Below are 461373 nucleotides of genomic sequence, written 5' to 3'. Positions count from 1 at the left end.
CGCGGTGCCCGGTCTGGTCGCGCGTGACGCCCGAACCGTGGTCCGGGCCCCCAACCTCGACTGGCACGACCTCGACCTGGGGCCGCTGCTGCCCACCGGTCTGCCGCTGACCGTGGACAACGAGGCCAACTTCGGCTCGCTCGCGGAACTCTGGCTCGGCGAGAACACCCCCCGGGATTTCCTGCATGTCTCGGCGGAGATCGGCATCGGCGGCGCGGTGGTCGTGGACGGACGGCTGCTGCGCGGCACGCGTGGGTTCGCGGGAGAGCTGGGACATGTGCCGGTGCGCCCGGAGGGTCCGAGGTGCGCGTGCGGCGGGCGTGGCTGTCTGGAGCAGTACGCCGGTGAGGAGGCGGTGCTGCGGGCGGCGGGGCTGACACCGGGCGAGGACCATGTCGAACTGCTGGCCGAGCGTGCCGCGCAGGGCGACAGGGACGTACGCCGTGCCCTGCGGGGCGCCGGGACCGCGCTCGGTATCGCCTTGACCGGTGCGGTCAATCTGCTGGACCCGGAGACGGTCGTCCTGGGCGGGGCTCTGGTGGCCCTGGCGCCCTGGCTGCTGCCGTCTCTGGAACGGGAGCTGGCACGGCGGACGGCGGGGCCGCCCTGCGCGGTGGCGGTCTCCCGACTGGGCTCCGAGGGACCGCTGCTGGGTGCCGCGCACTCGGTGGTGCGGGCGGTGCTCGACGATCCGGCGACGGTGTCGGTGGCGGGGCAGGCATAGCCGCCGGGGTGGCCGGGGACCGACGGGCCGGGGGTGGCCGGGGACCGGCGGGGAGTGGCCGACGGCGGGGCGTACCGGTGGTGACGGCCGGGAGGACATAACCTGCGGTCCCCCGGCAGTTGTCGGTCCTTCCGGCAGCCGCCGGATCTCGCGTCCGAGCCGCCTGCCCTCGAACGGGTGACGGAGTTGTCCACAATCCCGCGCCTGTCCACCGAAGTCACCGCGCCGTCCTCGCCCAAACTCCCGGCGCCGTACGGTGATTCGCACGACGCGCAGCCGTGGTCCGGTGACCGGGCGCGCGTCGGGCGGCCGCGAAACGGCGGCCGTGCCAGGACATTGAGCACACGAGGAACACGATCGGCACACATCGGCGAACCCGAGCGCGGAGGGCACTCTGGCCATGGAACGAACCTCATCGCAAGAAGCGGGACACCTCACGGGCAGGCGGCGGTTGCTGAAGGGCGCGGCTCTCGCCGTGATTCCCTATGCCCTGCTGCCCTCGGCACCGGCCCGTGCGCGCCCGCGCACCGTGGAGCACCACTGGGCCGACTGGCTGCCGGCGGACCCGTCCAACTACACGGCCTCCCGACGACCGGCGAGCCACCCGCTCGATCGCGTCGTCATCCATGTGACGCAGGCGACCTACACGACCACGCTGGGCATCTTCCGGAACCCACGCAAGGAGGTGTCCGCGCACTATGTGGTCCGGTCGGCGGACGGACATGTCGCGCAGTGCGTCCATGAGCACGACATCGCCTGGCACGCGGGCAACTGGGACTACAACACACGCAGCATCGGCATCGAGCACGAAGGATGGGTGGAGCGGCCCGGGTACTTCACGGACGCCCTCTACGAGGAGTCGGCCAGGCTCACGGCGGGGATCTGCACCAGATACGGCATCCCGAGGGACCGGGAACACATCATCGGACACTACGAGGTCCCCGGCACCGACCACACCGATCCGGGACCGAAGTGGGACTGGAACCGCTATATGCGGCTGGTCAGCCGCGCTTGACCGAGGGCGAGGACCCGAGCCGGCGGAGCGACGCCGATGTCCCGGTCGGCAGGGCGACGGTCCTGACGGTTGTCGTAAGCCACCCCGGGAGTGACGATGGGCCCTAGGTTTGCTGTCCCGGGAGGCCGAAGTGACCGATCCGTGGGTGGCCCTGGAACCGGGGGCCGATCCCGTCGAGCGGGTGCGGCAGCTGCGTCGTGCCCATGAGGTGTTCACCGCGGTGGGCACGGTGGAGCGGCCGGTGCGTCCGGTGGTCGCCGACTCCTGGCGGCGTTCGGCACGGGCGGGTGTCGGTCCGGACGGTACGGCGCGGGTGGAGCTGACGGACGGCGATCTCGGCTCCTATCGGGCGGAGCATCCGCTGGCCCGGGTGATGCCGCTGGTCCGCGAGCTGCTGGGGCCGTTCGCCGCGGACGGCAAGCATCTGCTGGCGGTGTGTGACGCGCAGGGCAGGCTGCTGTGGGTCGAGGGACATCTGGCGACTCGGCGGCGGGCGGACCGGATGAACTTCGTGCCGGGGGCGCGCTGGGCGGAGTCGGCGATCGGCACCAACGCGCCGGGCACGGCCGTCGCCGTCGACCGGCCTGTGCAGGTGTTCGCGGCCGAGCACTTCGCCCTGCGGGTCCAGCGGTGGACGTGCGCGGCGGCACCGGTGCACGATCCGCGCACCGGGCGGGTGCTCGGAGCACTGGACATCACCGGCGGTGATGAACTCGCGCACCCGCACAGTCTGGGGTTCGTCCAGGCCGTGGCACGTGCCGCCGAGTCCCATCTGGCGCTTCTGTCACCGGCGGGGGCCGCGGCGGACACCCTGGAGCTGACCGCGCTGGGCCGCGACGAGGCCTGCCTCCTGGCCCGTGGCCGGAAGATCAGGCTCAGCCGCCGGCACAGCGAGATCCTGGTGCTGTTGGCCCGGCACCCGGAGGGACTGACCGGCGACGAACTGCTGTGCGCACTGTACGAGGACGAGTCGGTCACGCCGGTGACGCTGCGGGCCGAACTGGCACGGCTGCGTCGGATCCTCGGCCCGGGGCTGCTGGCCTCGCGTCCCTACCGGCTCACGGCCGGCGTCGAGTCGGACATCGCGGTCGTGGAGCGACGGCTGGCATCGGGAGCGGTCGCGGAAGCAGCGACCGCATACCGGGGTCCGTTGCTGCCGGGGTCGCAGGCGCCGGCGGTAGCCCGGCTGCGCCGCAGGCTCGACGACGGGCTGCGGGCGGCGCTCATCGCCCGCCGCGACCCCGACCTGCTCGCCCGGTGGGCCTGCGCACCATGGGGCGAGGACGACCTCGACATCTGGCGGGCGCTGGCGACGGTGACGCCGACGGCGGCCGTACGGGCACGTCTGGAGGAACTGGAGACGGAGCTGGCGGCACCGGCGGGCTGGGCACGTCCGGCCGTGTGCTGACGAACGGCACGGCAGAGGCGCCCCCGCACGGCCCTCGGTGAGCTCCCGGCCGCCTCCGGGGCTGCGCCACCCGTTCGGCACGGCCGCGACGCAACGTAGGCGCAACGTCCCGCTTTCTAGCATCGCGTCGAGAGCTGCCCAACGGCGGGCGGCGCTTTCCCGGGAGGCAGACCCGTATGACCCGTTACGCAGCGCCCGGTACCTCGGGCTCGATCGTCTCCTACCAGTCGCGCTACGACCACTTCATCGGCGGTGAGTATGTCCCGCCGGCCCGTGGCCAGTACTTTGAGAATCCGACTCCGGTGAACGGGCAACCGTTCACGGAGATCGCCCGGGGAACCGCCGAGGACGTGGAACGGGCGCTGGACGCGGCGCACGCCGCCGCTCCCGCCTGGGGCCGTACGTCGGCGACCGAGCGCTCCGACATCCTCCGGAAGATCGCCGACCGGATGGAGGCAAATCTGGAGCAGCTGGCGGTGGCCGAGAGCTGGGAGAACGGCAAGCCGGTCCGGGAGACGCTGGCCGCGGACATCCCGCTCGCCATCGACCACTTCCGCTACTTCGCGGGCGCGATCCGTGCGCAGGAGGGCTCGCTGGGCGAGGTCGACGACGACACGGTCGCATACCACTTCCATGAGCCTCTCGGTGTGGTCGCGCAGATCATCCCGTGGAACTTCCCCATCCTGATGGCCACCTGGAAGCTGGCTCCGGCCCTCGCCGCGGGCAACGCGGTCGTTCTCAAGCCTGCCGAGCAGACCCCGGCGTCCATCCACTACTGGCTGAGCCTGGTCGCCGATCTGCTGCCGCCGGGTGTGCTGAACATCGTCAACGGTTTCGGAGTGGAAGCGGGCAAACCGCTCGCCTCCAGCCCGCGTGTCGCGAAGGTGGCGTTCACCGGAGAGACCACGACGGGGCGGCTGATCATGCAGTACGCCTCCGAGAACATCACCCCTGTGACGCTCGAACTCGGCGGCAAGTCCCCGAACATCTTCTTCGACGACGTCTGGTCGGCGAACGACGACTTCCGCGACAAGGCGCTGGAAGGCTTCACCATGTTCGCGCTCAACCAGGGCGAGGTGTGCACATGTCCGTCGCGCGCGCTGGTCCAGCGGGGGCAGTACGCCGAGTTCATGGAGTCGGCGGTCGCCCGGACGGAGAAGATCAGGACCGGGCACCCGCTGGACACCGACACGATGATCGGCGCCCAGGCCTCGAACGACCAGCTGGAGAAGATCCTCTCGTATCTCGACATCGGCCGGCAGGAGGGCGCGAAGATCCTCACGGGCGGTGAACGCATCGAGCACGACGGCGAGTTGAAGGGCGGGTACTACGTCCAGCCGACCATCTTCGAGGGCGACAACCGGATGCGGATCTTCCAGGAGGAGATCTTCGGCCCCGTGGTGTCGGTGACGTCGTTCAACGACTTCGACGACGCCATCAAGATCGCCAACGACACACTGTACGGCCTCGGCGCCGGCGTGTGGACACGGGACATCAACATCGCGTACCGCGCGGGCCGAGCCATCCAGGCGGGCCGCGTCTGGACCAACTGCTACCACGCCTACCCGGCACACGCGGCGTTCGGCGGCTACAAGGGCTCGGGCATCGGCCGCGAGACCCACAAGATGATGCTGGAGCACTACCAGCAGACCAAGAACGTTCTTGTTTCATACAGTCCGAAGAAACTTGGGCTCTTCTAGAAGCCTCAAGTCGGTTGCCTGGACACTCCGTTCCACCAGTTCCCACGCCTTGCAGTCGTTGCGGTTGCCGGGCAGTGGCTGGCCGACGGCGACGACGCGCCGGCTGTCGGCGTCGATGACGACCTGGTGGTTGGTGGGGTACCGGTAGCTCTTCGACTGCTCGGCCACCGTGTGATCGCGGGTGGGTACCAGGGTGCCGTCCACGATCAGCACGGTGTCCTTCGCGAACCGCTTGCGCTGCTGGAGCGCGAGTGCGGGCCCGAGGTTGGTCGATGATCCGGTCGGCCGCGGACTTCGACACCCCGAACAGTGGGGCGAGTTGGCGCAGGGTGAGGTTGGTTCGCCAGTACGCGGCGACCAGCAGGGCCCGGTCCTCCAGCGGCAGGCTCCAAGGTCGGCCCTTGCGGACCGGATCGGCGCCCTCGCGTCGCAGTGCGGTGATCAGTTTGCCGAACTGCCGTGGGCTCAGTCCGGTGAACGGCGCTATCCCGGACGACTCCGACGCCGTGATCACACCAGACACCCCAAGATCATCCCATCCCTGACGAGCAGTTAACGGGACAGCCTTTAGCAGTGGTATCCGTCCGGGCACTCGGCGAGCAGCACTCCGAAGAACAAGAAGAGAATCGGCACACTGGACACCGCAGCCATGATCAGGAATCGCCCGCATGCCTCTCGCCGGTCTCCAACCTGAGCCACTGTAAATCCCGCTGCTGGTGCGAGCACGGCAGTGACCAGTGCCATCAGGCCGAACACCCAGCCGGTCTCTCGTCGCACGTCCGGCAACCCCATCGCATGCGCGATTGCCGGGACGAACAGGAGAAGGGGCGCAGACGCGCACCACCACGACAGTGCTCTGATGATCCGATCCGCTCGTGCAGGCGCCAGGCCGGTCGACCTCGTTCCCCCGCGACGGCTTTCCGGCGCGATCCCAGAAGATGGCATGTCCGCATCGTAGGCGGCTGAGGGGACATGCGGCCGTCTCAGGCCTTGACCTTCCCGTGAACGAGGCTATCCAGGTCGGCTCCGAAGCCGTGATCACGCCAGACGCCCCCAAGGTCAATATATCTGTAACCAGCAGTTACGGGACAGCTCTTAGCGGGAGCGCTACGCGAACGACTCGGTGATCCGCGGTCCCTGTGAGTGGTATCGGCGGCGACAAATAGATCGAAGGGGGACCGAGACCCGGCCCAGCGGCTACCCTCGTTCTCCAGCGACCGGTGCACCTACCTCACAGACCGTGTGACGAAGAAGATGTGCTGGCAGCTCGCCGTCGTTGAGGCGGAACAGGCAGCCCTTACCCAGGAGTTGGCCGCCTGCCCGAACGCGCCCATAAAGGTCACATTGAAAGCTGTTGCACGCTTGAGGACCTCCACGCCCTCCCGCAGCCGGGCCAGTTCCTCGCACTCGGCGTTGTCGAACTCGGCCTGCTTCACCCAGTCCCGCACCGCGGTCTCGGTCAGATCGAAGCCCTTGGCAACCTGACCGATGGAGCGGTCACCGCGCTGGCACAGCTCGACGATCTCTTCCTTGAACTCCGGCGTGAACGAGCGGCGAGGACGTGCGGTCAACTATGGCTCGCGCTAACGCTTACCCATGGCAGACGTTCTTACCACGTGACCTTCTGCAGTCCCTCCTGTGCATTTCCAGACCGCGGTCTCATAGAAATAACCCACATGCAGACCGCGGCCGTGATCACTACAGATGGGCCAGGCCACACGATAGTGGCTCATCATGAATTCTTGCACTCCTTCCGCCACCGCACCCAGGACCTCTGCCCAATCGGGCGTCGAAACCTCTGCGGACTTGATGCGAACCACGCCGACCGGCCCCAAATCCGGGTCGCGCAAGTAGTCGATGTAGCAGAATCCTTCCCCGGTGGCCGCTTTCCCTGTCTCCTCCTCCGCCGACCTGACGACCACCTCGAACGCCGATCGTGCCATGGAAAAGGTTCGCGCGGTCCAAGATTCACAGAACTCTCTTTGCGGAATTTCTCCGAGTTCGCCGTACAGTTCGGACATCCACGTCAACACCCCTTCCGGTAGCTGTTCCCCGTGACGCCAGACCGCTCGCAGCATCCGGTCCTGCCAGTCCGCAAAATTCGACATCGTCGCCGCCTCACGATTGCAATGAAAGCCGGGGGAGAACTGGCGGTCCAATCCTCCCCCGGTGGTGATCAGCCCGAAGGCCCTCAGGTGAAAAGGCCGTAGACGTTCAGCATCGGGCTCTTCACGCAGATACCTTGGACGGTGCATTTTCCGCTGAATTCGACGTTACCCCTCCAGTCGAACCAGAAGGTCATCCCCATGGCCCTGTACTTCCCTCGATCCGACTCCGGTCCGCCTGACCGATCGGGTCGGCGGGGTAGATGTAGGCGCTGGTATTGCCGCCGTAGACCGGGGCGGTCTGGAGGAAGCGGCCGGTTGTCGGATCGTAGACGCGGACACCCACGAGGGTGTACCCGCCCAGGCCGTCGGTGGCTCGCTGGTAGGCGCCCAGGGAGCCGTACTTCGCTGCGGCGGCGGTGGCGTCCAGCGGGTTGCCGTACTCGTCGTAGCGCTGAACCGCGGCAACGGCGGTCTCCAGGTCCAGATGGACGGAGATGTCACCGTGCAGGTTGGGCAGTTGCAGGACCGCGTCTCCGGTGGCACTGGTGGTGATAGCCAGGCCGCCGGAGAGGTCGGACACATGGCGGCTGACCGTGGAAGCGGAGCCCGCGGTGGTGACCGTCCACGACGGAGTGTCACAGCCACAGCTGTAGTGGTTCACCGTGGTGCTCGTGGTCAACCAGGAGGTGCCGCTGTCGCTGGTGGCCGAGGAGGCCAGGCGGCCGGCCCGCTGCGCCTGTCGTCATTCGTTCGTTTGACGACAGGCGCAGCGAGGTAAGGTCAGTTGCCTGACGGCTGGCCGTAGAGCTGCCCGAGGTCGCCGCCCAGGACGGATTTGACGAAGCGGCTGGGGTCGTCGACCAGCACCTCGATGACTCCTGCCTGTACGCCGTCGAGTGCGGCGCGTGCGACATCTGCCGGGTCAATCTTGGGTGCGTCGCGTCCCGCCATCATGTCGGTGTCCGCGGCCCCCAGGTGTACGCCTTGGACGAGGGTCTTTTGGCCGGCGAGTTCGACACGTACGCCGTTGGTCATGTTCCACTCCGCGGCCTTCGCGACCGAGTACGAGCCTGACCCTTCGGCGGTGGCCACCCACGACAACACGGAGAGGATATTGACGATCGCGCCCCCGCCGTTGGAGGCCAGGGCCGGGGCAAAGGCGCGGATGACCCTCAGGGTGCCGAAAACGTGCGTCTCCAGGTCCTGCCGGATCATTCCCAGGTCGTCTGTCAGGAGGTTCGCGCCGGTGCTGATGCCGGCGTTGTTGACCAGCAGTGTGACGTCCTTTGCCACCGCGGCCGCCTTGGAGATCGATTCCTCGTCCAGCAGGTCCAGGTGCAGCGGTGTGATCCGTGGGTCCAGGCTGCCGATCGATTCCGGACGGCGAGCGGTCGCGTAGACCTTCTCGGCTCCGCGCTCCAGCAGATGCTCGACGAAGCGCCGACCGATCCCTCGATTGGCTCCGGTAACGAGTGCGGTGGAACCGGCGATGTCCATGGTCATTCCCTTCCTCGGGCGGGAGTATGGTCCGATCCCGCTCCGGTGTTCGACTACGCTAAAACTTGACGTCAATGTGAAGTGCAAGTCGACGAGTGGCGACAGGACGAGCAGAAGGAGTCGTGATGCGTATCGGAGAACTGGCCGACCGGGCCGGGGTCAGCACACGAGCCCTGCGCTACTACGAGGAGCAGCTCCTGCTCAGCCCCCAGCGCACGTCCGGCGGCCAGCGCTTTTACCCCGAGGTAGCCGTCGACCGGGTGAAACTCATCCAGGAGCTCTATAGCGCCGGCCTCGGAAGCCGCCTGATCGCCGCACTCCTACCCGCCATCGACGCCCGCTCGGTGGGCCCCGAGCTACTGGACAGCCTGCTGCAAGAGCGTGCCCGCATCGAGACGAAGACCGCCCAACTACAGGCCGCGAGCGAAAGACTTGATGTACTGATCGCACTCGCTCTGCACCCTGACACCGCATCGTGCCCGCCCTCGCTCGACCCGGACCGGATCGGGACGCGGCAGGACAGGACGCCTGCCAAGGGTGTCGGCGCATAGCGCGAATCTGATCGTCGTCCGCCGTGACCCGGCCCGGCATGCAGCACTTCATCAAGCCGCGTGCGCTCTGGGAGCTGACCGTGGCCGCCGCAAGACGGCTGATGAGGCCGGTGGCGCGCACGCTGATCACCGCCCTGGTCGGCCACTGGCCTTCAGTCCAGCCCGCTCCCGTCGCCCCCGTCCAGCTCGGGCGCGTCCGGATCGCGCAACGGGCGCGGGGCGAGCCGGCCTCCATTCCGTCGCGGTACGCCTGGTGGATGGTGCCGCGCTTGCCGCCTCGCCGAACAGACCGTCGATGTGCACGTACTCGCTCTGCTTAGAGGTCGCGCAGACAGGTGCTGTGGGGGCCTCGGCGGCCCCGCACGGCTGCGCGTGGACACCGTCCGTTTCGGCCGGATCGACACCCCACTCCTGCACTCGCGGCCAGGGCTGGACTCCGACGACGCCATCACCGCCGCGGGTCGACCTCTCATTTCGGCCGCTTCGGCGCCGCCGAGGAAGCCGCCGCCTCGGCCCTTTACAACGGAGCGTCCGTCTGGTGGCATGCCGGGGTCGAGAAGGCGGCGAATGCAGCGTCCAGCAGTTTGCCGAGGTCCTCTTGGCCGTCGCTCGCACTCCATTGCCCGAGGACGATCCACAAGATTTCGAGCGCCGCCGCTACGCGAACGTTGGCGATGACCGATGCCCCGTCGGTCGAGGAGGTTGTCTTCTGCAGTCGGGCGACGATCTCTGGTCGCCATTCAGCCTGCTTCTCGCGCGGTTGGGAAGGTAGGTAGCCGAGCGGGCACAGGTCCCGTTGATCATGGAGTTGCTGACGCTCCGTGACCACCGAGGGGACCCGTGCCTGCACTTCCGTCACGCCTGACCGAGCCGCTCTGGGACCAATTCGCGGTCCTGCTGCCCCAGCGGCCGGAATACCACCCGGACCATCCACTTGGCTGCCACCGCCGACGCATCAGCGACCGGGTTATCTTCGACAAGATGCTGCAACTGCTGCGCTTCGGCTGTTCTTACGAGGCGATCGCCGACACAGCCTGCTCGGCCACCACGATCCGCAGCCGCCGCGACGAATGGATACGACTGGGCGTCTTCGCCCGACTCAAGCAGACCGCGCTCGACGCCTACGACCCGATCGTCGGTCTCGTCCTCGACCAGATCGCCATAGACAGCCCCATCACCAAAGCTCCAGGAGGCGGTGAGGTGGCCGGGCGTTCCCCGGTCGACCGCGGCAAACACGGCCTGAAACGGGCGCCAGCGGGTCCACCAAAACAATCAGGCCCGCACCACAACTGCGGGCGATCACTGGTCATCCAGGAGACCCCCGTGCGGGACCTACCTCCGGGCTGACACGCCCACCGCCTCAATCAGTACCAAGATCCGGACCATACGCGGGCCAACACTCCACACGCCGCAGATCCCGCCTCCGTTTTCCCTGGTCACCGCGCCATGCAAGATGTACCACCAGCAGACCAAGAAGCTACTGGTGTCGTACTCGCCGAAGAAGCTCGGCTTCTTCCAGGCGCAGAAAAGGGCGCCTGACCAGGGCAGACACCCGGCAGGCGCCCTTCCACGGTGTTGGCGCCGACATTCCCCGGCCGCAGACGCAGCAGACTCCGCACATGCTGGTGCGCCCGCACCTTCGCGATCGTCGCCAGGGACGCCTCGTCGGCGTAGCAGCACCGCTCTGGCATGCCCGACCAGTCTCTTCCCGTCAGCCACCGCGGACAGCCGATGGTCCCAGCCTGCACTCTCGACCACCAGAAGGGTGCCTTGCCCTCTGTAGCGGACACGACCTGGACACTCGCATCCTCGCAGCTCAACGACACCTTTCTGCTATCGGGGCGTCAGATAACTGATTCCGCTGCCGCCGTGTCAGCTGCGGTTTCATCGCTCGATGCGGAAGTGAGCCATGGAGTGTTACGGTACTGAGTACCACTTGGAACTTGATACCAAGGAGTCTGTCATGGACAGCCGGACCATCGTGTTGACCGGCGTGACCCGCGGCTTCGGCCGCGAGTCCGTCGAGTTGCTGATCCGGGAACGGCCGCAGGACCACTACGTCCTGCTGGCTCGCCGCGGCGGCGAACAGCTCGCGGCGGAGCTCGCCCAGGCCACCGGCGCTTCCGGGGTCACGGGCGTGGACTGTGACCTCGCTTCGCTCGCCGAGATCAGGCGGGCGGTGGAGGAGATTCTGCGGGGGCTCGACACCGGGTACCTGCCGCCGCTCGGTGGCTATCTCGGCAACGCCGGCCTGACGGTCACGACGACCGAGAAACGCACCATGGACGGGTACGAGATGACCTTCGGGGTCAATGTGCTGTCCCACTACCTGCTCGTCAGGGAGCTGTTGCCCCGGTTCACCGGTCCGGGCTGGATCGTGCTCACCTCGAGCGACTGCCACTTCGGGCAGTTCCGCCATACGCTCGGCGCCACGCCGCCGCCGCGCTGGGAGACGCCGGAACGACTGGCCACGCCTCGTGCCGGTGGAGCGCGGGAGGCCGGGCGGGCGTACGCGACCAGCAAACTCGGCGTCATCTACCTGACCCACGCGCTGGCCCGCCGCCTGCCCGACAGCGTCGGCGTCTACTCCTACAACCCGGCGCTCGTCGCGGGCACCGATTTCTTCCGCCACGCCCCGGGGCCCGTGCGGGGCGTGCTCAACGGGTTCTTCCAGGTTCAGCGATTCCTCGGCCGGGGCATGACGCCGCAGCAGGCGGGCGCGCGGCTCGCTGAGACGATCCTGACCGGGCTGACCGCCCGGACCGGGTCCTACCTCGATCGCGGTCGCCATGTGCCGTCGTCGCCGGAGTCGCACGACGAGGCCCGCGAGGAGGAGCTGTGGCGCGAGGCCGCCCGCCTCGTCGACGCCGACCGCCGGACGGGACGGGCGGATATCCTGGCCGAATGAGCACGAACAAGGTTCCGGTGGAGTCATTGCGGGACCGCAAACGCCGCCAGACCCGGGAACGGATCATCGAGACGGCCTTCGCGCTCTTCATGGAGCGGGGGTTCGATGTCGTCACCGTGGACGAGATCGCCCAGCGGGCCGAGATCGGCCGCACCACCTTCTTCCGCTACTTCGGCGACAAGCAGGAAGTCGTCTTCTCCACCGAGGACGACTTCCTGCGCGCGCTCACCGCGGCCATGCGCGATGCGCCCGCCGAGCCTCTCCAGGATCTCGCGCAGGCACTGGCCACATCTCGACGGCTGCTGCTCGTGATCTGCACCGAGGCCGCTCGCAACCCCGGCCACTACGCGGTCTACCACCGCTTGGTCAAGCAGCACCCCGAGCTCGAAGACCGCCACACCCGCAAGACCCGGCACTACGCCGACCTCCTCGAGAACCACCTGATCGACCACGGCACCCCGCCGGCCACCGCCGTCCTCGCCGCCCAGTTGACCGTCGCCTGCTACCAGGCGGCGTGGCGCCTCGGCAGCCACGACGCGACGGCGGTGCTCCGCGAGGCGAATGACGCCTTCGACCTCCTGCTGGGCACCACCGGCGCATAACCGGCGGACCGGCCTTCGCTCAGCCGGGACATGCGCCACCTCGCGGCGGGCTCGGCCACCAATCCAGCACTGGGGCGGATACGGTTCCCGATCAGTCGGCAACGACGTGCCTCCATCCCATGTGGCGGGCGTCGAACGATCTCTCACAGAGCCCTGCTAGGGCGTGGATGCGACAGGGGAGGGCACCGGGTCCGGGACGGTGGAGGTAGGAGTGACGGTGGGGCTGGAATGTCGTGCGGGCGGCGTCGGGCGGGGGCGGTCCGGAGTGTTGGAGGACAGCAGGAGGACGACGGCGGCCACGGCCGCCGCGGTGGCGGCTGCGGCAACGTACAGCACCCGCCGCATCTTGCGTGTGCCCCAGGTGCTTCCGACAGGCGGGCGGGCCGGTGACAGGTCGTGGGCGCTGATGAGCTGCCCGCGCGCTTCAAGCGCAGCGCGCAGTCGTTCCTCGATCGGTGCCCGAGTACTCATCTGTCCACCTCCAAGAGTTGTTCCAGCGTGGCGAGCGCGCGGCTCGCTGTCGACTTGACGGTGCCACGGGACACGCCGAGGGTCTCGGCGATCTGCGCCTCGGTCATCAGGTCGGACCAGTAACGCAGGACCAGTACCTCGCGCTGGCGCGCGGTGAGTTGCGCCAGCGCGTCGAAGACCTGCCGGTGCTCCTCGGCGAGCAGCAGCAGTTCGTCGACCGGCGCCCCGGGGCCCTGGTACGGCGGGGTGTACGCGCGCGCGGTGCGCCGCCGACGCAGCACCGAGCGGGCGGCGTTGACGACCGCGGTGTGGAGGTAGGCGTGTGCGTCCTGGAGGTCGTCCAGCCGTTCGCCGTGCCGACGGCAGACGGCGGCGAAGGCGTCCTGGACGACGTCTTCGGCGGTGTGCAGGTCGTCCACCAGAAAGGCCGCCAGCCGGACCATGTCGAGCCGCCGGGTCCGGTACAGATCGGCGAGTGTGGGGGAGTCTTCCTCGCTGTCCCGGTCGGCCACCGAACCCAGATGCCGGAATCGTCGGCCGGGGTGCGGCGCGCCCGACGCCGGGGTGGAGGAGGTGGTCCGGGCGCGGCGCAGTAGCCGGGCCCACCAGGGCAGGTGAAGGGTGAGCTGCATCGTCCTCGTTCACATCAGGAGTACGGCGGGGCCGGCTCCTGTCCGGCCCCGCCACGCCTATGGTCGGCGGCTCAGCGGCTGGTGTTACCCGGGTATGGCTTGCCGTTCGCGTCACCCGGGACCGGAATCGGCTCGGCGTCGGCAGAGGTCCCCTTGCCCGGGGTGGAGGGCACGGGCTTCGGGTCGGCCGTGGCCGACGTGCCCGACTTGGCCGGGTGTGCGTGGCCGGCGGTGGCCGCCTGAGCGGCGATGCCGCCGCCCACCACCAGGGCGAGACCGGCAGTCGATCCCAGCACCCAGGTGCGAAGGGAACGGTTCGACTTCTTGGCTCGGATGTGTCGCATAGGAAACGACCCCAGAGAGTTCGTGGACAACACTGACAGGTCAGGCAGCACCGGAACTGAAAATCCCGTCCCGGAAACCGCCTTTCACCCCACCAGACGTGCGGCCCCACCCGAGGTTGTCGAGATCCGCAAGAAATCCGCAGCCTTCGCCGGGCCAGCCGGCCGTCTCCTTGTCATGGGCGATGCGGCCCCGCTCGGCAAGGGTGGGAGAGGCCTCACGTGCTCGCCCCCAAGTGCTGCCGGTGGATGACTTCAGCTGGGCGCATGGCTGCGTGATGCATCCAGCCGATCTCGATCCCCTCAGGCTCGTCGTGGCGTCGCCGGGGTCGATCGACGCGGCGATCCGTCTTGCCATCGAGCGCGTGGGCACGGGCGAGAGGCTCCCGGATCACCGGTTCTTTGCCTGCCGCACGGCCGGTCGCCGTCTGGGGCCTCCCACGGACGGCTTGCCGGGTCAGCGGCGGGGCTGACCCGTCTTGGGTGGCGCCGCTTGCGGCAGTACGGGGCGTCGACACCGATCGCGCACCACGGCTCGCCACGAACGCCCGACTCAGGAAGTGCCGTCGACCTCGGCGGCGTTGTCGTCCCCGGCCACTTCGTCCCGTGTCATACGGAGGAAGCGCCGGATGACTTCGACCGACATGTCGAGTCCCTCGGACGCGGACTGCTCGTCGCCGAAGACCTGCACTGCCTCAGTGACCGCCGCGGCCAGTTCGACCTCTGCCTTGCGGACCTTGGCCTCGGCCTTGTCCACGGTGTCGACCACCGCCAACTGACGGCGCTGCCTCTCCTGAAGTCTCTGCTTACGGGAAGGAGTTTTGTCAAGGTTCTGCACAGTCATGACCAAGATCATAATCAGTCGGGTGCACGTCCATGAAATCGGCAACTCGCCCGCATCATCGGGGCGTTCACGGCGTGCGGCGAGCACCGAGGGTGCCGGCGGCGTTCCGGAAGAGGCGCCTGTCGTGAGTTGGCGGCCGGGGAGAGTGGGCTACACCCTGCGGGGCGACGGGTCACCGCAGGCCGCTCGACGACCAGGCAGCAGGGCGCGCTGATAACGGCGCCGGAAGAACCGCTGCGCGACCAGCAGCACCGGGAAAACCAGGCGCCACGGCCCGTGCGGGGCGGCACGGGTCAGGGAGCGGATCGTCAGCGTGACCGTGCCGTCGGGAGATCGGTGGACGACGAAGGCCTCCTCGCCGCTCACGGGATGGCCGGGCAGGGTGGCGTAGGCAAGGCCGCAGCGGTCCGGGGTGTCGACGACGGCGACGACCCGGACGGGCTCCCGCACCACAAACGGACCGAACGCCGCGGTGATGCAGTACTCGGCCCCCTCGACGACCCGGTCCCCGGCACCGTCGCGGCCCGTCACTGTGAAGCCACTGCGCCGCTTGACGCCCCAGCGCAGCACCGCGTCCGCCGCGGCGCGCCAGTCGGTGTCCCCGCGCCCGATGACGACGGTACGGGCGTAGGGGCGCGGACCTGTGATCCCCACCGGCCAGAGTTCTTCGGCGGGCCGGGTCGCGCCGGCCGGCCCGCAAGTGAGTTCGCCCGACGACGGGCCGCGTCTCGTACGGCTGGTGGGCATGGCGTTCCTGTTCGGAAGGCTGGATCGGGCCATGAGCCTAACGTGAACGGCGCCCCGGCCCCTCCTTGACGAACCGGGCCGGCTTTGCCCTCTTGGGGATCATGTGGCTTCTCGCGCCGGCTCGGTCACGTCGGGCTCGATGACGGCTGCGGCGATGATGGAGAACCCAGCAGAGTCCTGCTCCTGAAACGACTCGTCCGACCACGCCGACGGGTCGAGGGATGGGCGGTATCACGGGGCTGGATCCTCCTGCAGCGGATGGTTCCTCGCCCTTCGTCGGCGGCGATCGTAGTCCATGGCATGGCGGCCTGGACCGCAACTTCGCCAGCCTGCAGCGGCTCGGGCCGGTTCTTCCAGATCGGAAGTCGAGCCCGAGAGCAGTTGAACGCCTTGACGCAGGCCATTGATGGTGAACCGACGGTTCTCCGAGCCGATGAAACTCCAGCAAGGTTCCCGGTCAGCATCTGGGCTGGTGACGCCCGCTCCGAAGGAAGCCGCGCACTCCCGGTTGCGAGTGCGCGGCTTCACTCATGACCCGGCGGAACCCGGCCGGCGCTCCCTCATCAGCAGGGGCGCAGCGACCACACCGGAGCCCAGTCGGCGGAGCCGCTGACAGGGGCAGGTCCGGTCCTCCAGATCTCCTTGCCGCTCTGGCCGTAGAACTTGGCCACGGTGCCCTTGGTCTGGTTGTTGTTCCACGGCCCCGTTCCGTACCAGTTCTCCACGGTCCACAGGCCGCAGGTGTAGAAGTTGAACACGGTGCCCCGCACTTCCATGCACAGATACTGGTACGGGCAGGCCAGCTGCGCGCTCGTCGCGGACTTGGCGATGAAGCCGCCGAAGTCCAGCACGCCCGGCGCCACCTGCTTGCCCTTGGCAGCGACGTCGGCCCCCATCACACCGGCCACGGTGCCCCGCACCTCGGCCAGGGTCTGCCCTCCGGTGGCGGCGGTCGCCGTGGTCGCGGCGGTCGCACTGGCGGTGAACCCCAGCGTCGCCGCGAGCACCAGCATCACCGTGCCGAACACCACCGCTATCCGGTTTCTCCCCGTCATCCCGCTTCATCCTCCATTGATCATCCCCGACCGGATTGCCGGGGTTGCGTGTATGTCAGAGCGCCTTGATCCTGCCGTGTCGGGACACAAGCCAGGTAGTGGCATGTCCATGAATTTTTGGGACAGAGCCGATAACCTGATGCATATGACGCCAGCTCAGGGGGAAAGTCAGCGTCCGAGTCGCCGCCTCGCCGATCCCGTGCTCGGCCGGGACCCCACCTTTCATCAGCTGCGGCTGTTCCTGCTGCTCGTGGAGGAGCAGCACTTCGGCCGTGCTGCCGCACGGGCGTTCCTGTCCCAACCGGCTTTCAGCAAGCAGATCCGGGCTCTGGAAGATCGCCTGGGCGTCTGCCTCGCCGAGCGCGGGAAGGGGCCGTTCCGGCTCACCGCCGCCGGAGACGCCTTGATCCCCGCAGCCGAGTCGGCACTGGAGACCCATGCCCGCATGCAGGCCCTGGCCGGGGTGCCGGACGATGCCGCCCCGAGGGAAACCCCGCAGGACACGGTGTCGCCCGTGCCCCGGCAACTGCCTTCCGCGCCCGGTGACTTCACCGGGCGCGAGCGCGAGCTGGCCGTGCTCGCCGGCACACTGCGGGTCGACGGTGCCGGCACCGACCGCCCGACTCCGGTGGTGGTGGTCACCGGGCCGGGCGGTGTGGGCAAGACCAGCGTGGCCGTGCGGGCGGCGCTCGACGCGCGCGACGCGTTCCCTGACGGCCAGCTCTATGTCGAGATCGGTCCAGGCGACCGGGAGGCGGACATAGGCGCACGCCTGCTGCGCGCCCTGGGCGTCGGCGGCGGCGCCGTCCCGGAACCGACCGAGCGGGCAGCCCTGTACCGCAGCCTGACCGCGGACCGGCGGCTGCTTGTGGTGTTCGACAACGTCACCTCGGAAGACCAAGTGGCCCGCCTGGTGCCGACCGGTACCGGTTCGGCGGTGCTGCTGACCAGCCGTCATCAGCTCACCGGCCTGCCCGCCGCGCGACGGCTGACGCTGGGCGCGCTGCCACCGAAGGACGCGCGCCGCCTGCTGGCCCAGATCGTCGGCGCCGAGCGGCTGGCGCGCGAGTCGGGCACGGCCGACGAGCTGGTGCGGCTGTGCGGCGGCCTGCCGCTCGCACTGCGGATCGCCGCGGCCCGGCTCGCCGGCAACCCGCACTGGACGGTGGGCAGGTGGGTGTCACGGCTGGCCGACGAACACCGCCGCCTGGACGAGCTACGGCACCAGGATCTGGCGGTGCGGGCCAGCGTCAACCTCAGCTACCAGGTGCTCGGCCCACGCGCCCGCCGATTACTGATGCGGATCGGCCTGCTGGACGTGCCGGACTTCGCCAGCTGGACGGCGACGGTCCTGCTGAAATGCGACATCGACACCGCCGAGGATGTGCTGGACGAGTTGCTCGCCGCGCACATGCTGGAGGTCGCCGGCCCGGGGTACGGTGCGGCGGACGGTCCCTTCCCGCGCTGCCGGTGCCACGACCTGGTGCGCCTGTTCGCCCGGGAACAGGCAGAGCGAGAGCTGCCGCCGGGCGAGGACGAGGCTGTGCTGGACCGGGCACTGGGAGCGTGGCTGTACCTGGCGGAGCGAACCGACGCGGCACTGCCGCACGGCTACTTCAGCCGGCCCGGCGGCGGTGCCGTACGGCATGTGCTCGCCGACGACCTGACCCGGTCACTGTTGCGCGATCCGCTGGCCTGGTTCGACGCCGAGCGCGCCGCACTGGCCGCGCTGATCGCCCAGGCCGCCGCGACGGGCCGACCCACCGCAGCATGGGAGCTGGCCGCGTCCCTGGTCGCGTTCTACGAGTTCCGCGCGCATTACCCGGACTGGGGCGACACTCACCGGCGCGTACTCGACGTGGTACGCGCGGCCGGTGACCGGCTCGGCACAGCCGTGATCCTGCGCGGCCTGGGCGAGCTGTACACCGGCCAGGACCGCATCGCGGAGTCGATCACATGTTTCCGACAGGCACGCGCCCTCTTCGCAGAGCTCGGCGAGGAGCACGGGGTCGCGGTGTGCGACAACGGCCTCGGCCACATGTACCGGGTCAGCGGGCGCCACCAGGACGCGTTGGACGCGTTCGGCTCCGCGGCGCGCGCGTCGGCACATGACGGGAGCGTCCGCACCCAGGCGTACGCCCTGCACTGTTCCGGCGTGACCCATCTGGAGCAGGGACGGCCCACCGAGGCCCAGGACTGCTTCCGGACGGCGCTGGTCCTGGCATCGGCGTCCGGCTACCGCCGGGGTGAGGCACAGTCCGAACGCGGCCTGGGGCTGCTGTGCACGACCATCGGCGACCTCGACCAGGCGCAGCGGCACCTGAGCCGGGCGCTGGAGATCGCGCAGGAACTCGGCGAGCCCTGCGGCGAGGCGAACGCGCTGCAGCTGCTCGCCGATGTCCTGGTACGCCGGCGAGAGCCGGCACAGGCCCGACCGCTGCTGCACCAATGCCTGCGGATCTACGACCAGATCGGCGAACCGTTCGGACAGGCGCTCACGCTGCACACACTCGGCGAACTGCAGCAGAGCGAGGGAAGGCCGGCGCAGGCGGTGGACACACTTCTGAAGGCCGCCCGGATCTGGACCGAACTCGGCACACCGCTCAGGCACGGACGTACCCTGCGCGTACTCGGCGACATACACGCAGCCGTCGGCGATCTCACCGAAGCTCGTGTCGCATGGGAGCGGGCGCTGGAACTGCTCACCCCCTTGGCCACACCGGAGGTCGGGCAGCTGCGTGAAAGACTGGCCGGCCACCCGCTCGCCGGCTGAGCTTCGCCCTCGACATCGCCACCGTCTGCCTGCCATGGGCGTAGTCGTATGCTGGGGCCCGTGACACCGAAAGCCGATCAGGGGCCGACGCTGCGGGCGGACGCGGCCCGCAACCGTGCTCGGGTGTTGCAGGTCGCCCGCGAGCAGTTGGCCGCCGGTGACGACTCGCTCCAGTTGAACGCCATCGCCCGGCTGGCCGGTGTAGGTGTGGGTACCGTGTACCGGCATTTCCCCAACCAGCATGCGCTGCGGGAGGCGCTGTCGGCCGAGCGGTTCAGAGAACTGGTCGGCGAGGCACAGGCTGCGGCGGACGCCGAAGACGCCCTCGCGGGGCTGCACCACCTGCTGCGGTTCACCCTCGCGGGCGCGTTGGAGGACACCGGGTTTGCCGCCGTTCTCGAGTCCGCCGCCGATGCCGAGGCGCACACCTCGGAGCTGAAGGCCGAACTCGACGAGGCCGTCGCCCACCTGCTCGACCGGGCCCGCGTGGCGGGCGCCATCCGGCGTGACGTCGAGGCCGACGACGTGCGTCGCCTGCTCTGCGGCATCGAGCACGCCGTGCGGGCCGGTGACAGCGATCCCGCACGCACCGAGGTCTACCTCGATGTCCTCATGGAGGGCCTGCGTCCCCCGCGCTGACGGCAGCTCGGCAATCGACACCAGGGGATTGCCCAACACACAAAGCGGATAGTCATCCGCTTGTGTTAGCGTGCCCCCACCGAAACGGATATCTATCCGATTAACGCCGGCGGGGCAGTGGAGGGCGGACACGATGGAGCAGCGGGCAGTTGTCACGGCAGGGACTGGAGGCATCGGCCTGGAGACCGCGTCGGGTCCTGCGGAGCGCGGGTTCGCCGTCACCGTGGTCGGCCGCGATGCCGAGCGGGGTGCCCGCGCGGTCGAGCGGATCGCCGCGGTCGCCACCGGAGGCGGGCCACGGTTCATTGCCGTCGACCTCGCATCGCTGGGTGAGGTCCGGTCGCTCGCCGCCCGGCTGGCGGCCGAGGGGCCGCTGAAGGTCCTGGTCAACAACATCGGCGCGATGTTCACGCAACGGCGGCAGACCGTCGACGGGATCGAGGCGTCGTTCGCGGTCAACCATCTCTCGCCATATCTGCTGACCGAGTTGCTGCTCGACCGGCTCCGAGCCGGCGCTCCGAGCCGGATCGTGAACGTCAGCTCCGGTGCGATCCGCGTCGCCAAACGCACCTTCGACGCGGTCGAGCCGCCGGGCGGCTACTACGGCTTCCACTGGTACGGCCGGGCCAAGCTCGCCAACCTCGCCTACACCCTGGACCTGGCCGAGCGGCTGCGCGGCAGCGGCGTCACCGTCTTCGCCGCCGACCCCGGCGGTGCCGCGACCGATATGACCAACGGCACCATGACCTCACCCGGGATCGTCTCCCCGCCCTTGCGGCTGCTGTGGCCCCTGGTCCGCCGCACCTTCGAACGCTCCACCGCCGGCCCCGCGTCCGAGGCCGCCGAGCCATCCGTCGTCGCGGCCACCGATCCCGCACTCGACGGGCGGACCGGTCTGCTCATCGGCCCCCAGGCCCGCCCCGTTCCCCCGTTCCGCGGAAGCACCGACGCCCGGACCGTCACCGCCGTGCTCAAGCTCAGCCGACAGCTGGCACCCCTTCCGGACGGCCGTTGATGAAAGCCAACTGGCCGCTGACAGCCTGCTACAGAGATCCGGGAGACCTGCCGGAACTACCGCCGGTACCCGCTCCGCTGACATACACGCCGTAACCGGGTGACGCGCCACGGAGTCAGTGCCATCGCGCCCCCGCCCACGAGCAGGCTGCCGATGGCGATCCCCCAGCATGGCATCGAGTGTCCGGGCTGGTCCGTCCAGTCCCACCACCGGAACCGCCCCAGGCCGTCGACCTGCCAGTACGTCAGGGGGAACAGGGTGGCCAGCGGAAGGATCCAGGAGAATCTCCATCCCCATACCCGCCCGGACGCCAGGGCGAGCCCGACCCAGATCAGCAGGCCTCTCAGGAGCAGCAGAACGGTGTCCATGGGGCTGACGACTGCCTCTGCCACGACGAGCAGCACCGCCGCCACCGAGACGGTCCCGACGAGGAAGCAGATCTCGGCTCGCCTGAAGCCCCTCGCCGCCGTCTCCTCCAGGGAATCCATGGCGCTGCCGAGGCCGCCCACGGCGATCACCGCCAGAGCGAGAGGGATCTCGTGCCTCAGAGGGGTCGCGGAGGTTCCGCCGCCGCTGAAGGGAAAGTCGAGCCGGGCGGACCCGAACATCACATCGCACGCGATCACCACGGCCCAGCCCACGGCGATGCCACAGAAGCGATGAGCCCGCAGAAAGCGGATCCAGGAATCGCGGAGATCAAGCACAGCGCGTACCTTCGATCACCTTGATCCGCTTCTTCGCCCAGTCCTCCTGCACCTGCTGGGGCTGCTTGATCAGCCGTGCGATGGCTCTCTGGTCGACACCGGGCGGCCCTCCGTGAATGCCGGACGGCTGCCCGGCGCCGGAGATCCGGGCCGCGAGCCATGAGTCAAGCTCGAAGTACGCCATCATGCGCCGGTCTTCGGCGCTGCTGTTCACCGCCGAGCAGAACGGTGGAGTGGACGCCCGGGAGATTGTGATGGACATGCTGTCGGCCACCTCCCACATGGACCCTTCGAAGATCGAGAAGTCGGTGTCCTGCGCACTGTCGCCCTTCAGCCCTTCCTCGTAGAACGCCGAGGGGGAGGTGATGAAGGGAGGAAGTCCGGACACTCGCCTTGCCATCGCCTCGAGCCGCGGAATGTACATGCGTTCCTCGGGCCATACGCAGAGCTTCGGCTCGGTGCGCGTGCACATCGGAGCACTCGGATCGGCTCGCGCCGTCTGCACGGGTCCTGCCGTGATCACCCCTGCCAGGCATGCGACGGCCAGCGCCGAACTGCCGACGGCCGGCAGCCTGGCGATCACCTTGCCGCGTGCGCCGGTGTATCCGGGCAGCCCTCGTGGGGTGAGAGCGGCGACGGCCACCGCGGAGAGCGCCAGACCCCATCGAAGGGCGAGGTTCCCCGGAGTCACCTCCACGGCAGGGGCACCGGAGAGTACGAACAAGCCGGCCTTCATCGGGCCGCCGTTCATCGTCACTACCACGAAGCAGGCCAGACCGGAGACGACCGGGGTGGCGAAACCAGAGGGGTACCAGCGCCCGGCGATGTGGCCGACGGCGATGCACAGCACGATGAGCGCGGCACCCAGCAGCAGATAACTGGGCCACGGGAATCCGGGTCCGGCGTCGCGGTGACTGACTGCCGCGGCGACCACGGCGCCCACGGCGTAGGCGCCGCCACCATACACGGCGACTGCCGCGATCTGAGTCACCTCGATCTGCCATCTGGGCCGGGTTCCCGCAGTGTGCTGGTCCTCGAAGCCGAGTCGATGGATCCGGCCGGCAGCCCAGGCGGCGTAGGCCGCCAGGAAGGGGCCGAGATAGAAGGCGGGTATCTGGGCCGCCGCGCCGGCCTGTGGCCAGACGCCGATCCACCATTGGGCCCGTCCGAAAAGGACCGCCACGTCCAGGGAGACGAGGACGGGGAACCACCATCGCAGCGGAGAGCGCCGCAACTCCATCATGAGAATACGCATCAGGAGAGCACCCCCTGTCCCGACAGGGCCGCCATGTATCCGCGCTCCAACGGGCTGTCGCCCGCCACTCCCGACCGGGAGTTGCCCGCAAGGGCCTCGGGGGTACCGCGGAAGAGGAACCTTCCGGACTGCATGACGACGACCTGGTCGCAGACAGCCGCCACATCCTCGACGAGGTGGGTGCTCAGCACGATCGCCGAGCCCGTCAGTGATCTGATCAACTCGCGGAACTGCAAGCGTTGTTCCGGGTCCAGACCGACGGTCGGCTCGTCCAGGAGCAGCAGTCTCGGCGAGCCGACGATTGCCGCGGCAATGCCTGCGCGCCGCAGCATGCCACCGGAGAGGGACTTCATCCTGGCCTGCGCCCGTCCGTCGAGAAGGACCGAAGCGATCGCTTTCCCAGTCGCGCCGTGGGCCTCACCGTCAGGGACCCCGCGCAGCCAGGCGCTGTATCTGACGAAGTCGTAGACCGAGAAGGACGGGTAGTAGCCGAATTCCTGAGGAAGGTAGCCGATCATGGGGCGAGCCGCCCTCGCCGACCGCTCGGAGTGCACCCTTCTGCCGCAGATCTCCAGGGTCCCCTCCTGGGGAGGTGCAACCGTGGCAAGCGTCCGCAGAAGCGTGGTCTTTCCCGCACCGTTGGGGCCCAGAAGTCCATGGACCCCCACGCCGAGATCCCAGTCGAGTCCAGTGATCACCTGGTGCCGGCCATAGCCCTGAGTGATTCCCGATAACGATGCAACCGGTTCCACATTGTTCCTTTCACATGCGTGACCGGGTGCCGCCCGAGGGCGGCACCCGGTCACATCGCCTCTGTCCAGCGAGGCGCCTCAAGATGTGTACATGGCGAAACACCTTTCAAGATCGTACGTGCCCTCGGCTCCGCCCCGGGGCCGTACCGAACCGGTCAGGCGCCGGGCAGGACGCCGGTGCGGGCGACCTCCGAGTACCAGCGGGCGCTGGCCTTGGGGATACGCGTGCCGGTCGGGTAGTCCACATAGACGGCTCCGAAGCGCTTGCCGTAGCCGTGCGCCCACTCGAAGTTGTCCAGGAGCGACCACAGGAAGTAGCCGCGGACATCCGCGCCGTCCACAACGGCCTGATGGACGGCGGCCAGGTGGCCGCGCAGATAGGCGATCCGGTCGGGGTCGTTGACCTGGCCGGCAGGGTCCGCGTAGTCGTCGAACGCCGCACCGTTCTCGGTGATGACCAGCGGCAGTTCCGGGAAGTCGGATGCCAGCCGGCGCAGCACGTCGTACAGGCCCGTGGGGTCGACGGCCCAGCCCATGGCGGTGGTGTCGCCGGGCGGCTGGTGGAAGGCGACCCGGCCGGCCCCCGGCCAGGGGCTGTGGTCGCTTCTGCCGTGTCCGTCCGAGGCGTGGGTACCGCTGTCGTCGGCCTCCGAGACGACGGTGGGGGTGTAGTAGTTGACGCCGAGGAGGTCGAGCGGCTGGTGGATCTGCTGGAGGTCGCCCTCGCGTACGAAGGACCAGTCCGTCAGTCCCGCGGTGTCCTTGAGCAGGTCCTCGGGGTAACTGCCCTGCAGCATCGGGCCGGTGAAGACCCGGTTGGCGAGCGCGTCGATCCGGCGGACCGCATCGGCGTCGGCGGCACTGCCGGTGAGCGGGCGGACCTGGTGGATGTTGAGCGTGACCGCGCACTCGGAGGCGGCGGGGATGCGGTCGCGCAGTGCCTGGACAGCCAGACCGTGGCCCAGGTTGAGGTGATGGGCGGCGCGCAGGGCGGCGACCGGGTCGGTGCGGCCGGGGGCGTGGACGCCGGAGCCGTAGCCGAGGAAGGCGCTGCACCAGGGCTCGTTGAGGGTGGTCCAGGTCTTCACCCGGTCGCCCAGGGCGTCCGCGGCGAGGGCCGCGTACTCGGCGAACCGCTCGGCCGTGGCGCGCTCGGGCCAGCCCCCGGCGTCCTCCAGCTCCTGCGGCAGGTCCCAGTGGTAGAGCGTGGCGACGGGCTTGATGCCCTTGTCCAGCAGCTCGTCGACGAGGCGCCGGTAGAAGTCCAGGCCCTTCTGGACGGCGGGGCCGCGGCCGGTGGGCTGGATCCGGGGCCAGGCCAGGGAGAAACGGTAGGCGCCGAGGCCGAGGTCGGCCATCAGGGCGACGTCCTCACGCCAGCGGTGGTAGTGGTCGGTGGCGATGTCGCCGGTGTCGCCGTTGCGGACCCGGCCCGGGGTACGGGCATAGGTGTCCCAGATGGACGGGGTGCGGCCGTCCTCGGAGGCCGCGCCCTCGATCTGGTAGGAGGCGGTCGCGGAACCCCAGAGGAAGCCCTCCGGGAAGGTGCGTGCGCTGTCGGGGGTGGCCCCGTTCTCCTGTGCTGCGATGGCCACGTGAGTCCTTTCGAGTGGGGGTGGTTCGTGCGAGAGCGCGTCCGGGCGGGTGTGGAGGGGCCCGATGCCCTCGCGCCGGGTCGATGCGCCCGCGGCCGAGCCCGGCGCGGAGGCGGCGAGCGGCTCAGCCCTTGACGGCGCCCGCCATGATGCCGCCGACGATCTGGCGGCCGAAGACGATGAACATCGCCAGCAACGGCAGAGTGCCGAGCAAGGCACCCGCCATGATCAGTGACTGGTCACGGACATAACCGGCGCTGAGCTGGGTGAGCGCGACGGGAACCGTCGGGTTGCTCATGTCGAGCACCACGAACGGCCAGAAGAAGTCGTTCCACGCCTGCACAAACGTGATCATGAACAGGACGGCCATCGCGGGGCGCGCGATGGGCAGGACGATGCTCCAGAAGATCCGCAGCGAGTGTGCTCCGTCCACGCGTCCGGCCTCGACGAGCTCGTCCGGCAGTGCCTCCGAGAGGTACTGGCGCATGAAGAACACTCCGACCGCGCTCACCAGAGTGGGGAAGATGACGGCGGGCAGCTGCTGCGACCAGCCGAGCTCGGACATCATCATGAACAGCGGTACGACGCCCAGTTGAGGCGGCACCAGCATGGTGCCGATCACCAGCATCAGCAGGGCGTTGCGTCCCTTGAACCGCAGCTTGGCGAAGGCGAAGCCCGCCAGCGTCGCGAACAGCACCGTGGACAGGGCGATCACTCCGGCCACGATCAGACTGTTGATCATGGCTTTGCCCATCGCCGCCTCGTCCCAGGCGCGGGCGAGGTTGCTGAACAGGTTCGGGCCGGGCAGGAACGGCGGTGGTGTCTGGCTGACCCGGGTGTTGTCGGTGGAGGCCGCCACCATCGTCCAGTACAGCGGGAAGATGGACAGGATCGCCATGACGGCGAGCAGGACATAGGCGAGCGGGCCCGCGTGATGCTGGCGACCGGCGCCCTGGCGCAGCAGCCGGCGGCCACCGCGTCGGGTCTTCCCGATGGGGGTCCGGACCGGGGTGTCTGTCCGGACCGCGAGGCTTTCAGTGGTCATGACGGCTCCTGGTCAGGACGTACGGGAGCGCAGACGCGCGATCATGCGCTGCACCACGAAGACGAGCACGAGCAGCAGGAACATCGCCCAGGCGATCGCCGCCGCGCGCCCCATCTGGTAGTTGTTCCAGCCCTCCTCGTACAGCAGCAGGCCCAGCGTCTGGTACTGGTTGTCCGCACCGCCGGTGACCCCGTTCGGTCCCTGGCCGAAGATCAGCGGTTCACCGAAGAGCTGGGTCGCGCCGATCGTGGAGAGCACGATGGTGAAGACGATGGTGGAGCGGATCCCGGGAACGGTGACATGGGTGAACTGCTTCCACCGCGAGGCGCCGTCGATGGAGGCCGCCTCGTACCGCTCGGCGGGGATGGCCTGCATGCCGGCCAGGTAGAGCAGCGCGTTGTAGCCGGTCCAGCGCCAGATGACGATGGTGGAGATCGCGAGCTGGGCGGGCCACTTGTTGGCCTCCCAGTCCACCGGGCCCAGACCGACCAGGCCGAGCCCCCAGTTGATCATGCCGAAGTCGCGTTCGAAGAGCATGGTGAACACGAGAGCCGCGGCGCCGACCGAGGTGGCGTAGGGGACCAGCGACGCCACCCGGAAGAAGAGCGAATTGCGCATCTTGTAGTTGAGCAGATGCGCCAGACCGAGCGCCATCAGCAGCTGCGGCACCGTGGAGATGATGCCGATGGTGATGGTGTTCTGCAGCGCGTTCCAGAACCTGGAGTCGTTCCAGAGGGCGATGTAGTTGTCGAGGCCCAGCCAAGTCATCGAGTCGAGAGTGGCCAGTTCGACCCGGTGCAGGGAGATCCACGACGTGTAGACGAGGGGATAGAAACTGAACGCGGCGAAGATGACGAAGAACGGCGCGACGAACGTGTACGGCGCGCCCTTGACGTCCAACCGGTGCAGCAGCGCGCTGCGCCGGCTTCGGCCGGTGCCCTGGCCGCCCGACTTCGGGGACGGGCTCGGACGCTCCTCGCCGGCCAGGGCCTTGGGGGTGGAGGTGGCCACCGGACTTCCTTCCTGAGGGCGGGTGTGTCAGCCGGCCCGGGCCCGCCCGCAGGCGTGCGGGCCCGGGCGGCCGGAGGCTCGGCAGGTCAGCCGACGGCCTTCCCGATGCGCTCCACGGTGGTGTTCCACGCCTTGTCACGCGCGGTGCCCTGCTCGACCAGCACCAGTCCCCGGGTGAAGGTGTCCTTGATCGCGCCGTCCTTGCGGCCGAGGATCTGCTTGTCCGGGATCTCCTTCGCGGCGGCGCCGAAGATCTGGCCGATCGGTGCGTCGCTGAAGTATTCCGAGGTAACGTTCTTAACGTCCTCCCGGTCCAACGCCTCCTTCGAGGAAGGCAGGTTGCCCAGCTTCTTGAAGATGGTGGCCTGCTGCTCCGGCGCGGTCAGCCATGCGACGAGGTCCTGGGCCTCCTTCTTCACCGGGCTGGCGTTCACCACACCGAGGAAGGAGCCACCCCAGTTGGCTCCCTTGGGGGCCTGTGCCACATCCCATTTGCCCTTGTTCTGCTCGCCGGCCTTCTCACTGATGTGGCTGAGCATCCACGCGGGGCACACCGCGGTGGCGAAGGTGCCGTTGGCCAGGCCCGGGTCCCAACCCGGCTGGAACTGACGGAGCTTGGCGCTCAGTCCGGCATCGGCGGCATCGGCGGAGAGGTTCCAGGCTTCCTTGACGGCCGGGTTCTTGTCATAGATCAGCTTGCCCTGCTCGTCGTAGTACTGCTCGGAGTAGCCGTAGACCATGGCGTTGAACAGGCCGCTGACCGAGTCCATGTACGCCACCCGGCCGCCCTGGAAATTCTTCTTGAAGGTACGGCCGACGTCGACGTACTTCTTCCAGTCACCGGCCCACAGCTGGGAGACCTTGTCGCGGTCGGTGGGCAGACCGGCCTTCTCGAAGTAGTCCTTGCGGTAGCAGACGGCCATCGCGCCGCTGTCGGTGCCGAGACCCAGGACCTTGCCGTCCTCGGTGGTGATCTGGGACTGCTTCCAGGGCAGGAAGTGGTCGGTGCCCCCCGCCTTGGAGAAGTCCGCGAACTTGTCGGCCCGGGTCTCGGCGATCTCCCTGGCCCGGCCGATCTCGATGCCCTGGATGTCCTTCAGGCCGTCCCCGGCGGCCAGATGCGTCTGCAGCGCGGTGTAGTACGTCTGCTCGTCACCGGCTATCTCGGCCTTGATCGTGACGTCGGGGTGCTCCTTCTCGTACTGCTCCAGAAGGCCCGACTCCTTGAAGCCCATCACCCCGTACATGCCCATGGTGATGACGACCTTGCCGTCCTTCTTGCTGCCACCCGTGGTCGAGTCGTTACTGCTGCAGCCGACGACCAGTAACAGCGCGGCGGCGGCCGCGGCTGCCGCGACCGTCTTCGCGCGCATCGAACCGAGACTGCTCATGGATCTCCTCCTAGCGGCGACGCCGACACATCGGATTGATGCGTTCCGCGATGACCACAGCGGCTCTGGCGAATGATGGGAACGTTCCCAATGCGGGGTGGGAACGTTCCCACCGCCGCCTCGAAGACTCGCGCCGACTCACCCGTATGTCAATGACTTGAACGCAACCGGCGACCGGCCGAGGGGCCCGGTGCATGATCGTCCGGGCTCGTGGGGGTGCTCCACCAGGGCGGTGTCTGCAAGAATTGCCGCTGGTCACCCTGCGGCTCGCGTCGCCGCGGCTGCCGAGAAGGGAAGCACATGGCTGGCAACCGCCGTCCTACGATCAAAACGGTCGCCGCCCGTGCCGGTGTCGGGCGGACCACGGTGTCGCGGGTCGTCAACGGCTCGGATCTGGTGAGTGCGGACGCACGGTCCAGGGTCCTTGCGGCGATCAAGGAGCTCAACTACGTCCCCGACTCGGTCGCCCGCGGCCTGGTGACCAGCCGTACCAACTCGGTGGCCCTGGTGATCCCGGAATCCGAGAGCCGGCTCGGTTCGGAGCCGTTCTTCGCCGCGCTGATCCGAGGGGTCAGCGCGGCGCTCGCCGAGAGCCGGACCCAGCTGCAGCTGATGCTGGTCCGCGACCAGGCCGAACGGGACCAGCTGACCGAGTCGGTGGCGACACGCCGCGTCGACGGCGTCCTTCTGGTCTCCGTCCATGCCGACGACCAACTGCCGGGCATGCTCGAGGACATGGGCCTGCCCACCGTGCTGGCCGGACGCCGCGGTGCGGACGAGCGGTTGAGCTATGTGGGGTCCGACAATGCCGGCGGAGCCGCCGAGGCGGTCCGGCACCTGCTGGGCCGCGGGAGGACGAAGATCGCCACCATCACCGGGCCGCTGGACATGGACGTCGGCCGCAGCCGACTCGCCGGCTGGCGCACCGCCCACCAGGAGGCGGGGGTGCCCGCAAGTGAACTCCTCGTCGAAGTGGGCGACTTCACCTTGGAAGGTGGCGTCCGTGCGATGCGTTCGCTTCTCGAACGCATCCCGGACCTGGACGCCGTCTTCGCCGCCTCCGACCTCATGGCCGTCGGCGCCCTGGCCGAACTGCGCCGCAGCCGACGGCAGGTACCCGGTGACATCGCCGTCGTCGGCTTCGAGGACTCCATCCTCGCCCGTCACACCGACCCGCCCCTGACGACGGTGCGCCAGCCGGTGGAGGAGGTGGGCCGCACGATGGCCCGGATACTCACGGACATCACTCTGCACGGCGCAGACCGGCAGCAGGTGACCCTGCCGACGGAGCTGGTGGTGCGCGAGTCGTCCTGACGGGCGCGGCAGAAGGCCTGGGCACGCCGCTCACCGCGGGAGCGGTGCACCGGCCGTGGCCGCTGCGCGGAAGTCGGGTGTCGGGTGTCGGGTGTCGGGCGTCGGGCGTCGGGCGTCGGGCGTCGGGCGTCGGGCGTCGGGCGTCGGGCGTCGGGCGTCGGGCGTCGGGCGTCGGGCGTCGGGCGTCGGGCGTCGGCGAACTGTAACGATGCGCCCCGTTTCCCGAGTGGAGGCCGTGGTCGCCTGCGCGGCGATGCGCCCGCCACCACCCGTCATGGCCCGTCACGGCCCTTCGTCGACGGCTGTGCCAGGGCGGCCGCTTCGCGGGGAACTGCCTGTCACCACGGCCATACGGACGAGTGTCGCCGCGGGTCGGCCGCGGTCACCGGCAATGCCCGGTCGTCGCCTCCGCGCAGGCGTAGAGGCGGAGAAGTGTCCGGCCCTTGTCGCGACTGCAAGCTCTTGCAGAAAGTCGCAGAAATCTCTGTCAGAGTGGTTGACGCGTACACCTCCCCGGCGGGAGGCTCCTCCGCGAATCCCCTGTGTACGGGGCCCATTTGCCGTCGGTGGCCGGGATCGTTCATGGCCGCCGCCTGCCCGGATCACCCCCCATGTCCGTACACCCGAAGGAGCCGCACATGAGATCCCGCGTCGTCAGCGGAGCCCTCGCCGCGCTGGTCGCCGCGGCGGGGCTGGTCGGCGTTCCTCAGGGCCGGGCGAGCGCTGCGCCGCCCGGCACCAAGGACGTCACCGCCACGCTGTTCCAGTGGAACTGGAAGTCGGTCGCCACCGCCTGCACCGACCAACTGGGTCCGGCCGGCTACGGCTATGTCGAAGTCTCCCCCGCCACCGAGAACATCCAGGGCGGGCAGTGGTGGACCTCCTACCAGCCGGTCAGCTACAAACTGCAGAACCGGCTGGGGAGCGAGTCCGACTTCAAGGACATGATCAGCACCTGCCACCGTGCCGGTGTGAAGGTCGTCGCCGACGCGGTCATCAACCACATGTCCGCCGGATCGGGCACCGGCACGGCCGGCACCAGCTACACCAAGTACAACTACCCCGGCTACTACCAGAACCAGGACTTCCACTCCTGCCGTCAGGACATCACCAACTACCAGGACCGCACCAACGTCCAGAACTGTGAACTCGTCGGCCTGGCCGACCTGGACACCGGCAGCGACTACGTCCGTTCCACCATCGCCGGGTATCTGAACCATCTGATCTCACTCGGCGTGGACGGGTTCCGCGTCGACGCCGCCAAGCACATGGCGGCCGCGGACCTGGCGGGCATCAAGTCCAAGCTGAGCAACCCGGGCGTCTACTGGGCCCAGGAGGTCATCTACGGCGCCGGCGAGGCCGTACAGCCGAGCGAGTACCAGGGCACCGGCGACGTGGACGCGTTCCAGGGCGCCTATGACCTGAAGCGGATCTTCACCTCGGAGAAGCTGTCCTACCTCAGCCAGTGGGGCGAGTCGTGGGGCGCGGGCTATCTGCCCGGTGCCAAGGCCCGCACCTTCGTGGACAACTGGGACACCGAACGCAACGGCTCCACCCTCAACTACAAGAACGGCAACACCTATACCCTGGCCAACGTCTACATGCTGGCCTGGCCCTACGGCTCGCCCAATGTCTACTCCGGCTACGAGTTCTCCGACAACGACGCGGGCCCGCCCGCCGGCGGTCAGGTCAACGCCTGCTACAGCAACGGCTGGAAGTGCCAGCACGCCTGGCCGCAGATCGCGGGAATGGTCGGCTTCCGCAATGCCGTCGCCGGCACGGGCGTGACCAACTGGTGGTCCAACGGCAACAACGCCATCGCCTTCGGCCGCGGCAGCAAGGGCTATGTCGTCATCAACCACGAAGGCGGCTCGATCAGCCAGACGTTCCAGACCTCGCTGCCGGCGGGCACCTACTGCGACGTCCAGCACGGCGGCGCCGCCTACACCGTCGGCTCGGACGGCAGGGTCTCCGCCACCGTGGGCGCGGGTGACGCCCTCGCCCTCTACACCGGCGCCCCCTGCGGCGGCGGCACTACCACCCCGGCCGCCGCGACCTCCTTCGCCGTGAACGCCACGACCGTCCCGGGACAGAACATCCACCTCGTCGGGGACGTGTCCGCGCTCGGTGGCTGGGACACCTCCAAGGCGCTGCTGATGAGCTCGGCGAGTTATCCCGTCTGGAAGCTCGACGTGAGCCTGCTGGCCGGAACACCGTTCCAGTACAAGTACATCCGCAAGGACGCCGGCGGGAACGTCACCTGGGAGTCCGGTGCCAACCGCACCGCGACCGTGCCCTCGTCGGGGAAGCTCGCCCTCGACGACACCTGGCGCAGCTGATCTCGTCCCGCGCGGCCCCTGGCGGGTCGCCTCCGAGTCCATGACCATCTGGTCCAGCGACTCGGAGGCGGCCCGCCGAAGCGGTGGTACGGCCCAGGGCGCGACGGCACATGCGCCGAAACCGCCTCCGTTCTCCGTCGAGGTTTGGACGGTGTCTTTGGGGCTACCCGTGGCGAAGCCCGGAAATCAGGCAGTACGCCCATGGAACGAAGGACACTGCGATGAGTACAGCGGAGCAGGAACGGGCCCAGGCGGCGAAGCTGCCGGCCGATGACGTGGTCGGGCTCCTCCTTCAGCAGCACGCGCGCATCAGGGATCTGTTCGACGACGTCAAGAGCGCTGAGGGCCGGCACAAACAGCAGGCCTTCGATGAACTGCGCGCGGTCCTCGCGGTGCATGAGACCGCGGAGGAGATGATCGTACGGCCGGTCGCCGGTGCCACCGCCGGGCGTGCGGAAGCCGATGCGCGGAACCACGAGGAGGCGGAGGCCGGCAAGGTTCTCGCCCGGCTGGAGAAGATGGACGTCAGCAGTCCCGAGTTCGACGACCTCCTGGCCCGGTTCGAGAAAGCCGTGAGCGACCATGCCGACAACGAGGAGCGCGAGGAGTTCCCCGCGGTGCATGAGGGCCGCACCGAGGAGCAGCTGATCCGTATGGGGAAGCAACTGCTGGCAGCGGAGAAGATCGCGCCCACCCATCCGCATCCCACCACGGCGGGCTCGCCGATGGCGCAGTGGGCCGTCGGCCCCCTGGCGTCCCTGATCGACCGGACGAAGGACGCGATCCGATCGGCCGGGGCACAGGGCTGAGGCAGCAGAGGCGAGAACGCCTGCCGACAGCGAAGGAGTGCAGTCCCGTGACCTCCGGAACCCCGAATCCCCGGCCAGGGGAGCACGACGAGAAGGACAGGCAGCTCGACCGCTTCCGTGCCGCACCCGAGTCCGACGCCCTCACCACGGATCAGGGCGTCCGGGTCGACGACACGGACAACGCGCTGCGTGCCGGTGAGCGCGGTCCGACCCTGCTGGAGGACTTCCACAACAGGGAGAAGATCACCCACTTCGACCATGAGCGCATACCGGAACGTGTGGTGCACGCCCGGGGCTCGGGAGCGTACGGCTACTTCGAGCCGTACGAGTCGCTGGCCGAGTACACCTGTGCCGACTTTCTCCAGGAACCGGGGCGCCGCACACCGGTGTTCGTACGCTTCTCCACCGTCCAGGGGCCGCGGGGCTCGGCGGACACCGTGCGGGACGTGCGTGGCTTCGCCACCAAGTTCTACACGCGCCAGGGCAACTACGACCTCGTCGGCAACAACTTCCCGGTGTTCTTCATCCAGGACGCCATCAAGTTCCCCGACTTCGTGCACGCGGTGAAGATGGAACCGGACAGCGAGATGCCCACGGGTGCCTCGGCGCACAACACCTTCTGGGACTTCTGCTCACTGCAACCGGAGTCCACCCACATGCTGATGTGGCTGATGTCCGACCGGGCCATTCCCCGCAGCTTCCGGATGATGCAGGGCTTCGGTGTGCACACCTTCCGCTTCGTCGACGCCGAGGGGCGCGGGACGTTCGTCAAGTTCCACTGGAAGCCTCGGCTCGGCGTCAACTCCCTGGTGTGGGACGAGGCGCAGATCGCCGCCGGCCGGGACCCGGACTTCAACCGCCGGGACCTGTGGGAGGCCATCGAGTCGGGCGACTTCCCGGAGTACGAGCTGGGTGTGCAGTTGGTGGCCGAGAAGGACGAGGACGCCTTCGACTTCGATCTCCTGGACGCCACCAAGATCATCCCCGAGGAACAGGTTCCGGTACGGCCCATAGGCCGTATGGTCCTGGACCGCAACCCGCAGAACTTCTTCGCGGAGACCGAACAGGTCGCCTTCCACACGGCCAACGTCGTCCCCGGGATCGACTTCACCAACGACCCGCTGCTCCAGGGCCGTAACTTCTCGTACCTGGACACCCAGTTGATCCGGCTCGGTGGACCCAACTTCGCTCAGCTGCCGGTCAACCGGCCCATAGCCGACGTCAACACCAACCACCGTGACGGCTACGGCCAGCAGGTCATCCAGTCCGGGGACAGCTACTTCCCCAACTCGCTGAGCGGCGGCTGCCCCGCGCATGCCGGCGCTGCTGACACCACCGGTGTCTTCCGGCACTACCAGGAACGGGTCGCGGGCGAGAAGGTCCGGGTGCGCAGCGAGAGCTTCAAGGACCACTACAGCCAGGCGACGCTGTTCTGGAACAGCATGTCGGACTGGGAGAAGGCGCATGTCGTCGAGGCGTTCCGCTTCGAACTCGGCAAGGTCGGCTCGACCGAGGTGCGCGAACGCATGGTGGGCAATCTGGCCCACGTCCACGGAGATCTGTCCGCCGCGGTGGCCGCGGGCCTCGGGCTGCCCGCGCCGCAACCGGCCTCCGGCATCCGTACCCACGCGTCGCCGGCGCTGAGCCAGGAGAACCTCGGCGGCCACGGCATCCGTACCCGCAAGGTCGCCGTTCTGGCGGCGGACGGCACCGACGTCGAGGATGTCGAGACGGTGCGCGGCAGGCTCACCGAGGAAGGCGCCCTGGTCGAGGTGCTCGCGGCGGATGAGGGCAGCGTGCACGGTGCCGACAGCGAGGTGCTGAAGGTGGACCGCGCCCTGCCGACCATGGCATCCGTGCTGTACGACGCCCTGTTGGTACCCGGCGGCAAGCAGGCCGTGCAGACCCTGATGGACGACCCGGCCGCGGTGCGCTTCGTGGAGGAGAGCTACCGTCACGGCAAGCCGATCGCCGTCGAGGGCGACGGCGCTCAGATGCTGGCCGCCGCCAGGCTGCCGGCCGAGGTGCTGAACGGCGGTTCCGCCGCGGAACAGGGCGTGATCATCGGTGACGGCGCCGAAGGCATCGCCGACACCTTCGTGGGCGCGATGGAACACCACCGCTTCATGCACCGCCCCGGACTGCTGAACCCGGGCGCGATCGACTGAGCGCCGGGCGTGTGCCGGACTCCCCTCACCCGGACGGACCGTACGGCACTGTCCGGGTGAGGGGATGTGACGCGCAGCCCCGGGGCGACCGGACGGCGGGCGCGGGGTGTCAGCTCTTGCGGAGGTCGGGGGCGGGGACGCCGATCAGTAGGTGGCGCAGGGCGTCCCAGGCGGTGCGCAGGGCTCGGGTGACCGAGGGCGAGTCGCTGCCCATGATCCGCACCCAGGCGCCGCAGTCGTCGGGAAGGACGCTCACTCCGAAGGCCGGCCCGGTGGTCAGCAGGGCTTGGTGCAGGGTGTCGGCGACCTCCGTCGCGGGGGCGAGCGGGGTGACCGCGTAGAGCGTGGCCATCAGGTCGTGGCCGGAGAAGACCGCCGGGCCGGTCACCGAGCCGGGCTCGTGCGGATCCAGGCGTACGGTGTCCACCACCAGCATTTCCCCGTCGGGGCGTTCGATCTCCAGGTCGCTGAAGAGCAGGCGGTAGGCGTGGCGTTCGCCGCGGGCCAGCCGGCCGGCCGCGATCGTCTCGCCCAGCAGCACGGTGGCGGTGGGGTCGACGGTCACCCGGGTGTGCTGGTAGAAGCGCGCGTCCCGGTAGGGGATCAGCGGGTCGGGCAGGTACTCGACGTAACTACCGGGTCCGGCGGTGAGGTTGACGACCTGGGTGGCGTGGTCGAACTCCACGCGGTGCAGCTTGGTGGCGGCCTGTGTGGTCAGGTGCACCGCGGTGCCGGGGCCGCAGTCGATGTCCATGCGGTTGCGGTCGGCCTGGACGATGCCGCCGCCGGTGGACATCAGATAGGTCACCGGCATGTCGGGCCGCAGCGGGTCCACATACAGCGGACGCATGATCTGGAGCGGTGACTTCTGGTAGCGGTCGACGAGTTCGGTGCGGTCGCCGACCCGCGCATAGCGCAGTTCGAGCAGACCGACCTTGCCGGGGCGCCCGGCGGCCAGAGTGTCCGGGGTGCCGGTGAGGCCGAGCATCCGGTCCGGTACCCGCCGGGGTTCATAGTGTGCGGGGTCCAGTCGCGCGGGCGCCTCGGTCATGCGGAAGCCGCTTCCGGGAGGTCCTGCTGTGCGGCCTCGTGGGCCAGGAGGAAGTCGGCGATCGTGTCCAGGCCCTCTCCGGTCAGGGAGTTGGTCAGCACCACCGGTCGCCCCTCCCGGACGCGTCGGGCGTCCGACTCCATCACGGACAGGTCGCACCGCACATACCGGGCGATGTCGATCTTGTTGATGACCAGGAGCTCGCACTCGGTGATGCCCGGGCCCCGCTTGCGCGGCATCTTGTCGCCCTCGGCCGTGTCCAGCACGAACAGGAAGAGGTCGACGAGCGCCGGGCTGAAGGTGAGCGTCAGGTTGTCGCCGCCGCTCTCGAAGAGCAGCGTGTCCACCTCGGGGAAGCGCTCCAGCATCTCGTCCGCCGCGGCCTGGTTCATCGTCGGGTCGTCCCGAACCGCGGTGTGCGGGCAGGCTCCGGTCTCGACGCCGACGATCCGGTCCGCGGCAAGGACTCCGTCCAGGGTGCGCCGGACATGGGCGGCGTCCTCGGAGGTGTAGATGTCATTGGTGATCACGGCGGGGGTCCGGCCGCGCCCGATCAGCACCGGGACGAGCGCCTCGATCAGCGCGGTCTTGCCGGAGCCGACCGGCCCGGCGATGCCGACGCGCAGCACGCCGTCCTTGGGGCGCTGCACGAACTCGTCGTGGTCGTGGTGGTGGGAGCCTCGGACCTGTGTGGGGTCGTGCATGGTGATCCTTTGTCCGGAGTGGGGGTGTTTTCGCGTTGCGGGGAGGCCGCTAGCTCGCGAACAGCCGGGCTTCGGCGCGCTCGTGGCGGCCGGCCATGACGTCCGCGACGGGCACGCATCCGCCGAGGTCGGCCAGCTCCCGGTGCAGGGCCGCCGATACGGTCTCCTCGATCACCGGGGCGGCGGCGTGCAGCACGACCTGGGCCCGGCGGTGGTCGGTGAGCCGCAGCCGCAGAGCGGCCCCCACGAAGCTGGCCGCGAAGGCGAACAGCTCGCAGGTGACCGCCTGCCGTGCGGTCAGCCCGTTGGCCGCGTGGACGACGCCCGCGACGACCGGCTGACAGCCGCGCACCGCGCCGTCCCGGTACAGGGCCCGGTACCGCTCGATCTCCGCTGCGCCGTAGACCTCGCCGGCCAGGTCCAGCAGCTGGCGTCCGGTGCGGACGGCGGCCTGCCGGGCCTCGCGGCCCAGCTTGGTGGCGTACAGGCGCCGCTCCACGGCCACCACCTGGTCCCAGTCGTCCGCGCTCACCGCGCGGTGAGCGAGGGCCAGGGCGGTCGCGTCGGCCGGTCCCGCGCTGTGGCGGAGCAGGTCGTGGAGGAGTGCGGGCAGGCTGCGCGGGGTGACCTCACGGGCCTGCTGGAAACCCTCCAGACCGTGGGAGAGGGTGTAGTAGCCGCTGGGGAAGGCCGAGTCGGTGAGCTGGAGCCCGGTCAGCAGCGCCGGGATCGGCATCGGGTCGTTCACGCCGGGGTTCCGTTCCTGCCGGGTGGCCGTCCGTGGCGGTCCGGCCGTCGGTGGCCGCCGGGCGCGCGGGGCGCCCGACGGGCCGTCAAAAGGGCTGGTCAGACGATGTAGAAGAGCTGGTTGAGCGGGAGGCGCTCGGCCGGCTCGATGGTGGCGGGCTCACCGTCGACGGTGACCTTGTAGGTCTCCGGGTCCACCTCGATGCGCGGCAGCGCGTCGTTACGGACCATGTGCTCCTTGCCCACCGTGCGGCAGCGCCGCACCGGCTCGATCCGGCGCTGGAGACCGAGCTCCTGCGGGACGCCCGCGGCGATGGACGCCTGGGACATGAAGGTGACCGAGGTGCGCTGCCTGGCGCGGCCGAGGGCACCGAACGCCGGGCGGTAGTAGACCGGCTGCGGGGTCGGCAGGGAGGCGTTGGGGTCACCCATCAGGGACCAGTTCACCATGCCGCCCTTGATGATCATCTTGGGCTTGGCGGCGAAGGAATTGATCGGCCAGAGCACGATGTCGGCGAGTTTTCCGGGCTCCAGCGAGCCGATCACATCGGAGGCACCCACCGCGATCGCCGGGTTGATGGTGAGCTTGGCCAGATAGCGCAGCACCCGCGCGTTGTCGTTGCGGGAGGTGTCCTCGGCGAGCGAGCCGCGCAGCTCCTTGCAGTGGTGCGCGGTCTGGAAGGCGCGGGCGAAGGACTCGCCGACCCGGCCCATGGCCTGGGAGTCGGAGGAGAAGATGCTGATCACGCCGAGGTCATGCAGGACCGTTTCTGCCGCGATGGTCTCGGCGCGCACCCGGCTGTCGGCGAAGGAGACGTCCTCGGGGATGTTGCGGGAGAGGTGGTGGCAGACCATCACCATGTCCAGCAGCTCGTCCACCGAGTTGATGGTGTACGGCAGCGTGGGGTTGGTGGAGGCCGGCAGCACATTGGGCTCGCCGGAGATCCGCATGATGTCGGGGGCGTGACCGCCGCCGGCGCCCTCGGTGTGGAAGGTGTGGATGGTCCGGCCGTCGATCGCGGACAGGGTGTCCTCGAAGAAGCCGCCCTCGTTGAGGGTGTCGGTGTGGATGGCGAGCTGGATGTCGTGCTCGTCGGCGACCCGCAGCGCGTTGTCGATGGAGGCGGGGGTGGCGCCCCAGTCCTCGTGCACCTTGAGACCGGCCACACCCGCGTCGACCTGCTCGCGCAGCGCCTCGGGCAGGCTGCCGTTGCCCTTGCCGAGGAGACCCACGTTGACCGGCAGGTCCTCGACGGCCTCCAGCATCCGGTGGATGTTCCACGGGCCGGGGGTGCAGGTGGTGCCGTTGCTGCCGTCGGTCGGGCCGGTGCCGCCGCCGAAGAAGCTGGTGATGCCGTTGGACAGCCCTTCCTGGGCCTGCTGCGGCGAGATGAAGTGGATGTGGGTGTCGATGCCGCCGGCGGTGGCGATCAGATGCTCGCCGGAGATCACCTCGGTGCCGGGGCCGATCACGAGCTTGGGGTCCACGCCGTTCTGCAGGCGCGGGTTGCCGGCCTTGCCGATGCCGACGATCAGGCCGTCGCGTACACCGATGTCGCCCTTGACGACACCGACCACCGGGTCCAGGACCACCACATTGGTGATCACCAGGTCCAGGGCGCCCTCGCGGTTGAGCGCGGCGGGGTCCTGGGCCATGCCGTCGCGGATGGCCTTGCCGCCGCCGTAGACGGCCTCGTCGCCGTAGGAGCCGGCGTTGTGGTCGTGCTCGACCTCGACGATCAGGTTGGTGTCGGCGAGGTGGAACCGGTCGCCCACGGTGGGACCGAACAGGTCCGTGTACTGCTTGCGCGGGATGATGGCCATCAGGCGTCGGCCCCCTCGTTCTCGGTGCCGTCGGTGGCGGCGAATCCCAGTTCTGCGGCGCGGCGCAGCGCGGCGCGCTTGGTGTCGCCGGAGTTCAGGCCCCCGTCGACGAGTCCGGCGAAGCCGACGAGTCGGCGGGTGCCGCCGAAGGCGCACAGCTCGACCTCGCGGGTGTCACCGGGCTCGAAGCGCACGGCCGTGCCCGAGGGGATGTCCAGATGCATTCCGTAGGCGGCCTCGCGGTCGAACCGCAGCGCGCGGTTCACCTCGAAGAAGTGATAATGGGAGCCGACCTGGACAGCCCGGTCACCGGTGTTCGCGACGGTGAGGCTCATCTTGGCCCGGTCGGCGTTGATCTCCACGGGGTCGTCCCCGTAGAGGTAGTGGGCTCCACCCGACATCGTTGTCTCCTCGGTGTTTCAGGCGGTGGTTCAGGCGCTGATCGGGTCGTGGCAGGTGACCAGCTTCGTCCCGTCGACGAACGCCGTCTCGACCTGGAGCACGGTGAGCATCTCGCGCACTCCGGGCATGACGTCGTCGGCGGAGACGACCTTGCGGCCCAGCTCCATGCACTCCGCCACGGTGTGGCCGTCGCGGGCGGCCTCCAGGACGGCTTCGGTGATCAGCGCGGCGGCTTCGCTGTAGTTGAGCTTGGTGCCCCGGGCCTTGCGGCGCCGGGCCAGGTCCGCCACCACATAGACATGGAGTTTGTCGATTTCCCGCGGTGCGAGGTTCATGGCGTCACTTCGCTTTCTCGAACGAGATGCCGGGCCGCTCCAGCGCTGGAGCGGCCGCCAGGAAGAGCCAGGTCGTCACGACGAACGGCCAGGTGAAGGGGGATCCGCCGGAGGGCTGGGCGAAGGCCTGCCAGGCGGCGGTGAAGGGGACCGAGGCCACCGCGGCGAGCGTGGCGTACCCGGCGGTCCACGGAGTGAGGGTCAGGAAGGTCGCGGCCAGCGCGATGGCGACGAGCACCGCGTTGTAGCCGTAGAGCCCCTCGGCGATCCGGTCGGCGGGCAGGCCCATGGCGCAGGCGGTCAGGATCGCGACGACACTGCCGCAGGCGGCGGCGAGGGCGGCGGTCCGGGAGGCGACGAGCAGCCCGACGAGCAGCAGCAGGCCCGCGTACCACGTGTCGAGGAAGAAGACCTGACCGATGTCGTTGCAGAACGCCCGACCCAGTTCCGCGGCCGACAGGGCGGTGAACCCGACGGTGGGGATCGGCGGGGCGGTCGCGGCCGGGGAGGTCGGCAGCGCACTCGCCAGCGCCCCGGCGACCAGGCAGAACGGGGCCGTCAGCGCGGGCAGCCCGAGGCGCCCCAGCAGACGGCCGGCCGCGGCACTCAGCACCGAACAGACGGCTCCGGCGATGACGGCGAGCACCGCGGTCCGCCACGAGGCGTCCAACCGGACGACGATGGCGATGCCGGTCAGGCAACCGCAGTAGCCCTCCAGCCCTTTGGTCAGACCGTCGCGGTCGGCGCCCAGTACGGCGGCCGCCGCGGTGGACGCTGCCGCGCCGAGCAGACCGTAGACGCCGATCTGCCAACTGCCCGCGAACAACGCGATGGTGAAAAGCAGCCCGGTCCATGGGCTCGCACTGAGTGCGACCTGTGCGACGCCCCGCAACTGTATCCGCCCGACTTCCGCCGGAGCCCAGCTTCCGGGCTGCACCACCTGCCCTGCCACAGGCATTCCTTCTCCCTGATAGAGGACACGTCGAATTCGCCAACACCCGTTGATCCAAGGGGTGTCGACACTTGATCACTTCCTTCGGAACACTACGCCCGACCCAGACAAGCACATTTTCGTAACGATCAGTGATCAATCAGCTTCGGAAAGGGATCAATGCTGGTGGCGAGGGCTCATAAGTCGGCCGGATTTATCGGGGGCTTGAGTTTAGTGGAGAAGTTTTGAAGAACCCCTGAGGTCGTTATGAAGAAAGGTTGACCAAGTAAATTGAAAAAGGCGCGAGGTTTATACTCCAGCCACCCCGACCCTGAGGCTCCGCCGAGGAGCAGCTGTCGATCGTCGATGCCTTGACAGCTCTGCCGTTCCGCGAACAGGAAGGCCAGTCGAAGACGCACCATGGATGGGGCAGGTCCGGGTATCACATCGCTGGCCTCCGGCAGAGCCGGAACTTCTAGTACTCCAGCTGCAGATTGCGATCTTCATGTCCGACTCGCGGCTTGTCTCCGGTAATGGCTGGCCCGAGCTCGGGCCTCGGGGCGACGTCACCAGGCGGACCAGGCGAGCCGGTGGGTCACGTCGCGCACGGGCCGCCTTTCCGGCCTGGAAGGTCTCCTCCACTCGCCATCTGGACCCCGCGACGCGGACCGGTGTGGCCAGGGTATCCGCGCGGAACTTCCTGGTGCCGGTGGTGACTTCGTGGGAGCAGGCGACGCCAGGCGCTGGACACCGACGGTGTGCGTGCCCTTTTTCACGTCCCCGGTCTCGTCGACCACCAGCACCGCATCCTCGTCGCGTAGACGCTCCAGCACGTACTCACGCACGTCATCGCGCACGCGGTCGGCATCCCACCTGGCCCGGCCGAGCAAGATCACGGAGTCCTGCTGGTGACTGGGGACCTGGCCCGATAAATACTGAGCCCAAGATTGCTGGACACCGGCAATGCGCAGGGGTCCGCCGCGTATGCATGCTGATGTCTGCGGCAGAAACGGGGAGGGTCTCAGTGGAAGCAACCACAACCCGCAGCGTGGCGCGTGCACGCATGGGATCGGGCCTGGCGGTGACGGTCCTTCTGTTGCCTTTCGGCGGCTACGGGCTGGCCAGGGCGGGGGTAGTCCCCGAAGGCGCACCGATCGTGCTCGGCCTGCTGTCCGGGATCATCAGCTTCGTCCTGCTCCCCGCGCTGTGCGAGGAGCGAGCTCCTTTCCGGCACTCATCGTCGCACCTGACTGCGCGCACCTTGACCGGCGAACGGTCTGTCGACCTCAACCGGATCACCACCGTCCGGCTGCTGACGACGTTCTCGTACGGCAGCGTGTACCGGACCCTGTTGGTGCGCGATGCCCACGGTGTGCGACTGGGTATCACGGCCGAGAGAAGTCGCAGGAAGCTGCGCCGAGCGATCGAGAAGGCGGACGTGAACGCCGCGCGAGGTGTTCCCAGGCCCCGCGTGAGCCGTGCCGCCCGGGCACATCTCGGCCTTGCCCCCGGGCAAGGACTCGTCGTCCACACGACTATCGCCTTTCTGCTTCTGACGGTGTCCGCGAGCCTGTACATGGTTGCTGCACTCCGACTCGGCGGGCAGTAGGCCTTCCCCCTAATGACTGCTGAGCCCCACAGCGACTACCAAGACGACCCAACTCGTGATCACGAGGGGAAGGCGGCTGCGATGGCGACGGACAACGGTGGCGGAGTGGGCGGGGCCCCGAGCCCGAACTCTCGGACAGTCTGAAGACCTTCGGCGCAGTCCTCAAGGCCCTGCGGGAAGAGGCCGGCCTGACGCAGGAGCAGTTCGCGCCGCTGGTGCGCTACTCGCCCGCATACATCGCCAAGGTCGAGCAGGGGAAGCGTTTCCCGTCGAAGGACCTGGTCAACCGGTCCGAGGAGGCCTTGGGCCCGGTCGCGGCGCGAGTTCTGGGGGCCGCGACAATGAGCCTGACGCGGAAGGTGGGGCTGGCTTCCTGGTTCCGCCAGTGGGCGGGGATCGAGGAGGAGGCGGTCTCGTTGTATGCGTACAAGTGCTCCGTCATTCCGGGCTTGTTCCAGCCCGACCTACTGAAGCAGATGCGAGGAGCGCTATGAACGCCAGCGGAGTTGCTTGGTTCAAGAGCAGTTACAGCGGCGGTGGGGGCGGCAACTGTGTAGAGGTCGCTGTGTGCCACGAGGCAGTTCATGTACGGGACTCGAAGGACGTCCGGAGAAAGCCGCTCACCCTCTCCCCCGACGCCTGGTCGGCCTTCACCGCGTCGGCGGCCGGCTCCTACCGGCGTCGTCCCTCATGAAGTCGGCTGATCAGGCGCATCGGTACCGGTGAGCCGGGCCATCTCCCCCTCCGAGAGGCTCAGGCGGCCCGCCGCCATGTTCTGTTCGAGGTGTTCCGGATCGCCGGTTCCCGGGATCGCCAGGACATGCGGCCCCTGGTGCAAGGTCCAGGCCAGTCGGACCTGCGCGACGGACGCATCGTGCGCGCGGGCGACGGCCTGCACCGCCTCGGTGTCCCGGGCCGCGGGACCAGACTCGCGCCCGGAGCCGGCGATCGCGAAGAACGGTACGAAGGCGAGGCCGAGTTCACCGCAGCGCCGCAGAAGGGCACGGTCCTCGCTCGACGCTCCGATCCCGTAAGGGTTCTGCACACAGACGACCGGGGCGATGGCCAGGGCCTCGGTCAGTTGCTCGGAGGTGACGTTGGAGACACCGAGGTGCCGGATCAGCCCGGCGTCGCGCAGTTCGGCCAGCGCGGCGAAGTGCTCGCCGATCGAGCCGTTCCGCCGGCTCGGTGGTACACGAAGGTTCACCACATCCAGGTGATCGCGGCCGAGTTGGCGCAGGTTCTCCTCGACCTGGCCGCGCAACTGCGCCGGAGTGGCCCACCACCATGCACCCGAGGCATCGCGGCCCGGCCAGACCTTGGTCGTGATGACCAGTTCGTCCGGGTACGGCGCCAGCGCCCGGTTGATCAGTTCATTGGCTGAGCGTGTCGCCGAGAAGTAGAACGCGGCGGTGTCGATGTGGTTCACGCCGAGTTCGACCGCCCGTCGGAGCACCCCGATCGACTGCTCACGATCACGTGGGGCGCCCTGGTCGAAGGGCGTGGTGCCGGTCAGGCGCATCGCACCGAACCCGATGCGGTTGACGGTTCGGTCACCGAGTCGCCAAGTGCCGGTGGCGGCTGGGGTGTTCGTCCATGGGTCCATGAAAGGGCTCTCCTTCGAGGGGGATCGGAGACCCGCGGCGCGCGGAACGCTCGGCGGGGCGGGCGCCGTCGCATCGGGTTCACCAGTGCCGGTCAGGCCGCCGGGGCATGAAAAAAGCCTTCCCGCCGGATCGGAATCCGCATCGAGAAGGCACTAGATCTGGGGAGATCGTATCAGTTCAGTGGATGCGACCGCCTGCGCGTCATGTAGCGCGGACCCGCACCGTGCCGGGTGACATGTTCTGCGGGATCGGCACCGGCGTGAAACCATGGTGGGTGAAGCTTGTTCGGCTCCGGGGTGGGGACTGGTCTGCCGCGCCGCCCCTGGCGCGAGGAAGGACATCGCCGTGGCCCACCTCGCCCGAAAGAACCTCGGACTGCTGGCTCTGCGGCTCGGCACCGGCAGTGTGTTCTTCGCGCACGGCGCCCAGAAGCTGTTCGGCTGGTTCGGAGGCGGGGGCCTGGAGAAGACGGCGAAGACGATGGAGGACCTGGGTTTCCGGCCGGGCAGACAGAGTGCGCTCGCGGCGGGGAGCTGTGAAGCGGGCGGTGGTCTGCTGCTCGCGCTCGGTATGGCCACCCCTGTAGCGGGTGCCGCGGCGACCGGTGCCATGTCCGGTGCGGTCGCGGTCCATCGCAAGGCCGGCTTCTTCGTCACCTCCGGTGGCTACGAGTACCCCGCCTACCTCGGCTTTGTCGCCGCGTGCCTGAGCCTGGCCGGCCCGGGCCGCTGGTCGCTGGACCACCTCACCGGTAACCGTCTCAACCGTCCCTGCCTGCTTCTGCTCTCCTTCGCTGCGAGCGCGGCGAGCGCGTATGTGGTCGTGGACCGCCGTGAGAGGGTGCTCGCCGCCAAGACGGAGCCCGCCGAGACGGGGGATTGAGGCCGGCAGGACGCCGAGCCCGGCCCCTGACGGTCGCTGCTGAGCGGTTGATTTCGGCAGCCTGAACGACAGCCCCGACGGATACTCGTCGGATGGATGGATCCAGAGCTTCCTGGGTGAACACCACGCACGATTGGGCCGGCACCGTGGACACGGCCCATCTCGCCCGAATCCGCCAGGACCCAGCACAGTTCGCGCCGGGCGGGCTGGAACACCTGGTACTTGAGGTCGTTGCTTATGCCGCTGACGAGGCAGCGAGCCGAGGCGGCGGACGATGCGTGGTCACGCTGCACGCCGACGGGTCCGTGTCGGTGAAGGATGACGGGCGAGGCACCGACACTCGGACGGACGAGCACGGCCGGGTGGTGAAGAAGCCGGTCATGGCCACGAAGGACCTTCGATACTTCGACCTCCCCGAGGCGGAACGGCTTCCCGACGGACATCCGCGTCGCGGTATGTCCGTCGTCGCAGCGCTGAGCGAGTGGCTGATTCATACCAACCGTCGTCTCAACGGATCCTGGACCCAGCGCTATGAACTCGGCGTCCCGGTGACCGATCTGGAGCATGTCGGGTCCGACGGAACCACGGGGACCTGCGTCCGTTTCCTGCCGAACCGGGCCCTGCCATCGCTGTGCTCGTCGACCACGCGCGACCTGGCACGGTGGTTCGAGCACTGGCCCGAACTGACGGTCCGCCTCAAGGATCAGCGCGACGACGTGGACCGGTCCGCTCCATGACCTGAGGCATCGCGACCGAATGATCGTGATCAGTGGTGGGGAAGAGGGCCGGAGGGAGCGGCAGCGGCGTCCGCGTGCCCACCGGGCGCCGCGTGCTCGCGGACGTATTGTCGTGGCGCGTGGCCAGGCCCCGTCTCTACGATGGCCCGATGACGTCGATCAAGCAGGTCCAAGTCACCTTCGACTGCGCAGAACCTGAGCGCGTGGCTCGTTTCTGGTGCGAGGTGCTGGGGTACGTCGTACCGCCGCCGCCGGAAGGGTTTGCTACGTGGGGCGATTTCGATCGCGCACTGCCGCCTGAGCGTCAGGGGGCGGCGTTCGCCTGCATTGATCCCACGGGTGTCGGCCCGCGACTGTTCTTCCAGCGCGTTCCCGAGGGCAAGGTCGTCAAGAATCGGGTCCATCTTGACGTGCGGGTCGGCACCGGGCTCGTGGGGGAAGAGCGCGTCGCCGCGCTCGAGGCCGAATGCGCACGGCTGGTCGCACTCGGCGCGACACGCCTGCGGCTACTGCGTGCCGATGGCTTCAACGAGTCGTGCCTCCTGATGCAGGACATCGAGGGCAACGAGTTCTGTCTCGACTGAGTGGCCGCGAATGTGGCACCTTCGCGAGTCGACGGGTGCCGTTCGCGTCAGTCTCTTGCTCTGCACACGCTCGTCCTCGTTCGTCACGTGACGGTCTTGAGGAGAGCCGAGTGGTCGTCTCGACAGGCATGTCAGTGGTCGGGGGCAGGATCGAGGCGTCACATCGTTCGTCGAGCAAGGGCGGGGGCGGCGTCATGCCCATCAGCAATCAACAGGTGACCGCGCACTCCTTTCTGCGGGGGCTGTACAAGGACGACTACTTTCCCGATCACGTGGTGGACCTGGGAAAGCTGATCCTGCTCCGGCTGTGCGAGCGCATCGAGGCGGAGCGTCCCGCCGGCCTGACCGCGCTCTACGCCCTGACCCGGGCCGCCACCGAGGAGTTCAACGCCCTGGAGGCCGATTTCGAGGCCGCCGGGAGCGAGATCGAAACCGTGGCCCGCGAAGAGATAGCCGGGGACTTCTGGTTCATCGCCCATGCCTATGGCTTCACGGACGCGGATGTGGAGGAGCTGATCGCCACGCGGGAGTGGTGAGGGCGGGGAGGGCCGGTCGGGGTGGGGGCCTCGGACAGGCCGTGTCCGTGGCGGCCAATTTCCGGCCCCTGACGGGTCGTTGCTACTCTCAGCGGTCGAACATCACAGTGTGTGCCGGAATGTGTACGCGGCTGACGGGGACAACGGGTGGGACAACAGTGACTGACGCGACCGGGGAACCGGCCGAGCAGGGGCGCCTGCGCGCCAAGGGGAAACGGAAGCTGTTGGCGGGTGGTGCGGCGCTGATACTGCTCGCCACGCTCGCCGGCACCTGGGCCACCGACACCTGGCCCTTCAGCGGCGACGAGCGCTACTGCTGGGGCGCCTGGCAGGCGAACAGCGGCCCCGACTTCCTCAGCGACAAGGACCTGAAGGAGGAGAACGGCAGACGCGCCGCGCAGGAGCAGGCTCCGACACCACAGCGTCCCACCGGCAGCTGCTCGGTCACCATCGACGCCACGAGGACGATCAGCGACGACGAGGTCACCCACCGCACCGAAGTCACGCTGGACTACGGCCCCGTTCCCAAGGACGCGGCGAAGCGGGCCAGTTGGGTCATCGAGCATCTCGGCGGCGACGCGCTGCCGCTGCCCGACGGACTGCCCGGCACCGTGCACGGCCTCGGCGGCACGATCGTGCTGCCGAAGCGCTGCGACACTGCCGACGGGCGGCCGACCGTCGTCACCCTCACGGCCGATTCGTCGAGCACCTGGACGCGGGGCACCATGTCCGCCCCGGCGGGCCTGGGCGGCACCAGATCGGTCGCGGCGCTGCTGGTGGCCGCCGCCAACCGCGGGATGGCAGCGGCCGGATGCGCGGCGGGACAGCCGTTCGAGCTCATCTCGCCGATGCTGCAACTGCCCGAAAGGACGGAAAGTCTCTACGGCGAGGCCTGCCGCATACCCGGCTTCACCTTCGACAAGGTGACCGGGAACAACCTGGAACACCAGGTCGGCGCGGTCGACCGGGACCTCCAGTCCTGCTCGGTGCGTATTCAGCGGGGCGGGCCGCTGTACGACGCCGTGATGGTGGCGCAGCCCCGCCTCGCGGCCCTGCTCGACGGAGCAACCGGCGACAAGGCACCCGCTCCGGGCTGGCGTGGCACCGGTGTGTTCACGGACGACTACGCCATCGTCCGCGCGGACTGTGTCGGCCGTCCGGCGACCTTCGTCATGGTCTCCATGCCGAGTTATGCGCAGAAGGCGTTCACCGACGCCGTCACCGAGCGCCTCGGCTGTGCGCCGCTGGCACCCCGGCACACCCAACCGTCATGAGCAGCAAGGAAGTCGGGGGAGAAAGCCCTATGTCCGCAGCAGACAGCGACCACTCCACCGGTGTTTCCGAGCCGACGCCCGTATCGGTTCCACGTGCCCGGTGGCACCCGGGGCGGCTGCTGCGCGGCCGGGTGCGGCCGGTCGTCGCGGCCGCCGTCGCCGGGGTGCTGCTCGGCGTCGCGGGGACGGCCTGGGGGACCGGGGCCGGGCCGTTCGGGGACGACCGCAAGTGCTGGGGCGCGCTCGACAACGGGGACCTGAAGGACTTCTTCTACGATCCGGACCGGGTCACCGCAGCCGAGACTCCCCTTCAGTACCGCAATGTGGGTGGCCACTCGGGCCTGTGCCGGCTGACCGGACACAACGTCGGGGCCACCGTGAACGTCCACCAGCTCGACGAGCACTACGACGGCCTCGGCCGTTGGGGCGAGGAGTATCTGTCGTCCCGGCTGGTCCCGATGGGCGGCGGGCTGCTCGGCATGGCCTCCGACACACGCGCCTGGCTGGCCGTCCCGGACGGCTGCTTCGGCAGGCCCGACGCGATCAAGGCTCCCACCGTGGTCGACATCGACGGCGGCTACACCGTGCAGAGCAGCGAGGTCGACAAGAAGGACCGGGCCGCGCTCACCCATATGGTGGTGAAGGTGATGAACCGGCTCCTGGACGAGTACGAGTGCGGCGGCACGATCCTGGACCCCGCGGACCACCTCCCGGCCGCGGACGAGGGAAGGAACGGGGACCGTCCCGGAGCCGTGTGCCGCATCAAGGGGCTGGCGTTTTCGGCACAGCACAAGGACGGCGAGCAGGCGAACGGCGGCAAGAAGGCCAAGGACAGCGGGAACGACGAGGACACCACCGCGGAGAGCGTACGGGTCACTCCGGACGGCGGTCCGGTGCGTACCTGTGAACGCGGCCATCTGAGCAGCACGAATCTGCGTGTGACGACGGTCTCGGACTCCCGGCTCACCGCACTCTTCGGTCTCTTCCTCTACCAGTACGACACAAGGCTGAAGAGCAGCCGGGGCAGGGGATCGCTCTCCGACCGGGAAGGCATCTTCCAGGCCCACTGCCAGACGGGGGACGTGACCTTCGTGGCCCACTCCTACCGGTCTTCCGGCGCCCAGGTCCGCGCGCTCTTCCCCCGCTATGTCGAGGCGGAGGCGGCCCGGATCGGCTGCGGCGCCTTCCGGGTCACGACCGACACGTCCGACGAGGAGTACTGAGCCGACGGCCTCGGCGTCATCGGCTGTCGCCCGCCCCTCAGCGCGACCCTCGCCCGGCCGGAGCCAACAACCCTTCCGGCCGGGCCCGAGCGGCAGTGGCCTCCCGCGCGGACGAAACCCGGCTGCGCGTGGCACCGACTCCCCCCTAGGCTTCCCGTTCACGGGGCTGACAGGTGCCCCGTCGGCAGCGGTCGGTCAGCGGATCGGAGATGCACAGGCACATGACTTCTCAACTGTTCGCGGTCTGTTTCGATGCGACCGAGCCCGTGCGTCTCGCGCAGTTCTGGTCCGGTCTCCTGGGTGGGGAGATCACCGACGACCCGCACCACGGCGTCGCGCTCCTGCCCAGCGACGACACCGGCTTCCGGATCCGTTTTCTTCCGACCCGGGAACAAAAAGCCGGCCAGAACCGGATGCACTTCGATCTGACGAGCGCCTCCCTGGAGGACCAGCAGCAGACAGTGGCCAAGGCACTGGGGCTCGGCGCACGGCACATCGACATCGGCCAGCGTCCGGAAGAAGGTCATGTGGTGCTCGCCGACCCCGAGGGCAATGAGTTCTGCGTCATCGAGCCGGGCAACGACTTCCTTGCCGACTGCGGCTTCATCGGAGCGCTGGCTTGCGACGGTTCACAGGAAGTCGGGTACTTCTGGAGCAAGGCGCTGGCATGGCCGTTGGTCTGGGATCAGGACCAGGAAACCGCGATCCGCTCGCCGCAGGGCGGCCCGAAGATCACATGGGGTGGTCCGCCGCTGATGCCGAGGACGGGCAGGGACCGACTGCGTTTCGACCTCGCCCCCGCCGTCCCCACTGATCGGCAGGCAGAGGTCGAGCGTCTGCTCTCCCTCGGGGCGACCCGCATCGGCACCGGCAGGGACGAGTCCGGCGAGGTGGCGATGGCCGACCCCGACGGCAACGAGTTCGCTGTGGTGACGCCCAGCCCTTCCGCCTGAACACCAGGGCCCGAAGCCGACGCGGGCCACGTGCCGCAGCCGTCATGCTTCCCCGGCCGAGAACCCGTCCTCTGATCACCGGGCTCGGTCCCGCCGGCCGGCCGACTACGAACTCGTACCGCTTCCCGTGAAGATGCGGTCCAGGTGGTGGCGCAGTACCGCGATGGCCGATGCCGGTTCCCGCTGGCCGACGATGATGCTGGTTCCCAGGCCCGCCGCCATGGCCAGAAGGCTGATCGCCTCGGTGCGGGCGTCGATGTCACGGTCGGCCAGGCCGGATTCCTGTGCTTGTCGCAGCAGGTGGGTCAGGGCGCTCTCGGCGGCGTCGGGGTTGTCGATGAAGGGCTGGGCGGCGAGCGCACCGTCGGTCACGGACAGGATCGCGTACGAGGTGTAGAGGAGATGGAAGGTGCGGCTCTCCTCGTCGGTCGGGAGTGAGGCCAGGAGCAACGCCTCGATGGTCGCGCGCGGGCCCGGGTCCTGAGCGACGGGGTGAAGGCGGGCGCTCACGCGTGCGGTGAAGAGGTCGGTCAGATGCTGCAGTCCGTAGAAGAGCAGCTTCTCCTTGGTCTGGAAGTAGTACTGCACCAGGCGCAGTGACACTCCGGCCTCGGCGGCGACGTCGCGCATGCCGACCGCGTGCAGTCCGCGCCGCCCGGCGACCCGGATGAGCGCCTCGGCGATCTGGGTGCGCCGTTCCTCGTGGTCCACGAGCTTTGGCATGGGTCGTCATCTCCGCCCATCGGTGGTCGGTTCCCGGTCCGGGTTTTTCTATGGTACCGCCGTACCATCATCATGGTACGGTCGTATCACAAAGAACCGAACTCTCCGGAGGCACGCCGTGTCCGCGCCCACGACCCGACCCAGCCCACGCCGCGACATCGGTCACTATGTGAACGACTCCTTGCGCGACCGGTACTTCGCCGCCTGCGACGCCCTCTACGCCAAGGGAGCACCCGCCCGCTTCGAGACGGACGTGGAGACGAGCTTCGGCACCACGCACGTCTACCGGTACGGCCCGACGGACCCCGCTGACGAGTCCCGTACGGCGATCGTCCTGATCCACGGGGCCGGGGGCTGCTCCGCCCAGTGGTACCCCAACACCCCCGGGCTCAGCGCCGAACGCCCCGTGTACGCGCTGGACACTCCCGGCGATCCCGGTCGCAGCGTCCATCGTGAGCCGATGTGGCAGCCGGAGCGTGCGGCCCAGTGGCTCGACGAGGCGCTCGACGCGCTCGGCCTCGACCGGGTTCATCTGGTCGGTTCCTCCTACGGCGGCTGGCTGGTGCTCAACCAGGCACACCACAGGCCCGGCAGGCTCGCCTCGGTCACCCTGCTCGACCCCGGCGGCCTGGAGAAGGTGGGCCTGCGCTTCTTCGCCTGGATCTTCGTCAGCCTCTTCGCGACCTTCGCCCCGGCGGCGCTGCGCCCACGTCTCGCCTCCTGGCTGGAACAGCCGGTCATCGTGGTTCCCGAGCTGCGCGCGTGGGTCAAGGCGAGCGTCCGGGCCTTCCGGATACGCCGTCCCTCTCCACTGCCGCTGACCGAGGACGAGTTGCGCACCATCACCGCCCCGCTCCACCTCGTCCTGGGCAAGCGAAGTCTGCTTGTGCACCCCAAGCGGCAACTGGAGCGCGTGCCGCGTCTGATTCCCGGAGCCCGCGCCGAGATCATCGCCGACACCGGCCACGTCCCCGCGATCGACCACCCCGACCTGCTCAACGCCCGGATGCTGAGCTTCATGAAGGACGTCGACATCGCGTGACGTCCGCCGGCCGGGAGCCATCACGTTTCGGCCAACCCCGCCTCACCCGGCACACGGGCGGGACAAGGGCCGGTGTAGCGCACACCTTTTAGGAACCCCTTGATCACGGGCTCCAGGAAGCGGCCGAAAGACGTGTGTTCGATAACCGGGCTGCGTCGTTGAGCCCTACGACGGAGGCACGACCGCCCGTCGGAGGGAAGCGACATTGACCACGACTCGACCGCGCCGCGACTCGGAGATGGGCTGGGGCGAGCCGTGAGCGACCAGGAAACAGCCCCTCGTGATGAGCCTTCTCCGGACCTCGCCGCGAGCCCGGAGGCGCGGCGGCACACCGAGCCGCTGGACGTCCATCTGATTCTGCGCAGGGACACCGGCGACGGGCCGGAGGTTCTGCTGTCACGACGAGCGGGCGCGGTCTACGCCGCCGGTCTGTGGCATCTGCCGTCCGGTCATCTGGACGGCCCGCACGAGGACGTGGTCGCCGCTCTGGTGCGCGAGGCCCTGGAGGAGACCGGGGTCGTCATCGACCCGGCCGATGTGCGGGCCGCCGTCACCGTGCACCATCGCAGCCCCGGTGGGCTGTCCAGGACCGGCTTCTTCTGCGAGGTACGGCGGTGGAAGGGCGATCCGCGGATCGCGGAGCCGGATGTGTGTGACGCGCTGGACTGGGTTCGTCCCGATGCCCTGCCCGACGGGATGGTGGCGTACTGCCGCGCCGGACTGGACGCCTACGCGGCCGGCGCCCGGCTCGCGGTGCACTTCCAGTTGCCCGGCGACGCGATCGCCTATGACCCCGGGGCCGACCGCCTCCGCATCGTGCCGGATATGGACGGCCCGGCGGCCGGCGGCCGGCCCTCCGCCCCCGGGTTCGGCGTCGTCCAAGACCATCGCGAGGTGGTGGAGCGCGGTCGGCGGGCTCCGGCCCGGCTGCGCGCCGAGCACCCCGTACGCCCGGGGCCCCGCGCCGACGCCGGGGCGCCCCCCTTCCCGAGGGCGTTCGGGTGCGCGGGCGGTCCGGCACCGCTGCGGACACCGCGCCCGGAGGAGACGGCCGCGGGCGAGCGGCCGGGCGGTCGCGGCTGGCTGCCGCCCGAGGAGTACGCCGAGACGGTGCTCAAGGCCACGGCCTTCGCCTGCGTGTACTTCACCGACGAGGACGACCGGCCGCTCCAGCTCCGCTCCGTCTACTCCCCCACCCACCCCTGGCAGCTGGTGGGCGGCACCATGGATCCCGGTGAGCGCCCCTGGGAGACGGCCGTCCGGGAATGCCGGGAGGAGACCGGTCTCACGCCGGCCGGGCCGCCACGGCTCCTGGCGACGGTGTACGGACTGCCCGGCGCCGAGTGGCCCTACAGCACGGTGGGCCTGGTCTTCGACGGCGGCCGGCTCACCATGGAGCAGCTCCGCGGCATCGCCCTGGACCCGGACGAGCACGACGAGGCCCGCGTCCTGCCCCTGAGAGAGTGGGAGCCGCTGATGCCGCCCCGGGACTTCGCGCGCCTGAGCGCCGTGGCGCGGGCCCGCCGCACGGGTGTGGCCGCGTACTTCGACACCTGGGACTGGGGTGACGACTGAGCAGTGTCGTGTCGCCGTCCCCGGAGATCCTGGCCGACCCAAGCGCCATCCGTCTGCGGGTCCGCCCCCCTGGCTGCCTCGGCGGCGTCCTCCCCCGGAACCCTGAGGAAGGCATCGCCGGTCGGTCCCGGCCCCGGCCCCGACCGGGGATGGGACCGGGACCGTCGAGCAGGGCACGGTCGACACCCCCGGTGACGGGCCGTCGGCGAGCCGCTCCGGGTGCTCCCTCAGGTTCGGCGAGGCCGGGCAGGTGCCGACGACATGGAGGGGGTCGGGGCGGTGCCACGGTCAGTCGGCATCGCTGGAGGGCCTTCGGGGAGAGGTGAGTGAGCGGGAAGCCTGGTCGCGGCGGTGGGCGGCGGCGAAGCCCACGGCGCCGACGAGCAGCAGCAGCGCGACGGTGCCGAGCGTGAACGACTCGAACGTCAGGCGGGACACACCCCACTGGTCCTGGAAGTCGTAGCTGAGGCCGAACAGATGCTCGAGAACTCCGGGGAAGAGCGCCGACCACGAGCCGACGGCGATCCAGGCGAGGACGACGCCCGCGCAGAGCAGGAAGCCGCCGGTGCCGCAGGGCACGCGATAGGGCCGTACGGCGTCGGGGCGGCGCAGTCGGAGCAGGACCAGCGACGGGATGATCACGAGGTACGACAGCAGCAGGGTGGTGACCGCGACGGTGAGCACCACCGAGAAGACGGCGGCGGCGTTCCCGTCCGCGAGTTGCATGGCGGCGAGCATGAACAGCGTGGCCACCGCTCCGGAGAGCAGATTGGTGCGCACCGGGGTGCCGAGACGGGGGTGGAAGGCGCCCAGCCCGCGGGAGAAGAAGCCTCCGTCCGCGGCCGCCATCGCCTGCATGCGGTCGCTGACGATCATCCAGGCGCTGCCCTGGGTGAGCAGGGCGAAGACGAACATCACGGCGGTGAGCGTCAGCAGGGGCCCGGCGGCCGCCCCGTAGACGTCGAAGACGAGCCGGGCTCCTTCCATGAACCCGCCGATGCCGGTCACCTGTCCGGCGGGGACGACAGCGAGGAGGGCGAGGACGGGCAGCAGATAGCAGCAGGCGGCGAGGGCGGCGGAGCGGCCGAGGGCGGCGGGCACGTCGCGCTGGGGGTCGTGCATCTCCTCGCCGGCGGCGTTGGGCGCCTCGAACCCGACATAGGCGAACAGCAGGATCGGGACGAGGGCGAGGAATCCGCCGGTCGTCGGTGCGAAGTGGGCGTCTCGCAGGCCCTGGAAGCCGTGCTGCATCCCGTACAGGACGGCGGTGCCGGTGAACAGGGCGAGGGCGAGGACCTTCACGCCGGCGCCCACCGTGGTGACCCACTTGCCGCGGCGCAGGGACACCACGGCGGTGAGGATGGCCGCCCATACGAACAACAGCTTGAAGGTGTAGTCCGCCACGGTGCCCGAGCCCAGGCGGAACACGAAGCGGTCCCAGGTCTCGGCGGCGATGAAGACGAGGGAGCCGCCGAGCCAGATGGGGTTGGTGACCCAGTAGAACAGGGTCGTGAGCGCGGCCGCGCGGCGGCCGAGGGCGAGCTTGACCCAGACATAGGGGCCGCCCTCCTGGGGGAACGCGGCGCCGGTCTCGGCGAACACCAGGGCGTAGGGGACGAGGAAGAGCAGGGCGAGGGCCGCCGTCCAGGTGGCGGCCTGGCCGCCGCCGGTGGCGATCTGTCCGACGGTGTCGAAGGAGATGACGGCGGCGACGCCCATCGCGGTGATGTCGAAGCGCCGGAGACTGCGCTGCAGGACGGTGGCGTCGTCCTGGGCGCGCTGATCCATCGGTGAGAGCTTGGAGGACACGGGCAGTTCCTGGGGAGGAGGGTGGACTGCGGAAAGGGGGCGTGCGGGGCGCCACGACGGTGTGGGGTCCGTGTCAGGTGCTGCTGGGCGGGGAGGCCCGGTGGTGGCCGGGCCTCCCGGGACCGGCCTCAGGCGGCGCGGATCTCACCCGAGGGCTCGGTGCGTTCCAGGACGCTGCGCAGGGCGCCCGCGGCCTCCTTGGCCTCGGCCTCGGTCATGATCAGCGGCGGGGAGAGCACCAGGCTGTGCGCGGAGTCGCGGACGATCACTCCGGTCTCACGGCGGATGACATCATGGGGCATCTGCTCCGGGAGCAACGGCAGGGGGGTGCGGGTGTCACGGTCCTGGACGAGTTCCACGGCGAGCATCATGCCGACCGAGCGGATCTCGCCGACGATCGGCAACTCGCCGAGCTGGGCCTCCAGTTCGCCGTGCAGAAAGGCGCCCATGGAGGTGGCACGGCCGAGCAGCCCCTCCTTGTCGATGATGTCGAGGTTGGCGGCGGCGACCGCGGTGGCCACCGGGTGGCCGTTGTAGGTGTAGCCCATGGGGAAGCCGTGCTCGCGCAGCAGCACCTCGGCGACATGGTCGCCGACCAGGAGGGCGCCGAGCGGGACATAGCCGGAGGTGATGCCCTTGGCGGTCACGATGATGTCCGGGGTGACACCGAAGTGCTGGGCGGCGAACCAGTCGCCGACACGGCCGTAGGCGGTGACCACCTCGTCGAAGATCAGCAGGATGCCGTGCCGGTCGAGGACCTCGCGCACCCGCGGCCAGTAGTCGGAGGGCGGTACGAGCATGCCGCCGACGCCCATGATCGGCTCGCCGATCATGGCGGCGATGCGGGAGGGGCCGATCTCCGCGATGCGCTCCTCCAGTTCGCGGACGAGGAAGTCGGTGACCTCCTCGGGGCTCAGCGGCCGGTCTCCGTAGAGCTCGGAGCGGTACGGCCACGGGGGCGTGAGGTGGGAGACGTGCGGCATCATCGGGGCGAAGCCCTCGTGGTACAGCGGGAAGCCGGTCGCCGAGCCGCCGCCGTAGCCGATGCCGTGGTAGGCCTTGCTGCGCGCCAGGATCCAGGTGCGGTCGGTGTCACCGCGGCGGTGGTGGTAGTAGCGGGCCATCTTGATGGCGGCCTCGTTGCCCTCGGAGCCGCCGGAGGTGAAGTAGACGTGGTTCAGCGGGTCGGGGGCCATCCGGGCCAGGCGCGTGGCGAGTTCGATGGCGCGCTCGTTGGAGAACTCCCAGAAGCTGGTGAAGTACTCCAGCTTTCGCATCTGCCGGTGGGCGACGTCGGCGAGTTCGGTGCGGCCGTGTCCGACCTGGGCGAGCCACAGTCCGCCGGTGGCGTCCAGATAGCTGCGGCCCTCGGTGTCGGTGAGGCGACAGCCGGAGCCCTCCGTCATGATGACCCGCTCGGTGGCGCTGCCCGGCAGATAGGGGTGGATGATGTGCGCTCGGTCCAGGCGGGTGAGGTCCGCGGCGTCGAGGTTCATGGGGGACGCGTCCTTTTCTTCGTGGCGGTGGAGGCAGTGGTCGGGAGGGCTGTGGTGGGTGCTGCGCGATGGGACCGTGGGGCGCCGGCCGGTCAGCCGTAGGCGATCCAGGTGGTCTTCAGGCCGGTGTACTTGTCGAAGGAGTGCAGGGAGAGGTCACGGCCGTGTCCTGACTGCTTGAATCCGCCGAAGGGCGTGACCGGGCTGAGCGCGTCGACGGTGTTGACGGACACGGTGCCCGCCCGCAGGGCGTCGGCGACCCGGTGGGCCCGGCCGAGGTCCCTGGTCCACACGGAGGCGGCCAGGCCGTAGGCGGAGTCGTCGGCCAGGCGGACGGCCTCGGCCTCGTCGTGGAAGGGCAGCACGGTCAGCACGGGGCCGAACAGTTCCTCCCGTACCAGCGGGGCGTCGGGCGCGAGTCCGGTGACCACGGTGGGGTCGAGGTAGGCGCCGTCCCGGTCGGGGCGCGTGCCGCCGCAGACCAGGGTGCCGCCCGAGGACCGTACGGCGTCGAGGACGCGCACCACCTGGGCCTCGTCGACGAGCGGGCCGAGGCGGGTCGCCGGGTCGAGCGGGTCGCCCGGCAGCCAGCCGCGGGCGTGGTCGGCGACCCTGGCGGTGAACTCCTCCAGGACGGAGGCCTCCACCAGCAGCCGGGTGTTGGCGGAGCACACCTGCCCGGCGTTGTAGGCGAAGCCCCAGGCGGCGCGTTCCGCGGCGGCCTCCAGGTCGGCGTCGGCGAAGACCAGGTTGGGGCTCTTGCCGCCCGCCTCGGGCCAGACCTGTTTCATGTTGGACTCGGCCGCGTAGGCGAGGAACCGCTTGGCCACGGCGGTGGAGCCGGTGAAAACCAGGGTGTCCACGTCCGGGTGGAGGCCGAGGGCGCGTCCTGTCGTCTCCCCCGGGCCGGGTACGACATTGAGCACGCCGTCGGGCAGCCCGGCCTCGACGGCCAGTTCGGCGAGCCGCAGCGCCGACAGCGGTGACTGCTCGGCCGGCTTCAGCACGACGCTGTTGCCCGCGGCGAGGGCCGGGGCCAGCTTCCAACTCGCCAGGTCCAGGGGGAAGTTCCAGGGCACCACCGCGCCCACGACACCGAGCGGGGCACGGCGGACGAGGGCCAGATTGCCGGGCGGTGCCGGGGCGACCTCGTCGTAGAGCTTGTCGACGGACTCGGCGTACCAGGCGAAGACTCCGGCCGCGCCGGGCACGTCGGTGCCGTGGGACTCGGCGATGGGTTTGCCCATGTCGAGGGTGTCGCACAGGGCGAGCTCCTCGCCGTTCTCCTCGATGAGGCGGGCCAGGGCGAGCAGGACCCGCTTGCGCTCCGCCGGTGGGGTGCGCGACCAGCGGCCGTCCTCGAAGGAGGTGCGGGCCGCGGCCACGGCACGGTCGACATCGGCGGCCGAGCCGGCCGCCACCTGGGCGGTGGTCTTGCCGGTGGCCGGGTTCACGGTGGGAAACCACCGGTCGTCGGCCGGATCGGTCCACGCACCGCCGATGAACAGGCGCGTGCGGGGCGTGAAGTCGGCGGCGCGCTGCCGCCAGTGCGGGTACGTCGTCATGCTCTGGCCTTCGATTGCGTCGTGGGACGAGGGCGAGGTGCGTCATGGGACATGGATGAACCGCTGGGCGTTCGGATGTCCTGCGGCCGGGGCCGTCTCGGGTGCCGTGCCCTGGGCGACGGGCGCCAAGGGGGCGGGGGCGGTACGGCAGCGAGCGCCCGCACCGAGTTCTTTGAGTCGAGATTCAAACAATAGGTGAACCGGTCGTCAATGCTCCTGCCGGAAACTTCTTGCCGGATCTGGACTGGGTGACAGAGAATTGGTGACCATGGGGAAAGTCGGCAGACCACGCAACCAGACCGCGCGCAGAGAGGCTCTGGTCTCCGCCGCGGGGCGGGCCATCGCGGAGCGCGGCCTCGAAGGCCTGCGCATCAAGGACATCGCGGATGCGGCGGGCGTCTCCCAGGGTTCGGTGCTGTACTACTACCCCGAGCTCGACGACCTCGTCCTGGAGGTGCACCGGGGAGCGGTCGAGAACTTCCTGGCCTCCCGGCAGCGGACCTACGACGAGGCGCTCCCGGGAACCCCCGTGGCACGCCTGCGCGCACTGCTGGAGAGCGGACTGCCCGACACCGCGGAGGACCCGGTCCACGGGCTTCTGTACGAGCTGCACCGGCGGGCCGGCCGCAGCCCGGGCCACGCCGAGCTGATGGCCTCGCTGTTCGCCCGTGAGGTCGCCCTCTACACGACGGCGCTGGAGGTCGGGGCCGCGACCGGCGTCTTCGCTCTCACGGCGAGCGCGCACGATCTGGCGCATGGCATCGTGGCGCTCGAGGACGGCTACGGCCTGCACATCATCAGCCGCAACGCCGCCCTGCGGCTGGACAGGGCCCGCAACCTGATGCTGGCCCATGCACGCGTGGTCACCGGCTGCGCGGAGCTGTGACCGGGAGGCGGCGGTGCGCCGGGGCGGCGGACGAGGTCATGGCCCACCGCGGCGCCTTCACCCCGGGAGCGAGCCCCGCTCGCCCCCGGCCGCGCGGCCGGGGGTGAGCCGGCGCAGCAGTTCCATCACGGCCCGGGTCCGGGCGGCCTGCGTGATGCCCTCCACATAGGCCAGTTTGACCTCCAACGGCGGGTGCCCGTCCCGCAGTTCCAGCTCCGCGACCTCTCCCCCGCCGTAGGTCTGGCTGGTCGCGGGGCGCTGGTTCAGCACCGAGTACCCCAGCCCCTGGGCCACCAGCGAGCGCACCGTCTCATAGCTCTGGGTCCGGTACCGCACGTCCGGTGCGGTACCGGTGGCGGCCACCATCGCCCGGAAGTAGTCACGGCTGTAGGGCAGATCGAGCAGCACCAGCGGCTCTCCCGCCAGCTCGGTCAGTTCCACGCTGCCCCGTCCGGCCAGGGGGTGATCGGCCGGGACGATGGCATAGGCGGGAGCGCGGGCGATGGTCTCACCTGACAGTTCGAGATCGGTGGACAGGCCGAGGTCGTAGGTGAGGGCGAAGTCGATGCGTCCCGCGCGCAGCGACTGCAGAAGCTGTTCCGCCTCCGCCTCCATGACGTCGATCTCGATGCCCGGATAGCGTCTGGTGCATTCGCTGAACAGGGCCGGCAGATAGTACGGGGCGAGGGTGACGAAGCAGCCGACCCTGACGGGACCGGACAGGGACCCGCCGCTCCCCCGGGCCTCTCCTTCGACCTCCAGCGCGCGGGCCAGCAGTTCACGGGCCTGTTGCTGGAGCCTCTCCCCGGCCGGGGTGAGCGTCAGGCCCTGGCCCCTGCGGCGGATGAACAGCTGTACCCGCAGGTCCCGCTCCAGCTTCTGGACCGCCGCCGACACCGCTGACTGCGCGATGTGCAGCTCCGCTGAGGCCGCCGTCATCGAGCCGGCCTCCGCGGCGACGAGAAAGTAGCGGAGCTGCATCAGGGTGAAACCCACTGGCGACGTCATACCGAACCCCTGCGACCGACTCTGGCTGTCCGCGCCCGACCCTATGCGGAGCCGGTCCGGGCCGACGGCACACCGGGGCGGCCGTCGGCCGGTCCTCGGCCGCAGCAGAGGGGAACCGGCCGGCTCAGGCACGGACAGCGCCGCGGCACGAGCGCAGACGGCGGCCACCGTCAGACACCGGCCGGGCACCGGTGTGCTCCCGGACGTCCGGTCAGGCGATCGGGGCCGGTCGGGATCGGTGTCCCGGCCGCGCCCCGGTCATACCGCTCCCCCGGCCGGGGCGCCGCGGTCCACGGCGGTCCAGGCCAGTGCGGTCGCACCGTCGAGCAGGGCCCGCTCGGCGTTGCCGCCGACGCAGTACGCCGCGAACTCGTGCTGATGGTTCGTGGCGGGCAGCGACCCGATGCCGATATAGGGGTGGATCGCCGGCACCACCTGCGAGACATTGCCCATGTCGGTGGAGGCGCGGTTCATCCGTGCCGCCTGGCCGGGCGGGGCGAACTCGCGCCCCAGGGCGAGGGCGTTCTGCCGGTAGTGCTCCAGAGCGGGCTCGTCGGTGCGGAACTCGGCGTACGGTTTGCTCTCCGGCTCGATCTCCAGTTCGCAGCCCGTCGCGAGGGCCCCCGCCTCGAAGGCCCGCACGACCCGTGGTTCCAGCTCGGCCAGTTCCGCGAGCGTCTCCGCCCGTACGTACCACCGTCCGGTGGAGCGCTCCGGGATGGCGTTCGGGGCGTCCCCGGCATGGGTCACCACACCGTGCACCCGGGCCGAGGCGGGCAGTTGCTGGCGGAGCAGCCCGATGGCGACCTGGGCCACGGTGAAGGCGTCGGCCGCGTTGATCCCCGCTTCGGGATAGGCGGCGGCGTGCGCGGACTTCCCGGTGTAGGAGACCTTGGAGTGGCTGACGGCGAACGGGCGGGCCTCGGCGACGTCCACCGGCGCGGGATGCACCATCATCGCGAGGTCGACTCCGGCGAAGGCCCCCCGGTCCAGCATCTCGATCTTGCCGCCGCCGCCCTCCTCGGCGGGGGTGCCGTAGACCTCCACGGTGAGACCGGCGTCGTCGGCGACGGCGGCCAGGGCGAGTGCGGCGCCGACCGAGCCGGCCGCGATCAGGTTGTGCCCGCACGCATGGCCGAGGCCGGGCAGGGCGTCGTACTCGGCGCAGAGCGCGATCCTGGTGGGGCCGGTGCCGAACCGGGCGTGGAAGGCCGTCTCCAGCCCCAGATAGGAGGAGGTGACGTCGAATCCTGCGCGGTCCAGCGGTTCCGGTACGGCGGCCGCGGCCCGGTGTTCCTCCCAGGCCGTCTCCGGGTCGGCGTGCAGCCGCTCGGACAGACGGACCAAGTCGTCGGCACACCGGTCGACTTCACGCCGGGCGGCCTCTTTCAGCGTCATCATCACAGGTCTCCCGGTACGCCGTAGGAGGGCGCGGAGGCCGGATCGAGGCCGCGTCGCACATAGTCGTCGCGCTGGGGCAGCCATACGGCGAGGAGTTCGCCGAGCCGGTCGACGGGGTCGTCGGCCCAGTCCACGCGCAGATCGGTCACCCGCCAGTCCACGTCCGCGACAACCGCGAGGCCCGCGGAGTGCACCGGCCCTTCCTCGCCGCCCGCCGCCAGCGCGGCCCGCAGGGCGGCGAGCAGCCGCTCCTCCAGCTCGCCGGTCGCCGTCGCATAGGCGTCCAGGAGGACCTGGGGAATGTGCTCGGCGGCCAGCATGTTGCCCGCCGCCACCGCGCCGTCCGTGGTGGCCGAGGCATGTCTGCCCAGGGTGCGGGAGCCGTTGTGCACGAACCCGGCTCCGGTGCGGCCCAGCACGGTCAGCTGCCGGTAGTCGATGGTGGGCGCGTGCCGAGCCGCACCGGTGACATCGGCCAGCGCGCGCTCGGCGTCGCCGTGTCGCGCCAGCCCGTCCAGGAGTTCGGTGCCGAGTCCGGGGTCGGTGATGTTCTGCGAGGCCGCCGCACCGATACCGGGGCGCAGATGCGCGACCCGGGCCGCGACCGCGGGGCTGGAGGAGCTCACCACGAGGCCGAACCGTCCGCCGTCGCGGACCACCAGGGAGAACGTCATGACCGCTCCTCGTCCGGGATCACCGCGATCGCGTCGATCTCGCACAGCCACTCGGGTCGGGCCAGGGCCGACACCACCAGGCCGGTGGAGATGGGGTGTACGCCCTTGGTCCAGCGGCCCACCGTGCGGTACACCGTCTCCCGGTAGCGGGGGTCGACCAGATAGATCGTCAGCTTGACCAGGTGCTCCATCCGGCTGCCCGCCTCTTCGAGCAGCATCTTGATGTTGGCCATGGCCTGCTCGGCCTGGGCTCCGGCGTCGCCGATGCCCACGGACTCACTGGTGTCGAGGTCCTGGCCGATCTGGCCGCGGACATAGACGGTGTCGCCGGCCACCACGGCCTGGCAGAGGTCGTTGTCGAGGTTCTGCTCGGGATAGGTGTCACGGGTGTTGAACGGCCGGATGCGGGTGTGCCCGCCGGCCACGATCGGGGCCTTCACCTGGTGGCCCTGGCTCGTGGAGGTCATCGTCTGCTCCTCAGTTCTTACCGGTCGCCGGCGCGGTACCGGGCCGGTCGGTGGTGCCGTGGGCGAGGTAGCGTCGCCGGGTCGCGATGTGGTCGGCGATGTATCGGGCGTCGTGCCAGACACCCCAGATGAAGCTTGATCCGCGGCGGGACAGCCAGGGCAGGCCCAGGAAGTAGACGCCGGGTTCGGAGGACACCCCTCGGCGCTGCTTCGGCCGGCCGTTCTCGTCGAAGGCGTCGGCCTCCAGCCAGCTGTAGTCGGTGGCGAAGCCGGTCGCCCAGACGATCGAGGTGATGCCGGCCTCGGCCAGGTCGAGCTCCAGGACGGGATCGGTCACGCACTCCGGGTCCGGTCCGAGGACATGGGCCTCCGGCTCCTCGGGGAGGTCGAGCCCGTTGCGCTCGACGTACTCGTCGGCCGCCCGGAGGAGCGCGAGGTAGCGGGCGTCGCCGAGTGCGATGTTCGCGGCGAGATCCGGCGCGAAGCGCAGTACGCCGTCCTGGTGGGAGGCGGTCATGCCGACCAGCTCGATGCCGGCGCCGGCCAGGGCGCGGAAGTCCACGGTGTGGCCGCCGCGGGCGCCGCTGACCGCGATGGTGACATGTTCGGCACCCTGCGGAGGCGTGTCCGCGTCCCAGAGCCCGAGCACACCGAGCCACCAGCAGAAGTCTCGTCCGCGGTACTCGCGGGGAGGGCGGTCGTGCGGGCCGACGGAGAGAAGGACCCGACGACCGGACCGGCGCAGCTCGTCGGCGATCTGGACCCCCGAGGAGCCGGCCCCGACCACGAGGACCGCGCCCTCGGGCAGTTGTTCCGGGTTGCGGTACCCGCTGGAGTGGATCTGCACGGGGACGGCGCCGTCCGGGACGACGGGCGGGATCACGGGCTGCTGGAACGGTCCGGTGGCGGCCACGACGAAGCGTGCGTCGATGGAGCCCTGCGACGTCCCGACCCGGAAGCCGGACCGACCCGTGTGCCTCCGCACCGAGGTCACCTCGACACCGCACCGGACCGGGGCGCCGATCTTCTCCGCGTACGCGACGAAGTAGTCCGCGACCTGCTCCTTCGAGGCGAAGGCGTCGGGGGCGACATCGGAGAACTCCAGCCCCGGGAACCGGTCGTGCCACGCGGGCCCGTTGGCGACCAGGGAATCCCACCGCTCCGAACGCCAGCGCTCGGCTATCCGGTGCCGCTCCAGGACGATGTGCGGCACACCGTGGGCTCCCAGGTGCTCACTCATCGCCACGCCGGCCTGGCCCGCCCCGACGACGACTACTTCGGTCTCTTCACTCGGCATGTCAGCCTCCCCTCAGGCGGTAGTCCGTCCCGGTGTCGCGTCGACTGTGCTACCGCAGAAGAAACCCTGGGCTGCGGCTGGAGTTCTGTCCAACAGATGTTTCCGCTGTAGGCGATCTGATTTTTAGATGCCGCCAGGAGAAGGGGTGCCGGTGGCGGCAGTCCTGGTGGGCGGGGCGCGCGTGCCGGGGCGGTCGTTTCCGTCGGATCGGGGTGCGTGACGCGGGGTGCGTGTGTCGCCGCATCCGGTGTGCACCGCCCGCCGGCGGCGACGCCCACAGCGGTAACGTCCTCTTAAGATGACGGTATGACAGCCCGTCGCGCCCTCGGCACCGGCCCGGACACTCCCGCGCACAGTATCCGCGCAGTCCAGGCTGACCTTCTCGACGAACTCCCCGGAGTCCGCCTCCCCGACATCGACGAGCTGCGGACCCGTGGGGTACTCGCGGCTCTCCCGGCGACGTCACCGGCTCCGCGGCGGACCCTCGGAGCCGGCGGCCGCGCCGACGAGGAACCGTCCCACCCCTCTGCCTGACAGCACGACCGGTCGGAGGCGAGCCATGAACCCGAATGATGATCGCCACTGGTTCGGGATCTTCTACTTCAACCGGGACGATCCACGTATCGCGGTGCCCAAACGCTACGGGTGGGGCCGGACCTTGAACTACGGCCGCCCGATGGCCTGGGTCTGCACCGTCGGGGCTCCCGCCGCCATGGGGCTGATAGCGCACCTGAGCAAACACTGACTCGTACGCCGACCGCATGGGCAGGGAGGGGGTGCCCCGCCGCGGCTGTTCATGGTCATGGACGGCGTTTGGCCGGTATCAGGCCTGCCCAGCAGGGGCCGGCGTCACACTGGCTCCGACTTGTTCGCCGTCGAGAGGCCCACTGTGACCGTTCCGCCGCCGATCCCGTCCGCGCCGTCCTCACCCGTGTCGGCTCCCGAGAGCGCCGTGGCGGTCGATTCGCTCAGCTACGCCTTACCTGACCGTGCTCTTCTGGACGACATCACCCTGCGTGTCTCCTACGGTGAGTCGGTCGCGGTGACGGGTGCCAGCGGCAGCGGGAAGAGCACGCTGCTGATGTGTCTGCTGGGGCTGACCACACCACACACGGGGACGGTCAGGATCGCGGGCCGCGACATCGTGCCGATGCGCGGCCGCGCCCTGGCGCGGCACCGCCGGGCACATGTGGGGATGGTCTTTCAGTTCGGCGAGCTGCTGGCCGAACTGACGCCGTCGGAGAACGTGGCCCTGGCCGGTCTGCTGGCGGGACTGCCGCGCCGGGAGGCCTACGCGCGGGCCGGCCGTCTGCTGGCGGAACTGGGTGTACCGGCCGACGGGTCCCCGACAGCTCACCTGTCGGGTGGTGAGCGCCAACGCACGGCGGTGGCACGGGCGTTGGTCAATGAGCCTGCCCTGCTGCTGGCGGACGAACCGACCGGGGCACTGGACTCGGTGAATCGGGAGGCGGTCGCCGACCTGCTGTTCTCATTGCCGAAGCAGCGGCGGTGCGCGCTGCTGGTCGTCACGCACGATGCGTCCGTGGCCGCTCGGGCGGACCGCACGCTCCTGCTGGAGGCCGGGCGGCTGGAGGCTCCGGTGAGCGCCTCGTGAAAGAGCGTTCGCTGAACCGGCAGTTGATGACGGTCGGCTGGCATGCGGGACGGTCGGTGCGGGGCGGCGCGCTCCGGTTCGTCGCACTGGTCTGTGCCGCGGCCGCCCTCACACTGGCCGTGACGGCACTGGTCCTCTCCGCGGCCGCATACGACGGCCGTGACCAGCGCAGTGCGGCACGCAACCCGGTCGTCCACGACAGCGATCCCGCGCGGCCTGCCGTCGCGCTCTGGCAGTCCTCCTTCGACGAGATCGAGCAGGAGCAGTACTCCGTCATCCACATTGCGCCACTGACACAGGGCGCGCCGCTGCCTCCCGGTCTGCGCACCTGGCCGAAGCCGGGGCAGTCGGTGCTCTCCCCCGCCCTTGCCGAGCGGGGCGCCTCCCACGGCATCCTGACGCGTTACGGCCGGGCCTCGGGCCGGATCGCCGAGCGGGGGCTGGCCGATCCCGGCGAACTCCTCGCCTATGTCCGTCCGGCGGACGACCGGTTCATCGATCGGGAAAAGGCCTTCACCATCAATGGTTACGGTGTGCCGGGCGCGATGTTCGGGAACAGTCAGAACGTCGAATCGCTGAAGGTTCTGACAACGACGGTGCTGGGCCTGCTGGTTCTGCCCGCGCTCGGACTGACGGTGGTGGCCGTCCGGATGGGGGCGGAGGCCCGCCGGCGCCGGACCGTGCTCCTCGACGCGCTCGGTGCCTCATGGACCGCGCGGACCCTGGTCAACTGCGGCGAGTCGCTGCTGCCGGCCTTCGTCGGAACGGCGCTGGGACTCGCTCCGGCCTTCTGGGCCTCGCACATCGAGGTGACCCTGCCGCTGACCGACTACACCGTGTCGAGCGCGGACGTGGCCCGGACCACCGCCACCTGGCTGCTCGGGGCGCTGGCCTCGTGCGTGGTGGTGGTCCTGACGGCTTCGGCCCTGCACCGTGTCCGGCGGGACGGCGGGACCCGACTGCGGGCCGCGGGCGGCCGGCTGCCCCGGTGGTGGCCGGCGGTCTTCCCCTTCGCGGTCCTCTTCACCGTCCGGGGACCCGAGCCGCTGTCCCACGGCAACACGTTCCTGTTTCTGCTGATCTACAGCGCCGGCGTCGCTCTGACACTGGCCACGCTGCCGTCCGTGATCGGGCTGCTGATCGCCCTGATCGGTCGGGCTCTCGGCTGGACCGGTCGCCGCACCGGGATGTCCGGCACCCTGGTGGCCGGACGATGGATGGCCCACCACCCCGGCATCACCGTGCGACTGGTGGCGGGACTGGTCATCGCCGTCGGCCTGGTCGGCCAGGTGCAGCTCCACAGCAGCCGTCTGAGTTCCGACTACGCGGCGGCCCGCGCCTCGGCCGACCGGCTCGGCGACACCGTCTACACGGTGACCCAGCCGGACCTCGGCGACCGCACCCGCGCGTTCCTGGCCGAGCTCCCGTCGGGCGTGCAGGCCTACTCGATGACCGGCCGCACCGACGCCCACAACCGCACCATCGTCTCCGTTCAGGCTCCCTGCACGGCACTCGAAGCGATCAAGCGCTCATGCGATCACCCCGCACCGTTCGGTGTCACGGACCCCGACGCGCGGCTGAGCGAACTCGCCCGCTGGTTCTCCGACGGAGCCGACATCTCACTGCGTGTGGGTCCCGTCACCGCCACACCGGCAACCGGTGACGACCGCTACCTCGTCCTGCTGGACGCCCATGGAAAATCGCTGCCCGCCGACCGGATCCGTCAGGCGGCCTTCACCCGTCTTTCGCCGACCCCGAACGTGGAAATCCCGGGAGGGAGCTGGCTCGGGGGTACCGTGGCCCGGGCCGGCCGCGGCGCCTGGGTCGCCCTGTTCGGCGTGGCCGGCATCACGGCGATGGCCCTTGCCCTGAGCCTCAACAGCCTCGCCGAGTTCCAGCGCTTCAGCCGCTCCGTCGCGCCTCTCGGCGTACTCACGGGCCGACGCCTCATCTTCCTGGCGACCGCCGCCTGGACCCTGCTGCTCCCCCTCCTCCTCGCTGCCGGTCTCGGCCTGCTGACCAACGCATGGCTGGCCACCCCACTCACCGACCCCGTCGTCGGGGCGTCCCCGTCCACCGCCGTCCTGGTCTCCCTGACCATCACTCTCGTCGTGGTCGCCTTCGCCGTCTGGCTCATCGGCTCCGTCTCGGCCGTCCGCACCACCGACCGCTGGAAACCCGAAACCGACTGACCGCAGAGCCGACCGGTTCGCCGCGTGGCACCGGGACAGTCGATCCGGTCGGCTCTGCGAACCTGGACGCCGGTGCGAGCGACCCGATGCCCCTGGCCGGCGGCGGTCAGAGGCCCACCGTCACCATGACGATCAGCACCACCAGGAGAAGGACGACATACGCGACGGAGTAGATGCGGTCCGGGACGCGGCCGGTGAGGCGCCTGGCCACGGCGATGGTCGGCAGCGATCCGACGAGCAGGGCGGCGCCCGCGGTGAGATCGACGTAACCGAGACTCCCGGTGGCTGCCTGCGCGGTGGGAGCGAGGGCGTAGACAAGGGTGCCGGCCACCGCGACGGGGACACTGAGGGGGTTGGCCATGGCGGTCGCCTCGGCCATGGGGAGGCCCCTGCGCCGCAGCAGGGGAACCGTCATGACGCTGCCGCCCACTCCCAGCCCGGCGGCCACCAGACCGATGCCCATGCCTCCGACGGCGGTCGTGCCCCGGCCCAGGGGCTTCGGGTGCGTCTGGTGGGCCACGGAGAGAAAGCCCCTGCGTACCAGGCAGTCGGTGATCGTCACCAGCAGATAGGCGGCGAACAGCAGCCGTAGCGTGGTGTCGCCGATCGCGGTGGTCACGAGGGCTCCCGCGGCGGCGCCGATCGCGATGAACGCGGCCAGCGGCCAGACGTACGCGCGCCGCAGCCGGCCCTGCCGCCAGTGGGCCAGCGCCGCAGCCGCGGCGTTCACCAGCATGACCGCCGCCGAGGTCGCCACCGCGACATGCATGGCGTCCACTCCCGGACGCCCGGTGACGGTGAGCACGCCGTAGACGACGGGGACCGTGATGAATCCACCGCCGAAGCCGAAGAGCACCGTGGTGACTCCGGTCAGGCAGCCGAAGAGCAGGAGAGTGGGGATCGAGGACGACACAGGCGCAACGCTAAGGAGCACCGGGCACGGCAGGCAAACGAGACCGGCCGTACGCCTGTGCGAAGCGGGCGGGGCGCATGCTTCCGCACACCGTCGGGGCATGCTCCCCCGATACGCAGCGCGGCCCTGAAGCCGCCCGAGAGCATCGCCGGAAGGAACCGTCCGTGACGGCAGGCCCCGCATTCGAAGAGAGCTGGACGGTCTACGGGCAACGCCAGCTGGACCACGGCTACCGACCTCCCGTGCCGGACCGCATCGACTGGGGGTTCTGGCCGGGCGTGGGCCCCGGGTCCGAGGTCCTCGGGGATGTCCGGGGCAAGCGGATCCTCGACATCGGATCCGGTCCCGGCCACCACGCCGTCCATCTGGCCCGGGCGCACGGTGCCCTGGTGGACGCCGTCGATCTGTCCCCCACCCAGCACCGGCGCGCGCTGGACGCTCATGGCACGGAGCCCGGAGTGCGCTTCCTGTGCGCCGACGTCGCCGAGCATCTGCGTCACGCGGAGCCGTACCAGGCCGCCTACGGCCTCCGCACCCTCGGCTGTGTCGATCCGCGCCATCTGCTGCCGGCGCTGCGGGACGGGCTGGTCGACGGCGCGCCCCTCGTCTTCTCCGCCCTCCACACCGACTCCGACGCACGGCCCCCGTCCAGCGAGGTGGTGCCCCACGAGGGGTTCGTCCGGCTGTGCGACGAGGAGCCCATCCCCACCCGGATATGGGCGCTCACCCCACAGCTGTGGGAGCACCTGCTCACCGAGCACGGGTTCCGGGTGGAGGAGATCGAGCTGCTCAGCGCACCGGACCACGACAACCCCGTGGTCGTCCAGCTCGTCCGGGCCCGGCGCCACCGCACCACCGGCCGGCCCCGCCCTCGGGTGACCAGTCGTCCACGAACCGCCCGGCCACCCGCACCGCACGCCGCGATCGGCGTCGGAGCCATCGTGTTCGGCGAGCGGGGCCTGCTCCTGGGACGGCACCGGCACGGCACCTGGGAGCTGCCCGGGGGCACCGTCGAACCCGGGGAGTCCCTCCATGACACCGTCGTACGCGAACTCGCCGAGGAGACCGGGCTCGTCGCACGCCCCGAGGACATCACTCTGCTGGGCACGCTCCTCGACCACGTCGACGACGTCGTGCGCGTCACCGTCGGTGCCGTCGTCACGGCATGGCAGGGCGAGCCCGCCGACCAGCCGGACGAAAGGGTGGGCGGCTGGCGGTGGTGGGCCCTGGACGAGCTGCCGCAGGGGCTGTTCGTGTGCAGCGCCCAGATCCTCACGTCCTGGCGTTCCGATCTGCCGCCCATCGATCATGCACCGGCGCACTTCACCCCGTACGCCGGAGGCTGAGCGCGGGTCCCGAACTCCTCGCGTGAGTACGGGCGTTGCCCGAAGGGGCAGTCGCGGCTGCCCCGTCCCGGCACGGTCGGGCCTGGACGGGTCCCGGCACCGCCCACAAGCCTGGAGGCGGAGGTCCGGCATTCCGCGGGGAGCGGCAGATGCGTGCATACGATCAGGGACAGGAACATGAGCACGATGCGCCCGGCAAGGCGGCCCGGGAGGCCCCCGATCAGGCGTCGGCAGAGCTTCCGCACCTGCTGAAGGCCGCCGCCACCGGGCGTTTGGAGGTGATCGGCCGCTCCGGGATGAGCACCCTTCAGCGGACGGTCGGCAATGCGGCCGTCGGCGCGGCACTCCAGCGGGAGGCCGAACCGGAGCCGGAGCACCGCGAGGAGCGTTCCAGCGTCCACGATGTGGTCTCGTCCGGCGGCGGTCAGCCCCTGGACACCGACACCCGCACGGACATGGAGGGCCGGCTCGGCGCCGACTTCTCCTCCGTGCGGGTGCACACCGGATCAGCGGCGCACGAGTCGGCGAAGGAGGTCGGCGCCCACGCCTACACGGTCGGCGACAACATCGTCTTCCAGCGGGAGAGTTACGATCCCTCCTCGCACCAGGGCCGCACCACGCTCGCCCATGAGCTCACCCATGTCATCCAGCAGCGCAACGGCCCGGTGGACGGCGCGGAGGCGCCGGGCGGGATCCGGGTGAGCGATCCCTCCGACCGCTTCGAGCAGGAGGCGACGGCCAACGCCGAGCGCGCGCTGGCCACTTCGGCACCGCCTCCGGCCCCGGCCCCGGCTGCCGACGCACCCTCCCCGCAGGCCGCCCCGCAGACCCCTGCCGCCGTCGGCGCCCCGGTGCAACGCCAGGCCGCCGACGAGGACGAGGAACCGGCGGATGTGCAGGGGTCGTTCGTCCAACGAGCCGTGGAGGACGGAGGCCAGGAGGAGAAGGAGGAGGATTCCGGGTCCGAGACCTGATCGGCCGACGGTCCCCGCGTCCGCGCCGTGGGTCAGCCGTCGGCCTTCGCGTTCGCCGAGATCTTCCCGCCGAGGAACAGCGACTCCGAACACTGGGACGGCGCCGGGGCCTTGACCGGCTTGCCCACCTGCCGGCAGCTCACGGCAAGGGTGATCCGGCCGCCCGAGGGCACCTCGATGGGGGTGACGAAGTGGTAGTCGGAGTCCCGGAAGTTCTCCAGCGCCAGGTTCAGCAGTTGCCCGTCGTCGGTGGCGACGACCAGGGTGCCCGCGTCACCCTGCGGGTTCTGCACCACGATGTCGGTGAGCTCGAAGGTCTTGCCCTTCGGCACCGTATAAGCGGTCCGCCGGGTGGCACCGCCGCCCACCGCGGCCTGCACCTGCACCCGGGCGCTCTTCGGTACCGCGGGCCCGCCGGGCTCACCTGGCTGGGCGGTCGCGCCGTCGCCGGGGGCCGAGGACGCATCGCCGCCCGGGGTCGCGGACGCACCTCCGGAGCCGGCCGCGCCCCCCTCACCGCCCCCGGACGCCCCCTGGCCCTTTCCGTTCCCGCCGCCGTTCGCGTCGGCGTCCCCCTGCCGTGCCGCGGACTCGACGACCTCCGGGGTGATCGCCTCACGGGCGGCCGATCGTACGGCGGGCCGCAGCACCGAGTACCAGAGCCCCACCAGCGCGGCCGCCACCAGCACCGCCACGACGAGAGCGCGCGGAAGCCAGCGGGGCAGGACGGCCTGCTGCTCGTAGGAACCGTCGAGGATCACCGGCTGGTGCGGCTCCTGCCCCTCCTCCACCCTGGGGGCCACCGTCACCTGGAAGGGATGGGTGATCGGCGTACCACGCCACAGCCGCTTGGCCGGCCGCACGGTCAGTGTGGCGAACTCGGCCTGGCCGGGCGGGATCTCCAGCTCCGCGGGGTCGAGGGCGAGCCGTGACCGCTCGGTCGCCCCTCGCGCGCTCAGCGTGATCGTGACGGGCGTATTGCCCCTGCTGTCCACGGCCAGTCTGTGCCGCCCGCGCCATGCACCGCTCGAACCGGGCGGCACCAGTTCCGCGGTGGTCTCGGTGAACTGCCCCACCGTCACGGCCCGTTCGAGAACGACCGGTTCGCCGCCGTCACTCGTCGGCATCACGCGCAGCCCGAGCGGGATCTCTCCGGGCGCCACCTGGGAGGTGCGGGGCGGGTGCAGCCTGACGGTGGCGCTGCCGGTCGCGCCCGGGTACAGCGACAGGCTCTCCGGTTCCACGGTGGCCCAGTCGGCGCACGGCCCGACCACCTCGAACCGGCACTCCTCAACAATGGTCCCCGAGTTGAGCACCTGCACCGGAAGATCCGCCCGGCCGCCGGGCTCGACGGTGACGGAGGACTCGTCCAGGCTCGCCGAAAGACTCATGGTGCGCACCGTATTGTCCGCCGCGGCAAACCAGGACCGGCCACACAGGAACACTTTCGGGCAATGAAGGTGCCCGCCGAGTCACGCCCAATTCCCCTGGGGAATTGGGGGGATTACTGTGGTTGGTTGGTAAAGCGAGACCCATGTGGGCGAAATGTAATGATGTCATGCCCATGATCTTCTCGATCTTCATATGTGCTTTTCCGCAGTCGCCCGAGGAGAGAGAGCGACGTGCTGCAGACGAACAGAGAACGCATCACAGTGGCGCTGCGCGCCCAGGACCCCGTTTCACGGGCCGGAGTGTCCAGTCAGCTGCGCGCCCGGCCCGAGGTCAAGGTCGTCGACTGGGGCGAGGGGGACACGCCGCAAGTGGTGGTGGTCGTCCTCGACGTCGTCGACGAGGACGCGTTACGCGTACTGCGTCAGGTCCAGCGCACCAGTACCGCGCGGGGAGTACTGGTCACCACCCACATCGACGAACAGCAACTGGTGAACGCCGCCGAATGCGGTTTCGTCGGCGTCCTGCGACGCTCCGAGGCGACCCCGGACCGCCTGGTGCAGGTGATCGGCTCCGTGGTCAAGGGGGAGGGCCGGGTGCCGCCCGACCTGCTCGGCAATCTGCTCGAACAGGTCGGGCGGCTCCAGGGGCAGGTGCTCGCACCGCACGGGCTCAACTTCACCGGCCTCTCGGCCCGCGAGATCGAGGTACTGCGCCTGGTGGCCGAGGGATACGACACCGCGGACATCGCGGTGAAGCTCTCGTACTCCGAGCGCACCATCAAGAACGTCCTGCACGCCGTCATGTCCCGGCTCAATCTGCGGAATCGCTCGCATGCGGTGGCCTATGCGCTGCGCCAGGGGTTGATCTGAGGACCCACGCAGGGTGCCCCTACCGTCCAGTGCCTCATGGGGCAGCCGGCCCTTCCCGAAGGGCTGGCTCGCCCCCCAGTGTGACGCGCACCGGTGACCGGCGATGGTGAGAGACCATGCGCGCCGATCGTGAGAGTCCCGCGTGCCGGTCCGGAGTGGGGTGTTCAGTGCGTTCTGTACGGGGGTTCCTGCGCTTCAGCCCGCCTGCCGGGGTGCGTCCTCGGACCGTCCACATCGGTGTGCTGACCGCCGCACTGCTTCTGGTGGTCGGCGTCGTCACGGGCACCGCCGGCGGAGTACCGCCCGCCGCCCCGGCGTCGGCGGTGACCCCCGCCGTGGTGGACGAGCCGCTCGCCCCGGGCGCCTCGCTCTCGGTGCACAAGCAGGTCCGTACCCCCGTGGTACCGCCCCGGCCGGATGTCGTCCTGCTGGTCGACGGGACGCGCAGCATGGAGCACGCCATCGACAACATCCAGACGTACCTGAGCGAGATCACCGACCAGGTGCGCAAGGAACAGCCCGACTCCCGCTTCGCCGTGGCGACCTACGGCGACCAGGAGGTCGACGAGGACGACGTCTTCACGGTGCTCCAGGGACTGACCTACGACCTGGGCGCTGTAGGCGAGGGCGCCGGCCACCTCAGCTTCGACCGAGGGCTGTCCAGCCCAGGCCCTGCGGAGGACTGGATCAACGCCCTGTGGGAGATCGGCAACGGAGCGGGCGGAGGGACCGTCTTCCGGGACGGCGCCAGCCCGGTCGTCGTACTCGTCGGAGACGCCTCCAGCCACGATCCCAGCAAGGGACACACCCTCACCGATGCCATCAACGCCCTGAAGAACGTGGGTGCCCGGGTCATCGGCGTGGATGTGGCGACCGAGCTCGGCGACGGTCTGAACGGCAACGGGGACAACGGCAACGGCCCCGACCAGAACAGGGAGGACACCCACGACCCGGATCAGGCGACCAAGGTCGTCCAGGCCACCGGCGGCCGGCTCTTCCAGAACATCGACGCGAACCAGGTCGCCGACACCATCGCCCATGGCCTGACCAATCTGCCCACCACCGTCACCCATCAGACGGTCAGCTGCGATCCCGCCCTCTCCGTCACCCTGAACCCGCCGAACCGGCAGGTGACGAGCGGAGAGACCGCCGCCTTCGACGAGACGATCACGGTGGCGAACGACGCGCCGCAGGGCATGACGCTGAGCTGCACCGTGCAGTTCCTGCTGGACGGCAGGACTCCGAGCGGAGAGCCACCGGTCGATGTGCCGCCGGCCCGGGTGTTCCGGGGGCCGGGGGCCGTTCCCGGTTCGGACACCGACGGGGCCGTCGAGGTACCGGGAGCCTCCGACGGCACCGGTGGATCAGCCGAGGGGACCAGCGACGGGACCCTCGGCGGGATGATCGGCGGGGTGATCAGCGGGGCCGACGGGGGCCGTCACGGAGGGCTCGTCGGCGGGGCGGTCGCCGGGGTGACGAACGGCGGTACGAGCAAAGGCACGTCCGCGGGCGGTACGGCGAGCGGCTCCTCAGGGGGGCACAGCGGGAACGGAGGCGCCACCACCGGGTCCGGCGGTAGTCATGGAGGGAATCAGACCGGGGGTCAAAACTCCGGAGACGGCCAGTCCGGGGGCCAGACCGGCGGAGACCAGAGCGGGAGCCAGACAGGCGGAGAGCAGAACGGCGGTCAGACCGGCGGAGACCAGAACGGCGGTCAGACCGGCGGAGACCAGGCAGGAGGCCAGAGCGGCGGCGGTACACAACCCGGCGGTCAGAACACCGGAGGCACTGAGAACGGGGGCCAGGACGGCGGCGGTAGCAGCGACGGCTCTGGCGCTGGCGGTAACGGTAGCGGTGGCAGCGACGGCGGCGAGCCCGTCCCCGAGGACTACCAGCAGCACATCGCCATCACCGTCACGGACGTGACCGCCCCCGTCGTCACCGTCGACAACCGCACCGTCGAGGCCACCGGCAAGAACGGAGCCGTGATCGACTTCACCGCCACCGCCCGGGACGCCGTCGACGGGCCGCTGCCGGTCACCTGCACCCCCGCCTCCGGCTCCCGCTTCCGCGTCGGCATCACCAAGGTCACCTGCACCGCCACCGACTCGTCGGGCAACACCGGTACCGGCACGGCCACTTTCACGGTCACCCCGGCTCCCGTACCGAACGAGGCGGACCTGGCCGTCACAGCGACCGTCTCCCCCGTCCCCAACTACACCGGCCTGACGACACGGTTGGGCTTCACCCTCACCAACGCAGGCCCCAGAACGGCCGAGAACGTCGTACTCACCACCGGTTGGCCCCGCGCCGAGGGCACTGGCAAGCGCACCCTGTCCGCCCTCTCCCGCTGCACCCGCGCGAAACCCTGCACCATCGCACCCGGCGGTCGCGTCTCCGTCACCCAGAGCGCGGTCTACAACACCCCCGTGAGCGGCGAGGTCCATGCCTCCGTCACCGGCTCCCCTCGCGATCCCCGGCGCGGCGACAACACCGCCACGGCCCGCATCCGCATCCTCCAGCCGAAGCTGACCGTCACCCCACAGGTGGCCAGGCCCGGCGATGTGGTGCTGGCGCGCGGCAAGGACTTCCCGCCCGGCCGCACCATCACTCTCAGCTGGAGCGTGGGCATCACTCCGGCACAGTCGGTCCTACGGGTCGGCCCGGACGGAACCTTCGAGTCACAACTGCTGGTGCTGCGCAAGGACCAGCTCGGTCCGCGTACGCTCCGCGCCCAGGCGCAGGGCCTGGACCGGCTGACCAAACCGGTGCTGATCGTGCAACGCAGCCTTCAGCCACCCGACTTCGCGGGCCGGAGGTGAGGACGAGCCGTGATCCACGAGGTCGACGAGGCACTGCGCACGATGTTCCGGACCGACGCCCTGACCGGCGGCCAGGTGGTGGTGGTCTTCGACGCCCCCACCCGCGACTGGGCCGCCAAGGTCAACGCTCCCACCGTCAATCTGTACTTGTACGACATCCGGGAGGACATGCGGCGCCGTGAGCGCGGTCTGCTCAACGAGTACGACGAGCAGGGCACCGTCGTCGCCCGGCGCCGTCCGCCTCGCTACTTCAAGCTGTCGTATCTCATCACCGCGTGGACCAGACGCCCCGAGGACGAGCATCGCCTGCTCTCCTCCCTCCTCTCCTGCCTGCTGCGCTACGAGGCCCTGCCCGCCGACCAACTCACCGGCACCCTGGGCGAGATCGGCGTCTCCGTCCCCATGACGGTCGCCCTGCCGCCCCCCGAGGACCGCTCCTTCGCCGATGTGTGGAGCGCCCTCGGCGGCGAACTCAAGCCCTCCCTCGACCTGGTGGTGAGCGTCCCGGTCACCGAGTCCCCGGTCTATCCGGCGAGCCCGCCGGTCGGCGAGGAGGGAGTACAGCTCGGCTTCGGAGAGATGCCCCCGGACCAGTCGTCCGCCGGCGCCCCCACCCAACGGATGCCGAACGGCACGCATCTGCCGGTGTACGGCACCCGCCGCGGCGGCATCGCCTCACGCGTGGCGGAAGAGCGCCCGGAATGAAACTCCCCTCAAACCCGGACCCGGGCCCGTACCGGAACCCGCACGCCCCCGACCCCGACCCCGACCCCAGCCTGCGCCACCTCCTCGACCGGGCGATCCTCGTCGAACAGCGCGTACGACGCGCGGTGCACGCCCGGCAGCTCACCGACCCGGCCCCCGACGACGCCTTCCGCGGGCTGTATCTCACCGATGAGACGATCCACCGCCTCCTGGAACACGGCCGCCACCTCACCGTCACCGCCCCCGACGACACGGACGCCGCCTTCCTGGCCGAAGCGGAGGCACGTGCCGACGCCGCGCAAGCCGCAGACCATCCCACCCGACTACGCACCCTCACCCACGACTTCAGTCTCTCCGCGCTGGACGTCGAGATCCTGCTGATCGCACTCGTCCCGGACCTGGACGACCGCTTCGAGCAGTTCTACGGTTATCTCAACGACGACGTCACCCGCCGCCGCCCCACCATCGGCCTCGCACTCGGCCTGTGCGGCCTGTCCGCGGCCGACGCGGCAGCCCGGTCACGCCTCTCCCCCCAGGCACCGCTCCGCTCCGGCAGCCTCCTCCTGACCGAGGACCAGGACCGTCCCTTCCTCGCCCGCACCCTCCGCGTCCCCGACCGCGTCACGGCCCATCTCCTCGGCGACGACACCCCCGATCCACGCGTCGTGGACCTGCTCGCCCCCTGGGGGGACATCCCCGGTGTCGGCGACCCGTCCGGACTCGCCCGTGCCCTGGCCGCCGGGGTCCCGCTCGCCTACCTCCGCGAGGAGCAGGGCGGCGCCGGCACAGCACTCGCCGCCTCCGCCCTGACCCGCGCGGGTCACGGAGTCCTCGGTGTCGATCTCGACCGCCTCTCCCGCGACCCGGACCCCACCGAGGCGGTACGCGTCCTGGCCCGCGAGGCCCGGCTGACCACCTCCGGCCTGGTGTGCGCCCCACTCGACGCACTCACCCGGGAGCCGGACAAGGCGGAGATCATCCGCCTGGTGACCGACGTCTCCTTCCCCACAGTCCCCACGGTCCTCGTCGGCCGGGTGCCCTGGGACGCGGCCTGGTCCTCCCGCCCACCCCTCCTCCTGCACGCCCCCCGAGTGGAACCGACAACCCGGGCCGCTCTCTGGGCGAACGCGTCCCCCTCCCCCGTCCCTCCCAATCTTGACCTCACTCATCTCCTCTCCCCCTTCCTCCTCACCCCGGACCAGATCGCCGGCGCCGCCCGAGGAGCCGCTCAGGCCGCGCTGCTGGACGGCGGCGCCCTGCACCCGGACCACATCCGCGCCGGCGCCCGCTCCCAGAACGCGGCGGGCCTCGACCGCCTGGCCCGTCGCACAGAACCGGCGGTGACCTGGTCCGACCTCGTCCTTCCCCCGGACACCCTCACCCAGCTCCGCGAACTCACCGCCCGCGCCCGCCACCGCGACCGGGTCCTCGGCGAATGGGGCATGCGTCCGGGCGGCGGCCGGGGCAGAGGCGTCACCGCCCTCTTCGCAGGCGACTCCGGAACCGGCAAAACCATGTCCGCCGAAGTGATCGCCGGGGACCTGGGCCTGGACCTCTACACGGTCGACCTGGCCACGGTCATCGACAAATACATAGGCGAAACGGAGAAGAACCTCGAACGGATCTTCTCCGAGGCGGCCGGTATCAACGGCGTACTGCTCTTCGACGAGGCCGACGCCGTCTTCGGCAAGCGCTCCGAGGTCAAGGACGCGCACGACCGTTACGCCAACGTGGAGAGCGCCTACCTCCTCCAGCGCATGGAGACCTTCGACGGCTTGGCCGTCCTCGCCACCAATCTCCGCGCCAACCTGGACGACGCCTTCACCCGACGCCTGGACCTGGTCGTCGACTTCCCCCTCCCCGACGCCCCGCACCGCCGGGCCCTCTGGGACCGCTGCCTGGGCCCCGTCCTCCCCCGCGCCACCGACCTGGATCTGGACTTCTGCGCAGCCTCCTTCGAACTGGCAGGCGGCAACATCCGCTCGGTAGCAGTAACCGCCGCCTACCTCGCCGCCGAGTCCGGCACCCCCGTGACCATGCCCGTCCTGATCCACGCAATCCAACGCGAGTACCAAAAACTCGGCCGCCTGACCCTGGCCTCGGAGTTCGGCCCGTACATGTCCCTCCTCACGGACGGCTGAAGACATCTGGCGCCGCCACAGAAGCAGTCGAGTTATCCACAGCCCCGGACAAACTGTCCTGGCCTCACGCCATAGTGCGGCATGACCACCAGCAGCGAAGTTCTCCGACGGGTCCATGCCACTGCCGCGCAGCAGGACTGGGTGGTGACGATCCCCCAGCTCACGTCAGCCGGCGCCGACCGCAATACGGTGCGACGCATGCTCAGGTCAGGCCAATGGGTTCCGCTGGCCCGAGGAAGCTACTGGGTCGTCCGCGACGACCGGGGACCGTCACTACGTACCCGGGTCCGAGGTACCCTCCTCACCTGCGGCCCACAAGTAGTGGCCGCAGGCCCCACAGCCGCCCGCCTGCTCGGCATCCAGGGCCTCCCCAAGGACGACGGCACCCTGCACCTGGCCGCGCCCCCGGGCCACGAGATCCGCAGCCGCCCAGGCATTCGCGTCCACCGAACCACCATCTCCCCCACCACCCGCATGACCCTGCGCGGCATCCCCTTGACCACCCCGGTCCGCACCTGCGCGGACCTCCTGCTCCACCTGCCGCGCATGGAAGCGGTGAGCGTGCTGGACTCCGCCCTCCACCAGGGCCTGCTAACAGACCTCGACCTACTCTCGATCCCACCCCTCTTGTCCGGCCGCCCGGGCGCGCCCCGTGCCCGAACCTGGCTCCCCCTGGCCAACCCCCAGTCCGAATCCCCCCTGGAAACCCGAGTACGCCTCATCTGCCTGGACGGCGGCCTCCCACCACCTGTCCTCCAGTGGCGCATCCAGGACCCGGCCCAAGGCTGCTCCTACCGCATCGACCTGGCCTGGCCCGCCCACCTGGTAGGCATCGAGGCAGACGGCAAAGCCCCTCACAGCACCCCCCAGGCCCTCTACCAGGACCGCTCCCGCCAAAACCGCCTCGCCACCCTCCTCCCCGCCCTGACCCTCCTCCGCTTCACCTGGCCCGACACCCACCACCCGCCGTCCATCCTGATCCCCCTCCGCCAGGCCCTCCGCATCCCATGACCCCACCGAGTGCGACACCGCACCCTCTCAAAACATCCTGAAACGACCCTAACGCCACAACAGGCGGGGCACGCATTGGAAATAGAGAGGTTCAGGCCTTTGTGGTCCGCACCCGGTTCCCGCACAGCAGTTCCAGGCCCTCAGGGCTCGAAGTGAGGATCACCGCGGGTTTCGGCATCAGCCCTCCTGCTCGGATAGAACCGCCCCGGATTCGGGCCACCCATGGGACTGATGCGGGCTGGACTGAAAGCGCGGCCGGATATTTATTCGCTCCGCTTGGACGTCTCGAAGTCCCCCCATTCCAGCAGGTGGTAGGCGTAGAGGCGCTTTTCGATCTCCACATGCTCGGGAGAGCCGATCGGGCAACTGAGAGCCACGTAGCCCAACTGGAAGACCTCACGGTCAACGCCGAGACGCACGGATTCCTCGATCAGATCGCCCTGACGGTCTTCGTTCTCCTCAGTCGTGGCGTCCTCGCGAAACAATGCGTGGATGACGACGTTACCAGACCGTACGGCCACAGTATCAACCGAAAGTTCGAAGCCACCAGACGAAGTTGTGGTGAAAATATCACCTAGCGCGATGTCCGAGGTGAAGAATGGAATACAGCACAACATGTAGCGATCATCATCCAGCCGCTTCGCCCACAGCTGCTCCCATTTTCCCGGCATCCCCGAGTCAGTCAAATCGTACATGACGAGCGAATCCGCCTGATCGCGCCAAGCCGGCTCCGGATGTCCGCAGATGTCGTCGATGTCAACCATTTCGATCCTCAGATGGAAGGCATGTTTACCTTTTCAATTTACCCGCACACGAGGGTCACCAAACCCAATGATGGGTAAATCATAATTTCCTCAATATTCCTTCGGCGGACCGTACGTCCTCACCCACCAGGCCTGCATACGCGTCGGCCACCAAACCGGCGGCCATTTTCCGACATAATCATGGGGCGGCGTTTCGGGGGCTGGGCGATCCCCTTTGGACGAGTTGCAGCGAGCGCAAGAAGGGCCCAAGTTGGATTCCTCGTTGTCCCCTCCATACTTGCGTGGCCAAATATGCTCCACGGCGGTTGCGCGCGGTTTCGCACAATAAAGGCAGGCCACCTCATGCCGTCCAGCGAATATCCTTTTCCGGGCCTCCTTGAGGACGGACTCATCCGTGCTTCCCCCGTGGGAGCCGGGTGGGATGCGCGGGCTCGTTCCGTCGTGGAATCGCCCGTCCGGCCTCTCATCTTCGTCGAGGGTCCAGTACCGAGGTGTTCCGTAATGCAGGACATACCAGACCTTCATCTGCGTTGGCCACCATGGTGCGGGCCACTTTCCCTCATAGCCGCGCGGCGGGGTCTTCGGTGCCTCCCGGTCGCCTTTCGAGGAGTTGCAGTGGACACAGACCGGAGCGAGATTGCTCTCCTCGTTGTCGCCACCCCGATTTCTGGGACGAATATGCTCGACCGCTTCGGCATCAAGCCGACGGCAGTAGTAACAGGCGACGGACTGCCGGGATCCGAAGAATCGCCTCCTGGCCTTCTCCACCAGCTCGTCGTCGGTGCTTCCACCTCCCGATCCGTGCACGGTCCGGGGCCAGTCATCGAATACTTTGTTCTTGCTTGCCAGGAGCCACACAGAGCGCGGCTTCTGGTCTTCGAGTTCGAAGCCACGAATCCACGTAAAACGCTTTTTAAGTTCCTCCAGAGCTTTCATCAAAGCCCTGTCTGTAGATCCTCTCCTCTCGTGGCCCTGCGTAATCGACTGGGCTTCTCGTATAGCCTCAGGAAGCTCCCGCTTCTTCTGTTCGGAGCGCTGTCCGGCTGGCCAATCTAATGAATTTTCCTTACCCTGGCCATCTTTCTTCGAATTCGGTTTTAGCTTCGCCCGGAGCGCCTTGCCTTTCTTCGCGACGAATTCGACGATCTTGTCGATGGCGCGGTTCACCGGTCGTGAGACCTTGTGAAAAACCTGTTTTATCTTGTTGGCCAGGCCGCCGATGCCCAGGAGGGAGGCCAGGAGGCCGATGAGGAGCGGGATGCTGGCGGCCAGGGCCGTCTCGATCAGTTTGGGGACTCCTGCTGAGCCCCCGTTGGCGATGGCCACCACCGCGTCCAGGACCGCGTTGACGAACTGCACTATCTGGGCGCCCTGGTTCACGATGAAGGTGACGATGTCGATGATTCCCTTGACCGCACGGACGAATGCGGAGGCGGGATTCAAAAGGGAGAGGATCCACGTGATGCCGGCGATGATGACGGTGGGGATGAGATAGGACTTCAGGTCTTCGAGGATGGTGGATTTCAGGTCGCCGACCTCGGACTGGATTTCCTTGGTCGCGCCGGCCGGGCCCTCTGTGGCCAGGGCCTTGGCCACGGGGACGGATTGTTCGACCGTGTTCATCGCCTGGTCGGGGACGCCCTTGCGGGTGATGCGGGCGCGGATGTTCGCCCAGGTCAGGCCCAGGAGGGAGGCGATCAGCTGGATGATGCCCTTGAGGTCGAAGCGGGAGGGGAGGTCCAGGCCGGCCTTCACCGCGGTGCCCAGCAGCCAGGAGACCAGGCCGGTTTGGAGGTGGGTGGCTATGTTGGACAGGAACTGCTGGAGGCCGGCGCCTACGGCGTGGACCAGGTTGCCGAGGAAGGCGATGGGGTCTTTGATGATCTTGGTGATGGCGGCCGCGGCCCTGGCCAGGATGCCGAGGAGGAGATTCTTCAGTTCGTTGATCGTCTTGATGACGCCGACGATCGCGTCCTTCGCCTTGTCGATCAGGCCCTTGTTGGCTTCCTGGAGCTTCTTTATCTCCTCATCGACCTTGTTCAGGGCCGCCGTGTACTTCTGGGCCAGGTCCTGCACCAGTTGTTCGGACTTCTCGTTGACCGTTTCTTCAAGGTCGTCGAATTTCCCGGCAAAGTCCTTCGCAGCGTCCTCGCCGAACTGGCGCAGATCGGCGGGAAGTTTGTCGACTTCGGCCTTCATTTCGGTGCGGCCCTTGGCGATGCGGGCCTTCGCCCGGCCGAGCTCGGCGCCGATGATGTCGGCGACCGAGGAGATGACCGTCTGCATCTTCGCGACGTAGAGTTTGCGGGCCTCCTGGTAGAGGTTGTTGGCCTCGTCCGGCAGGCCGGCGAACTTGTCCTTGACCCAGCGGGCCTTGCCCCTCCAGCCCGAGTACCGCTTGTCCTTGTATGCCCTCATCCGGCGCTCGTGGTCCGCGGTGAACGCGTCCCGCGCCGCCTTCTCTCCCGCCGTGAAAGCGGTGTCGACCTTCTTGTCCAGACCGGACAGGGTCTCCTCCACGTCCTTCTTCGTGGAGTCGTAGACCTTCTGCAGCTTGGCCGTGACCTCGGCCCGCCGCCTTTCGTCTCTTGACTTCGTCTCGCCCTTCCCGCCGTCGACCTGCTTGCCCGCCGACGCACGGGTCACGGTCAGCGCATTCATCGCCTGGGCGCCGGAGGCCGCTGCCCCCGCCTTCGCGGCGGAGAGCTGCTGGGCCTCGGCCGCCTTGCCCTTGGCGGGGGCTTTCGCGGAGTCCGCTTCCGCGGCCTTCTTCGCGGACAGCGCCTGGTCGAAATCCCGTTCGTTGCCCTTGGCGAGCTGGTCCTCGGTGACCTCCGCGTCCGCCATCGTCTGGTCGTTCTGCGCCGGACCTTCGGAGAAGTCGGTTACGGAAGCGGGCTGTTTCTCGGGGATCGCGTCCGCTGCGGACGGGGCTCCCGGGTTGGGTGGGGGCCGGTCCGGGGACATCGGGGTGACCTCTTTGTCCTTGGCCGCCGACGTGTCCGGCGGGGCCTTCGTCGCCGTGTCGATGTCCTTGGCCGAGGCCTCCTTGCCGTCGGAGACCTTCCCGTCGACCTCGTCCTTGATCTTGTCGGCCTTGCCGGACTTGGAGAACTTGTCGGCGTCGTCGAGGTTCTTCGGCGCCTGCGCCTCGATCGCCTTGTTCACGGCGTCGATGAAGGCTTGTTTGTTGAACTCGCCGGGCTTGGCCGCGTTCATCTTCTCCGCGTTGGCCGCCTTGCCCTGGGCCTCCTTGTCGTCGGGCGGGGCCTTCGCCGCGTCCTGGGCCGCGCGGGACTCGGTGGTCGCCGGCTGGTGGTGGGCCAGTTTCTGCTTCTTGGCGGCGATGTCGGCGTTGACCCTGCGCATGCCCGGTGCCTGCGACGGGGGCGGCTTCACCGGGGCCGTGTAGCGCTGTGCCACGAGACGCGAGACCGCCGCATTGCCGGCCGAGCCCTGGAGGCGTTGCAGGCTCCGGGGGGTCAGCCCCCGACCGGAGGGAGGAGGGGTGGGGGTTCGCTCCGGTGCGGGGGCTGATTCGGTGCGGTGCGCGACCGGGGCGGGGCGGTCCTTCGACGGCGCCCTCTCCGGTGCCGACTTCACCGCGTCACCCGGTCGGCGGGCCGGCGGCATACAGCCGGCGGTGGCTGAGGTGGTGGCGGCAGTGACGTCCGCGGCATGCCCTTCAGGGTGCCGACTCACCCCCCGCACAGCCGTGTCAGACCGGGTAGTGACCGGGGCAGAGCGGTGTGCCCGATGGGGAAGCGGTGTCGACTGCCCCTTCGGGCAGGGGGGTCTGTACTACGGGGCGGCCCCCTGGCCTTCTCCGGTGATCGACCGCCCGGGAACAATCGCTGTCGTTTCCCCGGTCAAGGAGAGTGGTATGCCGTCGTACCTGTCCCCGGGCGTCTACGTCGAAGAGGTGGAGTCCGGGTCACGGCCGATCGAGGGGGTCGGGACCTCGGTCGCCGCCTTCATCGGGTTCGCGCAGAAGGGCCCGTTCCACGAGCCGACGCTGATCACCAACTGGACGCAGTTCACCACCGTCTTCGGTGACTTCGTCGAGGGGACGTATCTGGCTTCCTCCGTCCACGGGTACTTCGCCAACGGCGGCGGGATCTGCTACGTCATCCGGATCGGCGGTGCGGAGGAGGACCGGGACGGGGCAGGCGCGGGAGCGGGAGCGGCGGAGGCGCCGGTCGCGGGGCCGACGGCTCAGCTCGGGCCGTATGTCGTCAAGGCCTTGCCCGGTGTCACCGGGGAGATCACCGTCGAGGTGGCCGACCCCGAGGGCGAGGAGCCGCCGCAGGACGTCTTCACCCTGATCGTCAAGCGGGACGGGGCCGTCGTGGAGACGTATCCGTCGGTGACCACCAAGCGCAGCAAGGACAATGTGGCCACCCAGGTCAGGGCCCGCTCCCGGCTCATCCGGCTGGAGGAGCCCGGCAAGGGGGCCGCCCCCTCCCGTCCCGAGACGCAGTCCGTGACGCTCACGGCGCCCGGAGGCGAACCGGGGTCGGGCGCGGGGGTCGTCGCGGTGCCCGAGGCGCTGTCGGCGGACTCGTACGTGGGCGACCCCGACCGTCGCACCGGCTTCGGCGGCCTGGAGGCCGTCGAGGAGGTCACGATGGTGGCCGCGCCGGATCTGATGAGTGCCTACCAGCGCGGGGCGTTGGACCTGGAGACCGTCATCTCGGTGCAGCGCGGGCTGATCACTCACTGCGAGGCCATGGGCGACCGGATCGCCATCCTTGATCCTCCGCCCGGCCTGAGTCCGCGTCAGATCAGGTCCTGGCGGGAGGAGACGACGGGGTTCGACTCCAAGTACGCCACGCTCTACTACCCGTGGATCAAGGTGTTCGACCCGGCCGTGGGCCGCGACGCCTTTGTGCCCCCGAGCGGGCATGTCGCGGGTGTCTGGGCGCGCAACGACGAGACCCGCGGGGTGCACAAGGCGCCGGCGAACGAGGTGCTGCGCGGCGCGGTCGGGTTGCAGACGCAGATAACCAAGGGTGAGCACGACCTCCTCAACCCCATCGGGCTCAACTGCATCCGCGCCTTCCCCGGCCGCGGCATCCGGGTGTGGGGCGCGCGCACGCTCGCCGACGACCCGTCCTGGCGCTACCTCAATGTGCGGCGGCTCTTCAACTATCTGGAGGAGTCGATCCTCGCGGGCACCCAGTGGGTGGTCTTCGAGCCGAACGACGATGCGCTGTGGGCCCGTGTCCGGCGCACCATCTCGGCCTTCCTGGTCAATGAGTGGCGCAAGGGCGCGCTCTTCGGGCTGACCCCGGACGAGGCCTTCTATGTGAAGTGCGATCGCGAGACCAACCCTCCGGAGTCCATCGACGCCGGCCAGGTCATCTGCGAGGTGGGCGTGGCCCCGGTCAAGCCGGCGGAGTTCGTGGTGTTCCGGCTCGCCCAGCTCTCGGCCGGGTCGGGCGGGATCGACGAGTGACGGTGGGCGCTCCACGGGCCCTCACGACGGACGGATTCTAGGAGGCTTGTATGCCGCTCCCCGAGCTCGACAGTTCCGTAGGACATTCCTTCGGACTTGAATTCGACAGCGTGCTCATCAAGCAGATCACCGAGGTCAGCGGTCTGAAGATGGAGCAGGACGTCATCGAGTTGAAGCAGAACACCGCCGACGGCAAGTATGCGATCAAGAAACTGCCGGGCCGTCCCAAGGCCGGTGAGGTCACCGTCACCCGCGGTCTGACGGAGGACAACAGCTTCGAGCGGTGGATCAAGGATTCCCGGTTCGGGAAGATGACCAACGCCCGCCGCAACGGTTCGATCATCGTGTACGACTACGAGGGCGTGCCGATCAAGCGCTACAAGCTGATCAACGCCTGGCCCAAGTCGCTGGAGATCAGCACGCTCAAGGCGGGTGACACCTCCGTGCTGACGGAGAAGCTGGCGATCACCTACGAGAGCGTGGAAGTCGACTGATGCGGCGTACGATCGCGGCGTCCCCGGGGGCGGCCGGCACGGAGGCGGACCACAGCGGGGCGGTGGACACGCTGCGCACCGAGTTCCCCTTCGAGCTGCCGCGCGGATACGTGGACGAGTCCGGGGCCGTGCACCGCGTCGGGGTCATGCGGTTGGCGACCGCCCGCGACGAACTGGTGCCGTTGCGGGACGACCGGGTCCGGGAGAACTCCGCCTATCTGTCGGTGGTGCTGATCTCGCGGGTGATCGTGCGCCTCGGCACGATCGAGGACGTCCATCCCGGCGTCGTCGAGGACCTGTTCGCCTCCGACCTCGCCTTCCTCCAGGACTTCTACCGCCGTATCAACGCCGAGGGGCACACCCGCGCCGCGGTCACCTGCCCCTCGTGCCAGGAGAACTTCGCGGTGGACCTGTCCGGCGGTGGTCGCCTGGGGGAATCATGACGTACGCGGCCGACCGGATCCATGAGGAAGTCGCGTACCTCGCCTACCACTTCCACTGGTCCCTCGACCAGATCCTCGACCTCGAACACCCGGACCGACTGCGCTACGTCGAGTACGTGGCCCGGCTGAACGAGCGGTGACAGCAATGGGATGGCTGTCCTGGCTGACCGGCGGGCGCCGCGACGACGACGGTACGCGGAGCCCTGCCGGGATCGCGCCGGTGACGCGTGGCCCGTCGGTGGGGCTTCCGGGGTGGCGGGAGGTGCCGCCGCTGCAACGCACGGTGCGGGCCCCCGCGTTGGTGACGGATCCGGCGGTGTTCCGAGGTTCCCTGGGCACCTGGCAGGACGCGTCGCTCTTCACTCCGCTCGGCCATCTGGTGAGTCCGGAGGCGCCGTCCGGGCTGGTCCACGGGGTCGTGGCACCGAGCGGGTCCGGCGGGGTGCCGACGGTGAGCCGTGAGGTGCGGCCGGGCGGGGCGAGTGCGGTGCGGGGGCTCGGCACACCGGGCCTCGGTGGTGCCCGGCTCCCGGTGGTTCCGTTGCAGCGGGCGGTGGACGTGGGTGGGTCCGGGGGTCCGTCCGCCACGTTCGACGGAGGCGGCACGGACGGCGGGAGCAGCATGAACACCGGAGGCGGCACAGGCGCCGGAAGCGCTACGGCCGCCGCGGAGCTGTCCGCGCCGCTGGTCTCCGCCCGGCCCCCGGAGCTGCCGTTGCGCCGGCTGGGCCATGCGACGGTCGAGGGGCCGTCGTCCGGTACGGGCCCTGAGGGGTCCCCGGCGCCTTCGCCGTCGGCGGCTTCGGCGTCGTCTTCCGTGCCGCTGCTCCAGCGGGCCGCGGAGCCGGGCTCCGTACGCCCGCACGGCTTCGGCCTCGGAGAGCCGCTGACGGCGTTGCCGCCCACGGCCCAGCGGAAGGCGGCCGCCAGTAGTCGTGGTCCGCTGCCGACGGACGAGCCCGAGTCCGGTCCGCCGGAGGCCCGACCGGACGCCCTGCCGGACGGTCCCCGGGTGGAAGGGGAGTTCAGGCCCCTGCTCGCCGACGACCCGCTCGGCACGCGTACGGCAGACACCGTCCCGGCACCGGAGCCGCAACCCCGGCCGTCGCCGGAGCCGGAGCGGGGATCGGTACCGGCCGTCACCGCCGTCGCCACGCCCGTACCGATCCAGCGCGCCGCCCTCGCCGGAACTCCGGTACCGGCCGCACCGATTCCGGCTCCGGGCCCGGTGGCGCCGCTGGTCGCGCAGCGGTCGGTGCCGCTCTTCTCCGGGGTGCTGCCGTCAGGGGGCGAGGGCGCGCCCGGTGCCCGCACGGAAGATGCAGAGCCGCATGTCGTACCGCTGCGCTGGTCGGCCGAGAGCGGCCCGGCGACGGCGGCGGACCCGGCCCCCGCGCCGGAGACGCCGTCCGGGCGTTCATCCGTACCGCCCGTCCAGCGGTCCCCGGCCGCGAAGGCCGCCCCCGCCGAGTCCCGGCCGGTGCCGGACGCCGGTGCGGTGGCCGTCGCCGCGGGGGTGGCGCAGCGCATGACCGACGGCTCGGTGGTGTTCGGTGCGCCGCCCGCCACGCCCGTACGCCCCGTGCCGTACGGCCCGCCGGCCCCGGTGCCGCGCCCCCCAGCCGTGCAGCGCATGCCGTCCGCCCCGGCGCTCGGGTACGTCCAGCGCGACACCTCCGCAGCCGAGCCGCCTCCCCCGGATCCGCCCGATCCGCCCATGGCTCCCGAGGTGCCGGCCCCGTCCGCCCAGCCACCGCCCGAGCCCCTCCCTGAGAACTCGGACACCGCATCGTCCGCCACCGGGGAGCAGGCCCGAGGCCCCTCCCTCGAGCGCGGCATGCCGAAGGTGGACGACGAGCTGGTCCGGGCCCTGTTCGCGCCGCTGAGCCGACTGCTCAAGGCGGAGCTGCGGCTGGACCGGGAACGGGCCGGGCGGCTGATCGACACCAGGCACTGACCCGGCGACCGAGCGCCACCGACGCAGCACCGACGGATCACCGACCAGGCACCGACGAGTGCGGAAGAGAAGGGGGACGGCATGTCCGTGACCGATGACCCGGCGGTCAGCGTCTGCTTCGTCGTCACCGTGGACGGCATCGAGCTGGGCTCGTTCAACACCTGTGAGGGTCTTGGCTGCGAGGTCGTGCTGGAGCAGCGCGAGGAGGGCGGGAACAACGGCCATCTGTGGCAGCTGCCCACCCGGCTGAAGTACCCGAACATCAAGCTGTCCAGGCCGCTGACCCGGGACACCGAGAAGGTGGCCAAGTGGTTCGCGAGCATGACCACCGGTATCAAGCGCAGGACGGCGCACATCGAGGCGCGGACCGGCGACGGTCACAAGGTGGCGCAGTGGGGGCTGCTCGAGGTGGTGCCGGTGCGCTGGACCGGGCCGTCGTTCAACCCGGAGTCCCCGAAGGTCGCGATGGAGACCATCGAGATCGCCCATCACGGCTATGTGATGGAGGGCTGAGCCATGGGGTCACCGGTGGCGTTCAGCGCGGCGGGCGCGGGGGCGAGTGCCGTCCAGGGGGGCGGTGGCGGGGCCCGGCCGAAGCTGGAGCACGCCTATCTGGAGCTGCGCACCCCGCCGCCGGGCGGCAGTCTGACGCCGGGCGCGCCTTGCGGGCGGATCGGCTTCCAGTTCAATCCCAAGGAGCTGTCGCTGACCAAGGCGGCGGCCTGGCAGCGGACTCCGGCGAAGGGGGCGAAGAGCGCGGGGCCGCCCGAGTACCAGGGTCCGCAGCCCAGCAAGCTGACGGTGGAGATGTTCTTCGACGCGAGTGACACCCAGGACACCAGTGTGGTGACCGCGGTAGAGAAGCTGTTCGCGTGCTGTGTGCCGACCAGTGAGACACGGCAGCAGCAACGGGCCTCGCCGCCGTGGGTGGTCTTCCACTGGGGCGGGCTCACCGGTTTCCCCGGGTATGTCAGCCAGGTGCAGGCGAAGTACACCCTGTTCACCACCTCGGGGGTGCCGATCCGGGCGGTGTGCCAGGTCACGATGGAGGAGATCACCGGGGAGACCCCGGGTCAGAACCCCACCTCGGGAGCGCTGCACGCACGGCGGGTGCACCGGGTGCGCGCCGGGGACACGCTGGCGCTGCTGGCCTGGCGCGAGTACGGAGACCCGGCGGCCTGGCGGACGATCGCGGAGGCGAACGGGATCGACGATCCGATGCGGCTGCCCGAGGGCCGTGAGCTGCTGCTTCCCGCACCGGACGAGCTGGGGCGGGGCGAGGGCGGCGGCGACGGACACGACGGGGGTCGGTGAGGCCGGTCATGGTCAATGAGAGCGTCGCCAAGGTCCTGGTGGTGGAGTTCGACGGCCGTCCGCTGCCGCCCGCGGTGGCGAACACTCTGGTCGAGGGGTATGTGGACGACAGCCGTACGCTGCCGGACCTGTTCGTGCTGCGCTTCCGGGACCCCGGTCGGGTGCTGCTGGGGCAGACGGGGGTGCGGATCGGGACCCCGGTGCGGCTGCTGGCCGGGGCCGGTGGCGGCCCCTCGCCGCGTCCGCTGATCACCGGGAGTGTGACGGCGCTGGAGGTGGAGATCGACGACACCGGCACCTTCACGGTGGTGCGGGGTCTGGACGAGTCGCACCGTCTCTTCCGCGGGCGTCGGGTGGCGAGCTACCAGAACATGACGCTCGCCGACATCTGTGTCCGGGTGGCGCGGCAGGCGGGGCTGAAGCCGGGGACGGTGGAGGTGGCGGGTCCGGTCCTCGAGCATGTGGCCCAGCCGAACGTCAGCGACTGGGAGTTCCTGCGGTCGCTGGCCGAGGAGGCGGGCGCGCAGATCCATGTGACGGACGGCCGGCTGCATGTCGTGAGGCCCACGGCGGCGGATGCCGCTCCGGAGACGTCCGCGCGTGCCGAGCGGGACCCTCTGGTCCTGGAGATGGGTGACAATCTGCTGCGCTGCCGGGCCGGGGTGTCCGCCGCCGAGCAGGTGTCGGCGGTCGAGGTGCGGGGCTGGGACGTACGGGCCAAGCAGCCGCTGGTCGGGCGTGCCGACGCGGGTACCGCGACGACGCTCCAGCTGGGGGTGACGGCGGCCGAGGTGGCACAGCCGTTCGGCGAAGCCGAGTTCGTGGTGTCGGACGCGCCGTACGACAACCAGGCCCGGGTGGACCAGGCGGCGAAGGCTCTCGCGGCGCGGATCGCGGGGTCGTTCGCCGAGCTGGAGGCGGTGATCCGGGGCAATCCTGAGGTGCGGGCGGGCGGTGCGGTCGCTCTGGCGGGGGTGGGCGCGCCCTTCGAGGGCCGGTACACGGTGACCTCCTCACGGCATGTGTTCGATCCGGTCCGCGGCTATGAGACCTGGGTGACGGTCTCCGGCGAGCAGGAGCGTTCGCTGTTCGGGCTGTCCGGCGGCGGGGCGGGGGCGGGCTCGCGGTGTCCGGGGCTGGCGAACGGCACGGTGACGGACACCAAGGACCCGGAGGGTCTTGGCCGGGTCAAGGTGCGCTTCCCGTGGCTGTCCGACGCCTATGCGAGCGACTGGGCGCGGACCGCGCAGGCGGGCGGGACCGGCGGCGGGGAGGCGTTCATCCCGGAGGTCGGCGACGAGGTGCTGGTCGGGTTCGAACAGGGGCATCTGGACCGTCCCTATGTGCTCGCCGGTCTCTACAACGGTCAGGACAGGCCTGGCCAGGGGAAGGGTCAGGGTCAGGGCGCGGCGGGGCAGCCCGGCAGTGGGGGCGGCCAGGGGGACGAGGCGGAGGCGGTGGACCCGACGAGCGGAGCCGTCAACAAGCGGGCGTTCGGCTCCCGCGGGGGCAACAAGCTGGAACTGCTGGACGCGGCGAACGGCCCGCAAGGCGTACGGCTGGTGACGGGCGACGGCAAGCTGAGCATCAGCCTCGACCGCAGGGGCACCACCGTCGTGGTGCACAGCGACGGCAGGGTGGAGATCGAGGCGAAGGAGCAGGTCTCGATCAGGGCGGGCAGCGGGGTGGCGCTGGACGCGGGCGGCGGCACGTTGGAGCTGACCGGCGACTCGGTGAAGCTCACGGCCCGCACCGGGGTCCGGGTGGACGGTGGCACCGGCGAGCTGAAGCTCACCACGGGCGGCTCGGTGGAGGTGCGGGGCAACCAGGTGGCGGTGGGCGGTGACACCCGCACCGAGCTCAAGGGCGGCAGCACGCTGACCGTCAACGCACCGATGGTGCGCATCAACTGAACGGCTCCCGGTGAACCGGCCAGCGGCACGGCAGTCGACGGCACGGCACAGCACAGCAGCGCGGCGCACAGGACAGCACGGCACCGGACGGACCAGGACCAGGCAGGGGGCACAGCACATGCCAGCAGCCGCACGCGTCGGCGATCCCACCGGGCATCCCGGGGTGATCGGCCCGCCCGGAGAGCCCACGGTGCTGATCGGCGGGCAGCCCGCGGCCACGGTGGGTACCGCGCACCAGTGCTCCTCGCCCGCCGCGCACGCCCCGTCCGCCCTTGCCCCGCCCGGCAGTTCGAGCGTGCTCATCGGGGGACGTCCTGCCGGCCGGGTCGGCGATACGGCGGGCTGCGGCTCACCGGTCCTGTCCGGGTGCCCGAGCGTGCAGATCGGAGGGTGAGGCATGGGACGGCAGTTCATCGGCGCGGGCTGGGCGTTCCCGCCGCGTACGGACGCCACCGGAAGCATCGCGCTGGTCCGGAACGAGCGTGAGATCGAGGAGTCGATCCGGCTGATCCTGGCCACCTCGCCCGGCGAGCGGCCGATGCGCCCGGAGTTCGGATGCGCCCTCGGCGACTATGTGTTCGCGCCCGCGGACGCCGGTACGGCCGGTCAGCTCGCCTACGAGGTGCGGCTCGCCCTGGAGCGGTGGGAGCCGCGCATCGAGGTGGCGGAGGTGGCCGTGCGGTTCGACGCGGCGGACGACGGGGTGCTCTACATCGACGTCGGATACGCGGTGCGCGGCACCAACGACCCGCGCAACCTGGTGTTCCCGTTCTATGTGATCCCGGACGGCGAGGGGTCCGCATGACGCTGCCCAGCCCCGATCTGGACGACCGGCGCTTCCAGCAACTGGTGGACGAGGCCAAGCGGCTGGTGCAGCAGCGCTGCCCCGAGTGGACCGACCACAATGTCTCCGATCCCGGTGTGACGCTGATCGAGGCGTTCGCCACCATGGTCGACCAGCTCGTCTACCGGCTGAACCGGGTACCCGACAAGAACTATCTGGCCTTTCTGAACCTCATCGGGGTGCGGTTGTATCCGCCGACGGCCGCGCGCACCGAGACCACGTTCTGGCTGTCCGCGCCGCAGCCGGACACGGTGCGCGTCGCGGCCGGGACGGAGGTGGCCACCGTGCGCACCGAGACCGAGGAGGCGGTGGTGTTCACCACCGGACGGGATCTGTCGGTCCTGCCGTGCACGTTGTCCCGCCTTGTCGCCTGGCCGGCCTCCGGGACCGCCGCCGACCGATCCCAGGAGCTGGCTCTCGGCCGCGATGTGCCGTGTTTCAGCCCGACGCCCACGCCCGGGGACTCTCTGTGCGTCGGGCTGTCCCGACCGGTGCCCGGCTGCGCGGTGGTGCTGCGTCTGGACTGCCGGGTGGACGGCGTCGGTGTCGATCCCCGCCGCCCGCCGCTGGTCTGGGAGGCCTGGGACGGCGCCGCCTGGGCGGAGTGCGAGGTCGAGAAGGACGACACCGGCGGGTTCAACAAGGCCGGCGAGATCATCCTGCATGTGCCCGCCACCCACACCGCCTCGGTGGTGACCGGGCACTCCGGCGGCTGGCTGCGCTGCCGTCTGGTGGAGGCCGCGGTGGACCAGCCCGCCTATGTCGCCTCCCCGACGGTCCGCCGGGCGAGCGCGTTCACCATCGGCGGCACGGTGGAGGCCGCGCACGCCGAGACCGTCGTGGAGGAGGTCCTGGGCCTGTCGGAGGGGGTGCCGGGGCAGGGCTTCCGGGTGGCCCGGCCGCCGGTGGTGGCGGGCGAGGAGGCCTTCGTGGTGGAGGTGGCCGAGGGACACGGCTGGGTGGAGTGGATCCGGGTGGACGACTTCGCGCACTCCACCGCGTACGACCGCCACTTCACCCTGGACCCCAACTCCGGGCAGGTGGACTTCGGTCCGGCCGTGCGGGAGCAGGACGGCACGCTGCGTCTGTACGGGGCGGTGCCGCCGAAGGGCGCCCCGGTGCGGGTGCGGTCCTACCGTACGGGCGGCGGACGGCGGGGCAATGTGGCGCGGGGTGCGCTGCGGGTGCTGCGCAGTTCGCTGCCGTTCGTGGCACGGGTGGAGAACCGTCGTCCGGCGCTGGGCGGGGTCGACGGCGAGACGGTGGAGAACGCGCGGGTGCGGGGACCGATGACGCTGCGCACCCTGCACCGGGCGGTGGTGCCGCGCGACTACGAGTTGCTGGCGCGCGAGGTGGCACCGGACGCCGCCCGGGTGGCATGCGTCCCGGCGGGGCCGGCCGGGACCGGGGAGCCGTCCGAACAGGCGGGCGGAGTACGGCTGTTGGTGGTACCGGCCGGTCGTGACGACGAGCAGGGGCGGATCCGCTTCCAGGAGCTGATCCCACCGCGGGACACCCTCGCGATGATCGCGGCCCATCTGGACGAACGGCGTCCGATCGGCACCCGGCTGGTCGTGGAACCGCCCTACTACCAGGGGGTCACCGTGGTGGCCTCGGTGGTGCCGGGCCGCGGGGCGGCGGCCGACGGACTGCGGGAGGCGGCGCTGGCCGCCCTGTACGGCTACTTCAATCCGCTGACCGGCGGCCCCGACGGCCGGGGCTGGCCGTTCGGGCGGCCCGTGCACTCCGGGGAGGTGTTCGCGGTGCTGCAACGGGTGTCCGGCGTCGACCTGGTCGAGGACGTACGGCTGTTCCCCGCGGACCCGGTCACCGGACGGCGCGGCGAGGCCGCCACCAGGATCGAACTCGACCGGCACGCCCTGGTGTTCAGCTACGAACACCAGGTGCGGGTGAGGGAGGCATGAGTGCGCGGAACGCTTCCGGGGCTGCCGACGCCGCACCCCCTGCTGCATCAGCTGCCCGCGGTCTATCTGGACCAGCCGTTCCTCGAGAGGTTCCTGGGCGCGCTGGACGAGGTGCTGGCGCCGGTGCTGCTCACCCTGGACAACCTGCCCGCGCACCTGGATCCGCGCACCGCTCCCGAGGACCTGCTGGAGTGGCTGGCGGGATGGGTGGCGGCGGAGGTGGACGGGGAGCGGTCGGCCGACCGGCGCCGCGCGGTGGTGGCCGGCGCGGTGGCCCGGCACCGTCGGCGGGGCACCCGGGCGGGTCTGGCCGCGGCGATCCGGGTGGAGACCGGCCTGGAACCCGAGATCAGTGAGAGCGGCGCCACCTCCTGGTCCGGTGAGCCGGGGTCGGCGCTGCCCGGTTCGGCGCGGCCCTGGGTGCGGGTGCGGGTCCGGGTGGCGGACGTGCGGGCCGTGGCACCGGCCCGGGCCCGGCTGGAGCGTCTGCTGGCCGCGGAGGTGCCCGCGCAGGTCGGGTACGCGGTGGAGGTCATGACGGCGGACGGGACGGAGGCGTGATGATCTGCCCCGACTGCGGCCACCGCAATGCGCCCGGTATCCGCTTCTGCGCGTCCTGCGGGGCGTTTCTGGCGTGGGAGGACGAGGAGCGTGGCGGGGATCCGCCTTCCACCGCTGTTCCGGACGCCCCACCGCCTGTTCCGGACGCCTTACCGCCTGTTCCGGACGCCCCACCACCGCCCGCCGCGCCACAGCCGCCTACGACCGTGCCCTCGTCCGGCACCACCCCAGCGGCAACGACCTCCTCCCCCGTCGCAAGGAACGGGGCGCCGCCGCCTTCGACGCCCCCCGAGGTCGCCCCGCGGCGGCCCGACGATCCGCCGCGGCGCCCGCCCGACCCCACGACCGGGCACGACGGGGGCACCCGGCCGGAGCCGCGGCCCGTGATACCGCCCCGGCCGGTCGCCCCACCGAGGATCCCCGCCCGCCCCTGCCCGAGCTGCCGTGCGGAGAATCCGGTCGACCGGCGGTTGTGCCTCCGCTGCGGGGCCCTGCTCGACCCCGAGCGGCCGGCCGGCCGGGTGGCCCGGCCGCCCTGGTGGCGCCGGATCCTGCCGGGCCGCGAGCGGCTCCCGCTGGCCGCCGGGAGCAGACCCGGGGCGCGGGCCTGGCGCCGGCCGCGGTTGGCGCTGCCGGTGTTCCTGGTCGTGCTGGCCCTCGTGGCATGGCTGGCCCGGGCACAGCTTTCCGAGCTGTTCACCTTCGCCGAGGACAGCGCCGGTGATCCCAAACCGCTGCACCCCACGCAGGCGCGCGCCTCCAGTCAGGCACGGTCCCACGGGGCGCAGGCGGCTTTCGACGGCTTCAACAACCGCTACTGGGCACCGGCCGCCCCGGGCTCCGGAACGGGGCAGTATCTGGAAGCCGGGTTCGAACACCCGGTGCGGTTGCGGAAGCTTCTGATCACTTCGGGGAGTTCGGCGAAACCGGACGAGTTCCTCCGTCAGGCGCGGCCCTCGGAGATCACCGTCACCCTGGTCTCCGCGCAGGGCGAGCGCACCACGAAGGACCTGCACCTCGACGACACACCCGGCCAGCAGAGCTTCGATGTCCAGGGCTCCGATGTGACACGGGTACGGCTGACGGTGCAGGCCGCCTACGGCGCCCGGCAGGACCGCCGGGTCGCCATCGCCGAGGTGGAGTTCTTCGGACGTCAGTGACGCGGGAGGACGGCTCGGCGCACCGCTCAGTGCACGGAGAGGCCGCCGTCGACGAAGATCGCCTGTCCGGTGACATAGACGGAGGCGCGGCTCGCCAGAAACACCGCCGCCCCCTCGAAGTCCTCGGCCAGTCCGTTGCGTCCGGTCAGCGTGCGGGCGGCGAGCGCCGCCATCCTCTCGGGGTCGGACGACAGACGCGCGTTGAGCGGTGTGGCGACGAACCCCGGCACGAGCGTGTTGCAGGTGACGCCGTACGGGGACCAGGCCTCGGCCTGGGAACGGGCCAGCGACTCCAACGCCCCCTTGGACACGCCGTAGGCGCCGCTCTGGACGAAGGCCCGGTGGGCCTGCTGGGAGGTGATGTGGATGATCCGTCCGAAGCCGCGTTCGGCCATGCCGGGCCCGAACCGCTGTCCCAGCAGATAGGGCGCCTCCAGGTTCACCGCCATCGTGGCGTCCCAGGTCGCCTCGTCCAACTCGCCCATCGGGGGCCGCAGATTGATCCCGGCGGAATTGACGAGGATGTCGGGCTCACCGAAGGCCCGGACGGCCTCCTCGGCCGCCGCGCGCACCCCGTCGCGCGTGCTCAGATCGGCGCTCACCCGGGCCACCCGGCAGCCGTCCGCCGTGAGCTCGTCCACGGTCGCGGCCAGCTCCGCCTCCCGGCGCGCCACGATCACCACGCTCGCCCCCGCCCGCGCGAGAGCCCCGGCGATGGCCCGGCCGATACCGGAACTTCCCCCGGTCACCACGGCCACCCGGTCGTCCAGCGAGAACAGCTCGGAGAGGTATGCCTGCGAAGTCATTCCCGTACCCTAGGGCCGCGCCCACGGCGATGGATTCCCGGGGTGACCTGGGCTCTTCCGGGCCGGTCCGGAAGCAGCGGCCGTGCGGCGGCCGCGAGGGCACGGCCCCCGAGGGCACCGGCTCGCGCCGTTGCGGCCTGGCGGGGACAATCCTTCCGGGTTGCCTGTTTCCCCGGGTCGAAACCAGGGCGAGAGGGACAACTCCGTGAGGACGGGCGGGTGCCTTCCGACCCGGATCACCCGGGTGGCGCAGCCGGGCGGGACGGGTGAGGCTGTCGGTAGAGCCGTGTTCTCCCGGCCCCGGGAGAACGTTCCGTCTTCTCGGACCTGGGAGGATCCCAATGTCCGCACGCATACGAACCCTTGGCGTCTCCCTCGCGATCTGCGGCACCGTACTGGCCGGCACCGCCGCGGGCCCTGGCGCCGACGTCGCACAGGCCGCCGGAAAGGCCGCTGTCGCCCAGCAGACCGACAGTTCGCTCACGGCTTCCGCGTCCTCTGTGACCACCGCCGAGCATCAAAGGTTCGCCAAGACCCGATTCGTGATCAACGCGGGGCTCGCGGCCGGGGCCACCTACGAGTGGATCATAAAACCGTGGAAGGCGGGCGCCTTCAAGAAGGGCGCGCACGGGCGGACGAGCTCCCTCATCAAGGCGGGCCTCGCGGGTGCCTTCGCCTACAACCGGCTCAGGGCGGCTCAGCACAATGCGCAGGGCGATCCCACGCTCTCCAGGGCCATGGCTCCGCTCAATTCGGGCATCAACGACCTCAAGCACCTGCCGTCCAAGCTCCGTTCGGGCGACACCTCGGCCGCGAGCTCCTTCGACAACGTCATCAATCAGGTGAAGGACGCGGGCCACAGCGCGGGGGCCCCGGTCAAGAACCGGGTCCCGTCGTGGGAGCAGCTCATATCGGGCGCGCACGGCGCGCACTGACCCGGACCGCCATCCTTCCGCGCATACCGTTCGGCCGGCCCGCTCGAGACGATGCCGTATCGGGCCGGCCCTGCGCGGCGGGTGCCGGACGCTCCTCCAGGGACAGCTGAACCCGGCAGCAGCGGCTGCCGGGTCCAGGGGGTGTCCCGGGGGCGGGTGACGACCCGGCCGGCGTCAGGGCCTCGGGGTCCTCGCCGGTCCGCGGCGGCGCGGAGACCGGCGAGTCGTCCCGGGGGCGCGTCCCACGGCCCCCGGGGACACCGGGTGGAGCGGACGGACCGTCAGCCGGCGGCCGCGGCCTTGTCGGCGGCCTGGTCGTCCGTCGCCGCTCCGGCCTTTGCGGAGGCGTCGTCGCGGGCCCCTGCCTCGAAGCCACGGAGCGGAACCTGACGGATCATCAAGGCGATCAGCAGACCCACGACGGCCACCACCGCGCCCCAGGTGAAGACGGCGCTGACGCCGTCGGTGACGGCCTGCTGGAACACCCGGCGGACCGCCTCGGGCAGGCTCTTGAGGATCTCCGGGGTCATCTGCGACACCGAGCCCGACCCGCCGGAGCCGGCCGCCATGCCGCCGTGCGAGGCGACGGAGTCGGTGAGGGTGGTGGCGTAGATGGAACCCAGCAGGGAGACGCCCAGGGAACCGCCCATGTTGCGCAGGAAGGTCGCGGCGCCGGTGGCGGCGCCCATGTCCTTCAGCGGGGCGTTGTTCTGCGCGATCAGCATGGTGGTCTGCATCAGACAGCCCATGCCGGCGCCGAGGACGACCATGTACAGCGAGGTGACGGTGCGTGAGGTGCCGATGTCCATGGTGGCGAACAGGGCGAGACCGGCGGCCATCAGGACGCTTCCGGCGATGGGCCAGAGGCGGTAGTTGCCGGTACGGCTGATCACGGCACCGCCGGCCAGCGAGAGCACCATGGAGGAGAGCATCATCGGCATCAGCAGCAGACCGCTGTTGGTGGCGGAGGAGCCCTGGACGAACTGCTGGAACTGCGGCAGGAAGGTCACCCCGCCGAAGAGGGCGAAGCCGACGATGAAGCTGAGCGCCCCGGCCAGGGAGAAGTCACGGTTGGCGAAGACCGACAGCGGCATGATCGGCTCGACGGCACGGCGTTCGACGAACACGAAGGCGACGAAGGCCACCACGGTCACCACGGCCAGACCGATGATCTCCGCCGAGGCCCAGTCGTACTCGTTGCCGCCCCAGCTGGTGATCAGGACCAGCGCGGTGATCCAGACGGTGAGCAGGGCCGCCCCGGTCCAGTCGATGCGCACCGGTCCGCCGCTGCCGCGGCCCAGCTTGGCCAGGGTGAACCAGCACACCAGCAGCGCGACGACACCCAGCGGCAGATTGACGTAGAAGGCCCAGCGCCAGCTGAGATGGTCGGTGATGAATCCACCGGCCAGCGGCCCGCCGATCATGGCGACCGGCATCACGGACATCATGACGCCCTGGTACTTGCCGCGTTCACGCGGCGGCACGATCTCGGCCAGCACCGACATGACGCCCACCATCAGACCGCCGGCGCCCAGGCCCTGGATCGCGCGGAAGCCGACCAGCTCGCCCATGTTCTGCGACATGCCGCACAGCGCCGAGCCGACCAGGAAGATCACGATGGAGGCCACAAAGGTGATCCGGCGGCCGAGCAGGTCACCGAGCTTGCCCCAGATGGGGGTGGCGGCGGTGGAGGCCAGGATGTAACCGGTGGTGACCCAGGCCAGATGGTTGAGTCCGCCCAGGTCACCCACGATCGTGGGCAGGGCGGGTGCCACGATCATGTTGTCGAGCATGGCCAGCAGCAGCGCGATGACCAGACCGCTCATCGTCACCATGATCTCGCGATGGGTGAACCGGGGCGGTGACTCCTGGTCGGGAATGGCTGCGGTCGACGCCATGGCACTGCCTTTCTGGGACTTTCTCGGAAAACGTGAGGTATGGCAGGTGGCGGGGCCCCGCACATGACACACCCGTCCCGCAGCGCCTGCGTGGACGGACGGTGCACGGGAGGCGGTCCTGCTCCGGGTGGGAGCCCGAGGAGGGGCCGAGAGGCTTCCGTGCGACGGGTGCGGCCGAGGAAACAACGCCACCTACCGGCCGTTCAGTAATTTACTTGCCGGACGGTAAGCTGGCAAGCGAGACCCCCCGACGACGACGCTTGTCGCGCACGGCAACAGAAGGAAGGCGGATGGTGATGGCGGGCGCAGGACACCGGCGAGGCAGTGACACCAAGGCCGAGATCCGGAAGGTGGCCCTGGAGCTGTTCGCCCAACAGGGCTACGAGGCCACCTCCCTGCGAGAGATCGCCGAGCGCCTGGGCATCACCAAGGCGGCGCTGTACTACCACTTCAACGGCAAGGAGGACATCGTCCGCTCGCTGTTCGCCGAGCATCTGGCGGCCCTGGACGACCTGGTCGACTGGGCCCGCGACCAGCCTCCCGGCCCGCAGCTGCGCACCCAGGCCATCGACCGGATGATCGACCTGGTCTCCCGGGAGGGCCTGCAGGCCGTGCGGTTCGCCGTCACCAACCAGCATGTGGTGCAGGACCTCCATCCCGGCAAGGAGAACGTCTTCGGGCGGCTGAATGCCCTGTTCGACGCCCTCACCGGCCCCGACGCCTCCGTGGAGGAGGCGCTGCGCATCCGTATGGCCCTGTTCAGCGTCAATCTCGCCTTCTTCGCGGCCCAGGGGCTGGACGCGACCGACGAGCAGGTCACCGCCGCCGCCCGGGACATCGCCCAGCTGCTGAATCCACCGGCCGCCACCCCCTCCGCACCCCCGGGGGGTGACCTCCCCTCGGCGGCGGACCACGCCGACGCGGACAGCGGGAGAGGATGAGGGCGGGCATCGTCATGAACGACGGCACCAAACGGCAGCGCCGCGGGGACACCCGCCGACGCGTCCAGGAAACGGCCCTCGCGCTGTTCTCCGAACAGGGATACGAGAGGACCTCGCTGCGGGAGATCGCCGAGGCGCTCGATGTGACGAAGGCGGCGCTGTACTACCACTTCCGGGCCAAGGAGGACATCCTCATCAGCCTCTTCGAGGACCTGAACCGGCCGATCGACGAACTGGTCGAGTGGGCGCGGCGTCAGCCACCCTCCCTGGAGACCAAACAGGAGTTCCTGCTCCGCTACAGCCGTGCCCTCACCGACGCCGCACCGCTCATCCGGTTCATGCAGGAGAACCAGGCCGCCGTGCGCGAACTGCGTATCGGCGGAATGTTCAAGGACCGGGTGACCGCCCTGATGGACGTCCTCCAGGAGCCCGGGGCCTCCCTGCCCGACCGGGTCCGCTGCGTCGCCGCCCTGATCACGATGCACCTCGGCCTGCTGACCCTCACGGAGGCCGAGGGGGACCCCGAGAGCAAACACCGTGCCGTGCTCACCGTCGCCAGCGAACTGATCGCCCAGGCACACCACGCCTCGGCCCCGCCGCGCCCCGGGAGACCGCACACCGACCCGCCCGGGACGACCGGGAAGCCGCCGAAGGAGCCGCTCACCAGCTGACGGGGAGGGTCAGGGGGGACTTGCTCGGGGAGGCGTCGTCCCAGGTGGGGTGGCGCCCCTCGGGGAGATGGAGATCCGGGAGGCGGTCGAAGAGCGTCTCCAGGCACACGGTCATCTGAGCCCGTGCCAGATGGGCGCCGATGCAGTTGTGTGCTCCTCGGCCGAAGGTGAGATGGGGGTTGTCCGCGCGGCAGAGATCGAGCCGCTCCGCCGCGACGAACACCCGTTCGTCGCGGTTGGCCGCGGCGAGTACGGGAAGCACGGCGTCGCCCGCGTGGACGCTGCGGCCGTGCAGCTCGAAGTCCTCGGCGGCCTGGAGGACCACCACTCCGTTCATCACCGGGACAAAGCGCAGCAGTTCCTCCACCGCGCCGGGCATCAGCTCGCGGTGGTCCCGCAGCCGGGCGTACTGGCCGGGCTCGGTCAGCAGGGTCAGCACGGCGTCGGCCAGGAACATGGTGCTCGTCCGATAGCCGGCGACCAGCATGGAGAGCCCGAAGTTCACCACGCTCTCCTCGTCCAGGGCGCCCCGCTCACGCGCCTCGACCAGCCGGGAAAGGACGTCGGCGGCGGGCTCCCGCCGCTTGCGGTCGAGCAGCGAGGTGATGTATTCGCGCAGCTGAGCGCCGGCCTCACGGCCCTCCTCCAGGGTGAGCAGCGCTCCGAGAGCGGCGTCCGCCTTGGGCAGGAAGAAGTGGCGGTCCTCGTAGGGGATGCCCACCAGGTCGCACATCACCAGCAGCGGAAAGTGCTCCAGGAATCCTCTGACCAGGTCGCCCGGCCGGCCGCCCGCGATGAACGCGTCGAGCAGCCGGTCGGCCGCCTCCCGGACGGCGGGGAGCCGGGACCGGACGGAGCGGACGCTGAACGGCTCGGCCAGGGCCCGGCGCAGGGCCGCGTGCCGGGGGCCGTTCAGTTCCATCATCGTGGTCAGCCCTGGTTCGCCCGGGGCGGCGGCCCGGTCGGGCCGGGGCGGCCAGTCGTCGATGGTGGGCCTGATCAGCCGGGGGTCGGCCACCAGGCCCCGGACGTCCTCGTACCGGGTGGCGTACCAGGCGGTGACGCCCATCGGCAGCCGGACCTCGGCCAGCGGGCACTCCCGGCGCAGCCGGGGGTAGTTCACCGGCGGCCCCATGGTGCCCGGCGGCGGGATGGGCAGGTCGATGGCGGGGATGCCGGCGTCGCCGGCGGATCGGGGCGGTGTGCTGCTCACGGTCGGTGCTCCCCTGGTCGGGTACGGGGTAACCGGATCGGGCCGGGTCACCAGCTGACCGGCAGGGACAGCGGTGACTTGGTCACGGATTCGTCGTCCCAGAGCGGTTCCTGCCCTTCGGCCGGGTGCAGTCGGGGGAAGCGGTCGAGCAGTGCCTCCAGTCCGACGGTCACTTCGGCGCGGGCCAGATGGGCGCCCAGGCAGTTGTGGGTCCCCCGGCCGAAGGCGAGGTGACCGTTCGCGGTCCGGCGCAGGTCGAGCCGGTCGGCGTCGGCGAAGACACGCTCGTCACGGTTGGCGGAGGCCGGCACGGGGATGACGGCGTCGCCCGTGCGGATGGTCTGCCCGTGCACGTCGAAGTCCTCGGTGGCCAGCAGGATCACCGTGCCGTTCATCACCGGCATGAAGCGCAGGCACTCCTCCACCGCGCCGGGCATCAGCTCCCGGTGGTCACGCAGTTGGGCCCACTGGTCCGGCCCGTGCAGCAGGGTGTGCACCGAGTCGGCCAGGCAGAAACTGCTGATGCCGAAGCCGACGGTGAGCATGGACAGCCCGAAGGCCATCACATCGTCCGGGGTCAGTGCCCCGTCGTCGCCGGCGCGGATCAGCCGGGTCAGGACGTCCTCGCCGGGCCGCTTCCGTTTACGGGCGATGAGTCCGGCCATGTAGTCGCCCAGCAGAAAGGTGAGCCGGTGTCCCTCCTCGGCGGTCACCATCCCGCCGAGGGCCGCGTCCAGCAGCGGCAGGAACCGGTCCCGGTCCTCGAAGGGGATGCCCACCAGGTCGCACATGACGACCAGCGGGAACGGCTCGGTGAAGCCGGCCACCAGATCGCCGGGGCTGCCGCGTTCCTGGAACGCCTCCAGCAGGTGCTCGGCGAGCCGGCGGATGCGCGGCAGATGGCTCCGTACGGACCGGGAGCTGAACGGCTGGGCCAGGGCCCGCCGCAGGGCCGCGTGCCGGGGTCCGTCCAGTTCCGCGATGGTGACCAGGCGCGGCCCGTCCTCGGCGTCGCCCTGCCCGGGGCGGGAGGGCCAGTCGCTGATGCTGGGTCTGATCAGCCGGGGGTCCGCGAACAGTTCCCGGACGTCCTCGTACCGGGTGGCGTACCAGGCGGTCGCGTCCATCGGCATCCTGACCCTGGCCATCGGGCAGCTCTGGCGCAGCTGTGCGCATTTCTCGGGCGGCCCCATGGTGCCCGGCTGCGGGAGCGGGAAGTCCAGGACCTCCGTCTCGGGGCCGGATGCCCGTGCGCCTGGGCGCTGTGGAGTCATGCTCGCTCCTCTTCCGAGTTGCGTCTTCCGAGGTTGCGTCCGGGGTCGCGCCCGTCACGGGCGCTCGATGTAGCCGGTGGTGTAGAAGTACTCCAGATAACGGTCCAGCAGGTCCGCGTCCACGGGCGGGCAGTGCAGGCCGGTGCCCGCCAGGTCGCTCTCGACGTGCTCGCGCCCCACGGTCGGGAAGGTGCCCTCGAAGTACATCTCCTTGACGGAGATGTCCGCCTGCTTGCAGCGGTCCACGCACAGGGAGACGAACGGGGCGGTGGGGCTGGTGGGGTTCTGCGCGACATGGCGGACGAGTTCGTCCACCCATTCCTCGTAGGGGAGGCGCTGGATGTGATGGCCGCCCGCGTCCATCCGGTCGAGCATGTCGCGCAGGCTCGCCGGGTGGGGGCTGGTCATGTGATAGGTCCGGCAGGTGGCGGGGTGCTCGGTGGCGATGTGCACCACCGCCTCGGTCAGGAAGTCCACCGGGACGAAGTCCAGCGGCAGCGGGATGTCGGGGGCCAGCCCGGTCTCGGCGATCGTCTTGAACAGCGAGCAGATCGCGGTGTCGGTGTTGCACGCGCCGGTGCGCCGGTCGCCGGTGATCTCGTACGGCCGGTAGACCGCCAGCGGAAGCCCCTGGCCCGCGGCGTCGCGCAGCACCTCCTCGGCCACCCATTTGCTCTCGGCGTAGCCCATGGTGAGCTGGTCGGCGTGGTCGAGCGGCAGGTCCTCGTCCACCTGCCGGACGCCGGCGGTGCCGAAGCCGGCCAGCACCGCGATGGTGGAGAAGAAGTGCACGGGCACGGCACGACCGGCCACCAGCCGGACGAGCTGTCGGGTGCCCTCCACGTTGGCGCGGCGCAGCGCCTCGTACGGGTAGAGGAAGTTGACCTGCGCCGCCGAGTGCAGCACCAGGTCGAGGCCCTCGGCGAGTTCCTCGGCGCGGCCCGGTTCCAGGCCGAGGCCGGGCTCGTTGAGGTCCCCGGGGAAGCAGTCGATGCGGTCGGCGGTCCCCGTGGTGTCCAGGCCGAAGCGGGCCAGGTTCCGCATCACCTTCTGCCGGGCGTGGCCGGTGTCGCGGCCGCGCACCGGGCAGTGCACCCGGGCGTCGGTGCGGTGCAGCAGCCGGTCCAGCAGGAAGGCCCCGACGAAGCCGGAGGCGCCGGTCAGCAGCACCTCACGGGGGTGCCGCCAGTCCGGCCGGGGACCGCGTGGCGGCGGCAGGGTGAAGCCGAGCCGCGCCTCGGCGCGGAAGTCCACGGTGCCGGTGTCGGGGGCCGCCCCGGCCCGCTGGTCCTGGACGGTGCCGAGGGCGATGACGGCGGCCGTGAAGTCCTCCAGGGTGGGTGAGCGCAGCAGGCTGTGGACCAGGGTGCGGCCGTGCCGGGCGTCGAGGCCGAAGGCGGTCAGGGTGCGGGTGACCACCTCGGCCGCCAGCAGGGAGTCGCCGCCGATGTCGAAGAAGCTGTCCCCGGGCGCCGGTTGCACTCCCAGGACGAGCTGCCAGATCCGGGCCGGGGTCTCCCGCGGGCCGAGCCCGGGGGGCTGCTCCGGCGCGGGGGCGAGGGTCGCCTTGGCGGCCGCGAGGCCGCGCAGCCGGCGGCGGTCGACCTTGCCTCCCGAGGTCACCGGGAACTGCCCGATCTCCACCAGCCGGGTGGGCACCGCGGGGGCGGGCAGCCAGGCGGCGAGTCCGCCGCGGATACGGTCCACCGGCAGGGTCTGTCCCGGGTGAGCGGGTGTCACATAGCCGATCAGGTTGTCGCCCTCCAGTTCGACGACGGCCTCACCGATGGCGTCGTCGGCGCGCAGCCGGGCCTCGATCTCGTCGGGTTCGATGCGGTGGCCGCGCAGTTTGATCTGCCGGTCGACCCGTGCCCGGTACTCCAGTACGCCGTCCGGGCGCCGGACCACCCGGTCGCCGGTGCGGTAGAGCCGGGTGCCGGATTCGAAGAGGTCGTCGACGAAGCGCTCGGCGGTCAGCTCGGGGTCGCCGAGGTATCCGAGGGCGAGCCCGTCCCCGCCGACCAGGAGTTCGCCCTCCTCACCGATCTCGGCGAGTGTGTCGTCCGCGCGCACCACATAGCAGGTGGAGTTCTCCAGCGGGCGGCCGATCGGTACCGCCGTCGCCTCGGACGACAGATCGTGCACCAGGTGCGCGGTGGAGACCACGCTGTTCTCGGTCGGGCCGTAGAAGTTGACCACGGTGGTGTCCGGGCAGGCGGACAGGATCGCCCTGGCCAGTTCGGGGTCCATCGCCTCGCCGCCGGCCGAGGCGAACCGCAGGGACCGCAGTGCCGACGGCCGGGTGCGCCCGATGTGGTGGAACACTCCGGTGGTCAGATAGGCGACGCTGACCCGTTCGGCCAGCAGCCGGGACTCCAGGGCGGCCGGTGACAGCAGCTCTTCCTGCTCGGCGATCACCACACAGGCACCGGCGAGCAGCGTGGACCAGATCTCGATGGTGGAGGCGTCCGAGGAGAGGCCGTAGGCGTGCAGGACCCGCTCGCCGGGCCGGGGCCGCTGCCACACCAGGTCGGAGCCGGCCAGCCGGACCACTCCGCAGTGCGGGATCGCCACCGGTTTGGGGCGGCCGGTCGAGCCGGAGGTGAACATCACATAGGCGCAGTCGGTGGGGAGCACCTCGGCCCGCGGGGCCTCGGCCGGCCCGGCGGATGGCGCCGATCTGCCCAGGTCGATACGGGTACGCACCCGCCGGATGCGGCAGATGCTGCCGGGCAGGGTCACCACGGTGTGCACCCCCGCGTCCTCGGCCATCGCCTGCAGCCGTCCGGGCGGTGAGGCGTCGTCGAGCGGGACGTACGCCGCGCCGGTCTTGAGGATGCCAAGAAAGGCGATCAGCGCTTCCAGGGAGCGGCTTCCGCACACACCGACGGCGTCGCCGTGCCGCACCCCTGAGTCGAGGAGCCGGGCGGCCAGCGCGTCGGAGCGGGCCTTGAGCTCGCCGTAGCTGATGCTGCGGCCGTGCTGCACGGAAGCGGTGGACCTCGGGCGGAGTTCCGCCTGGGCGTCGAACAGCTGATGCAGACAGCGATCACGCGGATACAGCACCGTGCCCGCGTTCCAGGGCGCCTCCGCCGGAAGCGTCATCGTGTCAGTGACCATCGGGGATTCCCGTCTTTGCTGCACATGCACGTGAACCACCTGTCGCCCGGAGGCTAGGTGTCGAACTCCGCGGCGAAGGCGGAGAAGTCGGCCGTCCGCCACCGCTGGGGCCGCATACGGATGAGGATGTCGTCGGCCAGTTGGCCGTGGTTGGCCGCCAGGTACGCGGACGCGGCGTCGGCGTCCAGATACCGGTGGGCCAGCGCCTCACGCTCGGCCGGGGGCAGCGGGTCCTCGACGCTCACCACCGGCCCCTCCACGCTCACATAGCGGTACGGGGCCGTCTCGTCCTGCACGCACAGGCTGAACCGCCCGGCCTCGCGGATGAGACGGGCCTTCAGCGTCTTCCGCCCGGTCTCGATCACCACCAGCCCGCCGGGCCGGTAGGAGTACCAGAGCGGAACCAGCAGCGGCCCACCGCCGTGGCGCGGATCGTCCAGTCCCAGGACCCCCACATGGAGGCCGGCGAGGAACTCCTCCCGGTCTTCGACCGACATCCTGAGATCCACGGGTAACCACCTCGATCGGACAGAGATTCACATACGGTGTCGGGTCCTGACGCGGGACGGTGGACCGATCGGATGCGGCCCACCCGGCCGGAGGGGCGGCTGTCACAGACACGCCCGGGGGCTCCAGTGCTCCTCGGGCGGTGCGGACGGCCGCGGACTCCGGCGACCGAGCCGACAGGGGAAGCCGGTTCGGGCCACGCCCTCTCTCAGGCTTCATCAGACCCCGACGGCTCGCATCCCGAACAACGGTGTGCCGACGGCGGTCTTCGGAGCCCCGTTTCGCTGCCCTCCCGCCGCCTTCACCGCCCTCGTCCCCGCTCTGACCTCGCACTCCGGCGAGGAGCGACCCGACGGCGGAGGTCCGGCGGGCCGAGGTCTCACCGCCCGGCCCCGGGTGCCGTCCCGTGTCTGAGGCGCCGTCTCTTATCTCAGGTTCAGGTTCAGCCCGTATCGGGGGTGCTGCGGACCTGGCGCGGCCGGCCAGGAGGGCGCGGGCCGACAACTCCACCGCTGCATAAGCAACGCTTCTAAGGAAGGTAAAGGCCATCGCTTGAACTTATGGACCGCCACTGGCCCTCGAGCGGCGGTCTCGGACATCAGTAACGCTCGGCCTTGGCCAGCTTGGGAGCGCTGTCGGGAGCGGAGGTGCTGGCGGCCAGCGCGGTGATCGTCTTGCCCGGCGCCACATCGGGGACGCTGACGAACCGGGTGTCGACCGATTTACCGGAGCTGTCGGTGAAATCGATCTGCACCGCGTAGGAAGCGGTCCGCCCGGTCCGGTTCTTGACGGTCACCAGCGCCATGCGCTTTCCGGGCGAGGTGGAGTTGGGGAGCCCCTTGACCGACACCTCGCCGACGGCGTTGCCCGCACCGGAGACGGACTTCAGACGGTCCTGCGCCGATGCCCGGCCCTTCTCGACCTCCGCCGAGACGGACGCGTCGAACTCCGACGCACGCGCCTTCAGGGACGAGGCGACGGCGACGGAGGAGGGATGGGAGGTGGCGAGCGACGCCGCGGCGGACTGGAGTGCCGACGCGTCGGCGAAGACCTTCGTCTGACCCGGGCTCGGCAACTCGGAAGCCAGGGCGGCGGCCGAGGCCGCCGCCCTGGAGGCATAGGCCGCGGCCGATGACGCGGCGGCCTGCGCCCGGCCGGGCCTCTCCGCGCTCGTACAGGCCACGGTGCCGGCCGCGATCGCGGCGGAGACGAGGACCACGGCGGCCGAGACCGACACGGATCTCACCACGGGGCTCTGCCCGGACGGCACCCTCGACGGGCGCACCTGCTCGGCCCCGCGCATGACGGAGCGTTCGTCGCTGCTGGCCACCGGCTCTCCCTGGTTTCGGCAAGCGGGTCAGGAACTCCCCTCAGCCTGTGCTCCCGCGCCCGAACCTGCGACCAGTGAGACGCTGAGCGAGGGAATCACCCCGCGCTCGGAGCGGCACAGGCATGTCCCGACGCCCGAGGACCGCGCCTCCGGACGGACCATGTCGCGATGGAGACCACGCCACCGGTTAGCATATTTGCATGGAAACGCAAGTTACGTCCTGGGGCGGAGAGAGAGCCGAGCGGTCGGTGGCGGTGCTCAAGGCGGTCGCCGACCCGTCGCGCTATCGGCTGCTGTGGGCGCTGAGCGAGCGGGAACTGCCGGTCAGCCGTCTGGCGGAGCTGATCGACGCGCATGTCGCGGCCACCTCCCAGCACTTGGCGAAGCTGCGCGCGGTGGGGCTGGTGGCCTCGCGGCGGGAGGGAACCCGGATCTACTACCGCGCCGCCGGGCCGCAGGTACGGGCGCTGCTGGAGAGTGCGGTACTGGCGGCGGACGAGGCGGCGGCCGGACCGGGCGGCGACGGGGAGCTGACGTCTCCGGCCGCGGTGGCGCAGGAGCGGCACGCCCCGGCGACCCCGGTACGGGCGCGTCGCCGCCCGGCGACCGAGCACTGAGCCCTTCCGTTCCCAGGGACGGAAGCAGAGCGGGGGCCCCGAGCGAACGGTCCGCCCGCTCGCTCCCGCCCGGCTCACCTCCGGAGCACGGCGGCGGTCGGACCGGGGTCGTTCTCGTCGAGGTGGTACTCCTCCGGCTCGGCGTCGTAGGAGTACAGCTCGGCGTAGCGGCCCCAGTCAGTGGCGGTCTCCAGCTGGCGGGTGACCTGCTCGGCGGTGAAGTGGTGGGAGAGCACATCGCGGAAGAAGCCGGCGCGCAGGGTGCCGTCGGGGTTCTGCCGCAAACTGCTGGTGATCAGCCTGACCAGGGGGGCGCGCAGCGCGGCCTCGGCGAAGATCTTCTTGGACTCCTGGACGTCCGCGCCCGCGAACGCGGTACCGGTCTGCGTCAGGAGCAGGTCGTCGCCGCTGAGCGTGGTGAAGCCGAGCAGGTCCAGGGCGTCCACCTGGGGCATGAGGTCGTCGATCTCCAGGCCGAGGTCGTCGGCGAGGTCGGCCAGATCGCAGCGCCCGCCGCGATGGAGCACCATCTCGGCCAGTCCGGAGAGCCCGTCCACGCTCGCGGGCGGCAGCGGGGCGCCCGCCGGGGTGCGCTGCTCCGGCTCCGCGGCCTCATGGCGGCCGACGATACGGCCCTCCTTCTGCCGTCCGGTCATGGTGCGGTAGACGCGGTCGATCAACGCCTCGAAGTCGGGTGAGTTGCGGTCGCGGGGGCGGGCGAGTCCGACCTCGAAGACCTCGCGGACGGTGCCGTGGGGGCGGGCGCCCAGGACGACGATCCGGTCGGCCATCAGCACGGCCTCTTCGATGTTGTGGGTGACCAGCACGATCGCACGGGTGGGGAACTGGCCCGACTCCCACAGTTCCATCAGCTCGCCGCGCAGGTTCTCGGCGGTGAGCACGTCGAGCGCGGAGAACGGCTCGTCCATCATCAGCACATCGGGCTCGACGACGAGGGCGCGGGCGAAGCCGACCCGCTGACGCATGCCGCCGGACAGCTCCTTGGGGTAGGCGGACTCGAAGCCGTCCAGGCCGATCAGGTCGATGGCCTGCCGGGCGGCGTCCGCGCGTTCGGGGGCGGGCACGCCCTTGGCCTCCAGGCCGAGTTCGACGTTCTGCTGCACGGTCAGCCAGGGCAGCAGGGCGAAGGTCTGGAACACCATCGCCGTGCCCGGGTTGGCGCCCCCCAGCGGGGTGCCCTTGTAGGTGACGGTGCCGGAGCTGGCGGGGATCAGTCCGGCCAGGCAGCGCAGCAGGGTGGACTTCCCCGAGCCCGACTTGCCCAGCAGGGCCACCACCTCACCGGCGCGGACGGTGAGGTCGATACCGGACAGGACCGGCAGTTCGCTGTCGGCACCGGCGTAGGACTTGGTGAGGCCGACGGTCTCCAGCAGCACCTGGCCGTCGGCGGGACGGCGGGGTCTGTCGGCGGCCAGGTAGTCCAGCGAGGCGCGGGCGGTCCGGTTGGCGCGCAGGGTGCGCAGCGAGTTCAGCATCAGGGGAGGCTCCAATGCGGTGCGTCCGGGGAGGTACGGGAAGGTCAGAGGGAGTAGCGGGTTTCGGCCAGGCGGTACAGGCGCCGCCAGACGAGACGGTTGAGCCCGACGACATACAGGCTCATCACCGCGACGCCGGCGATCAGCTGGGGATGGTCTCCGCTCTCGGTGGCCCTGGCGATATAGGCGCCCAGGCCGGTGGCGGTGAGGGTGGTGCCGCCGAAGACGACCACCTCGGAGACGATCGAGGCGTTCCAGGCTCCACCGGACGCGGTGATGCCGCCGGTGACGTAGGAGGGGAAGATCCCGGGGATGATCAGCCGTCTCCATCGCTGGAGTCCCCTGACGCCGAGGTCGTCCATGGCCTCGCGCAGATCGGTGGGGATGGCCATGGCGCCGGCGATGGTGTTGAAGAGGATGTACCACTGGGCGCCCAGTGCCATCAGCAGCGTGCCGCCGAGGTTGATGGACAGTCCGGTCCTCAGGAAGAACCACACCGCGAGCGGGAAGAGGAAGTTCGCCGGGAAGGACGCCAGCACCTGGACCACGGGCTGGGCGATGCGGGTCAGCCGGGGCGAGAAGCCGATCTTCACACCGATCGGCACCCAGATCACGGTCGCCACCGCCACCAGCAGCACCACGCGGGCGAAGGTGGCCAGGCCCAGCAGCAGCGGTTCGCCGAAGACACCCAGGCCGGTGCGGTCGTAGAGGTAGTGCCCGAGGTCGGTCAGACCCCACAGGATCAGCCCGCCCGCCCCCACGGCGAAGCACACGTCCCCGGCGCGCCGCCGCACCGGGTCGACGGCCAGCGGCCGGTCGTCGGTGCCGAACACCCGCCCGGCCCGGTTCAGCTGCCGTCCCAGCGGGCCCAGTGCCCGCCCCAGCAGCCGCGGCCAGTGCGAGCGGCGCAGGAAGTCCAGGACCACGGAGCGCTGGACCTCGTTCGCCTCGGACTGTTCGTTCTTGAACTTCTCCGCCCAGGCGGTCAGCGGGCGCCAGAACAGGAAGTTCACCCCGATGACCATCACCGCCATGGCGAGGATCGCCCAGCCGACCTTGCCCAGGTCTCCGTCGGCGATGGCGGCGCCGGCGTAGGAGCCGACGCCCGGCAGGGAGTACTGCTGGTTGTTGACGCTGATCGCCTCCGAGGCGACCAGGAAGAACCAGCCGCCGCCGAAGCTCATCATGCCGTTCCAGACCAGGCCGATCATCCCGGCGGGCAGCTCCACCTTCCAGAACCGCATCCACCGGGTGAAGCGGAACGAGCGTGACAGCTCGTCGAGTTCACGCGGCAGCGAGGTGAGAGAGGAGTAGAAACCGAAGGTCATGTTCCACGCCTGGGAGGTGAAGATAGCGAAGATCGACGCGCACTCCAGCCCCAGCATCGAGCCGGGGAACAGGGCGATGAACCCGGACACCGCCACGGTCAGAAAGCCCAGCACCGGCACCGACTGCAGGATGTCGAGGGCGGGGATCAGGATCCGCTCCAGCCGGCGGCTCTTGGCCGCGGCATAGGCGTAGCCGAAGGTGAAGGCGATCGACAGCGCCAGTGCGGCGAACATCCGCAGCAGGGAACGCGCCGCGTCGTAGGGCAGCTGCGACGGGTCCGTGTCGATGTGCACGTTCTGCCGGCTGTTGAAGGCGACCGTGGTGCCCTGGCCCACCCGGAGCACGACATAGAGCAGGACCAGGACCGCGGCGGCGACCGCCGCGTCCACCCAGGTGAGCTGCGACAGACGCCTGGGCGGCCCGGCCGCCACCGGGGTACGCGCCAACGCCTCGGCCGGCCTGGTGTCCGTACGGAACGACATCACGAAACCTCCACCCCCAGCCTGGGCAGGACGACACGGCCCGACCGCGACGGACACTCCGGCGGCGGAACAAAGTCACTCAGGCAGCATGGGAAAAACAGGTAAGGAAGGGATATGCGCACGGGCGGTCACCATCGCCTCACCGGGACCGGGGCCGTATCCGGCGCAAGAACGAGGGCCGATCGGCCCGGACGGGAAGAGTCAGCGCGTGCCCGGAAGGCAGCGTGGACTGGGAGGGTCTGCACCCATGGCTGCCTCCCCTTCGTGATGTGGCTCCGCCCCGGTCGTGCCGGGAGGCACGCGGGACCCGACTCCAAGAGTGTGCCCGTCATTGCGTCCATACGCAAATATCCAGGTCGCCGTGGTCCCATCACATCGCTCGCCGGCCGCCGACGGGCGGAGCCCGGCGTCCGCCCACCTGTCCCATCCTCGCGTCCGTATGCCGGACGGTTGCCCGACCTACCGCATCCGGCCCCGTACGCTGACCGGTGCAGCTGGTTCGCCCCGTCAGCCAGGCGGGAGCGTCGCAAGAGGGAACCCGGTGGGAATCCGGGACTGCCCCGCAGCGGTGAGCGGGAACGACCGCCGTCATACGCACTGGGCCCCGTGAGAAGGGCCTGGGAAGCGACGGCCACTAGGTGTCCTCTCGACGAGGACGCGCCCGCGAGTCCGAAGACCTGCCCGCTGACCGTGTGCGAACCACTCGTGCGCGGACATCCCGGTGACCTTCGAGGGCGGGTCGGCGTACGGACAGGACCGATGACCGTGTGCGTGTCGCACACGATCACGGTGTCCCGTTCGTCACCCCTTCGCGTTCTCGTCCCGTCCCCGGGATCTCAGGGATTCATCTCGCGAAGGAGATCTCCGTGACCATCAAGTCCGCAGACGCGGCAGCACGGGCCACCGTGTACGGCTACCCCCGGCAGGGCCCGGACCGGGAACTGAAGAAGGCGATCGAGGGCTACTGGAAGGGCCGCGTCACCGCCGACGCCCTGAAGGCCACCGCGGCCGGACTGCGCACCGACAACTGGCGGCAGCTCGCCGAGGCCGGCCTCCACGAGGTGCCGACCGGTGACTTCTCGTACTACGACCATGTCCTGGACACCACGGTCATGGTCGGCGCGATCCCCGAGCGCCACCGGGCCGCCGTCGAGGCGGACGCGCTGGACGGCTACTTCGCGATGGCGCGCGGCACCCAGGAGGTCGCGCCGCTGGAGATGACCAAGTGGTTCGACACCAACTACCACTATCTGGTCCCGGAGCTGGGCCCGGACACGGTGTTCACGGCGGACTCCGCCCGGCAGGTCGCAGAGCTGGCGGAGGCCCGCGCGCTGGGTCTTTCGGCCCGGCCGGTCCTCGTCGGCCCCGTCACCTATCTTCTGCTGGCCAAGCCCGCGCCCGGTGTGGCCGCCGACTTCGAGCCGCTCTCCCTTCTCGACCGGCTGCTGCCCGTGTACGCGGAGGTGCTGGCCGATCTGCGGGCGGCGGGCGCCGAGTGGGTACAGCTCGACGAGCCGGCCCTGGTGCAGGACCGCACCCCGGGCGAACTGGATGCCGCCGCGCGCGCCTACCAGGGCCTCGGCGCGCTCACCGAGCGGCCGAAGCTGCTGGTCGCCTCCTACTTCGACCGGCTGGGCGACGCCCTGCCGGTGCTCGCCAAGGCCCCGGTCGAGGGCCTCGCCCTGGACTTCACCGAGTCCGCCGCCGCCAACCTGGACGCGCTCGCCGCCGTCGGCGGGCTCCCCGGCAAGCGGCTGGTCGCCGGCATCGTCAACGGCCGCAACATCTGGGTCAACGACCTGGAGAAGTCCCTGTCCACGCTCGGCACCCTGCTGGGTCTGGCCGACCGGGTCGATGTGTCGGCCTCCTGCTCCTTGCTGCACGTCCCTCTCGACGCGAGCACCGAGCACGACATCGAGCCGCAGATCCGGCGCTGGCTCGCCTTCGCCCGGCAGAAGACCGACGAGATCGTCACCCTCGCCAAGGGCCTCTCCCACGGCACGGACGCCATCGCCGCCGAACTGTCGGCCAACCGGGCCGATCTGGCCTCCCGCGCCGACTCCCCCATCACCCACGACCCGGCCGTCCGGGCCCGCGCCGCGGCCGTCACCGACGCCGACGCGCGCCGCTCGCAGCCCTACGCCGAGCGCTCCGCCGCCCAGCGCGCCCACCTCGGCCTGCCGTTGCTGCCCACCACCACGATCGGCTCCTTCCCGCAGACCGGTGAGCTGCGCTCCGCCCGCGCCGACCTGCGCACCGGGCGCATCGGCACGCCCGAGTACGAGGAGCGCATCAAGGCCGAGATCCGGGAGGTCATCGCCTTCCAGGAGAAGACCGGGCTGGACGTGCTGGTGCACGGCGAGGCCGAGCGCAACGACATGGTCCAGTACTTCGCCGAGCAGCTCACCGGCTATCTCGCCACCCGGCACGGCTGGGTCCAGTCCTACGGCACCCGGTATGTGCGCCCGCCGGTCCTGGCCGGTGACATCTCACGGCCCGAGCCGATGACGGTGCGCTGGACGACCTACGCCCAGTCCCTGACGGACCGCCCGGTCAAGGGCATGCTCACCGGGCCGGTCACCATGCTCGCCTGGTCCTTCGTACGGGACGACCAGCCCCTGGCCGAGACCGCCCGCCAGGTGGCGCTCGCCCTGCGCGACGAGGTCGAGGACCTGGAGACGGCCGGGACCTCCGTGATCCAGGTCGACGAGCCCGCGCTGCGGGAGACCCTGCCGCTGCGCGCCGACGAGCGCGAGGCCTATCTCGCCTGGGCGACGGAGGCGTTCCGGCTCACCACCGGCGGGGTCCGTCCGGACACCCAGATCCACACCCATATGTGCTACGCCGAGTTCGGCGACATCGTGCGGGCCATCGACGACCTCGACGCCGATGTCATCAGCCTCGAGGCCGCCCGCTCGCATATGCAGGTCGCCCGCGAACTGGCCGCGCACGGCTACCCGCGCGAGGCCGGACCCGGTGTGTACGACATCCACTCCCCCCGGGTGCCCGGCAGCGAGGAGGCCGCCGAACTGCTGCGCACCGGTCTGGAGGCCATCCCCGCAGAGCGGCTGTGGGTCAACCCCGACTGCGGTCTGAAGACCCGCGGCTGGCCCGAGACCCGGGCCTCCCTGGAGAACCTGGTCGCCGCGGCCCGCACGGTCCGCGAGGAACTGTCCGCGTCCTGACCCGCACGGCCGTCGGGCGCCGGGGCGCATCATGCGCCCCGGCGCCCGACGCGTGACAAGGTACCGGGATCTCCCGGCGGACGGGACCGGAGCCTGCCGGCCAGGAGACCGGTGACCACCGAGGGACCGGTGCGGACCGAACCGGACAGGGCACCTGGACAACCGCCCGCGCGGGCGACGCCCCCGGCACCCGGCACCTCACAAGCGACCGGGATCTCCCGGGGACGACACACCGGCCCACCGGCCGGAAGACCGGTCACCGCCGGGAAACCGATACGGACCGAACGAGGCAGGGCACGCGGGCGACGGCCCGCGTGGGCGGCGCCCCGGTACCGGTACGGCCGAAAAGGGCGGGGCGCGCGTGGAGACGCGCGCCCCGCCCAAGGTTCGTACATGTCGGCCTCGGTACCCGGCCGCCCGGGGACCGGGACCGTCACGACCCTGTCGGCACCGGCCGCTGCGCCGGGCCGTCGTAGGAGGCCAGCGGGCGGATGAGGGCGTTGTGGGCGAGCTGTTCGGTGATGTGGGCGGTCCAGCCGGTGATGCGGCTCATCACGAAGATCGGTGTGAACGTCGGGGTGTCGAAGCCCATCAGGTGGTAGGCGAGCCCGGCCGGGTAGTCCAGGTTGGGGTGGATGCCCTTGCGGGCGAGCATCGCACGGCGCAGCGCCGCGTGCAGGGTGGCCAGCCGGGTCACCTCGGGGGAGGCGGCGCGGGCCACCAGGCGGTCGAGGGCCTGGCGGCGACGGCCCCGGTGTCGACGGCCGGGAACAGTCCGTCGAGATCGGCGCTGCCCAGCTCCGCGAGGTGCTCGGCGGACGCCAGGAAGCGGTCCTGCTCGGCCGGGGCGACGATCCCCTCGGTCAGGGTGCGGAACTTGCGGGCGTAGGCGGGGCGGTCGAAGGGACGGGCACCGGCCGGGTGGGCGTCGGCGACGGCGAGTTCGTCCTCGATCACCGTGCCGTCGTCCAGGGTGATCACCGCTCGGCCGCCGAAGGCACGGCGGTCGGCGTCGGGGTCGTGGTAGCGGCGGGTCCACTCCGGGTCCTCGACCGTGGTGATCTTCCGCCAGAGGTCGACGGTCTCGGGGCGCCGGGCGCGCTCGGGGGCGTAGGAGCGCTCATGGTGCCAGGTGCCGTCCTGGAGGGCGACGGCGAAGATGTACGGCACCGAGTGGTCGAGGGTCTCACGGCTGGCGGTGGGGTCGTACTTCTGCGGGTCGTTCGCGCCGGAGCCGATGACATGGTGGGTGTGATGGCTGGTGTGCAGGACGACGGAGCGCACCCGGTCGAGCGGGCCGGTCTTCTCCCGCATCCGGCGTGCCAGGTCGATGATCGCCTGGGCCTGGTACTCGGCGGAGTGCTCCTTGGTGTAGGTGTCGAGGATCGCGCGCCGGGGCTCGCCGGGCCCGGGCAGCAGCACGGTGTAGTCGGCCTCCGGGCCGTCGAGCATCCAGGCCAGGAAGCCGTCCTCGCCCTCGTAGACCGGGGACGGGGAGGTCTCGCCGCGCATCGCCCGGTCCACCGCCTCGATCGCGGCCTTGCCGGCGAAGGCGGGCGCGTAAGCCTTCCAGCTGGAGATCTCGCCCTTGCGGGACTGCCGGGTGGCGGTGGTGGTGTGCACCGCCTGCTGCACGGCCTGGTACACCGTCCCGGTCGGCAGCCGCAGCAGGGCGCCGAGGCCGCAGGCGGTGGCCGCGCTCAGGTGGGCCACATGGTCGATGCGGTGTTCGTGCAGGCAGATGCCCTTGACCAGGGCGACATGGATCTCGTAGGCGGCGACGATGCCGCGCAGCAGATCGGCGCCGGTGCGTCCGGTGTGCTGGGCGACGGCGAGCAGGGGCGGGATGTTGTCGCCGGGGTGGGAGTAGTCGGCCGCCAGATAGGTGTCGTGGAAGTCCAGTTCGCGCACGGCGGTGCCGTTGGCCCAGGCGGCCCACTCCGGGGAGACCCGGGTGCGGGTGCCGAAGACGGTGGCGCCGGGTCCGCCCGCCGGGTGGGCGGTGGCCTGGGCGCGGGCGACGGCGACCGGGCGGCGCAGCAGGGAGGCGACGGCGACCGAGGCGTTGTCGACGACCCGGTTGACGGCCATGGCGGCGCTGTCGACGTCCAGCTCCTCGGTGCCGGTGGCCACGGCCGCGAGTTTCCAGGCGAGCTGGTCCTCGCGGGGCAGCCGGTCGGCGCTGGGGTGGACTCGGACGCGGTGCTCGATCACGGGACTCCTCAGGATTTCGCACGATGCCGGACGGTGCCGACGGGGTACCGATGTGATCGAGACTGCCCCGTGGCCGCCCGTGGGGCCACCGCTCCCCGCTGCGGATTCCCTACAGCCCGGGGCTGCGAATCTGCGAATCCTGCGAAGACTGCGGATGATAATTTCGCAGATACGTCGCCGGTTCGGGTGTGCGGCCTCGGGCACGACCTGTGACCGCGTACGACCCGGGGCTGCGGGTACGGCGTGCGGCGGGACGGCACGAGGAGGTGCGCCATGGCCGGGAGAACGGCGGGCCGGAAGGTCTACGCCCATGCGAAGCTGCGTCGGCTGCGCCGCGAGCGCGGTATGAACCAGGTGGACATGGCCCGCGCGCTCGCCATCTCCACCAGCTACGCCAACCAGATCGAGCAGAGTCAACGTCCGCTGACCGCCCCGATCCTGCTGCGGATCGCCGAGGTCTTCGGCGTGGACGCGGAGTTCTTCTCGGAGGCCGAGGAGGACCGGCTCTCCGCCGATCTGCGGGCCGCGCTCGCCGACGAGGCCTGCGGGGTGCCGCTGCCGGCCACCGAGGAGATCGCCGAGGCGGCCCGCGACCACCCGGAAGTGGCGCGCGCCCTGGTCGCCCTGCACCGCCGCTACCGCGAGGCCGCGGAGCAGGCCGCCGCCCTCGCCTCGCCCGGCACGGGCCCCCTGCTGCCGCCCGGGGAACCGCACGACGAGGTGCGGGACTTCTTCTACGCCCATCACAACCACTTCGAGCCGCTGGACACCGAGGCCGAGCACGCCGTCGAGGCCTTGGAGCTGCGGCCGGGCCGGGCCGCCGACCCGCTCACCGCGCGGCTCGCCGGACGGCACGGGGTGCGGGTGGTCCAGGCCGCGCAGAGCCGCTCCGGTGACGCGCGCCGCTTCGACCCGGACACGGGGCTGCTGTTTCTGTCCCCGTGGCTCAGCGACGGCCAGCGCGCCTTCCAGCTCGCCACCCAGCTGGCCCTGCTGGAGCACGGTCCGCTGCTCGGGCAGCTCGCCGACAGCGCGACGGAGCTCACCTCCCCGGAGTCGGCGGCGCTGGCCCGGATCGGCCTGGCGAACTACTTCGCGGGCGCCCTGTTGATGCCGTACACCGCCTTCCACACCGCCGCCGAGGACGTGCGCTACGACATCGAGCTGCTGTCCGCCCGCTTCGGCGTCGGCTTCGAGACCGTCTGCCACCGGCTGAGCACCCTGCAACGGACCGGCCGGCGGGGCGTGCCCTTCTCGTTCCTCCGGGTCGACCGGGCCGGCAACATCTCCAAACGGCAGTCCGCGACCGACTTCCACTTCTCACGGCTGGGCGGCACCTGCCCGCTGTGGACGGTGTACGAGGCGTTCTCGGCGCCGGGCCGCATCCTCACCCAGGTGGCCGAGATGCCGGACGGCAAGCGGTACTTCTGGATCGCGCGGACCATCACCCGGGGTGGTTTCGGGCACCAGGCGCCGCGTGCCGAGTTCGCCCTGGCGCTCGGCTGCGAACTGCGCCACGCGCACCGGCTGGTCTACGCCCAGGGCATCGCGCTGGACGATCCCCGTGCGGCCACCCCGATCGGTCTGGGCTGCCGGATCTGCGAACGCCGCGACTGTGCCCAGCGAGCCCGTCCCCCGGCCGGCGGACGGCTCTCCATCGACCCCGACCGCCGTACCTATGTGCCGTATCCGGTGGAGACCCACGGCCCTTGACCGCGAAGGGGACGACGGCGGCACCGGCCGCCGTCCGGAGGAACGACCGCGACCGATGGAGGAACGACCGCGTGACCAGCCGTGTCACTCTCATCTCGCCCGCCACGAGCCCCTCGCTGCGGCGGGCCCGCTTCGACGACGGGGACTCGATCGACGCCGGCGGTGCGGCGCGGGCCCGTGCGGCGGCGGGCGCCCTGCGCGAGGCCGGCCGGGTGCTGGTCTCCCCTACCGTGCGCTGCCGGGAGACGGCGGGGGCCCTCGGCCTGGACGCCGTGGAGGCGCGGGAACTGACGGGTCTGGAGGTCGGCCGCTGGCGGGGCCGGACCCTGGACGAGGTCGCCGCCGCGGAACCGGAGGCGGTGGCCCGCTGGCTCGCCGACCCGGCCGCCGCCCCGCACGGCGGGGAGTCGGTGCAGGACATCTGTGGCCGGGTCGCGCGATGGCTGGACGCCTCGGCCCCGGCGCAGGGGCACACGCTCGCCGTGGTGGAACCGGAGGTCGTGCGGGCCGCGGTGGTCCATGTGCTGGGCGCGGGCACGCCGGCGTTCTGGCGCCTCGATGTGCCGCCGCTGACCGCGACCGAGCTGACCGGACGGGTCGGCCGCTGGAATCTGCGGCTCGGCCGCCCCCTGGACGCGCCGGGGACCGGTCGCTGACCCGGAGGCGCACGGGCCGTCGCGGGCGGGCCGGTGGGCGTGGCTCGCCGGCACCCGGGGCAACAGAAGAGGGCCCCGTGCGCTTCCGCGTCCGGGGCCCTCTCGTGTCTCGGGTCGCGTCAGCTCGATGCGGCGACCGCCCGGCCCGCGGCGGCTGTCGCCGGCCTGGGGTTCAGCAGCCGCTCGGCCGCCTCACCGAAGAGCAGGCCGAAGGCGCCCCACAGTGTGATCTGCGTGGCCAGGGCGGAGAGCCGGAACCGCCACAGCAGGGCGGCCGGGAAGTCCTTCGGCACCTCGTTGACGGTCGGCAGGAAGGCGTACGCCAGACCGATCACCACCAGGAAGCCGGCCGCCGCGGCGACGCTGGCGTACCAGGTGCCCAGCCGGGGTGCGAGCTGCTTGCCCACCAGGGTGGCGGCGATCGCGAGCAGCACGCTGAGCACCATCATCAGGAAGTACAGGGTGGTCCGCTTGCCGATGGTGTCGGGCTCGCCGACCGACGGCGGGTTGGCCGGGTACTTCAGGAACGGCACGACATAAACGGCCAGCAGCGCGCAGCCGGACAGCAGCAGCGCGGTCGCCCGCGCGGTGAAGCGGCCGACACGGCCGAGCGCGAAGCAGTAGGCGAGAGCGGCGATGCCGCCGAAGGCGACCCCGTAGACCAGCACACCGGTGGCCAGACCGGCGGTGGACTGCAGGGAGCGGGAGACGACCTCGACCTCGTGCTCATGGCCGTGTGCGTGGGCCTCCTCGAAACCGATGGCACTGTCGACGCTCGGTTCGCCCAGGAAGTAGGCGACGATCAGGGCGAGCACACCGGCGGCCAGGCCGGCGAGCATGCCCCGCACAAGGAGGTTTCTTACCGTTGCGGAGTTCATGGGCGCGGCGTCCTCCGGATCAGTGGCAGGGGAAGCCGAGCAGGTGGCGGGCGTCGTGCACCCATTCGTGCACGTCCGTGCCGCTGAACACGGAGGTGGCGCCCTGTTCGGCGCCGACGAAGTACAGCAGGACCAGCATCAGGATGCCGAAGAAGACGGCCCAGGGAGCTATCGCCTTCAGCGGCAGCGTGGCGGGAACGACGGGGGTGGTGGCTGTCGGCTGGGCGACGGTCTGCGCCATGGCAGGACCTCCTCTGGGAGTTCGCGTCCCATCTCGGTGGTGCACAGGACGACGGCCACGGGTCTGACTCACGAACCACCCCGCCGCACGGGGTGCTCGTACACAGTGGCGCGACCGTGCCGGACTTTCACCGGCTTCCGTCTCGCCGTCGTCGATTTCGAGGAGACGGTACCGCGTGTCGGGTGCATGGCCAAGACCGTCCTCGGCTGCCGTGATCTTCTTCTCGCACCAGGTGACCGGGGGGCGTCGTCGCCGGGCCGGGATGCCTCACTCGGAGTACCTCCGGCGTGGAATACGCGGGGCTGCCCGCCCGTTGGGGTCGGCTGTGATCGAGTGGATCCGGGGCACGGCAGGACGACGAGCACGGAGGGATCGGGACCGATGGGCGACGGCACGAGCACGGGCGGCGGGAACAGGCTGAAGGCGAGCGTGGGGCGGTACGGCATCTGGAGTCTGGGACTGCGCTCGGAGGACCCCGCCCGGCGCGGCGAACTGGCCGAGGCCGCCGCCGAACTGGAGGAACTCGGCTTCGGGGCGGTCTGGCTGGGCGGCAGCAGCGGCGTGGAGCACGCGGTTCCGCTCCTCGGGGCGACCTCACGTCTCGTCGTGGCGACCGGCATCCAGAGCATCTGGCAGTACGAGGCGGCCGAGACCGCGGCACGCTTCGACGCGCTGGAGACGTCGCATCCCGGGCGCTTTCTGCTCGGCCTGGGTGTGAGCCACGCCCGGCTGACGGACCGCTATCGCCGCCCGTACTCGGCCATGGTCGAGTACCTCGACGCGCTCGACGCCGCCGGGGTGCCCGCCGAAAGCCGTGTCCTGGCGGCGCTCGGCCCGAAGATGCTGGAGCTGTCCCGGGACCGGGCCGCCGGTGCGCACCCGTATCTGGTGACGCCAGAGCACACCACCCTGGCCCGGGGGATCCTGGGCGACGCCCCGCTGCTGGCTCCGGAGGCCAAGGTGGTCCTGGACACGGACCCGGAGCGGGCACGGGCGACGGCCCGTCAGGCCCTCGCCCTCTATCTGACGCTGCCGAACTACACCAACATGTTCCTCCGGTTCGGGTTCACCGAGGACGACCTCACGAACGGGGGCAGCGACCAGTTGATCGACGCGCTGTTCGCCTGGGGCGACGAGCAGCGGATCCGGGAGCGGATCGAGGCCTTCCATGCGGCGGGCGCGGACCATGTGGCGCTCCAGTTGGTCGACGACGGCCCCCGTGACGCGCTCCCCCGGGCCGCCTGGCGCCGTCTGGCGGAGCTGCTGCGCTGACGGGCGACCGGCGTTGTCAGTGCCCCGGCCTACGGTGGCAACCGACCGCCCAGGTTCCCTCACAAGAACGGGAGATCCCATGACGACCCTGCCCGACCGGCCGCACACCGCGCTGCTCGTCATCGACGTCCAGAACGGGGTGGTGGAGCACTGCCACGACCTCGACGGTGTGGTCACCAACATCAGCACCCTGATCGACCGGGCTCGCGCGCAGGACGTGCCCGTGGTGTGGGTGCAGCACTCCGACGCCGAGCTGGAACGGGGCAGCGAGTCCTGGCAGTTCGTGCCGAAGCTGGTCCGCCGTGCGGAGGAGCCGGTCGTCCACAAGCGCTACACGGACTCCTTCGAGGACACCGATCTGGGGTCGGTGCTCGCCGAGCGCGGGGTGGGCCGGCTCGTCGTCACGGGCGCCCAGACCGACGCCTGCATCCGCTCGACCCTCCATGGGGCTTTCGTACGCGGCTATGACGTCACTCTGGTCGGCGACGCGCACACCACGGAGGACCTCACCGCGTACGGTGCGCCCGCACCGGAGCAGGTGATCGCGCACACCAATCTCTACTGGGGGGAGCAGCGCGCACCGGGGCGCCGCGGGGGGACCGTCACCACGGCGGAGGTGTCCTTCGCGGCGCGCGACGGGGGCTGAGCGGCCGGGGGTACGGCGGACCGGTGATGACTACCCGGCCCCGGTGGATCCGTCGGCAGGGTGCTCGGGCAGCGTCTGCTCGGTCCAGATGCACTTGCCGTTGGGGATCTGGCGGGTGCCCCAGCGTTGGCTGAGCGCGGCGACGAGCTGGAGTCCTCGGCCGCCCTCGTCGGTCTCGCCGGCCCGGCGGATGCGCGGCGTGGTGAGACTGCCGTCCGAGACCTCACAGGTGAGGGTGCGGCTGCGGAGCAGTCGGATCTGCACCGGGCCCTTGGCGTGGCGGACCACATTGCCGACCAGTTCGCTGGCGATCAGTTCGGTGGTCGTCACCAGTTCGTCGAGGTGCCAGTCGGCGAGCCGGGCGCGGACGTGCTCCCGCGCCCGTCCCGCCGCGAGCGGGCCCTCGGGGAGGGTCCACACCGCCACGTCCTCCTGCGGCAGGGCGTGCAGCCGGGCGACGAGCAGCGCGGCGTCGTCGCTGATGTGTTCCTGATGGGGCAGCAGGGCGGAGACCAGGGAATCGCAGAGGGCTTCGAGGCGGTCCGTCTCGTCCTTGCCCCCGGCCGTCGTGGAGGCCGAGGGCGCGGCGGCCGGGTCCCGGGCGAGGAGTCCGGACAGCTCGGCGACGCCCCGGTCGATGTCGCGCTCGGCCGACTCCACCACACCGTCGGTGTACATGACCAGCAGACTGCCCTCGGGGAGCCTCATCTCGGTGGTCTCGAAGGGGGGCGCGGCCGCGCCGAGGGGCGGGTTGACGGCCGTGTCCAGCAGGTGCACCGAGCCGTCGGGGCGCACCACCACCGGCGGGGGATGTCCGGCGCAGGCCAGCGTGCACAGGCCGCTGACCGGGTCGTACAGGGCGTACAGACAGGTGGCGTAGAAGTCGTCGCCGAGGTCGCCGACCACGTCGTCGAGGTGGGTGAAGAGTTCGTCGGGCGCCAGTTCCAGTCCGGCCAGGGTGTGCACGGCGGTGCGCAGCCGTCCCATGGCGGCGGCCTCGGGGAGTCCATGACCCATGACGTCGCCGATGACCAGGGCCACCCGGTCGGCGGAGAGCGGGATGACGTCGTACCAGTCGCCGCCCAGCGTGCCGGCTCCCGCCGGGAGGTAGCGCGCGGCGGTGGCCACGGCTGGCAGGGACGGCAGGGCGCGCGGCAGCAGACCGCGTTGGAGCTGCTGGGCACGGCCGTGCTCGGCGTCGTAGAGCCGGGCGCTCGCCAGCGCCTGGGCGATCATCCCGCTGAGGGCGATGATCAGGGTTCGCTCCTCGCCGGTGAGCCGGCGGGGCTGGTCGAAGGAGACGACACAGGCGCCGACCGGCCGGCCGGAGACGAGGAGGGGAAGGAAGGCCCAGGCTTTCTTGCCTCCCTTGAGCGAGAAGTCGGCCGACAGGGGGTACTCCTTGCGGAAGTGCTCCGGGGAGGTGACGAACCTGGGGGTGCCGTCCCGCAGGGCGTCCAGCAGGGGATGGTCCTTCAGGACGTCCCGGCTGGCGAGCAGCTCGAAGAATCTGTCGGGGTAGCCGATCGCCCTGACCGCTCTGATCCGGTCTCCGTCCAGGGCGTGCAGCGCCAGGCCGCTGGCACCGAACAGGGGCAGCACCCGGTCGGCGGCCGCGGAGACCACGTCCTCGACGGTCAGGGCCTCGGCGAGCGCCTCCGTCAGCCGGCCGATCAGCAGGGCGCGCTCGGTCGCCCGCCGCTCCGCGACCTCGTACTCCTCCTGCTGCCGCCGCTCGTCGGTGACATCGGTGAAGTAGAAGGTCAGTACGTCGGGTACCGGGATCAGCCGCACATGGTACCGGCGTCCGTCGGAGGGCAGCTGCACCTCCAGGTCGACCGGGGTGCGGTCGGCCGCCGCGCGACGGCAGTTCTCCTCGAGACCGGGCAACCGGGCTGCCGGAAGGTCCCACAGCACGTGTCCCACGGTGTCCTCGGCGGTACCGAGCACCTGCTCGGCCCGTTCATTGACATACAGCACCCGCCAGTCCGGGCCGACGGCGAAGAAGCCGTCGGTCATATGGCGCAGGGCATGGCCCACCGATTCCAGGCCCGTATGGGACTCGCTGGTCTCCCACAGCCGCCCGACGACCCGGTCCGGTTCGCCGTCACCGCGGGGAAGCGGGCACATGCGCGACTCCACCCAGCGCACCGTGCCGTCCGGGCGGATCACCCGGTATTTGATGCCGCGCTCGGCCCTCTCCCGCAGCCCCTCGTCGATCTGGGCCACCACGCCCGGGAGGTCCTCGGGGTGGACCAGTGCCCGCCAGGTCTCGACCCGCTCGTCGAAGACCCCGGGGGCGAGGCCGACGATGTCCTCCATCGCCTCGTCGAAGACGACCTTGCCGGTGCGGAGGTCCCACCACCAGGCCCCCACCTTGACCGCGTCGCGGGCCTGCTGCACCGGGGAGCGGCTCGGCTGCGGCTCCCCTTCGGGCCCGGGACGGGAGTCCGGTGACCGTGCGGCGGCCCAGCGGGCGACGGCTTCCAGGAGGGCCCACTGTCCCGGGGTCGGCGGGCGCGGTCCCGCCGTGAGCACGGACAGCACCCCGGGCGCCTTCCCGGAGGCAGGGAACGGCACGGCCGCCACACCGGTGCGGTCGGGCAGGCCGCCCGGTCCCAGCGGAGGCACGGGGAGCCATACCGGAGCGCCGTCGCGCAGCGCCCGGACGGGCGGGGTATCCGCATCGAGGCGGATGTCCCGCCATGCGTCGAGGGCGTCCTGCGGCAGTCCGACGGTCTCCACCAGGCGCAGCCCCGGGACGGCCCCGCCCGCGGACCGGTGCACCATGCCGCCCAGCCCGCCGAGGCCTGCCACCGCCTGCTCCAGCGCGAGCCGCAGGGCCTCCGCCCCGCACAGGCCCTGGCCGGCACGGTCCAGGAGCCGTATCCGGTCCGCCACCCAGGGCTCCTCCATGGCTGCCTTCTCCACCGTGACGTCTCCGCCGCCCAGCCAGGCGCGCACATCGGACAAAAATGCCATGCCTCATCTATGGGGATCATTTTAATCTCATGGCGCTCATATGCCTCGCGCGTCCCACCCCCACGGCGGGCCAGCCAGGCCGCCGCCGCCCGGCACCGCCTCATCACGCGGGGCACGGCCCCGCTCCCCGTTTCTGACCTGAAATACTAGGCAGTATCATCTTTGGGGCAGCACCCTGGAACACGCGCACCGGACACCTACCTGACGGAAGAAGGACCTGGATGGCAGTCGCGGACGGCGTCGAAATCGACCATGCCAAGCGCCGCATTCTGGATGCCGCGGCCGAGGCGTTCATGGAGCAGGGTTTCGGTGTCGCCATCGATGACATCGCCGAAAGCGTCGGGGCCACCAAGGGCTTGATCTACTACCACTTCCGTTCGAAATTCGATATTTTCCTGGCCGCGTACGAGCACGGTATGCGCACCGTCCGGGAACAGGTGGAGCCGCTGGCCCGGGCCACCGGGAGCGGGCGGGAGAGACTCATCGCGATGTCCACGCAGCACGTCATGAATCTCATGACGAATCTCGCGTATCACCATGTCGTTCATCTCGGAGTACGCGAACAGTCCTCGACCGCGTTGAAGCCGCGTCAGCGAAAGGCGCTGGACACGCTCAATGTGCTGCGGGCCGAGTACGAGAACCTTTTCCTCCAGGTCGTCGAGGACGGTATCGCCGACGGCACCGTCCGTCCCGTGCGCGCGAAACTGGCCGCGCGGACTCTGCTGTGCAGCCTCAATGCCGTCGACATGTGGTTCCACCGGATCGAGGGACAGTCCCCGGAGGACCTGCGGCAGCTCGCCGACGAGGTCGTGGACATCGTGGTCGGAGGGCTGCTCCTCGATCCGGTGCGCTGAGACCACGGCGCCCGAGTACCGATCGCCCGCCCGGGGCACCGACGGGGACGTCCAGGTGGTCTGTCGTGGTGACGTGCCGGCTGAACCTGTGCTCCAGTCCGTCCATGAGCATCAGTGCGAGACGGGCACCATGGCGTCGGCCGCGTCCTCACTGCGGACGGCGTTCGCGAGCAGCGGGGTGAGGAGCACGCCGACGACCGAGCAGGCGATGACGACCCAGAGCCCTGCGCCGGGGTTCCCGGTCGCGTCCTCGGCCAGGCCGAAGGCATAGGGGCCGAGGAATCCGCCCAGGAGCCCGATGGTGTTGATGAACGCGAGTCCGGCGGCGGCGACCAGGCCCGACATCCTCGCCATGGCCACGGACCAGAACAGCGGCAGAGTCCCGCAGACGAAGATCATGGACACCGCTATCAGCAGGATCTGGACCGCCGGGGACGACGAGACCACGAAAACCGCCGCCGTCACCGCTGTTGCGGCCGCGAGGATCCCGATGAGCGCCACCTCACTGCGGAATCGCCGGTGCACGACCGGCACCAGGAGCACTCCGATGGTCGCGCCGATCCCGGAGCTGCCCGACACCAGGCCGATGAGGAACGAACCGTGGATGTTCAAGTCCTCCACGATGGAAGGCAGGTTGAAGACGATGCCGACGTTCGTGATCTGGTTGAGCAGATAGATCAGCGCGATGACGACGATGAAGGGGCGGGCGAAGGCCTTCTTCATATTGCCCTTGAGCCGGTTCTCGTGCCGGGAGCCGTCACCGGTGGCGCGGGCGGACAGGATGTCGGCTTCCTCGGACGTCAGCCACCTGGCGTCGTGGGGAGCCTCCGGCAAGGTGAACCAGACCAGAATGCCGACCAGCATGGTCACCAGGCCCTCGATCAGGAACATCCACTGCCAGCCGTGCAGCCCGAGAGCGCTGTCGAGCTCCATCAGCGCGCCGCCCATCGGGTTGCCGACGATCAGGGCGACGGTCGGGGCCAGATAGATGAATCCGACCACGGTGGCGCGGTCCTTCTGGGAGAACCACAGAGTGACCATGTACATCAGGGTCGGATAGAGGCCCGCCTCGGCCATGCCGAGGAAGAAGCGCAGCACATAGAACGACCATTCACCCTGGACGAACATCATGGCCGCCGAGAGTGCACCCCAGGTGAGGGCGATCCGTGCGATCCAGCGTCTTGCGCCGATTCTGTGCATGGCCAGGCTGCTCGGCACCTCGAGGAAGGCGTAGCTGACGAAGAAGATGCCGGCGCCCAGTCCGAAGGCGGTGACGCTGATACCCACGTCGGCCTGCAGATGAGTCTTGGCGAGCGCGACGTTGACGCGGTCGACATAGGCCATGAAATAGGCGGCGAGCATGACTGGCAGAAGCCTGATCAGGGCCTTGCGAGTGGCGCGCGCATGGAACGCATCCGCTGCCGAAGAGACCGAATCGATAGCCATCGAAGCCCTTCCATCGAGGTTGAGGTGCTCGTGACGTGCGTGGGGCGCGCTCGAGGTGGTGGCGATGTGTCACCTCGGTACGGCAACGGCATCCCTGCTGTTCCAAAGACGCTTGGTGCGAGGACGGGGCCCTGCGCTTGTCCCGCCTGAAGCTGTCGTCGCGTCAGACGGAGAGGCCGTGTCGGGCGAGCAGCTTCGGTACGGCGTGGACGGCGCCGATCCCCGTCGAGCCCACCTGTATCGCGCAGCCGAACACGACGTCCTCGACCTCATGCCCGTCGGCCCCCGCCCGCCCCGGCGAGCCGGTGATCGCATGGGCGGCCGGCTGCCGGCTGCCGGCTGCCGGCCCGAGGTGCCATGGAACGAGCCGCGGTATGCCTTGCCGACCGGCGTTCCAGCGGTGGAGACGATGACGGCCTCTCTCATGGCGCCGCTCCCGACTCGGTCCCGGCGATGGCCGCATACCGGTTCGTCTGGTCGAACGCGGACGCGGTGATCACGGGATCGCTCATGTCGCTGATCTCGGCCCACCGTTCGGCGACGGCTTCGGGCGAGCGGTCGCCCTCGGGGAGATACACCCCGGCGGACTCCGTCATCCGCGCAACGGCGAAGACTCCGGCGCCGGCGGCGAGAATGGTCTTGGTGGGGGCCTGTTCACTGACGAGGAACAAGGCGCCCGGTGCGATCGACTCCGGGGTGAGCAGATCGAGAATCCGGTCGTCGATCAAGCCCTCGGTCATCCGGGTGGCGGCGGTCGGGGCGAGCGCGTTGACATGAATGCCCTTTCGCTCGCCCTCGATCGCCAGCACGTTCATCAGGCCGACCAGTCCGGACTTCGCCGCGCCATAGTTGGACTGGCCGAAATTGCCGTAGATCCCCGAGGCGGACGTCGTCATCAGGACTCTGCCGTAGCGCCGTTCCACCATGTGCGGCCAGACCGCCTTGGTGCAGTGGACGGAGCCCATCAGATGCACGTCCACGACCTGACGGACGTGATCCAGCTGCATCTTCGCGAAAGACTTGTCGCGCAGGATTCCGGCATTGTTGATGAGGATGTCGACGCGGCCCCACCGTCTCAGGGTCTCGTCGATCATGTTCTCGACGGCTTCCGCATCGGTGACATCGCAGAGATGGGCGAACGCCTCACCACCGGCGGCCCGGATGCCGGCCGCGACCTCCGCCGCCGCGCTCCGCCCGGCGGACATCCCGCCCGGCTGCCCCATGTCGTTGACGACCACCTTGACCCCGCGCTCGGCGAGGGCCACGGCGTATGCCCGCCCCAGCCCGCCGCCCGCGCCGGTCACCACTGCGACCTGGCCTTCGAAGTCCATCCCGCTCCTTCATACTACGGAGTATCATGATGGCCAGGGCGTGAATGGGGTGTCAACGGTCATTTTCCAGATCGATCCCGGCCCGGCCTTCGACGGAGGTCGGTGGGGAGAGAGTGAGGCCGCGTCCCACCGGCCGTGCCGGGCCCCCGACGGTCCCGGCAAAGCATCAGGGGCGGCTCCGGATTTCTCCGGAACCGCCCCTGATCCGCGCCGCGTCGGCGCCCGGCCGTACGGACGGCGGGCCGCCCCCCCCCCAGGACCGTTTGTGACGATCCGTGGGTGCGACCCGCGTGTCCGTGCGCCGGCCGAAGCCTGGGTCAGCCCACCTGGGCCGCGCCCGCGTTCCGCACCTCGGACAGCGCCTTCTTGATGACGACCTTGGCGAAGTAGCCGGAACCGAACAGGATGCACTGGATGACGTACCAGAACTTCTCGGCACCGGTCATCTCGACCAGCCCGTACTCGCTCAGCGCCTTCTTCACCGGAACCTTCTGGAGATAGGCGGCACCGAAATAGATGCAGCCCAGGACGTACCAGAACTTCTCCCAGGAGGTGCTGGTGCCCTGACCGAGGTACTGCCGTTCTGCCATGGAACTCTCTGCCTTCCGAAGTACATATGGAGCCGGGGGAACGCGCCGATCCGGACCCTTGCAAGCAACCTCGGGGCAGCGGTCAGGCAAAGGCGCCGACGTCTGCGGGCATGCTCGAGCACGAAATGGTATGGCGTTGATGATGCGCACTTGTTCACGGTGCCGATCGTCACGACGACCGGTTTCCCCCCCGGACGCGCAAGCTGGAGTGTAGAGGCAACAGACATCGATCTTCCACTCCGCTGTGCGAAGTTAATGCAACTGTTCGGTCTCGGACCTGCATGAATCCAGGGAGCCGACATGGCGGAGCCCGGGAGTCGTATCCAGCTCCCGGGCCCCTGGGGATGCCACCCAATTGCGCACGCCGGCGGCGTTTAAGAGGACGGATCAGTCATCATGCCTTCGTGTTCTACCTTTGAACTACCGCACCAGGTGAGAGGTGCAGGCGAGAGTTGAACTCGCATCCGATGGCGTTCGTCCGGCCTCGGTCGATCCGGCGATCGGCGGCCATGCTGAGACTGGAGCGAGAGTCTGAGATTGACCGCGGCTGCCTCTGCCGTGTTGGGCTACCCCGGCCCGATGGTGGTGCCGTGCCGGGGGAAGGACTCGAACCTTCACTGTCACCGTGTCTTCAGGCTGAACTTCAGTGTCAGCTTGCGCTCATCGCGCGCACCGGTCCTCAGTCCGGTCCGCGCCTGTCGCGCACCCCCGCGCTCGCACGCGGGGGCGATCGTGGATGCTACCGGCCGGCGTCAGCCGAACAGGTAGCCGAACACCGCGTCGCCGATCCGCTGGTCGGTGACCTCGGCACCGTTGGCCTCCTCACGGGCGAACTTCACGGCCTGCTGGAGTTTCTCCACCCGCTCCACCAACTCGTTCACCCGCCGCGCCGGGAGTGCTCCGGAGAACTTCACGGTCGTCCAGTAGCCGATGGGCACGTCCTCGTAGTACACCTCGACCTGCGCCGGGTGTTTGTCGGTCGCCTCCGCCTTGACGTGGTTGCGGGGAACCTTCTTGGTGCGGATCGTGCGCACCGGGTCCGTCTTCCACCAGTCCGTGGAAGGGTCGTGGGACCAGGACTCGGCGGCGTCGAGGGTCGGCAGCTTCTTGACGAACGTGTGCAGGTCGGTGAGCTGCTTCTCCAGGAACAGCAGATAGCTGACCGGGACAGCGGCGAGGACCGTGCGGCCGTCGACCGTGATGTCCGCACGGGCCGTGCAGTTCGCCCAGTCCTTGGTGGCGGTCACATCGAACAGCCGGGTGAGCGACCCGGACATCTCCCGCAGCACGTCCTCGGCCTGCACCTGTACCCGGGTGGACTCGGGCGGCAACTGCTCGCCCTCCTCGTCCTTGGGCTGGTACGAACGCGAGATACCGGCCAGCAGCGCCGGCTTCTGCACCTTGTGGTGCGCCGCGGTGATGTCCTGGAGCGACTTGCTCTTGACACCCTTTTCGACAGCGATGATCTGGTTCAGCTTCGCCACTTCGGTCCCCCTTCGAACAGGCAGGAACGTACCTCACCGAGGTGAACACCCGCACTCGCTTTTCACCCCCGCCCCACAGTTCCGCCGAGGGACCCGTCAGGTTCATCCAGCCGCAGAGGAAGGCTGCGGCACGGTCAACGGGCCGCTGTGTCCTGTGCGGCCATGAGCTTGTCCACGGCCGCCGCGACCGCATCGGGGTCGGAGATCATCGTCAGATGCCGGGCGCCCGGGATGAGAGTCGGGGGTGGTGCGCCGATACGCCGCGCGGTCTGCTCCGGCGTCTGCCGGCTGAACACATCGTCCTGTGCCCCGAACACCACGGCCTTGGGCAGGTCCAGCGCGGCGAGCCGCGCCACCCGGCCGGCGGGCAGGCCCGGCACTCCTTCGCCCAGCATGCTCCACAGCGCGCCCTCCGCGCCGGGCACCTGGAGCGGGCGCCGCCATTGATCCACACCAGCGGCGTCCAGAGGCGGGCAGGCAGGCCCGCACTGCGCGTCGTACAGACTCCGGATCAGGCCGTCGCCACTGATTCCGAGTCGCAGCAGGCTGGTGCGGTAGGGGTCGAGCAGTACGTACTTCAGGCCCGACGGTGGACCGGCGCCCGTGTCGAGGGCGTCACCGTCGAGCAGCATCACACCCCCCGTGCGGCCGGGAGCGCGCAGCGCGGCCTCGGTGACCACGGCGGCTCCGCTGGAGTGCCCCACCAGCAGCGGACGTGCGCCGGGCCCTCCGAGGTCCATGGCGTCCAGGAAGCCCAGCAACTGGCGGGTGAAATGGTCGACGTCGTACGGGCCGCGGCGCTCGCTGTATCCGTCACCGGTCAGGTCGAGGGCGTACACCCGGTGATGGCGGGCGAGCAACGGGGCCAGCCGCGACCAGGTGTCGACGGTCTCGAAGGCGCCGTGCACCAGTACGACCGGAGAGCCCGTAGTGCCCCAGGTCTGGTAGCGCGTCCGGACGTCGCCGGCCTGGACGTAGCTGAGCCCCGGCGGGGGCGTGGCGCGTCCGGCGGTGAAGCCGTTGTAGGTGAACGAGGCCGCCGTGACGACCACCAAGGCGACGATGCAGCCCAGCGCGACGCGACGCAGCCACCGCCCCGCCCGTGAACGGCGCGGCCGAGCCGCACGATCGGCGAATGGCGATGGCGCAGTGGATGCCGACTGGGCATCCCCCGCTCCGCGGAGATCAGCTGTCACACGTCACAGGATCGCCCACGGCAGGACCGCTGTCCTCCTTCGCAGGGAGTCATGATGACTACTCCGCCGGGCGTAGGGGGACGCGCACCGCCCTCTGTTCGAGCCGAGAGTCACGGTCCGCGGCCGGGCCGTGCAGGGCCCGGCCCGGTGTCCGGTCAGGGGATGCGGGCCACAGCCGCGTAGATGCCGCTCTCCTCCGGAGCGGGCGGCTCCTGGCCGGCGCCGTACCACTCGGTGGCGGTGACCAGGCCGGGCGGCACCAGCTCCAGTCCGTCGAAGAAGCGGGCCACCTCCTCCCGGGTACGGAAGCCGAGGCGGATGCCGCCCTTCGCGTACTGGGCGATCACCTGCTCCGCCAGCTCGGGGAAGATGTCGATCGCGGCGTGCGAGAGGACCAGGTGGCTGCCTGACGGAAGGGCGTCGATCAGTCCCCGGACGATGCCATGGGCGTCCTGGTCGTCCGGGATGAAGTGCATCAGGGCGATCAGCGACAGGGCGATCGGCTGGTCGAAGTCCAGCACCTGCCGGGCGTGCCGCACGATCTCGTCGGGTTCGCGCACATCGGCCTGGATGTAGTCCGTGGCGCCCTCGGGGCAGCTGACCAGCAGCGCCTCCGCGTGCCGCAGCACGATCGGGTCGTTGTCGGCGTAGACGATCCGCGCGGTGGGCACGGCCCGCTGCACGATCTGGTGGAGGTTCGGCTCGGTCGGGATGCCGGTGCCGATGTCGAGGAACTGGTCGACGCCCTGAGCGGCGAGATAGGCCGCCGCCCGGTGCATGAACGCACGGTTCTGCCGTGCCGCGTCCCGCGCTTCGGGCGGTAGCGTCTCGCCGACCGCCTCGTCGACGGGGTAGTTGTCCTTGCCGCCCAGCAGCCAGTCATAGACCCGCGCGGGGTGGGCCCGGCTGGTGTCGATGTGAGAGAGCTGGGAATGGTCCGTCGTCATGGCAGACTCCGTCATCCGGGAGGTGAAGCTCCGCCGCCTTTCGATCATCGTACTCGGTCACGTTCCGGTCCAGATGCCGGACGGGACAACGGCGACGCAGGCCCGGCGCCCCGACCGCGCTCCGCCCGCGGGCCGGAACTCCCCATCCACCGAAGGCCCTTCGGGATCCGTCGCAGTCCGAGGACTCCGGTCTCCTCTCCTCTCGAGCCCAACTGGTGTGATCCGGCGGCTCACTTACTCACGTCGGGTTGAGTATGCGCGCTCATGTCCGGGACACCCTCGCGCGGCGAACATCGGTGCAGCGGCGCGGTCCAGTGGCGCCGATCCGATCCAGTACTGAGATCCAGTGCTGAGACAGTTACGGAGAATCCCATGTCCCGACGTATCGCTCTGTCCGTGGCCACCGGTGTTGTCGTCCTCGGTGGTGCCGGTGCCTTTGCCCTCGCCCACGCCGAGGAGCAGTCCCCGGCCCTGGCACACAGCAGTGCCCGCTACACCGCTCCCGGCAAGGACCGTGACGGCTCGCTGGACTTCGTCACCGATGTCACGGCGTCCTCCGGTGTCCAGAGCGTGAAGGTGCTGGCCTGGCCGCAGAAGTCGTCCCTCGCCGAGAAGGGGCTGACCGCGAAGGAGATGGCCGCCGCGGAGGCGGCCGTCTGCACGCCCTCCGGGCAGAACACCGTGCGCTGCTCCTACACCGTCGAGGTCACCGCGGCTGACGCCGAGGAGTCCCCGCGCGGTGCCTGGCACGTCGCCGTTCTGGCCACCGCCAAGGACGGCACCACCACCCTGGACACCGAGGCGGCCGGCTTCACCGTCCGATGAACCGCACACCCATATGACCGTGCCGGCCTGCCACGGCCGGCACGGTCTCACTTCGGCGAGCTCCGGCCGCAGGGGCGCCGGCACCGGCGGTGTGGGCGGTGAAGCAGGCGGGTCAGATCTCCAGGGTGGCCTCGATGCGCTTGAGCGAGTGGCGCGCGAGAGCCAGGTTGCCGCGGGACCGGTCGAGTGCGAGGTAGAGGAACAGGCTTCCCTGGCTGCTGGCCAGCGGGCGTATGAGGTGGTACTGCTCGCCGAGGGTGATCAGGATGTCCTCGATCGAGTCATTCATGCCGAGGGTGCTCAAGGTCCGCGTCTTGGCACGCACGACCTCCGTGTTTCCCGCGGCGGCGACTTCCAGGTCCAGTCCATGGCCACCGCCGAGCGTGCCCAGCGACATGCCGCTCTCGTAATCGACCACGGCGACGCCGATCGCGCCCTCGATCGCCATGGCTTCCTTGAGTGCGGTCTCGATGCTCATGTCCGTGCCCTTCGTGCTGAGTGACGCGGCGCTGAGGCCGTGTCAGAAAAAGTCCGCCAGACAACCTGTTCTGGAACGTCTGGCTTAAACTACTGTGTTTTCTGGCCGGATGTGAAGGGTTTGTGAAAGGGTGCTGGTGTCGTCAGTCGAAGACTCCTTGCGTCGCCTGCTCGAAGTGCCGGGAGTCACAGGCGCCGCCCTCGTCGACGCGGTGACCGGACTGAGCTACGGCCGGTCCGGCACAGGGGAGATGGACGCTGCCGAGTGCAGTCGACTTGTCGCGTTCGTCGGCGACCGGCTCCACCTGGCCGGAGCACAAGGGGAGCTGGAGAGCATGGTCATCACGGGTACCCGGCATCAGCTCGTCCTCAGGGCGCTGCCCCGGCGGGGCGACCCTCTGCTGCTGATGGCGGCGTTGGAACGCGACCAGGCCAATCTGGCCCTGGTGCTGCGCCAGTTGGACCTCTATGCGGAGGGGGCGGCGGGATGAACACCCGCACCGACGGTCCGCGCAATGTCCCCGCCCTGCTCAACACGCTGTACGACGAAGGCCGCACCGGCACGGTCGTCATCTCCGGCACACCCGGCGGCAGGATCCATCTGCGCGCCGGCCGGATCGTCGCCGTGGAGACCCCTGGCGCACCGAGTGTCGAGTCTCTGCTGCGTACGTCCGGTCGTATCGACGATGCCGCCTGGAGGTCCGCCTGCGCGGCCGACGGTGGGACTGAGGGCGGGGTCGGCGTCGAGCTTCAGGCGCGTGGCCTGCTGGCACCGGAGGAGTTCGAGATCGCCTGCACCGCGGCTGTGTTCGACGGTGCCTTCGCCCTCGCGCTCAGTCCTCCCGGGCACTGGGACGTGACGGAGGCGGTCTCGACGGCGGTCGTCGGACCGGCCTTCGAACCGCAGCTCCTCGCGGCCGAGACCTCGCGGCGGCTGCTGCTCCTGAGCCGGCTGTGGGGATCGCCCGCCGAGTTCGCCCGCACCCGGATCCGCCCGGTCGCGGACCGGCCCTCCTCCGTCCCGTCCCGCTATGCGGCGCTGCTGACAGCCGCCAACGGCCGCCGCACCCCGCGGGACATCGCGTTCGCGTTGGGGCGGGGGACCTACGCGGTCATGCTGGACCTGGCCCGGATGGCCGAACTGGAGCTGCTGCACCATGTGAAGCCCGCCACGGCCGGCCGTCCGAGCACCGCACCGCGCCGGCCCACGCTCCGGACCCACCACCTCCCGACTCCCACCGACCGCCCGCTGCCCCGGCGCAGTCCCGGAACACATCGCCCGCACCGAACGGACAGCGAGTGAGTCCCGACCCCGGGCTGAACACCACTCCGCTCGCCCCGCCCCCGCTCACCGTCCGTCGGCCGGGCGCCGGCACCGCGCTGCCGAGCCCGCCGGACGACCTCGCGGACCACCAACCCGATCTGCTCCTCCTGCGCCGGGTTCACGCGGGCCTCAAAGCCCTGTCCTGACCCGATCGCGCATGTGCAACAGCAGTTCACCGCCCACAGCCAGGAGCGCCGATGTCCACCGTCCACCAGCCCGAACCGCTCGTCGAGGTCCTGACCGCTCTGCGTGAGCAGGTGATGGGAGTGAACGAGACGGTCATCTCCACGGTCGACGGCCTGCTGGTCGCCTCCGACGCAGATGCCGTCCAGCCGGAATCCATCGCCGCCCTCTCCGCCGCCACGCACAGCCTCGGCCGGCGCATGGCGCAGGAGGCCGGGGGCGGGGAGCTGCGTGATGTGTCCACCCGGAGCGCCGGGCGGCACGTCGTCATCCAGGCCATCGGCGAACGCGCCCTGCTGACCGTCCTCGGCGACGACGGGCTCGACCTCGCCGGACTGCAACGCGAGATCCACTCCACCGTGGAGCAACTGGCGAAGATCCTGGAAGCCGACGCACCGGCCTGACCCCGCCGGCCGCATCGGCCGAGGGCCGGCAGTTCCCCTCCCGCGTTGCGCCTCGCCGAAGGGCCGCCTGACCCGTGCGACTCGACACCGGGGGCCGCGCCCGGGGCTTCACGGAAGCGACGACCCACCGGCGTGGGCGCACACGGGCTCCAGGCTGGGCCCAACGGGCTCAGACCGTGAACCGCACGGCTTCCAGCCAGAGGGAGTCGTCGAGCGTGCCGCCGAAGATGTAGTTGCCGGCAGCCTGCCCCAGAGGCTTGTCGCACGCCAGTCCGCCCCAGCCGTGGTCGTGGACGGCCGCGTTCTGGCAGACGGCGCCGTCGCCCACATTGATGACGAAGCCCAGCATGTACGGATAGTCCGGCTTGGTACTGCCGATGTAGTTGTCGACCCCGTCGGCCACGCCGTTCCAGGGGACCTTCCAGTGATCGTTGTGTACAAAGGCATTGGCAGCCGTGCCGCGTGTGCCGGACACCGCGATATTGAGGGACTTGATCTTCTGGCCCGCGCCTGCCGTGCCGGCCGCGGCGCCGTCGCACACGGGCTTCAGCCACCCGCGGCCCTCGATGTAGGCCCGGTAGCAGATATGCCGCCCCGGATCCTGCGCAGCAAGCCTCGCAACGGTGATCGCCGCGGTCTCGGGAGCGGCGGTCTTCACCGGCTCGGCAACCATGGGCGCTCCGCTGCCCGCGCTCTGTGTCTGCTGCACTTCGGGGGGTACGGGCGGCACGACGGGGGGCTGCTCGGTCTTCCTCTCCTTCTCCGGCTCGGCCTTCGGGGTGGGGGCGGGCGCGGAGGAGGTCGCGGCGGGGCTGGGGCTGCTCGGTGAGGGGGACGGGGTCTCGGACGGGCGGGATGTCTGGGGCACCGCGCGAGCGGCGGCCGTCTCCCGGTGGTCGTCGAAGTGCAGGGCACCGCTCTGGGCGAGCGACGCGGCCAGGGCGACGGTGGCGGTCACCGCGGCCGTCGACCCCAGGGCGGCCCAGACCCGACGGCCGGGAACCAGGCCGTGGGGTGCGCGGGCGGGCCGGCGGCGGAACGTGTCGGCGAAGCTCTGCCCGGGCGGCGGGAACTCCCGGGGCCGGGCCGACTTCCTGGGCTGCGGGTTCACGGCTGTGGAGGCTTCGTCAGGGAGGGTCACAGCAGGTCCTGTTCGTCTGGTTGCACAAGCTGAGCCGGGTCGGGGGTGGTCAGGCTCCGCGTCTCACGAAGCCCGACCTCTCTCCAAGTCCTGTGAGGTGCCGGCAGTACGGCCGTTGCCGAAGAGTAGCGGCGCTCGGGGCCGCCGCGATCGGCGGCCTGGGGGAACCTGCGCGCGAGGCGGTCGCGCGGCGGCACACGGGAGTTGGACGCGAACGAGACGGCCACGACAGACCTCCGTGCCGTGTGCGCGGGTTCAGCCGGTGGCAAGGTCGTCTCGGCCCCTGCTCCGCCGAATACGGATCTCGCGCAGCGACAGGACGATGGCGACGAGGTTGAGGGGCGAGGCAATGGCGTTGGCTATCTGGGGGATGTCGAATGCTCTGAGCGCACTCGCCCCGATGGAGATCAGGAAGAGGGACAGTGGCAGGTATCTGCGCCACCCGGGAAGGTCCCGCATCCGGGCAACGGTGAAGGTGCACCAGAGGGTGAGCAAGAAGACCGTGATGCCCACGGCGGCGATTGCGATCAGCATGAGAGGCACGTCTCTGTAGGAGGTAGGGACCGTTCCGTTCGAGCGTGAAGCCCGTGCGGCAGGGGACGGACGGTGCCCCGCGGAAGGTCTCTGCGGGGGCACCACCGTATGGGGTGGAGGTATCCCCTCCAGCAAGGTGGGACAACGACGCCCCGTCAGTTCTGCTGTGGCCGTGGCGTCCCGTCCCCGGCTGGTCCAGCCCTCGCCCATGTCCAGGCCCAGGCCCAGACCCAGGCCAACCCTGTCGCACGGATGCCGCAGGTCCGCAATGCCCGGAACTGGTTCCCACCTGATCGGCAATTCGCTGAACGTTGCATGAAGCGTGACCAGATGGTTTCAACAAGCGTGTCCCGACCCAACATAATCGACCTGGTGTTCGCGCTCACGCAGTGATTGACTGCAGCACCGAGCACGCCAGAAGGCGCTTGCTCGGACAACTGGGGTGGGAAAGTGGAGCGGCAGCAGTACGTGGAGCGGTGCTCGGAGCTCTTCGCGGTGGGTGGCTATGCCGGTGTGAGAGCAGCGGCAGAGGCGGGACTTGAGGAGTTCGGACCGGATCCGGTTCTCTTCCGCTGGCTCGGACAAGCACACGTTGCGGAGGATGAGGACGATCACGACCGTGAAGCTGAGGCCGCGTATCGCAAGGGCCTCGCACTGGCACCGGACGATCTCGGGCTTCTGGTGTCGTATTGGGAGCTGTGCCTTCGCTCGGACTCCTTCGAATATCCGGAGCGGGCGCGCCGTGCGGTGGTCCTGAAAGAAAAAATCGAAGAGCTGGCGCCGCCCGGGTCCGCTGAACGCGAGCGCGTCGACGATGCGACCGGCTGGGCGGGACGGGGTTACTGGGACGACCTGAACGCAGGCGCCGCTCGCGGGCAAGCTGAGCAGGAAGCCCTCGCGGAGCAGAGCGAGCTGGTCACCGACGCGCTGCGGCGAGCCGCTCGTGGCGAGCCCGGCGAAGACCCGGGGGAAGACCTCCGAGCTGCCGAACTGGCTGCGGCGGTCGAGCTGCTGCAGGGGGCCCGGAACGCACCACTGCGCCTGCTTCTCGCGCACCGGGGCGAAGCGTATGTGCTGACGTTCATCGCTTCGTTCGGTCTGAACAAGGCATTGGTGTGGAGCGGAGTGCTGGACTTCAGCCTGTGGGGCTGGTTGTTCTGGGTCCCCGTGCTCGTCGCCGAGGCCAAGCTCCGCCAGGCCAAGAGGCTGGCCCAGCAGCGAGTCATCGCGCGCATACAGGCACGCCACGACGAAATGGGCCTGCCTGACAGCCAACCCGAGAGCAAGCGCCTCTGAGTGCTTCAGCTGGCGACAGCCGCCAACTGATCACCACGTGATCACTCCACCTCTTCAGTTTCTCCCTGCTTGAACGTGATGCGACAGCGTTCAACCTGCTCCGCCACCTGTTCCATGAACCAGCGCATGATCTCGTAGGGGATGACATGCTCATCGGGGCTGTGGACGTGGACCGTCGGCTCCAGATTCGGGTCCTCATCGGGGACAAATGCCACCAAGAAGGCGACTCCGGGCAGGCGCCTCTCCGTGTTGGGGTTCTCACCCAATGCAGCTGACGCAGGCGCTGCCTCGCTCAGTTCAACGGCCCAGGCATCATCGGGCAAGGCGTAGTGGAACCGGATGGCGTAGTGACGACCTCCATGTTCTCGTAGGTCTATTGACATGGCGGCAGGCTGCCACAGCCGTGAGGGCCAAGTCGCGGGGATATCGGTTGGGACCCACAGCTCAACGGGGCACAGATTCCGACGTGTTGGAATTGGAGGCCGGAGCGGAGCCGTTGGGCCAGGTGCGGCGACCGAGTGAGAACCGCAAGCGACTCGCGGATCTCATTCGGGACTGCGGCCCGCACGGCTACGCGACCTGACACCTGACGCGCCGACTTCGCCGCCGACGTCATCCGCCGGGGCAGCCACGGCAGCAAGTGTGAGCCCTGAGACGCACACGCACGCTGAGCCTCCGCTCCCACGCCAGGAGCTGGTTCGACCGCTTCTTCTTCTGGATATGACCTCAGCAGTACTTGGAGCCAGGCGTTGAGACAGTTCCCATGCCCGGCTCCACCATCACAGCCGCCGGGGCGGCGCTCGACAGCCGAGCTCAGACTGCGTCATGGCCTGCTGCAGCGGCCCAGCGACGGATGTGCTGGTCGGGATGGGCCTGGGCGGATGCGAGCGTGGTTTCAAACAGTTTGCGCAGGTGTGGCGGGTATCCCGCGCGCGAGGTAGGCAGGCCCAGTAGGACACGGTGGCGCATCCGCAGGTCGGTGGACTCAGCGAACACCCGCATGGAGGCCTCCAGCCAGGCATCCTTGACGTCTTGCGCCTCGTCCAGAGCGGGATCACGTACCCCATCAGCGGGTCCGTACGCTGGGGACCGGTCTGCGCGCAAAGGCAGGTGGGCGCAGTACCAGGCCCGTACAGCCCCCGCCCGCTCAGAATCCGTGCCGATCCTTAGACAGTCGACCAGTGCTGCCATCACACGTCGGCGTCCGAATGCGTAGACCGCCGGCTTGACGAACCAGCGGCAGAAGCTGGGATCTGGGTCGTAAACGGCTGCCGCCATCAACGGGGCGAACAACTCCTCGGGCAGACTTGCACGTTCGAGCAGGGGCTTACGCACCGCCGCGGCGAGGTGACGCGCATGCCGGCCGTCCGGCTTCATGGCGACGTCTTCGACACCCAGCAGCCGGGCCACCTCCGTCGCGCACATCAGGAATGAACACGGTTCTATGCCGCTCTGTTCGTCTTCGGCCACGACAGCATTCTGGACCGGCCACATCTGCAGGCAAGACACCGTTGGCCGCTGCCCCTTCCACCGATCCGCTCGGCCACCTCACGACCATCCGCTGCGACCGGGCGGGCCTGCCGGTGGAGATCACGGACCCGCTCGGCGCTGTCACCCGCTACGAGCGCGACGCCTTCGGCCGCCCCGTGCGGCTGGTCGATCCGACGGAGCTCGTCACCCGCCTCGACTGGACGATCGAGGGGCACCTGGCCCGCCGTGTCTCACCGGACGGCACCAGCGAGTCCTGGACTTACGACGGCGAGGGCAACTGCACCAGTCACACCGACCCCATCGGCGGCACCACCCGCTTCGAGTAACGCACTTCGACCTCCTCACCGCCCGCAAGGACGCGGACGGCCAGGTCACCGACCAGGTCGCCGAAGCCACGGGCCCCGACGGAACACGCCTGACGATCTTGCGCGACCAGTACGGCCACGTCCGCTCCGACCCCGTCGATGGCCGCAAACGTACCTACGACTACGACGAGTTGGGCCGCCGCACCGGCCGCACCACACCCACCGGGGCGCACACGACATGGTCGCACGACGCGGCGGACCGCCCGGTGAACCTGGTCGTGTCGGGCCGTCCCATCGACATCACCTACGACGCAAGCGGCCGCGAACTCACGTGCGACATCGGTGACTTCCTCACCCTCCAGAACGCCTTCGACCCGATGGGCCAGCTGTCCGCACAAACAGCGACGACGGACGCGGGCGGACGCACGCTCCAGCGCCGTGCCTACACCTACCGCGCGGACGGCAACCTCACCGCCCTCGACGACCACCTCGACGGACCCCGCACCTTCGACCTCGACCCGACAGGCCGCGTCACCGCCGTCCGTGCCGCCGGCTGGACGGAGGCCTACGCCTACGACGTGGCCGGCAACCAGACGACGGCCGGCTGGCCCGCCTCCCACCCCGGCCACGAGGCCACCGGCAAGCGCAGCTACGCGGGCACCGGCATCACCCGGGCCGACGGCGTCCGTTACGAGCACGACGCGCTGGGCCGCGTCACGCTCCGCCAGAAAACCCGCCTCTCCCGCAAGCCGGACACCTGGCGCCAATAGTGGAACGCCGAGGACCACCTGACCCAGGTCACCACGCCCGACGGAACGGTGTGGCGCTACACGTACGACCCTAAGGGCCGACGCACGGCGAAACTCCGCATGGCGGCGGACGGCACGACCGTCGCCGAACGCACAACGTTCACCTGGGATGACACGACCCTGTGCGAGCAGACCGAGCACTCGGCAGACCTGCTCCATCCGGTCACCCTCACCTGGGACCACCGCGGCCTGCGCCCCATCGCGCAGACCGAACGCATCACCGCGGCCGAGGCCCCGCAGGAGGAGATCGACTCCCGCTTCTTCGCCATCGTCACCGACCTCGTCGGCACCCCACGCGAACTCGTCGACGAGCACGGCGACATCGCCTGGCGGGCCCGCAGCATCCTCTGGGGCACCACCGCCTGGATCACGGGCGCGACCACTTACACGCCGCTGCGCTTTCCCGGCCAGTTGCGATTGGCCTTACCCTCGCTGGCTGGGCACTCCAGGCAGCGATGGCGCAGATGTACAAGAAGTGCCTCAAGATCAACACTTGGGGATACTCTGGCGAGTACAAGGGCGGCTATTGCCTTTAAGGCCTGAAGGAGTCGATATGACGTCATTGTGGTGGTTAGCGGTCACGATGCTCGTCGTGCTGTTCGCCGGACGGGAGCTGTACGCCCTGCGCCGTGTTCCGCGGCGGTCGGTCCTGCGCGAGTTCACCTCCGACCGCGTCGCGTTGTACACGGCGGCCCTCTGGTGGGCCTGTTCCACCGTGGTGATCTGGACCGATGAGCATGACTGGATCGGAGCCCCGCTCTTCGGGATCCTCACCGCTTGCATGGTGGGAACCGCAGTGGCGCAGGCCCGACGCGTCCTGCACCGCCAGCGTGATGCTCGCGCCGTACGCTGACAACAAGGCATCATCTCCTCCCGGGGTGGCAGTTTGCAGAATCGTCTGGCAGGCTGCCACCCCAGCGCAGCAGCCGAGCGTACCGCGCCCCGTCTCCGCCGAGACAGGGCGCGGTCGCACCCGGAACACTTCGGAACCCGCGGAACGCCTGGCGTTTCCTACGGTTTGACCCTGATGTCATCCCAACCTGTCAGCGGTTCGTCGCGGCTCAGTACGGTTATGCCGGTGCCGAGGCAGACGACGAGTCGCCCTTGGGAAGGCACGGCGAGAGCGGTGCAGGTCCGAGAGCTGGGCGACCTACTCCACGAACTCGACGCGGGAGGGGACGAAACCCAGCGCGACGAGAAGGCGCAGAGAGAGCTGGCGCCCCGCACGCTGCTGTGAGTCGATCAGAACGGACGAGTCTCCCCTTCATGCACGTCAACCCGTCGTCAGGAGCAGCTCCGATCGGCACCTGACACAGCACATTGGGTGATTAGGTGAATTATGTTCCGCGTGTCGGCTAGGCCAGGGATGACATGACAGGCCCCGGCAGCAGCAAGCTGCTCGGCTGATGTGGTGCCGGAGGCGACACCGATCACGTGGGCGCCTCCTTCTCTCCCAGTGCGGACGTCTTCGAGAGAGTCGTCGATGATCACGGTCGTGTCCCGTGTGAAGATGTACCCGTGGCGTGTGCTGGCTCGCTGTTGTGCCACTCGCACGAGGCCAGGACGGTGGGCGTTGTCGGAGGCGTGTGCGGGCCCGAAAGGTTCCCATCGTCGAGGAGATCCGCCCCCTCGTCGCCCAGCGCATCCTGTCCGCCGGCCCCGACCCCGACGCCCGCCTGTTCACCGGCCCGCGCGGCGGGCGCATCTCCACCGCCGTCCTGCGTGACGCCACCCACTGGGACGACGTGGTCACCAGACTCGGCTACGAACATCTGCGCCGCCACGACCTCCGGCACACCGGACTGACCTGGTTCGCCGACGCAGGAGTCCAGGTCCACGTCCTGCGACGGATCGCCGGCCACGGCTCGCTGACCACCACCCAGCGCTACCTCCACCCGGACATCCACAAGATCACGGCCGCCGGCGCAGCGCTCTCCGCACACTTCAGCGCGCTGCGCGCACCACGCTCCCTGCCGAGCCCGATCGTCATGACCCGCTGACCCCGGTCAAGGACGCCGGTCCCCAACAGGTCCCCAAGAATGACCAAGGGCCGGTTTCGGATGTCTCCGAAACCGGCCCTGACCTGCGACTGTCTCCAGTCGGGACGACAGGATTTGAACCTGCGACCCCTTGACCCCCAGCAATGCGGTCGATCTTGGTTTGAAGACTTGTACCCCCGTAGCGCGCCCGAGAGCGCAGTCATTGCCGATTGACGCACGTCGGTACCCCTTCTGCTCCGGCCGGGGTCCGTTCAACGCACTCAAAGGCGGTACGGCTCCGTAGCCGACCGTCGCCCCGCACCCCCGCACCCCCGCACCCCCGCACCCCCGCACGGCAAGCATTAACTGCCGTTTCGCCCGGTCACAGACGGCAAGGACAGCGAGTCCGGGGAGGACCGGCTCGGTCAGGCGAGACGCCATCTCCGTGCAGCTGCCGGCGGTGGCCAGGGTCGGTGAAGGGAAAGACCACCGAGGTGGTGACCACCCGCAGGGGACTTTCGAACCGCTCGGCCGTCAGACGCTCGTGGAATCGGCTGGGTTGACCGGGCACAGCGTGTCTGTGGTCATCGTGTGCTCGCTGCTTTGCCAGGAAGGCCGGCGAGGTGAGGGCGAAGGACTCGGTGCGCCGCCGACAGCCGCATGCAGCGCGCGGGTGAACCGCGACGAGAGCCCGCCCCGCCGCCACCGGGCCAGGAGACCAGGGGCGCGTGGGCCACGGGCCCGAGCCGAACCCCGACCCCTGGGCGCGGGTCAGGCCATCCAGAAGAAGACGGCCGTCATACGCCTCTCCTCCAGGTCGCTGCCCCAGTAACCGGTCGCGGGTTGTTGTGCGGTGCCTGGACCATGTTGCCGCCGAGGACGCCGCCGGGCAGGTTCTGCCGGTAGAAGCTCGTGCCGCAGTCCTTGGGGATGTTCGGGCTGAGGTGGAGCACCGCGGCATAGCGGCACAGGGCACGCGAGTCGGTGTGCGGACACGGTGGCCCCTTGGTTCTGCCGACGACCTGGACACAGTTGTGGTTCAGGGTGCCGCCGCCGGGCGCGGTCTCCCGGCACACCAGCCGCTCGATCCGGGCGAGTTCACCCGGTTCGAGCCGTGGCACGGTCCGCAGCCCCGGCCGGCTCTCCTGCGTGTACGGATACCCCTTGGTCCAGTCGTCCTCGTCTCTGGCGAGACAACGGTCTCTCTTCCGTTGGTCAACGTTCTGTCAACTCAGCACATCTTTGAAATGCGGAATTGGGACACCCCACACGGGGGCCGGGCAGGGTCGCATCACATCTTCCGTTTCCCAGCGTGGAAATGTGCACCTGCCGCGCGTTCGCCGTGAAACCCTGACGCGGGCGGCACCGTCCGCCGGTTCGCCCGAGCCCGTCGAGGAGGGCTATGACCACCCTTGCCGACCCCGTCCCCGGTGGGCGTCCCGGGGACGTCGAGCGGGCCACCGCGCTCAGCGGCGAGCTGGCCGGGCGCGGCGTGCACGGCATCGTCCTGGCCTACGTCGACACCGCGGGGATCGGCCGGGTCAAGACGGTCCCGACGGCGAAGCTGCCCTCGGCGGCGGCCTGGGGGGTGGGCATGTCCCCGGTGTTCGACTCCTTCCTGGCGCACGACTCGATCGTCACCACCGACGTCCTCGGCTCCCCCGACGGCGATCTGCGGCTCTACCCCGATCTCGACCACCTGGTGGTCCTGTCCGGGCAGCCCGGCTGGGCCTGGGCGCCGGTCGACCGGATCACCCAGGAGGGCGAGCCCCACCCCGGCTGCAGCCGTACGTTCCTGCGCCGGATCACCGCCGACGCCGAGCAGCGCCACGGCCTCACCTTCAGGGCGGCCGTCGAGATCGAATGGGCCGTCGGCCGAGGGGACGCGCCCGGCGGCGAGTTCGAGCCCGCGGTGTCGGGGCCGGCGTACGGGGCCGTCCGACAGGTGGAGCTGAGCGACTGCGCCGCCGATCTGCTGGCGGCCCTCGCGGCGCAGGGCGTGGACGTGGACCAGTTCCATCCCGAGTACGCGGCCGGGCAGTTCGAGGTGTCCGTCGGCGCGCTGGATCCGGTGGCGGCGGCCGACCGCAGCGTGCTGGTGCGGCAGACCGTGCGGGCGGTGGCCGGGCGGCACGGTCTGAAGGTGTCTTTCGCTCCGGCCGTGCTCGCGCGGGGCGTGGGCAACGGCGGCCACGTCCACCTCTCGGCCTGGCGCGACGGGACCAACCTGCACTCCGGGGGCGACGGCCGCTACGGCATGACGGCCGAGGCCGAGTCCTTCACGGCCGGGCTCCTCGCCCGCATGCCCGCGCTGACGGCCGTGACCGCGCCGAGCCCGGCCAGCTATCTCCGGCTCAGACCCTCCCAGTGGGCCGGGGTGTTCGGCGCCTGGGGCCGGGAGACCCGGGAGGCCGCGCTGCGCGTGGTCACCGGGACCCGCGGGCAGCGTGGGCAGGCGGCCAACCTGGAGGTCAAACCGGTCGACCTCGCGGCCAACCCGTATCTGGCGCTGGGCTGCCTGATCGCCGCCGGGCTGGACGGGACGGCCTCCTCCGCGTCCCTGCCCGAGGAGATCACCGGGGACCCGGCCCGGTTCGGCGAGGCGGAGGCGGCGGCCCGGGGCGTACGGCGCCTGCCGGTCTCGCTGGCGGAGGCTGTCGCCGCGTTCCGCGGGGACGACGTGCTGCGCACCGCGCTCGGACCGGTCCTCGCCGACGCGGTCATCGCCGTGCGCCGGGGCGAGATCGCGGCCGTCGAGGGGCTGGACGACGAGCAGGTCGCGGTGGCGTACCGCTGGGTCTACTGATGGGCGCGCCGGCCGGGGCCGCGGCGGTCCACGAGGTGCTCGCGGCGCTGCCGCTCGTGGACTACCACTGCCGGGAACGGGGTGCTGCTCAAGCAGGCACTGGCCCACGTGGGCCTCACGTACTGACGGCCGCCGGGCAGGGTGCCTCCGGCATCACCGGCGGCGCCCTCCCTCTGTACGACCGGCTAGTCCGCGCTCGCGCGCGCCGCCGCCGGGGCCGGGCCACGGTCCTCGTCCAGCACGAGGTGGTCGGCCGGTCCCTCCGGGTCGAGGAGCCGGCCCAGCCGGCCCGGGACGTCGAAGCCGACCAGGACCACGACGATCACCGTCCCGACGAAGGTGAGGACGGCCAGCGCGTGGCCCAGGTCCATGCCGGAGGCGAGGCGGGCGCCGAGGACGGGGGCCACGGCGCCGCCCAGGGCGCCCACGTTGTAGGTGAAGCCCAGCGCGGCGGCCCGGGTGTGGGTCGGGAAGTGGCCACCGATGTAGCGGGGCAGCAGGCCGGAGATGCCGAAGCTGGTGGCCTGGAGCACGAACAGCAGCACGCCGAGCAGCGGCAGGCTGTCCCGGACCGCGAAGACCGGGAAGACGAAGACCAGTGAGGCCAGCAGCGTGAAGGCGTACGCCTTCCTGGTGCCGATCCAGTCGCCCACGAACCCGGCCAGCCAGCAGCCGGCCATCGTGCCGAAGCCCGCGTAGTAGAGCGCGTCGGTGACCTGTCCGGCGTCGTAGCCCAGGTCGGTCTTCAGATAGGTGGGCAGCAGCGCCTGGATGGGCCAGGAGTACAGGAACGCGAAGAAGATGGTGACGATCATCGACACGTACAGCAGCCAGCCGCGGCGGCCGCCGAGCTGTACCGCGAAGGCGATCAGACAGGCCGCGGCGAGCACCGACAGGACCGGTACGAGCCCGTCGCCCAGCGGGGTGAAGACCGCGAAGAGCGAGACGGTGGCCGCCACCGCGAGCATCACGTTGACGGTGGCCCTGGCCCGGGTGGTGAACAGCGGGCGGAAGGGGTTGGGCCGCTGCTCCCGCTCGGCGACCGCGGCCTTCCAGTCGGCGGCCTCGGGCAGCGCGCGGCGCATCCACAGCGCGACCAGGACAGGGATCAGCCCGAGGTAGAACATCCAGCGCCAGCCGAGCGCCGGCACGACCCACTTGTAGACCTGGGCGGCCAGCACCGTGCCCACGGAGTAGCCGGAGATCAGGAAGCCACTGGCCCGGTTGCGCATGCGCACCGGCCAGCTCTCCATGACGTAGGTGGCGCTGGCGGAGTATTCGCCTGCCATGCCCATGCCGATGGCGAGCCGGGCGACGAACAGGCTGGTGTAGTCCCAGGCGAATCCGCAGGCGAAGGTGCCCAGGGAGTACAGCAGGATGCTGACCACCATCGACAGCTTCCGCCCGAAGCGGTCGCCGAGGGCGCCGAGCAGGGCGCCGCCGAGCCAGCGTGTGATGAAGGCGGCGGAGACCAGGCTCGCCGCCTTGACGGTGTCGAGGTGGAAGTCGGCGCTGATCTCGGTGAGGACCAGGGTGATCAGGACGAAGTCGAAGCCGTCGAGGACGTAGCCGATCCAGGCGGCGAAGAACGACTTCCACTGGCTGCGGCCCACCTGGCGGAACCAGGGCGGCTCGGATGGCGCGGTGTGGTGCACGGTTGCTCCAGGATGCCGGACGGGCTCGTCGCCGAGCACCGTCGGAAGGTAAAAGGCGCCTCTATCGACGTGTGAGGTGCGTCGCGAAGCGGTGGGTGAGGGCGGTCGGGGCGGTGATGGCGGTGCCGACGACCACGCTGTGCGCGCCCCGGGCGAGCGCTTCGGCTGCCTCCTCGGGGGTGGTGATCCGGCCCTCGGCGACGACCGGGGTGGCGGTCGCGCGGGCGAGGGCGGCGACCAGCTCCAGGTCCGGGCCGGTCCGGCGCGGGGAGCCGGGCGCGTATCCCGAGAGGGTGGTGGAGACGAGGTCGGCGCCCTGCCGGGCGGCGAGCGCGCCTTCCTCCAGCGTGGCGACGTCCGCCATGACCAGGGCGCCCGCCGCGTGCACGGCGGTCACGAGGTCGGCGAAGGAACCGCCGTCCGGGCGCGGGCGGGCCGTGGCGTCCGCGGCGACCACGTGGGCGCCGGCCTCGGCGACGGCAAGGGCGTGGCGCACCGTCGGGGTGATGTAGACGCCGGTGTCGCCGTCCTTCCAGAGCCCGATCACGGGCAGGGCGACGGCGGCGGCGACGGCGGCCACCACCTCGGGGTCGTTGACGCGGACAGCCGCGGCGCCACCGGCCTCGGCGGAGCGCGCCAGCCGGACCAGGGTCGCGGTGTCGCGCATCGGGTCGCCCTCGGGAGCCTGGCAGGAGACGATCAGGCGGCCCGCGACGGCGGCTACGGGCGAGGGGGTCGTGGTCATCGGGGTCCTCCCAAAAAGTGCGGGGACGCGGTGCGGGTGAGCAGGGCCGCCCCCAGGACGGCCGCGTCGGGGCCCAGGCGCGGAGGGACCGGGCGCAAAGGGCGCAGCGGGGCCATCAGCTCGGCGCGGAAGGCGTCGGTCAGCGCCGACCAGTACAGCTCGCCGATCCGGGGTACGCCGCCGCCGATCACGACGCGGTGCGGGCCGAGCGCGTTGGCCAGTCCGCCGACGGCGCTTCCCGTGGCCCGCGCCCCGGTGGTGATCGCCTGCCGTGCGGTGGGATCGCCCGCGGCTGCGTGTTCCGCGACGGTCTGGAGGCGGTCGGCCGTCCGGCCGCTCAGCCTCTCGTACAGGGCGGTGATCGCGGGTCCCGAGGCGATCGCCTCCAGGTGGCCGTTGCCTCCGCAGGTGCAGGGCAGACCGGCGGCCTCGGGGCTGGGCACATGGCCGAGGTGGCCCGCGATGCCGGCGCTGCCGTGCAGCATCCGGCCGTCCACCGCGACGGCGCCGCCGACTCCGGTGCCCACGGCGACGTAGACGAGGGAGGCGCATGGGTCGCCGGCCGCGGCGAGTTCGGTGGCGGCCGTGGCGCGTACGTCGTTGTCGCAGACGACCGGCAGCCCCGTACGGCCGGACAGGCCCGCGGCCAGGACGGTGCCTGCCCATCCGGTGATGGAGTCGGTGGCGCTGGTGACGGTGCCGGTGCGCGGGTCCACGACACCGGCGGCGGCGACGCCGATCGCACGGGCGCCGTCGTCCACCGCGCGGGCCGCGGCGGCGAGCGCGTCGAGCACCGCCGGGGCTCCCGCCCGCGCCGGTGTCGGGCGGGTGTGCCGGCGCAGCACCGTACCGTCCGGGCCGACCAGGGCGGCGGCGATCTTGGTGCCGCCGAGGTCGAGTCCGATGACGGGAGCGGTGTCCGGGGCCGGGAACCGCGTCATCGGACCGGGGTGAGCCCGGCGGCGCGCAGCCGCGCGTCGACCTCGGCGACGGGTGCGGCGCCGAGCTGGATCTGCGGGAACGCGGTGTCGCCGCAGTCGATGACGCCCAGCAGGCGCAGCGCCGCCTTGAACGCGCCCAGCGCGGAGGAGCTGCGGCCCATCTCCGCCTCGGGGCCGGCGTCGACCATGGCGAACAGGCCTGCGAGCCGCTCCTGCTCCCGGGCGGCCTGCGGCCAGTCGCTGGCCCCGGCCGCCTCGTAGAGCCGGACGTAGCCGGCGGGGTCGACGTTGCCCAGGCCGGGGACGACGCCGTCCACGCCGGCCAGCAGGGCTGCGTCGACGGTGAGTTCGGAGCCGGTGAGGACGGAGAAGGCGGGTGCGGGGCCCTCGGCGCGGCCCTGGCGTCCGCCGAGGGCGACGAGCAGGCGGCGCAAGGAGCCCTCGTCGCCGCTGCTGTCCTTGAGCCCGGCCAGGGTCCCGTCGGCGGCCAGTTCGAGGATCAGGGCGGGCGACAGCTTGCTGTGCACGGAGACCGGCAGGTCGTAGGCGAACAGCGGCAGGTCCACCGTCTGCCGGACCCGGCGGAAGTGGTCGGCGATCTCCCGGGGGTGGGTGCGGGTGTAGAAGGGCGCAGTGACGACCAGGGCGTCCGCGCCGAGCCGGGCCGCCTCGCGGGCGTGGTCGAGTACGCGCGGGGTGGTGGTGTCGATGACGCCTGCGAGGACCGGTACCCGTCCGTCGACCGCGTTGACCACCGTCTCCAGGGCGGCGCCCCGCTGCTCGTCGGTGAGGTAGGCGACCTCGCTGGTCGAGCCGAGGGCGAAGAGCCCGTGGACGCCGCCGCCGAGCAGGTGCTCGGCCAGCCGGGCCAGGGAGGCCGTGTCGACCTCGCCGTGGGCGTCGAGCGGGGTGCACACGGGCGGGACGACCCCGCGCAGGGGTGCGGTCAGAGGCATGGGGGCTGCTCCATGGGCTGGGTGACGGAAGTGTTGATCGCGGCCGACCACGAAAGGGACATCGGATGTCTGACGTCCGAACCATAAGACGCGGCCGCCCGGGTCGGTCAAGAGTGGGATGACTCACACTCCCGGTTCCGACCCGGGCGGCAGGTCCGACGCGGGGAACGACGTCCTGACCCCGCCGGGTACGGGCGGGCGACTTTTGGTGACCCCGCGTCAGGCGGTGCGCCCGGTCTCCGCCTCCGCGCCCCGGCCCTCATACGCCTGCGCCTCCGCCAGCCGCCTGCGCACCGGCGCGTAGTGGCCGGAGAGGGCGTGCACCAAGCCCTCGACGTCCCCCTGCCGGGCCGCCCGCACGATCGCGCGGTGGTCGGCGATGGTCCCCGCCTCGGCCTCCTCGGAGATGCCCTCCAACTGGGGCGCGACCATGGCGTAGACGTCCCAGAAGGCCAGCGAGAGCTGGCTGACCAGCTCGTTCTCCAGCGACCTCATCAGCCGCTCGTGGAAGGCGCGGTCGCATTCCGCGAAGCCGCGGTCGTCGTGGGCGCCGCGCCGGTCCATCTCGTCGACGAGCACATCGAGGGCGTCGAGATCCTCGGGCCCGAGCGTCGCCATGATGCGCGCGGCCATGCCGCGTTCGATCAGCTCCCGCACCTCGACAAGCTCGGACAGGATCCGGAAGTCGTCCCTGGGACTGAGCAGACCGCGGAAGGCCAGCCCCTCCACCAGCGCGGACAGGCTCAGCCGGCCGACGTATGTGCCGTGACCGCGCCGCACCTCGACGATGTCCAGCACCGCCAGCGTCTTCACGGCCTCGCGGATGCTGGACCGGCTGGCACCGAGGGTGGCGCACAGCTCCGCCTCCGACGGCAGCGGGTCCCCCGGCTTGAGGTGATTGTCGAGGATGTAGCTCTTGATCGCCTCCGAGACCTCCTGACGCAGTGACGGCCTGACCGCCGCCCGGACCCCTTGCGGACGCGACGAATTCACCTCTTGACCCCTTCTGCTCGATGGAGCTATTTTCACAACCTACCAAGGTCCGACATCAGACGTCCGGTGGCCAGACCCCATGGGTCCTGCAGGACGCCCGTCGGCATGCATCGTCGCGGATTTCCAGGCTGTGCGAGCGCCCCCGGAACCGCCTCGACCCGGGGTGAGGCGCGGTCATACCTGAGTCGTGCCGCCGTCGACGATCAACTCGGTGCCCGTGGTACAGCTCGATGCGGAGGACGCCAGACACAACGCCGCCCTGGCGACCTCGGCCGGCTCACCGAGGCGCCCTGCCGGGATACCCGCGGCAAGCTGTTCCTTCAGGGTGGCGGGCACGCCGTCGCCGGGGCCGAGGTCGATCACGCCGAGGCTGAGCAGGTTGACGCGGATCCTGCACTCGGCCGGCTCGGCCGCCCAGGTGCGGGTGAAGGAACGCAGGGCCGCCTTGCTCGCCGCGCAGACGGTGGTGCCCAAGGTCCCCTTCGCAGCCCCCGCGAAGCCGCTGAGGACGACCGACGCGCCATCGGCCAGGAGCGACGGAAGCTACTGGACGGTGAGCAGGGTCCCGCGGGTGTTGACGGCGAAGGCGGTGTCGAAGTCCTCGCCGGAGATCTCCGTCAGGGGCATCGCGGCACTGCGGGTGCCGATCCATCATCCGTGCAGCTCGCGGCCTTGATCGCCGGTCTCTGGCCGTGCCTGACACTCGCCCAGAGTCCTCATCTGCACGTGGCACAGGCGGCATCATGACCTGCCGTGCTGCTGCGTCTGGCCTACCTCGCCCTGGTACTCCAGCAGCGTTTCGCCATCTGGCCTGGTGAGAGGCGTCGTCGGGAGTGTAGTTGGCCGGTGGCGTGTCGGGGCCGGTCTTGCCGGACCGCCCCTCCAACGAGTGGCATCGTCGCCGGTAATGGCAGTAGCGGCCGACGGCCTGACGCCTGCGCCGCCACTGCGACCAGCTCAGGGCGTGGATGCGGAAGCGGCGGGCGGGGCCGGTGTACGAGGCCAGTTGCCAGCAGCCGGCGGACTTCCGCCACGGTGAGTGGGAACCAGGATTGAACCTTTCTGCACCCCCCTTTTTCCGCCGCCTGCGCCGCTGTGACCGCGAGAAGGGCGTGCGCAAGCATGGCCAGAGTGACGTGGCTCGTCCAGCCGACGTAACGACGGACTTCGTACTGATCCAGGCCGCACTCGTTCTTCGCGGCCGGGAAGCACTCCTCGATCGCCCACCGGCGCCCGGCAACGCGCACGAGCCGATCGACATCGGCGTTCACCGGGGCATAACCGAGGTAGAAGGCGATCTCATCGGGCCTGCTGACACTGCGCCGGGCCAGCGCCCAGCGGTGACGGGTGGGCCGCTCGCCGTCGAAGTCCTCGATCGCCGGGAGCTGGACGACCGCCCAGTGATAGATACGCGGGCCCTTGGCGCCGTAGGACCTGGCCCGCTTGGTCAGGCTCCTACACCCGGACGCCGGCTACGTCACCGACGGCGGCGGCAGGGTCTCCGCGGCACGCAAGCTCCTCCACGGCGGCGAGCGCCTCGCCGAGGTCATGGTGCGTGTGGGGCGCCAGTGGCGCCCGGACCGCATCGACTTCGCCGAGGTCGGCGGCGAGCTCGCCCTGGTGTTCTACCGCGAAGGCCGGGTCTACTCCGTCGACACGGTCCAGATCACAGACGGCCTGATCACCGCGTACCGCAGGGTCATCAATCCCGAGAAACTCCTGCGCGTCTGAGCTGTCATACCCGGAGGGGCTATCTCGTCCCCCTGATGAGAAGGCAAAACGGGCGATGCCGGATTGCACGAGCAGGTGAAATCGATCATGTGGAACGGCATACATCAACCTGCTGCATCTTCCTGATGAAGAGCCGCTGTGAGCCCTGTGTGTGAACGGGCTGCGCGCTCGAGTCGCCCCTCCCAGTAAGGACCTGTATGCAAGCCATCACTGTTCGAGACCGTGACGCCGGTCTTGCCGGGATGTCCCTGACGGACCTGCCCTACCCCCATGCGGCTGAGAACGACGTCATCGTGCGGGTGCACGCCGCGGGCTTCACCTCTGGCGAGCTGGACTGGCCGGGCACGTGGACCGATCGCGCCGGCCGCGACCGTACACCAAGCGTGCCCGGGCACGAGTTGTCGGGTGTTGTCGTAGAGCTGGGATACGGCACCACCGGCCTGAGTGTCGGCCAGCGGGTGTTCGGCATGGCTGACTGGGCCCGCAACGGCTCGCTCGCCGAGTACGCCGCGGTGGAAGCCCGCAACCTCGCGCCGCTGCCGGCGGACATCGACCACACCTTGGCCGCCGCACTGCCGATCTCCGGGCTGACCGCCTGGCAGGGCCTGTTCGACCACGGCCGCCTTACCACCGGCCAGACCGTCCTGATCCACGGTGTCGCGGGCGGCGTCGGCTCGATCGCGGTACAGCTCGCCCGCGAGGCCGGCGCCCGCGTCATCGGCACCGGCCGGGCCTCCGACCGGGACAGGGCTCTCGCCCTGGGCGTCGACACCTTCCTGGACCTGCAGACCGAGAGGCTGGAGGACGCCGGCGAGGCCGACGTCGTGTTCGACGTGATCGGCGGCGGCATCCTCGACCGCTCGGCCACCCTGGTCCGGGCCGGTGGCACGCTCGTCACCATCGCCATGCCGCCCAAGGTCCAGCCCAAGGTCGGGCGGGCGGTCTTCTTCGTCGTCGAACCCGACCGCGCCCGGCTCACCGATCTCGCCGCGCGACTGAGGGACGGCCGGCTCAAGCCGGTCGTCGGTGCCGTGCGGCCGCTCGCCGAAGCACCCTCCGCGTTCGCCCCCGGCAAGCGCACCCCGGGCAAGACGATCATCCGCGTCACGGAAGACTGAACAGGAGACCGATCGTGATCGGAATGCGGATCACCGGTGGTCTGCATGCCGTCGCCACACTTTCTGTGTTCGATGTGCGTTGCTCAGTCTGAGGCGTCGCTCCAGGACGTCAGGACCCTCCCGGTGCTGCGCCGGATGTTCGCCCGGCTGGTCCGGCCTGCCCGTCTGAAGCGCGCCGAGGTCGAGCAGGAGGCCCTGGCCCACATCGCCACAGCACTGCGCACGGTGGACCCCGGCTCGGAGCGGCTGGACCGGAAGCTGTTCAGCGCGGCCGACCGGGGCCGTCCACCGGCTGGTGTACGCCGCACGCCGCCGCGCCACCCGGGAAACCGGCCAGGCAGCAGCGCACCTCAACGTCCTGTGCTCCACGCCGCGGGCGGACAGGGGCGCAGCAAGAAGGGCATCCGACGGAGCGGACGCCCCCTCGCAGTCGCAGCCTGAACGCGAGTGTGCCCTCGCGTCACCGTCGCCAGAACAGGTGGTGCGTCACGCCGCTCGGGCTGGGCACGATCTCCAGGTGGAACCGGTCGAGCAGCTCATCGGGTGACTCCCAGAGTCGCAGTCCGGACCCGAGCTTCACCGGCGAGACCGCCACATGCATGGTGTCGACGAGGTCAGCATCAAGGAACTGCCGGACGGTGGTGACCCCGCCGCCGAGCCGGACGTCCTTGCCCCGCGCCGCTTCCCGCGCCCGTTCGAGGACCGTGACCGGGTCGCCGTCGACGAAGTGGAACGTGGTGTCGGAGAGCCTGAACGACGGACGCTTGTGGTGGGTCATGACGAACACCGGAGTACGGAACGGGGGCGCCTCCCCCCACCAGCCGCGCCACTCATGGTCCTGCCAGGGCCCGCGCTGAGGCCCGAACTTGTTGCGGCCCATGATCTCGGCACCGATGTTGCGCGCGAAGTCTCGCGTGAAGTGGTCGTCGAGGCCCCGGCTCCCCCCGGGATCCGTGCGCATGGGCCAGCTCGCCGTGGCGCCGGCCCAGGCGAACAGCCTCTCCGGATGGTCGTAGCCGAACGGCCGCTCGAGACTCTGGTGCACACCGGCACCGATTCCGTCACTCGAGACATTGAAGTTCATGACTCTCAGCAGCTGATCCACGTGTTCCCTCGTCAGGTCCTGTCGCGTCATCGTGGGGCGAGGCGCCGCACATCATGACGTCGAACGGGACGTGGTCGGATCGACAACAGTCCACAACCTTTTCCGAAGCGCGTCAGGAAGCGGCCCCGTTGGCGGTGTGGCAATGGCGGACACGAACGGCATCGGGGTGGCCGCCTCACGACCATTCACAGGCATCGCAGCGCACGTCGCCGCCCATCCAACCGTTCCAACCACCAACCCGGCCTACCTTCCTGGTCAGAGCACCGGCGATCGTCGAGTCCACAGAGATGTCCCACTACACCCCGAGATCACTTCGCTCAGGCAGCAGAGCGGTAGCAAATGAGGGTGCAGGCGATCGCGGTGAAGGCCAGGAAGTGCTCCGCTTTGCGCTCGTAGCGGCGGTGCAGACGACGGCAGCCAGCGAGCCAGGACATGGTGCGTTCGATCGTCCAACGGTGCTGGCCGAGTCGTGTGGAGGACTCGATGCCTCTGCGGGCGATGCGGTGCCGGATACCGCGCATGCGGAGCCATCGGCGCAGGTGGTCGTAGTCGTACCCCTTGTCCGCGTGGAGCTTGGCGGGCCGTCGCCCGCGCGGGCCGCGGCGGGAGCGGATCGGCGGGATCCCGCGTACGAGGGGCTCGAGCGCCTGGCTGCACAGGTGCACCCTCTGCGGGCGGAAGATGCAGCCCGCTACTATCCGCAACACCGTCTACTACCGCTGCGAGTTCAAGGATCAGGAACAGGCCCTCTACCCCGACCTCACCCACAAGCGACCCAACGCGGACGGCAAGCACCGCTCCGTACAGCCCGCTATCGCCGCGTACGGCCACTCCCCCGCCGACAAGGGAACACACACGACGCCCGACACCCCAGCCGCAACCCCTCCGACCTGCACAGACCGCGACTTTCACGTTCAAGATCTTGATGCACCGGTCATCCAGACATGGAGCCCACGCGGTCAAGGGGACACCGAAATCGGACAAGGGGTCGCCCCTTCACACGACCCCCTTTGAAGAACTGGGAGCAAGCCGACCCCTTGACCAGTAAAAGTTGGGTGCACCAGGCCCGCCGCTCTGGGAGCACGGCCGTCTCGACCGGATCGGGCGACGGGCGGTCAACATCGATTGACGCCGATGTTGACAGCTGGGAGCGATGGGAGCACAGGGAGCGGATGAGGGCTCCCAGATCGCTCCCACTCACGCGTCAGGGGCCCTCCGAAGAGAGCCCCTGGCCTGCGGAAATTTCCGACATCGCTGTCGGGACGACAGGATTTGAACCTGTGACCCCTTGACCCCCAGGAGTAAGCGCCAGGAGTATTTTCTGGATATAACAGAATTAATGCGGGTGCAAGTTGTGTGTGGTAGCGGCCGTCGTGCCCTATCGCGCACGCCGTGTGGTCCCCAACTGGTCCCCACCAGGCCGACGCTCTTCCACAATCAGAAACGCCGCGGGAGGCGCGCCTCAGCCAACCCTTGGGTCAGAAACGTGTGCCACAGCGCAGGGTCACGGCGCCGCGAGCTGAAGCAAGAGCGCAGCGGACGATGGCGTCCCTTGTCGTACAACACCGTTGCTTTATGCGGTCTGGCACTTTGTCAAGTCCATGAACGAGAGGACGGGACCCCTGATAGATCTCTGTGGTGTCGAGCCCAGAGATCGTCGCACCGGAGGTCCCGTTGCCGCGGCATTCTGCCACCCCGCCACCCGTGGCGTTAGCTCACGATGTGTACATCCCCGGCCACCTGGGAGAGTTGACGCAGGTCATCGACCCGCAGCTGGTCGACGCGGTCCTCGATGAGACGGGCTCGCGCGAGCGGCGCGTGCGGTCGCTGCCTGCGCGGGGGGTGGTGTACTTCGTGCTCACCCTCGCCTTCTTCGAGCGCTCGTCCTACCCGGCGGTGTGGGACAAGCTGTGCGCGGGACTACGTGGGATCGCGGTGGCGCGGCCGTGCGCAGCCCGCCGCCGACTGGGCAGCGCCCCGCTGCGCCGCCTGTTCGAGATCCTCGTCGGTCCGGTGGCCACCCGGGCACAGGCCAGTTCCTTCCACCACGGCTTGCGGGTGGTCGTAGTGGACGGCACTACCCTGAGCATCCCCGACGAGGAGGCGGTGACCTGGCGCTTCCCCAAGCATGGCGGGAAATGCTCGAGTTCGGCTGCCCGCTCCTGCGTCTGGTGGCGCTGGTCGAGTGCGGCACCCGCGCCCTCCTCGGCGCGGCCTTCGGCCCGGACACGACCGGCGAGCTCGGCTACGCGCGCCGCCTGCTGGGACAGCTGGACGCCTCGATGGTGCGCTGGCCGACGCCTACTACGACGCGTTCGACTTCCTGGAGGCGGTGACAGGTACCGGCGCGTCTTTCCTGCTGCGCTCAACCCGCAAGCGCCGCCCGACGGTGCGCCGCCCGCTGCCGGACGGCTCCTATCTGACGACCATCTGCGCCGGTAAGTACCGGTCGGGACGGGCGCCGCCCCACAGGGCCCCGACGCCACTGGCGGGGGATTCCCCGGCGATGTCGCCGCCAACCCGACCGGCGGAGGCGGAGAAGGCAATGAAGGTTCGCCAACCGGTGGAACGGGCGTCTCGCCCGGTGGCGGCACAGTCAAGTCTGGCCTGGAGAAGACTGTCCAGCCCGCGCCGACGAGCGTGTCCGACGACAGCAGCGGCCAGGTGGGCGGCAGCCCGGGGCAGAGTGGATGGCAGTCCACCCCGCCGACCACGACCCCGCCGCCGCAGGGCCCACCGCCGTCCTCCGGTTCACAGAACGCCGCATCCAGTAGGGCGGCCACACCGCCGCCTCCGACCGGCCTCTGATCCCCTGCCCGTCTACCGGGGGCGGGGCACGCATAGACCCCGCCCCCTGGTTCCACCTGTGCCACCAGGACCCGTCCCTTGACTGATCTCTCCGTCGCCCCGGTCACGGTGAAGTTCCCGCACCGGTCCCGCCGCGGCATCCTCCTCGGCCTCTCCCTGCCCCAACTCGTCCTCGTCTCCTGCACGCTGGCGCTGCAACTCGGCACCGATCTCCTCGACGATGCCCCGCCCGCACTCGTGGCCGCGCTGACCGGCGGCGAGCACCGGCCCAGCCGAACCCTCGACCACCTGATCACCCCGGACGGCTCGCCGCCGGTCCGCATGTAGGTCACCGACACGACCGCCGACGAGCAGGACCTGCAGTGGGGCTCCGCGCCGCCGGATCTCGGGCCCGCACGGTGGCTCTACGGACGCCACAGCGGGTGCTGCTCGGCCGCCCATGCGCGGGTCACCAGGCCGGTACGCAGGCCGCGGCGGGCCTCCGGGTCGCCGAGGGCCATGCCGATGTGGCCGGCCAGGACGACGCCGATGGTCAGGGCGAGCCAATCGTGGACGAAGGTGGCGCTGGTGCGCCAGGCCACCGGGGTGAGGTGGGTGAACCACATCATCAGACCCGTGCCGAGCATGACCAGGCCGGCCCCGGCGATCCACGCGGAGTAGATCTTCTGGCCGGCGTTGAACTTCCCGGCCGGGCGGGAGGCGGGCCGGCGGTCGCGGCGCAGGGCGGCGTGCAGCCAGACCCGGTCGTGCCAGCCGAAGCGGTTGAGGAAGCGCAGGTCGGCGCGGAAGGCGCGGGAGGCCAGGCCCAGCAAAACCGGTACGGGCAGGGCGAGGCCCGCGCACTCGTGGACGCGGACGACCAGTTCACGCCGGCCGACCAGCTCGGCGAGCTGGGGGATGTACAGACAGGCCGCCGTGACCACGCACACGCCCATGAGCGCGGCCGTGGTCCGGTGCACCCACCGCTCGGCCCGGGTGAAGCGGTGGACACGGGTGCCGGGCGGGGCCGGGGTGTCAGCTCGTAGGGACATCGCTGCGTCCGTTCGAACGGCCGACCCAGGCGTCGACGTCGTAGCCGAGGTTCTCCCAGTAGCCGGGCTCGACGCGGTCGGTGACGGTGATGCCGGAGAGCCACTTGGCCGACTTGTAGAAGTACATGGGGGCCACGTACAGGCGGACCGGCCCGCCGTGCGCGTGGGCGAGGTCCTTGCCCTGCATGCGCAGCGCGACGAGCACGTCGGGGCGGCGGGCCTGGGCGAGGGTGAGGCTCTCGGTGTAGGTACCGTCGAAGCAGGTGAAGCGGACGGCCCGGGCGCCCGCCCGCACTCCGGCCGCGTCGAGCAGCCGGGAGAGCCGCACGCCCTCGAAGGGGGTGCCGGGCACCCGCCAGCCGGTGACGCACTGGACGTCGCGGACCAGTCGGGTCCGGGGCAGGGCCCTGAGGTCGTCCAGCGTGTAGGTGGCGGGGTGGTCGACGAGGCCGTCGACGGTGAGGCGGTAGTCCGTGGCGTCCTTGTGCGGGACCGAGGCTGCGACCGAGTAGTAGCGGAAGCCGCCGCCGTTCGGCAGCAGGCCGGTCAGACCGGTGGGGTCCTTGCCGGACACCGCGCCGAGCAGGCCCTCCATGCCGCGTTGGAGTGTGGGCGCGGTGGCCACGCCGAGGGCGCCGAGGCCGAGGGTGGCGAGGAAGACGCGGCGGCCGACGGGGCGGCCCTCCGCCTCGGGGCGACCCTCGTCCTGGGGGAGTTCGGGGTTCACGTCTTCATTCGAGCACCCGCGCCCCCGGCGGGCCAGGGATCGCGGGTGCTCGTCAGACTTCCGTCATTGTTTTTCCGTACCTGGGGTCTCCATACTCGGGGTCTCCGTACCCGGGCCTAACGAGTTCGTGCACGGTAGGCGGTGAGGCGTCGAGCTTCTGATCGTCGATCATGGTTGCGTGGTGGGGAACGCGACTCGTGCAGCGATCATCAGCGACCGAAGGATCACGGGCCTGTCGACCGAGGTGATCGCTGAACTGGTGGCTGAGGTAGGTCCGTTGTGGCATGAACGGCACCAGGCCAGGCTTGCGTCCAGGCCGCGGAAGCGGGCCGTGGGCACCGGTGCGAAGCACCGGCTGGTTTTCGTCGACCGGCTCCTGGCCACCCTCGTGCACCTCCGACACGCGACCACGCATGACGTGCTGGCCTGCTGGTTCGGCGTGGACCGCTCCACCATCACCCGCGCCATCGGCGAGGTGCGCCCCTTGCTCGCCGAGCGAGGCTGCACCGTCAGCCCCGGCGTGCGGCTGCGGACACTCGCCGAGGTCGTCGACCACCTCGGCGGCAAGACCGGCATCATCGACGGCACCGAGATCCGGGTCCGGCGCCCGGCCGTCGGACGCAAGGACCGGGACACGTTCATCTCCGGCAAGAGCAGGCAGAACGCCGTCAAGACCATGGTCGTCACTGACGCGGACGGCCGCGTGCTGTTCTGCAGCCCGACCCCCCGGAAGCTGTGCGGACATCACCCACGCCCGCCAGTTGGGGCTGGTCAAACTCCTGGCCGATGGTCCCACAGTGGAGGTCCTCGCCGATGCCGGCTACCAAGGGCTGGGTGCCCAGACTGGCGGGCGGGTGGTGACACCACCGCACCGCAAGTTCAAGAAGAACGCCCCCGACTGGTACGAGGAGATGTACGAACGGCAGCGCAAGGCACATTCCTCACGCCGTATCCGGGTCGAGCATGGCATCGCCCACCTGAAGAACTGGCGGGCCCTGGCCCGCCACCTCGGCCGCCGCGAGCACATCAGCCACACCGTCCAGGCCGTCGCCGTCCTGCTCTCCCACCAACAGACCGCGGACTTGATCCCGGCACGGCAGGCGTGAACACCGAGCCTCACCGAAGCCCTCGACGCCTCACCGCCTACCGTGCACGAACTCGTTAGACCGGGACAACGAAATCAGATGGAAGCGACTTTCCCAAGCCGTCATCGACTCCGCGGTCAGCATGACGCTCCGCGGCGTTTGAGCTGCTCACTCTCTCCCCACTCAGGGCGGCGCCCACCTGAAAGACCGGCAGCGACTTCAGGGCTTCCTGCCCCACCGAAGCGGGACAGGCCGTTCTCAGACCTCCCGGGGATCTTGCTGGTCGAGCGCAGCCAGCACGGAAGTCGGATCGTCGATCAGATCGAACAGGCCGCTGGTCCGTCGCGCCCAGCGCTCTGGATCCTCTCGTTCCGCGAACACCGCGGCCGACCTGAACTGGTTCCGGAGATTGACCGGCAGTCTGTCAGCCAGGGACGCACCGAGCTGTCGGCCCAGGACGGCGCGCGCTGATGGCGGCCGCATGCGAAGGGCCGGCTTGCCGGTCGCCGGGACGGCGGTGTCGCTCGCGCCTTCAAGAGCCGCGACGTCATCGCGCACCCAGCCGTCATCCCGGGTGTCGGGCAGCGGAACCGCGATCCGCTGAACGCTGGCGATCGCGTTCCTCCCCAGTGCGAGCGAGAGCCCTCCCGGATCCTCGTGGTAGTTCAGGTAGCGGGCGACGTCGACGCCTGGCGGGCAGACCTCGTCGAGCACGACGTCGCCGACGAAGTTTGCGGGGTCGACGAGCCACCCCTCCCGCACCACAACGGATGACTTCAGACGGACCCGATACAGATAGAACTGGCTGCGCTGGTCGGCCTGGTCACGGATCCGACGCAGCATGTTGTGGACAGCGGCCTCGTACGTGCCGATGTGGAGGGCCTTGCCCCGCTGGCGCGCGGCCCACGCGGCAACCCGCTGCTCTCCGCCGATCATCCTGCGCATCTCGGGAGTCAAGACGGCTGCCGGGTCGAAGTCCCGCGTCGGCCAGTCCGCCTGCGTGCTCGTGTGGTACCAGAAGAACCGCGCTACCCGGTCGTCGTCGAGCGCCGGGTCACCGGGGTCGACCGTCACCCGGGGCGAGTCCTCGTGCTCACACGTCAGGCAGCAGCCGGGGCAGGTTTCCTCCCCCTGCTCCCACCTATCGATCCAGCCCAGATTGACGCGCCACCGATGATCACAGCGCCCACAGAGCATCTGCCGCTCGCGCGAGAAGTCGATCCGTCGTTCCACGGCACCATTCTCCGGAAGCGTCCGACGGAGAACCAGCCTCAGCCGAGGCCTCGAAACCGCCGGAACTCCGCTTCCGCGGCATCTGCTTCGGCGCGGAGCAGATCGACGATCTGCCCTGCGAACCTGCCGGGATCCTCGGAACACAGCTCAGCAGCGCAGCGAACGCCGTGCCACTTGCCCGCGAAGGCCATCTCGGCGTTGAGCCGGGACTCGGACATGCAGCGAGAGAACTGCTCATGCTTCAACACTAGGGGCGGATGCGCCTGAAACGCCGAGCCCCCGGCCGATTCGGCGGGGCCTCGGCGCGCGACGAGGATTCGTTCTCTACAAGGCGTTCGCCGCCTTTACGCTCGTGTTGCTGACCGGCACGTCGATCTGGTCCCGAGCGACGACGACCCCGTCCTTCACTACGTAGCACTCGACGGCGTGCTCACCTCTGAAGTCCGAGTGCTCGATGCGGACGCCCCGCTTGCTCGAGTCGACGATCTGGCCGCGGATCGCGTCCCGCCGCTCGGCTTCCGGGCCACGATTGAGCACCTTCCACTTCAGCGTGTAGGGCTCCCCGACCGAGCAACTGGTGACCACGAACTTCAAGCTCTTGTCGGCCTTGAGCAGGATCCCGCCGCGACGCATCGCGCGAAGCCAGGTCGGACGCCATCCGGCCTGCGTGACCTCGCAGTCGATGGACACGGTCTCGGACACGTCGACCGGGAACTTATCCTCGATGAACTCCTCGGTGTCCCTGAACGACCGGGACGACTCGCTCGCGCTCTTCGCCAGCGGCACCGACGTGCCGAAGACCTCGCGCCACTTCTTGTTGGCGGACGTCTTGCCTTCGTCCGCGATCGCCTCGAGGCATCGGTTGTACGCCTTCTTGGCCTTCGGCTGGAACTGCGCCTTGACGTGGACCCGCTGACGGCTGCCCAGCGCCAGGTAGTACTCCTGCTCTGACTGATCCTTGAGGAATTCGAAGAAGTCGCGGGCCATGAGGTCGAACGAGCCTGTGCCCGCTGCGTCGTAGTCGTCGGTCTGGTCGAAGAAGTTGTAGACGAGGGTGTCGATGAGCAGGCCGCCTATGTTTACGCGATTCGCGTTCTTCCAGGCCCGTGCCATCCGGGCGAGGTGGCGCATGTTCGTCGAGGTGCGGTCGTTGCACTCCTTGGTCACGGCGATCTCCTCGCGCGGCTTGGTGACCTTCCAGGCCTCAGCCTTCGTGTCCGGGTAGTCGAAGCTGCCGTCGACGTTCTCGAATGCCGGCTGGACCTCGAACTTGAAGGCGTTGGACGTGAACCGCACTCGGACGACACACTGGTCGACGCGGATCTCAGTGTTCTTGTACCGCGCCTTGAGGTCGTCCCGAACCCTCTCGAGAATTTTCTCCGCGGGCCGGTGTCCCCCTCGTAGCTTGACCGGATCCCGGGCGGGAGGACGAAGATCATGTCGAGGTCGGACACTCCCTTGATCGCGGTGTGCCGGCCGAACGATCCGACCATCAGCGCGCCCCGCCACCATCATCTGTCCGGGACGCACTAGAAAGCCACAGGTCAGACCATGTACCCGCGCCACCGGCCTGCCATCTATGGCGCACCTTGACTGGGTCAAGGTGCGCCGCAACCCCTCTAAAGTGCACTGGTCCCCAAGCGGTCCCCAAGAATGACCAAGGGGCCGCTTCAGATCTCCTCTGAAACGGCCCCTGACCTGCGACTTCGTAAAGTCGGGACGACAGGATTTGAACCTGCGACCCCTTGACCCCCAGTCAAGTGCGCTACCAAGCTGCGCCACGTCCCGATGCGTTTTCCGCGGTGTCCCGCGTGATCACGCAGGTAGAACTTTACCTCACATCGGAGAGTGCCCCGGAGCGGGAGCGGGAGGCGCGACAATCGGGGTATGAGCGACGCAACGGGAGCCGGGGCGGGGCAGGGGCGTGACCGGGACGCGGAGGGGCGGGCCCGCAGTGGGCGGCCGCGGGACGGGTTGGGGCGGCCCCTGCCCTATGGGGTGCCGGGGGTGGCGCGGCAGCCGGAGGGGATCGTGCGTACCCCGGAGGACAGCGTCACCGAGGCGCAGGCGCTTCTGGACGCGGGGAAGCCGTTCCATGCGCATGAGGTCTTCGAGGACGCCTGGAAGTCGGGGCCCGGTGAGGAGCGCGCCCTGTGGCGTGGGCTCGCCCAGTTGGCGGTCGGGCTCACGCATGCCGCCCGGGGGAATGCGACCGGTGGCGCCCGGTTGTTGCGGCGCGGTGCCGGGGGCGTCGAGGAGTGGGCGGCCGAGGCGGGACGGGACCGGCCGTACGGCATGGCGCTGGCGGACGTGGTGGCCTGGGCACGGGAGTTGGCGGCGGAGGTGGAGCGGGAGGCGGCCGCGGTCGACGCCCGGGCCCGGGCTCCCCGGCTGCGCGGGGGCCGGGTCTGAGGCGGGCCGCGTCGGGGGGCGGACGCGTGTTGTCGGTGGGGTACGGCAGACTCGGGGCGTGCGAAGGATTCATGTGATCGGGATCGGGGCGGGTGACCCGGAGCAGCTGACCCTGCAGGCGGTCAGGGCGCTCAGGAGCACGGACGTGTTCTTCGTCCTCGACAAGGGCGAGGTGAAGTCCGATCTGGTCCGGCTGCGCCGGGAGCTCCTCGAGGCGCATCTGCCGGAGGGTTCGTACCGTCTGGTCGAGGCGCGCGACCCCGAGCGCGACCGTTCCGCGGGCGGCAGCGCCTACTCCCCCGCCGTCGGCGACTGGCGTTCGGCGCGTGCGGAGATCTATGAGCGGCTCATCGTGGAGGAACTGGGCGAGGACGAGTGCGGTGCGTTCCTGGTCTGGGGCGACCCCGCGCTCTACGACAGCACGCTCGGCATTCTGGACGAGGTGCTCGGCCGGGGCACGGTGGCCTTCTCGTACGACGTCGTGCCGGGCGTCAGCAGTATCTCGGCGCTGGTCGCCAGGCACCGCACGGGGCTCAACCGGGTCGCCCGGCCCGTGCAGATCACCACGGGGCGCCGGCTGGCGGAGGGCTTCCCGGAGGGCGTCGACGACGTGGTGGTGATGCTTGACGCCCAGCAGGCCTTTCTGCGGTACGCGGACCAGGACATCGACATCTACTGGGGTGCGTACATCGGCACACCGGACGAGATCCTGGTGTCCGGCCCCCTGGCCGAGACGGCCGGTCGCATCGAGCGGCTGCGTGCGGAGGCACGGGAGCGCAAGGGCTGGATCATGGACACCTATCTGCTGCGGAGGCATCCGCGGGACTGAGGCGCCGGGCCCGGGCGGCCGTCAGCGACGGCCGAGTCCCAGCCGGGCGAGAGCGGTGGGCACATCCGGGACCGCGGTCACTCCGTCCGGCAGGGGTGGACGGCGGACGAGCAGCACGGGGAGGCCGAGGTTCCGTGCGGCCGTGAGTTTGGCCGCGGTCGCCGCTCCCCCGCTGTCCTTCGTCACCAGGACGTCGATGCGGTGCCGGCGCAGCAGGGCGGTCTCGTCCTCGACCGTGAACGGCCCTCGGGCCAGCAGCACTTCGAGGTCCGGCGGCAGTGGGGGGACGGGCGGCTCCACCGACCGCACCAGGAAGTGACGGTCCGTCAGGTGGGCGAAGGCGGCCAGGCCCAGTCGGCCGGTGGTGAGGAAGACCCGCCGGCCCAGCGGGGGGAGCAGCGCCGCCGCGTCGGTGAGGGAGGCCGCCTCGTGCCGGCGCTCGCCGGGCAGCATGCTCCAGCCGGGCCTGCGCAGTACCAGCGAGGGGATCCCGGTGGCGGCCGCCGCCTGTGCCGCGTTCGCCGTGATGGCGGTGGCGAACGGGTGTGTGGCGTCGACCAGCTGGTCCACCCGGTGCTCGCGGAGCCAGGCGGCCAGCCCCTCCGCTCCGCCGAAGCCCCCGATCCTGATGTCCCCGTCGGGGGCGGCCGGGGTGGACACCCGCCCGGCCAGGGAGGTGGTCACCCGGACTCCGGGCCGGGCGGCGAGCGTGGCGGCGAGTTCGCGTGCCTCGGTGGTACCGCCGAGGATCAGGACGTGCGGGGGCATGAGGCCGAGGGTACGGGCAGGCGTCCGGCGCCGGCCGGTGCGGGGCTCCCGGTCGCGGGCTCAGCGCAGCAGCAGTTGGAGGGCGCCCACCACCGTCGCCACGATCACCAGCCGCTCGAACAGCCGCTGGTTGATGTGGTGCACCGCCCATTTGCCGAGGAACGCGCCGGGTACCACGAACAGCGCGAGGGCCGCGTCCAGCAGCAGTGAGCGGCCGTCGATGAGGCCGAGTCCCGCGCTGAAGGGCACCTTGGCGACATTGACGATCAGGAAGAAGAAGGCCGAGGTGCCGAGGAAGCCGAGTTTGCGGAAGCCGGCGGAGAGGAGATACATCGACATCACCGGGCCGCCCGCGTTGGCCACCATCGTGGTGAAGCCGCCGAGGACGCCGTAGGAGCGGGCCCTGGCCCGGGCGGCGGGGGTGGTCTCCGTCTCGGGTTCCCCGGCCCGGTCGGCACGTCGACGCCGCCACAGGGTGACCGCCGTCATCAGCAGCAGGATCGCGCCGATCGACGTCCGTACGATCCCGTCGTCGGCCCACACCAGGAACAGCGTGCCGAGGACGACTCCCGCGCCGACCGCGGGGAACAGCCGCCACAGGGTGGGCCAGTGGGCGTGCCGCCGGTAGGTGAGGACGGCGAGGACGTCACCGGTGATCAGGACGGGCAGCAGGATGCCGGTCGAGGCGCGGGCCGGCAGGACGGCGGCGAATATCGCGAGGCTGACCGTGTTGGCGCCGCTCACGGCGGTCTTGGAGAAGCCGACCAACAGCGCGGCGCAGGCCAGGGCGGCGAATCCCCACGGGGATATGTCCCAGAGCGTCATCGTGTTCATGTGGGGACCGATGCTATGTCACGCCTCCGATCGCGCTCGGGGTAGTCTTCCGGCGTACCGGACACGGGGTGCCCCCCCTCGGGGGCTGAGATCACACCCGTCGAACCTGAACCAGTTCGTACTGGCGGAGGGATGTCTTCCATGCCTTTGGCGCATGTTTCCGGCGGGCTGCCCGCCGACGACCGGCGAGCCGTCTTCGACGGTCGGATGCCGGCCGCTCCCGGCGACCTCAGGGTCGAGGGGCACGGCATCGAACCGGTCCCGGAGAGCAATCGCTACGGCGGCGCGGGCCGGCTCTTCACAGTGTGGTTCGCCCCGAACCTGACCATGACCGGTGTGTTCACCGGGACCATCGGCATCTCGCTGGGCCTGGATTTCACCACCGCGCTGGTCGCGGTCGTCCTGGGCACGGTGCTCGGCGCGGTGCCGACCGCCTACCTCGGCACCTGGGGGAGCCGGACCGGCGCCGGCCAGCTCCCGCTGGCCCGGCTGGCGTTCGGGCGCGCGGTGGTGCTGCCCGGCGTGCTGCAGTGGATGTCGTCGGTGGCCTGGGACGCGCTGATCGGGCTGTTCGGCGGTGACGCCCTGGCGCGGCTGTGCGGCTGGCCGTTCTGGCTGGGCGTTCTGGTCATGATGGTGGGGCAGGGTGCCCTCGGCGCCCTGGGCTACGAGGCGATCCACCGGCTCCAGACCGTCATGACCTTTGTGCTCGCGGCGGCCTTCGCGCTGATCGCGCTGCGGATGCCGGCCGGTTTCCACCTCGCCGCGACGGGCGGCGCGCAGGGTGCGGACCGGGCGGGTGCCTTCGTGCTGACCAGCACGATCGCGCTGAGCCTGACCCTGTCCTGGGCGCCGTACGCCAGCGACTTCAGCCGCTATCTGCCGCGCACCACCTCCCCCGTACGGATGTTCTGGTGCACGTTGCTGGGTCTGGTGGTGTCCTTCCTGGCCGTCCAGACTCTCGGCCTGTGGGGCGCCTCGGTGCTCACCGATCAGACGGCGGCCGGGGTGGAGACCCTGCTGGGCGGGGGCGCGCCGGGGGCGTTCGGGCTGCTGGCCGTCGCGCTGGCGGCGCTGTGCAGCAACGCGATGAACGACTACAGCGGCTCCCTGGCGTTGCAGACGGTCGGGGTGCGCATCGCGCGTCCGGTGGCGGCGGCGCTCGCCGCGGGGCTCGGTTTTCCGCTGGTGCTGTGGATGCACGCGGCCGACACCACGGCCCGCTTCCAGAACGTCCTGCTGTTCGTGGGCTACTGGATCCCCGGGTTCGTGGCGATCGTGGTCGTCGACTGGCGCGCCCGGCGCGGTGCCGTGACCGATCTGGCCGCCGCGACGGCACGGCCGAGGTCGCCGTGGCCCCCGCTGCTGGCCTTCGCGGGCGCCTTCGCCGCGGCGGTGCCGTTCATGGACACCGGGGTGTATGTGGGTCCGGTCGCCCGCGCGTTGCACGGCGCCGATGTCTCGTACTACGTGGCGTTCCTGGTGGCCCTGCTGCTGTACGCCCCGCTGCGGCTGCGCGAGGAAGGGGGCCGGGCATGACCACGCCACCGCGGGTCCTGACGATCGCCGGGTCCGACTCCGGCGGCGGAGCCGGGATCCAGGCCGATCTGAAGACCATGCTGGCGCTCGGGACGCACGGGATGAGCGTGCTCACCGCGGTGACGGCGCAGAACTCCCTCGGTGTCCAGGGCGCCTGGGAGCTGCCCGTGGACGCGGTGCGCGCCCAGTACCGCAGCGTGGTCGACGACATCGGCGTCCAGGCGGTCAAGACGGGCATGCTCGCGTCACCCGTGCTGGTCACCGCGGTGGCCGAGCTGCTGGCTGACGTGGGGGCCCCGGTGGTGGTGGATCCGGTGAGCGTCTCCAAGCACGGGGACCGGCTGCTCGCCGACGACGCGCTGGACGCCGTACGGACCCGGCTGCTGCCCCGTGCGACGGTGGCCACCCCCAATCTCGACGAGGTCGCGGAGCTGACCGGCCTCCGGGTGACCGACGAAGGGGGCATGCGGCGCGCGGCCGCCCGGCTGCTGTCGTACGGGCCCCGCTGGGTGCTCGTCAAGGGCGGGCATCTGCCCGGCGAGGCCGTGGATCTGCTGACCGACGGTCAGGAGGAGCACTGGCTGCGCGCCCCGCGCCACGACAACCGTCACACCCATGGCACCGGCTGCACCCTGGCCTCGGCCGTCGCGGTCGGGCTGGCGCGGGGCCTCGCGGTGCCGGAGGCGGCGCGGCGGGCCAAGGAGTACGTCACGGCGGCGATCGCGGCGGGGTTCCCGCTGGGCGCCGGAATCGGCCCGGTGGACCACGGATGGCGGTCGCGCACAGGCGGGTGAGGGGCGGGTCCGGACCGGCACCCGGGTCGAGGTGTCGCAGCGCTTGCGCCGGGACTGATGTGATGGAGGGGAACCATCGATTCCGTCCTGGAAGGACCGAGCCCTGAACACCGCGCTCGCCGAGGCCCTCTCCGTCGTCCTGCTCGTCGTCGTACTGGCCGGAGCGGTGGTACGGCCGTTCGGGCTGCCGGAGGCGGTCGTGGCGGTGCCGGCCGCCGGGATCGCGGTCGCGGCCGGCGCCATCTCACCGGGCCATGCGCGTGCCGAGGCGGCGCAGCTGGGGCCGGTGATCGGTTTTCTGGCGGCCGTCCTGGTGCTGGCTCACTTCTGCGCCGTGGAGGGGCTGTTCAAGGCGTGCGGGGCCTGGATGGCGCGGTGGGCCGCGGGGTCTCGCCGGCGGCCGGGGCGCGGAAGCCTTCCGGGGCGGCTGCTGGCCGCGGTGTTCCTCCTGGCGTCGGTGATCACCGCGGTGCTCAGCCTGGACGCCACGGTGGTGCTGCTGACGCCCGTGGTGTTCGCCACGGCGGCCCATATGGGCGCCCGCCCCAGGCCGCACCTCTATGCCTGCGCCCATCTGTCGAACACGGCTTCGCTGCTGCTGCCGGTCTCCAATCTCACCAATCTGCTGGCGTACGGCGCGGCCGGGCTGAGCTTCACCCGGTTCGCGGCGCTGATGGCGCTGCCGTGGCTGGTAGCCGTGGCCGCCGAGTATGTCGTCCTCCGGCGCTTCTTCCGCCACGACCTGGACGCCGGAGCGGCAGCCGGGGATCCCGGGGAGCCGCCGCGGCTGCCCCTGTTCGCCCTGGTGACGGTGGCGTGCACGCTCGCCGGGTTCGTGGTCGCCTCCTTCCTGGGCGTCGACCCGGCGTGGTCGGCGGCGGCCGGGGCGCTGACGCTGGCCGTCCGTGCGCTGGTGCGGCGCCGGACCACCCCGGTCACGGTGGTGCGCGCGGCGGCGCCGTCCTTCCTCGCCTTCGTGCTGGCGCTGGGCATCGTGGTGCGCGCGGTGGAGGACAACGGGCTCGCGGGCGCTCTCGGCCGTGCCGTCCCCGGCGGGACCGGGCTGCCCGCCCTGCTGGGGATCGCGGCGCTGGCGGCCCTGCTGGCCAATGTGATCAACAATCTCCCCGCGGTGCTGGTGCTGCTCCCGCTGACCGCGCCCTCGGGCCCCGGCGCGGTGCTCGCCGTGCTGCTCGGTGTGAACATCGGCCCCAACCTGACCTATGCGGGTTCCCTGGCCACCCTGCTGTGGCGGCGCGTCGTCCATCAGCACGACCACGGCGTCGATCTGAGGGAGTTCACCCGGCTCGGGCTGCTCACCGTGCCGGCCGCGCTGGGCTGCGCGGTGGTGGCTCTCTGGGTGTCCCTCCACGCCATCGGCGTCTGAGACCGGGGCCCGAACCGCACGACCGCCTCGGGAGCGGGGCCTTTCGCCCGGCGCTGAATCCGGACGAGCACTGAGCAACTCCGGCCCCGTCGTGCGTACGTGATCGGTACAGCGGCATCAGCCGCACCGAACGACAGCGACGTCCGCCGCGCCCGTGGAACGCGGGCGCGGCGGATCCGGACCCGAGGAGCACAGCATGCAGGCGACCGCGCAGATAGGCGTCACCGGGCTCGCGGTGATGGGCCGCAATCTGGCCCGCAACTTCGCCCGGCACGGCTACACCGTCGCCGTGCACAACCGCACCCCGGCCAGGACCGAGGCGCTGGTCGAGGAGTTCGGGCACGAGGGCGCCTTCGTGGCCGCCGGGACGGCCGAGGAGCTGGTGGCGGCCCTCGAGCGGCCCCGCCGCCTGATGATCATGGTGCAGGCGGGTGCCGCGACGGATGCCGTGATCGAGGAGTTCGCGCCGCTCCTGGAGTCCGGCGACATGATCATCGACGGCGGCAACGCGCACTTCACCGACACCCGGCGCCGTGAACGGTCGCTGCGCGAGCGGGGCATCCACTTCGTCGGGGTGGGCGTCTCCGGCGGCGAGGAGGGCGCACTGAACGGACCGAGCATCATGCCCGGGGGGTCACCGGAGTCGTATGCCGCGCTCGGTCCGATGTTCGAGAAGATCAGTGCCAAGGTCGACGGCGAGCCCTGCGCCACGCATATCGGCACGGACGGCGCCGGGCACTTCGTGAAGATGGTGCACAACGGCATCGAGTACGCCGACATGCAGCTGATCGGCGAGGCGTACGACCTGCTGCGCCAGGTGGCCGGCCTCTCCCCCGCGGCGATCGCCGAGATCTTCCGCGAGTGGAACAAGGGCCGCCTGGACTCGTATCTGATCGAGATCACGGCGGAGGTGCTGTCCCATGTGGACGCGGCGACCGGAAAGCCGTTCGTGGACGTGGTCGCCGACGCCGCCGGGCAGAAGGGCACCGGGCGCTGGACCGTGCAGACCGCGCTGGACCTGGGGTCCCCGGTGACCGCTGTCGCCCAGGCGACCTTCGCCCGCGCCGCCTCCGGGCAGTCCGCACTGCGCGCCGCCTACCGCGGGCTGCCCGGCGGGACCCGGTGGGACCTGACCCCGTACGAGGTCGAGCGCTTCACCGCCCAGGTGGAGCAGGCCCTGTACGCGTCCAAGGTGATCGCCTACGACCAGGGCTGGAAGATGATCCTGGACGCCGCCGAGGAGTTCGGCTGGGAGATCGACCTCGGCGCGGTCGCGAAGATCTGGCGTGGCGGCTGCATCGTCCGGGCCGCCTTCCTCGACCGTATCCGCGCCGCCTACGCCGCCGATCCGGGCCTGCTCAGCCTGGTCTCCGACGGGGGTTTCGCGGCGGAGATCGCGGACGCCCAGGTGCCCTGGCGGGAGGTGATCGCCACGGCGGCCCGCCGGGGCGTGCCGGTGCCCGCGTTCTCCGCGTCCCTGTCGTACTACGACTCCCTGCGCGCCGACCGGCTGCCGGCCGCGCTCACCCAGGGCCAGCGCGACTACTTCGGCGCCCACACCTACCGGCGCGTCGACCGCGAGGGCAGCTTCCACACGCTCTGGGGCACCGCCGACCGCGCGGAGACGGAGGCCTGAGCCGGACGGCAGCAGGGGGCTGAACCCTGCGGGCGGGGAGGCGGGCGGGGCCGGGGGGTGTGCGGCACCCCGGCCTCCCCGCCGGTTCTTTTCCGCGACGCGTATGTGGCGTGGCCCACTTCGGGCCGCCGATCACGCATGCAACCCGGCGACCTGGGCATGCGCCGGTGCCCGAGGGTGACACATGGGTGGCACCGGGGCGCGGAGGCGATACCGATCATGACGGACAGAACGGCACGACCGGCGCGGGCGACGATCCATGCCGGAGGCGAGTGGCAGGAGGCCGTCTCCGGCGCGACCCGCGAGATCCTCGACCCCGCGGACGCGTTGCCGTTCGCCGTGGTGGCGGAGGGCGACGAGCGGGACGCGGACTCGGCGGTGGCCGCCGCCCGCCGCGCCTTCGACACCGGGGACTGGCCCCGCACCCCCGTGGCGGAGCGAGCCGCCCTGCTGCGCCGGGTAGCCGATCTACTCGTCCGCGACCGGGAGACGCTCGGCCTGCTGGAGAGCCGCGACGCCGGCAAGACCCTCGAGGAGGGCCGCGTCGACATCGACTGTGTGGCCGACGCCTTCCGCTACTTCGCGGACCTCGTCGCCGCCGAAGCCCCCGGCCGGGTCGTGGACGCGGGCTCGCCCGACATCCGCAGCGTCGTCGTCCATGAGCCCGTCGGCGTCTGCGCGCTGATCACCCCCTGGAACTATCCCCTCCTCCAGGCCAGTTGGAAGATCGCCCCGGCGCTCGCCGCCGGAAACACCTTTGTGGTCAAGCCGAGCGAGATCACCCCGCTGACCACGGTCGCGCTCATCGAGCTGCTCATCGAGGCCGGGCTGCCCGCCGGGGTCGCCGGCATCGTGACCGGCCCCGGCCACACCGTCGGCGCCCGGCTCGCCGAGCACCCAGACGTCGACCTGGTGTCCTTCACCGGCGGCCTGGTCAGCGGCGTCAAGGTCGCCCAGGCCGCCGCGCCGGGCGTCAAGAAGGTCGCCCTCGAACTCGGCGGCAAGAACCCCAATGTGGTCTTCGCCGACGCCTGCGCCACCGACGAGGGCTTCGACACCGCCGTCGACCAGGCCCTCAACGCCGCTTTCATCCACAGCGGCCAGGTCTGCTCCGCGGGCGCCCGGCTCATCGTCGAGGAGTCCGTCAGCGAGCGCTTCGTCGGCGAACTCGCCCGCCGGGCAGGCCGGATACGTCTCGGCCGGGGCACCGAGCAGGGTGTGGAGTGCGGCCCGCTCGTCTCCGAGCAGCAGCGCGCCAAGGTCGAGTCGTACGTCGCCTCGGCCCTCGCGGAGGGTGCGGTCGTGCGCTCCGGCGGCCGCCGCCCCGAACCGTCGCCGCAGCGGCCCGGGAGCGGCTGGTTCTACGAGCCGACCGTCCTCGACCGGTGCCACCGCGAGATGAAGGTCGTCCGGGAGGAGGTCTTCGGACCGGTCCTCACCGTCGAGACCTTCCGCACCGAGGACGAGGCCGTGTTCCTCGCCAACGACACCGAGTACGGCCTCGCCGGCGCCGTCTGGACCGCCGACCCGGGCCGTGCCCGCCGGGTCGCGGGGCGGCTGCGCCACGGCACCGTCTGGATCAACGACTTCCACCCCTATCTGCCGCAGGCGGAGTGGGGCGGCTTCGGCAGGAGCGGCGTGGGCCGCGAACTGGGCCCCGCCGGGCTCGCCGAGTACCGCGAGACCAAACACGTCTACCAGAACCTGGCGCCCCGGCCGGTCCGCTGGTTCGCAGGCTGACCCCGTCTCCTCTCCCCCACCGACCTCCTGGAGCGACGCCCCATGTCCCACACCCCCCATGTCTACGACTACGTCGTCATCGGCGGCGGCACCGCGGGCTCCGTCATCGCCTCCCGCCTGACCGAGAACCCCGAGGTCACCGTCGCCGTCATCGAGGGCGGCCCCAGCGACGTCGGCCGCGAGGACGTCCTCACCCTGCGCCGCTGGATGGGCCTGCTCGGCGGCGAGCTGGACTACGACTACCCGACCACCGAACAGCCCCGCGGCAACTCGCACATCCGGCACAGCCGCGCCCGGGTCCTGGGCGGCTGCTCCTCCCACAACACCCTGATCGCCTTCAAGCCGCTGCCGTCCGACTGGGACGAGTGGGAGGCGGCCGGAGCGAAGGGCTGGGGCGCGGTGCCGATGGAGGCGTACTACGCCCGGCTGCTCAACCACATCGTCCCGGTCGACGAGAAGGACCGGAACGCCATCGCCCGCGACTTCGTCGACGCGGCCCAGGAGGCGCTGGGCGTGCCCCGCGTCGAGGGCTTCAACCGGAAGCCGTTCGCCGAGGGCGTCGGCTTCTTCGACCTCGCCTACCACCCGGAGGACAACAAGCGCTCGTCCGCGTCGGTGGCGTACCTCCACCCGGTGATGGACGAGCGCCCCAACCTCACGATCCTGCTGGAGACCTGGGCGTACCGGCTGGACCTCGACGGCACCCGGGTGCGGGGCGTGCGGGTGCGCGGCAAGGACGGCGAGGAGCTGCTGATACGGGCCCGCAGCGAGGTCGTCCTGTGCGCCGGCGCCGTGGACTCGCCCCGGCTGCTGCTGCATTCGGGCGTCGGCCCCCGGGAGGATCTGGAGGCGCTCGGCATCCCGGTCGCCCATGATCTGCCGGGCGTCGGCGAGAACCTGCTCGACCACCCGGAGTCGGTGATCGTCTGGGAGACCCACGGTCCGATCCCGGAGAACTCGGCGATGGACTCCGACGCGGGTCTGTTCGTGCGCCGCGACCCCGGGCACGCGGGCCCGGACCTGATGTTCCACTTCTACCAGATCCCGTTCACCGACAACCCGGAGCGCCTCGGCTACCGGCGCCCGGAGTTCGGCGTCTCGATGACCCCGAACATCCCCAAGCCGAAGTCCCGCGGCCGGCTGTATCTGACCAGTGCCGACCCGTCCGTCAAGCCTGCCCTGGACTTCCGCTACTTCACCGACGAGGACGACTACGACGGCCGCACCCTCGTCGACGGCATCCGCATCGCCCGCGAGATCGCCGGCACCGAACCGCTGGCCGGCTGGCTCAAGCGCGAGGTGTGCCCCGGCCCGGAGATCGTCGGCGACGCCGAGCTGAGCGAGTACGCCCGTAAGGTCGCCCACACCGTCTACCACCCGGCCGGCACCTGCCGCATGGGTGCCGTCGACGACGGACAGGCCGTCGTGGACCCGCAGTTGAGGATCCGCGGTCTGGACGGCATCCGGATCGCCGACGCCTCCGTCTTCCCGGCCATGCCCGCGGTGAACCCGATGATCGGGGTGCTGATGGTCGGCGAGAAGGCCGCCGACCTGATCGGAGGCGGCGCGCGATGAGTACCGCCACCACCCCCGTGTTCTCGGTCCAGGGCCTGTGGAAGGTCTTCGGGCCGAAGGCCGACCGGGTCCCGGGCGATGCCGGACTGGCCGCTCTGGAACCCGCCGAGCTGCGCTCCCGCACCGGCTGCACGGCCGCCGTCCGCGATGTCTCCTTCGACGTCCGCAGGAACGAGGTCTTCGTGGTGATGGGCCTGTCGGGCTCCGGCAAGTCGACCCTGGTGCGCTGTCTGACCCGGCTGATCGAGCCCACCGCGGGCACCATCGCCATCGACGGTGAGGACGTCCGCGCCATGGACCGCGCCCGGCTGCGCCAACTGCGCCGCCACCGCGCCGCGATGGTCTTCCAGCACTTCGGCCTGCTCCCGCACCGCACGGTCCTCGACAATGTGGCGTACGGCCTGGAGATCCAGGGCGTCGGCAGGGCCGAGCGCCGTGAGCGGGCCGCTTCGGTGGTCGCCAAGGTGGGCCTGGAAGGCTTGGAGAAGCGCAGGCCGAGCCAGCTCTCCGGCGGCCAGCGCCAGCGCGTCGGCCTCGCCCGCGCCCTGGCCGTCGACCCTCAAGTCCTGCTCTTCGACGAGCCGTTCAGCGCCCTCGACCCGCTGATCCGGCGCGATATGCAGGACGAGGTGATCCGCCTGCACCGCGAGGAGGGGCGCACGATGGTCTTCATCACCCACGATCTGAGCGAGGCGCTGAAGCTCGGTGACCGCATCGCGCTGATGCGGGACGGCCGGGTGGTCCAGCTCGGCACCCCGGAGCAGATCGTGGGCTCCCCGGCCGACGACTATGTCCGCGAGTTCGTCCGCGACGTACCGCGCGAGCAGGTCATGACGGTGCGCACGGCCATGAGGCCCGGCGGCTGCGGCGGCCCGCACCATCCGGGCGCGCTGGCCCCGGACGCCGTGGTCGCCGACGCGATCAGGACCGTGGCGCACCACGGCGGGCCCGCCTGCGTGGTGGAGGACGGCCGGTGCCTGGGTGTGGTCGACCATGAACGGCTGCTCGCCGTGGTCGCCGGGACGGAGCGGTTCAGGGAGGCCGCGTGATGGCCACGGTCACCGCCGCCGCCCCTCGGGGCGTCCTGCCCGGTCTCCTCCGCAACCGGGCCGCCCGCAAGATCGTCCTTGTCGTGATCGCCGCCGCTGTGCTCGTCCCGCTCGCCGAAGCGCGCTGGGCCGGCGGCAGTTGGCCGGGCGCCCTCACCGTCGACGTCTCCAAGCCGCTCGCCGGCGTCGGCGACTGGGTCATCGACAACCGGGACAGCCACCCCCTGTTCCTCTACTTCTTCGGCCACATCAGCAATGCGGTCGTCCTCTCCGTCCGTGCCGTCTACCTGACCCTCCTCGCCGGGGGCTGGGCCGGGGTCACCGCCCTCGGGGCCCTCGTCGCCTGGCGGGTCGCCGGTGTCCGTCTCGCCCTCGGCACGGCCGCCGCCTTCCTGGTCTGCGGTGTGCTCGGCATGTGGGTGCCGACCATGCAGACCCTGGCGCTGATGGTGGTCGCCGTCCTCGCGTCCGTGGTCGTCGGTGTGCTGCTCGGTCTCGCCGCCGGGCTCTCCGACCGTCTGGACCGTGCGCTGCGCCCGGTCCTGGACACCATGCAGGTGCTCCCGGCGTTCGCGTACCTGCTGCCCGTCGTCCTGGTGTTCGGCATCGGTGTCCCCGCTGCCGTCCTCGCGACCGTGGTGTACGCCGCCCCGCCGATGGCCCGCCTCACCGCGCTCGGGCTGCGCGGTGCCGACCCCGAGGTGCTGGAGGCCGTGGAGTCGCTGGGGGCGACCGGCCGCCAGCGTCTGCTGACCGCCCGTATCCCGCTGGCCCGCAAGGAACTTCTCCTCGGCCTCAACCAGACCATCATGATGGCCCTGTCGATGGCCGTGATCGCCTCGGTCATCGGGGCCGGTGGTCTCGGTGACCGTGTCTACCAGGCGCTGGCCTCCGTCGATGTCGGCGCGGCCCTCGCCGCCGGCATCCCGATCGTGCTGCTCGCCGTGGTCCTGGACCGGGTGACCGCGGCGGCGGGCGCGGGAGAGCAGCACGGGGGCGCGGTGCGGTGGGCGTACGCGGGAGCCGCCGGAGTCGCCGTCGCCCTGGCCGCCCGGCTGCTGGGCCGGCCCGACTGGCCCGCCTCCTGGACCCTGGACATGGCCGGGCCGGTCGACCGTGCCGTCGACTGGATGACCGCCCATCTCTACTCCGGCGTCCCGTACCTCGGCGGCACCGCCGACTGGGCGGGCCGCTTCACCACCTGGGTCCTGGACCCCCTCCGCGACGGGTTGCAGTGGCTGCCCTGGTGGTCGGTCCTGCTGATCGTGGCCACCCTGGCCTGGCTGATCGGCACCTGGCGCACCGCGCTGACCGCCGTGCTCGCGATGGCCGCGACCGGTGTCCTCGGTGTGTGGAAGCCGTCTCTCGACACGCTCTCCCAGGTCCTCGCCGCCGTCGCCGTCACCCTGGTCCTGGGCTTCGCGGCCGGTGTCGCTGCGGCCCGCAGCGACCGCTTCGCACGCGCCCTGCGCCCGGTGCTGGACGTCTTCCAGACGCTGCCGCAGTTCGTGTATCTGATCCCGGTCGTCGCTCTCTTCGGGGTCGGCCGCGCCCCCGCCGTCGCGGCGGCCGTCGTCTACGCGCTCCCGGCCGTCGTCCGTATCACCGCGCAGGGCCTGCGGCAGGTCGACCCGGCCGCGCTGGAGTCGGCCCGCTCGCTCGGCGCGACCGGCCGCCAGCAGCTGTGGCAGGTCCAACTCCCGCTCGCCCGACGGTCCTTGCTGCTCGCCGTCAACCAGGGTGTGGTACTGGTCCTCGCCGTCGTCATCATCGGCGGCCTGGTCGGCGGCGGCGCGCTCGGCTACGACGTCGTCTTCGGCCTCGCCCAGGGCGACCTGGCGACCGGTCTGGTGGCCGGAGCGGCGATCGTCTGCCTCGGCCTGGTCCTCGACCGGGTGACACAGCCGACGGAACGCCGCGCGACGAAGGGAGCGTGACATGAGGACGCCGAACCTCGGCCGCAGGACCGCGCTGACCGTCTCCTGGGCCGCCGCCCTGTCGCTGCTCACGGGCTGCGGTGCCGCCGACATGACCAGGCAGGCCTCGCCCTTCGCGAACGCCCGGGGCACCAGGACCGTGACCCTGTCCGTGCAGTCCTGGGTGGGCGCGCAGTCCAATGTGGCCGTCGCCCGGTACCTTCTGGAACACCGGCTCGGCTACCGCGTGGACACCGTCCAGGTCGACGAGGTGCCCGCCTGGGACGCGCTGAGCCAGGGCCGGGTCGACGCGATCCTGGAGGACTGGGGCCACCCGGACCAGGAGAAACGGTACGTCGACGACAAGAGGACCATCGTGCGCGGCGGCGGCCTCGGGGTGACCGGGCACATCGGCTGGTACGTCCCCGCCTATCTGGCCGAGCAGCACCCGGACATCACCGACTGGAGGAACCTCGACAGATACGCCTCCCTCTTCCGCACCCCGGAGAGCGGCGGCAAGGGCCAGCTGATGGACGGCTCCCCTTCCTATGTCACCAACGACAAGGCGCTGGTGGCCAACCTGAAGCTGAACTACCAGGTGGTCTTCGCCGGTTCGGAGGCCGCGCAGATCACCCAGATGAAGCAGTTCGCCAAGGAGAGGAAGCCCTTCCTGACGTACTGGTACACCCCGCAGTGGCTGTCCGGTGAGGTCCCGATGACAGAGGTGAAGCTGCCCCCGTACAGGGAGGGCTGCGACGCGGACGCGGCGAAGGTCGCCTGCGCCTATCCGCACACCCCGCTGCAGAAGTACCTCAACGCGGGCTTCGCCGAGAACGGCGGCGAGGCGGCCGCCTTCCTGAAGAGGTTCCGGTGGACCACCGAGGACCAGAACGAGGTGTCCCTGATGATCGCCGACCAGAAACTGACCCCGGCCGAGGCGGCGGAGAAGTGGGTGGCCGGCCATGAGTCCACCTGGAAGGCATGGCTGTCCTGAACCCCCGCCGACCCCGCCGTCAGGGTGCATGACCCGCCCGAAACCACTCGCCTCAAACCAAGAACCGTATACCAAATAGTCGCGTCTCCCATGGGACACTGGGGGCATGGCAGGGTCTGGAAAGTTCGAGCCGGAGTCGGAGCGGGTCACTCGGCAGCTCCGGGATGACATCCTCGACGGGGTGCGCAAGCCCGGAAGCAAGCTCGTCGAGCGCGAGCTGGCGGCGCAGATGGGGGTGAGCCGGGTGCCCGTGCGCGACGCCCTGCGGGTGCTCGTCGCCGAGGGGCTGGTCACGCCGAGGCCCCGGACCTGGGCGGTCGTCCGGGAGTTCACCCCCTCCGACATCGCTGATCTGGCCGAGGTCCGCGGGGCGCTGGAGGCGCTGACCTTCCGGCTCGCCGCTCAGCGGCGCCACCGGGCGGGTCTCGACCAGCTCCGCTCGACCCTGGAGGAAGAGCTGCAGGCCGCCCGCGCGGGAGACGCCGTCCGGGCCCGGCGTGCGGCGGCGGATTTTCATGAGACGGTGACGTCGATGGCCGCCAACGAGCTGCTGAGCGAGCTCGCGGGCACCTTTCGCAGCCGGATGCGGTGGCTGCTGGGACAGTACGACGACCTGATGGCCATCGCGCGGGAGCATGAGGCCCTTTACGGCGCCATCGCGGACCGCGATGTCGCACTCGTCGACGAACTGGTCTCCACACACCTGGAGAACAGCCGGCACGCGCTCGCCGCCCATCGCCGGTGACCCCCGGCGCGGAGGTGCCGCCCCGCGAGGGGCAGCGCACACCGTCGGACGGGGTCCAGGTCGACCATTTCGGTATACCATTTATGGATGGCTGCTGACCTGATTCTGACAAACGTCCGCCCCTGGGGCATGAAGGCGGCGGACATCGTCGTCTCCGGCGGGGAGATCCGCGATCTGCTGCCTGCCGGCGCCGCGGGTGAACCCGGCGAGCGGGTGGAGGGCGGCGGGCTGCTCGCCCTGCCCGGCTTCGTCAACGCACACGCCCATGTGGACAAGAGCTGGTGGGGCCGGCCCTGGGTGCCGTTCGGCGGCGAGCCGACCACGGTGGGACGGATCGCGCACGAACGAGCCGAGCGGGACGCGCTCGGCATTCCCGGCGTCGCCAACAGCCTCACGGTGCTGCGGGAGTTCCTGCGGCACGGCGTCACCGCGGTGCGCAGCCATGTCGACGTCGACCTCGGGGTCGGACTGCGGGGGATCGACGCCGTACGCGAGGCGGTGGACGCACTCGGCGGCGCGATCGAGGTGGAGATCGTGGCGTTCCCGCAGGACGGGGTGATCCGCCGGCCCGGTGTCCTGGACCTGCTGGACCGGGCGGCGGCGAACGGCGCGGCCGCCATCGGTGGGCTCGATCCGGCGGCGATCGACCGCGATCCGGTGCGACAGCTCGACGGGCTGTTCGACATCGCCGAGCGGCGCGGGGTCGGTATCGACATCCATCTGCACGACGGAGGCGAGCTGGGTGCCTTCCAGTTCGAGCTCATCGCCGACCGCACCCGCCGCGCGGGGCTGCGGGGGAAGGTCAACGTCTCCCACGGCTTCGCCCTCGGGGAGCTGCCGCCGGGTCGGCAGACCGACCTGCTCGACGAGCTGGCCGAGGCCGGTGTCTCCTGGACGACGGTCGCCCCGGCGCGCACCGCGCCACTGCCCTGGCGCGGGATGCGGGACCGGGGGATGCCGGTGGGCCTGGGCACCGACGGGATCCGCGACCTGTGGTCGCCGTTCGGCGACGGCGATCTGCTGCGCGTGGCCCTGGACTTCGCGCGCCTCCACGGCCTGCGGACCGACGAGGACCTCGGCTGGGCGGTGGAACTCGCCACCACCCGCGCGGCGGGCTTCGTGCACCGGGGCCTCCACGACCTCGTGGCGGGCGCACCCGCGGACATCGTGCTGATCGACGCCGAGAATGTGCAGGACGCACTGATGCGGGCCCCGCGGCGTGAACTCGTGATGTCCGGTGGGCGCGTGGTGGTCCAGGGCGGCGAGCTGCTGGTCTAGGCAGGCGGATCCACACGCATGGCCCTGAGAGGCGGGAGCCTCTCAGGGCCATGACGTGCGCGGATTCAGCGGTGCACGAGGGCCGACTGGTCGGCGACGACCACGCCGTCGTGCAGGACGGTGCGGTCGGTGCCGCGGTCCATCACCGCGCTGGCCGGCGTCTCGCCGTCGACCAGCAGCAGATCGGCACGGTCGCCGGCGGACAGCCCCGGCCGGTCGGCGACCCCGGCGAGCCGGGCGACGTCATGGCTCATGATCGAGGCGCCGCCGACGGTGGCGACCGCCAGCGACATCTCGATCAGCTCGTCACGGCGGAAGTTGTTGGTGAAGGCCAGCTGCCAGGTGCGGTCGAGCATGTCGCAGTTGCCGTAGGGGCTCCAGTAGTCGCGCTGCCCGTCCTCGCCCAGGCCCACCCGGACGCCCGCCTCGGTCAGCGCCACCAGCGAGAGCTGACCGCGGTCCGGTGGCGCCACGGTGGCCATCGCGACGTCCAGCTCGGCGAAGTCGTCGATGATGCGGCGACTCACCGATTCCGAGACCGAACCCAGCTCGTAGGCGTGGGACATCGTGACCTTGCCCTGCATGCCCAGCGCCCGGGTGCGCTCCAGCACCAGATCGGTGGAGAACACGCCGAGATGACCCGGCTCGTGCAGATGGATGTCCACCTCGACCTGGTACTTCTCGGCCAGTCCGAACACCACGTCCAGGTGCCCCTTGGGATCCCGGTCGAGGGAGCAGGGATCGATGCCGCCGATCACCTCTGCGCCCGCCTCGAGCGAGGCCTCCAGATACTCGACGGTGCCCTTCTCGCGCAGGATGCCGGCCTGCGGGAACGTCATGATCTGGACGTCGGCGAGACCGGCGAACTTCTCCTTCGCGGCCAGCACGGCGTCGAACTTCTCGAGCTTGCAGTCCACGTCCACCTGGGCGTACGAGCGCACCCGGGTGGTGCCGCGGGCGATCATCCGCTCCAGGGTGCCGGCCACCCGCTCCTCGAGGGGAACCTCCGCGGTGCGCCAGTTGCGCCGGTCGTTGAGCATCATCGTCCAGACTCCCGGGCCGCCGGTGTGCGGCCGGAAGGGCAGGCCGATCCGGGTCGAGTCCAGGTGCACATGCACATCGCTGAACGACGGCAGCAACAGCCGGCCACGTCCCTCGACCACCTCACCGGTCGGCTGCGCACCCGGATCGTGCGGGCGGATCGCGGCGATGCGGTCGCCGGACAGCTCGACGTCACTGCGCTCGCCACCCCATGGGCGGACGTCACGGATCAACACGGTGGTCACCTCTCTGTCGCATGGTTCTGTTGCGCGGTGCACGGCCGTTCACCGCACGCGTCACGGCTCACCGGGGCGTCGTGGCCGGGGCCCCGGCGGCGACGTCGGTGTGATGGCAGGCGATGTCGCCGCTCGGCGCACTGCCGGTGCACAGCTCCCGGCGCCGCGGGTCAAGGCGCGGATGCACCGGGCACCGGGACTGGAAGACACAGCCGCGCGGCGGGTCGGCCGGGCTGGGCAGATCGCCGGAGAGCCGGATCCGCCCGCTGCGGTCGGCCGCGGGGTCCGGTTGCGGCACGGCGGACAGCAGCGCCCGGGTGTAGGGGTGCCGTGGAGCGCCGAACACCTCCTCGGTGTCGCCCTGTTCCATGATCCGGCCCAGATACATCACCGCGATGCGGTCGGCGAAGTGCTTGACCACGGACAGGTCGTGGGCGATGAAGAGGTACGCCACCCCGGTGTCCCGCTGGATGTCCTCCAGCAGATTGATCACCTGGGCCTGCACCGAGACGTCCAGCGCGGACACCGGTTCGTCGCAGATGATCAGCTGCGGGTCCAGGGCGAGTGCGCGGGCGATGCCCACACGTTGCTTCTGGCCGCCGGAGAACTCGTGCGGGAAGCGGTTGTAGTGGTCGGGCCGCAACCCCACCCGGTCCATGAGGTCCCGCACCTTGGCCCTGACCCCGCCCGGCGGCGTGATCCTCTGGGCCAGCAGGGGCGCGGCGATCGCACTGCCCACGGACTGGCGGGGGTTGAGCGAGGACGACGGGTTCTGGAACACCATCTGCACCCGGCGCCGGTACTCCTGGAGTTCCGACCGGCGCAGTTCGGAGATCTCCCGGCCGTCGAGCCGGATGCTCCCGAAGGAGGGTTCGAGGAGCCGCATGAGCAGTCGGCCGGTGGTCGACTTGCCGCAGCCGGACTCTCCCACCAGTCCGAGGGTCTGCCCGGCGCCGACCGAGAAGGTGACCCCGTCGACGGCTTTGATCACGCCGCCGGCGGACCGGAAGGCGCCGGAGCGGATCGGGAAGTGCTTGGTGAGGTCGGTGACCTCCAGCAGCGGTGTCATCGGACCACCTCTCCGGCCGTTTCCAGGGTCTGAAGGTGGCACCGTGAGGGGTGTCCGACGGGGCCGGTGAGCGCCGGCCGGCGGGTGCCGCAGGCGTCGTCGGGCACCAGGTGCGTCTTCGGGCAGCGGTCCGCGAAGAGGCAGCCCTCGGGCAGTGCCAGCAGCGACGGCGGGAAGCCCGGGATCGGGCTGAGCCGCTCGGACCTTCCCGCCAGCGACGGCATCGAGGCGAGCAGCCCCTGGGTGTAGGGGTGCCGCGGATCGCTGAACAGGTCGGCGACGGTGGCCTGTTCCACACACACCCCGCCGTACATCACCACGACCTGGTGACAGACCTCCGCGACCACGCCGAGGTCGTGGGTCACCAGGATCACCGAGGACCCGGTCTCGGCCTGGAGCTCGCCCAGCAGATCGAGGATCTGGGCCTGCACGGTGACGTCGAGCGCGGTGGTGGGCTCGTCGGCGATCAGCAGCTCCGGTTCACAGACCAACGCCATGGCGATCATCGCGCGCTGCCGCATACCGCCGGAGAACTCGTGCGGGTAGGCCGAGTAGCGGCGCTTCGGGTCGGGGATCCCGACCCGGCCGAGCATGTCGACGGCGACGGTCGCCGCGGCCTTCTTGGACACGTTGTTGTGCACCCGGTAGGCCTCGGCGATCTGCGCCCCGACGGGATAGAAGGGGTGCATCGCCGACAGCGGGTCCTGGAAGATCATCGCGATCTTCTTGCCGCGGTAGGCGCGCATCTGCGGCTCGGTCAGCGGGTTGAGGTCCTTGCCGTCCAGGAGGATCTGCCCGGTGACGGTGGCGGAGGTGTCCTTGAGCAGCCCCATCAGGGCCTGGCTCGTGACGGTCTTGCCGGAGCCGGACTCACCGACGATGCCGACGGTCTCCCCGCGCGCCAGGGTCAGGTCCATCCCGTTGACCGCGTGCACCACGCCGTCGTCGGTCGGGAAGCTCACCCGCAGATCGCGGATGTCCAGCAGGGGCGCGGCTTCGGGCGTGGTCATCAGGCAACCCTCACTCGCGGGTCGATCACCGCGTAGGCGGCGTCGACCAGGACATTGGCGACGATGATGAAGAACGCGGCCATCATGGTGATGGCCATGGTGACCGGGAGATCACCGGACTGGGCGGCGTGCACCGCGGTGAATCCGACACCCGGCACCGAGAAAATCTGCTCGGTGAGCACGGCGCCGCCCAGCAGGGTGCCGATGTCGAGGCCGAGCATGGTGACGACCGGGGTGATGCCGGCCCGCGCACCGTGCTTGAACACGATGCTCGCCCGGGACAGACCCTTGGAGCGCGCGGTGCGCATGAAGTCCTCTCCGAGGGTCTCCAGCATGTTGCTGCGGGTGACGCGGATGTACTGGGCGCTGAACAGCACCGCCAGCGCCACCCAGGGCAGCAGGTAGTTCAGGAACCAGCCGCCCGGACCCGCATCGCCGAACGGGGAGGTGATCGCGTTGGTGGTGAACGGCAGCAGATGCAGCGTGCTGACGAAGAACAGGAGCAGCAACAGTCCGGTCACCGGAATGGGCAGGGACACCCCGACCGAGGCTGCGCCGACGACGAGCTTGTCGGTGAACCGGCCCTTGCGCAGCGCCGCCAGCAGGCCGAGACCGACGCCGACGACGCTCCACAGCACGATCGCGCCGCTGGCCACCGACAGGGTGTAGGGCAGGGCCCGCCCGATGATCGCGGTGACGTCCTCGTTGGTCTGGAACGACTTGCCCAGACAGGGCCAGGAGCACAGTGCCTGGCTGCCCGGCGCGCCGACGTGACGGCTGCCCACCAGGCCCGACATGTAGTCGACGTACTGGGTGAGGAACGGCTTGTCCATCCCGAGCGCGACCCGGGCCTCGGCGATGCGCTGCGGGGTGCATTCCTGGCCGCAGGCCGCCGCGGCCGGGTCGGCCGGGCCCAGTTGGAACAGGCTGAAGGTCACGAAGCTGATGACGATCAGCAGCACGATCATCGCGACGAGGCGCCGCGTCAGAAATCTGGTCATGGGCGCGACCCGCCGGCTCGGGATGGACTCACTGTTTCTCGCTCTTCCTGTGACAGGTGCTCAGTGCTGGACGCCGACGACGGACAGATCGATGCCGCCGAAGAAGTAACCCACCTGTGCGTTACGGACCTTGGAGCCGACCACGCTGTTGGTGTAGCTGCGGATCAGTGGCACCAGGGGGTAGGTCTGCATGGCCTGGTCGAACAGGGTCGCCCACTTCTTGCCGAGTTCCTCGCTGGTCCCGTTGGTGCCGCGCAGCTCGTACATCGCGCGGGAGATCTTCGGGTCGTAGTAGCGCGGGATGTTGGAGAAGCCGTAGGTCGTGCCGTCCACGCTGGGGCCCAGGTTGGGGTCGACGGTGGTGCGCACCGAGCCGCTGTCCGCGCCGCCGCACCAGCCGCTGCGGGCGATGTCCGGCATCTGGTCACCGGCCAGCACGGTGTAGTAGTTGGCGGTGGGGATCGGGCGCAGCTGGAGGTCGATGCCGAGCTGCTTGAAGTTCTGCTGCAGCACGGTGCCGACGTTCTTGTAGCGGGGGTTGGCGTCGGCGTAGCCGTACACCAGCTTCTTGGGAACCGACTTGCCCTTGAGGAGCTTCTTGGCCTCGTCCAGCTTCGGCTTGCCCGTCGGGTCGAGGTCGGTGTGCTGCTCGACATAGCCGCGCTGCGCCGAGTTGATGTACGACTGGGCCAGCTTGCCGAACCGTTCGCCGCCGTACTGCACCTGGACCGCGCTGCGGTCGACGGCCAGCGCGAGTGCCTTGCGGACCTGAGGATCCTTGATGGTCTCGGTGTTGAAGTCCAGTACGTCCGTACAGCCCAGCAGGCCGCCGGCGGTGCGCTTCTTGACGTCGGGCTTGTTGAGCTCGGCGGCGTCGGACGCCTGGAGGCCGCCGTTGCTGTCCAGGGTGACCGCCGTCGGGTCCGAATCGGCTATCAGCTGCTGGCTGATGGTCGCCTGGGCGGTGGACAGGGTGAAGGTGAAGGTGTCCGGCAGGGCGGTCCGGTTGGGGTCGGTGGCCGCGTTCCACTGGTTGTTGCGGACGAGCTTCATCGAGCGGCCGCGGTCGTACGACTGGATCTTGTACGGGCCGGACGAGACGGGGTGGTTGGTGTAGTCGAGCTTGGTGTCCTTGGCCTTGGGCACCGGCGCCGTGTTCGACCGGGAGACCAGGGCGGGGAACTCGGCGAAGGGCTGCTTGAGGTGGAAGACGACGGTGCGGTCGTCCGGGGTGTCGATCCCCTTGAAGTCGCCTCCGGTGTACGGGCCCTTGTAACTGTCGTCGGCCAGGGCGGTGTTCAGCTCCTGCGGTGCCTGGGTGTAGACGTCGCGGGCGTAGGTGCGCTCGACTCCGTACTTGATGTCCTTACTGGTGATCGGCGTGCCGTCCTCGAACTTCAGCCCGGCCTTCAGGGTGTAGGTCCAGGTGAGGCCGTCGGCGGAGGGCTTGCCCAGGTCGGTGGCGAGGTCCGGCACGATCGTCGGCGGCTTGCCGGCGGTCTCCTTGGCCATGGTCAGGGTGCGGTAGTACAGCTGCCCCACGTTGGCGGTCTGCACATAGTTGCTGTTGCCGGCGTCCAGCGTCTGGAAGTCCGAGGACATCAGGACGTTGATGTTGCCGCCCTTGCCGGTGTAGTTCTTCCCGATCACCACCGGCGCGTAGGCGTCGGCTCTGGGACCGGAGCCGGAATCGGGGGTGGGCTTGGCTCCGCCGCAGGCGGTCAGGGCCAGCCCGGCACTCACCGTCAGGGCGATCGCCGCCATGGTGCTTCGTTTCACTGCGTCTCCTTGAGGGTGGGAAAAGCGTGGCGCGTCAGGGGAGTTCAGGTTCGTGAGGACTTGGGATCCAGGGCGTCCCGGACCGCGTCGCCGAGCAGGTTGAACGCGAGCACGGTGATCACCAGTGCGCCGGCCGGGACGGCGAGGAACCACGGGTCGGACAGGTACCAGTTGCCTGCCTGGGCCGCGTTGAGCATCTGGCCCCAGGAGGGTGTGGGGTCCTTGACCCCGACCCCGAGGAAGGACAGGGCCGCCTCTGCGGTGATGTTGGTGGGGATCATCATGGTGGCGTAGACCAGCACGACTCCCATGACGTTCGGGATGATCTGCCGCAGGATGATGCTGCGGTGCGAGGCCCCGTACGCCTGGGCGGCCTCGACGAACTCCTGCTCCCGGATCGAGAGCACCTGGCCGCGCACGACGCGGGCCAGATAGGCCCAGCCGAAGAAGCCGAGGATGATCACCAGCGAGGCGATCGGCACCAGGCTCCCCGAATCGAGGGCGGTGCCGCGCAGCCGGGACTGCATGATCGGGGTCAGCGACAGCACCAGCAGCAGATGGGGGAAGGCCAGGAACAGGTCCATCACCCGGCTGATCACCATGTCGATCTTGCCGCCGAAGTATCCGGCGGCGGCGCCGAGCACGGTGCCCAGGACCACCGACACCACCGTGGACAGCAGTGCGATGGTCAGGGAGATCCTGGCGCCATAGGCCATCCGGGCGAAGATGTCGCGCCCGAGCCCCGGTTCGAGGCCGAGCCAGTGCTCGCCGGACGGGAAGCGGTAGTACGGCAGCGGCAGGCCCGGGGTGTAGAAGGTGTCCAGGAAGTCAGGCCCCGTCCGGGAGGTGAACGGGTCCGAGCCTTCGACGGCCGTCAGCACCGGGGCCAGGACGGCGAACAGCACCATCAGGGCCACCACGATCAGGGCGGCGACGGCGATACGGCTGCGCCGTATCCGGAGCCATGCCGTGCCCAGCAGCGACCGCGCGGTGGCGATCTCCGTGGCGGGCCCGCGCTCGGCTGTCGCGGTTGCGGATTCTGGTGGAGTCAGAGTGACCACCTGCCCGTCAGCGGGCTCCGGCGCGTCGGCGTGGCGCGGCGGACTCGGCGGCTCATACGGATCCGGCACGTCCGATCCTTTGGTGCTCGAGGGGCGGGGAGGTTGAGGTGGCCGAAACGGTATACCAAGAATCGCGATTTCTACCAGGGTTCGACGACAACCCGAAACATCGTCGTTGTATGGACCAACGGCCCTTGTGTGGCGCCATTACCTGCTTGTGCAAAAGTTTGCGCGCGCCATAGCCTGTCGCCACACATCCCGGGGACATATCAAGGCTCCGGGGTGAGCGCGACCGTTTCAGCCAGTTGGTGTACCAAATCTGGAAGGGCACGTCGATGAAGACCTTGGTCACTGCCTCCTGGGTGATCGCCCACGACGGACGTTCGCACGTGGAGGTCCCGGACGGCGCCGTGCTGATCGACGGCGACACCATCGTCGACGTGGGTGATCGCGCCGAACTCGACCGGCACCGGGCCGACACACGCATCGACCTCGGTGACGCGGTGGTCACCCCCGGTCTGATCGATCTGGACGCCCTCACCGACATCGACCACCTGGTCCTGGACTCCTGGGCGTCCCCGGAGCAGGCGTCCGGGTTCGTCTGGTCGGCCGAGTACTTCGCCGCGCCGCGGGCGGTGTTCGACGCCGCGCAACGGCGCACGGTACGCGAGTACGGGCTGGTCCAGCTCGCCCTGCACGGCATCACCAGTTACATGCCGATCGCCTCGGAGGTGCACAGCGACTGGGCGGAGACCTACGAGGACTTCGTGGCGATGGCCGAGGTGTCGTCGCGGCTGGGCCTGCGCGGTTTCCTCGGACCGTCGTTCCGCTCCGGGGTGAACGTGACCGGCGCCGACGGCGGGCGCACCGTGATGTTCGACGAGGAGGCCGGCCGGCGTGGTCTGGCCGAGGCGCTGCGCTTCCTGGACCACACCGCCCGGCTCGCCGATCCCCTGGTGACCGGGGTGCTGCTGCCCTGCCGGATCGAGACCCTGCTCCCCGATCTGCTCGGCGACGTCGCCCGGGCCGCGCACGAGCGCGGCGCACTGGTGCGCCTGCACGCTCTGCAAGGCATGGCGGAGCGGGAGTACATCCAGCGGTCCCACGGGTGCACCCCGCTGCAACTGATCGCCGATTCCGGGCTGTTGTCCGACCGCCTGATCGTTCCGCACGGGGTGGTGCTGGATGTGCACCCCGAGGTGCTCGGCAGGGACACCGGGGATCTCGCGGTGCTGGCCGACGCGGGCGTCTCGATCGTGCACTGCCCCCTGACGAACGCGCGATACGCCCACCACCTGCACACATTCGCCGGCCACCGGGCGCAAGGGGTGAACCTGTGCCTGGGCACCGACTCCTTCCCTCCGGACCTGATCCGGGGGATCGATGTGGGCACCCAGGTGGCCAAGCTCCAGGCCGGTGACCTGGGCCAGGGGCACCTCGCCGGCTACTTCGAGGCGCTGTGGACGGGTGGGGCGACCGCGCTGCACCGACCCGATCTCGGGCGGCTGGCCGCGGGCGCCGCCGCCGACCTGACGGCGTTCGCCCTGGACGACTTCCGTATGGGCGTCACCGAGGATCCGCTGCGCACCCTGGTACTCAACGGCACCGCCCGCGACGCGGTCCTGACGATGGTCGCGGGCCGGGTGGTCATGCGCGACGGCATGATCCCCGGTGTCGATCTCCCCGCACTGAGGCGAGCCGGCCAGCAACTGTTCGACATGATGCGGGCGGCCTACCCGGAGCGCGACCATCGTCGACGCACGGTGGAGGAGCTCTTTCCGCCGGTGTTTCCGCGCGGTTGACGCCTCCGCCGACCGGCCGCCCACGGCCTGATCCGGCAGCAGGACGCAAAACCGCCGCAGTGCCCTGTGGGGCACTGCGGCGGGAGCCACGGCGCGGGACAGCGCCCTCGGTGACTACTCCTTGCCGACCTGGGTCAGGCCCTGCAGATGACGCAGCGAGCTCTGCATGCCCTCGACACTCCCGTCGAGGAAGATCACGTTGCCGTCGCCCTCCTTCGCGGACTCACGGATCGTCTCCGTCCACATCGTGAAGGCCAGCAGGCCAGGGTCGACCCCGTGATCCGTCAGGGTCTGCGCGGACTCCGACAGGCCCTTCGCCAGCTCCATACGGAACTGCGCCAGGCCCTCTCCGCGCAGTCGTGCGGCCTCCGCCTCGTTCTGCGCGGCGATCCGGATCGCGGCACCGTTCGCCTCCGCCTCCTTCGTCCGCGTGATCAGCAGCGCCTGGCCCTCGAACTCGGCGGCCGACTGCGCGTTCTTCGCCGCCACCACACGGGACATCGACGCCATGACCTCGGCGTCGAAGGTGATGTCATTGACCGTCAGGTCGACCAGGGTGTAACCCCACGAGGCGAGCTGCTCATCCAGCGTGGACTTGGCGTGCGAGACGATCTCCGACCTCAGCCCCAGCACCTCGGCCTGCTTCTTCGTCGACACGAACTCCCGCACGCTCGCCTCGACGGCGCTGGTCATCGCCATATGGAACGAATTCTCGTTGATGAACTTGAAGGCCACGAGCTGCACGGTCTCCGGGGAGTGGTCGGACACCGTGAAGATGATCGTCGAGGTGAAGTGAACCGCGGCCTGGTCGCCCGTGATGGCGGAGAACTGCAGACGGGAGGTCTGGTTCTGAACAGGCACCCTGCTGTTGATGCGCTCGAAGATCGGAATGATGAGGTTCAGGCCGGGGTTCAGGACCCGGCGGTACTTCCCGAACAGGGTGACGACCGCGACATGCGCCTGGTCGACCGTGCGTATGGAACTGATGAGCAGGACGAGCACTACGACGCCGACGGCGACCAGCGCGACAAGAAGAGACACAGGAAAACCTTTGGATCGGGCGAATCTGACGAACGACACGGTGCCCGTTGCACGAGGGGCGGCAAGGAAGTGCGCACCTGACGGGCGACGGTGACCCCGGAGGCAGGCCGGCCCACGGCCTTCCGCTCACACGCCCCCCAGCGACCTGCACCAACGCTGTCATCTCTTACCAAGAAGGGACCGGTGCTGTCCAGCCGCGACCGGCGTCGTCGCGATGCGGGGGCCGACGGGAGCCGGCCCCCGCATCGCGTTCAGCAGCCGGAATCGGCGATGACGAAGTAGCCCGGGGAGGTCTCCTTCAGTGTGTGGGTGATGGCGACGTTGTACAGGCCCATGTTCTGGTCGGAGCCGTTGGCGTAGGTGTATCCGAGGCTCTGGTGGGCACGGCCCGCCGCGACCTGGTTGTAGTTGTTGGCGGTGTAGCACTTGGGCGCGGCGCCGGTCGTGGTCGCCGTGACCGGTGCGGAGGAGGCACCGACGGCTCCGGTGGAGTCGACCGCGGCGACGGTGTAGCTGTAGGAGGTGCCGGCGGACAGGCCGGTGTCGGTGTACGAGGTGCCCGTCACGGAGGCGGCCTTGGTGCCGTTGCGGTAGACGTGGTACGAGGCGGCACCGCTGACGGCGTTCCAGGACAGCGATGCTCCGGTGCCGGTGGTGCCGGTGACCGCGACCCCGGACGGCGCGGGCAGCGAGCCGCTGCCGGGGTCGCCGCCGGACCCGTCCAGACCCCAGAACTGCGCGGTGTGGTAGCTGGAGCAGATGGAGTTGAGGTAGTAGGCCCCGGTGGTGCCGCACTGGTCGGCGCCCGAACCGGGGTTCACGGCGAGGCCGTGGGCCATGCCGGAGACCGAGAAGAGGGCGACGGCGGGCTTGCCGGCGGAGTCGTCGTAGATGCTCTCGGTGGTTCCGCCGGTCAGGTTCCGGGTGCTGGAGACCGTCTGGCCGATGCCCCAGACGTCGGTCCACTGGTCACGCAGCTCGGTGGCGTTGACCGGGGCGACGGTGGTGTCGGAGGCTCCCTGCCAGATCGCGACCCGCGGCCATGGGCCGGTGTACCCCGGGTAGGAGTTGCGCACCTTGTCGCCCCACTGCTTCGGGGTGAGGTTCTGGCTGCTGTACTGACAGCCGGAGGCAGCGGCCTGTGTGGTGGCGCACTGTGCGGGCAGCCCGGAGTCGATGGCGCCGCCGGCGAACACGTCCGGGTAGTCGGCGAGCAGATCGGCGGCCATGCCGCCGCCTGCGGACAGTCCGGTCACGAAGATCCGGCCGCGGTCCGAGCCGTACCGCGCCGCGGCGCTGTCGACCATCTGCACGACCGAGGCCGCCTCGCCCTTGCCCCGGGTGTCCTTGGCGGGGTCGAACCAGCTGAAGCAGGACAGGATGTTGTTGGCCGAGTTGGTCTGCGGGTAGATCACGGCGAAGCCCCACTGGTCGGCGAACTTCTGCCAGCCGGAGTGCCCGTGGTAGTCGCTCGCCGACTGGCTGCAGCCGTGCAGTGCCACGACCAGCGGCGCGTTCGCGGGGAGGTTCGCGGGCGCGTACTCGTACATCGCGAGGTTGCCGGGGTTGGAGCCGAAGTTGGCGACCTGCTGGAGGGTGCCGGCGGCCGCGGCGGTCGGGGCGAGCGGGGTGACCGTGGTCAGGGCCGCGGCAAGGGCGCCGATCGTCGCGGCCAGAGCGGTGCGCCTGAACAGGCTGCGTATAGAGGAGTGCATGGAGGAACTCCAGGGGTGGTGGGGGGGGACAAGGGGGAACAGGAGTGCGGGCGCGACACGGTGCCCTGCGATCCATGTCGCGGGTCCGTATGCGTCCATGCGGGTCCGACCGGTGCGGCCTACAGGGGCACCGGGCGACTGATATGCCGGGCTAGCTCTCGGTCTCCGCCAGGCCTGCCGCGGCCAGCAGCTGCCGTGCCACGGCCCGGGCGCCGTCGTCGCCGACGACGATCGAGTAGTGGTTGGTACCGGGTACCAGCCGTGTGCGGACCAGCTCGGGGTCGAGGCCGGCGGAGGCGAGCCACTGCTCGTCGTACAGGCCCTGCGGCTCGTTCATCAGACCGCGTTCCGCCCACAGCAGCACGGCTGGACGGGGCAGGCGGTGGACGGCGCCCGACACCTCCTCGCCGAGCTGGTCGGTGCCGTCGGTGCGGACCGCCTCGATCCGGCAGGACGATCGCCACTCGGGCTCCTCCCCCACCAGGTCACGCTGGATGTAGGCGTCCACCCACGGCGACCAGTTGTGGGCGAAGGCCGGGTGCTGCTGCCAGAACGCGCGGTAGGCCCCCCGGTCGGGGAACGTCATCGACAGCCGCCGCATGGCCGGGCCGAGCACTGCGGTGAGAAGCTCGTCGGGGGCCAGATGGGTGGGGGCGGGGAAGGCCACACCACCGTCCACCAGCAGCAGGCCGGAAAGCAGGTCCGGGTGGCGCACCGCGGTCAGGGCCGCGGTGAAGGCGCCCATGGAGTGGCCGGTCAGCACCACCCGCCCGAGGTCCAACGCGCCGACCACCGCGGCCATGTCGTCGGCGTGCGCCGCGATGCCGTAGGGGCCGGGGAGCTTCCCGCTGCGGCCCCGGCCGCGCAGATCGGGCGCCACCAGCGTGACCCGGCCGGCCAGGTGGTGGGCGACCCGTGCCCAGGTCAGGCCGTTGGCGGTGATGCCGTGCAGCGCCAGCACCACGGGCGCGCCCGGATCGGCGCCCGGCCAGCGCAGTACGGCCAGCTCCCCGCCGGACACCGGCACCAGGAGCTCCTCGTGCTCGGGGGCGGCCGTGTCCTGACGGGCCGTCGTGGGGTTCCGCGGAGGGTGGCTCATGGCTGGGGGACCTCCTTGTGGTCGGTGGTGACGCGGGAGGCGCGGGCGGCGCGCAGCCGCGCGGGCAGCCGTACGACGCCGCCGGGCAGCAGGTATATCACCGCGACGAACAGCGCTCCGAGCAGGAACAGCGGCTGGGAGAGCGGCACCCGGACCACGGCCGGCAGACCGGCGACCGCGCCGGAGTCGGCCAGGTCGCCGAGCCGGTGGTCGGCCCAGGTGTAGAGGATGCCGCCGAGCAGCGGGCCCCAGCGGGTGCCGGAGCCGCCGAGCACCACCATCACCAGCAGGGACAGGGTGAAGTCGGAGGTGGTGGTCCCCGGGGTGGCGCCGCCCGTCAGCAGGAGGTAGACGATGCCGCCGAGCGCGGCCAGGCCGCCGGCCAGGACGAAGGCGGCCAGTTTGAAGCCGTACGGTCGCAGCCCCAGCACCTCCACGCGGCGTTCGTTCTCCTTGATGCCCTCCCAGACCCGGCCGAGGGGTGAGCGGACCGCCCACTGGACGGCGCACACCACCACGACGAGGTAGGCCAGGGCGAGCCAGTACAGGTTGGCGGTGTGCTCGATGCCGACCAGCGAGGCGGGCAGCTGGTCGGCGGGGGCTGCCCTGCCCTCCTCGCCGCCGGTGACGCCACCCGGGTCGCGCTGCACCAGGATCGACCCGGCCTGTGCGAAGGCGAGGGTGACCATGGAGAACCCGATGCCGCTCACCCGCAGGCTGACCGCGCCCAGCAGGGCGGACAGCACGACTCCGAAGAGCACGCCGAGCAGCGCGGAGACGGCGAACGGCAGGCCCGCCTCCAGCATGACGGTGTTGGTGACATAGGTGCCCGCGGCGAAGTAGAGCGCATGGCCGAAGGACAGCAGGCCGGTGCGGCCGAGCAGCAGGTCGTAGCCGGTGGCCAGGGCACCGAAGAGCAGGCAGAGCGCGAGCAGCTGGAGGTTGCCGGGGCTGCCGATCGGGCCGTCCAGCAGTCCCGGCAGGGGCAGCGCGCTGTAGGGGGCGGTGAAGAGCACCACCAGCAGCAGGGCCGGCCACCAGCGGGCGGCGCGGCGCAGTTGCCCGGCGCGGGCCGCGCGGGGGTGGTCCGCCGTGCGGGCCTGGCCGCGCGGCTGGGTGGCGGTGGTCATGCGAGCCTCCCGGTGAGCCCACGCGGCCGGACCAGCAGCAGGGCGGCGAGCAGGACGACGACGGCGAGGTCGCCGAGCCCGGCGGTGGTGTAGTAGTTGGCGAACTGCTGGACGAGGCCCACCGCGACCGAGGCCAGCGCGGCGCCGGTGAGGGAGCCCATGCCGCCCATCACGACGACCACGAAGGCGAAGATGAGCAGTGAGGTGCCCTGCGCGGGGTCGACCGAGCCGAAGTAGAGGCCGCCGATCGCACCGCCGAGGGCCGCTGCCGCCCCGCCGATGGCGAAGACCAGGGTGAAGGCCTTGCGCACATCGATGCCGAGCGCGGTGACCATGGCCCGGTCCTCGACGCCCGCGCGGACGACCAGACCGTGCCGGGTGCGGCCCAGGAACAGCTGGAGTGCGGCCAGTACCACCGCGGCGGCGGCGATCAGCACCAGGCGGTTGAGCGGCACCTCGGCGCCCAGCAGCCCGAAGGTGCCGGACAGCGCCTCGGGTCCGGGAAAGGGCCGGGCGTCGGCTCCCCAGATCGCGGAGAGCAGCGCCGGGACGGCCAGGCCCACTCCGACGGTGGCGAGGATCTGCTCGCGCGGGCGCGTGTAGAGGGGGCGGATGACCGCGAGTTCGAGCAGCACCGCGGCGGCCGTGCCCACCGCCGTGCCGAAGACGACCGCGAGGGCGAAGTGGGCGCCGCCGGATCCGGCGCCGGGCAGATGACCGGAGGCGGCCCACCAGGTGGCGTACGCGCCGATGGACATCAGGGCGCCGTGCGCGAAGTTGAGCACGTCCATCAGTCCGAAGATCAGGGAGAGACCGGAGGCGACCAGGAAGTACAGCGCGCCCAGGCCGAGACCGGTGAGGGTGAGCAGAACGACGGTGGACATCAGGCGTCTGCCTCCGCGGTCGGGGCGGCGGGGTGGGCCGCGGTGCGGGCGGGTGTGCCGGGGGACGTTCCGGCAGGTGTGCCGGCGGACGGGGTGCCGGTGTCCCCGTGGCGCGCCCGCCCGACGCCGAGCAGCCGACGGGCCGCGTCGGCGTCGGCGAGCAGTTCGGCGGCGGGGCCCCGGTGGGCGGTGCGGCCGTCGGCGAGTACGGCACAGTGCCGGGCGAGGCGGCGCACCACGGCGAGGTTCTGCTCCACCAGCAGGATGGGCACCGCCTGGGCGGCGCGCTCCAGCACCTGGGCGACCTCGCTGACGACCTTGGGTGCCAGGCCCTTGGTCGGCTCGTCGGCGATGATCAGCCGGTTGCCGTTGAGCAGGGTGCGCGCGATGGCGACCATCTGCTGCTGGCCGCCGGACAGGGTGCCTGCGGCCTGCCGGGCGCGCTGTCTGAGCTCCGGGAAGAGTTCGTGCACCAGGTCGTACGCCGGTTCGCCGGCGCCGGGCCGCTCGGCCAGCCGGAGGTTCTCGGCCACCGTGAGAGCGGCGAAGACGCCCCGGTCCTCGGGGGCGTAGCCGATACCGCGGCGGACCAGGGCGTGGGTGGCCAGGCGTACCGTCTCCTCGCCGCCCAGCAGCACACTGCCGGTGCGGGGGACGAGGCCGAGGATGCCGCGCACGGTGGTGGTCTTGCCGGCACCGTTGCGGCCCAGCAGGGCGGTGGTGCCGGAGGCGGCGACCTCCAGGTCGACGCCGTGCAGGATGTGCCGGCCGCCGATGACGACCTTCAGGTCGCGCACCGTCAGCAGGGGCGCGGGCGTGGTGCTCACAGTTCCTCCCCCAGGTAGGCCTGCTGAACGGTGGCGTCGACCATGACGGCCCCCGGGGTGTCCAGGGCCAGCAGCGTGCCGTGGTGCATCACGGCGAGCCGGTCGGCCAGGCCCAGGAGCACGTCCATGTGGTGCTCGACCATGAGCACGGTGCGTCCTTCTTCGCGGTGCAGCGAGCGGATGAGCTCGGTCAGTGCGGGGACCTCCTCGGCGCTCACGCCCGCCATCGGCTCGTCCAGCAGCATCAGCCGGGGCTCGCCGACGAGCAGCACCGCGAGCTCGAGCTTGCGTTTCTCGCCGTGCGAGAGGGAGTCGGCACAGGTGTCGGCGCGGTGCCCGAGCTCGGTGCGCTCCAGTACCCGGGCGACCTGCTCCGGGTAGCTGTCGGCGCGGCGCCAGACCCGGTACGAGCCGCCGCCGGCGGCCTGGGCGGCCAGCCGCACATGGTCGGCGACCGTCATACCCGGCCACAGGCTGGAGGTCTGGAAGGTGCGCCCGAGTCCGCGCCGGGCCCGTGCGTGGGCGGCCTCGGCGGTGACGTCGGCACCGTCCAGCTCGATCGTGCCCCGGGAGACCCGGGTGATCCCGCTGACCAGGTTGAACAGGGATGTCTTGCCCGCGCCGTTGGGGCCGATGAAGGCCAGGAACTCGCCTTCGTGGACGTCGAAGGAGACGGAGTCGACGATGGTCGCGCCGCCGACCGTCCAGCCGATGTCACGCAGCCGGAGGACGGGGGCCGGGGAGCTGCCGTGCTCCCCTGCGCCCGGATCCCCCACGGCGCTCGGTCGCGTCGTGTCGGAGGAGGTCATGTCGTCAGCCCGCCGCCTTCACCGCGGGTGCGACCGCGGCCATCGGGATGCTGTCGATCAGCTCGGGCTCCGCGGCGCTGCCGGTCCCCTTCAGCCTTGCCGTGAACATCGGCTGCAGCAGGGCGTGGTCCTCGGCCCGGATCTGCTCCTTGCCCTTGGGACCCTCGAAGCTCCAGCCCTCCAGCGCCTTGACCATGGCGTCGGTGTCGGTGGCGCTGCCGGCTTCGATGGCGTGCACGATCATCTGCGCGGCGGTGAAGCCGTCGGGGCTGAACAGGTCGGGGGTGCCGCCGGCCTTGCTGATGCCGTCGAGCATCGCCTTCTCCACCGGGTTGTCGCCGCCGGCGCCCGGGAAGTAGTGCGCGAGGAAGGAGACCTTGGAGCCCCCCTTGCCGAAGATCGGGTACGAGGCGGTGCCGGCCAGCCCGGTGACGACCTTGCCGGCGTCCAGCACACCCTGCTGGTCCAGGGCGGTCCACAGGGCGGGGGCGGTGGCGCCGGCCCATGCGACGAACACCAGGTCCGGCTCGGCGGCCCTGGTCTGGCGGGCGAAGGGGGTGAGGTCGGTGGCGCTCGGCGGGGCCAGCACGGAGTCGACCTTCGCGCCCTTGCCGCCCAGGACGGCCTTCACCGCGTCCACGTTGGCCTGCCCGAACGCGGAGTTCTGGGAGAGCACGATGACCTTCTTGCCCTTGGCGTCGCCGAGGAGCGCACCGGCGGTGAGGGTGTCCTGGTACGACTGGCGTCCGGAGCGGAAGGTGTAGCCGTTGACGCCGGTGACCGCGTCGGTGGCGGCGGGGCCGGAGACGTACAGCACCTTGTTCTGCTCGGCCAGCGGCGCCATCTGAAGTGCCACCCCGGAGTCCGTGGTGCCTGCGATGATCTTGTAACCCTTGCCGACGAGGGTCTTGGTCGCGGCGACGGCCTTCGCCGGGTCCCCCGCGTCGTCCTGCTCGGTGACCTCGATCGGGTGGCCACCGGCCTTGTTCGTCCCGTGCGTGGCGTAGGCCAGGCCCGCCTTGAAGCCCTCCTCGTACTGCTTTCCGTAGGCGGCGAGCAGTCCGCTGCGGGAGTAGACGAGGCCGACCTTCACGGGAGCGGATGCCTTGCTGCCGGAGCCGGAGGACGCCGTGCCGGCGGTGCCCGCCGCGGAGCAGGCCGTGACCAGGGCCCCGGCGGCGATCAGGGTGAGTACGCGGACGGTTCTGCTTCTGACGGTGTCCGTGACGCTGGGACGCATGATGACCGGCTCCTGACGCTGTGCCGCCCGCCCGCCACCGCTGGGCGCCGTCGTCTGCTGGGAACGGCGCCCCGTACGCGCGGTGGCGGAACCGCGGTGTTGGGTTGCCGGAACGATAGGAGCGCCACGCCACGTATGACATGTGGTCAACCACCGTTACTGGCGGACGAGTCATGGCAGCGGCACACATGGTCGAGGACGATCGGCGTCGGTCGTCCTTCACACGACATCCGGTCGCAGCACCAGGGGACGGACCGAGGCTGTTGCAGCGCTGTGACGATTCGGAGAGAGGGCTGTGCAGCTCCTCGGGCACCATGGGCCCCTTCTTCCGCGGCGGAGGTCCGTCCAGCCGCCGTGCCCCTGCTTCGACAAGGACACCGTGTTCACCGCGATCTTCCAGGACCGCTACGGCTATCTGGCCGTATGTTCGCTGACCGCCCTCGTGTTAGGCGGCGCGTCATGGCTGTACTCCCGTCGCCTCGGCAACCCCTACGGCGTGTGGTGGGGCGGGTTGGCCGCCACCCTCACGGGGGTGCTGGGGGTCACCTTCATGGGAGGCGGCCCGGCCCGAGGCGAGTGCGTCGTCAACCACGACCTGACCGAGCCCTTCCACACCACACAGGGCCTGTGGAATCTGGCCATGACGGTGCCCCTCGGACTCTTCGGGCTCCTTGCGGTGCGCCGCCTGCTGCCCGCGCTGGTCGGCGTGGTGACCCTGCCCCTGGCCATCGAGTTCACCCAGGCCACGGTGGACGGACTGGGGCGCACCTGCGACAGCGCGGACGTCGAGATGAACATCCTGGGCGGCCTCGTGGGACTCGCCGTCGCCGCGGTGGCGCTGGGCGCAGGAGGGAAACTCGAGGTACGGGCCGGTGCCAGGGCCTCACTGATCGCCTCCGCGGCCGTCCTGGCCCTGGGCGTCGGAGTGGTGCGCCCGATGCTGACCTTCACCGAGGCCTACGGCACCGAACTGGTGCCCGCCGACTCCCAGCAGCGTCACGCCGTCGAACAGGCGGTACGGGAGGCGTTCGGTGACCTCTACCAGCCGGACGGCGTCTACCGGCAGCCGTGCTGGGAGGTCCCGTGCACGCACATCATCTTCCAGCTGGTCGGCCGGGACAAGGGACAGCCGGAGGCGTTCGGCAGCGGCAGCCTGTCATGGCCGGACAGGAAGCAGCTGACCATGCAGCTGGAGGACGGTGACCGCCCCGGCGTGACGGGATATCCCGTGACGGGGTCCACCGCCGCGTCCACGGAGCAGGAGGCGTACCGGATCGCCCGGTCGTACATGCGTGAGCACTACCCCTGGGCCGAGGACGCGGACCGGCACCGGACCTCTCCGGTGGGCGAGAAGGCGGAACAGGGGTGGACGACCAGCTGGTTCTGGCTCCACGACGAGGTACAGATGCCCAGGACGCTGGATGTGCGGGTCGGCAGGTCCGGACATGTGTCACAGGTGGACGTGGCCCTCGGCCCGACACGTGTGACGGTCGCCGAGGCGAAGCTGACCGCCCCGCAGGCCGAGGACCGGGTGCGAAAGGTCCTCCTCGCGCGGTCCCGCGCCTTCGGGGACACGGAACTGGACCTGAGCGGGGTGAGAGCGATGTACCAGGTCGAGGCATCCACCCTGAAGGCGGTCGAGCGGGAGGGCACCTGGCGGTCCGAGTGGCTGGTGACGGTGTCGACGCGCCCGGAGGACACCCCCGGCCAGGACGAAACGGTGCCGTCGGAACCGTCCCTGTGGTGGGTGGACTCGGGGGACGGCCGACTTCATGAGGGCATCGCGCCGGTCGAGATCGACTGACGACGGAGGGCCGGGCCGCTTCCGCGGTCCGGCCCGGCCCCGTGCCTCGGCAATGATGTGCGGCATCAGCCGCGGGACTGCCTCCGGCCGTCGTCACGGCTTCCGGGCGACCCCGGCGTACAAGGGGATCTGCGCGCCTCGACCGTGCTGCTCCCCGGATTCGGGATGCCAGAGCGCGGCGAGTGCTATGCCGGGGTCGAGAAGTTCCAGTCCGTCGAAGAACCGGGAGAATTCATCGCGCGACCGGACCTGCGCCGAGGTGCCCCCCTTGCGGTAGACCTCGACGACCCGCTCCCACGCTTCGGGGTCGAAGTCACCCGTTGCATGGGAGAGCGCCAGGCAGCTTCCGGGGGCCAGCGGCCGGAGCAGCTCGGCCACGATGCGGTAGGGGTCGTCCTCGTCCGCCACCAGATGCAGAAGAGCCACCAGGGACAGCGCTATCGGCTGAGCGAAGTCGAGGGTGTCCTCGGCCGCTGCGAGGATCTTCTCCGGTTCCCTGGCATCGGCCTGGATGTAGGCGGTACGTCCCTCGGGGGTGCTGCGCAGCAGCGCCTCGGCGTGCCGGAGGACGATCGGGTCGTTGTCGGCGTAGACCACGCGGGCGGCCGGGGTGATCTTCTGGACGATCTGATGAAGGTTCGGCTCGGTCGGTATTCCGGTTCCGATGTCGAGGAACTGGCGAATTCCCCGCCGGGCCAGGACACGGGCCGCGCGGTGCATGAAGTCGCGGTTGACCCGTGCCATTTCCTTGACATCGGGGAAGAAGGATATGACCTGTTCGGCGGCCTTCCAGTCGACGGGGTAGTTGTCCTTGCCGTCGAGGAAGTAGTCGTACATGCGCGCCGACTGGGGCCTGCTGGTGTCGATGCCGTCCGCGCCTAACTCTGCGTCTGTCACTTCGTCCCTCCGCCGCCGTATCGGCGTGATCGTCGTGATGATGCGGTTGTGGCTGGAAACCGCCGCCGAAGGCCGCGTTCCCAGCGATCAGAAAGCCGGTCGGCTCCCGCGCCGGCATCGGTCAGCGTATCCACGGCCTCACCCGCCTAACCCGTGCCGACGACCGGAGGCCGTCAGTTGTCCGATCAGCTGTCCGCATTTCGCGGCCGTCTTCGCGGGGCTCACCCACGGGCCCCTTCCGGGGCGCTGAGCCGGCCCGTCCCGGAAGGCCCGCCATGGCGACGCCTCCCGGCGAGGCAAAGATCACAGCCGTGTTCTGGGCAACTCCCTAGTGTCCATGTCCTAACCTCCCAGCATGACGGTCCTGTCCGATGACGGCCTTGAACTGGCCGGTGAGTTCCCTGACGCTCCCCACGAGCAGTGGCAGCGCCTTGTGGCGGGTGTCCTGCGCAAGTCGGGCAAGGACGTCGAGGGCGCCGAAGCCGAGGAAGCCCTGTCCACCCGGCTGGAGGACGGGCTACGCACCCGGCCCCTCTACACCGCGCGCGACGCCGCTCCCGAGCCCGGCTTCCCCGGGTTCGCGCCGTTCGTCCGCGGCGGCCGGGCCGAGGGGAACACGGTCGGCGGCTGGGACGTCCGGCAGCGGCACACGGCGGCCGACGGCGGCGCGGTGCTCGCGGACCTGGAGAACGGCGTCACCTCCCTCTGGCTGACCCTCGGAGAGGGCGGCATCCCCGTGCCGGCGCTCGGCAGGGTCCTGGACGGCGTCTATCTCGACCTGGCGCCCGTCGTCCTGGACGCGGGAGCGGACGCCGAGCCCGCCGCACGGGCGCTGCTGCGGCTCTACGAGGAGCGCGGCGTCGCCAAGGACGCGGCGCGCGGCAACCTGGGCGCGGACCCGCTCGGCCACGAGGCCCGCACCGGGCAGCGGTCCGGCTTCGCGCCGGCGGCGGATCTGGCGCGGCTGTGCGCGGAGGAGTACCGCGGGCTGCGGGCCCTGACCGTGGACGCGCTGCCCTACCACGAGGCCGGTGGCTCGGCCGCCCAGGAGCTGGGCTGCTCGCTGGCCACCGCGGTGGCCTATCTGCGGGAACTGACGGATGCCGGGCTGAGCGTCGAGCAGGCGTGTGGGCAGCTGGAGTTCCGGTACGCGGCGACCGCCGACCAGTTCCTGACGATCGCCAAGCTGCGCGCTGCCCGCCGCCTGTGGGCGAAGGTGGCCGAGGTCTGCGGCGCCCCGCGCGCGGGGGCGCAGCTCCAGCACGTGGTGACCTCGTCGGTGATGCTGACGCGCCGCGACCCATGGGTGAACATGCTGCGCACCACGATCGCCACGCTGGCCGCCGGGGTGAGCGGGGCCGACTCGGTCACCGTGCTGCCCTTCGACGACGCACTCGGTATGCCGGACGCGTTCGCGCGGCGTATCGCCCGCAACACGTCGACGATCCTCGTCGAGGAGTCGCATCTGTCCCGGGTGATCGACCCGGCGGGCGGTTCCTGGTACGTGGAGCGGCTCACCGACGAACTCGCGCACGCGGGCTGGGAGTACTTCCGGTCCATCGAGCGGGCCGGCGGGCAGGCCGCCGCCCTGCGTTCGGGACACCTCGAGCAGGAGCTGGCCGCCACCTGGCAGGCGCGCACCGCCAGGCTGGCGAAGCGCCGCGAGCCCATCACCGGAGTCAGCGAGTTCCCGCACCTCGCGGAGAAGCCGGTCGTCCGCGAGCCTGCGCCCGAGCCTCCGGCGGGTGGTCTGCCGCGGGTGCGCCGCGACGAGGCGTACGAGGCGCTGCGGGCCCGTTCCGACGCCCACCTCGCCGCGACCGGCTCCCGGCCCCGGATCTTCCTCGCCGCGATCGGCCCGGCCGCCGCCCACACCGCACGGCTCACCTTCGCCTCGAACCTCTTCCAGGCCGGCGGCATCGAACCGGTCACCGACGGCACCTTCGCGGACAGCGGAGCCACCGAGGTCTGTCTGTGCTCCAGCGACGCCCTGTACGAGGAGCAGGCGTCGGCGGTGGCGGCGGAGCTGAGGTCGTCAGGTGCCTCGCATGTGTTCCTCGCCGGGCGCCCCGGGCAGTACCCCGGTGTCGACGCCTTTGTCTTCGCCGGCTGCGACGCCGTGGCCGTGCTGTCCTCCGCCCTCGACCGTATGGGAGTGTCGTGATGGGAATCCCGGACTTCTCCAGGATCGAGCTGGGGACCCCGGCCGGGGGCGGCGGCGAGGGCGAGTGGCATACGACGCTCAAGAGGGCGACCGGCGGGGACGACCTGCTCTGGCAGACCCCCGAGGGCATTCCGGTGAAGCCGCTCTACACCGGCCGTGACCTGGAGGGCCTGGACTTCCTGGACACCCGTCCGGGCATCGCGCCGTATCTGCGCGGCCCGTACCCGACGATGTACGTCAACCAGCCGTGGACGATCCGCCAGTACGCGGGCTTCTCCACGGCCGAGGAGTCCAACGCCTTCTACCGGCGCAACCTGGCGGCCGGCCAGAAGGGTCTGTCGGTCGCCTTCGATCTCCCCACGCACCGCGGCTACGACAGCGACCACCCGCGGGTGACCGGTGACGTCGGCATGGCGGGCGTCGCCATCGACTCCATCTACGACATGCGTCAGCTCTTCGACGGCATCCCGCTGGACCGGATGACGGTGTCGATGACGATGAACGGCGCCGTGCTGCCGATCCTCGCGCTGTACATCGTGGCGGCGGAGGAACAGGGTGTGCCGCCCGAGAAGCTGGCCGGGACCATTCAGAACGACATCCTCAAGGAGTTCATGGTCCGCAACACCTATATCTATCCGCCGAAGCCGTCGATGCGGATCATCTCCGACATCTTCGCGTACACCTCGCAGCGGATGCCCCGCTACAACTCCATCTCGATCTCCGGGTACCACATACAGGAGGCGGGTGCCACGGCCGATCTGGAGCTGGCGTACACCCTCGCCGACGGGGTGGAGTACATCCGGGCCGGCCGGGACGCGGGCCTGGACGTGGACGCGTTCGCGCCGCGGCTGTCGTTCTTCTGGGCGATCGGGATGAACTTCTTCATGGAGGTCGCCAAGCTGCGGGCGGCGCGGCTGCTGTGGGCCAAGCTGGTGAAGCAGTTCGATCCGCAGAACGCCAAGTCCCTGTCGCTGCGGACCCATTCGCAGACCTCGGGCTGGTCACTGACCGCGCAGGACGTCTTCAACAATGTCATGCGCACCTGTGTGGAGGCGATGGCGGCGACGCAGGGCCACACCCAGTCGCTGCACACCAACGCCCTCGACGAGGCCCTGGCGCTGCCCACCGACTTCTCGGCCCGCATCGCCCGTAACACCCAGCTGCTGATCCAGCAGGAGTCCGGCACCACCCGGGTCATCGACCCGTGGGGCGGCAGCGCCTACGTGGAGAAGCTGACCTACGATCTCGCCCGCCGGGCCTGGCAGCACATCCAGGAGGTCGAGCAGGCGGGCGGCATGGCGCAGGCCATCGACGCGGGCATCCCGAAGCTGCGGGTCGAGGAGGCCGCGGCCCGTACCCAGGCCCGGATCGACTCCGGGCGCCAGCCGGTCATCGGCGTCAACAAGTACCGCGTCGACAGCGACGAGCAGATCGAGGTGCTCAAGGTCGACAACTCCTCCGTACGCGCTCAGCAGATCGCCAAGCTGCGGCGGCTGCGCGAGGAGCGCGACGAGACCGCGTGCCGGGACGCGCTGGACGCGCTCACCCGGGCCGCCGGGGGCGACGGCAACCTGCTGGAGCTGGCCGTGCACGCCGCCCGTGCCAAGGCGACCGTCGGAGAGATCTCCGACGCCCTGGAGAAGGTGTACGGCCGCCATGCGGGGCAGATCCGTACGATCTCCGGTGTGTACCGCAACGAAGCCGGTGAGTCCCCGTCCGTGGACCGCACGCGCGCCCTGGTGTCCTCCTTCGAGGAGGCCGAGGGCCGCCGTCCGCGCATTCTGGTCGCCAAGATGGGCCAGGACGGCCATGACCGCGGCCAGAAGGTGATCGCCACCGCCTTCGCCGACCTGGGCTTCGACGTCGACGTCGGCCCGCTGTTCCAGACCCCGGCCGAGGTGGCCCGCCAGGCCGTCGAGGCGGATGTGCACATCGTCGGCGTCTCCTCGCTGGCCGCCGGTCACCTCACCCTGGTACCGGCGCTGCGCGAGCAGCTCGCCGAGGAGGGACGCGAGGACATCGTGATCGTGGTCGGCGGGGTGATCCCGCCGCAGGACGTGCCCACCCTGCTGGAGATGGGCGCGACGGCCGTCTTCCCGCCCGGGACGGTGATCCCGGACGCCGCGTACGACCTGGTGAAGCGCCTGTCCGCCGACCTCGGACACGGCCTCTGACGCCCATGGCCATCAACCTCGACACCTACGTGAAGGGTGTCCTCGACGGGAAGCGCGCCGTCGTCGCGCGTGCCATCACACTCGTCGAGTCCACCCGACCCCAGCACCGGGTGCTGGCCCAGGAACTGCTGACCACGCTGCTCCCGCACAGCGGCCGCGCCCGGCGGATCGGCGTCAGCGGGGTGCCCGGCGTGGGCAAGTCCACGTTCATCGACGCGTTCGGCACCATGCTGACCTCGCTCGGGCACCGGGTGGCCGTACTCGCCGTCGATCCGTCCTCGAGCCGTACGGGCGGCTCCATCCTCGGCGACAAGACCCGCATGGAGCGGCTGGCCGTGGACCCGGCGGCCTTCGTCCGCCCCTCCCCCAGCGCGGGAACGCTGGGCGGGGTCGCGAAGGCGACCCGGGAGTCGATCGTGGTGATGGAGGCGGCCGGCTACGACGTGATCCTGGTGGAGACGGTCGGCGTCGGGCAGTCCGAGACCGCGGTCGCGAACATGGTCGACTCCTTCCTGCTGCTCACCCTGGCCCGCACCGGAGACCAGCTGCAGGGCATCAAGAAGGGCGTCCTGGAACTGGCCGATGTGATCAGCGTCAACAAGGCGGACGGCCCGCACGAACGCGACGCCCGCGCCGCCGCACGGGAGTTGGCGGGCGCGCTGCGGCTGATGCACGGCAGGGACGCGTTCTGGACCCCGCCCGTGCTGAGCTGCAGCGCGCGCGAGTCCAGCGGCCTGGACACGGTCTGGGAACGCCTCGAACAGCACCGCACCCTGCTGGACTCGACCGGACGCCTCGCCGCCAAGCGCCGTGAACAGCAGGTCGACTGGACCTGGAACATGGTCCGCGACGAACTCCTCAGCCGCCTGCACGCCGACCCGGCGGTACGAGCTCTCGCACCGACCCTTGAAAAGCAGGTCATGGACGGCGAGTTGACACCCACCCTGGCCGCCGAGCACATCCTGAACGCCCTCGGAAGCTCCGAGACAGCCCCTGCCTGAACGACATGAGCACAGTCAGCGGTGGTCACACCACCGCCCGGGTGAGTGTCAGGAGTCGTTCGCCCCGGGCGGCGGGGTGGAGGGGATGTGTGCCCGGGCTGTGCTGCCCCGGGGGATGAGGCGGGCCGGGGTGTCTTCGACGGACTCGGCGCAGCCCTCCTCGATCAGGGTGAGCAGTGTGCGCGCGGCGTGTGTCCCGTAGGCGGGGATGTCGCGGTTGAGGGCGGTGAGCGGCGGCCGTACCACCTGTGTCAGCTGTGAGTCGTCCCAGGCGACGAGGGAGAGTTCGCCCGGCACGTCGACGCCCAGTTCCTGGGCGACCGAGAGCCCGGCCACCGCCATGATGTCGTTGTCGAAGACGATCGCGGTGGGGCGCCGTGGGCCGATCAGGAGTCCCCGCACCGCCTGTGCCCCTGCCTCGCCCGAGTAGTCGGTGTGCACCAGAATCGGTTCGTCCAGGCCGAGTTCGGCGCAGACGCGCAGATGGGCCCGGTCGCGCCGCCCGGTGTGGTCGAGCTCGGGAAGGCCCGCGACACGGGCGATGGAGCGGTGCCCGAGCGCACTGAGGTAGCGCAGCGTCTCGCCGAGGGCGGCGGCGTCGTCCGACCACACGGCCGGCAGGTCACCGGCCCCGCTGGGATGTCCGACGACCACGGCCGGCAGGCCCAGTTCTCCCATCAGCTCGATCCTGGGGTCGGGTGCGCGAAGATCGGTCAGGAAGACGCCGTCCACCCGTCCCTCGCCCCACCAGCGGCCGTAGATCTCGATCTCCTGCGCGGGATCGCCGACCACCTGAAGGGTCAGGGCCTTGCCCCGGGCAGCCAGTTCGTCCTCCATACCGCTGATGAGTTCCATGAAGAACGGTTCGGAGCCCAGGACCCGGGCGGGCCGCGACAGCACGAGCCCCACGGCGTCGGCGCGCGCCCGGGTGAGCGCGCGCGCCGCGCTGTTCGGGCGCCAGCCGATCTCACGCGCGATCTTCTTGATCTCGGCCCGGGTGACGGGCGAGACGCCGGGGCGGTCGTTGAGCGCGTAGGACACCGCCCCTTTGGAGACTCCGGCACGACGCGCGATGTCGGCGATCGTGGGGCGCCGCTTGGTCATCCAACCTCACTTAACCGTTTCGTGACTCCAGCGGCATCCTAGCGCGGACGCCCGTCACCTCGGGATACCCGACCGGGGGTCACAGGAGCCCGAGATTCCGGGAGTTCCGGGGCATGGGAGCGCTCCCGCGCGTATTGACACGGGCTCGGTGCGCATTGACACTTCCCAGCACTTACCCGGTTCAGTTACTCCGCTCAGGGACGGGCGGGGAGGGAGTGACCCCGATGCGTATCCGGGCGCGATGGTTCACCTTGCTGGCCGTCGGCGGGCTCATCGCCACGGCCTGTACGAGCGGCGGCTCGTCGACCGACGGCGACAAGGGCGGCGGTACCTCCGGCGGTGGCGCGATGCCTCGCAACGAAACCCTGTACACGACCGGCACCCAATGGGGCCCGCCCGCCAACTACAACCCGCTGCGCAACTGGGACCATGCGACGGGCACCAAGGGCCTGGCCTATGAGACCCTGTTCCACTTCGATCCGAACCAGGGCAAGTTGACACCCTGGCTCGCCGAGTCCGGCTCCTGGACCGGCGGCAAGACGTACGAGATGAAGCTGCGGTCCGGCATCACCTGGTCGGACGGCAAGCCGATGACCGCCGCGGACGTCGTCTACTCGTACGAGATCGGCAAGATCGAGGCGTCCAGCTTCCACACGCTGTGGGACTGGCTGTCCAAGGCGGAGGCGGTCGACGACCACACCGTTCGCTTCACCTTCAAGCAGGCCCGTTACCAGGAGTGGGACTTCACTCTCTACGGGCAGCCCATCGTGCCCGAGCACGTGTGGAGCAAGCTCTCCGACGAGCAGGTGCTCAACGGTGTCAACGACAAGCCCGTGGTCTCCGGCGCGTACACCCTCAAGAGCCACTCCCAGGACCGGGTGATCTGGCAGCGGCGCGACGACTGGTGGGGTGTGAAGGCGCTCGGCATGAAGCCCGCCCCCAAGTACATCGTCGACATCTCCAACCCCAGCAACGAGGTCGTGATCGGCCAGCTCAACCAGGGCCAACTCGACCTGAGCAACAACTTCCTGCCGGGCGCCGCGTCCATGATCAAGGCCCACAAGGCCGTCTCGTACTACGACCAGGCGCCGTACATGCAGTCGGCCAACACGGCCTGGCTGGTGCCCAACACCACCAAGAAGCCGATGGACGACCCCGCCTTCCGCAAGGCACTCGCCTACTCCGTGGACGTGGGCAAGATCGTCAAGGGGGTCTACGGCGATCTGGTCAAGCCCGCGGACCCGACCGGACTGCTTCCGCAATGGGACAAGTACATCGACACGTCCCTGACGGCGAAGGAGGGTTTCTCCTTCGACACCGCGGCAGCCAAGAAGATGCTGGCGGACGCCGGTTACCGGGACACCGACGGAGACGGCTACGTCGAGAACAAGGACGGCTCGGCGATCAAGCTGAAGCTGCAGGTGCCGACGGGCTGGACCGACTGGATGGAGGCCGCGAAGGTCATCGCCGCCGGCGCGAAGGACGCGGGCATCCGGATCACCACGGACTTCCCCGACCAGAACGCGCTCAACGACCTGCGCGGGAAGGGGGACTTCGATCTCGTCATCAACAACGAGCGCCAACTGTCCAACACCCCGTGGACCTACTACGAGTACATGTTCCAGCTGCCGGTCCAGAAGCAGCAGAACACGGTCAACTTCGGCCGCTACGAGAACAAGGAGGCCTGGGACCTCGTCCAGCAGCTCGGTGGCGTGCGGACCGACGACGAGGCCGGGATGAAAGCGGTCATCTCCAAGATCCAGGACATCCAGCTCAAGGAGATGCCCGTCATCCCGCTCTGGTACAACGGCCTCTGGTCGCAGGCCACCACCGGCGCATGGACGAACTGGCCCTCCGACAAGGGCGATTCGCACTATGCGCCCGCCCTGTGGCGCAACTGGCTGGAGATGGGCGGCTTCGAGATGCTGACCAAGCTCAAGCCCGCCAAGTGACCCTTCCGGCCCGGGAGCGGTCCCGGACCCGTGGCCGTGCGAGGGGCGACGGATCCAGCGGCACCACCACCTCGGGTCTCCGGGCCCACACCCCGAAAGGGGCGCGGCCCCCGGCTCGCGACCGCCCTGTGGCAGCGGTCGCGGACCGAGGGGCCCCGCCCGGCCCCTCCCCCACCTTCAGCCGCCGCGCCGATCCGGGAGATCCCCCTTGGCCCGCTACTTCGCCCGAAAACTCCTTGTCTACGCGCTGACGTTCGTCGTCGCCGTCACCGTGAACTGGATGATCCCGCGCTTCATGCCGGGCGACCCCGTATCAGCGATGATCTCCCGCGCCCGGGTGTCACAACCCGAGGCGGTGGACGCGATGCGCGCCTACTACAACAACCTGTTCGGCTTCGACCAGCCCGTGTGGCAGCAGTACCTGCACTTCTGGTCGTCACTGGTGCACGGTGACTTCGGCCTGTCCATCTGGGTGTTCCCCAAGCCCGTGAGCGAGGTCATCCTCGACGCACTGCCCTACACCCTGGCCCTGATGATCCCGGCGATCCTGCTCAGCTGGTTCGCCGGCAACTGGCTCGGCGCGCTCGCCGCCCGCCGCAAGATCCTCGACAACACCGTGCTGCCCGCCGGCTATGTGCTGACCGCGATGCCGTACATGTGGATCGCCGTGATCCTCGCCTGGCTGCTCAGCGCCAAGGCCGGCTGGTTCCCGGTCTCCGGCGGCTACAGCCTCGACATCCAGCCCGGCATGAACGCCGACTTCCTCCTGGACGCCCTGCACCACTGGGTGCTCCCCTTCCTGTCCCTCTTCCTGGTGGCCCTGGGCGGCTGGGCGATCGGCATGCGCAACATGATCATCTACGAGCTGGAGTCCGACTACTCCACCTATCTGGCCGCGCTCGGCGCACCCCACCGTCTCATCCGCCGGTACGCCTTCCGCAACGCCGTGCTGCCCCAGATCACCGGACTGGCACTGCAGTTGGGCGTCCTGGTCGCCGGCGCGCTGGTCACCGAGATCGTCTTCAACTACCCGGGCCTGGGCAACCTGATCCTGGCGGCCATCCAGAACCGGGACTTCTTCCTGCTGCAGGGCACGTTCCTGTTCATCGTGATCGGCGTCCTGATCGCCAACTTCCTCATCGACCTCGTCTACGTCGTCGTCGACCCCCGTACCCGTACCGGCATGGCGGGAGGACAGTCGTGAGCACACCGCCCCAGCCGTCGGGCACCCCGACGCCGGACACGCCGGACAAGACCGTCGGCCCCTCCGAGGCCGCCGCACCGGCACTCACCCCGGGCCGTGAGAGCCTGCACTACGCGGTCCGTAACCCGAAGCTCCTCATCGGGCTCGCAATCGTGCTGATCCTGCTGGGGACCGGAGTGCTGGGACCGCTGTTCCTGGACTCCTCGGACCCCAACGCCTATGTCGGCCCGCAGGCCGCCGCGCCCGACGGCACCTACTGGCTGGGCACGACCACGTTCGGGCAGGACATCTACGCCCAGTTCGTGTACGGGCTGCGCTCCACCTTCCTCGTCGGCGTGATCGGGGGCGGCATCGCAGCGATCGTCGCGATGCTGGTCGGCTTTCTCGCCGGCTACCGCGGCGGCATCGTCGACGAGATCCTCACCATGCTCACCAACATCGTCCTGGTGATCCCGTCCCTGGCCGTCCTGCTCATCGCCAACGCCTACCTGGGCGTGCGCAGCGTCGGTGTGCAGGGGCTGTTCATCGGCCTCACGTCCTGGCCGTGGGCGGCCCGCGCCATCCGGGCCCAGACCTTCAGCCTGCGCTCGCGCGAGTTCGTCGACCTGGCGCGGCTCAGCGGCAGCCGCACCTGGCGGATCATCTTCCGCGAGATCGCGCCGAACATGAGCTCCTACCTGTTCATGACGTTCATCCTGCTGTTCGGCGGCTCCATCCTGATCGCCTCCTCGCTGGACTTCATAGGCCTCGGCCCCACCGAGGGCGTCTCGCTCGGTCTGATGCTGCAGAGCGCCCAGCAGTGGAGCGCCCTCCAACTCGGGATGTGGTGGTGGTTCGTGCCCCCGGGGATCGGCATCACCGCCGTCGTCGGTGCGCTCTATGTCGCCAATGTGGGTCTGGACGAGGTGTTCAACCCGAAGCTGAGGGAGTCGTAGACCGCATGACCCTGACCGTCAACGACCTCCGCGTCCACTACCGCACGCTGCGCGGCGAGGTCCGCGCCCTGGACGGCGTGAGCTTCGGCATCGCCGACGGCGAGATACTCGGCCTGGTCGGCGAGTCCGGCTGCGGCAAGACCACGCTGGGCAAGTCCCTCATCCGGCTCGACGGCCGGATGCGCCATGCCGGCGGCTCCATCACCCTCGACGGCGAGGACGTACCCATCGCCGACGACCGGGCGATGAACGCCTTCCGCTTCCGCCGCATCTCCCTCGTGCCGCAGTACTCGATGAGCGCGATGAACCCGACCCGCCGCATCGGCAGGATGATCCGCGAACTGCTCGCCGCGCGCGGCGCCGAGGTCGACACCCCCGAACTCCACCGCCGTCTCGCCCTCGTCGGCCTCGAACCCGACATCCTGGAGCGCTATCCGATCGAGCTGTCCGGTGGCATGAAGCAGCGCACCGTCATGGTGATCTCCACACTGCTCGACCCCTCGCTCCTGATCGCCGACGAGGTGACGTCCGCACTCGACGTCTCCAACCAGAAGGCGGTCGCCGGGGCGCTCGTCGGACTGCGCGACCGGGGCCTGGTCACCAGCATGGTGTTCATCACCCATGACCTGGCGCTCACCTCGCACATCGCGGACACCATCATGGTCATGTATGCGGGACTGCTCGCCGAGAAGGCCCCCGCCGAGGTCCTCACCACCCGGCCCCGACACCCCTACACCCGCCGGCTGCTCGGTGCCCTCCCGCAGGTCGGGGTGCGCCGCTCCGAGGGCCGTCTCACGGGGATCGAGGGCAGCCCGCCCTCCCTGCTCGATCCGCCCACCGGCTGCCGTTTCCGCGACCGCTGCCCGCTGGCCGACGATCAGTGCGCCGACCGGCCGCCGGTCGTGGAGGTCGCCCCCCGTCACCACGTAGCGTGCTGGAAGGCCTGATGCTGACACTCGACCGCGTCACCAAGACGTTTCGCACGGGGACGTTCTCCGGACAGGGCGTCACCGCCGTCGACCGGGTCTCCTTCGGCATCGCCCCGGGCGAGGTCGTCACCCTGATCGGCGAGAGCGGCAGTGGCAAATCCACCATCGGCCGCATGATCCTCGGTCTCACCCAGGTCAGCGAGGGGTCGCTGACTCTCGACGGTGAGCCGGTACGCTCCGGCAAGGAGTACCACCGCCGCGTCCAGGGCGTGTTCCAGGACCCGTTCAGCTGCTTCAACCCGGTCTTCAGAGCGGACCGCGTCTTCGCGATGATCAAGGATGCCTATCATCCCCAGGTGCCGGCCGCCGAGTGGCGTACCCGCGTGGAGAAGGCCGTACGCGATGTGCGTCTGGACCCCGCTCAGGTGCTCGGCAAGTATCCGCACCAGCTCAGCGGCGGTCAGCTCCAGAGACTTCTGATCGCCCGCACCCTCCTGCTCGACCTGGAGTTCCTCGTCGCCGACGAGATCACCAGCATGCTGGACGCCTCGACCCGTATCGACGTCCTCAACCTCCTCGGCGACCTGCGCGAGCGCGGTCTCGGGGTCCTCTACATCACCCACGACCTGTCGCTGGGCACCTACCTCGCCGAACGGACGGTCGTCCTGCGCCACGGTCGCGTCGTCGAACGCGGCGCCACGGAGAAGGTGTTCGGCGACCCCCAGCACCCCTACACCCGCCGTCTGCTGGCCGCCGTGCCCCGCCTCGGCGCCGACTGGAGCGACCCGGAACCCGTCGAGGTCTGCCTCTACCACGCGTCCGGCGCCACCGGGGACCTGCACGAACTGGAGCCCGACCACCACGTCGCCTGCGCCCGACTCCCGGAATGCGGAAGGACCCAGCAGTGATCACACGCCTCCACCTCCACGACGGCTGGCGACTGAGCACGGACGCCGACATCCCGGTGACACTGCCCGCCGGGGGAGTGACGGCGACCGTCCCGGGCTGCGTCCACACCGACCTGCTCACCGCCGGCCTCATCGACGACCCCTACCTCGACGACAACGAGACCCGACTGACCTGGATCGGCCGCACCGACTGGACGTACCGCACCACCTTCACCTGGCGGCGCGACGGACACGACCGCACCGACCTGCTGTTCGCCGGACTCGACACGGTCGCCGCGGTCAGCCTCAACGGCACGGTCCTCGGCGAGACGGCCAACCAGCACCGCGGCTACCGCTTCCCGGTGCGCCAGCTGCTGCACGAGGGCCACAACACCCTCGAAGTACGCTTCACCGCTCCCTACACCTATGCCGAGGACCTGCGCGACCGACTCGGCGATCGCCCGGGCGCCTACTCCGAGCCCTACCCCTTCATCCGCAAGATGGCCTGCAACTTCGGCTGGGACTGGGGGCCCACGCTCGTCACCTCCGGTATCTGGCGGCCCGTCACCCTGGAGTCGTACAGCGGGGACCGTATCGCCCAAATGCGGCTGCTCGCGGACACGGGCACCGACGGCGTCCCGCGCCTGACCGTGGCGCTCGACGTCGACCGGCTCGACGGCACGGGCGAGTTGACGGCCGAGGTGGAGGTCGCGGGAGAGCGGGCCCGGCTCACGGTTCCCGAGGGCCACTCGTGCGGCCGGGTCAGCCTCTCGGTCCCGGGCGCCGAACTCTGGTGGCCCCGTGGCTACGGCGAGCAGCCCCTGTACGAGGTCACCGTGCGCCTGGGCGAGCAGGAACAGCGCGCCCGGACCGGCTTCCGGGGCGTCGAGCTGGAACGCGAGGCCTTCCGTATCGCCGTCAACGGCGAACCGGTCTTCGTCCGCGGCGTCAACTGGATCCCCGACGACTGTTTCCCGTCCCGCCTCACCCGCGAACGCATCGCCGCCCGCCTCGACCAGGCCGCCGAGGCCGGCGCCAATCTGGTACGGGTCTGGGGCGGCGGCCTGTACGAGAGTGACGACTTCTACGAACTGGCCGACGAGAAGGGCCTGTTGGTATGGCAGGACTTTCCCTTCGCGTGCGCCGCGTACCCCGAGGAACAGCCGCTGTACGACGAGGTCGCGGCCGAGGCCCGGGAGAACATCGTCCGGCTGGCCCCGCACCCCTCACTGGTGCTGTGGTGCGGCAACAACGAGAACCTGGAGGGGTACGCCGACTGGGGCTGGCAGGACGAACTCCAGGGCCGGACCTGGGGCCACGGCTACTACCACCGTCTCCTCCCCGGCCTGGTCGCGGAACTCGACCCCACCCGCCCCTACTGGCCGGGCTCGCCCTACTCCGGTGCCCCCAGCCGTCCCCCGCAGGACCCGACCCGCGGAACGGTCCATCTGTGGGACGTGTGGAACCGTGTCGACTACCGCACCTACGCGGATCATGTGCCCCGGTTCGTCGCCGAGTTCGGCTTCCAGGGCCCGCCCGCGTACAGCACCCTGCGCACCGCGGTCAGCGGTGAACTCGCCCTGGACTCCCCGCTCCTCGCCGCACACCAGAAGGCCGACGACGGCCAGGGAAAGCTCCTGCGGGGCCTGGGCGACCATCTTCCGCAGCCCCGCGACCTCGACGACTGGCACTGGCTCACCCAGCTCAACCAGGCCCGCGCCGTCGCCTTCGGCATCCGGCACTTCCGCTCCCACGCCCCGTACTGCATGGGCACGGTCGTCTGGCAGCTCAACGACTGCTGGCCGGTCGTCTCCTGGTCGGCCGTCGACGGCGAGGGCCGGCGCAAACCGCTCTGGTACGCGCTGCGCGAGGCGTACGCCGACCGGATCCTCGTCGTGCGCGACGGAGCGGTGTACGTGGTCAATGACGGTCCGCGGATCTGGGAGGGCACCCTGCGCGCGGCCCGGCGCTCCCTGTCCGGCGCCGTGCTCGCGGAGGCGGAGCTGCCGGTGGGCTGCGCGCCACGGTCGGTGTCGCGCGTCGAGCTCCCGGCCGAGTTGACCGAGCCGGGCGACAAGACGCGGGAGCTGTTCGTCGCGGAGCTCGGCGGGCAGCGTGTCGTCGAGTTCTACGCGGAGGACACCGAGGTGGCCTTCCCCGGCGCGGAACTCACCGCCCGCGTCGAGCCGCTCGGTCCGGGCGGGGGCGACGGCTACCGCGTCACGGTCAGTGCGCACACCCTCGTACGCGATCTCGCGCTGTTCCCCGACCGGCTCGACCCGGCGGCCGAGACCGACCGGGCGCTGATCACCCTGCTGCCCGGTGAGCAGGCGGCCTTCGAGGTCACCGGCGCCCTGCTCCCCGATCCGTCGGCACTGGCGAAGCGGCCCGTCCTGCGCTGTGTGAACGAGGCCCACGGGGCCGACTGACCCTCCTCGGGCCCGTCCCACCGCGTCCCCGCTGTCACCGGGACGGGCCCGAGGAGCCCGCACAGCCTGCTGGGTGGGAACACCTCACCGGCCTGCGACGGCGGACAGTGGCTCCTGTCCCTCGGCCGCCGCGCGTGCGGCGAGGATCTGCAGAGCGGCGGCCCGGGTGTTGGCCACATGCCGTCGGGCCAGGTGCGCGGCCGTCTGCGCGTCGCCCGAGCGCACGGCGCGGAACAGCTCCTCGTGTTCACCGCACATCAGCGGCCCGTCCCCGGGCTCGGCGGTCAGCCGGAACAGCCGCCGCAGCCGCCCGTCCAGCGGCTGCATCAGGTCCTGGAGCAGCGGATTGCCGGACAGGACGACGATCTGACGGTGGAAGTCGGCATTGAGCGCCGCGAGGTCACGTGCACGTCCGCGCTCGGCGGCCCGGCGGGCGCCTAGGAGCAGTTGCTCCAGCCGGCGCAGGCCCGCCGCGTCGGCGTGGCGTGCGGCGAGGTCCGCGGCGAGCGCCTCGAGGTTCTCGCGCACATCGAAGAAGTGGGCGGTGTCCTCCACCCCGACCCGGGAGACGATGGTTCCGCGCCGGGGCTGGGTGGTGAGGAAGCCCTCCGTCTCCAGCCGCTGCATGGCTTCGCGCACCGGGATGCGGGAGACCTCGAACTCCGCGGCGAGGTTTCGCTCGACCACCCGCCGGCCGGGTTCGAGTCCGCCCTCGATGATGCGTTCACGAAGCGCCTCGTACACCTGGTCGCGCAGGGACTTGTCCCCGGCTCCGATGCTGGTGTCCCGCGTAGTCTCCGCCATCTCGCGTCTTCTCCTGACCGGTGCCCTGCCGTTCGCCGCTCCATCCTAGTGCCCACCAGGTGAAAGAAGGCCTTGCCTGGTATTCGGTATACCAAGTAGCTTGTGCGTGCCCTTCGGCCCGCACGGCGCAGTCCGGTGTCCGCGGCCCCGGTCGAGGCGCATGGAAAGCACCCTCACGCGTTCGGAAACTCCCTATGCACAGCAGCACCTCGTATCCCTCCGTCCTGGCCGATGTCACGCTGCCGGACGGCCGACGCGCAGATGTGTCCTTGCGTGACGGCCTGATCACAGCCGTCGACGAGCGCATATCGCCCACCGGGGAGCCGATCGGCACGGCCGGCGGCACGGACGACGGCCGCGTCGACCTGGGCGGCGCGCTCCTGCTCCCCGCGTTCGTGGACGGGCACTCCCACCCGGACAAGACGTTCCTCGGGGCGCCCTGGCAGCCGCATATAACCGGCGGCACGATCCGCGAGCGGGTCACGGCCGAGCTCGAGACCCGGCAGCGGCTCACCGTGCCGGTGCCCGAGCGAGCCCTGGCACTGGTGCACCGAATGGTGGGTCACGGCACCGGGCACACCCGCTCGCACGTCGACATCGACCCGCACTCCCGCCTGGCGAACCTGCATGCGCTGCTGGAGGTCCGCGAGCGCGTCCGCGACCTGATCACGATGCAGATCGTCGCCTTTCCGCAGAGCGGGGTGGTCACCGCGCCCGGCGTACCGGACCTGCTGGACGCGGCGCTGCGCGAAGGTGCCGACCTCGTCGGCGGCCTCGACCCCCAGGGCTTCGACGGCGACGTCGACGGACAGCTCGATGTGGTCTTCGGGCTTGCCGAGCGGCACGGCACCGGCGTCGACATCCATCTGCACGACCCCGGCGAGGCCGGCGCCGCACAGCTGCGCGCCATCGCCGCCCGTACCGGCGCGCTCGGCCTCGGCGGCCGGGTGACGGTCAGCCACGCCTACTGCCTCGGCGACGTCGAGGCCGCCACCTTCGCCCGTACCGCCGCGGCGCTGGCACAGGCGGGGGTGTCCGTCCTCACCAACGGGCCCGCCGGACCCATGCCTCCCGTGCTGCGGCTGCGTGAAAGCGGCGTCCGTGTCTTCGCGGGCTCCGACAACATCCGTGACGCATGGTGGCCGTACGGGACCGGCGACATGCTGGAGCGGGCGACCATCGTCGGGCTGCGCTCCGACCTGATGACCGACGACGAGTTGCGGACCGCGGCCTCACTCGTCACCACGGAGGCCGCCGCCGCGCTGGGCCTGGACCGCTACGGGCTGCAGCCGGGCTGCCGCGCCGACCTCGTCGCCGTCGCGGCGGGAAGCGTCGCCGAGGCGGTCGCCGCACACCCCAGGCGCCTGCTGGTCATGCACGCCGGCCGAGTCCTCGCGACCGACGGCTGCCCGGTGGCGGGCCTGCCGGCCCCCGAACCGGGGGCCCAGCGCGCCTGGTGACACCGCGGCGAGGCAACCGCCCTCTCCCAGGCGCATCCGGAAATACACGGTTTATCCGCCTTCATCACGAAGTACTCATCACCTTTCCCTCTCCTGAGGACCACTCAGCTCACCCAGCCAGGAGTCCCATGCCTGTCTCCAGCGGTTCCGGCGGTGCCCCCGTGGCACGCCCGAGCGCCCCCGTCTCCCCCGCCCCGCACACCGAGACGCCGCCCACCGAAGGCGGCACCGCCCTGAGCAGCGCCGCCATCGGCGTGTTCGACCTGGTCTTCTTCGTGGTCGCCGCCGCCGCACCGCTGACGGCCGTGGCAGGCGTCGCCCCGGCCGCCATGGCGATGGGCGGGATCGCCACGCCCCTGGGATACGTCCTGTCGGGCGGGCTGCTGGCGCTGTTCGCGGCCGGGTTCACCGCGATGAGTCTGTACGTCCGCAACGCCGGAGCCTTCTACGCCTACGTGGCCCGTGGCCTGGGCAAGGCCACCGGCATCGGGACGGCCTATGTCGCGGTCCTCTCGTACAACCTGGTGGAGATCGGGCTCGTCGCCTGTTTCGGCTTCTTCGCCTCGGGCGGTGTCGCGGACCTCACCGGGTTCGTCGCGCCCTGGTGGGTCTGGTCGGCGATCTGCATCGTCGCCGTCGCTGTCCTCGGCTGGCTCCGGGTCACCCTCAGCGCCAAGGTGCTCGGGCTCGCGTTGGTCCTGGAGGTCGTCGTCCTGCTGATCCTGGAGGGCGGTGTACTGGGCCACCGCGGCACGGCCGCCCTGGACCCCGCCGTGCTGAACCCGGGGTCGCTGGGCGGTGCGGGTGTGGCGGGCATGTTCGTCCTGGCCATCGGCGCGTTCACCGGCTTCGAGGCGACCGCGATCTACGCCGAGGAGGCCCGCGAGCCCCGGCGCACCGTGCCGCGGGCCACGTTCATCGCCGTCGGCTTCCTCGCCGTCTTCTACGCCTTCGCCGTGTGGGTGGTCATGGGAGCCTTCGGCCCCGAGGAGGCCGTGCGCATCGCGCGGGGCGGGGACGGGCCCGACATGGTGTTCAGCGCGGCCGGCCGCTTCGTCGGCTCCTGGCTGCCCGACATCATGCATGTGCTGATCATCACCAGCGCCTTCGCCGCCACCCTCGCCTTCCACAACGCCGCCGCCCGGTACATGTACGCCCTCGGTCGCGAGGGACTGCTGCCGCGTCGGCTCGGCCGTGTCACCGGGGGCCATGGCTCCCCCGGCACCGCCGTGGTCGTCCAGAGTCTTCTCGCGGCCGTCTTCATCGCCGCCGGAGCCCTCGGCGGCGCCGATCCGTACGCGGTGGTCTTCCTGTGGCCGAACGGCACCGGTGTCCTCGGCATCATGGCGATGCAGGCCCTCGCCGCCCTCGCGGTGTTCGGATTCTTCCGGCGCGACCGTCACGGCGTCTCCAGCTTCCGGGCACGGTGGGCACCCCTGCTCTCCTGCCTCGGGCTGAGCGTGCTCACCGTTCTCGCGGCCCTGCGGTTCGACCTGCTCACCGGAGCCTCGGGCACGGTGAACGTCGCGCTGCTCGTCCCACTGCCCGTGGTGTTCTGCGCAGGTCTCCTGGTGGCGCGCCGCATCCGACGCACCGACCCGGAGCGGTACGCGCAGTTGACCACCGTCGACGTGGAACGCGACTGATCCGGGGCGGGCGAGCCCGCTGCCCCACGCTTGGCCGCGCCCGGCACCTCACCGGGCGCGGCCGGGCGTGGGGCCCCCGTCGACGGGTCTGGTCCCGTCGACCGCCTGCCGGAACGTCATCGTCATCGCGTCGGGCTTGACCGTGACGACGGCCTGCGGGCGCGGGGGCCGGGAGGTGAGGTCGAAGCGGGGCCACAGCTGCAGGACGGTCGCCAGAATGATCTGCAGCTCGCTCCAGGCGAAGTTCTCGCCGATGCACTTGCGGCGGCCGTCGCCGAAGGCCAGGAAGGAGCCGCGGGTGGCGGAGGCACGCTCGGGCGTCCAGCGGTCGGGGTCGAAGACCTCGGGGTCGGGGAAGGAGGCGGGGTCGTGCTGGTGGAGGTAGGGGCTCCACACGACGTCGGCCCCTGCCGGAATGCGATGACCGCCCAGGTCGACGTCCTGGGTGGCGGTGCGGGTGACCATCCAGGCGGGCCCGTACTTGCGGACGGCCTCCTGCAGTACCCGGCGGGCGTACGGCAGACGGTCGAGGTCCTCGTACCGTAGGGGACCGTCCTGGCAGACCGCGGCGAGCTCCGCGCGCAACCGCTCCTCGATGCCGGGGTGCCGGGTGATCTCGTAGAGGGTCCAGGCCAGGGTGGTGCCGGTGGTCTCGATCGCCCCGGTCAGCAGGGTGATGGCCTCGTCCTGGAGCTGCTGCCGGGTGAGCTGGTCCTCCGCGGTCAGCAAGGTGGTGAACAGGCCCTCCTGCGGCGCCTGTTGCCCGGCGGCGTGCGGACAGCCGGCCGGTTCGGCCGCGCCGTCCGCCGCCGCCCGGGTGCGATGGTCGATGGCCTGGTCGATGAGGGCGCGCAGCCGGGCGACGCGGGCGGTGTGGGCGCGGTTGGCGGGCAGCGGGAGACGGGTGATCCAGGAGGGCAGGACCGTCTGCCGGATCGTGCCCTTCATGATGGCGGGCATCAGGGCGGTGAACTCGTCCTGCAGATGGCCGGGCAGGTCGGTGCCGAAGAGGGCGACCAGGAACGCGGCGAGGGTGATGTCGTTCATGTCGGCGTACACGTCGCGTGCTTCGCCCGCGCGCCAGGCGCCGACCATCGACCGCACCTGGTCGATCATGGCGTCGCCGCGGGTGGCGATGTGGGCCTTGTTGAACATCGGCTGCATCAGCCGCCGGTTGCGCAGATGGGTGTCGCCGTCGGCGACCGTGGCCAGTCCGTCGCCGAAGAACATCCGGAGCGCATCGATGATCTTGCCGCCCTTGGTGAAATGCACGGCATCCGTCACCAGGACACGGCGGGTCAGCGCGGGGTCCGTGACGACATAGGCGGGGGTCGGACCGATGTTGATACGGACCACACTGCCGTGCCGGCGCAGCGAGGTGAAGAACGGCAGCGGATCGCGGGCGAGCCGGTGGGCGTGGCCGATCAGGGGAAGCCGTCCCGGTGCGGCTGGCGTGGGGGCGGTTGCGGCGGGCGAGTCGTTCACGGCGCTCTGCACTCCTCGTGTGGGGGTACGGTGCGGCCGATTCATGCCCACGAGCACAGTCGGAGATGCCCGTCCGGAGTCATCGCTGCGTCACACCCCGCGCCCGGCGTCGTACCACCGCAGGGGCCGGCGACGCCGTGCGAGCCGCTCGACACCCCCGCAGCGCACACCTGCATCACGCGTGTCGGATCTCGCAGCATAGATCGTTTAGCCGCTGGGCAGCCTCGAAGGGTACTTGAGTGGTCAACTTACAACTCAAAAGGTGCAGTTTGAGTCAGCGGGCGTCATTCCCAATCGCCCATTCGCAGGGACGGAGCCTGTGAATCGTCTCTTGAGAGGACGGCAATGCCGCAGGACGTCACATTCGACCTCCCCTTCGACACCCCTGTCAGCGAGCACATCCAGTACGCCCGAGAGCGCCACCTGCGCTGGGTGTGGGACATGGGCCTGGTGCGCAGCCAGGACGGGTTCGAGGAGTACCGGTCCTGGGACCTTCCCCAGGCCGCCGCCCGGACCTACCCCCACGCCTCCGCTGACGACCTGGTCGTCCTGATGAACTGGTTCTCCCTCGCCTTCCTTTTCGACGACCAGTTCGACGCCGGGAGTCCCGACCGTGCGGACCGGATAGCCGAGGTGGCACGGGAGCTGATCGCCACACCCCTGCGTCCCGCCGGGACACCTCCCCGGGTGATCTGCCCGATCACGGTGGCCTGGGCGGAGGTCTGGGCCATCCTGTCGGACGGCATGTCCCTGGCGTGGCGGACCCGGTTCGCCGCGTCCTGGGGGCGGTTCCTGGTGGCGCACACCGAGGAGGTCGACCTGGCGGCCCGGGGCCTGGCCGGAACGCTCGGCCTGAAGGAGTACGCCGAGTTCCGCCGCCGTACGGTGGGCATCCACCACAGCATCGACGCGGGCGAGCGCAGCCGTGGCTTCGAGGTGCCGCCGCAGGTGCAGGCGCACGAACTGATGGTCCGGATGCGGGATGTCGCCGCGGACACCATCGGGTTCATGAACGACATCCACTCCTTCGAGCGCGAGAAGCGCCGGGGAGACGGTCACAACCTGATCGCCGTGCTGCACCGGGAGCGCGGCGGCACCTGGGAGGAGGCCGCCGAGGAGGCGTACCGGATGACCATGGACTGCCTCGAGGAGTACCTCGAACTCGAGGCACGTGTCCCTGAGATGTGCGAGGAGCTCGGACTCAGCGCCGAGCAGCGGGTCCAGGTCCGGATGGGCGTGGAGGCCATCCAGCACTGGATCAACGGCAACTACCAGTGGGCGCTGACCTCGGGCCGGTACACGGCCGCCAAGGAGGGCCCGGCCGCCACCGCCGAGCTGGCGGGGCGGGGTTCGCTGGACGATCTGCTCGCCGTCTGACGCACGGTTCCTGCCCGGCCTGATGGTCCGGGCCGGGCAGGAACCGTCGGATGCGGTCAGACCCCCGCGGTCTACGCGGCGAACTCGACCGGGAGACGATCCAGACGTGCCTCCCAGGTGGAGGCGGTCGAGGTGAGTTCGTCGGCCGGCACGGACAGGCGCAGACCCGGCAGCCGGTGCACCAGGACGTCGACGGCGATCTCGATGATGGCCTGGCCGATGTTCTGGCCGGGACACTCGTGGGGACCGCTGCTGAACGCCAGGTGCGACTGGTTGCCGTGCACGGAGACACCCGAGTCGGGTCGGATCTGCGGGTCGAGGTTGCCCGCACTGAGCCCGACCACCAGCAGATCGCCCTCCTTGATGTGCGCGTTGCCGAGTTCGAGGTCGGCGGTGGCGAATCGCCCCGGAAGGACGGCCAGCGGCGGAGTGTTCCACATCACCTCCTCGACGACCGAGGAGACGCTCAGCTGGCCGCTCACCAGCCCCGCGAGACGGGACGAGTCGGTGAGGACCAACTGCAGCACCCGGGCCAGCAGATTGCTGGTGGTGGTGTGGGCGGTGATCAGCACCAGCCGCAGATGGCTGAGGATCTCGCCCTCGTCGAGGCCGGCATGGTGCTTGAGCAGCCCGGTGGTGAAGTCGGGCCCGGGCTCGGCGCGCTTGCGCTCGGCGAGTTCCCCGAGGATCTGCATGATGCGGTCGTTGTGGGCGAGGGCCCCCTCACCACCCTTGATCACCTGGGCGCAGGAGACAGCGAGGCTGCGCCCCTCGGCTGCCGGGAGCCCGAACAGCCTGGTCAGTACGAGCATCGGCAGATATTCGGCGTAGTCGCCCACCAGGTCGGCGCTGCCCTCGCCGGCGAACGCATCGATCTGCTTGTTCGCGAAGTGCGTGACATGGCGGCGGATGCCGCGCCCCGCGACGGCCTCCAGATTGTCGGTGACCGCCCTGCGCAACCTGCGGTGCGGCTCGCCGTCCTGGGACACACAGTCGGGGCGCCAGCCCAGCATCGGGATCAGTGGCGAGGCGGCCTCGACGCGGCCTTCTTTCCAGTCCCGCCAGATACGCGAATCCCGGCTGAACTGACGGGGGTTGTCGAGCACCCGGCGGCCCTCACGGTAGCCGAGGACCAGCCAGGCCGGGATGTCGCCCTCGAGGAGCACCGGCGCCACGGCCCCGTGTTCCTTGCGCAGCCGTCCGTAGATGCCGTGCGGGTCGAGCGCTGCCTGCGGCCCGTACAGCCGGGTGAGGTCGTCGGCGCCGCCGTGCGCGACGGGGCAGCCGCCGGGAGCGTCGGGGCCGTTGATGGGCTGGTCGGTCATCGGGGCTCCAGAGCGGCGGCAGAGCGTTCCTTGAGATGGTGGATCAGTGCCACGAGGACGTCACGGCTGGAGGTCCGGTCCCGGGCGTCGCAGGCCACGACCGGGATGTGCGGAGGGATGTCCAGCGCGTCGCGGATCTCCTCGATCGGGTGTTCCTTGGAATCCGGGAAGACGTTCAGGGCGATGACGAAGGGGACGTTCTGCTGCTCCATCTCCTCGATGGCCCGGAAACTGGAGGCCAGGCGGCGGGTGTCCACCAGGACCACCGCGCCGAGAGCGCCCTTGAACAGGCCGTTCCACAGGAACCAGAACCGCTCCTGGCCCGGCGTCCCGAAGAGGTAGAGCACCAGTTCGTCGTTGATGTCGATCTTGCCGAAGTCCAGGCTGACGGTGGTCTGCGTCTTGTCCGTCACGCCGATCAGATTGTCGACGCCGGCGCTTGCCTGGGTGAGCGTCTCCTCGGTGGTCAGCGGCTCGATGTCGCTGACCGAGGCCACCATGGTGGTTTTTCCGGTACCGAAACCGCCGGCGATCATCACCTTCACCGAGCGGGTGCCGCCGTCCGACTTTCGGTCGGGGTGGTCAAAGCCTTCGTAGTCCACTGAGTACCTCCTCAAGGAGCGCGAGGTCGGGCCCGCGGCCGGCGCCTGACGCCGGGATGGGATTGCGGGCTTCGACGCGGCCTGCGTCCAGCAGATCGGCCAGCAGCACCGCGAGAATGTTGAAGGGCAATCCGAGGTGGGCACCCAGTTCGGCCACCGAGAGCGCATCGCGGCAGCGCCGGATGATCTCCTCGTGCTCGTACTGCATGCCCGGGACGACTGCGGCGCGGGAGACGATGAGCGTCGCCACGTCAAGAGTCGACGCGGAACCGCCCGGCCCGCTGCGGCCACCGGTGAGGACGTAGTAGCGCTCAAGACCGGACGGGTCCGTGGAACGGCGGGGAGCACTCATCCAGAGTGCTCGTCCAGCCGCGGAGTGGTGCCGAGGAGTTCGCCCATCCTGCGGGCCAGATCCCTCATCTGGTGCCCGAGCAGACCCTGGTCGAGGCCTTCCTTGGCAAGGACTCCGAGGTAGGTCTCCACGCCGGCCCGCACCACGAACAAGTGGCCGCCGTCGACCTCGATCATCGCGAGCCGCAGCTGCCCGGCGTACTGCGGGAACTGCTTGGCCACCGGCTGGGCCAGCGACTGCAGGCCCGCGACCACGGCGGCGAAGCGGTCCACGTCGTCGGGGTCCTCGGCGCCGTAGGACGTAATGGCCTTGCCGTCACTCGAAGCCACGAGGGCAAAGCGGATCTCCTTGATGCTTTCCGTCAGGTCGCGGAGCGCCCAGCTCACATCGGTTCCCTGTTGCGGCGTCATGACTAGTCGCTCTCTTCAGTGTGTTGCTCGTCGAACTCGTGTACGGGTGTCGTCTCGCTGTCCGCGGCCGGGCCGCGGTCCGTGGGGGTCTCGCTCGGTGGGTCACTCGCCCGTCCGGCCGCGGCGAAGGCGGCGAGGCCGCTGAAGGACGCGTCGGGCGGCACTGCGGCCGTGGTCTCCATGCCGCGGTCGGCGGCACCGGGCTGCGGTCCCGCGGTGTCCCTCCGAGTGCTGCGGCGCCTGGGCAGTCCACCGGGGGTGGTGTCCACCGCTTCGGTGGTCCCCACGGCCTCGGCCTGGACCGGCTTGGGGGCCGGCGCCACCACGGCGGCAGAGGCCGGCTCGGTGACGGAGGCGACGGCCGGCTCGGTGACGGAGGCGGCGGGCAACGGGCTGAAGTACTTGTGCGGTACGACCATGACCACGGAGGTGCCGAGCCAGGGCGAGTCCGCGAAGGTGACCCTGATGCCGTAGCGGCGCGCCAAGGCGCCCACCACGCGCAGGCCCAGGTTGGCGTCCTCCGAGATGCCGCCGATGCCCGGGCCCTTCGAGGTGCCCGCGAGGGACTGCTCCGCCTCGCGCTTCTTCTCCTCGCTCAGGCCCTTGCCGACGTCCTGGATCTCGATACCGACGCCGTTAGGGACCTCTTTGCCGGATACGACCACGGGCTCGGTGGGCGGCGAGTAGCGAGCCGCGTTGTCCAGGAGGTGGGCGAAGATCAGCGTGAGGTGGTCCACCAGGCTGCCGTCGACGCCGAGTTCGGGCAGGTAGCGGACCTGGACGCGGTCGAAGTCCTTGATGCGGCCGATGCCGCCACGGACCACGCTGAGCAGTCGCTGAGGCTCCTGCCACTGCCGTCCGGGCCGGTCCGAACCACCGAGCACGCCGATGCTGGCCGCGAGACAGTCGGCAGGGCCGATCTCCTGGTCCAGCTCCATGAGGCCCTGGGCCACCGCGGGCAGTTGCCCGTGCTCGCCCTGCATCTCATGCAGCCGTCCGCGCAGCTTGCTGGTCAGTACGTGGATCCGGCTGCCGATACTGATCACGGCCTGCTCGGCCGAGGTGGAACGGTCGAACTCCTCCTCCACACCGATCAGCGCGGTCCGCAGGACCTTGCGCAGCTCGGCGCGCAGCTCCGGGGCGGCCTCCGTCTCCTGGCCGACCTCCAGCAGGATGTCGTCGATGGCCTCGCCGTCCCGCAGCCGCTGGAGCGCCTCGGGGAGGTATGTGTCCCCCAGCCTGCGGACGACGGCCCGCTGGAGGGCGAGCTGCTCATTCCGGACCCGGGTCTGCTCGACGAGCTCGCTCTCGTGGGTCTGCGCCTGCTCGGCGAGCTGAGCCTTGAAGCTCTCGGCCTGCCGGTCCAGTTTCGCGTTCAGGTCGGAGCGCTCGGCCGCGAAATCCGTCTCCAGGCCCTCAACACGCTGCTCCCAGCGCTGGGTGAGCTCGTCCTGCGAGGTGCGGGAGTGTTCTTTGGTACGGCGCAGTTGGGACTGGGCGCGGACGAGGAGTCCCACACAGACGGCGCTGGCCGCGGTGGCCGCGGCGCCGGCGAACGTCGCGGGTATCTGAACCTGGTCGGGGCCCGCGACCGCGGTTGCGACGGTTCCGGCTCCTAAGGCCAGAGGCATCAGCCACCAGCTGTACTGGGCGACCGGAGCCCGCGCCGCCGGGGGCGGAGTGGCAAGTTCCATCTGCATCCTTCGAAGCAAACGATCGAACAGAGGGTGTGCAGGCGCCGTGTGCGTCGAGCACACGGCGCGAGGCGACCGAGTGTGTTTGCGTCAACTCGCAGCGCCGCAGGGGAGTTTATCGGGTAGGAGATCAAAAGGATCAACTCACTCTGCATGGCGGAAGGCCCTGTCCTCGGCCTGCCTGCCACTGCCATGGTGCCGGTGGTCCAGGTCCTCAAGCGGGACGTGCCCGGCCCGTGGTGGCCCGCTGACGCCAACCTCATGCACCTTCTGTGGTGCCCCAACGAGCACTGGGATCCGCCCGCCGGACAGGCCGACATGAGCCCCGTCGTGGAACTGCGTCGGCGTCGAACCGCTGATGTGGCCAGCAGACCGGTGGCCCCGCCATCGCCGCATGTGCGGCACGGAGATGACGCTGCTGTCCACCGTGGCCGGCGACGATGAGACGGGAGTCGTCACAGGGCGGTGGGGCGAGCTGCGGATCTTCACCTGCCCTGCCGATCACCGTCACCCTTTCCACGCGGATCTGCACTGACGCAGGCTCCCCCGCGGTGTGGCCGGGCGACCCTCAGGTGCGGCAGCGAGTCCTGTGAGTGTCGTCGGACGCGTCCGGCAGGCGGGTGACGGCCATGAGGGCGGCATCGTCGTCCAGGCGTCCTTCGGTGTGCCGGATCAGATCGGCGAGAAGAGCGTCCAGGATCGCACCGGGGCCCGTCGAGAGGGGACGGGACAGGACCGGCACGGGATCGTAGAAGGCGCCGTGGCGGTCGCGTGCCTCCACCAGGCCGTCGGTGAACAGCACCAGGATCGCGTCGTGCGGCAGGGTGTACCGATCGACCGGTACCCGGGTGCGGCCCAGGTCGCCCAGGCCCAGGGGCAGCGACGGGGCGGACGGCTCCAGCGGGCTCGCGCGGCCCCGGTGAACCAGGAGCGGCGCCGGATGTCCCAGATTGATCATGTATATGGCGGAGCCGTCGTCGGGGACGTCGATGAGGACGGCGGTGGCGAAGGACTCAGGGCCGTACTCCTCCTCGGCACCCGCCCACTGCATGAGCTCCTCCAGACGGTCGACCACGCCCGTCAGATCGGGGATGTGAGCCGCGGCCTCGTAGAAGGCGCCGAGCAGCCTGTTGACGGTTCGGACCGCGCCCAGTCCCTTCCCTCGCACATCGGCGATCATCATCCGCACACTGCCGGGTGTGGCATGGATGGCGTAGAGGTCACCACCGATCGCCGCCTCCTCGGCGGCGGCCCGGTACCGGGAGGCCACGGCCAGCGGACCGACCCGGGCGGGCGGGGCGGGGAGCACCGCCCGCTGGACGGCCTCGGCCACCTCGCGGGCGTCCTTCAACTGCTTCCGGTCTTTGGCCATCACCCGGTTGAGGATCGCGGCCAGCACGGTCAGGACCACGACGCTCGAGGACCGGACGAAGTGTTCGGAGGAGGTGACGTTCTCCTTCATGTACCCCAGGGCCATCCCGACCGCCTCGGTCACCACGCCGGCGGCGATCGTGCCCGGCAGCGAGTACACGGGGGCTGCCAGCACGGGAACGGCCGCCAGCAGCGGAAACACGCTGCCTGACGGGATCAACAGGTCGACGACGACCGCGACGAGGAGCACCGCGGCCGGGAGGAGACGAGGCCAGCGACTCCAGCCGACCAGAGGTGTGTCCTCGTCGTGTGTCACGGTGCGGCCTTCGAGCCGCCGTCGACGGGGATGGTCCTTCCGGTGATGCGTGGACCGGCGACGGCGCCGGGGGCTGTCGCACGTCCGGTACCGCCGGCACCCGCCGTCACGACGGCCCGTCGTCCGGTGTCCATCCGTTTCCCTCTCGCCGCACAAGCGCCTTACGTCGTCGATTCATGTCGTGTCATGTCATGTCGTGTCGAATGATTTCAGGGGCGGCCGGACTGTGCTCGGCCCGCTACGCCGTCCGGTGGCCGGTGGACCCGACCGGATGCCGCGCCCCCCGGCTCCCCGGTCCGGGCCTGCGCGGCGAGCTTTGAGACACCTTTTACACAACCCGCGCAACTGCGGCCCGCGCCCTCGCTGTCCGACAGGGAGTCAGGTCCGTCAGGGCCGAGGAGCGAGAGAACGGGGCGGGTCGTGGGGCGGCGTAAGGGCGGCATAGGAATCGCACTCATCATGGGGACAGTGCTGTGGGGCGCGAGTGCCTGCGGCGGGAGCGGCAGTGACAAGGCGGGCGGGGACGGCCCGAAGGCGCCGGGCAAGCCGACTGCGAGCGCCTCTCCGTCACCGACGAAGCCCGCGGGCCCGCCGATGCTGCTGGACACGATCACCCCGCAGACGGGAACCACGGTCGGCGTGGCCATGCCGATCTCGGTGATCTTCACCGACCCGGTGGCGGCAAAGGCACGGGCCACGGTGGAGCAGCACATGAAGGTGAGCACCTCGCAGCCGGTGGACGGCGCCTGGCACTGGTTCGGCGACCGGCGCGCCGACTGGCGGCCGAAGACGTACTGGCCCTCGGACACCAAGGTCAAGATCGACGTCGATATGAAGGGCGTCAGCAACGGCAACGGGCGCTACGGCGTGCACGGCTACACTCACACCTTCACGATCGGCGACGACGTACGCGCGGATGTCTCGGTGCCCGGCCACACCATGAGAGTGACCCGCAACGGCACGGTGGTGCGCACCCTGTCGATCAATGCGGGCAGCCCTCAGTATCCGACGTGGAACGGCACGATGGCCGTCATCGACAAGCAGGAGAAGGTCCACATGACCTCCTGCAGCGTCGGCATCAGCTGCCAGAAGGGCAGCCCGAACTACTACGACCTGACGCTGCCCTGGGACGTCCACCTCACCCAGTCCGGCACCTATGTGCACTACTCGACCGGCGACCCCACCCCCGGCAGCGGCAGCGCCCTCGGCTCGCACGGCTGTGTCCATCTGTCCCTGTCGGACGCCAAGTGGTTCTACGACCAGGTCAAGCAGGGCGACCCCGTCACCATCACCGGCTCGCCCCGAGCCAAGGCCCCGGCGGACAACGGCTACGCCGCCTTCAATCTGACATGGGACCAGTGGCTCGCCGGCAGCGCCTCCGGGGAGGAGACGACCACCACGCTGTGAGGCGCTCCGGGAGGGGCGAGGTGGTGCGCGCAGGGGAGCCGAGCCGCCGGTCGTTGCGGGAACGGCAACATGTGTCGCGTGCCGGCAAGCTCCTCGGCGACAGTGGTTTCTCCCGGCGTCTCGGAGAGCGATCCGAGCAGTCGTGAGGAAGGGAGAACGTGTCATGGCGCAGCAGCCTCAGGGCCCCACAGCGGCCGCCCTGGCCGCGCAGAGGCCCGAGGAGTTCTGGGAGGGCCTCTACCGGCAACGCGCGCAGGACCGCTCCGTCCGGGCGAGCCGGGTCAATCCGGTTCTGGAGGAGGAGGCCGCCGAGTTGCCTCCCGGCGCCGCGCTCGACCTCGGCTGCGGCATGGGCGGCGACACCCTGTGGCTGGCCCGCCACGGTTGGACGGTCACCGCGGTGGACATCGCGCCCACCGCGGTGGAGCGAGTGGCCGCCCTCGCCCGCACCGAGCGCCTTGACGACCGCGTCACGGCGGAGTGCCATGATCTGGCGCGGTCGTTCCCCGCCGGGAACTTCGACCTGGTCTCGGCCCAGTACTTCCACACCCCCTATGAGCTGCCCCGCGACACGATCCTCCGCACCGCGGCCGAGGCCCTGCGCCCCGGGGGACGGCTCCTCGTGGTCGACCACGGATCGATCGCGCCCTGGTCCTGGAACCAGGACCGGAGCACGCCCTTCGCCACCCCGCAGGAGATCTACGCACAACTCGCCCTGCCGTCCGGCGAATGGGCCCTCGAACGAGCCGACGCGCCACGGCGGGAGGCGACCGGCCCGGACGGCCGGACCGCCACGGTGACCGACCATGTCCTACTCGTCCGCCGGGCCGGCTGAGGTCATCCGCGCGGAGCGGCGAGGAGCGGTCCTCCTGAGGTTGTGGTGAGCGCCGGTCGGGACCTCGGGGAGGTCTCCCCAGGGGGTCGTCGGCTCAGTCCGCCGCGAATCTGAGGTACGGGGCGACGCTGCGGAGTTTCTCGCAGGTCTCCTCGATCTCCCGTTCGGGGCTGGACTGAGCGGTGACCCCGGCGCCCGCCCGCAGCCAGGCCTCGTCTCCCGCGCCGATGAGGGTGCGCAGGACGAGGGCGGCGTCGAGGTCCCCGTCGGTGCTCCCCCGGAACACCGCGCCGCCGTACAGTCCCCGGGGTCCGTCCTCATGGCGGGCCAGAGCATGGAGGGCGTCTCGTTTGGAGACACCGGTGGCGGTGATCGCGGGGAAGAGGGAGGCGAAAGCGTCCCACGGTCCGCAGTCCGGCCGCAGCCGCCCCGTCACCCGCGAGGCGAGGTGCTGCACCGACCCGCGCGGCCTGACGGTCATGAACTCCTCGACCGCGACGGAGCCGGGGCGGCACACCGCGGCCATCTCGTCCCAGGCGAGGCGTACGGACACGGCGTGTTCATGTATCTCCTTGGGGTCGCTGAGCAGTTCCGCGCGCCGGCGCTCGTTCTCCGCCGGGTCGGCTCCCCGTGCGCGGGTGCCCGCGAGCGGCTGGGTGCTGACGCGTCCCTCCGCCCCGACCTCCAGAACGGTCTCCGGGCTGAACCCGGCCGCCCGGTAACCGCCGAGATCCATCAGATAGGAGCGTGCCGGTGTATTGGCCCGGCGGCCCGCGAGGTAGGTCGCGGGGAAGTCCGGGCGGGGCTCGGCGGGCAGCGGGACCTTCCGGGAGACCACGGCCTTCTCCAGGAGCCCCGCGTGGATGTCTCCGACCGTACGGGACACCGCCCCGCCGTAGGCGGCGGTGCCGGTGGCGATGACGCCCTCGGCCCTCTCGGGCATGGGCTCGTCGTGAGCGGTCCGTCCTGCCGGGGGCTCCGCGAGGAGGTCGGCGACCTTGCGTGCCCATGCCTCGTCCACCGCGCGGACCACCGTCCGGTCGCCGGTGAGGGTCACCTCGACGGACGGGATCAGCGCGTGCAGCAGAGGCTGCTCCCCGGCCGTCGCGGCATCCGCGTGGAGGAGATGGGCGAGTTCGAAGGCCGCCCAGCCGTAGAAGTGGCGTCCTTCGTCGCCCGCCTCGCGCAGAGCGGACAGCGCGGCGGCGAACGCCGTCAGTGGTTGGCGGTCGGTGCGCGAGGTCCATGTCCGTCCACCGGACTGCGCGGTGATGGCGGTGCTGTCGGCGGTCACGCTCATGGCGGAGCCGGCCGCGAAGTGCCAGACACCCCCCTCCCCCTCGTACACCATGTACTGGTCGGCGAGTCCCGCCTGTGCGAGGCGGGTGGCGGTGGCCGCCGGGTCGGGGCAGGGCTCCCCGGTGTTCACGCGGACGAGCGGGGCCACGGACCTCGCCCATGCTTCCCAGATGTTCCGCGATCCGGTGCTCATCGTGTGGTGCCTTTCCTCTGCCGCTGTGTCCGGTTGCTCTCTGGTGCCGGGTGGAAGGTCATGACGACGCCGTCTCCAGTCGCCAGCCGTGCGCCCGGGCCCGCCGCTCCCAGAAAGAGGCGTAGGTGCCACCCGTCGTGACCAGCTCGTCGTGTGTGCCCCGTTCGGTGATCTCGCCGTCCTCCAGGACGAGGATCTGGTCGGCGCTCACCACGGTGCTCAGCCGATGCGCGATGACCAGGAGGGTCTTGCGGTCGGCCAGGGTGCGCACGGTCTCGGCGAACAGCGCCTCGTTCTCCTGGTCGAGGGCGGCGGTGGCCTCGTCGAGGACGAGGACCGGGGCGTCCTTGAGCAGGGCGCGGGCGATGGACACGCGCTGCCGCTGCCCGCCGGACAGTCGCGCGCCGCCCTCCCCCACTCTCGTGTCCCACCCGTCGGGCAGTTCCTCGATCACGCGGTCGAGCCCGGACAGGGCCGCGGCCTCGGCCAGTTCGCCGGAACCCGCGTCGGGGGCGGCGATCCGGACGTTCTCCTCGATCGTGCCGTCGAAGAGATAGACGTCCTGGAAGACGAGGGAGACATGGGCCGCCAGCTCGTCGGGGGCGATCTCACGGACGTCGACGCCGCCGATGCGGACGGTGCCCTCGGTGGTGTCCCGGAAGCGGGCGAGCAGCCCGGCGACGGTGGTCTTGCCCGCGCCGGAGGGTCCGACCAGGGCCGTCATGCTGCGCTCGGGCAGTCGGAAGGTCACCTCATGGAGGACCGGACGTGCGGCTGGCCCCTCCGCCGACCCGTCGTCGTAGCGGAAGCCGACCCCGGTGAACTCCACGCTCGCGTCGCGGGGTGTCTTCGGCTCCGCGGGCTGGAGGAACGGCGGTTCGTCGAGGACCGCGCCCAGGCGTTCCAGGGTGTTGCGGGCGATACGCATGCCCGCGCCGGCCTCGGCGGCGGAGGAGACGCTGTCGATCAGGCGGACCAGCAGCACCAGGAGCGCCAGCAGGGTGGGCACGGTCAGCGATCCGTCGAGCTGCCAGGACACGCCCAGCGCGAGCAGCAGGGCGAAGACGAGCCGGGTGGCGAACGAGAAGGAGACCAGTCCGGGCAGGCCCCGCGCGATGAGCCGCCGGTCCGCGCGCGCCTCGGCCAGCAGGGCGTCGTCCAGCGCCCCGTAGCCCTCCGCGGTCCGGCCGAAGGCCCGCAGCACCGGCTGGTTGCGCGCGTACTCCAGGACCCGGTCGGCGGACTCACCGATCGCGGCGTCGCGGCCGAGGTCGAGCCGGCGCATCACCGCCGTGCTCGCCAGCTGGACGGCGAACAGCACGGGCGCGCAGACCAGCAGGACCAGGGCGGTGCGGACGTCGAAGAAGAAGGTGGCGACCACCAGCGTCGCCGGGGTGAGGAGGGAGGTGATGAACGGGCGGAGCAGATGGGCCGGTGTGCTCATCACCTGGATGACGTTCTGTCCGGCCAGCCTGCTGAACTCGGCCGTGCGGCCGGCGGTGAACCAGCCGAGGGGCAGGCGCAGGGCCTGGTCCGCCATACGGCGGTGGAGCACCCGGGAGAGCTGGGAGCCGACCGTGAACCCGCCGCTGATGGCGGCGCCCTGGAGCGCGGTGTACGCGAGCGCGCAGCCGACGAACGCCGTCAGCCAGGGCCACACGTCGTCGGGGTGCGTGCCGAGCAGGGCCCTCAGGACGGGCACCAGGAGGGCGAAGGCGACACCCTGGAAGACTGCCGCGCCGCTCTGGAGGACGAGCAGCCGGTTCAGCGGGCGGGATCCCTCCGGCCCCAGGACGCGATAGAGCTGACGGATCATCGTGCACTTCCCTCTCGGATGTCGTCCGCCGCCCGGGCCACGGCCGTGGGGGCGGGCGGTCGGCCGGGATCGCCGTCGGTCCGGTCCGGCTGCGCGGTCCGCTGTGCCTCCCACAGCGTGGCGTAGCGGCCCCGGGCGGCCAGCAGTTCGTCGTGGCGGCCCTGTTCGGTGATGCGTCCGTCCTCCAGGACCACGATCCGGTCGGCGGAGCGGATGGTCGACAGCCGGTGCGCGATGACGAGCAGGGTGCGGCCGGCCGCGAGCGCGGACAGCGCGTCCTGGATCAGCGCCTCGGAGTGCGGGTCGGCGTACGCGGTGGCCTCGTCGAGCACCAGGACGGGGGCGTCGGCGAGCAACGCCCTTGCGATGGAGAGGCGTTGCGCCTCTCCGCCGGAGAGGGTGACGGCCGTGCCGAGTTCGGTCGCGTATCCGTCGGGCAGGTCCAGGACGCGGTCGTGGATGCGGGCGGCGCGTGCGCACCGCTCGACCTCCTCGTCGGTGGCGTCCGGGCGGCCCAGCCGGATGTTGTCGGCGACGCTCGCGCGCAGCAGCCGTACGTCCTGGAGGACGAAGCCGACCCGGCGGTACAGCTCGGTCGCGGGGATGTCCCGCAGGTCGACGCCGCCGAGGGTCACCTTGCCGGCCGAGACGTCGTGGAAGCGGGGCAGCAGCGACGCCAGGGTCGACTTGCCCGAACCGGAGGGACCGACCAGCGCGGTGACCGTGCCGGGCGCGAGGTCGAGGTCCACGTCACGGAGGACGTCGGTGTGCCCGTCGTAGGAGAAGGACACCCCGCGCAGGGACACCTGGTGGCCGTCGGGCACGGCGGGGGTCGCGGGCTCGGTGAGCGTGGGGGTGTGCAGCAGCGCCGTGATGCGTACGGCGGCGGCCTGGCCGGCCCGGATCTGCTGGATGCGGGGACCCACGACGCCCATGGGAGCGGCGACGGCGGGGCCCAGCAGCAGGAAGGGAACGAGTTCCGCGCCGGTCGTCCAGCCGCTGGTGACGAACACCGCGCCCACCACGGACAGCAGCAGCAGGACGACGGCCGGGGCGACCACCAGGACGGCGGCGGTGGAGGTGACCAGGGTGGCCCGGACCCAGCCGGAGAAGAAGTCGGCGAACCCCTCGGTCGCACCGACGAAACGCTCATGGGCCTTGCGTCCGCGCCCGAAGCTCTTGAACACGGCGATACCGGCCGCGAATTCCACGGCGGCGGCGGAGATCCGCCCGAGCGCCGCACCGAACTCGGCCATCTGCGCCACCGCGCCCGCCATGGCACGGCTGAACAGGAACACCCCCAGCAGCAGGGGCACCACACTGACCAGGGCGAGGCGCCAGTCGACCGTGAACAGGTAGGCCAGTGCCAGCAGCGGGGCGGTGAGTACGGCGACGACGTCGAGCAGGGTGTGGGCGAACAGCGTGTGCAGCGCGCTCACGTCGTCCTGCACCGCCTGTTTCACCTCGCCGGTGCCCTTGTCGGTGAGCCGGCCGAGCGGCAGCCGCCCGATGTGCCGGGCGAGCCGACGGCGGAGGGTGAGCTGGAGCTCGTTGTCGGCGAGGTGCGCGAGGGCACCGGCCGCCGTTCCGCACGCCAGGGCGAGCAGGCCCGCCACACAGGCGAGGGTGACCAACGGCCAGAGGACGTCACCGCCGGCGGGGGACCCGCCGGTGAGGCGGCCGGCGATACGTGAGACGGCGATGAACGGGACCACTCCGGCGAGGGCCGCGACGGCCTGGAGAGCTACGGCGACGGCCAGTCGGCCCTGGACGGGCTCGGCCAGCGCGCGGAGCGGGCTCGGGGGTGCCTCGGTGCCCGCGCCGGCGGCTGCCGGGTCTCGGGACACCGAGTCCGGGCCCGGCTCGGACGGTTGTGACTTCACTTGACGAGTACTCCGATTTCGGGGATGGGCCTGCCGCCGGCCTCGGTGATGCGGCGGCTGGTCATGCCGGCCTCTCGGGCCAGCCGGGCGACGTCGAAGGTGTGCCAGTCGTAGCTGTCGGCGACCTCGCGCACGGTGCGGCCGTCGCGCAGGACCTTCCAGGTGGTGGTGAACCGCATGGCGTCGCCCTCGGTGGGTTCGCCGCCGATCCACCACTCGTACGTCTGGTGCCCGATGACTTCCCTGAGGGACATCACCGGTGGGATGACGCGTGGTGAGGAGACCCCCATCAGTTCCACGACGATGGGCGCCCCGTCCGGCAGACGAGCCGCGAGCCGCTTCCACAACGCCACGCGTTCGGGGACGGTGAGATGACCGGCCACGCCGAAGATGACCACGGCGGAGAGCCGTTCGGGCAGGTCGAGGTCCTGGGCGGCGCCGTCGACCACCGTCACGCGGCGCCGCAGATCCGGGTCGCGGGCGACCCTGGAGGTGAGCATGGCCCGCATGGTGGCCGACGGTTCGGCCGCGAGGATCTCCGCCTCGGGCAGCGCGGCGGCGATGACCTCGGTCACGCGTCCGGTGCCCGCGCCGATCTCCAGGACGGGGCCGTACGAGGTGTCCAGGCCCGCGAGGACGCGGGTCAGCGGCGGACCGCTGCTGGCGGTGTGCCGGGTGGCCACCAGCTCGTAGAACTCGGCCGAGGTCGAGTAGTAGTCGATCACGACGGTCTCCAGGCGGGGGCGGTCGGGCGGGGGCGGCTCATGGGGTGCTCGGCCAGGTGCGTGCGCCCGTGGTCAGCGAGGGGTCCATCCTGCGCAGCACGGTGGCGACCACCTCGTGGCGTCGCGGGGTGAGATAGAAGTGGTCACCGGGGAAGACACGTACCTCGGTACGGGCGGTGGTGAGATCCGCCCAGCCGCCGGCCCGGTCGCGGCAGCGATCCGCGCCGAGTTCCGGGTCGGCGCTGCCGGTCAGCACATGGATGGGACAGGACAGCGGCGGCCGGGGGGCGGGCCGGTATGTCTCGATGATCCGGTAGTCGTGGCGTACGGTGCCGAGGATCATGGCGCGCAGCCCGGGGTCGTCGAGGACCTCACGGCTGGTGCCGCCGAGCCGGCCCAGCTCCGCGCCCAGTACGTCGTCGTCCTGGCGGTGCAGCTGCCCGGTCACCGCCGTGCCGGGGGCGGCCCGGCCCGAGGCGAAGAGCCGGCGCGGGGCCGGTGCTCCGCGGCGGTCCAGCTCGTGGGCGAGTTCCCAGGCGACGGCGGAGCCCATGCTGTGCCCGAAGAGGGCGTACGGCCGGTCCAGCAGCGGCAGCACGGCGTCCGCCACCGCGGTCACCAGCTCGCCCATGTCGGCGACCTCCGGTTCCTCGAGGCGGTCCTCACGGCCCGGGTACTGGATGCCGAGGAGTTCCGCCTCGGGTGGCATCAGGGCAGCCCAGGGTCGGTAGAAGCCCGCGCTGCCGCCCGCGTGGGGCAGGCAGATCAGCGTGAGCCGGGACGCGGCCCCGTCGTTCCACCGCCTGATCCACGGGCTGTCCGCACGGGCGGCACGCGCGGAGGCGCTCGGCGAGGCGGTCACCAGGTCACCATCAGTTCTTCGAGGCCGAAGGTGGCCGAGTCGTGCTTGACCACGATCTGGTCGCGGTCCCCCGCGAGGCGGAGGGTGGGGACGCGGCGGATGAGCGTCTCCAGGGCGACCTCCAGCTCCAGCCGCGCCAGGTGCTGCCCGATGCACTGGTGCACTCCGTAACCGAAGGCGACATGGTGGTTGTCGGTCCGGTGGAAGTCGACCCGCTCCGGGTGGTCGAACTGCTCGGGGTCGTGGTTGGCCCCGGCGAGCAGGGCGATGACACCGTCGTCGGCGGGGACGGTCCGGCCGGACAGCTCGATGTCCTCGGCGGCCACGCGCAGCGGAATGGAGTCGGCGACGGACAGGACGCGCAGCAGTTCGTCGACGGCGGCGGGCATCAGCGCGATGTCGCCGCGCAACTCCGCCATCAGCTCCGGCCGTTCGAGGAGCAGCAGGGTGCTCAGAGCGATCATGCTGGTGGTGGTCTCGCGGCCGGCGTTGATGGTGATGCCGAGGGTGGAGAGCAGCTGGTCCATCGTCACATTGCCGGTCGCCAGATGCTCGGTGACGAGCTTGGAGATCAGGTCGTCACGCGGTTCCTCCCGCCGCTCGGCGACCAGCTCGGCGAGCAGCCCGAAGAGGCCGCCGAGCGCCCCGGAGACCTGTTCGGCGGTGCTGTGGCGCGAACCGGAGATCCGGGTGACGTCCCGGAAGAACTCCAGGTTCTCCCGGGGGATGCCGAGCAGTTCACAGATCACCGAGGTGGAGACGGCGTTGGCGTAGGCGGAGACGAAGTCCACCGGACCGCCGGCGGCCAGCATGCCGTCCAGGATCTCGTCCACCCGTGCCTGCACGGCGGGCCGCATCGCCCGGACCTGGCGCACCGTGAACACCGGCAGGAGCATCCGCCGGTACCGGGTGTGCTCAGGGGCGTCGGTGCGGATGAAGGGCCGGAACCTGGCCCCGGCCTCCTGTTCGCCCTCGCCGAGCGCGGGGAAGTTGGGGCGGCGGATGTCGGCGCTGACGCGCGGGTCGGAGAGCAGTTCGCGTACGTCGTCGTAGCGGGTCACCACCCAGGCCTCCCGCTTGGTCGGCAGGGTGACACGGGCGACCGGGTCGTCGGTGCGCATCGCGTCGTACTCCGCGGGTGCGGCGAAGGGGCAGCCACGCCGGATCGGGAAGTCCCGGCGCCCGGCGGCGGGGCCCGGCACGGCATCCGTGGTGGGCTCGTCGGGCGTGTCGGAGGCTGTCGGGGAGACAGGGGTTCTCATGGGTGGTCCTCAGTGGTCGGTGGGGGAAGGGACAAGGGGGGTGGCGGTGTGCGGGGCGTCGGAGGTGTCCGGCGCGGTCCGTGTGTTCGGCAGGTCCAAAACGTTCGGCGCGTCCGGGGCCCGGGTGAGTACGGCCAGCGGGGGTGCTCCGGGGCGGGTGGGCAGGGCGCGTGCGGTCATGCCGGACTCGTCCGCCACGTCCTTCAGTCCGAAGGGCGCCCAGCGGTAGGAGTCATGCACCTCACGCTCCGCCCGCGTGGCGCCGTCCCGGTAGACGCGCCAGGTGGAGTGCAGGCGCATCACGCCGTCCTCCGTCTCGTCCGGTGCTCCGCCGAACGACCACTCGTAGCGGTGCCGTCCGGCGGTGGCGGTGGCGAGCCTGGTCTCGGGGAGGGTCAACGGCTCCTCGAACTGCATGAGTTCGATCACCACGAACCCGCCGGGGGCCAGCCTCCGGGACAACCGCCGCCACAGCCGGGCCCGTCCGTCCGCGTCGAGATGGCCGAGGACCCCGCAGAGCAGCACCACGCTGATCTGGTCCGGGAGGTCCAGGTCGGGGGCGGCGTCCGCGGTCACGGTGACCCGGGAACGCAGGTCCGGATCGCTGAACACCCGGCTGGTGAGCACGGCGCGCATCCCGACGGCCGGTTCACAGGCGAGGATCTCCGCGTCCGGCCGGGCCCGGGCGACCGCCTCGGTCACCAGTCCGGTGCCGGCGCCGATGTCGACCACCGGCCCGGTGCCGAGGTCGGCACCGGCCAGGAGCGCGGCGATCGCGGGCACGCTCGCGGTCGCGGTGTGCTCGGCGGCGACGAGGTCGAAGAACTCCGCCGACGGGGTGTAGGACGAGGGGTCCACGGAACCGGGCGGAGCCTGGTCGGGTGCGGCCGGATCGGACGGGGTGCCCACGGAGCCGGCCGTGACCGGCCCGGGGGCGGTGACCGTCCCGGGAGCGGTGACCGTCCGGCCCCGGACCGGGCCGGTACCGCTGCCGGGGTGCGTGTCCGCACGCCGGTGTCCGGTGCCGGGACGGGCTCCGGCCGGGATCCGGCCGGAGCGGGGGCGGTCCGTGTGGGTGCCGCTCTGCTCCGGAACAGGGAAGACATCGCTGACCGCCAGGGGCCGCGGGGCGGCCGGCCGGACGATCTCGGGCGGGCCGAGCCGTGCCGCGAGGTCGGTCCAGACGCGGCACACGGCCAGCTCGTACTGGCCCGCCCCCAGTGCGTCGCCCCCTTGTTCGACGGCCTCGCGGAGCCCGTCGAGGGCGTTCCCGATGGCCTCCGGCCACAGGTCGGAGAAGACCGTGCGGAAGGTTCCCGTGTTTCCGACGACGGCCGTGGTGCCGAGCCCCAGGCGGCCGGTGCCCGGTCCGTCCAGGACGAAGCGCCGGTCGGTGTCACGTCCGATGTGCAGACGGGGACTCCACAGGACCGGCCCATGGGTGTCGGCCAGGGTGAGCACCCCGCCTTCCGTGCCGAGGGAGATCCGGTGCCAGTGGAAGGCGTGGTTGTCCCGGTCGGACGGATCGAGCTGGTGATGCACCCGCAGGGTGAGGGGTACACCGGCGAACATGCCGTGCAGGGAGCGGAACGGCTGCGGTCCGATCTCGGCGGGCAGTGGTGCCGGGTCCGCCAGCCGCCAGGGCCGCAGGGTGCCCATGGCCTGTCCGAGGATGTCCACCAGGGGGTGCATCAGATGGACCGGGGTGGCGGCGTCCACGAACAGCGGTCGCTGTCGGGCGACGAGCCGGCGGGCCGCGTCGATGAAGGCGCGGACCGGAGCGACATGCGGGTAGTGGGTGTTGAGGCGGTACTGCACGCCCCGGCGGCGGGCGTGTCTGAGGTTGTCCGTCAACTCGGTGAGGTGGACGGGGTGTTCCTGGAGCACATGGATGCCGCGATCCATGAGTGCCCGGGCCAGTTCGGTTCCCTGGCCGCCCGAGATGGAGGAACTCACCGCCACACAGGCGGCGTCGATGTCGGCCGGGAGGTCGTCGACGTCCGTGTGGAAGGGGACGCCCAGGCTCTGCGCATACGTCCGGGAGGCGGCCGACCCCCGGCTCAGGATGCCGGCCAGCGCGTATCCGGGGCGCCGGCGTGCCGCCTCGGCGTAGAAACGGCCGAAGTTGGTGCCGCAGACCAGCACCCGGAAGGGTGTCGAAGCGCTCACAGCACGCCCTCTTCCACCTGCTCGGCCGGGGCGGCGCCGGCCGCCGCCCCGGTGAGCCGGAGGTCCGCGACCCCCTGGGACCGCAGATGCCGCACCACGGTGTCGGGGTCCAGCACATCGCAGGCGAAGTGCACGCCCGCCGCTACCTCGGCCCGGAGCACCGCGTCCACCGCCAGCGCGCCCACGGCCGCGGTGAGCCGGTAGCTGCTGGCGGCGCGCAGCGTCAGTCCCGCCGTGGCCGGCTGTCCGGACGCGGTGCCCGACAGCGCGAAGTCCATGACGTAGTAGGGCCTGCGTCCGGCCAGGTCGAGGTCGGCCGCGAGGATCAGCCGGTCCGCCAGCCGGGCCGGGTCGTCCCCGGCGGCGAGGCGGCCCGGCAGAAGGTTGAGCAGCGCGCGCACGGCGGGCCCGGGGTGGACGTTGTACCAGTCGAGTCGGTCGAGGCCGAGGACGGTGGCGAGTCGTTCGCTCTCCCCGCTGAGATAGGGCTGCAGGGCCACCCGGCCGGGGAATGCCTCGTGTTCGGTGTCCTCGGCCGTGCGCAGGGCGCGTGGGACGCGCCGGCCACCGCGGACGGCCGCCAGCGCCTCGCCGTAGGCCGCGCCGTCCGCGCCTCCGGAGGTGAGGGAGAGCATGAGGTCGCGCGCCACGGTCGGCGAGCAGCTCTCCAGGCCACCGCAGTGCGCGGTCAGCGCGGAGGCGTTGTCCAGGCCCTGACCTGCGAGCCAGCGGGGCAGCAGACTGGACAGGCCGGGCAGGGCTCCCGCCGACAGGACGACGGTGCGTCCGTCGCGGGCCGGATCGCCGTCCTGGAGGAGGTCCTCGGCGGCCGGGTCGTCCCCGGCCACGTCGACGCAGTGCGCTCCGGCGGCGAGTGCCGCCGAGGCTACCGTGGCGCGCAACCGGTAGGTGGGGCCGACGCAGTTGAGCACGATGTCGCAGCCCTCGGTGAAGGCGCGCAGGCCGTCCGGTGCGGTGGCGTCGGCCCATACGGTCTCGTCGTGGCCGGCGGGGTCCTCCTCGGCGACCGCGCACAGCGCCGACGCGGTGCGGCCGCCCAGGCGGAGCCCGGTGTGGCCGAGGGCGCGCAGTTCGCGTACGGCGGCCCGGCCGACCGCCCCGGAGGCGCCCAGGACTCCGATGAGGGGCCTGTTCCCCGTCGTCGTGTTCCGGGTCATCGTGTTCCGGGTCATCGGGTGATCGCCCCCTCGGTCAGCTCGCCGAGGGTCTTGAGGATGCCGGGCGCGTGCTCGACCGAGAGGCAGCTGTAGTGGTCGCCGCCGATGTCGACGATGTCCAGGTCGCCCAGGGTGAGTTCCTCCCAGTAGGCGGTGACGGCGTCCTTGCTTCCCGGGAAGGGGTAGGCGCCGTCGTGCCGCAGGAAGGTGATGTCGCCCGCGTAGGGTTCGGCGTCGTAGCGGGTGATGGCGAAGACGCTCTGACGGAAGGCGAGGAAGAGCCGCGTCATATGGTCGGGCTCATAGGTGCCGGCCGATGCGGGCACCGCCTCGCACATCCGGGCGATACGGGTGACGCGGGGGACGTCGGTCAGTCGCCGGAAAGAGCTCGCGACGTCCTCGAACTCCTCGGGCAGCGCGGCGAGTCCGCCGTCCGGCAGGACGCCGGGACTGCCGGCCAGGACGGCGTCGGCCGCCGCGGCCACCCGGTACTGGTCGTCGGGGAAGCCGAGTTCGGCCGGGTCGATGCCCATCATGACGGCGAAGGAGTACTCGGCGAGCAGTTCGTCGTCCAGCCGGAAGCGGGGGCTGTGGCTGCTGATGACGGTGAGGCTCTCCACCGCTGCCCCGGACTCGGCCAGATTGCGGGCCACCTCGGTGGCGATCAGACCGCCCAGGCAGTAGCCCACGACATGGAAGCGGCTCCGGCCGTCCGCCGTCAGGGCCCGCGCGTAGTCGGCCGCCAGCTGCTCGATGAGCCCTTCGGGCGGAGCGGCGAGGAACCCGTCCAGGTCCGGGACCTCCACGCCGACGACCTCGGCGAGGCCCGGCGAGCGGCGTCTGATCTCGGTGATCAGCGCCCGGTACGGCATGATCGTCGCGGTTCCGGCGTGCACCAGCACGGTCGTCGGCTCGTCGTCCGAACGGGCGCCGTGCAGATGGATCACCGGGTCCGTGCGCACCGCACCGGACGTCTCGGCGTCCTGCGGGCCGGCCAGGCCGCGCAGGAACCCGGCGAGACCGGCGACCGTGGGGCGGCGCAGCATATGGCGCAGGACGACCTCCCACTCCAGGTCCGCCGCCTGCGGTACGCGTTCGCGGAGCCGGCCCACCATCCGGGCCACCAGGAGCGAGTCGCCGCCGAGGTCGAAGAAGTCGTCGTTGCGGGTGACCCGTTCGACCGCGAGGAGCTCGGACCACAGATCGGCGAGGCCGCTCTCCAGGTCGTCCTTCGGCCGCTCGTCCACCACGACCGGTGCGCTCTCCCGGGGCAGCCAGGTCCGCAGCCGCGCCCGGTCGGTCTTGCCGTTGGCCGTGCGGGGCAGGGTGTCGACGACCTGCCACACCGACGGGAGCATGTACTCCGGGAGCCGGTTGGCCGCCGTGCGGACCAGCTCGCCCACCGGCACATGGTGCCGGTCGTCCTTCATCGTGGCGATGAACACCTCCTGCCCGGTGAGGGCCAGGGCGTCCCGGGCGTCGGGCAGCGAGGTGACCTCGGACGCGGCGTGTGCGTCGAGGAGTTCACGCCACTGGGTGTGAGTGAGGAAGGACTGGCCGGTGTGCTCGCGTACATCGGTCCACGCCCGGCCGGAGACCTCCAGGAACTCCATGGAGACCAGCAGCGGGAGGTTCTCGTCGCGGGTGTTCTCCACGAACACCAGCTGTCCGCCCGGTACCAGCAGCTCCCGGAGCCTGCCCACAGCGGCGTCGGCATCGGCGGCGGCGTGCAGGGTATTGGCGCAGACCACCACGTCGAAGGTGTTGGGGAGCAGGTGCTGGGCCCGGGGGGCCTCGTCGACGTCGAAGCGCTGGTAGCGGACCCAGGAGTGGTCGGCGAAGCGCTCGCGGGCCTCGCTCAGGAAGAACGCCGAGGCGTCGGTGAAGAGGTAGTCGACCCCGTACTTGGCGAGGACGGGCACCAGTTCGCCGGTGGTGCCGCCGACGCCGCCGCCGACCTCGAGCACCCGCAGCCGCTCCTCGCCGGTGTGGCTCGCGGCGATCTCCCGCAGCGCGGCGACCACCGCGCGGTTGAGGTGCCGGATGGCGAGGTTGTCCCGGTAGGCGGCGTCCGCGGCGTCCGTGGCGGCGCCGGGGAAGAGCAGGTCCCGGATGCCCACCTCCCCGGAGATCAGCTCGGGCAGCCGCTCGGCGCAGGTGCGCATGACGGTGAGCAGTTCGGTGCTCCACCCGATCTCCTGCTCCAGCCCGGCGGCGGTCCGCCAGCCGCGCTCCCTCTCGGGCTCCGGGACGGGTACGAGACCGGTGTAGGTGTCGTCGGTGTCCTGGTGGGTGAGCCGGTCCCGGGCGGCCAGGGCGCGCAGCCAGCGCCGCACGATGTGCCGGTGGCGGGGCGTGGCGCGCAGGGCCGTGCCCACCTCCTCCGTCGTGCGTGCCGCGCCCTCGTCGAACACACCGGAGGCCGCGAGGACGCGGGTCATCTCGGCGAGTGCCACCTCGTCGAGGGCGGCCAGGAAGTCCCCGAGCCGTGCGGAGTCGACGGCGGCGGAGGCCTCGCGTACGGCGTCGGCGGCCGCCGCGCGCGCCTGTTCCCGGCTCGTCGCGGCACGCTCACCGCCGTCCCGGCGCGCCGTCCCGTCCTCTTCGGGTGCCGCCCCGCCGTCCTTGCGTGCCGTCTCCACGAACGCGGCCAGACGTCGCCCGCCCGCCGCCGAGTCGTCGACGACGACCGCGCCCGCGGCGACCGCCGGGTGGGCCTGTACGGCGGCCTCCACCTCGGCGAGTTCGACCCGGTAACCGCGGATCTTGACCTGGGCGTCCTCCCGGCCCAGGAACTCGATGGTCCCGTCGGGGAGGTATCGCCCGAGGTCGCCGGTGCGGTAGAGCCGCTCTCCGGTGACGGGGTCGGTGAGGAACCGCTGTGCGGTGCGTTCCTCGTCGCCGAGGTAGCCCAGGGCGACGCCGGCGCCGCCGATGTACAGCTCGCCAGGAACCCACTCGGGGCGTGGCCGCAGGTGCCGGTCGAGCACGGCGAACGTCTGGTTGGTCAGGGGCTTGCCGTACGGGATGCTGGGGCGGGCGGTGTCCACCTCGCCGATCGGGTGGGCGATGGACCAGATGGAACCCTCGGTGGCTCCGCCGAGGGAAATGATCTCGAGCCCCGGCAGGAGTTCCCGCGCCTGGTCGGGCAGCGCGACCGGGATCCAGTCGCCGGATATCAGCGCGAGCCGCAGCGAGCCGTCCTCGGTGGGGGGCTCGGAGCGGAGCCAGTCGCACAGCATATGGAGCTGGCCGGGCACGGAGTTCCACACCGTGACGCCGAAGTCGCGGACGAGTTCGGCCCAGTGGGAGGGGTCGCCGCGCCGGTCGGCCCGGGGCAGGACCAGGGTGGCGCCCACGGCGAGCGGCCCGAACAGGTCGTAGACGGACAGGTCGAAGCCGAGTCCCGCGATGCCGAGGACACGGTCGCGCTCGGAGACGGCGAAGCGGCGGTTGATGTCCTCGACGGTGTTGAGGGCGGCCCGGTGGCTGATCATCACGCCCTTGGGCGTGCCGGTGGAGCCCGAGGTGTAGATGACATAGGCGAGGTCGTCCGGATCCCGCTGGACGGCGAGTGTCGTACCGTCCGCGGTGGCTTCCCCGACGAAGTCCACGGCGACGGCCGACACACTCGCCGGGAGGTCTTCGAGTTCGGCGAGCCAGGACTGGGTGAGGACCGTGCGGACGCCCGCGTCCGCGATGATCGTGTCCCGGCGGGCCGGCGGCTGGGCCGTGTCGACGGGCAGATAGGCGCCGCCCGCCATGAGGGTGCCGAGGACGGCGACGACCTGCTCCCAGCCCTTGTCCATCCAGAGGGCCACCGGCTCCCCGGGGCGCAGTCCGGACGCCGTCAGCGCCTCGGCGAGACCGCTCGCACGGGCGAGCAGCTCCCGGTAGGTGAAGGCCAGTTCGGGTGTGCGGACCGCGATCGCGTCCGGGGTGGCCCGCGCCCGGGCGAGTACGGGTTCGTGGAGCAGGGCGTCCGGCAGGGGCCCCTCGGTGGCGTTGACCGCGTGACGGCGGGCCGTCTGCGCCTCGGGCAGGGCGATACGGGCCGGTGCGTCCCAGGCGGCCTCACCGGCCTTGCCCTCGGCCGACAGCGACCGTACAAGGGCCGTGTACGCCTCGAACATGGCGTCGGCCACGCCGTGACCGAGCGCGCCCTCCCGGATGTCCCAGGACAGGCTCAGTGCCTCGCCGCGGTGCATGACCTGGCAGTCGAGCCACACCTGCGGCGTCCGGGTCACGGCGTACGTCACCTCGGGGGGTACGCCCTCGGAGGTGGCGCCGCTGCCCAGGGCGCTGGTGAAGACGACCGGCATCAGCACCGGGGCGCCGGCCCTCCGGGAGAGCTCGGCGAGCACCTCCGAGCCGGTGAACAGCGGATGAGCCAGGTCTTCGAGGAGCTGCTGCCCCACGGCCCTGGTCCGCTCGGCGAAGGCGGCCGGGGCGTCGAGGTCGACGGCGAGCAGTTCGAGCGAGGTGAAGTCACCGATGAGGCGGTCGATGTCCTCGTGCAGGGCGGGCCGGTCGACGGTGGGCACATTGAGGGTGAACCGGCTGGTGCGCGACCAGGCGCCGACCGTCTCGGCGTACGCCGTGAGCAGGGCCGTCGACACGGTGAGCCCGCGCCGCGCGGCCCGTTCGGTGAGCCGGTCCCGGTCGGCCGCGGGCAGCAGGACCTCCCGCCGGCGGAACGCCACCGGGTCGCCGAGGGCCGGGGTGCGGTCAGCTTCCCCCGGGTCGCTCACGGCGGCTTCCCAGGCTTCGGCGAGGGGCAGCTCGGGGGCGGGCGGCAGAGTGTCGAGCCGTTCGGTCCAGTAGGCACGGTCGCGGGCGTGGCCGTCGGTGTCGGCGAGGGCGCGGCGGGCCAGGACGTAGTCGCGGAAGGTGATCCGCGGTGCCGCGGAGAGGGCGGCGCCGCCGTAGCGCCGCTGGAACTCGGCGAGCAGGATGCGCAGGCCGGCGTGGTCGACGACGAGCATGTCGAAGGCGAGGTGGAGTACGGCCCGTTCGGCGGTCCGGGTCACCCGCACCTCGAAGAGCGGCCACTGGTCGGTGGGCGCCTCGCGTGCGGAGAGCCGCGCCCGGGTGCGCCCCACCTCCGCCTCGGCCTCGGCTGCCGGGAGCGCGGTCAGGTCGTCGGCCGGGACGTCGAGGGCGGGCACGTCGGGCAGCACCTGCTGGTAGCCGTCGTGGTGGATGACGGCGCGGAGCATGTCGTGCCGCTGGACCAGCTCGCGCCACACGGCGGTGACACGGTCCACGTCCAGGTCGGGGTATTCCAGTTCGACATAGGCGTGGCAGCCGACGCCCCCGTAGGCGTAGGCGTCGGTGCGGCCGATGAGGTAGGCGGCCTGGATGTCCGTCAGCGGGAAGGGTTCGTGGCGGTTCTCGGGGTCGGCGTGCAGCGCGGGCTGCCCGGCCTCCAGGTGACGGAGGATGGCTTCCTTGTGTGTGCGCAGTTCGGCCCGGTGCGTGTCGGTGAGCCGGCCCTGGGGGGCCCGGAAACGCAGTTGTCCGTCCTGGGCCCACAGCACCACGCCGTCGTCGGCGTAGCGGGCCAGCAGTTCAGCGATGTTCACAGCTCTCCGGTCTCGTAGGCGGTCTCGTGGGCCGCGAGTGTTCGGGTGACGTCCGCGGCGAGGGCGGCGACGGTCGGTGCGGCGAAGAAGCGGCGGACGGGCACGGTGGCCCCGAGGCGGCGCTCGATCGCGGTGAGCAGGCGCAGCGCGGTGAGGCTGTCGCCGCCGACGGTGAAGAAGTTGGCGTTGCGGTCGGGCGCCCAGTGCGGCAGATACTCGTGCCAGAGCCCGGCGAGGGCCGTCTCGGTCTCGCCCCGTGGCGGCTCGGCACCGGCGGGCGCCGTCTCCGGTCCCGCCAGGCCGGCCAGGGCTCCCCGGTCGACCTTGCCGTTCGCGGTGAGGGGCAGGGCGGGCAGCAGCAGGATGCGGGACGGGACGGCGTAGACCGGCACCCGCTCCGACAGCAGGCCGAAGAGTTCTTCGGTGAGTCCGGCGTTCTCGGCGGGCGTGACGGAATCCGGCTCGTCGGCGGGTGCGCCGACTGTGGTGGGCTCCTGCGGTACGGCGAAGGCGACCAGGCGCTTGGCGGTGCGCTCCCCCACAGCCACGACGGCGGCCCGGGCGACGGCCGGGTGCGTCTCCAGCGCGGCCTCGATCTCACCGGCCTCGATCCGGTGACCGGCGATCTTCAGCTGGCTGTCGAGCCGGCCGAGGAACTCCAGCAGTCCGTCGCCCCGGAACCGGCCCAGGTCACCCGTCCGGTACCAGCGTCGTCCGCCGTGTTCGACGAACTTCTCGGCGGTGCGGACCGGGTCGGCCAGATAGCCGCGGGCCAGCCCTTCGCCGCCGATCCACAGTTCGCCGGGCGTCCAGTCGGGGCAGTCCCGGCCGTCGCGGTCGACCACTCGGTAGTGCTGCCCGGTCAGGGGGCGTCCGTAGGGGATGGACACCCAGCCGGGGTCCAGCTCGGTGACGGTGAGGGTGTTGGACCAGATGGCGGCTTCCGTGGCTCCGCCCATGGCGACGAAGGCGCAGCGGCCCGCGGTCCGGGCCCGCAGCCGGGCGGGCAGGTCGAGACCGATCCAGTCGCCGGAGACCAGCGCGGTCCGCAGCCGTTCGATCCGGCCGCCTTCGCGTCCTTCTTGTTCATCGGCGTCGAGCAGCAGGTCGAGCAGGGCGGGGACGGTGTTCCAGACGGTCACTCCGTACCGGTCCAGCAGACTCGGCCAGCGGGCCGGTTCCCGGCGCTGGTCCTCGGTGGGCAGCAGAACGGAGCCGCCCGCGGCGAGCAGGCCGAAGACGTCGTACACGGACAGGTCGAAGTCCAGTGCCGACAGGGCGAAGACACGGTCGTCCCCGGTGATGCCGTGCCGGGCGTTGATGTCCGCGATCGTGTTCCAGGCGGCGGCGTGGGAGATCTCGACGCCCTTGGGTGTGCCCGTGGAACCCGAGGTGAAGATCACGTAGGCGAGCGCCTGGGGGGCCGTTCCGCACGGGGCGGGCAGCGGCTCGCGGCCCTGCGTGTCCGCGAAGGACAGGGTGCGGGGGCCGTTTCGTTCCGGGGCGGGCCAGCTCCCCACGACGACGGGGAAGCCGGCGGTGGCGTGCACCCGCTCCAGCCGTGCGGCGGGCTGTTCGAGGCTCAGCGGGACATAGGCGGCGCCGGCCGCGAGGACGCCGAGGACCGCCGCGATCTGTTCCGGTCCCTTGGGCAGGGTGACCGCGACCAGGTCGCCGGGCCGCACGCCCGCGTCCCCGAGCGCGGCGGCGGTGCGCAGCGCCTGTTCGGCGAGGGTTCCGTAGGTCACCTCCTCCCCTGCCGTCGTGACGAGGGCGGTGCGGTCGGGGGCGGCCGTCGCGTGGCTGAAGAACGCCTCGTGCAGCGGGCGCGGCGCCACCGGTTCCAGGGCGGACTCGTGTGCCGCGGCGGCCCGCCGTCGGTACTGGGAGGCGGGCGGCAGATCGGGGAGCGGGGCCTCCCAGTCACCGGCGACGAGGTGCCTCAGCAGCCGTTCGTAGGCACCGAACATCGCGTCCAGCACGCCCTCGGCGAACAGTTCCTCGACGGCGTCCCAGGTGACGATCAGATTCCCGGACTCCTCGGTGACCTGGTTGTCCAGGCAGACCTGCGGGGACTGGGAGATGCCCCAGACCTTGGCGGGGAAGCCGGTGTCCGGTGCCGCCAGCGTGGCGTCACCGACGCCGATGGCGCTGGTGAACACCACGGGTGCGGCGGCGTCCACCGTGCCGGTGCGACGGCCGAACTCCCGCAGCAGCCAGTCGATCGGCACATCGGCGTGGTCGAGGTCCTCCGCCTGACGGCGTTGCAGCGCGACGGCCGCCGCCGTCCAGGACGTCCCCTCGCGCCGGTGACCCGCCAGGGACAGGGAGGTGAAGTCGCCCAGCACCCGGTGGATATGGGGGTGGACGTCACGCCGGTTGAAGAGGGTGAGCGTGACGGTCACGGCGTCGGTTCCGCTCCAGGCCGCCAGGACCTCCGCGTACAGGGCCAGCAGAACGGTGGAGGGTGTCAGGCCGTGCCGGGCCGCGCCCCGCTTGACGACCTGCCAGTCCGCTGCGGGCAGGGACAGCCGACGCCGCGTGAAGACGGGTGTGTCGAGCGTCCCCGGGTCCCGCTCGAAGGGCAGGGCGGGAGGGGGCGGCAGCTCGGACAGCCGGGCCCCCCAGTGGGCGCGGGCCCGCGCCACCGACTCCGGGTCCACCGGGAGGCGGGTCAGATAGTCGCGGAACGACACGTCCACGGGCGGTAGTTCGGCGTCCGGGTCGGCGTAGAGCGCGTTCAGTTCGGCGTACAGCGTGGTGATGGAGAGCGCGTCGAGCACGAGGTAGTCCAGGCCGACGCCGATACGGGTCCGTATCTCGCCGTCGTTCTCCCCGGCGCCCTCGTCCTCGCGGTAGCGCACCGCCTCGACCGCGAAGAGCGGCCAGCGCGCAGGGTCGCGAGCCTGGTGGGACAGGCGGGCGCGCAGGCCGGCCAGGGCCTCGGCCGCGTCATCGGCTCGGACGTCCTCCACCGGGATGCGCAACGCCGGTACGTCGGGCAGCACGCGCTGCTGTCCGTTCTCGACGACCGCGCGGAGCATCCCGTGCCGCCGGACGAGGGTGTTCCAGGCACGTTCCAGCCGGTCGAGGTCGACGTCCGTGCCGTCGAACTCCGTGTAGTGCCAGGTCCCGACGCCGCCGAGGGTGAAACGGGGGTCGCGGCCGGTGTGGTAGGCGGCCTGGACGTCCGTCAGCGGGAAGGGCTCATGGGCCCTGTCCGGGTCGGGCACGAGGACGGGAGCGATGGGCGGTGCCGGCTCGTCGTCGGCGACCGTCGCGGGGTGCAGCGTCTCGCAGAAGTGCTGGAGCAGGGGGCGGGCGAAGAGATCGGCCACGCGGGCGCCCGGGAAGCCGGCGCCGCGCAGTCGGCCGATCAGGCGCGTCGCGACCAGCGAGTCGCCGCCCAGCAGGAAGAAGCTGCTCTCGCGTCCCACCTCGGCCACACCGAGCAGTTCGGCCCACTCGGCCGCCACGGCGGTCTCCACCGGACCGACCGGCGCCGATGTGCGAGGTCCGTCCTGGTCGGCGGCCTCGGTCAGCGCCTGGCGGACGGCGGCCCGGTCGAGCTTGCCGTTGGTGGTCAACGGCAACTCACGCAGGACGAGAACGCGCTCGGGGACCATATAGGAGGGCAGTCGTTCCGCGGCCCCGAGGCGGACCTCGTCCGGGTCGGGCGCCTCTGCACCGGCGGACACGGCCGCGGCGAGGTGACGCACCGGCGTGTCGAGGACGGTGGCGACCGCGTGCAGCACGGCGGGGTCGTCCTCCAGGGCGGCCTCCACCTCGCCCAGTTCGATACGGTGACCGCCGATCTTCACCTGGTGGTCGGCGCGGCCGAGGAACTCCAGCACCCCGTCGGGCCGGTAGCGGGCCAGGTCGCCGCTGCGGTACCACCGCTCACCGTCGTAGTCGACGAAACGTTCCGCCGTGCGCTCGGGGTCCGCACGGTAGCCGTTCGCCACACCGGGGCCGCCGATCCACAGCTCTCCGGGGACGAGATCGGGGCAGTCGCGGCCCCGTCCGTCCACGACCCGGGCCCGCATATTGCGCAGCGGCACGCCGTAGGGGACGGACTTCCAGGCCGGGTCGGTCTCCGCCACCTCGAACACCGTGGAGTGGACCGCGGCCTCCGTCATACCGCCGAGTGCCACGAAACGGCAGCCGGGCACCAGGGAGCGCAGCCTGCGGGGCTGGTCGAGGCCGACCCAGTCGCCGCCGAGCAGCACCATGCACAGGGAGTCTCCGAGGCCCTCGTCCTCCGCCGCGGCCATCAGCAGGTCCAGCAGGGCGGGCACGCACTGCACCAGCGTCACCCCGTGCGTCCGCACCAGCCGTGCCCAGTGGTGGGCGTCCCTGCGGTGCTCCTGTCCCACGGCGACCACCTGGCCGCCGAGCGACAGCGGGGTGAAGATGTCCCAGGTCGCGAGGTCGAAGTCCAGCGCGGAGATCGCGAGAGTACGGTCCGAGGGGCCGAGTCCCAGGTGCTCCGCCATCGCCTCGACGGTGTTGACGACCGCCCGGTGCGGCACCTCCACGCCCTTGGGCAGTCCCGTCGAGCCGGAGGTGAACAGCACATAGGCGGGCAGCTCGGGATCCGGCTGGAGGACCGGTGCGGGCTCCGCCGCCGACGCGTTCTCCAGCAGCAGCACCGGGGCCGAGGAGACGTCCGTGCAGAGATGGGCGTGGTCCCGGTCGGTGAGCACGGCGGACGCGCCGGCCACGGAGTGGATGCGTTCCCGGCGCACGGTGGGCTGTTCCACGCCGACGGGGGCGTAGGCCGCACCAGCGGCCAGGATGCCGAGGACCGCGGTGATCTGGTCGGCGCCCTTGGGCAGGGTCACCGCGACGGTGTCGCCCTCCCGCACGCCGTGGTCGCGTAGCAGCGCGGCGACCCGGCGTGCCGCGCGGGCGAGTTCGCCGTAGGTGAGCGTGTCCCCGGTGGTGCGGACGACCGCGGTACGGCCCGGTTCGGTCTCGGCGAGCCGGAAGAAGGCGGTGTGCAGGGCGCGGTCCGGGACGGGGGTGGGGGGCAGGGCCGCCACCGCGCGCCGGGGCAGGACCTCGGGTGCGAGCAGGCCGTCCACCTGCCGGGCCCAGGCGTCGGGGTCCGTCACCAGGCGGGTGATGAGGCGGCGGTAGGCGTCGAACGCGGCGTCCGGCACTCCGGCCTCGAACACGCCGTCCCGCACGTCCCAGTTGAGCAGGAGACCGCCGTCGAGTTCGGTGACCTGGGCGTCCAGGTGGACCTGTGGGCCCTGGGAGATGATCCAGGAGGGGCGGCCGAAGGACTTCTGGACATCCTGCTCGAAGATCTCGCCCAGTCCGATGGCGCTGGTGTAGACGACGGGGGCCAGTACCGGGGTTCCCTCGACGCGAGCGAGGTCGCGCAGCACCTCGACGCCGCCGTACGCGCCGTGGGAGATGCCTTCCTGGAGGCGTTCCTGGAGGCCACGGGCCTGCCGGGAGAACGGAAGGGACGCGCTCATGTCCGCGTCGAGCAGTACCGAACTGCTGAAGTCCCCCACCAGGTGGGCGACGTCGGGGGTGAACATCTCCCGGTCGAACAGCGGGAGGTTGAGGAGGAAGCGCCGGCTGTCGCTCCAGGCGGCGACGACCTCGGCGAAGGCGGTGGCGAGGGCGGACGGGGGTGATGCCGTGCCGACGGGCGGCACCGATCAGCGCCGCCTTGTCCGCGGGGCCCAGCCAGTGGTGCAGTCGGCGGGAGTGGGTCAGCGTACTGTCGCCCGCGCCGACCGGTGTGAGCGGGTCGACGGTGGTCGGGAGCCGTGGGGCGCGTGGCAGCTCCGGCAGGCGCTCCCGCCACCAGGCGGCGTGCTGCTCGCGTTCCGCCCTTCGCCGGACGTCGTGCTCCGCGAGGTACCGGCGGTAGTCGAGGTCGAGTTCGCGCGGCGGTTCGTCGGGACACTCGTAGAAGCGGCGCAGGTCGGAGAGGAGGACCCGCAGGCTCAGCGCGTCCCCCGCCATCATGTCCAGGTCGATCTGCAGCCGGGTCCTGCCGTCGGGCAGCAGGCACAGCGCCGCGCGGAAGACCTCGCCGGCGGTGATGTCCGGGCGGGCGTGCGTGTTGCGCTCGCGCAGCAGCTCCAGCTGGGACTCGGCCTCGTCGGGGGTGCGTTCACGCAGATCGTGGACGGTGAGCGGCAAGCCCGAAGCGCCGAAGCGCTGGCGGCCCTCCTCGTCGAAGACGGCCCTCAGCATGCCGTGCCGCTGTACGAGGGCCCGCAGGGCGGTGTCGAGACGGGCCGGATCGACGTCATGGCCGTCGAGTTCGACATAGAAGTGCGCGGCGACGCCGCCGAGAGGCTGCCCGTCCTGGCGTCCGATCCAGTAGGCGTGCTGCATCGTGGCCAGCGGGAAAGAGTCCGGCTCCGCTTCGGCCGACGCCGCGTCGAGCGGCGCGGGCGAGGCGTCGAGCAGCGCAGGCAGGGCGGAGTGCGGCGCGGGCGGGGCGTCGAGCGGGGCAGGGTGCGCGGTGGCGGGTGCGCCGCCATCCCGTCGCTGCCCGAGCAGGGCCGTCCAGGCACCCAGCGTCGGAGTGCGCGTGAGGTCCTGGAAGGTGACCGCGCTGCCCCCGCGTCGCCAGGCGCCGACCAGGGACATCAACATCAGTGAGTCGAGACCGAGTTCGAAGAGATCTCGATCGTCGTCCAGCTCCTGCGGCGCCATCTCCAGCGCGCGTGCCACCGCTTCACGCACCGCCGCCGGCGCGTGCGGGTCACGACTGACGCTGTCACCTTCCGCTGTCCGCGCCTGGACGACTGCTTCATCGCTCACTGGTGGGGCCTTCCGGTCGGATGGAGATGGAGTGGGGAGTCGGGTCGGGGACGGGCGCCGGGATCTTCCTCGCGCAGGACCGAATCTACCCTAGATGGAAATGATTATCATTTCTATACTGCGCATCGTAGTCACACGACGGGCCTCGACGCCAGAACCCGAGGCCCGGCAATGAGAGGCAGAGCCCCATGACCGACACTCAACAGACCTGGTCCGAAACCGAATCGGCGCGCTATCGAGCCGCCGGGCACTGGCAGGGGGTGACCTTCGGCACCCGGCTGCGCCGAGCGGCAGCCGGCCATGGAGGGCGCGTCGCCCTGGTCGACGGGGACCGGCGGTGGACCTACGCGGAACTGGACACCGAGGCCGACCGTGTGGCCGGGGGGCTGCGCGGACTGGGGATCGGGCGGGGTGACCGCGTGGTGGTCCAGCTCCCCAACTGCGCCGAGTTCGTGTTCATCTGGTTCGGATTGCAGCGGCTCGGGGCGGTTCCGGTGCACGCCATGCCCGGCCACCGGAACCGGGAGATGGGCCATCTGGTGCGCGTGGCGGAGGCCGTGGCGTGTGTGGTGCCCGACCGGCACGCCAGATTCGACCACCGGGAACTGATGCACGAGGTATGGGCGGAGCAGGGGCCGGGCGGCTCGCTGCGGCATGTCGTCGTGGTCGGCGATCCCGGCCCGGACCCCGGCTTCGTCCCGTTCGAGGCGCTGCGGGCGGAACCGCCGTCCACCTCCACGTCCACGTCCGGCTCCGGCTCCGGCTCCGACGACGGCGGAGCAGACCCCGGCGATGTCGCCCTTCTGCTGCTGTCCGGCGGCACCACGGGGCTTCCCAAACTCATCCCGCGGACGCACGACGACTACGCCTACAACGCTCGCGCCTGCGCCCAGGTCTGCGCGCTCGACTCGGAGACCGTCTATCTGGCGGTCCTGCCGATCGGGTTCAACTTCACCTTCGCCTGCCCCGGTGTGCTGGGCACCCTCATGGCAGGAGGAACCGTCGTGGTCGCGCCGGACCCCAGCCCGCAGACGGCGTTCGCCCTGGTCGAGCGGGAGGGCGTGACCCTGACCTCCCTGACCCCGCCGCTCGTTCCCCACTGGACGGACGAGGCCGCGTCCGGTTCCTGGGACCTCGGGAGCCTCACCCTGGTGCAGGTCGGCGGGGCGCGGCTGCCGGAGGACCAGGCGCGCACGCTCGGACCGGCACTCGGGGTGACCGTGCAACAGGTCTTCGGCATGGCGGAGGGACTGATCAACCTCACCCGCCTCGACGACCCCGAGGACCTCGTCTGCGCCACCCAGGGCCGACCGGTCTCGCCGGACGACGAGGTGCTCGTGGTGGACAGCGAGGGCAGGCCCGTGCCGGACGGTACGCCGGGTGAACTGCTCACCCGGGGCCCGTACACACTGCGCGGCTACTACCGCGCCGAGGAACACAACCGCACGGCGTTCACCCCGGACGGCTACTACCGGTCCGGCGACGTGGTGCGGCGTCTGCCGACCGGGCACCTCGTGGTGGTGGGGCGGATCAAGGACCAGATCAACCGCGGCGGCGAGAAGATCGCCGCGGTCGAGGTGGAGGAGCAGTTGCTGACCCATCCGGCCATCACGGCGGCGGCGCTGGTCGGTGTGCCGGACGAGCGCTGGGGTGAGCGGTCCGTCGCCTTCGTCGTCTGCGCGGGCGCGGCTCCCGGCGCACGGGAGGTCGCCGCCCATCTGAAGGAACGCGGGCTGGCCGGATACAAGACGCCGGACGAGATCGTCCGGGTTCCCGGCCTTCCGCTCACCGCCGTCGGGAAGGTCGACAAGGCGGCGCTGGCACAGGAGTTGCTCCGGCGGTAGGCATGATGCGCCGACGGAAGGAGCGCCCGGCGAGCCGGGCGCTCCTTCCGTCGGCCGCAGGGCCTCCTACACTCGCCGCTCTTCCGGGACGGCGAGGACGGGACCACCGGAGGAGGCCAGCAGCCCCCGGGTGACGGGGTGTTCCGGGGTCACCAGCACCCGGTCGACCGGACCGGCCTCGACCACCCGCCCCGCGTCCAGGACGACGACCCGCTCCGCGCGGCGGGCCGCGGCCGCCAGGTCGTGTGTCACCATCACGACCGTCAGTCCCAGCGTCCTCCGCAGCGAGTCCAGCAAGTCCAGGACCCCGCTCGCCGTCTCCGGGTCCAGCGCCGAGGTGATCTCGTCACAGACCAGTACGCGAGGCTCCGCGGCCAACGTCCGTGCCAGTACGACCCGTTGCCGCTGGCCACCCGACAACTCCCCCGGTCGGCGCGCCAGCACATCCGCGTCCAGCCCGACCAGGCCCAGCAGCCGTACGGCTTCATGGGACGCCTCCTGGGCGGACCGGCGCCGCACACCCCGGAGGGGGCGGGTGAGCGCGCGGCTCACGGACTCCCGTGGGTTGAGAGCGCCGCGGGCGTCCTGCGCGACGAGTTGCACCGAAGCACCGCGCCGCCCTCGCTCCGCGCCGACCTCCCGCCACTCGACACTCCCCCGTGCGGGCGGATGAAGCCCCGCGAGACACCGGGCGAGGGTCGTCTTCCCCGACCCCGAGGGACCCACGACGGCGGTGCAGGAGCCCGCCGGGACGGTGAGGGAAATGTCGTGCAACACGGAAACACGCCCGTGGTCGGCGCCCAGTCCTCGCGTGGACAGCCCTCCCACGGCCACGGCGGTTGCGACGCGCGGGTTCTCCGAACGGGGGCCGCCGGCCGGGGAACCCACGAACGGCCGGACGGACAACGGTGCCTCCGGCTTTCCGGACTCGACGATCCGGCCTCCTTCCAGGCAGATCACCTGGTCCGCCATGGACGCGATCCATGCCGGGTCGTGGCTGACCAGCAACGCGGCGCGGTCCCCGTCGGACAGGACCTCGGCCAGCAGCCCGCGCATCCCGTCCGCCAGGACCGGGTCCAGGCCGCTGGTGGGCTCGTCGAGAACCAGCAGGCGTGGCGTGCCCGCCAACGCGACGGCGAGGGCCACGCGTTGGGCCTGCCCTCCCGACAACTGGCCCGGCAACCGTCGCCGGAACGCCCGGTCGGGCGGCAGCCGCACGGACACCAGCAGCTCCTCGACCCGCGCACGGACGTCGTTCGCACCCTTCGCGGAGGTGCGCAGGCGCACCGCCTCGGCGATCTGTGTGCCGATCCGGAGCGCCGGGTTGAGCGACGAGGCGGGGTCCTGCCCCAGGAACGACACCACCCGCCCCCGTAGCCGGCGGGCGTTCGCGCGGTCGAACGGGTCGAGGCCGGCCATCCGGACGGTTCCGGCACGCACCTCCAGGCCGGGGCGGACATGTCCGAGCAGGCTGTACGCCAGACTGCTCTTGCCGGATCCCGACCTGCCCACGATCCCCAGCACCTGCCCGCGCGGCAACGACAGGCAGGCGTCGTGCAGTACGGGCGGGCCTCCGGCCGCCGGGCCGAGCGTCAGCCCGCTGATCTCGGCGATCGACCCCGCCTCCGGCAGGCGGGCGGTCATACGGCCGGTCATGCGGCGCCCCGCCCCACCGTGTCCGCCAGCCCTCCGGCCAGCAGGCCGACGCAGACGGACAGCAGTACGAGCAGCAGGGCCGGGGCGAGGAACGGCGTGGCGGCGAGTGTCGCCCCGGGAGCGTTCTCGCTCACCATGCGCCCCCAGTCGGGCGCCGCTCCGCCCTGTCCCAGGCCGAGGAAGCCGGCGGTGGCGGTGAGATGCAGGGAGGCGACCAGGCGCAGAGCGCTGTCCATCAGGGCCGGTCCGGCGATGTTGGGCAGCACGTCGTACCGCAGTACGGCCCGCCGGGTGTCGCCCCGGGCCCGGGCGGCCTCGACATACCCACTGTTCAGGACCGTGTCCGCGGCGGCGCGCAGCACCCGGGTGGAGAAGGGGGCGGTGGCCAGCGCGACGGCGGCCACCAGGGCCGCGTCGCTGCCCGGGAATCCGGCGGACAGGACGAGGACGACCAGGAGGGCGGGGATGGCAGCGAGGGCGTCCACACAGCGGATCAGCAGGTCGCCCAGCCGGCGGGCCGCCAAGGCCGCCAGGACGCCGACGGTCATCCCGACGGCCCCGGCCGCCGCAGTCCCCGCCAGCGCGGTGAGCACGATGGTGCGGCCGCCGCTGAGCACCCGGCTCGCCACGTCCCTGCCCAGCACGTCGGTGCCGAGGAGGAAGTGACCGTCCGGCTGCTGGAAGGGCGCGGCCAGCTGCGCGGTGGGGCTGTGCGGCGCGGCCAGCGGGCCCAGCACCGCGAGCAGGAGCACCAGCAGTGTGCCCGCCCCGGCGAGCAGCGGCAGCCTGCGGCGCCCGGGCGTGCCGGGACGGGACGGGCGTGTCCGCCTCCGCGGTGCTGTCAGGACCGTCGTCATCGGCGGTGCCCCTCCCCTGCGCCCAGCAGACGCGCGCAGATGTCCCCCAGCAGCAGCACCGCGAGCAGCACCGCGACCAGAGCGGTGGCGATGCCCTGCACCATCGGTATGTCCCGTGCCGCGACGGCCAGTTGCAGCTCGCGGCCGATGCCCGGGTAGTCGAAGACGTTCTCCACCACCACCGCCGAGCCGACCAGCGCTCCCGTGGTGAGGGTGAGCGCCTGCACGGCCGGCCCGGCGGCGTTGGGCAGGATGTGACGGACCGCGAGCCGCACCCCACGTACGCCGTTGAGCCGTGCCGCCTCGCAGTACGGGGTGGCCGCCGCGTCCGAGACGGAGACCCGCAGCAGCCTGGTGGCCACCGCGAGACCGACCGCGCTGAGCGTCAGTACGGGCAGGACCAGCGCGCGCGGCACGTCGAGGGGCGTACCTCCCAGGGGGATGACGGAGACGCGCGGGAGGACCTCCAGCCACACCGCCAGGACCGCGACGAGCAGCGCGGCCAGGACGAACTCCGGTACGGCGGCCAGGATCTGGGCGGACGTCGAGACCAGGCGGTCGGCGCCGCCCCCGCGCAGCCCGGTCCACAGCCCGAGCAGCACGGCGAGCGGTGCGGTGACCGCCAGTGTCAGTCCGGCGAGCAGCAGACTGTTGGGCAGCCGGGTGGCGAGGACGTCGGTGACCGGCCGCTCCCCCACGAACCCACGGCCCAGGTCCCCCCGGACCGCGCCGGCGGCCCAGTCCGCGTATCTCTCGGCGGCCGGCCGGTCCAGCCCGAGTTCGGCACGGACGGCGGCGCGTTGCGCCTCGGAGGCGTCCACACCGGCGACCGCGCTGACGGCGTCTCCCGGGAGGACCGCCGTGGCCGCGAAGACCGCGGCCGACAGCAGCACCAGCAGAACGGCCGCCCCGGCGAGGCGACGGACGACGAAGGCGAGCAGACTCACGCCAGCGACGCCCGGGAGAAGCCGGGGAACTGTTCGAAGAGGTCGTCCTGGATCCCGTCGACGCGCGTGGCCTGGGCGTTCAGGTTCGGCTTGAAGACCGGCAGCACCTGGTTGCCCTTCTCCCACCGCGTGCGCTGCGCCTGCGTGCCCAGCTTCTTCGCCCGGGCCCGGTCGCTCTCGGCGCGGGCCTTCGCCACGAGGGCGTCGGTCGCGGACTCCTTCCAGCCGAACGCCGACGGCGATCCGCCCGCCGTGTTCATCTGGTAGATCGACAGCGCGGGGATCGGCATCTGGTACGAACCGGCCAGCGGCAGCGCCGCGTAGGCGGGGAAGTCGGCGTAGAGCTGTCCCGGGGGCAGTTCGCGGACCGACGCCTGGACGCCGACCTTCTTCAGGTCCTCGACGAAGAGGGTGGCCATCTCCACCATGCCCGGCGTCTCGGGGCCGGTGGTCAACCGGACCTTCATCCCGTCGGCTCCGGCCTCCCTGAGAAGCTCACGGGCCCGCTTCGGGTCGTGGGCGCGCTGGGGGAGGCTCTCCGCGTAGTCGGGGAAGCCGATGGAGGGCAGGTCGTTGCCGACCTCGGCGTTGCCGTAGAACACGGTCCTCACCATGGCCTCCCGGTCGACCGCGAGCTTGAAGGCCTCTCTCACCCGCGGGTCGTCGAAGGGCTTGACGCTCATGTTCATCTGGAAGGAGAGGCCGACCAGGTAGGGGCTTTTCGTGGGGACGAGTTCGACCTTCGCGTCGCCCGCGAGCGTGCGGGCGGTGACGGGTGAGAGGTCATGGGCGAAGTCGATCTCACCGCTGGTGAGCGCGCCCGCCCTGGCGGTCGAGTCCGCGATCGACCGCAGCTCCAGGCCGTCCAGGAGGGGCACATGACCGTAGTGGTCGTCGTAGCGCTCGAACGCCGCTCCCTGACCCGCCGTGAACTCCGTCAGCCGGAAGGGGCCGCAACTGGGCATGCCCTTGCGGAAGTTCCTGGTGCCGTCCTTGACGACGAGGAAGTTGCCCTGGCAAAGGATCATGCGGCCGTCGGCGATGGGCCGTAGGGTGGGCAGTACGACCTTCAGGTCGCCGTCGGCCTTGGCACGCGCGAGGTCGAAGTTCGCGGCGGCGAGCCGGTACACGGGCAGTTTGCTCCGGGCCGCTAGGGCACCGAGCGAGTGCAGGATGTCGGCGGAGGTCAGCTCGGAGCCGTCGGTGAAGCGGACGCCGGGTCGCACATGGAGCGTGTAGGCCGACAGGTCGTCGGAGATGTCGATCCCCTCGAGCACGCCGTAGCGCACCCCGTCGGGCCCGCTGGGGTCGAGGTTGCCCAGGGTGCCGTGCCAGGCCCGGGCGCGCACCAGATCCAGCGCGGAGGGGCCGTTGAAGAAGTCGAGCGTCTCGGAGGCGCCGCCCCCGACGAAGGCGGCCCGGAGCGTGCCGCCCGAGCGGGGCGAGGAGCCCGGTCCCGGCTTGTGGTCGGGGCGGGGCTCGTCGGTGGAGCATGCCGCCAGCAGGCCGGGGCCCACTGCCAGAGCCACGGCTCCCGCCGCGCCGCGGCGGAGGAAGGCGCGGCGATCGATCTGTCTGGACATGCTTCTCCTTGACTTTCTGCTGAGCTGAACCGGGCACCGGGGAAGCTCCGCGGCGCGCGAGATGAGGCCGACGAGACAGTAGTCGATAATGACATTCATATTCAATAACCCGGACCCCGCCTCTCTGTCGCGGTCGACCTGACACCCGAACAGGCGCGGAGGCCGGCCGACGGACGCAACCAGGCGCGCACTCGACGACAGACCGACGAGGCCCGACCCTTCCACCAGGCGGCTCACGCCCGGGCCGGCGCCACATCGGCTCCAGGCGGCCAGGAGACCGGGAGCGCGCGCCGCCTTGACCACAAGGCGCGAAAGGGGGCTCTCGGACGGCTCCCGACAACACGTCAGGGGCCCCCGAAGAGAGCCCCTGGACTGCGGAAATATCCGGCATCACTGAAGACATGACCTGACAGTTCTCGACCTGCCCGGCACTACTGGCGCACCGTCATGCCATCCCGGCCGGTTTCACGCCCTTCCCGAGGAAGGCGGCCCCATCCACGGCCAGACAACGAGCCACAGCCCCACGAGCCACAACTCACGACTGCGACACCGGGAAGTCGAGGCCGCCCGTGCGGCCGGCCCGCCAACAGCACCCCCAGAACGACAGTTCACAGAAGGACCCCGGTCCCGGATCAAACATGAAAAGGTGAATGCGCACAAAGGTTCGCTTTGCACCCTTTGGAGCCTCCGGAGGCTCATCGTTCACCGCGCATCCGCCGCGCCGTTGAAAACTTTCGCAAAAAATGACCGATATGCGGCCTCGGCTTAATCGGATCGCGACCTGACCAGCCTTGACGTGCCACACGGGCAGTTGAAATCGTCAGCGGCGGCGCTGACGAATCATGCGACTGCCTCGAATTGCCTTACTTCCACGCGAGGTTGTCGCATCATGCCCGGCGCACTGCTCACTCCCACTTCGCCCACTCCTGCAACTCCGTCAGCACGCTTCAGTCTCGTACACCAAAACGGTTTCGCGCTAATCATTTTCTGACCCTCGAGGATCCGCACGTCCTGTCCGAGCGCTCGCGACCCGGTGCCCGGTCAACACGGCCAAGCGTCCGGCCACTCACCGGACTTGCGGGCCGATACGCTCCATGTCACGAAAGGCCGGCTAACAGTGCTGCGTTACATCGCCCGCAAACTAGTCGGCTGGTTTTTGATGATCGCCATCGCGACCAACCTCACGTACTTCCTCGCTAACGCATTCCTCAAGCCTGCGTCGAACTACACCGCGTTGCGACCGCCTCGAACTCCAGCCCAGATCAACCATTCGCTGGCGCTTTACAATCTCAATCCAGACAAACCGATCCTGGATCGGTGGTGGCACTGGATGTCTCAGATCGTGACTCACTTCGACTGGGGCCAGTCGCCGACCGGAGGCAGCGTCAACGACCAGGTCGCCTATCGGATTTTCGTCAGCGGCCAGTTGGTCCTGGGTTCGACGGTCCTGTCCATCGTCATCGGAGTCGGGCTGGGCGTCTACACCGCGTCGCGCCAGTACAAGGCCGCCGACCGGGTGTGGCAGGGGCTCTCCGTGCTGTCCTTCAACACGCCCTCCGCGGTGGCCTCCCTTGCGGTGGTGCTCGCGGCCATCGCGCTGAACCAGGCCCTGGGCAGCACGCTGCTGCCTGTCGCCGGAGCGCAGAGCCCCGAGGTCGTCGGGTTCTGGGCGGTCTTCGGGTCCAGAGCGACGCACGCGATCCTGCCGACGATCTCGCTCACCTTCATCTCCTACGCCGCATACCACCTGTTGCAGCGATCGCTGCTGCTGGATCACATCAACTCCGACTACGTCCGCACTGCACGGGCCAAGGGGTTGACGCGGAAGCAGGCCATCTACCGGCACGGGCTGCGGACCTCGATCATCCCCGTCGCCACTCAGGTCGCGTTCGCGATGCCGGCGCTTTTCACCGGCGCGGTGATCACGGAGACGGTCTTCGCCTGGCACGGAATGGGTGAGTACTTCACCAAAACCATCAGCACGAACGACGTGCACGGCGTCGTCGCTGTCGCAGCCTTCGGTGCCCTCATGACGGCCATCGGCGCGATTCTGGCCGACCTCGTCATCGTGGCCCTCGACCCCAGGATCAGGGTGAGCTGACGTGGCCATCAACATGCCCGGTGCGGGACCCGACGCCGCGGAGGTTCGCCCCGACAAGGCTGAGGCACAGGAACCGGGGAAGACCGGCCCCGGAGGCAAGCGCCTCTCCCCGACCAAGCTCTACATGCGGCGCTTCGCGCGCAACAAGGCGGCGCTCGGCGGTCTGGTCCTCTTCGCCCTCCTCGTGTTCTTCTCGGTGTTCGGCCGGTACCTGACCCACTGGGACTACATGGAGGCGGACTTCACCGCGCTCTCCGTCTCCCCCGGGGTCGACGGCCACCTCCTGGGCACCAACGGCGCGGGCAACGACGTCTACGCCCAACTCGTGCACGGCCTCGGCAGATCGCTGATCATCGCCGTGACGGTGTCGCTGCTGACCACCGCCATAGCCGGACTGTTCGGCACCACCGCCGCCTACTTCGGCGGCAAGGTCGAGCGGGCGATGCTCGGTCTTGTGCACTTCCTGCTCATCCTGCCCTCGTTCCTCATCATCGCGCTGGTCGGTACGCACTACCGCGGCGAATGGCAGGTTCTGGTCGTGGTCCTCACGCTGTTCGGATGGATGCTCACAGCCCGGGTGATCTGGTCCCTGGCCACCTCCCTGCGGGAGCGCGAGTATGTGATGGCGGCCCGCTTCATGGGCGTCAGCGCGATGCGCACCATCGTCCGCCACCTGGTCCCGAACATCGGGTCGTTGCTCATCGTGACGTTCACCCTCGGTGTCGCCTCGACCGTGCAGGCCGAGACGGCGCTCTCCTTCATCGGTTTCGGCGTCAAGCAGCCCGACGTGTCGCTGGGTTCCATGCTCGCCGACGGGCAGAACACCCTGACCACCGCTCCCTGGCTGTTCTATCTGCCCGCAGCCATGGTGGTGCTGCTCACCGTGGCGATGGCGCTGATCGGCGACGGTCTGCGGGACGCCCTCGACCCCACCTCGCAGTCTGGAGGCCGCGCATGATCGAGCAGCGCGCTGTCACGCCCGAGTCCGACACCCGGCAGCCCCTGCTGTCCGTGCGTGACCTGAAGGTCGCCTTCCCGTCGGAAGCAGGCCGGGTGGAAGCCGTCCGCGGCGTCTCCTTCGACCTGCATCGCGGCAAGACCCTGGGCATCGTGGGCGAATCGGGGTCCGGCAAGTCCGTGACGTCCATGGCCGTCATGGGGCTGCTGCCCGACTACGCCTCGGTCACCGGCGAGATCACGCTCGCCGGGAAGAACCTCCTCGACCTCGACGACCGACAGATGTCGAAGGTGCGCGGTCAGCACATCGGCATGATCTTCCAGGACCCGCTCTCGTCGCTCACTCCGATCTTCAGCATCGGAGCCCAGATCGTCGAGGCTCTCCAGATCCACCAGGACCTGTCGTCCGCGGCCGCCTGGAAAAGGGCCGTCGAACTGCTGGACCTGGTCGGCATCCCCAACCCCGACCGCCGCGCCAAGGGGTTCCCGCACGAGTTCTCGGGCGGTATGCGGCAGCGGGCCGTCATCGCCATGGCGATCGCGAACGACCCCGACCTGATCATCGCCGACGAACCGACGACCGCTCTCGACGTCACCGTGCAGGCGCAGATCCTCGATGTCCTCAAGACCGCCCAGCGCGAGACCGGGGCCGCGGTCATCATGATCACCCACGACCTCGGGGTGGTGGCCGGTTCGGCCGACGACGTCATGGTGATGTACGCCGGCCGGCCGGTCGAGCATGCCGGGGTGGACGAACTCTTCGCGCGACCCCGCATGCCGTACACCATCGGCCTGATGGGTGCGATTCCCCGACTGGACGACCGCGCCAGGGATGCCCTGACCCCGGTCCCGGGGACTCCGCCGCTCCTGGTGGACCTTCCCGACGCCTGCCCCTTCGCGGCACGTTGCCCCGTGGTGGAGGACGCCTGCCGGGAGGCCGAACCGCCCCTGCTGGCGATCGACGGGGGCGACACCGGGGACGACGGAGACGAGCACTCGGTCGCCTGCCGGCGTGCCGCGGAGATCGACGACGGCGCCATCGGCGGCGAGCCGATCTACCCCGTCCCGGCCCTCAGGGAGAACCGGGCCGCGGCCGTCCCCCGCGAGGACCGGCCGAAGGTCCTGGAACTCTCGGGTGTCACCAAGACCTTCCCACTCACCAAGGGCGGCCTGCTCAAACGCAAGGTGGGCACCGTCTTCGCCGTCAACGGCATCGACCTGGACATCCGCGAGGGGGAGACGCTCGGACTCGTCGGAGAGTCGGGGTGCGGCAAGACCACCACACTGCTGGAGATCATGGGGCTGAAGCCGCCCGAGCAGGGCAGCATCGCCGTCTGCGGCCAGGACACGGCGGGCCTGAAGCGGAAGCAGGACATCAGCTCCGTCCGTCGCTCCATGCAGATGGTGTTCCAGGACCCCATGGGAGCCCTGGACCCCCGCATGACGGTCTTCGACATCCTCGCGGAGCCCCTCCGCGCGGTCGGTGAACGCGACAAGAAGGTGCTCGCCACCCAGGTGGCGGAGCTCATGGAACTCGTGGGACTCGACCCCGAGCACCGCGACCGCTTCCCCGCGGCCTTCTCCGGCGGGCAGCGGCAGCGCATCGGCATCGCCCGGGCGCTCGCCACCAAGCCCCAGCTGCTCGTTCTCGACGAGCCGGTCTCGGCACTCGACGTCTCGGTGCAGGCCGGCGTCATCAACCTGCTCAACGAGCTCAAGGCCGAACTGGGCCTGTCCTACCTCTTCGTCGCCCACGACCTGTCGGTGGTGTGCCATATCTCCGACCGCGTGGCGGTGATGTACCTGGGGCGGATCGTCGAGATCGGCGCCACCGACGCCGTCTTCGACAACCCCAGGCACCCGTACACCAAGGCGCTCCTCTCCGCGATCCCCCTGCCCGATCCGGTCGCGGAACGCACGCGGGAACGAGTCCTGCTCAAGGGCGACCTTCCCAGTCCGACCGACGATCAGCCGGGTTGCCGGTTCGTCACCAGGTGTCCGCTCCACTTGACGCTGTCGGAGCCGCAGCAGGAGCAGTGTCGGGGGGTCACGCCGCAGCTCACCAGGAGGGGAGACCGGGACCACCGCGACGCATGCCATTTCGCGGACACGACCACGTCTGTCGACAACCAAGCTGAAAGGCTGTCATGAGAAGAATCGCTCTGAACGGGGTGGCGTTCGCCGCCGCCGCGTCCCTCGTCCTCTGCGGGTGCAGCGGTGGCGACACCGGCAACTCCGGGCAGAAGAAGTCCAAGGGGGCCACCTCGGAAAGCGAGGTGCTGACCTCGTACAACCCCCAGCCTGCGAGCAACCTCAAGCAGGGCGGCAAGCTGACGCTTCCCATCGTGGAGATTCCCGATCAGCTCAACCCGCTGCAGGGCAACTCGTCGCTGTACACATCGAAGCTCGCCTGGTTCTACATGCCGCAACTGTCCTTCAACGACCCCAAGGGCAACGTCACCTACAACGAGGACTACCTCACCGACGTCAAGCAGACGACGGTGGACGGCAAGACCCAGGTCACGTACGACATCAACCCGAAGGCCAAGTGGAACGACGGCCAGGACATCGACTGGACGGCGTTCCGGGACACCTGGCACGCGCTGAACGGGAAGGACAAGGCGTACGACGTCGGCTCCACCGACGGCTACTCCAGCATCGCCTCGGTCAAGAAGGGCAAGGACGCCAAGCAGGCGATCGTCGCCTTCGACGGCCCGTTCGTGTACTGGAAGTCCCTCTTCTACGGGCTCGTCAACCCGCACATCGCCAAGGCCGACGCCTTCAACAAGGCCTACGTGAACAACCCCCACCCGGAGTGGGGTGCCGGCCCTTACGCCATCTCCAAGTTCGACGCCAAGGGCGGCGCCATCACCTACAAGCCCAACCCCAAGTGGTGGGGCGCCAAGCCGCATCTGGACGAACTCACCTTCGTACAGATGGAGGAGAGCGCCGCCATCAACGCCTTCAAGAACGGCCAGATCGACGCGGCAGAGGTACGTAACGACGCCGAGCAGCTCAACCAGGTGAAGTCCGTGAAGGGGACCGAGCTTCGCCGCGGTACGACCACCTCCAACAACCTCCTGGTCTTCAACAGCACCTCGCCGCAGTTGAAGGACCCGGCGGTGCGCAAGGCCCTGATGGAGGGAATCGACCGTTCCCAACTCGCGAAGATCATGTTCCAGGGGCTTGGCTACACCGAGCCCCTGCCCGGATCCTTCAGCCTCTACCCCTTCCAGAAGGGGTACCAGGACAACTTCGGCAAGCTCGTGAAGTTCGATGCCGCCGCAGCGAAGAAGGACCTGGATGCCGCGGGCTGGAAGGTCGGCTCGGACGGTGTGCGTGCCAAGGACGGCAAGAAGCTGGAACTGACCTTCCCCACCATCGGTGACAGGTCCACCACCAAGGCCCGTGCCACGGCCCTCGCCCAGATGATGAAGAACATCGGCGTCAAGCTGGAGATCGAGGCGCACCCCTCCGCCGACTTCAACAAGGTGTTCACCGAGCGCTCCTTCGACATCTTCGGGATGGGCTTCATCTCGAGCGACCCGAACGGAATGCTCTACATCTGCCAGATGTACTGTTCCGACTCCACGCTCAACGTCTCCCGCTCGGTGCCGAAGAGCATGGACAAGGAGGTCAAGGCCGTCACCAACCTGCCGACCTTGGACGAGCAGCTCGAAGCCGGCAACAAGGTCGAGCTGGAAGCCATGAAGACCTACGGCATCATGCCGACCCACAACGGCTCCACCATCTGGGCCGTCAAGAAGGGTCTCGCCAACTACGGGTCGGCCCAGTTCTACGGCCACTACGGCGTCCAGGGCCCGCCCGAGCTGATCGGCTGGCAGAAGTAGCAAATCGCCCTGCCGGGGGCTCCGCCACAGCACCGATGCGGCGGAGCCCCCCGGGTACTCGAAGGCCGGTTCCGGATTGCTCCGAAACCGGCCTTCGACCTGTGCTCCCTCAAGCCCCCGAGGCAGCGGCAGCCGGCTTCGTGGGTGTCGCAGATCTTCGCCCACCCGACTGTCTCGGCAGCCATGAGCATGGCCGTCATCGCCGACTTGGCATCCGAACAGGAGTCGAAATGAGTGACAGCATCGAGTGGCTCGGCGGCCATTGCTTCGAGGGACCGATGGGTGCTCCCGGTATGCGTGGCGGAGTGTCGCTGACTGCCGTGCGTGGTCTTCCGGTGGAGGGCCTCCTGCGGCGCATGGGCGCCGGGGATGACCAGATCGGCATAGGGGCGCACTACCGTGACTTTGATCCTCTGTCCGTGAATGACCCGTGGACGCCCTGCGTGTACGGTACGTCCGGTGAGTGGTCGTACGTCCTGGAGGATTCCGGGGTGTGCGCCTGGTACCAGCACTGGGCCGACGGCGACACTTCTGTGATCCCTCAGGATGGTGAGGAGTTCGTGTGCCTGTGTGCGAATGTCGCGGTGCAGCCGTCGTGGCTGTTCTATGCGCCTGGTGAGGGTGGCCTCCTGCGGGCAGAGTTCCGGCACAGCCTGGCAGGTCCTGCTCATGGTGAGTCCAGTAGGGCTCACCTGCTCAACAGTCGGCTGCGGAGCAATGGCGCCGTGTGGCCGGACCCGGATGAGTTTCCTTCCACTCAGGCGTGGCGTGCTTTTGTGGAGCAGAGTTCTGGTGGTCTTCATGCCGCCGTGTGGAGGTCAGTCGGCGAGCACACCGGTCTGAGGATTCCCAGAGGGGCGGTCGAGTCTGGCGATCTCCCCGTGGCGCTGCTGCTGGATCCGTTCATGTGACATGCGAAGGACTTTCCAGGTGGCGTTGCCCGTCCCGCCCGTCTGGCCCGCGCACCCCGCAGCCCGTCGTAGTTCAGCTGCCGCTGGGGGCGCGCCGGCTCGCCGGCGAAGTCTGCACCATGACCTTCAGGGTGGACAGCAGTCCTCGTGACCGAGCGGGCACGCCGGTGGGCGGATCAGGCGCTGCTCAGTGCCTCGGTCGGTGACAGCCGGGCGGCGCGGACGCAGGGGTACACCCCGGCCAGCGCACCGATGGCCGTGGCTCCGCCGGTGCCCATGACGACGGCGGACAGCGGTATCACCGGGGGCCAGCCCTGGTACGAGGTATACGCGACGGTGGCCAGCGCCCCGATCGCCGTTCCTGCCACGCCGCCGAGGAAGGAGAGCACCACCGACTCGGTCATGAACTGGCCCCGGATCTGCCTGCGGTTGGCTCCCAGCGCACGCCTCAGGCCGATCTCGCTGCGCCGTTCGAGGACGGAGATGTACATGGTGTTGGCGACCCCGATCCCTCCGACCAGCAGCGCTACCCCCGACAGTCCCAGAAAGAGTGCCGAGAACGTGCTGTTCGCAGCGCGCTTGGCGGCCAGCGCGTCGGACGGCCGACTGACCTGTACCAGTCCGGGAAGCTCGGGATGGACGGTGGCGGGAAGGACGTCGGCCACCGCTTCCATGGCGTCCTCGTCGGCCCGCACATAGACGACTGTCGGGTGCCCGTCGAAGGCGAGTTCCTGTTTCGCCGCCTGCCAGCCGACCAGTACGGAGCGGTCGAGGTCCTCGGCCAGCGGAATCGGGTCGAGGATGCCGATGACGGTGAACCACCGCTGCTCGATGACCACTTGGGGGGCCTCTTGGTCTGGAACGATGCGTGGGATTCCCAGCCGGGCGGCGGCCTGGTGGCCGAGGACGACGGTGGGCAGCCGGTCAGTGGAGGGGTCGAGGAAACGACCTGATGCCACCCGGCCGTTCACTGCGGGAAGCAGGTCGTCCTGGCCGGCGAGAACGGTGAGACCGAGCCCGTCGTTGGGATCTGTCCGGTCGGAACGCCGGACGATCGTATGCGTGTTGGCGACGGCGCTGGTGCGGCTCACCGGACCGATTCTGGCGGCCATCCTCGCCGCTTCCTCCGGCAGCAGGACCGGGGGTTTCTGGTTGGGCTGCGGCTGCACACGCAGCAGGTTCGTGCCCAGTGCCGCCAGCTTCTGGTCGAGGGCGCTTCCGCTGGACGCCGGAATGCCGGTGACCAGGACGAGAGTGAGGATGCCGATGGAAATGCCCAGTGCGGAAAGGGCCGCCCTGGTGCGGCGGACGCGAATGCCGAGCAGGCCGAGGCGCAGCACGTCCGACGGCGCCAGCCGCACGGGCCGGGCCGGATCGCTCCGCCGGAAGCCTGCGGAGCGCTTCGGGACACGGCGCCGTCGGCCACTCCCGGTGTCGTTCTGCTCGGCGTGCCCGTGGTTGCTGCCGTGCGTCACGTGCTGCCTCCGGAGGTGAGTGCGGCATCGAGCGAGTCGGTGATGATCCGTCCGTCGCGCATTTCGATCCGTCGTGGCAGTCGTGCGGCGATGTCCTGGTCGTGGGTGATGACGGCGATGGTGGTGCCCTCGTTGTTCAGCTGGGTGAGCAGTTGGAGCACGGATTGTCCGTTCGCGGTGTCGAGGGCGCCGGTGGGCTCGTCCGCGAGGACCAGCGCGGGCTCGTTGACCAGTGCGCGTGCGATGGCCACCCGCTGGCGTTCGCCGCCCGAGAGCTGGTGCGGCAGATGGCGGGTGCGATGGGCGAGACCGACCCGTTCCAGGGCGGCCACGGCCATCGGCCGGCGCCGGCGGCGGGGCACACCGGCGTACAGCAGTCCGGTGGCGACGTTCTCCTCCGCGGTGAGACCGTCCGTGAGGTGGAAGTGCTGGAAGACGAAACCGAGCCAGCGTCCGCGTAGCGCGGACAGCTCCCGGTCGGACAGTCGCGCGGCGTCCCGGCCGCCGATCCGTACCGTGCCGCCGGTCGGCCGGTCGAGGGTGCCCATGATGTTCAGCAGAGTGGATTTCCCGGATCCCGAGCGACCGACGATCGCCAGCAACTCGCCCGCCCGGATGGTGAGGGACACATCGTCGAGGGCGGTGACCCCGCCTGCGTACACCTTGCGGGCGTTGCACACGGAGAGGACGGCCGGGCCGTCGGGGCCACCACCGTCGATGCGCCCCTCACCACGGCAAGGACTCGGTTCCAGGCCCGGTTCCCGTGACGCGCGGGCGTCGACGGCACGCATTCCCGGCGGGCTGGTCATGATGCCGTCACCACCACGTCGCCCTCCTCGACGCCGGCCCCGCTGACCTCCACGAGCCCCTTGGCGAAGAGGCCCGTCCTGATCCCGACCAGCTTTCCGCCGGGGCGCTGGAGCGCATACCCGCCCTCGCTCAGGGCCAGCAGGGCGCCCACCGGTACCACCAGCACGTCTTTCCTGGTCCGGGTGGTGAAGACGACCTGCACGGACGCCGCGTCGAGCTTGGCGACATCGGCACTGTGCAGGGGTCGTACCGTCACCTGAAGCGTGGGGGTCGCGTCGATGCCGTCGCCCGCGTCGCTGTCGTTGCCCCCCTGCACGGTGGTGCCGACGGACACGATCCTGCCGGGAACGGTCCTGGTGTCGGGGAGGACGATGCCGACCTTGTCGCCCTTGTGAAGGGAGCCGGCGCTGCCCGCGTCGACCTTCACCGTGACGGACTTCGTCTGCGCGGTGAGGGAGAGGACGTCCTCGGCGGCCGGATCGCCCAGTTGCGCCTTGACCGCGTCGACGCGGGACGGGCCGGGCAGCACCACGGCCCGGTCGGGGTCCAGTGTGCCGGTCGCCTTCCGGCCGGTGTCGCGCTGCCAGCGTTTGAGAGCGTCGAGCACTCCGGTGGTCAGTTCGGTGCCGATGCCGCCCGCCGTGCTGCCCGCGACGGGTTCCATGGACTGCCGGGGCCGTGGACCGATGTCATAGCCGAGGGCCTGCAGGTTCTCGACGAGAACGGTGACGTCCCGCCCGGTGATCCCCGCCTTGTCGAGCGGGCGGAAGAACGGGGTGTCGCCGAAGAACGCCGTGACCGGCTCGTCGTCGACCCAGAACAGGGGCTTGCCCGATGCGACGGCCGAACCGGCGGCGGGCAGCCGGGTGATGACGCCCTCGCCGGTCCCCTTCACCGTGACGCGCGCGCCGAAGCCGAGTACACCTGGCAGCGTCTGGGAGTCGGACAGGTCGGCCCGCTTGACCTGGATGGTCTGGGCCGAGGGAGCGGCGGCGGGTCCGGGCCGCCGCCGCTCGCCGTGGTCCGACAGCACGGTCGCCCCGTAGGTCCCGCCCGCGGCGACCGCGAGCACCGCCGCCACCACGGTCGCGTTGCGCACGGTGCGGGGCGCCGGCCGAGGCCGCTTGCGCGGCGAGCTGCTACTTGCCACCGAACGCCTCCAGCGAACAGGCCCGGTCGGCCTCGGTGGCCTTGGACTCCGAGAGGGTGCCCGTGGTGTCCTCGTCGTAGGTCCAGCCCAGGCCGTCCGGGCTGACACTCGTGTCGGACACGAGGTGGATCTTCATGCCGCGGTGCTGGAGGCACTTGACGTACGCGCGGTAGTCGTCGGCGTAGCGGGGGTTGGTCTCGGGCATGGTCTCGGGGGGCTGGCGCGGCAGCTTCACCAGGCAGGCGTCGTAGGCGGCCTGGTAGGCGGGAGAGTCCGCCTCGCCCTGCTTGGGTGGTGCCTGCTTGGCACCTGCGGCGGCCGCCCGCTCGGTGTTCATCGGGACGCCGTGCGCCTGCAGACACGCGTTGTAGACATCCGTGAGCCGCTGCCGCTCTTCGTCGGAGGTGTCCAGCCGCAACTGCGGGCGCTTGTTCTCGACGGCGGAGTCGCGGGGTGCACCTTTCGTCGCCGTTCCCCTGCCGGTGGGCGCGTCGGAGACGAGCGAGTCCACGCCCTTGCCGGAGCTGCTCTGGACACCCTCGCCGCTGTGGCAGGCGGCGAGCGACATTCCGGCGGCCACGGCGAGGCCGGCGACAAGGACCCGCAGGTATGGGCGGCCTGTCGGGCGGGGACCTCCGGACGTGGCGGCCGGGCGGGAGATCGGGGCTGAATGCTGTACGTGCTGATGCATGCAGAACAGCGTTGACCAGCATTGTCAGCCAAATGTCAGGAACCCTTGGCGGTCCGGTATGCCTCCCGCCGCGCGGACGGAACCGTGCCGCCGCCGTTCCTACACTGATGCCATGTGTGCATATGTGGTCGTGGCCGAGGACGACGCCGACCAGGCCGAACTGGTCCGCCGCTACCTGGAGCACGAGGGCCACGAGGTGACCGTGGCTCACGACGGCCGCTCCGCCCTCGACCTGGTGCGCGGCCGACGCCCGGACCTGCTGGTCCTGGATGTGATGATGCCCCGGCTCGACGGGCTCGATGTGTGCCGTGTCGTGCGCGCGGAACCCGGTTTCGCTCATCTGCCCGTGCTCATGCTGACGGCCAGGTCGTCCGAGGACGACCTCCTGCTGGGCTTGGACCTGGGCGCGGACGACTACATGACGAAACCGTTCAGCCCGCGCGAACTCATGGCCCGCATACGGTCGCTGCTCCGCCGCAGCGACCGGGGTCCGGTCCCCGCCGCCGGCCTGGAACCACACACCCCCGCCCCCGCCGCCGTCCTGCGGGCCGGCCCGGTGACGGTCGACCGCGCCCGTCACGAGGTGTGGGCGTACGGCCGCGTGATCCGCTGCACGCCGGGGGAATTCCGTCTGCTCGACATGCTCGCCGAGCACGCGGGGCAGGTGCTTTCCCGGGCGCAGATCCTTGAACGGTTGCACGGCTCCGACCCGTTCATCACTCCCAGGACGGTGGACGTCCATGTCATGAACCTGCGCCGCAAGCTCAAGGAGGCCCGACCGGGCACCCAGGAGGCCATGCCGCTGGTGACGGTGTACGGAGTGGGATACAAACTCATGGACGACCACCGCAGCCGGCAGGCGCCCTCATGAGTGACTCCCGGCCACGGGACACGTCCCGGACCACGTCCGTGCCGCTGGGGCGCAGCCTGCTGATACGGCTGCTGGCGGTGTCGGCTCTCGTCTCCGTCTGCTCGATCACCGCCACCGCATGGGTGGTCCTGCAGACCACCGCCGTCGTGCTCAGCCGGGAGCGGGGGCAGGCGCTGGCCGACGACGCCCGCGTCTACGACACCCTCATGGGATACGCGGCGACCCACCCGAGCTGGAGCGGTGTCCGGCCCACCGTCGACCGCCTGGCCGGGTCGACCGGTCACCGTGTCGTCCTCCTCGGCAAGGACGGTCGCACTCTGGCGGACTCCGCCGCGGGCCGGGACCGCCCCTTCCAGCCGCCGCAGAAGGCGACCGCGGTGATCGACCCGCTGGCCGTCGACTCCGAGCTGAGCAGAAGCACGGACGACGGCTCGGGAACGGAGCGGATCGACCCGCGGGCGGTGGGCCCGTTCAAGCTGTCCGGGGAGGACGGCGTACGCCTGAGACGCACCGCGTCCCGGATGGTGGTGTGCCTGCGCGGTCTCGGAGTCCGCCAGGCCCATGTCCAGGTGATGCCCGGCGGCCGCCCGAGAGTGGTGGTGCCCAACCCCGGTGGCACACCCACCGCCGGCGACCAGCGCTGTGCCACGACCACGCTGACCGATCCGACACCGTCGGAGGCAGAGGCCCTGTCCGCGCTCACCACTCTCGTCAACGCGTGTCTGGCCCGCCGGCAGGCGGACGGGGTGATCCTGGCCCTCGACGGAAGCTGGGAACCGCGGACCCGGCACGCGCCCCCGGCCTCGACGGTCTCCTCGTGCCTGACGACCAGCCGCAGCCAGCAACTGGCACCGTATGTGGCACCCGCCGCGCTGATGTATGTCGGCAGTCCCGGTCGTACGGCGACGACGTTCTTCGACCTCTCCCCCGCGAACAGGCTCCGCATCGCCGGTTGGGCCGCGGCCGTGCTGGTGCTGACGGTGACCGTGACCACGCTGGCGGGCATCCGTCTGGTGAAGCCGCTCAGAGCACTGACCGGCGCCGCCATGCGCATGGAGGCCGGGACGGTGTCCACCCGGGTACCGGTCCGCGGCGGCGACGAGATCGCGCGGCTGTCGGCCGCCTTCAACGCGATGTCGCAGCGCCGTGAGCAGCTGGAGTCGGCGCGCCGGAACATGACCAGCGACATCGCTCACGAACTGCGCACCCCGGTGAGCAACATCCGGGGCTGGCTGGAGGCGGTGGAGGACGGCATCGCGAGTCCGGACGCCGAGCTGGTGGCCTCCCTGCTGGGGCAGGCGCTCCAGCTCCAGCACATCATCGACGATCTCCGGGACCTTTCGGCGGCGGAGGCCGGCGCGCTCCGGCTGGCTCCTGAGCCCCTCGAGGTCGCAGAGGTGCTGTCGGCCATCGCCCTGGCCAACCATGCCACCGCCGCCGCGGCGGGGGTCGCCCTCACCGTGGTGACCGAGGGCCACGTTCTCGTCCTGGCAGATCCCGTACGGATACGGCAGATGGTCGGCAACCTCATGTCGAACGCGATCCGCCACACCCCCGCGGGCGGGTCAGTCACCTTGAGTGCCCGCGTCTGTCACGGTGCCGCCGTGATCGACGTGACCGACACCGGTACCGGTATCCCCGCCGACGATCTGCCGCATGTCTTCGACCGGTTCTGGCGCGCGGAGAAGTCCCGCAGCAGACAGAGCGGCGGCAGCGGCCTCGGCCTGGCGATCGTGCGCCGCCTGGCCGAGGCACACGACGGAACGGTCACCGCGACCAGTACCCCGCATATGGGCTCGACGTTCACCCTCCGCCTGCCGTGCCCCTGAAACCACCTGGCGGGCAGGTCAGCGTTCCCGCCACCAACGGGCGGGGGCACCGAAGACGTCCCGCAGGGTGTCGGCGGCACGAACCCGACGCACCGGTCATCACCGCGTGATGACCAGATCCACAGGAAGCCAGTGACCCGAGTCGGTGGCCGTACGGCTCAGTGGAGGCTGCCGACCAAGCCCCGGTGGAACGGGCTGAGTTCGTCGACGCGTCCGGCGAGGATCTTCCCCAGCCATTCGGGGTCCCCGAGCAGGGCCCGGCCGACCGCCACGAGGTCGAACTCCTCGCGCTCCATGCGGTCGAGCAGCTCGCCGATGTCCGTGACCGTGGCCTGCGCGCCCTGGAACACCTCGAGGAACTCGTTGCTGAGGCCCACCGAGCCGACGCTGATGGCGGGCTTGCCGGAGAGCTTCTTCGCCCAGCCCGCGAGGTTGAGGTCGGACCCCTCGAACTCGGGGAGGTGGAACCGCCGGGTGGAGCAGTGGAAGGCGTCGGCGCCCGCGTCGGCCAGGAGACCGAGCATGGTCTGCAGTTCCTGCGGCGTCTCGGCGACCCGCGCCCGGTAGTGGTTCATCTTCCACTGGGAGAACCGGAAGGAGATCGGGAAGTCGTCGGAGACGCTCTCCCGGCAGGCGGCCACGATCTGGGCGGCGAATCGGGTGCGACCGACGATGTCGCCGCCGTAGGCGTCGGTGCGCCGGTTGGTGTGCGCCCACAGGAACTGGTCGATGAGATAGCCGTGGCCGCCGTGGATCTCGACGCCGTCGAAACCCAGCGACTCGGCGGACGCGGCGGACGTGGCGTAGGCGGCGACCACGTTGTCGATGTCCGCCTGGGTCATCTCCGTGCCCGACTTCGTGCCGTCCAGGGCGATGCCCGAGGGGCCGATCCGCGGGGCGTCGGGGACCGGCGGACTGCCTGCCGTGCGGTCCATGCCGACGTGCCACAGCTGCGGCATGATCCGGCCGCCCGCCTCGTGGACGGCCTCGGCCACGGCCGCCCAGCCGGCGAGCGCCTCGTCGCCGTAGAAGTGGGGGACGCGGGCGCTGCTGCCCGCCGAGTCGTGGCCGACGTAGGTGCCCTCGGTGATGATCAGACCGACCCCGGCGGCCGCCCGCCGGGCGTAGTACTGCGCCACGTCGTCGCCCGGCACTCCGCCGGGGGAGAACTCGCGCGTCATCGGGGCCATCACGACGCGGTTGGGCAGTGTGAGGCCTCCCAGGGAGAACGGACGGTCCAGGACGTCCCGGGCACGTTCGACGGAATACTTGGGCATCGGTGTTCGCCTTCGGTAGGGGCCGGCCGCACGGCGACGGGGGATTCGTCCGTGCGGCCGGCTGCTTGGGTGGGCAGGGGGACGGGTGGCGGCGCGGGGCCGCGCTCAGTCCCCCGAAGGGGTTCGGGCGGAGTCCTTCCCGGCTCCGGCCCCGGCGGCCGGCGGCCCTGCGGCAGCCGGGATCAGGGGCGGCGCGGCGCGGACGAACCACACCGTGCCGAACGCGATCGCGGACAGGACGGCCGCGCCCAGCAGGACGCCGTGCAGACCGCTGCTGACGGCTTCCCGCACCGCGTCGCGCGTGGCGGCCGACATGTCCTTCAGCTGCGCCGGGGTCAGTGCGCCGCCCGCGGTGAGCCGCTGCTGCGCGGCGGAGCCCAGCCGCTCGGTCAGCACATCGGTCATGCGGCTGCTCTGCAGGGCGCCGAGCAGGGCCACCCCGAGGGAGCCGCCGATGGTGCGCACCAGGGTGACCGTGCCTGTGGCCGCGCCCATGTCCCGCGGGTCCGCGTTGTTCATGGTGGCCACCATGGTGCCCTGGATCAGGGCGCCGACTCCCACCCCGATGACCAGGGTGAACGCGGAGGCCGCGACGAGCGGGGTGTCCGTGCCGAGCAGGAGGAGCAGCAGCGCCCCGGCGAGGGCGACGGCGCCGCCGGTGAGCGCCACGACGCGGTCCAGACCGCCTCGGTCCATCAGCCGCCCGGTGGCCAGCTGTGCCGTCAGCATGCCGAGCATCAGCGGCAGGATGAGCAGGCCGCTGGCCGTGGACGACGAACCCTGGACGAACTGCATGTACTGCGGGAGGTAGTTGACGACGGAGAAGAGTACGGCGCCGACCAGGAAGCTGAGGATCTGGGCGAGGGTGAAGTCCCGGCGGGCGAAGAGCCGGGGCGGCATGATCGGTTCGGCGGCGCGCAGTTCCACGCGCACGAACCAGGCCAGTGCGAGCACGACGAGCACAGCGAGTCCGGCGATCTGCCAGGACATCCAGGCGTAGGTGGTGCCGGCCCAGCCGGCCAGCAGGGTGAAGGCCAGGATGCCGGTGGTGAGCAGGGCCGTGCCGAGCCAGTCGATCCGCCCCGCGACCCGGCCGGCGGGCAGCCGTACGCCCTTGGTGATCGCCAGCAGCGCGACCAGGCCGATGGGCACGTTGACGTAGAAGGCCCAGCGCCAGCTCATGTAGTCGGTGATGAACCCGCCGAGCAGGGGGCCGCCGACGAAGGCGACCGGCATCATGACGCCCACCATCGACTGGATGCGGCCGCGGTCCTGCGCGGGCACCACCACGCCGATGACCGAGAGCGCACCGACCATCAGGCCGCCGGCGCCGAGTCCCTGGAGGCCGCGGAAGACGATGAGCTGCCCCATGCTCTGCGCCAGGCCGCAGAGCACCGTCCCGACCAGGAAGAGCGTCACGGAACTGAGGCAGGCGCCCTTGCGGCCGTACAGGTCCCCGAGCTTGCCCCAGACGGGAGTGGACGCGGCCATGGTGAGCAGGTACGCCGTCACCGCCCACGAGAAGTGGTCGAGGCCGCCGAGGTCGCCCACGATCGTGGGGAGCGCCGTGCTGACGAGCTGTCCGTCGAGCGTCGCCAGGAAGATGCTGAGCATCAGTCCGAAGACACCCAGCCGGGGCAGGCCCGGCCGGTCGGGCGGGGGAGTGTCGGGTGCGGGGTCGTTCATCGCTGCCCCCAGGGCACGAGTGGAGGGATGTCAGACGGCATACGGGCGCGCGCGCCTGGCCTCGCGCAGGGCCTGCCCCCACCAGGTGAGCTGGTTGAGCATGGCCTTGGCCGCAACATCGCACCCGGGGTCGGCCGGCCTGCCGTCGGCATCGAAGACCTCGCGGTAGTTGTGGAAACTGACGGTGTTGCGGATCGTGACCGCGTGGAGCTCCGCGAGCACGACACGGAGCTGTTCGACGGCGCGCAGGCCGCCGGCGAGTCCGCCGTAGGAGACGAAGCCGACCGGCTTGGCGTGCCACTGCTCGTTGTGCCAGTCGATGGCGTTCTTCAGCGGCGCGGGGAAGCTGTGGTTGTACTCGGGCGTGACGATCACGAAGGCCTCGGCGTCGGCCAGCCGCGGCGACACCGCGCCGAGCTGGGCCACGACCTCGTCGGCGGGGGTCTGCCCGAACACCGGGAAGACCGTGGGCAGAGGCGTCTCGACAAGGTCGATCAGGTCCACCTCCATGTCCTCGCGCTGGGCGATGTGCCCGGCGATCCAGTCCGCGACGACCGGACCGAACCGTCCATCCCGGGTGCTGCCGATGATCACCGCGGTGCGGATGGTGTCGTCAGTCACGTCGGCCATGGAGGACTCCTTGGTGTATACGCCGTATCTTTCTCGTACAACGTACACATCTCCGCGTACGCTGTCCACTCCTGATACGCTGTACACAGCACTGTTCGTCGGAAGGAACCGAAGCGATGACCGCCCGGGAGAGACAAGCAGCGAGCGAGGACAAGGACCACGTCTCCGTATGGGAGCGGCTCGAGCGGCCGGCGCCCGTCCCTCGCACCACCCTGACCCCCCTGCGCATCGCCAGGACCGCCGTCGGCATCGCCGACGCGGAGGGACTCGACGCGGTCACCATGCGCCGCCTGGCCACCGAACTCGGCGTCGCCCCCATGGCCGCGTACCGCTACGTCACCGGCAAGGACGAGCTCCTCGAGCTGATGGTCGACTTCGTGTACGCGGAGCTGTTGCTGCCCGACGGCAAGGAGGGCTGGCGCGAGACCCTGCGGTCCGTCGCCCTGCGGATAAGGGAGGTCCTGCTGCAGCATTCGTGGGTGACGCGGGCGACATGGTGCGCGCCGACCCCGAACCAGCTGGCCGTGACCGAGGCCGTCCTGGCCGCGCTCGACGGCCTCGGGCTGGACGCGGACAACGCCATGGCGGTCTACAACACCCTCACCTCCTATGTGCACGGCGCGGTGGACTCGGAGATCGGACTGACGCAGATGCTGCGCGTCCGCGGCTGGTCCACCCGCGAGGAGGCCCGCGCCGGACTGGCCTCGCAGATGGCCTGGCTCATCACCACCGGCCGGTTCCCGATGTACGCGCGCTACATCACCGAGGCCCGGCGCAAGGACGACCAGCAGTGGCAGTTCGAGGCCGGTCTGGACTCCGTCCTCGACGGCATCGCGGCGCGCCTCTCGATCTAGGACATCACCAGGACAGGCCGGTTCGAAAAACCGATGACCCGCTACAGAGAAAATACATGTAGCGGGTCATCGCTTGCCGGTCCCTGAATCCAAGAAATAGATTCGCCGCACTTCGAAGCGGTGGGGGAAATGATTCACGGATTCAAGGACACCACGGATACCGTCCGCACGACGACCACGGAACCGACGGAGTGCGAGGGCACCGCGTGCCTGCGCAGCGTCGCCGCCGGCCGCGCCCCGGAGCTGGCCGTCGCCGGCAGCCGGCTCTGCCCGAACTGCCGGCTCCGTCTGACCCACGACCTGCGGCGGCTGCCGCGCCTGCACGACGAGTGCGGACAGTTGCTCACCGGCGTCGACCGGCCGCGCGACCGCACGTCCGGCGGCGGCTCCGTGCCCGGGCTGTCCTTCAACACGGCGGCCGCCGAGGCCCGTTCGGGGATCACCGGAATTCTGCGGTCATGGGCTGCGCTGGTGGTCGAGGAGCGGGGCGTCGGCGCCCCGCAGGACACCCCGGCCCAGATCGCGGACTTCCTGCTGCGGCACTCCGCATGGCTCCTCGCGCACCGGGCCGCCGGCGAGCTGTCCGACGAGGTGGCACGGTGTGTACGCCGGGCCCGTCGGGTTGTCGACCCGGCCCCGCGGCGCCGGGTCCCGGTCGGCGACTGTGTCGTCCCGGGCTGCGGGGGCGCGCTCACCGCGGCGGTCCGGCCGGGCGGCGACGCCCTCGCGGTCGAGGTCGGCTGCGACACGGAGCCCGCGCACCGCTGGTCCGGGCAGGAGTGGATGCGGCGCAGCGGCCGGCCGGGCACGGAGCGCACGGAGCCGGCGGTGCGCTGGATGACCGCCCGGGACATCGCCGCGCTGTGGGGCGTCGCGCCGGGCAGCGTCTACCGGCGGGCCAGCGAGGACCAGTGGCGCCGCCGCGCAATCAACGGCCGCACCTACTACCACGAGCAGGACGTCCAGGCGTCGTTCGGCGACCACGCCTGACAGGCGCCGGCGACAGCCGCCGCGCACAACGGCTCCACCAGGGCGAACCTCACCTGGTGGAGCTTTTTTGTTGCCCCAAAAATTTGATTTAACAAAGTTCTGACTCAAGCATGTCGTTGAACTGGAATATGGGTATTGACATCCGCCGGGATTCCGAAGAAGCTCTTCATTAGCTTCCGCAGCACTGTGTCGATTCATCCGGCACGAATATCACTGCAGAAAAGCATCAAGCGGCGCACCGATGTCCCATTCCGGTGCGCCGCTTCGTCGTACCGACCATTCCGATGCCCCGGAGGACACATCCATGGACGCTTCCGTCATCGTCGCCGGCGCAGGTCCCACCGGACTCATGCTCGCCGGGGAGCTACGGCTTGCGGGAGTCGACGTCATCGTGCTGGACCGGCTCCGGGAGCGCACCGGCGAGTCCCGCGGGCTGGGCTTCACGACACGGACGATGGAGGTCTTCGACCAGCGCGGGCTGCTGCACCGCTTCGGCGACATGGGCACCAGCAACGCCGGCCACTTCGGCGGGCTGCCGGTGGACTTCGGCGTCCTCGACAGCATCCACCAGGCGGCCAAGACCGTGCCGCAGTCGGACACCGAGACGATACTCGAAGGCTGGGTGCGCGAGCTGGGGGTCGACCTCCGACGCGGCCACGACCTGATCACCCTGCGCGACCACGGCGACCACGTCGAGGCCGAGGTGCGCGGCCCCGAGGGCGAGGAGAGCCGGCTGACGGCTTCCTACCTCGTGGGGTGCGACGGCGGCCGCAGCACCGTACGCAAGGCCACCGGCTTCGACTTCCCGGGCACCGCGGCGACCATGGAGATGTACCTGGCGGACATCAAGGGCGTTGACCTGAAGCCGCGGCTGATCGGCGAGACGTATTCCGGCGGCATGGTCATGTGCGGCCCGCTCGGCGACCGCGGCGTCACCCGCATCATCGTCTGCGAACGCGGTACGCCGCCGCGCCGACGCGCCGAGCCGCCCTCGTACGCGGAGGTGGCCGCGGCATGGCAGCGGATCACCGGCATCGACATCTCGCACGCCGAGCACGAGTGGGTCAGCGCGTTCGGCGACGCGACGCGGCTCGCCACCGAGTACCGGCGGGGCCGAGTACTGCTGGCCGGGGACGCCGCGCACATCCATCTGCCGGCCGGCGGCCAGGGCATGAACACCGGTATCCAGGACGCCCTGAACCTCGGCTGGAAGCTGGCCGCCGTGGTCCGCGGCACCGCGCCCGAGGAGTTGCTGGACACCTACCACGGCGAACGGCACGCGGTGGGCGAGCGGCTGATGACGAACACCAGGGCGCAGGGGCTGCTCTTCCTCAGCGGCGACGAGGTCCAGCCGCTGCGCGACGTACTGGCGGAGCTGATCCGGTACAAGGAGGTCAGCCGCCATCTCGCCGGCATGGTGAGCGGCCTGGAGATCCGCTACGACGTCGGCCCGGGCCGCCACCCGCTGCTGGGTCTGCGGATGCCGCACCTGGAACTGGTCGGCGACCGGCGCAAGACCAGCAGCACCGAACTGCTGCGCGCGGGGCGGGGTGTGCTGCTCGACCTGGAGGACAACGCTGTCCTCCGCGACCGCGCGGCCGGGTGGTCGGACCGGGTGGACATCGTGACCGCGGAGCCCCACGGCGTCCCGGCCGACGGTCCGCTCTCGGGCACGTCGGCGGTGCTGGTCCGTCCGGACGGGCACGTGGCCTGGGCCGCGCCGGGCAGCCACCACGATCTGCCCATGGCACTGGAGCGCTGGTTCGGTCCGTCCCGGATCCAGCAGGCTTGACAAGGAGAGACGCATGCACAGCACATTGATCGTGGCCCGGATGGAACCTCATTCGGCCGATGACGTCGCCCGGCTCTTCGGCGGGTTCGACGCCACGGACATGCCGCACCGAATGGGCACCCGGCGCCGACAGCTCTTCACCTACCGGGGCCTCTACTTCCACCTCCAGGACTTCGACTCCGAGGACGGCGGCGAGCGGATCGAGGCGACCAAGACGGACCCGCGGTTCGTCGGCATCAGCGAGGACCTCAAGCCGTTCATCACCGCCTACGACCCCGCCACCTGGCGCTCCCCCGCCGACGCCATGGCACGGCGCTTCTACCACTGGACCGCACGGTGAGCGGCCCGGACGGCAGGCGGGTCGTGATCACTGGCATCGGCGTCACCGCGCCGGGCGGCGTGGGCGCCAAGAACTTCTGGAGCCTGCTGGCCGACGGGGGCACCGCGACCCGGCGCATCAGCTTCTTCGACCCGTCCCCGTTCCGCTCGCAGGTCGCCGCCGAGGTCGACTTCGACGCCGAACTGCTGGGTCTCGGCGCCCAGGAGATCCGCCGGATGGACCGGGCCGCGCAGTTCGCCGTGGTCACCGCGCGGGAAGCGGTGGCGGACAGCGGACTCGAGTTCGACGCCCTGGCCCCGCACCGGACCGGCGTGACCATCGGCAGCGCGGTCGGCGCGACGATGGGGCTCGACGAGGAGTACCGGACCGTCAGCGACAGCGGACGGCTCGAACTGGTCGACCACGAGTACGCGGTCCCGCACCTCTACAACTACATGGTGCCCAGTTCCTTCGCCGCTGAGGTGGCCTGGGCGGTGGGTGCGGAGGGCCCGACCACGGTGGTCTCCACCGGCTGCACCTCGGGCCTCGACGCCGTGGGCTACGCCGCCGAGCTGATCCGCGAGGGATCGGCCGACGTCATGGTGGCGGGCGCGGCGGACGCCCCGATCTCGCCCATCACCGTGGCCTGCTTCGACGCGATCAAGGCCACCACCTCGCGCAACGACGATCCGGAGCACGCCTCCCGCCCGTTCGACGGGACGCGCAACGGGTTCGTGCTCGGCGAGGGTTCGGCGGTCTTCGTCCTGGAGGAACTGGACACCGCACGGCGGCGCGGCGCCCATGTGTACGCGGAGATAGCCGGATACGCCACGCGCAGCAACGCCTTCCACATGACGGGGCTGCGCCCCGACGGACGCGAGATGGCCGAGGCGATCCGAGTCGCCCTGGACGAGGCCCGGCTCGCTCCGGAAGCAGTCGACTACATCAACGCGCACGGCTCGGGCACCAAGCAGAACGACCGGCACGAGACCGCCGCGTTCAAGCGCAGCCTCGGCGAGCACGCGTACGCCGTGCCGGTCAGCTCCATCAAGTCGATGGTCGGGCACTCCCTGGGCGCCATCGGCTCGATCGAGATCGCGGCGAGCGTGCTGGCGATGGAGAACAACGCCGTGCCGCCCACCGCCAACCTGCACACACCCGACCCCGAGTGCGATCTCGACTACGTGCCGCTCACCGCGCGGGACTGGAGGACCGACACCGTGCTGTCCGTGGGCAGCGGGTTCGGTGGTTTCCAGAGCGCCATGGTGCTCGCCCATCCCGATCGGAGGGCAGTATGAACGGGTCCGGCGTCCGGGTCGCCGTCACCGGGCTGGGCGTCGTCGCCCCCAACGGCCTGGGCGCGGAGGCCTACTGGACGGCGACCCGCAAGGGAACCAGCGGCATCGGCCGCATCTCGCGGTTCGTCCCCGACGGGTATCCGGCCCAACTGGCCGGGGAGATCGAGGGATTCGCCGCGGCGGAGTATCTGCCGGGCCGGCTGCTGCCGCAGACCGACCGGATGACACAGCTCGCCCTCGTGGCAGCGGACTGGGCGTTCGAGGACGCCGCGGTGCGTCCCGGGGAACTGCCCGAGTTCGAGATGGGCGTGATCACGGCCAGTTCCTCGGGCGGCTTCGAGTTCGGCCAGCGGGAGTTGCAGGCCCTGTGGAGCCAGGGAAGCCGGTACGTCAGCGCGTATCAGTCGTTCGCCTGGTTCTACGCCGTCAACAGCGGCCAGATCTCCATCCGCAACGGCATGCGAGGCCCGAGCGGCGTGGTCGTCAGCGACCAGGCCGGCGGACTCGACGCGGTCGCCCAGGCGCGGCGCCAGATCCGCAAGGGCACCCGGCTGGTGATGTCAGGGGCCGTGGACGCCTCGATCTGCCCCTGGGGCTGGGTCGCCCAGATGGCGAGCAACCGGCTGAGCACCAGGACCGACCCGGAGCGGGCGTATCTGCCCTTCGATGCCGCGGCGAACGGCCACGTGGCCGGCGAGGGCGGCGCCCTGCTCGTCCTGGAGGAACTGGAGCAGGCCCGAGCCCGGGGCGCGAAGCAGATCTACGGCGAGATCGCCGGGTACGGCTCCACGCTCGACCCCCGCCCGGGCAGCGAGCGTCCCGCGGGTCTGCGCAAGGCGATCGAACTGGCGCTGGCCGATGCCGGGGCCACGCCGGGCGAGATCGACGTGGTGTTCGCCGACGCGGCCGCCATCCCCGAGCTGGACCGGATCGAGGCCGCGGCGATCAACGAGGTGTTCGGAGCCGGGGCGGTGCCGGTGACGGCGCCCAAGACGATGACCGGGCGGCTCTACTCGGGAGCGGCTCCCCTGGACCTGGCCGCCGCGTTCCTCGCCATGCGGGACGGGGTGATCCCGCCGTCCATCGGCGTCACGCCCTCCCCCGAGCACGGCCTCGACCTGGTCGTCGACCAGGAGCGGACCGCCACAGTGCGCTCCGCCCTGGTGATCGCCCGCGGCCACGGCGGTTTCAACTCCGCAATCGTGGTGCGCTCCGCCGCATAGGGCCCGGCCCGCCGACGAGTGGCGACGGTCAGCCGGCGCGCGGAGGACCGGCATCACCGACTCCCCACCGCAGCAACGGAAGGACACTCACCCATGGCTTCTCACGAGTTCACCATCGACGACCTCAAGCGCATCCTGCGCGAGGGGGCCGGCGCGGACGAAGGCGTCGACCTCGACGGGGACATCATCGACACCGACTTCGAGTCGCTGGGCTACGAGTCCCTGGCGATGCTGGAGACCGGCGGCCGCATCGAGCGCGAATTCGGCGTCACCCTCGACGACGACACGCTGACCGACGCCAAGACCCCGCGTGCGCTGATCGAGTCCGTGAACGCCCTTCTGGTGCCCACCGAGATCGGCTGAGCCCAGCCCCGGACCGCGCCGCCGGTTCTCGTCGATGCCTCCGACAGGAACCGGCGGCGCGTTTTCTCCTCTCGCGCCCCCTCTCGCCTCGCGCTTCCAACCTTCTGCAGGAGACAGACATGAAGCAGCAGAATCCGAAGGTCGCCCTCGTCACCGGGGCGACCAGCGGTATCGGCCTCGCGGTGACCAGGCTGCTGGCCGAGCAGGGCCACCGGGTGTTCCTGTGCGCCCGCACCGAGGACAGCGTGACCCGCACGGTCAAGGAACTCCTCGACGAGGGGCTGGAGGTGGACGGCGCCCCCTGCGACGTCCGCTCCGCCGACGACATAGGACGGTTCGTGCGGCAGGCGGTCGAGCGCTTCGGCACGATCGACGTACTCGTCAACAACGCGGGCCGGTCCGGCGGCGGAGTCACCGCCGACATCGCCGACGAACTCTGGCACGACGTCATCGCCACCAACCTCGACAGCGTCTTCCTGATGACGCGCGAGGTGCTCACCACGGGCGGCATGCGTGACAAGGACCGCGGCCGCGTCATCAACATCGCCTCCACCGCGGGCAAGCAGGGCGTGGTGCTCGGCGCCCCCTACTCGGCCTCCAAGCACGGTGTCGTCGGCTTCACCAAGGCGCTCGGCAACGAGCTCGCGCCCACCGGCATCACCGTCAACGCGGTGTGCCCCGGCTACGTCGAGACACCGATGGCGCAGCGCGTGCGCCAGGGCTACGCGGCCGCGTACGACACCAGCGAGGACGCCATCCTCGAGAAGTTCCAGGCGAAGATCCCGCTCGGTCGCTACTCGACACCGGAGGAGGTCGCGGGCCTGGTCGGCTACCTGGCGTCCGACACCGCCGCCTCCATCACCTCCCAGGCACTGAACGTCTGCGGCGGCCTCGGCAACTTCTGAGCCACGGAGGAGAGCACATCATGACGACCCGTCAGGTCGAGCACACCATCACCGTCGAGGCCCCGGCCGCCGCCGTCTACCGGTTGATCGCCGAGGTGGAGAACTGGCCGCGGATCTTCCCGCCCACCCTCTACGTGGACCACGTCGCGCGCGGCGCGGGCGAGGAGCGCATCCGGATCTGGGCCACCGCCAACGGCGAGGCGAAGAACTGGACCTCGCGCCGCACCCTGGACCCCGGGAGCCTGCGGATCACGTTCCGCCAGGAGGTCTCCACCCCGCCGGTCGCCGCCATGGGCGGCACGTGGATCATCGAGCCGCTGTCCGAGACGTCGTCGCGGGTGCGGCTGCTGCACGACTACCGGGCCGTCGACGACGACCCGGAGGGCCTGAAGTGGATCGACGAGGCCGTCGACCGCAACTCCCGCTCGGAGCTGGCCGCGCTGAAAACCAACGTCGAGCTGGCCCACGCCTCCGAAGAGATCACGTTCTCCTTCGAGGACACCGTGCAGATCGCCGGCGTGGCCAAGGACGTCTACGACTTCGTCAACGAGGCCGGGCTGTGGGTGGAACGGCTGCCGCACGTGGCCTCCGTCCGCTTCTCGGAGGACGCCCCGGGGCTGCAGACCCTGGAGATGGACACCCGCGCCAAGGACGGCTCGACACACACCACCAAGTCGTACCGGGTGGTCTTCCCGCACCACCGGATCGCGTACAAGCAGGTCACCCTGCCCGCGCTGATGACCCTGCACACCGGTTACTGGACGTTCACGGAGAACGCCGGGGGCGTCGCCGCAACCTCGCAGCACACCGTGGTCCTCAACACGGCGAACATCGCCGCGGTCCTGGGCCCGGACGCGACCGTCGCCGACGCCCGGGAGTACGTCCGCAGCGCGCTGAGCACCAACAGCCGCGCCACCCTGGGTCACGCCAAGGACTACGCCGAGAACAAGCGCTGACCATGGCCGCGCTCGACACCGATGTGCTCGTCGTCGGCGCCGGACCGGTCGGCCTGCTGCTCGCCGGGGAGCTGCGCACCGGCGGGGCGCGGGTGACCGTGCTGGAGAAGCTGACCGAGCCCACCGCCGAGTCGCGGGCGTCGATCCTGCACGCCCGCACCATGGAACTGCTGCACGAGCGGGGCCTGGTCGAACGGCTCGGGCCCCCGCCGGACGCCGGGCCCGGCCACTTCGGCGGTATCCTCCTCGCCCTGACCGAAGCCGGCGACAGTCCGTACGCCGGCCAGTGGAAGGCGCCGCAGACCCGCGTCGAGGCCGTTCTCGCGGACTGGGCGACCGGGCTCGGCGCCGAGGTGCGACGCGGACACACGGTGACCGGTCTGGTCGAGGCGTCCGACCAGGTGCACGTCGTCGCGACCACGTCGGCGGGTGAGCGGCTACGGCTGAGCGCCGCGTACGTCGTGGGCTGCGACGGCGAGGAGAGCGCCGTACGGCGGCTCGGCGGCTTCGAGTTCCCCGGTGCCGGTCCCACCAGGGAGCTGCTGCGCGCGGACCTGGCGGGCATCGACCTGCGGGAGCGGCGCTTCGAGCGGCACGCGAACGGGGTGGCCAACGCCCGCCGCGGACCGGACGGCGTCACCCGCATCATGGTGCACGCGTTCGACCGGGCACCCGGGGAGTCGAAGACCCCCTCGTTCGAGGAGGTCCGCGCGGTGTGGGCCCACGTCACCGGCGAGGACCTCGGCGGCGCCGAGCCGGTCTGGCTCAACGCGTTCCACAACGCCAGGCGGCAGGCCGCCCGTTACCGCATCGGCCGGGTGTTCCTCGCCGGGGACGCCGCCCATGTCCAGCTGCCGGTGGGCGGGCAGGCCCTCAACCTCGGCCTGCAAGACGCGGCGGACCTCGGCGGAAAGCTCGCCGCACATCTCGCCGGCCAGGCCGGCGAGGAACTGCTCGACACCTACCACTCCGTCCGCCACCCGGTGGGCGCACGCGTGCTCGGCAACATCGAGGCCCAGGCCCAGCTGCTGTTCGGCGGGCCCGAAGTGGATGGCGTGCGGACGGTGTTCCGGGAACTGCTCGGGATCCCGTCGGCCCGCCGCCACCTCGCCGCGATGATCAGCGGGCTCGACGGCGGCGGCCCTGCCGTGACGGAGCCCGGCCGCCCAGCGGCTCCCGGCGCTCGCCGACCGAATCGTCAGCACACGACGCACAGGAGGACCACCATGGGCAAACTGACCGGAAAGACCGCGCTCGTCACCGGCTCCAGCCGCGGCATCGGCCGGGCCACGGCGATCCGGCTGGCCCGCGAGGGGGCGCTCGTCGCGGTGCACTGCTCCAGCAACCGCGAGGCCGCCGACGACACCGTCACCGCCATCGAGAAGGAGGGCGGCCGGGGCTTCTCGGTGCTGGCCAAACTCGGGGTGCCCGGCGACGTCCACGAGCTCTTCCTGGCCCTGGAGCGGGAGCTGAAGGAGCGCACCGGCGCCGTCACCCTCGATGTCCTGGTGAACAACGCAGGCGTCATGGGCGGCGTGGCCCCCGAGAGCCTCACGCCCGAGGCGTTCGACCGGCTCTTCGCCGTCAACGCCAAGGCGCCGTACTTCCTCGTGCAGCGCGCGCTGGACAACCTCCCCGACGGCGGCCGGGTCATCAACATCTCCTCCGGGCTGACCAGGGTCGCCAACCCGCAGGAGGTGGCGTACGCGATGACCAAGGGCGCCGTCGACCAGCTCACCCTGCACTTCGCCAAACACCTCGGCCCCCGCGGTATCACCGTGAACAGCGTGGGCCCGGGCATCACCGACAACGGCACACCGATCTTCGACGACCCGGAGGCGGTGGCGGCCATGGCGAACTACTCGGTCTTCGGACGGGTCGGCGAGACACGGGACGTCGCCGACGTGGTGGCCTTCCTCGCGAGCGACGACTCCCGCTGGATCACCGGCTCCTATCTGGACGCCAGCGGCGGCACGCTGCTCGGTTGAGCGGGCGGACGGCCGAGCCGATGACGACGCTCTCCTCACACGCCTCCCCCCGCAACGGCGTTGGACGGCGGGCCCTGCTCTTCGTGCTCGCCGGCAACATGCTCATCGACGCCCTCGAGGTCTCCGTCATGCTGGTCGCCCTGCCGGCGCTGGGGCGGGACCTCGGGCTCTCGATGCTAGGCAGCCAGTGGGTGATGAGCGGCTTCGCCGCCGGCTTCGCGGCGCTGCTGCTGCTCGGCCCGCGTCTCGTCGCCCGGTGGGGCCGGCGGCGTGTGTACCTGGCCTCGCTGCCGGTGTTCATCGCCGCCTCGATGGCCGGCGGTCTCGCCCACCAGGGCGCGGTGCTGGTCGCCACCAGGGTGGTGAAGGGCATGTGCGCCGCGCTCACCGCGCCCACCGGGCTCGCGATCATCAGCACCACGTTCCGGCCGGGGGCCGAGCAGCGCCGGGCGGTGTCGGTGTACTCGCTCTTCGGGGCGGCCGGGTTCACCGCGGGACTGCTGTGCTCGGGGGCGCTCACCGAACTGAGCTGGCGCTGGAACCCGGTGTTCCCGGCCCCGGTCGCCCTGCTGTTGCTGGTGGCCGGGGCCCGGCTGATCCCGCGCGATACGGCGCCGGCGCCCGCCGCGCCGCTCGGGGCGACCCTGGCGCGGCTGATGCGCAACGGTCCGTTCCGGCGCTCGGCGGTGTGCGCGGCCGCGCTCAACGGCACGTATCTGGGCCTGCTGATGCTGCTCGCCCACCGGCTGCACGACCCGTGGGGGTGGAGCTCCTGGCGCACGGCGCTCGCGTTCCTGCCGGCCTGCCTGCCCCTGGCTCTCGCGCTGCCCTTCGCAGGACGGATGGTGGCGCGCTTCGGCACCGAACGGCTGATCAGGGCCGGAAGCTGTGCCGCGGCGCTCGGCTGCGTGACCGCCCTGCTCACCGGGACGCCCGCGACGTACGCCACCGGAGTGCTGCCCGCACTGCTGCTGGTGGAGGCCGGCTTCGTGCTGTCCTTCGCGGCCCTCAACCTCCAGGCCACGGCCGGGATCGCGGCCGAGCACCGGGCCGCCGCGGTGCCGGTCTACCAGACGGCCGTACAGCTCGGGGCGGTGCTCGCGCTGCCGGCCGCGGCCGCGTCCTCCGGCGGCGGATACCGGGGCGCGCTGGCGTTTCTCACCGCCGTGTCGGCGACGGGCGCGCTCGTCGCCTGCACGGCCCGCACCCGCGGGGGCGACGCCGCGCCCTGACGGCGCGGGTCCGCACGCACCCCGGGCCCATCTCCCACCGGCACACCCCGGTGCACCCGAACACGAACGGAGTTTCAACGATGCGTGTCCTGTTCACCATCTTCCCGGCGACGGCACACCTGTATCCCGTCGTGCCGCTGGCCTGGGCGCTGCAGAGCGCCGGGCACGAGGTCGTCGTGGCGAGCCATGCGGGCGTCGTGGACCCGGGGGTGATCGCGAACATAGGCGCGGCCGGGCTCACGGCCGTACCGCTCGGTTCGCCGGAGGAGCTGCCGGAAGCCCTGAGCAAGAACACGGGGGACAACAAGCCGAACCGCCCCTCGCTCGCTTTCGACGCGTTCGAACCGGAGGAGTCGGAGGGCTGGCGCACGGCGCGCGCGATCCTCACCGGAATGTTCCGGATGCACTACCCCGAGCCCGCGGAGCCGGGCGGCCGCAGGCCCGTGCTGGACAACCTGGTCGACTTCGCCCGCGCCTGGCAGCCCGATCTGGTGCTGTGGGACCCACTGATGTTCCCCGCCCCCGTCGCCGCGCGGGTCAGCGGGGCCGCACACGCCCGCCTGGTCTGGGGCACCGACAACATCGCCCTGATCCACGAGCGGACGAAGCGGGAACTGGCGCGGCCGGACGCCGAGTTGACCGAGCACCCCTGGGCGAGCTGGTACGGCCCGATACTGGAGCAGTACGGGCTGGACTTCAACGACGAGATGCTGCTCGGCCAGTGGACCCTGGACCTGACCCAGTCCAGGATGCGGCTGCCGCTCGACCTCACGCACGTCCCGGTGCGGCGGGTCCCCTACACCGGCGCGGCCGCCCTCCCGGCCTGGCTGCACCACCGGCCCGAACGTCCGCGCGTGGTGCTCACCCTGGGGGTGAGCCGCCGCAAGCTCTTCGGCAAGTACAGCGGCTTCCCCATGCGCGAGTTCTTCGACTCGGTGTCCGCCCTGGACGTCGAGGTCGTCGCCACCCTCAACTGCGAGCAGCTCGCCGCGGTCGGCACCGTGCCCGACAACGTCCGCACGGTCGAGTACGTGCCGCTCAACCAGGTCCTGCCGACCAGTTCGGCGATCATCCACCACGGCGGGGGCGGGACGTTCTCCGCCGCCGTCAACTTCCAGGTGCCCCAGCTCGTGGTGCCGCTGCCGATGTGGGACGAGATGGTCACCGCCCGGTACGTCGAGGACATGGGGGCGGGTCTGGTCGCCGATCCCGAGACTCTGGACGTCGCGGGACTGCACAAGCAACTCGTACGGCTCCTGCAGGACCCGTCGTTCTCCCTCGGCGCCCGCCGTCTGTACGACGAGATGCTGGCCGCGCCCGCGCCGAAGGACATCGTGCCCCTGCTGGAGCGCCTGACCGCCGAGCGCCGCTGAACGCGCCCGTACAGGCCGGAAAGGACTGTCCGTCAGATGCGCGTACTGGTGATCACCACCCCTGTACCGTCCCATTACCTGCCCCTGGTGCCCCTGCTGTGGGCGCTGCGGTCGGCCGGCCACGAGGTGACGGTGCTCTGCCAGCCCGATGTGGTGGGCGCGGTCCGGGCTTCCGGGCTCACCGCTGTCGAGGTGGGCAAGTCGTTCGACGTCGACGCCATGCTGCTGAGGAACCTGCCCGCAGAGCAGCGGCCCCTGCAGGCCCGGCCCCGGCCGGCCCCGGAACTGCTCGGCGGCTACGGCAGGCTGTGGTGGGCCCACGCCGCCGCGCACCTCGGCCACTACACCGCCCTTGCCGACGAGTACGGCCCCGAGCTGATCGTGGCCGACCCGCTGGAGTACTGCTCCCTGATCATCAGCGCCCGGCTGGGTGTGCCGGTGGTGCACCACCGGTGGACGGTAGACGCGCTCTCCGGCCCCGCCCGGCGCTTCGTGCGCGCCGACGTCCCGAAGCCGGCGGGGCGCCCCGGGCCGGTCGCGCTGCCGGACCCGACCGTGCTGCTCGACCCGTGCCCGCCGGGCCTGCGGATACCGGACGGCGAGGCGGGCGTGCCGATCAGGTACGTGCCCTACAGCGGCGGCGCCGAGACGCCGGCCTGGGTGCGGGCGGACCCCGGCCCGGGAGCCGGGCGGCGACGGGTCGCCGTCTCGCTCGGCAACACGCCGGCCCTGCACGGCGAGCCCTTCATCCGCGGCCTGCTGCACGCCCTCGCCGCCTGCCGTGACACCGAGATCCTTGTCACGCTGCCGCGGCCGTACCGCGCGGGGGTCGGGCCGCTGCCGGGGAACGTGACGGTCGTCGACCCGGTGCCCCTGCACCTGTTCCTCGGGACCTGCGACGCGATGGTCCACCACGGCGGTGCCGGCACGGCGATGACCGCCACCGCGTTCGGACTGCCGCAGCTGGTGCTGCCGCAGCTGGCGGACCACTTCCCGCTGGCCGACCGGCTCACCGAGACCGGTGCCGGACTGTCCTTCGATACCCCGGACCGGCAGGACGACCCACGGATCGTCGGCCAGGCCCTGGACGAGCTGCTGTCCGACCCGCGCTACGCCGGGTCAGCCCGCCGGCTGGGCGCGGAGATGGCCGCGATGCCGTCCCCCGCCGACGTGGCCGCCGATCTGGAGCGACGGTCGCGAGCAGCCACCGAACCGAGAGAGGCGAGCGTGTAGTGCGCATCGAGGAAATGACCCTGCCCGGGACCTACCTGATCACGCCCGACCAGATTCCGGACGAGCGCGGGGCGTTCTACGAGGCCTTCCGCAGCGACGTGCTGGAGAGCGTGACCGGGGCCGCCTTCCGGCCCCGGCAGATCAACTACTCCGTGTCGAGACGGCACACCCTGCGCGGGATCCACAGTGTGCGCATACCGCCCGGGCAGGCCAAGTACGTCACCTGCGTCCGCGGGGCGCTGCGCGACCTCGTGGTGGACCTGCGGATCGGCTCCCCGACCTTCGGCGAGCACCAGGTCAGCGAACTGGACGCGAGCTCCGGCAGGTCCGTCTACGTCCCCGAGGGCGTGGGCCACGGATTCCTGGCGCTCACCGACGACGCCTGCATCTGCTACGTCGTCTCCACCGCGTACGTGCCGGGCACCCAGATCGACATCAACCCGCTCGATCCGGATCTCGCGCTGCCCTGGAACTGCCCGGAGACGCCCCTCATCTCGGACAAGGACGCGAAGGCGCCGACCGTGGCCGAGGCCGTACGGGCAGACCTCCTGCCCCGATTCAGCAAGGCGGGAACACCGTGAGAATGCTCTTCGTGGCGGCGGGCAGCCCGGCGACGGTGTTCGCCCTGGCCCCGCTGGCCACCGCCGCCCGCAACGCGGGTCACCAGGTCGTCATGGCCGCGAACGACGACATGGTTCCGGTCATCACCGCCTCGGGCCTGCCGGGCATCGCGACCACCGATCTGCCGATCCGGCACTTCATCACCACGGACCGGGCCGGCAACCCCGAGGAGATCCCCTCCGATCCGGTCGAGCAGGCGCTCTTCACCGGGCGCTGGTTCGCGCGCATGGCCGCCTCCAGCCTGCCGCGGATGCTTGAGTTCTGCCGCGCCTGGCGGCCCGACCTGATCGTCGGCGGCACGATGAGCTACGTCGCCCCGCTGCTGGCCCTGCACCTCGGCGTGCCGCATGTGCGCCAGACCTGGGACGCCATCGAGGCCGACGGCATCCATCCCGGCGCGGACGCCGAACTCCGTCCGGAACTCGCGGAGTTCGACCTCGACCGGCTGCCCTTACCCGATGTGTTCGTGGACATCTGCCCGCCGAGCCTGCGGCCGGCCGGCGCCGCCCCGGCCCAGCCGATGCGGTACGTCCCGGCCAACGCCCAGCGGCGGCTGGAGCCCTGGATGTACCGCCGGGGCGAGCGCCGCCGCGTCCTGGTGACGTCCGGGAGCCGGGTCGCCAAGGAGAGCTACGACAAGAACTTCGAATTCCTGCGCGGCCTCGCCAAGGACGTCGCCGCCTGGGACGTCGAGCTGATCGTCGCCGCGCCGGAAGCGGTCGCCGACGCCCTGCACGACGAACTGCCGGGCATCCGGGCCGGCTGGGCACCGCTCGACGTGGTGGCGCCCACCTGCGATGTGCTCGTGCACCACGGGGGCGGCGTCAGCACCCTGACCGGGCTGAACGCCGGTGTGCCCCAACTGCTCATTCCGCGGGGCGCCGTGCTGGAGAAGCCGGCCCTTCGCGTCGCCGATCACGGGGCAGCGATCACGCTGCTGCCCGGCGAGGACGCGGCCGACGCGATCGCAGACTCCTGTCAGGAACTGCTGTCCAAGGACACCTACGGCGAGCGGGCCCGCGAACTCTCCCGGGAGATCGCCGCCATGCCCTCGCCCGCGAGCGTGGTCGACGCGCTCGAACCGGCATGAATACACGAAACCGAGAGGACCTCTCGATGAAGGCTCTGGTGCTCGCCGGCGGATCTGGTACCCGCCTGCGGCCTTTCAGTTATTCGATGCCCAAACAACTGATCCCCATCGCCAACACACCCGTGCTGGTGCATGTGCTGAACGCCGTCCGGGAGCTGGGCGTGACCGAGGTCGGCGTCATCGTCGGCAACCGCGGCCCCGAGATCGAGGCCGTGCTCGGCGACGGTGCCCGGTTCGGCGTGCGCATCACCTACATCCCCCAGGACGCACCGCGCGGACTGGCCCACACCGTGTCCATCGCCCGCGGCTTCCTCGGCGACGACGACTTCGTGATGTACCTCGGCGACAACATGCTGCCCGACGGAGTCACCGAGATCGCCGAGGAGTTCACCCGGCAGCGCCCGGCCGCCCAGGTCGTCGTGCACAAGGTCCCCGACCCGCGCTCCTTCGGCGTCGCCGAACTCGGCCCCGACGGGGAGGTGCTGCGCCTGGTGGAGAAGCCGTGGCAGCCGCGCAGCGACATGGCCCTGATCGGGGTCTACTTCTTCACCGCCGCCATCCACCAGGCGGTGGCGGCCATCTCGCCCAGCAGCCGCGGCGAACTGGAGATCACCGACGCCGTCCAGTGGTTGGTCACCTCCGGCGCGGACGTGCGCGCCAGCCTCTACGACGGCTACTGGAAGGACACCGGGAGGGTCGAGGACGTCCTTGAGTGCAACAGCCACCTCCTGGACGGCCTGACCCCGCGCGTCGACGGACAGGTCGACGCCGACAGCGTGCTCGTCGGCCGGGTCGTGATCGAGGCGGGGGCGCGCATCGTGCGGTCGCGGGTCGAGGGCCCGGCGATCATCGGCGCGGGCACGGTCCTTCAGGACAGCCAGGTGGGCCCGCACACCTCCATCGGGCGGGACTGCACGGTGACGGACAGCCGGCTGGAGGGCTCCATCGCCCTGGACGAGGCGTCGGTCACCGGCGTGCGCGGCCTGCGCAACTCGCTGATCGGGCGCGCCGCGTCCGTCGGCACCACCGGCCCCGGCACGGGCCATCACTGCCTGGTCGTCGGAGACCACACCCGAGTGGAGGTCGCGGCATGAGGATCCTGGTCACCGGAGCGGCCGGCTTCATCGGCTCGCACTTCGTGCGCAGCCTGCTGGCCGGAAAGTACACCGGCTGGGAGGGCGCCCAGGTCACCGCCCTGGACAAGCTGACCTACGCGGGGAACCGGGAGAACCTGCCCGCCTCGCACGAGCGGCTGGTGTTCGTCCGCGGCGACGTGTGCGACCGCGACCTGCTGCGCGAACTGGTGCCCGGCCACGACGCCGTGGTCCACTTCGCGGCCGAGTCGCACGTCGACCGCTCCCTGGAGGGCGCCGGCGAGTTCTTCCGTACGAACGTCCTGGGCACCCAGACCCTGCTCGACGCCGTGCTGGAGAGCGGCATCGAGCGGGTCGTGCACGTCTCGACGGACGAGGTGTACGGCTCGATCGAGGAGGGCTCCTGGACGGAGGAGTGGCCGCTGCTGCCCAACTCCCCCTACGCCGCCTCGAAGGCCAGCTCGGACCTGGTCGCGCGGGCCTACTGGCGCACCCATGGCGTGGACCTCTCGATCACCCGCTGCTCGAACAACTACGGGCCCTACCAGCACCCCGAGAAGGTCATCCCGCTGTTCGTCACCAACCTCCTGGAGGGCCGCCAGGTCCCGCTGTACGGCGACGGCCGCAACGTCCGCGAGTGGCTGCACGTGGACGACCACTGCCGGGGCATCCACCTGGTGCTCATCGGGGGGCGGCCCGGTGAGATCTACAACATCGGCGGCGGCAACGAGTACAGCAACCTCGCCCTGACCGAGCGGCTGCTGGAGCTGACCGGCGCGGGCGAGGAGATGATCCGCCGCGTCGCGGACCGCAAGGCGCACGACCTGCGCTACTCGATCGACGAGTCGAAGATCCGTGAGGAGCTCGGCTACGCGCCGCAGACCGGCTTCGAGACGGGCCTGGCCGACACGGTCGCCTGGTACCGGGACAACCCCGACTGGTGGAAGGCCGTCAAGCACGGAACGAGCCGTGCGGTCTGAGCACCGGCCGGTGGCCGGCCTCTCGGTCGTGGTCCTCGGCGGCACCGGTTTTCTGGGCCGCCGCATCGGCGCTGCGTGCGCCGCGGACGGCGCCCGGGTGCACCTGGTCTCCCGCAGCGCGCCCGCGGTCCCCGCGCCGGCCGCCGGGCCCGGCGTGTCGGCCGTCGGCCTGGACCTGGTGACGGCGTCGCCGCGGGAGATCGCCGCGGTCCTCGCGGCGGCCGGCGCCGACGTCGTGGTCAACGCGGCCGGCCGGGCCTGGCAGGCCGATGAGGCGCAGATGGCCGCGGGCAACGCCGAACTGGTCGAGCGGGTCCTCGCAGCGCTCGCGGCGCTGCCCGGTCCGCCGGTACGGCTGGTCCAGCTCGGCACGGTCCACGAGTACGGGGCGGGCGCCCCGGACGCCGCCACCTGCGAGGAGCACGAGCCCGTTCCGGTCACCCCGTACGGCCGCACCAAGCTCCAGGGCACGCGGGCCGTGCTGCGCGCCCGGGAGCAGGGGGTGGACGGCGTGGTGCTGCGGCTCGCCAACGTGATCGGCGCCGGGGTTCCCGAGGGCAGTCTCTTCGGCCGGGTCGCGGCCCACCTCGGTGCGGCCGCCCGTGCCGACGCGCGCGGCGAGAAGGCCGCCGAACTGCGTCTTCCGGCGCTGCGCGCGGCCCGCGACCTGGTGGACGCCCGCGACGCGACCGCGGCGGTGCTGGCCGCGATCACCGCGCCGGCGGCGGATGTGGCCGGTCAGGTGATCAACGTGGGCCGTGGCACGGCGGTACCGATGCGCGAGCTGATCCACCGGATGATCACGCTCAGTGGCCTTGAGCTCCCGGTGGCCGAGGCCGCCGAGGGACCGGGCTCACGCACCGACGTCGCGTGGCAGTGCCTGGACGTCTCCCGCGCGCGGCGCCTGCTCGGCTGGCGCCCGCTTCGCAGCCTCGACGACTCCCTGCGCGAGCTGCTCGCCTCCGTACTGCCGCCGGAACACCCCCTACGCGGCACACCACTCGGGATCACGGCCGACGCATCGGCCGAAGAAGGGAAACGATCATGAGCGACCGCAAGGACCTGGTACTCGAAGGCGTCCGCGAGTACCACCGAGAGGCCTCCCCTGCCCAGGAGTTCGTCCCCGGTACGACCGAGATCTGGCCGTCCGGCGCCGTCCTGGACGAGAACGACCGGGCGGCATTGGTGGAGGCGGCGCTGGAGATGCGCATCGCCGCCGGGACCAGCTCGCGCAAGTTCGAGTCGGCCTTCGCCCGGCGCCTCAAGCGCCGCAAGGCCCATCTCACGAACTCCGGTTCGTCGGCCAATCTGCTGGCCGTGTCGGCCCTCACCTCGCACACCCTGGAGGACCGGCGGCTGAAGCCGGGCGACGAGATCATCACCGTCGCGGCGGGCTTCCCGACCACGGTCAACCCGATCCTGCAGAACGGCCTGGTCCCGGTGTTCGTGGACGTGGACCTCACCACCTGCAACGCGACCGCCGACCGGGTGGCGGCGGCGATCGGCCCGAAGACGCGGGCCATCATCATCGCCCACGCGCTCGGCAACCCCTTCGAGGTCACCGAGATCGCCCAGCTCGCCGAGGAGCACGACCTGTTCCTCATCGAGGACAACTGCGACGCGGTCGGCTCGCTGTACGACGGCAAGCTCACCGGCACCTTCGGCGACATGACGACCGTCAGCTTCTATCCGGCCCACCACCTCACCATGGGCGAGGGCGGCTGCGTCCTGACGTCCAACCTCGCCCTGGCCCGGATCGTGGAGTCGCTGCGGGACTGGGGCCGGGACTGCTGGTGCGAGCCGGGCGAGAACGACCGGTGCCTGAAGCGGTTCAAGTACCAGATGGGCACGCTGCCGGCCGGCTACGACCACAAGTACATCTTCTCGCACGTCGGTTACAACCTGAAGGCCACCGACATCCAGGCCGCACTCGGTCTGACCCAGCTCGCCAAGCTGGACTCCTTCATCGAGGCGAGGCAGCGCAACTGGCGGCGCCTGCGGGAGGGCCTGGACGGGGTTCCGGGGCTGCTGCTGCCCGAGCCCACCCCGCGCTCCGAGCCGAGCTGGTTCGGCTTCGTGATCACCGTGGACCCCGAGGCGCCGTTCCGCCGCGCCGAACTCGTGGACTTCCTGGAGGAGCGCAAGATCGGCACCCGCCGGCTGTTCGCGGGCAACCTGACCCGCCACCCGGCCTACATCGACCAGCCGCACCGGATCGTGGGCGAGCTGACCAACAGCGACCTCATCACCGAGCACACCTTCTGGATCGGGGTCTACCCGGCACTCACCGACGAGATGCTGGACTACGTCACAGCCTCGATCAAGGAGTTCGTGGCCGCGCGCGGCTGAGCTGAACGGTCCTCCTACTCCCCAGAGATCGGGACAACGACGTATGGACATTGTGGGAACCGGTTTTCTGGCGCGGAACCTGCGTCCGCTGGCCGGCCGCCATCCGGACACCGTGGCCCTGGCGGCGGGGGTGTCGTGGGCGAGCGGCACCTCGGACGCGGATTTCGCCCGCGAGGCCGCGCTGGTGGGCGAGGTCGCGAAGCGGTGCGCGGACGAGGGGCGGCGGCTGCTGTTCTTCTCCACCGCGGCGACCGGGATGTACGGGCTCGCCGAGGGGCCCGGCAGGGAGGACGTCCCGGTGACGCCCTGCACCCCCTACGGCGCGCACAAACTCGCCCTGGAGGAACTGCTGCGCGGCACCGGGGCCGACCATGTCATCCTCCGGCTGGGACATCTGGTCGGCCCCCACCAGCCCGAGCACCAGCTGCTGCCCACGCTGGTGCGGCAGTTGCGCGAGGGCGTGGTCCGCGTGCACCGGGGCGCGGCCCGCGACCTGATCGACGTCGGCGACGTCATCACCGTCGTCGACCGCCTGCTCGCCACGGACCTGCGGGCCGAGACGGTCAACGTGGCATCCGGCTTCGCGGTGCCGGTGGAGGACATCGTCGACCATCTCGCGAAGGCCCTCGGACTCAGGGCGCGCAGGGAGTACCACGACACGGGCGTCCGCCAGCACGTCATCTCCACCGAGAGGCTGCGGGCCCTGGTTCCGCAGGTCGCGGAGATGGGCTTCGGGCCCGACTACTACCGGCGGATCCTCGGCGACTTCACGGCATCCGTGTACGTCTGACAAGGGAAACGCCCCCCGAGGCGTACTCGGACGCCGCGCCCGACGACGCCACGTTCCCGCCGAACTCCCTGATCGTCTCGGCCGGCCCGGAGAGCCCATGTCCACGTGCCGGCCGTCGGCAGTGCGGGTCCCCCCGGAAGCACCCGGTACGCCGCGCCGGTTCGGCCGAAGGACGCCACGGACGGCAACAGACGCGTCAAGAAGGGCATGTTCGGCATCGACGACATCGGATGAGCCACAGGCCGCACACATCAGACATATCCCAGCCATCACCGCATCGAACACAAGGAGTTCTCCGATGCCGCCTCACACCCTTCAGCCGCGCGAAGACGTGAAGCTGCTGGCGGACCGGCTCGCGCTGTCGGCCGCCACCACCCGGGGCGTACACCTGACGACCGCCGGCTTCGCCGACTGGCTCGCCGAGCGGGGCCGCGCCAACGCCTTCCGCGTGGACCGGATCCCCTTCGCCCGCCTGGACGGCTGGTCGTTCCACGACACCACCGGCAACCTGGAGCACCGCAGCGGCCGCTTCTTCACGGTCGAGGGCCTGCACGTCACCGAGCGGGGCGCTCCTTACGGCGACGGCCCGCACGCCGAATGGCACCAGCCCATCATCAAGCAGCCCGAAGTCGGCATCCTGGGCATCCTCGGCAAGGAGTTCGACGGCGTCCTGCACTTCCTGATGCAGGCGAAGATGGAGCCCGGCAACCCGAACCTGCTCCAGCTGTCCCCGACCGTGCAGGCCACCCGCAGCAACTACACCAAGGCCCACAAGGGCGCGGACGTGAAGTACCTCGAGCACTTCGTCGGTCCGGGCCGCGGCCGGGTCGTCGCGGACGTCCTGCAGTCCGAGCACGGTTCGTGGTTCTTCCACAAGTCCAACCGCAACATGATCGTGCTGACCGACGACGACGTGCCGCTCCTCGACGACTTCTGCTGGCTCACCCTCGGGCAGATAGCGGAACTCCTGCACCGGGACAATGTCGTCAACATGGACTCGCGTACGGTCCTGTCCTGCCTGCCCGTCCCGGAAACGGCGTCCGGCGCCCTGCTGTCCGACGCCCAGTTGCTGTCCTGGATCACCACCGAGCGCTCCCGGCACGACGTGCACGCCGAGCGCGTACCGCTGGCGGGACTGCCCGGCTGGCGGCGCGACGAGATGACCGTCGAGCACGAGGAAGGCCGCTACTTCAAGGTGGTGGCGGTCAACGTGCAGGCCGGCAACCGCGAAGTCACCGGTTGGACCCAGCCGCTGTTCGAGCCGGTGGGCCTGGGCGTCACCGCGTTCCTCATCCGCACGTTCGACGACGTCCCCCATGTCCTGGTGCACGCCCGGGTCGAGGGCGGTTTCCTGGACACCGTCGAACTGGGCCCCACGGTCCAGTACACACCCGAAAACTACGCGCACCTGCCTGCGGCGGAACGCCCGTCGTTCCTCGACACCGTGCTCGCGGCGCCGGCGCACCGCATCCGGTACGAGGCCGTGCACTCGGAGGAGGGGGGCCGGTTCCTCGACGCCGAGAGCCGGTACCTGATCGTCGACGCCGGCGACCACGACGTCCCGCTCGATCCGCCGGCCGGCTACGCCTGGGTCACACCGGACCAGCTCACCTGGCTGGTGCGCCACGGCCACTACCTCAATGTCCAGGCCCGCACACTCCTGGCCTGCCTCAACGCCACCACGGCAAACCCCCGATGAGCGCGCCGGTACGGATCGGGGTGCTCGGCTGCGCGGACATCGCGGTGCGGCGGATGCTGCCCGCGTTCGCCGCCTCCCCCGGTCTGGAGCTCGCCGCGGTCGCCAGCCGCGACCGGGCCAGGGCCGAGCAGGTCGGCCGCCGCTTCGGCTGCCGACCCGTCCAGGGCTACGACGCACTGCTGGACGTCGACGACATCCAGGCCGTGTACGTGCCCCTGCCGGCGGCGCTGCACGCCCCGTGGGTGGAGTCGGCGCTGAACGCGGGCAAGCACGTCCTGGCCGAGAAGCCCCTGACCATGGACCCGGAGAGCACCGAGCGGCTCCTGGACCTCGCCGCGAAGCGGGGTGTGGCCCTGATGGAGAACGTCATGTTCGTCCATCATCCCCGGCACGAGACGGTACGGCGCCTGATCGCCGACGGGCGGATCGGCGAACTCCGTGTATTGCGCGCGGAGTTCGCCATCCCCCCGCTCCCGGGCGACGACATCCGGTACTCTGCCGAGCTCGGCGGCGGCGCGCTGGCGGACGTCGGCCTCTACCCGCTGCGGGCCGCCCTGCACTTCCTGGGCCACGGTCTCGACGTGGTCGGCGCCCGCCTCACCCGGGGCGCCGGGCGGGAGGTCGAGACGTCGGGTGCCGCCCTGCTGGCCACTCCCGGCGGGGTCACCGCTCACCTCACGTTCGGCATGGAGCACGCCTATGCCTCCCGGTACGAGCTGTGGGGCAGCGAGGGCCGGATCACCGTGGACCGGGCCTTCACCCCGCCGGCGGACTTCGTGCCCGCGATCGGACTGCACCGGGGCAGCGAGACGGAGGAGATCCGGCTGGAGTCCGCCGATCAGGTCGCGGCCACGGTCGCCGCGTTCGTCACCGCCGTCCGCGCCGGGGCCGCCCCGCGCGCGGACACCCTGCGGCAGGCCGTCCTGCTGGACGACGTGCGCCGCCGCTCCACATGACGGCCGCCCCCCTCTGGAGTGAACTCCATCCGGATGAAGACGAATTGGCGCTGTGGCTGTTGACGCCGCCCGAGCAGGGACCGCTCGCGTTCGGCGAGCTCGACGAGACCGAGCGGCGCCGCGCGAACGCCTTCCGGCGGCGCGGCGACCGCGCGTTGTACGTGGCCGCGCACATCGCGCTGCGCCGGCTGCTGGGCGGGTACCTGCGGACGCCACCGACGGAGCTGGCGTTCGCCCGGGCGGACTGCCCCCGGTGCGGCGGTCCGCACGGCCGCCCGGTGCTGGCCGGCGCCGGGCCCGACGCCCCGCACTTCTCACTGTCGCACAGCCGGGGCGCGGTGCTCGTCGGTGTGGCCCGCGCACCGGTGGGTGTCGACGTCGAGAGGCTGCCGGGCCCGGAGCGGGTCGACGTCTGCCGCTCGGCCCTCCACCCCTATGAGCAGCAGGAACTGGCGGGCTGCCGGGCGCCGGACCGCCCGGCCTTCTTCGCCCGGCTCTGGGCCCGCAAGGAGGCCTGTCTGAAGGGGATGGGCGTCGGAGTGGGCGGTTGGACGTCCGAGGTGTATCTCGGCGAGGGAGGACCGGACGCCCCGACCCGGCCGAACGGCTGGAGCGTCCTCGACGTACCGTGCGGCCCCGGCCACGCGGCGGCCGCGGCCATCAGGGGACCGGCTCCCCGGACCGCGGTGCACCGGCTCCCGCCCGAGGCGGTGCTCATCGGCGGCCGCGGCCCGGGCCCGGGCCGACGGCGGTCCCCACGGGCCTGTCCTGGTCCTGAACCGATCCTTGTGTTCGATGCGCGTGACGCACGTGAGGAGGAACTCCCATGACCACAGTGGACGACCGGCCCCTGCCCGCGGTCGAGCCCACGGACGCTCGCGGGCGGGTGGCCGAGTTGCACGGGATCCGCGCTCAGGCGCTGGCCGGCCCGAGCGAGAAGGCGACCCAGGCGCAGCACGCCAAGGGCAAGCTGACCGCGCGGGAGCGGATCGAGCTGCTGGTGGACCCGGGTTCCTTCCAGGAGGTCGAGCAGTTGCGCCGGCACCGCGCGAGCGGTTTCGGTCTGGAGACGAAGAAGCCCTACACGGACGGTGTCATCACCGGCTGGGGCACGGTGGAAGGCCGCACGGTCTTCGTCTACGCCCATGACTTCCGTATCTTCGGCGGCGCCCTGGGCGAGGCCCACGCCATGAAGATCCACAAGATCATGGACATGGCCATCGCGGCCGGGGCCCCGCTGGTGTCGCTCAACGACGGCGCCGGCGCCAGGATCCAGGAGGGCGTCTCCGCGCTCGCCGGCTACGGCGGCATCTTCCAGCGCAACACCAAGGCCTCGGGCGTCATCCCGCAGATCTCGGTGATGCTCGGTCCCTGCGCGGGCGGCGCGGCCTACAGCCCCGCCCTGACCGACTTCGTGTTCATGGTCCGCGAGACCTCGCAGATGTTCATCACCGGCCCGGACGTCGTCAAGGCGGTCACCGGCGAGGAGATCACCCAGAACGGCCTCGGCGGCGCGGACGTGCACGCCGAGACCTCCGGTGTGTGCCACTTCGCCTACGACGACGAGGAGACCTGCATCGCGGAGGTCCGCTACCTCCTGTCGCTGCTGCCGCAGAACAACCGCGAGAACCCCCCGCGCGTCGCCACCGGCGACCCGGCGGACCGGCGCGGTGACGTCCTGCTCGACCTGGTCCCGGCCGACGGCAGCCGGCCCTACGACATGACCAAGGTCATCGAGGAGATCGTCGACGACGGCGAGTACCTCGAGGTCCACGAGCGCTGGGCCCGCAACATCATTTGCGCCCTGGCCCGCCTCGACGGCCAGGTCGTCGGCATCGTCGCCAACCAGCCCCAGTCCCTGGCCGGCGTGCTGGACATCGAGGCCTCGGAGAAGGCCGCCCGCTTCGTGCAGATGTGCGATGCGTTCGACATCCCGATCCTCACCCTTCTGGACGTCCCCGGCTTCCTCCCGGGCGTCGACCAGGAACACGGTGGAATCATCCGCCACGGCGCGAAGCTGCTGTACGCCTACTGCAACGCGACCGTGCCCCGGATCTCGCTCATCCTGCGCAAGGCCTACGGCGGGGCATACATCGTCATGGACAGCCAGTCCATCGGTGCCGACCTCACCTACGCCTGGCCGACCAACGAGATCGCCGTGATGGGCGCCGAGGGCGCCGCCAACGTCATCTTCCGGCGTCAGATCGCCGAGGCCGAGGACCCCGAGGCCATGCGGGCCCGCGTGGTCAAGGAGTACAAGTCCGAGCTGATGCACCCCTACTACGCGGCCGAGCGCGGCCTGGTCGACGACGTCATCGACCCCGCCGAGACGCGCGAGATCCTCATCAGGTCGCTCGCGATGCTCCAGTCCAAGCACGCCGAACTGCCCTCCCGCAAACACGGCAATCAGCCACAGTGAAAGGGCACTTGACCGCATCAGCCCAAGGGAGGCGACCCCTGTGGAGAAGCAACCGCCGATGAGCACGACCGTCCGGGTACGGATCGCGCTGGACGTGATCTGCGTCCACTCCTATCTCGGCTACACCCGCTTCACCCGAGCGGCGAACCGGCTGCGCGCCGAGGGCCACCGGGTCCAGGTGGAGTTCCTGCCCTTCGAACTCGCGCCGGGCGCGGGCACCGAAGGACAGCCCCTGCTCCCCGTACTGGAGCAGGTGTTCGGCCCGCAGGCCGTACGGCAGACGCTCCGGTTCGCCGAGCAGGTGGCCGCGGACGGCCTGGAACTCCACTACGAACGCGCCGTGGCCACCGGCACCTTCGAGGCGCACCGGCTCATCGCCCGGGCCGCGCAGCAGGGCAGGGCCGAACAGATGGTGGAGCGCCTCTTCCGCGCCCACTTCACGGACGGACTGCACATCGGCGACCGAGCCACACTCGCCCGGCTCGCCGGGGAGGTCGGTGTCACGCTGAACGACTCCGATGCGGAGCAGCCGGCCGCGGCGACGGCTCCGGAGACGGAGCGGCTGCAAGCCGAACTCGACCGTGTGCGCGGGCTCGGCGTCAGCGGTGTCCCGGTGTTCTTCATCGACGGCGTACCGCCACTGACCGGATCCCAGCCGGAGGCCGCGCTGCTCGCGGCACTCCGCGAGGCGGCGCCGACCGCCTGAAACACCTGACCTGAGTGTCCGGAACCTCAATTTTGGTATCGAGGCACGACAGATCCACGTCAAGCGCGTGGTGACGACTCCCGGGAACTGGTTGGCTGGCGTTCACCCCCGGCACGCATCCGCCCATGCGGTGATTTATCCGCATCCCAGCACAGATAGGGCTCAACATGTTTTCGCGACGCAAGTTTCTGGGCTCCGCGATAGCGGTGGCCGGTGCCACCGCGGGGTTCGCCGCACTGCCCTCCGCTGCCCAGGCCGCCGCCCAGGTCGTCCCGGTGGTGATCGTCAGACCGGGCGACGCCCGGTACGCCGAGCTCACGCACCGCGGTTACAACACCCGGTTCGTGGCCAGCCCGGACGAGATCTGGCTCGTGCACTCCGCCTCCCAGGTGGAGAAGGCGGTGCACCAGGCCATCGCCAAAAACCAGCGCATCACGGTGCGCAGTGGCGGTCACTGCTTCGAGAACCTGGTCGACGACCCCCAGTTCCGGCTCCTCGTCGACATGTCCGAGATGAAGAGCGTCACCTTCGACCCGGCACTGAACGCCTTCGCCGTCGAGGCCGGCGCCCAGCTGGGCGAGGTCTACAAGGCGCTGTACGAGGGCTGGGGCGTCACGGTCCCGGGTGGCGTGTGCCCGGAGGTCGGCGTCGGCGGTCACGTCTCCGGCGGCGGATACGGCCCGCTGTCCCGTCGCTTCGGCCTCGTCGTGGACCACCTGTACGCCATCGAGATCGTCGTGGCGGACAGCCGCGGCAGGGCCTGCACGATCGTCGCCACCCGTGAGGCGAACGACCCGCACCGCGACCTGTGGTGGGCGCACACCGGCGGTGGCGGCGGCGGGTTCGGCATCGTGACGAGGTTCTGGTTCCGTACCCCGGGTGCCACGGGCGGCCCGTCCTCACTGCTGCCCAAGCCGCCCTCGCGGATGCGGGAGACCTTCGTGACCTGGCCCTGGGCACAGCTGACCGAGGCGGACTTCACGCGTCTGGTGATGAACCACGGCGCCTGGCACGCCGCGAACAGCACTCCGGGATCCCCGTACCAGGTGATGCACAGCTCGTTCCAGCTGCACTCGTCGCTCGCGCAGACGATCCAGCTGGAGATCCGTATGGATGCCACGCTGCCGAACACCGCCAAGCTCCACGACGACTACATCAGCGCGGTCTGCGCGGGCGTCGGGGTGCGGCCGACGATCGACATCAAGGAAGGCACATGGCTCGACATCGCCCTGGAGCCGACCGCCAGCTACGGCGCGTACTCACGCCAGAAGTCCATGGGCGGCCATCTGCGCAAGCCGCTGACAGCGACTCAGGTCGGCGCGGTCTACCGCTCGCTGACCGACCCGAACCACAACGGCGTCGGCCTGGTGTACCTGGCGGCGTACGGCTGCCAGATCAACACCCTGTCGTCGTCCGCCAGGGCGATCGCGCAGCGGGACTCCGTCATCAAGCTCTGGTACGCCAACAACTGGTCCGAGCCGGCCGACGACGCGATCGAGGTCGAGTGGCTGCGCACGCTCCGTAAGAACGTCCACGGCGCGACCGGCGGCTTCCCGGTGCCCAACGACCAGCAGGACGGCGGCTACATCAACTACCCGGACGTCGACATGCGCGACCCGGCGCAGAACACGTCCGGGGTGCCCTGGTACTCGCTCATCTGGAAGGGCAACTACCCGAGGCTGCAGCAGGTGAAGAACACCTACGACCCCAAGAACGTCTTCCGGCACGGTCTGTCCCTGGACCCCTCCTGACACACCGCTCGGGCGGTCCGTCCTCGCGTCGGAAGCACACCCCCATCTCGACCAGCACCGCTCCAGGGCCGGGCAGAACCCGCTCCCGGTGCGGCACGACAGCCCGGAGGGCTCCATGACCAGCAGTAACCCCGCCGCCACCAACTCCGCTCCAAGGCGGCGGGCACTGCCCGCGTGGCAGGCCGTGGCAGGGGCCGCCGCCCTCGCCGCGGTCGTCAATCTGATCGTCCTGTACATCGGGGACGCCGCCGGGGCTTCGCTGGCCCTGAAGCTCGACGGCAAGCCCGACGACATCGGCGCCGGCGACGTGATCTTCATGTCCCTCGTCGCGCCGGCGCTCGGCATCACGGCCGTCGTGCTCCTGGCCCGCTGGAAGCCGGTGTTCCTGCGGGTGGGTCAGCTCGTGAGCGGCGCGGTGGCGGTACTCACCGCCATCGGCCCGCTCACCCTGGACACCGACGGCGGCACCGCCGCCACGCTGATCACGATGCACCTGTTCGTCGGCTTCGTCGCGGTGGCCGCGTTGGAAGTGATCCGCCGCTCCCGCGTCTGACACGGGGGATTCACCGGGCGGCCCTACGGAACCCGATTCGGGTTCCGTAGGGCCGCCGACGTCTTACGGAGAGGAACCAATGGCAGCAGAGGAAAACACCACGCTCGACGCCTCTCGGATGCTGACCATCACCTCCTGGCGCATCACCAGCGGCGCTCCCACGGCCGAGGAGCTCGCCGCGGTCGCGGTCGCGCTCTCCACCGTCCTCACCCAGCGCACCGTCCAGGCGGCGCGGGAGACGGACCCGGGCTTTCGGAGCAAGGCCCCCTGGCCGCTGTTCTCGACCAGGCGCAGGACGGCCACTTCATGGGCCGCCGGCCCCTTGCCGGGCTGGCGCGGCGCGGCATGAGGACGCCCCACCGAGAGGGCCTTCGCGGTGTCCCTTCACGGGGTGGTCACGTGGTGGCGGGTGGGAGCCATGGGGTGCCGGTGAGTGCGTCGTGGATGGCGCGCACAGCGGTGAGCCCGTGCGCGCGGGTGGTGGTGAGGGAGGAGCGGATGCGTGGGTAGCGGCGGGCTCGGGTCAGTCCGCGCCGGCATCCGCTGACTTTCCTCTTGACCTTGATGTCCCGTAAGGCCTGTTCGAATGCGTTGTTGGTCCAGGTGAGCCCGGGCGTGAAGTCCCAGGTGAAGCGGAGGACTTGTTGGGCCCTGTCGATGAGGCGCTCGGCGAGCTGGCGGGCCTTGGGCTTCTTCCCGCCGGTGTGCGGGTCGACGCTGATCCCGCACCGGGCCGCGGTGCGGAACTCCTTCTCGACCCGGGCGTGTTCGCTCGCGTGGAACGTGGTGTGTCCGGCGGCATGGGCTTGCCCGGCGGCCTGTCCGGCCTCGCGCAGGATTCGCTGAGCCGCCGTCACCCAGGCCGCGTGCTCCTCGTCGGGTGCGTTGTCGATGACGCCTTGCAGGTCGCGCAGCAGGTGCGCGCAGCACAGCTGAACTCCGGCGGGTGGGTGTCGTAAGGGGAGGACCGCCGGTCGCCATTGACCGGGCGTCCTCGAATTCAACCTTTGAGCCGGAAGTCCCTTGAGTCGGGTACTTTCCGAAATAAAAGGCGAATCCCATGGAAGGAACGATCATCACCCGGGATGCCCCAGGATGACCGCTGCAAAGGATCAGGCGTGCCCAATGCGGAATCCGACGCCGCGGGCCGTAATGATCCAACTACTCGATCCCAGCTTGCTCCGCAAGCTGCTGACATGCGTGTCGATGGTGCGCCCCGGCGCCGACCGTGTATCCCTCCAGACCTGCGCCATGATCTGTTTGCGGGTAACGACGCTACCCGGGCGCGACGCGAGCAGATACAGCAGATCGAACTCCTTGCGCGTCACCTCGACGGGCCGGCCGTCGAGACTGATCTGCCGAGCACCTGGGTCGATGCCGAGCGGGCCGACGGTAATGGCCTCATCGACGGAAACCGGTTGCCGCAGAGCCCGGCGCATGACGGCCTCGATCCTGGCGATCAGTTCGGCGAGACTGTAGGGCTTGGTCACGTAGTCGTCCGAACCGGCGCGCAGACTGAGCACCCGGTCCAGTTCCGAGTCACGAGCCGTGACGACGATGATCGGGACGTCACAGACGGCCCGGATGCTGCGACAGAGCTCGACCCCGTCGAGGTCCGGCAGGTCCAGGTCGACGAGGAGCAGATCGACGTTCCGGTACTTCTGCAGCGCCTGCGCCCCGGTCGGCACGCTCTCCGCCTGGAACCCGTGCCGGGACAGGTTGCGGATAAGCGCTTTCGCGACCTGGGGCTCGCTCTCGACGGTGAGCACGCGTATCGCGTTGCGAGCCCGCTTCGCCTCGGACCTGACGGGCGCACCCCGCCCGGCAAGTTGCAGCGGAATGCGCGGTTCTACAAGTTGAATGGACTGATGCCCCATCCGTGAATCCCCCATATTCATCTGATAAAGCGGAGCGTCGCGCCAAACCATAGAGGGTACGGTCCCTGGAGAGGGTACAGACCGAGCAGTCGACTCGTCAAAGAATCAACGGCCGACACCAGTTGGTAACGGAAATCCAGAAACGCCGCGGAAACGAAATGGAATTCACCTCGAAGAAACATTACTCAGGCGAAGACCGGTCACGCACCGCCAGGCTTTCTGTCCGAATTCACCCCGAAGAAACACTCAGGCGAAGGCAGGTCACGCACCGCCGGGTTTCCGTCGACTCCTCAGGCGACATAACGCCCGATACGCCCCGCCCAACTGGCCAACCAGCCCCCCACACGGCCGCATATGACACCTTTGATACATCGTACACGCATGCGCGTACGATGTACACGTGTGTCAGGTCACCCTGACTCGACCCCAGGAGGCCTATTCACGTAGGTTTTCGGTCGTCCGTTCTTGATCACGAGAGCGGCCCTACTCGGTAGCGTGACGTTTGCGACGACGTCAGTTTTCTACCGAGGCAGGGCCGTTGAGCTGGAACGTCACGACAGGGCTGGACACCGATCAACTTGATGGGCTGGTCGCACGGGTCCACCAAGAGCTCGTGGAGGATCCGGATCCGCCCGTGGTGCCGGGACGGATGTGGGTGCTGGGCCTGTACAAGTCGGTCGTGCTGGTGCTGTTCCTACTGCGGCAGAACCCCGTCCAGGAGGCGGCCGCCGAGTTGTTCGGCATCTCTCAGGCCACCGTCTCCAGGCGGTGGACGGCCCTGCTGCCGCTTGTGGAGAAGGTCCTGACCGGTCACGTCCCCGATCCGGCCGAGGCGTCTGCCGGCCGCATCGTCCTGGTCGACGGGACCCTGGTCACGACGTGGGACTGGGCGAGCGAGGGCACCACGATGTTCTCCGGCAAGCACTGCGACACCGGGTTCAACCTGCAGGTTGCCGCCACGCTCGCCGGGGACCTGTTCGCGGTCTCCGCGCCCGTTCCGGGCTCCCGCCACGACATGCGCGCCCGGCGCCAGTCCGACTTCCCCGAGGCGTTGGCCGAACGCGAGGGCATGGGCGATCTGGGCTACATCGGCTCCGGCCTCATCACACCGAGGCGCAAGCCGCCCGGCCAGGAGCGTTCCACAGGAGACAAGGCGGTGGGCGCGAAGCGCTGGATCTCCCGCTCCCAGTTCCCGAGCAGCGAGGCAGGGCGGACCACCAGAGTCGCACCCGCGGTGGCGTCTTCTTCCTGGCGGCGCAGATGGAGGGCGATCAGGGTGACGGTCTTGCCCAACCCCATGTCGTCAGCCAGGCACACGCCTAGGCCGAGCGAGGTCATCCGGTGCAGCCAGTTCAAGCCTAGAAGCTGATAGTTGCGCAAGCTCGCGGCCAAAGCCTTCGGCGGTCCGTAAGACGGGCGGACCGTATCCGTCCCCATGGTGGTACCGGTCTCGGGGGCAGCAATCCGCGAGCGCAGCTCCTCCAGAGCGCCTCCCGCGGTGACCTTCACCAGTTCGCCGTCCACCTCAACGCTGCCCGTCAGCGCAGCACCCAAAGCATCGATCGGACTCAGCGACCGATGCCCCGGCTGCGCAGCACGTCGCAGACGCGCCACCAGTTGCGGGTCCAGGACCACCCCCTGATCACGCAGTTGCACGATCGGCCGGTGCGCCTGCACAAGGAACTCCAGTTCCTCCTCGGTGAGTTCCTCATCATCGAGCGCGACCCGCCAGCGGAAGTCCATCAACTCGGCAGATGACAGCAGGGATTCGGCTGAGGAATGCGTCCCCCTTGCGCCGTGCAGGTTCCACAACCCCGGCGGCAGTCAGTTCGCGCACCAGCTCCTTGGGCCAGTGCACGGCGACCCCAGCCGCCGGTGCCCGCACAGCGAACGCCGGCACCTTGGACACATGGCGGGCAACGGGAGGACGGGGGAGAGAGTCGGCCACAGCATCCAGGAAAGCCCACAGCAACACCTCAGATGCAGGAAGCCCGAGCGGAGAGCGGCCGGGGACTGCAACCGCACGGGGCTCGGGCGGCATCGCGGCGGCCAGCAAGCTCAATCGCTCGTGGTCTCCCAGATCCAACGGGCCGACCCGCCACGCGTCGAACCCCTCCGGCGACGCCCCCGGCAACACCCGCCCCCGGGCCACAAGCTGCAGACCCAACAAGGCTGCCGCGTGCGCATCCTGTCAGGATCCTGTTCGCCCACCGTCATGGCGCAGCTTGGGATCCCCCTGCCCGAGTCGACGACGTCCCGGCCGATCACGACGTCATCGCGCAGTGCCAGGCGTCGGGTCAGTACCTTGATGATCCGCAGATTTCCCAGCTTCGTAAGCCGGAGAATGACCCGTCCGGTACGCACTCGGCGTCCGGCACCCGCGCTCCGGCAGGCACAAGCGCCGCACAGAACCGCGCCGCACCGTGCACATCCTTGCCGCTGCCGGCCAGGAGGGCACAACACGCGGTGCTCTGGCCAGCGGTCACGGCCAGCGCGGCCATCACCGCGGTGAACGCCACCACAGGCCCGGGGTGGCACGCCCCGGCCCCCCGGCTGATCGTAGGCGTCCGGGCCTTCACCCGGTTGGAGCACGCACCCCCGGACGAACGGCCGGACGGGCGTTCCATGGTGGCGAAGCCCGGGTTCGGGGAACACGTGCAGAGCCACTCACACCAGTCGACAGCGGGACGGAAACCATATGACGCGGATCGCCGCCGTTCACGGTGCCCTCGCGCCGCACCGTCACACCCAGTCCGAGATCACCGACATGGTGGCCCGCACCTGCCTGCCCCCGGGCGCCGACCGCCGGGTCCTGGACCGGCTGCACCGCGGCGCGAAGGTCAGCTCGCGCCACATGGCGCTGCCGCTGGAACGGTACGAGGAACTGGACGGATTCGGCGCCGCCAACGACGCCTTCATCACCGCCGCCACCGATCTGGGTGCCAAGGCCGTGAGAGCCGTACTGCAGATGGCCGGCCTGCCCGCAGCCGACGTCGACCTGCTGATCTTCACCTCCGTCACCGGCATCGCCGTTCCCTCGGTCGATGCACGGCTCGCCGTCCGCCTCGGACTGCGGCCGGACGTCAAAAGACTGCCCCTCTTCGGCCTGGGCTGCGCCGGTGGCGCCGCCGGCCTGGCCCGTATGCACGACTACCTGTTGGGCCGGCCCGACCACGTGGCAGTACTGCTGTCGGTCGAACTGTGCTCGCTCACCTTCCAGCGCAACGACGCCTCCATGGCCAACCTGGTCGCCACCGGGCTGTTCGGCGACGGCGCCGCCGCAGTCGTCGCCTACGGCGCGGGCCGCCCGGACGAGACCATCGGCCCGACGATCGTGGACACCCGCAGCCACCTGTATCCGGACACCGGGCGCGTCATGGGCTGGGACATCAAGAGCTCCGGCTTCCAGGTCGTCCTCGACCCGAAGATCCCCGACGTCGTACGCCGCTACCTCGCCGATGACGTCGAGGGATTCCTCAGCGACCACAACCTGAAGCCGAAGGACGTGACTGCCTGGGTGTGCCACCCCGGCGGCCCCAGGATCCTTCACGCCGTCACCGAGACCCTGGACCTGCCCGACGGCGCACTCGACGTGACCTGGCGTCACCTGGCCGACGTAGGCAACCTGTCCTCGTCGTCGGTGCTCCACGTGCTGCGCGACACCCTGGCCGAGCGCCACCCGCCGCCGGGCACCCCGGGTGTACTGCTGGCGATGGGACCCGGCTTCGCCTGTGAACTCGTCCTGCTGCGCTGGTAGTTCGGGCCGACGAAGGACAGAGGACACATGATCTGGTACGGACTGCTGGTGGCCGCCGTCGCCGCCGAGCGCGTCACCGAACTCGTCGTCGCCCGCCACAACCAACGGTGGAGCACCGCCCGCGGCGGGACCCTGGCCGGGCAGGGCCACTACCCGGCAATGGTCGCCCTTCACACCGGCCTACTGGTCGCCTGCCCGGCCGAGGCCTGGCTGGCCGACCGGCCCTTCGTGCCCGCCCTGGCCTGGCCGATGCTGGCCGTGCTGGCGGGCGCCCAGGCACTGCGGTGGTGGTGCATCCACACCCTGGGCCCCCGTTGGAACACCCGGGTGATCGTCGTGCCCGGCCTGCCGCTGGTGACGAGCGGCCCCTACCGGTGGCGGTGGCTGCGGCATCCGAACTACGTGGCCGTCGTCGCCGAGGGCGTGGCCCTGCCCCTGGTACACACCGCCTGGGTCACCGCGACCGTGTTCACGGTACTCGACGCAGCCCTGCTCACCGTGCGCATCCGCTGCGAGAACAGGGCGCTCGCCGCCGCAACCACGCCGGCCCCGGCATGATCGACGTTGCCCTTGACGGAAACCTCGTCCACTGATCTTGCTGGGTGCGGCCCGCATTCCTGGGCGAGCCACCGGCCCCGATAGGCTTTCGCCCATGCGTGATCTAGGGGCGGGCCTTGGCTACCTGGTAAGGGGACAGCGCTGGGTTCTCGAACACGGCAGAGCATTTGGCTTCGGACTGTTTCCCGGTCTGATCACCCTGGTGCTCTACGCGGCGGCACTCGTGGCCCTCGCCATGTACGGCGACGACTTCACCACCTGGGCCACCCCCTTCGCCGACCACTGGTCATCCCCTTGGGGCGGCCTGTTCCGCGGGTTCCTGGCCGCCGTCCTCTTCGCGCTCGCGCTGCTCCTGGCCGTGCTCACCTTCACGGCGGTCACCCTTCTCGTCGGACAGCCCTTCTACGACTCGCTGTCGGAGAGGGTGGACCGCTCGGTGTCCCCGGACGGCAGCGCCCCGCAGTCCTCGCGCCCGCTCTGGCGCGACCTGTGGATCTCGGCCCGCGACAGTCTCCGTGTCGTCGTCCGAGCGGCGCTCTGGGGAGTCCTGCTCTTCGCGCTCGGCTTCGTTCCCTTCGTCGGCCAGACCGTGGTCCCGGTGCTCGGATTCTTTGTCACCGGGTTCTTCCTCGCCGAGGAGCTGACCGCGGTCGCCCTCGAGCGCCGCGGGGTCGAACTGCGCGAGCGCCTTGCGCTGTTGCGTGCCCGCAAGACCCTGGCCTGGGGCTTCGGCACCCCGCTCGCGGTCGCCTTCCTCGTCCCGTTCGTCGCGGTCTTCCTGATGCCGGGCGCCGTCGCGGGCGCCACCCTCATGGCACGGGACCTGCTGGACGAGGACACGGCGACGGAGACGGCCGAGGACGACGGCGACTCCCACGAGAACGACCACGCACAGACGGCCGGATCCTCGCGGGCAGGCTGACGACGGTCGGCTTCAACTTCTATACCTAGGCCGAGCAGGTCCAGCCCTGGGACCGCGCGGCCGGCCCCGCCAGCCGCCGCACGTGCCCGCGGGCAGCGGCTCGGCCGAGGCGGCCCGGCTCGCTCAGGAGGTGTACAGCGACTGCAATCTGGTCACCTGGCCCTTCCCGTCGAAGCTGAGGTCGTACCCCAGCCGCGAGCGGGAGGCGCTCGGCTCGGCCGTCAGACGGTTGACGAACTCGGTCTGGGAGTAGAGGTGGGCGAGGGAGTCGTCGCCCAGTGGGACCGATAGCAGCACCCGGGCGTCCGCGGCCATGAGCACCGTGGTGTAGGGCCCTTCACCGGGGATGATCAGCCACGCCTCGTGCGGGTCTGTGACGGCCACCTTCCGGGCCGTCCGCACTGACAGGTAGGTCCGTCCGCCGCTGGTCCAGCCCTCACGTATCTGCATGAACTGCTTGGTACCGGCCCAGCGTGTCGTGCCGGCCGGGGCGGTGCCCTCGCCGGGCGCGGCGGGCGCGGTCGTCGCGGTGGGCGGAGTCTTCGTAGGAGTCGGGACCGTCGGGGTGGACGGGGTCGTCGTAGTAGCCGGGGTCGGCACGGCGGCCTGTCCGGGCGCCGACGCTGAAGCCGTCGCCGGTGTCGCCGGGGCAGGAACGTCCGTCTGCCCGCCGCCGGCCTTTCCGGTGCATGCGGTCAGGGCAAGAGCGGTCAAGGCGAGAGCGGTCAGGGGAAGGGCGCCGGTTCGGCGGCGAGAAGTGAGCACGGCAAGGTCCCATCGGATCAGATGCAGTCGAGATACATGAGCTCTACGCCCTGGCCCGCCCCTGGGTTGCACCGCGATGCCATGAATGCGGCGGCGGCCTCACTCGGCGGACCCGTCGGTCTCCCGCAAGGACTCCACCCGGCCCTCGCTGTCGTAGTCGATCGCGAACATCCACCGCGGCCCGGCGGCCAGCCGGCTCACCAACTGCTCCAGCCGCATATCCGCAGGGGACCCGCCGGAGAGCTGCCGTGCTTCCACCAGCGTCCACCGTGGCAGGGTCAGCGTGTGCACCACACCCGTGGGCACCGCGGTCCCCCGGACGGTACGGAGCTGCTCGACGGTGACCCGCACCCTGTCGCCCTGCGCCACCGCGCCGTACACATAGCCCAGTTCACTGGCGTACTCCTCGCCCGGTGCAGGCGACGGCGGCACGAAGCCTGAAACGGTCGGCGTCGGCGCGATCGCGGCCGGCTCCGGCACCGGGACGGCTCGGACCAGCGACAGGCCGCCCACCACGACAGCGGCTGCCACCAGCGCTCCGCCGAACGCCACAGCCGCCCGTCGGCGGCGCTTGCGCTGCTCACCGCGGGCCCGCACTCGGTGCGCGGCGAGCGGCATCACCTGCTGCCGGCCCGACTCGGCGAGTCCGGTCAGGTTCCGCTCCAGGCGCCGTTCCAGTTCTGTCCTGTCAGCCATGCCTCACCTCCGGCAGCCGGGTCGTCCGCAGATCCAGGTCCGTATCGGCCAGCAGGCGTGCCAGCGCGGCCCGTCCGCGGTGCAGGTGCGCCTTGACCGTACCGACGGGGCAACCGGTCTCGGCAGCCACCTGCTCCACCGTCAGGTCACACAGATGATGCAGTACCACGGCCCGCCGCTGCGCCTCGGGGATCCGCCGCAGTGCCTGGACCAGCAGCACATGGTGCGGTTCCGGCGGCGGTACGGAGGCGGGCGGACCCTGACGGCGGGCGAAGGCCAGCGCGGTGCGCGCCCGCCGCCACCGACTGACCGCCAGCCGCCAGGCCACCGTCCGCACCCACGCTTCGGGGGCACCGTTCAGGTCCAGCTCGGACCAGCGTTCCCAGGCCCGGGCGAAGGCCTCCTGCACCACGTCCTGAGACTCAGCCAGGTCACCTGTCATCGCGTACAACTGGCCGACGAGCCGGCCGACGCTCGCGGTGTAGAAGGCGTCAAAATCACGCTCGTCCGCACCGCGGCCCGGCACATTCTGTGGTGGTGGTCGCATACCCCTTCTCACGCTGAACAGTGGCTGTGCGGCTCCAATGGAGTTGGTCTGCCGGCCATGATGTTCAGAGTGCCTCGGAGCCGTGGCGGAACGCACCGGACTGGATGGCGTGTCCGGCTCGGCGTCCGGGGTGTGTGACGAGGGTGCGGCGGATGGCGATGACGGCGGCGTCGTCGCCGAGGTGTCCGCCGGTGTGGGCGAGCAGGTCACGCTCGATGTGCCGAAGGAGCGCCTCGGGAGCCTGGTCGGCCCACTGGGCGACGCGTGCGGCGAGCGGGTAGAAGGCCCCCTTGTGGTCCCGGGCTTCGGTGACGCCGTCGGTGTACAGGAGCAGGGTGTCCCCGGGCTTGAAGGGCAGCACGTCGAGGTGGTGGCGGTCAGGGTCCGTCAGGCCGACACCGAGCGGTGGTGTGGGGTTGAGGCTCGGGACGGTGACGGTGTTGTCCGGGCCGAGATGTACGGGTGGTACATGGCCGCAGCTGGTGATCCGCGCGACAGGCTCGTTGTCCGGGACCTCCAGCAGCAGAGCGGTGACGAAGCGCTCGCCCATGTCCTGCTCGGGCTCGAAGTCGGCGAGGTAGCGGACGACGCTGCGCTCCAGAGCGGCGGCGAGCTCGGGCAGAGAGGCGTGCTGATGGGCGGCCTCGCGGAACGCGCCCAGCAGGAGGGCGGCCTCGCCCAGGGCGGGCACGCCCTTGCCACGCACGTCTCCGATCATCACGCGGGCGGCACTGTCGGTACGGGCGGCGGCATACAGATCTCCGCCGATCTCGGCCTCCTCCTCGGCGGCCAGGTAGAGGCAGGCGAGGTGCAGCGGGCCCAGCCGGACGGGCAGCGGCCACAGCAGGACGTGCTGGGCGGCCTCGGAGACCGTACGCACCTGGGTCAGCTGGCGTCTGTGCCGCTCGCGGACCTCGCACAGGAGCACGATCAGCGACGTGAGCGCTGCGAGGGCGATGATCTGTGCGATGACGCCCCGCGAGGACAGAAGGCCGGAGTACCAGCCCATGAACACCTGGGCCGCGATGGCCAGAGCTCCGATGGCGCTGGTCGTCCGGGGACCTGCGAACCAGGCGGTGATCCCGGGCGCGATGACCAGCAGAGGGCCGAAGACGATGTCGGCCGGCGCCACGATGTCCGCGATCGTGATGACAACAATGAGCGCGATCGGGATCAGCAGCAGCGCGCGGCTCGACGACCACCGCTGATGGAGGCCGATGAAGCGTTGTTGCCGCATGTCTTCCACAGTGGACCGCCGCGGCCCAGCTTGCGAGCGCGGGCTCGCGTACCCGAACACGGCGGAGCTTCTGGTCGGCCAGGAAGCCGAACCATCGCTCGACCTGGCGTTTCAGCTTGCTTGAGCTCGTAGGAGAGCCGCCTTTGGTGTGCTGGTTACCGAGCGCAGTGTGACGATAAGAAGCGCAGCCCAGAATTCCGTGATGCGGCCAGCCGATATCTGCCAGCCCGCAGCGACAGGAGGTCCGGCAGCTGCTGGGAGGTGGCGACGTTGAAGGGCCTGGTGCACAACCGGGAGCGCTTGTCCAGGACGCGCTCTTCGGAACTCGCCCTGGTGACGCTGATGGCGTTGCCGGTCGTTCTGCTGATGCTGGACGACGCCACAGGGCAAGCGGTCAGATTGGCTCCCCTGATGGTGGCGGTGCCTGCTCTGGCTGCTGCGTTCCTTTCGCCGGTCGGCGTGATGGCTGTCACTGCGGTGGCTGTTCTCTGCGTGGTGCTGGAGACGAAGGAACACCTGCTGGTGGGCTGGACGGACTTTTCGGTTGAGCTCGCTGTGCTGCTGCTGGTCAGCGTCACCGCCATGGGAACCAGCCAGATACGCGGGCGAAGGGAGCAGGAACTGGTTTCCACCAAAACGGGTGCCGAGGTGATGCAACGCAGTCTGCTGCAGCCGGTACCGTCCCATCTCGGTGACCTGTCGCTGGCCTCGATCTACGTGCCGGCGGACAAGGCGGCCGGGGTCGGCGGGGACATCTACGGTGTCGCGGACCTCGGGGAGCGGGTGCGGATCCTGATCGCCGACGCTCACAGCAAAGGACTGGCGGGGATCGAGACCATGAGTTACGTACTGAATGCTTTCCGTAGATCGGCACGCCAGTTCGATTCACTGTGCTCCATGGTCACTAATTTCAAGGAAGACGTCACGGGTGATCTACGCAATTCCACCGCGGCACAACCGGACAGTCTGAGCACATCCCTGGCCTTGGAAGAGTTCGTCACCGCCGTGGTGGTGGAAATACCAGAACGGGGCGACGGTCCGATACTCATGGCCAATCTCGGTCACCTGCCGCCCCTTCTTATCGACCACGGGCGTGTTGTCCCCCTTGAACCCACATCCCCCATGCCGCCCCTCGGGCTGAGCGATCTCGGAAACGGCCGCCTGCACATGGATGAAGCATCTTTCCCCGCCGGCGCCACGGTGCTCCTCTACACCGACAGCGTCATCCAGGCCCGAAACCGCGCCGGCGACTTCTACCCCCTCGCCGAACGACTTCCGGCCTGGGCGCGCCTGGCCCCTGGAGCACTGGTTGAGGCCGTCCGCAGTGACCTACGGCGATATGTGGGCCGGAACCTCGGCGACGACGTGATCATGGTCGCGGTCCGCCGCAACTGTCTACCGGACACCAGCTGAGCCCGTGCCGCCGGCAGAACGCCTGCGCCTCGCCGACACCGGTCAAGAACACCGGTCCCCAGGAATGACCAAGGGCCGGTTTCGGATGTCTCCGAAACCGGCCCTGACCTGCGACTGTCTCCAGTCGGGACGACAGGATTTGAACCTGCGACCCCTTGACCCCCAGTCAAGTGCGCTACCAAGCTGCGCCACGTCCCGATGCCCGCCTGACCTGGGGTTTCCCCCGGCCGAACGTGCACAGAAACCATACCGCACTCGGAGTGGTGGTCGCGCACCCGTTTGCTCGCCGTTCACTCTCTGTGTCAGGTCTCGGTCACCAGGCCCAGCTCCGGAAAATGCTCCAGGAGGCGGGGTGGGGCCGCCTGACGCCAGGAGTCGGTCAGGATGTCCTGGAGCTCGGCCTCGTCCTCCAGGGCGGCCAGGCGGACCCTGATCCAGGCGAACTGGGCCTCATGGCCGGCGATCCAGAACTTCTCGGGCTCGGCGAGGACCAGTTCCTCGCGCTCCTCCTTGGGACAGCGCACCGCCATGGAGGTCTCGTCCTCGGGCAGCGTGGCGAACATCTTTCCCGCGACCCGGAAGGTGGGCATACTCCAGGCGATCTTCTCCGCCGTGTCCGGCAGGGACAGGGCGATACGGCGTACGTCTTCGGCGTCCGGCATGTCTGGCACGGTAGCGAACCCCACTGACAGCCACGGGCCGCCCGGCGCGGGAGGGCACATGAGAGCCACACGCTACGGGAACAGCCTGGCACGGGAGCGGGCGGTCCGGGTGGCGGGACCGTGGCGGCGGGGACGGCAGAGGCCACCGTGCAGCCTCGGGGCGGCGGACGGCCCCTTCAGTCCTCGGCCGCGGCCTGGGTGAGGGAGTCCAGCACCGGACGGATCAGCGGGTGCTCCTCCGCGCCGCGGCGCACGGCCGCGAAGACCCGGCGGGTGGGGGCGGTCCCGTCGACGGGGCGGACGACCACATCGGTGAGGTCCATACCGCGCAGGGCGAAGCGCGGTACCAGGGCCACGCCCGCGTCGGCTGAAGCGAGCGCGACGACCGCGCGGAAGTCGTCCGAGGAGTGTTCGAGCCGGGGCTGGAATCCGGCGTGCTCGCAGGCCAGGACCACCACATCATGGCAGGGGTTGCCGGGGTACGGCCCGATCCAGGGGTCCTTGGCCAGCTCGGCGAGCGGGATCTCGGGGGCGTCGGCGAGGCGGTGGGTGACCGGTACGACCGCGTCGAAGGGCTCGGCGTAGAGCGGGATGCGGGTGAGCCGTGGGTCGTCCGCGTCGGGCGCTCCCCGGTACTCGACGGCGACCGCGACGTCCACCTGCCGGTCCAGGACCATCCGCAGGCTCGCGTCGCCCTCGGCGTCCTGGACACGGATCCGGATGCCGGGCGCGGTGCGCGCCAGCCGGACGAGCGCGGGCGCGACCACCAGGCCGATGCCGGTGGCGAAGGAGGCGAGGGTGACCGTGCCGGCCGAGCCCGCCCCGTACGCCGCCAGCTCGGCCTCGGCGCGTTCCAGCTGGGCGAGCACGGCATGGGTGTGGCTGAGCAGGATCTCGCCGGCCGGGGTCAGCCGGACGCCCTTGGCGCTCCGCTCCACCAGCCGGTGACCGGTCTCCTGCTCCAGGGCGGTGAGCTGCTGGGACACCGCGGAGGGGGTGAGATAGAGCGCGGCGGCCGCAGCCGTCACCGTGCGGTGGTCGGCCACCGCACGGAGGATGTGCAGCCGCCGCGCTTCGATCATGCAACCGATTATCGCAGGCGTTCCGGCAGGTCAGGCGTCCAGCTCGGCCCGCGCCGACACAAAGGCGTCGACCGCGCGGTTGACGTCCTCGGTGGAGTGCGCGGCGGACAGCTGGACCCGGATACGGGCCTGGCCCTCGGGGACCACCGGGTAGGAGAACCCGATGACATACACCCCGCGCTCCAGCAGCAGCTCGGCCAGGCGTCCGGCCCGCGCCGCGTCGCCGATCATGACAGGGGCGATGGCGTGGTCACCGGGGAGGACGTCGAAGCCCTCGTCGGTCATACGGCGGCGGAAGAGTGCGGTGTTCTCGGCCAGCTTCTCGCGCATGTCGCCCGCCGACTCCAGCAGGTCGAGGACCTTGAGGGAGGCGGCCGCGATCACCGGGGCGAGCGTGTTCGAGAAGAGGTACGGCCTCGAGCGCTGGCGCAGCAGGGCGACGATCTCGGCGCGGGCGGCGACATAACCGCCGGAGGCGCCGCCGAGCGCCTTGCCGAGGGTGCCGGTGATGATGTCGACGCGGTCCATGACGCCGTGCAGCTCGGGGGTGCCGCGGCCGCCGGGGCCGACGAAGCCGACGGCGTGCGAGTCGTCGACCATGACCATGGCGTCATAGCGGTCGGCGAGGTCGCAGATCTCGCGCAGCGGCGCCACATAGCCGTCCATCGAGAAGACGCCGTCGGTGACGATCAGCCTGCGGCGGGCACCCGCGGCCTCCTTCAGTTGCCGCTCCAGATCGGCGAGGTCGCGGTTGGCGTAGCGGAAGCGGCGGGCCTTGGACAGGCGGATGCCGTCGATGATCGAGGCGTGGTTGAGGGCGTCGGAGATGACCGCGTCCTCGGGGCCGAGGAGGGTCTCGAAGACGCCGCCGTTGGCGTCGAAGCAGGAGGAGTACAGGATGGTGTCCTCCTGGCCGAGGAACGCGGACAGCCGCGCCTCCAGCTCCTTGTGCACCTCCTGCGTACCGCAGATGAAGCGCACGGACGCCATGCCGTAGCCCCAGCGGTCCAGCGCCTCGTGGGCGGCGGCGATCACCTCGGGGTGGTCGGCGAGGCCGAGGTAGTTGTTGGCGCAGAAGTTGAGCACCTCGCCGGGACGGCCGCCCGCGCTGACGTTCACGGTGGCGGACTGCGGGGTGTCGATCACCCGCTCGGGCTTGTGCAGCCCGGCCGCGGTGATCTCGTCGAGGGTGGCGCGAAGGTCGTCACGCACGGAGTCGAACATCGAAAAGCTCCTCAAAGTGCTTGCGGGGAGGGGAGAGTCACGCGGTCCAGTCCAGGATGACCTTGCCGCCCCTGCCGCCGGCCGCGTCCTCGAACGCGGCCTCGTAGTCGCGGTAGTCGTACCGGCCGGTGATCACAGGGGCGAGGTCGAGGCCGCCCTCGAGCAGCACCGACATCGCGTACCACGTCTCGAACATCTCGCGTCCGTAGATGCCCTTGATCGTGATCATGGAGGTGACGATCCGGGCCCAGTCGACCGGGAAGTCCTGGGAGGGCAGTCCGAGCATGGCGATCCGGCCGCCGTGCGTCATATTGGCGATCATGTCGCGCATCGCCTCGGGGCGGCCGGACATCTCCAGGCCGATGTCGAAGCCCTCGCGCAGTCCGAGCTCGCGCTGGCCGTCGGCGATCGTGGCGTCGGCGACGTTCAGCGCCAGGCTCACGCCGATCTTGCGGGCCAGCTCCAGGCGGTCCTCGCTGACGTCGGTGATCATGACATTACGGGCCCCGGCATGCCGGGCCACGGCGGCGGCCATCAGACCGATCGGTCCGGCCCCGGTGATCAGGACGTCCTCGCCGACCAGCGGGAAGGACAGGGCGGTGTGGACGGCGTTGCCGAACGGGTCGAAGATCGCGGCGACATCGAGGTCGACGGGGACGCGATGCACCCACACATTGGAGGCGGGCAGCGCCACATACTCGGCGAACGCGCCGTCCCGTCCGACGCCGAGCCCGACCGTCGCCCGGCACAGATGGCGTCGGCCCGCCAGACAGTTGCGGCACTTGCCGCACACCAGATGGCCCTCGCCGCTGACCCGGTCGCCCACGGCGATGTCGGTGACGTCGCGCCCGAGGCCGACGACCTCGCCGACGAACTCGTGTCCGACCACCAGCGGCGTACGGATGGCCTGCTGCGCCCAGCCGTCCCAGGACCGGATGTGCAGATCGGTTCCGCAGATCCCGGTCCGGAGCACCTTGATCAGCACGTCCCCGGGGCCGACCTGCGGCTCCGGGACGTCCATCAGCCAGAGTCCCGGTTCCGCCTTGTCCTTGACCAGCGCCTTCAACGTACGGCTCCTGTGCGTGAATCCCCCGGACCAGGGCATGTCGAAGGAGCCCGTACCCGGGGAGAGGGGTGAGATCAAGCTGAAATCTGCCGTACGGCGGGCACGCCGGTCCATCGAGGATTTCTTAACCACGGCCGCAGCTTTCCTTCACACCCCCACCACCGGGATCAGGGGTGGAGGCCGACGGCGGTGCGCACCTCCTCGGTGTGGTCCGCGCGACCGGGCGACGGGGAGCACTCGCGAGATGGGGTCGCACGCTCTTGACGAGCATCGCCATCTCGTAGCCGAGGACCGCCGCGTCGGCGTCCCCGTCGGCGAGCACGGCGAGACAGCTGCCGGGGCCCGCGGTGGTGACGAACAGCAGCGAGGCGTCGAGTTCCACGACGACCTGCCGTACCTCGTCGCCGTCCCCGAAGCGGACGCCCGCGCTGCGTCCGAGGGAGTAGAGGCCGGAGGCGAGCGCCGCCATGTGGTCGGCGCTGTCGGGGTCGAGGCCGTGGACGGACTTCACCAGACCGTCACAGGACAGCAGGACGGCGCTCCTGGTGTGCGGTACGCGTTGGACGAGGCCGCTCAACAGCCAGTCGAGGTCGGAGACATCGGTGGTGGCACGGGCGGTCGGCGCCTCGCTCGCCATGGTGGATCGGCTCCTTGGGGTAGGCAGGTCTGCGGAGACGGAGGGGGTCGGGGCGGGTGATCATCCGGCCGGTGCGCTCCCCATGTGCGGGGTGGCCGGGTCGTCCGCGGATCGGTGCGGGGCGTATGCCTCGGCGGTGCGCGCCGGGTTCCCTGGCGGCACGGCGTGGGAGGGCTCCGGTACGCCGTCGGAGGCCGCCGCACTGGAGTGCGGGGAGCCGACGGGCAGAAGGTCGCCGTGCGGGGAGGCGACCGGTGCCGTGCCCGCGTACGCCTCGGCGTGGTCGGGCTCTACTCGCTGCCGGGCCTCCGCGAGTCCGATGCCCCGCCGGAACGCGGCCATCAGGCCGGGGTCGTGAGGGACGTACCGGTCGGCGTCCTGAGGGAAGGTCCGCGGGGTGGGGCCGTCGCGCAGCTGGGGTGCGATGTGCTCCTGGGCGCGGCGGCGGGGCAGCCGGGGCCTGCCCGAGGTGTCGGGCCGGGCGCCGCCCTGGCGCACGGCCGGAGCTTCCGCGTTTCCGGCGACACCGTCACCGGGCGGGACTCCGGGCCACTGCTCGGCAGGGCAGTCGATCGGGGTCCGCTCGCCGTCTCCGGAAGCCCGGACATGGTCGTCGGGCGTCCGCACAGGCCCGGTCTGGAGCTGATCCTGATCGGGCGCGATCTGTACGCGGCCAGTCGGGACCCGATCGTGATCGAACTCGGGCCGCTCACTGTCGAGCTCCGACCGTTCACCATCGGACTCCTGCCATCCACCGTCGGACTCCTGCCCCTCACCATCGGCAGAAGGTCGACCACGGTCGACGGGAAGCCGGTCAGGGTCCTCGGGAAACCGATCCCGGTCGCCCAGGGCCCCCTCGTGCTCCGCCTGCCGCCGGCCGGGAAACACGGAGTGCTCGGAAGCGACCGGAGACGAATCGGAGCCAGGGACAGCGACAGGGACAGGGGCAGGGGCAGGAGTGATCGCCGGTGCCACTCCCCACGCTCCCGTCACACCGGGCATGCCGAACGGCCCCGTGCCGTACGGCATCTGCCCCTCATCCGCCCCTCTCGGCAGCTCGGGTGACCTCGTCCCCGCCGTGACCGGTGCCGGCCCCAGCAGCCCCTGCGGCACGACGAGCACCGCCTGCACACCGCCGTAGATATTGGTCTGCAGGCGGACATGGATGCCGTGCCGCCGGGCGAGCTGGGAGACCACGAACAGCCCGATACGGCCCTCCGCCAGCAGCCCGGCCACATTGACCTGGTCGGGCTCGGCGAGCAGGGCGTTCATGGTGTCCTGTTCGGCCAGGGACATACCGAGGCCGCGGTCCTCGACCTCGATGGCGAGCCCCGAGGTGACCAGTTCGGCACGCAACAGCACCTGCGTGTGCGGGGCCGAGTACACCGTGGCGTTCTCGATGAGTTCGGCCAGCAGATGGACGACATCGGCGACGGCATGACCGCGCAGGGTGCCCTCGACGGGTGGCACCAGCTTGACCCGCACATACTCGTCGACCTCGGCGATCGCCGAACGCAGCACCTCGGTCACGGGGATCGGGTTGCTCCACTGTCGGCGGGAGACGGCGCCGCCGAGCACGGCGAGGTTCTCGGCATGGCGCCGGATACGGGTGGCGAGGTGGTCGATGCGGAAGAGACCCTGGAGCAGGTCGGGATCCTCGATCCCGCTCTCCAGCTCGTCGAGGATCGAGATCTCCCGGTGCACGAGAGACTGGAGGCGCCGGGCGAGATGGACGAAGACCTCGAGCTTCTGTTCGCTGCCGGTGTGGCTGGAGAGCTGCGCGGCCCGGACGACCGCGACGACGGCGCCGTCGTGGGCGCGGGCCAGTTCGGCGGCGAGCAACTCGAAGTCGTCGGCGTCCGCGGCCGGTCCGCCGCGCGCCGTGCGGGCGGGCGGTGGCTCCCCGCGGCGCAGCGCCTCGACCAGGTCTCGCAGAACGTCCTCACCTAGGGCGTTGGCGCTGCGCAGCATCTCCAGCCCGTCGTACACGGACCCGGCGGCACGCTCGGCGGCCACGACCGCGATCACCAGGGCCCCGAGGGCCACCGCGAGGGCGCCCGCGAGCACGACCCAGAGCGCGGGGGTGGGAGTGGGGTGCGCGCCGCTGAAGCAGACGAGGAAGAGCACGGCGGCGCAGGCGCTGAGGGCCACCGCGAGGGGCGGCAGGATCGCCAGGCGCAGCAGTCTGCGCCGTATCCGGATCTCGGTGGGCGGCGGGACGGCGCGGGGGTCCGGTCGCCCGTGCCGTCCGCCCTCACGGCGGTCTGCGTGCGCGGCCGGTGCGCGAAGGTGAGACATCGGCGTCCTCGTACTGGGTGCGTCGGGAGCGTGGGGCTCCCCCGGGCATGCGCGACTCGGGCATACGCCCTCGCGGCACCGGTCGAGAGAGCCTGGAATGCGACCCCCTGTCGACTGGTGGCAACTCAGAGTAGTCGCCCGGGAGGTGTGCGCAATGGGCTGTTGATAAAGTCCCCCCGCAGGCTTCCCGCTCCGGTATGAGCTGTCGTACGGCAGAGCGAACAACCGCGCCGTACTTCGACTGCCCCGGGACGTTCCCCCCACGCCGCGCCGACAGGCCTCGGCGTTCGAACGGCTGCTCGCGGCGAGGGACGGACCCTCGAACCGGCCTTGAGTGGCTGGGTGTTGACCGGCTGCTGGATCGGCGGGTTGTGGGCCGAGGCGTGCGGGCACGACCCGCTGGAGGGGCTCACCTGGATAGCGGGCTCCTGGCGAGAGCAGGACTCGTACACGGCCCTCGCCTCATGAAAAAAAGAAGAGCAGCAAGGCCACAGGGTCGAGCGCGTCACCGGTCATCTTCACTTCCTACCGGCTCCGCCCTGATGCGGGACACCGCGTTTCTCTCCGGCCCGTGGCCCGGCCTCGGGTTATCCCCACCCCGGATCCGCCAGCAGCCGCCATGGTCCGCAATGGCCGCGATCCGTAGCTTCGAATCATCGGCTCGAAGAGATGGTGAGAGGACGGACATGAGGCTGCGCGGCGGCACACGACAGAAGACGGACGACCGGCCGGAGGCCCAGGGCACACCCGGTCCCGCCGTCGAACTGCGCGGCGTCCGGCGGCAGTACGGCCGCGGCGCGGGCGCCGTACACGCCCTCGCGGGCATCGATCTCGTCCTGCCGCGTGGCACGTTCACCGCGGTCATGGGCCCGTCCGGCTCCGGCAAGTCCACGTTCCTGCAGTGCGCCGCCGGCCTCGACCGTCCGTCGGCCGGGTCCGTGCGCCTCGGCGGTACGGAGATCACCGGCATGCGCGAGCACCAGCTCACCGAGATGCGTCGCAGCCGCCTCGGCTTCGTCTTCCAGGCCTTCAACCTGCTGCCCTCCCTCACCGTGGAGCAGAACGTGCTGCTCCCGATGCGCCTCGCCGGGCAGCGTCAGGACCGCCGCCGGGCGGACGCGGTGCTCGCGCAGGTCGGCCTCGCCGGCAAGGCGAAGCGTCGGCCCGGTGAGCTCTCCGGCGGCCAGCAGCAGCGCGTGGCCATCGCCCGCGCCCTGGTCACCAGACCGGACGTGGTCTTCGCCGACGAGCCCACCGGTGCCCTCGACACCGGCACCGCCGCCGAGGTCCTCGGCCTGCTCCGGCACGCGGTGGACAGCCTCGGCGCCACCGTCGTCATGGTCACCCACGATCCGGCCGCGGCCGCCTGGGCGGACCGCGTGCTGTTCCTCGCGGACGGCGTCTTCGCCGGCGGCCTCGACCGCGGTTCGGCGGAGCAGATCGCGGCGCGCATGGCGGACCTCACCTCCCGTGCGGGCGCGTTGGCAGGGGCCGCGGCATGAGGAGCTTCGCCCCCAACGGCCTCGCCCGTGCGGCCGTGCGCTTCAAGCCCGCGGCGTTCGTCGGCACCTTTGTCGCGCTGATGATGGCGGCACTGATCGTCTCGGCCTGCGGCATCCTCCTGGAGACGGGCCTTCGCGCATCGGTGCCGGCGGAGCGGTACGCGAAGGCTCCGGTCGTCGTGGCGGCGGACCAGTACGCCCGCCTCGTCACGGGCAGCGGCGACAGCCGCTCCGAGTCGGCGGTCCTGCTGCCGGACACGGCACGCCTGGACATCGCGCTGGCCGACAGGGCGGCCCGCGCGCCCGGCGCGGGAGCGGCGGTGCCGGACTTCACGTTCCCGGTGCGCCGGGACGACGGCGCTCTGACGGGCCACGGCTGGGGATCGCACGCCTTCACCGGCGCCACGCTCACCTCCGGGGCCGCGCCCCGTACCGGCGAGGTGGTGCTCGACGCCACCGCCGCGAAGGCCGGCGTCGGCGACACCGTCGCGTTCGACACCGCCACCGGGCGCGCCGACTTCCGCGTCTCCGGGCTGGCGAAGACCGGGTCCGGCGATGGGGCCGAGGGGCCCACAGCCTGGTTCGCCGACGCCCAGTCCCCCGCGCTCGCCGGGCATCCCGGCAAGGCCGACGCCATCGCCGTGCTGGCGAGGGACGGGGCGGACACCGAGGCCCTCGCCGCCGGAGTGAAGAAGGCTCTCACCGGCTCCGGCGCCAGGGTGCACACCGACGACGGCCGCGGCGCCGTCGAGGACCGCGGGCTCGGGTACGCCAAGGAAACACTCACCGGGCTCGGCGGCTCCTTCGGCGGCATCGCCGCCATGGTCGCCGTCTTCACCGCGTCCGGCACGGTCGCGCTGTCCGTCGCCCAGCGCGCCCAGGAGTTCGCGCTGCTGCGCGCCATCGGCGCCACTCCGCGGCAGATCCGCCGTGCGGTCGCCGCCGAGGCGCTGCTCGTCGCGCCGCTCGCCGGGCTGGTCGGATGCCTGCCGGGGATCGGGCTCGCGCACTGGTGGTTCGGGCAGTTGAAGGACCGCGGGGCCGTCCCGGCCCCCGTGGACCTGCATGTCTCGTGGATCCCGCTCGTCGTCGCCGTCGGCATGGGGCTGCTGACCGCGCTCTTCGCCAGCTGGGCGGCCGGGCGCCGGCCCGCGAAGATCAAGCCGCGGCAGGCGCTCACCGAGGCGTCGGTGGAGCGGCTGCGGCCGGACGTGATCCGCACCGTGCTGGGCCTCGGCGCCCTCGTCGGCGGCGGCTTCCTCACCGTCCTCGCCGCCCGTTCGGCCGGGGACGACGCGGCCAACGCCGCCCTCGGTGTCGTCATGCTCTTCATGCTCGCCGTGGCGCTGCTCGGCCCGCTGGTGGCGCGGCTGTGCGCGGCGCTGTTCGGGCTTCCGCTGCGCGGCCTCGGCGCCGCGGCCGCGCTCGCCGCGGCCAACTCCCGTACGAACGCCCGTCGTCTGGCCTCCGCGATCATCCCGATCGTGCTGGCCATGGCGTTCGCCTCGACGCTCACCTTCATGCACACGAGCGAAAGCCACGTCGCCGCACAGCAGTTGCGCGCCGGCGTCACCGCGGACCATGTCATCACGCACCCCGCGGGGCTGCCCGCAGAGGCCGTCGACCGGGCCGCCCGCGCACCCGGCGTCGAGGCGGCCGTGGGCCTGCTCGACACTCAGGTGCTCGTGTCCGTCGGCTCCGGCGGCGACCGGTGGCTGCAGGGCGCCGCGACCCAGGGCATATCCGGCTCCGGGGCGCAGCTCGCGAAGGTGCAGGACCTCGATGTGCGCAGCGGCAGCCTGGACCGGGTCGGCAAGGGCCGTGTCGCCGTCGACAAGATGCTCGCCATGTCGGCGAAGGTCGAGGTCGGTGACAAGCTGCCGATGTACCTTCCGGACGGCACCAAGGCCAGTCCCGAGGTCGTCGCCGTGTACGGCCGCGGGCTCGGCCTCGCGGCCGTGACCATGGACCGTGCGTCCCTGGCCGCCCATGTCACCTCGGGCTTCAGCAGCACACTGCTGGTACGTGGCGGAGATGCGAGGGCCCTCGCCCCGTTGGGCAAGGTCACCGACCCCTCCGGCTACGCGGTCGAGCAGAACACCGACCGTGAGCTCAACGCCTGGGCCAACGCCACGATGGCCGGGGTCCTGGGCGGCTTCGCCGCCGTCGCCGCCGTCAACACCCTGGTGATGACCGTCCTGGACCGCCGTCGTGAGCTCGGCATGCTCCGACTCGTCGGCGCCACCGGGCGTCAGGTGATGGACATGCTGCGCTGGGAGGGCCTGCTGGTGGCGGTGTCCGGCATCGTCCTGGGCACGGCGATCGCCGCGGCCACCCTGACCCCGATGATGCGCGGCCTGACCGGCGAGGACCCGTACATACCCCCGCTGGTGTACGGGGCCTTCGCCGCGGCCGCGACGGTCCTCGCCCTGCTCGCCGTCGCCCTCCCGGCGCGAGCGGCGCTCCGCGACCGGAAGGGCTGACGGGGGGCGTTCGGCCTCGGCGAGCGGCGAGAGCCGGGCCGGAGCGAGGACTACTTGCCGGTTCCGCTGAGGTAGGCCGCCCATGGGTAGTAGACGTAGTCGAATGCCGCCGGCGCCCCGGTGATCCTGCTTCCGAGCCATACGTCGTTCGTCAGCTGGATGCCGGAGAACATCGGATCCATCTCGTCGTGCAGCTTCTGCTCCATCTGCACGACCAGCTCGGAGCGGGCGCTTTCGTCCTTGGTGCTGACCGCCTCGGCATAGAGCCCGTCGATGCCCTTGTAGCCGGACTGGTTGAAGGTGCCGCCGGTGATCGCGGTGAGGCCCAGCCAGTCGAGCGGATTCGGGATGTTCGGCCAGAACTGTGTGTACAGCAGGTCGGTGTTGCCGCGCGTCGCCGGGTCGTACAGGTAGTTGGAGTAGCCGGTGGCAGGTACGACGTTGAGCTTGAAGTTCAGGCCGATCTTGTCAGCCGCGGCCTTGATCCCGATACCCAGCTGCTGTGTCTCCGCCTGCTGCGGAACCACGAGGCTGATCTGCTTCGACTTCACATCGGCCGGAACGCCGGCGAGCAGCTTCTTCGCCTCGTCGATCTTCGCGGTGCCATCGGTCTTCACCGAGTCGGCGTACGAGGTCAGCTCGTCCTTCGCGAAGCCGTACACGGCCGGCACGGTCTGCAGCGGAACGGCGGTCCCCTGACCGGCGTACACCTGGTTGCCGATGCCCTTCCAGTCGATGGCCATCTGGAGCGCCTTACGCACATCGGCGTTGCCCATCGCGCCCTTGTGGTTCGCGACCACGAGCGTGACAGCCAGGGGCGCGGCACCCGAGTAGAGCTTGCCCGCCGACGATGCCTTCAGCTGTGCCAGCCCGGCCGTCGGCGGGCCGTACGTTCCGTCGATCTGGCCCGAGAGCAGACCGGAGGTGATCGCGGAGTCGTCGGTCAGGAAGGTGAAGTCGATGTTCTTCACCTTCCGTGGCAGCGATGTGTTCCAGTAGCCGTCGTAGCGGCTCACGTCGATCGACTGGCCCTGCGTCCACTTGGCGTACTTGTAGGGACCGGTGCACATGACACCGACGCCCGGCGTACCGACCTTGTCGCCGTGCTGCTCGTAGAACTTCTTCTCGACGACCACACCGGCGAAGCTCGCCAATTCGTCGTTGAAGAGATAGTCGGGCTTCTTGAGCCGGACGGTCACTTCGCCGGCGCCCGTCTTCGTGATCGAGGCGACGTTCGCGTACAGGTAGCCGTAGAAGCTCGACTTGTCCGTCATGTTGTGCCGCATGCTCCACACGACGTCGTCGGCGGTCATCGGCGAGCCGTCCCAGAAGGTGACGTCGTCGCGCAGCTTGTAGACCCAGGTCGTCGGGTCGGGATTCGAGTACGACGTCGCCAGATTGGGCTTGATCTGGAAGTCGGGCGTCTGTGCGAGCAGGGTCTCGCACATGTTCGAGTTGATCATGTTCGGTGTGTAGTCCGCCGACTGGAAGGGGTCGACGGTCTGCGGCTCGCCCTGGAAGACGTTCCAGGTGATCGTGTCGACCGATCCCGAGCCTTTCGGGGTGAAGGTGGTCAGCGCGTCGGAGGACCCGGTCGCTGCGGTGCCGGAGGTGCCGCCGGAGCAACCGGCCGTCACCAGGGCGGCTGCGGCGGCGACGGCGGTGAGTGCCGTTGCCCGTCTGCGGGGGCGGGATGAGTACATGGCGGAACTCCCGTTCAGTGTCGGGCTGTGATGGCTTCGGGGTGCCACCCGCTGCGGGGGACGCTGTCGCGCAACAGGCGGGTGTAGGGGTCTTGCGGGTCGTCGAGCACGGCGGCGGTGGGCCCTTGTTCGACGACAGCGCCGTGACGCATGACGATCGTGTCGTCGGTCACCTGGCGGATGACGGCGAGATCGTGGCTGATGAACAGGTAGCTCACGCCGCGTTTCTGCCGGATGTCCGAGAGCAGATTGAGGATCTGCGCCTGGATCGAGACATCCAGGGCCGACACGGCCTCGTCGAGGATGAGGATGTCCGGATCGGCGGCGAGCGCGCGAGCGATGGCGACGCGTTGGCGCTGCCCTCCGGAGAGTGACCTCGGCAGTGCCTCGAGCTGCCGGTCGTCGAGTCCGACGAGCTCGGCGAGTTCACTCACGCGCTTCCTGGTCTCGTCGCGGCCGAGCCGGAAGTGCACGCCGACGACTTCCGCGAGGCAGTCGCCGATGCGCTGACGGCGGTCGAGCGAGGTGTAGGGGTCCTGGAAGACGATCTGGATGTTCCGGCCCCGCTCACGGCGGCTGCGTGCGGAACGCGCCGGCTGGGTGCGGTCCTCGCCCCGGAACATGATGCGGCCACCGGAGGGACGCTCCAGGCCGATGATCATCCGCGCGGTGGTCGTCTTGCCGGAGCCGGACTCGCCGACGATGCCGAGGGCTCCGCCCGGGGCCAGGGCGAAGCTCACATCGGCGACCGCGGTCGCCTCGGCACGCCCACGGCCGAACGTCTTGGTCAGGTGCTCGACCACGAGCAGCGGCTCGGTCATCGCGGGATCTCCTCGTTCGAAGGGGAACCGATGTGCTGCTGCCGAACCATCTGGCCGCGCAGGCCGGGCATCCGGACGCACCGGGTCCCCGACGGACCGATCTGCAGCAGGGGTGGCACTCCTGCCCGGCACCGCTCCTCGGCGAAGCGGCAGCGCGGCGCGAAGGCACAGCCGTCCGGCGCCTCGTAGGCGGTGGTCGGATGACCGGTGATGGCGGGCAGTCGGTCGACGCGGCGGTCGATCTCGGGGCGTGCCTGCACCAGGGCGGCGGTGTAGGGGTGGAGCGGGTCCTGGTGCAGCCGCACCGACGCCTGCCGCTCCATGACCTGGCCGGCGTAGAGCACGATCGTCTCGTCGCACACGGCACCGGCGAGTTCCAGGTCGTGGGTGATGAAGAGCATCGCCATGCCGTACTCGCGCTGCATGCGCCCGAGGATCGTCATCACCTCCGCCTGGGTGGTGACATCGAGCGCGGTGGTCGGCTCGTCGGCGAGAACGAGCCGAGGCCGCGCAGCCACCGCGGCAGCGATCATCACCCGTTGCAGCAGGCCGCCGGAGAGCTCATGGGGGAACTGCCGCAGCCGGCGCTCCGGGTCCCCGATGCCGACCTCGGCGAGCAGTTCCTGTGCGCGTTTGCGGGCAGCGGGCTTGGGCATCCGGTCGTTGGTACGCATCGTCTCGGTGAGGAAGTCGCCGATGGTGCGTACGGGGTTGGTGTGGGCCCGTGCGTCCTGGAAGATCATCGCGACGTCCTTCGCCCGATAGGACCGCAGGGCGTCGGCGCGAAGGTCGAACACCTCGGCGCCGTCGAAGCGGACACCGCCCCGGACGTCGGCGCCGTCGGGGAGCAGGCGTGCGATGGTGCGGACCGTCATCGACTTGCCCGAACCGGACTCGCCGACCAGACCGAGGGTGCTTCCGCTGTCGAGTGAGAACGAGACATCGCGCAGCACGGTGCGCAACTCGCCCGCGACCGGCAGCCGAACCGTCAGTCCGTCGACTTCGAGAAGTGTGTTCACGAGCGTGCCTCCCAGCGTTCCGTGAGCCGGTCGCCGAGCATGTTCACGGCACCGACGGTGACGACGATCAGCGCGCTGGCGAACAGGGCCTCCTGCGGGTGTTGTTGCAGCACCCCTGCCATACCGGTGCCGACCATCGCGCCCCAGTCCGATGTCGGTGGCTGCACCCCGAGGCCGATGAACGAGAGGCCGGCGAAGTCCATCAGGGCGAACCCGAAAGCGAGTGTGGCGTTGGCGACGATCAGCCCGCCCACGTTGAGGAGGATGTGCCGCAATGCGATCCGCAGCCCGTGCACGCCCTGCACCCGCAGTGCCGCGATGTAGGGCAGTGAGCGCTCCCGCAGCGACGCGCTCCGCACGATCCGGGCGATGTAGGGGACATAGGCGATGGACAGCGCCGCGGTGGCGGCCTTCAGGCCGGACCCGAACAGGGCGGTCGCCAGGATCGCCAGCAGCAGTCCGGGGAAGGCGAACACGGCATCGACGACGCGCACCACGATCTGGTCGAACCAGCCGCCGAACCAGACGGCCGCGAGCGCGAGTACCGTCCCGAGGAGCGTCGAGATCGCCACGACGAGGAACGGTCCGATCAGCGCGGTCCGGGAGCCGTAGATGAGGCGCGAGAGAAGGTCCCGCCCGCTCGCGTCGGTTCCCAGCACATGCGTACCGCTGGAGCCCTGGTACGCACCGGAGAGGTCGACGGCGTTGGGATCGTGCGGTGCGAGGAGGGGCGCGAGGACGGCGAAGCAGACGACGAGTCCGAGGACGGTGATCGCCACTCCACCGGTCACGCCGATGGTTCTGGTACGGCGTGTCGTCCGCCGGCCGGCCCCTCGGGCTCCGATGCGGCGCAGCCCTGCTGTGGTGCTCATGAGTCCTTCTTCCCGATCGACACGCGCGGGTCGAGCAGTGTGTAGGCGATGTCGATGAGGGTGTTCAGCACGATGAAGGCGGCGACGTACATCAGACAGATCGCCTGTACGACGGGGAAGTCCTTCTGCTGCACCGAACTCACGAGGAACTGACCGAGTCCGCCGAGTTGGAAGACCTGTTCCACGACGACGCTTCCCGCGATCAGGCCCGCGATCGTGAGGCCCGCGACGGTGAGCACCGGCATCGCGGCGTTGCGCATCACATGTCTGCGTACGACGGCCCCGTGGGGCAGTCCGCGGCTGATCGCGGTCTGCACATGATCGGCGGACAGTTCCTGTCGGATCGCGGTCTGGGCGAGTCGCGCGACGAACGCGACGGAGGCGAGCGCGAGCGCGATCGACGGGAGGACCATGTGGTAGACCTCGTCGAGGCCCCCACGGCCGGAGCCGAACACCGGGAACCACTCCAGGTCGACGGCGAACACGATGATCAGCACGACCGCTCCGACGAAGGTCGGCACCGCCATGACGGCGGTCGCGCCGGCCATGGCGGACCGTGACAACCAGCCGGGCCTGAGGCCGGCGAGGGTGCCGATGGCCAACCCGAGCACCAGGACGATCGCCGCGGCCATGAGGACGAGCAGCGTGGTCGCGAAGGCGCGGCTTCCGACCAGCGACGCCACCGGTTGGTTGTAGATGACCGATGTCCCGAAGTCGCCGTGCGCCACGCCACCCAGCCACCTCAGGTACTGCTGCCAGACGGGGTCGTCGAGGTGATACTCGGCCTTGATCGAGGCGATCGCCTCGGGGCTCATGGTGCGGCCGTGCGTGAGATAGGTGAGCGGGCTTCCGGGCGCGGCGTAGAGCGCTCCGAAGACGACCAGGCTCGCGATGAACAAGGTCACCACCAGCCCCACGATGCGGGTGGCGACGAACCGCAGCAGTACCCCGGCGGGCCGCTGCTTCGCCTTCGCCTGCCCCGATGGCACGGGTGCCGTCATGGTCGTGTGGCTCATCGGTTCGCTCCTGGCTGTGCTTGATGGACCACACGGCCACCCACGACGGTCCGCAGCACGCGTGTGTCGAGCAGTTCTTCGAGTGGTCGGGTGAAGATGTCCCGGTCGAGCACGATGAAGTCGGCGTACAGCCCCTCGGCGAGACGGCCGTGCAGCTGCTCGGAACGGCTCGCCCAGGCGGCGTCACGGGTGGCGTGCACGATCGCGTCGGCCAGCGGCAGGGCGTAGTGCGCGATGTTGGCGGGCAGCGAGGGATCCAGTGCCGAACGCCGTGTCGCCGCGATGAACATATTGGGCAGCGGCGCATGCGGCGACGTGGGCGAGTCGGTGCCGAGCGCGAGTACGGCTCCGGCGTCGGTCATCTCGGGCCAGGGGAAGCCGCGGTCGACCCGCTCGTCGCCGAGCACGCGCCGCCAGTTCTCCTGGATGGCAGGGTCGGCGTGCACGGGCTGCATGCTCGCCGTGATGCCGAGTGCCGCCAGCCGTTCGATGTCCGCGGGGTCGACGACTTCGAGATGTTCGATACGGTGACGGCGCTCCTTGGGGCCGTTGAGAGCGACGGCGTGTTCGACGGCGCCGATCGCGACCCGGATCGCCTCGTCACCGATGGCGTGCATGGCGACCTGCAGGCCGGCTGCGTCCGCGGCGGCCACCACCGGCGCGAGTTCGGCGAGACTCCAGATCGGGTCGCTGTTCGCGCCGTTCACATAGGGCTTTCCGAGAGCCGCTGTGCACCCGTCGACGGTTCCGTCCACCATGACCTTGATGCCGGTCACGCGCAGGAACGGGGTCGCCCGGTGGGTGGCGAGTTCGACGGCGCGCTCGACCTGGGCGAGGTTGCTCCCCTCGTCGCCGGTGGGCTGGACGCGCCAGAACGCGGCGATGCGCGTGGTCAGGGCGCTCGCCGCATCGGCACGGCGCATCGCCTCGTAGTCGGCCTCGACCAGCGCCATCTCGGTCGAACCGACGATCCCGGACTCGGCGTACGCCGCGAGGACGACCGCCAGGGCCTCGTCACGGTCGGAGTCGTCGGCGAAGCGGTCGAGGACCGGCCACACGAGGTGGTGCATCGCGGTCTCGTCGACCAGGCCGGTGGCCGCGCCCCGCTCGTCGCGGTGAATCGTTCCTCCAGGCGGTGACGGAGTGGCGTCGTCGATGCCGGCTTCGGCGAGGGCCGCCGAGTTCAGCCAGATCGAGTGGAAGTCGTAGGCCTGCGCATAGACGGGCCGGTCGGCGACGACGGCGTCGAGCATGCTGCGATCGGGTGTGCCGCCCGGGATGTCCCCGTGTTTCCACCCGGTGGCGAGCACGCGAGGGGCGTCGGGGTTCTCCTCCGCCCATGTCCTGATGCGCCGTTGGATCTCCGTCACGGTGTTGGCGCCCCAGAGGTCGACCTGGACCGCCGCCTCGCCGGTGCCGACCACATGTGCATGACCGTCGACGAAGCCGGGGAGGACGGTCGCGCCGTCGAGGTCGTGGATCAGGGCGTCCGGTCCGGCCACCCGCGCCGCGGTGGCCTCGTCGCCGACGTAGGTGAGCCGGTCTCCCACCACCACGAGGGACTCGGCCCAGGTTCGTCGGTCGGAGGTGAAGATCCGGGCGTTGCGGTAGAGCTGAGCGGGCATGGTCGCGTCCTTGTCCATCGGGTTCCTCAGAACCGGTCGAGACCCTCACGGGCCGCAGCGTCGGGGGTGCCTGCCCGGTACTCGAGGGCGACACCGGGAAGGTCGAGAGAGGCCGTGAGCAAGGTGCTCCACCGTTCGTGGTCCGGCTGGGCGTCGTCGGCCCGGACGCACACCACCGCGGCGGCGCCGTCGCCCCCGCAGAAGGCGGCCGCGCGCTCCGGAGCGGAGCGGCCGGTCATGCCGCCGCGTACGGCGTATGCGTGGTCGTACCGCTCGGCCGACACCGATTCCGGGATGCCGGTGTCACCGCCGGCGAGGCCGGGGGCGAGAAAGTGGTTGGTGTGGATGAGCCAGCCGTCGGTGTCGGGGGGCACCACGGCGAATCCGGCCGGTGACATCTCGATGGACGCTGCTGCGGAGCGGCCGTCCCGACAGGTCGCGACGGTCAGCACGGTGGATGCGCTCACGGTCGCGGAGGCGACGATGTCGCGGGCCTCCGCCACCGTGGTCGCCTCCTCGAGGACGCGACGTGCGACCGCGTGGACGGGCACGCCGCCGGTGGTGTTGTCGGAGCGATGGTGCAGGATGTTGAAGTGCAGGCCGAGACCGGCGTCATTGACCCCGATCTTCGCGGCCGTGCCGAACTCGGTGAAGAGCTTCACCCGGCGTCGCGTTGCGGTCACGAGCGACAGCAGCAGACCGTCCGGTGTGAGCGAGTCGTGCCAGTCCCATGTCTGGATCGTCTCGGGCGGTCCGCCGGCGGGCGGTATGTGCACGGCGGTGGTGCACTCGCCCTTCCCGGGCGCGGCGGCGAGTACTTCGGTCCGTGCGCCGACCGCTGCCACCTGCCATGGCTCGATCCCCGATGCCTCGGCGATCCCGTCGGACTCCTCGGCGAGACCCGGACACCAGTCGCGCAAGGCGTCGTGGCTGTGGGCGACGATGTCGCGGACGGTCGTTTCCGGGATGCCCAGAACCTTGAAATGCGCCAGGTAGCGGGCGCTGACGTCACGCACCTGGTCCGCGTACCGCGTGCCGATCTCGCGTCCTCGGTCACGGGAGTCGGTGGTGGTCGTGCGCAGTGTGTGCAGCTTCATGGTGTTGCTGTGCGACCTTTGCTTGTGAGGCCCGTCACGGTGAAGGGTGGGCGACACGCTAGGTAGGTAAAACGTTTAATACAATGGTCTTTGTCGCGTCACTTTCTGCTATTTCTGGTTGCCCGGTGCGCATCGCCGACCACGGTCCGGCGGTCCGGGGCGGCGGCGGAAGGTACGAACCGAGGAGGTCGCCGTGGCTCGATCGAAGGGCGTCACCATCCGCGATGTCGCCCAGCGCGCGGGGGTCTCCATCGCGGCGGTCTCGATGGCGCTCAACGGCACCGGGACGCTGAGCGCGGCCACCCGGCTGCGCGTCCGGGCCGTCGCCGAGGAGATGGAGTACGAGGCCGACGCCCTCGCGCGCGGTCTGCGACGTTCGTCGGTCGGGGCGATCGGGCTCGTCATGCGCTCACTGGACGCGCTGGGTGAGTACGCGCCGCGGGGCGTCGATGTGTTCACCCGCTACATCGGCGCCGCCTCCGCGCAGGCGATGGACCGCGGGCTCAGCGTGATGCTCGTGCCCGACCCGACCAAACGGCCGACACCGCCGCTGGCACTGTCACTCGACGGCTACATCGTGACGATGCCGCACAGGGACGATCCGGTGATCGATCTCCTCGAACGGCGCGGGATCCCGTATGTGACGCTGGGACGCGATCCCAGCCGCCCGGATTTCACCGACTGGGCCACCGAGGACGACGGCTCCAGCTTCCGGCGCATCTACGAGCACTTCGCCGCATCCGGTGCCCGATCGATCGCACTGTTGCGCGGAACCGACCCCAACGCCTGGAACATCGACAGCGAGGCGATGTACCGCGCATGGTGTGAGAGCGCCGGGATCACGCCGCGCGTCTATATGTCGGCCGAACGCACCGGCGAGCACGGCGGCGAGAACATCGCGCACGCGATCGTGGACGACGGGATCCCCGATGCGATCCTGTGCCACACCGGTCGTCAGGCGGCCGGAGTGCTCGCGGGCCTCACGGCTCGCGGCGTCGCCGTGCCCGAGCGGACGATGCTTGCCGCGGCTTCCGATTCCGAGCACACCCGGCACAGTCGGCCCGCCATCTCGGCCGTCGAACTCCACGCCGCGGAAACGACGATGGCGCTGCTCGACCTTCTCCAGGCGCGCATCGCGGGCGAGCCGAGCGCGGGACCGGTCCTGACGACCGCCCGGTTCCGGGTCCGCGCATCGTCACGACGCACCGACCCGAACGTCTGACGCCCACCGAGCCGGGCGGCCGACACCCTGGGCAGGGCAGTTCGACAGACGCCGGCCCGGCCCGGGTGCGGGGCGGATCGAAGTCCCCGTCAGGGAAGGAGCACGATGCGGTCGTCGGTCTCCGCGGCCCAGACCTGCTCGACATCCTTCAGGGGAACGGCCTTGGCCCGGACGTCGAATTCCCCCTCGGTGACGGCATCGACCAGTTGGGGCAACTCCTCGAGCCATTCCCGGCCGTCCACCGAGCCGATGCCGCTGCCGACGATCTGCAGTCGGGCGGCGCGCAGTGCGGCGGAAGGGACGGGAGAGGTGAGCCCGGCCATGGAGCCGATCTGGATCCAGTGGACGGGGTCGCTGCGCTCCTTGCGGGTGCTGATCATGTCGACCATGGCGGTCGCCGCGGGTTCGCCCCACAGGTAGTCCAGGACGACATCGACGTCTGCGGCCTCGGCGAGCCGGCCGAGGGTGAGCACCTCGTCCGCGCCGAGCGGACGCAGGGCTTCCAGGGCGGCGGGGTTGCGGCCGGCGCCGATGACACGGGAGGCGCCCAGCTTCCTGGCGACCTGGACGGCCATCCGTCCGGCGTTGCCGGTCGCGCCGAGGACGAGCACACTCCGGCCGCGCCGGAAGTCGATACGGCGGCGCAGCGCGACCCAGGAGGACATGGCGGGGTTCATGGCGGCGGCGACGGCGACCGGATCGACGCCCTCGGGCAACACGATGCTGCGACCACGCCGCAGGATCGTGCGCTCGGCCAGGGTGCCCAGGGTGGTGTCGTCGAGGATCGTGTAGCGCAGACGCCCGTCGGGGCCGCGCACGACGCCGTCGATGCCCGGGATCAGGGGGAGCTCGTCGGTGCTGGTGTAGTGCGACCCGTCGGCCTGGGACCGCACCCGCGGGTGGAGCCCGGCGGCGACCACCTCGACCACGGCCTCGTCCGCCCCCTGGGCGACCGGGTCGGGGAACTCCTGGTAGCGGGGCGGCCTGTCGAAGGCCGAGACAACGGCGGCGTGCATGACACTACCCCCAATTAGTTGGCGATACGAACAAACTTCAAACTAGTTCGTACCGCGAATTAAAGTCAAGCTACGATGGCTCGCATGAGCAGCCTCCCGTCCTCCGCCGATACCCCCGGTCTCGACGGCCACCCCGGCCTCGCACCGGGGGACACGGAACCGACCGATGCCCTGGTGCAGATCGCGTTCACGGTGATGGGCGTGCTCACCCGGGTCGCGGCCGAGCACGACGTGTCCCTGACGCAGTTGCGTGTCCTCGGGATCCTGCGGGACCGCAGGCCGAGGATGGCTCAGCTCGCCGCATTCCTCGGCTTGGAGAAGTCCACGATGTCCGGCCTGATCAACCGTGCGGAACAACGGGGACTGCTCCGACGGGTCCGCAACGCCGAGGACGCCCGCGCCTGGGACGTCGTCATGACCGACGAGGGGCTGAAACTCGCCGCGCGGGTGCACCAGCAGGTCGAGGAGGCTCTCAAGCCACTGACCGACGGGCTCGACCAGGCCGGCGAGGAGGCGCTGAACCAGGTCACCCGGCTGATCGGGACGGGGCTCTCACCGGCCGGATGCTCGTGAACGACATACGCCGCCGCCTCCCCGGCCACAACGGGGCCGGGGAGCCAGGAGCCGCAGGACCGTCACATGGACCCGGTGCTCGTACGAGCGTGCGACGGCGCCCCGCGGCCCCCGTCGGGTGCCGGGTCGGCCGGTCCGGGCAGCCCGCCGGGACCGGTTTCCGGGACCGGGGACCCGAGGGCCGAGTCGGCGCTCTCGCCGAGGAAGCCGCCCGACTGGTGCTGCCACAGCTTGGCGTAGGCACCGTCCGCCGCGAGCAGTTCCTCGTGGGTGCCCTGCTCGACGACGCTTCCACGGTCCAGGACGATCAGACGGTCCATGCCGGCGACGGTACTGAGGCGGTGGGCGACCACGAGGGCCGTACGTCCGTCCATCAGCCGCCACAGGGCGTCCTGGACGAGGAGTTCGCTCTCCGAGTCCAGCGCGCTGGTCGCCTCGTCGAGCAGCAGGATCGGGGCGTCGCGCAGGATGGCCCTGGCAAGGGCGACGCGCTGACGCTGACCGCCCGAGAGTTTGACGCCCCGCTCCCCCACCAGAGTGGCGAAGCCGTCGGGGAGTTGGTCGGCGAACTCCGTGACGTGCGCGGCCGCGGCCGCCGCGTAGATGTCCTCGTCGGTGGCGCCGGGCCGGGCGAAGGCGATGTTGTCCCGCAGGCTGCGGTGGAACATGGCCGGCTCCTGCGGGACGTAGGCGATCAGTGAGCGCAGATCGGTCTGGCGCAGCCGGCTGATGTCCTGACCTCCGATCAGGATGCGTCCGTCGTCGATGTCCGACATCCGCAGCAGGAGCCGGGTGAGCGTGGTCTTGCCACCGCCGGATCTGCCGACCAGGCCGATCCGTGCGCCTGCGGGCACGTCCAGGTCGAGTCCCTGGAAGATCGGCTTCGCACCCGTGTGGGCGAAGGTCACCGCCTCGAAACGAACGCCGGTGTCCCGCGGTGCGAGCGGTTCGGGTTGCGTCGGGTCGAGCACGGTGGGCGGATCCAGCAGCAGCTCCGTGAACTGCGCGGCCTCGGTCAACGAGCTTTCCAGGCGCCGGTAGATCTGGTTGAACTCGAACATGATCTGGGTGGCGTTGGAGTAGTAGGTGAAAGCGACGACGATCTCCTCGACTCCCTGACCCGAGCCGCCGAAGGCGATGGCGACCAACAGACCCAGCACGTTGGTCAGCACGGACATGGGGGCGACCAGGGTGTCGACGCGCAGATTGCCGTAGTCCCACGACCTCAGCGTCAGGCGCCGGGAGTCCGCGACACGGTTGCGGTGCTCGTCGGCCTCCCGCCGCTCGGCCGCGAACGCCCGGATGGTCTCCATGTTCATGAGGCTGTCGGCGACATGGCCGGAGACCCGGGCGATCGCCGCCTCACGGTCGTTGACGAGCCGCTGCCGGCGACGGATCAGAGGCGTCGCGGCCACCACGGTCAGCGCGATCATCACAAGAAGGCCGACGACGAGCATCGGTTCGTAGCTCCACAGCACCACGGCACCGAACACCAAGGGGACGAGACTGCCCACGATCCGGTACGTCACCGTGTCGACGAAGTCCTCGAAGCGCTTGCCGAAGCTGAGCACCCGTTTGGTCAGGGAGCCGGCGAAGTTGTCATGGAAGAACGCCGCGTCCTTGGCGAGGAGTTCGTCCATGCCGCTCACATACAGGTGTTCCATGCCCAGGGCGGCCACGCGGTTCAGGCAGTGCTGCCCGATCCGCCACACAACCTCGGCGAGCAGCAGCGTCACGCCGAAGCCCAGCACGTACGGCAGCGCCGAGCTGAGGGTGAGACCGCCGCCGTGGGCGGCCTGTCCTGCCAGTTTGGCGATCAGCAGCGGGCCGACATAGCGGATGCCGATGTTGCCCACGGCCGGCAACAGCAGCGCGGGCAGGGCCAGTAGTCGTAGCCGCAGCAGTTCCTGGCCGTAGCGGCGCAGCGCCAGAACGACCGCGCTCCTGCCCGGCGTCGACCCTCGCGTATCTGTTGTCCCCATCACACTCCCGGAGGTTCGGAAGTCGGAAGTCTCCCGTCCGCGGAGTTCCCCAGTCCAGGCATTTACCGCGGACCGGCGATAACCGGACATCGCCGTGTTCGGCGTACGCAGCGGACGTATCCGGTGCCAGTCCCTGCGGGGCGGTGAGTGCGGTGCGGATGTTGTCAGTGGGATCGGCTTGGATGTGGCTGTGTCTGTCGATGAAGTGATACGCCGACTGCCTGGGATTTCGATCGTTCGGAACCGCTCCCGAGCCATGGCCGTGGTGGACGCCATCATGAGCCCGGACTGGGAGTCCCGGTTCTACTCGTTCGACGCCCGGTGGTCGCCGACGGAGGAGATGGCCTCCATGCGTGACGGCTGCGGCAATGACTACTCGATCGTCTTCTCACCGGCGGGCGTCTACGCCCGCGGCTTCGATCACGAGTCGCCGATGAGCCCGTATCGGTTGACGCCCCCGGCACCGTGGCCGGGACTGTTCGACGGAATACCCGAAGCATTCCTCCCCCAGGTCACAGACCCCGCCTTCTGCGACATCGACGGGATGCCGCGAGCGACGGTGTGCTTCTGGCGAGAAGCGGCCGACGCCGAGTGGAAGTGCGGTGCCATCGACGCACTGCCTGAGGGAGCGAAGGACGACGGAAGCGCGGAGTGGCTCTTCGACGTCCTCCTTGGTGGCCGGCCCGAGACATACCGGCAGTTCGCGGAGGAGTACTACGAAGCGGCGGTGAACCTCGAGGCGGTGCGTCACATCTATGCCTTGCGGCCTCTCACGCACAGCGTCGTGTCATCGCTGAACCCCGGTGTCGACCTTGCCGGCCTTGAAAAGGACATGGCCCAGATCGGCTATCCCTTGCCGGGCTGAGGGCCTGTTCGGGTACGTGGGTCCTGTCGTATTCCCGATCTCACCGCGTCCTCCTCCCTGAATGCCGCCACGCGGTTGCCAGACTCGTCCTGGCACTGTCAGTGGTGGGTGGCAGCATCGGGCACATGACGGACACCACGGCATTCGACTGGCGGTCCTTCCTGCTGAGGTGGAGCGGGGAGTGGGCGGATTCCCTGCCGGACGGCGAGACGCGGGACGAGGACGAGGAGGCCGCCCGGCAGGCACGGTGGCTCGGGTTCCCGCCCGCCTCCGAGGAGCGGATCGCAGCCATGGAGGAGCGCCTCGGCAGACGGATGCCCCCGTCGTACCGGGAGTTCCTCAAGGTCAGCGACGGGTGGCGGCACGCGGGTGGATTCGTGTGGCTGCTGGCGGGGACCGAGGACGCACGCTGGCACGACAACGAGTCGGGACTCGCGGACATATCCGAGGAGTACCTGGACGAGGACGCCGGGCCCGAGGAGCGGCGGGAGGCGGACATCTGGCGGCGCGGGCTGCAACTCGACGTGGAGTCCGACATCACCTACGTCCTCATGGACCCCGAGGACGTGGATGAGGGCGGTGAGTGGGCCGTGTACACGTGGGCGAGCTGGCGTGCCGAGCCGCCCGAGCGGCATGCGAACTTCCTCGAGTTCATGCGGGACATGTACCGGGAGTTCCACAGCCTGCGGGCACACCGGAGCGACGGGAAGGCGGTGTTCATCAACGACACGACGCGCAAGCTGGACGCCCAGGTGGAGGAGGCCCGGCTGGAGGCACTGCGCGGCGGCTGGGAGCGGGCGGTAAAGGCACTGGACGAGGCCAAGCGGTACGGCAGACCGCGGGCCACCGGGCTGGGCGACCAGATACGCCGCCTGCTCGGACGGACCTCCATGGTGTACTTCGACGGCCTGGTGACGGACCCGCGGTACGCGCCCGATCTGCTGCCGCCGCTGGTCGCCGAGCACGCGGCGCACTCGTACCGGGACGACTCCACGCTGACGTTCCATCTGCGGGGCGCCGACGACGCCCTGGTGTCACTGGCCTACATGACGCTCGATCAGGTGAGGAGCGGCACCTACCGGTACACGGCGGCCGGGGCGTTCGGTGAGGCTGTCGAGCGGGCGCGGGAGCTGGCACGGTGGGGAGACACCGACGGGGCGTGGCAGACGCTGAGAGACGCTGTGCCCCGGTGGGAGCCGCTGGGTCCGGACCATCTGGCGCCGCTGGGGTGGGTGGCCGACCCCGCGCTCGGGCCGCTGCTGACCCCGGAGCGGGGCCGCGAGCTGCTGTCCACGCCGAGGGGCGGGCAGACGGGTGAGGCACCCCGTCCGACGGCCGGGCTCGACCCGCGCGACCTGGCATGGCTCGCGGAGCCGGACCCGGGCAACAACCGCACGTCCTATCGGTTCGTCCTGGTGAAGGGTGTGGAGCCCGAGGAGTTGCCCGGACGGCTCGCAGACGGGGACGGCACCGTGCTGAACGAACCCATGACCTTCTGGGAGGCGCGCCACAGGCCGCTGGACGGCCAAAGGGAATTCTCGTCCTATGACGACAGGGCTCTCATGGCGGTCGGCCGCGCCGGCGCCGACTGGAGCTTCGCCTTCGACGGCAACCCCGCCCCGTTCGAACAGCAGCGGTTCGTCTCCCCGGCCGCGGCCGCCAGCGCGGGCACCCGCGCGGTGGTGGTGTGGAGCGGCCTGAGGACATGGCACGGGGAGCCGTACTTCCACCTTTCGGTGGCGGAAGACGGTGCCGAGCGGTACGCCTTCACGTACGCGGACGGACAGCTCCGACAGAGCGGGGAGATACCGCGGGCGCTGGACCCGAGCCGGTTCTTCGGCGATCTGGAGGACCGTGCCGAGGCGGAACGGTCGCTGCTGGAAGCGGTGACTGTGGAGTTCGGTGCCCATCTGCCACGTCACGCCATCATGAACGGGCGACTGCACACCTTCACCACCCGCTCCTGGACGCGGCCACCCAGGGACGGAGAGACGTACACGGTGATCCGCATGCACTGAGAAGCCGCGGGCCCGGCGGGCGGCGGACGGACGGCGAACGAGGGACCGGAAGGCGCGCTTCAGCTCGCGGTCCAGCGGCAGCGACGCGCGGCCGGTGCGGTCGGGCAGGGGGTGACCGTCCGGGCAACAGGCTGACGGTGTGGACCCGTAAGCAGGCCGGCTACGGGGACAGGCAGGGCGTCAGCCTCGCTCAGGGCTACATACTGGACGTGTACGGCCCTGACGGAACCAGGTTGCGCCACTATGACACCGCCCCGGAGTAATCCTCTTGATACGTAGGCCTTTTACCTCCGCCCTCTTAGCCGCAGCGGTTGGTGCAGCCTGATGGATTCCTGGTTCCTGGCGGTGCTCTCTGTGGGCTTCGGGCTGGCCTTCGTACGTCTCCAGAAGGGCCGACGTCTTGTCGGCCTGGTCAAGGCTTCCACCGCCACGGGAATCCTGTGCTGCTTGTTCGGCTGGTTTCAGGTCTTCTTCACTTTCCCGTCGCACGCGTGTCCCGAACTCTTGCACAGGGTCTCCATCGTCCACTTCGACCGCTACGAGAACAGCGTTTTCCCCGTGCAGGCCACCTGCCACTGGGACAACGGTGAGCGGAAAGAACTCGTGAGCGGCTGGGTCAATCCACTCCTGTTCACCTGCATGGCCGTGTTGACCGGCTGCCTGGTGACGCTGGCGGTCTTCGCCTACCGCCGCCACCGGAGCCGTGGCCGACCGGCTGCGGAGTGTTTCCCCCAAGACCACGCCCGCTGATTCGGCGAGACACCGCCGCCACTGCCCGAGTTGCCACTGCAGCCCACACGGTTCAGCCGAGCGCCATCACACCAACCAACGCTGGCACGTGACTCGTTGGAGCCGACGGCGACCCCGAACTGTGCGCACTACCAGCAGCCGATCGCCAACGTTGCGCGTCTGGCAACCCCGGGAAGGCCCGCCGCTCTGTCCCCACGGCCATCCTCGAGATCGTTCCGCTGCGAGGGACTCCGTGACGTCCACCGACCGGCACTGAACATCGGGCCCGCCGACCTCACGGTCTGCGGGCCCACACCGTCAGAGCATCGAACGCAGCCGATCCAATTCGCTGCCGATCGCCTCCCGCAGCACATCGTGACGCGTGCCGAGCTTGAACCGCTCGTCACTCCACCGGTCACGCGGATACAGCCACACCGGCTTGCCCACCAGCTCGGTCGGCTCCCACTCGAACCGCGGCCAGACATGGGCATGCAGGAACGGATCCGTGTTGCCGAGGATCTCCAGGTTGACCCGACGGAAGTCGGGGTCCAGCCGTCGGCAGGCCCGCTCAACCGCTTCTCCGAGTTGGTCCATGCCGGACAGAAACGACAGCCGCTCGGCCCTCGGAAGGTCAGACAGCCGTTGAACACCTGGCTCGTCCGTGAGGAGAACTGAGTACCCGGGCAGGAACTGAACGTCGCCGATCACCGCGAAGCCAGATTCAAGCCGCCGCAGCACGGTCGGGTTCTCGCCCCGCAGAGCAGCCCCGATCCGGTCCATCCGCCAGTCACCGGTCATGGCCCGAGCCTATCCGCGGGTGATCAAGACCTGCTTTTCGCTCCCCGCCCTCCCCACTCAGTTCAAGGACCACCAAAGCGAGGCAAGGAGTGGCCCCGGCCATTTCTGAACGGGGGTATCCATGACGGCTCCGAGGTCGTGATCACACCACACTTGGCGCCCGGTGGGTCGGCGGGCGACCTTCGGCCTGCGCGGGGGCCGGGCAGCGCAGCCGCGCGGTGAGGCTGCGATCGATCGCCTGACGGCGCCGCAGGTCGAGGGTGAAAGGTACATCGCCTCGTGTGCCGGAGGCCCGGCCGGAGATCCCGGCTGCGCAGTCAGTTGCGATGCGGACGAGGAGCCACTGGCGCCGAGGGTCTACCGGACCTTCGCTTGGGTACGCAGCTGTTCGGCCAGCCGTCCGAGTTCGGCCGGTGTCGCAGGGGAGGTGTCGCTGAGCCCGCTGCGTACGGCCGTCGGGCTGCGCAGGAAGCGTCGCAGCAGGGCCACGAGCAAGCCCTCCGGCAGGCTCTGCAGCGCGGCGAACGCGCGGGGGACCGGCGGCGTCGGCATGGCGGCCAGGTTCTGCCGTATGAGGTGGAGCATGCCGCGGACCGCGTCGGGATCGTCGGCCAGCGCCACCGGGCCGCCCGCCGCGTGCACCACCTGTCCGAGTGGCACCTCGAACGCGGCGTGTGTCCTGAGCCAGGCATCCATCCGCGGCTCGGCCTTGGCTTTGATCCCGGCGGTGCGGAACTCCCGGACGATCCGTTCCAGTCGCGGGGTGGTTCGGCCGTCGGGTTCGCCGATCGGCATCGGGAGCCGGCTGGTCATGAAGTTGGTCGCGCGGTAGCGGACCACGTCGCCGTCCATCGTGCCGCCCGCCAGCGCCGGAGGGAAGCCGAGCAGTACGCGCTCACGGCCGATCGCCGCGCCCAGCGGCTCCACGCCGGCCGCCCAGTTGTGCAGGAACAGCACATCGCCTTCGAGGCCGGCGAGTGACTCCAGCACCGCGTCGACCTGATGGGTGCGGACCAGGACCGCGGTCAGGTCGTACCCGCCGTCCGGGTGCTCGACCACCGGTACCGGCACCCGCCTGACGACAGGGCTGTCTTCCTCGGCGAGTTGCACACCGTGCCGACGCAGGGATGCCAGGCGCGCGCCCCGGGCGAGGAGTGAGACGTCGAGCCCGGCCTCGTGCAAGTGGGCGGAGAACAGGCTGCCGCAGACCCCGGCGCCGTAGACGAGCAGTTTCATGACAACCTCTCTCGCATGAGTCAAACGTTCGTTTCAATCAAACGTTTGTATAGTACGGTACATGGCACTCCCCGATACCCGGACCAAGATCCTCGACGCGGCCGAACACCTCTTCGCCGAGCACGGCTACCGCGGGACCTCGGTCCGCGCGATCACCGACCGCGCCGGAGCCAACGTGGCCGCCGTCGGCTATCACTTCGGTTCGAAGGCGGAACTCCTGGCCGCGGTCGCCCGCCGCGTGGTCGAGCCCATGACCGCCGCCCAGGGCGCCGGGCTCGATGAACTGCTCGCCAGGACTCCGGAGCCGTCGGTCGCCGAACTGGTGGACGCATTCGTAGGGCCGCTCTTCGACAAAATGCCCGCCGGCGATGAGAGCGGAGCCCGGACGTCCCGGCTGATCGTGACGATCCTCAGCGACCCGGCCGAGGAGGCACGCAGCTGGACCGGCCCGGACGAGGACACGGTCCGCGAGCGCTACCTGGCGGCTTTCGCACGCGCACTGCCCGGCCTTGCCCCAGAGGAGCTGTTGTTCCGGATGCGGGGGATCTTCGCCGTGACGGCGGTGGACCGCGTCGAGGTCTACAACCGGCCCTCCCCTGCCTGCCGCCCGACGGCGACGGAAGGCGAGGAGGCCCGGCGCTGGGCGATCACGTTCCTGACGGCAGCGATGAGCGCGCCACCGACCCGCGCCCGGGGATGAGCCTGGGGCGGCTCACTCACCGCCCTGGCCGCCGCCCTGGCCGCCGTCCTCAAGCACGTTCGGGTCGCACGGCGGGCGCAGGCTCTGGCCGGGCCCGCTGACTCCCCTGATCTCTGATGTCCGTCAAAGCGGATCAAGCCCAGGGCCGCGCCCCTGAACGCCGGTCCTGGCGGCCTGGAGGCGACCGGATACAGTGCGCAAGACGGCAGCCCGGTCAGAGAGGGAAAGCGTGACCGACACCAGCGACACCCGGCCCGCCGAGGGTGAAACGCAAGAGCCGAGACAGAGCCGACTGCACCGCCTGGCGCGTTACATCCCCATGATCGCCCCCGTTCTGTTGTGGGCCGTGCCCTGCTGGGTGCTGCTGCACAGCGGCCAGCACTGGCCGCTGCCCGTCACGGTGGTCGGCACCGTCCTGTTCGTCCTCGGCCTCATAGGTATGCCGCTCGCGATGGTGCGCGGCCACGGCCGGCGCCAGCTGGACCGGGCGGCGATCATCGGTGACACCCTGCTGGGCGCCAGCTGGGTCCTGTTCACCTGGTCCGTTCTGCTCGGGGCGTTCTTGCGGCTCGCCCTGACCGTGGCCGACGTGGGCGAGAGCCAGGACCGGGCCCGCATCGTCGCCTGGGCCGTCCTCGGCACAACCGCCGTACTGCTCGGCTGGGGGTACGCCGAGGCCCGCCGGGTGCCACGCGTGCGCCGACTCGATGTGCAACTCCCGCGGCTGGGTGCCGGGTTGGACGGCCTCCGCGTCGCCCTCATCACCGACACCCACTACGGCCCACTCGATCGCGCCCGCTGGTCGGCACGGGTGTGCGAGACGGTGAACGCCCTGGAAGCCGACCTGGTCTGCCACACCGGCGACATCGCGGACGGCACGGCCGAACGCCGCCGCGCCCAGGCCACCCCACTCGGTACCGTGCGGGCCACCCGGGCCCGTGTGTACGTCACCGGCAACCACGAGTACTACAGCGAGGCCCAGGGCTGGGTCGACCTGATGGACGAGCTGGGCTGGGAGCCGCTGCGCAACCGCCATCTGCTGCTCGAACGCGGCGGCGACACCCTCGTGGTCGCCGGCGTGGACGACGTCACCGCCGAGTCCTCCGGCCTGGCAGGCCACCGCGCCCACCTCGCCGGAGCCCTGGACGGCGCCGACCCCGACCTGCCCGTCCTGCTCCTGGCACACCAGCCCAAGTTCGTCGACCGGGCGGCAGCCGCCGGCATCGACCTCCAACTCTCCGGCCACACCCACGGCGGCCAGATCTGGCCCTTCCACCACCTGGTCCGCATCGACCAGCCCGCCCTCGCCGGCCTCAGCCACCACGGCACCCGCACCCTCCTCTACACCAGCCGCGGAACCGGCTTCTGGGGCCCACCGTTCCGCGTCTTCGCCCCCAGCGAGATCACCCTCCTGGTACTCCGCTCCCCGCACCCGCCCACCTCGCCGTAGCACCGGGCGGGCCCGACACATCCGCTTGGAGCTGTCCAGGAGCTGAGGGGTGCGGGCGGCACAACAGATGGCCAGGCTCGCCTCGCCGAGGACACGCACCCCCTCGGCGGCGTGCCCGGGACCGCCGCCGACTCCTTCTCCACCGCTGCCACCGCACACGCCGTCTGTTCGCCCCGCGCCGGCCCGCCCACCACCGTCGGCCGCGCGCTCCGTCCGCGTCGCGCGAGCAACCCGACCGCGCCCCGCATACGCCGGTGGCCGCGCCCGGGGACCCGGCGAGCGTTCCGCCGGGCGGGCTTCCCGGCCACGGTCAAGGACGACGCCTCCGGCGGATCGGCCGTCGCCCGGGATGGAGGGGGAGGCCGCGTCCCACCGATGGTCCCCGCCCCGGATCCGGCCGTCCGGCATCAGTGGCCCCACGGTGTGGCGCGGGTCACGGGAACCCCTCGGTCCGGCCGGAGAGGTAGCGGGTGTGAGATGTGATGAGCAGGGAGACCGGAAGCGCATGCGCGCACGGATCAGTGCGGGCGACCACGAGGCGTTCACCGCGCTCTACGAGGAATTCGCGCGGGAGGTCTACAACCACGCCTACCGGCTGACGGGCGACTGGTCGACGGCCGAGGAGGTGATGTCCGAGACTTTCCTGGCGGCCTGGCGTACCCGTCACACCGTCGACCCGGAGGGCGACTCGCTGCGGCCGTGGTTGCTCGGGATCGCCACCAACAAGGCACGCAACACCAGGCGCGGTATCGGGCGGCGCCTGGCCTTCCTGGCCCGCCGCCCCGCCCCGGAACTGGTGGCGGACATCGCGGATGCCACGGTCGGACGCGTCGACGACGCACGGCGTCTCACCGCGGTCCGGCAGGCGCTGGGCGGACTCCGCCGCCAGGAACGCGAGGCGCTGGCCCTCTGCGTCTGGTCCGGGCTGAACTATGCCGAGGCCGCCGAGGCCTTGGGCGTCCCGGTGGGCACCGTACGGTCGCGGCTGTCCCGTGCCCGTACCCGGCTGCGCCGGCTCACCGACGAGGAACTCGGCTGGACACCGGGCAAGTCCGCGCGGGAAGCACACCCCGGAGAACCGGCCCGGTCCGGAAGGGAACCCCGCCCCGGCCGCGGAGAGGTAGAGAGCAGGGCCGCGTTCGTGGCTCTGCCCATCCAGGAGGAAGCCTGATGAACGACCGTACCTCCGGCCCCGAGCGGGCCGAACGCGAGGAGCTGGCCCGGCTGCTGCCGGCCCCGGCCGAACGGGACCTGCCCCCTGGCCGTCATCTCCACCACAAGGACACCCTGATGCGTCTGATCGACCAGGACGGCGACCGCACCTCCGCCCGACCCCGCCTCCTGCGCCCCGCAGTTCTGCTGCCCGCCGCCGGACTGGCTCTGGGCGGGGTGCTGTTGACCACGCTCGCCGCCACCGGCCAGGGCAGCGCTCCGGCACCGTCCGCCACGGGCACAGGCTCCCCGCGTGGCGCGGCCGTGCTGCTCGACCGGATCGCCTCGGTCGCCGCGAAGAAGGACGAACAGAAGGTCACCGACGACCAGTTCGTGTACGTCAGGACACTGCAGACCGAGAACGACGGCACGTTCGGCGGCCCGGTGAAGCTGACCAGGCCCCGCGAGCGTGAGGTCTGGATGTCGCAGCAGGTAGCACCGGTGATCGCTGTCGGCCTGATCCACGAGGACGGCTCGTACTACCCGATCGAGGTCGGCGTCCCGGACGGCGAGCCCGCCGTCGGCTACCCGGCAGGCCTCAGCCGGCCGACGTACACCTGGCTGGCCTCGCTGCCCACCGACCCCGACGCCCTGCTGCAACGGCTCACCACCGAGATCAACCGGGACCAGGACCAACGCGGCACCCCGGCCGAGGACCGCGACCGGGCCCAGGACACCTTCGACACCATCGGTGAGCTGCTGCGGGAGACGGTGATGCCGCCGACGACCGCGGCCGCCCTCTACAAGGCCGCAGCGAAGATCCCCGGCGTGACCGTGGACCCCGACGCGGTGGACGCGGCCGGCCGGCACGGGATCGGCGTGGCCCGCGACAACACCCGCACCGGTGACCGCACCACCTGGATCTTCAACTCGACCACCCTGGAGTACCTGGGCGAACGGAGCTACCTCATCAGGGACACTTCCATGGGCAAGAAGGGCACCCTGATCAACAAGTCGGCGGTCCTGGAGCGCGCGGTCGTCGACGCCCTTCGCGCGAAGCCGTCGACCGGGAAGTCGTCGACGACGACCTGACCCCGACAGGGAGTTGCCGGGGCGTGGCTACGCACCCCCGGCACCGGTCGCTCTCCGCCCCCGCCAGGCACGCCGGGCACACGACGCCTGAACGCCGACGACGTCTCCGGAGCGGCCGCGGCACGCGTCACCCGCTCCCGCTTCCTGCACGACGGCGGCAACCGCTACGCCGTCCTCATGAGGAATCCGTCCTGCGTCGCACGCGGTGACGAAGCAGTCGCGCCACCTCCGCGCCGTGACGGCATGGCGTCCGTGTCCTTCGGTGGCGGCATGGCAAGGGGCAGGGCTCCTCGGTTGCGACCGGGCGTCGTCGCGGACGACGGCCCCGGTCCGCGGGCTGTGTCGTGGGGGCTGTGCGTCGCGCCTCCGAGCATGCTGCCCGACCCCGGCTTCGGCATGCCGCGCTACACCGGCACGCTGTACACCGTCGGCCTCTTGCTCGTCCCTGTCCTCACCGCCGCGTACAACCCCACGTCTCGCTCACCATCCCCGCCGCCCTCGGCTTGGCCGTCACCAACGTGGTCATGCTCGCTCCGCCATCAGGACACCGGCGATCCACACGTCAGCCGGCGCCCAGAGCACTCTCGTTGGCCGGTTGCCCAGCCCCGTCTCGCTCACCGGCATCCGGTTCGCGATCGGAGCCATGAACGTGTGGTCGACCGCCATGGCCGTGCACCACGCGCAGGACATGCTCTCGGAGATCGCCCGCGCCGCGTTTTCCACCGGCAGCTTCATGGGCGCGGCCTCATCTCACGGACGGACCCAGCCCTTGCGGTAGGCCGTCCAGTCGGCCTCCGTGGCGGCGAAGTCGACGTACAGGGCGACGCCGAAGCGGGCGCGGTCCGCATCCGTGCGGGAGAGGCCGAGGCGGACGCCACGGGTGGCGGCCGGGACCGTCTCGGCGCTTGCCCGGTGGCCGAAGCGGTTCTCGTGGAAGAAGGGCAGGCCCATCAGAAGGTCGGTGGTGGGCGGGGTGGCCTCCAAGGCGAGGGAGGTCTGCTGGGCGACATAGCCGCCGTACAGGCTCTGCAGGGGCTGCATGGTGTCGTACGACATGACGGCGATCTGGTCGACCCGCCGGGCGACCTGGCCGAAGTACGCCTGTGACCACCACTTGGGGTGGCCGACGAGCGTGCCCCAGAGGGAGTGGAACGCCGGGAGCGGGTCGATCTGGTGGGCGGCGACGGACAGCAGGACATGATGGGCACGGGTGAGTGCGCGCAGGTCGTCGAGGAGAGCGAGGTAGTTCCGGTCGCCGGAGTGCAGCGGCTCCAGGTCGAAGTGGACACCGTCAAAGCCGGCGGCCAGGATCTGCCGGGTGGAGGCGACCGCGGCCGCCCGCGTCCGCGCCCGCTCCAGCCGCAGCCCGTCGGGGCTCTCGGTGGCCAGCACGTCGCCCAGCCATGCCTGCACGCGGACGCCGGGCAGGGCCCGGTGCACGGCTGGGATCAGCCGGCGGGCGTTGCGGTAGGCCGACGCGGGCAGCGTGCCGTCGTGTTCCAGCGGACCGGCGTGCACGTACAGATCCCGGATGCCGGTACCGCCCAACTGCTCGGCCAGGGCCGCGACATCGGCGTCCGTCTTCCGTCCGTCCACCCAGGCGTGCCCCAGCCAGATCGCGTCCCGGCCTCTGGTACGCGCCCCGTCGACGGGGTCGCCCGAGTAGTTCACCCGGAGGGCGGTTTCGGCGGCGAGGAGCGGCAGGAGCAGCGCGAGCACAACGGCGAGTGCGGCACGGCTGGCCCAGCGCCAGCGCCGTCGGCGGCAGGGCGGGGCCGGGTCGGACCGTCCCTCCGGCTCGGCGCTTGTCGCGTCCGTGGCTGGGACTGTTGCCTCTCCCTCTGGGCGCGTCGCGTCTGTCCCGTCGGCCTTCGCTTCCTCGTCCGGGGCCGTTGCCTCCTCGGATCGCGGCTCGGGCTCCGTCGCTCTGCCCTCGGTATGCCCCATTCCCCTCTCCCCTTCCGCCCGCAGGTCACGCCCACCCCGGTATGTCTCGTCTGCCCCCAGTGACGCAATCCCGGTCGTATGCCCACCCGGGCGGCCATACGCCCCCGAATGCGACGTCATTCCAGCTCCGGGCGGTCTCGCCGCGGTGCGCGACCTCGTCCTGGTCAGCGCGGACGGCGGGCACTGTGCTGGGTGGTGAGGCGGGGATCGTGTCACTGGCGCTCCCGGCAATGACGATCAACGGCCCCGCCGCGGTTGCATCGCAAGGCGGAGCATCACTCGCGCACTGGATGTACCCGGGTGATGCGACAACGCGGCGAGGTGCCGCTGGCGGAATCAGTACACCCGCCATCCCGACGTGCTGATCGCTCAACGCCGCGAGCGCGCCCGCGTCCGCAGCGAGATGGGCACCACTGGGGCGGACGCCCCTCTCCATGGCGCCCTGACGCCCTGACGCCCCGGGGAACCTATGCGGTCAGAGCACCTAGAGTTGCGAGGCCCCTCCGTCGACAGGGAACTCCGTTCCCGTCGAGAAGGTCGCATCGAACGCCAAGTACGCCACCGCGGCGGCCACTTCCTCAGACGTCCCCAGCCGCCGCATCGGGATGGTGTTCCGGTAGGTGTCCTTCGTCGCCTCGACGACGTCGGCGGGCAACAAGGAGCGGTCCAGGACGCCCGAGTCGATCGGGCCGGGGCTCACGGCATTGACGCGCACCTTGCGCGGAAGCAGCTCGCGGGCCAGGGTGCGCGTCATGGACCGCAGGGCTGCTTTGCTCGCCGAGTAGACACTGAGCGCGTCGAGGCCCAGGACGTTCACCACCGACGTGGTGAGGACCACGCCGCTTCCCTCGCGCATCAGCGGCGCCAACGCCTGCACTGTGAAGTACGGGCCCTTGGTGTTGTTGCCGAACAGCTCGTCGTACATCTCCTCCGTCGTCGAGTCGAACGGCGCGGACGCAGTGACGCCGGCGTTGACGAACAGCGCGTCCACCGCGCCGAACCGCTCCTGGACCGTGCCGGCCAGCGCCTTGATGTCCTTCAGGGACGCGGCGTCGCTGCGGACGGCGATCGCCTTGTTCCCCAACTGCTCCAACGCGGCGTCCAGGGTGGATCCGGTGCGGCCGGTGATCAGTACGTGCGCCCCACCGTCCGCGAACAACCGGGCTGTAGTCAGGCCGATACCACTGCTTCCGCCCGTGATCACGATCTTCTTGCCGTCATAAGTGGTCATGCCCCCAGCTAAATATCCGCCCGCACACCATGTCCAAGACCTGTTCCGTATGCCGTCATGTCCCAGGCGTATGGCGACGCGCGACGTACCCTGGGCGAGTGGACGTTGATCTGCGGCTCGTGCGCTATTTCACGGTCGTGGCGGAGTACGGCAACTTCGGCCGGGCCGCCACCAAGCTGCACCTGGCGCAGCCGTCGCTGAGCCGCCAGATCCAGCGACTTGAAGCTCAGCTCGGTGTCCGGCTGTTCGACCGCTCGCCGCAGGGCAGCAGCCTCACCGACGCCGGTCAGGCCTTCCTTCCCAGGGCCCGGACACTGCTCCACGAGGCCGAGCAAGCCGCTCGCACGGCCAGAGCCGCCGTCCAGCCCCGTACCATCACCGTCGGCTACGCCGAAGGACTGGTCATCACCGCCTGTGTGCAGGAACTGCGCCGCCTGCACCCCGACGGCCAGGTCCGCACCCGGCACCTCGACTGGCGGGACACGCACGCCCTCGCCGAGGGGCGGGTCGACGCCCTCGTCGCATACAGACCCCTGCCCTTGCCCACGGACGGCTTCCGGGTGACCAAGCTCCATGAGGAGTCGCGGGTACTCGTCACGTCGGCGAGTCATCATCTGGCGAACGAGAAACCCGTCAGCCTGCGGGCTCTGTCGGACGAGGAACTGGTGGCCTGCGTCAGCACTCCGGTTGTCTGGAGCACGCCCAAGCCGGTCGGCGACCGCCCGGCACCACCCCCGCCCGCAATCGACGACAGCTACGAGGACAAGCTGGAACTCATCGCCACCGGCCACTGTGTCGCGATCTTTCCTGCCGGCGACCGACGCGCTGCTGTGCGCGAGGACATCGCCCTGGTGCCCGTCATCGACATCGATCCCTGCGAGGTCGTGCTCGTCACGCGCGCTGACGACCCGAACCCGCTGCTCGGATCGCTGGAAGAGGTCGCACGTACATTGCTCGGCACGCCCTCCCTACGGGAGAACAACGAACTGCCGGTCACCTGATCCCCTTGCCTCTGCGAGGTGTTCCACAGGGCTTCAGGAAAGGCAGAAGCTGCAGCAGCTCGTGTGCCGGGGCAACACCAGCTCGGTTCGCTATCGGTGCGCGATGATCGGCCACCACAGCACCCCCAGCAGTCGGATCGGGCGTCAGCGCAGACCCAACTGCGACCACCGTCAACCCGGCGAACCCATGCGGTCAGAGCACCAGAGCGGCTGCGGGAGGACCGGCACCAGTGCGCCCCCGTCGTTGCATCCGCTGGGGGAACTATTGGTGCGGACGGCGGAGTACGCGCCGATGGGCCGAGGACAGGCTCATCCGGTGGTTTGTGAAGTACTCAAAGAACGGGCGAAGTCGGCAAGAGTCCGGAAGTCGTCCTCTCTCAGGCCGATCCGCGGGTTGACGTGGTGCAGAAGGCCACGTGCGCCGTGGTGGGTGGTCACGTACGCCTGGTCCAGCTCGCTCTGTTCGTCGTCCACCCACGCGAAGGCGCGGCCGTTGGCGTAATCCACCAGGGGAGCAGTCTTCCAGTGAACTCCGTCGGGGCGGTCTTGAAGCAAGACGTCACCGAAGTCGACGAAGGGAAGTTCGGGAAGGCCGAGCACCGGGGCAATCCACCGATTGGCATCCGCCATCCATGTGGTGGCCCAGCACAGCTCGTAGTCGAGCCGGAGCAGGTCTCGTCCGTGCTCTGGGTTCAGCCAGACCCTCAGGGGCCGCCGACGGAACGAGAGTGCTCGGTGTTCCTCTGGAGCCCCGCCGTCTCGCGGCACTCTTAGGGTGGTGTAGCCGGCGGGGCGCTTCTCCGGCTTGGCCGCGTAAGGGTTGAGGGGCCCGTCCACATCGAGGAACAAGAGCGGTCGGCTCACGGTCTCCCCCTGCCATTCACCCGCGAACAGGGCGGACAGCCCTCGGACGGCGGAGGTGGGGGGTGGATACACGGCAAAACACCTCCAGACCCGAGCTGGCTGCCGGGGCCTGTCCGACCCACCCCCCATGGCCGCGAGTCCCTCACGATCTCCGTCCAGCCCATCACACCGCACCGTAGCCCGGGACACTGACAACACGGCCGGCCCGTAAGCGAGTGCTGCGGAGCCATGACCGTCAGCCGCATCAGCCGACCAGGAGTTGCGGGACAACCCTTAGGGCTTGCAGATCAATAACACGTCGTCTTGATCTTGTTGGGGTCGTCGCTCTGGGCACGGACGCGGGCTTGGAGGGTGGCGAGGACAGCGGGCGGGCTGACCGCTGGTGGGATGACGACGCCGTGTGCCTTGAGCAGTCTCCTGATCTTCAGCAGGGTGCGGTGCATGGCGGTCCGGCTGCTGCCGAACAGCACGGCGAGGGGTTCTGCGGCCAGGGAGACCCGCAGGTGGAGCACGGCCGCCAGGACCTGGTTGGGGAAGTCGAGCCGGGGAGGACGGCCACGCTTGACGCCGTCGGACAAAGACTCGGTCAGGTCGTTGAGTTGCTGTCGGGTCATTCCGGTCAGGGCGGGATCGGAGAGCAGGCTCTGGTCCCACTCCGCCGCCAGCGGCTGCGGGGGCCGGGCCACCGCAATGGCCGGGCATGGCCGCGGGTGCAGGGCATAGTTCCAATCGCCGTGGAAGAGGTGGCGGGTCAGTGGCAGGGCCGCCATCTCCGCATCATCGACGGCGACTCCGGTCGGGTAGGTGTTGGTGTCCAGCTCCGCCATGACGCGCAGGCCCGTGCGGGTCGTGGTGGCGGCGATGGACTGGACGATGACTTCGTGGCTGGTCAGCGGGCGTCCGCGCCAGTTCATGGTGATGTGCGAGAACAGCCGGTGCTCGATCTTGTTCCACTTCGACGTGCCCGGAGGCAGGTGACAGACCGTGATCGTCAGCCCCATTTCGGCGGCGAGGCGGGCGAGTTCGAGCTTCCAGGCCCGGGTCCGGTAGCCGTTGGAGCCACCAGCGTCGGCGGTGATCAGCAGCCGTGTCGCCTGCGGGTAGGCGGCTTGTCCCTGGCCGGACCACCAGCGGCGGATCGATTCCACCGCGAATGCGGCCGTGTCGTGATCGGTGCCGACGTTGCCCCAGCCGGTGTTCGCTGTGACGTCGTAGACCCCGTAGGGGATGGCCTTGCCCAGCTTGGGGTCGGCGAAGTCGTGGACGTTCACCGGCGCCGGATCACCGGCCGGCCGCCACTGCCGGCCGCTGTTCTTGAATTCGCCGACGAGTTCCTTCTTCTTGGCGTCCACGCTGATGACCGGCTGCCCGGCGTCCCGGTGCACGCGAGCCTGTTCGTTGAGATAGCGGAACTGGGCGTCGCGGTCCGCGTGCCGGCCGCCCTCCAGCGTCTTGGCATTCGCCTGCAGACTGAAGCCCTCCTCCTGTAACAGGTCGGCGACGGTGTCCGCACTGACTTTGTGCCCGGCCCGGGCCAGTTCCTCGGCGAGGGTACGGGTCGACTTCACCGTCCACCGCAGCGGCGACATCGGATCACCCCGCTCGTCCGGCTCGACCAGCGCCAGCAGCGCGGGCCGCAGCCCCGGATCGAGATCCGCGACTCGTTTGCGGCCCCCGCCCGGTCGCCGCACCCGGCCCAACGGCTCCTCGCCGGCCTCCAACTCCAACACGCCCTTGCGGACCGTCGTCTCACTCACCACGGCGGCCCGCGCGACGGCCCGGACCCCGCCATGCCCCAGCACCCGGGCCTCCGCTCCCATCATCAGCCGCCGCTGCCGCTCGTCCAGATGCGGAAACAACGCCGCAAACTTCACAGTGAGTTGGGCTTGAGCCTCATCCGAGTTGCGCATACCACACCAACGAGCTCCAGAACGGGAAGCAACACCTTGATGATCTGCAAGCCCTTAGCCTCGGGCTTTCACGAAGCGGGCTGTCCAAGGGCTGACCAGAAACGAGGAAAGCGCCCTTGACCTGCAACGATAGGACTTGCTGAGGGTCCTGTTGGCTGCAAGGAAAAGAGCACTTTCCAGGTGAGAGAGCCTATCTCGTCGTACCCGCGTGTCCGTGTCCAGGGGGACGGCCGTCAGGTGGTCTCGCAGGCAGGTTCGGTCCTGCTGGTGGAAACGGTCCGCAAGGCCGGTCTCGACCAGGTGATATCCGCCGTGCTTGCTCCGTGGCGGAGGCCGCGGGCCCTCCACGACCCGGGGAAGGTCGTCCTGGACCTCGCCCTGGCGGTCGCGATGGGCGGGGACTGCTTGGCCGACGTGGGCATGCTGCGGGCCGAGCCGGCCGTGTTCGGGCCGGTCGCCTCCGACCCGACGGTCTCCCGCCTGATCGACACCCTCGCCGCCTCCGGCGACACCGCCTTGCAGGCCATCCGGTCCGCTCGGGCCGAAGTCCGCGACAAAGTCTGGGAGTTGGCTGGCCGGAAGGCGCCAGACGCGGACGGGACGGTGACCATCGACCTGGACGGGGTGCTGGTGATCGCGCACTCCGACAAACAGGACGCCGCCCCGACCTGGAAGCGGACCTACGGCCACCACCCGCTGATGGGGTTCGTCGACCACGGCCCGGCCGGCACCGGGGAACCCGTCGCGGCCCTGCTCAGGCCCGGGAACGCGGGATCGAACACCGCCTGTGACCACATCACCGCAGCCCGCCTGGCCCTCGCTCAACTGCCGAAGAAGTACCGGCGCGGACGGCAGACCCTGATCCGCACCGACTCCGCAGGCGGCACCCACGACTTCGTCGCCTGGCTCGCCCAGCGCGGGCGCTGGCTGTCCTACTCCGTCGGCATGGTGATCACCGACGCGATCCACCAGCACGTGCTGAAGGTCCCGACCTCGGCCTGGACACCGGCCGTCGAGCCGGACGGCGAGATCCGGGACGGCGCCTGGGTTGCCGAACTCACCGGCGACGTCCTGGCCGGCTGGCCGAAGGGCATGCGGCTGATCGTCCGCAAGGAACGACCTCACCCGGGCGCCCAGTTGAGGCTCACCGACGCGGACGGCATGCGGCTGACCTGCTTCGCCACCAACACCGTTACCCGGCCGATCGCCGACCTCGAACTCCGTCACCGGCTGCGGGCCCGGGCCGAGGACCGCATCCGGGCCGCCCGGGCCACCGGGCTGCGGAACCTGCCCCTGCACCACACCGCTCAGAACCGCATCTGGCTCGAGATCGTCCAGATCGCGCTGGACCTGCTGGCCTGGATGCCGATGCTCGCGCTGACCGGCAAGGCCAGACTCTGGGAACCCCGCCGCCTGCGGCTCCGCCTGTTCACCGCGGCCGGGCAACTCGTCACCACCGGGCGCCGGCGGATCCTCCGTCTCGCCCGGCACTGGCCCTGGACCAGCCACATCACTGCCGCCCTCGACCGGCTCGCGCACCTCCCGAACCCCGGCTGACCAGCATTCCCTGTCCCGACAAGTAGCACCACCCGACCCGGAGCAGTGGAACCCGGCGCCTACCCGAGGCGACACCCGGGCCGCAGCCCTGCCCGCCCTCAACCGCAGAACGAGAAATGGTCCGCCAACTCCGTCGGCGGACCATCACGAAAGTTCGAGGTTACTGACCTTGAATGCGTGATGTCGTCAGGGTGGCGTGCGTAGGCCGGTGCCGGTGAGGCAGCCATCCAGGACGTCGTGGCGGTACTGGAGTTGGCGCAGACCCTTCCGGACTGTGGTGACGAGGTCGTCGGGGTTGGCGAAGGCCCGGTTCGCCAGGCTGGTGCGCCGGAGTATGGACCAGATGGTCTCGACGGGGTTCAGGTCGGGTGCGTAGGGCGGGAGTTGGAAGACGGTGAGCCAGTCGCGGTCGGCGATGTAGCGGCGCATCCCGGCGGTGAGGTGGGTGTTGAGATTGTCCCAGACCAGCACGATCGGGCCGCCGAGCTGGTGGTGGGCATTCTGGATGAGGTCGCGGTAGTCCTTCCAGGAGAAACTCTTGCGCCCGTCCGGTCGGGCGTCGGGGCAGGGCCGGTAGACCAGCCGGGATGGTTCACCCGCCTTGTAGCAGAGAAGGGCAGCCACCGATAAGCGGCGGCGGGAGCGTCCTCTGACGCGGATGACGGGGGTGTGGCCGCGGCGCGACCAGGTTCGGGTGGTCGGCGGCGTCATCGAGAAGCCGGCCTCGTCCTCGAAGACGAGCCAGGCGTCGAGCGCCGCCACGGTCCTTCCACCTGGGGCCACGTCTCCTTCACCCAGCCAGCCACCGCCGCCTCGTCCCGCTCGATCGCCCGGCGAGCGGGGACCTGGCAACTCCAGCCATGCCGCTTGACCAGCGCGGCGACACCTTGGACGGTGTAGCTCTTGTGGAACCGGCGCCCGATCAGCGTCCTGATCCGCGACAGAGTCCACGTCTGGTCCGGCCAACCGTGCGCTACCGGGCCCTTGAGCAGCTCACGCTCCAGCACGGCGAAGAGCTCGTCGCTCAGCAACGGCAGCGACGCCGGCCCCTTCGATGCCAGAGCTCTCGGCCCACCCTGCGACCAGGCCTTCCTCCAGCGTTGCACCGATCGGATGCTGACCCGCAGGTCATGGGCGATGACTGCGGTCTCGTCCCCGTGCCCAAACCGCTCGGCCGCCTCCAACCGCAATCTCTCCCGAAAGGCCCGTCGTTCATCGGTCAGTCCACCGCCCTGCGCGTACCTCATGCAGGCGGCATACCGCGGGGATCATGAGACGTCAGCCCCTACGACACCGCCCTTTGAAGGTCAGTAGACCCAGTTTGCCCAGCCAAAGGTGAAAAGATAGGCCCGGCGACCTGCATCCATCCCCCTGATACCCCGAAGGAGCATGACCGCCAGCGCGACAAAGAACAGAGCGGCGAAGAATCCAGCCACGAGAGCTCCAGCAATCGACCCCGCGAACAGGCCCACGACCACACTTGCCACGACGACGATCCCAACGCCGAAGTGCGCGGCAGGCAGGTCGGCCCTGATCACTTCTCGCAGAGCCTTGCGTGACGCCCGCATGTCAGAGGCATAGCGCTCCCGGGCCGCCTCCGGGTCAGCGGCAGATCCCTCGGGCCACCGTTCCATCACACCCCCCGGTTCCGTTCGAACAGACCCTAACTCGACCATCGTCGGACGGGGGCAACAAGGCGCCCGCCCGTCCGGCTACGGTGCGACGACTATAAACAGTTGCTTGGATAAGGCGTACTTGGCCGAGAACGAGGGCTCTCCGGCGGTCGGTGAGAGGGCGGCCGGCTATCAGTGGGCCAAGAACACTGTGAACGGGTGGGGATGCGGTAACGACAAGTATTGGATCAAGGCCTGCCACCTGCTGCCCAAGCAAGTCTCCGGGACCGGCCGTGACTTAGCCGACCTGTCCGCCTGCACGCGCCCGACGAACTTCTGGGTGCGTGGCGCCGACTGTTCGGACGAGAACTTCCGCACCTACGAGACGGCCGTCAGCAAGGCGGTGGCCAGGAACCATGTCGTGCGGTACTCGGTGCGGCCGAACTACACCGGTGACCGGGTTGTCGCCGACTCGTGGACCTTCACGCGACCGCATGGGGAACGGACGGCAAACCATACGTACTCTTCAACGATGTAATCGCCCGCAACGTACTCGGCGGACGGCAGCTCGGGAAGCAGGTCGACGAGGACGGTAACTCGGTGCTGCTCAAGTGATGCGGGCGAGGACCTGCACGAACAGCGCGAAGGGAGAACGTCTATGGCCGCACAGGACAGCCTCGAAACCCTCATGAGGGAGATGCCGCCACGCCCGGGCGACGGGGTGACGGTGGACTGGGCTGCGGTGGAAGCGGCCTGGGGACTGGAGTTTCCCCCGGACTTCAAGGGATTCGTCGCCCGGTACGGCGAGGATTTTCTGGACGAGGATCTGTCGGTCATCGTACCGACTGAGGTCACGCCGCAGACCTGTGACGAGCCGGGCGCGCCACTGGGCGGCATGGGGTTCATCACGGCCGACGCCCGGGCCACTTGGGCGATCACGGAGCCCACCGGGCTCGACGCGGTGCCGGAGGACCTGGTGGCCTGGGGCGCGGCGAGCAGTGCCGACCTGTACTGCTGGCTCACCCAAGGCGAGCCGGCGGGCTGGCCGGTGGTGGTCTTCAGTCACGGTGACGACACCTGGACGCGTTTCGGCTATGGCATGACCGAGTTCCTCTGCCGGGTGATTCAGGCTGACGCCGGAGTCCAGCCGATGCACCAGATACCGCTGTGGGGGCGCTCCGTATCGTGAAGCGCACATGCGGTCGCTGGAGGATGAAATCGCGCTCGCGGTGAAGCCCGGTCAACATGTCGCGTCAGGATTTTCCCCGGTGTACAACGGTGCCGATGCGGCGATGTCGACCGAGACGTGTATGCATGCGGTCGGAGAAGGTGGCTACCGCCTGAGCCGCACCGTCTACGATCAGGCATCCCACTCTGAAAGGTCATCCGATGGATATCTCTCGGTTCTGTGAGCTTCTGGGACAGCCGTCGGTCAATGGTGACATGGGTCGCGACTGGCAGGAGTTGGAGGCGCGTACCGGGGTTTCGCTCCCGGATGACTACAAATGGTTCGTCTCGGCGTACGGTCCCGGTTGCGTGAATGACCGGCTCTACCTGTTCCACCCCAGGGCGGTGGAAGGGGGCGAGGGGTTGCACCTCGAGTCGCTGTGGGAGCAGGCGTCCTTCGCCTATGCGGAGCTGTCCCGGAACGTACCGGAGATGTATCCCTACCCAGTCCATCCAGCCGTTGGCGGATGTGTGCCCGTCGCACGGTCAGTCTCGGGAAACCATGTTTTCCTGACCCCTCCGCAAGTCGTCGGAGGTGACTGGTCAGTGGTCCTTGAAATGGGAGACTGGATTTCTCTTCCGATGTCGTTCACGGAGTTTCTGTGGGCTGCCCTGCGCGGAGAACTCGGCATTCCGGTGATTGAGGGCGAGGCGAATTTCGAGCCGGTTGGCACCGTGAAGCCGTGAGCGAGCAAGGCGCCACGCCTCAGCACGAGGTTGAAAAGGCCTCACTGTCGGCAAGCCCTGCTGCGGTCAGGGTGAGGTGCTGAGCCAGCACCTCTGCCACGGCGTCGGCGTCACGGGTGAGGGCCGTCTCCTCCAGGCGACGGTACTCGCCGACATGGTCCCGGCCGGGGGCGCGCTGCGCCGACCAGCGGCGAGCCAGTTCGCTCGCGGTCCACATGCGGTCGAAGGTCTCCAGCAGGGTCCGGTTGCCGCATCCCGCCAGCAGGGTGCGGTGGAAGACCCGATGCGCCTCCGACCACCGGGCGCTGCAGGGCTCCCCCCTCCTCGGGTACATGCGCCGGGGTGCGGGCCAGGCGGTGGTGGGCGGCGCGTACTCCAGCCTTTCAGCCGACAACGACGTGATGAGCGCCAACAGCGCCAACAACCCCTTCGCCCGCCTCCCCGAGGCGGCCGATTTCACCGTCACCAGTGCCACCGTCAGGGACGGCGCCGCCTGGGCGCCCGAGCAGCTCTCCGGCCTCTTCGGCGTCCCCGGCGGCGAGCACGTGTCGCCCCAGCTGACCTGGAGCGGCGCTCTTGAAGACACCAAGAGCTACGCCGTGACCGTCTATGACCCCGACGCCCCCACCGGGTCCGGGTTCTGGCACTCGGCGGTCGCCGACATCCCCGCCTCCGTCACCGAACTAGCGGTGCCCTTGCGACGGCGGTTTACGCCCCAGAGGGTGCCGTCACCGACGGAGCAGCAGCCGTGGAAGTAGGTGACGCCGTGGGTGCGGCGGAAGGGCGCCGGAGGCGGCGTAAGGCTTCACGACCGATGCGGATGAACGCGTGCGCGCACTTTCCGCAGGTAGACGGCGAGTTTGCGAATCGACGAACGGGTGAAGGGCCGGCCGAGTTTGGTCGGGCGGGCGGTGGCCGTCTGGATGATGAAGTCTTCGCCGTCAGGGGTGAGCAGGCGGGGACGGCCTCCCGCCCGCTGAGGGTCCAGGTAGCCAGGCCGATCTCGTTGAACCGGTGGATCACCTCCCGCACCGTGCCCTCGTCGGCCTGGACCAGCCGGGCGATCACCGCTACGCGGTTTTGCCGGTGGGGGTCTGCGTTGTTGCGTTGTCGGACCATCCGGTTTGTTTCCGCTGCGCTCTTCGAGATGCACGACGAATGGATCGCCTTACCTCGCCGCCACCTCCCCGAAGGGGATATGGGCGATATCTACCGTAAACTCTCTTTTAGTTCCTCCGTGCTACCCAACGCACCGAAATGCAACCGCCAGTTGATCCCCAACAGCATGACGAGGGACACTACCTGGCGGATGCGTGTTCCCGACCGAGTGGCACTCGCTTCGGTATCCTCCCGCGCAAGTCATCCGAGGCCATTTACCCAAAGATTACTGGGCAGTTGACCTCAGGGTTTCGTGGTAGCGTCCTTGTTCGGAGGGACAGTGCAACCTGAAAGGGAAATCGTGAACACGGAGAAGATCGCCGCTCGCCGCCTCTCGCTGGAAGAGGTGACGAAGCTCGGCGTGAAGGACAGGCTCTTTGTTTCCGCCGACACGGCAGAACTCAAGCTTCCCGACTGCTATGTCCCTGCTTTTCTGACCAAGTCCGGTGAGGATTTCGAGGGCGGCCCGATCACGGCGAGAACCGTATTCCAGGAAGAGGTCTCCTGCCTTCCCGACGGCGAGAATGAAGCCGGAATCTACGTGGCCGACGAGAACGGCTCGGTGACCATCGAGGTCCTCCAGTCCGCCGGTGTCGTGCTGGACCTGACACTTTTCGTCCCCGGTGCGGACAAGGGGGCCCTCACGGCCCTTTACGCTGCGGCCCGGCAGGCGTTCGGCGCCGACATCGTGCAGATCTGGCGCCAGGGCCTCAAGGAGGTTCCCGACGTGAAGGTCGACATCTTCGAGGAGCAGGTTCCCCGGGGGCGCAAGGGGAGCGACAGCCCCAAGCGTGACCGTCGCGCGAGCGACACCTACCCCACCCGTGCGGACTTCATCGAGTTCTCCGCGGGGTGGAAGCCGGTCGTTGAGATTCACAGGCCGATTGTTGACGACACCCCGACCATCTGAGGCAGCGTTACCTCTCGGTCTCGGCCCGAGAGAACGCCGAGAACGCATGCGCCGGACCCGGTCGACCCCTGAGCCGCCCAGGGAGCCGTCGGAAAACAACTCACAAACGTCAAAGCGCCGTTCCGCTCGATGACCTCGCGAGACAGCCCGTCTGACCAAGATCAAAGCCTGAAGTTGTTCTGCGACGCCCTCAGGGCTTCGGCGTAGTCGAGTGACGTCCACTTCATGCTCAGGCGAGACCGAGGAGCATGAAGGGTCGGCGGGCGTCACGCGCATTGCGGCGACGGCCGGAGGCGATGTTCTTCGCGCCGTTCAGTCGCAGGGCGCCGACCGCGAGGTTGCGCCAGGTCGCCATAGCGCGGGGTGCGCTGTCGGTCCCCACCGCGCACGCGGTCAGGTCGAGGACGACGGCCAGCGCGTGCCGCACTCCTCGCAGCCGGATCATCCGCCGTCAGCCCGAACGCCCAGCCCAGCCGCTCATCCCACGCACGAGCGTCGTCCGCATCTGCACCTGTCTCTTCAGCCACGCAGGGGATCACCCCCGGCACCGTCGGCTGGCTCCGCCCGACGGTGCGCGGAGGCGCAGGCCACCGAGGCGCCATGGACACGAGACAGGAACCGTCCGTTCGCGCTCCCTTCACCGCAAGCGGTCATGAAACGGACGCCCGCCGACTACGCCGAAGCCCTGCCCCTCGGGGAGGTGGCGGCGGGAAAAGGCGATCCACTCGTCGTGCATCTCGACGAGCACGGCGATGGTGAGGCGTTCGAGGGCGTCGGGGATGGGGAAGTTCCGAACGACGTCGGTCCGGCGCTTGATCTCGCGGTTGATCCGCTCCAGGGGGTTGGTCGACTGGATCTTCTTCCAGTGCCGATCAGGGAAGTCCGCGAACGCGGTCTAGTCCTCCTTGGCTTCCAGGAGTATGGCCCCGACCTTGGGTAACTATCGGCCGAGCATGTCGGCGACGGTGTCGAGGTGGGCCCGGACGGCCGCGGCGCAGCGCGCCATTCACGGTCACTCGCACACTCACGCCTGCGCGGCCGGCGGAGCGCAACGGCCGGGCGCTTGCGCCATCTCCCCGGGGCGGCGGGAACCGGAAGCGCGTCACCAGGGCACCTCTCCCTCGTCGTCGAAGAAGCGGCCCGTCGGCCCGTCGGCCGACACGGTGGCCAGCCGGATCGCGGCGGCTGCCCCCTGCTGGGGGGTGCGCACTCCCCGGAAGCCATTGAGGTCGGTCGCCGTGAAGCCGGGGCAGACGGCGTTGATCAGGATGTGCGTGTCGGCCAGTTCCTTGGCGTACTGCACGGTGACGGCGTTGAGAAACGTCTTCGACGGAGCGTAGGCGACGGCGATGGGACCGGTCTCGGCGCCAGGCGTGGTCTGGAGCGTGAGGGAGCCGACGCTGCTGGAGACGTTCACGATCCGCGGTGACGGCGAGCGGCGCAGCAGCGGCAGCAGGGCGTTGGTGACGCGGATGACGCCGATGACGTTGGTCTCCACGGCCGCCCGTACCCGGTTCACGTCGACCGTGGTGGGCTGCTGCGGCCCGCCCCCGGTGATCCCCGCATTGTTGACGAGCGCGTCGAGCCGCCCGGCCCGCTCCTCCATCAGCCGAGCCGCCGCTGTCACGCTCGCGTCGTCGGTCACATCCAGCGGCACGCCGAACGCATCGACTCCGACCGCGCGCAGCTTATCTACAGCGGCTTCGCGCCGTTCCTCGTTCCGCGCGCCGATTCCGACGGACCAGCCGAGGGCGCCGAGCCCGGCGGCGATCTCGTACCCGATACCCTTGTTGGCCCCGGTCACCAGCGCGACCTTGTGGTGGTTCACAGTGTTCGTCTCACTCATGACATCGATGCTTCTCCCCCGCCGGGCAGGGCGTCCAAGACCGACTGGGTGGACGGCGATACCGCCCGGGTATCGCTCCTGGTCGGCCCGGTTAGGCTGGCGGGGTGGAGACACGTGAGCTGCGGTACTTCATCGCGGTCGCCGAAGAGCTGCACTTCGGCCGGGCCGCGCAGCGGCTCGGGATCGCCCAACCCCCGCTGTCGCGGGCGATCAGCGGGCTCGAACGGCGCCTGGGCACCCTCCTGCTGGAGCGCGGCAGTCGGGGTGTCTCCCTGACCGCGGCAGGGGCGGTGCTGCTGCGGGAGGCGCGGGCTGCGCTGGACGCCGTCGAGGCCGCCGAACGGCGCACCCGCCGGGCCGCCCTCGCCGCGACCGGCCGTCCCGCCGTGGTCCTGGCCGCGAAGGCGGGCGCCTCCGGTGAACTGCTGGCGAAACTCCTCGACGCCTATGCCGCCGAGCCCGGCGCCGTCGCCGTGGACGTCGTGCTTTGCGGGCCGGGCGAGCAGGCACGGTTGCTGCACGACGGCCGGGCCGACGTAGCCCTGCTGCATCGGCCATTCGACGACACGGTCGGCTTCGACACCGAGGACCTGCACTGCGAGGGTCAGGTCGCGATCCTCCCGGCGGGCCACCCTCTCAGCACCCGCTCCCACGTGCGGCTCGCTGAGGTCACCGACCTTCCCGACCTGCCCCTCCCCCGCTGGCCTCGCCCTGACGGCACCTTCCCGGACGGCCCCGGACCGCAGGTGCGCGACCACACGCAACTCACCCAGCTCATCGCCCTCGGCCGCGCCTGCGCGGTCGTCCCGGAGTCGGGCCTCACCGGCCTGCGCGAGGACCTCACCGCCGTACCGGTCCCCGACGCCCCCCACGTCACCACGGTCATCGCCTGGCCCCCACACAGCCGCTCAACGGCGGTCGCGGGGCTGATCCGCGCAGCCACTGCTCTGTGACCGACGGCGGTGAACGCCGTGACATCGTGCTGGATTTCGGGAACAGCGTCCGGTCTCCCATCAGCTCCCGGCACATCATGCGGTACGAGGTGACTGGCCCGCCCTGGCGTTGCGAGAACCGCGCCCCTGGCACAGCCGGGCTCCGACGCGAAGTGGCAACCAACTTGCCTCGGTGACACCTATCGCGCCTCGGCTCACGCCCGCCGGACCATGATCAATCTCAACGGCACTTCCTGTACCGAAACTACTCACACCCGGGGAAGGATGTGAGTGTGCGTCGTTGTCCGGGCTCGGTTCACGCTTCGTCGCGGTGCGTGAGGTGGCCGTCTGTGAGCCGCCAGTAGTGCTGGTGAGGAGTCAATTGCCAGGTCTCGTCGGCAGCGATCGCCTGCGTGATCCATTCGTGGAGTTGTGGGAGGGCATGCGCCCTTAGAACAGCGCGGGTGGCAGCACGTTCAGTGGTATTGACCGGGTGGACGTCTATGCAGAAGCCGACCATGTCCGGGTGGATGCCGCCGCCGTAGTTGCGGGGGTTCGGAGCGATCCATTCTGCTCCCAGGACGATGGTCCCGCTGTCATGCCCCGTGAGGAACCTCAGGTCCGTGACGCGGCTCATGTAAGGGCCGAGACACTCGTTGATGTCGGTGGTGGTCAGGGGCCAGGCACGGTGCCGGGGCAGTCTTCGATTTCGTGCGGACATGGCAAGCAGAATGGCAGAAGGTCACTGCCGGCTCTTGGGCATTTGTTCGGCGGCCTGCTCCAGCAGCGCCCGTGCGGAGTCCGCTTAGCGCATCGCGGTCTTCTCGTCGAGTCCGAAGACCTCGGCGAGATGCAGCGGATCAGGTCCCCGTACCAGTGCTTCTTCGAGCTGCCGGATCGACACGGAGCCGTTCCAGGGTCGCGTCCTGTCCGCGCATCGCGACACCGATCCAGTGGTTGCTGGCTCGGCAGTCGTATTGGCGGTCCGGTTGTTGATCAACAGGTGGAGGTTCGCGGTATTCGGCCATCGCCGGCGTCGGTGGTCCAGCCAGTCCAGCAGCAGTTTCACGGTGAGATCGTCGAGGGGGCGGGCGCGTCCGGCGATGGCCAGCCGGTGGTTGCCGAGGTCGACGTCGTCAAGCATGAGGCTGGCGATCTGGGCGACCCGGGCGGCGTAAACCGCCGCGAGGGCGAGGATGAGCCGCGTCGCCGGGGTGGTGGCCGCTGCGACGGAGCGGTCGACCTGCTCGGGGACGAGCGGGTGCAGCACGGCGTACTCGTATTGCCCGACCTTGATCCGGCTGGTGGGGTTGCGGAAGATCAGTCCGTTTCGTTTGGCCCAGGCGAACAGCGAGCGCAGGGCGACGAGTTGGTCGTGGCGCTGGTGGCCGTGCAGTGTCTTGGTGTAGGTGAGGACGTCGTCGCGGGTCACTTCGCGCAGGTGGTCGTAGGGGTTCGACCATTCCAGCAGAGCCGGGCGGACTCGGTTGAGGTAGAGCCAGACCGTGCCTTCCCGTCGCGGGAGGCTGCGGGGGCCGCCGTCGCGCAGGACGCGGGTCCAGCGCTCGGCCTCCGAGCGGATGCCGGGTGCGAGACCCTTCAGCCTCTCTGCGATCCAGCGTTCGAAGGAGGTTTCGCTGTCGTCCTCGAAGATCCCCATCTCCTCCTGGACCGTGACGGTGTGGCCGACCGGCAGGTCCAGGGCTCGCAGCGGGGCGAAGATCTCCGTGTGCCGGATAACGTCACCCTCGACGTAGCCGGTGAGGACGAGGGCCAGGCCGCGGTTGACGGCGAAGCGGATATCGCGTCCCCAGCCGCGCCCCTCGGCGAGCCGGTGTGCGAGGTACTTCGCCCAAGCCAGCCACGGGCTGGCCAGGTCGGCGTCGGCCAGGGCGAGCCCGCTGTAGTCACGGGGGATCTGTGGGAACAGAGGTAGCTGCCGCCAGCCGGGATCCGGACGCCAGGCCGGTGCAGTAAGCGGCTTGCGCGGGGCTCCCCGCCGTACTCCGCGCCTCCGTGCCGAGGGGGTCGGTCTTCTGCGGTAGTGCATCCCGACGAAGAACAACTGGTGATGCCGGACGGCGGCCAGCCGTTCCCGCACGTCCGTCTCGTCCGCGGGATGGCCGGCGACGTTCTTCACGCTGAGGCGGGCCTGGCACCAGCAGTAGAGCGCGTCCAGGACATCGCCGGTGCCGGGCAGGCCGGCATCGGGAACGGTGCAGCCAACGGCGCGGTCGCGCTGTACGACCCGGCGGCGGCCGCCGTCCTCACCGCTCTGGAACGGGGCGCCCAGAAGCACCTGGGCCGGATCCGGCCGAAGAAGACTCAGGACGGCTACGCCCGCGACAGGGTCCTGTGGGAGGAGTTCCACGGCTGGCTCACCCGGCGTACCGGAACCCAACTGCCGCTCAACGCACTCACGGTAGGGACCTTGGTGGGCTTCGTGACCTGGCTGGCCCCGGTGAAGCAGGCCGCGGAGCCGGCCTCTGCGACGTCGGCGCGTGCGGCGGCGTTCCTCACCGGCACTCGGCCTGCCCCTGGTCGCCTCCATCGGCGGCGGTGACATGCCCGTGGTCGTCTTGATGCTCAACAGCTACTCCAGCTGGGCAGCCGCCGCTTCGGCGGCCTGCGCCGCTGTACGAGGGATGCCGAAGCTGGATGAGGCCGCCGATGGCGGGCAGGGCTGCCTGTCGTCGGCGGCGGTATGCGAATTGGCGGCGGCGTGCGCCTCAGGGGCGTACCTCGATGCCGGTGCCCCTGTCAGCTACGCACCCGAGGGCGGCGTTCTTTCTCGGTATCGTGGCTCTCTGCGCTCGACAGAATCGCGCTCGCCACAACACCGAAGAGGTGATCGAGGCGTGGCGCGAGCGAGGGTTGATCTCCGAGCCAAGCCAGTGATCCGGCCAGTGCGAACAGGTCGGTGCCGTCGATGTCGGTTCGCGCCATGCCCTCGGCTTGAGCACGGTCGAGAAGCCTGGTGCCGGCCGCGCGCATCGTGACGCACGAAGCATGAAGTGCGGACTGCTCCTCCCCGATGGCAGCCATCATCAACGCCACGACGCCGCGATAGTTGTGCGCGCAAGCGACGAAGTCGCGCAGCCACGACACCAGTGCATCATCGGGTGAGCTCGACGTTTCGAGCTCACTCGCCGTTGCTGTCAGCTCGTCGAAGCTCGAGCGAAGCAGGGCCTCGAACAGTGCCTCACGCGTTGGGAAGTGGCGGAGCAGTGTGGCGAGCCCCACGCCGGCCGTCCGGGCGATGTCGCGCATCGACGCCTCGGCACCTCGCTCGGTGATGACGGTGCCTGCAACGGCGAGTAGGTGGTCACGGTTCTTCCTGGCGTCGGCCCGCATCTGTCTCCCTTGACTATCTGGATCGGTGGTCCATATATTCGGATCAGTGATCCGGAAAAGTGGATCACTGATCCGGTCAGCATATCCCCTCGCAGGGCAGGAGAAAACGATGCCGCCAGACACGATGAGGGCGATCCGGCTGCATGAGCACGGAGGCCCTGAGGTGCTGCGCTACGACGTGGTGCCGATTCCTGAGCCGGGGCCGGGCGAGGTTCTTGTTCGCGTTCACGCGGTCGGAATCAATCCTCCCGACTGGTATCTGCGTGACGGGATGTCCAATCTGCCCCCGGAGACCCGGCCGAAGTTCGACTTGCCTGTGATTCCGGGGACAGACCTGTCGGGTGTCATCGAGGCTGTCGCCGCGGATGTGGACGGCTTCTCCGTCGGTGATGAGGTCTTCGGCCTCCTTCGTTTTCCAAGCTTCGACGGCGCCGCATATGCCGAGTACGTCGCCGCGCCTGCGGCGGACCTCGCGCTCAAGCCGGCTGGTGTCGATCACGTGCACGCCGCCGGGGCGCCCATGGCCGGGCTGACGGCGTGGCAGTTCCTGATCGAGCTCGGACACGATCATTCGTCGCCCTTCCAGGCGGCGAAGCATCGTCCGGTGCCGCTCGACACCGACGTGACCGTGCTCATCAACGGGGCCGCGGGTGGCGTGGGGCACTTCGCACTCCAGCTGGCGAAATGGAAGGGGGCCCGCGTCATCGCGGTGGCGTCGGGTGCGCACGAGGCGTTCCTGCGCGAGCTCGGGGCCGACGAGTTCATCGACTACACCAAGAGTCGTCCCGAGGAAGCCGTGCACGACGTCGACCTCGTTCTCGACACGGTCGGTGGCCCCGACAGCAGGCGCTTCCTGCATACGCTCAAGCGTGGTGGCTCCCAGTTCCCCGTGTTCTTCGGCGAGTTCGACGAGAAAGAGACCGCGAGGCTGGGCGTCACAGTCTCGGGTACTCAGGTCCGTTCGAGCGGCGCGCAGCTTGCGGAACTGGGACGCCTTCTCGACAAGGGCACGGTTCGTGTCGCGATCGACAGCACGTATCCGCTCGCGGATGCCCGAGCTGCGCACGAACGCGCCTCCCGAGGGCACATCCAAGGCAAGCTCGTGCTCACGGTCGCTTGAGAACGAGCCGTTTCACCGACGCGTCCGGCGCTCATCCTCAAGGCACCGGTAGCCACCGAGACATCGATGCGGAGGTCTGGCCGCGCCCGTGGCCAGGTGCGTGATGCTCCCTGCGGCGGACCCGTGCGGTCCGTCGCGGGGAGGACGGTCTCACTACTGCGGGCGGCGCCGCGCACATCACCGGCCGGCACATCATTGCCGCGGCATCAACGGTCCGGTGCCCCGATGGTGAAGCGGTCAGCCGGAAGACGGTGCACCACTCACAGCACACGCTCCGACCTCCCGGCGCACGCCGGGTTGCCGCTTCGTTGACCGCGCCCAATCTCTTTCTCGACAACCGAGCAAGGCGAGGGCCTCAGCTTGGGCGACAGCATGGCGTGCCACGCTTCGGACACGTCGACCACTCCGTCGTCGATGACCGCGGCCGCGAAGCGGTGCTCGAACGCCAAGGCGTGTGGGACCCAATACCCTCCCTGGCTGACGCCGAAGAGGGCGAGTCGCTCCGGGTCCACGCCCGGCAGGCGCAGTGTCGCGTCGACGACCGGCGTGATGACGTGCTCCCAGTCGGGCCGGAATGGGATGCCCCACTCGAACAGCATGCGCTGCTGGCCGGACCCATCGAACACCACGACGTTGTAGCCACGCACCGACGCCTCGTAGCCGTAGCCGGGCCACAGGTGGCCTGCCGCCCCATCGGCGCCGTTGACCATCACTGTGGCAGAGCCAGCAGCCAGTAGGCCGCTCAGAGGATCTGCCCGGTCTGATCGGACAGACGGGCTGAAAGACGGTGCTCTGGTGCACCCGCGGATGGCCGGAAGGCGGTCTTGGGTCAGCGTTGGGGACCGCGGATGCCCTCGAGCAGGAGCGCCACGTGCCTGCGCCAGTCACCGGCGCCAGTCATGTTCGCCATGGCGCCACGGGTGATGAGAACGAAGTCATGAGCACGAAAGTCCTCACGGAGGCGGCCGGCGTCGACGGCGCGTTGCACGATGCGTTCGGTGATTGCTGAGAAGTCTGTCTTTTCGGCGGCGATGTCGTTCCAGCGCGGCTCTTCCGGGCCGAGGAGCGCGAAGCGGAACGTGGCGTCGGCCTGTGCGGACTCCAGATAGCCGTAGAGCAGCGTCTCGAACGCCGTCCAGGGGTCCTCGGTCTCGTCGGCGGTGCGGGCGAGCGTGGTCATCGCCTCGAACCGGCGGCCGATGATCGCCGCGAGTAGCGCTTGCTTGTCGGCGAAGTGCCGGTAGAGGGTGCCGACGCCGAGGCCGGCGCGCTCAGCGATCTCGTCCATCTGCACGGCGTCGCCTCGCTGGGCGAACAGTTCGCCGGCGGCGTCGAGGACGGACTCACGGTTGCGCCGAGCATCGGCGCGCAGCGGGCGTTCGGGAGCGGTCATGGTCGCTCCACTGTAGTTGACGATGCACGGGCCCTGCCCCTACATTCGGAACCGGAGTTCAGGTTCATGTTAGAGAGGGGTCATGGTGATCGTTGTCACCACACCGACAGGACAGATCGGCAGCCGGCTGCTCGGCCAGTTGCTCGACCAGGACAAGGAGATCCGGGTCATCGTCCGTGACGCCTCGCGTCTGGACGACTCGGTCCGCGAGCGGGTCGAGACCATCGACGGCTCCCACGACGACCCCGCCGTGCTCGACAGGGCCCTGCCTGGGGCCGAAGCACTGTTCTGGCTCGTCCCGCCGAACCCACAGGCACCGAGCGCCGAGGTGCACTACCTGCATTTCGCCCGGGCGGGCGCCGCCGCCATCGCCCGCCACGAGGTCGGCCACGTAGTCGGGGTCTCCAGCGCCGGGCACGGCTGGCCGACCCCGGCCGGCGTCCTCTCGGCGGCCTTCGCGATGGACGCCGAACTCGGCACGTCCGGTGCGGCGTATCGGGCCTTGTCCATGCCCTTCTACATGGAGAACCTCCTGCGGCAGCTGGATGCCATCCGCGGGCAACGCGCGTTCTACCTGACCTGTGCAGGTGACCTGCCGCTGGCGTTGATCACGACGCGGGACATCGCCGGCACCGCGGCCGACCTGCTCACCGATCTGTCCTGGACCGGGCAGGAGAACCTCCCCGTGTTCGGCCCCGACCGACTGACCCCCGACGGTATGGCCGAGGTGATCAGCCAGGAACTCGGGCGCCCGGTCACCTACCGTCGCATGAGCATCGATGACTACGCGTCGCTGCTCCACTCCCAAGGCGCCGGCGACCAGACAGTCAAGGACGTGACCGAGGCGTTCGCAGCACAGGGCCACGGCATCTACGACGCGGACTGGGCGACCGCCAAGCCGACACCAACAGACTTCCGCACCTGGTGCAGGGAAGTACTCAAGCCCGCCGCAGACGCCCGGGCATCCTGACATGAGTAAGGCTTAGCCGGCCGAAGCAGGCCCAGTAGCTGTCGTGGTGGAACGGGCAGGCGCCTTCGCCGCAGCAGCAGAAGGAGCCGGACGCGGAGTTCGACCGACTGCTGTGGCAGGGAGCGGTGTGATCGATTCCGTGCGCGTGCTCTGCCACGAGACCTTCGTGGCTGCGGCAGGCCGCGGCAAACTGCTGGCGTCCCGGCTGACCCACCGGCCCACCGGCCCACCGGCCCACAAGGAGATTGGACGGCACGCACTGACCGCAGGGATGGCCCTGCGCGTACAGGCCGATGTCCTGGAACACCGTCGGCTGCGGTCAACTTCGGCGGGCTCGGGAAGGGCTCCCAGGGACCGGATGCGACGGGGGAGGGTACCGGGTACGACACGGTGGAGGGAGGGGCAACGGTGGGGCTGGTATGTCGTGCGGGCGGTGCCGGGCGCGGGCGGTCCGGGGTGTTGGAGGACAGCAGGAGGACGACGGCGGCCACGGCCACCGCGGTGGCGGCGACGGACAGGACCCGCCGAATCCGAGCCAGCGAGCCGGGGTATCGGAGTCCGGCACCGCCAGCCGCCTCGCCCAGGCCGGCACCGTCGGGCCCTCGTAGCCGCGTTCTTGGCACCCGCCGGGCCAGGACAGCACCCCGGCCCGGCGGGAGTTCCAGGTGTTGACCGCCGCGGTGCCCCAGAGCAGTTCGAGGGCCTCGCCGATCTCGTCGTCCACGACCGACGCCAGCGGTCGGCCCTCGCCGATCCGCTCGGCGGTCTTGCCGACCCCGATCCTGTAGTTCCGGACCGTGTTCGGGTTGCCGAGTGAGTCGAGGAACACGTCGGCTGCCGCCCGGACGGTCGATGCCTTCCCGGTCGGCAACTGCACGACGGTGGACACCGCTTACCCCTTGCCGTAGATGACAGGGCCGCTTCATGTGGCGGCCGGAGATCGTCACCGCAGGTTGTGACTTTCAGAGCTTCATGCCCTCGAATCTTCAGCGGTTTCTGGCGCGAAGGGGTGATTCCAGAGGGACACCCGCGCTGTTCTGCCAGCGGCAGAACAACGGCCCGACCGGGCTCCACGATCACTACAGTCCAGTCTCATGGCGACGATCACAACGCGCACGGTCGAATACCCGGCCGACGGCCTGACGATGGTCGGGCACCTCGCGCTCCCCGTTGGCGCCGGCCGCCGGCCAGCAGTACTGATCGGGCCCGAGGGGATGGGGCTCAGCGACGTTGAGCGCCGCCGGGCCGATGCGCTCGCCGAGCTGGGATACGTAGCGCTGGCCTTCGACCTCCACGGCGGGCGCTATCTGGGCGACCCCGAGGAGATGCTGTCCCGTTGCATGCCGCTGCTCGCCGACCCCGACCGGATGCGGGGCATCGGCCACGCTGCGCTCGACGTGTTGCGCGCCGAACCGCCGACCGACCCTGACCGGATCGCCGCCGTCGGCTACGGCACCGGGGGCGTCATCGGGCTGGAACTCGGGCGCGACGGCGTCAACCTACGCGCGATCGCGACAGTCAACGCGCTGACCACGGGCCGACCGGGCGAGGCGGCGCGTATTCGCTGCCCGGTGTGGGCCGGGGTCGGGTCGGAAGACCCGATCATGCCGCCCGCGCAACGGGACGCGTTCACCGCCGAGATGCAGGCCGCGGGCGTCGACTGGCGCCTCGTGGTCTATGGCGGCGCCTTGCACGCCTTCCACCACCCGCCGGTCGACCACACCGCGGTCCCCGGCGTCGGCTACCACCCACGGCACGCGCAGCGAGCCTGGCACGACGTCGTCAACCTGCTCACCGAGTGCCTGCCCGTGACGGAGTGATCTGGTCAGTCCAAGCTCGGGCACCCGCTGACCAGCGCCCCATGTCGCGTCAAAGGCGTGCAGCTGGAACAGGTCGATGCAGTCGATGCCGAGTCGGCGCAGGGCGTCCTCGCATGCGGTGATCAGGCGGGAACGAGAGGAGCCCGCATCGCCTGGGCCGTCGCCCATCGGCAGGCTGGTCTCAGTGGACACGATCACCTGGTCCCTGCGGCCTTTGATCGCTTCGCCGCCGCCTCGTCGACATCTGCCTCGACGCCGGGGGCACGATGTTCGACACCGCCGACGTCTATTCTAGCGGTGCCTCCGAGGAGGCCAGGTCAGCTGACAGTGGCGACTGCGCGAGAAGATGGCTGCCGCCGGGATGTTCACCACCAGCGAGCTCGCCCCGCCGCTTGCCGAGCGCGCATCAACCTTTCCCTCTCGCAAGTCCACCGCCTGGTTACCGGTACTCCCGAGCGGCTGTCCCTGCCGGTGCTGGCCGCGTTCTGCGACATCTTCGACTGCACTCCAACCGAGTCCTGCCCACCTCGGCACGGCGCGCGATGTCGGCGAGGTCCAGGTGGGCAAAGCCACGCTCCGCCAAGGCGTCCCCAGCCGCCTGCAGCACCGACGCCCGCACCCGCGCCGTGCGCCCACCAGGACGGACGGTCCCCGGATCCGCACCCTCAAACCCCAGAACACCTCCAGCTGGGACTGGTCGTGGTCTTGGTCCTCCTCCAGTTCCTCGGCGCACGCGGCAAGCACGAGCCTGTCCCAGTCCCTTGTGAAGCCCGCCACCAGCCTGGCCAATGCGCTCAAGGCCCAGGCGATCCACGTCGGGTCCGTGAGTTCCAAGGGCACCGGCTCCAGCCGGGCATACGTCTCCAGTTCCCCCTACACGCAGCCCTATTACTACGTGCAGCCCAATGACGGACCCATCTCCCGAGTACAGACGGTGGTGGCGCCGCCGAAGCCACCCATCATTCAGAACCCCAACAACGGACCGCACCCCACGACAGCATCTACCCGGCCAGCTCCGAAGCCCGACTGGGGAGGCAAGGGCAGTGGCGGCTGGAAGCCCGGGGACGTCGTCAGACTGCTTATCGGTGCGGCCCAGATGCGCGATCTGGCCAACAGTGATCAATTCACGCCGAGCGACGCACCGGAGTCGCTTCCCGCACCGGTCAACAATCCGGGAGGTCAGAGCCGCGGTCGCACGCGTGATGACGACCCAGGTTGCAATCCGCTGCCTCTGGTCGACGGGGGCCGGATCTACGGAGGCCTTGAGGAGTACACGAACCACCAGGGGACCAAGGGCTGCAGAGCGACCCGCGCCTTTGCATTCCTTACCAAGAGCGACCGCAGGTCGCGCACCGGGGCAGGCGGTGTACCGAAGTGCCGCGAATGTGTACCGTCCGTTAATCCAGACGGAATGGGAGAGATAGCGGCGGGAGGCGGGTAGCCGCAAGCCGGCCACCTGATAGGTTACTGGGGCGAGGGAACCGGTCGGGGGTCCGAAACCTGGCGGCTTTGCATGGTAGTGCAAATAGGGGGATGGGCAGCAAGGTGGAATTGTTCGGCTGGAAGGCCTTGAACAGGAACAAAAGCCTATTCATGTCGGTCATTCCTGTGTACGGAGATCCTCATTCAGCCGTTCCTACAATCGTGCAGGCTGGAATGACCGAATACGGACCCCAGGGGGGAATCGTAGGTAGTTTCTCGTGTACTGCGATCAACTCCAAGACTGGCATCGGCTCGAAGTGTTAGAGGGTGACGCAGCGGTGGCAACGCTTTCAGAGATCCAAGCCCTGTTGGGTGAACCCCGGTTCAACTGGTCGGATCCGGCGCCATGGACCGAACTAGAGCAGGAACTCGGAATCGAATTCCCTGCAGACTTCCGTGAGATCCTTGATGCCTACGGTTCGATCGAGATCAACGGGCAACTTTATCTGAAGCATCCCGCGGGTCATCTTCTACACAGCCTGGGGGAAATGATTAGGCTAGATCTTGAGCTCTGGAGAGAGGAGGACATGGCGGAATTCCTGCCTGGTCCGGTAGGTGCGAACTCCGGGGAATTGATGCCAGTGGCGACGGCCACGACAGGGGAAGCGATATTCCTTCGTGTTCCCGATGGCTCCTCGTCGCCCTGGCGCGTCGTGGTGCAGGAGTTCGACAGTCCGGCCTGGACTCTCTACGAGATGACGTTCAGTGAGTGGTTGCTAGCCTATCTCGGGGGTAGGGATGTGACGTTGTGCTCTCGCGACTTTGCGCCTGATCGCCCGTTCTGGGAATTCCTACCCTGAATGATCACGGTGTGAAGATTTCCCATAAAAGCGTGTATGCGGCCGGCTCCCCCGCCGACAATAACATGGGTGCCGACGGAAAGCCTATCTACAATCGCACGCACATTACTGCGGATACGCTTCATGGAGAGCCGAGGAGTAAGAACCTCCTCACCGGCTTCAACCGCACAAATAAGAGCGGAATGAGGCGTTGCGAATCCAAGACAAAGAAGCAGCTACAGGGTAATAATCCAGCTCTTTACTCAGGCTTGCCGAATTACCCCCGACAATGCGGGTATGACACCGAAGGAAATTCGCATGACAGCGTACACAAAGTCTGGGAAATTGTTCGATGTGACAGTGGGTAACGTTCAGGGCTAGCAAACGACTTGCTGAGAATTTCAGATCTTGAACGTGCGATCAGAGGCCTGTCTGCGCACCGTGCTCCGGCGCCGCGCGGTGTGAACTTCAAGGAGATCGCTGCGCTACTGGGAGTGAACCTGCCCAGCGATTTCCGGGAGTTGGCGGACGGTTACCCTACTTTTGAGATCGATGACTTCTTGCGTATTCCACTTCCGAACCCAGGTCGAGAGAGGGACTTTGTCGGAGGGATTTTCCGCGAGCTGGAGGTGTTGCGGGACCTTGAGGAGGCGGAAATGAGCGAGGGATACGTTGTTCATCCGGATCCTGGAGGTCTAATTCCGTGGAGCGAGTCGCTCTCCGGTGACGTTTTCTACTGGCGTGTGTCGAGCATGAATCCCGACGACTGGCCGGTTGTGGTGAACAGTCGGAGTCATGAATGGTGGGAGTTCTCCGGTGGCGCGGTTGCCTTTCTCGTGGGACTCGTTGACGGAAGTATCGAGCGCAAAGGGCTGCCAGCCAACGTGCTAGGGAGCGATCCCAAGGTCCGCGTATACGTGACCTGACGAAAGGAACTGGGTCTTGCCCGTCCCCAGTAGTGAACGCCTTGGCTCGGGACCAGCTCGCTCGATCCCCGGGAAGCGTGGTGCGGGGGCCTGGCAATGGTGGCCGGCTGGCGTGGCCGTCGGCTGGTGGTGCGGCGTGGACAAGCGGTCCTCCAGCCCGAGTTCGCCATGACTCCGATAGCGATTGACCCACTTCGAAGCACAAGCCCGGGACTCCCCCATCTCGGCCTCGTCCGGCAACGCTCGACCAGTCGACGGCGTCCCTCGACGGTGAGGGGCGCGTTCCGGCGCATCATGCAGTGGGACCAGGCGCGGAGGGCCGCTTGGTGATGTCCCACAGGAAGATGGCCTCTGCCACCACATCAAGGGCAGTGCGCAGGAAGGCACCATATGCGTCCTGCGGGAGGTTGGGGGCGTGCTTTTTGGCCGCGTTGATGTGCTCGGTGGCCGCGACGACGGTCGCGTTCTTCGGCCCGGAGGGTTCCAGGGCGCGGTGTTCCACGCTCACCGCCTTGATGTGGGTGTAACCGCCGGCCAGGCTGACCTCGGAGACGACGCGGTCGGCTGCCGTATCACCAACGTTGTCGGCAAGCAGTCCATCCCCATGACGTACACGGTGGTGCGCAAGGGCGGGGTGATCGCCGCGTTCTACGGCCTCAACATGCTGACGTCGAAGGACAGCGCGATCCCTGAGGCGACGATCAAGGCACACCTGATGAAACTGGGCTGACGATCGCCCCGACTCCTTATCCCTGAAAGAGGGCCGCTCGGGTCGAGCGGCCCTCTTCCTTTTCGGGCCTCGGGTCAGCCACTAGAAGAGCATGGACATGCTCGTTTCCAGCTGCCAGGCCAGTGGGAGACGACCTCTTTCGTCGGTGAGGTGCCGGTCAGGAACCGCTGACGAAGCTCTCGATGGCCCGCCCGGTCATGCCGACAACGACGGCTCCTTCCCGTGCCTCCGCAGGAAGGTGGGCACGGTCCTCCTCCTTGCGTAGGATCACCGGCCGGTCCGGCAGGGTCACGCTCGCCCCAAGGCGGTCCACTAGCTCAGCCAGAACGTCGAAGGACTGACCGGGCGGGAAACGGCTAACGGCTAGGCAGACAGGGTTGACGTCCACCTCGACCTCGTAACCGTCAGTGGTCCGGATCAGCACGCCGCCCTGGAAATCATCGTCGGCAGCGAGGATGTACGGCCCCAGGATCTCCCGCACCAGATCCATGGCCAAGGGCTCCGGCTCACCATTCCGGTACCGGAGTACGAACATAATGCGACTCATTATTCGACCCTCACCAGCCCGTTTGCTTCTGAATATATGGGAGTCTCCCCGCGGACGCGACAATCCGCGGGGAGACCCTGAACGTCACCATGCTACGGCATGTATATGACAGTGATTTTCCTACGAGCTCAGGGGTGTCCGCGACCATGTCGAAATGCGATCGCCGCCTGCTCGGTGCTCACGTAATACACGATGGGCGTATCGACAGCTCGCGCTACCTGGGCCTTGGCCTCAGTTATTGGAGCTGTGATGAACGGCTTGAACTTGCCAGTGGCGGAATCGATGATCTGGCTGTTCCCGTCCCAGTATTTCGCGTCGATCAGCTTGCCATCCTGGTAGCCGTCGAGCTTGACCCATGGGCCTTTGCGGCCCGACACCGGGTACTTCATCTCGAGCTTGTAGACGAATCCGTACGGTACACCGCCTGAACCGCTCCAGGTCTGATGGAGGCTCGATTCCCTGAGAGGATCGAGTCATGGCCCGTCCGTCCCCTTACCCTGCCGAGCTTCGCGAGCGTGCGGTGCGCATGGTCGCGGAGGTCCGCCCCAACTACCCAACCGAGTGGGCCGTGATGAAGGCGGTCGCCGCGAAGCTGGGCATCGGTTCCGCCGAGACGGTGCGGACGTGGGTCCGCAAGGCCGAGGTCGACGCTGGCCGGCGTCCCGGGGTGACTTCGGAGGAGGCCGCGGAGATCAAGCGGCTGAAGGCCGAGAACGCCGAGTTGCGCCGGGCCAACGAGATCCTCAAGGCGGCCTCGGCTTTCTTCGCGGCCGAGCTCGACCGGCCGTCGAAGCGCTCGTAGCGTTCACCGACACCCATCGGCAGGTGTTCGGAGTCGAGCCGATCTGCAAAGTCCTGACCAGCCACGGACTGAAGATCGCGACGAGCACCTACTACGCCGCCAAGAACCGCACCCCCAGTGCCAGGTCGATCCACGACGCAGAGCTGAAGACACAGATCAGCCGCGTCCACGCCGACAACTTCGGTGTCTACGGAGTGCGGAAGGTCTGGCGGCAGCTGCACCGCGAGGGCATACCCGTGGCCCGCTGCACGGTCGCCCGGCTGATGCGTGACCTCGGGCTCGAGGGCGCCCGACGCGGGAAGAAGATCCGCACCACCATCCACGACGACCGCCATGACCGGCCCTCTGACCTGCTCAGACGCGACTTCACCGCATCCCGTCCGAACGAGCGGCGGGTCGCCGACTTCACCTATGCCGCCACCTGGTCCGGCATCGTCTACGTCGCCTTCGTCATGAACGTGTTCTCCCGGGCGACCGTCGGCTGGTCGGCCGCCACCAGCAAGCGAGCCAAGCCCCGCAGGCCCTGGCACGGCCTGGCCGACGTCGAACTCGGCACCGCGGAATGGGCCGACTGGTTCAACAACCAGCGCCTCCATACCGCCATCGGCGACATCCCGCCCCACGAACACGAGACCAACCACTACGCTCAACACCAGTCCCAACCGGCGGCTGGAGTCAACGCATAGAGCCTCCACCGATCCCGGAGCGGTTCACTTCCACCTGATCGTCGGTGATTTTCCTCGGCCCGCCCGGACGAGGCTCGTCGGTCAGACCCTCCAGCCGGTCGCGCACGAACCGGGCCCGCCAACGGCTGACCGTATGCGCCTCGACACCCAGACGGGCCGCAACGTCCTTGTTCGTCAGGCCAGTTGTGCTCTCCAGCACGATCCGACACCGCAGAGCCAGAGCCTGCGAAGAAGTCCGGCGCCTGGCCCAGCGGGTCAACGTCTCGCGTTCATCATCGGTCAGCACCAGCTCGGCCTTCGGCCGTCCCATCCTCGCAATCCGACCCGAATGCCGCACCCGGACAGATTACGAAGCGAATTCCCGACTCAGGACACTAGTTCTGCGGTGCCAGGGTGCGCAGGACGCAGAACTCGTTGCCCTCGGGGTCTGCCATGACCACCCAGTTTCGGTCTGAGCCCTGGCCCACATCCGTCCTGGTGGCGCCGAGGCCGAGCAATCTGGTCACCTCGTCCTCGGTACTGCCGTCGATCGGGCTGACGTCGAGGTGAAGCCGGTTCTTCACGTTCTTGCCCTCGGGCACCCGGATGAACAGCAGAGTGGGCGACATCTGACGGGCCCGAACATCTTCGACGGTCGGCACCCAGGAGCCGATCTCGACCTTGCCTCTGCTCCGGTCGATCACCTCGAAGTCCAGGACCTCGCACCAAAAGGCCGCGAGCCTCTCCGGATCGTGGCAGTCAACGACCAACTCGGTGAACCTGCTTGTCATGACTCCCCCAGATGGTGCGGACGGGGCTCAGAGTATGCCGCCCGTCCGACAGATCCGAGATCTTCCCGACCAGGACCACGGCTTGACTCAGCATCAGATTCGCGAGAAGCCCTGGTATTGAGATCTCCTCGGCAACGCGACCGTTGCGGTGCGTGATCACGCGCCGGACGGCGGGGTGGCCTGAATAGCCCCGTTGCGAAGTGTCTCAATTTGGGCTTGCGGAGATCTTGACGGCCCTTTACCTCTCCCAACAGACTTCCCACAACTTGGGTGCCTCGCCCGACGGACACCCCCGTCTCGGGAGGGCGCGCCAGATGGAGGAAACTCGATGAGGATTCCCCGCAGAGCGCGGCATTACGCGCTCTTGCTCGCAATTCCCTTGGCGGTCACCATGAGTGCCCTTCCGGCGCTCGGCGCCCCCGCGAGCCAACCGGTCACACCCGACCGCGATTCCAGCACCGCCCAGAACGGTGTCGCACTGATGCGCATCGTCGTCCCCGATAAGTCGGGGGTGGACAAGCTTGACGCCATGGGTGTCGATTTGGCCGAATACAGTAAGCCGGTCGACAACGGCATCGAAGTGCACGCCGTCCTCAGCCCTGATGAGACCGAGAACCTGCGTGACCAGGGCTTCGACGTCCAGAACCCCATTTCGGACCAGGGCGATTACCACGCGAACATGCGCGCCCGTTCGCAGGCGGTCGCGATCGAGGCCGCCGACGCGGCCGAGGCTGACACGCTCACGCCCCTGCGCGCCGAGTGGTTCACCAGCCTCAACGACCAGCGGTTCCTGTCGGTCGAGGTGAAGTCCAGCGCGACGGACGCCCAGACCGTCCTCACCGCCTCTTGGGACAGTGGCAAGGGCACCGAGCCCGGCTCCGGCGGGACGGCGACGATGTCCCGCTTCACCGACGCCGGCGAGTACATGTACCACCGGTTCAGCGCGCCGCTGGCGATCACCGAGGCCCCCGCCACGGTCACCGTCACCAGCAGCCGCGGCGGCACGATCACCGTGCCGGTGACCAAGTGGCTGGGTGACCCGGTCAAGGCGCCGAGCCCGAACTACGTGTCGGACTTCGTCGACCACTACATGGACCCGACCGAGGTCACCGACCGGGTCGTCGGTCTCGCCAAGGAATTCCCGAAGATCTCGGAGATCGTCAATCTCCCGTACAAGACGAACGGCTACCGCCGCCAGGCGCAGGCGCAGTTCGGCACGGGTTCGGGGACCGCGCTGGCGAGCACGTTCTACGTGACCTCCAAGACATACGGCAGTAAGGGCGGCAACGACCTCAGCATCACGTTGAAGAACCCGGGAGCGAACAGCGCTCCGCTGTCGGTCGCGGTCAACGGCAAGGAACTCGTGGTCAACCTGGCCACGGACGCCTCCGGCGCGATCACCAGCACCGCGGGCCAGGTCGTGAACGCCATCAACGCCAACGCGGCGGTGTCGACGCTGGTGACCGCCAGCCTCTACCGGACCAGCAATGGCACCGGTGTGGTGGCCGCGGCCCCGGCGACCCCGCTGACCGACGGCCTCAAGGCGCCGGCGAGCGTCTCGCGTGAGCCGTTCCAGATGAAGGCGATCCGGATCGGCAAGCACCGGGACGGCTCGAAGACCGGTGTGTTCCTCTACTGCCAGGAGCACGCGCGCGAGTGGGTGACCCCGATCACCTGCGTGGAGACCGCCGAACGGTTGCTGCGCAACTACGCGCGGGACGCGAACACCAAGAAGCTGGTGAACGACCTTGACATCTTCATCATCCCGACGATGAACCCCGACGGCGCCCACTACTCAATGTACGACTACAACATGCAGCGCAAGAACATGGTCAACTACTGCGCTGCGGACAACTCGGACCCGGCACGCCGCAACTCCTGGGGCGTCGACCTCAACCGCAACTTCTCCGTCGGCAGTGGCTTCGACGGCTACACCGGCGGCAGCACCAGCTGCACCGGCGAGACCTACTCAGGGCCGTCGGAGCTGTCGGAGCCGGAAACGCGCAACGAGGTGTGGCTCGCGAACAAGTTCAAGAACATCAAGTTCGCGATGAACACCCACTCCTACGGCGGCTACTTCATGTGGCCCCCGGGAGCGTACAAGTCCGCCGGCCGTGAGGTGCTGCCGCGGACGGACATGGGCACGGAGAACTACTTCTGGAACGCCTCCACCCACATCCTGTCCGCCGTCCAGGACTGGCGCGGCACCGGCATCCAGCCGGGACGCACCGGCCCTGTGGTCGACGTGCTGTACTCGGCGGCCGGCAACAGCGCCGACGAGTTCTGGTACAACAACGGCATCATCGGCTGGGACTTCGAAGTCGGCACGGACCTCTACGACCCGGCCACCAAGAAGTACAACGCGGTCGGCTTCCAGCCCCCGTTCAGCGAGGGCCACGAGGAGGCCATGGAGTTCTCCAACGGCCAGATCGGCATCCTCGATGTCGCCCGCGCCTACGACAAGGACCACCAACAGCCCACGTCGAAGCTCGCGGTGACCGACGCGTCCGCCACCTCGACGACGTTCACCTTCACCGTGGACGAGCCGGCGAACATCTACTACACGCTCGACGGCAGCCGCCCGACGATGAACTCGCCGAAGCTCGCCGCCGCGGGCATGCGCGAGGGCGCCGAGAAGATCACGGTCCACAAGAACACCGTCGTCCAGTGGTTCTCCATGGACCTCGCGGGCAACTACGAGCGGAACTACAAGCCCGACGGCAACGGCAAGAACTACAACAAGCAGAACGTAACGGTCGGCCGCACGAACTAACCCTCCGCTGCCCCTCGGCCAACCAGCCCCGGCCCGTGCCACCCAGGCACGTGCCGGGGCTGTCTGCTGAGGTGCAACCGCGATGCCGGTCGGGAACGTGCCGGATGCGGCCCGTCGGCCCACTTCACCGGGGGACGCCAGAACACCTCGGGGTCAACGACTACCTCAGCGACGCGCGATCCGATGACCTGGTCGAGGTTGCCCGCGCCCTACGCACCTGCGCGGGGCGCGCACTCCGAAGGCCGACGAAGTCCGAGCCGCTATGCGATGGGTCGTCGCTAGCCTCCGGTGCGCGGGGCGCCCGGACATGCCGCGACCGGAGCGTCCGCAGCCTTCACGGCGGTACGGTCTCGCCATGCCTACGCCGACCCGAGCCGAGGAAGCCCTTGCGGCCGTGCTGGCCGGCGTTCCACGCCCGAGCGAAGAGAACGGCGATCTACGAATCCTGGACTCATGGACTGTGGGCGAAGACACGATCCCTGGTATTGAGATCTCCTCGGCAACGCGACCGTTGCGGTGCGTGATCATGCGTCGGACGGCGGGGTGGTGACCTGGTGTCGGACAGAGGTGAAGCCCCTGGTAGGAACAGGTCTGCGAAGATCGCGTTCCGTACGACCAGAGGCTCCACGTGACGTCCAGTATCAGCTATACCGCTGTCACCCTCTTTCCAAGGTCCTGACGTCGATGCCGGGCATCGGCGTCAGGACCGGAGCCCGGATCCTGATCGAGGTCGGCGACGGCAGCACCTTCCCGACCGCCGGCCACCTGGCCGCCTACGCGGGTCTCGCCCCGGCGACCCGGAGCTCGGGCTCCTCGATCCGCGGCGAACAGCCTTCCCGGAGAGGGAACAAGCAGCTCAAACGGGCTTTCTTTCTCTCCGCGTTCGCCGCCTTGGGGGACCCGGTCTCCCGGGCCTACTACGACAAGAAGATCGCCCAGGGCAAGCACCACACCCAGGCCCTGCTCTGCCTTGCCAGACGCAGGGCCGACGTCCTGTTCGCGATGCTCCGCGACGGAACCTTCTACGAACCGCAGCCGTCTGCCTCAGTCACCTGACCTGCGGGTCTGCGAAGAGAACAACTCGATCAGCCTCGACGTCGAAGCCGAGTACGGGATGGCCGTAGTCGCCTTCCGGGTCCATCAGCACCGGCTTGCCCAACCGCCGTCCGATCTCCCGGAGGAAGCCGCAGAACACATCAAGTCGCTCCTGGCCCTGCAACTCCCGCAGGTCGACGTCGAAGTCGACTTCATCATCGGCATGGAAACGGAAGATCGCCAGCACATCGCCAGTCGGCCAGACCCGCAGGTCCGGGCACTCGGCATCCGCCGGGCGAGACAGCACGGCATTCGCCTGGGGCACCGGAAGCACCGTCTCTCCCTCGGAGTACTGGCACTTCCAGCCCTTCTCCGCGACAAGATCGAGGACCGCCTGCCAGTCCTCCACCGAGGTATTCGGGACACGCACGTCCGGCAACGACCCCATCGAGTCCGGGTCGAAGAAGCACTTCACGTCATCCCACAGCAGGTCGGTCACCCCGCCATGCTGCCCAGCTCGCCGACCCATCGCACCCCGTTTCCCCTTGACCAAAGACATAGGGGCACCCCCCTCAGATCCAAGATCCGGACCAGTCGCGGGCCAACGCACTACCGGCCGTCTCGGTCCCCCTTCTTTTTTGCAGGTCAGCAGGCGCGACACTCATGTACCACCAGCAGACCAAGAACCTACTGGTGGCTTTCCTCCGTCAGGAGAGTGGCCGGCCTGACGCGGCCCGACCCACTCCGTCGCAGACCAGCGCGCCGTTCACGGTCACCCGCACACTCACGCCCGCACGGCCGGGGGAGGGCAAGAGCCGGAACCTCGCTGCCCGTTCCTGGCTCTTTGGACGCGGTGGCCCGTTCAATGAGCCCCAGGACCCGGTCTCGCTCCGCCTCCGGTATGGCTGCAAGGACTTCCGGCGCACGCCTCAGCTCGCCCGCGGTCAGGCCTCGCCCACAAGATCGAGGTCGTCGTCACGAGACGCCTCCGGGGTGATCTCCGGCACGGGCCACTCGCGGTCCAGTGGCAGCGACACATCCCGCCACCAGGGGCGCGCAGGAAGGTCGCCGACAGGCTCGAAAGGCTGGCCCGGAACCGGGACGGCCACCGCCTGACCGACCGCACCGGCCGCGGCCAGCGTCCACTCACCCGGCTCCGCCCAGGGATGCGGGGCCAGATTGAAGCTGGCCCAGTGGATCGGCAGCAGCACCCCGTGAGGGCTCCCGCCCTGGAGGTCGAGCTGGGCCCGCACGCCCTCCTCGGGGGTCATATGAATGTCCGGCCAGAACTCGGAATAGGCGCCGATCTGGATCATCGTGGCGTCGAACGGGCCGTACTCGGCGCCGATGTCCCGGAAGCCCTCGAAGTAGCCGGTGTCACCGCTGTGGTAGATGCGGTGTTCGTCGCCGGCCACGACCCATGAGGCCCACAGGGTGTGCTGAGTGTTGCGCAGCCCCCGGCCGCAGAAGTGGCGGGCCGGGGTGGCGGTCAGGGTGAGGGCGCCGACCTTGGTCGCCTCGTGCCAGTCCAGCTCGCGCAGCCGGTCCGTCGGGACGCCCCAGTGTTCCAGGTGGGCGCCCACGCCGAGGGGCACCGCGAACAGGGTGTCGGTGTCGGCCAGTGCCTTGATGGTGGGCAGGTCGAGGTGGTCGTAGTGGTCGTGGGAGATGACGACGACATCGACCGGGCCCAGCGCGGCCAGCGGCAGAGGCACCGGATGCAGCCGTTTGGGACCGGCGAAGTCGAAGGGAGAGCAGCGCTCGCCCCAGACCGGGTCGAAGAGGACCCGGTGCCCGTCGATCTCGGCGAGCACGCTGGAGTGCCCCATCCAGGTCAGCCGCAGCCCGCTCGCCGGGGGACGGGCCAGATCGGCGTAGGTGGTGGGGTGCACCGGGACGGTGCCGGTCGGGGCCCGGCGGACGCGGGACTCCTTGCGGAAGTAGGTCTTCGCCAGCTCCAGCGTGGAGCCGCCCGAGGGCCGGGTGCGGGTGCTCTCCGGATTGACGAAGACGCCGTCCGCGAAGTGCGGAGAGTTGCGGATGCGTGCAAGACGCTCCCCGCTCGGATCGGCGCCGAACGCGGCGGGCCTCAGGGCTCGGAGCCCGGCGCTCAGGGAACGGGAAGCGGTCATGGAACCTCCAGTGGAGTCGGTACGGCCGTCCGCGATGCGCGGCGGCTCCCTCTGACGGCGTCGGGTCGGCCGGGGCACGGCGCGATGTGACCCGGCACACAACGCGTCGCGCGGGCCCGGATGTCGCATCCGGGGGCGGCGGTCCGTCACCGGTGCGGGCGCCCCTACGGAGCGCCCGGCGACGGCGCACCGGAGGCGCCCCATGGCCCGTGTCTCCCTAACCCCGCGCCGCACGCGCTTCTTCCGTGTCACGGAGTGATATTCGAAACGGACGTACGGCACGGTCCTCGGGCCGGGGTGCTCGCCCACCGGCGGCACGCCCTCCGGGCCGGCGTGCGCTCCGATGAGCCGCTGTGCGCTCAATGGGCCGGCCCTGTGCTCAGATGGGCCGGTCTGCGCTCCGGGCGGTCGGTGGCGCAGCGGAAACGGCTCGACACGGGTCTGAGGGCGCCGGACGGGATGACGGGCGGCCCTTGTCATGTCCGGCGCGCCGCCCGGCCGGGGCCGGGGACCGGGCAGCCGGATCCGGCCTGCGGGGCGTGCGGCGGCCGTGTCGGTCGTGTCGGTCGTGTCATGAGCCGGGCGGGCCGGAGGGGGGCCGGGGGGCGGCCGTGGTGTAGTGGTCCGCCGCGGACCACCGACCGTCCCGCCGGGAGCGTGGGCGGGACGGTTCCTGCGCCGGAAGGACGCGGGTGAGCAGCCCCAGCTCCGCCGCACGTACTCCCGCCTGGAAACGGGACTTGGCGTCGAGGAGTTCCATGATGGTGGCGATGTGCCGGCGGTAGGTCCGCACGGAGATGGACAGCTCCCGGGAGGCGGCCTCGTCGGTGGCCCCGGCGTGGAGGTAGTGGAGGATCTGCTGGACGAGTTCGACGCGGGCGTGCTCGCCGAAGCCCATCCACGCGGTGGCGTCGACCCCTTGGTTCCAGACGGTGTCGAAAAGGGTCTGGACGGGCTGGGTCACGGACGGTGCCCGCAGAACGGTCGCCTGGCGTCCGTCCGCCGTCCCGGTGCAGACCAGCGCCTTCCGGCCGTCGATGATCATGGCATCCATCAGCGGCATACGGGCGATGCGGACGGACTTGCGGTACCCCCACGGGGCGAACTCCCGCATCAGGTCCCGGTTGAGCGTGGCACGGGTGCAGAGGATCCGGATGCGGACCAGGTCGCCGCGCTTCAGCAGCAGTTCGCGCAACAGCCCATAGGTGCACTGTGCGTGGGCGGGTACGGCGATCACCACGTCGACGGTGCGTCTGGCCTCGTCCATCAATTGGAGGTTGACGGCCGGAATATCGGCGTCGACCGGATCCAGCACGGTGACCAGCGGCATGCGGGACGCCATGTCCCGATGCTTCGTCACCGTGGCGAGCATCAGGGCATGCACGTCCGCAAGGGCATTCTCCAGGTCGTCCTGCTGCCCCCGTACCGCGCGCTCCTGACCAGCTCCCCCATGGTCGTGCGGTCTCCCCCCGGAGAACTCCTTCGGCATTCCTCCACCCTGTCTGGCCGGTTCTGCCCACAGGTGGGTGGCTCGACCGCATGGCGATGCACATGCCCGGTGAAGGCCGCGCCTGCGCCCCGATCGCGCACTCGCGGCCGCCGCGCTGCGGCAGCCGGACCGCGAGCGCCGACGGTGTGGGCGCGAGTCCCCTACCTCATGGGACGTAGGGACCCACCTGGGACACGTGTGGTGCTGTGAACTGGATGGGACGCTAGTTCTACGACGTGTCTCGCGTCAACGGCGCCCAGCCAAAGGGCGTTCTACCAGGGAGTTAACCCTCGGAGACCGGGCGGCACCCGCCCCGGCTCCTCCTCCGGAGCACCTACGCCTGCCGTTCAACTCCCCTGTACGGCAGTGGAGTTCGGGGACTCCCCCGGAGCGTCCCCGTACTCCGCACAACTCCCTTTCAGAGTATCGGAGTTCGGAGTCCCGTACGCGACGCGCCGATCTGTGCGGTCGCGGCGTTGCCCCGCCCCCGCACAGATCGGCGCGCGCCACCGGTTACTTTCCGGCGGCCTCCATCTCACGCACCAGGCTGAGCGGCCGCATGTCGGTCCAGTTCTTGTCGACGTACTCCAGGCACGCCTCGCGGCTGTCCTGGCCGTGCGCGACCGTCCAGCCGGCCGGGACCTCGGCGAAGGCCGGCCACAGCGAATGCTGTCCCTCGTCATTGACCAGCACGTAGTAGCTGGCGTCGTTGTCCTCGAAAGGATTGGTGCTCATATACCCTTCTCCATCCTACGATGCGAGCCGGCGCCGAATCCGCGGCGGGCAGCTCTTCACACTGCTCCGCTCGGTCCACAGGATCAGGCCGAACCGGTCATGTCCAGAAGAATCAGCGGGAAACGTTTTGCTATTGACGATTTCTATCCTCTCGGGCAGTGGGATCTCGACGGGGCGGTCGGGTTCTGCGGCTGAGGAATGTCAGAGCCTGACGGGAAGAGCGACGGGCGCCCTGGCGAGCAGGGCGGGGCGGTAACGCAGTTCCGACGGGTGCACGGCGAGCCGGACGTCCGGGAAACGTTCGAGGACGCGGCGGATCGAGATCTCCGCCTGCGCCCGGGCCAGATGGCTGCCGATGCAGTAGTGGATGCCGTGGCCGAAGGTGAGGTGCACCGGCCTCGGCCGGTCGATGTCCAGTTCGTCCGGCCGGTCGGGCAGGGCCTCCGGGTCATGGTTGGCGCTGGCCGGGGAGAGCATCAGGATCTCGCCGGCCGGGATCGTGGTTCCGGCGATCTCGACGTCCTCCAGGGTCAGCCGCTGCAGGGTGTACAGCATGGGGCTGGAGAAGCGGATCAACTCGTCGACCACCTGCGGGAGCCGGTCCAGGTCGGCCTTGAGCCGCTTCGCCTGCTCGGGGTGGGTCAGCAGCGCCGCGAAGCATCCGGTGACCAGGGCGGTGGTGGTCTCGTTGCCGCCGGTCATCAGCGCGAAGGCGGTCGAGAGGATCTCCTTCGGGGTCAGCTGCTTGTCACCCTCGGCGTGCACCATCGCGGAGATGAGGTCGTCGGTCGGGTGGCGCTCCTTCTCCGCGATCAGATCGGCCATGTACGCGGAGAGTTCCCTGGTGTGCTCGGCCAGGAGGCCGGTCGGGTCGGCCGCGTCGGTGGACCGCATCGTGTTCGACCAGATCTTGAACTGCCGCCAGTCGGAGTCGGGTACACCCAGCAGCTGGGCGATCGCGATGATCGGCAGCGGTTCCGCGAGGCCCTCCAGCAGATCCGGCTGATGCTGCGCGGCGAGCTCGTCGAGCAGCCCCTCGACGACCTGCTCCAGCCTGGGGCGCATGTTCGCGACACGCTTGGGCGTGAAGGCGAACACCAGCGCCTTACGCAGCCGGGTGTGCCGTGGCGGGTCGGAGTTGGCCAGATGGTGGGTGATCTCGTCGGTCGGCTTCAGCTCCTTGCCGATCTGCCGGCCGAGCGCCTGGTACAGGTTTCCGATGTCACGGCTCAGCCGGGGGTCGGCCAGTGCGTTGCGGACGTCCTCGTGCCGGGTGATCACCCAGGCCCGCGCTCCGTCCGGTGTCTGCACCATGGTCACCGGCTGTTCGCTGCGCAGCGTGGAGAAGATCGGATACGGGTTCTGGGTGTACTCGTCGCTGAACATCCAGTACTTCGAAAGTGCTCCGCCGGCTGCCATCGATGCTCTCCCTGCGGTTGTCCGGTGAGGCTCCGCACTCCTCGCGGGGCACGTCCGGCCCACCAGCCTGGCGTGGCCGGACGGGACCGTCAGCGCTGATGCGGAAATTTCGATGCGGCTCCGGTTCGACCCCTCAGAGGCCCCGTTCCCTCCGGCAGTTCGGGTGGAGGCGCGACATTCGCGGGGCTCCGGGTCCCCCGGCTGAGAAGAGTGCCCTGGCCGGACGTGACGGACCGTGCTGATTCAAAGTCTTCGTACCGGCCTGGTGAACGCGCGTTGACTCCGGCTACCTTCGCCGAGGCCCGTGAACATGATGTGCCGAATTCCGAGGGAAAATCGCAGCAAGTGCGAGAAATACCCTCACTGGCATCGGCGCATGTTCTCGTCAAATCCGTGCGCGGCCCTTTCGGGTCGAAGGCACCATCACGAGGGAGCAAGTGCGATATGACGACCTCTGCTGAGAACAAGACCGCGAAAATCAAGGAAATCATCTGCGACATCCTCGAGCTCGAGGAGGACGAGGTCACCGAGACCAGCCTCTTCAAGGAGGACCACGGCGCCGACTCGCTGCGTGCGATCGAGATCCTCGCCGCCCTGGAGAAGAACTTCCACGTCGTCATCGACCAGGCCGAGCTGGGCCGCATGGTCAACCTCAAGGGCGTCGAAGAGGTCGTGGCAGAGGCCGCCGGCAAGTAGTCACCGACGAGCGGTACCGCCGCGGCACCGCCGATCGAAACCGGACGGAGAGACCATGCGTGCAACGGGAACCAGCAACAGGTCGGCACCACCAGCGCATCGCGTGGTCCTGACCGGCTTCGGAGTCTTCTCGAGCATCGGTGTGGGCGCGGTCGAGTTCGCCGAGGGGCTACGGGCCGGGCGCAGCGGCACCAAGCCGATCACCCGGTTCGCAACCGAGGGCTTCGCTCACGCCAACGGCTGCGAACTGGTCGGCTTCGAGCCACGCCAGTGGATCCGCAACCTGGATGTCGACGAACTCGGCCCTGCCACCCGCTTCTCGGTGGCCGCGGCCAGGATGGCCATCGACCACGCCGGACTCGACGAGGAGGAGCTGCGCGGACAGCGCGGCCTGATCTCCATCGGCTCCACCGACGGGGAATCGCACGACCTCGACCGTCTGGTCGAGACCGAGATCAAGCACGGACCCGAGAAGATGGACCCGGTGGTGGTCCGGCGGGTGGCGCCTAGCCGACTGGCCACGGCCATCGCTCACGAACTGCGGCTGCAGGACGTCGAGGCGGTCACCATCCCCACCGCCTGCGCCGCGGGCAACTACGCCATCGGGTACGGCTACGACGCGGTGCGCACCGGCGAGGTCGACTTCGCCCTGTGCGGCGGCGCGGACGCGATGTGCCGCAAGACCTTCGCCGGTTTCTACCGGCTGGGCACGATCGCGCCGGACTGCTGCCGGCCGTTCGACAAGGACCGCAAGGGCATCCTGACCGGCGAGGGCGCCGGAGTGCTGGTCCTGGAGAGCCTGGAGTCGGCGCTGCGCCGCGGTGCCACCATCTATGCCGAGGTGCTGGGGTACGGGCTCAACTGCGACGCCGAGCACCCGGTCGCGCCCGACCAGGGCAGCATCGCCCGGTGCATGGAACTCGCCCTGAACAACGCCGGGGTGAAGCCGTCCGAGGTCGACCTGATCTCCGCGCACGGCACCGGCACCAAGGCGAACGATGTGACCGAGACCCGCGCGATCCGCGACGTCCACGGTACGGCGCCGCCGCGTACCGTCTCGTTGAAGTCGATGCTCGGCCACACCATGGGCGCCGCCAGCGCGCTCGCCGCGATCGCCTGTGCTCTGGCCGTCGAGGGCGGGTTCATCCCGCCGACCGTCAACCACCGGGAGACCGATCCCGAGTGCGAGGTCGACTGCGTGCCCAACGAAGCGGTCGACGCCGACCTGAGGATCGTGCAGAACAACGGCATGGCCTTCGGTGGCAACAACGCCGTCGTGATCCTCGCCAAGTACCAGGAGCAGGCCTCATGAGCTGGCCCATCGTCGGGATCGGCGCGCTCGCGAGCATCGGACGCGACCCGGCCGAGCTGTTCGACAACCTGTGCGAGGGTCGCAGCGGGCTGGCTCCGCTGCGTGGCTTCGACACCTCGAAGTTCAAGGCGGGCCATCTCTTCGAGATCGACGACCGGCCGGCGCCGGGCGTGGACGTGCCGGGCCGGGCGACCGCCTTCCTGCTCGACGCGGTGGGTCAGGCGGCCCGTGACGCCGGGCTCGGGGAGGACCTGCGCGATGTGCCGGTGCTCGTCGGCACCGGTCTGCGGGAGATGCGGTCGCTGGAGCTGTGGTGGCGCGACGGCGCCGAGTTCGCCGCGGAGCGGATGCACTTCGGCACCGCCCTGCGGGAGCGCTTCGGCGCGGTGAACACCCATACCTTCTCCAACGCCTGCTCCGCCTCGCTGTACGCACTCGCCCTCGCCGTCGATCAGTTGGAGTCCGGCGCGGCGGAGCATGTGATCGTGGCCGGCGCCGACTCGATCACCGAGAGCATGTTCGGCCTGACCGACGCCTTCCAGCTGGAGCCGCCCGGCCGGCTGAGACCCTTCGACGTCAACCGCAAGGGCACCATCCTCGGCGAGGGCGCCGGGGCGGTCGTGCTGAGCCGCCGTCCTGACGGCCGCAAGGTCCACGGGCAGGTGCGCTCGGTCGGTGTGAACTGCGACGCCCACCACACCACCGCGCCCGACCTGGCCGGGGTCGCCGCCGCGATCAGGCAGGCGCACGACAGGGCCGGGGTGAAACCGGAGAACGTGGACCTGGTCATGCTGCACGGCACCGGAACCCCCCTCAACGACGAGGTCGAGGTGCGGGCCGTGCGTGAGGTCTTCGGCGAGCACCAGAACGTACCGCTGGTGACGGCCGTCAAGTCGATGACCGGGCACACCGCCGGCGCGGCGGGAGTGCTGAGCCTCATCACGGTCCTGCAGTCCATGGCGACCGGGCGGATCCCGCCGGTGACCGAACTCGACGAACCGACCGAGGACGTGAGCGCGATGCGGCTGGTGCACACCACCGCGGCCACCGGCCGGATCGATCTGGCCCAGGTCAACGGCTTCGGCTTCGGCGGACTGAACGCGGTGGCCATCGTGGAGGCGGTCCGATGACTGAGTTCCCGCAGATCGTCGTCAGCGGCGTCGGACCGGCCCTGCCCGGGGTGGCCGCCGTCGAGGACCTTGTCACCGGACCGGCCTTCCCGGCGGAGCCGGTGGACCCGGCAGCCCGGCTCGGCAAGAAGGGTCTGAAGTACAAGGACCGCGCCACCCGGCTCGGACTGTGTGCGGCCTTCGCCGCGCTGCACGACGCGGGACTGCGTGACGCGGACGGCCCGCTGGTCGAGGGCGCCGGCGTCGGTGTGGTGGTGGCGTCCAACTACGGCAACGCGGACACCGTCTGCAGGGTGGTCGCCACCATCGCGGCCGAGACGACCCGCGGCACCAGCCCCATGGACAGCCCCAACGCCTCCAGCAACATCATCGCCTCCGAGATCGCCATCCGTTTCAAGCTGAGCGGCCCGAACCTGACCGTCTGCAACGGAGACGCCTCGGGGCTCGACGCCCTGCACTGGGCCGCGAGCATGCTGCGCTCCGGGCGGGCCGAGCAGATCCTGGTCGTCGGGGTCGAGCCGGACAACGAGATGGTGCGCAAACTGGTCGGCGCGGACCGGATCGTGGACGGGGCCGTCGCGGTGGTCCTGGAGCGGGCGGAGACCGCGCGGGAGCGCGGCGCGCGGGCCAGGGCCCGGTTGGGCGGCTTCGCGCGCACCGGCGGGGTCGAGGAGTGCGTCGGCCGGCTCGGCGGGCTGGGCGCCGGCACCCCGGGCGGCTGGTACCCGCCGGAGACCGGCGTCGCCACCGAACTGCCGGCCGGTCTGCCGGCGGGAGTTCCCCGCCATGGAATGCCCGACGGCTGGGGTGTGCTCTCCGGTGCGCTGGGCCTGGTGCAGTGCGCGGCCGCCGCCGCCCGTTTCGACGCGGGGGAACCCGGCCCGTTCTACGCCCTGGCCGGCCGCGAGGACGACGGTGTCGCCGGACTGCTGCTGCTCGCTCCCGGAGACACTCGGTGAGGCCTGACCGAGGGCGGTTCCCGGACCGTCCCGAGGACGTGGTGTGCACGGTGCGCCACCGGCGTCCTTCGGACGGGACCGGCGCACTGCTGCTGCACGGCCTGGCCAACAGTTCCTCGGTGTGGGACGCGCTGGCCGGGACCCGCGCCGGCGGCCTCGACCTGTGGACCGCCGAACTCCCCTGGGGCGGCGGGCAGTCACCGGCCTGGGCGTACTCCCCGGACGCCTCCTGGGCGGTCGAGGAGGCGCTCGGACAGGTCCCCGGCGGCGCCGGCATCGTGGTCGCCCATTCCTTCTCCACGGTGCTGCTGCTCGACCTGCTCAGCGAGGAACTGGCCCGGGGCGGCGACCCGTTCACGCGCCATGGCATCGAGGGCCTGGTCCTGGTGTCCCCGTTCTACCGCCGCGATCCGGAGAGCTTCGAGTACGCCGTCGTCGGCGACATGCTGGAGAACTTCCGCCGCACCATGGACGAGGGGATCCGGGTGATGGCCGGGCCCCGCCTCGATCCCGCGCTGCGCCACGACATGGCGCTGCGCGTATGCGAACGGGTCGGCCCGTACGGGTATCTGAGCTTCTTCCGCAGTTATCTGCGCACGCCCTGGCTGCGCACCGATCTGATCACCGTGCCCTCGCTGGTGATCAGCGGTGAGGAGGACTTCACCGCCGTCCCCTCCGAGAGCATGGCGCTCGCCGCCGACCTTCCCGACGCCCGCTGCCGTCTCGTCCCGGGCGCCGGGCACTTCCCGATGGTGGAGCAGGCGGACGCCTTCTCCGCCGCTCTCGACGAGTTCCTCGGCTCGATCGGCCTGGCCGAACCAGCTGTCGTCGACCAACCCGCCTGACCGTAGAGGAGCCTGAGCACGATGACGTCCCCCATCAGCCCCGTCCCCGAGGCGACCGAGCAGGCGTTGAACGACTTCTTCGACGTCACCACCCGCATCTCCCTGCGTCCGTCCTACGAGGGCGGCAACATCAGCACGACCATCGGTTTCAAGCATGTGCACTATCTGATCGAGGCCGCCGTGCTGGAGCACTTCCGCGCCGCCGGCCTCGGTGCCACCACTCTCTATGTCGAGTACGGGGTCGGCTTCGACGTCGTCTCGGTCGACACCCGGCTGCACACCGTGCTCACCCTGGACGACGATGTCGCCGTCGAGGTCAAGCCGGTCACCAAGGACACCGACGACCGGCTGCGGTTCGCGATCACCGCGACCGTGCAGCGGGACGGTGCGCCGCGCAAGGCGGCCACCACCACCTTCGAGGTCGCGCTGCGGGCGATCGAGCATGTGGAGGACCCCAAGCCGCTGCCGGAGCGGCTGACCCGCTTCGTGGTGCCGCGGCTGGGCGCGGCGACTCCGAAGAAGATCACCGCCGTCCCGGTGGACAACATCGATCTGTCCGCGCAGCGCGGGGTCACCACACGGTCCGGCGACCCGGTGCTGGCCGAGATCATCGGCGACGACAACGCCTTCGGCTGGAAGTGGCGGGTCCCCTACTTCTACTGCCACTTCACCAGCCATATGCAGATGTCGGGCTTCCTGCGGCAGATGGAGGAGGTGCTCCACCTGTTCGTCGCGGACCGGGGCATCGCCATCCACCGCCTCCTGGACGAACGCAACTGGATCCCGGTGGTGACCAAGTCCGACCTCCGCCTCACCGACGAGGTGAGGATCGAGGACGAGCTGTACACCGTCTTCACGATCGAGGACGTCTTCAAGGCCATCCTGTTCACCGCCCGGATGGACTGCTATGTGATGCGCGACGGCGCGCTGGTGCAGGTCGCCACCGGACACATCACGCACGGCTATGTCACCAAGGAGTCGCCGGAACGCGACTGGTCCCTGGTCACCTTCGACGAGGAGGTACTGGCCGCGCTCGGCGGCAAGAACCTCGACGCCAACTGACCGGGCTCGCCGGAAGGAGCTGTCGTCATGAGCGGCAACACCATGGGCGCCGCCCGGAGACCGGTGATCACCGCCTGGTCGGCCGTGTCCCCGTTCGGGACGGGTCGTGCGGCCTTCGCCGAGGGCCTGCACCACGGCGGTGAGACCGCCGTACGGATCGACCGCGAGCAGTGGCAGGTGCCCGACGAGCGGGCCAGGCTGGTGCCCGGCTTCAGTCCGCGCGAGGCACTGGGCCGCAAGGGCACCCGGTCGATGGACCGGGTGACGGGACTCGCGGTCAGCGCCGTCGGTGCGCTGCTCGACGACGCCGAACGCAATCGCGAGGTCGCCACCGGTGAGCGCGGGGCGGTCGTGCTCGGCACCACCACCGGCAGCGCCCAGAGCATGATGGACTTCACCCGGGACTCGCTGACCGGCGAACAGCCCTACTTCGTCGACCCGGCGCAGATGCCCAACACGGTGATGAACTGCGCGGCCGGCCAGTGTGCGATCTGGCACCGGATCAAGGGCCCCAACGCCACGATCGCGGGCGGCCGGCTGGCCGGGCTGCTCGCGCTGAACTACGCCCGCAGACTGCTCGGCGCCGGCCGGGCCGAGGCGGTGCTGTGCGGTTCCGCGGAGGAGTACTCCAACGAGCGGGCCTGGCTGGAGTGGCACACCCGGGAGGCCGAGGAGGACCCGACGGTGCTCGGCGAGGGCGCCGGTGTACTGCTGCTGGAGCCCGAGGGGTCCGTCGGCGCCGAGCATGTGCTGGCCGAGGTGCTCGCCGTGGAGAGCGGTGTGTTCGGCGAGGGCGACCTCCCGACGGTGCTCGGCTCCTGTCTGCGCCGTGCCATGGACCGCGCCGGGGTCGACCCGTCGCAGGTGTGGGCGGCCGGCCCGTGCGGCGCCCCCGGCACCCTCGGCGAGCAGGAACGCGCCGTGCTGACCGAGGTGTTCGGCGCCGCGGCGCTCGAACCGCTGCGGAACACCGAGTTGTTCGGCGACGCCTCGGCCGCGTCGGCGACCTTGGGGATCGCCGCCGTGCTCGCGGTCGCCGAACGGACACCCGGCGCCGCCGGGCAGGTCGCGGTGATCACCGCGGTGGAGCGCGACGGCGGGACCGGCTGCGCCCTGCTGCGGCTGCGCTGAGCGCCGACCCGACCCGGCAACGAATCGAGCGGAGAGAGCGGATCATGACGTCACAGCCCATCGAGAAGCTGAACAAGGAAGAACTTCGGCAGACCCTGGCCGATGTGATCGATGTCGACGCCACCGAGATCGGTGAGGCGACCGACTTCGTGGAGGAGTTGCAGGTCGACTCGCTGCTGCTGCTGGAACTGGTCGTGGTGCTGGAGAAGAAGTACCAGGTCAAGTTCACCGAGCAGGAGATGCGAACGGCCCGCACCTTCCATGAGGCGCTCGCGCTGCTGCAGCGGAAGCTGGCGGTGTCGATATGACCACCTCCCTCCCGGCGCCGGCGGCCGAGCCGGTCGCCGGGGGCCTCTTCGGCCCGAAGCCCTCCCCGGTGGACGCCGGGATCGAGGTGGTGTCGATGGACCGGTCGAAGGCCCCCGCCGGGGACGGCCGCGTCCTCACCGCGGTGACCTCCGTCGCGATCGACCGCACGGAACCGGTCTTCGCCGGCCACTACCCCGGCTTTCCGATCTTTCCCGGCGTGTGCATCGTCGAATGCGTGCAGCGCAGCGCGCTGGCGGTGGCCGAACGGTCCGGGATGCCGGAACCCCGGCTGATCGCGGTGGAGTCCACCCGCTTCCTCGGCGCGGTCCACCCCGGCGATCTGCTCACCGTGCGCCTGCAACTGCGCGACCACGAAGGCGGTGTGCGCTGCCAGGCCAAGGTGAGCACCGGGCGGGGCGATGCCGCGTCGGTGCGACTGCGTCTGTCCGGTGAGGTCGCCGCATGAACAGCGTCCATGTCGAACGGCTGCTGCCGCACCGGTTCCCCATGCTTCTGGTGGACCGGGTCCTCGACCTGGTTCCGGGGGAGAGCGTCGTCGCGAGCAAGGCGATCACCCGCAACGAGCAGTGCTACCGGAAGGTCGGCCTGCACGGCGCCGACGCGTGCCTGGAGTATCCGCAGACGCTCCTGATCGAGTCCTGGGGCCAGACCGCCGGCATCCTGGCGACCTGGCGCTCCCCCGACGAGCCGATCGAGGCGCACGAGGCCGACCGGGTGATGCTGCTCGGCGGACTCACCGGGATCACGTTCCACCGGCCGGTGCTGCCGGGCGATGTGCTTCTGCATCGGGCCCGGCTCTCCCGTGCTCTGTCCGACACCGCGATGTTCGAGGGCGAGACCCTGTGCGACGGCGAGGTGGTGATGTCGGTCGAGCGGATGGTGATGGCCTTCCGCCCCGCCGGCCTGCTGCAGCCGTCCGCCGGTTGAGCCGAGAAGGAGGAATGCCCGATGGCACAGGAGGAAAGGCCGGTCGCGCTGGTCAGCGGCGGCTCCCGCGGCATAGGCCGGGCCGTGGTGCGGCGGCTCGCCGCCGACGGCCACGATGTGAGCTTCTGCTACCGGTCCGACGACGAGGCCGCGATCGGCCTGGAGAAGGAACTCGGGGAGCTCGATGTCCGGGTGATGGCCAGAAAGGTGGACGTGGCCTCACCGGAGTCGGTGCGCGAGTGGGTGGCGGAGACCCAGGAGACCCTGGGCACGGTGGATGTCGCGGTCACCGCCGCCGGCATCACCCGTGACAACCCGCTGCTGATGATGACCGACGAGCAGTGGAAGGACGTGGTCGCGGTCAACCTCGACGGCACCTACCACGTCTGCCGCTCGGTGGTGTTCGAGATGATGAAGCGCCGCTCCGGCTCACTGGTGCTGATCTCCTCGGTGGCCGGCGTCCACGGCCACGCCACCCAGTCCAACTATGCGGCGACCAAGGCCGGGATCATCGGCTTCGGCAAGTCGCTGGCCAAGGAGGTCGGCCGCTACGGCATCCGGTCCAATGTGGTCGCCCCCGGATTCATCGAGACCGACATGACCTCGGTGCTCAGCGACAAGGTCCGCGAACAGATGCTGGCCTCGATCCCGCTGAACCGTTTCGGTGGGGCCGACGAGGTCGCCGACCTGGTGTCCTTCCTGGCCTCCGAGCGCGCCGGCTACATCACCGGCTCCGTGTTCCAGATCGACGGCGGCATCACCATCTAGGGCCTGTTCCGGGTCCCCCCATCCCTCACAGAAGGACACCGTCATGGCCAAGAAGCCGCCACGCTGGTACTTCTCCCTGCGGAGCCCCTACTCCTGGTTCGCCTACCACGACCTGAAGAAGCACCACCCCGACGTCCTGGACGACGTGCAGTGGATCCCGTTCTGGGAGCCGGATGCGCGCAGTGAGGAACTGCTGGCGCAGGCGGGGGTCAGGCTGCCGTTGGTGCCGATGGCGCGGGAGAAGAACTTCTACATCCTTCAGGACACCCGGCGGCTGGCCGAGGACCACGCACTCGACGTCACCTGGCCGATCGACCGGGAGCCGGTCTGGGAGGTCTCGCACCTGGCCTATCTGGTGGCCGAGGACGCCGGGAAGGGCAAGGAGTTCGTCGACCTGGTCTACCGTGCCCGCTGGCAGGAGTCGAAGAACATCTCCGACCCGGCCGTGATCGGCGCGATCGCCGGCGAACTCGGCCTGGACGCGGACCGGGCCGCCGGCGCCGCCGACGATCCGGAGTTGCGCGCCCGGGGTGTGGAGATCCTGGCCGCCTCGGCGCGGGACGGACTGTTCGGCGTGCCGTTCTTCGTCCACGGCCACGACAAGTTCTGGGGTGTCGACCGGGTGGCCGGGTTCGTCGCCGCGCTGCGCGGTGTCCCCCGCGCCTCCGTCACCGTGCCGGAGGCGGAGGCGGCGGCGCTGCCCGAGACGGCCGTGGCGGGCGTGGACGCCGGCCACGCCGGCGGCTGCGGCTGAGCCCCGCACTCCACCGAGATCCCGAGGGGTTGCCATGAGCGACGAGCAGCGGCTCGCGGCCGACTGGACCGCCATCGTGGTCGGCAGCGGCATGGGCGGTCTGACCTGTGCCGCGTACCTGGCGGTGGCCGGCCACCGGGTGCTGGTGCTCGAACAGGCGGGGGTGCTGGGCGGCAACAGCCATGTCTTCCGGAGGCGTTCGGCCTATGAGTTCGACGCCGGGGTGCACTACATCGGTGACTGCGGGCCCGACGGCGTGCTGCCGTCGATCCTGCGGGGGCTGGGGCTGGGCGACCGCGTCGCGTTCCGTGAGATGGACCCGGACGGATTCGACGAGATCGTCCTGCCCGGACTGCGGATGTCGGTACCCGTCGGCTGGGACCGCTATCTCGAACGGCTCATCGAGGCGCTGCCGGCGGACGAGGGCGGCCTGCGCGAGTTCGTGGCGGTGTGCTCGGCGGTCGGTGCGGAGATGCGCTGGACCCTGCTGTCCGCGGTCGGCGCCGATCCGGCCGAGGTGCTGCGCCGCACCCCCATGGCGATGGCCTGGGGCCGCCGGACGCTGCACCAGCTGTTCGAGCACTGCGGTCTGTCCGCCACCGCGCGCACCGTACTGGCCGCCCAGGCGCTCAACTACGGGATCGGCCCCGAGGAGGCCACGGTCGGCATGCACGCCAGTGTGACCGACCACTATCTGCGGGGCGCCGCCTATCCGGTAGGCGGGGGCCAGATGCTGGCCGCGTCGCTGACCGAGGCGATCACCGGCCACGGCGGCACGGTCCGGGTCGGGCAGCGGGTGGACCGGGTGCTGGTCGAACAGGGCCGGGCGTGCGGTGTCGTGCTGGACACCGGGCAGGAGCTGCGCGCGCCGGTCGTGGTGTCCAACGCGGACTATGTGCGTACCGTCCGGGAGCTGGTCGGCGAGGAGCACTTCCCGGCGTCGATCGGGAAACGGGCCAGGACCGCGGTGACGGGCTTCCCCCTGGCGGTGCTCTATGTCGGGCTCGACCGGGAGCTGCCCGGCAGGACCGGGGCCAACCTGTGGTGGCACGGGAACACGGATGTCGAGGAGGCGTTCCGCGGCCTGGCGGACGGCCGGTTCGACGAGCCGTCGTCGGTGTTCGTCTCCTTCGCCTCGGCCAAGGATCCGCACACCGCGGCCATCCGGCCGCCCGGGCACGCCAACTTCCAGGTGATGGCGCTGTGTCCGCGGTCCCTGGAGGCATGGGGCGCGGAGGCCGCCTCCGAGAACGGGGGGCGGTACCGCCGTGATCCGGCCTACCTGGCGGAGAAGGACAGGGTCACCGAGGCGATGCTGGCCACCGCGGAACGCGCACTCGGCCCGTTCCGCCGCTATGTGACCCATCTGGAGCTGGCCTCCCCGGCCACTCAGCGCCGCTACACCCGTTCGACCGGCGGATCGCCCTTCGGCCTGGCCCGCTGGGGCGGCACGGGCGCCAGGCCGGACACCCGGACCAGCGTGACCGGCCTGTATGTGGTGGGGCAGGGCACCCGCTACGGCAGCGGGATCACCGGTGCCGCGGTCAGCGGTATCGCCTGCGCCGGGCAGATCCTCGGCCGCCCGCTCCTGCCGGAGGTGCACGCGGGTGCGGTGCTGGGAGACCCCCGGATGCTTCCCGCTCGCGGTGCCGACTGGGACCCGCTGCGCCACTGCGGCGGCCGAGCTCCCCGCGGCACCCATGCCATTCCGCAGTAAGAGCTCCGAACAAAAGTGGGGTCCGATCAGCGGGCGGTGTCCGGTGCGTGCGATCGCAAGGCGCCGGAAGGTCCTTGTAGCGGAGCTACCAGGGCCTTCCGGCAACGCGGCGAGCGTGCGTGCCGGGCGCCGCCCGCCGGGCGCCACTTTTGTTCGGAGCTCTAAATGCTCGAACGACCTGCGGCGATGGTTTATCGAGGCTTCTTATAAGGCCGTTCCGGGAAGCCGGGTGCTTGGTAACGTCCAAGCCCAGGGCGGATTCTTCCCGCCCGCTCGGCACCATGCGCCGAATCAGTGTGGCCCACGGGGCTGTCTTCACCGTTTTTCCGTCTCAAGGGGAGTGAGTAGTCGTGCCACAATCCGGTGATCTCCGGCTCCCTCTGACGCCGGCCCAGTCGGGCATTTGGTTCGCGCAACGGATCGACTCCGCGAACACGGTCTACAACATCGCCGAGTACCTGGATATTCAGGGACCGGTCGATCCGGACCGTTTCGAGACCGCGCTTCGTCGGGTGGTCGACGAGACCGACGCACTGCGCGTGCGATTCGTCGAGGACGGTGAAATTCCCGGGCAATGGATACGGCCCACCGTCGGCTTCCCGTTCCCTGTCCTGGATATGTCGGGCGAGACCGATCCCGTCGCCGGGGCGCGGGCATGGATGGACGACGACCGTGCCCGGCCCGTGGACCTGTTCGGCGACCGGCTGTTCGCCTTCGCCCTGTTCAAGGTCGCCGCGGATCGCTGGTTGTGGTATTTCCGTGTCCACCACATCGTGCTGGACGGTGCCGGGGTGGCCATGTTCGTGCCGAGGGTGGCCGAGGTCTACTCGGCGCTGACGGCGGACGAACCGGTGCCGGCCAGTCCGTTCGCATCCCTGCGAAGCCTGGTGGACGCCGACCGGTCCTATGTCGATTCCGCGGACCACGCCGAGGACCGTGCGTTCTGGACCGAGCACCTGGCCGGCGCGCAGCCCCCGGTCAGTCTCTCCGGCGGCTCGCAGCACCTGCCCCGCGAGGTGATCCGCCGCAGCGAGGAGCTCGGCGCCGACGGGATCGAGGCGCTCCACGGCCTCGCGCGCGAGGCCGGGACCGGCTGGCCGACCGTGGTGGTCGCCGCTCTCGCCCTCTATGTGGGGCGGCTCACCGGAAGCGACGAGGTGGTCATCGGTCTGCCGGTCGCCGCGCGTCGGGGGAAGGGACTGCGGAATGTCCCGGGCAGCGTGTCCAATCTGGTCCCGCTGCGGCTGGGCGTCCGGCCCGACGCCCGGGTGAGCGACCTGCTCGCCGCCGTCTCCGCCGAGATGCGGGGGGCCGTGCGCCACCAGCGGTACCGGCACGAGGACATCCGGCGCGACCTGAGGCTCGGCCCCGATCAGCATCTGATCGGACCGCATGTCAATCTGGTCCTGTTCGACTACGAGCTGGCCTTCGCCGGGCATGCCGCGACCGTGCGCAACCTGCCGGGAGGTCCGATCACGGACCTCGCGATCGTGGTGGACACCCGCTCCACCGACGGCGGGCTGCGCTTCGACTTCGACGCCAACTCCGCGCTGTACGACGAGGAGTCCCTCGCCGCGCACCAGCGCCGCTTCCTCGGCCTGCTCTCCGCGCTGTGTGCCGCGGACCCCTCGACACCGGTCGGACGGCTGGACACCGCCACGGCCGACGAACGCGCACGGGCGCTCGTCCGGCCCGCCCCCGTCGACGTCCCCGCCGAGGCCCCAGTCGCCGCGACGCTTCCTGAGCTGTTCGAGCGGGTGGCCGCCGAGCACCCCGAGCGCACGGCCGTGACGGCCAACGGCACCGGCCACAGCTACCGGGAGATCAACGCCAGGGCCAACCAGCTGGCCAGGGTGCTGATCGCCCGGGGCGCCGGCCCGGAGCGGTTCGTCGCGCTCGCGCTGCCCCGCTCGGTGGAGACGGTGGTCGCGCTGCTGGCCACCCTCAAGGCCGGCGCCGCGTATCTGCCGCTGGACCCGGCGTATCCCGCCGAGCGGATCGCATACATGCTCGCGGACGCCGCACCGGACCTGGTGCTGACCGACACCGCGCACGCGCGGCTCCTGCCGGACACCGAGAACGTCACGCTGCTGACGCTCGACGACACCCGCACCGTCGCGGAGCTGGCCGGTCAGCCGACCGATGACATCACCGACGCGGAGCGGGCCGCCCCGCTCGGCCCCCGGCATCCGGCGTACATGATCTACACCTCCGGGTCCACCGGCCGGCCCAAGGGCGTGGTGGTCCCCCACCGGAACGTGCTCCGGCTGTTCACCGCCACCCGGCAGTGGTTCCACTTCGGGCCCGAGGACGTGTGGACGCTGTTCCACTCCTACGCCTTCGACTTCTCGGTGTGGGAGATCTGGGGCCCGCTGCTGCACGGCGGCAGGCTGGTCGTCGTACCCCACGAGGTGAGCCGCTCGCCGGAGGAGTTCCTGCGGCTGCTGGCCGAGGAACGCGTCACGGTGCTCAATCAGACCCCGTCCGCCTTCTACCAGCTCATGCAGGCCGACGAGGAACACCCCGGGCTCGGCGGCGGGCCGGCGCTGCGGTGCGTGGTGTTCGGCGGCGAGGCACTGGACCTGTGGCGGCTGGAGCGCTGGTACGCCCGGCACCCGGAGGACGCGCCGGTCCTGGTGAACATGTACGGCATCACCGAGACCACGGTGCATGTCAGCCATGTGGCGCTCGACCGGCGTACCGTCGGCGCGTCGCGGGGCAGCGTGATCGGCTCCCCCATCCCCGACCTCGGGATCCGTCTGCTGGACGGCGCCCTGCGGCCGGTGCCGCCCGGAGTGGCCGGTGAGCTGTATGTCTCCGGCGACGGGCTCGCCCGCGGCTATCACGGACGTGCGGAGCTGACCTCGCACCGGTTCGTCGCCGACCCGTTCGGACCTCCCGGCACCCGGATGTACCGCACCGGCGACATCGCCCGCTGGAACACCGCGGGCGAGCTGGAGTTCGTCGGCCGGGCGGACCAGCAGGTGAAGATCCGCGGTTTCCGGATCGAGCTGGGCGAGGTCGAGGCCGCCGTGGAGAGCGCCGCCGAGGTCGCCCGCGCCGCGGTGATCGTCCGTGAGGACCAGCCGGGGGACATGGGGGTCCCCCCGGCCGGAGGCTGGGGGAGGCTGGTCGCCTATGTCACGCCGGCCGGCGACCGCGGCAACCTCGACCTCGGCGCGCTGCGCGAGGCGATGCACGCCGCGCTGCCGGAGCACATGGTGCCCTCGGCGTTCGTGGTGCTGCCGCGGCTGCCGATCACCGCCAACGGCAAACTGGACCACAAGGCGCTGCCGGAACCGGAGTTCGTGGCCGGCTCGGCCGGGCGCGCCCCGCACACCCCCGCCGAGGAGGTGTTGTGCGGGCTGTTCGCCGAGGTCCTGGGCGTGCCGGGCGTCACCGTCGACGACAACTTCTTCGACGTGGGCGGCCACTCCCTGCTGGCCACCCGGCTGGTCAGCAGGATCCGTTCGGTGTTCGGCGTGGAGCTGCAGATCCGGACCCTGTTCGAAGCGCCGACCGTCGCCGCCCTGGCGGAACGCGTGACCTGCGGCGACAACGCCCGTTCCGGTGTCTCCGCCGGGCCCCGCCCGGCGGAGATCCCGCTGTCCTACGCCCAGAACCGGCTGTGGTTCCTCGACCGGCTGGAAGGGCCTCATTCGGCCTACAACATCCCGCTGGTGCTGCGCCTGTCCGGGCCCCTGGACAAGGACGCGCTGCGCGCGGCGTTCGGTGACATGCTGGCCCGGCACGAGAGCCTGCGCACCGTCTTCCCCGATGTGAAGGGTGTTCCGAGCCAGGTCGTGCTCGACCCGGAGGCGGCCGCGATCGAGCTGCCCACCTCGGCGATCAGCGCCGAGGAGCTGCCCTCGGCGCTGGCCGCCTGCGCGGCCGGGGCGTTCCATCTGGCGGCCGAACTCCCGTTGCACGTCGATCTGTTCTCGCTCGGCGAGGAAGAGCATGTGCTGTCCGTCGTGGTGCATCACATCGCCGCGGACGGCTGGTCGCTGGGGGTGCTGGTCCGCGATCTGTGCACGGCGTACGCCGCCCGGCTCCGGGGAGGGCGACCGGACTGGCGGCCGCTGCCGGTGCAGTACGCCGACTACACGCTGTGGCAGCGCGATGTGCTCGGCGACGACCGCGACCCCTACAGCACCATGGCACGCCAACTCGCCTTCTGGCGCTCGGAACTGGCCGATCTGCCGTCGGAGATCGCGCTGCCCGCCGACCGGCCCCGGCCGGCCGAGGCGGACTACCGGTCCGATGTGGTCGAACTGCGGCTGCCGGCCGATCTGCACCGCGGTCTCGCCGACCTCGCCCGGCGGACCGGGACGACGCTGTTCATGACGCTCCAGGCCGGACTGGCCTCGCTGCTCTCGGTGCTAGGCGCCGGCTCGGACGTGGTGCTGGGCAGCCCGATCGCGGGCCGCACCGATGACGCCCTGGACGATCTGATCGGCTTCTTCGTCAACACGCTGGTGCTGCGGACCGATCTGTCCGGTGACCCGACGTTCCGGGAACTGCTGGGCCGGGTACGGGAGTCGGACCTGGCGTCCTACGCCCATCAGGACGTGCCGTTCGAGCGTCTCGTCGAGGTGCTGAACCCGGAGCGTTCGCTGTCCCGCCACCCGCTGTGCCAGGTGCTGTTCTCGCTGCAGAAGAAGCTGGACACCACCGTGGACTTCCCCGGCCTGCGAGCGGTCGCCGAGCCGGGCGCACGCACCAGGGCCAAGTTCGACCTGTCCTTCGAGTTCAGCGAGTGCGCCGACGACACGGGAGCACCGGGCGGTGTCGACGCGGTCGTCGAGTTCCGTACGGATCTCTTCGACCGGTCCGGTGTGGAAGTGCTCGGCGACCGTCTGGTGCGTCTCCTTCGGGCGGTCGTCGCCGAACCTGATGTCCCGGTGCGGGCGGTCGACGTGCTGTCGATGCCCGAGCGGCGGCGGCTGCTGCACGAATGGAACGACACCGGGTGCGAGGTTCCCACCGGGAGCACCCTGGTCGATCTGCTGGAACGGGCGGCGGCGGAGCACCCGGACGCGGTGGCGGTGTGCGACGGACCGCGGTCGCTGACGTACCGCGCACTGCACGAGTCCGCCAACCGGTGGGCACGGGAGCTGATCGCCCGGGGCGCGGGCCCCGAGCGGGTGGTCGCGCTGGGCATGCCGCGTTCCGCGGAGCTGATCGTCGCGCTGCTGGCGGTGCTCAAGTCCGGTGCGGCGTATCTGCCGGTGGACCCCGGCTATCCCGTGGAGCGCGTCGCGCTGCTGCTGTCGGACGCCGATCCGGCGCTGCTGATGAGCACCGCGGGCGTGCTGGCCGGATGGCCGCAGGAGGTCCTCGGACAGGTGCCGACGCTGGCGCTGGACGACCCCGCGACGGTGGAATCGGCCGCGGCCCGCTCCCGGACGAACCCGGTGGACGAGGACCGGCCGGCGCCGCTGCGGCCGGAGAACGCCGCCTATGTCATCTACACCTCGGGCTCGACCGGGACGCCCAAGGGCGTGGTGGTGGAGCACCGCAACGCGGTCAACCTGGCCATCTGGGCGGCGCGGGAGATCGGTGCGAAGGCGCTGTCCCGGACGCTCGCGTCGACCTCGCTCAACTTCGATGTGTCGGTCTTCGAGATCTTCGGACCGCTGACGGTCGGCGGACGCATCGACGTGGTGCGCGATCTGCTGGCGCTGGCCGAGCGGGAGGACGGCTGGTCGGGCAGCATGATCAGCGCGGTGCCGTCCGCGCTGGCCCAGCTGATCGGCCAGGACGACGTCTCCGCCTCGGCCGGGCTGGTGGTGCTCGCCGGTGAGGCGCTCACCGGCCGCGCGATGGCGGACATCCGCACCGCCATGCCGGGGGCGCGCATCGCCAACATCTACGGCCCGACCGAGGCCACGGTGTACGCGACCGCCTGGTACTCCGACGGCGGGCCCGCGGAGCCGTTGATCGGCCGTCCGGTCTCCAACACCCAGGTCTATGTGCTGGATTCCTCGCTGCGGCCGGTTCCCGCCGGTGTCGCGGGTGAGCTGTACCTGGCGGGGGCGGGCCTGGCGCGCGGCTATCTGGACCGGCCGGCCCTGACCGCGCAGCGGTTCGTGGCCAGCCCCTTCGGCGCGCCGGGTTCCCGGCTGTACCGGACCGGCGACGTGGTGCGGTGGACCGCCGACGGTCAGCTGGCCTATCTGGGGCGCAGCGACGAGCAGGTGAAGGTGCGCGGTTTCCGCATCGAGACCGGCGAGATCGAGTCGGTGATCGCCGAGGACCCCGCCGTGGCGCAGGTGGTGGTGATCGCACAGGAGGACCAGCACCACCACAAACAGCTGGTCGCCTATGTGGTGCCCGCCGCCGGACGCGAGGCCGACATCCCGCGCCTGCGTGAGCTGGTGGCCGACACCCTGCCCGGCTATATGGTGCCGGCGGCCTTCGTCACCCTGCGCAGACTGCCGCTCAACCCCAACGGCAAGCTCAACCGCGGCGCCCTGCCCGCCCCGCAGTTCGCCGGCGACCGGGAAGGCCGAGGGCCCCGTACCCCGCAGGAGCAGGTGCTCTGCGGTCTGTTCGCGGAGATCCTGGAGCTGTCCTCGGTCGGCATCGACGACAGCTTCTTCGACCTCGGCGGTCATTCGCTCATCGCCAACCGGCTGGTCATCAGGATCCAGGCGGTGCTCGGCGTCGATCTCGCGGTGCGTGATCTGTTCGAGGCGCCCACCGTGGCCCGGCTGGCGGAGCTGGTGGCGCGCGCCGGGAGGGCCAGGCCCCGGGTGGCCCCGATGGAGCGCCCGGCCGAGCTGCCGGTGTCGTTCACCCAGCAGCGGCTGTGGTTCCTCAACCGCCTGGAGGGCCCGAGCCCGACGTACAACCTCGGTGTCTCCCTGCGCTTCACCGGACAGATCGACCGTGACGCCCTCCAGGAGGCCCTCCACGACGTGCTGGTCCGGCACGAGAGCCTGCGCACGGTCTTCCAGGACCACGACGGGGTACCGGTCCAGCGGATCGTGGCCCCCGACCGGGCCCGACTGCACATCCCGGTGACCGAGCTGACCGAGCCCGAACTGGACGCGACCCTGACCTCGGCCGCCCGCCGCGGCTTCGACCTGGAGAGCGAACTGCCCGTCCGGGCCGAGCTGTTCGTGCTCAGCCCGACCGAGCAGGTGTTCCTGATCCTGGTGCACCACATCGTGGCGGACGGCTGGTCGTTCGCGTCGCTGGTGAGCGACTTCTCCCGCGCCTACACCGCGCGGCGCTCGGCACACGCCCCCGAGTGGACGCCGCTGCCGGTGCAGTACGCCGACTACGCCCTGTGGCAGCGGGAGGTCCTCGGCGACATCGAGGACCCCGACAGTGTGCTGGCGCGGCAGATCGACCACTGGAGGTCCACGCTGGCCGGTCTGCCGGATCAGCTGGACCTGCCGTCCGACCGGCCCCGTCCCGCGGTCCCCAGCCACGGCGGCGGATTCGTCCCGATCACCGTCCCGCCCGAGGTGCACGCCCGGCTGCTCGAGATCGCCCGCGCCAGTGGCGCCAGCCTGTTCATGCTGATGCAGGCCGCGCTGGGCGCGCTGCTGCACCGGATGGGCGGCGGCACGGACATCCCGATCGGCACCTCGGTCGCCGGTCGCAACGACGAGTCGCTGGTCGACCTGATCGGCTTCTTCGTCAACACCCTGGTCCTGCGCAACGATCTGAGCGGCGACCCGACGTTCCGTCAGTTGCTCGGCAGGGTGCGCGAGGCGGACCTGTCCGCCTACGCCCACCAGGAGGTGCCCTTCGAGCTGCTGGTCGAGACGCTCAAGCCGGAGCGCTCGCTCTCCCGGCATCCGCTGTTCCAGGTGCTGCTGAACTTCGAGAACACCCCCGAGATGGAGCTGGGCTTCTCCGGGGTGCGCACCCGTCTGCACCCGGTGAACACCGAGGTCGCCAAGTTCGACCTGTCGTTCTCCCTGCGCGACCGGTACGCCGACGACGGGGCGCCCGCCGGTGTCACCGGTCTGCTCAACTACAGCAGCGACCTGTACGACCGCGGCACGGCCGAGGACATCTCCGCCCGGCTGAGCCGCCTCCTGGAGTCGGTCGCCGCCGATCCGGCGCAGCGGATCAGCGAGCTGGACCTGCTCGGCGAGGCCGACCGCCACCGGATCCTCGCGCTCGGTGTCGGTGAGATCCGCGAGGAGGTTCCGCCGACGTTCGTCGAGCGGTTCCAGCAGCAGGTCGCGAAGACCCCGGACGCGGTCGCGCTGCTCTGCCGGGGCGAGGAGGTGACCTACCGCGAACTCGACGAGCGTGCCAACCGGTTGGCCCATCATCTGATCGCGCGCGGGGTGGGGGCCGAGGACTGGGTCGCGGTCGCCCTGCCGCGCACCCCGCAGTTGGTGGTCGCCCTGGTGGCCGTCCTGAAGGCGGGCGCCGCCTATCTCCCGCTCGACCCGGACTACCCGCCGGAACGCATCGAGTACATGATCGAGAACGCCTCGGCCATGCTGCTGCTCACCGACGGCACCGTCGGTGCGGCCGTACCGCACTTCGACGACCTGCCGCGGCTGCTGCTGGACGACGCGGACACCGTCGAGGCCCTGGCCGGCCGCCCGGTGACGGCGCCGACCGACGCCGAGCGCCGGTATCCGGTGCACCCGCACCACTCCGCGTATGTCATCTACACCTCCGGTTCCACCGGGCGCCCCAAGGGCGTGCTGACCGAACAGCACTGCCTGAGCGACTATCTGCGCTGGAGCACCTCGGGCTACCCGAGCGCCTCGGGGGCCGCGGTGCTGCACAGCCCGATCTCCTTCGACCTGACGGTGACCGCGCTGTACACCCCGCTGTCGGTGGGCGGCACGGTGATCCTGGCCACCCTGGACGACGGCGATCCGCGGACCCTGGCGGACCTGGAGCGGACGCCGTGCACCTTCCTCAAGGCCACCCCCAGCCATCTGCCGCTGCTCGAGGCGCTTCCCGACGCGTTCTCACCCGGCCGCGAGCTGATGCTGGGCGGCGAGCTGCTGCTCGGCGAGACGCTCACCGAGTGGCGCTCGCGCCACCCCGGGGCGCACCTCTACAACGGCTACGGGCCCACCGAGACCACGGTCAACTGCACCCAGCATGTGATCAGGGCCGGCGAACCCGTCGGCAGCGGACCGCTGCCGATCGGCCGTCCCATGCCCAACACCTGGCTGTATGTGCTGGACGAGTCCCTGCGGCCGGTGCCGATGGGGGTGGCCGGTGAGCTGTATGTGGCGGGCGAGGGGATCGCCCGTGGCTATCTGCACCGGCCGACGCTGACGGCCGAGCGGTTCGCGCCCAACCCGTTCGGCCCGCCCGGCTCCCGTATGTACCGCACCGGCGACATCGTGAAGTGGCGGCCGGACGGCGAGCTGTACTTCCTGCGGCGCGTCGACGACCAGGTCAAGATCCGCGGTTTCCGGGTGGAGATCGGTGAGATCGAGAACGCGCTGCTGCGCCGGACGGGCGTCGCCCAGGCCGCCGTCGTCCTGCGGGAGGACGTGCCGGGCGACCAGCGCCTGGTCGCCTATCTGGTGCCGGACGGCCCGCTGGACCGGGCCGAGGTCGCCCGGGAGGTGGCCGGGGACCTGCCGGACTACATGGTGCCGGCGGCCTATGTGGTGCTGGACGAGCTGCCGCTCAGCCCCAACGGCAAGGTCGACCGGCGAGCCCTCCCGGCGCCGGACCACTCCACCGTCGGCACCGCCGCCGGCCGCGCTCCGCGGACCCCGCAGGAAGAGCTGCTGTGCGGTCTCTTCGCGCAGATCCTGGGCGTGCCCACGGTCGGGGTCGACGACAACTTCTTCGACCTGGGCGGCCACTCGCTGCTGGCCACCCGGCTGGTGAGCAGGGTCCGTTCGGTCCTCGGCACGGAGCTTCCGATCCGCGCGCTGTTCGAGAGCCCGACCGTGGCCGCCCTGGCCGGATCGCTGCCCGGGGCGCCGCAGGGCCGGAAGGCACTGACCGCGGCCCCGCGGCCGGCGCTTCTGCCGCTCTCCCACGGCCAGCGGCGGCTGTGGTTCCTGAACCGTCTCGAGGGTCACAGCGCCACCTACAACCTCCCGATCGCGCTGGAGCTGGACGGTCCGGTGGACGTCTCCGCGCTGCGCTCGGCGCTCGGCGATGTCGTCGCCCGCCATGAGTCGCTGCGCACGATCTTCCCCGAGCGGGACGGCACTCCGTACCAGGTGGTGCTGGACCCGTCGGTCGCCGCACCGGAGTTCACCGTGCTCGACGTCCCGCCGCACGAGCTGGACGGGGAGCTGCGGCGCATCGCCGGGCAGGGCTTCGACCTGACGGTCGAACTGCCGCTGCGGGCCGCCCTGTTGCGGACCGGCGAGGGGGAGTCGGCGTTCGTGGTGGTGATGCACCACATCGTCGTCGACGGCTGGTCGACCGGGCCGTTCGGCAGGGACCTCGCCACCGCCTACGGCGCCCGGTGCGCCGGCACGGCACCGCGGTGGACGCCGCTGCCGGTGCAGTACCCGGACTACATGCTCTGGCAGCGCTCCGTGCTGGGCGACGAGGACGACCCGGACAGCGTGGCCGCACAGCAGACGGCCTACTGGCGCGAGGCGCTGGCAGGGCTGCCGGACGAGCTGAGCCTGCCGGTGGACCGACCGCGCCCCGCGACCCCCTCCTACCGGGGCGACTGGGTCACCTTCCGGCTGGAGCCGCGGCTGCACCGGGATCTGGCGGCCCTCGCCCACCGGTGCGGGGTCAGCATGTTCATGGTCCTCCAGGCCGGCCTCTCGGTGCTGCTGCACCGCCTGGGCGCGGGCACCGACATCCCCCTGGGTACACCGATCGCGGGCCGTACGGACGAGGCGCTGGACGATCTGGTGGGCTTCTTCGTCAACACCCTGGTGCTGCGCAACGACCTGTCCGGCGACCCCGGCTTCACCGAGCTCCTGGACCGGGTGCGGGAGACCGACCTGGCCGCGTACGCCCACCAGGACGTGCCCTTCGAGCGGCTGGTCGACGTACTGAACCCCGAGCGGGTCATGGCCCGTCACCCGCTGTTCCAGGTGATGGTCAGCCTGCACAACAACCCCGAGGCCGACTACGACCTCCCCGGGGTGTCCGCGCGGCGCCGGATGCTCGATCTGAACACGGCCAAGTTCGACCTCAACATCAATCTGCGCGAGCTGTTCGACGAGGGCCGGACACCCGCCGGGATCGAGGCGGTCGCCGAGTACAGCACGGATCTGTTCGACCACGACACCGTGGTGGGGCTGGCCGAGCGGTTCACGCATCTGTTGGAACGGCTGTGCGCCGAACCCGACCGTCCCGTCGGCGACCTGGACGTCCTGACGCCCGTGGAGCGCACCCGGCTGCTGGACGACTGGAACGCCACGAACGCCGACTTCGGTCCGCACTCGCTGGTGGAGGCGATCGAGGCGGCGGCCGCCCGCACCCCGGACCGGGTCGCGGTCGTCACCGCCGACGGTGAGACCGGCTACGGCGAACTGAACGCCCGGGCGAACCGGCTGGCGCGATACCTGGCCGACCGCGGTGCCGGTCCCGAGGTCCGGGTCGCGGTGAGCCTGCCGCGCGGAACGGACCTGGTGACGGCCCTGCTGGCGGTGCTCAAGTCCGGCGCGGCCTACATACCGCTCGACCCGGCCTACCCGGCCGAGCGGGTGCGGCACATCCTCACCGACGGCTCGCCCGCCCTGGTGCTGACGACCTCCGGGCTCGCCCGCGAACTGCCCGTGCCGGCGGGGGCCGAGACGGTCGCCGTGGACGACCCGGCGTTGCGGGCACGGATCGCCGCGCTGCCGGGCACCGATCTGCCGGGCACGGCGCGCGGCGACCACCCGGCCTATGTGATCTACACCTCCGGTTCCACCGGCCACCCCAAGGGCGTGGTGGTCACCCGGGCCAACATCGCCAACTTCGTGCGGGACATGGGCGAGCGGCTGCCGGTCACCGACGCGGACGTCCTGGTGGCGGTCACCACCGTCGCCTTCGACATCGCGGGGCTCGAACTGTACGTGCCCCTGGTCGCCGGGGCCCGGCTGGTGCTCGCCGCCACCGAGCAGGTGCGGGACGTCGACGAGCTGGCCAAGCTGATCACCGGCATGGGTGCCACCCTGGTCCAGGCGACACCGACGCTGTGGCAGGCGCTGGTGTCCTCGCACCCGGACGCCCTCGCCGGGCTGCGGGTCCTGGTCGGCGGCGAGGCGCTGCCCGCCGGGCTGGCCGCCCGGCTGCGCGAGCTGTCCGCCGGCGTACGCAATCTGTACGGCCCCACCGAGACCACGGTGTGGTCCACCACCGCCGAACTGGACGACCGGCCCGGCGCGCCGGTGATCGGCCGGCCGATCGCCAACACCCGGGTGTACGTTCTGGACGCCCGGCTCGCGCCGGTGCCGGCCGGCGTCGCGGGTGACCTGTATCTCGCCGGTGACGGCGTGGCCCGCGGCTATCTGGACCGGCCCGGGCTGACCGGCGAACGGTTCGTGGCGGACCCGTTCGGCCCCGTCGGCACCCGGATGTATCGCACCGGCGACATCGCCCGCTGGAACACCGCGGGCGAGCTGGAGTTCGTCGGACGGGCCGACGACCAGGTCAAGGTGCGCGGTTTCCGTATCGAGCCGGGCGAGATCGAGGCCGTCCTCGCCACCCACCCGGCACTGGCACAGGTCACCGTGGTGGCCCGGGAGGACGGCGAGGGGAACAAGCGCCTGGTGGCCTATCCGGTCGCGGCGCCCGGACGGGAGGTACCGGCCGCGGCCGAGCTGCGGGAGCACGCGGCACGCGTCCTGCCGGACCATATGGTCCCGGCCGCGTTCGTCGCCCTCGACGCCCTGCCGCTGACCCCGAACGGCAAGGTGGACCGCAAGCTGCTGCCGGCCCCGGACTTCGCGGTGCTGGTCGGCGACGAGCAGCCGCGCACCCCCCGCGAGGAAGTGCTCTGCGAGGTGTTCGCCGAGGTGCTCAGCCTGCCCTCGGTGGGCGTCCGCGACAGCTTCTTCGACCTCGGCGGCGACAGCATCGTCTCGATCCGGCTGGTCGGCCGCGCCCGGGCGCGGGGGCTGAGGATCAAGCCAGAGGACGTGTTCGTCCACCGGACCGTCGAAGGGCTCGCGTCGGTGGCGACCGACGTCCCCGACCTCGTCGTCGAGTCACCCGACGCCGGTGTCGGCGGTGTCCCGCTGCCCCCGGCCGCGCACGCGCTCCGGGAGCGGGGCGGCCGGGTCGGGGCGTACCACCAGTCGCTGCTGCTCGATGCCCCGGCCGATCTCGGCGTCGGCCGGCTGCGCGAGCTGGTGGCCGTGCTCACCGACCGGCACGACGCGCTCCGGCTGCTGCTGGACCACCAGGAGAACGGCGAGGACGGCGCCCGGTGGAGCCTTCAGGTGCGGCCCACCGGCACGGTGGACACCACCGGGTGGGTCACCCGTGTGGAGGTCGCCGGACCGGACGCGGACGATTCGGCCGCCGTGGTGTCCGAGCACACCGGGCGGGCGGCCGAAGGCCTCGACCCGGAGACCGGAGACATCGCCCGGTTCGTCTGGTTCGACGCCGGGCCCGGACGGCAGGGCCGGCTGCTGGTGGTGCTGCACCGGCTGGCCGTGGACGGGGTGTCCTGGCGCATCCTGCGCACCGAGCTGGCCGCCTGCTGGCGTGTGCTGACCGGGGAGGCCGAGGCCGCCCCAAGGCCGGCCGGCACGTCCTGTCGCCGCTGGGCCCAGCAGTTGGTGGCCGCGGCGCAGGACCCGGAGCGCGAGCGGGAACTCGACGGGTGGAAGGCGGCGCTCACCGCCGCGGAACCACGGCTCACCGAGCGGCCGTCGCGCCCGGGGCCGGACGCGCCCGACGTCACGGGCACGCTGCACCGCACCCTGCCGGCGCACCGGACCGGACCGCTGCTCGACCGGGTGCCCGCCGCGTTCCACTGCGAGGTGGAGGACGTGCTGCTCACCGCCCTGGCGCTGGCCGTCCCGCACTGGCGGCGCCGGCAGCTGCGGGACCACCTCGGCGGCACCAGCGTGCTGGTGGACCTGGAGCACGACGGACGCGAGGCGTTCGCCGAGGGCCAGGACCTCTCCCGCACCCTGGGCCGGTTCGCCTCGGCGCACCCGGTGCGGCTGGACGCCGGTGCCGTCGACCGGTCCGAACTGACCGCGGGCGGCACGGCCGTGGGCAACGCCGTCAAGGCGGTCAAGGAGCAGCTGCGCGCGGTGCCGGACGGCGGTGTCGGCTACGGCATGCTGCGGTACCTCAACCCGCGTACCGCCCCCGTGCTGGCCGAACTTCCCCCGCCGGACATCGGCTTCACCCACCTCGGCAGGTTCGACGGGGCCGCGCCCGGCGAGTGGCCGGTGTCCGCCGGACCCACCGAGCGGGCGCCGGGGGCAGGGCACGCGCTGGAGCTGACCACCTCGGTCGTCGACGGTCCCGAAGGGCCGTGCCTGACCGTGGCCTGCGCCTGGCCGGGCGAGCTGTTCGGCGAGGCGGCCGTACGTGAACTGGTCGACGACTGGTTCCGCGCGCTGGATGCCATCACCACCCGTTCCCGGGCCGCGGACGCCGGCGGGCACACCCCCTCCGACCTCTCCCTGACCGGTCTCGACCAAGGCGACATCGACGTGCTGGAAGCTGACGGAAGGTACTTCTCCTCATGACGAAGCCGGGGTTCCAGGACGTCCTTCCGCTCTCTCCCCTCCAGGAAGGCCTGCTCTTCCACACCGTCTACCACGAGCGCTCGCTGGACATCTACACGGCGAGACTCTGCCTCGACCTCGAAGGCGAGCTGGACGCCGGGGCGTTGCGGGAGTCGGTGTCGGGGCTGCTGCGCCGGCACCCCAATCTGCGGGCCGCCTTCCGCTATGAGCGGCTCAGCCGCCCGGTGCAGCTGATCCCGCGCGAAGTACCCCTGCCCTGGCAGGAGTTCGATCTGCGCGACCTGCCCGAGGAGGAGCAGACGGTACGGCTGCGGGAGCTGACCGAGGCCGCGTCGGACCGCACCTTCGACCTGGCACGGCCGCCGCTGCTGCACTTCACGCTGATCCACCACGGCGAGCGCGCCCACCGGCTCGTCATGGCGCACCATCACATCCTGCTGGACGGCTGGTCGGTGGGCCGACTGATGACGGACCTGTTCACGCTGTACGGCGCGGGCGGCGACGAGTCGGCGCTGCCGCCGGTGACGCCCTACCGCGACTACCTCGCCTGGCTGGCCGGACAGGACAGGACCGCGGCGGAGGAGGCGTGGCGGGCGGTACTGAGCGGCGTCGAGGAGCCGACCCGGCTGGTGTCCGACGACCGGCTGCGCACCCCGGTCGCGCCCGAGCGCCTGCTGGTGGAGGTCCCGGCGGGGCTGACCCGTGAGCTGACCGCGGCGGCCCGGGGACAGGACCTGACCGTCAACACGGTCTTCCAGGGCGCCTGGGCGCTGGTCCTGAGCCGGCTGACCGGCCGCACCGACGTGGTGTTCGGCGGCACCGTCTCCGGACGTCCGGCGGACCTCCCCGGTGTGGAGAACATCGTCGGTCTGTTCATCAACACCCTGCCGGTGCGGCTGCGCCTCGACCCGTCGGAGCCGGTGGGCGAGATGCTGGCGCGGTTCCAGCGGCAGCAGGCCGGGCTGATGTCCCACCAGCATCTGAACCTGCCCGATGTGCACGCCCTGGCGGGGGCGTCCGGCGAACTGTTCGACACCATCACCGTCACCGAGAACTACCCCTTCGACGAGCAGGGGTTCCGCGAGCTGGCCGGGCTGACGATCGTCGGGGCGCACGGCGCGGACGCCAACCACTACCCGCTCAGTGTGGCCGCGCTGCCCGGCGAGACGCTGCGGATCCGTTTCGGCTACCGGCCGGACGTCTTCAGCCCGGCGGACGTGGAGGTGATCGGCGCCCGTCTGGTACGGATGCTGGAAGCGGTGGTGCGCGACCCGTCCTGCCCGGTCGGCCGCTTGGACGTGCTGGCCCCGGAGGAGCGCGAGGACATCCTGCTCCGGCGCAACGACTCGGGAGGCGAGCGTCCGAGGACGCTGCCGGAGCTGTTCGCCGAGCGGGTCGCCCTGGCCCCGGGGGACCCGGCGGTCGTCTGCGAGGACACCACGCTGTCCTACGCCGAGCTGGACCGCCGCGCCGACCGGCTGGCCCACCACCTCGTCTCCGCCGGGGTCCGGCCCGAGCAGTATGTGGCCCTGGCGCTTCCACGGTCCGTGGACCTCGCCGTCGCCGTACTCGCGGTGCACAAGGCCGGGGCGGCGTATCTGCCGGTGGACCCCGACTACCCGGCCGAGCGCATCGCCCAGATGCTCGACGACGCACGGCCCGGAGTCGTCCTCACCACCACGGCCGTCGCCGCCGGCCTGCCGGCCGGTGACCGCTCCCTCCTCATGCTGGACGACCCCGCCACCGCGGCGCGCATCGCCGCCGCCCCCGACGACCGCGCCCCCGCCTCGGGCCTGACGGTCGATCACCCCGCCTATCTCATCTACACCTCCGGCTCCACCGGCAGGCCCAAGGGTGTCGTGGTCACCCATCGCGGCATCGCCTCCCTCGTCGCCGCCCAGCGGGAACGCTTCGAGGTGGGCCCCGGCAGCCGCGTCCTGCAGTTCGCCTCCCTCAGCTTCGACGCCGCCTTCTGGGAGCTGGTGATGGGCCTGCTCACCGGCGCGGCCCTCGTCCTGGCCCCCGCCGAGCGGCTCCGCCCCGGGCAACCGCTGGCCGACCTCGTCGCCGAGCAGCGCGTCACACACGCCACCATCCCCCCGGCCGCCCTCGCCGTCCTCGACCGGGACGCCCTGCCCGAGGGCATCACCCTGGTGGTCGCCGGCGAGGCCACCGCGCCCGAACTGGTGGGCCGCTGGTCCCCCGGCCGCCGCATGATCAACGCCTACGGCCCCTCCGAGACCACCGTCTGCGCCACCATGAGCGCCCCGCTCGCCGGGGAGGTCGTACCGCCCATCGGCGGCCCGATCACCGGCGCCCGGGTCTACCTGCTGGACTCCGCGCTGCGCCCGGTGCTGCCCGGGGTCCCCGGCGAGCTCTATGTCTCCGGAGCGGGCCTCGCCCGCGGCTACCTCGGCCGTCCCTCGCTCACCTCCGGGCGTTTCGTCGCCAACCCCTTCGAGGGGCCCGGCGCCCGGATGTACCGCACGGGAGACATCGCCACCTGGGACCAGGAGGGACGGCTCGTCTTCGGGGGCCGCGCCGACAGCCAGGTGAAGCTGCACGGCTTCCGCATCGAGCCCGGCGAGATCGAGTCGGTGCTGACGGCCCAGGACGGCATCGCGCAGGCCGCTGTGATCGTCCGCGAGGACCGGCCGGGCGACCACCGGCTGGTCGCCTATCTGGTGCCGGAGGCCGGCGCCGCCGCGCCGGGCGTGGCCGGGGTGCGCACCGCCGTCTCGGACGCGCTGCCGGCCCATATGGTGCCCGCGGCGTTCATGGTGCTCGACGAACTCCCGGTGACGCCCAACGGGAAGCTGGACAAGCGGGCACTGCCGGCCCCCGACTTCTCCGGGGTGGCCTCCGGCCGCACCCCGCGGACCCCCCAGGAGGAGATCCTGTGCGGGCTGTTCGCGGAGATCCTCGGGGCGTCCGTCGTGGGCATCGACGACAGCTTCTTCGAGCTCGGCGGCCACTCGCTGCTGGCGACCCGGCTGGTCACCCGGATCCGCTCGGTGTTCGGTGTGCGGCTCTCGTTGCGCAGCCTGTTCGAGTCGCCGACGGTGGCCGGGCTCGCCGGGCTGCTCACCCCCGACGGGCCGGTGGCCCGGCGGATCGAGCCGGTGCCGCGCCCGGACGATGTGCCGCTGTCGCTGCAGCAGACCAGGCTGTGGTTCATCAACCGGTTCGAGGGCCCGAGCCCGGCCTACAACGTGCCGATGGCGGCCCGGCTGACCGGCCCGCTGGACGTGGCGGCGCTGCGCGCGGCGCTGGCCGATGTGGCGCGGCGGCACGAGTGCCTGCGCACGGTCTTCCCGGACCGTGACGGCACGCCCTGCCAGGTCGTGGTGGACACCGTCCCCGAACTGCGGGTGACCGATGTCGACCCGGCCGGTCTGGCGGCGGCGCTGGCCGGGGCCGCCGGCGAGGGCTTCGACCTGACCGCCGAGCCTCCGGTACGGGCGCGGCTGCTGCGGCTGGGCGACCAGGAGCATGTGCTGCTGGTGGTGATGCACCACATCGTGATGGACGAGTGGTCGGCCGTACCGTTCGGCCGCGATCTGTCCGCCGCCTACGGCGCGCGTCGCGACGGCGGTGCGCCGTCGTTCGAGCCGCTCCCGGTGCAGTACGCGGACTTCGCCCTGTGGCAGCGTGAGGTGCTCGGCAGCGAGGACGACCCGGACAGCGCGGTCTCGCGGCAACTGGCCTTCTGGCGCGAGACGTTGTCCGGGCTGCCGGACGAGCTGAACCTGCCGGTCGACCGGCCGCGTCCCGCGGCCCCCTCCTACCGGGGCGGCACGGTCGGCTTCCGGATCAACCGGGAGGTCCACCAGCGTCTGGTCGCGCTCTCCCGTACCTGTCAGGCCAGCGTGTTCATGACGTTGCAGGCGGGCCTCTCGGTACTGCTGCACCGGCTGGGCGCCGGAACCGACATCCCGCTGGGCACCCCGATCGCCGGGCGCGGCGACGAGTCGCTGGACGATCTGGTCGGCTTCTTCATCAACACCCTGGTGCTGCGTACCGACCTCTCCGGGGACCCCGACTTCCGGGAGCTGCTCGGCCGGGTGCGGGAGGCGGACCTGGCCGCCTACGCCCACCAGGAGGTGCCGTTCGAGCGGCTGGTCGAGGTGCTCAACCCCGGCCGGTCGATGTCCCGGCACCCGCTGTTCCAGGTGATGCTCACCCTGCACAACAACCCGACCGCGCCGTTCCGGCTGCCGGGCGTGGAGGTCGGCACGCAACGCGTCGACACCGGGGTGTCCAAGTTCGACCTGCTGTTCAGCCTGCGCGAGAGCTACACCGCCGACGGGCGTCCCGGCGGCGTCGAGGGCTTCGTGGAGTACGGCGCGGACCTGTTCGACGAGCCGACCGCCGAGCGGATCGCGGCGGCCTTCGTGCGGGTGCTGGAAGGCGTCGTCGCCGAACCGGCCCGCCCGGTGAGCAAGGTCGACGTACTGGACCCGGTGGCCCGCCATGAACTCCTGGTGACCCGCAACGACACCGAGCACCGGGTGCCGGCCGCCTCGCTGCCCGCGCTGTTCCAGGCCAGGGCCGCGGAACGCCCGGACGCCCCCGCGCTGGTGTGCGGCGACGAGGAGCTGACCTACGCCGAGCTGAACGCGCGGGCCAACCGGCTCGCCCGGCTGCTGATCGGCCGGGGCATCGGTCCGGAGCACATCGTGGGTCTCGCCCTGCCCCGCTCGGTGGAGCTGATCGTCGGTCTGCTCGCCGTGCTCAAGTCCGGCGCGGGCTATCTGCCGGTCGATCCGGAGTACCCCGCCGAGCGGATCGCCTTCATGCTGGCCGACGCCGCTCCCCGGCTGCTGCTGTCCACCACCGGGGTGGCCGGCCGGCTGCCCGCCGGGCCGACGCTGACACTGGACGACCCGGATGTACGGGCCGAACTGGCCGCGCTGCCGGACACCGACCCCCGCGACGACGAGCGGACCGGTCCGCTGCTGCCGCAGCACCCCGCCTATCTGATCTACACCTCCGGCTCGACCGGCCGCCCCAAGGGCGTGGTCATGCCCGGCGCCGCGCTGGTCAATCTGATGTCCTGGCACGCCGCGCACCTCCCCGCCGAACCCGGCGCCAGGACCGCCCAGTTCACCGCGATCAGCTTCGACGTCTCGGCCCAGGAGATCCTCTCGGCGCTGCTCGACGGCAGGACGCTGGTGGTGCCGGACGAGGAGACCCGGCGCGACCCGGCAAAGTTCGCGCGCTGGCTGCGGGAGGGGAACGTCACCGAGCTGTACGCGCCGACCATGATGCTGGACGCCCTCGGCGAGGCCGTCGCGGAGCACGGCACCGACCTGCCGGACCTGCGGCATGTCGCGCAGGCCGGTGAGGCGCTGGTGCTGGGCGACCGGGTGCGCGAGCTGTGCGGCGCAGTCCCGGAGCGCGTACTGCACAACCACTACGGCCCGTCCGAGACGCATGTGGTCACCGCGCACACCCTGCCCGCGGACCGGTCGGCCTGGCCCCGGGGCGGCGCGCCGATCGGGCGTCCGGTGTGGAACACCCAGGTGTATGTGCTGGACGCGGCCCTGCGACCGGTGCCGGACGGTGTCGGCGGCGAACTGTACATCGCGGGCGTCCAGTTGGCCCGCGGCTACCACGACCGTCCGGGCCTGACCGCGGAGCGGTTCACGGCCGATCCGTTCGGGCCGCCCGGCGCGCGGATGTACCGCACCGGCGACCTGGTGCGCTGGAACCGCGACGGCGAGCTGGAGTACACCGGCCGCGCGGACCATCAGGTGAAGATCCGCGGTTTCCGGATCGAGCCGGGCGAGATCGAGGCCGTGCTGCGCGCCCATCCCGGGGTGGCGCAGGCCGCCGTGGTCGCCCTGGACGACGGGCGCGGCGGCCGCCGGCTGGTCGGCTATGCGGTGCCGGTGGCCGGCACGGTCGGGCGGACGGAGCTGCGCGCGCATGTCGCGGCCGCGCTGCCGGACCACATGGTGCCCGGGACGTTCGTGCTCCTGGACGCGTTCCCGCTGACCCCCAGCGGCAAGCTGGACCGGGCCGCGCTGCCGGTGCCCGAGGCCGAGGCGCCCGAGGGACGCGCCCCGCGCGGTCCGCGGGAGGAGATTCTCTGCGGCCTGTTCGCCGAGGTGCTCGGCGTGTCCTCGGTCGGCGTCGACGACGACTTCTTCGCCCTCGGCGGCCACTCTCTGCTGGCGACCAGGCTGGTCAGCAGGATCCGCTCCACGCTGGGTGTGGAGGTGGCCGTACGGGACGTCTTCGAGTCCCCCACCGTGGCGGGCCTGGCCGGAAAGACGTCCGGCGCGGCGGGAGCGCGCGCCGCGGTCCGCGCGATGCCCCGCACGGAGCTGGTCCCGCTGTCGTTCGCGCAGCGCCGGCTGTGGTTCCTCAACCGTCTCGAGGGCCCCAGCTCCACCTACAACCTGCCGCTGGCCGCCCGGTTGACCGGCCCGCTCGACATCGAGGCGTTGCGGGCCGCGCTCGGTGACGTGGTGGCCCGGCACGAGAGCCTGCGCACCACGTTCCCCGAGATCGACGGCACACCCCGTCAGTCGATCGCCCCGGCCGGGCAGTCCGCTCCCGTCTTCGTCGTCTCCGAGGCCGACGAGGCCGGTCTGGACGCCGCCCTGGAGGAGGCCGCCTTCCGCGGTTTCGACCTGGCCGGTGAACTGCCGGTGCGGGCGCATCTGTACCGGCTCGACCGGGACCGTCATGTGCTGCTGATCGTGATGCACCACATCGCGGGCGACGGACTGTCCATGGCGCCCATGGCGCGCGACCTGGCCGAGGCGTACGGGGCCCGGCTGGAAGGCCGCGCGCCCGACTGGACGCCGCTGCCGGTGCAGTACGCGGACTACACGCTGTGGCAGCGCGAGGTGCTGGGCAGCGAGACCGAGCCGGACAGCGAGATCGCCCGGCAGCTGGAGTTCTGGCGGACCTCGCTGACCGGGCTGCCGGACGAGCTGCGGCTGCCCGCCGACCGGCCGAGGCCCGCGGTGGCCAGTCACCGGGGCTCCACGGTTCCCTTCGCAGTCCCCGCCGAACTGCACGACCGGATGGCGCGGTTGGCCCGGCGGACCAGGACCAGCCTGTTCATGGTCGGCCAGGCGGCGCTCACCGCGCTGCTGACCCGGCTGGGCGCGGGCACCGACATCCCGCTGGGCACCCCGGTCGCCGGCCGCGACGACGAGGCGCTGGACGAACTGGTCGGCTTCTTCGTCAACACCCTGGTGCTGCGCACCGACACCGGCGGCGACCCGAGCTTCGCCGCACTCCTCGACCGGGTCCGGGAGAACAACCTCGCCGCCTACGCCCACCAGGAGGTGCCGTTCGAGCGGCTGGTGGAGGTGCTCAATCCCGAGCGCTCGCTGGGCCGCCATCCGCTCTTCCAGGTGTGGCTGAACCTGCAGAACACCGCCGACGTCGAGATCGGCCTGCCCGGTCTGGAGATCGGCGCACAGGGCGTCGGCATCGGCGCCGCCAAGTTCGACCTGGCGTTCAGCCTGCGGGAGCGCTACGACGAGCAGGGCGCGCCGCTCGGCATGACCGGCCTGGTCGAGTACAGCGACGACCTGTTCGACCCGGAGACCGTCTCGCGCATGGCCGACCGGCTGCTGCGCCTGCTGGACGCCGCCTGCGCCGCCCCGGACCTGCCGATCAGCCGCCTGGAGGTGCTCTCCCCGGCGGAGCGGCAGCAGGTGCTGCACGACTTCAACGCGACCGCGCACGACGTGCCGCGGGGCACCGTCGCCGAGCTGTTCGCCCGTCAGGCCGCCGTCTGCCCGGACGCGGTGGCGATCAGCTACGACGGCACCGAGCTGAGCTACGCGCAACTGGACGCCGAGGCCGGCCGGCTGGCGCAGCTGCTGCTCCGCAGGGGCATCGGAGCCGAGGACGTGGTGGCGGTCGCCCTGCCGCGCACGCCGCGCCTGGTGGTCGCCCTGCTCGCGGTGGTCAAGGCCGGTGCGGTCTATCTGCCGGTCGACCCCGCCTATCCGGCCGAGCGCATCGCCTTCATCCTCGCCGACGCCGGGCCGGCCGTACTGCTGACCGAGGGAACCGCTGCCGCCGGGCTGCCCGGCTCCGACGTCCCGCGGGTGCTGCTGGACGACGCGGAGGTGCACGCCGAACTGGCCGCGCTGCCGGACACCTCGCCGGACGCCGGACGGACGGCCTCCCCGGCCGGCGCCGCCTATGTGATCTACACCTCCGGTTCGACCGGCACACCCAAGGGCGTGGTGGTCCCGCACGAGGGGATCGGCAGCTTCGGCGCGATCCGCGAACAGTTCGGCCTCGACGCGAGCAGCCGGATGCTCCAGTTCGCCTCCTCCAGCTTCGACGCCGCCGTCTGGGAGGTGCTCGCACCGCTGCTGGTCGGCGGCGTCCTGGTGATGGCCCCCGCCGACGATCTGGCGGTCGGTGAACCGCTGGCCGCGCTGCTGGCCCGGGAGCGGGTCACCCACGCCAACATCCCGCCGGCCGCGCTCGCGGTGCTGCCGCCGGGCGCGCTCCCGGACGGCATGAATGTGATCGTCGCGGGTGAGGCGTCCGCGCCCGGCCTGATCGCCCGCTGGGCGGACGGCCGGCGGCTGCTCAACGCCTACGGCCCGACCGAGGCGACCGTGTGCGCCACCGTCAGCGAACCGCTCACCGCGGGCGTCAACCCGCCGATCGGCCGCCCGCTCTGGAACGTGCGGGTGCTGGTCCTCGACGAGGCGCTGCAACCGGTTCCGGTCGGCACGCCCGGTGAGGCCTATCTGGCCGGCGCCGGGCTGGCCCGCGGCTATGCGGGCCGGCCGGGTCCGACCGCCGAACGCTTCGTGGCCGACCCGTACGGTCCAGCCGGGTCCCGGATGTACCGGACCGGCGATCTGGTCCGCTGGCTGCCGGACGGCAATCTGGAGTTCATCGGCCGCGCCGACGACCAGGTCAAGATCCGTGGTTTCCGGATCGAACCGGGCGAGATCGAGTCATGGCTCGTCGCCCACGCCGATGTGGCGCAGGCCGCCGTGCTCGCCCGGGAGGACGAGCCGGGCGAGAGACGACTGGTCGCCTATGTGGTCGCCGGGGAGGGCCGTACGGCGCCCTCGGCGGCGGCGCTGCGGGAGCATGTCGCCGCGCGGCTGCCCGAGTACATGGTGCCGTCGGCCTTCATGGTGCTCCCGGCCCTGCCGTTGACCCCCAACGGGAAGGTCGACCGCAGGGCGCTGCCGGCGCCGGAGTCCAGCGGTTCGTCCGGTGGCCGTGCCCCGCGCGACGAGACCGAGGCCGGGCTGCGGCGGATCTTCGCCGAGGTGCTCGGCGACGAGGACATCGACGTCGAGGCGAACTTCTTCGAGCTCGGCGGGCACTCCCTGCAGGCGACCAAGCTGGTCAGCCGGATCCGCAGCGAGTTCGCCGCCGAACTTCCGCTGCGCGACTTCTTCGAGAACCCGACCGTGGCCGGGCTGGCCGTGCTGATCGGCGGGGCCGGGGACGCCCGGCGCACCGTGGTGCCGCAGCCGCGTCCCGAGCATGTCCCGCTGTCGTTCGCACAGCGCCGGCTGTGGTTCCTCAACCGCTTGGAGGGCCCCAGCCCCACCTACAACATCCCGCTGTCCATGCGGCTCACCGGCGCTCTCGACGTCGAGGCGCTGCGGGCCGCCATCGGTGACCTGGTGGCCCGGCACGAGAGCCTGCGCACCACGTTCCCCGAGTCCGACGGCACACCCCGCCAGGAGATCCTGGACCCGGCGGCGGCGACACCCCGGCTGCGGATCACCGACGTCGGACCCGACGGGCTGGACGCGGCGGTCGCCGCGGCCGTCGCCCACGGCTTCGACCTGGCCGCCGAACTGCCGGTGCGGGTGGACCTGTTCACCGTGGGGCCGCGCGACCATGTGCTGGTCTTCCTGGTCCACCACATCTCCTGCGACGGCTGGTCGCTGGGCCCGCTGCTGCGCGATCTGTCCGACGCCTACCGGGCCCGGACGGCCGGACGGGCGCCGCAGTGGACGCCGCTCGCCGTGCAGTACGCCGACTACGCCCTCTGGCAGCGCGACGTACTGGGCAGCGAGGACGACCGGGACTCACGGCTGGCGGCGGAGCTGGACCACTGGCGGGAGCGACTGGCCGGCATGCCGGAGGAGCTGGCGCTGCCGACCGACCTGCCGCGCCCGGCGAGGCCCAGTCACCGGGGCGACCTGGTCCGGCTGCGTCTGGAGCCCTCGCTGCACCGTGCGCTGGCCGAGCTGGCGAAGACTGCCGGGGCCAGCCCCTTCATGGTGCTGCAGGCGGCGCTCGCGGCGCTGCTCGACCGGATCGGCGCGGGCCCCGACATCCCGCTGGGGACCACGGTGGCCGGGCGCACCGACGACGCCCTGGACGAGCTGGTGGGCTTCTTCGTCAACACCCTGGTGCTGCGCACCGACACCAGCGGCGACCCCAGTTTCCGGGCGCTGGTGGAGCGGGTGCGGCGCACCGACGTCGCCGCCTTCGAGAACCAGAACGTGCCCTTCGAGCGGCTTGTGGAGGTGCTCTCCCCCAGCCGCTCGATGTCCCGGCACCCGCTGCTCCAGGTGATGCTCAACCTGCTGAACACCCCGCCCGCCGAACTGGACTTCGGCGACGACCTGGCCATCGCCCAGCAGCCCAACGGCCTGCGGGTGGCCAAGTTCGACCTGGCGTTCAACCTGGCCGAGACGGTGGACGCGGACGGGCGGCCGGACGGCATCGTCGGTGTGATCGAGTACAGCACCGACCTGTTCACCGAGGGCACCGTACGGTCGCTGGCGGACCGGCTGGTCGCGCTGCTGGAGCGGCTGCTGGCCGAGCCGGACCGGCCGATCGGCGAGCACGACCTGCTGACATCCGGCGAGCGGGAGCTGCTGCTCGGCGCCTGGCGCGGCGCCGAGCCCGAGGCCCCGGCGGGCACCCTGGCCGAGCTGTTCGAGGCGCAGGCGGCACGCACCCCGGGGGCGACCGCCCTGTGGTGCGAGGGCGAGACGACCAGCTATGCCGAGCTGAACGAGCGGGCCAACCGGCTGGCCCATGAGCTGATCGCCCGCGGGGTCGCCCCGGGCGGTGTCGTCGCGGTCGCCGTGCCGCGCTCCCCGCAGCAGGTCACCGCGTTCCTGGCGGTGGCCAAGGCGGGCGCCGTCCATCTGCCGGTCGATCCGGAGTACCCGGCCGAGCGGGTGGCCTTCATGCTCGCGGACTCCGCACCGGCCGCCCTGCTCGCCACCGAGGCGTCCCACGGTCTGCTGCCCGCCGCACCGGCCGTGCCGGCCTGGGTGCTGGACGAACCGGGCTTCGCCGCCTCGGTGGCCGCACGTCCGGCGACCGACCCGGCGGCGGCGGGGACCGTGGACGGTCCCGCCTATGTCGTCTACACCTCCGGTTCGACCGGCCGCCCCAAGGGCGTGCTGGTCGGGCACCGCGGTCTGGCGTCGTTCGTGCACAGCCATGTGGAACGGCTGGGCCTGAACGGCGAGAGCCGGGTGCTCCAGGTGGTGTCGACCAACTTCGACGTGTCGGTGGGCGATCTGGCGATGGCCCTGCTCTCCGGGGCCGCGCTCGCCCTGCCGGGCCCGGACCGTGAACTGATCGGCGAGGGCCTCGCCGACGCCCTCGAGGCCGCCGAGGCCACCCATGTCATGCTGCCCGCCCCGCTCCTGGGCACCCTCCCGGAGCGGGACCTGCCCGGCCTGCGCTGCATCGTCTCCGGCGGCGAGGCGCTCTCGCCGGGCCTGCTGGCCCGCTGGGCGCCGGGACGCACCGTGGTCAACGCCTACGGGCCGACCGAGACCACCATCGCGGCCACCCTCAGCGACCCGCTGTCCGGCGACACCACTCCGCCGATCGGCCGCCCGGTCGCGGGCACCCGTGTGACGGTGGTCGACGAGCGGCTGCGGCCGGTGCCTGCGGGCGTCGCCGGTGAGCTCTGCGTCGCCGGCTCCGGAGTGGCGCTCGGCTATCTGGGCCGCCCGGCGCTGACCGCGGAGCGGTTCGTGGCCGACCCGTTCGGCCCGGCAGGATCCCGGATGTACCGGACCGGCGACCTGGTGCGCTGGAACGCCTCCGGACAGCTGGAGTTCGTCGGACGCTCCGACCAGCAGGTCAAGATCCGCGGCTTCCGGGTGGAACTCGGCGAGATCGAGACCGTGCTGCTCGCCCGGCCCGGCGTCGCCCAGGCCGCGGTGATCGTGCGGGAGGACCAGCCGGGCCTCCGGCGGCTGGTGGCCTATGTGGTGCCGGACGAGGGCGCCGAACTGCCCGACCAGGCCGTACTCCGCAAGGACGTCACGGCCGCGCTGCCCGACTATATGGTTCCCGCCGCCTTCGTCGTCCTGGACGCGCTGCCGCTCACCGCGAACGGCAAGCTGGACCGCGCCGCACTGCCGGCTCCGGAGTTGGACAGCGGGGTGCCGGGCCGTGACCCGGCCACCGAACGCGAGGCGGTGCTGTGCCGGATCTTCGCCGAACTGCTCGGCCGGGAGACCGTCGGGGCCGACGACGGCTTCTTCGACCTCGGCGGCGACAGCATCGTCTCCATCCAACTGGTCAGCCGGGCCCGGGCGGCCGGGATCGAACTGACGGTGGCGGACGTGTTCGAGCACCGTACGCCCGCGGCGCTCGCCGGGATCGCCGAGGCCGCGGCCGAGACCCTCGCCGAGGACCCGGACGCGGGCATCGGGGAACTGCCGCTGACCCCGATCATGCACTGGTGGCGGGAGCACGGCGGCCCCATCGACGGCTTCCACCAGGCGATGGCGGTCCAGGCTCCGGCCGCGCTCGACCTCGCCGGACTGACCACCGCCGTACAGGCCGTGCTCGACCGGCACGACGCGCTGCGGCTGCGGCTGACCAGGGCGAGCGACGAGGACTGGCGGATCGAGGTACGCCCCCGGGGCGAGGTGCGCGCCGAACAGCTGGTGCGCCGGGTGGACTTCGCGGACGCCGCCGCCTCGGGTGACACCGAGACGCAGCGCGCCCTCCTCGTGGAGCACGGCCGGGCGGCCACCCGGCAACTGGCCCCGGAGTCCGGCTCGCTGGTGCGGGCTGTCTGGTTCGACGCCGGTACCGGCCGGCCGGGACTGCTACTGCTGGCCGTGCACCATCTGGTCGTGGACGGGGTGTCCTGGCGGATCCTGCTGCCGGATCTCGCCGCCGCCTGGTCCCAGGTGGCGGCCGGTCGGGAACCGGTGCTGGAGGCGGTGCCCACCTCGCTGCGCACCTGGGCCGGACGGCTGGCCGAGGAGGCCGGAAGCGGGCGCCGGATCGAGGAACTGCCGCTGTGGCGCTCGGCGCTGAGCGGCCCCGACCCGCAACTGGGCGCCCGGCCGCTGGACCGGGAGCGGGATGTGTTCGGCAGGGCCCGCACCCTGACTCTCACCCTGCCCACGGAGGTGACCGAGCCGCTGCTGACGAGCGTGCCGGCCGCCTTCGGCGCCGGCATCAAGGACGTGCTCCTCACCGCCTACACGGTGGCGGTCGCCTCCTGGCGGGCCCGGCGTCAGCCGACCCAGGGCAATGCGGTGCTGGTCGAGATGGAGGGCCACGGCCGCGAACCGGTGGTCAGGGGCGCCGATCCGGGCCGTACCGTCGGCTGGTTCACCAGTTCCTTCCCGGTGCGCCTCAACCCCGGGCAGGTGGACTGGAACGACTTCTGGGGCGGTGGCGCAGCGGTGGACGCCGTGCTCGCCAAGGTGCGCGCCCACCTCGCCGAACTGCCGGACGGCGGCATCGGCTACGGCATGCTGCGCTATCTCAACGAGCGCACCGGGCCGCAACTGGCCGCACTGGCCGCACCGCAGCTGGGCTTCAACTATCTGGGCCGGTTCGCCGCCGGCGGCACCGGTGCCGCGGCGCAGGACTGGAGTCCGCCACCCGGTGCTTCCGGGCTGACCGGTGGCGGTGACGCCGCGATGCCCATGGCGCACAGCCTCGATCTCAACGCGCAGACCGAGGACCGCCCGGACGGTCCGCGGCTGGTCGCCTCGTGGGCGTGGCCCGACGAGATGTTCGACGAGGCGGATGTGCGGGACCTGGCCGAGTCCTGGTTCCGGGCGCTGACGTCCATGGTGACGCGCGCCCGCGGTCTGACGGCGGCGCCCGCCCGGTCGGGCACTTCCACCCTGGTCCGGGTGGACCAGCAGGAACTGGACGAGTTCGAGAACGATCTGGACGACGAGGGGTTGTCATGGTGAACCAGTCGCGCATCGAGGATCTCCTGCCCTTGTCGCCCTTGCAGGAAGGGCTCCTTTTCCACTCCCAGTACGCGCAGGACGACGAGGCGGCCCTCGACGTCTACACGGTGCAGATCGCGGTGGACCTGGACGGGGCGCTGGACACGGGGCGGCTCCGTGACGCGGCCGCCGCGCTGCTGCGCCGGCACGCCAACCTGCGGGTGGGCTTCCGCCGCCGCAAGAACGGCGATCCGGTGCAGGTGGTGTACCGCGAGGTCGGGCTGCCCTGGTCCGAGGTCGACCTCACCGAGGGTCCGGCCGACCGGCAGGAGGAGCGGCTGGCCGAGCTGATGGCCGCCGACCGGGTGCGCAGATTCGACCTGCGGCGTGCGCCGTTGCTGCGCTTCACCCTGATCCGGCTGGGGGAGGACCGCTGCCGGTTCCTGATGACCAACCATCACATCCTGCTCGACGGCTGGTCGGGCCCGCTGCTGATGCGCGAGTTGTTCGCGCTCTACTCGGGCGACGAGCTGCCGGGGGTGACGCCCTACCGCGACTATCTGTCCTGGCTGGGACGGCAGGACCGGCGGGCCGCCCTCGCCGCCTGGCGCGACGCGCTGGGCGACGTGGGCGAGCCGACCCTGGTCGTGCCGGACGCCGACCGCGGCGCGGTGGTCCCGCAGGACCTGCTGGTCACTCTGCCGGAGGAGCTGAGCAGCGGGCTGGCCGAGACGGCCAGGCGCTGCGGCGTCACCCTGAACACCGTGGTGCAGGCGGCCTGGGGCGTCCTGCTGGGCAAGCTGACCGGCCGCGACGACGTCGTGTTCGGCGGCACCGTCTCCGGCCGGCCCTCGGCGGTCCCCGGGGTGGAGAACATGGTCGGCTCGTTCATCAACACCCTGCCGGTGCGGGTCTCCGCGCGGCCGTCCGAGTCCTGGGCGCGGCTGCTGGAACGGCAGCAGCGCCGACAGGTCGATCTGCTCGACCACCACCACCTCACGCTCGCCGACGCCCAGGCGCAGTCCGGGGTGACCGGCGAACTCTTCGACACCCTGGTCGTGTTCGAGAACTATCCGGTGGAGGCCGACGGTCTCGGTGAACTCGCCGAGGGCCTGAGGATCACCGGCGCGGTCGGCCAGGACGCCACCCACTACCCGCTGAGCCTGTTCCCGGCGCCCGGCCGGCGGATGCGGATCCGACTCGGCTACCGCCCCGACCTGTTCGACCGGGAGCGCGCCCAGGGCATTCTGGACGCGCTGGTCGGCGTCCTCACCCTGATCCACGCCGACCCCGAGGCGCCGGTCGGCCGGGCCCAGGCCCTCCCCGAGGCCGAACGCCACCGGCTGCTGACGGAGTGGAACGACACCGCGGTTGCCGAGGGCGCCGAATCCCTCGTCGACGCCTTCCAGCGGCATGCGGCGCTCACCCCGGACGCCGTCGCCGTGATCGACGCGGACGGCGAGGTCTCCTACCGGGAGCTCGACGAGCGCGCCGGCCGGCTCGCCCGCCGGCTCGCGGCCGAGGGCGTCGGACCGGAGTCCTGGGTCGCCGTGGCCCTGCCGCGCGGGGCCGCGCTGCTGACCGCGCTGCTCGCCGTCCTCAAGGCGGGCGGCGCCTATGTCCCGCTGGATCCCGAGTACCCGGCCGACCGGATCGGCTACATCCTGGACGACGCCCGTCCCCGCCTGCTGCTGACCGACTCGACCGTGACCGGCCTGCCCGAGGTCCCCGGGGTGCGGCGCATCCTGCTGGACGAGTCCTCCGACGACGGCGCGCTCGGCCGGCCGCCCGCCGACGCTCCGAGCGGGACCGGCCCGACCGCGCCGGTCCGTCCGGCCAACCCGGCCTATGCGATCTACACCTCCGGCTCCACCGGCCGCCCCAAGGGTGTCGTGGTCTCCCGCGCCAATATCGCCAACCTGGTCGCCGACATGCGGAACCGGTTCGGCGTAGGGGCCGCCGACCGGCTGGTCGCGGTCACCACCGTCGCGTTCGACATCGCCGCGCTGGAGCTGTTCGTGCCGCTGAGCGCGGGCGCCGGCGTGGTCATCGCCTCCCGCGACCAGGTCCTCGACCCGCCCGCGCTCGGCCGGCTGATCACCGGCAGCGGCGCCACGATCATGCAGGCGACCCCCACCCTGTGGCAGGCCCTGGTCTCGGAGCGGCCGGGGGCCCTGGCGGGACTGCGGGTCCTGGTCGGCGGCGAACCGGTCCCCGCGGGCCTGGCCGCCCGACTGCGTGAGCTGGCCGCCGAGGTCACCAATGTCTACGGCCCGACCGAGACGACGGTCTGGTCCACCTCGGCCCTGCTGAGCGACCGGCCGGGACTTCCGCCGATCGGCCGGCCGATCGCCAACACCCGTGTGTACGTCCTGGATTCGGCGCTCTCCCCCACCCCGGTCGGTGTCCCGGGCGACCTCTATCTGGCGGGCGACGGTGTGGCCCGCGGCTATGCGGGCCGGACGGGCCTGACCGCGGAGCGGTTCACGGCCGACCCGTTCGGCGCGCCGGGCTCCCGCATGTACCGCACCGGTGATGTGGCGCGCTGGGCGGACGACGGCCGGCTGGAGTTCGTCGGCCGGGTGGACGACCAGGTGAAGATCCGCGGCTTCCGGGTCGAACCCGGCGAGATCGAGGCGGTGCTGACCGAGCACGAGGACATCTCCCGGGCCACTGTGGTCACCCGGCCCGACGAGTCGGGCGAGAACCGCCTGGCCGCCTATCTGGTCCCGGCCCCCGGCCGGACGGTGCCGGCGGTGGACGTGCTGCGCGCCCACGCGGCGACCCGGCTGCCCGACTACATGCTGCCGGCCGTCCTCGTCCCGTTGGACGCGCTCCCGCTGACCCCCAACGGCAAGGTGGACCGGGCGGCGCTGCCCGCCCCCGACTTCGCCGCGCTGGTCACCCGCCAGGGCCCGCGCACCCCCCAGGAGGAGATCCTGTGCGGGCTGTTCGCGGAGATGCTCAATCTGACGTCGGTCGGCGTCCACGACAACTTCTTCGAGCTGGGCGGCCACTCGCTGCACGCCACCCGTGTGGTGAGCCGGATCAGATCGGTCTTCGAGGTCGAACTGCCGCTGCGGGAGCTGTGGGAGGCGCCCACCGTCGCCGAACTGGTGGGCCGGATCGGCGGTGCGGCCGGCGCCCGCGCCCCCCTTAGGCCGTCGGCCCGGCCGGCGGAGATCCCGCTGTCCCACGCACAGCGCCGGCTGTGGTTCATGAACCGCTTCGAGCAGACCAGCACCGCCCACAACATCGTCCTGGCGGTGCAGATCAGCGGCCCGCTGGACATCGACGCGCTGCGCACCGCCGTACGGGACGTGGTCGCCCGGCACGAGAGCCTGCGCACCGTGTTCCCGGACCGGGACGGCGAGCCGCGCCAGCAGATCCTCTCCCCGGACCGGGGCTGCGAGCTGACGGTGGTGCGTACCGGCACCGAGGACCTGGACACCGCCATCGCTGCGGCGTCCGCGCAGAGCTTCGGCCTGGCCGTCGAGACCCCGCTGCGGGTCACCCTGTTCGAGACCGGCCCGGAGGCGCACGTCCTGCTGACCGTGCTGCACCATATCGCCGGCGACGGCTGGTCGCTCGACCCGTTCTCCGCGGACCTCGCGCGCGCCTACACCTCCCGGGCCGCCGGCGAGGCGCCCGACTGGCAGCCGCTGCCGGTGCAGTACGCCGACTACACCCTGTGGAACTACGAGATCCTGGGCTCCGAGGACAACCAGGACAGTCTCATCCACCAGCAACTCGCCTTCTGGAAGGACGCCTTGGCCGAGCTGCCGGACGAGCTGCGGCTGCCCACCGACCGGCCTCGGCCGGCCGAGGCCGACCACCGGGCCGACTCGGTGCTGGTGCACCTCCCGGCCGAACTGCACCGCGATCTCGCCGCATTGGCCAGGGCGACCGGCACCACGCTGTTCATGGTGCTCCAGGCGGGCCTGGCGTCCCTGCTCTCGGTGCTCGGCTCGACGTCCGACGTGGTGCTGGGCAGCCCGATCGCGGGCCGCACCGACGACGCGCTGGAGCGGGTCGTGGGCTTCTTCATCAACACGCTGGTGCTGCGCACCGACCTGTCCGGCGACCCGACCTTCACCGAACTGCTGGGCCGGGTCCGCGAGGCGGACCTGGCGGCCTACGCCCACCAGGACGTGCCGTTCGAGCGGCTGGTCGAGGTGCTCAACCCGGAGCGCTCACTGGACCGCCACCCGCTCTTCCAGGTCTCGCTGGCTCTGCAGAACACCCCGGAGAGCAGCATGGGCCTGACCGGCCTGGACTGCACCGTACGCCAAGTGCCGGTCAAATCCACCCAGTTCGACCTCTCCCTGAGCTTCAACGAGAGCATCGACCGGGAGGGCGAACTCCAGGGGATCAGCGGCCTCGTGGAGTTCCGCCTCGATCTGTTCGACCGCTCGACCGTGGAGGGGCTGGGCGAGCGGCTGGTGCGCTTCCTGGCGGCCGTGGTCGCGGACCCGGAACTTCCGGTGCGGGCCGTCGATGTGCTCTCGGCGCCCGAGCGGCGGCGGGTGCTGGTGGAGTGGAACGACACCGCGCGTGATGATGTGCTGCCGGTGACGTTCCCGCAACTGTTCGGCGCGACCGTGGAACGGGACCCGGACGCGGTCGCGGTGATGTGCGGCACGGACTCGCTGTCGTACCGGGAGACGGACCGACGAGCCAACCGGCTGGCCCGTGTCCTGATCGACGCCGGAGTCGGGCCCGAGCGCCTGGTCGCGCTGGTCCTGCCCCGCTCGGTGGACATGGTCGTGGCCCAACTCGCCGTGCTCAAGGCGGGCGGCGCCTACCTGCCCATCGACCCCGACTACCCCGTCGACCGCATCGCATACATCCTCGGCGACGCGACACCCGCGCTCGTACTCTCCACCGGAGACATCGCCGAGCGGCTGGCCGGTGTGGGCGGCGGGGCACGCTGGTTGACCGTCGACACCGACCCGGACGTGGACAGTTCCCCGGTGAGCGCTGCCGCTCTGCGAGCGGACCACCCCGCCTACGTCATCTACACCTCAGGATCCACCGGACGCCCCAAGGGCGTCGTCGTCTCCCATCGAGGCCTCGCCGCCTTCGCCACCTCCTGCGTCGAACGCTTCACCGTCGAGGCGGACTCGCGGGTCCTGCTGTTCTCCTCGCCCAGCTTCGACGCCTCGGTACTCGAACTGTGCATGGGCGTCACGGCGGGCGCCGCCCTGATCGTCCCGCCCCCGGGCCCCTTGGTCGGTGAAGCCCTGGCGGAGGTCCTGCGTGACCATCGCATCACCCACGCCCTCATCCCCCCGGCCGCACTCGCCAGCGTCCCCACCCGAGCAGCCGACGAACTCACCCACTTCCAGACCCTGATCGTCGGCGGCGACGCCTGCCCACCCGAACTCCTCACCCACTGGGCACCCGGCCGCCGCATGATCAACGCCTACGGCCCCACCGAAGCCACCGTGGCCGTCTCGATGAGCACGCCTCTGGTACCCGGCGGGGCTGTACCGATCGGCTCCCCGGTGATCAACACCCGGGCCTTCGTCCTCGACTCCTGGTTGCGCCCCGTGCCGGTCGGTGTCGCGGGAGAGCTGTATGTCACTAGTGACGGACTCGCACGCGGCTACCTCGACCGCCCCGCACCGAGCGCCGAACGCTTCGTCGCCGCCGCCTTCGGCCCGCCCGGAGCGCGCATGTACCGCACCGGCGACATCGTCCGATGGACCCCCGAGGGCACCCTGGAGTTCGTCGGACGCACCGACGAACAGGTCAAGATCCGCGGCTTCCGCATCGAACTCGGCGAGATCGAGACCGTACTCGCCGAGGACCCCACCGTCGCCCGGGTCGTGGTGAACGCACGGGAGGACGAGGAGCACCGCAAGCAGCTCGTCGCCTATCTGGTGCCCGCCTCCGGCTCCGAGATCGACACCGCGCGGCTGCGGGAGCGGGTGGCCACCACCTTGCCGGACCATATGATGCCCGCCGCCTTCGTGGTGCTCGACGAGCTGCCGCTCACCGCCCACGGCAAGCTCGACCGCAAGGCCCTGCCCGCCCCCGAGTTCATCGCCTCCCAGGGCAGCCGGGAGCCTCGCGACGAGACCGAGCGGATCCTGTGCGGACTGTTCGCCGAGGTGCTCGGCCTGTCCGAGGTCGGGATCGACGACAGCTTCTTCGACCTCGGCGGCGACAGCATCGTCTCCATCAAGCTGGTCAGCCGAGCCCGCGCGGCCGGCGTCGAGTTCACCGCTCGGGATGTGTTCGAACACAAGACCGTCGCACGTCTCGCGGCTGCCGCCGGCCGCGCCGGGACGTCCTCCGGCAGCCGAGGGGACACCGACGGCGTCGGCTCCGTGCCGCTGCTCCCGATCATCCACTGGATGCGGGAACGCGGCGGCCCGATCCGGCGCTTCAACCAGACCATGATGGTGGTCGTCCCGGCCGAACTCGGCCTGAAGCGCCTGGAAACCGCCCTCCAGACGGTGCTCGACCACCATGACGCGCTGCGGATGCGGCTGCGCCGCACCGGCGGACTGATCTGGAACCTGGACATACCGCCCCGCGGTGAACTGCGCGCCGCCGACTGCGTCCACCGGGTGGACATCGCCGGGTTGGGCCGGGAGGAGACCGGCACCCGTATCGGCGAACACGTCCAGGCGGCCTGGGACCGGCTGGACCCGGAGACCGGCGCGATGGTGCAGGCGGTGTGGTTCGACGCGGGTCCCGGCGCCCCCGGCCGGCTGCTGCTGGTCGTGCACCACCTGGTCGTGGACGGTGTCTCCTGGCGGATCCTGCTGCCCGACCTGGCCCAGGCCTGGGCCGAGGTGGCGGCCGGCCGGACACCGGAACTGGCCCCGGTGGGCACCTCGCTGCGCACCTGGGCCCAGCGGCTGACCGAGGCCGCGCAGGACGCCGAGCGGGTCGGGGAACTGGAGACCTGGCTGGACGTGCTCGGCGACTCCGACCCGCTGCTGACGCCCCGACCGCTCGACCCGCGACGGGACATCACCGCGACCGCGCGCACGATGTCGCTGGTCCTGCCCACCGAGCTGACCGCGGCGCTGCTGACCACCGTGCCGGCCGCGTTCCACGCCCGGGTCAACGACGTCCTGCTCACCGCGTTCGGCGCGGCCGTGGCACGGTGGCGGCAGACGCACGACCGGGGCGACCACACGGGCGTGCTGATCGACCTCGAGGGCCACGGCCGCGAGGAGATCGTCGACGGCGTCGATCTGCACCGCACCGTCGGCTGGCTGACCAGCCTCTTCCCGGTCCGGGTCGACCCGGGCCCGCTGGACTGGAGCGAGTTCTGCGCCGGGGGTCCCTCGGCCGGCCGGGCCCTGAAGGAGGTCAAGGAGCAGCTGCGCAGGCTGCCGGAGAACGGCATCGGATACGGTCTGCTGCGCTACCTCAACCCGCAGACCAGCATGATGCTGGCGGGCCTGCCCAAGCCGCAGATCGGTTTCAACTATCTGGGCCGCTTCGCCATCGCGGAGGAGGAGACGCAGGCCGCGCCGGAGGAGTGGAGCCCGGCCCCGGAGTCCGGTGGACTCGGCGGTGGCGGCGACACCGATGTACCGCTGAGCCACAGCATCGACCTGAACGCGCAGACCCAGGACCGCGCCGAAGGACCCCGGCTGATCGCCGTCTGGTCCTGGGCGGACGCGCTGTTCACCGAGGAGGAGGTGCGCGAGCTCGCCGAGACCTGGTTCGAGGCGCTCGGCGCCCTGGTCGCCCATGTGGCGCGCCCGTCGGCCGGTGGCCACAGCCCCTCCGACCTCCCGCTGGTGCCGCTCACCCAGGCCCAGATCGACATGGTGGAGTCGGCCGACCCGGAGCAGCTCGAGGACGTACTGCCGCTCACCCCGTTGCAGGAGGGCCTGCTCTTCCACGCCCAGTTCGACGAGCACTCCCCCGATGTCTACAACATCCAGATCGCGGTGGACGTCGAGGGCGGCCTGGACGCCCCCGGGCTCCGAAAGGCCGCGGCCGGGCTGCTGCACCGGCACGCCAACCTGCGGGCCGCGTTCCGGCAGCAGGGGCTTGACCGTGCCGTGCAGGTGGTGCGGCGCGGGGTGGAGCTGCCGTGGCGGGAGGTGGACCTCAGTGGTCTGGCACCCGAGGAGCGGGACGCCGAACTGGCCGCGTTCATGGCCTCCGACCGCGTGGACCGGTTCGAGGTGGAACGGCCGCCGCTGTTCCGGTTCACCCTCGTCCATCTGGGCGAGAACCGCTGCCGGTTCGTCCTCACCACACATCACATCCTGCTGGACGGCTGGTCCGCGCCGCTGGTGATGCGCGATCTGTTCGTGCTGTACGCGGGCGGGGAGCTGCCCACCCCCACTCCCTACCGGGAGTATCTGTCCTGGCTGGGCCGGCAGGACCGCGGGTCGGCGCTCGCCGCGTGGCAGCGGGTGCTCGAAGGTGTCAGCGAACCGACGCTGATCGCGCCGGAGGACTCCGGCCGTCGGGCGACCGTGCCGGAGGAGTTGCTGTTCCGTGTGCCCGAGAAGCTGACCACCGCGCTGAACGCGGCGGCCCGGCGCTGCGGTGTCACGCTCAACACCGTCGTCCAGGCGGCCTGGGGTGTGCTGCTGGGACGGCTGACCGGGCGCGACGACGTGGTCTTCGGCGGCACGGTCTCGGGCCGCCCGCCGGAGATCGCCGGTGTGGAGGACATGGTCGGCCTGTTCATCAACACCCTGCCGGTACGCGTCCGGGTGCGGCCCGGCGAGTCATGGGCGGAGCTGCTGGACGGTCTTCAGAGCCGGCAGACCGAGCTGATGGGCCACCAGTACCTCGGGCTCCCGGACATCCTGCGCGCCCAGGGCGTCGATCAGCTCTTCGACACCCTCACCGTCACCGAGAACTACCCGATGGACACCGGCTCGCTCGGCAGGCCCACCGGGGGGCAGCGGATCACCGGCCTGGAGGCTCGGGACGCGAACCACTACCCGATCTCCCTGATCGCCGTTCCGACCAGCGAACTGCTGCTGAAGTTCGAGTACCGGGGCGAGCTGTTCGAGCGTGCCGAGATGGTGCGCTGGATGGACTGGCTGGTCGGGTTGATCGGCCAGTTCACGGCCGACCCGGACCGGGCGGTGAGCGACGCCGAGCTGCTGTCCCCCGAGGAACGGCACCGGGTGCTGGTGGAGTGGAACGACACCGCGCGTGATGATGTGCTGCCGGTGACGTTCCCCCAGCTGTTCGGCGCGACCGTGGAACGGGACCCGGACGCGGTCGCGGTGATGTACGGCACGGACTCGCTGTCGTACCGGGAGACAGACGAACGAGCCAACCGGCTCGCCCGCGTCCTGATCGACGCCGGAGTCGGCCCCGAGCGCCTGGTCGCGCTGGTACTCCCCCGCTCGGTGGACATGGTCGTGGCCCAACTCGCCGTACTCAAGGCGGGCGGCGCCTACCTGCCCATCGACCCCGACTACCCCGTCGACCGCATCACCTACATCCTCGGCGACGCGACACCCGCGCTCATACTCTCCACCGGAGACACCGCCGCACGGCTGGCCGGTGTGGGCGGCGGGGCGCGCTGGCTGACCGTCGACACCGACCCGGACATGGACAGTTCCCCGGTGAGCGCTGCCGCTCTGCGACCGGACCACCCCGCCTACGTCATCTACACCTCCGGATCCACCGGACACCCCAAGGGCGTGGTCGTCTCCCATCGAGGCCTCGCCGCCTTCGCCACCTCCTGCGTCGAACGCTTCACCGTCGACGCGCACTCACGCGTACTGCAGTTCGCCTCACCCAGCTTCGACGCCTCCGTGCTGGAACTCTGCACGGCCGTCGCCGCCGGCGCCGCCCTGGTCGTCCCGCCCCCCGGCCCCCTGGTCGGCGAGGCACTGGCCGAGGTCCTGCGCGACCATCGCATCACCCACGCCCTCATCCCCCCGGCCGCACTCGCCAGCGTCCCCACCCGAGCAGCCGACCAACTCACCCACTTCCAGACCCTCATCGTCGGCGGCGACGCCTGCCCACCCGAACTCCTCACCCACTGGGCACCCGGCCGCCGCATGATCAACGCCTACGGCCCCACCGAAGCCACCGTGGCCGCCACCATCAGCGCCCCCCTCGCGGCAGGCGGCCCGGTGCCCATCGGCACCCCCGTCGTCAACACCCGCGCCTATGTCCTCGACGCCCGGCTCCGCCCCACTCCGGTCGGCGTGGCCGGGGAGCTCTATGTCACCGGTGACGGACTCGCACGCGGCTACCTCGACCGCCCCGCACTCACCGCCGAACGCTTCCTCGCCAACCCCTACGGTCGGCCCGGCACCCGCATCTACCGCACCGGCGACCTCGCCCGCTGGACCCCCGAGGGCACCCTGGAGTTCGCCGGACGCACCGACGAACAGGTCAAGATCCGCGGCTTCCGCATCGAACTCGGCGAGATCGAGACCGTACTCGGCCGGCACGAGAGCGTCGGTCGGGCGGTCGTCATCGCCCGGGAGAACGACGAGGGCGCGAAGAACCTGGTCGCCTATGTGGTGCCCGCGGACGGTGCCACGGTCGAGGTGCCCCGGCTGCGTGACGCTCTGGCCGCGCGACTGCCGGACCATATGATGCCCGCCGCGTTCGTCGTGCTCGACGCGCTGCCGCTCACCCCCCACGGCAAGCTCGACCGCAAGGCCCTGCCCGCACCCGACTTCAGCCCCACCAGCTGGACGGGGCCGCGCACTCCGCAGGAGGAGATCCTGTGCGAGCTGTTCGCCGAGGTGCTGGGGCTGAGGACGGTCGGGGTCCACGACAGCTTCTTCGATGTCGGCGGCGACAGCATCATGTCGATGCGGCTGGTCACCAAGGTCCGCGCCACGTTCGGCATACGGCTGAGCATCCGCACCGTCTTCGAGGCGCCCACCGTCGCGGAGCTGGCCGACCGGCTCACGGGTGACACCGAGGGGGACACCCTGGACGTGCTGCTTCCGCTGCGCACCACCGGCGACCGGGCGCCCCTGTTCTGTGTGCACCCGGCAGGCGGCCTGAGCTGGGTCTACTCGGGCCTGATGAAGCACATCGGTGCGGACCGTCCGCTCTACGGTCTGCAGGCCAGGGGGCTCGCCGATCCGTCGGCGAAGCTGCCGGGCAGCATCGAGGAGATGGCCGCCGACTATGTCGCGCAGATCCGGAGCGTCCAGCCGAACGGTCCCTACCATCTGCTCGGCTGGTCCCTGGGCAGTCTGGTGGTGCACGCCATGGCCACCCAGCTGCGGGCCGCGGGCGAGGAGGTCGGGCTGCTCGCCAACCTCGACCAGTACCCCGTCGACCGGAGCGAGCCGGAGCCTGAGCGCCTGCCGGACCAGCAGGACGCGCTGCGGATCATGCTGGACTTCGTCGGCTACGACCTGGACAGCCTGGGCGACGAGCCGCTGGAGTACGCGACGGTGGCGGAGGTGCTGAGGGAGCGTCAGAGCGTGTTCGCCAACCTCGACGAGTCCGCGATCACCGCACTGGCCGATGTGTTCGCGAACAGCCGCACCCTGATCGGCGGGTTCGAGCCGCAGCCGCTCGACAGCGATGTGCTGGTCCTCGTCGCCGAGCCGGACGAGACGGTGCCGGCCGCGGAGCTCGCCGAACGGGCCGAACGCTGGCGGCCGTTCGTCACTGGAAAAATTGAATACAGGGTAGTGCGCTGTACCCACGCGCATATGATGCAGGCGGAACCGGCCGCGGAAATCGGCCGTGTACTCGCCGAGAAGCTCGGGGAAAGCAAGTAGCCGGATCCCCGAGCTGTCATCGACCGACCGGTTCAGGCCCGTGGAAAAAGGGTGTCCTTTTTCCACGGGCCTGAACCGGCTGCCCATCGGCCGAGCAATACCGCCGCATTCCCCTTTCGCAGCCCACGACGAATGGCGAAAAAATGACTGCGCAAACGATGTCGATACCGGACGATGTCTCCACAGTCGATCTGACCGATCCCAGAACGTTCGAGGAGAACGACCTCCGCGCATACTGGCGCCAGTTGCGCACCACACGGCCGCTCCACTGGCACCCGCCCACCGGCGACGCACCGGGCTTCTGGGTGATCAGCCGGTACGCGGACGTCATGGCCCTGTACAAGGACAACAAGCGGCTCACCTCGGAGAAGGGCAACGTACTGGTCACGCTGCTCGCCGGGGGCGACTCCGCGGCGGGCAGGATGCTCGCCGTCACCGACGGCGCGCCGCACCGGAACCTGCGCAATGTGCTGCTCAAGGCCTTCTCCCCGCAGGCCCTCAAGCCCATCACCGACCGGGTCCGCGAGAACACCACACGGCTGGTGGTGGAGGCCGTCCGGCGCGGCGAGTGCGACTTCGCCACCGATGTCGCCGAGCACATCCCGATGAACACCATCTCGGACCTGCTCGGAGTGCCCACCGCGGACCGTGAGTTCCTGCTGAACCTCAACAAGTCGGCGCTCAGCTCCAACGAGGAGGGTCAGTCGGCGACCGATGCCTGGCTCGCCCGCAACGAGATCCTGCTGTACTTCAACGAGTTGGTCGCCGAGCGCCGGGCGAAGCCGACCGAGGACGTGATCAGCCTTCTCGCCAACAGCACCGTGAACGGTGAGCCGCTGAGCGAGGAGGTCATCGTCCTCAACTGCTACAGCCTGATCCTCGGCGGTGACGAGACCAGCCGACTGTCGATGATCGACGCGGTGCGGACCTTCTCCGAGCACCCGGACCAGTGGCAGTTGCTCCGCGACCGCGAGGTGACACTGGAGTCGGCCACCGAGGAGGTGCTGCGCTGGGCGACCCCGGCGATGCACTTCGGCCGGCGCGCGGTCACCGACCTGGAGCTGCACGACCAGGTCATCGCCGCCGGTGACATCGTCACGCTGTGGAACAGCTCGGCCAACCGGGACGAGGAGGTCTTCGCCGACCCGTATGTCTTCGATCTGAACCGGTCGCCCAACAAGCACATCACCTTCGGCTACGGCCCGCACTTCTGCCTCGGCGCGTATCTGGGCCGGGTCGAGGTGAACGCGATGCTGGACGCCCTGCGCACCTACAGCACCGGGTTCGAGATCACCGGCGAGCCGCAGCGGATCCACTCCAACTTCCTGACCGGGCTGTGCGGCCTGCCGGTGCGTTTCCAGCCGGACGAGGCGGCGCTGGCCGCTCACGACGGCGGGGACGGAGCACGCGCATGAGCCCGTCCGCCGGGGTGAACCCGTCGAAGTGGCTGCGGTGTTACCGCAAGGTGGCCACACCCCGTCTGCGGTTGGTGTGCTTCCCTCATGCGGGCGGCGCGGCCAGCATGTTCCGTGACTGGCCGCGGTGGCTGCCCGACGACATCGAGGTGACCGGGGTGTGCTACCCGGGCCGCCAGGACCGGCTCCTGGAGCCCTGCATCGACGAGATGGGCGCGCTGACCACGCCGATCGCCGATGTGCTGCAGCGCTGGGCGGGAGACCGGCTGGTGCTGTTCGGGCACAGCATGGGTGCCTCCGTCGCCTACGAGGTGGCCCTGCGCCTGAAGCAGCGCACCGGTTCGGCCCCGGGGCGGATGTTCGTCTCCGGCCAGTTGCCGCCGCACCGGGTGGTGCCCAAGAGCGTGCATCTGCGCGGCGACGACGCGATCCTGGAGGAGGTGCGCCGGCTCGGCGACCCCGACGCCGGCACGGTGCTGGACGACCCGGACCTGCGGGAGCTGGTACTGCCCGCGATCCGGGCGGACTTCCGGCTGATCGGCACCTACCTGCCGCGCCCGGTCACCCCGCTGGACACCGCGGTGACCGCGTATGTGGGGGACGAGGACGCGCAGGTGCCGGTCGAGGGTCTGCGGGAGTGGGCGGCGGTGAGCGCCACCGGCCGCTTCGACCATCGGGTCTACCCCGGGGGCCACTTCTATCTGATGGACGACCCCGAAGCCCTCGTCCGCGACCTGGCCGGCCGGCTGGCCGACCACCTCACCGCCGCCCGCGTCGCCGACTGAACCGGCGACGCGGGGGTGGTCAGGACACCGCGAAGCGCATACCGGCGAGCGAGAGCAGCGCGCCGAACACATCGATCACCAGGACGCCCACCACCAGCGACGTCCACCACCTGCGGCGGCCGTCCCCGGTGCGGATGAACTGCCAGGCGGCCAGGGCCAGCACCACGCCCTGGACCAGGAAGCACGGCTCGAACACCAGGAGGTCCTGCACGGCCGAGAGATGGTTGGCCTCGGCCGCCTCCGCCGCGCCGACACCGGGCACGACCGGGAAGTCGACCGCGCCGTGCCGTCCGCTCAGATAGAGGGCCTTGGTGAAGAAGCCGTAGAGGGCGTGGGAGATGCACACCACCGCCGCGGTCCAGATCGGCACCAGCAGCACCCAGGCGCGCATCCGCCCGCCCGTCCGGCGTTTCAGCGCGAGGACGAAGAGCGCGCCGAACACCATGATGGCGCTGACCACCCAGTTGACCGCCTGCACCGCTGACTTGTCGTGCTTCGCAAGCAGCGGCAGCCCCCAGGTGCCGCCCACCGCCCAGTACACATGCAGCAGCATGAAGAGAATCGTGAAAGCGAAAGCCAGGTGAACCCAGACCGGCCGAGGCGGCAGTTCGGCTCGCTGATCCAGACCACGCGAATTCTCGCCATGTCCGCCTGGAATTAAGGTTTCATGCACCATTCAAATCCTTGTCTCGAGGCCCGGGCACACCGCGGGAACGGTATCACCGGGTACGAAGGCACGAACCTGGTGCGTATCGGAGTTTTCGATGAGAGATCCGGTTCCGGACATGTCGCTGCTAGCGTCGGCGGCGCCGATGCGACAACCGACGCAGCCGGTGAACCGTTGGAGTTCTCTGTCCTCGCAGGAAACCCGGCGTTGTCCGATCTGAACCGTTGATCCGCGATCAGCGGACTTTAGCGTATGGGGGTGAATGCGTGGACATTGCAATTCGGGCCGAGGGGCTGAGCAAACGTTATGGTGGAAAGCAGGTCAAAGACGCGCTGAACGGTGTCGACCTGTCGGTCCCCGCCGGCACGGTGTTCGGGCTGCTCGGCCCCAACGGCGCCGGGAAGACCACGACCGTGCGCATCCTGGCCACCCTGCTCTCCGCGGACGGCGGCGAGGCGAGTGTGGCCGGATTCGACGTGCGCCGCCAGGCGAAAGAGGTACGCCGGCACATCGGGCTGACCGGACAGTACGCGGCGGTGGACGAACGCCTGACCGGCCGGGAGAACCTCCGGCTGATCGGCACCCTCTATCACCTCGGCCGGGCCGCCACCCGGGCCAGGGCGGACGAGCTGCTCGAGCGGCTCGACCTGACCGACGCGGCCGGCCGTCCGGTGAAGACCTACTCCGGCGGCATGCGGCGCAGGCTGGACCTCGCCGCCAGCCTGATCGCCGAGCCGCCGGTGCTGTTCCTCGACGAACCGACCACCGGGCTCGATCTGACCAGCCGGCTGACCCTGTGGGAGGTGATCCGCAGCCAGGTGAGCCGTGGTGTCACCGTGCTGCTGACCACCCAGTACCTCGAAGAGGCCGACCAACTCGCCGACCATATAGCCGTGTTGAACGACGGCGCGGTGGTCGCCGAAGGCACCCCCGACGAGTTGAAGGACCGGGTGGGCGACGACCGGCTGCGGGTCACCGCCGCCTCCGCGGACGACCTCGTCGTACTGACGAAGGTGCTCAGCCGGTTCGGCGTCGACGAGCCGCTCGTGGACGAGGAGAAAAAGACCGTCTCGGTGCCGATGACCGAAGGCGTCGGCGGCATCGCGACGGTGGCCACCGAACTGACCCGGGCCGGGATCGCCGTGGCCGACTTCCGGCTCAGCCGTCCGTCGATGGACGAGGTCTTCCTGTCCCTCACCGGCCCCACGGCGCAGCCGGTGACCGAAGGAGCGGCGACATGAGCGAGTTCCTGAGCGATTCCCTCGCCCTGGTGGGCCGCCATCTGCGGCATCTGACCCGGGTGCCGGAGCGGCTGCTGAGCGTGACGCTGATGCCGGTGATGTATGTGATCGTCTTCGGATTCCTGTTCGGCAGCGCCATGCAGGTCGAGGGCGGCAACTACCGTGAGTACATCATGGCCGGCATCTTCGCCCAGGTCATGCTGGCCAACCTGCAGACCACCGCGGTCGGCGTGGTCGACGACCTGCGCAACGGCCTGGTCGACCGGTTCCGTTCGCTTCCCATGTCCCGCTACGCCGTACTGATCGGGCGTACCGTCTCCGATCTGCTGCTGTCCTCGATCGCCATCGTAGTGATGGCCGCGGTCGGCTATCTGATCGGCTGGCGGGTGCACACCGGCGCCACGCACCTCCTGGCCGCCTTCGGCATCCTCCTGCTGCTGGGCCTCGGCGCCGCCTGGCTCGGCGCGCTGCTCGGTCTTTCGCTGCGCAACGTCGAGGCGGTCAGTGCGGTGATGTCCATGGTCATGATGCCGCTCACCTTCCTGTCCAGCGCCTTCATCCCGCTCAGCGGGCTGCCCGGCTGGCTGCGCGCCATCGCGGTCTGGAACCCGCTGTCGGCCGTGGTCGGGGCGCTGCGCGATCTGTTCGGCAATCCCACCTCCGTGGGTGACACCTCCTTCCCCTCGGTCCACCCGATCCCCGTCGCCGTGGTCCTCATCGTGGTGATGATCGCGCTGGCCATGCCGCTCGCCGCCCGTAGGTACCAGACCGCAGCAGCCCGGTGAACCGTTCGCCCGACACGGCGCCGCCTATCCCCAAAGGAGCACTGCGATGACGCCAGGCGTCACCACGCCCGCCGACTTCGAGACGGACGACACGCCCGCGCCGGAGCTCAACATCCGCCCGCTCGTGGACAACGCGCTGCTGCCCGACTGGCGGGGTGCCGGCAAGGTCGTGCACTCGGCCCACCGGATCTACGAGCACCTGATCTCGCTCTGGGCGCCCGGCGTCATCGAGGCCGCGCACGACCTCGGCGTGTTCGCCGAGCTGAGCACGGGGCCGAAGACCAGCGACCAGCTCGCCACGGCGTGTGACGCCGAACAGCGGGCGATGCGGGTGCTGATGGACGGTCTCTACGCCTACGACATCGTCGACCGAATCCCCGCCGACGCCGGTCCGGCCCTCTACCGGATGTCGGAGGAGATGCACGAATGCCTGCTGCCCGGCGGGCTGTTCAGCCTGGTCGGCAAGATCGAGTACGACCGGCAGCTGGCCTGGCACTCCTGGCGCAACCTGGCCGACGCGGTGCGCCGCGACAACCGCGACGAGACCGGCAGTCTCCAGCTGAACCAGATCACCGAGCACAACTACGAGTCCCTGGTGCGCGGCATCAACTTCTGGGCGCCGCCGATCGTGGAGGCGCTGCGCGGCGGCTTCGAGACGCTGGAGTGGCCCACGGACCGACCGGCCTCCGTGCTGGACATCGGCTGCGGCACCGGCCTGTACAGCCAGCTGCTGCTGCGGGCGTTCCCCGGGTGGCGGGCCACCGGCCTGGAGGCCCCGAACATCGCCCCGATCGCCAGGGCGCAGGCCGAACGGCTCGGTGTCGCCGACCGGTTCGACGTCCAGGTGCGCGACTTCTGGACCGAGAGCTGGGGCTCCGACCACGATCTGCTGGTCTTCGTCAACATCTTCCATCTCCAGACCCCCGAGTCGGCGCAGGAGCTGCTGCGCAGGTCCAAGGAGGCGCTGTCGAAGGACGGTCTGGTCTGCATCGCCGACCATCTGGTCACCGACGAGAAGGACGCCAAGTCGATCCAGGACCGGTTCGCGATGCTGTTCGCCGCGTCCATGCTGGCGACCGGCGGCGGCGACGCCTTCCTGCTGGACGACTACGACCGCTGGCTGGCCTCGGCGGGTCTGCGGCGGGTCGCGGTGCTGGACACCCCGATGCACCGGATCCTGCTCGCCGGGCACGCCTGACCGGCCCTCGGCGACATGGCGGAGTTCCTCGGCGACGTACGGGCGATAGCCGGCCGGCATCTTCGGCATCTGCTGCGGCTGCCGGAGAAGCTGATCGGGTTCACCGTGATGCCGGTCGCGATGGTGCTCGGCCTCGGGATCCTGTTCGGCGGCAGCATGCGGGTCCCCGGTGGAGGGCCCTACGGTGCCTTTGTGTCGGCGGGCGTGGTCACCTCGATCGCCGTCTCGACGACCGCGGTGTCCGCGCTGGGCGTGGTCGACGACCTTCAGGACGGCATGTTCGACCGGCTCCGCTCGCTTCCGGTCGACCGTACGGCGATCCTGCTCGGACGGATCGTGGTGGACTCGCTGCCCGTGGTGGCGGCGATGGCCGGTGTGGTGCCCGCCGCCTGGGCCGCGGGCTGGGCCGACGGCCTGCGGCCGACGGCGGCGCTGGCCGCGGTGGGCCTGGAACTGCTGCTGGCCATGGGATGTTCGTGCCTGGGGATCCTGCTGGGTCTCACCGTCCGCAACGCCGAGGCGGTCACCTCGGTCGTACCGGTGTGCCTGCTGCCGGTGACGTTCCTGTCCAATGCGTTCGTACCGCCGGACGGCCTGCCCGGCTGGCTGCGTGAACTGGTCGGCTGGAATCCGGTGACCGCGGTGAACAGCGCGGTGCGGGATCTGCTGGGCCATCAGGACACCATGGTCGCCGCGGGCTTCCCCGACCGTCATGCGGCGCCGCTCGCGATCGGTTTCTGTGTGCTGCTCATCGCTCTCGCCGTTCCGGCCGCGGTGCGGGCCCACGGCCGCGCCGGACTCCTGCGGTGAAACCGCCGCCTACGGTCCACGACACCATATTTCAAGCCCGGCCACAGAGTTTTCTAACTGGTCCGGAGCGGATTTTCATCTTGACTAAGCTGCGTGCGACAGGCTGACAGAATCCGGCTCTACTCGGTATTTCGCTCGGCCACCGACCGCACGCGCTGATGGCTGGAGGCGCCATGGATTTCGGCCTTTTCTACTTCGCGAACGACAACGAGGACGCCGGCGACAGATATCGACTGCTGATCGAGGGAGCCAAGTTCGCCGACACCCACGATTTCGCATCGGTGTGGACCCCTGAACGCCACTTCCATGCGTTCGGCGGCCTGTATCCGAATCCGGCGGTGACCGGCGCCGCGGTGGCCGCGGTCACCGAGAAAGTCGCGGTGCGGGCCGGCAGTGTGGTGGCCCCGCTGCACCACCCGGTGCGCATCGCCGAGGAGTGGTCCGTCGTCGACAACCTCTCCAAGGGGAGGGTGGGCATCGCCTTCGCCTCCGGTTGGCACGCCGCCGACTTCGTACTGCGCCCGGAGGGCTATCCGACCCGCAGATCAGGACTGGTCGACTCGATCGAGGCGATCCGGGGCCTCTGGCGGCAGGAGCCCGCGACCTTCGTCGACGGCGCGGGTGAGACCGTCACCTTGACGGTCTTCCCACCGCCGGTGCAGCCGGAACTGCCGGTCTGGCTGACCAGCGCGGGCAATCCGCAGACCTTCCGCGAAGCCGGCGAGATGGGCGCCGGTGTGCTGACCCATCTGCTGGGTCAGGGCATCGATGTGCTGGAGAAGCGGATCGGCGAATACCGGCAGGCCTTCCGCGACCACCACGACGAGACCGAGGGCGACGGACATGTCGCGCTCATGCTGCACACCTTCATCGGCACGGACCGGGAGAAGGTGCGGCAGACGGTCCGCGAGCCGTTCAGCAAGTATCTGGCCAGCTCCTTCGACCTGGTCATCCATGCCGCCAAGGCGGCGGGCGCGAACGCGGTCGCGCTGGATCTCAACAAGATGAGCCCGGCGGACATCGACTTCCTGGTCGGTC

At 70.4% G+C, this 461373-nt stretch carries 366 protein-coding genes, 2 tRNA genes, 28 pseudogenes and 3 riboswitches (2 of these 399 only partly in view); of the genes and pseudogenes, 209 read left to right on the top strand and 187 right to left on the bottom strand.

The window, feature by feature from the left end; translation table 11 throughout:
- The 4 genes from CP978_RS31065 to exaC form a co-directional block, all read left to right on the top strand.
- Positions 1-724, top strand: the 3' portion of a protein-coding gene (locus CP978_RS31065; RefSeq protein ID WP_043446381.1) for an ROK family transcriptional regulator. The gene continues 491 nt to the left of window position 1, outside the view; the window shows 724 of its 1215 coding nt (coding positions 492-1215); its start codon lies beyond the left edge, outside the window; it ends in the stop codon at positions 722-724.
- A gap of 400 nt (positions 725-1124) precedes the next feature.
- Positions 1125-1739 (top strand): N-acetylmuramoyl-L-alanine amidase, encoded by a 615-nt coding sequence (locus CP978_RS31060; protein ID WP_043446379.1) that lies wholly within the window; start codon positions 1125-1127, stop codon positions 1737-1739.
- Positions 1740-1869: 130 nt separating this feature from the next.
- Complete coding sequence (locus CP978_RS31055; protein WP_174498697.1) at positions 1870-3147, top strand: GAF domain-containing protein; 1278 nt, start codon at positions 1870-1872, stop codon at positions 3145-3147.
- A gap of 176 nt (positions 3148-3323) precedes the next feature.
- Positions 3324-4847: an acetaldehyde dehydrogenase ExaC gene (gene exaC, locus CP978_RS31050; protein WP_043446373.1), complete on the top strand. Its 1524-nt coding sequence runs from the start codon at positions 3324-3326 to the stop codon at positions 4845-4847.
- Between the two features lie 39 nt (positions 4848-4886).
- Here exaC and CP978_RS31045 read toward each other — a convergent pair.
- From CP978_RS31045 to CP978_RS31020, 5 genes and pseudogenes are all read right to left on the bottom strand, one after another.
- Positions 4887-5370 (bottom strand): annotated as a pseudogene (locus tag CP978_RS31045) (transposase family protein); the annotation flags it as partial.
- Positions 5371-6073: 703 nt separating this feature from the next.
- Positions 6074-6418 carry a transposase gene (locus CP978_RS31035; protein WP_079162413.1) on the bottom strand — a complete coding sequence of 115 codons (345 nt, stop codon included), beginning with the start codon at positions 6416-6418 and terminating at the stop codon, positions 6074-6076.
- A gap of 12 nt (positions 6419-6430) precedes the next feature.
- Positions 6431-7006, bottom strand: coding sequence for a hypothetical protein (locus tag CP978_RS31030; RefSeq protein WP_144401519.1), 576 nt, complete (start codon positions 7004-7006; stop codon positions 6431-6433).
- A gap of 139 nt (positions 7007-7145) precedes the next feature.
- Positions 7146-7634 (bottom strand): RHS repeat-associated core domain-containing protein, encoded by a 489-nt coding sequence (locus CP978_RS31025; RefSeq protein ID WP_227745549.1) that lies wholly within the window; start codon positions 7632-7634, stop codon positions 7146-7148.
- Between the two features lie 101 nt (positions 7635-7735).
- Complete coding sequence (locus CP978_RS31020) at positions 7736-8452, bottom strand: SDR family oxidoreductase (protein WP_043449962.1); 717 nt, start codon at positions 8450-8452, stop codon at positions 7736-7738.
- A 125-nt stretch (positions 8453-8577) separates the two neighbouring features.
- Between CP978_RS31020 and CP978_RS31015 the strand changes: the two genes are divergently transcribed.
- Positions 8578-9003 carry a MerR family transcriptional regulator gene (locus CP978_RS31015; protein WP_052454405.1) on the top strand — a complete coding sequence of 142 codons (426 nt, stop codon included), beginning with the start codon at positions 8578-8580 and terminating at the stop codon, positions 9001-9003.
- Positions 9004-9520: 517 nt separating this feature from the next.
- Here the strand turns inward: CP978_RS31015 and CP978_RS31010 are convergent.
- A complete protein-coding gene (locus tag CP978_RS31010; RefSeq protein WP_227745543.1) occupies positions 9521-9832 on the bottom strand; it encodes a hypothetical protein in 312 nt (103 codons plus the stop codon).
- 11 nt (positions 9833-9843) lie between these two features.
- On the opposite strand from CP978_RS31010, the pseudogene CP978_RS31005 reads away from it, so the two are divergent.
- The 3 genes and pseudogenes from CP978_RS31005 to CP978_RS30995 all read left to right on the top strand — a co-directional run.
- A pseudogene (locus CP978_RS31005) lies at positions 9844-10254 on the top strand (transposase); the annotation flags it as partial.
- A gap of 712 nt (positions 10255-10966) precedes the next feature.
- Entirely contained in the window at positions 10967-11911 is a 945-nt protein-coding gene (locus CP978_RS31000; RefSeq protein ID WP_043446367.1) for an SDR family NAD(P)-dependent oxidoreductase, read from the top strand.
- Entirely contained in the window at positions 11908-12513 is a 606-nt protein-coding gene (locus CP978_RS30995) for a TetR/AcrR family transcriptional regulator (RefSeq protein WP_043446362.1), read from the top strand. The genes CP978_RS31000 and CP978_RS30995 overlap by 4 nt, the downstream gene beginning before the upstream one ends.
- 156 nt (positions 12514-12669) lie before the next feature.
- On the opposite strand, the gene CP978_RS30990 is transcribed toward CP978_RS30995, so the two are convergent.
- The 6 genes from CP978_RS30990 to CP978_RS35085 all read right to left on the bottom strand — a co-directional run bounded on the left by CP978_RS30990 (position 12670) and on the right by CP978_RS35085 (position 16603).
- Positions 12670-12984: a hypothetical protein gene (locus CP978_RS30990; protein WP_079162411.1), complete on the bottom strand. Its 315-nt coding sequence runs from the start codon at positions 12982-12984 to the stop codon at positions 12670-12672.
- Positions 12981-13616, bottom strand: coding sequence for a sigma-70 family RNA polymerase sigma factor (locus CP978_RS30985; protein ID WP_043446360.1), 636 nt, complete (start codon positions 13614-13616; stop codon positions 12981-12983). The genes CP978_RS30990 and CP978_RS30985 overlap by 4 nt, the downstream gene beginning before the upstream one ends.
- A gap of 71 nt (positions 13617-13687) precedes the next feature.
- Positions 13688-13960: a hypothetical protein gene (locus CP978_RS30980; RefSeq protein WP_043446358.1), complete on the bottom strand. Its 273-nt coding sequence runs from the start codon at positions 13958-13960 to the stop codon at positions 13688-13690.
- 550 nt (positions 13961-14510) lie between these two features.
- Positions 14511-14801: a hypothetical protein gene (locus CP978_RS30975; protein WP_227745536.1), complete on the bottom strand. Its 291-nt coding sequence runs from the start codon at positions 14799-14801 to the stop codon at positions 14511-14513.
- A gap of 150 nt (positions 14802-14951) precedes the next feature.
- Positions 14952-15455, bottom strand: coding sequence for a DUF1990 domain-containing protein (locus tag CP978_RS30970; protein ID WP_227745535.1), 504 nt, complete (start codon positions 15453-15455; stop codon positions 14952-14954).
- Positions 15456-16111: 656 nt separating this feature from the next.
- Positions 16112-16603, bottom strand: coding sequence for a hypothetical protein (locus tag CP978_RS35085; protein ID WP_158508369.1), 492 nt, complete (start codon positions 16601-16603; stop codon positions 16112-16114).
- A gap of 145 nt (positions 16604-16748) precedes the next feature.
- On the opposite strand from CP978_RS35085, the gene CP978_RS30955 reads away from it, so the two are divergent.
- The 3 genes from CP978_RS30955 (at position 16749) to CP978_RS30945 (ending at position 21030) form a co-directional block, all read left to right on the top strand.
- Positions 16749-19376, top strand: a complete 2628-nt coding sequence (locus tag CP978_RS30955; protein ID WP_158508368.1) for a tetratricopeptide repeat protein — start codon at positions 16749-16751, stop codon at positions 19374-19376.
- 60 nt (positions 19377-19436) lie between these two features.
- The gene (locus CP978_RS30950; RefSeq protein ID WP_227745533.1) at positions 19437-20015 is read left to right on the top strand and encodes a TetR/AcrR family transcriptional regulator; all 579 of its coding nucleotides are present in this window, start codon (positions 19437-19439) and stop codon (positions 20013-20015) included.
- Positions 20016-20148: 133 nt separating this feature from the next.
- Positions 20149-21030, top strand: coding sequence for an SDR family NAD(P)-dependent oxidoreductase (locus tag CP978_RS30945; RefSeq protein WP_043446353.1), 882 nt, complete (start codon positions 20149-20151; stop codon positions 21028-21030).
- Between the two features lie 56 nt (positions 21031-21086).
- Here the strand turns inward: CP978_RS30945 and CP978_RS30940 are convergent, their stop codons facing one another.
- The 7 genes from CP978_RS30940 to CP978_RS30910 all read right to left on the bottom strand — a co-directional run bounded on the left by CP978_RS30940 (position 21087) and on the right by CP978_RS30910 (position 28783).
- A complete protein-coding gene (locus tag CP978_RS30940; protein ID WP_043446350.1) occupies positions 21087-21734 on the bottom strand; it encodes a hypothetical protein in 648 nt (215 codons plus the stop codon).
- Positions 21727-22989 carry a hypothetical protein gene (locus tag CP978_RS30935; protein ID WP_052454400.1) on the bottom strand — a complete coding sequence of 421 codons (1263 nt, stop codon included), beginning with the start codon at positions 22987-22989 and terminating at the stop codon, positions 21727-21729. Before CP978_RS30935 ends, CP978_RS30940 begins: the two co-directional genes overlap by 8 nt.
- Complete coding sequence (locus CP978_RS30930) at positions 22989-23657, bottom strand: ATP-binding cassette domain-containing protein (protein ID WP_227745664.1); 669 nt, start codon at positions 23655-23657, stop codon at positions 22989-22991. Before CP978_RS30930 ends, CP978_RS30935 begins: the two co-directional genes overlap by 1 nt.
- A 239-nt stretch (positions 23658-23896) precedes the next feature.
- Positions 23897-25336 (bottom strand): GH1 family beta-glucosidase, encoded by a 1440-nt coding sequence (locus CP978_RS30925; RefSeq protein WP_043446347.1) that lies wholly within the window; start codon positions 25334-25336, stop codon positions 23897-23899.
- A 124-nt stretch (positions 25337-25460) separates the two neighbouring features.
- A complete protein-coding gene (locus CP978_RS30920; RefSeq protein WP_043446345.1) occupies positions 25461-26381 on the bottom strand; it encodes a carbohydrate ABC transporter permease in 921 nt (306 codons plus the stop codon).
- A 12-nt stretch (positions 26382-26393) separates the two neighbouring features.
- Positions 26394-27392, bottom strand: a complete 999-nt coding sequence (locus CP978_RS30915; RefSeq protein ID WP_043446343.1) for a carbohydrate ABC transporter permease — start codon at positions 27390-27392, stop codon at positions 26394-26396.
- 86 nt (positions 27393-27478) lie between these two features.
- Positions 27479-28783, bottom strand: a complete 1305-nt coding sequence (locus tag CP978_RS30910) for an ABC transporter substrate-binding protein (protein ID WP_043446341.1) — start codon at positions 28781-28783, stop codon at positions 27479-27481.
- Between the two features lie 300 nt (positions 28784-29083).
- Between CP978_RS30910 and CP978_RS30905 the strand changes: the two genes are divergently transcribed.
- The 4 genes from CP978_RS30905 (at position 29084) to CP978_RS30890 (ending at position 35413) form a co-directional block, all read left to right on the top strand.
- Positions 29084-30097, top strand: coding sequence for a LacI family DNA-binding transcriptional regulator (locus CP978_RS30905; protein WP_043446339.1), 1014 nt, complete (start codon positions 29084-29086; stop codon positions 30095-30097).
- A 638-nt stretch (positions 30098-30735) separates the two neighbouring features.
- Entirely contained in the window at positions 30736-32436 is a 1701-nt protein-coding gene (locus CP978_RS30900; protein WP_043446337.1) for a carbohydrate-binding module family 20 domain-containing protein, read from the top strand.
- 221 nt (positions 32437-32657) lie between these two features.
- Positions 32658-33245 carry a hemerythrin domain-containing protein gene (locus CP978_RS30895; RefSeq protein WP_043446335.1) on the top strand — a complete coding sequence of 196 codons (588 nt, stop codon included), beginning with the start codon at positions 32658-32660 and terminating at the stop codon, positions 33243-33245.
- A 47-nt stretch (positions 33246-33292) separates the two neighbouring features.
- The gene (locus CP978_RS30890; RefSeq protein ID WP_052454399.1) at positions 33293-35413 is read left to right on the top strand and encodes a catalase; all 2121 of its coding nucleotides are present in this window, start codon (positions 33293-33295) and stop codon (positions 35411-35413) included.
- A gap of 109 nt (positions 35414-35522) precedes the next feature.
- On the opposite strand, the gene CP978_RS30885 is transcribed toward CP978_RS30890, so the two are convergent.
- From CP978_RS30885 to CP978_RS30850, 8 genes and pseudogenes are all read right to left on the bottom strand, one after another.
- Complete coding sequence (locus CP978_RS30885) at positions 35523-36464, bottom strand: urease accessory protein UreD (RefSeq protein ID WP_043446332.1); 942 nt, start codon at positions 36462-36464, stop codon at positions 35523-35525.
- A complete protein-coding gene (gene ureG, locus CP978_RS30880) occupies positions 36461-37168 on the bottom strand; it encodes an urease accessory protein UreG (RefSeq protein ID WP_079162406.1) in 708 nt (235 codons plus the stop codon). Before ureG ends, CP978_RS30885 begins: the two co-directional genes overlap by 4 nt.
- Before the next feature lie 49 nt (positions 37169-37217).
- The gene (locus tag CP978_RS30875) at positions 37218-37904 is read right to left on the bottom strand and encodes an urease accessory protein UreF (protein ID WP_043449941.1); all 687 of its coding nucleotides are present in this window, start codon (positions 37902-37904) and stop codon (positions 37218-37220) included.
- 110 nt (positions 37905-38014) lie between these two features.
- The gene (gene ureC, locus CP978_RS30870; RefSeq protein WP_043446329.1) at positions 38015-39739 is read right to left on the bottom strand and encodes an urease subunit alpha; all 1725 of its coding nucleotides are present in this window, start codon (positions 39737-39739) and stop codon (positions 38015-38017) included.
- Positions 39739-40140, bottom strand: a complete 402-nt coding sequence (locus CP978_RS30865; RefSeq protein WP_043446326.1) for an urease subunit beta — start codon at positions 40138-40140, stop codon at positions 39739-39741. Before CP978_RS30865 ends, ureC begins: the two co-directional genes overlap by 1 nt.
- A 30-nt stretch (positions 40141-40170) precedes the next feature.
- Positions 40171-40476: an urease subunit gamma gene (locus CP978_RS30860; protein WP_043446323.1), complete on the bottom strand. Its 306-nt coding sequence runs from the start codon at positions 40474-40476 to the stop codon at positions 40171-40173.
- A 4-nt stretch (positions 40477-40480) separates the two neighbouring features.
- Positions 40481-41434: an urea transporter gene (locus CP978_RS30855; protein WP_043446320.1), complete on the bottom strand. Its 954-nt coding sequence runs from the start codon at positions 41432-41434 to the stop codon at positions 40481-40483.
- 713 nt (positions 41435-42147) lie between these two features.
- Positions 42148-42297, bottom strand: a pseudogene (locus tag CP978_RS30850) (transposase); the annotation flags it as partial.
- A 158-nt stretch (positions 42298-42455) separates the two neighbouring features.
- Here CP978_RS30850 and CP978_RS30845 point away from each other — a divergent pair.
- The 3 genes and pseudogenes from CP978_RS30845 (at position 42456) to CP978_RS30835 (ending at position 43710) form a co-directional block, all read left to right on the top strand.
- Positions 42456-43016: a hypothetical protein gene (locus CP978_RS30845; RefSeq protein WP_227745531.1), complete on the top strand. Its 561-nt coding sequence runs from the start codon at positions 42456-42458 to the stop codon at positions 43014-43016.
- 140 nt (positions 43017-43156) lie between these two features.
- Positions 43157-43480 (top strand): annotated as a pseudogene (locus CP978_RS30840) (helix-turn-helix domain-containing protein); the annotation flags it as partial.
- 26 nt (positions 43481-43506) lie between these two features.
- Positions 43507-43710, top strand: coding sequence for a DUF397 domain-containing protein (locus CP978_RS30835; protein WP_079162403.1), 204 nt, complete (start codon positions 43507-43509; stop codon positions 43708-43710).
- Here CP978_RS30835 and CP978_RS30830 read toward each other — a convergent pair.
- On the bottom strand, positions 43705-44622 hold the full coding sequence (locus tag CP978_RS30830) for an oxidoreductase (protein ID WP_043446314.1): 918 nt from the start codon (positions 44620-44622) through the stop codon (positions 43705-43707). The genes CP978_RS30835 and CP978_RS30830 overlap by 6 nt on opposite strands.
- A gap of 346 nt (positions 44623-44968) precedes the next feature.
- Here CP978_RS30830 and CP978_RS30825 point away from each other — a divergent pair, with 346 nt between their 5' ends.
- The 7 genes from CP978_RS30825 to CP978_RS30795 all read left to right on the top strand — a co-directional run bounded on the left by CP978_RS30825 (position 44969) and on the right by CP978_RS30795 (position 50812).
- The gene (locus tag CP978_RS30825; RefSeq protein ID WP_043446312.1) at positions 44969-45505 is read left to right on the top strand and encodes a DoxX family protein; all 537 of its coding nucleotides are present in this window, start codon (positions 44969-44971) and stop codon (positions 45503-45505) included.
- Positions 45506-45621: 116 nt separating this feature from the next.
- Entirely contained in the window at positions 45622-46242 is a 621-nt protein-coding gene (locus CP978_RS30820) for an ATP-binding protein (RefSeq protein WP_227745526.1), read from the top strand.
- A gap of 149 nt (positions 46243-46391) precedes the next feature.
- Complete coding sequence (locus CP978_RS30815) at positions 46392-46826, top strand: VOC family protein (protein ID WP_043449936.1); 435 nt, start codon at positions 46392-46394, stop codon at positions 46824-46826.
- A 194-nt stretch (positions 46827-47020) separates the two neighbouring features.
- Positions 47021-47362, top strand: a complete 342-nt coding sequence (locus CP978_RS30810) for a DUF5713 family protein (RefSeq protein ID WP_043449933.1) — start codon at positions 47021-47023, stop codon at positions 47360-47362.
- Positions 47363-47520: 158 nt separating this feature from the next.
- Positions 47521-48636: a hypothetical protein gene (locus CP978_RS30805; protein ID WP_227745524.1), complete on the top strand. Its 1116-nt coding sequence runs from the start codon at positions 47521-47523 to the stop codon at positions 48634-48636.
- A gap of 29 nt (positions 48637-48665) precedes the next feature.
- Complete coding sequence (locus CP978_RS30800) at positions 48666-49859, top strand: hypothetical protein (protein WP_052454397.1); 1194 nt, start codon at positions 48666-48668, stop codon at positions 49857-49859.
- Positions 49860-50080: 221 nt separating this feature from the next.
- Entirely contained in the window at positions 50081-50812 is a 732-nt protein-coding gene (locus tag CP978_RS30795) for a VOC family protein (RefSeq protein WP_043449927.1), read from the top strand.
- A gap of 105 nt (positions 50813-50917) precedes the next feature.
- Here CP978_RS30795 and CP978_RS30790 read toward each other — a convergent pair whose 3' ends face one another.
- Positions 50918-51535 carry a TetR/AcrR family transcriptional regulator gene (locus tag CP978_RS30790; protein WP_043446307.1) on the bottom strand — a complete coding sequence of 206 codons (618 nt, stop codon included), beginning with the start codon at positions 51533-51535 and terminating at the stop codon, positions 50918-50920.
- 118 nt (positions 51536-51653) lie between these two features.
- On the opposite strand from CP978_RS30790, the gene CP978_RS30785 reads away from it, so the two are divergent.
- Both CP978_RS30785 and CP978_RS35945 read left to right on the top strand, forming a co-directional pair.
- On the top strand, positions 51654-52577 hold the full coding sequence (locus CP978_RS30785) for an alpha/beta fold hydrolase (RefSeq protein ID WP_043446304.1): 924 nt from the start codon (positions 51654-51656) through the stop codon (positions 52575-52577).
- A 339-nt stretch (positions 52578-52916) separates the two neighbouring features.
- Entirely contained in the window at positions 52917-54152 is a 1236-nt protein-coding gene (locus CP978_RS35945) for an NUDIX domain-containing protein (RefSeq protein ID WP_227745663.1), read from the top strand.
- 288 nt (positions 54153-54440) lie between these two features.
- Here the strand turns inward: CP978_RS35945 and CP978_RS30770 are convergent, their stop codons facing one another.
- The 3 genes from CP978_RS30770 to CP978_RS30760 form a co-directional block, all read right to left on the bottom strand.
- A complete protein-coding gene (locus CP978_RS30770) occupies positions 54441-55961 on the bottom strand; it encodes an APC family permease (RefSeq protein ID WP_227745523.1) in 1521 nt (506 codons plus the stop codon).
- A gap of 128 nt (positions 55962-56089) precedes the next feature.
- Positions 56090-57457 (bottom strand): aminotransferase family protein, encoded by a 1368-nt coding sequence (locus CP978_RS30765; RefSeq protein WP_043446300.1) that lies wholly within the window; start codon positions 57455-57457, stop codon positions 56090-56092.
- Positions 57458-57549: 92 nt separating this feature from the next.
- Complete coding sequence (locus tag CP978_RS30760; protein ID WP_043446297.1) at positions 57550-59022, bottom strand: aldehyde dehydrogenase; 1473 nt, start codon at positions 59020-59022, stop codon at positions 57550-57552.
- A 268-nt stretch (positions 59023-59290) separates the two neighbouring features.
- On the opposite strand from CP978_RS30760, the gene CP978_RS30755 reads away from it, so the two are divergent.
- Positions 59291-59908: a TetR/AcrR family transcriptional regulator gene (locus CP978_RS30755; protein WP_043446295.1), complete on the top strand. Its 618-nt coding sequence runs from the start codon at positions 59291-59293 to the stop codon at positions 59906-59908.
- Between the two features lie 57 nt (positions 59909-59965).
- Here CP978_RS30755 and CP978_RS30750 read toward each other — a convergent pair whose 3' ends face one another.
- The 5 genes from CP978_RS30750 to CP978_RS30730 form a co-directional block, all read right to left on the bottom strand.
- Positions 59966-60916 (bottom strand): LysR family transcriptional regulator, encoded by a 951-nt coding sequence (locus CP978_RS30750; protein WP_043446292.1) that lies wholly within the window; start codon positions 60914-60916, stop codon positions 59966-59968.
- A 258-nt stretch (positions 60917-61174) separates the two neighbouring features.
- Positions 61175-62317, bottom strand: coding sequence for a M20 family metallopeptidase (locus CP978_RS30745; protein WP_043446289.1), 1143 nt, complete (start codon positions 62315-62317; stop codon positions 61175-61177).
- Positions 62317-62991, bottom strand: a complete 675-nt coding sequence (locus CP978_RS30740) for a DUF1028 domain-containing protein (RefSeq protein ID WP_043446287.1) — start codon at positions 62989-62991, stop codon at positions 62317-62319. Before CP978_RS30740 ends, CP978_RS30745 begins: the two co-directional genes overlap by 1 nt.
- Positions 62988-63458, bottom strand: coding sequence for a RidA family protein (locus CP978_RS30735; protein WP_052454396.1), 471 nt, complete (start codon positions 63456-63458; stop codon positions 62988-62990). The genes CP978_RS30740 and CP978_RS30735 overlap by 4 nt, the downstream gene beginning before the upstream one ends.
- 10 nt (positions 63459-63468) lie before the next feature.
- Complete coding sequence (locus CP978_RS30730) at positions 63469-64755, bottom strand: flavin-containing monooxygenase (protein WP_043446284.1); 1287 nt, start codon at positions 64753-64755, stop codon at positions 63469-63471.
- 306 nt (positions 64756-65061) lie between these two features.
- On the opposite strand from CP978_RS30730, the gene CP978_RS30725 reads away from it, so the two are divergent.
- The 4 genes from CP978_RS30725 (at position 65062) to CP978_RS30710 (ending at position 68562) form a co-directional block, all read left to right on the top strand.
- Complete coding sequence (locus CP978_RS30725) at positions 65062-65289, top strand: hypothetical protein (RefSeq protein WP_150478341.1); 228 nt, start codon at positions 65062-65064, stop codon at positions 65287-65289.
- 25 nt (positions 65290-65314) lie between these two features.
- Positions 65315-65500, top strand: a complete 186-nt coding sequence (locus tag CP978_RS30720) for a DUF5808 domain-containing protein (protein ID WP_043446281.1) — start codon at positions 65315-65317, stop codon at positions 65498-65500.
- 186 nt (positions 65501-65686) lie between these two features.
- Entirely contained in the window at positions 65687-66370 is a 684-nt protein-coding gene (locus CP978_RS30715) for an ABC transporter ATP-binding protein (protein WP_043449915.1), read from the top strand.
- A complete protein-coding gene (locus tag CP978_RS30710; RefSeq protein ID WP_144401517.1) occupies positions 66367-68562 on the top strand; it encodes an FtsX-like permease family protein in 2196 nt (731 codons plus the stop codon). Before CP978_RS30715 ends, CP978_RS30710 begins: the two co-directional genes overlap by 4 nt.
- A gap of 106 nt (positions 68563-68668) precedes the next feature.
- Here the strand turns inward: CP978_RS30710 and CP978_RS30705 are convergent, their stop codons facing one another.
- Positions 68669-69475, bottom strand: coding sequence for a sulfite exporter TauE/SafE family protein (locus tag CP978_RS30705; protein ID WP_043446277.1), 807 nt, complete (start codon positions 69473-69475; stop codon positions 68669-68671).
- A 164-nt stretch (positions 69476-69639) separates the two neighbouring features.
- Between CP978_RS30705 and CP978_RS30700 the strand changes: the two genes are divergently transcribed.
- Both CP978_RS30700 and CP978_RS30695 read left to right on the top strand, forming a co-directional pair.
- Positions 69640-70821 (top strand): bifunctional class I SAM-dependent methyltransferase/NUDIX hydrolase, encoded by a 1182-nt coding sequence (locus tag CP978_RS30700; RefSeq protein WP_043446273.1) that lies wholly within the window; start codon positions 69640-69642, stop codon positions 70819-70821.
- A 149-nt stretch (positions 70822-70970) separates the two neighbouring features.
- A complete protein-coding gene (locus CP978_RS30695; RefSeq protein WP_043446269.1) occupies positions 70971-71795 on the top strand; it encodes an eCIS core domain-containing protein in 825 nt (274 codons plus the stop codon).
- 32 nt (positions 71796-71827) lie between these two features.
- On the opposite strand, the gene CP978_RS30690 is transcribed toward CP978_RS30695, so the two are convergent.
- Positions 71828-73186: a COG1470 family protein gene (locus CP978_RS30690; protein ID WP_184750546.1), complete on the bottom strand. Its 1359-nt coding sequence runs from the start codon at positions 73184-73186 to the stop codon at positions 71828-71830.
- 231 nt (positions 73187-73417) lie between these two features.
- Here CP978_RS30690 and CP978_RS30685 point away from each other — a divergent pair, with 231 nt between their 5' ends.
- From CP978_RS30685 to CP978_RS36160, 5 genes are all read left to right on the top strand, one after another.
- Positions 73418-74056, top strand: coding sequence for a response regulator transcription factor (locus CP978_RS30685; RefSeq protein WP_043446267.1), 639 nt, complete (start codon positions 73418-73420; stop codon positions 74054-74056).
- 212 nt (positions 74057-74268) lie between these two features.
- Entirely contained in the window at positions 74269-76878 is a 2610-nt protein-coding gene (locus CP978_RS35320; RefSeq protein WP_227745522.1) for an HYR domain-containing protein, read from the top strand.
- A gap of 9 nt (positions 76879-76887) precedes the next feature.
- Positions 76888-77583 carry a Pvc16 family protein gene (locus tag CP978_RS30675; RefSeq protein WP_043446265.1) on the top strand — a complete coding sequence of 232 codons (696 nt, stop codon included), beginning with the start codon at positions 76888-76890 and terminating at the stop codon, positions 77581-77583.
- Positions 77580-79724, top strand: a complete 2145-nt coding sequence (locus CP978_RS30670) for an ATP-binding protein (RefSeq protein ID WP_043446263.1) — start codon at positions 77580-77582, stop codon at positions 79722-79724. The genes CP978_RS30675 and CP978_RS30670 overlap by 4 nt, the downstream gene beginning before the upstream one ends.
- A 198-nt stretch (positions 79725-79922) precedes the next feature.
- On the top strand, positions 79923-80735 hold the full coding sequence (locus tag CP978_RS36160; protein WP_144401516.1) for a hypothetical protein: 813 nt from the start codon (positions 79923-79925) through the stop codon (positions 80733-80735).
- Between the two features lie 263 nt (positions 80736-80998).
- On the opposite strand, the gene CP978_RS30655 is transcribed toward CP978_RS36160, so the two are convergent.
- Positions 80999-81499, bottom strand: coding sequence for a DUF4265 domain-containing protein (locus CP978_RS30655; protein WP_043446261.1), 501 nt, complete (start codon positions 81497-81499; stop codon positions 80999-81001).
- Between the two features lie 90 nt (positions 81500-81589).
- On the bottom strand, positions 81590-84922 hold the full coding sequence (locus CP978_RS30650; RefSeq protein ID WP_144401515.1) for an HNH endonuclease: 3333 nt from the start codon (positions 84920-84922) through the stop codon (positions 81590-81592).
- A 460-nt stretch (positions 84923-85382) separates the two neighbouring features.
- On the opposite strand from CP978_RS30650, the gene CP978_RS30645 reads away from it, so the two are divergent.
- From CP978_RS30645 to CP978_RS30585, 13 genes are all read left to right on the top strand, one after another.
- Positions 85383-86957, top strand: a complete 1575-nt coding sequence (locus CP978_RS30645; RefSeq protein ID WP_043446259.1) for a phage tail sheath family protein — start codon at positions 85383-85385, stop codon at positions 86955-86957.
- A 50-nt stretch (positions 86958-87007) separates the two neighbouring features.
- Positions 87008-87451 (top strand): phage tail protein, encoded by a 444-nt coding sequence (locus tag CP978_RS30640; protein WP_043446256.1) that lies wholly within the window; start codon positions 87008-87010, stop codon positions 87449-87451.
- Positions 87451-87894 (top strand): hypothetical protein, encoded by a 444-nt coding sequence (locus CP978_RS30635; protein WP_043446254.1) that lies wholly within the window; start codon positions 87451-87453, stop codon positions 87892-87894. The genes CP978_RS30640 and CP978_RS30635 overlap by 1 nt, the downstream gene beginning before the upstream one ends.
- Positions 87891-88034: a DUF6760 family protein gene (locus tag CP978_RS30630; protein ID WP_014671027.1), complete on the top strand. Its 144-nt coding sequence runs from the start codon at positions 87891-87893 to the stop codon at positions 88032-88034. Before CP978_RS30635 ends, CP978_RS30630 begins: the two co-directional genes overlap by 4 nt.
- A gap of 5 nt (positions 88035-88039) precedes the next feature.
- Complete coding sequence (locus CP978_RS30625; protein WP_043446252.1) at positions 88040-89851, top strand: hypothetical protein; 1812 nt, start codon at positions 88040-88042, stop codon at positions 89849-89851.
- Between the two features lie 81 nt (positions 89852-89932).
- Positions 89933-90364: a phage tail protein gene (locus CP978_RS30620; protein ID WP_043446249.1), complete on the top strand. Its 432-nt coding sequence runs from the start codon at positions 89933-89935 to the stop codon at positions 90362-90364.
- A gap of 3 nt (positions 90365-90367) precedes the next feature.
- Positions 90368-91165, top strand: a complete 798-nt coding sequence (locus CP978_RS30615; RefSeq protein WP_043446247.1) for a CIS tube protein — start codon at positions 90368-90370, stop codon at positions 91163-91165.
- An 8-nt stretch (positions 91166-91173) separates the two neighbouring features.
- Positions 91174-93078 carry a VgrG-related protein gene (locus tag CP978_RS30610; protein ID WP_043446245.1) on the top strand — a complete coding sequence of 635 codons (1905 nt, stop codon included), beginning with the start codon at positions 91174-91176 and terminating at the stop codon, positions 93076-93078.
- A gap of 118 nt (positions 93079-93196) precedes the next feature.
- Positions 93197-93472, top strand: coding sequence for a PAAR domain-containing protein (locus tag CP978_RS30605; RefSeq protein ID WP_043446243.1), 276 nt, complete (start codon positions 93197-93199; stop codon positions 93470-93472).
- 3 nt (positions 93473-93475) lie between these two features.
- Positions 93476-93883: a GPW/gp25 family protein gene (locus CP978_RS30600; protein WP_043446241.1), complete on the top strand. Its 408-nt coding sequence runs from the start codon at positions 93476-93478 to the stop codon at positions 93881-93883.
- Positions 93880-95847, top strand: coding sequence for a putative baseplate assembly protein (locus tag CP978_RS30595; RefSeq protein ID WP_043446239.1), 1968 nt, complete (start codon positions 93880-93882; stop codon positions 95845-95847). Before CP978_RS30600 ends, CP978_RS30595 begins: the two co-directional genes overlap by 4 nt.
- The gene (locus tag CP978_RS30590; protein WP_043446237.1) at positions 95848-96408 is read left to right on the top strand and encodes a phage tail protein; all 561 of its coding nucleotides are present in this window, start codon (positions 95848-95850) and stop codon (positions 96406-96408) included.
- 383 nt (positions 96409-96791) lie between these two features.
- Positions 96792-97568, top strand: coding sequence for a zinc ribbon domain-containing protein (locus tag CP978_RS30585; RefSeq protein WP_249044205.1), 777 nt, complete (start codon positions 96792-96794; stop codon positions 97566-97568).
- 26 nt (positions 97569-97594) lie between these two features.
- Here CP978_RS30585 and CP978_RS30580 read toward each other — a convergent pair whose 3' ends face one another.
- Positions 97595-98374 (bottom strand): SDR family NAD(P)-dependent oxidoreductase, encoded by a 780-nt coding sequence (locus tag CP978_RS30580; RefSeq protein WP_043446235.1) that lies wholly within the window; start codon positions 98372-98374, stop codon positions 97595-97597.
- Positions 98375-98715: 341 nt separating this feature from the next.
- Here CP978_RS30580 and CP978_RS30575 point away from each other — a divergent pair, with 341 nt between their 5' ends.
- Positions 98716-99309, top strand: coding sequence for a hypothetical protein (locus tag CP978_RS30575; protein ID WP_043446233.1), 594 nt, complete (start codon positions 98716-98718; stop codon positions 99307-99309).
- Between the two features lie 281 nt (positions 99310-99590).
- On the opposite strand, the gene CP978_RS30570 is transcribed toward CP978_RS30575, so the two are convergent.
- The gene (locus CP978_RS30570) at positions 99591-101207 is read right to left on the bottom strand and encodes an MDR family MFS transporter (protein ID WP_043446230.1); all 1617 of its coding nucleotides are present in this window, start codon (positions 101205-101207) and stop codon (positions 99591-99593) included.
- 296 nt (positions 101208-101503) lie between these two features.
- On the opposite strand from CP978_RS30570, the gene CP978_RS30565 reads away from it, so the two are divergent.
- Together CP978_RS30565 and CP978_RS30560 are read left to right on the top strand one after the other, a co-directional pair.
- The gene (locus CP978_RS30565; RefSeq protein WP_063839144.1) at positions 101504-102148 is read left to right on the top strand and encodes a TetR/AcrR family transcriptional regulator; all 645 of its coding nucleotides are present in this window, start codon (positions 101504-101506) and stop codon (positions 102146-102148) included.
- 14 nt (positions 102149-102162) lie between these two features.
- Complete coding sequence (locus CP978_RS30560) at positions 102163-102819, top strand: TetR/AcrR family transcriptional regulator (protein ID WP_079162584.1); 657 nt, start codon at positions 102163-102165, stop codon at positions 102817-102819.
- Here the strand turns inward: CP978_RS30560 and CP978_RS30555 are convergent.
- The 5 genes from CP978_RS30555 to CP978_RS30535 all read right to left on the bottom strand — a co-directional run bounded on the left by CP978_RS30555 (position 102809) and on the right by CP978_RS30535 (position 110263).
- A complete protein-coding gene (locus CP978_RS30555) occupies positions 102809-104032 on the bottom strand; it encodes a cytochrome P450 (protein ID WP_052454393.1) in 1224 nt (407 codons plus the stop codon). The genes CP978_RS30560 and CP978_RS30555 overlap by 11 nt on opposite strands.
- A gap of 47 nt (positions 104033-104079) precedes the next feature.
- Entirely contained in the window at positions 104080-105306 is a 1227-nt protein-coding gene (locus CP978_RS30550) for a cytochrome P450 (RefSeq protein WP_052454392.1), read from the bottom strand.
- Positions 105307-105360: 54 nt separating this feature from the next.
- Complete coding sequence (locus CP978_RS30545) at positions 105361-108426, bottom strand: amino acid adenylation domain-containing protein (protein WP_043449894.1); 3066 nt, start codon at positions 108424-108426, stop codon at positions 105361-105363.
- Positions 108427-108479: 53 nt separating this feature from the next.
- Positions 108480-108935, bottom strand: a complete 456-nt coding sequence (locus tag CP978_RS30540) for a pyridoxamine 5'-phosphate oxidase family protein (RefSeq protein ID WP_227745518.1) — start codon at positions 108933-108935, stop codon at positions 108480-108482.
- 596 nt (positions 108936-109531) lie between these two features.
- On the bottom strand, positions 109532-110263 hold the full coding sequence (locus CP978_RS30535; protein ID WP_052454391.1) for a hypothetical protein: 732 nt from the start codon (positions 110261-110263) through the stop codon (positions 109532-109534).
- Positions 110264-110463: 200 nt separating this feature from the next.
- On the opposite strand from CP978_RS30535, the gene CP978_RS30530 reads away from it, so the two are divergent.
- Positions 110464-110880: an ArsR/SmtB family transcription factor gene (locus CP978_RS30530; RefSeq protein ID WP_043446224.1), complete on the top strand. Its 417-nt coding sequence runs from the start codon at positions 110464-110466 to the stop codon at positions 110878-110880.
- 74 nt (positions 110881-110954) lie between these two features.
- Here CP978_RS30530 and CP978_RS30525 read toward each other — a convergent pair whose 3' ends face one another.
- Positions 110955-112379 carry an ABC transporter ATP-binding protein gene (locus CP978_RS30525; RefSeq protein ID WP_043449885.1) on the bottom strand — a complete coding sequence of 475 codons (1425 nt, stop codon included), beginning with the start codon at positions 112377-112379 and terminating at the stop codon, positions 110955-110957.
- 41 nt (positions 112380-112420) lie between these two features.
- Positions 112421-114187, bottom strand: coding sequence for an ABC transporter permease (locus tag CP978_RS30520; protein ID WP_052454390.1), 1767 nt, complete (start codon positions 114185-114187; stop codon positions 112421-112423).
- A 478-nt stretch (positions 114188-114665) separates the two neighbouring features.
- A riboswitch (cobalamin riboswitch) is annotated at positions 114666-114886 on the top strand.
- Positions 114887-115053: 167 nt separating this feature from the next.
- Here CP978_RS30520 and metE point away from each other — a divergent pair.
- Positions 115054-117372, top strand: coding sequence for a 5-methyltetrahydropteroyltriglutamate--homocysteine S-methyltransferase (gene metE / locus CP978_RS30515; RefSeq protein ID WP_043446221.1), 2319 nt, complete (start codon positions 115054-115056; stop codon positions 117370-117372).
- 433 nt (positions 117373-117805) lie between these two features.
- Here metE and CP978_RS30510 read toward each other — a convergent pair.
- Positions 117806-118156: pseudogene (locus CP978_RS30510) on the bottom strand (citrate/2-methylcitrate synthase); the annotation flags it as partial.
- Positions 118066-119586, bottom strand: coding sequence for an MmgE/PrpD family protein (locus CP978_RS30505; RefSeq protein WP_043446216.1), 1521 nt, complete (start codon positions 119584-119586; stop codon positions 118066-118068). The gene CP978_RS30505 and the pseudogene CP978_RS30510, both read right to left, overlap by 91 nt.
- A 273-nt stretch (positions 119587-119859) precedes the next feature.
- Here CP978_RS30505 and CP978_RS30500 point away from each other — a divergent pair, with 273 nt between their 5' ends.
- Both CP978_RS30500 and CP978_RS30495 read left to right on the top strand, forming a co-directional pair.
- A complete protein-coding gene (locus tag CP978_RS30500) occupies positions 119860-121299 on the top strand; it encodes a short-chain fatty acyl-CoA regulator family protein (RefSeq protein ID WP_043446213.1) in 1440 nt (479 codons plus the stop codon).
- A gap of 71 nt (positions 121300-121370) precedes the next feature.
- Positions 121371-121955 (top strand): histidine phosphatase family protein, encoded by a 585-nt coding sequence (locus tag CP978_RS30495; RefSeq protein WP_043446210.1) that lies wholly within the window; start codon positions 121371-121373, stop codon positions 121953-121955.
- 119 nt (positions 121956-122074) lie between these two features.
- Here CP978_RS30495 and CP978_RS30490 read toward each other — a convergent pair whose 3' ends face one another.
- Positions 122075-122833 (bottom strand): CbtA family protein, encoded by a 759-nt coding sequence (locus CP978_RS30490; RefSeq protein ID WP_043446207.1) that lies wholly within the window; start codon positions 122831-122833, stop codon positions 122075-122077.
- 19 nt (positions 122834-122852) lie between these two features.
- Positions 122853-123074 carry a CbtB domain-containing protein gene (locus CP978_RS30485; protein ID WP_043446203.1) on the bottom strand — a complete coding sequence of 74 codons (222 nt, stop codon included), beginning with the start codon at positions 123072-123074 and terminating at the stop codon, positions 122853-122855.
- 35 nt (positions 123075-123109) lie between these two features.
- Positions 123110-123265: riboswitch (cobalamin riboswitch) on the bottom strand.
- Between the two features lie 190 nt (positions 123266-123455).
- On the opposite strand from CP978_RS30485, the gene CP978_RS30480 reads away from it, so the two are divergent.
- Both CP978_RS30480 and CP978_RS30475 read left to right on the top strand, forming a co-directional pair.
- Positions 123456-124346 (top strand): LLM class F420-dependent oxidoreductase, encoded by an 891-nt coding sequence (locus CP978_RS30480; RefSeq protein WP_052454389.1) that lies wholly within the window; start codon positions 123456-123458, stop codon positions 124344-124346.
- Between the two features lie 79 nt (positions 124347-124425).
- Positions 124426-124992 carry a cysteine hydrolase family protein gene (locus tag CP978_RS30475; protein WP_043446199.1) on the top strand — a complete coding sequence of 189 codons (567 nt, stop codon included), beginning with the start codon at positions 124426-124428 and terminating at the stop codon, positions 124990-124992.
- A gap of 30 nt (positions 124993-125022) precedes the next feature.
- Here CP978_RS30475 and CP978_RS30470 read toward each other — a convergent pair whose 3' ends face one another.
- Positions 125023-127974, bottom strand: a complete 2952-nt coding sequence (locus CP978_RS30470; RefSeq protein WP_227745517.1) for a SpoIIE family protein phosphatase — start codon at positions 127972-127974, stop codon at positions 125023-125025.
- Positions 127975-128195: 221 nt separating this feature from the next.
- Between CP978_RS30470 and CP978_RS30465 the strand changes: the two genes are divergently transcribed.
- The gene (locus CP978_RS30465) at positions 128196-128828 is read left to right on the top strand and encodes a TetR/AcrR family transcriptional regulator (RefSeq protein WP_043446196.1); all 633 of its coding nucleotides are present in this window, start codon (positions 128196-128198) and stop codon (positions 128826-128828) included.
- Positions 128829-128939: 111 nt separating this feature from the next.
- On the opposite strand, the gene CP978_RS30460 is transcribed toward CP978_RS30465, so the two are convergent.
- From CP978_RS30460 to CP978_RS30430, 6 genes are all read right to left on the bottom strand, one after another.
- Entirely contained in the window at positions 128940-130190 is a 1251-nt protein-coding gene (locus tag CP978_RS30460) for an MFS transporter (protein ID WP_227745516.1), read from the bottom strand.
- A 506-nt stretch (positions 130191-130696) separates the two neighbouring features.
- Positions 130697-131605, bottom strand: coding sequence for an SDR family NAD(P)-dependent oxidoreductase (locus tag CP978_RS30450; RefSeq protein WP_043446190.1), 909 nt, complete (start codon positions 131603-131605; stop codon positions 130697-130699).
- Between the two features lie 317 nt (positions 131606-131922).
- Positions 131923-132195 carry a hypothetical protein gene (locus tag CP978_RS30445; protein WP_043446187.1) on the bottom strand — a complete coding sequence of 91 codons (273 nt, stop codon included), beginning with the start codon at positions 132193-132195 and terminating at the stop codon, positions 131923-131925.
- 752 nt (positions 132196-132947) lie between these two features.
- On the bottom strand, positions 132948-133679 hold the full coding sequence (locus CP978_RS30440; protein WP_043446184.1) for a DUF7873 family protein: 732 nt from the start codon (positions 133677-133679) through the stop codon (positions 132948-132950).
- 134 nt (positions 133680-133813) lie between these two features.
- Positions 133814-134731, bottom strand: coding sequence for an alpha/beta fold hydrolase (locus CP978_RS30435; protein ID WP_207312869.1), 918 nt, complete (start codon positions 134729-134731; stop codon positions 133814-133816).
- A 299-nt stretch (positions 134732-135030) separates the two neighbouring features.
- A complete protein-coding gene (locus CP978_RS30430) occupies positions 135031-135822 on the bottom strand; it encodes an SAM-dependent methyltransferase (protein WP_043446181.1) in 792 nt (263 codons plus the stop codon).
- A gap of 372 nt (positions 135823-136194) precedes the next feature.
- Here CP978_RS30430 and CP978_RS30425 point away from each other — a divergent pair, with 372 nt between their 5' ends.
- Positions 136195-136647, top strand: coding sequence for a DUF5707 domain-containing protein (locus CP978_RS30425; protein WP_043446177.1), 453 nt, complete (start codon positions 136195-136197; stop codon positions 136645-136647).
- A 112-nt stretch (positions 136648-136759) separates the two neighbouring features.
- Here CP978_RS30425 and CP978_RS30420 read toward each other — a convergent pair whose 3' ends face one another.
- Positions 136760-137125 (bottom strand): hypothetical protein, encoded by a 366-nt coding sequence (locus CP978_RS30420; RefSeq protein WP_043446174.1) that lies wholly within the window; start codon positions 137123-137125, stop codon positions 136760-136762.
- A gap of 175 nt (positions 137126-137300) precedes the next feature.
- On the opposite strand from CP978_RS30420, the gene CP978_RS30415 reads away from it, so the two are divergent.
- Genes CP978_RS30415 through CP978_RS30405 form a run of 4 tightly spaced genes read left to right on the top strand, consistent with a single transcriptional unit; the run spans position 137301 to position 139035 of the window.
- Positions 137301-137615, top strand: coding sequence for a hypothetical protein (locus CP978_RS30415; protein ID WP_227745515.1), 315 nt, complete (start codon positions 137301-137303; stop codon positions 137613-137615).
- Positions 137612-138427 carry a DUF4388 domain-containing protein gene (locus CP978_RS30410; RefSeq protein WP_043446171.1) on the top strand — a complete coding sequence of 272 codons (816 nt, stop codon included), beginning with the start codon at positions 137612-137614 and terminating at the stop codon, positions 138425-138427. Before CP978_RS30415 ends, CP978_RS30410 begins: the two co-directional genes overlap by 4 nt.
- Complete coding sequence (locus tag CP978_RS35080) at positions 138424-138594, top strand: hypothetical protein (protein WP_158508367.1); 171 nt, start codon at positions 138424-138426, stop codon at positions 138592-138594. The genes CP978_RS30410 and CP978_RS35080 overlap by 4 nt, the downstream gene beginning before the upstream one ends.
- A gap of 51 nt (positions 138595-138645) precedes the next feature.
- Positions 138646-139035, top strand: coding sequence for a roadblock/LC7 domain-containing protein (locus tag CP978_RS30405; protein WP_043446167.1), 390 nt, complete (start codon positions 138646-138648; stop codon positions 139033-139035).
- A gap of 169 nt (positions 139036-139204) precedes the next feature.
- Here CP978_RS30405 and CP978_RS35935 read toward each other — a convergent pair whose 3' ends face one another.
- Together CP978_RS35935 and CP978_RS30395 are read right to left on the bottom strand one after the other, a co-directional pair.
- Positions 139205-140176 carry a hypothetical protein gene (locus CP978_RS35935; protein ID WP_052454387.1) on the bottom strand — a complete coding sequence of 324 codons (972 nt, stop codon included), beginning with the start codon at positions 140174-140176 and terminating at the stop codon, positions 139205-139207.
- Positions 140177-140431: 255 nt separating this feature from the next.
- The gene (locus CP978_RS30395) at positions 140432-140710 is read right to left on the bottom strand and encodes a hypothetical protein (RefSeq protein ID WP_043446164.1); all 279 of its coding nucleotides are present in this window, start codon (positions 140708-140710) and stop codon (positions 140432-140434) included.
- A 450-nt stretch (positions 140711-141160) separates the two neighbouring features.
- Here CP978_RS30395 and CP978_RS30390 point away from each other — a divergent pair, with 450 nt between their 5' ends.
- On the top strand, positions 141161-142006 hold the full coding sequence (locus CP978_RS30390; RefSeq protein WP_052454386.1) for a hypothetical protein: 846 nt from the start codon (positions 141161-141163) through the stop codon (positions 142004-142006).
- 41 nt (positions 142007-142047) lie between these two features.
- Here CP978_RS30390 and CP978_RS30385 read toward each other — a convergent pair whose 3' ends face one another.
- Together CP978_RS30385 and CP978_RS30380 are read right to left on the bottom strand one after the other, a co-directional pair.
- Positions 142048-142389 (bottom strand): hypothetical protein, encoded by a 342-nt coding sequence (locus CP978_RS30385; RefSeq protein WP_052454385.1) that lies wholly within the window; start codon positions 142387-142389, stop codon positions 142048-142050.
- 430 nt (positions 142390-142819) lie between these two features.
- Positions 142820-143476 (bottom strand): hypothetical protein, encoded by a 657-nt coding sequence (locus CP978_RS30380; protein WP_227745514.1) that lies wholly within the window; start codon positions 143474-143476, stop codon positions 142820-142822.
- Positions 143477-143535: 59 nt separating this feature from the next.
- Between CP978_RS30380 and CP978_RS30375 the strand changes: the two are divergent.
- A pseudogene (locus tag CP978_RS30375) lies at positions 143536-145022 on the top strand (RHS domain-containing protein); the annotation flags it as partial.
- Between the two features lie 142 nt (positions 145023-145164).
- Complete coding sequence (locus CP978_RS30370) at positions 145165-145464, top strand: hypothetical protein (RefSeq protein ID WP_144401514.1); 300 nt, start codon at positions 145165-145167, stop codon at positions 145462-145464.
- A 431-nt stretch (positions 145465-145895) separates the two neighbouring features.
- Here the strand turns inward: CP978_RS30370 and CP978_RS30365 are convergent, their stop codons facing one another.
- The gene (locus CP978_RS30365) at positions 145896-146159 is read right to left on the bottom strand and encodes an HAD family hydrolase (protein ID WP_376697973.1); all 264 of its coding nucleotides are present in this window, start codon (positions 146157-146159) and stop codon (positions 145896-145898) included.
- Between the two features lie 41 nt (positions 146160-146200).
- Between CP978_RS30365 and CP978_RS30360 the strand changes: the two are divergent.
- Positions 146201-146611: pseudogene (locus CP978_RS30360) on the top strand (tyrosine-type recombinase/integrase); the annotation flags it as partial.
- A 750-nt stretch (positions 146612-147361) separates the two neighbouring features.
- Here CP978_RS30360 and CP978_RS30355 read toward each other — a convergent pair.
- A pseudogene (locus CP978_RS30355) lies at positions 147362-147795 on the bottom strand (DUF6445 family protein); the annotation flags it as partial.
- A 197-nt stretch (positions 147796-147992) separates the two neighbouring features.
- Between CP978_RS30355 and CP978_RS30350 the strand changes: the two are divergent.
- Entirely contained in the window at positions 147993-149396 is a 1404-nt protein-coding gene (locus CP978_RS30350; RefSeq protein WP_043446160.1) for a type I glutamate--ammonia ligase, read from the top strand.
- A gap of 185 nt (positions 149397-149581) precedes the next feature.
- Here the strand turns inward: CP978_RS30350 and CP978_RS30345 are convergent, their stop codons facing one another.
- From CP978_RS30345 to CP978_RS36485, 7 genes and pseudogenes are all read right to left on the bottom strand, one after another.
- Positions 149582-151051: a sialate:H+ symport family MFS transporter gene (locus CP978_RS30345; protein ID WP_043446157.1), complete on the bottom strand. Its 1470-nt coding sequence runs from the start codon at positions 151049-151051 to the stop codon at positions 149582-149584.
- Between the two features lie 61 nt (positions 151052-151112).
- A complete protein-coding gene (locus CP978_RS30340; RefSeq protein WP_043446154.1) occupies positions 151113-151796 on the bottom strand; it encodes an N-acetylmannosamine-6-phosphate 2-epimerase in 684 nt (227 codons plus the stop codon).
- Positions 151793-152737: an ROK family protein gene (locus tag CP978_RS30335; protein ID WP_043446152.1), complete on the bottom strand. Its 945-nt coding sequence runs from the start codon at positions 152735-152737 to the stop codon at positions 151793-151795. The genes CP978_RS30340 and CP978_RS30335 overlap by 4 nt, the downstream gene beginning before the upstream one ends.
- On the bottom strand, positions 152734-153693 hold the full coding sequence (locus tag CP978_RS30330) for a dihydrodipicolinate synthase family protein (RefSeq protein WP_043446150.1): 960 nt from the start codon (positions 153691-153693) through the stop codon (positions 152734-152736). The genes CP978_RS30335 and CP978_RS30330 overlap by 4 nt, the downstream gene beginning before the upstream one ends.
- 219 nt (positions 153694-153912) lie before the next feature.
- Positions 153913-154686, bottom strand: coding sequence for a FadR/GntR family transcriptional regulator (locus CP978_RS30325; RefSeq protein ID WP_079162390.1), 774 nt, complete (start codon positions 154684-154686; stop codon positions 153913-153915).
- A gap of 174 nt (positions 154687-154860) precedes the next feature.
- On the bottom strand, positions 154861-155217 hold the full coding sequence (locus CP978_RS30320; protein WP_079162388.1) for an SDR family oxidoreductase: 357 nt from the start codon (positions 155215-155217) through the stop codon (positions 154861-154863).
- Positions 155218-155686: 469 nt separating this feature from the next.
- A pseudogene (locus CP978_RS36485) lies at positions 155687-156113 on the bottom strand (IS701 family transposase); the annotation flags it as partial.
- Between the two features lie 16 nt (positions 156114-156129).
- On the opposite strand from CP978_RS36485, the gene CP978_RS30310 reads away from it, so the two are divergent.
- The 3 genes from CP978_RS30310 to CP978_RS30300 all read left to right on the top strand — a co-directional run bounded on the left by CP978_RS30310 (position 156130) and on the right by CP978_RS30300 (position 157976).
- Complete coding sequence (locus CP978_RS30310) at positions 156130-156417, top strand: sigma-70 family RNA polymerase sigma factor family protein (RefSeq protein WP_242647091.1); 288 nt, start codon at positions 156130-156132, stop codon at positions 156415-156417.
- Positions 156418-156614: 197 nt separating this feature from the next.
- Entirely contained in the window at positions 156615-157535 is a 921-nt protein-coding gene (locus CP978_RS30305; protein WP_043446147.1) for an NADP-dependent oxidoreductase, read from the top strand.
- Positions 157536-157607: 72 nt separating this feature from the next.
- Positions 157608-157976 (top strand): hypothetical protein, encoded by a 369-nt coding sequence (locus CP978_RS30300; RefSeq protein ID WP_174498695.1) that lies wholly within the window; start codon positions 157608-157610, stop codon positions 157974-157976.
- 19 nt (positions 157977-157995) lie between these two features.
- Here CP978_RS30300 and CP978_RS30295 read toward each other — a convergent pair whose 3' ends face one another.
- Together CP978_RS30295 and CP978_RS30290 are read right to left on the bottom strand one after the other, a co-directional pair.
- Positions 157996-158640, bottom strand: a complete 645-nt coding sequence (locus tag CP978_RS30295; RefSeq protein ID WP_043446145.1) for a dihydrofolate reductase family protein — start codon at positions 158638-158640, stop codon at positions 157996-157998.
- 317 nt (positions 158641-158957) lie between these two features.
- Positions 158958-159347 (bottom strand): IS5/IS1182 family transposase, encoded by a 390-nt coding sequence (locus tag CP978_RS30290; protein ID WP_052454379.1) that lies wholly within the window; start codon positions 159345-159347, stop codon positions 158958-158960.
- 928 nt (positions 159348-160275) lie between these two features.
- Here CP978_RS30290 and CP978_RS35925 point away from each other — a divergent pair.
- The 4 genes and pseudogenes from CP978_RS35925 to CP978_RS30275 form a co-directional block, all read left to right on the top strand.
- Positions 160276-160626, top strand: a pseudogene (locus CP978_RS35925) (transposase domain-containing protein); the annotation flags it as partial.
- Positions 160627-160778: 152 nt separating this feature from the next.
- Positions 160779-160976 carry a hypothetical protein gene (locus CP978_RS35920; protein WP_052454378.1) on the top strand — a complete coding sequence of 66 codons (198 nt, stop codon included), beginning with the start codon at positions 160779-160781 and terminating at the stop codon, positions 160974-160976.
- 115 nt (positions 160977-161091) lie between these two features.
- A pseudogene (locus tag CP978_RS35915) lies at positions 161092-161448 on the top strand (SCO6881 family protein); the annotation flags it as partial.
- A 78-nt stretch (positions 161449-161526) separates the two neighbouring features.
- Positions 161527-161775, top strand: coding sequence for a hypothetical protein (locus CP978_RS30275; protein ID WP_052454377.1), 249 nt, complete (start codon positions 161527-161529; stop codon positions 161773-161775).
- A gap of 77 nt (positions 161776-161852) precedes the next feature.
- Here the strand turns inward: CP978_RS30275 and CP978_RS30270 are convergent, their stop codons facing one another.
- Positions 161853-162479 (bottom strand): cytochrome b/b6 domain-containing protein, encoded by a 627-nt coding sequence (locus tag CP978_RS30270; protein ID WP_043446142.1) that lies wholly within the window; start codon positions 162477-162479, stop codon positions 161853-161855.
- A complete protein-coding gene (locus CP978_RS30265; RefSeq protein ID WP_043446140.1) occupies positions 162463-163206 on the bottom strand; it encodes a molybdopterin-dependent oxidoreductase in 744 nt (247 codons plus the stop codon). Before CP978_RS30265 ends, CP978_RS30270 begins: the two co-directional genes overlap by 17 nt.
- A gap of 178 nt (positions 163207-163384) precedes the next feature.
- Here CP978_RS30265 and CP978_RS36280 point away from each other — a divergent pair.
- Both CP978_RS36280 and CP978_RS36275 read left to right on the top strand, forming a co-directional pair.
- Positions 163385-163651: pseudogene (locus tag CP978_RS36280) on the top strand (transposase family protein); the annotation flags it as partial.
- Positions 163620-164312 (top strand): transposase family protein, encoded by a 693-nt coding sequence (locus CP978_RS36275; protein WP_346267741.1) that lies wholly within the window; start codon positions 163620-163622, stop codon positions 164310-164312. The pseudogene CP978_RS36280 and the gene CP978_RS36275, both read left to right, overlap by 32 nt.
- Before the next feature lie 237 nt (positions 164313-164549).
- On the opposite strand, the gene CP978_RS30255 is transcribed toward CP978_RS36275, so the two are convergent.
- The 4 genes from CP978_RS30255 to CP978_RS30240 all read right to left on the bottom strand — a co-directional run bounded on the left by CP978_RS30255 (position 164550) and on the right by CP978_RS30240 (position 167312).
- Positions 164550-165524: a hypothetical protein gene (locus CP978_RS30255; RefSeq protein WP_043446138.1), complete on the bottom strand. Its 975-nt coding sequence runs from the start codon at positions 165522-165524 to the stop codon at positions 164550-164552.
- A gap of 38 nt (positions 165525-165562) precedes the next feature.
- Complete coding sequence (locus tag CP978_RS30250) at positions 165563-165742, bottom strand: hypothetical protein (RefSeq protein WP_043446135.1); 180 nt, start codon at positions 165740-165742, stop codon at positions 165563-165565.
- Between the two features lie 106 nt (positions 165743-165848).
- Entirely contained in the window at positions 165849-167039 is a 1191-nt protein-coding gene (locus CP978_RS30245; RefSeq protein WP_207312872.1) for a nucleotide-binding domain-containing protein, read from the bottom strand.
- A gap of 199 nt (positions 167040-167238) precedes the next feature.
- Positions 167239-167312, bottom strand: a tRNA-Pro gene (locus tag CP978_RS30240).
- A 99-nt stretch (positions 167313-167411) separates the two neighbouring features.
- Between CP978_RS30240 and CP978_RS30235 the strand changes: the two genes are divergently transcribed.
- Positions 167412-167936, top strand: coding sequence for a DUF309 domain-containing protein (locus CP978_RS30235; RefSeq protein ID WP_043446133.1), 525 nt, complete (start codon positions 167412-167414; stop codon positions 167934-167936).
- A gap of 58 nt (positions 167937-167994) precedes the next feature.
- A complete protein-coding gene (gene cobF, locus CP978_RS30230; RefSeq protein ID WP_043446130.1) occupies positions 167995-168765 on the top strand; it encodes a precorrin-6A synthase (deacetylating) in 771 nt (256 codons plus the stop codon).
- Between the two features lie 21 nt (positions 168766-168786).
- Here cobF and CP978_RS30225 read toward each other — a convergent pair whose 3' ends face one another.
- Together CP978_RS30225 and CP978_RS30220 are read right to left on the bottom strand one after the other, a co-directional pair.
- The gene (locus tag CP978_RS30225; RefSeq protein WP_043446127.1) at positions 168787-169533 is read right to left on the bottom strand and encodes a cobalt-precorrin-6A reductase; all 747 of its coding nucleotides are present in this window, start codon (positions 169531-169533) and stop codon (positions 168787-168789) included.
- A 60-nt stretch (positions 169534-169593) separates the two neighbouring features.
- Positions 169594-170367, bottom strand: coding sequence for a sulfite exporter TauE/SafE family protein (locus CP978_RS30220; protein WP_043446124.1), 774 nt, complete (start codon positions 170365-170367; stop codon positions 169594-169596).
- A gap of 54 nt (positions 170368-170421) precedes the next feature.
- Positions 170422-170517: riboswitch (TPP riboswitch) on the top strand.
- Between CP978_RS30220 and CP978_RS30215 the strand changes: the two genes are divergently transcribed.
- The 11 genes from CP978_RS30215 to CP978_RS30165 all read left to right on the top strand — a co-directional run bounded on the left by CP978_RS30215 (position 170509) and on the right by CP978_RS30165 (position 185020).
- Positions 170509-171906 (top strand): purine-cytosine permease family protein, encoded by a 1398-nt coding sequence (locus CP978_RS30215; RefSeq protein ID WP_043446122.1) that lies wholly within the window; start codon positions 170509-170511, stop codon positions 171904-171906. Its footprint overlaps the riboswitch before it by 9 nt.
- Positions 171903-172700 (top strand): bifunctional hydroxymethylpyrimidine kinase/phosphomethylpyrimidine kinase, encoded by a 798-nt coding sequence (thiD, locus tag CP978_RS30210; protein WP_043446119.1) that lies wholly within the window; start codon positions 171903-171905, stop codon positions 172698-172700. Before CP978_RS30215 ends, thiD begins: the two co-directional genes overlap by 4 nt.
- 103 nt (positions 172701-172803) lie before the next feature.
- Positions 172804-174087, top strand: coding sequence for an SLC13 family permease (locus CP978_RS30205; protein WP_079162386.1), 1284 nt, complete (start codon positions 172804-172806; stop codon positions 174085-174087).
- A 196-nt stretch (positions 174088-174283) separates the two neighbouring features.
- Positions 174284-175723: an NADP-dependent phosphogluconate dehydrogenase gene (gndA, locus tag CP978_RS30200; RefSeq protein WP_043446114.1), complete on the top strand. Its 1440-nt coding sequence runs from the start codon at positions 174284-174286 to the stop codon at positions 175721-175723.
- Positions 175724-175942: 219 nt separating this feature from the next.
- Positions 175943-177463 carry an aldehyde dehydrogenase family protein gene (locus tag CP978_RS30195; protein ID WP_043446110.1) on the top strand — a complete coding sequence of 507 codons (1521 nt, stop codon included), beginning with the start codon at positions 175943-175945 and terminating at the stop codon, positions 177461-177463.
- A gap of 42 nt (positions 177464-177505) precedes the next feature.
- The gene (locus CP978_RS30190) at positions 177506-179038 is read left to right on the top strand and encodes a GMC family oxidoreductase (RefSeq protein WP_043446107.1); all 1533 of its coding nucleotides are present in this window, start codon (positions 177506-177508) and stop codon (positions 179036-179038) included.
- A complete protein-coding gene (locus CP978_RS30185) occupies positions 179035-180087 on the top strand; it encodes a quaternary amine ABC transporter ATP-binding protein (protein WP_043446103.1) in 1053 nt (350 codons plus the stop codon). The genes CP978_RS30190 and CP978_RS30185 overlap by 4 nt, the downstream gene beginning before the upstream one ends.
- Positions 180087-182024 carry an ABC transporter permease gene (locus CP978_RS30180; RefSeq protein ID WP_043446100.1) on the top strand — a complete coding sequence of 646 codons (1938 nt, stop codon included), beginning with the start codon at positions 180087-180089 and terminating at the stop codon, positions 182022-182024. The genes CP978_RS30185 and CP978_RS30180 overlap by 1 nt, the downstream gene beginning before the upstream one ends.
- A gap of 1 nt (position 182025) precedes the next feature.
- Entirely contained in the window at positions 182026-182997 is a 972-nt protein-coding gene (locus CP978_RS30175; RefSeq protein ID WP_043446096.1) for an ABC transporter substrate-binding protein, read from the top strand.
- Between the two features lie 106 nt (positions 182998-183103).
- Positions 183104-183742, top strand: coding sequence for a GntR family transcriptional regulator (locus CP978_RS30170; RefSeq protein WP_043446094.1), 639 nt, complete (start codon positions 183104-183106; stop codon positions 183740-183742).
- Between the two features lie 87 nt (positions 183743-183829).
- On the top strand, positions 183830-185020 hold the full coding sequence (locus CP978_RS30165) for an amidohydrolase (RefSeq protein ID WP_043446091.1): 1191 nt from the start codon (positions 183830-183832) through the stop codon (positions 185018-185020).
- 65 nt (positions 185021-185085) lie between these two features.
- On the opposite strand, the gene CP978_RS30160 is transcribed toward CP978_RS30165, so the two are convergent.
- The 6 genes from CP978_RS30160 to CP978_RS30135 form a co-directional block, all read right to left on the bottom strand.
- Positions 185086-186297: an amidohydrolase gene (locus tag CP978_RS30160; RefSeq protein WP_043449857.1), complete on the bottom strand. Its 1212-nt coding sequence runs from the start codon at positions 186295-186297 to the stop codon at positions 185086-185088.
- 67 nt (positions 186298-186364) lie between these two features.
- Complete coding sequence (locus tag CP978_RS30155) at positions 186365-187366, bottom strand: ABC transporter ATP-binding protein (protein ID WP_043446090.1); 1002 nt, start codon at positions 187364-187366, stop codon at positions 186365-186367.
- On the bottom strand, positions 187363-188376 hold the full coding sequence (locus CP978_RS30150; protein WP_043446088.1) for an ABC transporter ATP-binding protein: 1014 nt from the start codon (positions 188374-188376) through the stop codon (positions 187363-187365). The genes CP978_RS30155 and CP978_RS30150 overlap by 4 nt, the downstream gene beginning before the upstream one ends.
- Complete coding sequence (locus tag CP978_RS30145; protein WP_043446086.1) at positions 188376-189377, bottom strand: ABC transporter permease; 1002 nt, start codon at positions 189375-189377, stop codon at positions 188376-188378. The genes CP978_RS30150 and CP978_RS30145 overlap by 1 nt, the downstream gene beginning before the upstream one ends.
- Positions 189378-189437: 60 nt before the next feature.
- Positions 189438-191156, bottom strand: coding sequence for an ABC transporter substrate-binding protein (locus tag CP978_RS30140; protein WP_043446084.1), 1719 nt, complete (start codon positions 191154-191156; stop codon positions 189438-189440).
- Between the two features lie 44 nt (positions 191157-191200).
- Positions 191201-192217 (bottom strand): ABC transporter permease, encoded by a 1017-nt coding sequence (locus CP978_RS30135; protein WP_079162581.1) that lies wholly within the window; start codon positions 192215-192217, stop codon positions 191201-191203.
- Between the two features lie 335 nt (positions 192218-192552).
- Between CP978_RS30135 and CP978_RS30130 the strand changes: the two genes are divergently transcribed.
- Positions 192553-194019 (top strand): chlorohydrolase family protein, encoded by a 1467-nt coding sequence (locus CP978_RS30130; protein ID WP_043446082.1) that lies wholly within the window; start codon positions 192553-192555, stop codon positions 194017-194019.
- A gap of 114 nt (positions 194020-194133) precedes the next feature.
- On the opposite strand, the gene CP978_RS30125 is transcribed toward CP978_RS30130, so the two are convergent.
- The 8 genes from CP978_RS30125 to CP978_RS30090 form a co-directional block, all read right to left on the bottom strand.
- Complete coding sequence (locus CP978_RS30125) at positions 194134-195060, bottom strand: SPFH domain-containing protein (protein WP_043446080.1); 927 nt, start codon at positions 195058-195060, stop codon at positions 194134-194136.
- Positions 195061-195311: 251 nt separating this feature from the next.
- Positions 195312-196775 (bottom strand): extracellular catalytic domain type 1 short-chain-length polyhydroxyalkanoate depolymerase, encoded by a 1464-nt coding sequence (locus tag CP978_RS30120; RefSeq protein ID WP_043446078.1) that lies wholly within the window; start codon positions 196773-196775, stop codon positions 195312-195314.
- A gap of 151 nt (positions 196776-196926) precedes the next feature.
- On the bottom strand, positions 196927-197874 hold the full coding sequence (locus tag CP978_RS30115) for an alpha/beta hydrolase (RefSeq protein WP_052454376.1): 948 nt from the start codon (positions 197872-197874) through the stop codon (positions 196927-196929).
- The gene (locus tag CP978_RS30110) at positions 197871-199004 is read right to left on the bottom strand and encodes a branched-chain amino acid ABC transporter permease (protein WP_043446076.1); all 1134 of its coding nucleotides are present in this window, start codon (positions 199002-199004) and stop codon (positions 197871-197873) included. Before CP978_RS30110 ends, CP978_RS30115 begins: the two co-directional genes overlap by 4 nt.
- Positions 199001-199888: a branched-chain amino acid ABC transporter permease gene (locus CP978_RS30105; RefSeq protein ID WP_043446073.1), complete on the bottom strand. Its 888-nt coding sequence runs from the start codon at positions 199886-199888 to the stop codon at positions 199001-199003. The genes CP978_RS30110 and CP978_RS30105 overlap by 4 nt, the downstream gene beginning before the upstream one ends.
- Positions 199888-200715 carry an ABC transporter ATP-binding protein gene (locus CP978_RS30100; RefSeq protein ID WP_242647093.1) on the bottom strand — a complete coding sequence of 276 codons (828 nt, stop codon included), beginning with the start codon at positions 200713-200715 and terminating at the stop codon, positions 199888-199890. Before CP978_RS30100 ends, CP978_RS30105 begins: the two co-directional genes overlap by 1 nt.
- Positions 200712-201524, bottom strand: coding sequence for an ABC transporter ATP-binding protein (locus CP978_RS30095; protein WP_242647094.1), 813 nt, complete (start codon positions 201522-201524; stop codon positions 200712-200714). Before CP978_RS30095 ends, CP978_RS30100 begins: the two co-directional genes overlap by 4 nt.
- A gap of 4 nt (positions 201525-201528) precedes the next feature.
- Entirely contained in the window at positions 201529-202764 is a 1236-nt protein-coding gene (locus tag CP978_RS30090; protein ID WP_043446067.1) for a substrate-binding domain-containing protein, read from the bottom strand.
- Positions 202765-203314: 550 nt separating this feature from the next.
- Here CP978_RS30090 and CP978_RS30085 point away from each other — a divergent pair.
- Positions 203315-204568, top strand: coding sequence for a VanZ family protein (locus tag CP978_RS30085; protein ID WP_407083926.1), 1254 nt, complete (start codon positions 203315-203317; stop codon positions 204566-204568).
- A 93-nt stretch (positions 204569-204661) separates the two neighbouring features.
- On the opposite strand, the gene CP978_RS30080 is transcribed toward CP978_RS30085, so the two are convergent.
- Positions 204662-205465, bottom strand: coding sequence for an SAM-dependent methyltransferase (locus tag CP978_RS30080; protein WP_043446060.1), 804 nt, complete (start codon positions 205463-205465; stop codon positions 204662-204664).
- A 355-nt stretch (positions 205466-205820) separates the two neighbouring features.
- Between CP978_RS30080 and CP978_RS30075 the strand changes: the two genes are divergently transcribed.
- From CP978_RS30075 to meaB, 3 genes are read left to right on the top strand one after another with little or no spacing between them, the layout of a single operon-like run.
- Positions 205821-207629, top strand: coding sequence for a methylmalonyl-CoA mutase subunit beta (locus CP978_RS30075; protein WP_043446057.1), 1809 nt, complete (start codon positions 205821-205823; stop codon positions 207627-207629).
- Entirely contained in the window at positions 207629-209803 is a 2175-nt protein-coding gene (gene scpA, locus CP978_RS30070; RefSeq protein WP_043446053.1) for a methylmalonyl-CoA mutase, read from the top strand. Before CP978_RS30075 ends, scpA begins: the two co-directional genes overlap by 1 nt.
- A 5-nt stretch (positions 209804-209808) precedes the next feature.
- On the top strand, positions 209809-210804 hold the full coding sequence (meaB, locus tag CP978_RS30065; RefSeq protein WP_043446050.1) for a methylmalonyl Co-A mutase-associated GTPase MeaB: 996 nt from the start codon (positions 209809-209811) through the stop codon (positions 210802-210804).
- Between the two features lie 48 nt (positions 210805-210852).
- Here meaB and CP978_RS30060 read toward each other — a convergent pair whose 3' ends face one another.
- Entirely contained in the window at positions 210853-211908 is a 1056-nt protein-coding gene (locus CP978_RS30060) for a LacI family DNA-binding transcriptional regulator (protein ID WP_052454375.1), read from the bottom strand.
- A 224-nt stretch (positions 211909-212132) separates the two neighbouring features.
- Between CP978_RS30060 and CP978_RS30055 the strand changes: the two genes are divergently transcribed.
- The 6 genes from CP978_RS30055 to CP978_RS30030 all read left to right on the top strand — a co-directional run bounded on the left by CP978_RS30055 (position 212133) and on the right by CP978_RS30030 (position 220244).
- The gene (locus CP978_RS30055; RefSeq protein ID WP_043446047.1) at positions 212133-213860 is read left to right on the top strand and encodes an ABC transporter substrate-binding protein; all 1728 of its coding nucleotides are present in this window, start codon (positions 212133-212135) and stop codon (positions 213858-213860) included.
- A gap of 208 nt (positions 213861-214068) precedes the next feature.
- A complete protein-coding gene (locus CP978_RS30050; RefSeq protein WP_043446045.1) occupies positions 214069-215064 on the top strand; it encodes an ABC transporter permease in 996 nt (331 codons plus the stop codon).
- A complete protein-coding gene (locus CP978_RS30045) occupies positions 215061-215999 on the top strand; it encodes an ABC transporter permease (RefSeq protein ID WP_043446042.1) in 939 nt (312 codons plus the stop codon). Before CP978_RS30050 ends, CP978_RS30045 begins: the two co-directional genes overlap by 4 nt.
- 5 nt (positions 216000-216004) lie before the next feature.
- Entirely contained in the window at positions 216005-216946 is a 942-nt protein-coding gene (locus tag CP978_RS30040) for an ABC transporter ATP-binding protein (protein WP_043446039.1), read from the top strand.
- Positions 216946-217836 (top strand): ABC transporter ATP-binding protein, encoded by an 891-nt coding sequence (locus CP978_RS30035; RefSeq protein WP_043449847.1) that lies wholly within the window; start codon positions 216946-216948, stop codon positions 217834-217836. The genes CP978_RS30040 and CP978_RS30035 overlap by 1 nt, the downstream gene beginning before the upstream one ends.
- Positions 217833-220244, top strand: a complete 2412-nt coding sequence (locus CP978_RS30030; RefSeq protein ID WP_227745511.1) for a glycoside hydrolase family 2 protein — start codon at positions 217833-217835, stop codon at positions 220242-220244. The genes CP978_RS30035 and CP978_RS30030 overlap by 4 nt, the downstream gene beginning before the upstream one ends.
- Positions 220245-220328: 84 nt before the next feature.
- Here the strand turns inward: CP978_RS30030 and CP978_RS30025 are convergent, their stop codons facing one another.
- The gene (locus CP978_RS30025; protein WP_043446036.1) at positions 220329-221048 is read right to left on the bottom strand and encodes a GntR family transcriptional regulator; all 720 of its coding nucleotides are present in this window, start codon (positions 221046-221048) and stop codon (positions 220329-220331) included.
- 194 nt (positions 221049-221242) lie between these two features.
- On the opposite strand from CP978_RS30025, the gene CP978_RS30020 reads away from it, so the two are divergent.
- Together CP978_RS30020 and CP978_RS30015 are read left to right on the top strand one after the other, a co-directional pair.
- Positions 221243-222508 (top strand): amidohydrolase family protein, encoded by a 1266-nt coding sequence (locus CP978_RS30020; protein WP_079162383.1) that lies wholly within the window; start codon positions 221243-221245, stop codon positions 222506-222508.
- Positions 222509-222636: 128 nt separating this feature from the next.
- Positions 222637-224154 carry an APC family permease gene (locus tag CP978_RS30015; protein ID WP_079162382.1) on the top strand — a complete coding sequence of 506 codons (1518 nt, stop codon included), beginning with the start codon at positions 222637-222639 and terminating at the stop codon, positions 224152-224154.
- A gap of 48 nt (positions 224155-224202) precedes the next feature.
- On the opposite strand, the gene CP978_RS30010 is transcribed toward CP978_RS30015, so the two are convergent.
- Positions 224203-225639 (bottom strand): cytochrome P450, encoded by a 1437-nt coding sequence (locus CP978_RS30010; RefSeq protein ID WP_242647095.1) that lies wholly within the window; start codon positions 225637-225639, stop codon positions 224203-224205.
- A gap of 345 nt (positions 225640-225984) precedes the next feature.
- On the opposite strand from CP978_RS30010, the gene CP978_RS30005 reads away from it, so the two are divergent.
- Positions 225985-227016, top strand: a complete 1032-nt coding sequence (locus tag CP978_RS30005) for a 7-epi-alpha-eudesmol synthase (protein ID WP_043446034.1) — start codon at positions 225985-225987, stop codon at positions 227014-227016.
- A gap of 71 nt (positions 227017-227087) precedes the next feature.
- On the opposite strand, the gene CP978_RS30000 is transcribed toward CP978_RS30005, so the two are convergent.
- The 6 genes from CP978_RS30000 to CP978_RS29970 all read right to left on the bottom strand — a co-directional run bounded on the left by CP978_RS30000 (position 227088) and on the right by CP978_RS29970 (position 233086).
- Positions 227088-228341: a cytochrome P450 gene (locus tag CP978_RS30000; protein WP_043446030.1), complete on the bottom strand. Its 1254-nt coding sequence runs from the start codon at positions 228339-228341 to the stop codon at positions 227088-227090.
- Positions 228338-228943: a GTP-binding protein gene (locus CP978_RS29995; RefSeq protein WP_043446027.1), complete on the bottom strand. Its 606-nt coding sequence runs from the start codon at positions 228941-228943 to the stop codon at positions 228338-228340. The genes CP978_RS30000 and CP978_RS29995 overlap by 4 nt, the downstream gene beginning before the upstream one ends.
- Positions 228924-229295 (bottom strand): DUF742 domain-containing protein, encoded by a 372-nt coding sequence (locus CP978_RS29990; protein WP_043446024.1) that lies wholly within the window; start codon positions 229293-229295, stop codon positions 228924-228926. The genes CP978_RS29995 and CP978_RS29990 overlap by 20 nt, the downstream gene beginning before the upstream one ends.
- Positions 229292-229705, bottom strand: a complete 414-nt coding sequence (locus CP978_RS29985; RefSeq protein ID WP_043446021.1) for a roadblock/LC7 domain-containing protein — start codon at positions 229703-229705, stop codon at positions 229292-229294. The genes CP978_RS29990 and CP978_RS29985 overlap by 4 nt, the downstream gene beginning before the upstream one ends.
- A 2-nt stretch (positions 229706-229707) precedes the next feature.
- Positions 229708-231399, bottom strand: a complete 1692-nt coding sequence (locus tag CP978_RS29980; RefSeq protein ID WP_043446019.1) for an ATP-binding protein — start codon at positions 231397-231399, stop codon at positions 229708-229710.
- A 568-nt stretch (positions 231400-231967) separates the two neighbouring features.
- Complete coding sequence (locus tag CP978_RS29970) at positions 231968-233086, bottom strand: PP2C family protein-serine/threonine phosphatase (RefSeq protein WP_150478339.1); 1119 nt, start codon at positions 233084-233086, stop codon at positions 231968-231970.
- Positions 233087-233545: 459 nt separating this feature from the next.
- On the opposite strand from CP978_RS29970, the gene CP978_RS29965 reads away from it, so the two are divergent.
- Together CP978_RS29965 and CP978_RS29960 are read left to right on the top strand one after the other, a co-directional pair.
- Positions 233546-234493 carry a L,D-transpeptidase gene (locus tag CP978_RS29965; protein WP_079162381.1) on the top strand — a complete coding sequence of 316 codons (948 nt, stop codon included), beginning with the start codon at positions 233546-233548 and terminating at the stop codon, positions 234491-234493.
- Positions 234494-234656: 163 nt separating this feature from the next.
- Entirely contained in the window at positions 234657-235328 is a 672-nt protein-coding gene (locus tag CP978_RS29960; RefSeq protein ID WP_052454373.1) for an SAM-dependent methyltransferase, read from the top strand.
- Between the two features lie 94 nt (positions 235329-235422).
- Here CP978_RS29960 and CP978_RS29955 read toward each other — a convergent pair whose 3' ends face one another.
- The 10 genes and pseudogenes from CP978_RS29955 to CP978_RS29910 all read right to left on the bottom strand — a co-directional run bounded on the left by CP978_RS29955 (position 235423) and on the right by CP978_RS29910 (position 259020).
- Positions 235423-236820: a salicylate synthase gene (locus CP978_RS29955; RefSeq protein WP_043446014.1), complete on the bottom strand. Its 1398-nt coding sequence runs from the start codon at positions 236818-236820 to the stop codon at positions 235423-235425.
- Between the two features lie 58 nt (positions 236821-236878).
- The gene (locus CP978_RS29950; RefSeq protein WP_043446011.1) at positions 236879-238636 is read right to left on the bottom strand and encodes an ABC transporter ATP-binding protein; all 1758 of its coding nucleotides are present in this window, start codon (positions 238634-238636) and stop codon (positions 236879-236881) included.
- On the bottom strand, positions 238633-240519 hold the full coding sequence (locus CP978_RS29945) for an ABC transporter ATP-binding protein (RefSeq protein WP_043446007.1): 1887 nt from the start codon (positions 240517-240519) through the stop codon (positions 238633-238635). Before CP978_RS29945 ends, CP978_RS29950 begins: the two co-directional genes overlap by 4 nt.
- Positions 240516-241244 carry a class I SAM-dependent methyltransferase gene (locus CP978_RS29940; RefSeq protein ID WP_043446005.1) on the bottom strand — a complete coding sequence of 243 codons (729 nt, stop codon included), beginning with the start codon at positions 241242-241244 and terminating at the stop codon, positions 240516-240518. The genes CP978_RS29945 and CP978_RS29940 overlap by 4 nt, the downstream gene beginning before the upstream one ends.
- A 37-nt stretch (positions 241245-241281) precedes the next feature.
- Positions 241282-242106 carry a thioesterase II family protein gene (locus tag CP978_RS29935; RefSeq protein ID WP_376697971.1) on the bottom strand — a complete coding sequence of 275 codons (825 nt, stop codon included), beginning with the start codon at positions 242104-242106 and terminating at the stop codon, positions 241282-241284.
- Positions 242103-243368, bottom strand: a complete 1266-nt coding sequence (locus CP978_RS29930) for a cytochrome P450 (protein WP_043446001.1) — start codon at positions 243366-243368, stop codon at positions 242103-242105. The genes CP978_RS29935 and CP978_RS29930 overlap by 4 nt, the downstream gene beginning before the upstream one ends.
- 9 nt (positions 243369-243377) lie before the next feature.
- Complete coding sequence (locus tag CP978_RS29925; RefSeq protein ID WP_052454372.1) at positions 243378-245537, bottom strand: Gfo/Idh/MocA family oxidoreductase; 2160 nt, start codon at positions 245535-245537, stop codon at positions 243378-243380.
- Positions 245534-246730 (bottom strand): saccharopine dehydrogenase NADP-binding domain-containing protein, encoded by a 1197-nt coding sequence (locus CP978_RS29920; RefSeq protein WP_227745508.1) that lies wholly within the window; start codon positions 246728-246730, stop codon positions 245534-245536. Before CP978_RS29920 ends, CP978_RS29925 begins: the two co-directional genes overlap by 4 nt.
- The gene (locus CP978_RS29915; RefSeq protein ID WP_043445999.1) at positions 246727-252300 is read right to left on the bottom strand and encodes a non-ribosomal peptide synthetase; all 5574 of its coding nucleotides are present in this window, start codon (positions 252298-252300) and stop codon (positions 246727-246729) included. The genes CP978_RS29920 and CP978_RS29915 overlap by 4 nt, the downstream gene beginning before the upstream one ends.
- Positions 252297-259020, bottom strand: a pseudogene (locus CP978_RS29910) (amino acid adenylation domain-containing protein). Before CP978_RS29910 ends, CP978_RS29915 begins: the two are co-directional and overlap by 4 nt.
- A gap of 266 nt (positions 259021-259286) precedes the next feature.
- Here CP978_RS29910 and CP978_RS29905 point away from each other — a divergent pair.
- A complete protein-coding gene (locus CP978_RS29905) occupies positions 259287-260942 on the top strand; it encodes a (2,3-dihydroxybenzoyl)adenylate synthase (protein ID WP_043445996.1) in 1656 nt (551 codons plus the stop codon).
- A gap of 66 nt (positions 260943-261008) precedes the next feature.
- On the opposite strand, the gene CP978_RS29900 is transcribed toward CP978_RS29905, so the two are convergent.
- Genes CP978_RS29900 through CP978_RS29885 form a run of 4 tightly spaced genes read right to left on the bottom strand, consistent with a single transcriptional unit; the run spans position 261009 to position 265985 of the window.
- Positions 261009-262598, bottom strand: a complete 1590-nt coding sequence (locus CP978_RS29900) for an ABC transporter ATP-binding protein (protein WP_043445993.1) — start codon at positions 262596-262598, stop codon at positions 261009-261011.
- Positions 262595-263455: an ABC transporter permease gene (locus tag CP978_RS29895; protein ID WP_043445990.1), complete on the bottom strand. Its 861-nt coding sequence runs from the start codon at positions 263453-263455 to the stop codon at positions 262595-262597. The genes CP978_RS29900 and CP978_RS29895 overlap by 4 nt, the downstream gene beginning before the upstream one ends.
- Positions 263452-264402, bottom strand: coding sequence for an ABC transporter permease (locus CP978_RS29890; RefSeq protein WP_043445988.1), 951 nt, complete (start codon positions 264400-264402; stop codon positions 263452-263454). Before CP978_RS29890 ends, CP978_RS29895 begins: the two co-directional genes overlap by 4 nt.
- Complete coding sequence (locus tag CP978_RS29885) at positions 264399-265985, bottom strand: ABC transporter substrate-binding protein (protein WP_043445984.1); 1587 nt, start codon at positions 265983-265985, stop codon at positions 264399-264401. Before CP978_RS29885 ends, CP978_RS29890 begins: the two co-directional genes overlap by 4 nt.
- 1117 nt (positions 265986-267102) lie before the next feature.
- Between CP978_RS29885 and CP978_RS29880 the strand changes: the two genes are divergently transcribed.
- The 5 genes from CP978_RS29880 (at position 267103) to CP978_RS29860 (ending at position 273805) form a co-directional block, all read left to right on the top strand.
- Positions 267103-268086, top strand: coding sequence for an ABC transporter permease (locus CP978_RS29880; protein ID WP_043445982.1), 984 nt, complete (start codon positions 267103-267105; stop codon positions 268084-268086).
- Between the two features lies 1 nt (position 268087).
- Positions 268088-269044 (top strand): ABC transporter permease, encoded by a 957-nt coding sequence (locus CP978_RS29875; protein WP_043445981.1) that lies wholly within the window; start codon positions 268088-268090, stop codon positions 269042-269044.
- Positions 269041-271194, top strand: coding sequence for an ABC transporter ATP-binding protein (locus tag CP978_RS29870; protein WP_043445979.1), 2154 nt, complete (start codon positions 269041-269043; stop codon positions 271192-271194). The genes CP978_RS29875 and CP978_RS29870 overlap by 4 nt, the downstream gene beginning before the upstream one ends.
- A complete protein-coding gene (locus CP978_RS29865) occupies positions 271191-272894 on the top strand; it encodes an ABC transporter family substrate-binding protein (RefSeq protein ID WP_221501016.1) in 1704 nt (567 codons plus the stop codon). The genes CP978_RS29870 and CP978_RS29865 overlap by 4 nt, the downstream gene beginning before the upstream one ends.
- 230 nt (positions 272895-273124) lie before the next feature.
- On the top strand, positions 273125-273805 hold the full coding sequence (locus CP978_RS29860) for a hypothetical protein (RefSeq protein WP_043445975.1): 681 nt from the start codon (positions 273125-273127) through the stop codon (positions 273803-273805).
- Between the two features lie 176 nt (positions 273806-273981).
- On the opposite strand, the gene CP978_RS29855 is transcribed toward CP978_RS29860, so the two are convergent.
- The 4 genes from CP978_RS29855 to CP978_RS29840 are packed head-to-tail and all read right to left on the bottom strand — an operon-like array spanning position 273982 to position 277820.
- On the bottom strand, positions 273982-275280 hold the full coding sequence (locus CP978_RS29855) for an ABC transporter permease (protein WP_423218869.1): 1299 nt from the start codon (positions 275278-275280) through the stop codon (positions 273982-273984).
- Entirely contained in the window at positions 275277-276089 is an 813-nt protein-coding gene (locus CP978_RS29850; RefSeq protein WP_079162380.1) for an ABC transporter ATP-binding protein, read from the bottom strand. The genes CP978_RS29855 and CP978_RS29850 overlap by 4 nt, the downstream gene beginning before the upstream one ends.
- Positions 276086-277240, bottom strand: a complete 1155-nt coding sequence (locus CP978_RS29845; protein WP_063839092.1) for an efflux RND transporter periplasmic adaptor subunit — start codon at positions 277238-277240, stop codon at positions 276086-276088. Before CP978_RS29845 ends, CP978_RS29850 begins: the two co-directional genes overlap by 4 nt.
- On the bottom strand, positions 277230-277820 hold the full coding sequence (locus tag CP978_RS29840) for a hypothetical protein (RefSeq protein WP_212669260.1): 591 nt from the start codon (positions 277818-277820) through the stop codon (positions 277230-277232). The genes CP978_RS29845 and CP978_RS29840 overlap by 11 nt, the downstream gene beginning before the upstream one ends.
- A gap of 223 nt (positions 277821-278043) precedes the next feature.
- Between CP978_RS29840 and CP978_RS29835 the strand changes: the two genes are divergently transcribed.
- Entirely contained in the window at positions 278044-278802 is a 759-nt protein-coding gene (locus tag CP978_RS29835; protein ID WP_043445971.1) for a response regulator transcription factor, read from the top strand.
- A complete protein-coding gene (locus CP978_RS29830) occupies positions 278799-280631 on the top strand; it encodes a sensor histidine kinase (protein WP_052454371.1) in 1833 nt (610 codons plus the stop codon). Before CP978_RS29835 ends, CP978_RS29830 begins: the two co-directional genes overlap by 4 nt.
- A gap of 158 nt (positions 280632-280789) precedes the next feature.
- On the opposite strand, the gene CP978_RS29825 is transcribed toward CP978_RS29830, so the two are convergent.
- The 3 genes from CP978_RS29825 to CP978_RS29815 form a co-directional block, all read right to left on the bottom strand.
- On the bottom strand, positions 280790-281908 hold the full coding sequence (locus CP978_RS29825; RefSeq protein WP_043445969.1) for an NADH:flavin oxidoreductase: 1119 nt from the start codon (positions 281906-281908) through the stop codon (positions 280790-280792).
- A gap of 105 nt (positions 281909-282013) precedes the next feature.
- Positions 282014-283594, bottom strand: a complete 1581-nt coding sequence (locus CP978_RS29820) for an MDR family MFS transporter (protein ID WP_227745507.1) — start codon at positions 283592-283594, stop codon at positions 282014-282016.
- A gap of 30 nt (positions 283595-283624) precedes the next feature.
- The gene (locus CP978_RS29815; RefSeq protein ID WP_107070471.1) at positions 283625-284224 is read right to left on the bottom strand and encodes an NADPH-dependent FMN reductase; all 600 of its coding nucleotides are present in this window, start codon (positions 284222-284224) and stop codon (positions 283625-283627) included.
- A 116-nt stretch (positions 284225-284340) separates the two neighbouring features.
- Here CP978_RS29815 and CP978_RS29810 point away from each other — a divergent pair, with 116 nt between their 5' ends.
- From CP978_RS29810 to CP978_RS29675, 28 genes are all read left to right on the top strand, one after another.
- Complete coding sequence (locus CP978_RS29810) at positions 284341-285078, top strand: TetR/AcrR family transcriptional regulator (RefSeq protein WP_043445967.1); 738 nt, start codon at positions 284341-284343, stop codon at positions 285076-285078.
- 129 nt (positions 285079-285207) lie between these two features.
- Entirely contained in the window at positions 285208-286068 is an 861-nt protein-coding gene (locus CP978_RS29805; protein WP_052454370.1) for a hypothetical protein, read from the top strand.
- Positions 286069-286372: 304 nt separating this feature from the next.
- Positions 286373-287860: an FAD-dependent monooxygenase gene (locus CP978_RS29800; protein WP_043445964.1), complete on the top strand. Its 1488-nt coding sequence runs from the start codon at positions 286373-286375 to the stop codon at positions 287858-287860.
- Positions 287861-287873: 13 nt separating this feature from the next.
- Positions 287874-288200, top strand: coding sequence for a TcmI family type II polyketide cyclase (locus CP978_RS29795; protein ID WP_043445961.1), 327 nt, complete (start codon positions 287874-287876; stop codon positions 288198-288200).
- Entirely contained in the window at positions 288197-289477 is a 1281-nt protein-coding gene (locus CP978_RS29790; protein WP_043445958.1) for a beta-ketoacyl-[acyl-carrier-protein] synthase family protein, read from the top strand. Before CP978_RS29795 ends, CP978_RS29790 begins: the two co-directional genes overlap by 4 nt.
- A complete protein-coding gene (locus tag CP978_RS29785) occupies positions 289474-290700 on the top strand; it encodes a ketosynthase chain-length factor (protein WP_043445955.1) in 1227 nt (408 codons plus the stop codon). The genes CP978_RS29790 and CP978_RS29785 overlap by 4 nt, the downstream gene beginning before the upstream one ends.
- 93 nt (positions 290701-290793) lie before the next feature.
- Positions 290794-291063 carry an acyl carrier protein gene (locus CP978_RS29780; protein ID WP_043445950.1) on the top strand — a complete coding sequence of 90 codons (270 nt, stop codon included), beginning with the start codon at positions 290794-290796 and terminating at the stop codon, positions 291061-291063.
- 119 nt (positions 291064-291182) lie between these two features.
- Positions 291183-291968, top strand: coding sequence for a 3-oxoacyl-ACP reductase FabG (gene fabG, locus CP978_RS29775; protein WP_043445947.1), 786 nt, complete (start codon positions 291183-291185; stop codon positions 291966-291968).
- Between the two features lie 20 nt (positions 291969-291988).
- Entirely contained in the window at positions 291989-292924 is a 936-nt protein-coding gene (locus CP978_RS29770) for an aromatase/cyclase (protein ID WP_043445944.1), read from the top strand.
- Between the two features lie 2 nt (positions 292925-292926).
- On the top strand, positions 292927-294912 hold the full coding sequence (locus CP978_RS29765) for an SDR family oxidoreductase (protein ID WP_043445941.1): 1986 nt from the start codon (positions 292927-292929) through the stop codon (positions 294910-294912).
- Complete coding sequence (locus tag CP978_RS29760; protein WP_227745506.1) at positions 294909-296144, top strand: MFS transporter; 1236 nt, start codon at positions 294909-294911, stop codon at positions 296142-296144. Before CP978_RS29765 ends, CP978_RS29760 begins: the two co-directional genes overlap by 4 nt.
- A gap of 80 nt (positions 296145-296224) precedes the next feature.
- Complete coding sequence (locus tag CP978_RS29755) at positions 296225-297517, top strand: activator-dependent family glycosyltransferase (protein WP_043445934.1); 1293 nt, start codon at positions 296225-296227, stop codon at positions 297515-297517.
- Positions 297518-297553: 36 nt separating this feature from the next.
- On the top strand, positions 297554-298750 hold the full coding sequence (locus tag CP978_RS29750) for a nucleotide disphospho-sugar-binding domain-containing protein (protein WP_043445931.1): 1197 nt from the start codon (positions 297554-297556) through the stop codon (positions 298748-298750).
- Complete coding sequence (locus CP978_RS29745) at positions 298750-299331, top strand: dTDP-4-dehydrorhamnose 3,5-epimerase family protein (protein WP_174498694.1); 582 nt, start codon at positions 298750-298752, stop codon at positions 299329-299331. Before CP978_RS29750 ends, CP978_RS29745 begins: the two co-directional genes overlap by 1 nt.
- Positions 299332-299333: 2 nt before the next feature.
- On the top strand, positions 299334-300461 hold the full coding sequence (locus tag CP978_RS29740; protein ID WP_079162377.1) for a nucleotide disphospho-sugar-binding domain-containing protein: 1128 nt from the start codon (positions 299334-299336) through the stop codon (positions 300459-300461).
- Between the two features lie 26 nt (positions 300462-300487).
- Entirely contained in the window at positions 300488-301555 is a 1068-nt protein-coding gene (locus CP978_RS29735; protein WP_043445922.1) for a glucose-1-phosphate thymidylyltransferase, read from the top strand.
- Positions 301552-302535 (top strand): dTDP-glucose 4,6-dehydratase, encoded by a 984-nt coding sequence (rfbB, locus tag CP978_RS29730; RefSeq protein WP_043445919.1) that lies wholly within the window; start codon positions 301552-301554, stop codon positions 302533-302535. Before CP978_RS29735 ends, rfbB begins: the two co-directional genes overlap by 4 nt.
- Positions 302525-303583 (top strand): NAD-dependent epimerase/dehydratase family protein, encoded by a 1059-nt coding sequence (locus CP978_RS29725; protein ID WP_052454369.1) that lies wholly within the window; start codon positions 302525-302527, stop codon positions 303581-303583. The genes rfbB and CP978_RS29725 overlap by 11 nt, the downstream gene beginning before the upstream one ends.
- Positions 303580-304884, top strand: coding sequence for a lipopolysaccharide biosynthesis protein RfbH (gene rfbH, locus CP978_RS29720; RefSeq protein WP_043445916.1), 1305 nt, complete (start codon positions 303580-303582; stop codon positions 304882-304884). Before CP978_RS29725 ends, rfbH begins: the two co-directional genes overlap by 4 nt.
- A 43-nt stretch (positions 304885-304927) precedes the next feature.
- The gene (locus tag CP978_RS29715) at positions 304928-305674 is read left to right on the top strand and encodes an NAD-dependent epimerase/dehydratase family protein (protein WP_043445913.1); all 747 of its coding nucleotides are present in this window, start codon (positions 304928-304930) and stop codon (positions 305672-305674) included.
- A gap of 298 nt (positions 305675-305972) precedes the next feature.
- Positions 305973-307373 (top strand): NDP-hexose 2,3-dehydratase family protein, encoded by a 1401-nt coding sequence (locus CP978_RS29710; protein WP_043445910.1) that lies wholly within the window; start codon positions 305973-305975, stop codon positions 307371-307373.
- Positions 307370-308329: a Gfo/Idh/MocA family protein gene (locus CP978_RS29705; RefSeq protein WP_043445908.1), complete on the top strand. Its 960-nt coding sequence runs from the start codon at positions 307370-307372 to the stop codon at positions 308327-308329. Before CP978_RS29710 ends, CP978_RS29705 begins: the two co-directional genes overlap by 4 nt.
- 44 nt (positions 308330-308373) lie before the next feature.
- Positions 308374-309159 (top strand): 4'-phosphopantetheinyl transferase family protein, encoded by a 786-nt coding sequence (locus CP978_RS29700; RefSeq protein WP_052454368.1) that lies wholly within the window; start codon positions 308374-308376, stop codon positions 309157-309159.
- A complete protein-coding gene (locus CP978_RS29695) occupies positions 309156-310748 on the top strand; it encodes an acyl-CoA carboxylase subunit beta (RefSeq protein WP_043445905.1) in 1593 nt (530 codons plus the stop codon). Before CP978_RS29700 ends, CP978_RS29695 begins: the two co-directional genes overlap by 4 nt.
- Positions 310749-310806: 58 nt before the next feature.
- The gene (locus CP978_RS29690; protein ID WP_043449814.1) at positions 310807-311454 is read left to right on the top strand and encodes a DsbA family oxidoreductase; all 648 of its coding nucleotides are present in this window, start codon (positions 310807-310809) and stop codon (positions 311452-311454) included.
- A 167-nt stretch (positions 311455-311621) separates the two neighbouring features.
- Positions 311622-313205 carry an FAD-binding oxidoreductase gene (locus CP978_RS29685; RefSeq protein ID WP_079162375.1) on the top strand — a complete coding sequence of 528 codons (1584 nt, stop codon included), beginning with the start codon at positions 311622-311624 and terminating at the stop codon, positions 313203-313205.
- A gap of 115 nt (positions 313206-313320) precedes the next feature.
- Positions 313321-313758, top strand: a complete 438-nt coding sequence (locus CP978_RS29680; RefSeq protein ID WP_052454367.1) for a DUF6069 family protein — start codon at positions 313321-313323, stop codon at positions 313756-313758.
- A gap of 79 nt (positions 313759-313837) precedes the next feature.
- The gene (locus tag CP978_RS29675; RefSeq protein ID WP_043445902.1) at positions 313838-314107 is read left to right on the top strand and encodes a hypothetical protein; all 270 of its coding nucleotides are present in this window, start codon (positions 313838-313840) and stop codon (positions 314105-314107) included.
- 46 nt (positions 314108-314153) lie between these two features.
- Here CP978_RS29675 and CP978_RS29670 read toward each other — a convergent pair whose 3' ends face one another.
- Positions 314154-314762 carry an IS66 family transposase gene (locus tag CP978_RS29670; RefSeq protein WP_158508365.1) on the bottom strand — a complete coding sequence of 203 codons (609 nt, stop codon included), beginning with the start codon at positions 314760-314762 and terminating at the stop codon, positions 314154-314156.
- Positions 314763-314870: 108 nt separating this feature from the next.
- Positions 314871-315527 carry a response regulator transcription factor gene (locus CP978_RS29665; protein WP_043445900.1) on the bottom strand — a complete coding sequence of 219 codons (657 nt, stop codon included), beginning with the start codon at positions 315525-315527 and terminating at the stop codon, positions 314871-314873.
- A 757-nt stretch (positions 315528-316284) separates the two neighbouring features.
- Here CP978_RS29665 and CP978_RS35905 point away from each other — a divergent pair.
- Positions 316285-316731, top strand: a pseudogene (locus tag CP978_RS35905) (transposase family protein); the annotation flags it as partial.
- Between the two features lie 38 nt (positions 316732-316769).
- Here the strand turns inward: CP978_RS35905 and CP978_RS36480 are convergent.
- Positions 316770-317814 (bottom strand): annotated as a pseudogene (locus CP978_RS36480) (SNF2 helicase-associated domain-containing protein); the annotation flags it as partial.
- Between the two features lie 519 nt (positions 317815-318333).
- Here CP978_RS36480 and CP978_RS29645 point away from each other — a divergent pair.
- The 3 genes from CP978_RS29645 to CP978_RS29635 all read left to right on the top strand — a co-directional run bounded on the left by CP978_RS29645 (position 318334) and on the right by CP978_RS29635 (position 320872).
- Positions 318334-319392, top strand: coding sequence for a type III polyketide synthase (locus CP978_RS29645; RefSeq protein ID WP_043445897.1), 1059 nt, complete (start codon positions 318334-318336; stop codon positions 319390-319392).
- A gap of 27 nt (positions 319393-319419) precedes the next feature.
- Positions 319420-319950 carry an isoprenylcysteine carboxyl methyltransferase family protein gene (locus CP978_RS29640; RefSeq protein ID WP_043445892.1) on the top strand — a complete coding sequence of 177 codons (531 nt, stop codon included), beginning with the start codon at positions 319420-319422 and terminating at the stop codon, positions 319948-319950.
- Between the two features lie 94 nt (positions 319951-320044).
- Positions 320045-320872, top strand: a complete 828-nt coding sequence (locus tag CP978_RS29635) for an EI24 domain-containing protein (protein WP_052454363.1) — start codon at positions 320045-320047, stop codon at positions 320870-320872.
- 123 nt (positions 320873-320995) lie between these two features.
- Here CP978_RS29635 and CP978_RS35890 read toward each other — a convergent pair whose 3' ends face one another.
- The 4 genes from CP978_RS35890 to CP978_RS29615 all read right to left on the bottom strand — a co-directional run bounded on the left by CP978_RS35890 (position 320996) and on the right by CP978_RS29615 (position 324117).
- Positions 320996-321322 (bottom strand): hypothetical protein, encoded by a 327-nt coding sequence (locus CP978_RS35890; protein ID WP_227745505.1) that lies wholly within the window; start codon positions 321320-321322, stop codon positions 320996-320998.
- 414 nt (positions 321323-321736) lie between these two features.
- Positions 321737-322333, bottom strand: coding sequence for a hypothetical protein (locus CP978_RS29625; protein ID WP_043445889.1), 597 nt, complete (start codon positions 322331-322333; stop codon positions 321737-321739).
- A complete protein-coding gene (locus CP978_RS29620; protein WP_043445886.1) occupies positions 322326-322880 on the bottom strand; it encodes a SigE family RNA polymerase sigma factor in 555 nt (184 codons plus the stop codon). Before CP978_RS29620 ends, CP978_RS29625 begins: the two co-directional genes overlap by 8 nt.
- Before the next feature lie 64 nt (positions 322881-322944).
- Positions 322945-324117, bottom strand: a complete 1173-nt coding sequence (locus CP978_RS29615) for a PP2C family protein-serine/threonine phosphatase (RefSeq protein ID WP_052454361.1) — start codon at positions 324115-324117, stop codon at positions 322945-322947.
- A gap of 270 nt (positions 324118-324387) precedes the next feature.
- Between CP978_RS29615 and CP978_RS29610 the strand changes: the two genes are divergently transcribed.
- On the top strand, positions 324388-325530 hold the full coding sequence (locus tag CP978_RS29610) for a PP2C family protein-serine/threonine phosphatase (protein WP_144401511.1): 1143 nt from the start codon (positions 324388-324390) through the stop codon (positions 325528-325530).
- Between the two features lie 124 nt (positions 325531-325654).
- On the opposite strand, the gene CP978_RS29605 is transcribed toward CP978_RS29610, so the two are convergent.
- From CP978_RS29605 to CP978_RS35885, 7 genes are all read right to left on the bottom strand, one after another.
- Positions 325655-325728: transfer RNA gene (locus tag CP978_RS29605), tRNA-Pro, on the bottom strand.
- 104 nt (positions 325729-325832) lie between these two features.
- Positions 325833-326192 (bottom strand): MmcQ/YjbR family DNA-binding protein, encoded by a 360-nt coding sequence (locus tag CP978_RS29600; protein WP_043445881.1) that lies wholly within the window; start codon positions 326190-326192, stop codon positions 325833-325835.
- 176 nt (positions 326193-326368) lie between these two features.
- Positions 326369-327274, bottom strand: coding sequence for a LysR family transcriptional regulator (locus CP978_RS29595; protein WP_043445878.1), 906 nt, complete (start codon positions 327272-327274; stop codon positions 326369-326371).
- 30 nt (positions 327275-327304) lie between these two features.
- Complete coding sequence (locus CP978_RS29590) at positions 327305-328498, bottom strand: glycine C-acetyltransferase (protein ID WP_043445877.1); 1194 nt, start codon at positions 328496-328498, stop codon at positions 327305-327307.
- 37 nt (positions 328499-328535) lie between these two features.
- Entirely contained in the window at positions 328536-329564 is a 1029-nt protein-coding gene (gene tdh / locus CP978_RS29585; protein ID WP_043445874.1) for an L-threonine 3-dehydrogenase, read from the bottom strand.
- A gap of 124 nt (positions 329565-329688) precedes the next feature.
- Positions 329689-330201: a roadblock/LC7 domain-containing protein gene (locus CP978_RS29580; protein WP_079162370.1), complete on the bottom strand. Its 513-nt coding sequence runs from the start codon at positions 330199-330201 to the stop codon at positions 329689-329691.
- Positions 330202-330261: 60 nt separating this feature from the next.
- Positions 330262-332499, bottom strand: a complete 2238-nt coding sequence (locus CP978_RS35885; RefSeq protein WP_079162369.1) for an ATP-binding protein — start codon at positions 332497-332499, stop codon at positions 330262-330264.
- A gap of 330 nt (positions 332500-332829) precedes the next feature.
- Here CP978_RS35885 and CP978_RS35060 point away from each other — a divergent pair, with 330 nt between their 5' ends.
- The 3 genes from CP978_RS35060 to CP978_RS29565 all read left to right on the top strand — a co-directional run bounded on the left by CP978_RS35060 (position 332830) and on the right by CP978_RS29565 (position 336484).
- Positions 332830-332967 carry a hypothetical protein gene (locus CP978_RS35060; RefSeq protein WP_158508363.1) on the top strand — a complete coding sequence of 46 codons (138 nt, stop codon included), beginning with the start codon at positions 332830-332832 and terminating at the stop codon, positions 332965-332967.
- 218 nt (positions 332968-333185) lie between these two features.
- Entirely contained in the window at positions 333186-334001 is an 816-nt protein-coding gene (locus CP978_RS29570; RefSeq protein WP_043445872.1) for an ABC transporter ATP-binding protein, read from the top strand.
- Complete coding sequence (locus CP978_RS29565; RefSeq protein WP_043445869.1) at positions 333998-336484, top strand: ABC transporter permease; 2487 nt, start codon at positions 333998-334000, stop codon at positions 336482-336484. Before CP978_RS29570 ends, CP978_RS29565 begins: the two co-directional genes overlap by 4 nt.
- A gap of 50 nt (positions 336485-336534) precedes the next feature.
- Here the strand turns inward: CP978_RS29565 and CP978_RS29560 are convergent, their stop codons facing one another.
- Genes CP978_RS29560 through CP978_RS29530 form a run of 7 tightly spaced genes read right to left on the bottom strand, consistent with a single transcriptional unit; the run spans position 336535 to position 344637 of the window.
- Positions 336535-338187: an ABC transporter substrate-binding protein gene (locus CP978_RS29560; RefSeq protein WP_043445867.1), complete on the bottom strand. Its 1653-nt coding sequence runs from the start codon at positions 338185-338187 to the stop codon at positions 336535-336537.
- A 14-nt stretch (positions 338188-338201) separates the two neighbouring features.
- Entirely contained in the window at positions 338202-339008 is an 807-nt protein-coding gene (locus tag CP978_RS29555; RefSeq protein ID WP_043445863.1) for an ABC transporter ATP-binding protein, read from the bottom strand.
- Positions 339005-340027, bottom strand: a complete 1023-nt coding sequence (locus CP978_RS29550) for an ABC transporter ATP-binding protein (RefSeq protein ID WP_043445860.1) — start codon at positions 340025-340027, stop codon at positions 339005-339007. Before CP978_RS29550 ends, CP978_RS29555 begins: the two co-directional genes overlap by 4 nt.
- Complete coding sequence (locus CP978_RS29545; protein ID WP_043445857.1) at positions 340024-340899, bottom strand: ABC transporter permease; 876 nt, start codon at positions 340897-340899, stop codon at positions 340024-340026. Before CP978_RS29545 ends, CP978_RS29550 begins: the two co-directional genes overlap by 4 nt.
- Entirely contained in the window at positions 340896-341915 is a 1020-nt protein-coding gene (locus tag CP978_RS29540) for an ABC transporter permease (RefSeq protein ID WP_227745504.1), read from the bottom strand. Before CP978_RS29540 ends, CP978_RS29545 begins: the two co-directional genes overlap by 4 nt.
- Positions 341912-343558, bottom strand: coding sequence for an amidohydrolase (locus CP978_RS29535; RefSeq protein ID WP_043445854.1), 1647 nt, complete (start codon positions 343556-343558; stop codon positions 341912-341914). The genes CP978_RS29540 and CP978_RS29535 overlap by 4 nt, the downstream gene beginning before the upstream one ends.
- An 8-nt stretch (positions 343559-343566) precedes the next feature.
- Positions 343567-344637, bottom strand: coding sequence for a C45 family autoproteolytic acyltransferase/hydrolase (locus CP978_RS29530; RefSeq protein WP_043445851.1), 1071 nt, complete (start codon positions 344635-344637; stop codon positions 343567-343569).
- 193 nt (positions 344638-344830) lie between these two features.
- Here CP978_RS29530 and CP978_RS29525 point away from each other — a divergent pair, with 193 nt between their 5' ends.
- On the top strand, positions 344831-345859 hold the full coding sequence (locus CP978_RS29525) for a LacI family DNA-binding transcriptional regulator (RefSeq protein ID WP_043445848.1): 1029 nt from the start codon (positions 344831-344833) through the stop codon (positions 345857-345859).
- An 89-nt stretch (positions 345860-345948) separates the two neighbouring features.
- Here the strand turns inward: CP978_RS29525 and CP978_RS29520 are convergent, their stop codons facing one another.
- Positions 345949-346875, bottom strand: coding sequence for a quinone oxidoreductase family protein (locus CP978_RS29520; protein WP_043445847.1), 927 nt, complete (start codon positions 346873-346875; stop codon positions 345949-345951).
- 84 nt (positions 346876-346959) lie between these two features.
- On the opposite strand from CP978_RS29520, the gene CP978_RS29515 reads away from it, so the two are divergent.
- The gene (locus tag CP978_RS29515; RefSeq protein ID WP_079162367.1) at positions 346960-347448 is read left to right on the top strand and encodes a MarR family winged helix-turn-helix transcriptional regulator; all 489 of its coding nucleotides are present in this window, start codon (positions 346960-346962) and stop codon (positions 347446-347448) included.
- Between the two features lie 62 nt (positions 347449-347510).
- On the opposite strand, the gene CP978_RS29510 is transcribed toward CP978_RS29515, so the two are convergent.
- Positions 347511-349430: an ABC transporter ATP-binding protein gene (locus CP978_RS29510; RefSeq protein ID WP_043445845.1), complete on the bottom strand. Its 1920-nt coding sequence runs from the start codon at positions 349428-349430 to the stop codon at positions 347511-347513.
- A 190-nt stretch (positions 349431-349620) separates the two neighbouring features.
- On the opposite strand from CP978_RS29510, the gene CP978_RS29505 reads away from it, so the two are divergent.
- From CP978_RS29505 to CP978_RS29495, 3 genes are all read left to right on the top strand, one after another.
- The gene (locus CP978_RS29505) at positions 349621-350295 is read left to right on the top strand and encodes a hypothetical protein (RefSeq protein ID WP_227745503.1); all 675 of its coding nucleotides are present in this window, start codon (positions 349621-349623) and stop codon (positions 350293-350295) included.
- A gap of 125 nt (positions 350296-350420) precedes the next feature.
- Positions 350421-352313 carry an SMI1/KNR4 family protein gene (locus CP978_RS29500; protein ID WP_043445843.1) on the top strand — a complete coding sequence of 631 codons (1893 nt, stop codon included), beginning with the start codon at positions 350421-350423 and terminating at the stop codon, positions 352311-352313.
- 324 nt (positions 352314-352637) lie between these two features.
- Positions 352638-353063, top strand: a complete 426-nt coding sequence (locus CP978_RS29495) for a hypothetical protein (protein WP_052454360.1) — start codon at positions 352638-352640, stop codon at positions 353061-353063.
- A 297-nt stretch (positions 353064-353360) separates the two neighbouring features.
- Here CP978_RS29495 and CP978_RS29490 read toward each other — a convergent pair whose 3' ends face one another.
- The gene (locus tag CP978_RS29490) at positions 353361-353840 is read right to left on the bottom strand and encodes an HIT family protein (protein WP_043445841.1); all 480 of its coding nucleotides are present in this window, start codon (positions 353838-353840) and stop codon (positions 353361-353363) included.
- A gap of 357 nt (positions 353841-354197) precedes the next feature.
- Positions 354198-355076 carry a ketopantoate reductase family protein gene (locus CP978_RS29480; protein WP_043445839.1) on the bottom strand — a complete coding sequence of 293 codons (879 nt, stop codon included), beginning with the start codon at positions 355074-355076 and terminating at the stop codon, positions 354198-354200.
- Between the two features lie 61 nt (positions 355077-355137).
- Between CP978_RS29480 and CP978_RS29475 the strand changes: the two genes are divergently transcribed.
- The 4 genes from CP978_RS29475 to CP978_RS29460 all read left to right on the top strand — a co-directional run bounded on the left by CP978_RS29475 (position 355138) and on the right by CP978_RS29460 (position 359470).
- On the top strand, positions 355138-355776 hold the full coding sequence (locus CP978_RS29475; protein WP_043445837.1) for a TetR/AcrR family transcriptional regulator: 639 nt from the start codon (positions 355138-355140) through the stop codon (positions 355774-355776).
- Between the two features lie 229 nt (positions 355777-356005).
- Positions 356006-357226 carry a metallophosphoesterase gene (locus CP978_RS29470; protein ID WP_043445835.1) on the top strand — a complete coding sequence of 407 codons (1221 nt, stop codon included), beginning with the start codon at positions 356006-356008 and terminating at the stop codon, positions 357224-357226.
- 505 nt (positions 357227-357731) lie between these two features.
- On the top strand, positions 357732-358397 hold the full coding sequence (locus tag CP978_RS29465) for an RNA polymerase sigma factor (protein ID WP_043445833.1): 666 nt from the start codon (positions 357732-357734) through the stop codon (positions 358395-358397).
- Positions 358397-359470: a CU044_5270 family protein gene (locus tag CP978_RS29460; RefSeq protein ID WP_043445830.1), complete on the top strand. Its 1074-nt coding sequence runs from the start codon at positions 358397-358399 to the stop codon at positions 359468-359470. The genes CP978_RS29465 and CP978_RS29460 overlap by 1 nt, the downstream gene beginning before the upstream one ends.
- A gap of 522 nt (positions 359471-359992) precedes the next feature.
- Here the strand turns inward: CP978_RS29460 and CP978_RS29455 are convergent.
- Positions 359993-360205 carry a hypothetical protein gene (locus tag CP978_RS29455; protein ID WP_043445826.1) on the bottom strand — a complete coding sequence of 71 codons (213 nt, stop codon included), beginning with the start codon at positions 360203-360205 and terminating at the stop codon, positions 359993-359995.
- Positions 360206-360220: 15 nt separating this feature from the next.
- The gene (locus CP978_RS29450) at positions 360221-361417 is read right to left on the bottom strand and encodes a glycoside hydrolase family 18 protein (protein WP_043445824.1); all 1197 of its coding nucleotides are present in this window, start codon (positions 361415-361417) and stop codon (positions 360221-360223) included.
- A gap of 316 nt (positions 361418-361733) precedes the next feature.
- On the opposite strand from CP978_RS29450, the pseudogene CP978_RS36475 reads away from it, so the two are divergent.
- Positions 361734-361843 (top strand): annotated as a pseudogene (locus CP978_RS36475) (IS630 family transposase); the annotation flags it as partial.
- Between the two features lie 58 nt (positions 361844-361901).
- On the opposite strand, the gene CP978_RS29440 reads toward CP978_RS36475, so the two are convergent.
- The gene (locus CP978_RS29440; RefSeq protein ID WP_043445821.1) at positions 361902-362648 is read right to left on the bottom strand and encodes an SDR family oxidoreductase; all 747 of its coding nucleotides are present in this window, start codon (positions 362646-362648) and stop codon (positions 361902-361904) included.
- Between the two features lie 98 nt (positions 362649-362746).
- Between CP978_RS29440 and CP978_RS29435 the strand changes: the two genes are divergently transcribed.
- Entirely contained in the window at positions 362747-363649 is a 903-nt protein-coding gene (locus tag CP978_RS29435; protein WP_150478338.1) for a LysR family transcriptional regulator, read from the top strand.
- Between the two features lie 309 nt (positions 363650-363958).
- Here CP978_RS29435 and CP978_RS29430 read toward each other — a convergent pair whose 3' ends face one another.
- Complete coding sequence (locus CP978_RS29430; protein ID WP_043449787.1) at positions 363959-364513, bottom strand: hypothetical protein; 555 nt, start codon at positions 364511-364513, stop codon at positions 363959-363961.
- 287 nt (positions 364514-364800) lie between these two features.
- The gene (locus tag CP978_RS29425) at positions 364801-366423 is read right to left on the bottom strand and encodes an ISAzo13 family transposase (RefSeq protein ID WP_043445819.1); all 1623 of its coding nucleotides are present in this window, start codon (positions 366421-366423) and stop codon (positions 364801-364803) included.
- A gap of 180 nt (positions 366424-366603) precedes the next feature.
- Between CP978_RS29425 and CP978_RS29420 the strand changes: the two genes are divergently transcribed.
- Positions 366604-367980 carry an IS1380 family transposase gene (locus tag CP978_RS29420; protein WP_043441155.1) on the top strand — a complete coding sequence of 459 codons (1377 nt, stop codon included), beginning with the start codon at positions 366604-366606 and terminating at the stop codon, positions 367978-367980.
- Between the two features lie 186 nt (positions 367981-368166).
- Here CP978_RS29420 and CP978_RS36470 read toward each other — a convergent pair.
- Positions 368167-369227, bottom strand: a protein-coding gene (locus tag CP978_RS36470) for an IS630 family transposase (protein ID WP_423218870.1) whose coding sequence is annotated in 2 segments (ribosomal slippage) — positions 368167-368778 and positions 368781-369227 — 1059 coding nt in all. Because the reading frame shifts where the segments join, the coding sequence is not laid out codon by codon here.
- 60 nt (positions 369228-369287) lie between these two features.
- Complete coding sequence (locus CP978_RS29405) at positions 369288-369518, bottom strand: hypothetical protein (RefSeq protein WP_227745502.1); 231 nt, start codon at positions 369516-369518, stop codon at positions 369288-369290.
- Positions 369519-369735: 217 nt separating this feature from the next.
- On the opposite strand from CP978_RS29405, the gene CP978_RS29400 reads away from it, so the two are divergent.
- The 4 genes from CP978_RS29400 to CP978_RS29385 all read left to right on the top strand — a co-directional run bounded on the left by CP978_RS29400 (position 369736) and on the right by CP978_RS29385 (position 371507).
- Positions 369736-370131: a DNA/RNA non-specific endonuclease gene (locus tag CP978_RS29400; RefSeq protein WP_043445816.1), complete on the top strand. Its 396-nt coding sequence runs from the start codon at positions 369736-369738 to the stop codon at positions 370129-370131.
- Positions 370132-370251: 120 nt separating this feature from the next.
- Positions 370252-370782: an SMI1/KNR4 family protein gene (locus tag CP978_RS29395; RefSeq protein ID WP_052454359.1), complete on the top strand. Its 531-nt coding sequence runs from the start codon at positions 370252-370254 to the stop codon at positions 370780-370782.
- 7 nt (positions 370783-370789) lie between these two features.
- A complete protein-coding gene (locus tag CP978_RS29390) occupies positions 370790-371005 on the top strand; it encodes a hypothetical protein (protein WP_144401510.1) in 216 nt (71 codons plus the stop codon).
- Entirely contained in the window at positions 370983-371507 is a 525-nt protein-coding gene (locus CP978_RS29385; RefSeq protein ID WP_043445813.1) for an SMI1/KNR4 family protein, read from the top strand. Before CP978_RS29390 ends, CP978_RS29385 begins: the two co-directional genes overlap by 23 nt.
- Positions 371508-371526: 19 nt before the next feature.
- Here CP978_RS29385 and CP978_RS29380 read toward each other — a convergent pair.
- Positions 371527-371890: pseudogene (locus CP978_RS29380) on the bottom strand (FCD domain-containing protein); the annotation flags it as partial.
- A gap of 18 nt (positions 371891-371908) precedes the next feature.
- Here CP978_RS29380 and CP978_RS29375 point away from each other — a divergent pair.
- Positions 371909-372193 (top strand): annotated as a pseudogene (locus tag CP978_RS29375) (kinase inhibitor); the annotation flags it as partial.
- Here the strand turns inward: CP978_RS29375 and CP978_RS35875 are convergent.
- Positions 372184-372587, bottom strand: a pseudogene (locus CP978_RS35875) (helix-turn-helix domain-containing protein); the annotation flags it as partial. The pseudogenes CP978_RS29375 and CP978_RS35875 sit on opposite strands and share 10 nt — an antisense overlap.
- A gap of 379 nt (positions 372588-372966) precedes the next feature.
- Here CP978_RS35875 and CP978_RS29360 point away from each other — a divergent pair.
- Positions 372967-373575 carry a hypothetical protein gene (locus CP978_RS29360; protein ID WP_043445810.1) on the top strand — a complete coding sequence of 203 codons (609 nt, stop codon included), beginning with the start codon at positions 372967-372969 and terminating at the stop codon, positions 373573-373575.
- Between the two features lie 229 nt (positions 373576-373804).
- Here CP978_RS29360 and CP978_RS29355 read toward each other — a convergent pair whose 3' ends face one another.
- The 3 genes and pseudogenes from CP978_RS29355 to CP978_RS29345 all read right to left on the bottom strand — a co-directional run bounded on the left by CP978_RS29355 (position 373805) and on the right by CP978_RS29345 (position 375421).
- The gene (locus tag CP978_RS29355) at positions 373805-374020 is read right to left on the bottom strand and encodes a hypothetical protein (protein ID WP_052454358.1); all 216 of its coding nucleotides are present in this window, start codon (positions 374018-374020) and stop codon (positions 373805-373807) included.
- Between the two features lie 192 nt (positions 374021-374212).
- Positions 374213-374569: pseudogene (locus CP978_RS29350) on the bottom strand (transposase); the annotation flags it as partial.
- A gap of 108 nt (positions 374570-374677) precedes the next feature.
- Entirely contained in the window at positions 374678-375421 is a 744-nt protein-coding gene (locus CP978_RS29345; RefSeq protein ID WP_043445804.1) for an SDR family oxidoreductase, read from the bottom strand.
- Positions 375422-375525: 104 nt separating this feature from the next.
- Between CP978_RS29345 and CP978_RS29340 the strand changes: the two genes are divergently transcribed.
- Positions 375526-376374, top strand: a complete 849-nt coding sequence (locus CP978_RS29340) for a LysR family transcriptional regulator (RefSeq protein WP_043445802.1) — start codon at positions 375526-375528, stop codon at positions 376372-376374.
- 295 nt (positions 376375-376669) lie between these two features.
- Here the strand turns inward: CP978_RS29340 and CP978_RS29335 are convergent, their stop codons facing one another.
- Both CP978_RS29335 and CP978_RS29330 read right to left on the bottom strand, forming a co-directional pair.
- Entirely contained in the window at positions 376670-377074 is a 405-nt protein-coding gene (locus tag CP978_RS29335; protein ID WP_043445798.1) for a hypothetical protein, read from the bottom strand.
- A gap of 84 nt (positions 377075-377158) precedes the next feature.
- Positions 377159-378493 carry a hypothetical protein gene (locus CP978_RS29330; protein ID WP_227745501.1) on the bottom strand — a complete coding sequence of 445 codons (1335 nt, stop codon included), beginning with the start codon at positions 378491-378493 and terminating at the stop codon, positions 377159-377161.
- Between CP978_RS29330 and CP978_RS29325 the strand changes: the two genes are divergently transcribed.
- Positions 378473-378916, top strand: coding sequence for a hypothetical protein (locus CP978_RS29325; RefSeq protein WP_144401507.1), 444 nt, complete (start codon positions 378473-378475; stop codon positions 378914-378916). The two genes, CP978_RS29330 and CP978_RS29325, sit on opposite strands and share 21 nt — an antisense overlap.
- A pseudogene (locus CP978_RS29320) lies at positions 378876-378978 on the top strand (NAD(P)(+) transhydrogenase (Re/Si-specific) subunit beta); the annotation flags it as partial. The gene CP978_RS29325 and the pseudogene CP978_RS29320, both read left to right, overlap by 41 nt.
- A 135-nt stretch (positions 378979-379113) precedes the next feature.
- Here the strand turns inward: CP978_RS29320 and CP978_RS29315 are convergent.
- A complete protein-coding gene (locus CP978_RS29315) occupies positions 379114-379707 on the bottom strand; it encodes a TetR/AcrR family transcriptional regulator (protein WP_043445795.1) in 594 nt (197 codons plus the stop codon).
- Between the two features lie 109 nt (positions 379708-379816).
- On the opposite strand from CP978_RS29315, the gene CP978_RS29310 reads away from it, so the two are divergent.
- The gene (locus CP978_RS29310; protein ID WP_174498693.1) at positions 379817-380827 is read left to right on the top strand and encodes an NADP-dependent oxidoreductase; all 1011 of its coding nucleotides are present in this window, start codon (positions 379817-379819) and stop codon (positions 380825-380827) included.
- A 260-nt stretch (positions 380828-381087) separates the two neighbouring features.
- Here CP978_RS29310 and CP978_RS29305 read toward each other — a convergent pair whose 3' ends face one another.
- Both CP978_RS29305 and CP978_RS29300 read right to left on the bottom strand, forming a co-directional pair.
- Positions 381088-381537 carry an alpha/beta hydrolase family protein gene (locus tag CP978_RS29305; protein ID WP_043445789.1) on the bottom strand — a complete coding sequence of 150 codons (450 nt, stop codon included), beginning with the start codon at positions 381535-381537 and terminating at the stop codon, positions 381088-381090.
- Between the two features lie 119 nt (positions 381538-381656).
- A complete protein-coding gene (locus tag CP978_RS29300; RefSeq protein WP_043445786.1) occupies positions 381657-382220 on the bottom strand; it encodes a TetR/AcrR family transcriptional regulator in 564 nt (187 codons plus the stop codon).
- Positions 382221-382302: 82 nt separating this feature from the next.
- Here CP978_RS29300 and CP978_RS29295 point away from each other — a divergent pair, with 82 nt between their 5' ends.
- A complete protein-coding gene (locus CP978_RS29295; RefSeq protein WP_221501012.1) occupies positions 382303-383190 on the top strand; it encodes an NAD(P)H-binding protein in 888 nt (295 codons plus the stop codon).
- Between the two features lie 538 nt (positions 383191-383728).
- Here CP978_RS29295 and CP978_RS35870 read toward each other — a convergent pair.
- Positions 383729-384079: pseudogene (locus CP978_RS35870) on the bottom strand (site-specific integrase); the annotation flags it as partial.
- Between the two features lie 205 nt (positions 384080-384284).
- Here CP978_RS35870 and CP978_RS29285 point away from each other — a divergent pair.
- On the top strand, positions 384285-385010 hold the full coding sequence (locus CP978_RS29285) for a dienelactone hydrolase family protein (RefSeq protein WP_043445783.1): 726 nt from the start codon (positions 384285-384287) through the stop codon (positions 385008-385010).
- Between the two features lie 45 nt (positions 385011-385055).
- Here CP978_RS29285 and CP978_RS29280 read toward each other — a convergent pair.
- Positions 385056-385238, bottom strand: a pseudogene (locus CP978_RS29280) (aldo/keto reductase); the annotation flags it as partial.
- A 69-nt stretch (positions 385239-385307) separates the two neighbouring features.
- Between CP978_RS29280 and CP978_RS36465 the strand changes: the two are divergent.
- Positions 385308-385472, top strand: a pseudogene (locus tag CP978_RS36465) (hypothetical protein); the annotation flags it as partial.
- 52 nt (positions 385473-385524) lie between these two features.
- Here CP978_RS36465 and CP978_RS35865 read toward each other — a convergent pair.
- Positions 385525-385686: pseudogene (locus tag CP978_RS35865) on the bottom strand (TetR family transcriptional regulator); the annotation flags it as partial.
- Positions 385687-386770: 1084 nt separating this feature from the next.
- On the opposite strand from CP978_RS35865, the gene CP978_RS29265 reads away from it, so the two are divergent.
- The 3 genes from CP978_RS29265 to CP978_RS29255 all read left to right on the top strand — a co-directional run bounded on the left by CP978_RS29265 (position 386771) and on the right by CP978_RS29255 (position 388197).
- Entirely contained in the window at positions 386771-387292 is a 522-nt protein-coding gene (locus CP978_RS29265; protein ID WP_043449775.1) for an SMI1/KNR4 family protein, read from the top strand.
- Between the two features lie 65 nt (positions 387293-387357).
- Positions 387358-387639, top strand: a complete 282-nt coding sequence (locus CP978_RS36460; RefSeq protein ID WP_227745661.1) for a DNA/RNA non-specific endonuclease — start codon at positions 387358-387360, stop codon at positions 387637-387639.
- Positions 387640-387732: 93 nt separating this feature from the next.
- Positions 387733-388197, top strand: coding sequence for an SMI1/KNR4 family protein (locus tag CP978_RS29255; RefSeq protein WP_174498595.1), 465 nt, complete (start codon positions 387733-387735; stop codon positions 388195-388197).
- A gap of 105 nt (positions 388198-388302) precedes the next feature.
- Here CP978_RS29255 and CP978_RS29250 read toward each other — a convergent pair.
- A pseudogene (locus CP978_RS29250) lies at positions 388303-388493 on the bottom strand (leucine zipper domain-containing protein); the annotation flags it as partial.
- A complete protein-coding gene (locus tag CP978_RS35055) occupies positions 388490-388705 on the bottom strand; it encodes a hypothetical protein (RefSeq protein ID WP_162484963.1) in 216 nt (71 codons plus the stop codon). The pseudogene CP978_RS29250 and the gene CP978_RS35055, both read right to left, overlap by 4 nt.
- A 9-nt stretch (positions 388706-388714) precedes the next feature.
- On the opposite strand from CP978_RS35055, the gene CP978_RS35050 reads away from it, so the two are divergent.
- The gene (locus CP978_RS35050) at positions 388715-388927 is read left to right on the top strand and encodes a hypothetical protein (RefSeq protein ID WP_043445778.1); all 213 of its coding nucleotides are present in this window, start codon (positions 388715-388717) and stop codon (positions 388925-388927) included.
- Between the two features lie 157 nt (positions 388928-389084).
- On the opposite strand, the gene CP978_RS29240 is transcribed toward CP978_RS35050, so the two are convergent.
- Together CP978_RS29240 and CP978_RS29235 are read right to left on the bottom strand one after the other, a co-directional pair.
- Positions 389085-389417, bottom strand: coding sequence for a hypothetical protein (locus CP978_RS29240; RefSeq protein WP_144401505.1), 333 nt, complete (start codon positions 389415-389417; stop codon positions 389085-389087).
- Between the two features lie 185 nt (positions 389418-389602).
- On the bottom strand, positions 389603-389863 hold the full coding sequence (locus CP978_RS29235; protein ID WP_043445772.1) for a hypothetical protein: 261 nt from the start codon (positions 389861-389863) through the stop codon (positions 389603-389605).
- Positions 389864-389949: 86 nt separating this feature from the next.
- Here CP978_RS29235 and CP978_RS29230 point away from each other — a divergent pair.
- Positions 389950-390962, top strand: a pseudogene (locus tag CP978_RS29230) (IS3 family transposase).
- Here CP978_RS29230 and CP978_RS29225 read toward each other — a convergent pair.
- Both CP978_RS29225 and CP978_RS29220 read right to left on the bottom strand, forming a co-directional pair.
- Positions 390952-391272, bottom strand: a complete 321-nt coding sequence (locus tag CP978_RS29225) for a helix-turn-helix domain-containing protein (RefSeq protein ID WP_227745500.1) — start codon at positions 391270-391272, stop codon at positions 390952-390954. The pseudogene CP978_RS29230 and the gene CP978_RS29225 sit on opposite strands and share 11 nt — an antisense overlap.
- A 64-nt stretch (positions 391273-391336) precedes the next feature.
- A complete protein-coding gene (locus CP978_RS29220) occupies positions 391337-391732 on the bottom strand; it encodes a VOC family protein (protein ID WP_043445764.1) in 396 nt (131 codons plus the stop codon).
- Positions 391733-392123: 391 nt separating this feature from the next.
- On the opposite strand from CP978_RS29220, the gene CP978_RS29215 reads away from it, so the two are divergent.
- Positions 392124-394505, top strand: coding sequence for a M14 family metallopeptidase (locus CP978_RS29215; RefSeq protein ID WP_063839141.1), 2382 nt, complete (start codon positions 392124-392126; stop codon positions 394503-394505).
- A 651-nt stretch (positions 394506-395156) separates the two neighbouring features.
- Positions 395157-395561: pseudogene (locus CP978_RS29210) on the top strand (transposase); the annotation flags it as partial.
- On the opposite strand, the gene CP978_RS29205 reads toward CP978_RS29210, so the two are convergent.
- The 5 genes from CP978_RS29205 to CP978_RS29185 all read right to left on the bottom strand — a co-directional run bounded on the left by CP978_RS29205 (position 395554) and on the right by CP978_RS29185 (position 401315).
- Positions 395554-396039 (bottom strand): hypothetical protein, encoded by a 486-nt coding sequence (locus CP978_RS29205; protein WP_227745499.1) that lies wholly within the window; start codon positions 396037-396039, stop codon positions 395554-395556. The pseudogene CP978_RS29210 and the gene CP978_RS29205 overlap by 8 nt on opposite strands.
- 445 nt (positions 396040-396484) lie before the next feature.
- Positions 396485-397672 (bottom strand): MBL fold metallo-hydrolase, encoded by a 1188-nt coding sequence (locus CP978_RS29200; protein ID WP_043445758.1) that lies wholly within the window; start codon positions 397670-397672, stop codon positions 396485-396487.
- A gap of 571 nt (positions 397673-398243) precedes the next feature.
- Positions 398244-399161 carry a helix-turn-helix transcriptional regulator gene (locus tag CP978_RS29195; protein WP_144401504.1) on the bottom strand — a complete coding sequence of 306 codons (918 nt, stop codon included), beginning with the start codon at positions 399159-399161 and terminating at the stop codon, positions 398244-398246.
- Between the two features lie 513 nt (positions 399162-399674).
- On the bottom strand, positions 399675-399896 hold the full coding sequence (locus tag CP978_RS29190) for an MbtH family protein (RefSeq protein WP_043445756.1): 222 nt from the start codon (positions 399894-399896) through the stop codon (positions 399675-399677).
- Between the two features lie 201 nt (positions 399897-400097).
- Complete coding sequence (locus tag CP978_RS29185; RefSeq protein ID WP_052454353.1) at positions 400098-401315, bottom strand: cytochrome P450 family protein; 1218 nt, start codon at positions 401313-401315, stop codon at positions 400098-400100.
- Positions 401316-401759: 444 nt separating this feature from the next.
- On the opposite strand from CP978_RS29185, the gene CP978_RS29180 reads away from it, so the two are divergent.
- The 18 genes from CP978_RS29180 to CP978_RS29090 all read left to right on the top strand — a co-directional run bounded on the left by CP978_RS29180 (position 401760) and on the right by CP978_RS29090 (position 455634).
- Positions 401760-402011: an acyl carrier protein gene (locus CP978_RS29180; protein ID WP_043445753.1), complete on the top strand. Its 252-nt coding sequence runs from the start codon at positions 401760-401762 to the stop codon at positions 402009-402011.
- 55 nt (positions 402012-402066) lie between these two features.
- Positions 402067-403323, top strand: a complete 1257-nt coding sequence (locus CP978_RS29175) for a beta-ketoacyl-[acyl-carrier-protein] synthase family protein (protein ID WP_043445751.1) — start codon at positions 402067-402069, stop codon at positions 403321-403323.
- Positions 403320-404453, top strand: coding sequence for a beta-ketoacyl-[acyl-carrier-protein] synthase family protein (locus CP978_RS29170; protein ID WP_043445748.1), 1134 nt, complete (start codon positions 403320-403322; stop codon positions 404451-404453). The genes CP978_RS29175 and CP978_RS29170 overlap by 4 nt, the downstream gene beginning before the upstream one ends.
- Positions 404450-405412, top strand: a complete 963-nt coding sequence (locus CP978_RS29165) for a beta-ketoacyl synthase N-terminal-like domain-containing protein (protein ID WP_043445744.1) — start codon at positions 404450-404452, stop codon at positions 405410-405412. The genes CP978_RS29170 and CP978_RS29165 overlap by 4 nt, the downstream gene beginning before the upstream one ends.
- Positions 405409-406257, top strand: coding sequence for an alpha/beta fold hydrolase (locus CP978_RS29160; protein WP_144401503.1), 849 nt, complete (start codon positions 405409-405411; stop codon positions 406255-406257). The genes CP978_RS29165 and CP978_RS29160 overlap by 4 nt, the downstream gene beginning before the upstream one ends.
- 21 nt (positions 406258-406278) lie before the next feature.
- On the top strand, positions 406279-407319 hold the full coding sequence (locus CP978_RS29155; RefSeq protein WP_107070465.1) for a thioesterase family protein: 1041 nt from the start codon (positions 406279-406281) through the stop codon (positions 407317-407319).
- A 27-nt stretch (positions 407320-407346) separates the two neighbouring features.
- Positions 407347-408450: a beta-ketoacyl synthase N-terminal-like domain-containing protein gene (locus CP978_RS29150; protein WP_079162358.1), complete on the top strand. Its 1104-nt coding sequence runs from the start codon at positions 407347-407349 to the stop codon at positions 408448-408450.
- Between the two features lie 44 nt (positions 408451-408494).
- On the top strand, positions 408495-408758 hold the full coding sequence (locus tag CP978_RS29145; RefSeq protein ID WP_043445741.1) for an acyl carrier protein: 264 nt from the start codon (positions 408495-408497) through the stop codon (positions 408756-408758).
- Positions 408755-409225 (top strand): 3-hydroxyacyl-ACP dehydratase FabZ family protein, encoded by a 471-nt coding sequence (locus CP978_RS29140; protein WP_063839091.1) that lies wholly within the window; start codon positions 408755-408757, stop codon positions 409223-409225. Before CP978_RS29145 ends, CP978_RS29140 begins: the two co-directional genes overlap by 4 nt.
- A complete protein-coding gene (locus CP978_RS29135) occupies positions 409222-409707 on the top strand; it encodes a 3-hydroxyacyl-ACP dehydratase FabZ family protein (RefSeq protein WP_043445738.1) in 486 nt (161 codons plus the stop codon). Before CP978_RS29140 ends, CP978_RS29135 begins: the two co-directional genes overlap by 4 nt.
- Before the next feature lie 21 nt (positions 409708-409728).
- Complete coding sequence (gene fabG, locus CP978_RS29130; protein ID WP_043445734.1) at positions 409729-410475, top strand: 3-oxoacyl-[acyl-carrier-protein] reductase; 747 nt, start codon at positions 409729-409731, stop codon at positions 410473-410475.
- A gap of 43 nt (positions 410476-410518) precedes the next feature.
- On the top strand, positions 410519-411229 hold the full coding sequence (locus CP978_RS29125) for a 2-hydroxychromene-2-carboxylate isomerase (RefSeq protein ID WP_043445732.1): 711 nt from the start codon (positions 410519-410521) through the stop codon (positions 411227-411229).
- 34 nt (positions 411230-411263) lie between these two features.
- Positions 411264-412946 carry a phytoene desaturase family protein gene (locus CP978_RS29120; RefSeq protein WP_043445729.1) on the top strand — a complete coding sequence of 561 codons (1683 nt, stop codon included), beginning with the start codon at positions 411264-411266 and terminating at the stop codon, positions 412944-412946.
- A 350-nt stretch (positions 412947-413296) separates the two neighbouring features.
- Positions 413297-427573, top strand: a complete 14277-nt coding sequence (locus tag CP978_RS29110) for a non-ribosomal peptide synthetase (protein ID WP_150478336.1) — start codon at positions 413297-413299, stop codon at positions 427571-427573.
- Positions 427570-441744 (top strand): non-ribosomal peptide synthetase, encoded by a 14175-nt coding sequence (locus CP978_RS29105; protein ID WP_052454351.1) that lies wholly within the window; start codon positions 427570-427572, stop codon positions 441742-441744. Before CP978_RS29110 ends, CP978_RS29105 begins: the two co-directional genes overlap by 4 nt.
- A complete protein-coding gene (locus CP978_RS29100; protein WP_043445725.1) occupies positions 441738-453434 on the top strand; it encodes a non-ribosomal peptide synthetase in 11697 nt (3898 codons plus the stop codon). Before CP978_RS29105 ends, CP978_RS29100 begins: the two co-directional genes overlap by 7 nt.
- 143 nt (positions 453435-453577) lie before the next feature.
- Complete coding sequence (locus CP978_RS29095; protein ID WP_052454350.1) at positions 453578-454849, top strand: cytochrome P450; 1272 nt, start codon at positions 453578-453580, stop codon at positions 454847-454849.
- Complete coding sequence (locus CP978_RS29090) at positions 454846-455634, top strand: thioesterase II family protein (protein WP_043445720.1); 789 nt, start codon at positions 454846-454848, stop codon at positions 455632-455634. The genes CP978_RS29095 and CP978_RS29090 overlap by 4 nt, the downstream gene beginning before the upstream one ends.
- Before the next feature lie 19 nt (positions 455635-455653).
- Here CP978_RS29090 and CP978_RS29085 read toward each other — a convergent pair whose 3' ends face one another.
- A complete protein-coding gene (locus CP978_RS29085; RefSeq protein WP_170307434.1) occupies positions 455654-456187 on the bottom strand; it encodes a DUF3995 domain-containing protein in 534 nt (177 codons plus the stop codon).
- Positions 456188-456567: 380 nt separating this feature from the next.
- On the opposite strand from CP978_RS29085, the gene CP978_RS29080 reads away from it, so the two are divergent.
- The 5 genes from CP978_RS29080 to CP978_RS29060 all read left to right on the top strand — a co-directional run.
- On the top strand, positions 456568-457542 hold the full coding sequence (locus CP978_RS29080; protein ID WP_043445711.1) for a daunorubicin resistance protein DrrA family ABC transporter ATP-binding protein: 975 nt from the start codon (positions 456568-456570) through the stop codon (positions 457540-457542).
- Positions 457539-458327 (top strand): ABC transporter permease, encoded by a 789-nt coding sequence (locus CP978_RS29075; protein WP_043445708.1) that lies wholly within the window; start codon positions 457539-457541, stop codon positions 458325-458327. The genes CP978_RS29080 and CP978_RS29075 overlap by 4 nt, the downstream gene beginning before the upstream one ends.
- A 46-nt stretch (positions 458328-458373) precedes the next feature.
- Positions 458374-459525: a class I SAM-dependent methyltransferase gene (locus CP978_RS29070; RefSeq protein ID WP_043445705.1), complete on the top strand. Its 1152-nt coding sequence runs from the start codon at positions 458374-458376 to the stop codon at positions 459523-459525.
- Between the two features lie 15 nt (positions 459526-459540).
- Positions 459541-460335: an ABC transporter permease gene (locus CP978_RS29065; protein WP_043445703.1), complete on the top strand. Its 795-nt coding sequence runs from the start codon at positions 459541-459543 to the stop codon at positions 460333-460335.
- Between the two features lie 173 nt (positions 460336-460508).
- Positions 460509-461373: the 5' portion of a MupA/Atu3671 family FMN-dependent luciferase-like monooxygenase gene (locus CP978_RS29060; protein ID WP_043445700.1), read on the top strand. 206 nt of this gene lie beyond the right edge of the window; 865 of the gene's 1071 nt are visible here — the first part of the coding sequence; it begins with the start codon at positions 460509-460511; its stop codon lies off the right edge, out of view.

Source organism: Streptomyces nodosus (assembly GCF_008704995.1).
Classification (GTDB): domain Bacteria; phylum Actinomycetota; class Actinomycetes; order Streptomycetales; family Streptomycetaceae; genus Streptomyces; species Streptomyces nodosus.
This window is presented reverse-complemented; position numbering and strand designations above follow the sequence as displayed.

Bases quoted from the DNA above. Each gene is read 5' to 3' on its own strand.
- CP978_RS29540 (WP_227745504.1), bottom strand. From the start codon at position 341,915: ATGAGCCACACGACCATGACGGCACCCGTGCCATCGGGGCAGGCGAAG.
- CP978_RS30060 (WP_052454375.1), bottom strand. From the start codon at position 211,908: ATGACCAAGCGGCGCCCCACGATCGCCGACATCGCGCGTCGTGCCGGA.
- CP978_RS30330 (WP_043446150.1), bottom strand. From the start codon at position 153,693: ATGCCTCTGACCGCACCCCTGCGCGGGGTCGTCCCGCCCGTGTGCACC.
- CP978_RS29620 (WP_043445886.1), bottom strand. From the start codon at position 322,880: ATGCGACCACCACCACAGAATGTGCCGGGCCGCGGTGCGGACGAGCGT.
- CP978_RS30410 (WP_043446171.1), top strand. From the start codon at position 137,612: ATGAACACCCGCACCGACGGTCCGCGCAATGTCCCCGCCCTGCTCAAC.
- CP978_RS29675 (WP_043445902.1), top strand. From the start codon at position 313,838: ATGGCAGCAGAGGAAAACACCACGCTCGACGCCTCTCGGATGCTGACC.
- CP978_RS29100 (WP_043445725.1), top strand. From the start codon at position 441,738: ATGGTGAACCAGTCGCGCATCGAGGATCTCCTGCCCTTGTCGCCCTTG.
- CP978_RS30245 (WP_207312872.1), bottom strand. From the start codon at position 167,039: ATGATGGTGGCGGGGCGCGCTGATGGTCGGATCGTTCGGCCGGCACAC.
- CP978_RS29800 (WP_043445964.1), top strand. From the start codon at position 286,373: ATGGACGCTTCCGTCATCGTCGCCGGCGCAGGTCCCACCGGACTCATG.
- CP978_RS29460 (WP_043445830.1), top strand. From the start codon at position 358,397: ATGAACGACCGTACCTCCGGCCCCGAGCGGGCCGAACGCGAGGAGCTG.
- CP978_RS30075 (WP_043446057.1), top strand. From the start codon at position 205,821: ATGACGGTCCTGTCCGATGACGGCCTTGAACTGGCCGGTGAGTTCCCT.
- CP978_RS29195 (WP_144401504.1), bottom strand. From the start codon at position 399,161: ATGCCGAAGGAGTTCTCCGGGGGGAGACCGCACGACCATGGGGGAGCT.
- CP978_RS30395 (WP_043446164.1), bottom strand. From the start codon at position 140,710: ATGCTGATCGCAATCGCCGCCGTGGGCATCACGGTCTTCTTGCTCACC.
- CP978_RS30405 (WP_043446167.1), top strand. From the start codon at position 138,646: ATGTCCACCGTCCACCAGCCCGAACCGCTCGTCGAGGTCCTGACCGCT.
- CP978_RS30305 (WP_043446147.1), top strand. From the start codon at position 156,615: ATGCAAGCCATCACTGTTCGAGACCGTGACGCCGGTCTTGCCGGGATG.
- CP978_RS29425 (WP_043445819.1), bottom strand. From the start codon at position 366,423: ATGCGCAACTCGGATGAGGCTCAAGCCCAACTCACTGTGAAGTTTGCG.
- CP978_RS30015 (WP_079162382.1), top strand. From the start codon at position 222,637: ATGCCTGTCTCCAGCGGTTCCGGCGGTGCCCCCGTGGCACGCCCGAGC.
- CP978_RS30185 (WP_043446103.1), top strand. From the start codon at position 179,035: ATGAGTACCGCCACCACCCCCGTGTTCTCGGTCCAGGGCCTGTGGAAG.
- CP978_RS29500 (WP_043445843.1), top strand. From the start codon at position 350,421: ATGACGGACACCACGGCATTCGACTGGCGGTCCTTCCTGCTGAGGTGG.
- CP978_RS29235 (WP_043445772.1), bottom strand. From the start codon at position 389,863: ATGAAGTACCCGGTGTCGGGCCGCAAAGGCCCATGGGTCAAGCTCGAC.
- CP978_RS30695 (WP_043446269.1), top strand. From the start codon at position 70,971: ATGCGTGCATACGATCAGGGACAGGAACATGAGCACGATGCGCCCGGC.
- CP978_RS30640 (WP_043446256.1), top strand. From the start codon at position 87,008: ATGCCGCTCCCCGAGCTCGACAGTTCCGTAGGACATTCCTTCGGACTT.
- CP978_RS30520 (WP_052454390.1), bottom strand. From the start codon at position 114,187: ATGTCGTTCCGTACGGACACCAGGCCGGCCGAGGCGTTGGCGCGTACC.
- CP978_RS30985 (WP_043446360.1), bottom strand. From the start codon at position 13,616: ATGCAGCTCACCCTTCACCTGCCCTGGTGGGCCCGGCTACTGCGCCGC.
- CP978_RS30720 (WP_043446281.1), top strand. From the start codon at position 65,315: ATGAACCCGAATGATGATCGCCACTGGTTCGGGATCTTCTACTTCAAC.
- CP978_RS29750 (WP_043445931.1), top strand. From the start codon at position 297,554: ATGCGCGTACTGGTGATCACCACCCCTGTACCGTCCCATTACCTGCCC.
- CP978_RS29075 (WP_043445708.1), top strand. From the start codon at position 457,539: ATGAGCGAGTTCCTGAGCGATTCCCTCGCCCTGGTGGGCCGCCATCTG.
- CP978_RS29950 (WP_043446011.1), bottom strand. From the start codon at position 238,636: ATGATCCGTCAGCTCTATCGCGTCCTGGGGCCGGAGGGATCCCGCCCG.
- CP978_RS29990 (WP_043446024.1), bottom strand. From the start codon at position 229,295: ATGAGTGCTCCCCGCCGTTCCACGGACCCGTCCGGTCTTGAGCGCTAC.
- CP978_RS29865 (WP_221501016.1), top strand. From the start codon at position 271,191: ATGAGAAGAATCGCTCTGAACGGGGTGGCGTTCGCCGCCGCCGCGTCC.
- CP978_RS30465 (WP_043446196.1), top strand. From the start codon at position 128,196: ATGGCAGTCGCGGACGGCGTCGAAATCGACCATGCCAAGCGCCGCATT.
- CP978_RS30860 (WP_043446323.1), bottom strand. From the start codon at position 40,476: ATGAACCTCGCACCGCGGGAAATCGACAAACTCCATGTCTATGTGGTG.
- CP978_RS30740 (WP_043446287.1), bottom strand. From the start codon at position 62,991: ATGACGTTCTCCCTGGTGGTCCGCGACGGCGGACGGTTCGGCCTCGTG.
- CP978_RS29155 (WP_107070465.1), top strand. From the start codon at position 406,279: ATGACGTCCCCCATCAGCCCCGTCCCCGAGGCGACCGAGCAGGCGTTG.
- CP978_RS30105 (WP_043446073.1), bottom strand. From the start codon at position 199,888: ATGTCCACCGTCGTTCTGCTCACCCTCACCGGTCTCGGCCTGGGCGCG.
- CP978_RS29815 (WP_107070471.1), bottom strand. From the start codon at position 284,224: ATGGCCGACGTGACTGACGACACCATCCGCACCGCGGTGATCATCGGC.
- CP978_RS29220 (WP_043445764.1), bottom strand. From the start codon at position 391,732: ATGACAAGCAGGTTCACCGAGTTGGTCGTTGACTGCCACGATCCGGAG.
- CP978_RS29695 (WP_043445905.1), top strand. From the start codon at position 309,156: ATGACCACAGTGGACGACCGGCCCCTGCCCGCGGTCGAGCCCACGGAC.
- meaB (WP_043446050.1), top strand. From the start codon at position 209,809: ATGGCCATCAACCTCGACACCTACGTGAAGGGTGTCCTCGACGGGAAG.
- CP978_RS30130 (WP_043446082.1), top strand. From the start codon at position 192,553: ATGAAGACCTTGGTCACTGCCTCCTGGGTGATCGCCCACGACGGACGT.
- CP978_RS29190 (WP_043445756.1), bottom strand. From the start codon at position 399,896: ATGAGCACCAATCCTTTCGAGGACAACGACGCCAGCTACTACGTGCTG.
- CP978_RS30020 (WP_079162383.1), top strand. From the start codon at position 221,243: ATGCACAGCAGCACCTCGTATCCCTCCGTCCTGGCCGATGTCACGCTG.
- CP978_RS31020 (WP_043449962.1), bottom strand. From the start codon at position 8,452: ATGGACATCGCCGGTTCCACCGCACTCGTTACCGGAGCCAATCGAGGG.
- CP978_RS29090 (WP_043445720.1), top strand. From the start codon at position 454,846: ATGAGCCCGTCCGCCGGGGTGAACCCGTCGAAGTGGCTGCGGTGTTAC.
- CP978_RS29870 (WP_043445979.1), top strand. From the start codon at position 269,041: ATGATCGAGCAGCGCGCTGTCACGCCCGAGTCCGACACCCGGCAGCCC.
- CP978_RS30025 (WP_043446036.1), bottom strand. From the start codon at position 221,048: ATGGCGGAGACTACGCGGGACACCAGCATCGGAGCCGGGGACAAGTCC.
- CP978_RS30755 (WP_043446295.1), top strand. From the start codon at position 59,291: ATGGGGAAAGTCGGCAGACCACGCAACCAGACCGCGCGCAGAGAGGCT.
- CP978_RS29105 (WP_052454351.1), top strand. From the start codon at position 427,570: ATGACGAAGCCGGGGTTCCAGGACGTCCTTCCGCTCTCTCCCCTCCAG.
- CP978_RS29300 (WP_043445786.1), bottom strand. From the start codon at position 382,220: ATGACCGCTCCCGAACGCCCGCTGCGCGCCGATGCTCGGCGCAACCGT.
- CP978_RS29920 (WP_227745508.1), bottom strand. From the start codon at position 246,730: ATGACCCGGAACACGATGACCCGGAACACGACGACGGGGAACAGGCCC.
- CP978_RS30115 (WP_052454376.1), bottom strand. From the start codon at position 197,874: ATGAGCCACCCTCCGCGGAACCCCACGACGGCCCGTCAGGACACGGCC.
- CP978_RS30830 (WP_043446314.1), bottom strand. From the start codon at position 44,622: ATGGACCCATGGACGAACACCCCAGCCGCCACCGGCACTTGGCGACTC.
- CP978_RS35890 (WP_227745505.1), bottom strand. From the start codon at position 321,322: ATGCAGATACGTGAGGGCTGGACCAGCGGCGGACGGACCTACCTGTCA.
- CP978_RS30795 (WP_043449927.1), top strand. From the start codon at position 50,081: ATGACTTCTCAACTGTTCGCGGTCTGTTTCGATGCGACCGAGCCCGTG.
- CP978_RS30430 (WP_043446181.1), bottom strand. From the start codon at position 135,822: ATGACGACGGACCATTCCCAGCTCTCTCACATCGACACCAGCCGGGCC.
- CP978_RS29635 (WP_052454363.1), top strand. From the start codon at position 320,045: ATGCGTGATCTAGGGGCGGGCCTTGGCTACCTGGTAAGGGGACAGCGC.
- CP978_RS30150 (WP_043446088.1), bottom strand. From the start codon at position 188,376: ATGACCACGCCCGAAGCCGCGCCCCTGCTGGACATCCGCGATCTGCGG.
- CP978_RS30500 (WP_043446213.1), top strand. From the start codon at position 119,860: ATGGCCGGGAGAACGGCGGGCCGGAAGGTCTACGCCCATGCGAAGCTG.
- CP978_RS30530 (WP_043446224.1), top strand. From the start codon at position 110,464: ATGGAAACGCAAGTTACGTCCTGGGGCGGAGAGAGAGCCGAGCGGTCG.
- CP978_RS30630 (WP_014671027.1), top strand. From the start codon at position 87,891: ATGACGTACGCGGCCGACCGGATCCATGAGGAAGTCGCGTACCTCGCC.
- CP978_RS29135 (WP_043445738.1), top strand. From the start codon at position 409,222: ATGAACAGCGTCCATGTCGAACGGCTGCTGCCGCACCGGTTCCCCATG.
- CP978_RS30085 (WP_407083926.1), top strand. From the start codon at position 203,315: ATGGGAGGCGGCCCGGCCCGAGGCGAGTGCGTCGTCAACCACGACCTG.
- CP978_RS29885 (WP_043445984.1), bottom strand. From the start codon at position 265,985: ATGTCCAGACAGATCGATCGCCGCGCCTTCCTCCGCCGCGGCGCGGCG.
- CP978_RS29825 (WP_043445969.1), bottom strand. From the start codon at position 281,908: ATGCCCAAGTATTCCGTCGAACGTGCCCGGGACGTCCTGGACCGTCCG.
- CP978_RS29900 (WP_043445993.1), bottom strand. From the start codon at position 262,598: ATGACCGGCCGTATGACCGCCCGCCTGCCGGAGGCGGGGTCGATCGCC.
- CP978_RS29770 (WP_043445944.1), top strand. From the start codon at position 291,989: ATGACGACCCGTCAGGTCGAGCACACCATCACCGTCGAGGCCCCGGCC.
- CP978_RS29565 (WP_043445869.1), top strand. From the start codon at position 333,998: ATGAGGAGCTTCGCCCCCAACGGCCTCGCCCGTGCGGCCGTGCGCTTC.
- CP978_RS29455 (WP_043445826.1), bottom strand. From the start codon at position 360,205: ATGAAGCTGCCGGTGGAAAACGCGGCGCGGGCGATCTCCGAGAGCATG.
- CP978_RS29240 (WP_144401505.1), bottom strand. From the start codon at position 389,417: ATGGATCTGGTGCGGGAGATCCTGGGGCCGTACATCCTCGCTGCCGAC.
- CP978_RS29085 (WP_170307434.1), bottom strand. From the start codon at position 456,187: ATGCTGCTGCATGTGTACTGGGCGGTGGGCGGCACCTGGGGGCTGCCG.
- CP978_RS30110 (WP_043446076.1), bottom strand. From the start codon at position 199,004: ATGACCACCGCCACCCAGCCGCGCGGCCAGGCCCGCACGGCGGACCAC.
- rfbH (WP_043445916.1), top strand. From the start codon at position 303,580: ATGAGCGACCGCAAGGACCTGGTACTCGAAGGCGTCCGCGAGTACCAC.
- CP978_RS30725 (WP_150478341.1), top strand. From the start codon at position 65,062: ATGACAGCCCGTCGCGCCCTCGGCACCGGCCCGGACACTCCCGCGCAC.
- CP978_RS30490 (WP_043446207.1), bottom strand. From the start codon at position 122,833: ATGAACTCCGCAACGGTAAGAAACCTCCTTGTGCGGGGCATGCTCGCC.
- CP978_RS30980 (WP_043446358.1), bottom strand. From the start codon at position 13,960: ATGCGACACATCCGAGCCAAGAAGTCGAACCGTTCCCTTCGCACCTGG.
- CP978_RS29895 (WP_043445990.1), bottom strand. From the start codon at position 263,455: ATGACGACGGTCCTGACAGCACCGCGGAGGCGGACACGCCCGTCCCGT.
- CP978_RS29820 (WP_227745507.1), bottom strand. From the start codon at position 283,594: ATGAACGACCCCGCACCCGACACTCCCCCGCCCGACCGGCCGGGCCTG.
- CP978_RS30460 (WP_227745516.1), bottom strand. From the start codon at position 130,190: ATGCTCGCCGCCTATTTCATGGCCTATGTCGACCGCGTCAACGTCGCG.
- gndA (WP_043446114.1), top strand. From the start codon at position 174,284: ATGCAGGCGACCGCGCAGATAGGCGTCACCGGGCTCGCGGTGATGGGC.
- CP978_RS30090 (WP_043446067.1), bottom strand. From the start codon at position 202,764: ATGCGTCCCAGCGTCACGGACACCGTCAGAAGCAGAACCGTCCGCGTA.
- CP978_RS30990 (WP_079162411.1), bottom strand. From the start codon at position 12,984: ATGAGTACTCGGGCACCGATCGAGGAACGACTGCGCGCTGCGCTTGAA.
- CP978_RS29930 (WP_043446001.1), bottom strand. From the start codon at position 243,368: ATGAGAACCCCTGTCTCCCCGACAGCCTCCGACACGCCCGACGAGCCC.
- CP978_RS29830 (WP_052454371.1), top strand. From the start codon at position 278,799: ATGAGTGACTCCCGGCCACGGGACACGTCCCGGACCACGTCCGTGCCG.
- CP978_RS29150 (WP_079162358.1), top strand. From the start codon at position 407,347: ATGAGCGGCAACACCATGGGCGCCGCCCGGAGACCGGTGATCACCGCC.
- CP978_RS30270 (WP_043446142.1), bottom strand. From the start codon at position 162,479: ATGTCCCTACGAGCTGACACCCCGGCCCCGCCCGGCACCCGTGTCCAC.
- CP978_RS29590 (WP_043445877.1), bottom strand. From the start codon at position 328,498: ATGTTCGACTCCGTGCGTGACGACCTTCGCGCCACCCTCGACGAGATC.
- CP978_RS30300 (WP_174498695.1), top strand. From the start codon at position 157,608: ATGTGCGTTGCTCAGTCTGAGGCGTCGCTCCAGGACGTCAGGACCCTC.
- CP978_RS29070 (WP_043445705.1), top strand. From the start codon at position 458,374: ATGACGCCAGGCGTCACCACGCCCGCCGACTTCGAGACGGACGACACG.
- CP978_RS30175 (WP_043446096.1), top strand. From the start codon at position 182,026: ATGAGGACGCCGAACCTCGGCCGCAGGACCGCGCTGACCGTCTCCTGG.
- CP978_RS29705 (WP_043445908.1), top strand. From the start codon at position 307,370: ATGAGCGCGCCGGTACGGATCGGGGTGCTCGGCTGCGCGGACATCGCG.
- CP978_RS30180 (WP_043446100.1), top strand. From the start codon at position 180,087: ATGGCCACGGTCACCGCCGCCGCCCCTCGGGGCGTCCTGCCCGGTCTC.
- CP978_RS30040 (WP_043446039.1), top strand. From the start codon at position 216,005: ATGACCCTGACCGTCAACGACCTCCGCGTCCACTACCGCACGCTGCGC.
- CP978_RS29120 (WP_043445729.1), top strand. From the start codon at position 411,264: ATGAGCGACGAGCAGCGGCTCGCGGCCGACTGGACCGCCATCGTGGTC.
- CP978_RS30470 (WP_227745517.1), bottom strand. From the start codon at position 127,974: ATGGCATTTTTGTCCGATGTGCGCGCCTGGCTGGGCGGCGGAGACGTC.
- CP978_RS29125 (WP_043445732.1), top strand. From the start codon at position 410,519: ATGGCCAAGAAGCCGCCACGCTGGTACTTCTCCCTGCGGAGCCCCTAC.
- CP978_RS29570 (WP_043445872.1), top strand. From the start codon at position 333,186: ATGAGGCTGCGCGGCGGCACACGACAGAAGACGGACGACCGGCCGGAG.
- CP978_RS30750 (WP_043446292.1), bottom strand. From the start codon at position 60,916: ATGACGTCGCCAGTGGGTTTCACCCTGATGCAGCTCCGCTACTTTCTC.
- CP978_RS29860 (WP_043445975.1), top strand. From the start codon at position 273,125: ATGAGTGACAGCATCGAGTGGCTCGGCGGCCATTGCTTCGAGGGACCG.
- CP978_RS30120 (WP_043446078.1), bottom strand. From the start codon at position 196,775: ATGCACTCCTCTATACGCAGCCTGTTCAGGCGCACCGCTCTGGCCGCG.
- CP978_RS30055 (WP_043446047.1), top strand. From the start codon at position 212,133: ATGCGTATCCGGGCGCGATGGTTCACCTTGCTGGCCGTCGGCGGGCTC.
- CP978_RS29600 (WP_043445881.1), bottom strand. From the start codon at position 326,192: ATGCCGGACGCCGAAGACGTACGCCGTATCGCCCTGTCCCTGCCGGAC.
- CP978_RS29480 (WP_043445839.1), bottom strand. From the start codon at position 355,076: ATGAAACTGCTCGTCTACGGCGCCGGGGTCTGCGGCAGCCTGTTCTCC.
- CP978_RS30385 (WP_052454385.1), bottom strand. From the start codon at position 142,389: ATGTCAATAGACCTACGAGAACATGGAGGTCGTCACTACGCCATCCGG.
- CP978_RS29315 (WP_043445795.1), bottom strand. From the start codon at position 379,707: ATGCGGGCCGACGCCAGGAAGAACCGTGACCACCTACTCGCCGTTGCA.
- CP978_RS29535 (WP_043445854.1), bottom strand. From the start codon at position 343,558: ATGGACAAGGACGCGACCATGCCCGCTCAGCTCTACCGCAACGCCCGG.
- CP978_RS29170 (WP_043445748.1), top strand. From the start codon at position 403,320: ATGAGCTGGCCCATCGTCGGGATCGGCGCGCTCGCGAGCATCGGACGC.
- CP978_RS29595 (WP_043445878.1), bottom strand. From the start codon at position 327,274: ATGATCGAAGCGCGGCGGCTGCACATCCTCCGTGCGGTGGCCGACCAC.
- CP978_RS29555 (WP_043445863.1), bottom strand. From the start codon at position 339,008: ATGACCGAGCCGCTGCTCGTGGTCGAGCACCTGACCAAGACGTTCGGC.
- CP978_RS30655 (WP_043446261.1), bottom strand. From the start codon at position 81,499: ATGGTTGACATCGACGACATCTGCGGACATCCGGAGCCGGCTTGGCGC.
- CP978_RS30195 (WP_043446110.1), top strand. From the start codon at position 175,943: ATGACGGACAGAACGGCACGACCGGCGCGGGCGACGATCCATGCCGGA.
- CP978_RS30600 (WP_043446241.1), top strand. From the start codon at position 93,476: ATGGGACGGCAGTTCATCGGCGCGGGCTGGGCGTTCCCGCCGCGTACG.
- CP978_RS29805 (WP_052454370.1), top strand. From the start codon at position 285,208: ATGATTCACGGATTCAAGGACACCACGGATACCGTCCGCACGACGACC.
- CP978_RS30610 (WP_043446245.1), top strand. From the start codon at position 91,174: ATGGTCAATGAGAGCGTCGCCAAGGTCCTGGTGGTGGAGTTCGACGGC.
- CP978_RS29740 (WP_079162377.1), top strand. From the start codon at position 299,334: ATGCTCTTCGTGGCGGCGGGCAGCCCGGCGACGGTGTTCGCCCTGGCC.
- CP978_RS30910 (WP_043446341.1), bottom strand. From the start codon at position 28,783: ATGAGCAGTCTCGGTTCGATGCGCGCGAAGACGGTCGCGGCAGCCGCG.
- CP978_RS29175 (WP_043445751.1), top strand. From the start codon at position 402,067: ATGCGTGCAACGGGAACCAGCAACAGGTCGGCACCACCAGCGCATCGC.
- CP978_RS29345 (WP_043445804.1), bottom strand. From the start codon at position 375,421: ATGAGTGAGACGAACACTGTGAACCACCACAAGGTCGCGCTGGTGACC.
- CP978_RS35885 (WP_079162369.1), bottom strand. From the start codon at position 332,499: ATGTCTCACCTTCGCGCACCGGCCGCGCACGCAGACCGCCGTGAGGGC.
- CP978_RS29520 (WP_043445847.1), bottom strand. From the start codon at position 346,875: ATGCACGCCGCCGTTGTCTCGGCCTTCGACAGGCCGCCCCGCTACCAG.
- CP978_RS30975 (WP_227745536.1), bottom strand. From the start codon at position 14,801: ATGACTGTGCAGAACCTTGACAAAACTCCTTCCCGTAAGCAGAGACTT.
- CP978_RS30215 (WP_043446122.1), top strand. From the start codon at position 170,509: ATGCCTTTGGCGCATGTTTCCGGCGGGCTGCCCGCCGACGACCGGCGA.
- CP978_RS30920 (WP_043446345.1), bottom strand. From the start codon at position 26,381: ATGACCACTGAAAGCCTCGCGGTCCGGACAGACACCCCGGTCCGGACC.
- CP978_RS29145 (WP_043445741.1), top strand. From the start codon at position 408,495: ATGACGTCACAGCCCATCGAGAAGCTGAACAAGGAAGAACTTCGGCAG.
- CP978_RS30000 (WP_043446030.1), bottom strand. From the start codon at position 228,341: ATGACCGACCAGCCCATCAACGGCCCCGACGCTCCCGGCGGCTGCCCC.
- CP978_RS30145 (WP_043446086.1), bottom strand. From the start codon at position 189,377: ATGACCAGATTTCTGACGCGGCGCCTCGTCGCGATGATCGTGCTGCTG.
- CP978_RS29685 (WP_079162375.1), top strand. From the start codon at position 311,622: ATGTTTTCGCGACGCAAGTTTCTGGGCTCCGCGATAGCGGTGGCCGGT.
- CP978_RS29905 (WP_043445996.1), top strand. From the start codon at position 259,287: ATGACCGACACTCAACAGACCTGGTCCGAAACCGAATCGGCGCGCTAT.
- CP978_RS30445 (WP_043446187.1), bottom strand. From the start codon at position 132,195: ATGGCAGAACGGCAGTACCTCGGTCAGGGCACCAGCACCTCCTGGGAG.
- CP978_RS29200 (WP_043445758.1), bottom strand. From the start codon at position 397,672: ATGACCGCTTCCCGTTCCCTGAGCGCCGGGCTCCGAGCCCTGAGGCCC.
- CP978_RS29965 (WP_079162381.1), top strand. From the start codon at position 233,546: ATGGGGACAGTGCTGTGGGGCGCGAGTGCCTGCGGCGGGAGCGGCAGT.
- CP978_RS30875 (WP_043449941.1), bottom strand. From the start codon at position 37,904: ATGCCGATCCCGGCGCTGCTGACCGGGCTCCAGCTCACCGACTCGGCC.
- CP978_RS30225 (WP_043446127.1), bottom strand. From the start codon at position 169,533: ATGCCCCCGCACGTCCTGATCCTCGGCGGTACCACCGAGGCACGCGAA.
- thiD (WP_043446119.1), top strand. From the start codon at position 171,903: ATGACCACGCCACCGCGGGTCCTGACGATCGCCGGGTCCGACTCCGGC.
- scpA (WP_043446053.1), top strand. From the start codon at position 207,629: ATGGGAATCCCGGACTTCTCCAGGATCGAGCTGGGGACCCCGGCCGGG.
- CP978_RS30095 (WP_242647094.1), bottom strand. From the start codon at position 201,524: ATGACCTCCTCCGACACGACGCGACCGAGCGCCGTGGGGGATCCGGGC.
- CP978_RS30250 (WP_043446135.1), bottom strand. From the start codon at position 165,742: ATGTCCGAGTCCCGGCTCAACGCCGAGATGGCCTTCGCGGGCAAGTGG.
- CP978_RS36160 (WP_144401516.1), top strand. From the start codon at position 79,923: ATGCTCAGGTCAGGCCAATGGGTTCCGCTGGCCCGAGGAAGCTACTGG.
- CP978_RS30690 (WP_184750546.1), bottom strand. From the start codon at position 73,186: ATGAGTCTTTCGGCGAGCCTGGACGAGTCCTCCGTCACCGTCGAGCCC.
- CP978_RS30735 (WP_052454396.1), bottom strand. From the start codon at position 63,458: ATGACCTCCACGAGCCAGGGCCACCAGGTGAAGGCCCCGATCGTGGCC.
- CP978_RS29225 (WP_227745500.1), bottom strand. From the start codon at position 391,272: ATGGGACGGCCGAAGGCCGAGCTGGTGCTGACCGATGATGAACGCGAG.
- CP978_RS29440 (WP_043445821.1), bottom strand. From the start codon at position 362,648: ATGACCACTTATGACGGCAAGAAGATCGTGATCACGGGCGGAAGCAGT.
- CP978_RS30895 (WP_043446335.1), top strand. From the start codon at position 32,658: ATGAGTACAGCGGAGCAGGAACGGGCCCAGGCGGCGAAGCTGCCGGCC.
- CP978_RS29475 (WP_043445837.1), top strand. From the start codon at position 355,138: ATGGCACTCCCCGATACCCGGACCAAGATCCTCGACGCGGCCGAACAC.
- CP978_RS29215 (WP_063839141.1), top strand. From the start codon at position 392,124: ATGAGTGCCCTTCCGGCGCTCGGCGCCCCCGCGAGCCAACCGGTCACA.
- CP978_RS31060 (WP_043446379.1), top strand. From the start codon at position 1,125: ATGGAACGAACCTCATCGCAAGAAGCGGGACACCTCACGGGCAGGCGG.
- CP978_RS29395 (WP_052454359.1), top strand. From the start codon at position 370,252: ATGGCCGCACAGGACAGCCTCGAAACCCTCATGAGGGAGATGCCGCCA.
- CP978_RS29545 (WP_043445857.1), bottom strand. From the start codon at position 340,899: ATGAGCACCACAGCAGGGCTGCGCCGCATCGGAGCCCGAGGGGCCGGC.
- CP978_RS29140 (WP_063839091.1), top strand. From the start codon at position 408,755: ATGACCACCTCCCTCCCGGCGCCGGCGGCCGAGCCGGTCGCCGGGGGC.
- CP978_RS30800 (WP_052454397.1), top strand. From the start codon at position 48,666: ATGTCCGCAGCAGACAGCGACCACTCCACCGGTGTTTCCGAGCCGACG.
- CP978_RS30935 (WP_052454400.1), bottom strand. From the start codon at position 22,989: ATGCGTATTCTCATGATGGAGTTGCGGCGCTCTCCGCTGCGATGGTGG.
- CP978_RS30885 (WP_043446332.1), bottom strand. From the start codon at position 36,464: ATGACCGAGGCGCCCGCGCGACTGGACCCCGCACACTATGAACCCCGG.
- CP978_RS30420 (WP_043446174.1), bottom strand. From the start codon at position 137,125: ATGAGCATCGAGACCGCACTCAAGGAAGCCATGGCGATCGAGGGCGCG.
- CP978_RS30760 (WP_043446297.1), bottom strand. From the start codon at position 59,022: ATGACGACGTACCCGCACTGGCGGCAGCGCGCCGCCGACTTCACGCCC.
- CP978_RS30605 (WP_043446243.1), top strand. From the start codon at position 93,197: ATGCCAGCAGCCGCACGCGTCGGCGATCCCACCGGGCATCCCGGGGTG.
- CP978_RS29390 (WP_144401510.1), top strand. From the start codon at position 370,790: ATGCGGTCGCTGGAGGATGAAATCGCGCTCGCGGTGAAGCCCGGTCAA.
- CP978_RS29955 (WP_043446014.1), bottom strand. From the start codon at position 236,820: ATGAGCACCGGATCGCGGAACATCTGGGAAGCATGGGCGAGGTCCGTG.
- fabG (WP_043445947.1), top strand. From the start codon at position 291,183: ATGAAGCAGCAGAATCCGAAGGTCGCCCTCGTCACCGGGGCGACCAGC.
- CP978_RS30570 (WP_043446230.1), bottom strand. From the start codon at position 101,207: ATGGCGTCGACCGCAGCCATTCCCGACCAGGAGTCACCGCCCCGGTTC.
- CP978_RS29310 (WP_174498693.1), top strand. From the start codon at position 379,817: ATGCCGCCAGACACGATGAGGGCGATCCGGCTGCATGAGCACGGAGGC.
- rfbB (WP_043445919.1), top strand. From the start codon at position 301,552: ATGAGGATCCTGGTCACCGGAGCGGCCGGCTTCATCGGCTCGCACTTC.
- CP978_RS29385 (WP_043445813.1), top strand. From the start codon at position 370,983: ATGGATATCTCTCGGTTCTGTGAGCTTCTGGGACAGCCGTCGGTCAAT.
- CP978_RS29580 (WP_079162370.1), bottom strand. From the start codon at position 330,201: ATGGCGAGCGAGGCGCCGACCGCCCGTGCCACCACCGATGTCTCCGAC.
- CP978_RS30865 (WP_043446326.1), bottom strand. From the start codon at position 40,140: ATGTCGGGTGGAGCCCACTACCTCTACGGGGACGACCCCGTGGAGATC.
- CP978_RS29510 (WP_043445845.1), bottom strand. From the start codon at position 349,430: ATGGGGACAACAGATACGCGAGGGTCGACGCCGGGCAGGAGCGCGGTC.
- CP978_RS30190 (WP_043446107.1), top strand. From the start codon at position 177,506: ATGTCCCACACCCCCCATGTCTACGACTACGTCGTCATCGGCGGCGGC.
- CP978_RS29355 (WP_052454358.1), bottom strand. From the start codon at position 374,020: ATGATCCGGCTGCGAGGAGTGCGGCACGCGCTGGCCGTCGTCCTCGAC.
- CP978_RS29530 (WP_043445851.1), bottom strand. From the start codon at position 344,637: ATGAAGCTGCACACACTGCGCACGACCACCACCGACTCCCGTGACCGA.
- CP978_RS30480 (WP_052454389.1), top strand. From the start codon at position 123,456: ATGGGCGACGGCACGAGCACGGGCGGCGGGAACAGGCTGAAGGCGAGC.
- CP978_RS29710 (WP_043445910.1), top strand. From the start codon at position 305,973: ATGCCGCCTCACACCCTTCAGCCGCGCGAAGACGTGAAGCTGCTGGCG.
- CP978_RS30155 (WP_043446090.1), bottom strand. From the start codon at position 187,366: ATGACACCGCTGCTGGAGGTCACCGACCTCACCAAGCACTTCCCGATC.
- CP978_RS29325 (WP_144401507.1), top strand. From the start codon at position 378,473: ATGGCCGGCGACGTTCTTCACGCTGAGGCGGGCCTGGCACCAGCAGTA.
- CP978_RS30485 (WP_043446203.1), bottom strand. From the start codon at position 123,074: ATGGCGCAGACCGTCGCCCAGCCGACAGCCACCACCCCCGTCGTTCCC.
- CP978_RS29780 (WP_043445950.1), top strand. From the start codon at position 290,794: ATGGCTTCTCACGAGTTCACCATCGACGACCTCAAGCGCATCCTGCGC.
- CP978_RS30730 (WP_043446284.1), bottom strand. From the start codon at position 64,755: ATGCCGAGTGAAGAGACCGAAGTAGTCGTCGTCGGGGCGGGCCAGGCC.
- CP978_RS29465 (WP_043445833.1), top strand. From the start codon at position 357,732: ATGCGCGCACGGATCAGTGCGGGCGACCACGAGGCGTTCACCGCGCTC.
- CP978_RS30235 (WP_043446133.1), top strand. From the start codon at position 167,412: ATGAGCGACGCAACGGGAGCCGGGGCGGGGCAGGGGCGTGACCGGGAC.
- CP978_RS30005 (WP_043446034.1), top strand. From the start codon at position 225,985: ATGCCGCAGGACGTCACATTCGACCTCCCCTTCGACACCCCTGTCAGC.
- CP978_RS30165 (WP_043446091.1), top strand. From the start codon at position 183,830: ATGGCTGCTGACCTGATTCTGACAAACGTCCGCCCCTGGGGCATGAAG.
- CP978_RS30220 (WP_043446124.1), bottom strand. From the start codon at position 170,367: ATGAACACGATGACGCTCTGGGACATATCCCCGTGGGGATTCGCCGCC.
- CP978_RS30170 (WP_043446094.1), top strand. From the start codon at position 183,104: ATGGCAGGGTCTGGAAAGTTCGAGCCGGAGTCGGAGCGGGTCACTCGG.
- CP978_RS30475 (WP_043446199.1), top strand. From the start codon at position 124,426: ATGACGACCCTGCCCGACCGGCCGCACACCGCGCTGCTCGTCATCGAC.
- CP978_RS30615 (WP_043446247.1), top strand. From the start codon at position 90,368: ATGGGGTCACCGGTGGCGTTCAGCGCGGCGGGCGCGGGGGCGAGTGCC.
- CP978_RS29785 (WP_043445955.1), top strand. From the start codon at position 289,474: ATGAACGGGTCCGGCGTCCGGGTCGCCGTCACCGGGCTGGGCGTCGTC.
- CP978_RS29515 (WP_079162367.1), top strand. From the start codon at position 346,960: ATGAGCAGCCTCCCGTCCTCCGCCGATACCCCCGGTCTCGACGGCCAC.
- CP978_RS29095 (WP_052454350.1), top strand. From the start codon at position 453,578: ATGACTGCGCAAACGATGTCGATACCGGACGATGTCTCCACAGTCGAT.
- CP978_RS29065 (WP_043445703.1), top strand. From the start codon at position 459,541: ATGGCGGAGTTCCTCGGCGACGTACGGGCGATAGCCGGCCGGCATCTT.
- CP978_RS30565 (WP_063839144.1), top strand. From the start codon at position 101,504: ATGGCGGGCGCAGGACACCGGCGAGGCAGTGACACCAAGGCCGAGATC.
- CP978_RS29560 (WP_043445867.1), bottom strand. From the start codon at position 338,187: ATGTACTCATCCCGCCCCCGCAGACGGGCAACGGCACTCACCGCCGTC.
- CP978_RS30340 (WP_043446154.1), bottom strand. From the start codon at position 151,796: ATGACCACGACCCCCTCGCCCGTAGCCGCCGTCGCGGGCCGCCTGATC.
- CP978_RS30450 (WP_043446190.1), bottom strand. From the start codon at position 131,605: ATGGACTTCGAAGGCCAGGTCGCAGTGGTGACCGGCGCGGGCGGCGGG.
- CP978_RS29490 (WP_043445841.1), bottom strand. From the start codon at position 353,840: ATGACCGGTGACTGGCGGATGGACCGGATCGGGGCTGCTCTGCGGGGC.
- CP978_RS29715 (WP_043445913.1), top strand. From the start codon at position 304,928: ATGGACATTGTGGGAACCGGTTTTCTGGCGCGGAACCTGCGTCCGCTG.
- CP978_RS29680 (WP_052454367.1), top strand. From the start codon at position 313,321: ATGACCAGCAGTAACCCCGCCGCCACCAACTCCGCTCCAAGGCGGCGG.
- CP978_RS30810 (WP_043449933.1), top strand. From the start codon at position 47,021: ATGCCCATCAGCAATCAACAGGTGACCGCGCACTCCTTTCTGCGGGGG.
- CP978_RS30575 (WP_043446233.1), top strand. From the start codon at position 98,716: ATGTCCGCACGCATACGAACCCTTGGCGTCTCCCTCGCGATCTGCGGC.
- CP978_RS30550 (WP_052454392.1), bottom strand. From the start codon at position 105,306: ATGACTCCACAGCGCCCAGGCGCACGGGCATCCGGCCCCGAGACGGAG.
- ureG (WP_079162406.1), bottom strand. From the start codon at position 37,168: ATGCACGACCCCACACAGGTCCGAGGCTCCCACCACCACGACCACGAC.
- CP978_RS30335 (WP_043446152.1), bottom strand. From the start codon at position 152,737: ATGACGCGGTTCCCGGCCCCGGACACCGCTCCCGTCATCGGACTCGAC.
- CP978_RS29165 (WP_043445744.1), top strand. From the start codon at position 404,450: ATGACTGAGTTCCCGCAGATCGTCGTCAGCGGCGTCGGACCGGCCCTG.
- CP978_RS31015 (WP_052454405.1), top strand. From the start codon at position 8,578: ATGCGTATCGGAGAACTGGCCGACCGGGCCGGGGTCAGCACACGAGCC.
- CP978_RS30835 (WP_079162403.1), top strand. From the start codon at position 43,507: ATGAACGCCAGCGGAGTTGCTTGGTTCAAGAGCAGTTACAGCGGCGGT.
- CP978_RS29985 (WP_043446021.1), bottom strand. From the start codon at position 229,705: ATGACGCCGCAACAGGGAACCGATGTGAGCTGGGCGCTCCGCGACCTG.
- CP978_RS29810 (WP_043445967.1), top strand. From the start codon at position 284,341: ATGACCGCCCGGGAGAGACAAGCAGCGAGCGAGGACAAGGACCACGTC.
- CP978_RS29980 (WP_043446019.1), bottom strand. From the start codon at position 231,399: ATGGAACTTGCCACTCCGCCCCCGGCGGCGCGGGCTCCGGTCGCCCAG.
- CP978_RS29765 (WP_043445941.1), top strand. From the start codon at position 292,927: ATGGCCGCGCTCGACACCGATGTGCTCGTCGTCGGCGCCGGACCGGTC.
- CP978_RS29795 (WP_043445961.1), top strand. From the start codon at position 287,874: ATGCACAGCACATTGATCGTGGCCCGGATGGAACCTCATTCGGCCGAT.
- CP978_RS29640 (WP_043445892.1), top strand. From the start codon at position 319,420: ATGATCTGGTACGGACTGCTGGTGGCCGCCGTCGCCGCCGAGCGCGTC.
- CP978_RS30995 (WP_043446362.1), top strand. From the start codon at position 11,908: ATGAGCACGAACAAGGTTCCGGTGGAGTCATTGCGGGACCGCAAACGC.
- CP978_RS29335 (WP_043445798.1), bottom strand. From the start codon at position 377,074: ATGTCCGCACGAAATCGAAGACTGCCCCGGCACCGTGCCTGGCCCCTG.
- CP978_RS29495 (WP_052454360.1), top strand. From the start codon at position 352,638: ATGGATTCCTGGTTCCTGGCGGTGCTCTCTGTGGGCTTCGGGCTGGCC.
- CP978_RS35085 (WP_158508369.1), bottom strand. From the start codon at position 16,603: ATGACGGGGAGAAACCGGATAGCGGTGGTGTTCGGCACGGTGATGCTG.
- CP978_RS30560 (WP_079162584.1), top strand. From the start codon at position 102,163: ATGAACGACGGCACCAAACGGCAGCGCCGCGGGGACACCCGCCGACGC.
- CP978_RS30905 (WP_043446339.1), top strand. From the start codon at position 29,084: ATGGCTGGCAACCGCCGTCCTACGATCAAAACGGTCGCCGCCCGTGCC.
- CP978_RS30580 (WP_043446235.1), bottom strand. From the start codon at position 98,374: ATGACTTCGCAGGCATACCTCTCCGAGCTGTTCTCGCTGGACGACCGG.
- CP978_RS30545 (WP_043449894.1), bottom strand. From the start codon at position 108,426: ATGGTCACTGACACGATGACGCTTCCGGCGGAGGCGCCCTGGAACGCG.
- CP978_RS30900 (WP_043446337.1), top strand. From the start codon at position 30,736: ATGAGATCCCGCGTCGTCAGCGGAGCCCTCGCCGCGCTGGTCGCCGCG.
- CP978_RS30595 (WP_043446239.1), top strand. From the start codon at position 93,880: ATGACGCTGCCCAGCCCCGATCTGGACGACCGGCGCTTCCAGCAACTG.
- CP978_RS30350 (WP_043446160.1), top strand. From the start codon at position 147,993: ATGACCACCCTTGCCGACCCCGTCCCCGGTGGGCGTCCCGGGGACGTC.
- CP978_RS29735 (WP_043445922.1), top strand. From the start codon at position 300,488: ATGAAGGCTCTGGTGCTCGCCGGCGGATCTGGTACCCGCCTGCGGCCT.
- CP978_RS30745 (WP_043446289.1), bottom strand. From the start codon at position 62,317: ATGATGACGCTGAAAGAGGCCGCCCGGCGTGAAGTCGACCGGTGTGCC.
- ureC (WP_043446329.1), bottom strand. From the start codon at position 39,739: ATGGCCATCATCCCGCGCAAGCAGTACACGGACCTGTTCGGTCCCACC.
- CP978_RS30635 (WP_043446254.1), top strand. From the start codon at position 87,451: ATGCGGCGTACGATCGCGGCGTCCCCGGGGGCGGCCGGCACGGAGGCG.
- CP978_RS30765 (WP_043446300.1), bottom strand. From the start codon at position 57,457: ATGAACCTCGACGCCGCGGACCTCACCCGCCTGGACCGAGCGCACATC.
- CP978_RS36275 (WP_346267741.1), top strand. From the start codon at position 163,620: ATGACGTGCTGGCCTGCTGGTTCGGCGTGGACCGCTCCACCATCACCC.
- CP978_RS30945 (WP_043446353.1), top strand. From the start codon at position 20,149: ATGGAGCAGCGGGCAGTTGTCACGGCAGGGACTGGAGGCATCGGCCTG.
- CP978_RS30035 (WP_043449847.1), top strand. From the start codon at position 216,946: ATGCTGACACTCGACCGCGTCACCAAGACGTTTCGCACGGGGACGTTC.
- CP978_RS29450 (WP_043445824.1), bottom strand. From the start codon at position 361,417: ATGGGGCATACCGAGGGCAGAGCGACGGAGCCCGAGCCGCGATCCGAG.
- CP978_RS29850 (WP_079162380.1), bottom strand. From the start codon at position 276,089: ATGACCAGCCCGCCGGGAATGCGTGCCGTCGACGCCCGCGCGTCACGG.
- CP978_RS29835 (WP_043445971.1), top strand. From the start codon at position 278,044: ATGTGTGCATATGTGGTCGTGGCCGAGGACGACGCCGACCAGGCCGAA.
- CP978_RS30815 (WP_043449936.1), top strand. From the start codon at position 46,392: ATGACGTCGATCAAGCAGGTCCAAGTCACCTTCGACTGCGCAGAACCT.
- CP978_RS29185 (WP_052454353.1), bottom strand. From the start codon at position 401,315: ATGGCAGCCGGCGGAGCACTTTCGAAGTACTGGATGTTCAGCGACGAG.
- CP978_RS29755 (WP_043445934.1), top strand. From the start codon at position 296,225: ATGCGTGTCCTGTTCACCATCTTCCCGGCGACGGCACACCTGTATCCC.
- CP978_RS29295 (WP_221501012.1), top strand. From the start codon at position 382,303: ATGGTGATCGTTGTCACCACACCGACAGGACAGATCGGCAGCCGGCTG.
- CP978_RS29625 (WP_043445889.1), bottom strand. From the start codon at position 322,333: ATGGCTGACAGGACAGAACTGGAACGGCGCCTGGAGCGGAACCTGACC.
- CP978_RS35920 (WP_052454378.1), top strand. From the start codon at position 160,779: ATGCTCGAGTTCGGCTGCCCGCTCCTGCGTCTGGTGGCGCTGGTCGAG.
- CP978_RS29645 (WP_043445897.1), top strand. From the start codon at position 318,334: ATGACGCGGATCGCCGCCGTTCACGGTGCCCTCGCGCCGCACCGTCAC.
- CP978_RS36460 (WP_227745661.1), top strand. From the start codon at position 387,358: ATGGGTGCCGACGGAAAGCCTATCTACAATCGCACGCACATTACTGCG.
- fabG (WP_043445734.1), top strand. From the start codon at position 409,729: ATGGCACAGGAGGAAAGGCCGGTCGCGCTGGTCAGCGGCGGCTCCCGC.
- CP978_RS30370 (WP_144401514.1), top strand. From the start codon at position 145,165: ATGACGTCATTGTGGTGGTTAGCGGTCACGATGCTCGTCGTGCTGTTC.
- CP978_RS30955 (WP_158508368.1), top strand. From the start codon at position 16,749: ATGACGCCAGCTCAGGGGGAAAGTCAGCGTCCGAGTCGCCGCCTCGCC.
- CP978_RS30625 (WP_043446252.1), top strand. From the start codon at position 88,040: ATGGGATGGCTGTCCTGGCTGACCGGCGGGCGCCGCGACGACGACGGT.
- CP978_RS31000 (WP_043446367.1), top strand. From the start codon at position 10,967: ATGGACAGCCGGACCATCGTGTTGACCGGCGTGACCCGCGGCTTCGGC.
- exaC (WP_043446373.1), top strand. From the start codon at position 3,324: ATGACCCGTTACGCAGCGCCCGGTACCTCGGGCTCGATCGTCTCCTAC.
- CP978_RS29180 (WP_043445753.1), top strand. From the start codon at position 401,760: ATGACGACCTCTGCTGAGAACAAGACCGCGAAAATCAAGGAAATCATC.
- CP978_RS29305 (WP_043445789.1), bottom strand. From the start codon at position 381,537: ATGGTCAACGGCGCCGATGGGGCGGCAGGCCACCTGTGGCCCGGCTAC.
- CP978_RS30790 (WP_043446307.1), bottom strand. From the start codon at position 51,535: ATGCCAAAGCTCGTGGACCACGAGGAACGGCGCACCCAGATCGCCGAG.
- CP978_RS30855 (WP_043446320.1), bottom strand. From the start codon at position 41,434: ATGCCTGTGGCAGGGCAGGTGGTGCAGCCCGGAAGCTGGGCTCCGGCG.
- CP978_RS29615 (WP_052454361.1), bottom strand. From the start codon at position 324,117: ATGCGGCAACAACGCTTCATCGGCCTCCATCAGCGGTGGTCGTCGAGC.
- CP978_RS29960 (WP_052454373.1), top strand. From the start codon at position 234,657: ATGGCGCAGCAGCCTCAGGGCCCCACAGCGGCCGCCCTGGCCGCGCAG.
- CP978_RS29690 (WP_043449814.1), top strand. From the start codon at position 310,807: ATGAGCACGACCGTCCGGGTACGGATCGCGCTGGACGTGATCTGCGTC.
- CP978_RS30425 (WP_043446177.1), top strand. From the start codon at position 136,195: ATGTCCCGACGTATCGCTCTGTCCGTGGCCACCGGTGTTGTCGTCCTC.
- CP978_RS29285 (WP_043445783.1), top strand. From the start codon at position 384,285: ATGGCGACGATCACAACGCGCACGGTCGAATACCCGGCCGACGGCCTG.
- CP978_RS30670 (WP_043446263.1), top strand. From the start codon at position 77,580: ATGAAACTCCCCTCAAACCCGGACCCGGGCCCGTACCGGAACCCGCAC.
- CP978_RS30645 (WP_043446259.1), top strand. From the start codon at position 85,383: ATGCCGTCGTACCTGTCCCCGGGCGTCTACGTCGAAGAGGTGGAGTCC.
- CP978_RS30620 (WP_043446249.1), top strand. From the start codon at position 89,933: ATGTCCGTGACCGATGACCCGGCGGTCAGCGTCTGCTTCGTCGTCACC.